General features: G+C 34.5%; 371 protein-coding genes, 11 tRNA genes, 3 rRNA genes, 1 pseudogene and 1 CRISPR repeat array (2 of these 387 cut by a window edge). Of the genes and pseudogenes, 251 read left to right on the top strand and 135 right to left on the bottom strand.

The annotated features are described in order from the left end of the window. Positions 1-27, top strand: the final stretch of a protein-coding gene (locus tag GYM75_RS01395; RefSeq protein WP_220216407.1) for an ATP-binding protein. 1,317 nt of this gene lie to the left of the window's left edge; only the last 27 of its 1,344 coding nucleotides appear in the window; its start codon lies off the left edge, out of view; the stop codon is at positions 25-27. Positions 28-195: 168 nt separating this feature from the next. Beyond that, a complete protein-coding gene (glnS, locus tag GYM75_RS01400; RefSeq protein ID WP_220216408.1) occupies positions 196-1,872 on the top strand; it encodes a glutamine--tRNA ligase in 1,677 nt (558 codons plus the stop codon). A gap of 49 nt (positions 1,873-1,921) precedes the next feature. Here the strand turns inward: glnS and GYM75_RS01405 are convergent, their stop codons facing one another. Then, on the bottom strand, positions 1,922-2,440 hold the full coding sequence (locus tag GYM75_RS01405) for an endonuclease V (protein ID WP_220216409.1): 519 nt from the start codon (positions 2,438-2,440) through the stop codon (positions 1,922-1,924). A gap of 238 nt (positions 2,441-2,678) precedes the next feature. Beyond that, entirely contained in the window at positions 2,679-5,006 is a 2,328-nt protein-coding gene (locus GYM75_RS01410) for a DUF2339 domain-containing protein (RefSeq protein WP_220216410.1), read from the bottom strand. Positions 5,007-5,611: 605 nt separating this feature from the next. Between GYM75_RS01410 and purL the strand changes: the two genes are divergently transcribed. After that, complete coding sequence (gene purL / locus GYM75_RS01415) at positions 5,612-9,514, top strand: phosphoribosylformylglycinamidine synthase (protein ID WP_220216411.1); 3,903 nt, start codon at positions 5,612-5,614, stop codon at positions 9,512-9,514. Between the two features lie 51 nt (positions 9,515-9,565). On the opposite strand, the gene GYM75_RS01420 is transcribed toward purL, so the two are convergent. Further along, positions 9,566-10,651 (bottom strand): 3-deoxy-7-phosphoheptulonate synthase, encoded by a 1,086-nt coding sequence (locus GYM75_RS01420; protein ID WP_220216412.1) that lies wholly within the window; start codon positions 10,649-10,651, stop codon positions 9,566-9,568. A gap of 471 nt (positions 10,652-11,122) precedes the next feature. After that, complete coding sequence (aroB, locus tag GYM75_RS01425; RefSeq protein ID WP_220216413.1) at positions 11,123-12,202, bottom strand: 3-dehydroquinate synthase; 1,080 nt, start codon at positions 12,200-12,202, stop codon at positions 11,123-11,125. A 120-nt stretch (positions 12,203-12,322) separates the two neighbouring features. Between aroB and GYM75_RS01430 the strand changes: the two genes are divergently transcribed. Both GYM75_RS01430 and glnB read left to right on the top strand, forming a co-directional pair. After that, positions 12,323-13,924 (top strand): NAD+ synthase, encoded by a 1,602-nt coding sequence (locus GYM75_RS01430; protein ID WP_220216414.1) that lies wholly within the window; start codon positions 12,323-12,325, stop codon positions 13,922-13,924. A 23-nt stretch (positions 13,925-13,947) separates the two neighbouring features. Then, positions 13,948-14,286, top strand: a complete 339-nt coding sequence (gene glnB / locus GYM75_RS01435; RefSeq protein ID WP_065586186.1) for a nitrogen regulatory protein P-II — start codon at positions 13,948-13,950, stop codon at positions 14,284-14,286. Positions 14,287-14,293: 7 nt separating this feature from the next. On the opposite strand, the gene GYM75_RS01440 is transcribed toward glnB, so the two are convergent. Then, entirely contained in the window at positions 14,294-14,917 is a 624-nt protein-coding gene (locus GYM75_RS01440; protein WP_220216415.1) for a hypothetical protein, read from the bottom strand. Positions 14,918-15,238: 321 nt separating this feature from the next. Between GYM75_RS01440 and GYM75_RS01445 the strand changes: the two genes are divergently transcribed. Then, on the top strand, positions 15,239-15,865 hold the full coding sequence (locus GYM75_RS01445) for a TfoX/Sxy family DNA transformation protein (protein ID WP_220216416.1): 627 nt from the start codon (positions 15,239-15,241) through the stop codon (positions 15,863-15,865). 125 nt (positions 15,866-15,990) lie between these two features. Here the strand turns inward: GYM75_RS01445 and rhlB are convergent, their stop codons facing one another. Further along, positions 15,991-17,223 carry an ATP-dependent RNA helicase RhlB gene (gene rhlB / locus GYM75_RS01450; RefSeq protein WP_220217266.1) on the bottom strand — a complete coding sequence of 411 codons (1,233 nt, stop codon included), beginning with the start codon at positions 17,221-17,223 and terminating at the stop codon, positions 15,991-15,993. Positions 17,224-17,377: 154 nt separating this feature from the next. Between rhlB and trxA the strand changes: the two genes are divergently transcribed. The 5 genes from trxA (at position 17,378) to nrdG (ending at position 23,939) form a co-directional block, all read left to right on the top strand. Further along, positions 17,378-17,704: a thioredoxin TrxA gene (gene trxA / locus GYM75_RS01455; RefSeq protein WP_220216417.1), complete on the top strand. Its 327-nt coding sequence runs from the start codon at positions 17,378-17,380 to the stop codon at positions 17,702-17,704. 384 nt (positions 17,705-18,088) lie between these two features. Then, on the top strand, positions 18,089-19,351 hold the full coding sequence (rho, locus tag GYM75_RS01460) for a transcription termination factor Rho (RefSeq protein ID WP_065555809.1): 1,263 nt from the start codon (positions 18,089-18,091) through the stop codon (positions 19,349-19,351). 178 nt (positions 19,352-19,529) lie between these two features. Beyond that, a complete protein-coding gene (gndA, locus tag GYM75_RS01465; protein WP_220216418.1) occupies positions 19,530-20,945 on the top strand; it encodes an NADP-dependent phosphogluconate dehydrogenase in 1,416 nt (471 codons plus the stop codon). Between the two features lie 376 nt (positions 20,946-21,321). Next, positions 21,322-23,457, top strand: coding sequence for an anaerobic ribonucleoside-triphosphate reductase (gene nrdD / locus GYM75_RS01470; RefSeq protein ID WP_220216419.1), 2,136 nt, complete (start codon positions 21,322-21,324; stop codon positions 23,455-23,457). 17 nt (positions 23,458-23,474) lie between these two features. Beyond that, entirely contained in the window at positions 23,475-23,939 is a 465-nt protein-coding gene (gene nrdG, locus GYM75_RS01475) for an anaerobic ribonucleoside-triphosphate reductase-activating protein (protein WP_220216420.1), read from the top strand. A gap of 14 nt (positions 23,940-23,953) precedes the next feature. Here the strand turns inward: nrdG and can are convergent, their stop codons facing one another. From can to GYM75_RS01495, 4 genes are all read right to left on the bottom strand, one after another. Beyond that, positions 23,954-24,613, bottom strand: coding sequence for a carbonate dehydratase (gene can / locus GYM75_RS01480; protein WP_220216421.1), 660 nt, complete (start codon positions 24,611-24,613; stop codon positions 23,954-23,956). A gap of 80 nt (positions 24,614-24,693) precedes the next feature. Continuing rightward, a complete protein-coding gene (locus tag GYM75_RS01485; RefSeq protein WP_220216422.1) occupies positions 24,694-25,752 on the bottom strand; it encodes an FAD-binding protein in 1,059 nt (352 codons plus the stop codon). A gap of 372 nt (positions 25,753-26,124) precedes the next feature. Next, complete coding sequence (locus tag GYM75_RS01490) at positions 26,125-27,165, bottom strand: GTP-binding protein (RefSeq protein ID WP_220216423.1); 1,041 nt, start codon at positions 27,163-27,165, stop codon at positions 26,125-26,127. A 16-nt stretch (positions 27,166-27,181) separates the two neighbouring features. After that, the gene (locus GYM75_RS01495; RefSeq protein WP_065558673.1) at positions 27,182-27,379 is read right to left on the bottom strand and encodes a YbdD/YjiX family protein; all 198 of its coding nucleotides are present in this window, start codon (positions 27,377-27,379) and stop codon (positions 27,182-27,184) included. Between the two features lie 295 nt (positions 27,380-27,674). On the opposite strand from GYM75_RS01495, the gene murA reads away from it, so the two are divergent. The 13 genes from murA (at position 27,675) to GYM75_RS01560 (ending at position 39,609) form a co-directional block, all read left to right on the top strand. Then, entirely contained in the window at positions 27,675-28,934 is a 1,260-nt protein-coding gene (murA, locus tag GYM75_RS01500) for a UDP-N-acetylglucosamine 1-carboxyvinyltransferase (protein WP_220216424.1), read from the top strand. A 50-nt stretch (positions 28,935-28,984) separates the two neighbouring features. Then, complete coding sequence (locus GYM75_RS01505) at positions 28,985-29,560, top strand: DJ-1 family glyoxalase III (RefSeq protein WP_220216425.1); 576 nt, start codon at positions 28,985-28,987, stop codon at positions 29,558-29,560. Between the two features lie 11 nt (positions 29,561-29,571). Beyond that, the gene (locus GYM75_RS01510) at positions 29,572-30,477 is read left to right on the top strand and encodes a cation diffusion facilitator family transporter (RefSeq protein WP_220216426.1); all 906 of its coding nucleotides are present in this window, start codon (positions 29,572-29,574) and stop codon (positions 30,475-30,477) included. Between the two features lie 87 nt (positions 30,478-30,564). After that, positions 30,565-31,527, top strand: a complete 963-nt coding sequence (pfkA, locus tag GYM75_RS01515; RefSeq protein ID WP_220216427.1) for a 6-phosphofructokinase — start codon at positions 30,565-30,567, stop codon at positions 31,525-31,527. 331 nt (positions 31,528-31,858) lie between these two features. Further along, entirely contained in the window at positions 31,859-32,107 is a 249-nt protein-coding gene (locus tag GYM75_RS01520; protein WP_220216428.1) for a GNAT family N-acetyltransferase, read from the top strand. A 133-nt stretch (positions 32,108-32,240) separates the two neighbouring features. Further along, positions 32,241-33,311, top strand: a complete 1,071-nt coding sequence (locus GYM75_RS01525) for an acyltransferase (protein WP_220216429.1) — start codon at positions 32,241-32,243, stop codon at positions 33,309-33,311. A 579-nt stretch (positions 33,312-33,890) separates the two neighbouring features. Then, positions 33,891-35,428, top strand: a 16S ribosomal RNA gene (locus GYM75_RS01530). Positions 35,429-35,484: 56 nt separating this feature from the next. Continuing rightward, positions 35,485-35,560, top strand: a tRNA-Glu gene (locus GYM75_RS01535). A gap of 203 nt (positions 35,561-35,763) precedes the next feature. Then, positions 35,764-38,663: ribosomal RNA gene (locus GYM75_RS01540) — 23S ribosomal RNA — on the top strand. Between the two features lie 153 nt (positions 38,664-38,816). Continuing rightward, positions 38,817-38,932: ribosomal RNA gene (gene rrf / locus GYM75_RS01545) — 5S ribosomal RNA — on the top strand. Together the 16S, 23S and 5S rRNA genes with 3 tRNA genes alongside form the textbook arrangement of a ribosomal RNA operon. Before the next feature lie 43 nt (positions 38,933-38,975). Continuing rightward, positions 38,976-39,052: transfer RNA gene (locus tag GYM75_RS01550), tRNA-Asp, on the top strand. An 8-nt stretch (positions 39,053-39,060) separates the two neighbouring features. Then, positions 39,061-39,136 (top strand) — tRNA-Trp (locus tag GYM75_RS01555). 134 nt (positions 39,137-39,270) lie between these two features. Next, positions 39,271-39,609 (top strand): DUF413 domain-containing protein, encoded by a 339-nt coding sequence (locus tag GYM75_RS01560; protein WP_220216430.1) that lies wholly within the window; start codon positions 39,271-39,273, stop codon positions 39,607-39,609. Positions 39,610-39,614: 5 nt separating this feature from the next. Here GYM75_RS01560 and GYM75_RS01565 read toward each other — a convergent pair whose 3' ends face one another. The 3 genes from GYM75_RS01565 to znuC form a co-directional block, all read right to left on the bottom strand. Next, complete coding sequence (locus GYM75_RS01565) at positions 39,615-41,138, bottom strand: YifB family Mg chelatase-like AAA ATPase (RefSeq protein WP_220216431.1); 1,524 nt, start codon at positions 41,136-41,138, stop codon at positions 39,615-39,617. A 100-nt stretch (positions 41,139-41,238) separates the two neighbouring features. Next, complete coding sequence (gene znuB / locus GYM75_RS01570) at positions 41,239-42,057, bottom strand: zinc ABC transporter permease subunit ZnuB (protein WP_220216432.1); 819 nt, start codon at positions 42,055-42,057, stop codon at positions 41,239-41,241. A gap of 1 nt (position 42,058) precedes the next feature. Next, positions 42,059-42,829, bottom strand: a complete 771-nt coding sequence (gene znuC, locus GYM75_RS01575; protein ID WP_220216433.1) for a zinc ABC transporter ATP-binding protein ZnuC — start codon at positions 42,827-42,829, stop codon at positions 42,059-42,061. A 92-nt stretch (positions 42,830-42,921) separates the two neighbouring features. Between znuC and znuA the strand changes: the two genes are divergently transcribed. The 17 genes from znuA to GYM75_RS01660 all read left to right on the top strand — a co-directional run bounded on the left by znuA (position 42,922) and on the right by GYM75_RS01660 (position 66,424). After that, the gene (gene znuA / locus GYM75_RS01580) at positions 42,922-43,872 is read left to right on the top strand and encodes a zinc ABC transporter substrate-binding protein ZnuA (protein WP_220216434.1); all 951 of its coding nucleotides are present in this window, start codon (positions 42,922-42,924) and stop codon (positions 43,870-43,872) included. Positions 43,873-43,903: 31 nt separating this feature from the next. Beyond that, a complete protein-coding gene (mepM, locus tag GYM75_RS01585; protein WP_220216435.1) occupies positions 43,904-45,220 on the top strand; it encodes a murein DD-endopeptidase MepM in 1,317 nt (438 codons plus the stop codon). Positions 45,221-45,359: 139 nt separating this feature from the next. After that, positions 45,360-47,696, top strand: coding sequence for a bifunctional glycosyl transferase/transpeptidase (gene mrcB / locus GYM75_RS01590; RefSeq protein ID WP_220216436.1), 2,337 nt, complete (start codon positions 45,360-45,362; stop codon positions 47,694-47,696). 10 nt (positions 47,697-47,706) lie between these two features. After that, positions 47,707-48,519: a bifunctional DNA-formamidopyrimidine glycosylase/DNA-(apurinic or apyrimidinic site) lyase gene (mutM, locus tag GYM75_RS01595; RefSeq protein ID WP_220216437.1), complete on the top strand. Its 813-nt coding sequence runs from the start codon at positions 47,707-47,709 to the stop codon at positions 48,517-48,519. A gap of 336 nt (positions 48,520-48,855) precedes the next feature. Next, complete coding sequence (gene tolB, locus GYM75_RS01600; protein ID WP_363317433.1) at positions 48,856-50,166, top strand: Tol-Pal system beta propeller repeat protein TolB; 1,311 nt, start codon at positions 48,856-48,858, stop codon at positions 50,164-50,166. 164 nt (positions 50,167-50,330) lie between these two features. Continuing rightward, on the top strand, positions 50,331-50,807 hold the full coding sequence (gene pal / locus GYM75_RS01605; RefSeq protein WP_220216438.1) for a peptidoglycan-associated lipoprotein Pal: 477 nt from the start codon (positions 50,331-50,333) through the stop codon (positions 50,805-50,807). 61 nt (positions 50,808-50,868) lie between these two features. Then, entirely contained in the window at positions 50,869-51,600 is a 732-nt protein-coding gene (gene ybgF / locus GYM75_RS01610) for a tol-pal system protein YbgF (protein WP_220216439.1), read from the top strand. Between the two features lie 134 nt (positions 51,601-51,734). Next, positions 51,735-51,810: transfer RNA gene (locus GYM75_RS01615), tRNA-Lys, on the top strand. A gap of 407 nt (positions 51,811-52,217) precedes the next feature. Beyond that, positions 52,218-54,335 (top strand): TonB-dependent siderophore receptor, encoded by a 2,118-nt coding sequence (locus GYM75_RS01620; protein WP_220216440.1) that lies wholly within the window; start codon positions 52,218-52,220, stop codon positions 54,333-54,335. Positions 54,336-54,545: 210 nt separating this feature from the next. After that, positions 54,546-56,084 carry a murein biosynthesis integral membrane protein MurJ gene (murJ, locus tag GYM75_RS01625; RefSeq protein ID WP_220216441.1) on the top strand — a complete coding sequence of 513 codons (1,539 nt, stop codon included), beginning with the start codon at positions 54,546-54,548 and terminating at the stop codon, positions 56,082-56,084. A 1,159-nt stretch (positions 56,085-57,243) separates the two neighbouring features. Next, on the top strand, positions 57,244-58,146 hold the full coding sequence (accD, locus tag GYM75_RS01630; protein WP_220216442.1) for an acetyl-CoA carboxylase, carboxyltransferase subunit beta: 903 nt from the start codon (positions 57,244-57,246) through the stop codon (positions 58,144-58,146). A gap of 5 nt (positions 58,147-58,151) precedes the next feature. Then, positions 58,152-59,426: a bifunctional tetrahydrofolate synthase/dihydrofolate synthase gene (gene folC / locus GYM75_RS01635; protein WP_220216443.1), complete on the top strand. Its 1,275-nt coding sequence runs from the start codon at positions 58,152-58,154 to the stop codon at positions 59,424-59,426. Between the two features lie 12 nt (positions 59,427-59,438). Further along, positions 59,439-60,029, top strand: coding sequence for an SPOR domain-containing protein (locus GYM75_RS01640; protein ID WP_220216444.1), 591 nt, complete (start codon positions 59,439-59,441; stop codon positions 60,027-60,029). A 124-nt stretch (positions 60,030-60,153) separates the two neighbouring features. Beyond that, positions 60,154-60,639: a CvpA family protein gene (locus tag GYM75_RS01645; protein ID WP_363317421.1), complete on the top strand. Its 486-nt coding sequence runs from the start codon at positions 60,154-60,156 to the stop codon at positions 60,637-60,639. 18 nt (positions 60,640-60,657) lie between these two features. Beyond that, the gene (purF, locus tag GYM75_RS01650) at positions 60,658-62,178 is read left to right on the top strand and encodes an amidophosphoribosyltransferase (protein WP_220216446.1); all 1,521 of its coding nucleotides are present in this window, start codon (positions 60,658-60,660) and stop codon (positions 62,176-62,178) included. Positions 62,179-62,605: 427 nt separating this feature from the next. Then, entirely contained in the window at positions 62,606-65,302 is a 2,697-nt protein-coding gene (locus GYM75_RS01655; protein WP_220216447.1) for an inverse autotransporter beta domain-containing protein, read from the top strand. A 123-nt stretch (positions 65,303-65,425) separates the two neighbouring features. Next, complete coding sequence (locus GYM75_RS01660; RefSeq protein ID WP_220216448.1) at positions 65,426-66,424, top strand: hypothetical protein; 999 nt, start codon at positions 65,426-65,428, stop codon at positions 66,422-66,424. A gap of 413 nt (positions 66,425-66,837) precedes the next feature. On the opposite strand, the gene GYM75_RS01665 is transcribed toward GYM75_RS01660, so the two are convergent. The 5 genes from GYM75_RS01665 to GYM75_RS01685 form a co-directional block, all read right to left on the bottom strand. Further along, positions 66,838-68,376: an NADH-quinone oxidoreductase subunit N gene (locus tag GYM75_RS01665; protein WP_220216449.1), complete on the bottom strand. Its 1,539-nt coding sequence runs from the start codon at positions 68,374-68,376 to the stop codon at positions 66,838-66,840. A 207-nt stretch (positions 68,377-68,583) separates the two neighbouring features. Continuing rightward, a complete protein-coding gene (locus GYM75_RS01670; RefSeq protein WP_220216450.1) occupies positions 68,584-70,128 on the bottom strand; it encodes a NuoM family protein in 1,545 nt (514 codons plus the stop codon). Positions 70,129-70,145: 17 nt separating this feature from the next. Further along, the gene (locus tag GYM75_RS01675; RefSeq protein ID WP_220216451.1) at positions 70,146-71,993 is read right to left on the bottom strand and encodes an NADH-quinone oxidoreductase subunit L; all 1,848 of its coding nucleotides are present in this window, start codon (positions 71,991-71,993) and stop codon (positions 70,146-70,148) included. Then, a complete protein-coding gene (nuoK, locus tag GYM75_RS01680) occupies positions 71,990-72,292 on the bottom strand; it encodes an NADH-quinone oxidoreductase subunit NuoK (RefSeq protein ID WP_220216452.1) in 303 nt (100 codons plus the stop codon). Before nuoK ends, GYM75_RS01675 begins: the two co-directional genes overlap by 4 nt. Position 72,293: 1 nt before the next feature. Beyond that, complete coding sequence (locus GYM75_RS01685) at positions 72,294-72,785, bottom strand: NADH-quinone oxidoreductase subunit J (RefSeq protein WP_220216453.1); 492 nt, start codon at positions 72,783-72,785, stop codon at positions 72,294-72,296. Between the two features lie 346 nt (positions 72,786-73,131). Here GYM75_RS01685 and ppc point away from each other — a divergent pair, with 346 nt between their 5' ends. Further along, a complete protein-coding gene (gene ppc / locus GYM75_RS01690) occupies positions 73,132-75,777 on the top strand; it encodes a phosphoenolpyruvate carboxylase (RefSeq protein WP_220216454.1) in 2,646 nt (881 codons plus the stop codon). Positions 75,778-75,800: 23 nt separating this feature from the next. Here ppc and GYM75_RS01695 read toward each other — a convergent pair whose 3' ends face one another. After that, positions 75,801-76,859 (bottom strand): SEL1-like repeat protein, encoded by a 1,059-nt coding sequence (locus GYM75_RS01695; protein WP_220216455.1) that lies wholly within the window; start codon positions 76,857-76,859, stop codon positions 75,801-75,803. Between the two features lie 510 nt (positions 76,860-77,369). Here GYM75_RS01695 and yajC point away from each other — a divergent pair. From yajC to GYM75_RS01730, 7 genes are all read left to right on the top strand, one after another. Beyond that, the gene (yajC, locus tag GYM75_RS01700) at positions 77,370-77,699 is read left to right on the top strand and encodes a preprotein translocase subunit YajC (protein ID WP_220216456.1); all 330 of its coding nucleotides are present in this window, start codon (positions 77,370-77,372) and stop codon (positions 77,697-77,699) included. 61 nt (positions 77,700-77,760) lie between these two features. After that, entirely contained in the window at positions 77,761-79,617 is a 1,857-nt protein-coding gene (gene secD / locus GYM75_RS01705) for a protein translocase subunit SecD (protein WP_255556808.1), read from the top strand. A 27-nt stretch (positions 79,618-79,644) separates the two neighbouring features. Beyond that, the gene (gene secF, locus GYM75_RS01710) at positions 79,645-80,628 is read left to right on the top strand and encodes a protein translocase subunit SecF (protein ID WP_370632150.1); all 984 of its coding nucleotides are present in this window, start codon (positions 79,645-79,647) and stop codon (positions 80,626-80,628) included. 125 nt (positions 80,629-80,753) lie between these two features. Further along, positions 80,754-80,829, top strand: a tRNA-Ala gene (locus GYM75_RS01715). 492 nt (positions 80,830-81,321) lie between these two features. After that, a complete protein-coding gene (locus GYM75_RS01720; protein WP_220216459.1) occupies positions 81,322-84,456 on the top strand; it encodes an autotransporter outer membrane beta-barrel domain-containing protein in 3,135 nt (1,044 codons plus the stop codon). A gap of 188 nt (positions 84,457-84,644) precedes the next feature. Beyond that, positions 84,645-84,968, top strand: coding sequence for a chorismate mutase (locus GYM75_RS01725; protein WP_220216460.1), 324 nt, complete (start codon positions 84,645-84,647; stop codon positions 84,966-84,968). Positions 84,969-85,019: 51 nt separating this feature from the next. Then, complete coding sequence (locus GYM75_RS01730; RefSeq protein WP_220216461.1) at positions 85,020-85,256, top strand: hypothetical protein; 237 nt, start codon at positions 85,020-85,022, stop codon at positions 85,254-85,256. A 166-nt stretch (positions 85,257-85,422) separates the two neighbouring features. On the opposite strand, the gene cas3 is transcribed toward GYM75_RS01730, so the two are convergent. Then, positions 85,423-88,128 (bottom strand): CRISPR-associated helicase Cas3', encoded by a 2,706-nt coding sequence (gene cas3 / locus GYM75_RS01735; RefSeq protein WP_220216462.1) that lies wholly within the window; start codon positions 88,126-88,128, stop codon positions 85,423-85,425. 442 nt (positions 88,129-88,570) lie between these two features. Here cas3 and GYM75_RS01740 point away from each other — a divergent pair, with 442 nt between their 5' ends. From GYM75_RS01740 to GYM75_RS01760, 5 genes are read left to right on the top strand one after another with little or no spacing between them, the layout of a single operon-like run. Beyond that, complete coding sequence (locus GYM75_RS01740) at positions 88,571-90,529, top strand: extracellular solute-binding protein (protein ID WP_220216463.1); 1,959 nt, start codon at positions 88,571-88,573, stop codon at positions 90,527-90,529. A 1-nt stretch (position 90,530) separates the two neighbouring features. Continuing rightward, positions 90,531-91,619, top strand: coding sequence for a microcin C ABC transporter permease YejB (locus tag GYM75_RS01745; protein ID WP_220216464.1), 1,089 nt, complete (start codon positions 90,531-90,533; stop codon positions 91,617-91,619). Next, positions 91,619-92,650 carry an ABC transporter permease gene (locus tag GYM75_RS01750; RefSeq protein WP_220216465.1) on the top strand — a complete coding sequence of 344 codons (1,032 nt, stop codon included), beginning with the start codon at positions 91,619-91,621 and terminating at the stop codon, positions 92,648-92,650. The genes GYM75_RS01745 and GYM75_RS01750 overlap by 1 nt, the downstream gene beginning before the upstream one ends. Then, entirely contained in the window at positions 92,647-94,365 is a 1,719-nt protein-coding gene (yejF, locus tag GYM75_RS01755) for a microcin C ABC transporter ATP-binding protein YejF (protein ID WP_220216466.1), read from the top strand. The genes GYM75_RS01750 and yejF overlap by 4 nt, the downstream gene beginning before the upstream one ends. A 58-nt stretch (positions 94,366-94,423) precedes the next feature. Then, positions 94,424-95,284, top strand: coding sequence for a hypothetical protein (locus GYM75_RS01760; protein WP_220216467.1), 861 nt, complete (start codon positions 94,424-94,426; stop codon positions 95,282-95,284). Between the two features lie 69 nt (positions 95,285-95,353). Here GYM75_RS01760 and frdD read toward each other — a convergent pair whose 3' ends face one another. Together frdD and GYM75_RS01770 are read right to left on the bottom strand one after the other, a co-directional pair. Further along, positions 95,354-95,707, bottom strand: a complete 354-nt coding sequence (gene frdD / locus GYM75_RS01765) for a fumarate reductase subunit FrdD (RefSeq protein WP_220216468.1) — start codon at positions 95,705-95,707, stop codon at positions 95,354-95,356. A 14-nt stretch (positions 95,708-95,721) separates the two neighbouring features. Continuing rightward, a complete protein-coding gene (locus GYM75_RS01770; RefSeq protein WP_220216469.1) occupies positions 95,722-96,159 on the bottom strand; it encodes a hypothetical protein in 438 nt (145 codons plus the stop codon). Between the two features lie 454 nt (positions 96,160-96,613). Between GYM75_RS01770 and casA the strand changes: the two genes are divergently transcribed. The 6 genes from casA to cas2e are packed head-to-tail and all read left to right on the top strand — an operon-like array spanning position 96,614 to position 102,531. Next, complete coding sequence (gene casA, locus GYM75_RS01775) at positions 96,614-98,809, top strand: type I-E CRISPR-associated protein Cse1/CasA (RefSeq protein ID WP_220216470.1); 2,196 nt, start codon at positions 96,614-96,616, stop codon at positions 98,807-98,809. Between the two features lie 5 nt (positions 98,810-98,814). Next, complete coding sequence (cas7e, locus tag GYM75_RS01780) at positions 98,815-99,879, top strand: type I-E CRISPR-associated protein Cas7/Cse4/CasC (RefSeq protein ID WP_220216471.1); 1,065 nt, start codon at positions 98,815-98,817, stop codon at positions 99,877-99,879. A 12-nt stretch (positions 99,880-99,891) separates the two neighbouring features. Further along, a complete protein-coding gene (gene cas5e, locus GYM75_RS01785) occupies positions 99,892-100,635 on the top strand; it encodes a type I-E CRISPR-associated protein Cas5/CasD (RefSeq protein ID WP_220216472.1) in 744 nt (247 codons plus the stop codon). Beyond that, positions 100,636-101,307: a type I-E CRISPR-associated protein Cas6/Cse3/CasE gene (cas6e, locus tag GYM75_RS01790; RefSeq protein ID WP_220216473.1), complete on the top strand. Its 672-nt coding sequence runs from the start codon at positions 100,636-100,638 to the stop codon at positions 101,305-101,307. 10 nt (positions 101,308-101,317) lie between these two features. Further along, positions 101,318-102,235, top strand: coding sequence for a type I-E CRISPR-associated endonuclease Cas1e (gene cas1e / locus GYM75_RS01795; RefSeq protein ID WP_220216474.1), 918 nt, complete (start codon positions 101,318-101,320; stop codon positions 102,233-102,235). Between the two features lie 2 nt (positions 102,236-102,237). Then, a complete protein-coding gene (gene cas2e, locus GYM75_RS01800) occupies positions 102,238-102,531 on the top strand; it encodes a type I-E CRISPR-associated endoribonuclease Cas2e (protein ID WP_220216475.1) in 294 nt (97 codons plus the stop codon). An 84-nt stretch (positions 102,532-102,615) separates the two neighbouring features. Beyond that, a CRISPR array of direct repeats spans positions 102,616-103,376; the repeat unit is 28 nt; unit sequence GAGTTCCCTGTATACACAGGGATAAACC. Between the two features lie 84 nt (positions 103,377-103,460). Here the strand turns inward: cas2e and GYM75_RS01805 are convergent. The 4 genes from GYM75_RS01805 to GYM75_RS01820 all read right to left on the bottom strand — a co-directional run bounded on the left by GYM75_RS01805 (position 103,461) and on the right by GYM75_RS01820 (position 105,335). Continuing rightward, complete coding sequence (locus tag GYM75_RS01805) at positions 103,461-103,991, bottom strand: hypothetical protein (RefSeq protein WP_220216476.1); 531 nt, start codon at positions 103,989-103,991, stop codon at positions 103,461-103,463. 99 nt (positions 103,992-104,090) lie between these two features. Continuing rightward, complete coding sequence (locus tag GYM75_RS01810) at positions 104,091-104,585, bottom strand: hypothetical protein (protein ID WP_220216477.1); 495 nt, start codon at positions 104,583-104,585, stop codon at positions 104,091-104,093. A 3-nt stretch (positions 104,586-104,588) separates the two neighbouring features. After that, positions 104,589-104,831, bottom strand: coding sequence for a hypothetical protein (locus GYM75_RS01815; RefSeq protein ID WP_220216478.1), 243 nt, complete (start codon positions 104,829-104,831; stop codon positions 104,589-104,591). Between the two features lie 24 nt (positions 104,832-104,855). Next, entirely contained in the window at positions 104,856-105,335 is a 480-nt protein-coding gene (locus GYM75_RS01820) for a hypothetical protein (protein ID WP_220216479.1), read from the bottom strand. 419 nt (positions 105,336-105,754) lie between these two features. On the opposite strand from GYM75_RS01820, the gene tmk reads away from it, so the two are divergent. From tmk to yciH, 7 genes are all read left to right on the top strand, one after another. Continuing rightward, complete coding sequence (gene tmk, locus GYM75_RS01825) at positions 105,755-106,396, top strand: dTMP kinase (RefSeq protein WP_220216480.1); 642 nt, start codon at positions 105,755-105,757, stop codon at positions 106,394-106,396. Further along, complete coding sequence (gene holB / locus GYM75_RS01830; protein ID WP_220216481.1) at positions 106,393-107,379, top strand: DNA polymerase III subunit delta'; 987 nt, start codon at positions 106,393-106,395, stop codon at positions 107,377-107,379. The genes tmk and holB overlap by 4 nt, the downstream gene beginning before the upstream one ends. A 58-nt stretch (positions 107,380-107,437) precedes the next feature. Beyond that, on the top strand, positions 107,438-108,835 hold the full coding sequence (locus GYM75_RS01835) for an MBOAT family protein (protein WP_220216482.1): 1,398 nt from the start codon (positions 107,438-107,440) through the stop codon (positions 108,833-108,835). Between the two features lie 61 nt (positions 108,836-108,896). Beyond that, a complete protein-coding gene (locus tag GYM75_RS01840; RefSeq protein ID WP_220216483.1) occupies positions 108,897-110,102 on the top strand; it encodes an SGNH family hydrolase in 1,206 nt (401 codons plus the stop codon). Further along, the gene (locus tag GYM75_RS01845) at positions 110,095-111,273 is read left to right on the top strand and encodes a hypothetical protein (RefSeq protein WP_220216484.1); all 1,179 of its coding nucleotides are present in this window, start codon (positions 110,095-110,097) and stop codon (positions 111,271-111,273) included. Before GYM75_RS01840 ends, GYM75_RS01845 begins: the two co-directional genes overlap by 8 nt. A 26-nt stretch (positions 111,274-111,299) precedes the next feature. Further along, the gene (pyrF, locus tag GYM75_RS01850) at positions 111,300-112,004 is read left to right on the top strand and encodes an orotidine-5'-phosphate decarboxylase (RefSeq protein WP_220216485.1); all 705 of its coding nucleotides are present in this window, start codon (positions 111,300-111,302) and stop codon (positions 112,002-112,004) included. 4 nt (positions 112,005-112,008) lie between these two features. Next, complete coding sequence (gene yciH / locus GYM75_RS01855) at positions 112,009-112,332, top strand: stress response translation initiation inhibitor YciH (protein ID WP_220216486.1); 324 nt, start codon at positions 112,009-112,011, stop codon at positions 112,330-112,332. A 54-nt stretch (positions 112,333-112,386) separates the two neighbouring features. Here the strand turns inward: yciH and tmaR are convergent, their stop codons facing one another. The 5 genes from tmaR to aspS form a co-directional block, all read right to left on the bottom strand. Next, complete coding sequence (gene tmaR, locus GYM75_RS01860; RefSeq protein ID WP_220216487.1) at positions 112,387-112,707, bottom strand: PTS system regulator TmaR; 321 nt, start codon at positions 112,705-112,707, stop codon at positions 112,387-112,389. Positions 112,708-112,996: 289 nt separating this feature from the next. Next, entirely contained in the window at positions 112,997-114,460 is a 1,464-nt protein-coding gene (gene ubiD, locus GYM75_RS01865) for a 4-hydroxy-3-polyprenylbenzoate decarboxylase (protein ID WP_220216488.1), read from the bottom strand. 85 nt (positions 114,461-114,545) lie between these two features. After that, positions 114,546-114,962: a hypothetical protein gene (locus GYM75_RS01870; protein ID WP_220216489.1), complete on the bottom strand. Its 417-nt coding sequence runs from the start codon at positions 114,960-114,962 to the stop codon at positions 114,546-114,548. Positions 114,963-114,983: 21 nt separating this feature from the next. Continuing rightward, positions 114,984-115,421: a dihydroneopterin triphosphate diphosphatase gene (gene nudB, locus GYM75_RS01875; RefSeq protein ID WP_220216490.1), complete on the bottom strand. Its 438-nt coding sequence runs from the start codon at positions 115,419-115,421 to the stop codon at positions 114,984-114,986. 10 nt (positions 115,422-115,431) lie between these two features. Beyond that, positions 115,432-117,189, bottom strand: coding sequence for an aspartate--tRNA ligase (gene aspS / locus GYM75_RS01880; protein WP_220216491.1), 1,758 nt, complete (start codon positions 117,187-117,189; stop codon positions 115,432-115,434). A gap of 272 nt (positions 117,190-117,461) precedes the next feature. Between aspS and GYM75_RS01885 the strand changes: the two genes are divergently transcribed. From GYM75_RS01885 to dusC, 5 genes are all read left to right on the top strand, one after another. After that, on the top strand, positions 117,462-118,253 hold the full coding sequence (locus GYM75_RS01885; RefSeq protein ID WP_220216492.1) for a DUF3100 domain-containing protein: 792 nt from the start codon (positions 117,462-117,464) through the stop codon (positions 118,251-118,253). After that, complete coding sequence (locus GYM75_RS01890; RefSeq protein WP_220216493.1) at positions 118,250-118,699, top strand: hypothetical protein; 450 nt, start codon at positions 118,250-118,252, stop codon at positions 118,697-118,699. Before GYM75_RS01885 ends, GYM75_RS01890 begins: the two co-directional genes overlap by 4 nt. A gap of 20 nt (positions 118,700-118,719) precedes the next feature. Next, entirely contained in the window at positions 118,720-120,039 is a 1,320-nt protein-coding gene (locus GYM75_RS01895; RefSeq protein ID WP_220216494.1) for an amidohydrolase, read from the top strand. 79 nt (positions 120,040-120,118) lie between these two features. Next, positions 120,119-120,880: a molybdopterin-synthase adenylyltransferase MoeB gene (locus tag GYM75_RS01900; RefSeq protein ID WP_220216495.1), complete on the top strand. Its 762-nt coding sequence runs from the start codon at positions 120,119-120,121 to the stop codon at positions 120,878-120,880. 8 nt (positions 120,881-120,888) lie between these two features. Continuing rightward, the gene (gene dusC / locus GYM75_RS01905; protein ID WP_220216496.1) at positions 120,889-121,842 is read left to right on the top strand and encodes a tRNA dihydrouridine(16) synthase DusC; all 954 of its coding nucleotides are present in this window, start codon (positions 120,889-120,891) and stop codon (positions 121,840-121,842) included. Positions 121,843-121,998: 156 nt separating this feature from the next. On the opposite strand, the gene GYM75_RS01910 is transcribed toward dusC, so the two are convergent. Next, positions 121,999-122,910 (bottom strand): hypothetical protein, encoded by a 912-nt coding sequence (locus GYM75_RS01910; protein WP_220216497.1) that lies wholly within the window; start codon positions 122,908-122,910, stop codon positions 121,999-122,001. Positions 122,911-123,102: 192 nt separating this feature from the next. Between GYM75_RS01910 and crp the strand changes: the two genes are divergently transcribed. From crp to GYM75_RS01975, 13 genes are all read left to right on the top strand, one after another. Next, positions 123,103-123,735: a cAMP-activated global transcriptional regulator CRP gene (gene crp, locus GYM75_RS01915; protein ID WP_220216498.1), complete on the top strand. Its 633-nt coding sequence runs from the start codon at positions 123,103-123,105 to the stop codon at positions 123,733-123,735. A 64-nt stretch (positions 123,736-123,799) separates the two neighbouring features. Beyond that, complete coding sequence (locus GYM75_RS01920) at positions 123,800-124,531, top strand: isoprenyl transferase (RefSeq protein ID WP_220216499.1); 732 nt, start codon at positions 123,800-123,802, stop codon at positions 124,529-124,531. After that, the gene (locus GYM75_RS01925) at positions 124,525-125,367 is read left to right on the top strand and encodes a phosphatidate cytidylyltransferase (RefSeq protein WP_220216500.1); all 843 of its coding nucleotides are present in this window, start codon (positions 124,525-124,527) and stop codon (positions 125,365-125,367) included. The genes GYM75_RS01920 and GYM75_RS01925 overlap by 7 nt, the downstream gene beginning before the upstream one ends. A gap of 14 nt (positions 125,368-125,381) precedes the next feature. After that, positions 125,382-126,701: an RIP metalloprotease RseP gene (rseP, locus tag GYM75_RS01930; protein WP_220216501.1), complete on the top strand. Its 1,320-nt coding sequence runs from the start codon at positions 125,382-125,384 to the stop codon at positions 126,699-126,701. Between the two features lie 25 nt (positions 126,702-126,726). Next, entirely contained in the window at positions 126,727-129,150 is a 2,424-nt protein-coding gene (bamA, locus tag GYM75_RS01935) for an outer membrane protein assembly factor BamA (RefSeq protein WP_220216502.1), read from the top strand. Between the two features lie 38 nt (positions 129,151-129,188). Next, positions 129,189-129,677: an OmpH family outer membrane protein gene (locus GYM75_RS01940; protein ID WP_220216503.1), complete on the top strand. Its 489-nt coding sequence runs from the start codon at positions 129,189-129,191 to the stop codon at positions 129,675-129,677. Continuing rightward, positions 129,677-130,705: a UDP-3-O-(3-hydroxymyristoyl)glucosamine N-acyltransferase gene (gene lpxD, locus GYM75_RS01945; RefSeq protein ID WP_220216504.1), complete on the top strand. Its 1,029-nt coding sequence runs from the start codon at positions 129,677-129,679 to the stop codon at positions 130,703-130,705. The genes GYM75_RS01940 and lpxD overlap by 1 nt, the downstream gene beginning before the upstream one ends. Positions 130,706-130,813: 108 nt before the next feature. Next, on the top strand, positions 130,814-132,115 hold the full coding sequence (tig, locus tag GYM75_RS01950; protein ID WP_220216505.1) for a trigger factor: 1,302 nt from the start codon (positions 130,814-130,816) through the stop codon (positions 132,113-132,115). Between the two features lie 90 nt (positions 132,116-132,205). Continuing rightward, positions 132,206-132,808: an ATP-dependent Clp endopeptidase proteolytic subunit ClpP gene (clpP, locus tag GYM75_RS01955; protein ID WP_294827491.1), complete on the top strand. Its 603-nt coding sequence runs from the start codon at positions 132,206-132,208 to the stop codon at positions 132,806-132,808. A 15-nt stretch (positions 132,809-132,823) separates the two neighbouring features. Then, positions 132,824-134,110, top strand: a complete 1,287-nt coding sequence (gene clpX, locus GYM75_RS01960) for an ATP-dependent protease ATP-binding subunit ClpX (protein ID WP_255556809.1) — start codon at positions 132,824-132,826, stop codon at positions 134,108-134,110. 183 nt (positions 134,111-134,293) lie between these two features. After that, positions 134,294-136,729, top strand: a complete 2,436-nt coding sequence (gene lon, locus GYM75_RS01965) for an endopeptidase La (RefSeq protein WP_220216507.1) — start codon at positions 134,294-134,296, stop codon at positions 136,727-136,729. Between the two features lie 129 nt (positions 136,730-136,858). Beyond that, positions 136,859-138,709 carry a SurA N-terminal domain-containing protein gene (locus GYM75_RS01970; RefSeq protein ID WP_220216508.1) on the top strand — a complete coding sequence of 617 codons (1,851 nt, stop codon included), beginning with the start codon at positions 136,859-136,861 and terminating at the stop codon, positions 138,707-138,709. A 160-nt stretch (positions 138,710-138,869) separates the two neighbouring features. Further along, entirely contained in the window at positions 138,870-139,190 is a 321-nt protein-coding gene (locus GYM75_RS01975; RefSeq protein ID WP_220216509.1) for a helix-hairpin-helix domain-containing protein, read from the top strand. 42 nt (positions 139,191-139,232) lie between these two features. Here GYM75_RS01975 and priA read toward each other — a convergent pair whose 3' ends face one another. Continuing rightward, positions 139,233-141,401 (bottom strand): primosomal protein N', encoded by a 2,169-nt coding sequence (gene priA / locus GYM75_RS01980; protein ID WP_220216510.1) that lies wholly within the window; start codon positions 141,399-141,401, stop codon positions 139,233-139,235. Between the two features lie 189 nt (positions 141,402-141,590). On the opposite strand from priA, the gene moaC reads away from it, so the two are divergent. The 5 genes from moaC to GYM75_RS02005 all read left to right on the top strand — a co-directional run bounded on the left by moaC (position 141,591) and on the right by GYM75_RS02005 (position 145,515). Next, positions 141,591-142,073: a cyclic pyranopterin monophosphate synthase MoaC gene (gene moaC, locus GYM75_RS01985; RefSeq protein ID WP_220216511.1), complete on the top strand. Its 483-nt coding sequence runs from the start codon at positions 141,591-141,593 to the stop codon at positions 142,071-142,073. A 12-nt stretch (positions 142,074-142,085) separates the two neighbouring features. Beyond that, positions 142,086-142,331 (top strand): molybdopterin synthase sulfur carrier subunit, encoded by a 246-nt coding sequence (moaD, locus tag GYM75_RS01990; RefSeq protein WP_220216512.1) that lies wholly within the window; start codon positions 142,086-142,088, stop codon positions 142,329-142,331. A 1-nt stretch (position 142,332) separates the two neighbouring features. Then, positions 142,333-142,776 carry a molybdopterin synthase catalytic subunit MoaE gene (gene moaE / locus GYM75_RS01995; protein WP_220216513.1) on the top strand — a complete coding sequence of 148 codons (444 nt, stop codon included), beginning with the start codon at positions 142,333-142,335 and terminating at the stop codon, positions 142,774-142,776. Positions 142,777-142,835: 59 nt separating this feature from the next. Continuing rightward, the gene (locus tag GYM75_RS02000; protein WP_220216514.1) at positions 142,836-143,534 is read left to right on the top strand and encodes a Bax inhibitor-1/YccA family protein; all 699 of its coding nucleotides are present in this window, start codon (positions 142,836-142,838) and stop codon (positions 143,532-143,534) included. A gap of 142 nt (positions 143,535-143,676) precedes the next feature. After that, positions 143,677-145,515: a sulfatase-like hydrolase/transferase gene (locus tag GYM75_RS02005; RefSeq protein ID WP_220216515.1), complete on the top strand. Its 1,839-nt coding sequence runs from the start codon at positions 143,677-143,679 to the stop codon at positions 145,513-145,515. Between the two features lie 34 nt (positions 145,516-145,549). Here GYM75_RS02005 and sppA read toward each other — a convergent pair whose 3' ends face one another. The 6 genes from sppA to pcnB form a co-directional block, all read right to left on the bottom strand. Continuing rightward, the gene (gene sppA / locus GYM75_RS02010) at positions 145,550-147,379 is read right to left on the bottom strand and encodes a signal peptide peptidase SppA (protein WP_220216516.1); all 1,830 of its coding nucleotides are present in this window, start codon (positions 147,377-147,379) and stop codon (positions 145,550-145,552) included. A 14-nt stretch (positions 147,380-147,393) separates the two neighbouring features. Continuing rightward, complete coding sequence (apaH, locus tag GYM75_RS02015; RefSeq protein ID WP_220216517.1) at positions 147,394-148,227, bottom strand: bis(5'-nucleosyl)-tetraphosphatase (symmetrical) ApaH; 834 nt, start codon at positions 148,225-148,227, stop codon at positions 147,394-147,396. 1 nt (position 148,228) lies between these two features. Continuing rightward, the gene (gene rsmA / locus GYM75_RS02020) at positions 148,229-149,029 is read right to left on the bottom strand and encodes a 16S rRNA (adenine(1518)-N(6)/adenine(1519)-N(6))-dimethyltransferase RsmA (protein ID WP_220216518.1); all 801 of its coding nucleotides are present in this window, start codon (positions 149,027-149,029) and stop codon (positions 148,229-148,231) included. Beyond that, positions 149,022-150,335, bottom strand: a complete 1,314-nt coding sequence (gene surA, locus GYM75_RS02025) for a peptidylprolyl isomerase SurA (RefSeq protein WP_220216519.1) — start codon at positions 150,333-150,335, stop codon at positions 149,022-149,024. The genes rsmA and surA overlap by 8 nt, the downstream gene beginning before the upstream one ends. A gap of 77 nt (positions 150,336-150,412) precedes the next feature. Next, positions 150,413-152,770 (bottom strand): LPS assembly protein LptD, encoded by a 2,358-nt coding sequence (gene lptD / locus GYM75_RS02030; protein ID WP_220216520.1) that lies wholly within the window; start codon positions 152,768-152,770, stop codon positions 150,413-150,415. Between the two features lie 74 nt (positions 152,771-152,844). Then, a complete protein-coding gene (gene pcnB, locus GYM75_RS02035) occupies positions 152,845-154,182 on the bottom strand; it encodes a polynucleotide adenylyltransferase PcnB (protein WP_370632151.1) in 1,338 nt (445 codons plus the stop codon). A gap of 457 nt (positions 154,183-154,639) precedes the next feature. Here pcnB and oxyR point away from each other — a divergent pair, with 457 nt between their 5' ends. Both oxyR and fabR read left to right on the top strand, forming a co-directional pair. After that, positions 154,640-155,566, top strand: coding sequence for a DNA-binding transcriptional regulator OxyR (oxyR, locus tag GYM75_RS02040; protein ID WP_220216522.1), 927 nt, complete (start codon positions 154,640-154,642; stop codon positions 155,564-155,566). Positions 155,567-155,607: 41 nt separating this feature from the next. Next, positions 155,608-156,252: an HTH-type transcriptional repressor FabR gene (fabR, locus tag GYM75_RS02045; RefSeq protein ID WP_220216523.1), complete on the top strand. Its 645-nt coding sequence runs from the start codon at positions 155,608-155,610 to the stop codon at positions 156,250-156,252. 94 nt (positions 156,253-156,346) lie between these two features. Here fabR and pntB read toward each other — a convergent pair whose 3' ends face one another. Further along, a complete protein-coding gene (gene pntB, locus GYM75_RS02050) occupies positions 156,347-157,747 on the bottom strand; it encodes a Re/Si-specific NAD(P)(+) transhydrogenase subunit beta (RefSeq protein WP_220216524.1) in 1,401 nt (466 codons plus the stop codon). A 15-nt stretch (positions 157,748-157,762) separates the two neighbouring features. Next, complete coding sequence (gene pntA / locus GYM75_RS02055) at positions 157,763-159,295, bottom strand: Re/Si-specific NAD(P)(+) transhydrogenase subunit alpha (RefSeq protein WP_220216525.1); 1,533 nt, start codon at positions 159,293-159,295, stop codon at positions 157,763-157,765. A 584-nt stretch (positions 159,296-159,879) separates the two neighbouring features. Between pntA and GYM75_RS02060 the strand changes: the two genes are divergently transcribed. Next, complete coding sequence (locus GYM75_RS02060; RefSeq protein WP_220216526.1) at positions 159,880-161,268, top strand: MFS transporter; 1,389 nt, start codon at positions 159,880-159,882, stop codon at positions 161,266-161,268. A gap of 44 nt (positions 161,269-161,312) precedes the next feature. Here the strand turns inward: GYM75_RS02060 and GYM75_RS02065 are convergent, their stop codons facing one another. Continuing rightward, positions 161,313-162,038: a DUF4198 domain-containing protein gene (locus GYM75_RS02065; protein ID WP_220216527.1), complete on the bottom strand. Its 726-nt coding sequence runs from the start codon at positions 162,036-162,038 to the stop codon at positions 161,313-161,315. A gap of 379 nt (positions 162,039-162,417) precedes the next feature. Between GYM75_RS02065 and mukF the strand changes: the two genes are divergently transcribed. From mukF to mukB, 3 genes are read left to right on the top strand one after another with little or no spacing between them, the layout of a single operon-like run. Then, positions 162,418-163,740: a chromosome partition protein MukF gene (gene mukF, locus GYM75_RS02070; protein ID WP_220216528.1), complete on the top strand. Its 1,323-nt coding sequence runs from the start codon at positions 162,418-162,420 to the stop codon at positions 163,738-163,740. Positions 163,741-163,783: 43 nt separating this feature from the next. Then, on the top strand, positions 163,784-164,515 hold the full coding sequence (gene mukE / locus GYM75_RS02075; protein ID WP_363317426.1) for a chromosome partition protein MukE: 732 nt from the start codon (positions 163,784-163,786) through the stop codon (positions 164,513-164,515). A gap of 2 nt (positions 164,516-164,517) precedes the next feature. Continuing rightward, on the top strand, positions 164,518-168,936 hold the full coding sequence (gene mukB / locus GYM75_RS02080) for a chromosome partition protein MukB (RefSeq protein WP_220216530.1): 4,419 nt from the start codon (positions 164,518-164,520) through the stop codon (positions 168,934-168,936). A 61-nt stretch (positions 168,937-168,997) separates the two neighbouring features. Here the strand turns inward: mukB and GYM75_RS02085 are convergent, their stop codons facing one another. Then, a complete protein-coding gene (locus GYM75_RS02085) occupies positions 168,998-169,486 on the bottom strand; it encodes a hypothetical protein (protein WP_220216531.1) in 489 nt (162 codons plus the stop codon). Positions 169,487-170,903: 1,417 nt separating this feature from the next. Here GYM75_RS02085 and GYM75_RS02090 point away from each other — a divergent pair. From GYM75_RS02090 to GYM75_RS02160, 15 genes are all read left to right on the top strand, one after another. Further along, the gene (locus GYM75_RS02090) at positions 170,904-174,314 is read left to right on the top strand and encodes a M23 family metallopeptidase (protein WP_220216532.1); all 3,411 of its coding nucleotides are present in this window, start codon (positions 170,904-170,906) and stop codon (positions 174,312-174,314) included. A gap of 838 nt (positions 174,315-175,152) precedes the next feature. Then, the gene (locus GYM75_RS02095) at positions 175,153-175,425 is read left to right on the top strand and encodes a hypothetical protein (RefSeq protein WP_220216533.1); all 273 of its coding nucleotides are present in this window, start codon (positions 175,153-175,155) and stop codon (positions 175,423-175,425) included. Beyond that, positions 175,415-176,344 (top strand): hypothetical protein, encoded by a 930-nt coding sequence (locus tag GYM75_RS02100; RefSeq protein WP_220216534.1) that lies wholly within the window; start codon positions 175,415-175,417, stop codon positions 176,342-176,344. Before GYM75_RS02095 ends, GYM75_RS02100 begins: the two co-directional genes overlap by 11 nt. A gap of 36 nt (positions 176,345-176,380) precedes the next feature. After that, positions 176,381-180,337 carry a toxin VasX gene (locus GYM75_RS02105; protein WP_220216535.1) on the top strand — a complete coding sequence of 1,319 codons (3,957 nt, stop codon included), beginning with the start codon at positions 176,381-176,383 and terminating at the stop codon, positions 180,335-180,337. A 17-nt stretch (positions 180,338-180,354) separates the two neighbouring features. Beyond that, entirely contained in the window at positions 180,355-181,179 is an 825-nt protein-coding gene (locus tag GYM75_RS02110) for a DUF6708 domain-containing protein (protein ID WP_220216536.1), read from the top strand. 54 nt (positions 181,180-181,233) lie between these two features. After that, on the top strand, positions 181,234-182,058 hold the full coding sequence (locus GYM75_RS02115; protein ID WP_220216537.1) for a DUF6708 domain-containing protein: 825 nt from the start codon (positions 181,234-181,236) through the stop codon (positions 182,056-182,058). Between the two features lie 54 nt (positions 182,059-182,112). After that, positions 182,113-182,940, top strand: coding sequence for a DUF6708 domain-containing protein (locus GYM75_RS02120; RefSeq protein ID WP_220216538.1), 828 nt, complete (start codon positions 182,113-182,115; stop codon positions 182,938-182,940). A gap of 53 nt (positions 182,941-182,993) precedes the next feature. Further along, positions 182,994-183,824, top strand: a complete 831-nt coding sequence (locus tag GYM75_RS02125; RefSeq protein WP_220216539.1) for a DUF6708 domain-containing protein — start codon at positions 182,994-182,996, stop codon at positions 183,822-183,824. 57 nt (positions 183,825-183,881) lie between these two features. Beyond that, a complete protein-coding gene (locus GYM75_RS02130; protein ID WP_220216540.1) occupies positions 183,882-184,706 on the top strand; it encodes a DUF6708 domain-containing protein in 825 nt (274 codons plus the stop codon). 54 nt (positions 184,707-184,760) lie between these two features. After that, the gene (locus GYM75_RS02135; RefSeq protein WP_220216541.1) at positions 184,761-185,585 is read left to right on the top strand and encodes a DUF6708 domain-containing protein; all 825 of its coding nucleotides are present in this window, start codon (positions 184,761-184,763) and stop codon (positions 185,583-185,585) included. A gap of 54 nt (positions 185,586-185,639) precedes the next feature. Further along, positions 185,640-186,464 carry a DUF6708 domain-containing protein gene (locus GYM75_RS02140; protein WP_220216542.1) on the top strand — a complete coding sequence of 275 codons (825 nt, stop codon included), beginning with the start codon at positions 185,640-185,642 and terminating at the stop codon, positions 186,462-186,464. A gap of 54 nt (positions 186,465-186,518) precedes the next feature. Beyond that, on the top strand, positions 186,519-187,346 hold the full coding sequence (locus GYM75_RS02145) for a DUF6708 domain-containing protein (protein ID WP_220216543.1): 828 nt from the start codon (positions 186,519-186,521) through the stop codon (positions 187,344-187,346). A gap of 54 nt (positions 187,347-187,400) precedes the next feature. Then, a complete protein-coding gene (locus tag GYM75_RS02150) occupies positions 187,401-188,225 on the top strand; it encodes a DUF6708 domain-containing protein (RefSeq protein ID WP_220216544.1) in 825 nt (274 codons plus the stop codon). Positions 188,226-188,279: 54 nt separating this feature from the next. Then, positions 188,280-189,104, top strand: coding sequence for a DUF6708 domain-containing protein (locus tag GYM75_RS02155; protein WP_220216545.1), 825 nt, complete (start codon positions 188,280-188,282; stop codon positions 189,102-189,104). A 54-nt stretch (positions 189,105-189,158) separates the two neighbouring features. Beyond that, complete coding sequence (locus tag GYM75_RS02160; RefSeq protein WP_220216546.1) at positions 189,159-189,986, top strand: DUF6708 domain-containing protein; 828 nt, start codon at positions 189,159-189,161, stop codon at positions 189,984-189,986. A 277-nt stretch (positions 189,987-190,263) separates the two neighbouring features. Here the strand turns inward: GYM75_RS02160 and GYM75_RS02165 are convergent, their stop codons facing one another. After that, positions 190,264-191,598, bottom strand: a complete 1,335-nt coding sequence (locus tag GYM75_RS02165; RefSeq protein WP_220216547.1) for a Fic family protein — start codon at positions 191,596-191,598, stop codon at positions 190,264-190,266. A gap of 166 nt (positions 191,599-191,764) precedes the next feature. Continuing rightward, positions 191,765-192,106: a hypothetical protein gene (locus tag GYM75_RS02170; RefSeq protein WP_220216548.1), complete on the bottom strand. Its 342-nt coding sequence runs from the start codon at positions 192,104-192,106 to the stop codon at positions 191,765-191,767. Positions 192,107-192,305: 199 nt separating this feature from the next. On the opposite strand from GYM75_RS02170, the gene GYM75_RS02175 reads away from it, so the two are divergent. Beyond that, positions 192,306-192,470: a YlcI/YnfO family protein gene (locus GYM75_RS02175; RefSeq protein WP_220216549.1), complete on the top strand. Its 165-nt coding sequence runs from the start codon at positions 192,306-192,308 to the stop codon at positions 192,468-192,470. 462 nt (positions 192,471-192,932) lie between these two features. Here the strand turns inward: GYM75_RS02175 and GYM75_RS02180 are convergent, their stop codons facing one another. The 4 genes from GYM75_RS02180 to secG form a co-directional block, all read right to left on the bottom strand. After that, the gene (locus tag GYM75_RS02180; RefSeq protein ID WP_220216550.1) at positions 192,933-193,331 is read right to left on the bottom strand and encodes a hypothetical protein; all 399 of its coding nucleotides are present in this window, start codon (positions 193,329-193,331) and stop codon (positions 192,933-192,935) included. Continuing rightward, positions 193,328-193,882, bottom strand: coding sequence for a Panacea domain-containing protein (locus GYM75_RS02185; RefSeq protein WP_220216551.1), 555 nt, complete (start codon positions 193,880-193,882; stop codon positions 193,328-193,330). The genes GYM75_RS02180 and GYM75_RS02185 overlap by 4 nt, the downstream gene beginning before the upstream one ends. Positions 193,883-194,638: 756 nt before the next feature. Further along, positions 194,639-194,724 (bottom strand) — tRNA-Leu (locus GYM75_RS02190). A 7-nt stretch (positions 194,725-194,731) separates the two neighbouring features. Next, entirely contained in the window at positions 194,732-195,073 is a 342-nt protein-coding gene (secG, locus tag GYM75_RS02195; protein ID WP_220216552.1) for a preprotein translocase subunit SecG, read from the bottom strand. A gap of 180 nt (positions 195,074-195,253) precedes the next feature. Between secG and thiI the strand changes: the two genes are divergently transcribed. The 4 genes from thiI to trmL all read left to right on the top strand — a co-directional run bounded on the left by thiI (position 195,254) and on the right by trmL (position 199,474). Then, entirely contained in the window at positions 195,254-196,702 is a 1,449-nt protein-coding gene (gene thiI / locus GYM75_RS02200) for a tRNA uracil 4-sulfurtransferase ThiI (protein WP_220216553.1), read from the top strand. A gap of 142 nt (positions 196,703-196,844) precedes the next feature. After that, on the top strand, positions 196,845-197,564 hold the full coding sequence (locus GYM75_RS02205; protein ID WP_220216554.1) for a response regulator: 720 nt from the start codon (positions 196,845-196,847) through the stop codon (positions 197,562-197,564). A 29-nt stretch (positions 197,565-197,593) separates the two neighbouring features. Continuing rightward, complete coding sequence (gene cpxA / locus GYM75_RS02210; protein ID WP_220216555.1) at positions 197,594-198,976, top strand: envelope stress sensor histidine kinase CpxA; 1,383 nt, start codon at positions 197,594-197,596, stop codon at positions 198,974-198,976. A gap of 12 nt (positions 198,977-198,988) precedes the next feature. After that, positions 198,989-199,474 carry a tRNA (uridine(34)/cytosine(34)/5-carboxymethylaminomethyluridine(34)-2'-O)-methyltransferase TrmL gene (trmL, locus tag GYM75_RS02215; protein ID WP_220216556.1) on the top strand — a complete coding sequence of 162 codons (486 nt, stop codon included), beginning with the start codon at positions 198,989-198,991 and terminating at the stop codon, positions 199,472-199,474. Positions 199,475-199,745: 271 nt separating this feature from the next. Here the strand turns inward: trmL and efp are convergent, their stop codons facing one another. Next, complete coding sequence (gene efp, locus GYM75_RS02220) at positions 199,746-200,312, bottom strand: elongation factor P (RefSeq protein WP_034882790.1); 567 nt, start codon at positions 200,310-200,312, stop codon at positions 199,746-199,748. A 32-nt stretch (positions 200,313-200,344) separates the two neighbouring features. Here efp and epmB point away from each other — a divergent pair, with 32 nt between their 5' ends. The 6 genes from epmB to nudC all read left to right on the top strand — a co-directional run bounded on the left by epmB (position 200,345) and on the right by nudC (position 204,864). Then, positions 200,345-201,370 carry an EF-P beta-lysylation protein EpmB gene (gene epmB / locus GYM75_RS02225; protein WP_220216557.1) on the top strand — a complete coding sequence of 342 codons (1,026 nt, stop codon included), beginning with the start codon at positions 200,345-200,347 and terminating at the stop codon, positions 201,368-201,370. A gap of 198 nt (positions 201,371-201,568) precedes the next feature. Then, a complete protein-coding gene (gene rpmH, locus GYM75_RS02230; protein ID WP_039105005.1) occupies positions 201,569-201,709 on the top strand; it encodes a 50S ribosomal protein L34 in 141 nt (46 codons plus the stop codon). Positions 201,710-201,720: 11 nt separating this feature from the next. After that, a complete protein-coding gene (rnpA, locus tag GYM75_RS02235; protein WP_255556813.1) occupies positions 201,721-202,077 on the top strand; it encodes a ribonuclease P protein component in 357 nt (118 codons plus the stop codon). Between the two features lie 32 nt (positions 202,078-202,109). Then, entirely contained in the window at positions 202,110-202,367 is a 258-nt protein-coding gene (gene yidD / locus GYM75_RS02240; RefSeq protein ID WP_220217269.1) for a membrane protein insertion efficiency factor YidD, read from the top strand. Continuing rightward, a complete protein-coding gene (gene yidC, locus GYM75_RS02245; protein WP_220216559.1) occupies positions 202,367-203,995 on the top strand; it encodes a membrane protein insertase YidC in 1,629 nt (542 codons plus the stop codon). Before yidD ends, yidC begins: the two co-directional genes overlap by 1 nt. A gap of 62 nt (positions 203,996-204,057) precedes the next feature. Then, a complete protein-coding gene (nudC, locus tag GYM75_RS02250; protein ID WP_220216560.1) occupies positions 204,058-204,864 on the top strand; it encodes an NAD(+) diphosphatase in 807 nt (268 codons plus the stop codon). Between the two features lie 99 nt (positions 204,865-204,963). On the opposite strand, the gene GYM75_RS02255 is transcribed toward nudC, so the two are convergent. Together GYM75_RS02255 and hemB are read right to left on the bottom strand one after the other, a co-directional pair. Further along, a complete protein-coding gene (locus GYM75_RS02255) occupies positions 204,964-205,734 on the bottom strand; it encodes a hypothetical protein (protein ID WP_220216561.1) in 771 nt (256 codons plus the stop codon). 312 nt (positions 205,735-206,046) lie between these two features. Next, positions 206,047-207,057 (bottom strand): porphobilinogen synthase, encoded by a 1,011-nt coding sequence (gene hemB, locus GYM75_RS02260; protein WP_220216562.1) that lies wholly within the window; start codon positions 207,055-207,057, stop codon positions 206,047-206,049. 190 nt (positions 207,058-207,247) lie between these two features. Here hemB and rpsU point away from each other — a divergent pair, with 190 nt between their 5' ends. The 14 genes from rpsU (at position 207,248) to GYM75_RS02330 (ending at position 223,272) form a co-directional block, all read left to right on the top strand. Further along, positions 207,248-207,463 (top strand): 30S ribosomal protein S21, encoded by a 216-nt coding sequence (gene rpsU / locus GYM75_RS02265; RefSeq protein ID WP_034882800.1) that lies wholly within the window; start codon positions 207,248-207,250, stop codon positions 207,461-207,463. A gap of 142 nt (positions 207,464-207,605) precedes the next feature. Beyond that, positions 207,606-209,387, top strand: coding sequence for a DNA primase (dnaG, locus tag GYM75_RS02270; RefSeq protein ID WP_220216563.1), 1,782 nt, complete (start codon positions 207,606-207,608; stop codon positions 209,385-209,387). Between the two features lie 83 nt (positions 209,388-209,470). Beyond that, complete coding sequence (gene rpoD / locus GYM75_RS02275; RefSeq protein ID WP_220216564.1) at positions 209,471-211,312, top strand: RNA polymerase sigma factor RpoD; 1,842 nt, start codon at positions 209,471-209,473, stop codon at positions 211,310-211,312. 67 nt (positions 211,313-211,379) lie between these two features. Then, positions 211,380-212,351, top strand: coding sequence for a bile acid:sodium symporter family protein (locus GYM75_RS02280; protein WP_220216565.1), 972 nt, complete (start codon positions 211,380-211,382; stop codon positions 212,349-212,351). A gap of 68 nt (positions 212,352-212,419) precedes the next feature. After that, positions 212,420-213,934, top strand: a complete 1,515-nt coding sequence (pitA, locus tag GYM75_RS02285) for an inorganic phosphate transporter PitA (RefSeq protein WP_220216566.1) — start codon at positions 212,420-212,422, stop codon at positions 213,932-213,934. Positions 213,935-214,000: 66 nt separating this feature from the next. Continuing rightward, the gene (gene uspA / locus GYM75_RS02290; protein WP_220216567.1) at positions 214,001-214,477 is read left to right on the top strand and encodes a universal stress protein UspA; all 477 of its coding nucleotides are present in this window, start codon (positions 214,001-214,003) and stop codon (positions 214,475-214,477) included. Positions 214,478-214,644: 167 nt separating this feature from the next. Beyond that, positions 214,645-215,394 carry an SDR family oxidoreductase gene (locus GYM75_RS02295; RefSeq protein ID WP_220216568.1) on the top strand — a complete coding sequence of 250 codons (750 nt, stop codon included), beginning with the start codon at positions 214,645-214,647 and terminating at the stop codon, positions 215,392-215,394. A 121-nt stretch (positions 215,395-215,515) separates the two neighbouring features. Then, on the top strand, positions 215,516-215,845 hold the full coding sequence (locus GYM75_RS02300) for a hypothetical protein (protein ID WP_065558914.1): 330 nt from the start codon (positions 215,516-215,518) through the stop codon (positions 215,843-215,845). Between the two features lie 358 nt (positions 215,846-216,203). Beyond that, a complete protein-coding gene (gene thrA, locus GYM75_RS02305) occupies positions 216,204-218,660 on the top strand; it encodes a bifunctional aspartate kinase/homoserine dehydrogenase I (RefSeq protein WP_220216569.1) in 2,457 nt (818 codons plus the stop codon). Further along, positions 218,661-219,599 (top strand): homoserine kinase, encoded by a 939-nt coding sequence (gene thrB, locus GYM75_RS02310; RefSeq protein ID WP_220216570.1) that lies wholly within the window; start codon positions 218,661-218,663, stop codon positions 219,597-219,599. 121 nt (positions 219,600-219,720) lie between these two features. Then, the gene (gene thrC, locus GYM75_RS02315; protein WP_220216571.1) at positions 219,721-221,010 is read left to right on the top strand and encodes a threonine synthase; all 1,290 of its coding nucleotides are present in this window, start codon (positions 219,721-219,723) and stop codon (positions 221,008-221,010) included. Positions 221,011-221,168: 158 nt separating this feature from the next. Then, complete coding sequence (gene nrdR, locus GYM75_RS02320) at positions 221,169-221,621, top strand: transcriptional regulator NrdR (protein WP_065558910.1); 453 nt, start codon at positions 221,169-221,171, stop codon at positions 221,619-221,621. 8 nt (positions 221,622-221,629) lie between these two features. After that, on the top strand, positions 221,630-222,757 hold the full coding sequence (gene ribD / locus GYM75_RS02325) for a bifunctional diaminohydroxyphosphoribosylaminopyrimidine deaminase/5-amino-6-(5-phosphoribosylamino)uracil reductase RibD (protein ID WP_220216572.1): 1,128 nt from the start codon (positions 221,630-221,632) through the stop codon (positions 222,755-222,757). Positions 222,758-222,798: 41 nt separating this feature from the next. Further along, positions 222,799-223,272 (top strand): hypothetical protein, encoded by a 474-nt coding sequence (locus GYM75_RS02330; RefSeq protein WP_220216573.1) that lies wholly within the window; start codon positions 222,799-222,801, stop codon positions 223,270-223,272. 121 nt (positions 223,273-223,393) lie between these two features. Here GYM75_RS02330 and GYM75_RS02335 read toward each other — a convergent pair whose 3' ends face one another. Genes GYM75_RS02335 through GYM75_RS02350 form a run of 4 tightly spaced genes read right to left on the bottom strand, consistent with a single transcriptional unit; the run spans position 223,394 to position 227,096 of the window. After that, positions 223,394-223,831: a PTS sugar transporter subunit IIA gene (locus GYM75_RS02335; RefSeq protein WP_220216574.1), complete on the bottom strand. Its 438-nt coding sequence runs from the start codon at positions 223,829-223,831 to the stop codon at positions 223,394-223,396. 55 nt (positions 223,832-223,886) lie between these two features. Next, positions 223,887-225,299, bottom strand: a complete 1,413-nt coding sequence (locus GYM75_RS02340; protein ID WP_220216575.1) for a PTS fructose transporter subunit IIC — start codon at positions 225,297-225,299, stop codon at positions 223,887-223,889. A 10-nt stretch (positions 225,300-225,309) separates the two neighbouring features. Continuing rightward, complete coding sequence (locus GYM75_RS02345; RefSeq protein ID WP_220216576.1) at positions 225,310-226,230, bottom strand: 1-phosphofructokinase family hexose kinase; 921 nt, start codon at positions 226,228-226,230, stop codon at positions 225,310-225,312. 11 nt (positions 226,231-226,241) lie between these two features. Continuing rightward, positions 226,242-227,096: a tagatose bisphosphate family class II aldolase gene (locus tag GYM75_RS02350; protein WP_220216577.1), complete on the bottom strand. Its 855-nt coding sequence runs from the start codon at positions 227,094-227,096 to the stop codon at positions 226,242-226,244. Between the two features lie 341 nt (positions 227,097-227,437). On the opposite strand from GYM75_RS02350, the gene GYM75_RS02355 reads away from it, so the two are divergent. Together GYM75_RS02355 and GYM75_RS02360 are read left to right on the top strand one after the other, a co-directional pair. After that, positions 227,438-228,244 carry a DeoR/GlpR family DNA-binding transcription regulator gene (locus GYM75_RS02355; protein ID WP_255556885.1) on the top strand — a complete coding sequence of 269 codons (807 nt, stop codon included), beginning with the start codon at positions 227,438-227,440 and terminating at the stop codon, positions 228,242-228,244. Between the two features lie 9 nt (positions 228,245-228,253). Continuing rightward, positions 228,254-229,222 (top strand): sugar kinase, encoded by a 969-nt coding sequence (locus GYM75_RS02360; protein WP_220216579.1) that lies wholly within the window; start codon positions 228,254-228,256, stop codon positions 229,220-229,222. A gap of 245 nt (positions 229,223-229,467) precedes the next feature. Here the strand turns inward: GYM75_RS02360 and hemW are convergent, their stop codons facing one another. Continuing rightward, positions 229,468-230,601: a radical SAM family heme chaperone HemW gene (hemW, locus tag GYM75_RS02365; RefSeq protein WP_220216580.1), complete on the bottom strand. Its 1,134-nt coding sequence runs from the start codon at positions 230,599-230,601 to the stop codon at positions 229,468-229,470. Between the two features lie 186 nt (positions 230,602-230,787). Here hemW and GYM75_RS02370 point away from each other — a divergent pair, with 186 nt between their 5' ends. From GYM75_RS02370 to yfbR, 21 genes are all read left to right on the top strand, one after another. Then, positions 230,788-231,660, top strand: coding sequence for a D-hexose-6-phosphate mutarotase (locus GYM75_RS02370; protein WP_220216581.1), 873 nt, complete (start codon positions 230,788-230,790; stop codon positions 231,658-231,660). Positions 231,661-231,839: 179 nt separating this feature from the next. Next, the gene (gene rplY, locus GYM75_RS02375) at positions 231,840-232,124 is read left to right on the top strand and encodes a 50S ribosomal protein L25 (RefSeq protein WP_220216582.1); all 285 of its coding nucleotides are present in this window, start codon (positions 231,840-231,842) and stop codon (positions 232,122-232,124) included. Positions 232,125-232,311: 187 nt separating this feature from the next. Beyond that, complete coding sequence (gene zwf, locus GYM75_RS02380; protein ID WP_220216583.1) at positions 232,312-233,772, top strand: glucose-6-phosphate dehydrogenase; 1,461 nt, start codon at positions 232,312-232,314, stop codon at positions 233,770-233,772. Between the two features lie 12 nt (positions 233,773-233,784). Further along, complete coding sequence (gene pgl / locus GYM75_RS02385) at positions 233,785-234,483, top strand: 6-phosphogluconolactonase (protein WP_220216584.1); 699 nt, start codon at positions 233,785-233,787, stop codon at positions 234,481-234,483. A 475-nt stretch (positions 234,484-234,958) separates the two neighbouring features. Next, the gene (mraZ, locus tag GYM75_RS02390; protein ID WP_220216585.1) at positions 234,959-235,405 is read left to right on the top strand and encodes a division/cell wall cluster transcriptional repressor MraZ; all 447 of its coding nucleotides are present in this window, start codon (positions 234,959-234,961) and stop codon (positions 235,403-235,405) included. A gap of 13 nt (positions 235,406-235,418) precedes the next feature. Then, the gene (rsmH, locus tag GYM75_RS02395) at positions 235,419-236,360 is read left to right on the top strand and encodes a 16S rRNA (cytosine(1402)-N(4))-methyltransferase RsmH (RefSeq protein ID WP_220216586.1); all 942 of its coding nucleotides are present in this window, start codon (positions 235,419-235,421) and stop codon (positions 236,358-236,360) included. Then, a complete protein-coding gene (gene ftsL, locus GYM75_RS02400; protein WP_220216587.1) occupies positions 236,350-236,733 on the top strand; it encodes a cell division protein FtsL in 384 nt (127 codons plus the stop codon). The genes rsmH and ftsL overlap by 11 nt, the downstream gene beginning before the upstream one ends. Next, positions 236,733-238,496, top strand: a complete 1,764-nt coding sequence (ftsI, locus tag GYM75_RS02405) for a peptidoglycan glycosyltransferase FtsI (RefSeq protein ID WP_370632152.1) — start codon at positions 236,733-236,735, stop codon at positions 238,494-238,496. Before ftsL ends, ftsI begins: the two co-directional genes overlap by 1 nt. A 13-nt stretch (positions 238,497-238,509) precedes the next feature. Further along, the gene (murE, locus tag GYM75_RS02410) at positions 238,510-240,057 is read left to right on the top strand and encodes a UDP-N-acetylmuramoyl-L-alanyl-D-glutamate--2,6-diaminopimelate ligase (RefSeq protein WP_220216589.1); all 1,548 of its coding nucleotides are present in this window, start codon (positions 238,510-238,512) and stop codon (positions 240,055-240,057) included. Beyond that, complete coding sequence (gene murF, locus GYM75_RS02415) at positions 240,054-241,424, top strand: UDP-N-acetylmuramoyl-tripeptide--D-alanyl-D-alanine ligase (protein ID WP_220216590.1); 1,371 nt, start codon at positions 240,054-240,056, stop codon at positions 241,422-241,424. Before murE ends, murF begins: the two co-directional genes overlap by 4 nt. Before the next feature lie 5 nt (positions 241,425-241,429). After that, the gene (gene mraY / locus GYM75_RS02420; protein WP_220216591.1) at positions 241,430-242,512 is read left to right on the top strand and encodes a phospho-N-acetylmuramoyl-pentapeptide-transferase; all 1,083 of its coding nucleotides are present in this window, start codon (positions 241,430-241,432) and stop codon (positions 242,510-242,512) included. Between the two features lie 23 nt (positions 242,513-242,535). Beyond that, positions 242,536-243,870, top strand: coding sequence for a UDP-N-acetylmuramoyl-L-alanine--D-glutamate ligase (murD, locus tag GYM75_RS02425; protein ID WP_220216592.1), 1,335 nt, complete (start codon positions 242,536-242,538; stop codon positions 243,868-243,870). Further along, entirely contained in the window at positions 243,867-245,018 is a 1,152-nt protein-coding gene (gene ftsW, locus GYM75_RS02430; RefSeq protein ID WP_220216593.1) for a cell division protein FtsW, read from the top strand. Before murD ends, ftsW begins: the two co-directional genes overlap by 4 nt. Beyond that, a complete protein-coding gene (gene murG, locus GYM75_RS02435; RefSeq protein WP_220216594.1) occupies positions 245,018-246,070 on the top strand; it encodes an undecaprenyldiphospho-muramoylpentapeptide beta-N-acetylglucosaminyltransferase in 1,053 nt (350 codons plus the stop codon). Before ftsW ends, murG begins: the two co-directional genes overlap by 1 nt. A gap of 169 nt (positions 246,071-246,239) precedes the next feature. Next, positions 246,240-247,688, top strand: a complete 1,449-nt coding sequence (gene murC / locus GYM75_RS02440) for a UDP-N-acetylmuramate--L-alanine ligase (RefSeq protein ID WP_363317341.1) — start codon at positions 246,240-246,242, stop codon at positions 247,686-247,688. Beyond that, positions 247,688-248,596, top strand: coding sequence for a D-alanine--D-alanine ligase (locus GYM75_RS02445; RefSeq protein ID WP_220216595.1), 909 nt, complete (start codon positions 247,688-247,690; stop codon positions 248,594-248,596). Before murC ends, GYM75_RS02445 begins: the two co-directional genes overlap by 1 nt. 15 nt (positions 248,597-248,611) lie before the next feature. Beyond that, complete coding sequence (locus tag GYM75_RS02450) at positions 248,612-249,445, top strand: FtsQ-type POTRA domain-containing protein (protein WP_220216596.1); 834 nt, start codon at positions 248,612-248,614, stop codon at positions 249,443-249,445. A gap of 21 nt (positions 249,446-249,466) precedes the next feature. After that, entirely contained in the window at positions 249,467-250,720 is a 1,254-nt protein-coding gene (ftsA, locus tag GYM75_RS02455) for a cell division protein FtsA (RefSeq protein ID WP_065558886.1), read from the top strand. An 81-nt stretch (positions 250,721-250,801) separates the two neighbouring features. Further along, entirely contained in the window at positions 250,802-251,941 is a 1,140-nt protein-coding gene (gene ftsZ / locus GYM75_RS02460; RefSeq protein ID WP_220216597.1) for a cell division protein FtsZ, read from the top strand. Positions 251,942-252,006: 65 nt separating this feature from the next. Next, positions 252,007-252,921, top strand: a complete 915-nt coding sequence (gene lpxC / locus GYM75_RS02465) for a UDP-3-O-acyl-N-acetylglucosamine deacetylase (RefSeq protein ID WP_220216598.1) — start codon at positions 252,007-252,009, stop codon at positions 252,919-252,921. An 83-nt stretch (positions 252,922-253,004) separates the two neighbouring features. Then, positions 253,005-253,598, top strand: coding sequence for a 5'-deoxynucleotidase (gene yfbR / locus GYM75_RS02470; protein ID WP_220216599.1), 594 nt, complete (start codon positions 253,005-253,007; stop codon positions 253,596-253,598). 102 nt (positions 253,599-253,700) lie between these two features. On the opposite strand, the gene GYM75_RS02475 is transcribed toward yfbR, so the two are convergent. From GYM75_RS02475 to GYM75_RS02560, 19 genes are all read right to left on the bottom strand, one after another. After that, entirely contained in the window at positions 253,701-255,320 is a 1,620-nt protein-coding gene (locus GYM75_RS02475) for an ATP-binding protein (protein WP_220216600.1), read from the bottom strand. 212 nt (positions 255,321-255,532) lie between these two features. Beyond that, positions 255,533-255,664, bottom strand: a complete 132-nt coding sequence (locus GYM75_RS12295) for a hypothetical protein (RefSeq protein ID WP_255556816.1) — start codon at positions 255,662-255,664, stop codon at positions 255,533-255,535. A 245-nt stretch (positions 255,665-255,909) separates the two neighbouring features. Beyond that, positions 255,910-258,354 carry an autotransporter outer membrane beta-barrel domain-containing protein gene (locus tag GYM75_RS02480; protein WP_220216601.1) on the bottom strand — a complete coding sequence of 815 codons (2,445 nt, stop codon included), beginning with the start codon at positions 258,352-258,354 and terminating at the stop codon, positions 255,910-255,912. Positions 258,355-258,456: 102 nt separating this feature from the next. Further along, entirely contained in the window at positions 258,457-259,341 is an 885-nt protein-coding gene (gene citG, locus GYM75_RS02485; protein WP_220216602.1) for a triphosphoribosyl-dephospho-CoA synthase CitG, read from the bottom strand. A gap of 125 nt (positions 259,342-259,466) precedes the next feature. Next, on the bottom strand, positions 259,467-262,433 hold the full coding sequence (locus GYM75_RS12350) for a DNA translocase FtsK 4TM domain-containing protein (protein WP_220216603.1): 2,967 nt from the start codon (positions 262,431-262,433) through the stop codon (positions 259,467-259,469). Between the two features lie 102 nt (positions 262,434-262,535). Continuing rightward, entirely contained in the window at positions 262,536-263,057 is a 522-nt protein-coding gene (locus tag GYM75_RS02495) for a gamma carbonic anhydrase family protein (protein WP_220216604.1), read from the bottom strand. Beyond that, on the bottom strand, positions 263,054-264,301 hold the full coding sequence (locus GYM75_RS02500) for a Bcr/CflA family multidrug efflux MFS transporter (RefSeq protein ID WP_220216605.1): 1,248 nt from the start codon (positions 264,299-264,301) through the stop codon (positions 263,054-263,056). Before GYM75_RS02500 ends, GYM75_RS02495 begins: the two co-directional genes overlap by 4 nt. Before the next feature lie 126 nt (positions 264,302-264,427). After that, the gene (gene rsuA, locus GYM75_RS02505; RefSeq protein ID WP_220216606.1) at positions 264,428-265,117 is read right to left on the bottom strand and encodes a 16S rRNA pseudouridine(516) synthase RsuA; all 690 of its coding nucleotides are present in this window, start codon (positions 265,115-265,117) and stop codon (positions 264,428-264,430) included. 14 nt (positions 265,118-265,131) lie between these two features. Further along, positions 265,132-265,869: a class I SAM-dependent methyltransferase gene (locus GYM75_RS02510; RefSeq protein WP_220216607.1), complete on the bottom strand. Its 738-nt coding sequence runs from the start codon at positions 265,867-265,869 to the stop codon at positions 265,132-265,134. After that, entirely contained in the window at positions 265,856-267,883 is a 2,028-nt protein-coding gene (gene prlC / locus GYM75_RS02515) for an oligopeptidase A (RefSeq protein ID WP_220216608.1), read from the bottom strand. Before prlC ends, GYM75_RS02510 begins: the two co-directional genes overlap by 14 nt. 92 nt (positions 267,884-267,975) lie before the next feature. Next, positions 267,976-268,233, bottom strand: a complete 258-nt coding sequence (locus GYM75_RS02520) for a BolA family protein (RefSeq protein WP_220216609.1) — start codon at positions 268,231-268,233, stop codon at positions 267,976-267,978. Between the two features lie 85 nt (positions 268,234-268,318). Then, entirely contained in the window at positions 268,319-268,591 is a 273-nt protein-coding gene (locus GYM75_RS02525) for a hypothetical protein (protein WP_220216610.1), read from the bottom strand. A gap of 6 nt (positions 268,592-268,597) precedes the next feature. Then, complete coding sequence (gene mlaC / locus GYM75_RS02530) at positions 268,598-269,242, bottom strand: phospholipid-binding protein MlaC (protein WP_220216611.1); 645 nt, start codon at positions 269,240-269,242, stop codon at positions 268,598-268,600. Between the two features lie 9 nt (positions 269,243-269,251). Continuing rightward, positions 269,252-269,836: an outer membrane lipid asymmetry maintenance protein MlaD gene (gene mlaD, locus GYM75_RS02535; protein ID WP_220216612.1), complete on the bottom strand. Its 585-nt coding sequence runs from the start codon at positions 269,834-269,836 to the stop codon at positions 269,252-269,254. A gap of 11 nt (positions 269,837-269,847) precedes the next feature. Then, positions 269,848-270,627: a lipid asymmetry maintenance ABC transporter permease subunit MlaE gene (gene mlaE, locus GYM75_RS02540; RefSeq protein ID WP_220216613.1), complete on the bottom strand. Its 780-nt coding sequence runs from the start codon at positions 270,625-270,627 to the stop codon at positions 269,848-269,850. After that, positions 270,627-271,442 carry a phospholipid ABC transporter ATP-binding protein MlaF gene (mlaF, locus tag GYM75_RS02545; protein ID WP_220216614.1) on the bottom strand — a complete coding sequence of 272 codons (816 nt, stop codon included), beginning with the start codon at positions 271,440-271,442 and terminating at the stop codon, positions 270,627-270,629. The genes mlaE and mlaF overlap by 1 nt, the downstream gene beginning before the upstream one ends. Positions 271,443-271,715: 273 nt before the next feature. Then, complete coding sequence (locus GYM75_RS02550) at positions 271,716-272,414, bottom strand: methionine ABC transporter permease (RefSeq protein WP_220216615.1); 699 nt, start codon at positions 272,412-272,414, stop codon at positions 271,716-271,718. Then, a complete protein-coding gene (locus tag GYM75_RS02555) occupies positions 272,415-273,458 on the bottom strand; it encodes a methionine ABC transporter ATP-binding protein (RefSeq protein ID WP_220216616.1) in 1,044 nt (347 codons plus the stop codon). A 10-nt stretch (positions 273,459-273,468) separates the two neighbouring features. Beyond that, positions 273,469-274,608 (bottom strand): amidohydrolase, encoded by a 1,140-nt coding sequence (locus GYM75_RS02560; RefSeq protein WP_220216617.1) that lies wholly within the window; start codon positions 274,606-274,608, stop codon positions 273,469-273,471. Between the two features lie 182 nt (positions 274,609-274,790). On the opposite strand from GYM75_RS02560, the gene GYM75_RS02565 reads away from it, so the two are divergent. Then, positions 274,791-275,639 (top strand): MetQ/NlpA family ABC transporter substrate-binding protein, encoded by an 849-nt coding sequence (locus GYM75_RS02565; protein ID WP_220216618.1) that lies wholly within the window; start codon positions 274,791-274,793, stop codon positions 275,637-275,639. A gap of 33 nt (positions 275,640-275,672) precedes the next feature. On the opposite strand, the gene GYM75_RS02570 is transcribed toward GYM75_RS02565, so the two are convergent. Together GYM75_RS02570 and pepN are read right to left on the bottom strand one after the other, a co-directional pair. Continuing rightward, positions 275,673-276,002: a rhodanese-like domain-containing protein gene (locus GYM75_RS02570; RefSeq protein WP_370632153.1), complete on the bottom strand. Its 330-nt coding sequence runs from the start codon at positions 276,000-276,002 to the stop codon at positions 275,673-275,675. A gap of 137 nt (positions 276,003-276,139) precedes the next feature. Beyond that, complete coding sequence (pepN, locus tag GYM75_RS02575) at positions 276,140-278,776, bottom strand: aminopeptidase N (RefSeq protein ID WP_220216620.1); 2,637 nt, start codon at positions 278,774-278,776, stop codon at positions 276,140-276,142. Between the two features lie 252 nt (positions 278,777-279,028). Here pepN and pncB point away from each other — a divergent pair, with 252 nt between their 5' ends. The 6 genes from pncB (at position 279,029) to mdtH (ending at position 286,453) form a co-directional block, all read left to right on the top strand. Continuing rightward, positions 279,029-280,222 carry a nicotinate phosphoribosyltransferase gene (pncB, locus tag GYM75_RS02580; RefSeq protein ID WP_220216621.1) on the top strand — a complete coding sequence of 398 codons (1,194 nt, stop codon included), beginning with the start codon at positions 279,029-279,031 and terminating at the stop codon, positions 280,220-280,222. 163 nt (positions 280,223-280,385) lie between these two features. Then, a complete protein-coding gene (gene asnS, locus GYM75_RS02585; RefSeq protein ID WP_065558865.1) occupies positions 280,386-281,789 on the top strand; it encodes an asparagine--tRNA ligase in 1,404 nt (467 codons plus the stop codon). A gap of 287 nt (positions 281,790-282,076) precedes the next feature. Next, positions 282,077-283,207 (top strand): porin, encoded by a 1,131-nt coding sequence (locus GYM75_RS02590; RefSeq protein ID WP_220216622.1) that lies wholly within the window; start codon positions 282,077-282,079, stop codon positions 283,205-283,207. Between the two features lie 299 nt (positions 283,208-283,506). Continuing rightward, a complete protein-coding gene (locus tag GYM75_RS02595; RefSeq protein WP_220216623.1) occupies positions 283,507-284,649 on the top strand; it encodes a porin in 1,143 nt (380 codons plus the stop codon). 133 nt (positions 284,650-284,782) lie between these two features. Next, a complete protein-coding gene (locus GYM75_RS02600; protein ID WP_220216624.1) occupies positions 284,783-285,241 on the top strand; it encodes a methylglyoxal synthase in 459 nt (152 codons plus the stop codon). Beyond that, the gene (gene mdtH / locus GYM75_RS02605) at positions 285,242-286,453 is read left to right on the top strand and encodes a multidrug efflux MFS transporter MdtH (protein WP_220216625.1); all 1,212 of its coding nucleotides are present in this window, start codon (positions 285,242-285,244) and stop codon (positions 286,451-286,453) included. It abuts the gene before it with no gap. Here the strand turns inward: mdtH and GYM75_RS02610 are convergent. Next, positions 286,431-287,210: a class II glutamine amidotransferase gene (locus GYM75_RS02610; protein ID WP_220216626.1), complete on the bottom strand. Its 780-nt coding sequence runs from the start codon at positions 287,208-287,210 to the stop codon at positions 286,431-286,433. The genes mdtH and GYM75_RS02610 overlap by 23 nt on opposite strands. Further along, complete coding sequence (gene lpcA, locus GYM75_RS02615; RefSeq protein WP_220216627.1) at positions 287,211-287,789, bottom strand: D-sedoheptulose 7-phosphate isomerase; 579 nt, start codon at positions 287,787-287,789, stop codon at positions 287,211-287,213. A gap of 378 nt (positions 287,790-288,167) precedes the next feature. Here lpcA and ribE point away from each other — a divergent pair, with 378 nt between their 5' ends. From ribE to gorA, 13 genes and pseudogenes are all read left to right on the top strand, one after another. After that, positions 288,168-288,638, top strand: a complete 471-nt coding sequence (gene ribE / locus GYM75_RS02620) for a 6,7-dimethyl-8-ribityllumazine synthase (protein WP_294826468.1) — start codon at positions 288,168-288,170, stop codon at positions 288,636-288,638. Between the two features lie 4 nt (positions 288,639-288,642). Further along, positions 288,643-289,062, top strand: coding sequence for a transcription antitermination factor NusB (gene nusB / locus GYM75_RS02625; protein ID WP_065558858.1), 420 nt, complete (start codon positions 288,643-288,645; stop codon positions 289,060-289,062). A 21-nt stretch (positions 289,063-289,083) separates the two neighbouring features. Beyond that, positions 289,084-290,145: a TrmH family RNA methyltransferase gene (locus tag GYM75_RS02630; protein WP_220216628.1), complete on the top strand. Its 1,062-nt coding sequence runs from the start codon at positions 289,084-289,086 to the stop codon at positions 290,143-290,145. A gap of 164 nt (positions 290,146-290,309) precedes the next feature. Continuing rightward, entirely contained in the window at positions 290,310-291,245 is a 936-nt protein-coding gene (gene nadR / locus GYM75_RS02635) for a multifunctional transcriptional regulator/nicotinamide-nucleotide adenylyltransferase/ribosylnicotinamide kinase NadR (RefSeq protein ID WP_220216629.1), read from the top strand. Positions 291,246-291,306: 61 nt separating this feature from the next. Continuing rightward, positions 291,307-292,083 carry a bifunctional demethylmenaquinone methyltransferase/2-methoxy-6-polyprenyl-1,4-benzoquinol methylase UbiE gene (gene ubiE, locus GYM75_RS02640; RefSeq protein WP_220216630.1) on the top strand — a complete coding sequence of 259 codons (777 nt, stop codon included), beginning with the start codon at positions 291,307-291,309 and terminating at the stop codon, positions 292,081-292,083. A gap of 13 nt (positions 292,084-292,096) precedes the next feature. Beyond that, entirely contained in the window at positions 292,097-293,638 is a 1,542-nt protein-coding gene (gene ubiB / locus GYM75_RS02645) for a ubiquinone biosynthesis regulatory protein kinase UbiB (RefSeq protein ID WP_220216631.1), read from the top strand. Positions 293,639-293,707: 69 nt separating this feature from the next. Then, on the top strand, positions 293,708-293,926 hold the full coding sequence (tatA, locus tag GYM75_RS02650) for a twin-arginine translocase TatA/TatE family subunit (protein ID WP_370632154.1): 219 nt from the start codon (positions 293,708-293,710) through the stop codon (positions 293,924-293,926). Between the two features lie 3 nt (positions 293,927-293,929). Further along, positions 293,930-294,217, top strand: a pseudogene (gene tatB, locus GYM75_RS02655) (Sec-independent protein translocase protein TatB); the annotation flags it as partial. 47 nt (positions 294,218-294,264) lie between these two features. Continuing rightward, positions 294,265-295,011 carry a twin-arginine translocase subunit TatC gene (gene tatC / locus GYM75_RS02660; protein WP_220216633.1) on the top strand — a complete coding sequence of 249 codons (747 nt, stop codon included), beginning with the start codon at positions 294,265-294,267 and terminating at the stop codon, positions 295,009-295,011. Between the two features lie 54 nt (positions 295,012-295,065). Continuing rightward, the gene (gene hldE / locus GYM75_RS02665; protein ID WP_220216634.1) at positions 295,066-296,490 is read left to right on the top strand and encodes a bifunctional D-glycero-beta-D-manno-heptose-7-phosphate kinase/D-glycero-beta-D-manno-heptose 1-phosphate adenylyltransferase HldE; all 1,425 of its coding nucleotides are present in this window, start codon (positions 295,066-295,068) and stop codon (positions 296,488-296,490) included. Positions 296,491-296,651: 161 nt separating this feature from the next. Next, positions 296,652-297,131: a hypothetical protein gene (locus tag GYM75_RS02670; RefSeq protein ID WP_220216635.1), complete on the top strand. Its 480-nt coding sequence runs from the start codon at positions 296,652-296,654 to the stop codon at positions 297,129-297,131. Beyond that, a complete protein-coding gene (locus GYM75_RS02675; protein WP_220216636.1) occupies positions 297,131-297,616 on the top strand; it encodes a hypothetical protein in 486 nt (161 codons plus the stop codon). The genes GYM75_RS02670 and GYM75_RS02675 overlap by 1 nt, the downstream gene beginning before the upstream one ends. A gap of 286 nt (positions 297,617-297,902) precedes the next feature. Further along, a complete protein-coding gene (gorA, locus tag GYM75_RS02680) occupies positions 297,903-299,255 on the top strand; it encodes a glutathione-disulfide reductase (protein ID WP_220216637.1) in 1,353 nt (450 codons plus the stop codon). Between the two features lie 68 nt (positions 299,256-299,323). Here gorA and GYM75_RS02685 read toward each other — a convergent pair whose 3' ends face one another. From GYM75_RS02685 to glmU, 3 genes are all read right to left on the bottom strand, one after another. Further along, entirely contained in the window at positions 299,324-300,676 is a 1,353-nt protein-coding gene (locus GYM75_RS02685; RefSeq protein ID WP_220216638.1) for an MFS transporter, read from the bottom strand. A 632-nt stretch (positions 300,677-301,308) separates the two neighbouring features. Then, the gene (glmS, locus tag GYM75_RS02690; RefSeq protein ID WP_220216639.1) at positions 301,309-303,141 is read right to left on the bottom strand and encodes a glutamine--fructose-6-phosphate transaminase (isomerizing); all 1,833 of its coding nucleotides are present in this window, start codon (positions 303,139-303,141) and stop codon (positions 301,309-301,311) included. A gap of 13 nt (positions 303,142-303,154) precedes the next feature. Next, a complete protein-coding gene (gene glmU / locus GYM75_RS02695; protein WP_220216640.1) occupies positions 303,155-304,531 on the bottom strand; it encodes a bifunctional UDP-N-acetylglucosamine diphosphorylase/glucosamine-1-phosphate N-acetyltransferase GlmU in 1,377 nt (458 codons plus the stop codon). 137 nt (positions 304,532-304,668) lie between these two features. Here glmU and hemG point away from each other — a divergent pair, with 137 nt between their 5' ends. Both hemG and typA read left to right on the top strand, forming a co-directional pair. Continuing rightward, on the top strand, positions 304,669-305,211 hold the full coding sequence (gene hemG / locus GYM75_RS02700) for a menaquinone-dependent protoporphyrinogen IX dehydrogenase (RefSeq protein ID WP_220216641.1): 543 nt from the start codon (positions 304,669-304,671) through the stop codon (positions 305,209-305,211). A gap of 155 nt (positions 305,212-305,366) precedes the next feature. After that, positions 305,367-307,193, top strand: coding sequence for a translational GTPase TypA (gene typA, locus GYM75_RS02705; RefSeq protein ID WP_065559098.1), 1,827 nt, complete (start codon positions 305,367-305,369; stop codon positions 307,191-307,193). A gap of 63 nt (positions 307,194-307,256) precedes the next feature. On the opposite strand, the gene GYM75_RS02710 is transcribed toward typA, so the two are convergent. Together GYM75_RS02710 and GYM75_RS02715 are read right to left on the bottom strand one after the other, a co-directional pair. Further along, positions 307,257-307,679, bottom strand: a complete 423-nt coding sequence (locus GYM75_RS02710) for an RnfABCDGE type electron transport complex subunit B (RefSeq protein WP_220216642.1) — start codon at positions 307,677-307,679, stop codon at positions 307,257-307,259. Beyond that, entirely contained in the window at positions 307,679-309,379 is a 1,701-nt protein-coding gene (locus GYM75_RS02715; protein WP_220216643.1) for a formate--tetrahydrofolate ligase, read from the bottom strand. The genes GYM75_RS02710 and GYM75_RS02715 overlap by 1 nt, the downstream gene beginning before the upstream one ends. Positions 309,380-309,531: 152 nt before the next feature. On the opposite strand from GYM75_RS02715, the gene sohB reads away from it, so the two are divergent. From sohB to GYM75_RS02735, 4 genes are all read left to right on the top strand, one after another. Continuing rightward, complete coding sequence (gene sohB / locus GYM75_RS02720; RefSeq protein WP_220216644.1) at positions 309,532-310,641, top strand: protease SohB; 1,110 nt, start codon at positions 309,532-309,534, stop codon at positions 310,639-310,641. Between the two features lie 45 nt (positions 310,642-310,686). Next, entirely contained in the window at positions 310,687-311,094 is a 408-nt protein-coding gene (locus tag GYM75_RS02725; protein WP_220216645.1) for a hypothetical protein, read from the top strand. Positions 311,095-311,314: 220 nt separating this feature from the next. Further along, on the top strand, positions 311,315-313,015 hold the full coding sequence (aspT, locus tag GYM75_RS02730) for an aspartate-alanine antiporter (protein ID WP_220216646.1): 1,701 nt from the start codon (positions 311,315-311,317) through the stop codon (positions 313,013-313,015). A gap of 29 nt (positions 313,016-313,044) precedes the next feature. Continuing rightward, entirely contained in the window at positions 313,045-314,640 is a 1,596-nt protein-coding gene (locus tag GYM75_RS02735; RefSeq protein ID WP_220216647.1) for a bifunctional aspartate transaminase/aspartate 4-decarboxylase, read from the top strand. A gap of 232 nt (positions 314,641-314,872) precedes the next feature. Here GYM75_RS02735 and GYM75_RS02740 read toward each other — a convergent pair whose 3' ends face one another. Both GYM75_RS02740 and GYM75_RS02745 read right to left on the bottom strand, forming a co-directional pair. Further along, positions 314,873-315,664, bottom strand: a complete 792-nt coding sequence (locus GYM75_RS02740) for an SMP-30/gluconolactonase/LRE family protein (protein WP_220216648.1) — start codon at positions 315,662-315,664, stop codon at positions 314,873-314,875. A 60-nt stretch (positions 315,665-315,724) separates the two neighbouring features. After that, a complete protein-coding gene (locus tag GYM75_RS02745) occupies positions 315,725-316,939 on the bottom strand; it encodes an MFS transporter (protein ID WP_220216649.1) in 1,215 nt (404 codons plus the stop codon). Between the two features lie 805 nt (positions 316,940-317,744). Here GYM75_RS02745 and GYM75_RS02750 point away from each other — a divergent pair. Further along, positions 317,745-318,653, top strand: coding sequence for a LysR family transcriptional regulator (locus tag GYM75_RS02750; RefSeq protein ID WP_220216650.1), 909 nt, complete (start codon positions 317,745-317,747; stop codon positions 318,651-318,653). Between the two features lie 365 nt (positions 318,654-319,018). Here the strand turns inward: GYM75_RS02750 and GYM75_RS02755 are convergent, their stop codons facing one another. The 3 genes from GYM75_RS02755 to GYM75_RS02765 all read right to left on the bottom strand — a co-directional run bounded on the left by GYM75_RS02755 (position 319,019) and on the right by GYM75_RS02765 (position 322,601). Further along, positions 319,019-320,221, bottom strand: coding sequence for an MFS transporter (locus GYM75_RS02755; RefSeq protein WP_220216651.1), 1,203 nt, complete (start codon positions 320,219-320,221; stop codon positions 319,019-319,021). A gap of 196 nt (positions 320,222-320,417) precedes the next feature. Continuing rightward, positions 320,418-321,269, bottom strand: a complete 852-nt coding sequence (locus GYM75_RS02760) for a methylated-DNA--[protein]-cysteine S-methyltransferase (protein ID WP_220216652.1) — start codon at positions 321,267-321,269, stop codon at positions 320,418-320,420. Between the two features lie 792 nt (positions 321,270-322,061). Beyond that, positions 322,062-322,601: an HPP family protein gene (locus GYM75_RS02765; RefSeq protein WP_370632155.1), complete on the bottom strand. Its 540-nt coding sequence runs from the start codon at positions 322,599-322,601 to the stop codon at positions 322,062-322,064. Between the two features lie 114 nt (positions 322,602-322,715). On the opposite strand from GYM75_RS02765, the gene GYM75_RS02770 reads away from it, so the two are divergent. Then, positions 322,716-323,273 (top strand): TetR/AcrR family transcriptional regulator, encoded by a 558-nt coding sequence (locus tag GYM75_RS02770; RefSeq protein WP_220216654.1) that lies wholly within the window; start codon positions 322,716-322,718, stop codon positions 323,271-323,273. Positions 323,274-323,485: 212 nt separating this feature from the next. Here GYM75_RS02770 and GYM75_RS02775 read toward each other — a convergent pair. Further along, positions 323,486-323,573 (bottom strand) — tRNA-Ser (locus tag GYM75_RS02775). Positions 323,574-323,764: 191 nt separating this feature from the next. Between GYM75_RS02775 and GYM75_RS02780 the strand changes: the two genes are divergently transcribed. Genes GYM75_RS02780 through GYM75_RS02805 form a run of 6 tightly spaced genes read left to right on the top strand, consistent with a single transcriptional unit; the run spans position 323,765 to position 327,277 of the window. After that, positions 323,765-324,082, top strand: a complete 318-nt coding sequence (locus tag GYM75_RS02780; RefSeq protein ID WP_220216655.1) for a TusE/DsrC/DsvC family sulfur relay protein — start codon at positions 323,765-323,767, stop codon at positions 324,080-324,082. Positions 324,083-324,103: 21 nt separating this feature from the next. Then, positions 324,104-324,397, top strand: a complete 294-nt coding sequence (gene ftsB / locus GYM75_RS02785) for a cell division protein FtsB (protein WP_220217273.1) — start codon at positions 324,104-324,106, stop codon at positions 324,395-324,397. 11 nt (positions 324,398-324,408) lie between these two features. Continuing rightward, entirely contained in the window at positions 324,409-325,125 is a 717-nt protein-coding gene (gene ispD, locus GYM75_RS02790) for a 2-C-methyl-D-erythritol 4-phosphate cytidylyltransferase (protein ID WP_255556820.1), read from the top strand. Continuing rightward, the gene (ispF, locus tag GYM75_RS02795) at positions 325,116-325,592 is read left to right on the top strand and encodes a 2-C-methyl-D-erythritol 2,4-cyclodiphosphate synthase (RefSeq protein WP_220216656.1); all 477 of its coding nucleotides are present in this window, start codon (positions 325,116-325,118) and stop codon (positions 325,590-325,592) included. Before ispD ends, ispF begins: the two co-directional genes overlap by 10 nt. A 30-nt stretch (positions 325,593-325,622) precedes the next feature. After that, complete coding sequence (truD, locus tag GYM75_RS02800) at positions 325,623-326,645, top strand: tRNA pseudouridine(13) synthase TruD (RefSeq protein ID WP_220216657.1); 1,023 nt, start codon at positions 325,623-325,625, stop codon at positions 326,643-326,645. A gap of 5 nt (positions 326,646-326,650) precedes the next feature. Next, positions 326,651-327,277: a protein-L-isoaspartate(D-aspartate) O-methyltransferase gene (locus tag GYM75_RS02805; protein WP_220216658.1), complete on the top strand. Its 627-nt coding sequence runs from the start codon at positions 326,651-326,653 to the stop codon at positions 327,275-327,277. A 172-nt stretch (positions 327,278-327,449) separates the two neighbouring features. Here GYM75_RS02805 and pnuC read toward each other — a convergent pair whose 3' ends face one another. Further along, complete coding sequence (gene pnuC, locus GYM75_RS02810; RefSeq protein WP_220216659.1) at positions 327,450-328,145, bottom strand: nicotinamide riboside transporter PnuC; 696 nt, start codon at positions 328,143-328,145, stop codon at positions 327,450-327,452. Between the two features lie 2 nt (positions 328,146-328,147). Beyond that, the gene (gene nadR, locus GYM75_RS02815) at positions 328,148-329,383 is read right to left on the bottom strand and encodes a multifunctional transcriptional regulator/nicotinamide-nucleotide adenylyltransferase/ribosylnicotinamide kinase NadR (RefSeq protein ID WP_220216660.1); all 1,236 of its coding nucleotides are present in this window, start codon (positions 329,381-329,383) and stop codon (positions 328,148-328,150) included. A gap of 232 nt (positions 329,384-329,615) precedes the next feature. Here nadR (GYM75_RS02815) and GYM75_RS02820 point away from each other — a divergent pair, with 232 nt between their 5' ends. Both GYM75_RS02820 and recD read left to right on the top strand, forming a co-directional pair. Then, a complete protein-coding gene (locus tag GYM75_RS02820; RefSeq protein ID WP_220216661.1) occupies positions 329,616-331,193 on the top strand; it encodes a DUF4139 domain-containing protein in 1,578 nt (525 codons plus the stop codon). 24 nt (positions 331,194-331,217) lie between these two features. Then, positions 331,218-333,065: an exodeoxyribonuclease V subunit alpha gene (gene recD, locus GYM75_RS02825; protein WP_220216662.1), complete on the top strand. Its 1,848-nt coding sequence runs from the start codon at positions 331,218-331,220 to the stop codon at positions 333,063-333,065. A gap of 60 nt (positions 333,066-333,125) precedes the next feature. On the opposite strand, the gene GYM75_RS02830 is transcribed toward recD, so the two are convergent. The 12 genes from GYM75_RS02830 to trxB all read right to left on the bottom strand — a co-directional run bounded on the left by GYM75_RS02830 (position 333,126) and on the right by trxB (position 344,842). After that, positions 333,126-333,851: an amino acid ABC transporter ATP-binding protein gene (locus tag GYM75_RS02830; RefSeq protein WP_065559141.1), complete on the bottom strand. Its 726-nt coding sequence runs from the start codon at positions 333,849-333,851 to the stop codon at positions 333,126-333,128. Beyond that, positions 333,848-334,549 (bottom strand): ABC transporter permease subunit, encoded by a 702-nt coding sequence (locus GYM75_RS02835; protein WP_220216663.1) that lies wholly within the window; start codon positions 334,547-334,549, stop codon positions 333,848-333,850. The genes GYM75_RS02830 and GYM75_RS02835 overlap by 4 nt, the downstream gene beginning before the upstream one ends. Before the next feature lies 1 nt (position 334,550). Then, on the bottom strand, positions 334,551-335,270 hold the full coding sequence (locus tag GYM75_RS02840; protein ID WP_255556824.1) for an amino acid ABC transporter permease: 720 nt from the start codon (positions 335,268-335,270) through the stop codon (positions 334,551-334,553). A 166-nt stretch (positions 335,271-335,436) separates the two neighbouring features. Further along, a complete protein-coding gene (locus tag GYM75_RS02845; RefSeq protein WP_220216665.1) occupies positions 335,437-336,345 on the bottom strand; it encodes a glutamate/aspartate ABC transporter substrate-binding protein in 909 nt (302 codons plus the stop codon). Positions 336,346-336,571: 226 nt separating this feature from the next. Then, a complete protein-coding gene (gene lnt / locus GYM75_RS02850; protein ID WP_220216666.1) occupies positions 336,572-338,113 on the bottom strand; it encodes an apolipoprotein N-acyltransferase in 1,542 nt (513 codons plus the stop codon). Next, positions 338,106-338,978, bottom strand: a complete 873-nt coding sequence (corC, locus tag GYM75_RS02855; RefSeq protein WP_220216667.1) for a CNNM family magnesium/cobalt transport protein CorC — start codon at positions 338,976-338,978, stop codon at positions 338,106-338,108. The genes lnt and corC overlap by 8 nt, the downstream gene beginning before the upstream one ends. 103 nt (positions 338,979-339,081) lie before the next feature. Continuing rightward, positions 339,082-339,546, bottom strand: coding sequence for an rRNA maturation RNase YbeY (gene ybeY, locus GYM75_RS02860; protein ID WP_220216668.1), 465 nt, complete (start codon positions 339,544-339,546; stop codon positions 339,082-339,084). A gap of 14 nt (positions 339,547-339,560) precedes the next feature. Next, entirely contained in the window at positions 339,561-340,031 is a 471-nt protein-coding gene (rlmH, locus tag GYM75_RS02865; RefSeq protein WP_220216669.1) for a 23S rRNA (pseudouridine(1915)-N(3))-methyltransferase RlmH, read from the bottom strand. Positions 340,032-340,035: 4 nt separating this feature from the next. Then, positions 340,036-340,353 (bottom strand): ribosome silencing factor, encoded by a 318-nt coding sequence (gene rsfS / locus GYM75_RS02870; RefSeq protein ID WP_220217275.1) that lies wholly within the window; start codon positions 340,351-340,353, stop codon positions 340,036-340,038. A gap of 178 nt (positions 340,354-340,531) precedes the next feature. Further along, positions 340,532-342,163 carry a cysteine/glutathione ABC transporter ATP-binding protein/permease CydC gene (cydC, locus tag GYM75_RS02875; RefSeq protein WP_220216670.1) on the bottom strand — a complete coding sequence of 544 codons (1,632 nt, stop codon included), beginning with the start codon at positions 342,161-342,163 and terminating at the stop codon, positions 340,532-340,534. Further along, positions 342,157-343,872: a cysteine/glutathione ABC transporter permease/ATP-binding protein CydD gene (gene cydD, locus GYM75_RS02880; RefSeq protein WP_220216671.1), complete on the bottom strand. Its 1,716-nt coding sequence runs from the start codon at positions 343,870-343,872 to the stop codon at positions 342,157-342,159. The genes cydC and cydD overlap by 7 nt, the downstream gene beginning before the upstream one ends. Before the next feature lie 16 nt (positions 343,873-343,888). After that, on the bottom strand, positions 343,889-344,842 hold the full coding sequence (gene trxB, locus GYM75_RS02885) for a thioredoxin-disulfide reductase (RefSeq protein ID WP_220216672.1): 954 nt from the start codon (positions 344,840-344,842) through the stop codon (positions 343,889-343,891). 397 nt (positions 344,843-345,239) lie between these two features. Here trxB and GYM75_RS02890 point away from each other — a divergent pair, with 397 nt between their 5' ends. Continuing rightward, positions 345,240-345,425 carry a hypothetical protein gene (locus tag GYM75_RS02890; RefSeq protein WP_220216673.1) on the top strand — a complete coding sequence of 62 codons (186 nt, stop codon included), beginning with the start codon at positions 345,240-345,242 and terminating at the stop codon, positions 345,423-345,425. Positions 345,426-345,484: 59 nt separating this feature from the next. On the opposite strand, the gene GYM75_RS02895 is transcribed toward GYM75_RS02890, so the two are convergent. Further along, complete coding sequence (locus tag GYM75_RS02895; RefSeq protein WP_220216674.1) at positions 345,485-346,141, bottom strand: NAD(P)H-dependent oxidoreductase; 657 nt, start codon at positions 346,139-346,141, stop codon at positions 345,485-345,487. Between the two features lie 8 nt (positions 346,142-346,149). Further along, positions 346,150-347,400 carry an MFS transporter gene (locus GYM75_RS02900; RefSeq protein WP_220216675.1) on the bottom strand — a complete coding sequence of 417 codons (1,251 nt, stop codon included), beginning with the start codon at positions 347,398-347,400 and terminating at the stop codon, positions 346,150-346,152. 226 nt (positions 347,401-347,626) lie between these two features. Between GYM75_RS02900 and GYM75_RS02905 the strand changes: the two genes are divergently transcribed. The 6 genes from GYM75_RS02905 (at position 347,627) to rplI (ending at position 351,467) form a co-directional block, all read left to right on the top strand. Next, positions 347,627-348,613 carry a 2-hydroxyacid dehydrogenase gene (locus GYM75_RS02905; RefSeq protein WP_220217276.1) on the top strand — a complete coding sequence of 329 codons (987 nt, stop codon included), beginning with the start codon at positions 347,627-347,629 and terminating at the stop codon, positions 348,611-348,613. A 58-nt stretch (positions 348,614-348,671) separates the two neighbouring features. Continuing rightward, positions 348,672-349,745 (top strand): lytic murein transglycosylase B, encoded by a 1,074-nt coding sequence (gene mltB / locus GYM75_RS02910; protein WP_220216676.1) that lies wholly within the window; start codon positions 348,672-348,674, stop codon positions 349,743-349,745. Positions 349,746-350,087: 342 nt separating this feature from the next. Next, on the top strand, positions 350,088-350,471 hold the full coding sequence (rpsF, locus tag GYM75_RS02915; RefSeq protein ID WP_065559156.1) for a 30S ribosomal protein S6: 384 nt from the start codon (positions 350,088-350,090) through the stop codon (positions 350,469-350,471). Then, positions 350,458-350,763, top strand: a complete 306-nt coding sequence (priB, locus tag GYM75_RS02920) for a primosomal replication protein N (protein ID WP_363317378.1) — start codon at positions 350,458-350,460, stop codon at positions 350,761-350,763. Before rpsF ends, priB begins: the two co-directional genes overlap by 14 nt. Positions 350,764-350,767: 4 nt before the next feature. Beyond that, the gene (rpsR, locus tag GYM75_RS02925; RefSeq protein ID WP_025314965.1) at positions 350,768-350,995 is read left to right on the top strand and encodes a 30S ribosomal protein S18; all 228 of its coding nucleotides are present in this window, start codon (positions 350,768-350,770) and stop codon (positions 350,993-350,995) included. A gap of 22 nt (positions 350,996-351,017) precedes the next feature. Beyond that, on the top strand, positions 351,018-351,467 hold the full coding sequence (rplI, locus tag GYM75_RS02930; RefSeq protein ID WP_220216678.1) for a 50S ribosomal protein L9: 450 nt from the start codon (positions 351,018-351,020) through the stop codon (positions 351,465-351,467). 162 nt (positions 351,468-351,629) lie between these two features. On the opposite strand, the gene ggt is transcribed toward rplI, so the two are convergent. The 8 genes from ggt to GYM75_RS02970 all read right to left on the bottom strand — a co-directional run bounded on the left by ggt (position 351,630) and on the right by GYM75_RS02970 (position 360,425). Then, entirely contained in the window at positions 351,630-353,333 is a 1,704-nt protein-coding gene (gene ggt / locus GYM75_RS02935; protein WP_220216679.1) for a gamma-glutamyltransferase, read from the bottom strand. A gap of 290 nt (positions 353,334-353,623) precedes the next feature. After that, entirely contained in the window at positions 353,624-354,985 is a 1,362-nt protein-coding gene (celB, locus tag GYM75_RS02940; RefSeq protein WP_220216680.1) for a PTS cellobiose transporter subunit IIC, read from the bottom strand. 14 nt (positions 354,986-354,999) lie between these two features. Beyond that, positions 355,000-355,491, bottom strand: coding sequence for a hypothetical protein (locus GYM75_RS02945; protein WP_220216681.1), 492 nt, complete (start codon positions 355,489-355,491; stop codon positions 355,000-355,002). Positions 355,492-355,503: 12 nt separating this feature from the next. Beyond that, positions 355,504-355,845, bottom strand: a complete 342-nt coding sequence (locus GYM75_RS02950; RefSeq protein ID WP_220216682.1) for a PTS cellobiose transporter subunit IIA — start codon at positions 355,843-355,845, stop codon at positions 355,504-355,506. Between the two features lie 2 nt (positions 355,846-355,847). After that, a complete protein-coding gene (locus GYM75_RS02955) occupies positions 355,848-357,857 on the bottom strand; it encodes a BglG family transcription antiterminator (RefSeq protein WP_220216683.1) in 2,010 nt (669 codons plus the stop codon). A 151-nt stretch (positions 357,858-358,008) separates the two neighbouring features. Beyond that, on the bottom strand, positions 358,009-358,326 hold the full coding sequence (locus GYM75_RS02960; RefSeq protein WP_220216684.1) for a PTS cellobiose transporter subunit IIB: 318 nt from the start codon (positions 358,324-358,326) through the stop codon (positions 358,009-358,011). Between the two features lie 51 nt (positions 358,327-358,377). Next, positions 358,378-359,814: a 6-phospho-beta-glucosidase gene (locus GYM75_RS02965; protein WP_220216685.1), complete on the bottom strand. Its 1,437-nt coding sequence runs from the start codon at positions 359,812-359,814 to the stop codon at positions 358,378-358,380. A gap of 383 nt (positions 359,815-360,197) precedes the next feature. Further along, positions 360,198-360,425: a ChaB family protein gene (locus GYM75_RS02970; protein ID WP_220216686.1), complete on the bottom strand. Its 228-nt coding sequence runs from the start codon at positions 360,423-360,425 to the stop codon at positions 360,198-360,200. Positions 360,426-360,920: 495 nt separating this feature from the next. On the opposite strand from GYM75_RS02970, the gene GYM75_RS02975 reads away from it, so the two are divergent. Genes GYM75_RS02975 through GYM75_RS03030 form a run of 12 tightly spaced genes read left to right on the top strand, consistent with a single transcriptional unit; the run spans position 360,921 to position 376,102 of the window. After that, on the top strand, positions 360,921-363,287 hold the full coding sequence (locus GYM75_RS02975) for a type VI secretion system Vgr family protein (protein WP_220216687.1): 2,367 nt from the start codon (positions 360,921-360,923) through the stop codon (positions 363,285-363,287). A 2-nt stretch (positions 363,288-363,289) separates the two neighbouring features. Next, a complete protein-coding gene (locus tag GYM75_RS02980) occupies positions 363,290-364,219 on the top strand; it encodes a hypothetical protein (RefSeq protein WP_220216688.1) in 930 nt (309 codons plus the stop codon). 28 nt (positions 364,220-364,247) lie between these two features. Beyond that, positions 364,248-368,240 carry a toxin VasX gene (locus GYM75_RS02985; RefSeq protein ID WP_220216689.1) on the top strand — a complete coding sequence of 1,331 codons (3,993 nt, stop codon included), beginning with the start codon at positions 364,248-364,250 and terminating at the stop codon, positions 368,238-368,240. 20 nt (positions 368,241-368,260) lie between these two features. Continuing rightward, positions 368,261-369,100 carry a DUF6708 domain-containing protein gene (locus tag GYM75_RS02990; RefSeq protein WP_220216690.1) on the top strand — a complete coding sequence of 280 codons (840 nt, stop codon included), beginning with the start codon at positions 368,261-368,263 and terminating at the stop codon, positions 369,098-369,100. 47 nt (positions 369,101-369,147) lie between these two features. Continuing rightward, positions 369,148-369,978 carry a DUF6708 domain-containing protein gene (locus GYM75_RS02995; RefSeq protein WP_220216691.1) on the top strand — a complete coding sequence of 277 codons (831 nt, stop codon included), beginning with the start codon at positions 369,148-369,150 and terminating at the stop codon, positions 369,976-369,978. A 43-nt stretch (positions 369,979-370,021) separates the two neighbouring features. Further along, positions 370,022-370,846, top strand: coding sequence for a DUF6708 domain-containing protein (locus GYM75_RS03000; protein WP_220216692.1), 825 nt, complete (start codon positions 370,022-370,024; stop codon positions 370,844-370,846). A 46-nt stretch (positions 370,847-370,892) separates the two neighbouring features. Continuing rightward, positions 370,893-371,717: a DUF6708 domain-containing protein gene (locus GYM75_RS03005; protein WP_220216693.1), complete on the top strand. Its 825-nt coding sequence runs from the start codon at positions 370,893-370,895 to the stop codon at positions 371,715-371,717. Between the two features lie 46 nt (positions 371,718-371,763). Beyond that, the gene (locus tag GYM75_RS03010; RefSeq protein ID WP_220216694.1) at positions 371,764-372,588 is read left to right on the top strand and encodes a DUF6708 domain-containing protein; all 825 of its coding nucleotides are present in this window, start codon (positions 371,764-371,766) and stop codon (positions 372,586-372,588) included. Between the two features lie 48 nt (positions 372,589-372,636). Then, positions 372,637-373,476, top strand: coding sequence for a DUF6708 domain-containing protein (locus GYM75_RS03015; RefSeq protein WP_220216695.1), 840 nt, complete (start codon positions 372,637-372,639; stop codon positions 373,474-373,476). A 46-nt stretch (positions 373,477-373,522) separates the two neighbouring features. Beyond that, complete coding sequence (locus tag GYM75_RS03020) at positions 373,523-374,359, top strand: DUF6708 domain-containing protein (protein ID WP_220216696.1); 837 nt, start codon at positions 373,523-373,525, stop codon at positions 374,357-374,359. Between the two features lie 46 nt (positions 374,360-374,405). After that, positions 374,406-375,224 (top strand): DUF6708 domain-containing protein, encoded by an 819-nt coding sequence (locus GYM75_RS03025; protein ID WP_220216697.1) that lies wholly within the window; start codon positions 374,406-374,408, stop codon positions 375,222-375,224. Positions 375,225-375,247: 23 nt separating this feature from the next. Next, positions 375,248-376,102 (top strand): hypothetical protein, encoded by an 855-nt coding sequence (locus tag GYM75_RS03030; RefSeq protein WP_220216698.1) that lies wholly within the window; start codon positions 375,248-375,250, stop codon positions 376,100-376,102. Positions 376,103-376,210: 108 nt separating this feature from the next. Here the strand turns inward: GYM75_RS03030 and GYM75_RS03035 are convergent, their stop codons facing one another. The 6 genes from GYM75_RS03035 to GYM75_RS03060 all read right to left on the bottom strand — a co-directional run bounded on the left by GYM75_RS03035 (position 376,211) and on the right by GYM75_RS03060 (position 392,730). After that, complete coding sequence (locus GYM75_RS03035; RefSeq protein WP_220216699.1) at positions 376,211-378,112, bottom strand: hypothetical protein; 1,902 nt, start codon at positions 378,110-378,112, stop codon at positions 376,211-376,213. A 228-nt stretch (positions 378,113-378,340) separates the two neighbouring features. Further along, positions 378,341-379,336: an MDR family oxidoreductase gene (locus GYM75_RS03040; RefSeq protein WP_220216700.1), complete on the bottom strand. Its 996-nt coding sequence runs from the start codon at positions 379,334-379,336 to the stop codon at positions 378,341-378,343. Positions 379,337-379,648: 312 nt separating this feature from the next. Beyond that, positions 379,649-384,694 (bottom strand): autotransporter outer membrane beta-barrel domain-containing protein, encoded by a 5,046-nt coding sequence (locus tag GYM75_RS03045; protein WP_220216701.1) that lies wholly within the window; start codon positions 384,692-384,694, stop codon positions 379,649-379,651. Between the two features lie 406 nt (positions 384,695-385,100). After that, positions 385,101-385,706 (bottom strand): TetR/AcrR family transcriptional regulator, encoded by a 606-nt coding sequence (locus GYM75_RS03050; protein WP_220216702.1) that lies wholly within the window; start codon positions 385,704-385,706, stop codon positions 385,101-385,103. Between the two features lie 254 nt (positions 385,707-385,960). Beyond that, a complete protein-coding gene (gene sstT, locus GYM75_RS03055) occupies positions 385,961-387,211 on the bottom strand; it encodes a serine/threonine transporter SstT (protein WP_220216703.1) in 1,251 nt (416 codons plus the stop codon). A gap of 353 nt (positions 387,212-387,564) precedes the next feature. After that, on the bottom strand, positions 387,565-392,730 hold the full coding sequence (locus GYM75_RS03060) for an autotransporter outer membrane beta-barrel domain-containing protein (RefSeq protein ID WP_220217277.1): 5,166 nt from the start codon (positions 392,728-392,730) through the stop codon (positions 387,565-387,567). 664 nt (positions 392,731-393,394) lie between these two features. Here GYM75_RS03060 and GYM75_RS03065 point away from each other — a divergent pair. The 13 genes from GYM75_RS03065 to GYM75_RS03125 all read left to right on the top strand — a co-directional run bounded on the left by GYM75_RS03065 (position 393,395) and on the right by GYM75_RS03125 (position 425,723). Continuing rightward, on the top strand, positions 393,395-396,679 hold the full coding sequence (locus GYM75_RS03065; protein WP_220216704.1) for a DUF6138 family protein: 3,285 nt from the start codon (positions 393,395-393,397) through the stop codon (positions 396,677-396,679). A 101-nt stretch (positions 396,680-396,780) separates the two neighbouring features. Next, entirely contained in the window at positions 396,781-400,098 is a 3,318-nt protein-coding gene (locus GYM75_RS03070; RefSeq protein ID WP_220216705.1) for a WGR domain-containing protein, read from the top strand. A gap of 101 nt (positions 400,099-400,199) precedes the next feature. Further along, on the top strand, positions 400,200-403,544 hold the full coding sequence (locus GYM75_RS03075) for a DUF6138 family protein (RefSeq protein ID WP_220216706.1): 3,345 nt from the start codon (positions 400,200-400,202) through the stop codon (positions 403,542-403,544). 107 nt (positions 403,545-403,651) lie between these two features. Next, entirely contained in the window at positions 403,652-407,011 is a 3,360-nt protein-coding gene (locus GYM75_RS03080; protein WP_220216707.1) for a DUF6138 family protein, read from the top strand. Between the two features lie 104 nt (positions 407,012-407,115). Further along, positions 407,116-410,481 (top strand): DUF6138 family protein, encoded by a 3,366-nt coding sequence (locus tag GYM75_RS03085; RefSeq protein WP_220216708.1) that lies wholly within the window; start codon positions 407,116-407,118, stop codon positions 410,479-410,481. A 105-nt stretch (positions 410,482-410,586) separates the two neighbouring features. Further along, positions 410,587-413,895 carry a DUF6138 family protein gene (locus GYM75_RS03090; protein WP_220216709.1) on the top strand — a complete coding sequence of 1,103 codons (3,309 nt, stop codon included), beginning with the start codon at positions 410,587-410,589 and terminating at the stop codon, positions 413,893-413,895. Positions 413,896-413,986: 91 nt separating this feature from the next. Further along, positions 413,987-417,346, top strand: a complete 3,360-nt coding sequence (locus GYM75_RS03095) for a DUF6138 family protein (protein ID WP_220216710.1) — start codon at positions 413,987-413,989, stop codon at positions 417,344-417,346. Between the two features lie 102 nt (positions 417,347-417,448). Further along, positions 417,449-420,802 carry a DUF6138 family protein gene (locus GYM75_RS03100; RefSeq protein WP_220216711.1) on the top strand — a complete coding sequence of 1,118 codons (3,354 nt, stop codon included), beginning with the start codon at positions 417,449-417,451 and terminating at the stop codon, positions 420,800-420,802. Positions 420,803-421,030: 228 nt separating this feature from the next. Continuing rightward, positions 421,031-422,182: a hypothetical protein gene (locus GYM75_RS03105; RefSeq protein ID WP_220216712.1), complete on the top strand. Its 1,152-nt coding sequence runs from the start codon at positions 421,031-421,033 to the stop codon at positions 422,180-422,182. Then, the gene (locus GYM75_RS03110) at positions 422,182-423,552 is read left to right on the top strand and encodes a DUF6384 family protein (RefSeq protein WP_220216713.1); all 1,371 of its coding nucleotides are present in this window, start codon (positions 422,182-422,184) and stop codon (positions 423,550-423,552) included. Before GYM75_RS03105 ends, GYM75_RS03110 begins: the two co-directional genes overlap by 1 nt. Positions 423,553-423,555: 3 nt before the next feature. After that, the gene (locus tag GYM75_RS03115) at positions 423,556-424,911 is read left to right on the top strand and encodes a hypothetical protein (RefSeq protein ID WP_220216714.1); all 1,356 of its coding nucleotides are present in this window, start codon (positions 423,556-423,558) and stop codon (positions 424,909-424,911) included. A 61-nt stretch (positions 424,912-424,972) separates the two neighbouring features. Then, complete coding sequence (locus tag GYM75_RS03120) at positions 424,973-425,233, top strand: hypothetical protein (RefSeq protein WP_220216715.1); 261 nt, start codon at positions 424,973-424,975, stop codon at positions 425,231-425,233. Further along, positions 425,205-425,723: a DUF2867 domain-containing protein gene (locus GYM75_RS03125; protein ID WP_220216716.1), complete on the top strand. Its 519-nt coding sequence runs from the start codon at positions 425,205-425,207 to the stop codon at positions 425,721-425,723. The genes GYM75_RS03120 and GYM75_RS03125 overlap by 29 nt, the downstream gene beginning before the upstream one ends. Before the next feature lie 840 nt (positions 425,724-426,563). Here GYM75_RS03125 and GYM75_RS03130 read toward each other — a convergent pair. The 4 genes from GYM75_RS03130 to GYM75_RS03145 form a co-directional block, all read right to left on the bottom strand. Continuing rightward, positions 426,564-426,639: transfer RNA gene (locus tag GYM75_RS03130), tRNA-Gly, on the bottom strand. 72 nt (positions 426,640-426,711) lie between these two features. Continuing rightward, a complete protein-coding gene (locus GYM75_RS03135; protein ID WP_220216717.1) occupies positions 426,712-426,969 on the bottom strand; it encodes a DUF1145 domain-containing protein in 258 nt (85 codons plus the stop codon). Then, positions 426,969-427,532: a 16S rRNA (guanine(966)-N(2))-methyltransferase RsmD gene (gene rsmD, locus GYM75_RS03140; RefSeq protein WP_220216718.1), complete on the bottom strand. Its 564-nt coding sequence runs from the start codon at positions 427,530-427,532 to the stop codon at positions 426,969-426,971. Before rsmD ends, GYM75_RS03135 begins: the two co-directional genes overlap by 1 nt. A gap of 13 nt (positions 427,533-427,545) precedes the next feature. Beyond that, positions 427,546-430,092 (bottom strand): penicillin-binding protein 1A, encoded by a 2,547-nt coding sequence (locus GYM75_RS03145; RefSeq protein WP_220216719.1) that lies wholly within the window; start codon positions 430,090-430,092, stop codon positions 427,546-427,548. 548 nt (positions 430,093-430,640) lie between these two features. On the opposite strand from GYM75_RS03145, the gene GYM75_RS03150 reads away from it, so the two are divergent. Next, on the top strand, positions 430,641-431,045 hold the full coding sequence (locus GYM75_RS03150; protein ID WP_220216720.1) for a protein YgfX: 405 nt from the start codon (positions 430,641-430,643) through the stop codon (positions 431,043-431,045). A gap of 37 nt (positions 431,046-431,082) precedes the next feature. Here the strand turns inward: GYM75_RS03150 and tusA are convergent, their stop codons facing one another. The 6 genes from tusA to GYM75_RS03180 form a co-directional block, all read right to left on the bottom strand. Then, positions 431,083-431,313, bottom strand: coding sequence for a sulfurtransferase TusA (tusA, locus tag GYM75_RS03155; RefSeq protein WP_220216721.1), 231 nt, complete (start codon positions 431,311-431,313; stop codon positions 431,083-431,085). Between the two features lie 18 nt (positions 431,314-431,331). Continuing rightward, on the bottom strand, positions 431,332-432,147 hold the full coding sequence (locus GYM75_RS03160; RefSeq protein ID WP_220216722.1) for a Cof-type HAD-IIB family hydrolase: 816 nt from the start codon (positions 432,145-432,147) through the stop codon (positions 431,332-431,334). 124 nt (positions 432,148-432,271) lie between these two features. Further along, positions 432,272-433,567 carry a secretin N-terminal domain-containing protein gene (locus GYM75_RS03165; RefSeq protein WP_220216723.1) on the bottom strand — a complete coding sequence of 432 codons (1,296 nt, stop codon included), beginning with the start codon at positions 433,565-433,567 and terminating at the stop codon, positions 432,272-432,274. A gap of 17 nt (positions 433,568-433,584) precedes the next feature. Beyond that, positions 433,585-433,956 (bottom strand): hypothetical protein, encoded by a 372-nt coding sequence (locus tag GYM75_RS03170; RefSeq protein WP_220216724.1) that lies wholly within the window; start codon positions 433,954-433,956, stop codon positions 433,585-433,587. Then, the gene (locus tag GYM75_RS03175; protein ID WP_220216725.1) at positions 433,953-434,426 is read right to left on the bottom strand and encodes a hypothetical protein; all 474 of its coding nucleotides are present in this window, start codon (positions 434,424-434,426) and stop codon (positions 433,953-433,955) included. Before GYM75_RS03175 ends, GYM75_RS03170 begins: the two co-directional genes overlap by 4 nt. Continuing rightward, positions 434,419-435,360 (bottom strand): PilN domain-containing protein, encoded by a 942-nt coding sequence (locus tag GYM75_RS03180; protein WP_220216726.1) that lies wholly within the window; start codon positions 435,358-435,360, stop codon positions 434,419-434,421. Before GYM75_RS03180 ends, GYM75_RS03175 begins: the two co-directional genes overlap by 8 nt. Before the next feature lie 204 nt (positions 435,361-435,564). On the opposite strand from GYM75_RS03180, the gene GYM75_RS03185 reads away from it, so the two are divergent. The 4 genes from GYM75_RS03185 to GYM75_RS03200 all read left to right on the top strand — a co-directional run bounded on the left by GYM75_RS03185 (position 435,565) and on the right by GYM75_RS03200 (position 439,235). Next, positions 435,565-435,640, top strand: a tRNA-Val gene (locus GYM75_RS03185). Positions 435,641-435,675: 35 nt separating this feature from the next. After that, positions 435,676-435,751 (top strand) — tRNA-Val (locus GYM75_RS03190). An 18-nt stretch (positions 435,752-435,769) separates the two neighbouring features. Next, positions 435,770-435,845 (top strand) — tRNA-Lys (locus GYM75_RS03195). A 1,050-nt stretch (positions 435,846-436,895) separates the two neighbouring features. Beyond that, positions 436,896-439,235, top strand: a complete 2,340-nt coding sequence (locus GYM75_RS03200; RefSeq protein ID WP_220216727.1) for a hypothetical protein — start codon at positions 436,896-436,898, stop codon at positions 439,233-439,235. Between the two features lie 234 nt (positions 439,236-439,469). Here the strand turns inward: GYM75_RS03200 and GYM75_RS03205 are convergent, their stop codons facing one another. From GYM75_RS03205 to GYM75_RS03215, 3 genes are all read right to left on the bottom strand, one after another. Continuing rightward, the gene (locus GYM75_RS03205) at positions 439,470-440,096 is read right to left on the bottom strand and encodes a LysE/ArgO family amino acid transporter (RefSeq protein ID WP_220216728.1); all 627 of its coding nucleotides are present in this window, start codon (positions 440,094-440,096) and stop codon (positions 439,470-439,472) included. 102 nt (positions 440,097-440,198) lie between these two features. Beyond that, positions 440,199-441,554 (bottom strand): APC family permease, encoded by a 1,356-nt coding sequence (locus tag GYM75_RS03210; RefSeq protein ID WP_220216729.1) that lies wholly within the window; start codon positions 441,552-441,554, stop codon positions 440,199-440,201. A 107-nt stretch (positions 441,555-441,661) separates the two neighbouring features. After that, a complete protein-coding gene (locus tag GYM75_RS03215; RefSeq protein ID WP_065559191.1) occupies positions 441,662-442,081 on the bottom strand; it encodes an OsmC family protein in 420 nt (139 codons plus the stop codon). A gap of 261 nt (positions 442,082-442,342) precedes the next feature. Between GYM75_RS03215 and GYM75_RS03220 the strand changes: the two genes are divergently transcribed. The 19 genes from GYM75_RS03220 to msbA (GYM75_RS03310) all read left to right on the top strand — a co-directional run bounded on the left by GYM75_RS03220 (position 442,343) and on the right by msbA (GYM75_RS03310) (position 460,925). Continuing rightward, on the top strand, positions 442,343-443,149 hold the full coding sequence (locus GYM75_RS03220; protein WP_220216730.1) for a sulfite exporter TauE/SafE family protein: 807 nt from the start codon (positions 442,343-442,345) through the stop codon (positions 443,147-443,149). Positions 443,150-443,296: 147 nt separating this feature from the next. Continuing rightward, positions 443,297-443,644, top strand: a complete 348-nt coding sequence (locus GYM75_RS03225; protein ID WP_220216731.1) for an HIT domain-containing protein — start codon at positions 443,297-443,299, stop codon at positions 443,642-443,644. Positions 443,645-443,649: 5 nt separating this feature from the next. Then, the gene (locus GYM75_RS03230; protein ID WP_220216732.1) at positions 443,650-444,273 is read left to right on the top strand and encodes a hypothetical protein; all 624 of its coding nucleotides are present in this window, start codon (positions 443,650-443,652) and stop codon (positions 444,271-444,273) included. Continuing rightward, positions 444,273-445,319: a beta-N-acetylhexosaminidase gene (nagZ, locus tag GYM75_RS03235; protein WP_220216733.1), complete on the top strand. Its 1,047-nt coding sequence runs from the start codon at positions 444,273-444,275 to the stop codon at positions 445,317-445,319. The genes GYM75_RS03230 and nagZ overlap by 1 nt, the downstream gene beginning before the upstream one ends. Continuing rightward, on the top strand, positions 445,300-446,541 hold the full coding sequence (locus GYM75_RS03240) for a sigma 54-interacting transcriptional regulator (protein WP_220216734.1): 1,242 nt from the start codon (positions 445,300-445,302) through the stop codon (positions 446,539-446,541). Before nagZ ends, GYM75_RS03240 begins: the two co-directional genes overlap by 20 nt. A gap of 2 nt (positions 446,542-446,543) precedes the next feature. Then, positions 446,544-447,587, top strand: coding sequence for a dTDP-glucose 4,6-dehydratase (rfbB, locus tag GYM75_RS03245; protein WP_220216735.1), 1,044 nt, complete (start codon positions 446,544-446,546; stop codon positions 447,585-447,587). Positions 447,588-447,591: 4 nt separating this feature from the next. Continuing rightward, positions 447,592-448,578 carry a WavE lipopolysaccharide synthesis family protein gene (locus tag GYM75_RS03250; RefSeq protein WP_220216736.1) on the top strand — a complete coding sequence of 329 codons (987 nt, stop codon included), beginning with the start codon at positions 447,592-447,594 and terminating at the stop codon, positions 448,576-448,578. 57 nt (positions 448,579-448,635) lie between these two features. Next, a complete protein-coding gene (locus tag GYM75_RS03255; RefSeq protein ID WP_220216737.1) occupies positions 448,636-449,385 on the top strand; it encodes a glycosyltransferase family 2 protein in 750 nt (249 codons plus the stop codon). After that, positions 449,382-450,008: a hypothetical protein gene (locus GYM75_RS03260; RefSeq protein ID WP_220216738.1), complete on the top strand. Its 627-nt coding sequence runs from the start codon at positions 449,382-449,384 to the stop codon at positions 450,006-450,008. The genes GYM75_RS03255 and GYM75_RS03260 overlap by 4 nt, the downstream gene beginning before the upstream one ends. Next, positions 449,998-450,627 (top strand): HAD family phosphatase, encoded by a 630-nt coding sequence (locus tag GYM75_RS03265; protein WP_220216739.1) that lies wholly within the window; start codon positions 449,998-450,000, stop codon positions 450,625-450,627. Before GYM75_RS03260 ends, GYM75_RS03265 begins: the two co-directional genes overlap by 11 nt. 1 nt (position 450,628) lies before the next feature. Further along, on the top strand, positions 450,629-451,363 hold the full coding sequence (locus GYM75_RS03270) for a glycosyltransferase family 2 protein (protein WP_220216740.1): 735 nt from the start codon (positions 450,629-450,631) through the stop codon (positions 451,361-451,363). Then, positions 451,363-451,695 (top strand): cupin domain-containing protein, encoded by a 333-nt coding sequence (locus GYM75_RS03275; protein ID WP_220216741.1) that lies wholly within the window; start codon positions 451,363-451,365, stop codon positions 451,693-451,695. Before GYM75_RS03270 ends, GYM75_RS03275 begins: the two co-directional genes overlap by 1 nt. A 42-nt stretch (positions 451,696-451,737) precedes the next feature. Beyond that, a complete protein-coding gene (locus tag GYM75_RS03280) occupies positions 451,738-452,547 on the top strand; it encodes a hypothetical protein (protein WP_220216742.1) in 810 nt (269 codons plus the stop codon). A gap of 204 nt (positions 452,548-452,751) precedes the next feature. Beyond that, positions 452,752-453,927, top strand: a complete 1,176-nt coding sequence (locus tag GYM75_RS03285; protein ID WP_220216743.1) for a glycosyltransferase family 4 protein — start codon at positions 452,752-452,754, stop codon at positions 453,925-453,927. Between the two features lie 41 nt (positions 453,928-453,968). Then, the gene (locus tag GYM75_RS03290; protein WP_220216744.1) at positions 453,969-455,021 is read left to right on the top strand and encodes a WavE lipopolysaccharide synthesis family protein; all 1,053 of its coding nucleotides are present in this window, start codon (positions 453,969-453,971) and stop codon (positions 455,019-455,021) included. A gap of 103 nt (positions 455,022-455,124) precedes the next feature. Then, on the top strand, positions 455,125-456,075 hold the full coding sequence (locus GYM75_RS03295) for a hypothetical protein (protein ID WP_220216745.1): 951 nt from the start codon (positions 455,125-455,127) through the stop codon (positions 456,073-456,075). A gap of 115 nt (positions 456,076-456,190) precedes the next feature. Then, complete coding sequence (locus tag GYM75_RS03300) at positions 456,191-457,270, top strand: glycosyltransferase (RefSeq protein WP_220216746.1); 1,080 nt, start codon at positions 456,191-456,193, stop codon at positions 457,268-457,270. Between the two features lie 110 nt (positions 457,271-457,380). Next, positions 457,381-459,117: a lipid A export permease/ATP-binding protein MsbA gene (gene msbA, locus GYM75_RS03305; protein WP_220216747.1), complete on the top strand. Its 1,737-nt coding sequence runs from the start codon at positions 457,381-457,383 to the stop codon at positions 459,115-459,117. 23 nt (positions 459,118-459,140) lie between these two features. Then, positions 459,141-460,925 (top strand): lipid A export permease/ATP-binding protein MsbA, encoded by a 1,785-nt coding sequence (gene msbA, locus GYM75_RS03310; protein WP_220216748.1) that lies wholly within the window; start codon positions 459,141-459,143, stop codon positions 460,923-460,925. Here msbA (GYM75_RS03310) and GYM75_RS03315 read toward each other — a convergent pair. Further along, positions 460,922-461,373: the 3' end of a glycosyltransferase family 2 protein gene (locus tag GYM75_RS03315; protein ID WP_220216749.1), read on the bottom strand. Its footprint extends 622 nt past the window's final position; only the last 452 of its 1,074 coding nucleotides appear in the window; its start codon lies off the right edge, out of view; the stop codon is at positions 460,922-460,924. The genes msbA (GYM75_RS03310) and GYM75_RS03315 overlap by 4 nt on opposite strands.

The following is a 461,373-nucleotide window of genomic DNA, read 5'->3' on the forward strand; positions in this document are numbered from 1 at the left end:
GTTTCAATAAAGTCTGGTGAAGAATAATTTTATTGGGAATTCGTTTTTAGAAAACAGAAAAGCATATCAATTCAAATCATGCTGTTTTTTCATTTCAGAAAAACAAAAAATTTGTTATATTCTCAAGTCAAATGAGATAAGTAACCAAACTAATAGTTAAAATTTTGTATTAGTTAACAACAATCAGAGGTTTTTATGAGCGGTTCACTACCGACCGAGACAGAGACACGTCCAACTAACTTTATACGTCAAATTATCGATGCTGATCTTGCAGCAGGAAAATATAAAACGACGCATACACGTTTTCCTCCAGAACCAAATGGTTATTTGCATATTGGTCATGCCAAATCAATTTGCTTAAATTTTGGGATTGCTCAGGATTATCAAGGTAAATGTAATTTACGTTTTGATGATACTAATCCTGTTAAAGAAGATGTCGAATATGTTGAATCGATAAAAGAAGATGTTCGTTGGTTAGGGTTTGAGTGGGATGGTGAAATTTGTTACTCATCTGATTATTTTGACCGATTATATGAATATGCGATTGAGTTAATCAATAAAGGATTAGCCTATGTTGATGAGCTTTCGCCTGATGAAATTCGTGAATATCGTGGCACGTTGAAAGAACCGGGTAAAAATAGTCCTTATCGTGATCGTAGCATTGATGAAAATTTAGCATTATTTATTCAAATGAAAGAAGGTAAATTTGCTGAAGGTAAAGCATGTTTAAGAGCAAAAATTGATATGGCTTCACCTTTCATTGTTATGCGTGACCCGGTGTTATATCGTATTAAATTTGCAGAACATCACCAAACAGGCAATAAATGGTGTATTTATCCAATGTACGATTTTACCCACTGTATATCTGATGCGATTGAAAATATTACTCACTCACTCTGTACGCTTGAATTTCAAGACAATCGTCGTTTATATGACTGGGTATTAGATAACATAACGATTGAAGCTCGCCCACATCAATATGAGTTTTCTCGATTAAATTTAGAGTATGCTATTACCTCTAAACGGAAATTAAATTTACTCGTATCAGAAAAAATTGTTGATGGTTGGAATGATCCTCGTATGCCAACTATTTCGGGTCTCCGTCGTCGAGGTTATACGCCTGCTTCAATTCGAGAGTTTTGCCGTCGAATTGGTGTGACGAAACAAGAAAACACGGTAGAGATGAGTACGCTTGAATTTTGTATCCGTGAAGATCTTAACGAAAACGCGCCGCGAGCGATGGCTGTTCTTGATCCTGTTAAAGTGGTAATTGAAAACTATTCTGAAACAATTGATGAAGTTCTCAACGTGCCTAATCACCCAAATCGTCCTGAACTTGGTCATCGTGAAGTGCCATTCACTCGTGAGCTCTATATCGATCGTGCTGATTTTAGAGAAGAAGCTAACAAAAATTACAAACGCTTAGTATTGGGTAAAGAAGTACGCTTACGAAATGCTTATGTCATTCGTGCTGATCGGGTTGAAAAGGATTCACAAGGCAATATTCAAACGATTTATTGTAGTTATGACCCTGCCACTTTAAATAAAAATCCGGAAGATGGACGTAAAATTAAAGGCGTTATTCATTGGGTTTCAGCCAAATTTGCTAAACCAGCAGAAATTCGTCTTTATGATCGTTTATTTAATACCCCTAATCCTGGGGCAGCAGACGATTTTTTATCAACCATTAACCCAAGCTCTTTAATCGTTAAACAGGGTTTTGTTGAGCCAAGTTTACAAAATGCTGAAGTTGGACATGCTTATCAATTTGAACGTGAAGGATACTTCTGTTTAGATAGTAAATATGCAACCGATGACAATTTAGTATTCAACCGAACGGTTGGGTTAAGAGATAGTTGGAACGAAGCTTAAATTAACCAGATTTGCCGACATCATGTCGGCAAATCACTTTTTAAATGGACTACTCCCCAGTTTTGAATAATTTTGTTTGTTGATCTAAATAACTGAGGATATCTGGCATTCGGTATTTACCTGCCATTGATTGTATATTTTTAGCAGCACTCGTTAGCGTTACCCCAACTGAGGTTACATAAAGCGGATGTTTACTATGACCTCGGACAACTTCCATTAAATATTCACTATTTCCAGCAAAAGGTTTTTTAGCCACGCCGATAATAGGTACTTTTTTATTTAAAGCATTATATAAATGCCCACCCAAACCTATTTTACCCTCATTTAAATGCACATAACCATCAATGACAATTGTTGAAATTTTATTAAGATCAACTTTATTGAGCAGGGATAAAATGCAAGGTAATTCACGTTGATAAAATTGACCGGATTGATAAGGTGCAACATTATCTTGATAGTCAGTGATTATATTTTGAATGTCAGATTTTGAATCGCACCAATGATTAAATAATGCCCCCACTGTTTTTGCTCGAGTATCGATATAATAAACATCAATTGCAAGTATCATATTAAATTCCGTTTCGATAAAACTTATTGATCATTAAATCAATATACTGAGATTAATTTAGTAAAACAAGTCAGTATTTTTAATAATTGGAGTGATTAATTTGATTAAATTTTGTTTTTTTAACATTATAAATAACTTAATTTTTATACTTCATTTTATATTCATAATGAGAAATAGCCAAAAAAAATAATAATCTAACATATAGGGTTAGTTAACCCTATGTTAAATATATAATTTACTATTTATTAGCCTCATTATTCTTAACCTTTATTTTTGGCGGTAATGGTGCTAAATAACCGATGATTAGCATCAGTATTGCTATAGCAATAAATGCAAATGCTTTCAATAATCCCTCAAGTTCAACGCTATCAATCAAAATTAACTTGATTACGACAATAGTTTGGAGTGTTACTCCTGTAAACCATGTAATACGTTGTTGATAACGATGACCAATAGTGACTAAGACAACGGCAACAAGCGTCCATAAAAGTGAAATTGTTGCTTGAATGATTTTGGAATTCCATAATTGATAAAACGACCAAGGTATATCAATCCATTGACTTAAGCATCTCAAAATCATACTGTTAGTCCATAAACAAGCCATGACAATTAATAGTATGGTAGCAAAATTAGGCAATTTTTGTTTAATGTTAGACAGACTAATTTTCTGATCATCAAATTGTATGAAATAAGCGCTGAATTTTATCCAAATTCGAATCATGAGTAAGGCAAAAATTGCACTCAATTCAAGCGGATTGAATATTGGTATATAAGGCCAATTGATTATTTGACCACTATAAAAGATAAATGTGAATAATTTCACAAATAAAGAAATTATGATAGGGGCTAAACCTATTAACCAATAAGTTTTACTAATCGCAAAATGAGTTAATAATCTTTTTTTAACAAGAAGATAAAATAATAATACAATACCGCTATCCAGGAAGAATAATGTACCGTATTCAATAGTCTCTAAGCCTAGTGGTAATAAACTTAAACAATTCTTAATTTCAAAGAATAACCAATCTAAAGTCATCAAAAACAAACTAATATGCAGGATTAAATAAAAATAATTTTTAGCCTTAATTAATCTGTCTTTGATGATATACAAATAAAAATAGCAACTCAAAAAGGCGACTGCCCAAACCATGTTCCAGTTAGTCGTCAATAAATTCTTATTAAACAAGAACGCTTCATTGATTAATCGTAAAAATAACATGATCGGCCAGAGCAATAAAACAGCAAATTTGAGCATAGTCCATTTTAGTTTTTGACCGATGTAATACCAGACCCATGTAGCAATTAGGAAAGCTAAGAGTAAAATTGGTAGTTTATGTGTTATTTGGTCAATTCTTATAATACTATATAGAATCCAGATTACCCAAGCGTGGCTAGCCAATACAAAAAAAACGATTTTGAAAATGTTACCCAAATTATTTTGATTACAGTAATAGTGCCAAATAAGAGCATTAATTAGTAAAATCAGGCTAATCAATCCTAAAAAGAGTATATTTTCTGTGACGGTAAAGACTAAATTAGGCAAATTATTACAGAAGTATAGCAAACTAAATGCATTAATGAATGCCCCTAGCATGGCAAATTTGAACTGTCTGTTATTGAGCATTACCCAACTTAATGCAGTGCCTTCAAAAAACCAAATTAATACTGTCCATTCAAGATTAAACCAAAGAGCAATCGCTAATGTAATAAAAGAGAGTCCTATTGCAATACCAAACAATGAACTTGTTCTTGATGTAAATCGATTATAATGTAACGTGATAAAAAATATTGTTAAATAAAATATTCCAAATCCTAACGAAGAAAATGTCGGTCCAAGCGACCATTGTCGCGTAATAGCATATTGCAACATAAAGGCAGTTATAGGGGTGCCAAAAAATAAAATAATATCAATAATATGTGGATGATTTTTTTTATTAGTTTTATGACCAGCTAATGAGGTAGCTAAAATGCCATAGATTATCATGTTAACGATGATAAAAAACTGGCATTCAGTATAAAACTCGGGACGAAAATTAATTATTCCCCATAATGAGGTAATTACAAAAGTAAATACAAATCCTATTAAGTTAAGTATTCGCCATGATTGCCAAATACTAATTACTAAAATTGCACTCGAAATGATGGAATAATAACTGAATAATGTAATGTGATTATCTGAATTTGTTGATAACAATATCGGGGCTAGATAGCCACCAATACTGGCAATAATTGCCAAACTCATTGCGCGTTGTAAAACAGCGAATAAAACGCTCACTGAACAGAGGGTGATTAATAAAATAATAGCAACTAAGAATGGAATAAGTGCATAAAGTCTACAGGCTGCAAATATAGTTAAATATAAAATACCTACAGAACCGCCTTGTAATATTAGGGCATATATCCGTTTTTTTGTGCGTAAATACCAACCAAACACAAATAATACTAAACCTAAGATCAGTGCACCAACGATACGAACATTAGGTAAGATTAATTGATTTTCAATACTATACTTAAATAAATATGAAAGACCAAAAAATAGGATAATAATGCCAACTTTAGCTATCAAATTGCCTTGAAAAAGCCAGGTAAAAAACGAATTGAAAACACTGGGGTTTTTGCCTTGTTTGGTTGATTGATTTCTTGATTGTGAGCTTTCCCATTGTTGATGTTGTGATGTTTGGATTGACGTTACAGGTTGAATATTCGTTAGTTGTAGTTGCGAATCATTGGGGTTTTCTGATTGCTCAACATATTCAGATTTTTTTTCAGCGATTTTTACATCCTGTTCAATAGTGGCTTTGAGGTTGGAATGAACAAGATCAGATTCTACCGACTTAGTATTGTTTTCTGTTAATTCATAACGTTGAATTTTTTTTTTAGCTCATTAATTTGAGATTGTAAATTGTCTAAGGTTGAATTTAAACACGAACTGATTATTATCACTATTGAGATCAGTACAATGAAAATCAATAGTATTGTAAATGTGCTTATCATATTTCTTATATTTCAGAGATATTATTTTATTAGTTACGGTATATTATATGTAATCGATAACAAATAACAAGGTGAATTACAACACAATAAATGTTTTAAAGATAGCCACATTGTTTACTTTCTTTTATACTATTACTCTATTTTTTACCTATTTTGGGCTTAAAAAGAGTAATTAGCATGAAAATTTTAGCTGGTTCTTCTGCTGTATCTGCATTTCGTATTCATAAACTTCTCTCCGCTTGTTCTGAACAATCTATCCCTATTATGAGTGTTGAAGCACAATATTTGCATTTTATTGATTTGAAAGGTGAATTATCTTCTGCTCAGCAGCTAACACTCGAGAAATTATTACAATACGGCCCTAAATCGGCTCAAATCACTGTTTCGAACAAATCAAACAAAACGCTTTTTTTAGTTATACCAAGAATAGGGACAATTTCACCATGGTCATCAAAAGCCACCGATATAGCGCATAATTGTGGTTTACGACAAATTCAACGCATTGAGCGTGGCATTGCTTATTATATTCAAACGAGTTCACCGTTGACTGATATACAAAAAAACGATTTTTTGGCATTCATTCATGATCGAATGATGGAAACAGTTTTGACTTGTCTGGAACAAGCAGAACAGTTATTCAAAGTCGATCAACCTGTTCCTGTGACTACTATTGATTTGTTAGGTCAGGGGCGTAAGGCATTAGAAGCGGCAAATATTAAATTAGGCTTAGCGTTAGCATCAGATGAGATGGATTATTTAGTTGAAAACTTCCAAAAACTCAATCGTAATCCAACGGATGTCGAGCTTTATATGTTTGCCCAAGCAAATTCAGAACATTGTCGACACAAAATTTTTAATGCCGATTGGGTTATAGATGGTGAAAAACAGCCTAAATCGCTGTTTAAAATGATTAAAAATACTTATGAAAAGACACCCGATTATGTTTCTTCTGCATATAAAGATAATGCGGCGGTAATGGATGGCTCTCAAGTTGGACGTTTTTTTGCTGATAGTAGTAATCAAACCTACAGTTATCATCAGGAATATGCCGATATTTTGATGAAGGTTGAAACACATAATCATCCCACAGCAATATCACCTTGGCCAGGCGCAGCAACGGGTAGTGGGGGGGAAATTCGTGATGAAGGCGCAACCGGACGAGGCGCAAAACCGAAAGCGGGTTTAGTCGGATTTTCGGTTTCCAATTTGCGTATCCCCCATTTTGAGCAACCGTGGGAACACGATTTTGGTAAACCTGACCGAATTGTCAGTGCGTTAGATATTATGCTCGATGGCCCATTAGGTGGTGCTGCATTTAATAATGAATTTGGTCGCCCTGCGCTATTGGGGTATTTTCGTACCTATGAAGAATACGTTAATAGCCACAATGGTTATGAGCTTCGTGGTTATCATAAACCAATAATGCTTGCTGGAGGCATGGGCAATATTCGTCGAGAACATATTCAAAAAGGTGAGTTTCCTGCTGGTTCTAAGTTAATTGTGTTAGGTGGGCCGGCAATGAATATTGGTTTAGGAGGAGGTGCGGCATCATCAATGACATCGGGACAATCTGATGCTGATTTAGATTTTGCGTCAGTGCAGCGTGATAATCCCGAAATGGAACGTCGTTGTCAGGAAGTCATCGATCGGTGTTGGCAACTTGGCAAAAATAATCCTATTTTATTTATTCACGATGTAGGGGCTGGTGGTCTCTCAAATGCAATGCCAGAGCTGGTCAGTGATGGTGGCTGTGGTGGTCAATTTGAATTACGGAAAATTTTAAGTGATGAACCTGGAATGTCACCGCTAGAGATTTGGTGTAATGAATCACAAGAACGTTATGTTCTCGCCATTCACCCAGATAGTCTTGATGTATTTGATGAACTTTGTCAACGTGAACGCGCACCGTATGCGGTAATTGGTGAAGCTACGTTTAATAAAACGGTGACACTACATGATGAGTATTTTAATAATAATCCGATCGATTTACCTTTAGATGTTTTATTGGGTAAAACACCTAAAATGTTAAGAGAAGTCAAAACACAACAAGCACATGGCGATAATTTTTCAACGGCTGATATCAATTTATATGATGCGGTTAAACGGGTTTTACATTTACCGACCGTTGCTGAAAAAACGTTTTTAATTACTATTGGTGATCGCACTGTTACCGGTATGGTTGCACGAGACCAAATGATTGGGCCATGGCAAGTACCGGTCGCTGATTGTGCTGTGACAACGGCGAGTTTAGATAGTTATTATGGTGAAGCCATGTCAATGGGGGAACGGGCACCGGTTGCTTTACTTAACTTTGCTGCCTCGGCAAGACTTGCCGTGGGTGAAGCAATTACCAATATAGCGGCAACCAACATTGGCGATATCAAGCGAATTAAGCTTTCAGCTAACTGGATGGCTGCAGCGGGCCACCCAGGTGAAGATGCTGGACTTTATCATGCCGTAAAAGCGATAGGTGAAGAATTATGCCCAATATTAGGGTTGGCCATTCCAGTTGGTAAAGACTCCATGTCGATGAAAACCACATGGCAACAAAATGGTGAACAACAATCGGTAACCTCACCATTATCGTTAGTCATTTCGGCTTTTGCTCGTGTTGAAGATGTCCGTAAAACAGTGACTCCCCAATTACGGGTTGATGTTGATAATACCTTATTACTTATTGATCTTTCCAAAGGTCATCAAGCACTGGGTGCGACAGCATTGGCACAGGTTTATCGTCACTTAGGACAAAAAACAGCTGATGTACATGATGCTAAAGAGCTTTTAGCTTTTTATCAGGCTATCCAAACGCTTATCAATCAAGATGCGTTACTTGCTTACCATGATCGCTCAGATGGCGGATTAATTATCACATTAGCTGAAATGGCTTTTGCCGGTCATTGTGGGATTGATGTTGATATTGCAGCATTAGGTCACGATATGATTGCCACCCTGTTTAATGAAGAACTGGGTGCTGTCATTCAGGTGGCAAACGAGCATCTGGAAAGTGTCATGGCATGTTTTAATCAATATGGATTGTCACATACCGTTCATGTGCTTGGTGAAGCAAAGACGGGGCAACAATTTATTATTCGCAACAACTCAGCTGTAGTCTACAGTGAATCACGTACCACGTTACGGACATGGTGGGCTGAAACCACCTGGCAAATGCAACGTCTACGTGATAATCCACAATGTGCAGATCAAGAACATCAAGCGAAACAAAACGAAAGTGATCCTGGTTTAAATGTAAAACTTACCTTTGATCCTCAGAATGATATTGCTGCTCCTTATATAGTTAAAGGCGTTAAACCAAAAGTCGCCATTTTACGTGAACAGGGTGTTAATTCCCATGTTGAGATGGCTGCTGCATTTGACAGAGCGGGGTTTGATGCCATTGATGTACATATGACGGATTTATTAAAAGGTCGTGTATCATTGAGTCAATTTAGTACATTGGTTGCTTGTGGTGGCTTCTCTTATGGTGATGTTTTAGGTGCAGGTGAAGGTTGGGCGAAATCAATATTGTTTAACGAAAAAGTTCGACAAGAGTTTGAAACATTCTTTCAACGTGATAACACTTTATCATTAGGCGTCTGTAATGGTTGTCAAATGATGTCAAATTTGAAGGATTTGATTCCTGGTGCAGAATTATGGCCTCGTTTTGTTCGTAATGTATCGGAACGTTTTGAAGCTCGCTTTAGCTTGGTACAAATTCAACAAAGCCCTTCTTTACTATTAAGTGATATGGCAGGTTCGCATATGCCAATCGCAGTTTCACATGGTGAAGGACAAGTCGAAACGCGTGATCAAGCGCATCTAAATGCGTTAGAAGCATCAGGTTTAATTGCTGTTCGTTATATCGATCATTTTGGACAAGTGACCGAGCAATATCCAGCTAATCCTAACGGTTCACCAAATGGAATAACTGCTGTCACATCACAAGATGGTCGAGCAACGATTATGATGCCGCACCCTGAACGAGTGTTTCGAACGGTAACAAATTCATGGCATCCCGAAAATTGGGGAGAAGATAGTCCTTGGATGTGTATTTTCCGTAATGCACGTAAGCAACTAGGCTAAAAAAATCGCCGGCAAATTGTCGGCGATAGCATTTTATCTAAACTAACATATTTATGATTGTAGTGACTGTTTTTGTCGATTAAGTAATGGTTTTCCTAAAAGAGTATTCATTTTTCGTAACAGCTGATCGGTTGTTTCCCAATTAATACAGGCATCCGTCACCGATACACCATATTTAAAGTTTTCTTTCGGTTGTTCGGAAGATTGATTGCCTTCGTTTAAATTACTTTCAATCATCACGCCAATAATAGCATTATTACCTTGTTCAATTTGGTCAATGATTGAGTTAGCAACAATGGGTTGATTTCGATAATCTTTATTAGAATTAGCATGGCTGCAATCAATCATAAGATTAGGTAGTAAGCCTGCTTTTTGCATTTGGATCTCACAAAGTGCAACATTTTCAGCATCAAAATTAGGTGCTTTACCACCTCGTAAAATGACATGTCCATTTGGATTGCCCAGTGTTTGAAGTACGGTAACTTGTCCTTGCTGATTAATTCCGACAAAACGGTGTGCCATTGAAGCGGATTTCATCGCATTTATAGCGACATCTAAGCTACCATCAGTCCCATTTTTAAAACCAACAGGCATTGAAAGACCCGATGCCATTTCACGATGAGTTTGTGATTCTGTTGTTCTTGCCCCAATTGCAGCCCAACTAATTAAATCACCAATATATTGCGGTGTGTTGGGATCGAGTGCTTCAGTCGCGATTGGTAACCCAATTTTGACGATATCAAGCAATAATTTACGTGCTTTTTTTAGACCAAATTCAATATCAAACGAACTATCCATATGCGGATCATTGATCATACCTTTCCAACCAACAGTGGTTCTTGGTTTTTCAAAATAGACACGCATGACAATAAATAGATTGTCTTTAACTTCGTCAGCTAGTTTTTTTAACTTATGTGCATATTCAATGGCAGCATCAGTATCATGAATAGAGCAAGGGCCGCATACAATTAATAAGCGGTGATCTCGACGTTCTAAAATATCAACTATGGTTTGACGTGATGATGCAATTTGCGTTTCTAATTCATGTGATAAAGGGTAAAGCGCTTTTATTTCTTCAGGGGTAATTAACATGTGCTCATCTCGAATTCGGACATTATTGAGTGTATCTTTTAACATTTTGCATTCCTTATGAGAGTCATTTAAATATTTTATATGTAAAATATTTATTACATAAACGGACAATATGTAAACACAAAAATACAACGTAGTAAACTAAATTTTTTAAATCTTAAATAATAAAGATTGTTTTATTTATTGTATCTATAAATTATGTGTTTTTTATAGATTACAATGAATAGATCGACAATGTTATCTCAACTGTAATAAATGTTTTACAATTTATATTGATTAATTGATATGGGTATAATTGCACACGCTTTAAAACCTGTTGTTAATGGTTTGAATACTTGCAAGAGGAGAGTGATATTCCCTTAATATTAATAAATTTTAAGGAGGAAACATATTCCGCATTAAATCTTATGTTTATAAATAAACGCTAATAAAACCTGATAGTGACTTAACCACTCAATATTATCCGTGCATGGATTAATAACGATAAAAACGTTGCTATTAGTTAATTAGTTCAATTTAAGTTCGCGCTATCGATTGTATGACTACATTTTTATCAATTCCATCAATCACTTCAGCATGACCAATCTGGGTTGGAATCACTAATCTCAGTTTGCCTGATAAGACTTTTTTGTCACGGAGCATGTGTGGTATATAAGATTCAATCGACATTTGTGTTGGTCTAACAACGGGTAGTTTGGCTTTTATGAGTAAATTTTTAATGCGATCGACTTCCGTCACTGAAAGTTTACCCAATATGGATGAAGTATGCGCAGCCATGACCATTCCCACACTGACTGCTTCACCATGTAGCCAATTGCCATAGCCAAGTTCGGCTTCGATCGCATGTCCATAAGTATGACCAAGGTTTAGTATTGCTCGCATATCTTGCTCGGTTTCATCTGCGGCGACCACTTGGGCTTTAAGCTCACAGCAGCGATAAATACAGTAACTTAGTGCATTTACATCTAAATTGAGTAAATCATTAATATGCAGCTCTAACCAATTAAAAAAATCACTATCTAAAATAATGCCATACTTAATCACTTCTGCTAAACCTGCCGAAAGTTCACGCTGTGGTAGCGTTTTTAGACAATGAAGATCAATGACAACTGCTTGCGGCTGATAAAATGCGCCGATCATATTTTTGCCCAATGGGTGATTAATCGCGGTTTTACCGCCTACCGATGAATCAACTTGGGAAAGTAACGTCGTGGGTACTTGGATGAATTTAATACCACGTTGATAAGCTGAAGCTGCAAATCCTGCTACATCACCAATCACGCCACCACCTAATGCAATCAGAATTGAATTACGGGTATGGTTATTGGCAAGTAACGCCGTTAACATCTTGTTCCATGTTTCCATCGTTTTGTATTGTTCACCGTCAGGAACAATAACACAATCCGTTTCAATGCCATGCGTTTTAAGCATGTCGATTAGATTTTGCAAATAAAGTGGTGCAATGGTTTCATTTGTTGCAATCATTACCCGTTGACCTGCTTGAAGTTTAAAATGTTCAAATTCATTAAGAAGGTTTTCACCAATAGTGATGGGATAGCTACGTTTTGCTAGTGCCACATTTAGAATTTTTTGCATAATTATTTCCAAACAAGTTCAAGTCGAGTTAATGTTGCATGTTAGCGATAAAAATGTGGCAGTGCAACATAGAATCATTTAAACTTATCGGCAATTTTGTTTTATGAAATTAAATTTTATATGGCTATATCTATTGTTTTAGCACAAAAAAATTGGCGTGTGGGTGATATAGAAGGCAATACTGAGCAGATTATCGAACTGATCAAGCGCCATTCATGCCACGACCTGATTATATTCTCTGAACTGGCTTTATGTGGTTATCCACCAGAGGATCTTATTTTCCGCTCCGATTTTAAAGCTCGTTGCCAAAAAGCGTTATTGTCTATTCAAGAGGTAAGCAAGCAGTGTGCTGTTATAGTCGGTCATCCATCCTGGCAAAATGGAGAAATCTATAATTCACTTTCATTTTTTTCGGAAGGGAAACAGTTGGCTTGTTATCATAAGCAGCTGTTGCCAAACTATGATGTCTTTGATGAAAAGCGTTATTTTACAGCCGGTAATCAAAATGGTACTGTAAATTTTAAAGGAAAAAAATTAGGGTTATTAATTTGCGAAGATCTTTGGCAAAATGATCCTATCGATCAGCTTAGTGAACAAAAAGTTGATTTGGTGATCACAATAAATGCTTCTCCTTATGATTATCAAAAACAGAAAAATCGTCAAGCATTGATCCAAGATCATGCTACACGAACACAACTACCGATTGTTTATGTTAATCAAATTGGAGGGCAAGATGAGTTGATCTTTGACGGCGGTTCGTTTGTTTGCAATGAAAAAGGCGAGATTGTTTGTCAACTTAATCATTTTGAAGAACAAATTACTCATTTTGAATTTGGACTCGATCATCCAGCATTGGAAATTCGTCAGGATCATGATTTAGCTTCTGTTTATGATGCGTTAGTGCTTGCGACACGTGATTATATTACGAAAAATGGTTTTCAAGGTGCAGTATTAGGGCTTTCAGGAGGGATTGATTCTGCTTTAACACTCGCCATTGCGGTTGATGCGTTAGGTAAAGATAAAGTACAAGCGGTAATGATGCCGTTTCGATATACTGCTGATATCAGTATCGCTGATGCTAAAGAAGAAGCCGAAATTTTAGGCGTAGAATTTGATATTGTATCAATAGAACCAATGTTTGATGCATTTATGTCGTCTTTAAGTCCAATGTTTGCAGGTACACAAAAAGATACCACTGAAGAGAATTTACAAGCCCGTTGTCGGGGTGTCATTTTAATGGCACTGTCTAATAAACGTCGCAGACTGGTGTTAACAACGGGTAATAAAAGTGAAATGTCGGTCGGTTATGCCACTCTTTATGGGGATATGGCAGGCGGATTTGATGTACTTAAAGATGTTCCTAAAACCTTGGTTTTTGCATTATCCAAATATCGAAATACACGATCTTATGTTATTCCAGAACGCGTCATTACGCGTCCGCCTTCTGCCGAACTTGCACCAGATCAGAAAGATGAAGATAGTTTACCTCCTTATGATATTTTAGATGGTATTTTAAAAGGCTATGTTGAGCAGGATCTTTCCGTTGCAGAACTGGTTGAGCAAGGCTATGATGAATCAACAGTAAGACGAGTCATAAAATTAGTTGATATTAATGAATATAAACGACGCCAATCAGCAGTAGGGCCTAAAATTACGGCACGTAACTTTGGTAAAGGCAGACGCTATCCGATTACTTCTGCTTTTGGATTTAAGAATTGGTAATATCGAATAAAAGGCAAATAGAGATGAAAAAAATTGAAGCGATTATCAAACCCTTTAAATTAGATGACATTCGAGAGGCGCTTGCTGATCAAGGTATTACAGGTATGACGGTGACCGAAGTTAAAGGTTTTGGTCGCCAAAAAGGACATACCGAGCTTTATCGTGGTGCTGAATATATGGTGGATTTTTTACCCAAAGTAAAAATTGAACTGATAGTTCCTGATGATATTTTGGAAATGTGTATTGAAACAATTATGAAAACCGCACAGACAGGAAAAATTGGGGACGGTAAGATTTTTGTGTATAACGTTGAACAGGTAATACGTATTCGAACGGGTGAAATGGATGAATCAGCTATTTAAAAAATATTTACTGAATATCTGGGCGTTCATGTTTCAATAATTCTGAGCTCACTGCACCTTGGATAGAACACATAAGTAAAGTTAAGTTTGCATTTTTTTCAAGTAATAATAATTTTTCAGCAGTGTTAGGTGCAGGAATGGTTTTTACACCGACTACTGTTCCTCTATTATCGTGCCAAACTTGAATGTCTTCGTTAATATTACGAATTTTAGGGTTAGCAATGTAAAGTTGGTTATCTTCCATAATTTTCCAATTTAACGTACTCAGTGTATTTTTGATTTTGTTAATATCATTATCAATAATAAATCCCCAAAAATAATATTTCCCAATTTTACCTAAATCCATGGCACTATCATAATACCCTTTAATTGTTAAGTTTTTATAAATAATAGGTGTTGAAAAATAGATAAAGTTTTTGGTGGAGTCAAATCTACTAGAGACAGGAATGTAAGCTAATTTTTCATCGATAGTTTGAACATTAGTGAATTTTTGTATTTCATTTTTATTATTATAAACAGCGGTAAAAAAATTAGGATCGCAAAGAATAAACGACTCAATTAAAGGTTGTTTACCTGCATGTGCCGTCAATGTAAAAAATAGAAGAAAAGGACCCAAAATTTTTTTTATCATGATAGTAGATCAAAGCAAAATGAATATTATTAATATGAACTAGTAAAGATTGTATAATTATTAAAACATAATAACAATCTCTAAGCTATTTTTCTTTATTTATAACCTATCAAATAAGTGTTAACACAATATTTTAAAACGTGTTTTTTTTAATAATAAAAATATCTATTTCAATAAGTAATACGATTTATGGAAGGTAGATCGCATAATTATGAATTGCTCGTAAAAATAGTTGGAGTATTTAAAAAAATACGATAGTTTTAATTGTAAAGTTAGTTATTTTAGTAATTTAATATAATAATTAAAACATGGAAATAAAATATGAGTTCAACATTTGCAAAAAAAATATTAAATAAATTTTCTACATTAGATGATATTTCAACTAAAACTTTTTTTGGTGGATTTAGTATTAACAGTGGTACGACAATGTTTGGTTGGATCGGGCCTAACGATTTTTATTTAAGAGGGCATGCATCTTATCGTTCTTTTTTTATTAAACAGGGAATGGAACCTTTAACTTTATCTTCAGGGATATCAACTAAATTGCTTGATTATTATAAAGTTAATGATGAATGGCTAGATGATCTCCCTAAATTACATTCGATTGCTAACATGGTAATAGAACACGCCAAACAAGAACAATTAGAAAAAAATGAGATAAAAACGAAGCGAATCAAAGAGCTACCCAACATGACATTATCACTTGAACGATTGTTATTTAGTGTTGGAATTAAAGATGTAGATACATTTCAAAAAATAGGACATTTAGAAGCATATCATAAGATCAAAAATAAAAAAGAAGAGATATCGATCAATATTCTCTTTATATTATATAGCTCATTGCAAAGATGCCATGTGGCTTCATTATCAAAAACAACCAAAAATGAAATTGAGCTTGCCTACAAATATTTTTTAGAAAATATGGCTCAAACTCCATATGCTGTTTAAATGATAGAGATTAAAGACCATTAACTCTATGAAAGAAAATAGGTTATTTGCTATCTAAAAATGAGTAACTTTAGTATGTAAACTCATTTTTAGATAACAATAATATTTTAAAACTATCTATCTATTTATTGAGAAGATGATCTTTTACGAGGAGGTCGTCTAAATGCTTTGGGTGTAGGTAAGTCAGTCAATAGTGCTGAAGGATCATATTGACTAACTGGAATAGCATGATCGATTGCTTTTTCAATGGCAGGTAAATTCTGGGAATAACGCTCACATGCAAGCGAAATAGAGTTACCATCTGCTCCTGCACGCCCAGTACGACCGATTCGGTGGCGATAATCATCACAATCATCAGGAAGATCATAATTAAATACGTGTGTTACATTCGGAATATGTAATCCACGTGCTGCAACATCTGTTGCAACCAGAATATCAATATCACCTCGTGTGAATTGTTCTAAAATTGATAAACGTTTCTTCTGAGCAATATCACCCGTTAATAATCCTACTCGGTGACCATCAGCAACTAAATGACGCCAAATTTTCTCACAAGCGACTTTAGTATTTGCAAAAATGATACAACGGTCTGGCCATTCTTCTTCGATAAGTGTCTGTAATAAAGCTAATTTATCTTCATTTGATGGAAAAAATAATTCTTCTTTAATGCGGTGACCAATTTTTTGTTCTGGTTCTACTTCAACATATTGAGGATTGTTCATATGCTCAAATGCAAGTTCGCGTACATTATGCGTTAACGTTGCAGAAAATAACATGGTTAAGCGTTTTTCTGGCGGTGTCATGTGTTTAAATATCCAACGTACATCTCGAATAAAACCTAAATCAAACATTCGATCTGCTTCATCTAAAACTACAACTTGGATTGATTCTAAATTAATATATTTTTGTTTAGCATAATCAATCAAACGCCCTGTTGTGGCAATTAAAATATCTACACCTGCGGATAACATCTTTAATTGTTTATCATATCCATCACCACCGTAAGCTAATCCTAATTTAAGGCCGGTTTCTTTCGCTAATAATTCTGCATCATGGTAAATTTGCACAACTAATTCACGCGTAGGAGCAATAATGATAGCTCTTGGTTGATTAACTTTATGGTCGGGTAAAGGTTGATGATTCAACAAATAATTAAATGTTGATGCCAAAAACGCCATTGTTTTGCCAGTGCCTGTTTGTCCTTGACCAGCGATATCAATTCCTTTTGTTGTGAAAGGTAAAGCTTGTTCTTGAATTGGCGTACAATAAACAAAACCTTTTTTTTCAAGTGCTTTTATCACTAATGGATGAAGTGGAAATTGATTAAATGTTGTTTTGGTAAGATAAGATTGAATCATTGTGATTTTAAAATTAATTATCGGAATAGTTAGATTATAACATACTAAACGCAATGGCATCACTAATAATTATGCTCTATTAGAATAATTACTGGCTAAGGAAATAAAAATATCCTAATATAAAACCATATAATTCTATTTGTGGAGATAATAAATGAGCAATAATATTGTTTCTCTTTCTGAAACGACTTTTGATAAGACTATCAAAGAAGCAACAAAACCCGTTTTGGTTGATTTTTGGGCTGAATGGTGTGGGCCTTGTAAAATGTTAGCCCCAATTTTAGAAGAAGTCGCCCAAGAATATAGTGATAAAATTGTGATTGCAAAATTAGATGTGCAAGAAAACCCGAATATTGCACCTAAATTTGGAATTAGAGGTATTCCAACTTTATTGATTTTTAAAAATGGGGAAGTTGTTGCAACTCAAGTGGGTGTCTTGTCTAAAGCTCAACTTAAGAGTTTTATTGATGAACAACTTTAAAGTTGCTTTACTTTTTTTAAGTATCAGATTCAGTATATTAATCAAAAAGAGTAATTAAATTGAGTATTACTCTTTTTTGATTGACTTTTTATACTAATTTTTACAAATTTATAAAAACAAACTCAATTTATTATAGACATATTACTGTTTTTAGTGTAAATTGCTAACTTCTTACGAAGATTCCTTTCTACAATTCATTGTTTTTCTTGATAAAGTGGTGAAAATTCTGCATTCAGCAAATATTAAATTATCATTAAAAGCTTCATAACTGATTGGATTTACGTATTGTCGGAGAAGGGATTATTTATAAGTAAATGAAATGAATAAACAAAAATAACATTAATTGCAAACATATCAATTTTATCCTCAAGAATTTTTAAAATTATGAATTTAACTGAATTAAAAAACACATCTGTTTCCGAGCTGGTAACGCTTGGTGAAAAAAAAATGGGGCTTGAAAACCTTGCCCGACTTAGAAAACAAGACATTATCTTTGCAATCCTTAAACAACACGCCAAAAGCGGTGAAGATATTTTTGGTGATGGTGTACTTGAAATTTTGCAAGATGGATTCGGATTTTTGCGCTCAGCTGATAGCTCTTATTTAGCTGGACCTGATGATATATATGTCTCACCAAGTCAAATTAGACGATTCAATTTAAGAACTGGTGATACCATTGCAGGTAAAATCAGACCCCCTAAGGAAGGCGAGCGTTATTTTGCTTTGTTAAAAGTGAATGAAGTCAATCATGACAAGCCTGAAGATGCCCGCAATAAAATTCTTTTCGAAAACTTAACTCCACTTCATCCTAATTCTCGTTTACGTATGGAACGTGGGAATGGATCAACTGAAGATATCACCGCCAGAGTACTTGATTTAGCTTCACCAATTGGTAAAGGTCAACGTGGTTTAATCGTTGCTCCGCCGAAAGCGGGTAAAACAATGTTGTTGCAAAATATTGCTCAAAGCTTAGCGGTCAATCATCCTGAGTGTGAACTGGTCGTATTGATGATTGATGAACGTCCAGAAGAAGTTACCGAAATGCAACGTTTAGTTAAGGGTGAAGTGGTAGCATCAACCTTTGACGAACCAGCAGCAAGACATGTTCAAGTTGCTGAAATGGTTATTGAACGAGCAAAACGCTTAGTTGAACATAAAAAAGATGTCATTATTTTGTTAGACTCTATTACGCGTTTAGCTCGAGCTTATAACACAGTGGTTCCGTCATCAGGTAAAGTATTAACCGGTGGTGTCGATGCTAATGCGTTACATCGTCCAAAACGCTTTTTTGGTGCTGCTCGTAATGTCGAAGAAGGTGGTAGTTTAACGATTATTGCCACTGCGTTGATTGACACGGGGTCAAAAATGGACGAAGTGATTTACGAAGAGTTTAAAGGTACGGGTAATATGGAAGTGCATTTATCTCGTAAAATTGCTGAGCGTCGTGTATTCCCAGCTATTGATTTTAACCGTTCAGGTACGCGTAAAGAAGATTTAATGACTTCACCAGATGAACTACAAAAAATGTGGATCTTACGCAAGATTCTTAACCCTATGGGTGAAATCGATGCAATGGAGTTTTTAATTGATAAACTTGCCATGACGAAAACGAATGACGAGTTTTTTGAAATGATGAAACGCTCGTGATTTTTATGGTAGAGATGTTAAACCAGTAAAGTTATAAAAATGCCGTATTCTATGCTGATACGGCATTTTTTGTGGCAAATATAGCATAATTTTATTTTATAAAACTTATTTAAAGTTTTGGATGTTGTTAAAAACCTTATTAAAAAGGTTGTATAAGATTAAATAAAGGAGCCAAATCATGTCTAAACAACAAATCGGTGTTATTGGAATGGCGGTCATGGGGCGTAACCTTGCGCTCAATATTGAAAGTCGTGGGTTTTCTGTTGCTATTTACAACCGTTCTAAAGATAAAACAGAACAAGTTGTCGCTGAGCATTCCGATAAACAATTGGTTCCTTACTTTACGATTGAAGATTTTGTCAATGCTTTGGAAAAGCCGCGTCGTATATTAATCATGGTTCAAGCAGGTAAAGGAACTGATGCGGTGATTGATGAATTACGTCCTTTACTTGATAAAGGCGATATAATCATTGATGGTGGTAATGCTTATTTTGAAGATACGATTCGCCGTAATAAAACACTTTCTGAAGAAGGATTTAACTTTATTGGTGCCGGTGTTTCAGGTGGTGAAGAAGGTGCTCTAAAAGGTCCTTCAATTATGCCTGGTGGACAAAAAGAAGCGTACGAATTAGTTGCTCCAATCTTAGAAAAAATTGCTGCTAAAGTTAATGGTGAGCCTTGTGTCACCTATATAGGGCCAAATGGGGCTGGTCATTACGTCAAAATGGCTCATAACGGTATTGAATATGGCGATATGCAATTAATTGCTGAAAGTTATTCTTTATTAAAACACGCAGCAGGTCTAAATAATGACGAGCTTGCTCAAGTTTTTACTGAATGGAATAAAGGTGAATTAGATAGTTATCTCATCGAAATTACGGCCGATATCTTTAAACATAAAGATAAAGACGGTAATTATTTAGTGGATGTGATTCTTGATGCAGCAGGTAATAAAGGAACGGGTAAATGGACAAGCCAAAGTGCTTTAGATTTAGGTGAACCCTTATCATTAATTACAGAGTCAGTATTTGCACGCTACCTTTCAGCAATTAAAGAGCAACGTGTTGTGGCATCTAAAGTTTTAAGTGGTCCGAAACAGGCTGCTTACTCGGGTGATAAACAAGCGTTAATTGAAAAAATCCGTAAAGCACTTTATATGGGTAAAATTATCTCTTATGCTCAAGGCTTTGCTCAATTAAAAGCTGCCTCCCATCAATATCAATGGAACTTGAATTATGGTGAAATTGCGAAAATCTTTAGGGCAGGTTGTATTATTCGGGCTCAGTTCTTACAGAAAATTACTGATGCTTACGCGGCGGATAACGAAATTGATAATTTATTACTCGCTCCATACTTCACGCAAACCGTCGAAGCTTACCAACAATCACTGCGTGATGTTGTGTCTTTAGCTATACAACAAGGTATTGCTGTACCGACATTATCTGCCGCTATTGCATATTATGATAGCTATCGTTCAGCGGTATTACCGGCTAATCTCATTCAAGCACAACGTGATTATTTTGGTGCTCATACTTATAAGCGTATCGACAAAGAAGGTGTTTTCCACACTGATTGGTTGAACAATGAGTCATAGAATATAAAAACTCACTACTGTTTAAAAAATAAAGTGCAAGTGAGTCTTGCACTTTTTCTTTGTGCTTGATGTTTCTTTGCAAAACAATCTTTCTTATCTTTAGGCTTTACATATCAAAAGACTTATCGTGCTTGGCTTAAAGCTTGTCAAGTAATTTAATTTCGTAAAATATCTAGAAAAGCACAATATATGGTGTATAATCTCAATATATCTACTATATATAGTATTATTTAAGCTGTGTGAAAATCTCTGTCTAGCTCAAAAGCACTTAATATTCTTATAAGAAACGAATAATTCTTAATAATTACAATGAATATTAATATGTGCACTAAACTTTGCCCAAGCGCTAATTATTAATGAATATTGAGGAGTATATATGCCTGTAGTTATCAAACGTGATGGTTGCCAAACTGCGTTCAATGAGATTCGCATTAAAGATGCTATAGTCAAAGCTGCTGTTGCAGCGAATGTTAATGATCCAGATTATTGTGCTGACGTTGCTCGTATTGTTACCAATCAGATGAGCGAACGTGAAAGCGTTGATATCAATGAAATCCAAAATGCCGTTGAAAATCAATTAATGTCAGGTCCTTATAAAAAATTAGCGAGAACTTATATCGAATACCGCCACGACCGTGATCGTGCCCGTGAAGAGCGTAGTCGTTTAAATCAAGATATTCGTGGGTTAATCGAACAAAGTAATGTGGCTATTTTGAATGAAAATGCCAATAAAGATAGTAAAGTGATTCCAACTCAGCGTGATCTACTGGCAGGGATTGTGGCAAAGCATTATGCTAAACAGTATTTGTTACCAAAAGATGTTTCTCGTGCTCATGATGTTGGAGAAATCCATTATCATGACTTAGATTATGCGCCTTTCTTTCCAATGTTTAACTGCATGTTAATTGATTTAGATGGAATGTTAACCAATGGTTTTAAAATGGGTAACGCCGAAATCGAACCGCCAAAATCTATTGCAACTGCAACTGCGGTTACCGCACAAATAATTGCTCAAGTCGCAAGTCATATCTACGGTGGAACAACAATCAATCGCATTGATGAAATATTAGCAAAATTTGTAACCATTAGTTATCAGAAACATAAACAGATTGCTGAAGAATGGGATATTCCTAATCCTGAAGCCTATGCAGAAAGTCGAACGCAAAAAGAGTGTTATGATGCGTTTCAATCGCTTGAATACGAAGTTAATACCTTACACACTGCTAATGGTCAAACACCATTTGTAACTTTTGGTTTTGGTTTAGGTACCAGTTGGGAATCACGTTTAATTCAAGAATCCATATTAAAAGTGCGTATTAAAGGTTTAGGTAAAAATCACAAAACCGCAGTTTTCCCTAAACTTGTTTTTGCTATTAAAGATGGTATTAATCGTCAGCCTGATGACAAAAATTACGATATTAAACAACTTGCATTAGAGTGTGCAAGTAAACGTATGTACCCTGATATTTTAAACTACGATAAAGTTGTTGAAGTGACTGGTTCATTCAAAACACCTATGGGATGTCGAAGCTTTTTAGGTGTTTATGAAGAAGACGGTGAACAACTTCATGACGGTCGTAATAATTTAGGTGTGATTAGTTTAAACTTGCCACGTATTGCCATTGAAGCAAAAGGTAATGAAGCAAGCTTTTGGGAACTTTTAGATAAACGTTTAACGCTTTGCAAAAAAGCCCTGATGACACGTATTGCCCGTCTGGATGGCGTTAAAGCACGTGTTGCACCAATTTTATATATGGAAGGGGCATGTGGCGTAAGGCTAAAAGAAGACGATAGTGTGTCTGAAATTTTCAAAAATGGTCGAGCTTCAATTTCGCTTGGTTATATTGGGCTTCATGAAACATTAAATGCATTATACGGTAATCAAACACATCCTTTTGATAGCGAAATTTTACGAGAAAAAGGCGTAGCTATTGTTGAACATTTACGTAAAGCGGTTGAACAATGGAAAGAGGAAACCGGTTATGGATTTAGTCTATACAGTACACCAAGTGAAAACTTATGTGATCGCTTCTGCCGTCTTGATACAGCTGAATTTGGTGTTATACCGGGAGTAACAGATAAAGGATACTATACTAATAGTTTTCATTTAGACGTTGAGAAAAAGGTCAATCCGTACGAAAAGATTGAGTTTGAAAAAGCGTATCCTGCGGTGGCAAATGGTGGGTTTATCTGTTACGGTGAATATCCAAATATGATTAACAATGTTAAAGCGTTAGAAGATGTTTGGGATTATAGTTATTCTCGAGTACCTTACTATGGTACTAATACGCCAATTGATGAATGTTATGAATGTGGTTATACCGGTGAATTTTCATGTACCAGTAAAGGGTTTGTTTGTCCAAGTTGTGGTAATCATGATTCTGCCAAAGTCTCGGTAACTCGCCGTGTTTGTGGGTATTTAGGTAGTCCCGATGCACGTCCATTTAATGCAGGTAAACAAGAAGAAGTTAAACGTCGTGTTAAACATTTGGATAATGGGCAAATTGGTTAAAAAATTATTACCTATTTATGAACTATCATCGTTACTATCCTGTTGATGTTGTAAATGGTGAAGGTACTCGATGTACGCTTTTTGTTGCAGGCTGCGTTCATCAATGTCGTGGCTGCTACAATAAAAGTACATGGTCATTAGATTCGGGTTTACCATTTACACAGTCAGTAGAAGACCAAATCATCAAAGATTTACAAGATACAGAAATAAAACGTCAAGGATTATCGCTTTCTGGCGGTGATCCTTTGCACCCTCAAAATGTGCCTACAATTTTAAAATTGGTCAAACGTGTAAAAACAGAATGTGATAATAAAGATATCTGGCTTTGGACAGGCTATAAACTTGATGAGTTAACGCCCGAACAACAGGCTGTTATCCCTTATATTGATGTCTTAATTGATGGTAAATTTGTTCAAGAACAGGCCGATCCAAAGTTATTATGGCGAGGAAGCAGTAATCAAATTATTTACCGCTTCAAATAAATATGAGCCAATAATTATTGTTCTTTGTGTAAATTTAAAAGATAAGAAATCGCTTCCCGATAATTAATTTCAAGATTTTCGCTACTTGATGAAGTAATATGCAAATCGGTAATCTTACCGTTACCAATACCATACACCCAACCATGCAAATTGACTTTTTGACCGCGTAACCAAGCTGACTGTATAATGGTTGAATGCCCTAAATTATAAACTTGTTCAATAACATTTAATTCGCATAATATATCCATGCGAAGTTCAGGCGAAAATTTACCAATTAGTGAACTATTTCGGAACCATAGGTCACGAATATGTAACAACCAATTATTGATTAAACCAAGATCTGGATTTTCGACCGCAGCTCGAATACCCCCACAGTCCAAATGACCGCAAACAATAATATCTTCAATTTTTAGCACATCAACAGCATATTGCACGACCGATAAACAGTTAAGATCCGTGTGAATTACTTGATTGCCGACATTTCTATGGACAAACATCTCTCCCGGTTTGAGTTTGATCAGTTTTTCTGCTGGAACACGGCTATCCGAACAGCCGATCCATAAAAATTTAGGGTTTTGTTTAACTGCAAGTTGTTTAAAAAATTCAGGATCTTCCTGTTCAATCTTTTCTGACCATTCGTGATTAAAACGAATTAAATCGTTGACGTCAAACATAATAATTATTTCCTAATCTATTTCATCGATATTATTAAACTAATTTATTATTTAATTAACAGTAGGCAGTCTAATATAATTTATTCCATATTTATATGCTGAATTTTACTTTTCATGATTAATTTACGCCAGAAAGGGGTAGTTAATATTTTGGCTTTGACTATTTTACTGTATAGCTTTAATCGTAACGGCAATGTTTTAAAATAGTATCGTTTATTTGGATCGGGATGAGCGCTATTTAAAATTTTGCTTAAAATCTCGGCGCTATCAAGTGCATAGCTAATTCCTTCTAAAGAACTGGCACTAATAAATCCTGCCGCTTCACCAATTAAAAAAATATTTTCGTTTCCAGTATAAAAATCACGAAATCGGTTTGGATAAATCACTAAGCATTTTTCGGTCTTATGGGGTTCCCCGAAAATAAATCCTTGCTGAGTTAATTTTTCTTTCAGACTTTCAAAATGTTTATTGGCTGTTTTTTTGGGAAATGCGCCACCAAAAATGAATGAACCATCTTTTGAAATGCTCCAAGCATAACAATTGGTTGATTGATTATCAAAAATACAAGAATAAAAGGGATGAGGATGCTTTTCTGCAAACCATTGTTGTATGGCAACATATTGCCTTATTGAATGGGAAGGATAGCGCATTCGTCTGACGAGTGAATTTGCGCCATCTGCACCAACAACATAACGAGTAGTGATTTTATGCTCTATATTATTTTCATCAAGATAAGTAATTTGATAACCTTCTATAATACGCATCACTTCTTTACATAATGCATTGTGATGCACTTCAACAGATGATGGGATAAGTGATTTTAACCATAAGTCAAATTTATGTCGATTAAAGCTAACATAGGTGCGTTGATAATTACGAACAAGGTTAGTTTGTAAATCGTAAGTTTTAACACTAAAAATTTGAGGATCCGATAAAATATCAGTAGGCAAATTAAGCTTTTGCCGAATAAATGATTTTTGTGCATCATTCGCTAATAATCCACCACAAGGCTTATGAAAACCTGCATCGCCAGATTGATGCTTTTTATCGAATGCAATAATTTTAAATGATGGGCTAAGTAAACGTGCTAAGGTACTGCCTGCAGGTCCAAGACCTACAATTGCGATATCATAATCCATACTATTGAGTCATTTATCATGTTAATTTTAAATGGCGCCTATGTTATCATAATTGAATTTAATATTACTATTATGTATGCGACTTTGTGTATATAATTTGTCTCTAAATTGCTGGCAAATCAACCTTTTTGTGATTACATTAGTGATTTCATAGAATTAAAAAGTAGCGTTGATTCCCGTTTTTATTCTGATTTTATGGAACAAAAGGAATAAAGATAAAAATGGTACCCGCTTAAATGAGAAAATAGGTATTGGGTGATATAAAATAAAATTTAACCGTTATTAAATACTCATAAAGGAGAGTGAATACGATATATTATTTTCAATAACGGAATAAATTGATGTAATACCCCATTGAATGCAAGTTAACAATTATGTTTTCATGGTTTCTAAAAATGCCTTATTTAACTCGTCAAAAGGTAGAGGACGACTAATAACAATTAATTTAGACATTTTTTCTTGTTCATTTTGCCAAGGCGAACCATAATCAAATCCTACCACTTTATGAACACCTTGCACTATTAAACGTTGTGCATTCCCTTTGATAGCCAGTACACCTTTATAACGCAACATGTCATTACCATATTGCTCAACAAGTTGTTCCATAAATGCCCCTATCTTTTTTAATTCAAGTTCTTTTGCTTCGAAAAGATAGGAACAGATTTCATCATTTTTAAGTGAATGAGATTTTTTTAATGGAATGAGTTTAAAGCCTGATTGGTGTTTTGAGCTTGTGTCAATGACAAACAAGCCTCGATTAATGATGAGTTCATCACTCAAATCAAATGCGTGAATATCTAGCCATGCTGATTTTGGAATTTGACCATTAACCGCTTCAATTATCATTGCTTTATGATTAATATGGTGAAGTCGGTTTATAACATGATTTTTTTGTTCATCATCAACACAATCCGTTTTCGTTAAAATAATGCGATCTGCAAAACCGATCTGTGAAAGGGCGACTCGATGTTCATCAAGATGTGTTAGTATGTGTTTAGCATCGACTAAAGTGATTATTGCATCTAATTGAATCGTTTCTCGAATCAATTCATCAATAAAAAATGTTTGTATGATTGGCGCAGGATCGGCAAGGCCTGTCGTTTCAATAATAAGACGATCGAATTGTAATTCACCTGCGATGCGTTTAGCATGCAGTTGATGTAGTGCTTCAGTTAGTTCGCCTTGAATAGTACAACAAATACAACCATTAGTAATTTCGACAATTTGAATATCCGTGCTGACATTAAGTAAATTACTGTCAATATTTACCGGTCCGTATTCATTTTCGATAATAATTGTTTTTTCGTTGCGGTTATTTTCTAATAAATAATTAATTAACGTTGTTTTTCCTGTACCAAGAAAACCAGTTAATATCGTGACAGGAAGTAAAGAAGAATTAATTTGCTCAGTCATGACATATTCTTAATTGTTAACAACATTTAAACCCACCTTTGCCTGAATAACGTGCTTCTTGGCGTTCTTTAAAAAACTCTTCATAAGTCATTGGTGTTTGTTCTGGATGGGTCAACTTCATATGTTGAACATAAGTGTCATAATCGGGAATACCAACCATTAACTTAGCAGCTTGCCCAAGATACTTACCAGCTTTTGCGAGTGAATCAAACATGTCTTTTCTCTTAAATAAAAATGTTTTTGTTAAGTAATAATATCACACTAAATATGACAAATTTAATGGCGATTACTCTAAATAACACGGCTTAACTATAAGGTGCTTGTTTATTTGAGTCAATCATTGTTTAGCGGGATTTTATCAATTCATAAACAATATGGGAAAGTCTTTAATAAATCCCTTTTAAAAATAATGATAAAGTTGGTTTTTTTAGATATCTTATAAAATTCATTTATCTATTAGCAAATAACTTTTATAATATTTGCCAATTTATCAAACATAAGAGTTAACAATGGAAAAGTTTCACGTTACAGGTCCAACCTCACTTAATGGCGAAGTCGTTATTTCTGGCGCTAAAAATGCAGCGCTTCCAATTTTATTTGCAGCGATTTTAGCTGAAAAACCAGTTGAACTTCAAAATGTGCCTAAATTGAAAGATATTGATACGACTTTAGACTTATTAAGTCAGTTAGGTGTGAAATGTCAACGTAATGGTTCGATTCATCTTGATGCGAGTCATCTTGATAACTATTGTGCTCCTTATGAACTTGTTAAAACAATGCGTGCATCAATTTGGGCTTTAGGGCCGTTGGTTGCGCGTTTTGGACAAGGGCAAGTTTCGTTACCGGGAGGCTGTGCTATTGGTGCCAGACCTGTTGATTTACATATCACTGGCCTACAACAATTAGGCGCAACAATTACCTTAGATGAGGGCTATGTTAAGGCTTCGGTTGAAGGACGATTAAAAGGTGCTCATATCGTAATGGACAAGGTAAGTGTTGGCGCTACAGTTACTATTATGTCTGCTGCCACCTTAGCAGAGGGCAAAACGATTATTGAAAATGCCGCTTGTGAACCAGAAATAGTTGATACAGCTAAATTTTTAAATATGTTAGGGGCAAAAATTACGGGTGCAGGAACTGTTCGTATCGAGATTGAAGGTGTTGAGCGTTTAGGTGGTGGCGTGCATGAGATTGTTTCAGATCGTATTGAAACTGGCACTTTCCTTGTTGCAGCGGCAATATCCAAAGGTAAAATTACATGTCGTAAAACCGATCCAACGCTACTTGATGCCGTCATTGCTAAATTGAAAGAAGCTGGTGCAAAAATTGAAACCGGCGAAGATTGGATATGTTTGGATATGGAAGGTAAACGTGCTAAGGCAGTCAATATACATACCGCACCACATCCTGGCTTTCCAACAGATATGCAAGCTCAATTTTCTCTATTAAATATGGTTGCACAAGGAACGGGAATTATTAAAGAAACGATTTTCGAAAATCGATTTATGCATGTACCTGAGCTTGTGCGTATGGGTGCCAGAGCTGAAATTGAAGGTAATACATTAATTACACATGGTGTTGAAAAACTAAGTGGAACGCAAGTCATGGCAACTGATTTACGCGCTTCAGCAAGTTTGGTTCTTGCCGGCTGTATCGCTGAAGGTTCAACTATTGTTGATCGTATTTACCATATCGACCGTGGTTATGATAATATAGAAGATAAATTGAGAAAATTAGGCGCTAAAATTGAAAGGATTAAAGTCAATTAATCCTATCTAGTCTTTGTGATAACGGTTGACATGTTAAAAGGAGAACAATAATGACTAAACAAGCATTAGTATTCTTATCTGAAGGTTGTGAAGAAACTGAGGCCGTTACCACTATTGACTTATTGACCCGTGCAGGTATAAAGGTTATCACTGCAAGTATTTCTCATTCACGTGAAGTTGCGTGTTCTCGTGGGGTAACTATCCTTGCACAAAAAGTATTTTCCGAAATTAAACACACTGATTTTGATGTGGTTATCTTGCCGGGTGGTTTAAAAGGTGCGGAAAATTTTCGTGATTGTCCTGAGTTAATCGAAAAATTAAAACAAACACATCAATCAGGTAATATTGTTGCGGCCATTTGTGCATCTCCTGCAATGGTTTTACAATATCATCATTTATTCCCTCATGCTTTTATGACCGGTTATCCAACAACTAAAGATGCATTTAAACATTGGAAAGCTGAAAGAGTATACTTTGACGAACAGTATAAAATCATTACTAGCCAAGGTCCTGCGACTTCAATTGATTTTGCTTTAAAAATTATTGATGCTTTATTAGGTAAAACTAAAGCAGCTGAAGTTGCTGAACAGTTAGTACTACCATCAGGAATTGAATCCTATCAATAAATAGGTATCAAATGTCAAATTCACATTTGTACGAAACATTAGTTAAAAAAGCGACATTAAGCGCCGTCTTAATTTCTATTTTCTTAATTACTATCAAATTAATTACTTGTTGGTTCACGGGGTCAATCAGTTTATTTGCTTCACTGCTTGATTCAAGTATAGATTTAATCGCATCCGGTCTAAATTTCTTTCTCGTGAGATATGCATTAAAACCTGCTGATGATGATCATACTTTTGGTCATGGTAAAGCAGAATCACTTGCTGCTTTAGCACAAAGTACGTTTATTATTGGATCTGCGACAATTTTGCTTCTTTCCAGCATTAAATCAATTGTTCATCCTACAGCACTTGAGGTTCCATTATTTGGTATCATCGTGTCTGTCATTTCGACAGTCATTACTTGTGCCTTAGTGTTATATCAACGATATGTGATAAAAATTACGCAAAGCAAAGCAGTGAAAGCGGACATGCTACATTACTCTTCGGATATGTTTATGAATGTCGCAGTAGTAATCGCACTCTGTTTAAGTTGGTATGGCATTACTTATGCAGATGCTGTATTTGCTTTTTTTATCGCTTTATTCATTTGCTATAATGCTTACCATATTGCCTACAACGCTATACAAGATTTGCTTGATCGCGCATTGCCTGATAGTGACAACCAAAAAATAGCAGAAATTGTGGCATCATTTCCACAAGTACATGGTTTTCATGATTTAAAAACCAGACAAGCAGGGCCTGTAAAATTTATTCAATTACACATTGAACTTGATGATAACATGCCATTAGTAAAAGCGCATGCTATAACCGATGCGGTTGAAAAACATCTTTCTAATGAATTTGCGCCTGCCACAGTCATTATTCATCAAGATCCTATATCGGTTGTTCCTGCTGAAAAAATGAGTGATAAATTATAACCAAAAATAGCTTTTATATTCTATTGTTAGATATCTGTTAAAACTCTATAATAGTTAAAAGTTAATTATTATTTGGAGTTATGTTGTATGATAAAAAAAATTGGTATCTTAACCAGTGGTGGTGATGCACCAGGGATGAATGCTGCGATTCGTGGTGTGGTTAGAACGGCATTAACGGAAGGATTGGATGTTTTTGGTATTCACGATGGTTATTTAGGGCTTTGTGAAGATCGAATTACTCAGTTAGATCGTGCTAGTGTGTCAGATATTATTACACGAGGCGGTACATTTTTAGGTTCAGCGAGATTTCCTGAATTTAAAGATAAAGAGGTGAGAAAAAAAGCAATAGCGAATCTTCAAAAACACCAAATCGATGCATTAGTTGTCATTGGCGGCGACGGTTCTTATATGGGAGCAATGCGATTAACCGAAGAAGGATTCCCTTGTATTGGTTTACCCGGCACAATTGATAATGACATTCGTGGCACGGATTATACTATTGGCTATTTTACTGCACTCAGCACCGCCGTCGAAGCTATCGATAGATTGCGTGATACTTGTTCTTCTCATCATCGTATTTCTGTGATTGAGATTATGGGACGTGATTGTGGTGATTTAACTTTAAATGCAGCTGTAGCTGGCGGTTGTGAATTCATGATTATCCCTGAAGTTTCTTATACTAAAGAAGACTTAATTGAAGAAATTAAACTCGGTTTTGCTAAGGGTAAAAAACATGCTATTGTAACCGTTACTGAGCATATGTGTGATGTTAATCAGCTTGCAGCTGATATTGAAGCTGCTGTACATCATGAAACCCGAGCTACTGTGCTTGGTCATGTTCAACGAGGTGGTTCACCCGTTCCTTACGATCGTATTTTAGGTTCTCGTATGGGTGCTTTCGCTGTCGAATTGTTGCTACAAGGTCATGCTGGACGCTGTGTAGGTGTACAAAATGGTAAATTAGTTCATCACGACATCATAGAAGCAATTAATACAATGAAACGTCCTTTTGATATGGAATTATATAATGTTGCTAAACGTCTATTTTAGCGTTTGCAATAATCATTAACAGGTTCAAAAAGCGATAAATCAACTGAAGGTGAATAATTGATTATAAGGTAATCTACTTTATTTAACAAAAATTCACCTAATTGATATAAAATTTATATTAAACTTTTGTACCATCTCATTTTCTAAATTATTTTTTTCATCAAAAAGCATGCTCCAAATTGTGTTTAATTGAAGATATAAAAATAATATTTATTCTGGATATAACTTATTTATACATCTGAAATCTTTTTAGTCTAAAGCCATGCAATAGATCTTTGTTAAAATACCGAATAACCAAGCAACTTATCGTTTTTCTAAATAGGAGAAGATCATGTCGCTAATATATAAAGAAGAACCCGAAAGATTTTGTATTATGGATAATAATAAAGAAATTGCAGAAATGACATTTTCTCGTGTAGGACAAGATAAAGCGACGATTAACCATACTTTTGTTGATTTAAAATACAGAGGTAAAGGTTTGGCTGACAAGTTACTCGATCTCACGGTAAAAAAGTTGACAGATGAACACAGGGAGATTATTCCTATATGTTCATTTGCAGCTAAAAAACTCAAAAAATAAGAGTGTTAATTAATTATAAAAAAAGTTTAATTAATATAATTTAAAATGTAGGAGTGTTATAAATACTTATTATTGTGATCTGATTATATGATACAGTATAGAGAATTATGAATTTTTTATTTTGAAGTTTAAAATGACATCTGTAAAAACGAAAAAAATCTATTCTATACATGTATTACGTGGTGTAGCAATAATCATGATCGTATTTAGCCACTGTTTAGGTGTTTTTAAAAATGATGGTTTAATTGCGAATAGCTATTTGTTTTCTTTTTTAAATTTGCTTGCGTTTAATTTCACGACTTTTTTTGTATTGATTGCAGGATTTTTATTTCAACATTTAACATATAAGTTTGATACTAAAAAATATTATCTTTCGAAATTTAAAACAGTTTTATGCCCCTATATTTCAGTATCAATATTTTGCTTTCTGTTTTTTCATTTTCAAGATTTATCTAAATTATCTATATTTTCCACTACAGAGCCAAGCATTATAAGTAGAGTGACGACTATGTTATTAACTGGTTCATCACTTTTACCATTATGGTTTATTCCAATGATAATCATCATATATGCAATGAGCCCTATTTTTTATTCCTGGTCTAAAAAAAACCTAATTGTAGCTGGTCTTATTTCAATGTTTTGGGTGGTAATGTTCACTAAACCAGAGTTTACTAAACCTTTGCTCAATCTATTGCACTATGGACCAGTTTATTTAATTGGAATGATGATACGACAAAATTATGAAGTCATCATGAAAGCAGTAAAAAATAATCTTATATTAGTCATCGCATTTTTCTGTTTATGCTTTTTTATACCATTCATTGGGCGATATGTCGTAAATCTTGGCGTTGAAAAACTTTATCTCGACACGTTACAGAAAATTATTCTTTTCATCTTAGCACTTTATTTTCTGGATGGACTAAATCATAAAACAAACGATGGAAAGATATATAAATTTTTTTCCTTTATGGCAAATATAAGTTTTCCAATATATTTCATTCATGAAATTATTATTTTTCAACTTGAAAAATTACTCTTTATTTCACCAATTGGTAACTTGGCACTAACACCAAATGGTTCGTTAGCATCAATTGGTGCTATTGGATTATTAATATCAACCTTATTGATAAGCGTAATAATTGCGAGTTTAATAAAGTTTGTCTTTAAAGATAAATCGGTATTTCTTATAGGCAGTATACGATAATATAAACTAGCATTTGATTGGGAAACTAAAAAGTTTCTGACTATAAAATATAATCAGGAATATTGTTTAATACATCATGTCAACGAATGCTATAGTTTATTTCAGTTTATTTAAGCTATTTTAAATATAGATCAACATAACAATATATTTAATAAACATGTTAGCTATTTAATTTAATTTATATCAAATTAAATAATCATACGTGTTGTGCAAATATGATTCAAACGAAAAAAAAATTGCAATAATTACTTGCATGATTTTTTTAAGGCTCTATAATGCGCATCCACTGACACGGCGTCAGCGAAAGCAGGCGGTAAAAGAGGTTAGTGAGCAGGATCAAAAATTTTGAAAAAAGATCTTGACGAATAAAAAGGTGTAGCGTAGTATACGCAGCCCTTGAGACAGTAAAAGCGAAAGCAAAAAATACTGTCAGCTCTTTAAAAAGAAGAAACAGACAATCTGTGTGGGCACTTGCGAGACGAAAGAATAAAGTCTACGGACTCAAAAAATTAAGTCTTGATAAGTGACACTGAAGATTCATTTGAATATGTCAGAAACAGTTATTGAGCATCAAACTTTAAATTGAAGAGTTTGATCATGGCTCAGATTGAACGCTGGCGGCAGGCTTAACACATGCAAGTCGAACGGTAACATGAGTGCTTGCACTTGATGACGAGTGGCGGACGGGTGAGTAAAGTATGGGGATCTGCCAAATGGAGGGGGACAACAGTTGGAAACGACTGCTAATACCGCATAAAGTTGAGAGACCAAAGTACGGTTCCGAAAGGACGTGCGCCATTTGATGAACCCATATGGGATTAGCTAGTTGGTGGGGTAAAGGCTCACCAAGGCGACGATCTCTAGCTGGTCTGAGAGGATGACCAGCCACACTGGAACTGAGACACGGTCCAGACTCCTACGGGAGGCAGCAGTGGGGAATATTGCACAATGGGGGAAACCCTGATGCAGCCATGCCGCGTGTATGAAGAAGGCCTTCGGGTTGTAAAGTACTTTCGGTAGTGAGGAAGTTGTGTGTATGAAAAGTGCATGCAGTTGACGTTAGCTACAGAAGAAGCACCGGCTAACTCCGTGCCAGCAGCCGCGGTAATACGGAGGGTGCGAGCGTTAATCGGAATGACTGGGCGTAAAGGGCATGTAGGCGGATAATTAAGTTAGGTGTGAAAGCCCCGGGCTCAACCTGGGAATTGCACTTAAAACTGGTTATCTGGAGTATTGTAGAGGAAGGTAGAATTCCACGTGTAGCGGTGAAATGCGTAGAGATGTGGAGGAATACCGGTGGCGAAGGCGGCCTTCTGGACAGATACTGACGCTGAGATGCGAAAGCGTGGGGAGCAAACAGGATTAGATACCCTGGTAGTCCACGCTGTAAACGATGTCGATTTGGAGTTTGTTGCCCTGAGTGATGGGCTCCGAAGCTAACGCGATAAATCGACCGCCTGGGGAGTACGGCCGCAAGGTTAAAACTCAAATGAATTGACGGGGGCCCGCACAAGCGGTGGAGCATGTGGTTTAATTCGATGCAACGCGAAGAACCTTACCTGGTCTTGACATCCACAGAATCTGGCAGAGATGCTGGAGTGCCTTCGGGAACTGTGAGACAGGTGCTGCATGGCTGTCGTCAGCTCGTGTTGTGAAATGTTGGGTTAAGTCCCGCAACGAGCGCAACCCTTATCCTTTGTTGCCATCGATTAGGTCGGGAACTCAAAGGAGACTGCCGTTGATAAAGCGGAGGAAGGTGGGGACGACGTCAAGTCATCATGGCCCTTACGACCAGGGCTACACACGTGCTACAATGGCGTATACAAAGGGAGGCGACCTCGCGAGAGCAAGCGGACCTCAGAAAGTACGTCTAAGTCCGGATTGGAGTCTGCAACTCGACTCCATGAAGTCGGAATCGCTAGTAATCGTGAATCAGAATGTCACGGTGAATACGTTCCCGGGCCTTGTACACACCGCCCGTCACACCATGGGAGTGGGTTGCACCAGAAGTAGATAGCTTAACCTTCGGGAGGGCGTTTACCACGGTGTGATTCATGACTGGGGTGAAGTCGTAACAAGGTAACCGTAGGGGAACCTGCGGTTGGATCACCTCCTTACGAAGCGCTCGTAAGTGTTCACACAGATTGTTTGTTTATTATGAAGAAATAATTAAGTCCCCTTCGTCTAGAGGCCTAGGACATCGCCCTTTCACGGCGGTAACAGGGGTTCGAATCCCCTAGGGGACGCCATCAGATGAGATTATTTCTTGAATTAAATTATGTTTGTATTTACTTACATGAGTAAATAGAAAGATAAAGCTCTTTAACAATTAGGAACAAGCTGAAAGAAACGAGTTCTCGTTTTTACGGAAGGCATTGATACGAAAGTATGGATGTTTGAAGTGGAAAAGAGAAAAAAGCGTAATAGAAACCAAGACAACTGTGAGTTGTAAGGTTAAGAAATTAAGCGTACACGGTGGATGCCTAGGCAATCAGAGGCGAAGAAGGACGTGTTAATCTGCGAAAAGCGACGGTGAGCCGATAAAAGGCGTTATAGCCGTCGATGTCCGAATGGGGAAACCCAGTGCAGGTGACTGCACTATCATCTGATGAATACATAGTCAGATGAGGCGAACCGGGAGAACTGAAACATCTAAGTACCCCGAGGAAAAGAAATCAACCGAGATTCCCCTAGTAGCGGCGAGCGAAAGGGGAGGAGCCCAAAGCGGGTAGCATAATGTATCAGTGGAAGCGTCTGGAAAGTCGCACGACAGAGGGTGAAAGTCCCGTACACGAAGATGGATTATGTGGAAGCTTGAAGAGTAGGGCGGGACACGTGATATCCTGTCTGAATATGGGGGGACCATCCTCCAAGGCTAAATACTCCTGATTGACCGATAGTGAACCAGTACCGTGAGGGAAAGGCGAAAAGAACCCCGGGAGGGGAGTGAAATAGACCCTGAAACCGTGTACGTACAATCAGTGGGAGCATGTACCGTTGGGCATGTGTGACTGCGTACCTTTTGTATAATGGGTCAGCGACTTATATTCTGTAGCAAGGTTAACCGAATAGGGGAGCCGAAGGGAAACCGAGTATTAACTGTGCGTTAAGTTGCAGGGTATAGACCCGAAACCCGGTGATCTAGCCATGGGCAGGTTGAAGGTTGGTTAACACTAACTGGAGGACCGAACCGACTAATGTTGAAAAATTAGCGGATGACCTGTGGCTGGGGGTGAAAGGCCAATCAAACCGGGAGATAGCTGGTTCTCCCCGAAAGCTATTTAGGTAGCGCCTCATGAGTAACTGTTGGGGGTAGAGCACTGTTTCGGCTAGGGGGCCATCCCGGCTTACCAACCCGATGCAAACTCCGAATACTGACAAGTTTAATCATGGGAGACACACGGCGGGTGCTAACGTTCGTCGTGAAGAGGGAAACAACCCAGACCGCCAGCTAAGGTCCCCAAGTCATAGTTAAGTGGGAAACGAAGTGGGAAGGCTTAGACAGCTAGGATGTTGGCTTAGAAGCAGCCATCATTTAAAGAAAGCGTAATAGCTCACTAGTCGAGTCGGCCTGCGCGGAAGATGTAACGGGGCTAAAACTATGCACCGAAGCTGCGGCAGTGCACGTAAGTGTATTGGGTAGGGGAGCGTTCTGTAAGCCGTAGAAGGTGTGTTGTGAGGCATGCTGGAGGTATCAGAAGTGCGAATGCTGACATAAGTAACGATAAAGCGGGTGAAAAGCCCGCTCGCCGGAAGACCAAGGGTTCCTGTCCAACGTTAATCGGGGCAGGGTGAGTCGACCCCTAAGGAGAGGCCGAAGGGCGTATCTGATGGGAAACGGGTTAATATTCCCGTACTGGCTATAACTGCGATGGGGGGACGAAGAAGGCTAGGTTTACCACCTATTGGATGGTGGGTTAATCGTGTAGGGGTGTGATTAGGCAAATCCGGTCACTGAGACCCTGAGGCGTGATGACGAGCTACTAAGGTAGTGAAGTAATTGATGCCCTGCTTCCAGGAAAATCCTCTAAGCTTCAGGTTATAGTTAATCGTACCCGAAACCGACACAGGTGGTCAGGTAGAGAATACTCAGGCGCTTGAGAGAACTCGGGTGAAGGAACTAGGCAAAATGGTGCCGTAACTTCGGGAGAAGGCACGCTGATGGTAATTGAAGTCCCATGCGGATGGAGGAGAAGTCAGTCGAAGATACCAGCTGGCTGCAACTGTTTAATAAAAACACAGCACTGTGCAAACACGAAAGTGGACGTATACGGTGTGACGCCTGCCCGGTGCTGGAAGGTTAATTGATGGGGTTATGCGTAAGCAGAAGCTCTTGATCGAAGCCCCAGTAAACGGCGGCCGTAACTATAACGGTCCTAAGGTAGCGAAATTCCTTGTCGGGTAAGTTCCGACCTGCACGAATGGCGTAATGATGGCCAGGCTGTCTCCACCCGAGACTCAGTGAAATTGAAATCGCCGTGAAGATGCGGTGTACCCGTGGCAAGACGGAAAGACCCCGTGAACCTTTACTATAGCTTGACAGTGAACATTGAGCCTTAATGTGTAGGATAGGTGGGAGACTTTGAAGCATGCACGCCAGTGTGTGTGGAGTCATCCTTGAAATACCACCCTTTAATGTTTGATGTTCTAACCTATACTTCTGAATCGAGGTAAGGGACACTGTCTGGTGGGTAGTTTGACTGGGGCGGTCTCCTCCCAAAGAGTAACGGAGGAGCACGAAGGTTAGCTAATCCTGGTCGGACATCAGGAGGTTAGTGCAATGGCAAAAGCTAGCTTGACTGCGAGAGTGACGGCTCGAGCAGGTACGAAAGTAGGTCATAGTGATCCGGTGGTTCTGAATGGAAGGGCCATCGCTCAACGGATAAAAGGTACTCCGGGGATAACAGGCTGATACCGCCCAAGAGTTCATATCGACGGCGGTGTTTGGCACCTCGATGTCGGCTCATCACATCCTGGGGCTGAAGTAGGTCCCAAGGGTACGGCTGTTCGCCGTTTAAAGTGGTACGCGAGCTGGGTTTAGAACGTCGTGAGACAGTTCGGTCCCTATCTGCCATGGGCGTAGGAAAATTGAGAGGGTTTGCTTCTAGTACGAGAGGACCGAAGTGAACGCACCGCTGGTGTTCGGGTTGTGATGCCAATTGCATTGCCCGGTAGCTACGTGCGGAATAGATAAGTGCTGAAAGCATCTAAGTACGAAACTAGCCTCGAGATGAGTTTTCCCTGATGAGAGTCAGTAAGGTCCGTTTGAGACTAAGACGTAGATAGGTCAGGTGTGTAAGTGTAGTGATACATTGAGCTAACTGATACTAATGAACCGAGAGTCTTAACCTTACAACTCGGAGTTGTTTTGGGATTATGCGAATAGAGAGAAGAGAAAATCATCGGAAGGTGATTGAATATTGTAGAAACAGTTTGTTCCGGATTGAGGAATTGATGTAAAGATGAGATAATGTACATCAATAGAGAAAGAGAAGACAGGATATGTCTGGCGGTAATAGCGCGGTGGTCCCACCTGACCCCATGCCGAACTCAGAAGTGAAACGCCGTAGTGCCGATGGTAGTGTGGGTATTACCCATGTGAGAGTAGGGTGCCGCCAGACTTTTAATTTTAAGTTGTAGTGATATTAACATACCAAATACGGTGGAGCGGTAGTTCAGTTGGTTAGAATACCTGCCTGTCACGCAGGGGGTCGCGGGTTCGAGCCCCGTCCGTTCCGCCACCTTATTTAGGGGCGTAGTTCAATTGGTAGAGCACCGGTCTCCAAAACCGGGTGTTGGGAGTTCGAGACTCTCCGCCCCTGCCACAAAAAATCATAAATTTGTCTTAATTTTAGTCGTTTGATTATTTTTATCTATATAAATAAGAAAAAATTATTTACAGATTTACTTAGTTAATTATAATTTCCGCCCAACTACTTTTACAACCAGAGGAAAAAAAATGGCTGAAAGTTTTGTAAGTCAACAACGATTTTTTGATAATAAAAACTATCCAAGAGGATTCTCACGCCATGGGGATTTTACTATCAAAGAAGCTCAAATTTTAGAAAAATACGGATGTGCCTTCAAAGATCTTGATACAGAAGTAAAAAAACCGACTACAACAGAAGAAAAATCATTTGTTGCAGTTTGTAAAGGAAAAAAAGAGCCTTCTACTGATTTTGAAAAAGTATGGCTTAAGTACCTTGCTCGTATCAATAAACCAAAGCGTTTTCATACATTATCAGGTGGAAAACCTCAAATTGATGTAAATGATGACTTTGTCGATAATGATGACTAATTCTTTCAGCCAATATTTTTGTGTAACTGAATTAGTAATCTATCCATAGAACGATAACTTAAAGCCTCCGAAATATGTTTTCGTTCTATGTTGTTTGAAAAATCCAAATCAGCAATTGTTCGTGAAACTTTTAATATCCGATGCCAAGCTCTGGCTGAAAGTCCCAATTTAATTAAAGCTTGTTCCAAATATTCATTATTTTCCTTTGATAATTGACAATACAAAGAAATTTCGTTTGCTGTTAATTGGCTATTTAATTTTTTATTTCTCTGAATTTGAATCATTCTAGCTTTTAAAACTCTTTGCTTGATACTTTCAGTTGATTCAGTCGTATCCTTTTTTTGACTCAAAGAACCTTTAGGTAACAAAGGGACTTCAATAGAGATATCAAACCTATCGAGAAAAGGACCTGAAAGTCTATTGAGATAGCGAATCACTTGTTGGGGTGTCGTTCTATTGTGTGTACCTTGATAGTGACCGGTAGGACTAGGATTCATAGCGGCAATAAGTTGAAATTTGGCAGGAAATCGTATTTTAGCATTCGCTCTTGAAATAATAATCTCACCTGATTCGATAGGCTCTCTTAATGCATCTAAAACTTTCCGATTAAATTCGGGTAATTCATCTAAAAATAAAACCCCATTATGTGCCAATGAGATTTCTCCAGGTTTAGGAATGGTTCCACCACCCACAAGTGCTGCAGTGGATGCACTATGATGTGGTGATCTAAACGGTCGTTTACGCCAATTCTTAATTGAGCCATTCTGGCTGACTAAGCTAGCTATAGCTGCACTTTCAAGTGCTTCGTCATCTGAAAGGGGAGGAAGTAAAGATGTTAAACGGGTGGCTAACATAGTTTTTCCTGTACCAGGAGGTCCAATTAATAACAGATTATGTCCTCCAGCTGCTGCAATTTCTAAAGCTCTTTTTGCATGTTCTTGTCCTATCACATCTTGTAAATCAATTAGTTGATTTTCAATATTATCATTTTCGCAGTATTCGACCTTAGATAAATTTATCTCATTATGTAAATATCGACATAACTCTAATAAATTACTGGTAATCAATGTATCATTATGATGAATTAATGAAATTTCTGATTGATTTTCAGTAGAAATAATAAGCGTGCGCTCACTTTTTTGTGATGAGATAGCTGCAGGAATAGCTCCTTTTACACCTCGGATGTCACCAGAAAGCGCTAGTTCACCTAAAAACTCATAATGTGACAAATTTAAAGTCGGAATTTGTTCTGTTGCAGCCAAAATAGCGATAGCAATAGGTAGGTCAAAACGGCTTCCTTCTTTGGGAAGATCTGCCGGTGACAGATTAACCGTTATCTTTTTAGCAGGAAACGAAAAACCACTATTAATAATGGCACTACGTACACGATCTTTCGCTTCTTTAACCGTTGCCTCTGGAAGACCAACTAATACAAAACCTGGTAATCCATTACTAATATGAACTTCAACATTAATCAGTGGTGCTTGTATACCAATGGATGCTCGAGTATAAATAATTGCAAGTGACATAAATTAAATTATAAATGTTTTTAATAATTAATTATGTTAATACAATTAATTTGCTAGAGATTTTAACTTCAAATTATTGTGATATAGTGCACAATTAATGTTATTTTTTTTCTAGATACCTATTTTTTATTGTTAAAAATAACTTTGAAGTCAATAAACATATAAAAAATAGACAGGCATTACATAATACAACTGATGGACTTGTTGGTGTATTGTAAATAAAAGAAAAAAACAAGCCACTTATAACGGCTACGATTCCAATAATGATAGAAATTAAAGCCATTTTCTCTGGAGTTTTCGAAAAGTATTTAGCTGTTGCAGCAGGAATAATCAATAAAGAGGTAATGATAAGTGCTCCTACAAATTTCATGGCAATACCGATAGTAAAAGCCAATAATAAGGTTAAAATTAATTTAGTTAATCGGATATTAATACCCTGAATAAAAGCTAATTCTTCATTAACAGTGATATAAAGAAAATCGTTCCAACGCCAAATTAATAAAATACCGATGAATATTACACAGATCAAAATTTGAAATATATCAGCATAAGTTATTGATAACAGATCGCCAAATAAATATCCCATCAGATCAATTCGTATATTTCCTATTAAACTGATTACAACTAAACCTAAAGATAATGCACTATGTGCAAGAATACCCAGTAATGTATCAACAGGAAGTTGTTTTTGTGATTCAAGCCAAATTAAACCTAATGCTAAAATCAATGTCACAAAAATTACCGCATAAAATAGGTTGATATTGAGTAAAAAGCCAAAAGCAATACCAAGTAAAGCAGCATGAGATAGGGTATCACCAAAATAAGACATTCTGCGCCAAACAACAAATGTTCCTAAAGGACCTGTCACAGTTGTTAAGCACAATCCTGCTAACAAAGAAGGTAATAATAATTCAACCATTTTAATGATCCTTTTTTATATTTGATAACTTATGATGATGATCTATTGTTTTTTTGCATAAATCATGTTGATGGTTGTGATGATGTTTGTATACAGCAATCTGTGATGCACCATATTGACCAAAAAGTGAAATAAACTCTGGATCATTTGACACAGTGGCAGGTGTACCTGAACAACATATGTGATGATTTAGACAAATAACTTCATCTGTTTTAGCCATGACTAAATGAAGATCATGAGAAACCATTAATACTCCACAATTAAATTGTTTTTTAGCATTTGCAATTAAATCATAGAGAAGGATTTGACCATTTACATCTACACCTTGTGTCGGTTCATCAAGAATAAGTAATTGGGGCTGTTTAGCTAAAGCTTGTGCGAGTAAAACACGTTGTAACTCGCCACCAGACAATTGATGCATTGATTTATCAAATAAGTATTCTGCTTTAACAAGTGATAATGTTTGTAAAATATCGTCACTTTTTAACTGTTTATTTAAGTGCATAAAACGTTTAACAGTGATCGGTAGAGTAGGGTTTAAATTTATGGACTGAGGAACATAACCGATAGTTAAATTTGGTAAACGGTAAATCTTTCCAGATGAGTAAGGTAGAAGTCCCAATATGACTTTTACTAAAGTTGATTTGCCTGCACCATTAGGACCAAGTAATGTAATAATCTGATTTAGATTAACAGATAATGAAATATCATCTAATATTTTTTGATGATTGATTTCAACAGAGACATTTTCAAGTGAAATTAATTGAGTCATGTAACGGGTAGCCCTTGCTCACCTAAATGTTATGTTATATTATAACAATATTAAATTTTATTCTATCATAAATTATAGCATTGGATAATAACGTGAAAAATTACATCGTAAGGAATTTTAATCTGTTTATACAGTATTTGATAATCTTAATCCCATTATTAATAATACAAAGCGTAAATAATTATGCTAATGCTACTGTTATATCGTCGGTTAAACCGATAGGTTTTATTGCTCAAGCTATTACATCAGGCATAACTGATGCAGAAATTCTTTTACCGGAAGGTGCTTCTCCTCATACTTATTCCTTAAAACCTTCTGATTTAAAGAATATTAAGTCAGCTGAGTTAGTTATTTGGGTTGGTGAAGATATGGAAACTTTTATGCCAACCTTATTGAAAAATATCGATAAACAAAAGCAAATTGAATTAATGGATATTCCTGAAATTAAGTCTTTGCTTCGAACTAATCATGATGAACATTTGCACGAGGGAGAAGCGCATCATCATTTAGATCATGAGCATCATGGTGAATATGACGAACATATTTGGCTTTCTCCTAAAATAGCCAAAATTATTGCTCAATTGATCCACGATAAATTAATTACTCTTTATCCTGACAAAAAAAACAAAATTGATGAAAATCTAAACGAATTCGCTATAAAATTATCTGAAACAGAACAAAACATTGCAAAAAAGCTAATAAACGTCCAAAATAGCGGGTATTTTGTATTTCATGATGCCTATGGGTATTTTGAATCACAATTTAAATTGAAAAATCTAGGTAGCTTTACTATAAATCCAGCAATACAGCCAGGTGTTCAGACAGTCTATGCTATAAAGCAAAAACTGAAAGAAAATAAAGCTGTGTGTGTATTTATAGAGCCACAGTTTAGTCCAGCTGTTATTGAAAAATTGGTGGATGGCACAGACGTTCGAATTGGAGTATTAGATCCTTTAGGCTCGAACATACAGCCTTCTAAAGATGCTTATTCACAATTTTTATTGAACTTAACGCAACAACTGTTGGCTTGTTTAGGTAATTAATAGTTTTGATAATAGAAGATTAGGGTTAATTTTGGCACGAAAGATTAAATTTCCTCATATTGAAAAAAAACAGACTAAAACACCCTATTTTTCAATATTAGGCGCCCTGTTTTTTATTATCATAATTATTATGTTGTGGCAAACTCCCAAATTCAATCGTGCCGACTATATTCCGTTGAATCCTCAAGTTGAAACGACTGTCGTTAATAAGCCTTCTTTGCCTGATGATATGACTGTCGATGAATCTTTAGATGAACCTGAAGATAAAATTAATCCAGATGATTTAGATGAGATAATTGATGAGAAAGGTAATACCGTCCAATACACTATAGTTCGTGGTGATACCTTACATCAAATTTTACTACGATATAATGTTAACCGAAAAGACGTCTATCAATTAACATCTGAATTTAAGCAACTAGCTAATTTAAGAATAGGTCAGCAAATTAGTTGGACGACAGATGATGATCATAATCTACTTAATTTAAATTGGACGATTTCCAGCAATAATATTCGAATCTATGAGAAGTCTGGAGATAAATTTGTTGAAAACTCCGAGGTAGTGGAAGGCGTTATAAAAAATGTAATACTAAAAGGCGAAATCAAAACAAGTTTTATAGCTGATGCGCGAAGTGCGGGATTAACCAGTAGTGAAATAGCGCTAATAATGCGAGCATTACAATGGCGATTAGATTTTAAACGGCTTCAAATTGGAGATAAATTTTCAGTTGTATTATCTCGAGAAATGCACGGCGAACGTTTATCCACTAGCCAACTACTAGCAATTCGATTTAAAAATGGCGCTAGAGAATATTACGCATTTTTAGCGGATGATGGTAAATATTATGATATAGATGGTGGAAGTTTATCTCAAAGTTTTTTCCGTTATCCTTTGGCTAATAAAGCTCGAGTATCTTCACAATTTAACCCAAGACGTTTGCATCCTGTTACTGGGAAAATAGCGCCTCACAATGGTGTTGATTTCGCAGTATCACGTGGTACACCTGTATTGTCAGTTGGTAATGGTGAGGTTGTTATTGCTAAATATAGTGGTTCTGCAGGTAACTATATTGCGATAAGACATGGGCGTCAGTATATGACTACTTATATGCATCTTGATAAAATTTTAGTTAAACCGGGTCAACAAGTAAAACAAGGTGACAAGATTGGATTGTCTGGTAATACTGGTCGCTCAACGGGCCCTCATTTGCATTTCGAATTACACATTAACAATAAACCAGTTAATCCGTTAACAGCTAGTTTACCAATTAATGAAGGTTTAACCGGTAAATCAAAAAATGCGTTTATTGAAAAAGTGAAAAATATTAAGCCACGATTAGAATTTTAATAATTCTTATTTTTTGACTAATCATGACTAACGAAAAGTCTATTTTTTTGAAAAAATAGACTATAAAGAAGACAATTAAAAGTTTAAAGATTTGTGTTATTATACCAAAATAATATTTGTACTAAATCTTAGGTGAGCTTTGAATACGTCAACTAAATCTACCCGAAAAAAATCCTCTAAAAAAGTTAAGAAAAATAAAAAACGCTCACTTTGGCGTCGATTTTTATCATTGCTATTTAAACTGTTTCTGGTTTTTGTGGCTGTGGCTGTAATTTATGGTATATATCTTGATCAGCAAATCAAAGAACGAATAGATGGTAATGTATGGGAATTACCAGCAGCTGTTTATGGTCAAATTATCGATCTTGAACCTGACAGCGAATACAGTTTAAGTGATGTGGTGACTATGTTAAATGGTGCACAATATCGCCAACAGGATACAAAAGCTACACGTCCTGGTGAATTTATTGTTAGTAATGATGCGATTGAAATATACCGTCGTCCTTTTACATTTCCTGACGGAGAAGAAAAAGCTTTCCGGGTAAAAATTACATTTTATGATAATCGAATTGATCGTATTACTAATTTAGATACAGGACGTGATTTTGGATTACTTAAGATCGATCCCAAATTAATCACCATGATGCATTCTCCTAACGGAGAACAACGCTTGTTTGTACCTCTTAAATCATTTCCTGATTCACTTATCAAAACTTTAGTTGCCACAGAAGATAAACGTTTCTATGATCATCATGGCGTCAGCTTATATTCCATTGGTCGAGCAATTTATGTCAACCTTACCACAGGTCGCACTGAAGGTGGAAGTACGTTAACCCAACAAACCGTTAAAAACTTATTCTTAACTAATGAACGTAGTTTAAGTCGTAAAATACGAGAAGCCTATATGGCAATCATTCTTGATGCTCGTTATAGCAAAGAACGTATTTTAGAGTTGTATTTAAATGAAGTCTATTTTGGGCAAGCCGGAAGTGAAGAAATCCATGGTTTTCCTCTTGCTAGTCTTTATTATTTTGGTCGTCCAGTTAATGAATTAACGCTCGATCAGCAAGCGGTATTAGTAGGAATGGTAAAAGGTGCTTCTCTATATAACCCTTGGACGCAACCAAAACAAGTGTTAGATCGCCGGAATGTTGTTTTAAAACTTACCGAGCAACAGGGCATTATTGATGATGAGTTATATAATTTATTAAGTCAGCGTCCACTATCTGTTTTACCGAAAGGTGGTGTTATTTCGCCACAACCTGCTTTTATGCAAGTTGTTCGCAGTGAACTAAGAAAGCAATTAGGTGATAAAGCAGATCACCTTTCAGGTATGAAGATTTTTACCACTTTTGATCCTGTTGCCCAAGCAGCTGCAGAACAATCTGTAACGAATCAAATTGAAAAATTACGTAAATCAACTAATAAAGATTTACAAACAGCCATGGTTATTGTTAGTCGAGAAACAGGCGAAATTCGTGCAATTATTGGTAGTGCAGAACCTCGATATCCAGGATATAATCGTGCATGGTTAACCCGCAGAGCAATAGGTTCATTAGCTAAACCATCAACTTACTTAACTGCTTTAGGTCAACCTGATCGTTTTCAATTAAATACATGGTTAGATGATTCACCGCTTTCAATAAAACTTGATAATGGTTCGTACTGGCAACCGAAAAATTATGATCGTAAGTTTCGTGATCGTGTCATGTTAGTGGATGCTTTAGCACTTTCTTTAAATGTACCAACAGTTAACTTAGGTATGGCTCTTGGTCTTGAGGCTACGAAAAATACCTTGCAAGCATTGGGTGTGCCAGGTGATCGTATTACGAATCTACCTTCAAGATTGTTAGGTGCTTTGGAATTAACGCCTTTAGAAACTGCGCAAATGTTCCAAACAATAGCTAATAATGGTCAACGTTCACCATTAACCATTTTAAGATATGTATTGACTGATAAAGGAGAATTAGTTTATCAAAACTATCCTCAACAAATTCAAGCAGTTTCAAAACAATCAGCCTATTTAACCACTTATGCTATGCAACAAGTTGTTGAGTCGGGTACCTCTCGCTCTTTAAAAGGAAAATATGGGGCGTTTAAGTTGGCAGCTAAAACAGGAACAAGTAATGATTCTCGTGACAGTTGGTTTACGGGTATTGATGGTAAAAATGTTGCTGTTATTTGGATTGGTTTAGATGATCACTCTCCAATGAAATTAACGGGGGCCACAGGAGCATTAAAAATTTATAGTGAATACTTACAAAATAATCCTCCTAAAAGATTGTTGTTACCAACACCTCAAAATATTCGTATGATGTCAATTGATGACAATGGTCAGTGGCAATGTGATAGTAATAGTGGCAGACGAATGCTACCAGTTTGGACAGATAATCCTCAAAGTTTATGTGTTAACAATAATCAGTCGGCACCAAGTCAGCAAGTACCAACTTGGGTCACAGAAATGTTAAATAATTAGGTGAAATAAAATGCCTGAATTACCAGAAGTTGAGACAAGTCGCCTAGGTATTTTGCCTTACTTAAAAGGGCAAACTATCAAGCAAATAGTGGTTAGGCAACCAAAATTACGTTGGCCTGTTGATGAACTCATTCATCGTTCTCATGGAGAAGTCATTTTGGATGTCAAAAGACGTGCAAAATATTTGCTGATACAGCTAGCACATAATTGGATTATCATTCACTTGGGAATGTCTGGTAGTTTGCGTATTTTACTTGATGAACAACAGGAAGTAACAAAACATGATCATATCGATTTGGTTTTAGAAAATGGAGTTGTATTGCGTTATACTGATCCAAGGCGCTTTGGTTCATGGCTTTGGGCAAATTCACTTGAAGAAGTCTCTCAACTAAGACATTTGGGGCCAGAGCCTTTAAGTGATGAGTTTTCTGCTGAGTATCTATTAACAAAAGCTAAAAATCGACATATACCGATCAAAAGTTGGATTATGGATAATCATATTGTTGTTGGTGTTGGAAATATCTATGCATCTGAATCATTGCATATGGCTAAAATCAATCCCAATCGAAAAGTTAATACCTTACAATTAGCCGAGTTTGAAAGATTAGTTATAGCCATCAAGCAAGTTCTGACTAAATCGATTAAACAAGGTGGAACGACACTAAAAGACTTTCTTCAATCAAATGGAAAACCCGGTTATTTTGCACAAAAATTGCAAGTATATGCTCGAGAAGGACAAGAGTGTTATACATGTCAGGCTAAAATAACATCACAAAGAATAGGTCAAAGAAATACTTTTTTCTGTGAAAATTGTCAAAAATAGTCAATTAGTTATTTCTTCAAAGATTTCATTAAATGTGAATTTATAATTTTTTTCAATGTGTACAACTTAATTGGATAAGGTAAGTATATAAAATATTCAATTAGGACAATGTTGTAATATAGTACAACATCTTTTTATCCCAAGGCTATGGACTTGTAACCTAATATCAGCTATCTTTCTTGATGTAAAAGTATTTGGCATTTTTTTATTATTTAAAAATTGGCATAATTAATTGTTAACGATCTAATTTTATAAAAATCTTTTACTTTGAGCTAACTACAAAATTACATTTAATTTAATGTAGTTAATTATGTATATATTAAGGAATTTAAAATGATCAAATTCGCTTTTCGCTTTTTGATGACAAGTTTAATCTTTATGTGGGCCTTAACAAGTCATTGTTGGGCAGATAGCACGGGGATACAAATTAATATCACTGAAGGTATTAGTACAGCTAAACCGATTGCTGTCTCTCCATTTAAATGGACAGGCTCCGGTCAACCACCACAAATAATTGAAAATATCATTGCATCAGATCTACGAAATAGTGGTAAATTTAATCCCATTAGTATCGATAGTATGCCCCAAAAACCGACAACAGCATCAGAGGTTGATCCGGCGGTATGGAAAAATCTTGGTATTTCTGCGATTGTAGTTGGTTCTATTCAACCCGATGCTTCAGGAAAATACCTTATTACTTATCAATTAGTTGATACTGTTGATAAGCCTGGTGCAGTCTTATCTCAAAACCAATTTTCTATTAACAAACGTTGGGTTCGTTATGCTGCACATTCAGCGAGTGATGAAATTTTTGAATCGCTCACAGGGATTAAAGGTGCATTTAGAACACGAATTGCGTATGTAGTTAAAATGAACAGAGGTTCATATACTCATGAGCTAAGAGTGTCAGATTATGATGGTTATGACCAGATCACCGTTCATCGTTCAAAGGCTCCATTGATGTCTCCAACTTGGTCGCCTGATGGTAAAAAATTAGCTTTTGTAACTTTTGAAAGTGGAAATTCTGCAATAGTTATAAAAACACTTGATAGTGGTGCTATTGAAACTGTGGCATCTTTCCCTCGTCACAATGGAGCTCCTGCCTTTTCTCCAGATGGAACTAAATTGGCATTTGCATTATCAAAAGATGGTAATTTAAATTTATATGTGATGGATTTGTCCACTAAAAAAATGACAAAGATCACATCGGGTCGTAGTAATGACACTGAACCATCATGGATGCCTGATAGTAAAACTATTGTTTATACCTCAGATCAAGCAGGTCGACCACAACTATATAGCATTAATATTAGTGATGGTACAACACAAAGATTGACTTGGGACAATACCCAGAATCAAAATGCTCGTGTTTCGCCAGATGGTTCTTTTATCGCCATGATTTCGACAAATAATGGTGAGCAACATATAACAAAATATGATATAGCAACAAAGAGTTATCAACGATTAACCGATACTTTTTTAGATGAAACACCAAGTATTGCTCCAAATGGGACGATGATTATTTATAGCTCCACGAAAGGATATGGAACAATTTTGAATTTAGTTTCAACGGATGGTTTTTTTAAAGCCGAGTTACCAGTGACAGATGGGCAAGTTAAATTTCCATCTTGGTCGCCTTATTTATAAAATATTACAAATAACATTTAATAAATAATAACTTTAAACTAAAGTTATCGGCATATATAATAAGGCCATTTTAATTGCTAACTAATTTTAAATAATAGTTTAATATTAGTTAGATAAACGAACTATATAAGTGAAAACTTATTTAAACAACAGGAGTTAAAATAATGCAATTCTCAAAATTTCTTAAAGTAGCTGCGGTTGCTTTGCCACTGGTTGCTGTAACAGCTTGTACCTCAACTAGTTCAACTACAAGTGGTAATTCATATGATACGTTATCAAGTGAAGATCGTGCTTTACTTCAAAGACTACAACAACAAGAAATGAATACGGTCTATTTTGATTTTGATAAATATAATGTGAAATCTGAATATGCTTCAATGTTGAATGTTCATGCAGGATTCTTACGTTCACATACTTTTATAAAAGTAGTTATTGAAGGACATGCGGATGAGCGTGGAACACCAGAATACAATATTGCTTTAGGTGAACGTCGTGCAAGCGCAGTTGAATCGTATTTACAAGCAAATGGTGTATCAGCTACTCAAATGACTATCAAATCATTAGGTAAAGAGCGACCAGCAGTACTCGGTCACGATGAAGCCGCTTACGCTAAAAATCGTCGTGCTGTCGTTGTATATTAATTGTATTTCATAACGGCTGGATATCCAGCCGTTTTTTTTAATTTACATCGAGTTTAATTATATGCATAAAAAAATAATCACATTATCAATATTTCTTTTATTTGCAGGCTATGGTTGTGCAGCTGGCGGGTCTGAATCGGAAAGAACTGTACAAGCTCAAGCACAATTGATAATACAAAATCAACAAAAGATTAATGATTTACAATCTGATATAGATTTACTTAGGGGTCAATTAGAAGATACCAAATATCAACTTAATCAAGTTATTGAACGCCAAAAGATGATTCTACAGCAAATGGGAACTGGTTCCTCCGGATTGTCATTGAATACCAATTATGGTTCCTCAGAAGGAACAACATCAACGATGCCAAAAACAGAATCTAATACATCAAATTTATCTGGTTGGACATCTACAGGTAATGATAAAACCGATTATAATTTTATTATGCAGTTTATCAGCGACGCCAAACAAAGTAATGAACTGATTATTGCTTTCCAACGCTTTTTAGAAGCCTATCCAAAATCTATTTATCGGGCAAATGCAAATTATTGGTTAGGGCAACTTTTTTACAAACAAGGTAATAAAGATTATGCTTCATCTTATTATGCAACAGTTGTAAAGGATTTTCCTAATTCGTCAAAAGCTGGTGATAGTCTTTATAAAGTAGGATTAATATTGCTTGAAAAAGGCGATAAAAAAAATGCTAAAGCCGTTTTTCAACAAGTTTTGAATAAATATTCTAAAAATAAAAATGCAGTTAATCTTGCTAACCAAAAATTAGCTTATCTTTAGTATAACGTACGAAAAATCAGCTTTTAAAAAAAAACACTCACAAAAGGGTTGCATTACCAAATAATTGCCAGTATTATAGCAACCCGAAATTGCTTGTACCCATACTAAAAACGGTACAGTAATCATATCGAAATGGGTCGTTAGCTCAGTCGGTAGAGCAGCGGACTTTTAATCCGTTGGTCGAGCGTTCGAATCGCTCACGACCCACCAACCATCTAGTTCTTATTCTTACTTAATAATCATCTAAAATATAATTTAAGTGTATTACAAAAACTTTGATTTTTTATTTGTTAAGATTTATTGAGTTTAATTGTAAGAACAAATCTTATAGTAAAAACTGAATAAACAACGAAATTAAATCAAATTTAAGATTACTTATTCAAGAAAATTTTTCCTTCTTCTTAATATCCTACTAGTATTTTTTAATCCATTCTTGTTGTTTCAACGACTTTTAAAAGCAATGTATTGGTAATTCCTGTTTCTGTAAAGTTATGTTGATATTTTCAGAACTATCCGTTTCATAAAAGAAGTTGATAATGAAAATAATAATCATTATCATATTTTGGGGTGTTTTTATTTTAACCAAATTAAATACAATAAATTAGGATAGGAAAACAATGAAAGTAGTTAATCAATTAGCCATCATAGGCATGTTGGGTATAGTCTCTACGGATACTGTTGCTCAAGAGCATTATGATAATGATGCGCATACTGAAACGATGAAAGTTGTCGCTCATATTAAGGATGATAATGATCAGCGACTAAAAAAGTCATCAACAGCCACAAAAATGCCATTCGATATCAAAGATATTCCTCAAACAATCAATTCAGTTAACATAGGGCAAGAAAAAGTATATGGAAAAAATGATTTAAGTGTAATTGTCAATAAATTGCCGGGAGTCGATAGTACTTATGACATGCGAGATGAAGGAATAAAAATACGCGGTTTTTCGGCAAGTTCAGGCGATATTTATCGGGATGGTGTTCGTGCAAGTGGGCAAGTTAGGCAAAGTACAGCCAATATTGAACGCGTGGAAATATTAAAAGGTCCCGCTTCAGTGCTCTATGGACGAGGTTCTGGTGGGGGAATGATAAACATGATTAGTAAACAAGCTAATTTTGATTCACCTACTGTTTTAAGCTTACGTAGTGGTTCTTGGGATAAATATGGCGGTATGGTCGATATCAATCATGTTGTCAATGAACAACTAGCCATCCGAATGACGGTAGATCATCAATCAGAAAAAAGTTTTCGTAAAGGAATAAAACAAAGAGATACCATGGTATCACCAAGTATATTTTATGATAATTTAGAGGGGTTTAATTGGTTAGTTCAATATACAGATGATCATTTATGGCGTAAACCAGACCGAGGACCTGCTTACTATAATTTACCAAAAGGTGTTTCAATTAAAACTGCCTATGCACATCCAGATGATTATGTAAAAGATAATTTTAAATCACTACGTTCGGTGATAGGGTTTGAATTTAATTATGACTGGTCAATTAAATTAACTAACCTCTATCGTCAAGCAAGTCAAAACTTTGATCATATTTATGGTGGGGATTATTGCCATTTAAATGGTAAAACCAATAGTGGGAAAACTTGTAACTATCGCGGTAAATTACAATTCCGACGAGCTTGGCAAGAAACGAATAACAAGACATATAGCAATACAATAGATTTAATGGGAAAATTTAATACCGCAGGGATAGGACATGATATGTTGGTTGGTGTTGAATACAATATTGAAAAACGTCAGCCTAGATTAGCATTAACGAGTACTTATCCAGAAGTTGTTGATCCCTTTCATCCACATTGGTATTCCAAGAAAGCGCATTACACTAAATTAAATACTAAAACTAATCATAAAGCCACCTCAAAAGGAATTTATTTGCAAGATTTGATCAGTTTTACAACGCAATGGAAATTGTTGATGGGTTTACGCTATGACAATTACGAATTTGCATCAGACGATAAAATCAAACACCAAAGCCGTTCATATAATGGTCACTCGTTAAGTCCTCGAATCGGTTTAATTTGGCAGCCTATCGAATCGCAAAGTTTTTATGCTTCCTATAGTAAAAATTTTGCACCCTATGGTGGACGAGGACTGATTACCATTTCAACGGATTCAAAAACGGTTTACGATAATAAACCCCAATATTCAAGGCAGTATGAAGTCGGCGTAAAAAGTGATTGGTTAGATGATAAATTATCTTCTCAACTTGCACTTTATAATCTTGAATTATACAACGTTCGTTATCAACCCGATGCGGTGAACGATCCTTATAATTGGCAGGTCAAAGGCAGTGACCGGAGTCAAGGGATTGAATTAAGCCTTATTGGAAAATTAACACCAAAATGGTACATCAATAGTGGTATTGGTTATCAGCAAGCTCAAGTTCATAAAGATAAAAAAATGCCAGCTAATCAAGGCAAATATTTACCGAATACATCTAAGCATAGCGGTTATTTAAATATTCGTTATTTGCCTTATGATAATTGGTTTACCGAGTTGGAAGTAAATTATAAAGGTGCTATGTATAACGATGATAAAAATCAATTTAAACGCCCAGGATATACAGTATGGAATGCGGCAATTGGTTATCAATCTTCCTCTTATGATATCACTTTAGCTGTAACAAATTTATTTGGTAAAGAATATTGGCGTTCAAGTAGTATGCCTGGCACGCCTAGAGCTGTATTGTTAACGGCAAGTTATAAATTGTAATCAATGAAGAAATAAAAGCGGAATGAAATAAACATCCTAAATTGAATAATTGATGATAATATTTGTCTGATTAGTATTTCAATCCGCTTATTGTTTGGATAGTAACGATATTTCAATTCATAAATGTTATTATTTATAAAAAAGCATGGTGAAATAAGTGAATAATTTGTAGACTATGTCCATTACTGTTTTTTGGCACTTATCTTATCTATGAATTTATTAAAATCTTTAGCCACTGTAAGCTCAATGACAATGGTATCTCGGGTATTAGGTTTTGTTAGAGATGCAATTATTGCACGTTTTTTTGGAGCAGGAATGGCTACTGATGCTTTTTTTGTAGCTTTTAAACTTCCCAATTTACTTAGGCGAATTTTTGCTGAAGGTGCTTTTTCTCAAGCGTTTGTGCCAATTTTAGCAGAATATAAAAATCAACAAGGTGCCGAGGCAACGAAGACATTTATTGCCTATGTTGCAGGTTTATTAACATTAGTATTAGCACTTGTTACATTAATTGGTGTGATTACCGCACCTTTTATCATTATGTTAACCGCACCAGGATTTATGCAAGAATCAGTGGATAAATTTGAACTTGCTACTGTAATGCTCCGGATAACTTTTCCATATATCTTTTTTATTTCGCTGGCATCATTAGTTGGTGCAATACTCAATACTTGGAATCGCTTTTCTGTTCCTGCATTTGTGCCAACGTTGCTTAATATTAGTATGATCGTTTGTACACTATTTTTAACCCCATATTTCAATCCACCTGTTTTGGCATTAGCTTTTTCGGTTGTTGTCGGTGGAATTTTGCAATTGCTTTTCCAACTGCCTACTTTAAAAAAAATAGGGATGTTAGTTTTACCTCGTATTAATTTAAAAGATAGTGGTGTATGGCGAGTTCTGAAACAAATGGGACCAGCAATTTTAGGGGTTTCAGTTGGTCAAATCTCTCTAATCATCAATACAATTTTTGCTTCTTTTCTAATTTCAGGATCTGTGTCTTGGATGTATTATGCTGACCGATTAATGGAATTCCCGGCAGGTGTACTGGGTGTTGCATTGGGTACTATTTTATTACCGTCATTGGCCAAAAGCTTTTCAAATGGTGATCATAAGCAATATTCGGAATTACTTGATTGGGGATTACGTTTATGCTTTTTATTGGCTTTACCGAGTACGGTCGCGTTAGGTGTAATTTCGCGCCCATTAATCTCAACATTATTTGAATATGGGCAGTTTACGTCAAATGACACGCTAATGACACAACGTGCTTTGATCGCTTATTCGATAGGGTTATTGGGGCTTATTTTAATTAAAGTTTTAGCACCTGCTTTTTATTCCAGACAAGACATTAAAACTCCTGTTAAAATTGCTGTTGTTACTTTAATTTTAACGCAATTGATGAATTTGGTTTTTATTGGTCCATTACAACATGCTGGACTGTCGTTATCCATTGGTTTGGCTGCATGTTTTAATGCTGGACTATTGTTTTGGCAATTACGAAAAAAGAAACTTTATCAACCTCAATCTGGTTGGTATCTTTTTTTAACTAAAGTGATTATTGCCGTTATTTTAATGTCATTGGTTCTATGGTTTGGTTCAAGATTATTACCTGATTGGTCGACCGGTTCAATGCTCATACGAGTTAGCCGTTTATTATTATTGGTAATGGTTGGCATCATTGTCTATTTTGCATCATTGATTGCAATGGGATTTAAAATTAAACATTTTATAAAACGAATTGACTAAAAAATAAATATCTATACATGAATACTAAAATTGATAAGGAAATCTAATGAAAGAAAACGCTTTTTTTACATTGCCATTGATTGGCAGTTTTATTTATTTTGTTATTAGCTGTTTAATAACTATCATCTTCGATGATTATCTATTTCGATTTAGCATACTTTTGGGAACTAATAAAGTTTTCTCCTTTTAATATCATTAATTATTTGTTAAAAACTCATATTTTAGATGTAGTATTTGTATTTGGAATTTTGTCATTATTTCTACACAGTTTAAATGTCCATATAATTAATAAAACCAATGTAGAATTGGTGATAATTATAATGGTCTTATTTTCAGTAATGGCTTATTTTATTCCTAAAACTTTACTATTTGATTTTGGAGATTTATATCCAATAAAAAATATATTTATCATCATTATATCGGTTATGTTTTATTTAATATTATATAGTTTATTACTATACTATTTATTAAATTTTTCCAATAAATACTTTATAAAAAATCAACAGCCATTTCCTTTTACAGCGACCAATAGTACTAAAATTCACTTTAATTTGTTTGCCATATTTACAACTTTTGTCCTGATAAAAGGATATCTGTTAATTACGAAAGTATTTCAATTATTCAGCATGGAGATTTCTAACAATATTTTAAATATTGTATATATATCGGGTATATTAATAGCAGTTGGTTTAACTATACCTTGTTTTAAACAATCATTTGATAGAATTCAAACAGATAGGCTCATAAAAAGTATCATTCAACCCAGTATAATAATTTTTATTTGTATTATTGTTAACTTCATTTTTATTTTTAAAGTACCAACCGCATTACTATACAAAAATATAGAATATGGGAATTTATTATCAATCACTTGTTTAATGCAAATAGTATTACTTCCGTTAATAATTGCTTTAATTTTAAATAAAGTAACGAAACGCTATTTTTATTATGTAACCACTTAGATATTCAACAATTTTGGTTAAAATGGTTATTAAAACAAGCGTTAAAATTTAATATTTACTGAGATCTGAAAATGTTAAATATTTTCTAATCATAGGTAATGCATAAGATAAAAATTAAAACAACTATTAAGAATTAGCGCAAAGTATTATACAATAGCCCGATATTTTCTAAAGTGTAGCACAATGAGAGAATCATAATGAGCTGGATTGAAAAGATTTTAAGTAAAAATAATATATCATCTGATCATAAAAAAGCGAATATTCCAGGCGGAGTTTGGACCAAATGTAGCAACTGTGAACAAGTTATTTATCAAGCTGAATTAGATCGCAATTTAGAGGTATGTCCGAAATGTGATCACCATATGCATATTCCTGCACGCGTAAGGTTATACCACTTTTTAGATGAAGGTTCAGATGTTGAGTTAGGTTCAGATCTCGCACCGAAAGATATTTTAAAATTTAAAGATACTAAAAAATATAAGGATCGTTTAACCACGGCTCAAAAAGAGACTCGTGAAAAAGAAGCTATGGTTGTGATGAAAGGAACCTTGTTTGGCATTCCTGTCGTCGTCGCTTGTTTTGAATTTGCATTTATTGGTGGTTCAATGTCATCGGTAGTTGGTGCGCTGTTTACACGCGCAGCTGAACAAGCCATTGCAGATAAATGTCCACTAATATGTTTTTCAACTAGTGGTGGAGCTAGGATGCAAGAAGCATTATTTTCGCTAATGCAAATGGCAAAAACCAGTGCAATCCTTGCAAAAATGCAGGATGAAGGATTACCTTATATTTCTGTAATGACTGATCCGACAATGGGTGGTGTTTCTGCTAGTTTAGCTATGCTTGGAGATATCAACATTGCTGAGCCAAAAGCGCTGATTGGTTTTGCCGGCCCGCGAGTTATCCAACAAACCGTTCGAGAAACATTGCCGGAAGGATTCCAACGAAGTGAATTTTTACTTGAAAAGGGCGCAATTGATATGATCATTCATCGTAAAGAAATGAGACCAAAAATTGCTAGTTTGTTAGCAAAATTAATGAGAATACCCGATCCTTTTAACGATATGACTAACAATGTAACTATCGATGAGACTGTGTAATCTCTATGCAAAATGAAAAACTTAATGCCATGTCTGATTTAAAAGCATGGCTTTGTTATTTAGAGAAACTGCACCCCACAACGATTGATCTAGGTCTGGATCGAGTAAAAACCGTTGCCCAACGCTTAGATCTGTTACAGCCTGCACCTTATATTTTTACTGTAGCTGGAACCAATGGAAAAGGCACAACATGCCGAACTCTTGAAATGATGCTATTGGCAGCAAAATTAAGAGTTGGTGTTTATAGCTCACCTCATTTGATACGTTTTACTGAGCGAGTTCGAATAAATAACCAAGAATCAACCGAACAAGCAACGGTTAATGCTTTTGTAGAAATTGAAAATGTACGAGGTGATATTTCTCTAACTTATTTTGAGTATGCAACACTTGCTGCACTTTATCAATTTAAACAAGCAAAATTAGATGTCGTTATATTAGAAGTAGGATTAGGTGGAAGGCTAGATGCAACCAACATAGTGGATGCCGATATCGCCATAATCACCACCATAGACATAGACCACGTAGAGTATTTAGGTCATACTCGTGAAAGTATTGGTCAGGAAAAAGCGGGTATTTTTAAATCGAAAAGTATTGCCATTGTTGGTGAGCAAAATGTTCCAACATCAATTCCATTGGTTGCAAAATCTGTTAATTGTCCAATTTTCTCAGTAAATCATGATTGGTTTTATCATCAAATTGATAATGTTAAATGGTCTTTTCAGTCTTCTAGGGTACACTACGAAAATTTACCCATAGCGAATAATATACCATTAGCTAACGCAGCGACTGCAGTTGCTGCATTAAGTTACTCATCTTTAAACATTACTCAAGATGAAATTGCAAAGGGATTAATCCAATCAAGTTTGGTTGGTAGATTTCAAACTATTCAACAAAACCCACTCGTTATAGTTGATGTTGCTCATAATCCCCATGCTGCCACTTATCTAGTAAAACAACTTGATAAATTAAAAGCTCAACGATCAAAGATGGGTAACATTCGAATTGTGATTGGTATGCTTAAAGATAAAGATATCCAAGGTACTTTATCAATATTAAAAGGTGATGTTTGGTATTGTGCTTCACTTTATGGTGAACGAGGATGTCAAGCGGAAGTGCTTAAAGGATATTTGGAAGATAAAGGGGAAGGTATTATCTTTACATTTGATGATGTCTTAACCGCTTATCAAAAAGCAATGCAAGATGCAGAAGAAGATGATATTATCATAGTATGTGGTTCATTTCATACAGTTGCGGATGTTTTAGAACAATATGAATATTAAGTGAAATTAATCATGACAAAAGATAAAAACACTACTCCAAATAGTCAAAATAAAATTAGGAATCGGTTTGTGGGTTTTGCAACATTATTGCTTATACTAGCGCTGATTGCACCATGGATCATAACGGATAAATCAAATAATCAGACTTCAAGTTCCCCAATTTTGCAACCCGATATTGTTCAACAACAATTTCAATCGATCGAATCTACAACTGATGACAACCATGCTAATAGTGCCTATGGTGTAGATGATATTCCTTATATACCAGATAATGAGCAGGATTTAAATTCTTTAATTTCTCCTGATGTTGCTCAAAATGATATTAACGAAACAACACCAAGCGATAATGTTAAAGTAAGTGAACAAGAATCTAAACTTTATATGATTCAAATAGCGGCGTTAAAAAATAAAAAGAAAATAGAAGAGCTAGTGGCTTTGTTAAGATTAAATAATTACAACGTTAAAGTAATTCCTAAAAATCCAGAACCTAATCAATTAATCAAATTACAAGTAGGGCCATATGGTAAAAGAGAGCAAGCTGAGCAAGTAATCGATAATCTTAATAGTTTAACCAAACAAAAAAGTATAATTGTGGCTAATTAATAGATAAAATTAAAAAATAAACTAAGAGTATTAAAGTTTTATAATTGATTGTTTAACATAAAAATTTATTAATAAGCTATTTCAAATTAAACATCTTATAAAAATATAATTGTAGGTTATTATGATGAATTGGGTTGATTTTACGATTATTGGCGTCATAATTTTTTCAGCATTAATCAGCATTATTCGTGGATTTGTGCGTGAAGCATTATCGCTAATCAGTTGGGTACTTGCTTTTTTTATTGCAAGTCGATTTTATGTTTATATTACCGAGTATCTTACTTATTTCGATAGCGAATTAGTACGTACTTCCGTTGCGATTGCAATTCTATTTATTGCTACTTTACTTGTTTGTGCAGTCATATCTTATATTATTGGTGAATTAGTACAAAAAACAGGATTATCTGGAACAGATCGCGTATTGGGTATCTGTTTTGGCGTATTAAGAGGTATTTTGGTTGTCGCTGCGATACTGTTTTTTGTGGATACCTTCACACCATTATCGCAATCGAAATACTGGGAAGAATCACAGCTTATTCCCCATTTCCATTTTATAATTCGTTGGTTTTTTGAATTTATACAACAATCGTCTTCATTTTTAGTGCAGTAATTTTGAGGTAATCATTATATGTGTGGTGTTGTTGGTATTTTAGGATGTAGTACAGTAAATCAATCAATTTATGATGCATTAACCGTATTACAACATCGAGGACAAGATGCAGCAGGAATTGTGACTATAGATGAACAGAATCGCTTTCGTTTACGTAAAGCAAATGGTTTAGTTAAAGATGTTTTTCAGGAACATCATATGCAACGTTTACAAGGTAAATTAGGCATTGGTCATGTTCGTTATCCTACCGCAGGTAGCTCAAGTCCCTCTGAAGCTCAGCCATTTTATGTAAATTCTCCTTATGGTATCGCACTTGCACATAATGGCAACCTAACCAACACCGATGAATTAAGTAAAAAAGTTTTTGAACTTGCAAGACGACATATTAATACTAACTCTGATTCAGAAGTTCTTCTTAATATATTTGCCAGTGAATTAGACCAATTTCCAACTTATCCGCTTACGGCGGATAATATCTTTACCGCCATCGCTAATTTACACAAAATAATTAAAGGCGCATATGCTTGTGTCGCTATGATTATAGGACATGGGCTTGTTGCATTCCGTGACCCTTATGGTATTCGTCCTTTAGTAATAGGTAGACGAGTTCTTGATAATCAACAAATTGAATACATGGTTGCCTCAGAAAGTGTTGCATTAGATGTGCTTGATTTTGAATTTGTTCGAGATGTCGCACCGGGGGAGGCCATTTACATTACCCAAGATGGACAATTTTATTCACAGCAATGTTCCGATAATCCTCAGTATTATCCGTGCATATTTGAATATGTTTATTTCGCAAGACCTGATTCATTAATGAATGGCGTATCGGTTTATCAATCGCGTATTTTAATGGGACAAAAATTAGGTAATAAAATAGCGAGAGAATGGAAAGATGTCGATATTGATGTTGTTATTCCAATCCCTGAAACATCATGTGATGCCGCACTTGAAATTGCCCGAATCCTAAATAAACCCTATCGACAAGGATTTGTAAAAAATCGCTATGTTGGTCGAACATTCATTATGCCTGGTCAAGCTACTCGCAAACTTTCTGTAAGACGTAAACTTAATGCAAATCGTATAGAATTTGAAGGTAAAAATGTTCTTTTAGTTGATGATTCAATTGTTCGTGGAACAACGTCTGAAAAAATTTTAGAAATGGTACGTTCAGTAGGTGCGAAGAAAGTCTATTTAGCTTCGGCAGCTCCTGAAATTAGACATCCAAATGTGTACGGTATCGATATGGCTGTTGCAAGTGAACTCATTGCATTTAACCGAACGGTTGAAGAAATAGCTAAAGAAATTGGAGCAGATAAGCTAATTTTTCAAGATCTTACCGATTTGATTGACTCAATTCGAGAAGAAAATCCAGATATTCATCATTTTGAATGTTCTGTTTTTGATGGTAAATATATTACTGAAGATGTAGATGATAATTATTTATCATTACTCGAACTAAAAAGAAATAGTAATACTCTTGGCCTTTTTATAAATAAAGAATCAGAAAATTTAGAAATTTATAATGAAGATCAATAAGTGCTTATTATTGTAAAAATGACAAATTTATCAAAAATCAAAAAATATATAGAAATCCCTATCTTTTTAATAATTAAAATCAATCTAATGAGTTTTATTTAGCTCATTAGAAAAATAAAAAATCATAAAAAACATCTGCATAAAAAAATAAGTATTTTTTTCTTCGGTTAAAAAAAATCATTTTTATTCATTTTCTACAGAAATCCACTCTAATTCTTTACAAAAATATTTAAATAAATTTTTGTAAAATGACCTCTTTGTAATATAATTTTTATGAAAGTAAATTTTGTAAAGATTTTTAAAGATTGAGAGGATCGCATAATCTTTAAAATGTTTTAAAACGCAATTTTCTTTTCTAATCTAATAGCTAAATAACAGTTTTTTGATAATCATTTATCAATTTTTGGAAATATAAGGAACGATTAAGATGAAAACAAATCTTAATTTAAAAGTTATCTCTGCATTAGTATTAATTGCATTAAATTGCCAAACAGCCATAGCTTTGGATGCAAATAATACTTTGTCTTCAGATGCAGTTGATAGTAATAAAATCATCGAACTTAAAAATGGATCAAAAGTTCGTGAGATGATAAATAACAAAAAGGCAAGTCTCTATCAAATTGCATTAAGAAGTGGAATTACAATTGACCAATTACGTGAAATGAATGCTGGTCGTTTTGATAAAAGAGATTCTGTCGAAGAAGGTGAACTTTTAGTTCTTCCCGAAAACTCACCATTATTACCATCTAAACATTTATCAGAGCCAGAAAAGCAAGAGAAGCAAGATAAGTATGCTTTACCAAATTTAGGGTCAGATGAAAAATACGATGTTAAAGCAGATAAAGAAAAATTAGATACTTATGTTGCTGAAACATTACAAACATTAGCAACACAAGATTGGGAACAATTATTATCTTCTGAAAATGGTGGTTTATCTGGTCATTTAAGGAATAAAGGTCGGACTTACGCAGAAGACTATGTACGTAGTAATGTAAGAAATCATGTTGTTGATCCTTTACGTAATGCAGCTCAAGATTTTTTAGGACGATTTGGTACAGCACAATTATCATTTGATGTGAGTGACAAAGGTAACTTTAATAATCTCAGTCTCAAATTATTTAGTCCATTGTATGACACTGATAATATGTTGATATTTAGTCAAATTTCATTTCAAGAGTATGAACATAACCGTCGGATAGGAAACTTTGGTATAGGACAACGTTGGGATGTAGCGGATAAAAAATGGTTACTTGGTTACAACGTTTTTTTAGACCATGATTTTCAACGGGCTCATAATCGCTTAGGTATCGGTGCAGAAGCATGGACAGATTATATGAAGCTGGCTGCTAACTATTATCACCCGTTATCAAGCTGGAAACAGTCACGTGATTTTGATGAATATTTAGAGCGTGCGGCTAAAGGTTTTGATATACGTCTACAAGGATACTTACCTCAATACCCTCATCTAGGTGGTTCGCTAATGTATGAACAATACTTTGGTGATAAAGTTGCCCTATTTGGAAAAGACAATCTCCAAAAAAATCCAAGAGCAATTACCGCAGGTCTAGATTATACCCCAGTTCCACTCTTTACATTGAAAGCAGAACATAAAAGAGGACAAAATAACAAAAAAGCAACCTCTGCATCATTAACAATGAACTATCGTTTAGGGGTGCCTCTAAAAGATCAGTTAGATCCAGATATGGTTCAAAAAGCACGATCGCTAGCTGGAAGTCGTTATGATCTGGTTGATCGTAATAATTATATTGTTCTTGAATATAAAGAGAAAAAACTCAGTGTCGATTTAGGACTTGAAGCCCTCCAATTGGTCGAAGGTCAGACATATGATGTCAATATTGCTGTATATAATGCCAAAAGTCTAAGTTCTCTAAAATGGACGGGCGATATGTATCAAATAGATGCAGGAGGCGGTTTCTTCTGTAATACAACAGGTATTTGTACTTCATCATCATGGGCCACTCCTACAACAGACACTCAAAATTGGAAAATAATGGCACCTACTTATGTTGATGAAAACGGCTTACGTCGTCCACATAGCACTGATGGCAAATATACGTTAGCCGTAACAGTGACAGATAAAAAAGGTCGTACAGCAACATCAAATCCTGTAACTTTTGAAATTTTGCCAAACCCAGCAATGCGAAAAATTGGTCTCTGGGCTGTTGATAGAAGTGGTAATCGTACAACAATGGCTTCTAATTTAGCTGATGGAAACACTGCGGTAACGCTAATGGCAAGTTTGGTAAAACCGAAAGTATCTAATGGCACAATAATTACGGCAGCAGATGTTGATGGATTTAGTGATGAGCAACTAATGAAGCGAATTCCTGACTCGTTCGATTCTGTTCTTAAAGGATGGACAGCTGTTAGCAACGGCAAAAAAATTCCATTAATTGATGGAACTTCTGGCAATGTAAATGCATGTCCAAAACAAGAGCCGTGTGTCATTGTTAAATCATTTGAAAAAATCAAAATGGGTCAAAAAGTATCTCAGAAAGCGGCTACAGCTGCTGGTGTTGAAGTTATTGGAGACAGTTATGCAATAGATGTCGCTTCCAACATACAAGGAATTATTGAATTTTCAACTTCAATTGAGCAATTTGGTTCGTCATTTAACAAAGTATCTGTCGATTTTACTGGTGGTCAAGCGGGACTAATCAAGGTTTATCGTAGCGATGGTGTATTAGTCGCTAGCCAAGTAGGACGCTCCCTTGAATTTGATCCTAATGGTTCTAAAGAGTGGAAAGTCGATAATGAATATTATGTCAAAGTCTATGCAGCTGATGGAATAACAGAAATTAACAATCCGTTTGTTATTTGGTCACTTGTTGATTCCAACAGTGCAGCATGTCCAGGAAAAGCATCAACAGCAGCATTACCTGATGTTAGGGTAAATCCAAATGGGCCTTGGTTTAATGTCGGTATGGGAATTAATGCTCGCTATAAAATCAGAAGTTTAAAAACGAATAGTTTTGCTAGTAGTGGCACTAGTATGCAAGCAACTGCAGATGCACCAAAAGATTTAAATTTCAGTCCTTTAAATGCATCTCCAATTGCATGTGCAGGTGATCAAGGGTTTAGATTACAAGTATTTGTTCAATAACATTCATGAACAATAAAAGCGTAATTAGATTACCAAGGAGTTCAGGTAATCTAAAAATAATCAATGTATCAGTGTATTAATTAATAGTACATTTGATGTTACAAATAAAAATAGGAACTAAACATGAAAAAATTAATTATTAAGAATATCGCATTAGGTATGTTCTTAGCCGGTTTTACTGTCAGTAATGCTTTTGCATTAGACGCAAAAACTACTAAGCCAATTGAAGGTAATCCACCGTTAATTAAAGGTACTTCTGCTAATGCAAAAGATCATTCTTTGACGCTAACTGTTGAAGATTCAGCGGGTAATACAATTGGTCAAACACAAGCTAAAGTCGGTAACTATATTAAAATTAAGTATAACCTACAAGATACTGATGGCGATGAAGATAAAGGTTCTGTTAAAACGACTTTAAAAGTTTTTTATCTTCTAGGTAATACTTGGAAAGAAGCAAATATGAGCACATTAGAACTTTCAGGCACAAATAATGCTTCTGAAAACGAAATTAAATTTAAGATTACAGATGAGTTTGCTGGGGCAACTAAAATTGGTTTCAAAATTTTAGAAAGGACTGAATTTGGTTTACCTTATGCTAACCAATGGTTAAGAGTATCTGATATTTGGAGTAACAAAGCACCTGGTACAGTTAATGGAATTGATGAAAATGGGAATCTTACCGGTGGTCCAATTCCAAGTGATCTAGATGGTAAAGATGAAGGTCCAGGTGATGTTGACAATCCAAATTTAAATGGATTTGGTCCAATTGCATCAGATGAAATGAAAGTTTATATTCTCGCAGCTGATTCAAATGATAACTACAGCATAGCTTCGAGTACTTTAGTTCCTAAACAAGGCGGTAAATATAAAGCAGTTGTATGGTTAGATAAAAATGGAAATGGTGTATTAGATGCTAATGATGTTGATTTAAGTGCGAATTATAACTTTAAATGGTCATTAGATGGAAATTACGAAAGTGTACCAGCGTCAGCCGATGTAATTGCAAGTACACAAGTGATTACTTTAGGTCAACTTAATAGTGATAGCATGTATGCAAGTGGTAACTATAAAGCTGGTGCTCAAGGTTATAATCTTAAAGTTACGGCAGAAATTAAACCATAATTATTTAAACGTTAAATTGAAAACCACTCGAGAGAGTGGTTTTTTTTGCTTCAAGCTATAGTTAAAATATCGATTAAATAGATAGAAACATTATTTGATGAAACGATATGATTTATCTGAATTATCGCTATCGATTTCTTAAACTATCACTAATATGATTCAAGTATGGGATTGTTATTTGGCTTTCAGTTAAAAAAAGAATTTACAGCTGACTTAAAATAGTTATTCGATAGGAGCTAACCAATTTTTGATGTATGTTTTAAGTTAACTTATTCATCATTTTTGAAAAAAAATTGATTTAATAAGTTAACCCTTTAGTTTAGATAAAGCATTTTTAGATTGTCATTTGTACTAAATATATTTATTGGTACAGACACCTATATTTTATGTTTATAAATAAGTAGAAGTTTTTCTTAAGTAGACAAGTACTGAGCCATGGTGACTAAATTAAATATCCATTTCGGATAAACACCACAAATTATTATCAGTAATGCTGATATTGCAATAAGAACTTCACTCAATCGAAAATCTTGCCATTTAATATTCATGAGGGGATTATTTACAAGCTGATCATCACGACAATTTGGTCTTAAATAAAGGTTGATAACTAAGCGAGCATAAAAATAAAGTCCCAGTGCGCTACCAATAACGACAGCTGCCATTAACCACCATAATTCGGCTGTCACCCCTAATAAAATTAATAAAAATCTACCAATAAAACCGACTGTTAACGGCATACCAGCTAAGGATAATAAACCCACTCCCATAGCTGAGGCAAGAATTGGACGTCTCCAAAATAATCCGGATAAATCGATTTCATTCTCATGATCGCGTAATTCATTCGAATGTGATTCTAAACTTATTACACCTAAAACTGTAATATTGGCAAGGGTATAACCAATTAGATATACTCCAATGGTTTCCAATGCTAATACTTGATATTGCACCGCAATTAAAGCAATGAATAAATAACCAAAATGGGCAATAGAGGAATAAGCTAATAGCCTTTTTAAACTACTTTGTATGAATGCAAATAAATTCCCCCATAAAATTGAAAAGAATGCCATGAACACTAAAATAATACGTATGGTTTCGTTGTTTACAATCGGGGCTAATAAAAACAATCTAGCAATAGCACAAAAGATAGCAACCTTACCAACGGTTGATAATAATAAGGCAACAATCGTTGGTGAACCTTGATAGACATCCGGTAGCCAAAGTTGAAAAGGCACGAGAGATAGTTTAAAACCGATACCCACTAACATTAAACAGACACCCATTAATAACAATGGACTTTGAGATGTCATTGTTGATAATTGATAACTTAAACCACTAAAGGTTAATTCACCAGATGCGGCATAATAAAATGCTATGCCCATAAGCAAGAATGCACTAGCAATAGTAGATAAAATCATATATTTTACGGCGGCTTCTAGTGAATGAGTTTGAATATATTGGTAACCAATGAGTCCTATAAAAGGAATGGAGAGTAATTCAACGCCAATAAAAAAAGCCATTAAATGGCTAGCATACATTAACGTTACACCGCCTAACGCCATAAAAACTAATATTAAATAAAACAGGCCTTGTGAAGTTTGTTCTTGTTTAAACCAACGAAATGCTAAGCAGCTTACGATAATTGATATCATTAAAATTAAACTACTATAAAGTAAACCATATCCATCACATGTAAAAAGTGTGGTGATTTCTTGTGACACCCAATCAGTATTATCTTCGTTTAGTTTCAGGCGTGAAGAATGTTTAGGCGCCTTTACAACATGTTTATGCTCAGTTGAATTGTTTTCTAACGTTATGTTATCGTTAGTAATTTTACTTTCTGTCGTATTGTTATCTGATGCCGTAGGGGCTGTAGGTGGAGTTTCAATAGCAAGTATTTTTTCTTTAGAAAAATTTGAAAATGTTGGAAGAGTTAAAGAAAAAGATAGTTGCATATTATCACTACTGATATCAGTAATGTTTTTATTATTGATAGAAATTTTATATCCAATTATCGCTGCGCTGAATAAAGCTAAGCTTAACCCGCTTATAGTTAAAATTGCACATTTTTTTGTTTCAATTTTTAAAAAAAATATTGAAAACAACAAGATAATTATTGTAACGCTCAATATGAAAATAGGCGATAAAGCAATCATAACTTATTATTCTCCTACTCGTTCCGTAGTGATATATTGTTGTATTTGGTTAACAACAGAATAAGACATATCTAAAATCAATTGAGGATATAGACCGATAAGAATAAGTACAGCTGATAAACTGCTTAATAATAATAAATCTTTTTTACTTAGTTGATTTTTTGGTGCAGTCTCTTCATCTGGAACACTAAAAAATATAGGTTGCATACGTATAATAAATGATATAGATAGCAATAATAATCCAATAGCTAATAAGATTGTATAATAAGAATAAGAACCAAAACTACCAAGTAACATAAGATAATTACCAATAAAATTTGCTGTACCAGGAATACCTAAAACAGCCAATATAAAAAATAATGTAAAAGTTGAAAGATAACTAACTTGGTGCTTAACACCCGAAAATTGATTAATATTTCGAGTTGAATAACATTCAACTAACAGGCCACTAATAATAAACATGCCTACAATAGCGAAATTGATAGCAATCATCTGTATGATGACACCTTGATAGGCAATAATTGAACCACTATAGATAATAGCTGTAAGAAAAGACATAAGTGCAATGTGGATATAGGCAATCAATTTTTTTATGTCAGTTTGTGTAAATGCAACTAAAGCGGAATAAAAAATTGAAAATAAGGCAAGTGCCAAAATATAAGGTACGATCATCAGCGTTGCGTTTGGAAATAGTGGAATTACAAAACGCAGTATTCCGAAAATTGTGGTACTAAGTAATAAGCCACTTATCATCATCGAACCTGTAGTTGATGATTCTATATGAGCTTCGATAAACCAATTATGAAATGGGACAAAAGGGACTCGAACAATAAAGGCAGCCATAAAGCCAAGCATCAACCAAAATTCAGTATTGCTCGAAATGGGAGTTTTCGTTAGAACTCGGTAATCAAATGTCCAATGACCTGTTAAATTCCAATTAATCAACACCAGTGACACGATAGAGATTAACATCAATAAACTACTAACTTGAGTATAAATTAAAAATTTACTTGCGCCATTGAAACGTAATAATGAGTTTGAATCCCGTCTTCCCCATAATGAAATTAAAAAATAAACTGGTATGGTAGCGGCTTCCCAAAAAAAGAATAGTAAAAATAGATCTGTTACGGTAAATAATAATATAACGGCCGAAGTCATTAATAAAATACTAAAATAAAACAGGCCAGGGTTATTAATATTTTCTTTACTTGAGTAGATAATAGTGATCAATACAATCAATAAGGATGAAGAAATCACAATTATAGATAAGCTATCTAAACATAAATGGAAACGAATCCCTAATAAAGATATCCATTCAAAATTGACTTCTTCTGCCCAGTTTTCTCCCTGTTCAATAGTCGCTGCGGCATTTAACCATAAATTGATTATTAATATCAGCGTGATAGAAATTGTAATTAACGCTATAATAAATGATAGGTTATTCCATCTAGGCTGTGTATCACTGGATGCCACTTTGCGGTGTATAAAAATCGGACATAACCAACCAATAAATCCGCCTAATACTGGTAAGAAAACAAGCCATAATAACATGAATGATTACACCCCTATCAAATAAAAATTAGTAACATCAAAATAAAGATACAACCCATCACAATTGAAACAATATACCATCTGAGATGTCCATTTTCTAAACCAACAACATGCGAGCTTGTCTTTTTTATGCTCGTCATTATCCAATTATCCCATATGCCTAATGGATCTTTTTTTAACTTATTGGCTAACATCATATAATGTTTAACAAGTAACAGATTGATAAGATAATCAAAACGCCAATTAGCTGTGCAAAAACGGATGAAAGATTTTACCAAAGGAGTGTTAAATACTTCTTTCACTTCGCTGTTTGGATGTGCATATAAGGTATAAGCAATGATGAAGCTCAACACAACAATACCGGTCAACAGAAACAGGAAAGATAAATTCCCTTGATGATCTAATTCACTCGTTGAAATAATACCTTTGATTGGTAATGGGAAATGCGTAAAAAGTGCTGTAGTAAAGATCAACAGTATCAATATAGGAAGATAACTCATTAAGTTGGTTTTAGCAAAATCGTGTATTTTCAATTTATGATAAAACACTTTAAGGATTAAGCGCCAAATACTCAAGCTAGCAAATAATATTCCTAATAAGCCAATAGTGCCCGAAACTAAACTATTTTGCAAGATTAAGCTCCAAATGATATCGCCTTTTATATAAAATGCGGCAGAAATCCAAGGTAAAGCACTAACTGATAACATGATGAATAAAAAGATTACCAATAACAATGGAAATTCTTTAGTTAATCCACCTAATTTACTTATATCACGCTCTCCATGACATTTTTGAATGAGTATTGCTGAAGCAAATATTAGTAACACACTGGTAATGGCATAATTGATTAAACAATTTAGCGATAACGTCCAATTTTGTGTAGAAAATGCAAAAAAGATATAACTAATTTGAGCTAAATTGATAAAGGTTACAATTCGTTTAATATCATATTGTACTAACGCAATTGTACTTGAAAATATTATCGATAATGATGAAATTATGGTCATAATGTAAAGTACATCGCTTGACATCATAAACAGATTACTCAGTCTTAAAATCAAATACACGCCCGCTAAAATTACTGTCGAAGATTGCATTAATGCTACGGCAGGCATAGAAGCTAACGTTGATTCATTAAACCATGATTGCATTGGAAAAAGTGCTGATTTACTAATTGCACCTAAGAACAACAATAACGTGATCCAAAAAATGATGTCAGAATCTACCGCTAAATTATCATGTGCGGTGCTTAAGATATCTTGAATATTTAATGTTTCGAGTGTTTGAAAAATTAAAAATATTGCGATAATGAAGAAAAGATCAGTTAAGTGCATCATAAAAAAAGTTTTTACTGCAGAATAACTATTACGCATTTGTTTGTGGTAAATACCAATAAGTAAGTAAATACTGAGGCTAACACCTTCCCATCCGATTAACATAACGAGTAAATTATCAACTAGAATGATGGTTAACATACTTGCTATTAATAAATTACTATAGGCGTAAAAGGTATAGATATCTTTTTGTGATGTTAAATAAAATGCAGCAAAAAAATAAACAAGAATTCCTATAAAAGCAATCAAAACAAGAAAAATTAGCGATAATCCATCTAAGGTTAAAGTGATCGGAACATTAAAATCGCCAATAGAAAACCAGTTCCATAGTGTTTTACTATAAATCAATGACATATCCGGTACTGAGTTAGTGATAAAGTCAATACAAGAAAATGTGGAAATTAATACGACAATTAGCATTGTACTAATACCGATAATGGTTATGTTAATTGAACGTATTTGTCTTCCCAAACTAACTAAAGCTAAAAAAGAAAGCAAGGGAATAATGATAGTTAAATAAAGTAAATTCATCCTTTCATTTCGCTTAATGAGTCAATATTGATAATTTTTCGTTTAAAAATTAATTTCTTCAGAAGTGCAAGTCCAACACAAACTTGAGCAAGCGTTGTAATAATAGCTAAAATAGCCAGAATCTGCCCATCTACTTGTTGCCAATAATTACTTGCAGCAATTAAGGCGATGATAATTCCGTTATTCATAACAATTAGACTAAGTAACAAGAAATAAAGATTACGGCGAATCATAACGCCAAATAAACCTATTACAAATAAAACACAAGCTAAAATCAAACATTGAAATAGCGGAATCATATTAAATCTCCGATAACAGTCTTTGCCTGAAATGATAAGCAATGACTGCGGCTCCTAATAATAAAAACGATGCTAATTCTGCCATTAAAATATAGACATATACTGATATTTCATGACTTAAATTATGTGAATCTTTCAGTAGTTGACTATCAGTTTTTACCACTCCGTAAATAAGAATGACTAATAAAATAAAAGCAAATATTAGTGGCATTAACCATATTTTAGGGCTTATTCCATACTTAGCTTTTTCTACATTATCTCGCTGAATTTGAAATATATTTGCAGCAATTAAAAAAAGCGTAACAGTTCCTCCAATAAATAAAAGGATATATAAAACAGCGGATAAATAACTATCAAGTATAATTAATATCAAAGCAGAAGCAAAAAGCGAAATAATAAGGTATAAAATAGCCTTATTAACCTGTAAGCAACTAATTACTTTTATGCTTGCAACAATAGCAATAATCGACGTGATATAAAATACAACGATCATTAAATAACCCAATACTCATTGTGAATGGTATTAGTATATACCCAAATTAATTTAAGATACAGGCTTACAGATAATCTATTCATTGAAAAACAGATATTTAAATATTCAGCTTTAGTATTTTTATCAAATAGGGCAATTATTTTAATTTTTATAACGTTGTATCCTCAATATAATTAAAACAATAAAAAAAATAAAAACCATAAAATTTTATTATTTAAAATCAAATTAGCATTGTTATAAAGTATATAACTTAAGCAAATAAACAGACATTTATATCGTCGATCTGTGCAATTGCAAACATAGATTAAAGTCGGTTATGTATAATATTAACTAAAATGAGATTAAAATGAATAGTCAATACTCCTCAATGCGAAGTAATGTCAATATGTTAGGTACGTTGCTCGGTGATGCAATAAAACGAGCAACAGGTAATGATACTTTCGAGTTAGTTGAGAAAATAAGACAACTCTCAAAATCTGCACAGCAAGGTAATAAACAATCTCATACTGAATTACTTGAGTTAATCGAAAATCTTAATGATGAAGATTTATTACATGTAGCTAGAGCATTTAATCAGTTTCTAAATTTAGTTAATACGGCTGCTGAATATTATGGCATTTCACCTCATGGGGAAGCAGCTAGCAGCCCTAAAAAAATGACGGAATTATTCAGTACGCTAAAACAGCTTAATTTTTCCAACCAGACAATCACTCAAGCTATTAAAGAATTATCTATAGAATTAGTATTAACCGCTCATCCAACAGAAATTAATCGTCGAACGATGATTAATACATACACAGCTATAAATAGTTGTCTATCCCAACTGGATCATAATGACTTAGCTGATTATGAAATAGAGCGAATTATGCGACGATTAAAACAGTTAGTTTGTCAAGCATGGTATACCGATGAAATCAGAAAAAAACGCCCCACACCACTTGATGAAGCTAAGTGGGGATTTTCTGTGATTGAAGATAGTCTATGGGAAGGTGTCCCCTTATTTTTACGTGAACTTAACGATCAACTGGTGGATGCGTTTAGTGAACAATTAGCTGTCGAAAATGTGCCTGTTAAGTTTACTTCATGGATGGGAGGAGATCGTGATGGTAATCCAAATGTAACAGCTAAAGTTACTGAAAAAGTGATGTTACAGGCACGATTAAAAGCGATTGAATTATTTTTAGCTGATATTCAAATTTTGGTGCGTGAATTATCAATGACAGAATGTAGTCAATCCGTTATTGATTTGCTTGATGAAACAAATAAAACCGCATCAGAACCATATCGTGCAGTCATGAAGCAGTTACGCGCTCGTTTAGTTAAAACTCAAAGTTATATTGTTTCGTTACTTAATAATGAACAAGTATTAGCTCCTTCAGATATTCTGATAAAAAATGAACAACTTTGGAATCCACTTTATACTTGCTATCAATCTTTAATTGATCATGGCATGTCTACCATAGCACATGGTCCATTAATAGATACTCTACGGCGCATAAAAAGCTTTGGCTTACAATTAGTAAGATTAGATATTCGTCAAGATAGCTCTGTTCATACTGAAGCGCTAGATGCATTAACTAAAGAGCTCAATTTAGGTCATTATGCTCAATGGTCTGAAGAACAAAAACAAACATTTTTATTAACAGAACTACAATCTAAACGCCCTTTGTTACCCTACAATTGGCAACCAAATGAAATCGTTACTGAAGTGTTAGATACTTGCCGTGTTATCAAGAAAGCAGGTGAAGAATCCATTGCATCTTATGTCATTTCAATGGCAAAGGCACCTTCTGATATTTTGGCTGTTTATCTATTGTTAAAAATTGTTGATTGCCATAAATGTGTTCCGATTGTACCGCTATTTGAAACGTTAGATGATTTAAATAATGCGAAATCAGTTATGCAAAAATTACTAGATATTCCTTGGTATCGAGAAAAGATTCAAGGTAAACAAATGGTAATGATTGGTTATTCTGATTCGGCTAAAGATGCGGGCACGCTTGCTGCATCTTGGGCACAATACCGCTCTCAAGAAGAATTAGTGGCATTATTTGAAAAATATAATATTAATTTAATACTCTTTCATGGTCGTGGTGGTTCTATTGGACGGGGCGGAGCCCCGGCTCATGCTGCATTACTTTCACAACCACCCGGCTCGTTAAAGGGCGGTCTTCGTGTCACTGAACAAGGTGAAATGATCCGCTTTAAACTGGGATTACCGGAAGTTGCATTAAGTAGCTTAATGCTTTATGCATCAGCAATATTGCAAGCTAATTTGCTACCACCTCCAGAACCAAAGCAGGCATGGCGCGATATAATGGATGAAATGTCAGATATATCTTGTCGTTGCTACCGGCGTTATGTACGTGAACGGGCTGAATTTGTAGATTATTTTAGAATGGTGACGCCAGAAGCTGAACTTGGCAGATTACCGCTTGGTTCTCGACCTCAAAAACGCAAAACAGGGGGGGGTATTGAAAGTTTAAGAGCAATTCCATGGATCTTCGCTTGGACACAAAATCGTTTAATGGTGCCCTCTTGGTTAGGTGCGGGTAGTGCACTAAAAAAAGTAATTGAAGAAGGTAAAAAAGATTTACTTAGAGAGATGTATCATCATTGGCCTTTTTTTAATGCCCGTCTTGGTATGTTAGAAATGGTCTATGCTAAAGCTGCACCCAATATCCATCAGTACTATGAATACAGATTAGTTGATTCTGCAATGTGGTCCTTAGGAGAAGAGTTACGTAATTTATTAGCTGAAGATATTAATACAGTATTAACAATTACTGATGATGATAGCTTAATGGCTGATTTGCCATGGATTGCTCAATCGGTAGCTTTGCGTAATGTCTATATTGAACCGTTGAACTTATTACAAGCTGAACTATTAAGTCGTTCTCGTCAACGTAATGAAGATGATAATGGTATTGTAGAACAAGGATTGATGATTACGATATCAGGGATTGCTGCAGGGATGCGTAATTCAGGTTAGATACCAAAAGGGCTTTAGCCCTTTCATTCTTCTGTTATTAGTGTATCTAAATAAGCTTTAGCGTCTTGGTCGCCTTGCTCACTCGCTTTTGTAAACCAATAAATAGCACTTTTAGTATTTTTATCAAGTCCTTCACCTTCTAAATACTTCAATGCTAAATTATATTGCGCATCGGCACTACCTTGTTCCGCCGCTTTTAAATACCATTCTATTGCTTTTTTAGCATCTTTGGGAACACCACCACCGACATCATACATTACACCTATATTATATTGTGCATCTGCATAGCCAGCTTCAGCAGCTTTAGTAAACCAGTGTGCAGCTAGCTCATTATTAGGTTTTGTACCCGTTCCAGTGGCATACATTATTCCTAAATTATACATTGCAAGTACATGACCATGTTCAGCAGCTTGAGTGTAAAAATAGTTTGCTGCCACATGGTTTTGAATTAAACCATCGCCATGTTCTGACATGACGCCTAGATAATATTGAGCTTCAGGGAGATTGCCTGTTGCCGCTTTACTAAACCAGTCTGCTGCAATCGTACGATTTTCAGGAACTCCATCGCCAAAAAAATACATAATACCTAGGTTAAGATAAGCATCATAAACACCTTGTTCTCCAGCCTGAACAAAATATTTTACGGCATTAGGAACATCTTGAGCGATGCCTTTGCCATTTTTATACATTAAAGCTAAATTATAATATGCTAAACCATAATTTTGATCTGCTGCTAATTTAAAGTATTTAAATGCTTTAGATAAATCTTGTTTGGTACCTAAGCCATTTTGATACATATAAGCTAAATTATTTTGAGCTTTAGCTAAACCTTGTTGAGCAGCCTTTCTATACCAAAAAAAAGCACGATTATCATTTACTTTAACTCCTGAACCTTGTTTATACATATTTGCTAATGAGTATTGTGCTTGCGCATCACCTTTTTCTGCGGAGAGTTTTAAAGCTGGAATTAAAGCACTAGGATCTGAAATTTTAAGTTTTGAATCTGTTATATCACTTTCATCAGCTATTACCCCAAAAGACAGGCATAATATTAATAACAATAATAAATGAATTTTATTCATAATTTTTATTCACAATAAAAGTAAAATTAAATATATATTAACAAGATAAAATTAAATAGTTTATATTATTTTTAATAGATAAAATCTATATGTGTAATATTAAATATTTAAATAAAAACAAAAAAATTTATTAAATTAATTAATTAAATCAAATTATTGTATCAACATTTGAAAGTCAGACTTTATTTTGCAATATTATTTGATTACCTTAAAATTGCGATTAAACTATAAAAAAATGATTCTTTCTATTACTAAGTTTCTATCTTATGAATAAATAATTCAAGTATTTTTGTCATTATTCATGCAACTTTAGTCATTTATTGAGATATTTATATCATTTAGTTACTTAATAACATCTTCATTACTTTCACAAAAACTTTAACTATTTGTCATCAAATTAAATATTTATTGTTTAACGCTTATTTTTGGTAATAAATAGTTCATAACCAAATTAATTTTTATGATACAATTTCAACCTTTAAAAAATAATATCGAATTAAGAGGACAAGTATGGACTTTTTTATTTCTAAGGCCTATGCCAATGATGGAGCCAAACCAAACGATAATTATTTGATGATAATTATGCTGGTTGTTTTTGGATTGTTTTTTTATTTTATGATTATGCGACCACAACAAAAAAGAGCTAAAGCTCACCGAGAGTTGATGGCTTCTATCGGCAAAGGTGATGAAGTGCTTACTAATGGTGGACTAATTGGACGAGTTTCGAAAGTCAACGAAAATGGTTATATTGCTTTAGAATTGAATGATTCTACTGAAGTGATAATCAAACGTGATTTTATTACGTCTGTATTACCAAAAGGGACAATGAAATCTTTATAATAAAATTTTATAAATTAAGATTCATTGTGTTAATTTAATAACCCCCACAAGAGAACATGTCGTGTTAAATCGCTATCCTTTGTGGAAGTACATTATGTTGGTCGTCGTTATTTGCCTCGGCCTTCTTTATGCTCTTCCAAATATATATGGTGAAGATCCTGCTATACAAATTTCTGGTTCTGATAGTGCTAAAATTAATGCCGAAAAGCAAAAAAATATTATTAGCTTGTTAGATAAAAATAAAATTGGTTACAAATCCTATGTTTATGAAAATGGATCTTTGGTCATTCGTTTTGGTGATAATGATACTCAGCTTGAAGCTAAAGAAATAATTTCAAAGAATTTAGATGAAAACTATATTGTAGCTTTAAATTTAGTACCAGCTACGCCTCATTGGCTTGCTATGTTTGGTGCCTCTCCAATGAAGTTAGGTCTTGATTTACGTGGGGGTGTCCACTTTTTAATGGAAGTGGATATGACAACAGCACTAAATAAGCTAATCGATCAGTCGATTGAAAACATAAAATATGAGTTTTCTAATAATAAACTGAACTATAAATCATTAAATGCAAATCATGAACAACAAATTGTTATGCAATTTGATAATGTTAATGATCGCAACAAAGCCATTGCTAGAATAGATAGATTACAAGATTTCAAAGTTGTTTCACAAAATGACAATAGCATAGTAATTAGTATTAGTGATTTACGCTTGCAACAAGCGAAAAATGATGCTGTTGCACAAAATACGACTATTTTACGAAATCGTGTAAATCAGCTAGGTATTGCAGAACCAATTGTACAACGCCAAGGTTCTGATCGTATTGTCGTAGAGCTTCCTGGTATTCAAGATACAGCACAAGCAAAGCGTATATTAGGCGCAACGGCAACTCTTGAATTCCGACAAGTAAATGAAAACAGTTCATCGGATTTAGCCGCTATTATTAATGGGCAAATGCGAATCCCTTATGGTTCCGAAATCAAATATAACGATAGAGGACAACCCGTATTATTATATAAACGTGTTGTATTAACAGGTGATCACATAACCGATTCATCATACAGAGTGAATGAATACGGTCAACCAGAAGTATCTATTACTTTAGATAGTTCAGGTGGTAAAACTATGCTTAACTTCACCCAAAAAAATATTCATAAACCAATGGCTACATTATTTGTTGAATACAAAGATACGGGTAAACGTGATGAAAACGATAAACCAATTTTTGAAAAGCATGAACGTGTCATTAACGTTGCAACTATTCAAGGTATCTTTAGTGAACGTTTTCAAGTAACGGGTATCAGTAGTATTGATGAAGCTAAAAACCTATCATTATTACTGCGAGCAGGTGCATTAATTGCGCCAATTCAAATTATCGAAGAGCGTACCGTTGGACCAACAATGGGGCAAGAAAATATAACTCAAGGCTTAGAATCTTGCGTTTGGGGACTATTAATTTCGGTTATCTTCATGTTAGTGGTATATCGCCTATTTGGTGTATTTGCAAGTCTTGCGCTAGTAGCTAACTTAATTTTAATCGTAGGCATAATGTCTTTGTTACCGGGTGCTACACTGAGTATGCCAGGTATTGCAGGTATTGTGTTAACTGTTGGAATGGCGGTTGATGCTAATGTTCTTATTAACGAGCGGATTAAAGAAGAACTCAAAAATGGACGTGGAGTTCAGCATGCCATTAATGAAGGCTATGCTGGTGCCTGGAGCAGTATATTTGATGCCAATATTACCACATTAATTACTGCCATTATCCTTTATGCCGTTGGAACAGGCTCAATTAAAGGCTTTGCTATCACACTCGGTATCGGTATTTTAACGTCAATGTTTACATCGATTGTTGGTACTCGTGCATTAGCAAATCTCATTTATGGCGGTCGTCGTGTTAATAAGTTATCAATTTAGAGGTGTATTGTGATTGTTAATGATAAAATAAATCATGATGTTAGAGAATTAAATCATGGTCGCCGAGTCCTTGACTTTTTAAAATTTGGTTTTATTGCTTTTGTGATATCGATGTTACTCGTTGTTGCATCTGTTATTGTAATCTTCACGAAAGGATTCAATTTAGGACAAGATTTTACAGGTGGTACGACAGTTGAGATTACAGTGACTAAATCAGTTAATCTTGATGAAATCCGTAATAGCTTGCGTGAAGCAGGTTATCACGAACCAGTCGTCCAATATTATGGTAGCAGTAAGGATATCATTATTCGGTTAGCATCGGCTAAACAAAACGATGGAAGTGTCTCTTCTGTAATTGATAATGAGTTAGGTGTCAAAATTTCAAATTTGATTCATAAAAGCATAGATGCTGATGCCCAAATTAAACGAATTGAATTTGTTGGGCCTACGGTGGGTTCAGAACTTGCCCAAGATGGTATCCTTGCTATTTGTGCAGCCTTAGTTTGTATTATGATCTATATTGCCTTCCGTTTTGAATGGCGGTTTGGTACGGGGGCTGTTGTGGCACTTGCACATGACGTGATTATTACGGCAGGCTATTTATCATTGTTTGAAAGAGAATTAGATTTAACAATCATTGCTGCAATGTTATCCATTATAGGTTATTCCCTTAATGATACTATCGTGGTATTTGATCGAATTCGCGAAAATTTTAGAAAAATTCGTCGAGCATCACCCTATGATGTGATTAATATTTCATTGACACAGACATTACATCGAACGTTAATGACTTCGGGTACAACACTTGCAGTTGTCATTATTTTATATATTTTTGGTGGTTCAATGTTAAAAGGTTTCTCTGAAACATTAGGTGTTGGTATTGTTTTAGGTACCATATCTTCTATTTATGTTGCGGCTTACATGTCACTTAAATTAGGTGTTAAACGAGAACACTTCATGCCACAAAAAATAGAAACAGATGAAGTTGATTCACATTCTGTCACTCGTTAATCTCTAAACTCTGCTGGTACTCAGCAGAGTTTTATCAGACCGTTATTTAATCAAATAATTTTAAATAGATTGACACTTTTCGGCTAGTTGAATATCATTAAGCACTGTTTTCTACCCTCTTATATGGGGCCATAGCTCAGCTGGGAGAGCGCAACGCTGGCAGCGTTGAGGTCAGGGGTTCGATCCCCCTTGGCTCCACCAAATAATATCTTTTTTCAAGATTAAATATCGTCATAATCATACTGTCCATCTTAGATAGCCACAGCAATAATCGATCAATAAATATACGCTAGCTGCCAATTTAAACCTTCATTGAATCTATGATTAAAATAGGCAAAATCTTAATGTCAATTTGAACAATGCTGATTGTATCGAGCTTTGAGCATATATCCTTAAAGACTGAGTTCGCATTTTTATACTGAAATAGCCTAAATTTAGATTTCGTTAAATGATGGTAAAGAAATGTATATAGAAAGTAAATAATATTTAATTTATAATAATAACGTAAAGATAGGCTTTGAAGTTATTTGTAATAGTTCATGTATTTTAAATGTAAATAAGCTTCGTCGATTCTATCTAAGACATTCTGTTTTAATTGGAATTATAAGTGGAACAACATGATGTAATGCGAATTACATCATGTTTTTTTTGATTTTAATTTATGTTCGATATTTTTATAGGTTATTACTTTATATGAAAAATCCTAAGCTTTCGGTTATTTGTCAAACCATTGCATTAATAACACTTTCGAATGCGACTTATGTCAATGCTTTACCGTGTAGTATAACGAATGGACAAATTAATTCCACAAACTCTTGCGAAACTAATGATAGTAATTTTATCAATATTAATGTTAATGCCGGGACAACAATCAGCCATGATACCGTAAGTGACTTAATAATTACTAATCCAGGTTCTAACTCAAATAGTAATGGGATTAATGTGATAGGCCAAGATGCCAATTATTTGTTGAATTCATCCGGTGCAAAAGGCGATATAACAATTGATATCGGAAGCAATAAAAATCAAAGAGGACGTGGTATTTCGGTAGAAAAAGGTGCCTCTGCAACCATTAATTCGAAAAATATTACCATAAAATCAAAAGACAAATACACTAATGACTGGAATGCAAACAATGCATTATGGGCAGGCTCTGGCGGTCAATTGAATATTGTTGCAGATAATCTGGATTTAGCTGTCGAGAATGCCACCACACCTTATGGAACAATAGCTGTCAACAACGGAAAAATAAAAATTCAAGGCAATCATGGATTATCCGTCGCGAAAATTTCTAATACTGGTGCATCAAGTGCCGGCATATGGGCAGAAGGCAAAGGGACGATAGATCTTGAACTTGTCAAAATTAATACTGATTCTTCTCAAGATTATGTCATGGGAATTTATACTAAAAATAAAGGCTCAACCGTCACCTTTGCTGGAGGTGAAATAGGTAGCCTTGCTAGTCGTGCCGGTTCAGCGATTCGGACATTGGAACAGTCACAAGTTATTGCCAAAGGTTATGATAAAGGATCGTTAATTATACAGACTAACGGAACGGATTCACGGGGTATTCGAGCAACGGGTGGTTCATCTGTCATTTTAAATAACGACAAACACACTAATTTTGTCACGCAAATTCATACTACTGGAAGCATTTCTGATGGTATCAATGCTGGTCGATTAGGAACAATGCATAAAGATGGAAAGATTTTTAAGCACGGCGGAGAGATTGGTTCTGAATTGGCGTCTTCCAGCATTGAAACATTTGGTGAAACACATATAAAAACAGATTCAGAAAATTCTTATGGTCTTCGACTTATTGGTGATGGAGCAAGCATAAAAATGCATGCGTTGGATGGACAAGGTCGTAGTACGATTCATTCAGCGACCACAGCAATACGTTTTAATTTTGGCAATGGTTACAGTCTGAATGAAGATGGTTCTTCGGCAAAAGATCTTGCTCAAAATATGATGCTCGAAAATGTAGACATTACCAGTGATGGAAAATCAGGTAAGTTCGAATTGATTAATACCAGTGATAATAACAGTTTTATCTGTAAACTTGGTGGCTGTGACAAAAATGGAAATAATACGTATGCTAGCGGTAATTTAATTCAGGTTGGGGATCATAGCCTTGATGTGGGTATGTTATCGCATATCAACGATAATAATTTAGCTATGACTGTGGCTGATTCAGTAAAAAATGGCGCACTAGTATTAAAAAATAGTTCGGCAACAGCGGCTGAAAATACCGATCTATTAAATGTTACTTATGGCGGTGGAACGGCTAAAGTAGCTGATAAGGTTTCAAGTAGTTTTAATTTAACGTCTAATGCATCGATCTTAAAAGGGAGTATCTTTACGGATAAAACCTTAGACAAAGACAATCAAGCCAGCCAATCCAACATAACCTTGAATAATCAATCTACATGGTATATTCAACGTGATTCAAATGTAACTAATTTAAATGTCCAAGATAGTGAAATTTACCTCAATCGTTACGACAATTGGAAAGATGAACAAGGTAAATTACTTGAAAATGCTGCGCAACCATCAAATTATACAGTGTTAGAAACAAATAAATTAACCGGTAACAACAGTCGTTTTTATTTTCAAACTGATATTGTTAACCAAAAAACGGATAAATTAATTATAACTGATAAAGATGGTACAGAAGGAGAACACTACGTAATTGTAAAAAATGATGGATCGCAAAGTACGAAAGGAACAGAAAAAATAGATATTATTCAAACAAATGGAAATCATGCTAATTTCAAGTTAATTAATAAAGTTGAATTAGGTGGTTATGAATACGATCTTAGACAAATCACTGATCCTGATTCAGACGATCTGGGTGGTTGGGAGTTATATAGTACAGGTTCAAAACAGAAACCTTCAAAACCACCAAAAACTTCAACGGCTCAAGCCACGCTAAGCTTTGCTAATACAAACTATATGCTCGTTTATATTGATATCCAAACTTTATTACAACGAATAGGTGATTTACGTAATATATCGAATCATCAAGGGGATTTTTGGATTAAAGGCGTAGTTGGTCAATTAAACTCATTTGCATCTGTTGATTATAGTCATTATAAAATGAATTATCGGGGGCTACAAAGTGGTATCGATAAACTTATTTATGAATCTGAAAATGGTCGTTTCTATTTAGGTGGAATGATTGGCTATTATGATGTTGATCAACATTTTAAACGAGGAAATGGTTCTGGTAAAAATTATAATATCGGTATCTATTCAACTTACATCACGAATAACGATTTTTACTTAGACGGTATTTTCAAATTATCCAAATTGAAAAATCAATTTAATGTTAGTGATAGCCAAGGTAAAAATATATCTGGTAAAGGGAATACCCACGCACTAAGTTTATCGTTAGAAGCGGGTAAACGTTTTTACCTTGCTGAGGCAAAACAAGGGATATATGCAGAACCTCAGTTACAACTTGTTTATACCAATAATAGTTCTGATTCAACACATGCGTCTAATGGATTAAAAATAAAATTTGATAGCTATAACTCTTTTATAGGACGCACTAGTGCAATTGTGGGCTATGCTTTATCCAACAACATCCGTCAAACTAACTTATATTTAAAAACAGGTTATGTAAAAGAATTTGATGGTGATACCACTTATCGATTAAATAATAGTAAAGAATCTAACCACTATCGTGGACATTGGTTTGAAAATGCGCTCGGTATAAATACAACCATTGAAAATAAGCATCATGTTTACGGTGAAGTTGATTTTGCTAAAGGTAATAAGTTTGATAAAAAACAGATCAACCTCGGTTATCGATACAATTTTTAATAATAATAAAATCCTAACAATCTAACTTTATAAGCTTATTCCTCAGGGATAGGCTTTTTTTTATATATCGCAATGCAGTTTGAACATGCAAATTAGAGATTTAATGAAAGACATATTGTTTAAAATAACTTTATTAATCACGATTAAAAAGTTAGCATAGGATATATTAAAATATGAGGATATAACCAATGTCCATTAAATATTCACTTCATCACTCACCCAATGATTGTAATAACATTGATGATGTTAGAAACGAAATCGACAAGATTGATTATACCATCATTAAACTATTAGCTCATCGATTTGAGTATGTTAAAGCGGCTAGCCAATTTAAAAAAAATGCGACTGATGTAGAGGCTAAAGCCCGTTTTAACAGCATGCTAGACCAGCGTATGCTTTGGGCTACTGAGTTGGGACTTGATGGTGAAGTAATTAAAGAATTATTTGCTAACTTAGTAAAATATTTTATCAATGAAGAGATGAAGCATTTTAATAATGGACAAAAAAACTAAATTCAAGTTAGTAAAATCATAAAATTTATAGCGAAATAAATAAGGAAATATATGGCTTTTTCAGAATTAGAAAAGCAACACCTTTTAGAACTAAAATATGTTGGTGATAAAATAATCGAAAGATTACAACAGATGGGATTCGATTCATTCGAAAAGTTACGTAATACCTCCTTAGAGGAAATCCTAAATAAAGGGGCTTTATTAACAGGATCATCATGTTGGAAAAATAGCCATCAAGCTAAAACCGCAATCCAAAATATTTTGGCTTTGGTTAATCAACGAGATTAATTTGTGGTTCTAATCAGTGGCTATTTAGTTAACCCCTATCTAAATAGGGGGTTAATTATGAGTATAGCTACCTGATTTATATTTGAAATAATGACTTAGTCTATCATTATCAATTTTATCCAACGCATTCCAAGTTAAACGTGTTTATTTTTAAATTTGAATTAAATTAATTTAAATAAAAGCCCAATTCTTTAGAGTAAAAAGATGATTCCTTGTCTGTCTCAACTAAAACAATAATTGCGTTCGGTCTGTGTATTTGTTGTCTGAGTTTTTCTAAACTCGTTTGATCCAGTTGAGGAATCTGATTTTTGATTTTTTCCCATTTTGCACGTCTTAGCGAAATTCGACTTTGCTCCCAAGCATATTCGCTATTACTACAGTAAGGAATAATTTTTTCATTTTGTTGATAAGCTAAATAGATATCAACGCTATCTTCTGATAAACGAGTCGCTACTTCGACTTCGTTATCCCATCCATTGGTTGAATCACGCTTATAACCTGCATTCAAATTTAATACGCTTTGATTGGCGATTGACGATTTACTTAAATTAGCTCCTTGAGCACCATAATAACCTTTTTGTAATCCTGCTGGTGGTTCAAGATTTTGTTTATAAACGAATTCAATTAATTGCCTTGCATCATCCGGCATTTTAATGCAACCTTGCTCGGATAGTATTTTTTGGGTATACCATAAATGAGCCGGATTAGGATAAACATAACTGGTATTTCGAAAGGCTGGTTCGTTAAGCCAATTCGCGTTTGGTTCAGCTTGCCAATCTGGGGCAAGCACGGTTAGGGAAGGGGGATGGCGTTCATCTAACGATTGATTTTTTTCATCATATGGCTTGATATTACCCTGTTTATCGCGAACATGTCGCTGTAAACGTCCAGCTCGTTGTATCAATAAATCTATCGGGGCAATATCGCTGATCATTTCGTCAAAATCAAGATCCAAGGATTGTTCGATCACTTGTGTTGCTATAATGACTTTTCCTGCACGGATTTGATGATTGGATGTTTTTCCTGCCCATTGTAATGTTTTTTCTTCAATGTCCAAACGGTCACAATAGGCAAAACGGCTATGAAAAAGTAGGATTTGTGTATGATCCAGTTGTAAGTTGAGTTGAATTTGTTGATATAGACTAATTGCATCTTGTACACTGTTTTTGATCCAACAAATAATTTTACCTTGTTGTATAGCTTTGCTGATTTTGTCTATACCTGCTTCAATATTGTTAATCCATTCGATATTTACTTGGCGTTTCACTTCTGGTCGGGTTTCAATCGCTTGTTCAACTAAGCCGTTATGATTAAGCTGTGTCATAAGTGGAAAAGGTAATGACTGTTCTAATTTCAAAGCTTGTTTATTGCCAGTTAAGGCTTTATAAAAGGCATCGAGTAGTTTTTGACGCAGAAATAAAGGTAATGTTGCTGTCAAAATAATAACACTGCCACCTTGTAACGCATGGTAATGTAATAAGTTTTCGAGTAATTTTACCATGTAACTGTCATAAGCATGAACTTCGTCTAATATCAGTAATTTATGGCGTAATCCTAATAAACGTAACGATTGATGTTTGAAAGGCATAATTGCCATTAACGCTTGATCTAACGTGCCAACTCCTACTTCAGCTAATAACGATTTTTTTCGAGTATCAACAAACCATTCATTACATTCTCCACTCACTGATTGTTCACCCTTGGGGTATTTTTGCTGGCTAATTTCATCGTGATTTAAAATTGTTTGAGTAAAATGCGGATTCATATAGCTAGAGCCATGAGCCAGTACCAGCGAAGGATGGCTATCAGCTTGATATAATTGTTCGTAGACTTGAGCAGTGCGCTGATAAATAGCATTAGCTGTTGCTTGTGTTGGTAAGCCGATATAGATACCCTGTGCTTTTTTAGCTGTCATAAGCCGATGTGCTAAAATCATTGACGCTTCCGTTTTTCCTGCACCAGTCACATCTTCCATAATAAAAAGTTCTGCGCCATTATCAGAAAGTTGGCAGGTTAATGCTTGTTGCTGTAGTGGTGTTGGTTTTTCAATGAAAGGAAACAAATTTTTAATATCATTAAAAGGGGTGATTGGCGATGCTGTTGGTAAAGTGGCAATGGCTTTTTCTGCTTTCAACATCGCATGATTGTGCCAATATTCATCAAGAGGCATGGGCTGTGAACAAAACGGAAAAAATTGTTCATTTGAACCAAGCCAATCACTGATTACGGTCAAACCCGCAATTAACCAACTTATTTGTTTTAATTTTTTATGATAATTTATATCAAAAAAATGGCAAGCATGGTGTGCTAGATTGCTATCGACAATAAACAATTGATTCAGTGCGATAATATAGTCTAAAGCCGCTTGTTTATCTTGTTCATTAAATGATAAATTACCATAAGCTTCTCGTTCTGGTGGCTTGCCATGATGTCCCGTCATAATAAGCAGCCATGTGTCATATAATTCATCAATATCTTCACTATGTTGTTCAAGCTTAACGTTTGGTTGGTGTTTAAGTGAGTTATTCCATAACCAAAAACCAAGCGAATCATGTCTGGATTTATAGCTTTTAGATGTATCGATGCTGACAAGTTGTGGATTATTATGTTTAAATAATGCTTGGAATCCATTCGCAAATTTGCCAATATCATGCCAAGCTAGAAAATAAGCAAACCATAGTGCTGCTTGGTCGACATCTTTTGCAGAAAAACCAATATGTTCAAATAATTGTGATGAGTTAAATATATTTTGTTTAACTATTTGATAACCACATGCGGCGACATCTAAATTATGGTAAACAAGTAAGTGATAACTATTATTGTCGGGATTTTGTCGGCATTTTCCCCAATACCGGTAAAACTGCTGAGTCACTGAATATTAATCCTTTATGAAACTGTTGTGGCATGATATAAATTAATTATTTGTTATTGATTCAATTTTAAAAAATCTTATTTTTCATTGACAATAATTATACTTAATAAATGAATTAATATAACCAATCTAGTATAAAATTATTTTTATGCTTTAAAACCATTATGAACAAGACTTTTGTCAAATATTTGCATAGTATTGTTATGATCTGATAAATATAGATTATAATATCGAATAATTTTTAGTTAACTTAAAAAAACGTATTAAGTTTAAAGTTCGGTAAAGCTATATTAAGGGTTGATTAATTAGGTTTTGCTCATTTTGTTGAAGTTTGGCAAAATGGAAATATAAAATTAAAAAGGTGAAATTCAATTAAGGTCGGTAAAATTAAGGCTGACAAAATAAATAAAACAAAGTTGATAAATACAGGAATCAAATTAGGATGATTAACCAAATCAAACAAAACATATACGCCATCCTCATATCTACTTGTATGATGGGATTTGTGATTATTCCCTCATCTGTTTATGCCGACCAAAAACAAACAATATCAAAGCAAGCTGAACAACCCAAGGATATCAGTTCGTCTAGCAAATTATCTGATCATGATAACCAAGTAAATGTGGATAGCTCAAATCAAAACGGTGAACAGATTTATCATAAATCTGTTTTTTCTCTGTTAGGTGAACCTAAATATCCTGATAATTTTGAACATTTAGATTATGTTAATCCTGATGCACCAAAAGGTGGAGTAATTAAACTTGCTGAAATAGGATCGTTTGATAACTTTAATCGCTATGCTAGTCGTGGTGCTCCTGAAAAAAGTTCAGGCGCTTTATATGATTCCCTTTTTACCAATACAGCGGATGATATCACCAGTTTTTATCCCTTGATTGCAACATCGATAACTTATTCAGATAGCTATCGTTGGGCTGAAGTTTCCATTAATCCCAAAGCGCTTTTTCAAGATGGTAAACCTATAACTGCCGAAGATGTTGAGTTTACCTTTCATAAATTTATGACTGAAGGTGTGCCTCAATATAAAGTCTATAATCAAGGCGTTACCGTGAAGGCTCTAGATACTTATCGAGTTCGTATTGAGTTACCTAAATCAGATCGCGAAAAATTATTTTCGTTTGTCGGCAGTATGAGAGTTATTCCTAAGCATTTTTGGCAAAATCTTAATTTTTCTGAACCATTAACAACACCACCCATTGGTAGTGGGCCTTACTATATTAGCGATTATAAAATGGGGCAATATGTAATTTATCAGCGAAATCCTAACTATTGGGCAAAAGATTTACCTGTTAATAAAGGGTTAGATAATTTTGATGAAAAACGTATTGAGTACTATATGGATAGCAGTATTGCATTAGAAGCCTTTAAAGCAGGTGAGTATGATTTTCGGGGAGAGTCACAACCCAAAAATTGGTTTACGCAATATCAAGGTAAATATTTTGATTCGAATGATATTATCAAACAGGAAAAACCAGTACAAACAGCAACAGATACCAGATGGTTAGCATTTAATTTGCAAAAAGATCTATTTCAAGATGTTAAAGTCCGTGAGGCAATTACATTAGCGTTCGATTTTGAATGGTTAAATCACGCATATTATTATGATAGTTATAAAAGACCTTTTAGTTTTTTTGAAAATACCATTTATGCTGCACATGGCGTTCCTACTGAGCAAGAATTGAAATGGCTTACAAATTTTAAAGATATTATCCCTGAAAGTGCGTTTGGAAATGCTTATTCGTTGCCTAAAAGTGATGGACTCGGTTTCAATCGTAATAATTTATTAAAAGCGACAGCTTTATTAAAACAAGCAGGCTGGAAGATAGAAAATGGAAAGCTGCTTAATGCTAAAAACCAACAACCTTTTGAATTTGAATTGGTGACCTTTCTTGGTGATGATATAAAATATGCGATCCCTTTTCAGCAAAATTTAGCTCGTTTAGGTATTAAGATGAATATTGTTACATTAGATTCAGCTCAATATTTACGTCGAATGCGTGAGCGTGATTATGACATGATGCCTCGTAACTATAATGCTGTTGAGTATCCTTCCTCGGATCTTATGATCCTTTGGGGAAGTGAATATCTTAATTCATCATGGAATGGTTCTGGTTTGCATAATAAAGCAATTGATGGAATTATTGGTGAAATTACCAAAAATGTAGATAATCAAGATGCATTAATTCCTTTAGGTCGTGCACTAGATCGTATTCTTACACATGAATATCCCATGATTCCTATGTGGTATAACGCTAACACTTATTATGCATATTGGAATAAATTTGGACAACCTACCAAACAGCCAACTTATGCCGTTGGTGTTGACAGTTGGTGGTATGATGCAGACAAAGTAGCTAATTTGTCTAAAAATAAGGAACGTTAATATGTTAAATTACTTAATCCGACGTTTGTTACTTATCATTCCTACGTTGTTTGTTATTTTGACTATCAATTTTTTTATTGTACAAGTAGCTCCTGGGGGGCCGGTTGATCAAGCTTTAGCTATGCTTGAAAGTGGTCCAAATGCAGGTCAAAGTTTATTGCCTGGCGGAGATAGTTCGTCTTCATTATCGCTGCATCAAAAAAGTGAATCAAATTATCGAGGTGCACGAGGACTTGATCCGCAAGTTGTTGCCATGATTGAAAAACAGTTTGGTTTTGATAAACCAATATTTGAACGTTATTTTGAAACATTAAAAAAATACGTTTTATTTGATTTCGGTAATAGTTTTTTCAAGAGTGAATCTGTTTTAGGGTTAATTGGCAAAAGTCTACCTGTCTCTATTTCATTGGGGCTGTGGAGTACGTTAATTATTTATATTATCTCGATTCCGTTAGGTATACGCAAAGCTGTAAAAGATGGTTCAGCTTTTGACTTTTGGTCTAGTACCTTAATTATTATTGGATATGCAATACCTGCTTTTTTGCTAGCAATTTTATTAATAGTTTTATTTGCTGGGGGGAGTTATTGGGATATCTTTCCGCTGCGAGGATTGATTTCGAATGATTTTGCCCAATTAGATTTTTGGGGAAAAGTAAAAGATTATGCTTGGCATATTTGTTTGCCAACTATTGCTATGGTGATCAGCGGATTTGCGTCACTGACAATGTTGACTAAAAACTCATTTTTAGACGAGATTCGTAAACAGTATGTCATTACTGCTCGAGCAAAAGGATTAACTGAAAGTGCAATCTTATACAAACACGTTTTTCGCAATGCCACGTTACTTATTGTTTCAGGCTTTCCTGCGGCATTTATTGGTATTTTGTTTACAGGCTCGTTATTAACTGAAATTATTTTTTCACTTAATGGCCTTGGATTATTAGGTTATGAAGCGATTATACAACGCGACTACCCGGTAATCTTTGGTTCACTTTATATATTTACTCTAATTGGACTCATCACCAAATTGTTATGCGATTTATCTTATATGATGATTGATCCACGTATTGACTTTGAGGCTCGTAACTAATGACCATGCATTATTCTATCAATCAACAACGCTGGCAGCGATTCAAACATAATCGTCGTGGTTACTATTCGCTTTGGGTTTTTTTAATTTTCTTTATTATTAGTTTGTTTTCTGATTTTATTGTGAATGACAGACCGATTTTCATTAAATATCAGGATAATTATTATTCACCTATCTTCCATTTTTATCCTGAAACAGAGTTCGGTGGACAATTGGACACTCAAACTAATTACTTAGATCCTCAGGTACAAAATCAAATAGAACAAGATGGTTGGATTTTATGGCCACTATTCCGATATACATATAATACGTTAATCTATGATACTCAAAGTACTTTTCCAACGCCACCTTCTGCATCGCATTGGTTAGGTACTACCGATGCAGGATTTGATGTATTAGCCAATATTCTATATGGATTTCGCATATCGATGTTTTTTGCCATTCTGTTAACTTTATTTACCACTATTATTGGAATAATAATTGGTGCAATCCAAGGTTTTTACGGTGGTAAGGTAGATTTAATAGGTCAACGATTTATTGAAATTTGGTGTGGTTTACCTGAGTTATTTGTGATTATCTTATTAGCCAGTATTCTACCTCTCGATTTTTGGTGGTTACTTGGTATAACTGTATTATTTGGTTGGATGGGTTTAGCTGGTATTGTGAGAACGGAATATTTACGAACACGTAATTTTGATTATATTCGAGCAGCAAAAGCAATGGGTATTAGTGATAGTAAAATAATGTTTCGTCATATATTACCTAATGCAATGGTGGCAACATTAACTTTTTTACCTTTCATTCTTTGTGGCTCAATTACAACATTAACATCGCTCGATTTTTTAGGTTTTGGTTTACCGATTGACTCACCATCTTTAGGGCGTTTATTGTTACAAGGTAAAAATAATTTACAAGCCCCTTGGCTAGGAATTAGTTCATTTTTAATTATTGCAACTCTGCTTTCACTGTTAATTTTTATTGGTGAAGCAGTAAGGGATGCATTTGATCCAAACAAAGGAGTGTATCAATGAGTTCCACTTTATTATCTGTACAGGATTTGAGTATTGCTTTTAAAGGTTATGCTCAATCAATTTCGCAAGTGGTTAGCAATATTAATTTTGATATCGATGAACAAGAGACACTGGCATTAGTGGGGGAATCAGGTTCTGGCAAAAGTATTACTTCATTATCAATATTACGTTTGCTACGCAAAGAACAAGTGATATATCCAACTGGAGATATCCTTTTTGAAGGAAAATCATTACTACATGCACCAGAAAAACAGTTAAGAAAAATTCGTGGAAATCAGATCAGCATGATTTTCCAAGAACCCATGGTATCACTTAATCCTCTGCATACGGTTGAAAAACAACTGTATGAAGTTTTGTCATTACATCGAGGCATGCGACGTAACGAGGCCAGAAGCGAAATATTGCAATATCTTGATCGGGTCGGAATAAAAGAACCTAAAAATAGATTGTCAGCCTATCCTCATCAATTATCTGGTGGTGAAAGACAACGTGTTATGATTGCTATGGCAATATTAACACATCCTAAATTATTAATTGCTGACGAGCCAACTACAGCTTTAGATGTGTCAGTTCAAGCGCAAATTATTCAATTACTCAAGGAGTTAAAGACAGAATTAAATATGAGTATGTTGTTTATTTCGCATAATTTAGCTATTGTGAAAAAATTAGCTGACAAAGTGGCGGTGATGCAACAAGGTAAAATTGTTGAATATAATAATAAACAGCGTATTTTTTTACGTCCACAACATAACTATACCCAAACACTTTTAAATGCTGAACCTAGTGGTGAGCCAATGCCATTACCTGAGATTCCAGGTATCCTGCTCAATGTCAATCGTCTAAATGTTGAAGTCATAACTCAAAAAAGATTATTTAGCAGTAAAAAGAAAAAAATTGTGGATAATGTTGGTTTTACTCTTCATCAAGGAGAAACAGTCGGGATTGTTGGTGAATCTGGATCTGGCAAAAGTACAACAGCACTAGCTATTTTACGCCTGATTAAATCACAAGGTGATATTTTATTCGATAGTCATCCAATACATAACTTATCGGGTAAAAAATTACTACCATTTCGTAGCCGAATTCAAGTCGTATTTCAAGACCCTTTTTCTTCTCTTAACCCACGTTTCAATGTTGAACAAATTATAAGTGAAGGTTTACTAACACATAAAAAACTCAGTAAAAAAGAATGTGAACAAGCCGTTATTGATATTATGTCTGAAGTTGGTTTAGAACCTAATATGCGCTTTCGAAATCCAATGGAGTTTTCAGGCGGACAACGTCAACGGATTGCTATTGCTAGAGCATTGATTTTACAACCTGAATTACTGATTCTTGATGAACCGACTTCGTCGTTAGATCATACCACTCAACAACAAATTATAAATTTACTCAAATCATTACAAGAAAAATATCAATTAAGTTATCTGTTTATCAGTCATGACCTCGGTGTCATTTATTCAATGTGCCATCAAGTGGTTGTAATGCAAGATGGTCAAGTTATAGAACAAGGCGCAAGGGAGAAAATCTTCTTTGAACCAGAAAACGAATATACTAAAACTTTATTATCTTTTTGGGATAAACCTGCTAGGTTAAAGTCTAAAAATAAAACATTGCTTTATTCTGAAAAAATGAATGAGCAAGAAGAAAAAGATGATCAAAAGTTCAAAAATAAAGTCGATTGGGGTGATGCCTTATTAATGCGAAAAGATTAATAAAATTGTCACTAGCAATATTTATAACTTATTTAAACAAAGAGTTTATTAATAAATTATGCAAAAAATAAAGTTACCTTTTATAGCAATGCCGTTGATAGCATTGATTTCAACTAATACTTTAGCATTAAATTGTGGTGATAATATCACACAAAATCAAGTTGAAGCCAATAATTATATTTTTCAACTTTATGATTATATTGAAACTTCAGCAAAAGGTGTCAAACAAGAAATTAGAACGATAGTGAATACTAAAACAGACGAACCAGCTCATCAAACGACAGCTCATCACACTTTAGACTATGATCCTGAAGGATTAATCTTGCTAAGCCATTATGAACTCTATTCGGATCAAAATAAGCAGTTGTACTCTGAACATCTTCAAAAAATAAATACTGGTTGGGAAAACATTATTGAAGATTTTGAAGATAAAACCAATAGTATTACGCAGTTTACGACGGATAAAGAAGGTAAAATTATTCAGTCTCATCAAGTTAAAAAAGCGGTTGATTTTATCTTTATTCAAAATGATAGCTATCAATACGACAATAATAATTGCTTGATTAATAAGCGTGTTCAATGGCAATTGAAAGAAACGGATAAAAATAGTCAATATACTGGTAAAGACTTGAGTGGAGCATCATCATTTGTTTTTGAGTATCAAGATCAAAAACTTGCTAAAATGATTTCTCAATTTAGTAATGGGTTGCAAAAAGAAAATAATTACTCATACCAATATGATAATAATCAACTTACTACGATACAATCTAATGAGTTTACCAATGGTAAAGAATCGGCTAATTATCTGATTGAATTGTTAACTTTCAATGATAAACACGATTGGCTTTCAGCAAGTAAAGTTAATAAATTTCAAGAAAACAAACAATCAACTATTATTAGAAAAATTACATATTTTTAATTTTTTCATAAAATTAGCGTTATTTCATATAACGCTAATGTTAATATTAATTGTAGAAGAATCGAAATACTATTTGATAAACAAAATAAAGATGGCGTGAATAGTCCAAGCTAGTGCTAATCCAACAATAATGAGTTTCCCACGTTTAGGATAAATTTTAAAATGATGCAACATACTCAAAATTTGTAATAATCCACACCAAATCGGTAAGCATATCATCAACAGCAAAAAGATTTTACCCAGTTCGCTACTAACTAATTTCAAAATATAGGAACGAGTTTGAGCATCGCCAAAAGGAATAATCAATCCAATGATAATCATCACAACTGGAACAAAAACAGCTGCCCACGTACCGCCTAAGGCATATAATCCTTTGATAACAGTATTATTCGAATGTTTATTTTCTGTTTCTTGAATTTTCATGATTTAAACACCATTCATCTTAATATCAATTTAATTAATAACACTGATACGGCAATTGTGATTATCCATAAACAGGCGATGAGTAACCAAGCTTTAATTTGCTTATTATCAGTTGTTAATAATAATGCTTTAGGGGCTTTTATAAACCATATTATGCTATGTAATAGAGCCGACAAGAGTGCTACACAATTAAGTATGACCACAACAGGTTTTTGTAAAAAGAAAATAAAGCGGTAAAACTCATCTTGCCCAACCGCATTCGTGTACATACAAACTACCCCATAAGTTAAAACAAAACTGATCCACAACATTGAAAACGGCGTTATTATGCTAATGATCGAAAAAATCAAGGATACCTTGGTTTTTATCTGCCCTTTATTAGGTTGATGAGGATTGTCTAGGAGATTTTGATGATTATTTAGTGGAAATTTAGTGTTATTTTTAGGATTCATAACTCTCTCAGCATTAGGTTTATCTACCCGCTTTTACATTTTATATCAGTTTCATAATAGCTTTAAACTAGCAATTATAGTGGCAAACCGACGTGATGTCGCTAGTTTAATGTAAGTAATGTTAAAGGTTTTGCCGTTATAAGGTTGCACATAATGTGCGTGATTTTAATTAATTAGAAAGCTATATAAAAAAATTAAAATATCCAATAATACAAGCTGTTATATGTAAATTTTTAAAAAATTTGTGCTAGATCACATTTTTATCATTAATTTATCGTAAAAAATGTAATTTTTGGTTAAATAAAATTTAATACTGTTAAATAAATTGATAGCAAAGATACATAATCAATTTATATTAATAAATCAAATTTGTGATGAATTAATGGTTTATTAATAAATAGATAATCGGTGTCGGATCATAACATCGATTTTATATGAAATTAAGGAGTAAAATTTGTCTACTTTATCTTTATTAGACGAAAACTGGATACCAGTTGTTCATTTCGATGGTCATCTTAGTAAAATTCAACCTAGCCAATTGGTTGATGAAACCATTTCAGATTTAGCTTATTTAAGACCCGATTTTCAAGGTGCGGCTTACCAGTTTCTTATTGGTTTATTGCAAACCACACTATCGCCCGAAGATAATTCAGAGTGGCGAAAATATTGGAATAATGGTTTTTCATCACAGCAACTAACCGAAGCGTTTAAACAAGTCAGAACCGCCATGCAATTTGGCGCAACAAAACCTTCTTTTATGCAAGATTTTGCACTGTTAGATGGAAGAAATAAAGTACCTATATCGGGTTTATTAATTGAAGCCCCGGGCGAGAATGCATTAAAACGAAATACCGATCACTTTATTAAAAGAGATTTCGTCAAGGCAATGTGCCCACACTGTGCTGCTATGGCGCTATTCACTTTGCAAACTAATGCTCCGTCGGGTGGTCAAGGACATCGAGTGAGTTTGCGTGGTGGGGGGCCTATCACAACCTTAATCATGCCAGAACTGAATAAACCGACACCATTATGGAAAAAGTTGTGGTTAAATGTGATCCCTTTAGACGATGAAGAAAGACCACAGCAGTTTGATGCATCAGTCTTTCCTTGGTTAGCCCCGACAAAGACCAGTGAACCACCAAAAAATTTAAGTCTATTTCCTGATCAAGCTAATTACTGCCAATCTTTTTGGGGAATGCCTCGGCGAATTGAGTTAGATTTTCATCAAACTGAGCAAGGGCAATGTGATATTTGTGGTGAAACCTCAACACAACTAATTACCCAATATCAAACCAAAAATTATGGCATTCAATATCAACATTGGCTACATCCACTAACACCCTATCGAACAGATAAAAAGACAGGTGAGCAACTTGCCATTAAAGGGCAACCGGGCGGCTTAATATATCGAGATTGGTTAGGTATGGTGAGTGCCAATGATGATACGCATTCGGCTAGAGTGGTTACCACTCATCTTGATCAGAACTTTAAAGATAAACAACACTATCATTTATGGTGTTTTGGTTACGATTTCGAAAATATGAAAGTACGTTGTTGGTATGAACACACTTTTCCTGTCTACCCAGATTTTGCGGATCCTAACAGTGATTTAAAAGAGATAATCGCTCAAGTTTTAGCACTCAGTAAAGATACATTCCCGATTTTGAGTAAAGCGATGACGACAATCAATAAGCAGTCAGATATCCTTGAAATTGCCTTTTGGAAGGAGACTGAATTGCCATTTTATCAGTTTGTAAAACAATTGATTGAACAAAAAGATAATTCCAGTGGTCGGCAACTATTGTTAGTTGATTGGGCTAAGACATTATTAGATTATATTATCCAAGTTTATGATAAAGCTGCTTTTGGCGATCCCAATCAACCTTTTAAATACCTTAAGAATAATAAAACGAATCAAGAAGTTTGTATTCAATTCAGTGCCAGAGAAGAGTTGTTTTCTAATTTTTATAAACTTACCTATTTTAAGAAAATAAAAATAGCAAATAACCTTGCTTGTAAAATGGAGAACAAGATGTCTAACAGTTTTATGAAAAAGTCGATTATACTCAAAGAAAACCACAAAATAATTATTGATGATTGGTTTTCGATGTTACAACAACGGCAATATGGATTTAATGGGGGTACCTACAATGGAAGACACTTACGTGCAAATCTACGTCATGTAACGGACTTTTATGAAATATTCTCTCAAGAAGGCTATCGTATTTTAAATCAAGCTTTGGTTGATCAAGATAATGCATTCAATGATGACCAGATTCATCAACAAGCATTAGTTTATTTTTCCTGGGTTGCATCATTTGCCGATTCCAACAATGCTAATGCTCCTTTTGCATCACAATTAAGTGAAAAAGTTCGAGGTGGTGAACGTAACTTTTTATCTCGTTTATGCTTCGAACAACTTTTAGCCAGCCAAACGCCCGAAGAGTTTTGTTATCTCTTAATTCAAGCGATAAAAACACGGGGTAAAAATGGTGTCAATCTCTTTTCATTGGCTGATGGCATCTTTTTATGGGTACAAGAATGGCATGAACGTCAACAAAATTTACCTTCCAATTCTGATCCATTTAAACGTCTTTCTGTTCGTTGGGCAATGGATTATAACTCAACTAAAAAAACATCAAAGGAATAATTAATATGAGTACATTTATTCAATTACATTTACTAACGGCTTATGCCCCTTCTAATTTAAATCGTGATAGCTTTGGACGACCTAAAACCGCTGTAATGGGTAATAGTAATCGTCTACGGATTTCTTCTCAAAGTTTAAAAAGAGCATGGCGTACCTCAGATTGTTTTTATCAATCTTTAAGTGATCATATTGGTGTGCGTTCGCGTCAGTTTGCAAAAGATTGGGTATATGATCCGATGGATAAACACGGAATTTCTGAAAAAATAGCCAAAGAAAGTGCCATTAAAATTGCAGGACAATTTGGTAAACTTAAAAATGAAAAAAAACCAAAAGATCCATTGACTAATATCGAAATTGAACAGTTAGTCCATATCAGTAACGATGAACAACAAGCAATTGCCTCGTTAGTTAAACAATTGATTAGCGAAAAAAGGGTTCCAACAGATGACGAAGTTAAACTTTTACGCAAACAAAATAGCAGTGTTGACATAGCCCTGTTTGGTCGAATGTTAGCGGATAGTCCTGCATTTAATGTTGAAGCTGCATGTCAAGTTTCCCATGCTTTGAGTGTTAGTGCTGTTGCGGTCGAAAGTGATTTTTTTACTGCTGTTGATGATTTAAACAATAAACAACAAGATGCTGGCTCTGCCCACCTAGGTGATCGTGGATTTGCCTCGGCGCTGTTTTATACTTATATCTGTATTAGTCGTGATTTACTTCTTGATAACTTAAATGGTGATGAAGCATTGGTTGAAAAAACACTAAAAGCATTAACCGAATCTGCTGCCAAAGTGGCGCCAACTGGTATGCAAAATAGCTTTGCATCACGTGCTTATACCTCTTATTTATTGATTGAAAAAGGTACTCAGCAACCACGTTCACTTGCTGTTGCTTATTTCAATCCCATCCACAGCCAAGATATGGTGAATGATGCTATTACAAGATTAGAGCAACAGTTAGATAAGTTTGATCAAGTTTATGGTCAATGTGCGGATGATCGCTACAAACTCAATATTGAAAGTGGAGAAGGGACACTTGCAGCTGCATTAACGTTTGTTGCGCAAAAATAAGGAGCGGTCAAGATGATAAAACATCTTATTTTTCAGATTTATGCACCGCTCACATCGTGGGGAGAACCGGCTGTTGGCGAAGTTCGTCACAGCAATATTATTCCTTCCCGCTCGGCTGTATTAGGTTTTTTGGCGGCAGCATTAGGTATTCGGCGTGATGATGAGTGTATTGATGCTTTCAATCAGCATTATCATGTTGCAGTTCGCCCTTTTGTTGATAAGAGTCGTTGGTTTAGTGATTTTCATACTGTCCAGATGCCAAAAGCGAATAAAAAAGAGGTATTTTATACGCGTTTTGATGAAATACGTCGTAACCCCCAAGATCTTGAAACTTTACTTACCAAGCGTGAATATTACAACGATGTCTATTATCAAATTGTTATTACCGAAACAAAAGGTGCCCCTTATTCTGTAGAACAGATAAAGCAGGCATTATTAACCCCTGTATTTCACCTTTATGTAGGTAGAAAGAATTCCCCATTGTCATTGCCGTTAGCCCCCGTAATTTATGAAGGGCTGCTTAGTGATGCTTTTGTCTTCGCTAATGAACATTATCATCAATACCACCAATTAGATCCTGTCCTAAAGTATTTAGTTGATAGTGATGCTAACGAATATTATTGGGATCATCCTGATCAAGAAGCGCATTTTGACGTAATGAAAATACAACTTCGACAAGATCAGCCCATTAATCGGAAGCGTTGGCAATTTATCAATCGTCAGCAATATTCAGGACACTTAAAAAGGAGCGAATAGATGTATTTTTCGAAAGTCGAGCTAAAACTTGAGCGGCTTCCTTATGTGATGCAACAAAAAAGGTTATCTGCTGGTGAATATGCTATGCATCAATGGTTATGGCAACTGTTTCCTGATGAAAATAAACGTTCTTTTTTATTTCATGAAGATCTTAAGGCTAAAAAACCTCAGTTTTATCTCTTATCTGAAGTTGCACCGCTTGCCAATCATGAATTATTTAAAGTCGATACAAAACCTTATGCCCCACAATTGACAACAGGGATGAAGTTAAGTTTTTTATTACGTGCCAATCCTGTTGTTATGAAACAAGGAAAACGTTGTGATGTGATGATGAACGCTAAGTATCAGGCTAAACAACAGGGATTATCATCTAATGAGATAAAATCTCAGCAATATCAAGCGGCCATAGATTGGTTGATTAAGCAAAGTGAAAAACGTGGATTTTCATTACAACAAAATGATCATTCAGCAGTCTGCTGTAATGTTATCAGTTACAATCAACATCTGCTTAATAAAAAGTCAGAACTTAAACCAATTCGTTATAGTAGTGTTGATTTTGAGGGGGTGTTGACTGTTACTGATCCTAATCTATTTTTAGCTACACTTTATCAAGGTATTGGTAAAAGCAAAGGATTTGGCTGTGGACTATTTTTAATCAAACACTGTCAATAGGATATTTGATATGGTGTATGTTCCACTGAATCCTATTCCTTTAAAAAACAGAACATCAATGATCTTCCTACAATATGGACAAATTGATGTTTTAGATGGTGCTTTTGTCTTAATAGATAAAACAGGCGTTAGAACCCACATTCCCGTTGGTTCTATTGCTTGTATTATGCTTGAGCCAGGTACCCGCGTATCACATGCTGCGGTTAGATTAGCCGCAACTGTGGGGACACTGTTAGTCTGGGTAGGTGAGGCTGGCGTCAGAATGTATTCGTCAGGTCAACCTGGGGGTGCCCGTTCGGACAAATTACTTTATCAAGCAAAATTAGCATTGGATGATGAACTTCGTCTAAAAGTTGTCAAAAAAATGTTTGAACTGCGATTTGGTGAGCCGGCTCCTAGCCGACGTTCTATTGAACAATTACGAGGTGTTGAAGGCGCTCGTGTACGTGCAACTTATGCATTACTAGCCAAAAAGTATCGTGTTAAGTGGCATGGACGTAAATATGATCCCAAAGATTGGCAAAAAGGCGATACGGTCAATCAATGTATCAGTGCTGCTACTTCTTGTCTTTATGGTATTACCGAAGCAGCGGTTTTGGCAGCTGGTTATGCACCAGCTATCGGTTTTGTGCATAGCGGAAAACCGCTCTCGTTTGTTTATGATATTGCCGATATTATAAAATTTGATACAGTGGTACCCAAAGCGTTTGAAATTGCTGCTAAAAACAGAGCTGACCCTGATCGTGAAGTGCGCATTGCTTGTCGTGAGATTTTTAGAAGTCAAAAAACATTGGCGACATTAATTCCACTGATTGAAGAGGTATTATCCGCTGGTGGTATTGAACCGCCACCGCCTCCTGATGATGTCCCCCCGCCTGCAATACCAGAACCTCCATCACTTGCCGATAGTGGTTTTAGGAGCCATTAATCATGAGTATGTGTGTTGTGGTGACTGAAAATGTACCACCTAGATTAAGAGGACGCTTAGCTATTTGGTTATTAGAAATCAGAGCCGGTGTTTACATAGGCGATATTTCCAGACCGGTAAGGGAGATGATTTGGCAACAAATCATCGAGCTTGCTGAAGAAGGTAATGTTGTACTTGCTTGGGCAACCAATACTGAATCTGGATTTGACTTCCAAACTTATGGTACCAACAGAAGAGTGCCGGTAGAACTCGATGGACTCAGGTTGGTCTCTTTTTTACCTATTGAAAATCAATAAGTTAACGTTCTTTAAAAATTTAAAAAATCTGGTAGAATTTTATGGTCGCTATAAGTTTAAATAAAACAAATAGCTACGTTTAGAGAGTTCCCTGTATACACAGGGATAAACCGTTGTAGTATTCACAACTATACAACCCGATAAAGAGTTCCCTGTATACACAGGGATAAACCGCCTGAAAAATTACCCCTCATCATTTGTGTCATGAGTTCCCTGTATACACAGGGATAAACCGCAACATTAAATCAATTTTTAGCACTCTAATTGGAGTTCCCTGTATACACAGGGATAAACCGGAGGCGATTAATGAAATTAACTAAAAATTTCAGAGTTCCCTGTATACACAGGGATAAACCGGGACGAAGACCGTTGCGGGTAATCGTATTATAGAGTTCCCTGTATACACAGGGATAAACCGTCAAAAATTCTGAAGACAGCCCCCTCGGGAATGAGTTCCCTGTATACACAGGGATAAACCGCATCCGCAACAGCTTGCCCTTCGCCCTTTTTAGAGTTCCCTGTATACACAGGGATAAACCGAAAACTACAAATTTATTTTCATGGACACAGGGGAGTTCCCTGTATACACAGGGATAAACCGCTCTCGAATTCGACTCTACGGGGACGATGGCAGAGTTCCCTGTATACACAGGGATAAACCGCACGGCAAGATGCGCTCAGGAGCGATTTAAAAGAGTTCCCTGTATACACAGGGATAAACCGCCGTCCCTAAATCTTGTCCGCTTTTAGTTAATGAGTTCCCTGTATACACAGGGATAAACCGCCCACGAATTCGCTCACTACAAAAATTAAACCGAGTTCCCTGTATACACAGGGATAAACCACTATCTATATCATAAAAACTCAATTTGTAAAATTTATGGAATTTGAAATTATCAGAATATCTAGAATCGTTAATGCATTAGGGATCATTTCAATTTTTCATCCATCTTTTCATAGATCTTAATTGGCTTAATGGGGAGTAATGTTTTGCCTTTTACTTCAAACTCAGAATTATTACTGGAGACAACTATTATCTGTCCTCTTTCTAAGTTAAAATCTAAAAGTGCATATGGTTCTACAAAACCTAAAAGAGAAAACTCCCTATCCCTGTTATCCGGAGGAAATTCGTAATAGACAACTTTTTTATTATATACGTATACAACTGTATTAGAAAGATGTTGAGCTATTCCAAAGTCAGGATTCTCATCAGAAAATTCTACTTTTTTGACATCAATATTTTGTTCCCGCATTAATGTAATATAAAGTCCACTAATACTGCCACTGATTAACCAAACTTCATCCCATTTAAAATTAGTATAATCAGAGAGTGTTATGGTTTGAGGGTGATTTTCTTCTATATCTTTTAATGCTTTTTCTAAAGGTCTTTTACTATTGCAACTGGTTAATGTTACTATTGATATGAATGTTATCACTAATAGTATTATTATTTTATTCATTTCTAATTTCTTAATATTTTTTTGCTTTAGGTATGGCCATAAACCAGACTATGTCTTCTTGTTTAACCCCTAAATTGTTTAAAACAATTTGTTGGCAGTTTATTTCAGTTTTTTATCCATATTTTCATAGATCTTAATTGGCTTAATGGGGATTAATGTTTTGCCTTTTACTTCACACTCAGAATTATTACTTGAAAGAACTATAATTTGTCCTCTTTCTAAATTAAAATCTAAAAGTGAAAATGGCTCGGCAAAACCAAAAATCTCGCCGCTCCTATTATCCGGAGGGAATTCGTAATAAACAACTTTTTTATTATATATGTACACTATAGTATTTGAAAATTCCTTCCACATTTTGATGGTATCATCTATTCTTTCCACATTAATATTTTGATCTCTCATGAAGTTTAAATAACTTACGCCAACATTTCCATAGATTAACCATGCTTCATCCCATTTAAAATTAGTATAATCAGATAAGGTTATGGTTTTAGGATGATTGTTTTTTACATCTTTTAAAACCTTTTCTAAAGGTGTTTTGTTACAATTGGTTAGAAATAAACACACAAGTAACAATAGTATGATTTTTTTCATTATTTAATGCTCTTTTGCTTTAGGAATGCTTTTAAACCATGCTATATTTTCTTCACTAACACCTAGTTTTTTCAATTTTTCATCCCAAGCATTTTCTAAATAATAGCCATAGCGATTCATTAGGTTGACTGCTTGTTTGAGTTCATCGTATTGTTTATTAGGCAATTTAGTTTGTACTGCTAGATATTTTCCTTCTTCTGTTTTTCTAGCCTCCCATAAGCCATGTTCATGATAATAATCTAACACTTTGTCTGATAATTCATTATCGGTTTATTTCAATTTTTCATCCATGTTTTCATAGATTTTAATCGGCTTAATGGGAACTAAATCTCCATCTTTTACTTCACATACAGAATTATTACTGGAAACAACTATAATCTGCCCTCTTTCTAGTTTAAAATCTAAAAGAGCTAATGCTCCTTCTGAAGCTAAACCCACATAATCCCTGGCATCTGGAGGAAATTCGTAATAAACTACTTTGTTATTATATACATATACAACTGTATTTGAGAATTCTTGAGCAATTCCATATTTCAATTTAGGTATTTTTATTTTTTTGACATCAATATTTTTTTCTCGCATTAATATGATATACCTTCCACCAATACTGCCACTGATTAACCAAACTTCATCCCATTTAAAATTAGTATAATCAGATAAGGTTATGGTTTTAGGATGATTGTTTTTTACATCTTTTAAAACCTTTTCTAAAGGTGTTTTGTTACAACTGGTTAATGTTACTATTGACATAAATGTGACTAATAGTAGGAGTATTTTTTTCATTCTTTGGCATTCCAGATTAATTTTCTTTCGCAACACAGTTTTAAATACTCATTAATACTACTATGAATTGTTTATTAAACAAATGATAAGTGAGTGAAAAATATCAATCGATATCTCTTTTCTAGAAGGCAATAAATACAAAGTTCATATACTCAATGATTTTCCTATTAATGGACAACATCAAACTATTTTGATTTATTTCGATGTTATAAACGAATTGCTAATAAGTAAACAGGATGTTCTACTTTGTCGATATATCAAAAAGTACTCATATTTGATAAGTATTAACAAGGTATTTACGATACGAACTAAAATAATTGGTAAAAATAGCGTACAATAGCGCAATGTTTACTCTTTCATCAGCTTAATTAGTTTAGGAAATAAGTATGGCAGGCAAATTTATTGTCATCGAAGGTTTGGAAGGCGCCGGTAAAACGACTGCCATAAATACTGTTGCGCGTGTTTTGAATCAACATCATATTTGCGATCTGCAATTTACTCGTGAACCGGGTGGTACACCGATTGCTGAAGCGTTACGTGATATTATTAAAAATGGTTTACAAAATGAACCACTAACCGATAAAGCCGAATTATTGATGTTATATGCTGCTCGTATTCAACTTATTGAAAACGTGATTAAACCTGCACTAAACAAAGGTAATTGGGTTATTGGTGATCGCCACGATTTATCAACACAAGCGTACCAAGGCGGAGGGCGCCAGCTTGATAGGCACTTTATTGAAACTTTAAAGAAACAAGTTTTAGGGGATTTTAAACCCGATTTAACATTATATTTGGATATTGATCCAGAAATTGGCTTAATGCGAGCTAAATCACGTGGAGAATTAGATCGGATTGAACAACAATCATTAGCATTTTTTAAACGTATACGTCAACGTTACTTAGAGCTCGCTAATCAAGATGCTACTATCATTACTATTGATGCTGCTCAATCAATTGATGCGGTAACCCAGCAAATTGAAGAAATTTTAACTAAATGGTTAACAAGACAGGTTAATAACACATGATTTGGGATGACTATCCTTGGCTTACAATGCCTTATCAGCAATTAGCAACGAGTATATTACAAAATCGTGCTCATCACGCGTTGTTAATTAATTATGTTCAGGGTAGTGGAGAGGATAAATTAATTAAAAGATTGGCTAATCGTTTATTGTGCCAAGCATCACAGAATTTAATGCCTTGTTTGCAATGTCATAGTTGTCAGCTATTTGTATCTCATCACCACCCTGATTATTATCAAATAACGCCTGAGCAGGGTAAGCAGTCGATTGGTATCGACCAGATACGAAATATGACAGCGAAAGTTTACGAAAAATCACAGCAAGGTGGCAATAAAGTCATTTGGATAAAATATGCAGCATTAATGACAGAAGCAGCGGCTAATGCATTACTTAAAACATTAGAAGAACCACCTGCAAATACCTATTTTATTTTAAGTGATGATCATAATAGTCATTTATTACCTACTATTCAAAGTCGTTGTTTTTCTTATTTTTTGCCGATTCCAAAACTTGAACAATCAGTAGATTGGTTAAAAAAACAACACGATAAGGTGTATAGTGATAATGAACTTGCTTCTGCGCTATTATTGAGCGAAAATGCACCACTAGCTGCAAAGTTTTTAATAGAACCAGAAAGATGGCAGCAGCGTAAAATTTTTTGTGAAAACTTACTCAATGTGATTCCTAAAAATGATTATTGGTCACTAGCAGCTACGTTTGAGCATGAAAATTTTTTAGACCGTGTTATTTGGTTTTGTGCGCTATTAAGCGATGCATTAAAAGCTAAACAAAAAACAGGACGATATATTATTAATCGAGATCAAGTACCTTTGATAAGATTATTGGCTACATTTAGCAATGAAAAGATTTTTTCGCTCTATGAACTTTGGTTGCACGCCAGACGCCAATTAATATCAATAACTGGTTTGAACAAAGAATTGATTGTTTATAATGTATTAGCTCAATCAGAGTTAATTTGTCAGTAATAGTGTTATTTTTTTAACAGAGTTTTATTTAAGTATAAGTTTAGTATAAAGGATTGTAGTGAGTTACTTATCTATTGAATTTGGGCTTTTTTTTATCTCTTTTTTGGCATTATATTGGGGATTAAATGCGTTTCCTAAAATTCAAAATTGGTTATTGTTAATTTCAAGTTATTTAATTGTTTTCAGTTATAGTTGGCAGTTTGCTACAATTCTTTTTGTTTATACCTGCATAATTTACTTATTTTCGATACTTATTTCATCATTAAAGCATGCCAAAACTTGGTTGATTATAGCAATAATTGTTGCAATAGCTAATTTAGCTGTATTCAAATATTTTGATTTCTTTAGACATGAGCTACAAACTTTACTTAATTATTTAAATATTCCCATACTTATACCATTAGTCTCAGTATTGATTCCTATTGGTATTTCTTTTTATACTTTTCATTCAGTAAGTTATTTAGTTTCAATAAGGAAACGAGAAATCGCCGTTGCCAATTTTTGGGATTTTGCGCTTTTTTTATCATTCTTTCCTAGTATTATTGCTGGACCTATCAATCGAGCAAAAGATTTTTTGCCTCAAATTACAGTTAATCAACCCCGTCAAATTATTGAGCCTTATCGTGCATTGATGTTGATTGTTGTTTCAATCATTAAGGTTTACTGTTTGGGGGAATTAATAAATGAAAACTGGGTTAAACCAATATTTGCTAATCCCTTCGAATTTAATAGTCTGGATTTATTTGTTGGGCTTTATGCGTATGCAATTCAGATCTATCTAAATTTTTCAGGTTATACTGACTTAGTCACCGGTATTTCGTTATTATTAGGTTTTCGTCTTCCTATAAATTTCAATTTTCCTTATTTATCATTAAATTTAAGGCAATTTTGGGAACGTTGGCATATCAGTTTATCAAGTTGGATTCGTGATTATATTTATATTCCTCTTGGCGGAAATCGCAAGGGATTTATACGTACGCAAATTAATGTGCTATTAGCAATGTTACTATCTGGTTTATGGCATGGTTCCGGTCTTAATTTTGTTATTTGGGGAGCTTGCCACGGTATAGGTATCGTTGTGTTAAATGTGGGTGATCGGTACTTAGGTCGAGAATACCTCATAAAACGTTTTTCTTGTATTGCCCGATTGATAACTTGGCATTATGTCTGCTTTACATGGCTATTTTTTTATTGTGTCACTTTATCCGATGCCATGGATTATTTAACAGCATTAACGCATAACTTTGCGATAAAGTCGCAATACTGGCAAGCATTTTTAATAATCATCGTTATTTATATAATTTACCCAAAATGTAAACATCTTCCGGTGTTGTTTACAACACTACTTATAAGATTAAATAAGTTATTTTTACCGTTTATATTTATTTTTATATTATGGTTAGCTATCTATTTTGCACCATCAGGTATGCCAAATTTTATTTATGCCAATTTTTAATAATCGTTGTTAAGATTAATAAAATATAAACATAGGGTTAAAAAGTAAGTTGAAGAAGTGTATGAAAACAAATAAAGATATCTCAGTTACAGTTGAAAAAACGCTACCTACCTGGTATATCGTTATGATGTTATTTTTTATAGCTTTATGTTTAATAACCATTTTTCATAAGTCCATATTAGTCTATTGTCAGCAGACGTATCATGATGATTTTTACTATTTAATAAAACTTTTAGAAAAAAATTCAATTATTCAGAATGTTAAAGATATGAATAATGATGATTCCGATGTCGATGAAAAAGGTAACGCTTTGATAATTAGTGATAACGATTTAATAGAACCTAATGTCATCACGAATCCAATTCAAAAAAAACATGAGCGGAAACCTGTAAATCAGAGTGATAAGATTTCGAATTTAAATAATAATAAAAGTATTGTTCACAATATGTCTTCTCAAGATATATTAAGTCAGTTGGTTAAAATAACAAATGATATACTTGCTAATAACAACCTAAAAGATAATAAAACAACTAAGATTGCCATAAAAGCATCCAAAAAACCGGTTGAAAAGCATGTGTATAAGACTTCAGAAAATGATGAGTTATCACTGATAACCTTAAATCAGAAAGATAGGGTGCTTTTTGCTGGGGATTCTTTAATGCAAGGGGTTGCACCATATGTTAAAAAAATGTTATTTAAACAATATAAGATAGAAAGTATTAATTTAAGTAAACAGAGCACTGGACTGGCTTATCCAAAAGCCTTCAACTGGCCTAAAACTATCAATGATAGCTTAGTTGCAAATCCATCTATTAAATTGTTAGTGATGTTTTTAGGACCTAATGATCCTTGGGATTTTGCGGTAAAGGGATATGCTAAATACGCAAAATTTAAATCTGAATTGTGGGAAGAGCAATATCGTTTACGAATCGTATCTATTTTGGAAATTGCTAAACAAAACCATGTTCACGTTCTCTGGCTAGCTCCTCCTTGCATGCGTAAACCAAAATTAAATGATGGAATGATTTATTTAACTCAATTATATAAATCAGAAGTGGAAAAAGCTCAGCAACATTTTCTCGAAACTAATGAATTATTAGGTTGCGATTATGATGAATTTAAAAGTTTTATTGAGACTGAGAAACAAAAAGTTAAAGTAAGAGTTGATGATGGTATTCATTTCACTCCAACTGGTCAAAAAATCTTAGCCGAAGCTATTATGAAACAAATCACAATCGAAGAATTAGAGGATACTCAAATTGATTAGATTTTTTAAATATATTATTTCGATATTTATGGTGAGTTTCTCAGTTGCTTGTAGCGTAGCTGAAAGTAAACCAAGTTCTTCATCTGGTGTGATTGATTTTGGTGATCCAAATGCTAAACAATTTGCCACTCAATTAAAATCATTATTAAAAAATAAAAAATCTAATAAAGTTATTAATATTATTCAGTTTGGTGATTCTCATACAGCGGCGGATTTTTTTACGGGTGAATTTAGAACGTTAATGCAAAAAAAATATGGTGATGCAGGTATTGGTTGGATTACACCTATTGCAATCAAAGGGCAAAATCATATAGGGGTGAATTGGAATAGCAAACATTGGGAAGTATTAAGTAGCCGAGTATTAAGTAATATTGATTTCCCTATGGGTGGATTTATTGCTAAACCAATAAAGGATACCGCGACAATTCAAATTACGCCAAAAATACAAGATAATCAAATTTGGCAAATGAAAATAAGTTTTAAAATATTAGAAGATATGACTAATCCTTTTAATATTCTTGATGCTAATAAAAGAAAAATTAATTATAGTGCAGTATCAAAAAAAGATGTCTGGCAAACTACATCATTTAAATCCCACCTTCCAATTGTGATAAATGGAAAAGAAAATACAGAAATCGGAGGGGTTTGGTTAACACGTGAAAAAAAATCTGGAGTGACTGTTTCGGCAATTGGCTCTAATGGGGCGAAGCAGACAATATGGCAAAAATGGAGCCCAAATTGGTATAAAGAGTTGTCTTCCTCTCAGGTTGATTTGGTGATTTTAGAATATGGTACGAATGAAAGTTTTGATGAAACACTTGATGCTAATGAATATCGTACTAATTTAGTAAATAATATTCGTAAAATTAGGAAGTTATTGCCTAAAGTTTCAATTTTATTGATCTCACCACCAGATACGATGATCAATGAAAATGAAATACCTAAATCCTATAACTTAGTTAAGCATATTCAACAACAAGTTGCAAAATCAGAAAAGACGCTATTTTGGGATTGGCAAGCAGCAATGGGTGGAAAAAAGTCAGTGATAAGTTGGCAAAAGCAGGGGCTTGCTCGACAAGATTTAGTACATCAAACCTTGCAAGGCTATAAAGAAAGTGCCAAAATCTTTTATAATGATTTAAATGAGTTTGTTAAAAAAAATAGCGATTAGTTATTAATAAAAGGAATAAATCTGTTATGTCTTCACCTATTATCGTTGCTGTTGATTTTGCTGATGTTAAATCAGCATGGAATTTTATTGATCGTGTTGAGCCAAACGATTGTCGTTTGAAAATTGGCAAAGAACTTTTTACGCATGCCGGCCCCGATTTTATTAAACAGATTATGAATAAAGGCTTCGATGTTTTTTTGGATCTTAAATTTCATGATATTCCAAATACTGTAGCTAAAGCTATTAACGCAGCGGCTGATTTAGGTGTTTGGATGACCAATGTTCATGCTAGTGGTGGCGCTCGGATGATGGAAGCGGCTAAAGATGCACTCTATCCATATGGTAAAGATGCGCCTCTTTTAATTGCGGTAACTGTTTTAACCAGTATGGAGGCGGTGGATCTTCAAGAAATTGGAATTCATGTATCGCCTTTGGAACAAGCCACTAAATTAGCTTTGTTAGCCAAAAATTGTGGGCTTGATGGTGTAGTTTGTTCAGCTAAAGAAGTGCAAAGTTTTAGAACTCGCTTAGGAAGTGATTTCAAGCTAGTGACGCCTGGTATAAGACCCGCCGGTTCTAATCCAGATGATCAGCGTCGAATTATGACACCACAACGTGCGCAAGCGGCTGGTTCCGATTATCTCGTTATTGGTCGTCCAATCACGCAAGCAGAAGATCCTTCTTCAGCATTACAAGATATTTTATCAACCCTTGATTTAAGTAAGAGTTAATTTAATGATGTCTGATAACCCACTTGTTTATTCAACCGATCAAGGTCGAATTAAATCGGTTGAAGTAAAAGAATCTCGACCAAAAGGGGATGGGATTATTCGAATCCAACGCCAAACATCAGGACGGAAAGGCAAAGGTGTGTGTGTGATTTCAGGATTTGATTTTGACGATGCCCAACTGCAAAAATTAGCAGCAGAACTTAAAAAACGCTGTGGTTGTGGTGGTGCAGTTAAAGAAGGCTGTATTGAAATTCAAGGTGATAAACGCGATTTACTCAAATCATTGCTAGAAGATAAAGGCTTTAAAGTTAAGCTAGCAGGTGGTTAAGTTATTGTAATAGTATTTACTCCCACTAACCAATGGGAGTAAATAATTTGAGTATCAGTGAGAACGGTAGCTACGCATTTTGTTGCTGATTTCACGGCGTTCTTTTGAAATTTCTGCATTTTTGATAATATAATCGTCAACGCGATCATCATAATCACTTTTCATATTAGCAATAATCGCTTGAAGTTCATCATAAGTCATATCTGGTTTTATATAATCACTTAAATTTTCAAGTAATAATACTCGTTTTTGATTATCTCGAATTTTTTTCTCATTGTCTGAGATTTCACGTTTTAATTTATTTAAACGACGTGATAAACGAATATATTCTAATACATCTTGAAATGATGGTGCGGCAGTTTTTTCCTTGTCCATCTATAACCCCTTATTTCTAAAAAATTGAAAAAACACATTAATACTAATTATATACTAATAAATTTATAGATGATAATTAAATCTGTTATAGTTTTTTGTAACTTTTGAGCCGTATATAGTATTAAATTAATTAAATTTCAATAAGTTGATATCCTTCAATTTAAACACTGTTTTAGTCGAAATTGCTAATTATTTTCATTAGCCGTTCTTGATAAAAAACATCAATACTTATTATTTCGTTTTGAATTTACGAGATTAGTTATTTTGAATAACTTATCACTCAGATGAACTACAAGCCAAGTTTATCCCATATTTCATCAATATAAGCTACGATTTTTGTGTCTTTTTTGATGATTTTTCCCCATTCTCGCTGAGTTTCACCTTGCCATTTATTGGTCGCATCTAATCCCATTTTTGAGCCAAGCCCTGAAACAGGCGAAGCAAAATCTAAATAATCAATCGGCGTATTATCAATAAATGTAGTATCACGATGAGGATCCATACGCGTTGAAATAGCCCACATAACATCTTTCCAGTCACGGGCATTGATATCATCATCACACACAATAACAAATTTGGTATACATAAATTGGCGTAAGTAAGACCAAACGCCCATCATGACTCGTTTAGCATGACCAGGATACTGTTTTTTTATGGTGACTATCGCAATCCGATAAGAACATCCTTCTGGCGGTAAATAAAAATCGACAATTTCAGGAAATTGTTTTTGTAAAATAGGGATAAAGACTTCATTTAAAGCGAGTCCCATTACGGCCGGTTCATCAGGTGGACGACCCGTATAGGTAGAATGATAAATCGCATCTTTTCGGCGAGTTAAATGCGTCACCGTGAAAACAGCAAATTTTTCGACCTCATTATAATAACCAGTATGGTCGCCATAAGGACCTTCTGGCGCCAATTCATTCGGATCGATATAGCCTTCTAAAATAATTTCAGCCGATGCCGGTACGTCTAATTCATTGGATAGCGATTTTACCACTTCAGTGCGACTATTGCGTAGTAGACCGGCAAAGGCATATTCTGGTAGTGTATCGGGTACTGGTGTAACAGCACTTAAAATGGTTGCTGGATCAGCACCAATTGCAACACTAACTGGGAATTTTTCATTAGGGTGTGTTTGTTGCCATTCTGCAAAATCAAGCGCCCCACCACGATGAGATAGCCAGCGCATAATCAACTTATTCTTACCTAATAATTGTAAGCGATAAACACCGACATTTTGTCTTTCTTTATAAGGACCTTTCGTTATGGTTAGTCCCCAGGAAAGAAGTGGTGCAACATCATCAGGCCAACAGTGCATGATAGGTAAACGAGTTAAATCAACCTCTTCATTTTTAAAAATTAGTTCTTGGCAAGGTGCAGAAGATCGCCGTTTTACTGGCATATTTAGTATCTGTTTATATTTGGGTAATACATTAAAAAATTGTTTAATACCTTTTGGTGGTTCTGGTTCACGCAAAAAAGCTAATAACTCACCGATTTTACGAAGTTGCGATGTGTCTTCTTGGCCCATTCCAATTGCAACACGCTTCGCTGTTCCAAATAAGTTACAGAGCACCGGCATATCATAACCTACAGGGTTTTCGAATAATAAGGCAGGGCCTTGGGAACGCAACACGCGATCTGCAATTTCGGTCATTTCCAAATAAGGATTAACAGGATAGGTAATTCGTTTTAACTCACCTTGTTCTTCAAGATAAGTTAAAAAATCACGAAAATCGGTAAAATTCATAAAATAATTACTCCCTATTAAACTGCTTTTTTAAAAGATTAAAGCGAGTTTAACATCCTAAATGTTAAAGTTATTTTGTTATCAACTAATCAGTGTAAAAATTTTCACTATAGATAGGGATTTCTTGATTAGCGTTACATCCAACAATTTTAGGTAATAATGTTTCAAATTGTTGTTGATTTATATTGGTAAATTTATTTTCATCAACTTGATAAAAAAGATATAGAGAATTTTGATCTTTTAATTGAAAAGAAGCAAGCCAATAATTTCTATCCTCACTATTATCATTAGTGAAAATTTTTATGACAGTGTTTTCTCGTATATCAGGTTGATTATATAATTGATGATCAATAATATTTTCAACAATTTGAGAATCACTTTCATCAAAGATGATATAGTTCATTTTATAAATTTTGCACTGTTTTAAGTTTATTTCTGCCTGACTGTTGGGTATAAAAAGCAATAAGCTGAACAATATAGCTACATACTGATTTAACTTCATTTTAACTCCTTACACTTTACCTCAACAACCAATTTTATTGATGGCTTCTTGATTGTTTGGTGATGCAGTAATTTTAGCTGCGTCATCTATTGGTAACCATTGATAAGCTAAATGTTCAGTTAGTGTTGGAGTTATTTCATCTTCAAGTGGTAAATAAAACCAATGTTCTTTATTTATTTCAACTTCTGGCGCATATCGGTGCCTAAACTGCGGAAAAATCTTGAATTCAATCGTATGGTTTGTATCGATTAAATTAAGATTTTTACCCAGAATATCAATACCTGTTTCTTCATAAACCTCACGAATGGCTGTTTCTATTGGCAATTCGTTATCTTCCATGCTACCTGTTACTGATTGCCAAAAATTGGGATCATCCTTGCGTTGTAGCATGAGACAACGCAAAGTTTTTTGACAGTAAATAACAACTAATACAGATTCAGGTTTTTTGAATTTTTGCATTAAAACATCACTATTTTTTGCTAACTTCAATGCCAAGCTCTGCTAATGCATTAGGATTTGCTGGGCTTGGAGCATCCGTCATTAAACAGGTTGCCGCTGTTGTTTTTGGAAATGCGATAACATCTCGGATATTATCGGTACCTGTTAATAACATACTTAATCTATCCAAACCAAATGCGAGTCCTGCATGTGGTGGAGTACCATATTTTAGCGCATCAAGTAAAAAGCCAAATTTTTCGCGTTGATCGTGCTCGTTAATGCCTAAAATAGAAAAGACAGCTTGTTGCATTTCGCTACGGTGAATACGTACTGACCCTCCACCTACTTCATAACCATTAATAACCATATCATAAGCGTTAGCTATCGCGCTTTCAGGATTTTGTTTAAGCTGTTCCGGAGTCATGTCTTTTGGTGATGTAAATGGATGGTGCATCGCACTAAGTCCTTCATCCGTTTCTTCAAACATTGGGAAATCCACTACCCAAAGCACCGCCCACTTATTTTCATCAGTCAGATTTAAATCTTTACCTACTTTTAATCGTAGAGCACCTAACGCATCGCTGACAACTTTATAACTATCTGCTCCAAATAATAAAATATCTCCATCTTTGGCATTAGCACGATTCAATAGTGCTTCCATTTGCGTTTCATTAAAGAATTTAGCAACCGGACTTTGTACCCCTTCAAGACCTTTATTGCGGTCATTGACTTTAATCCATGCCATACCTTTAGCGCCATAGACCGAAATAAATTGTGTGTAATCATCTAACTGTTTACGGGTTAACTGGGCTCCGTTTGGTACGCAAAGTAGTGCAACTCGACCTTTTGGATCATTTGCTGGAGTAGAGAATACGTTAAAATTGACATCTTTTACTAAATCGGCAACATCTATTATTTCTAACGGATTTCGTAAATCAGGTTTATCGCTACCATAACGGCGCATCGCTTCGGCAAACGTCATGATAGGGAATTGACCTAAATCCACATTTTTAACATGTAACCAAAGTTCACGGATCATTTGCTCCATAACTTCACGAACTTGCTCCGCGGTCATAAACGAAGTTTCAACATCAATTTGAGTAAATTCTGGTTGGCGATCTGCACGTAGATCTTCATCACGGAAACACTTAACAATTTGATAATAGCGGTCAAAACCAGACATCATTAATAGTTGTTTAAATAATTGTGGTGATTGTGGCAGTGCATAAAACTCACCGTTATGAATTCGACTGGGTACAAGGTAATCACGTGCACCTTCAGGCGTAGCTTTGGTTAACATAGGGGTTTCAATATCAAGAAAACCATGCTCATTCATAAAGTTACGTACAAATGCAGTAATTTTAGCGCGGGTTTTAAAGATGTTTGTCATTTCAGGACGACGTAAATCAATATAGCGATATTTTAAACGCTGTTCTTCACTGTTGTTTTGGTTAAAATCAAGTGGCAGCACATCACTGCGATTGAAAATTGTCAGCTCAGTGGCTAAGATTTCAACTTCACCTGTAGCCATATCTTTATTCGCTTGTCCTTCTGGTCTCGCTCTCACTTTACCTTTAATTTGAATGCAAAATTCATTACGAAGTTCACTGGCAAGTTGATAAGCTTGTTGATATTCAGGATCAAAAAATACTTGGACAATCCCTTCGCGATCACGCATATCAATAAATATCATACCGCCAAAATCTCGACGCTTATTGACCCAACCGCATAATGTGACTTCTTGATTAATATGAGATGCTGTTAAATGACCACAATAAATTGAACGCATAAAATATCCTGTTTAAATACCAAACTTATAAAAAAATATGAGGTATTATAAATCAAATAGTGTCCTTATAAAGGCATTTGTTGAGATTTATTCTTTAATTATTTTTGCGTCATTGAAATATATTGGTTGGTTATGTGTATTTAATGGTAGATGCGTGTTGACGCAAGTAATCTGGGTTATGTATATTAGCTGTGCAAAATAATAATTATTATGATAATAGTTGTCATGGATAGTTTTATTGACCGGAAATTTATGTAAAGAGGCGTGAAAGGATGGAAATTTTAAAAGACTATAGAGTGCATTTGCTTGCGCTGATAGTTGTTTTAGTATGTGAGTTTGTTGGTAGGCAGTCTATCTGGATTATCATGTTGTATCCTATGCTATTTGCCATGATTATTGGTGGTCTTATCAGTCTTCCTAAATTAAAAATCTTAAAACATAAAAATATGCTTCATGCGAGTTCGGTGATGATTGTGACGTTAATGTTACTGATTGCCAAATTAGGCGTTGCGGTGGGGCCTAAAATTGATATGATTTTGCATGATGCTAAGTTGGCATTGATTTTCCAAGAATTAGGGCATTTTGCAGGGACCATTTTACTCGGTTTACCGTTGGCAATGATGTTAGGAATGAAGCGTGAAGCGGTCGGAGCAACCTATTCTGTTGCACGTGAACCCAATATTGCCATTGTAGCTGATAAATATGGACTGGATTCGCCCGAAGGTCGTGGTGTCATGGCAATGTATGTTTGTGGTACGCTCTATGGGGCGATTTGGATGAGTATTCTTGCTAGTATAATGGCAAAATTAGACGTTCTTCATCCTTATGCATTAGCCATGGGGGCAGGGGTTGGTAGTGGTAGTATGATGGCGGCATCACTTGCGCCGATAAGTGACCTTTATCCTAATATGGCGAGTGACATCAAAGCTTATGCAACAACGGCTAATTTAATGTCTAGTATAGTTGGTATTTATATTTATACATTATTCTCACTACCGTTTGCTTCTTTTCTCTATAATGTTTTTGCTCGTTTCCAAAGTAGTAAAAGGAGTTCACTGTCATGAAGATTTTCGAAACGGTTTTTTTATTGATTTTAGTCGCAATTATCATGGCTGCTGGCAATACAGTCGGTTATCATGTTGATTTTATGCTGTCATTACAAGCTTTAGCTGTGCTTGTTGCAATATCGGTTATTGGTTTTTTTATAAGCAAAGTGCCAGTATTCAATAAACTTCCTGTTATTTTGTGGGTGTCAGTCGTGGCGGCTGTGGCTTCTTCACCAATATTTCCATTTCATGAGCAAGTTGTTGCGATAACTGACAATGTCTCTTTACTTGCTGTTTGTACGCCAGTGCTTGCTTACGCGGGATTAGCCATTGGTAAAGATCTTGCTTTATTCAAAAGTATCTCTTGGCGAATCATTCCCGTTTCATTAGCGGTGTTTTCAGGTACTTTCCTTTTTGCCGCCATCATTGCCCAAATTACCTTAAAGTGGGAAGGTGTGATTTAATATTAGGTAGGATTTAATGTATGACAAAAGAAGAACTAAAAAGACAAGTTTGCAGTGCTATTGCTAATCGTAAAGCGGATATAAAAGCGATTGCTGAGGCAATTTGGGCTGAACCTGAACTGGGCTATAAAGAACACAAAACCGCAAAAAAAGTTGAAGAAGCTTTTGAAAATCTTGGTGTACCCTATAAAAATAAATTGGCGTTAACAGGGGTGAAAGGGCGCTTAAAAGGTGGAAAAGGGAGCCAATGCAGTGTCGCAATTATTGGTGAGCTTGATGCCATTATCTGTGCTGACCATCCTGCAGCCGATGAAACCTCTGGCGCTGCCCACTGCTGTGGTCATAATGCTCAAATAGCGAATATGATGGCCGTCACCATGGGATTAATCGATTCTGGAGCGATGCAATTTTTAGCCGGTGATGTCGTTCCTTTTGCAGTACCTGCCGAAGAATACGTTGAAATTACTTATCGTAATCGTCTGATTGAAGAAGGTAAAATTAAGTATATTGGCGGTAAACCCGAACTTATTTCACGGGGTGAATTTGATGATGTGGATATGGCACTTCAAATTCATTTAACCAGCGTACCAAACGATCGCCAAGACGGATTTATTGAGATTTCAACCACAAGTAATGGATTTATCGGTAAATTAATCAAGTACAAAGGTGAAGCTGCACATGCGGCGGCGGCTCCTCATGCTGGTGTTAATGCGTTAAATGCAGCAATGATGGGGATGATGGGCGTTCATGCTATACGTGAAACGTTTCAGGAAAAAGATTATATTCGTTTTCATCCAATCATTACCCAAGGCGGTGATTTGGTAAATGTTGTACCAAGTGATGTCAGAATGGAAAGCTATGTTCGAGCGGGTAATGTTCCGGCAATGATTGATGCTAATGAACGAATTAATCAGGCATTAAATGCTGGGGCAATGGCTGTAGGGGCAACTTGTGAAATTAAAGATTTACCGGGTTATCTCCCATTGCAAAATAATCCAACCTTAAATGCATTTTTGAAAGCAAATGCTGAAGCGTTAATTGGCGAGGAAAATGTGTCGGTTGCACCGCATATGACCGGTAGCACAGATACGGGCGATTTATCGCATATCATGCCTGTTAGTCATCCGTGGATAGGATCCGTTAGAGGTGTGTTACATGGGAAAGATTATACGGTATTCGATGAAGAGATGGCTTATATTCGTCCTGCTCAAATGATGGCATGTACCATTATCGATTTGCTGTATGATGACGCAAAACCAGCTCAAACATTATTATCAAACTATAAACCACTGATGACCAAAGACGAGTATTTAAGCTTCTTAGCGAGTTTTGATAAATAATGTTTATGACTTGGCACAATGCTGTGCCAAGTTTCTGCTATAATAGATTCTTTATGATTAATCACGATGATGATTCCCTATGCTAGCACTAACCGATCAAGAATTACTTCGTTATGACAGGCAAATTTCCTTACTAGGCTTTGATATCGATAAACAGCAAATGTTAAAAAATAGTGCGGTATTGATCATCGGGCTAGGCGGTTTAGGGTGCGCAGCTTCGCTTTATTTGAGTCGTGCAGGTATAGGAAAATTGACGCTAGTTGATTTTGATACCGTATCAGAATCCAATTTGAATCGACAAATTTTATATACTAATCAAGAAATTAACCAGCTGAAAGTAGATGTGGCGAAACAAACATTAATTAAAATGAATGCTGACATTAAAATCGATACTATTAATCAGAAACTTGATGATGTTTCGTTAACTTCTCTTATAAAACAACATAATCTTGTCATTGATTGTACCGATAATTTATCTTCGAGAGAACAGATAAACCGCTGCTGTTTCCAAGTAAAAAAACCGTTAGTGTCAGGTGCTGCAATTCGAATGGAAGGCATATTAACGACTTTTACTTATCAAGCAAATGAGCCTTGTTATCACTGTTTAAGTCGATTGTTTGGGCAAGATCAACTGACTTGTGTTGAAGCGGGGGTAATGGCGCCTTTAGTTGGCATGTTTGGTTCCATGCAGGCATTAGAGGCAATTAAAGTTTTGACTGATTATGGTCAACCTTTGGTTGGTCGTGTACTGATGATTGATGCAAAAAGTATGCATTTTAATCACGTATCTTTGTCGAAACAGCCAGATTGTCAGGTTTGTGGAAACAGTCATAAAATATAGGTAACACAATGAACATCGATCGTATTATTTTAGCGCCAATGGAAGGGGTACTTGATTATCATGTCCGGCAAATTTTGACTGAAATAAACGCATTGGATTACTGTGTGACCGAGTTTGTGCGCATTACTCATCATAAATTATCCAATCGAACTTTTTATCGACTTTGTCCCGAGCTGCATCATGGCGGCAAAACGGCATCCGGTACTCCAGTTCGTGTGCAGATTCTTGGACAATCACCCGAATGGATGGCAGAAAATGCCGTTAAAGCAATTGAATTAGGCTCGTATGGGGTAGATATTAATTTTGGTTGTCCAGCTAAAACCGTTGTTGGTAGTCATGGTGGCGCATATCTATTGCAATATCCAGATCAAATCTTCAATATTGTTAAGCAAGTCAGACAGGCAATGGGAACATCCGAAATATTATCCGTTAAGATTCGTTTAGGTTGGGCAGATAAATCTTATTGTTATGAAATTGCTGACGCCATTGCACTTGCTGGCGCAAATGAGTTGGTTATCCATGGTCGAACAAAAGCGGATGGTTATAAAGCCGATAAAATTGATTGGCAAACAATTGGAAATATAAAGCAACGGGTCAATATTCCGATCATAGCTAATGGCGAGATTTTTTCTAAACAACATGCGCAAGATTGTGTAAGACAAAGCCAAACAAGCGATATTATGCTAGGTCGTGGAATATTAACTATACCAAATTTAGCGAATATGCTACGTTTTAATGAAGCGCCTTTAAGCTGGAAAAACGTATTAAATATATTAATGCGTTACGCAACCACGACGATAGAGGATGTAAAACCGTTATATCACTCAGCTCGCATTAAACAGTGGCTTGCTTATTTTCGGCAATACTATGCGCCAGCATCAGACTTACTTAGTCAGATTAGGACACTAAAAACCCAAAAAGAGATTTCCGAACATTTAAAGCGAATCATAGAACAATCATAGCATTTTTGATGTTATCGTTATTTCATTGGTCATTGATATTGCTTACAATGACCTCTATTTGTCACAACGTTTATTGAATGATAATTAAAATTAAGACAATATATTTTGCAACTAATTAATTCTTAAAAGTTTTAATCGGTGTTTAAATTAGATTCACTAATCCATTTTTTTACCTGTTAGAATTCTTAAAGTAACTCCCCACAAGAATGATTGAATCATCAAAATTAGAAGGAGCAATAGCCAATATCTTTGATTTCCAAATATAGTTTTAACTAAAATGTCAAAAAATATTGGAGAGAAGCAAAGACTTATAATTAACAACAAGAAATTTGCTAAAAAAGCTAATTTAATTATCAGTTTTGCTTGAAGCTGATTACTTGTTTTTGTGAAGCGATTTTTTAACATCAAAATAGGAATAGGCGTACTTATAATAATGTATAATATTACTACTATATAAAATACAAGTGATATGTCTGATTGCAAATAATTGGTATCCTTTGGAATCATAAAGAAATAGAGTTGAATCAGAATAGCGAAGAAAAAGATAATAAATAAATTACGATGGATTTTGGTACTGTTTTGACTGTCAATCCTAAAAGGTTGATAATTTTTATTAAAAATATTTTTCATATTTTTTAATAAATAATAGGTAAATAAGCCTATAATACAATAGATTATACATTCTTGAACTATTCGAAAGAAAAGGCCTACCCAAATATCATAATCTGTTTCAAACATAATCCATTGTATATCGAAGCTTATAAAATAGTGAACTATACTGATAAGTAATCCGATTAAACAAACAAGGATAATATTAAATTGTGAAAAGTTATGAATATTGATTTTATAAAGTGTAATAGCTGAAATCGCTAATATGAATAAAAAATAGGGGAGGATTATAATCGATTTTATGAAAACAAAATAAGTGAAATGATTTTTAATAATGAATTCAATGTGATAACTATAACCAATTTGATATAAAAATATCATCAGTGAAAAAAATACATATGATAGTGCGAGAACAAAAGGTAGTTTAAAAAAAGAGAGTTTTTCCAATCCATTTTTCATCGTTATCTTCCAAAAATCGTGTAAAAATCAAACTTAAATATTTAGTCCTGATATTATAGAGATAATAAGTGATATAACAAAGATTTATCCATAATAAAATGCGGATTATCTTCATTGTGAGTATATAATTTATTGTGTAATTTTGTTATAGTGTACAAGTTGTAAATTGTAAAATAGTATAGAGAGGACTGAATGATTATTGGTAAACCACAATCGGATACAACGTTAGAATGGTTTTTGTCTCACTGCCATATTCATAAATATCCAGCAAAAAGTACCTTAATCCACCAAGGTGAAAAAGCAGAAACTCTCTATTATATTGTTAAAGGTTCAGTCGCCGTTTTAATAAAAGATGATGAAGGCAATGAGATGATTTTGTCTTATTTAAATCAAGGTCAATTTTTAGGCGAATTAGGCCTTTTTGAAGAAGGAACCGAACGAAGTGCTTGGGTGAAAGCAAAAACAAGTTGTGAAGTTGCAGAAATATCGTATAAAAAATTTAAGCAACTTGTCCAAGTCAATCCCGATATTTTAATGCGACTGGCAAGTCAAATGGCAAGTCGATTACAAGTGACTTCTGAGAAAGTCAGTAATTTAGCTTTTTTAGATGTTGCCGGTCGTATTGCGCAAACATTATTGAATTTGGCTAAACAACCTGATGCGATGACACATCCTGATGGTATGCAAATCAAAATTACTCGTCAAGAAATAGGTCAAATTGTTGGTTGCTCACGTGAAACAGTAGGGCGTATTTTAAAAATGCTTGAAGATCAGCATCTCATTTCCGCACATGGTAAAACAATTGTTGTATATGGAACACGTTGATTAGAAAAATGGCAAAAGTATTTAGTTTAATTCATAAAATGATTAAGATTATGCGAGATATAACGTGACAAAAGAAAGATGTATTCCAAGTCATGTGGCTATAATTATGGATGGAAATGGTCGCTGGGCACAACAACGAAAACAATTACGAGCTTTTGGTCACCGAGCTGGTCTTAAAGCGGTGCGTGAAATAGTTTCTTACGCAGCAAGTATAGGCATAAAAGTCCTTACGTTATACGCTTTCAGCAGTGAAAACTGGAAGCGTTCATCAAGTGAAGTCTCAGCGCTAATTTCGTTGTTTATTTATGCATTGAATCGAGAAACTAAAAATTTGCATAAAAATAATATCCGTTTAAATATTATTGGTGATGTAACACGTTTTAATGATCAACTTCAATCAATGATTTTCAAAGCAGAAACTTTGACCAAAGATAATTCAGGTTTAATCTTAAATATTGCAGCCAATTATGGTGGACGCTGGGATATAATGCAATCTGTTCATAAAATAACCCAAAAAGTTAAAAATGGAGAGTTGAGGTTAGATGAAATTACCGAAGAAAGGATAGGAGCAGAAATGAGCATGGGAGAGTTTCCTGATGTTGATTTAGTTATTCGTACCGGTGGAGAATATCGAATAAGTAATTTTTTATTGTGGCAGATTGCTTATGCTGAGTTCTATTTTACTGATACTTTTTGGCCTGATTTTAATCAAACACAATTTGATAATGCAATTAATGAATTTAATCAGAGAGAGCGTCGTTTTGGTGCTGTTTTAACTGAGGAACTAACATGTTAATTCAAAGAATACTTGCTGCCATTATACTTTTACCTTTAGTTGTTGTGGCACTATTTTATGCACCGTTTTCCATTTTTGTTTATATTATTATATTAATTTGTGGTCTTGCTGCTTTTGAATGGGCACAATTTTTAGCTCTTACCAAAAAGCAATCTAAACTGCTTTTTGCTTTAGGGGTGGTTGTTTTTCTGGGTATTCTTTATTTTTTACCTTTTCCCATCGAGCTAAAATCAAAAATTTATATTTCAATCATGTCACTATCAATCGTTTGGTGGTTATTAGCACTGATTTTAGTGTTGAGTTATCCTAATAGTGCAAAATATTGGCGTAATTCTTTTATTGCAAAATTGCTTTTTGCTTTTTTCACTTTAATTCCTTTTTTTATCGGAATGATTCAACTTAGGGCAATTAATTATCCAACCAATTCTTATACCGGAGCATTTTTGCTTCTGTATGTTTTTGTTTTAGTGTGGGCAACAGATACCGGTGCGTATTTTGTTGGTAGAAGTTTAGGTAAACATAAATTATCCCCAAAAGTTTCACCAGGAAAAACATTAGAGGGTTTTTTAGGTGGCGTAATTGTTGCTGTAGTGATTAGCTTAATCATTTATGCAACGAATTTTTTTACAATAAGTTTTACAACATTTATTATTAGTTCTCTATTTGCTATATTTGTGTCAGCATTAGGTGATCTAACAGAAAGTATGTTTAAACGTGAAGCAGGAATAAAAGATAGTGGAAACTTGATTCCAGGGCATGGTGGTGTTTTGGATCGAATCGATAGTTTAACAGCAGCTGTTCCTATTTTCGCGACATTATCTTTGCATTTATTATAAAAAGGTTATAGATTTTGCTTTGGTCACTGTTGTTATTTATCATTACAATCAGTATATTAGTTACTGTACACGAATTTGGGCATTTTTTCGTCGCTCGATTATGCGGTGTACATGTTGAATGTTTTTCAATTGGTTTTGGTAAAAAAATTTGGTCGCATAAGTTTTCGAGTGGAACAGAATTAGTCATAGCTATGATTCCACTTGGCGGTTATGTTAAAATGCTTGATGAAAGTACCAAAAAATTAACAGCAGACGAAGAAAAGAAAGCTTTTAATAGGAAGAAAATTTGGCAACGTGCCGCAATTATATTTGCAGGTCCCTTTGCCAATTTTATATTAGCGCTTATTCTTTATTGGATTATTTTTATGCTTGGAGTAGTAACCTATCCGGTTAAAATCGGTGGTTCGATACCCAATACCCCAATGTCGACTGTTAATATACCGTCAGGCGCTGAGTTAAAAAAGATTAATCAAATTAGCATAGAAAGTTGGAATGATGTAAATTTAGCATTAATTTCTGTTCTTGGTCAGAAAAATGTTACATTAACTTATATCGATAATAATGGTTATAATAACTCAAAAGAAGTTTCAAAAAACGTTGATATCAGTCATTGGCGTTTTGATATTGAAAAAGAATCTGCGATAAAGACCTTTGGTTTTATACCTAAAACACTGGAAATTTATCCAATTATGAGTAAAATTGTACCTAATTCTGCGGCAGAAAAAGCAGGATTGCAGGTTGGTGATAAAATAATAAGTTATAATAATCACCCATTTGTAGATTGGAATGATTTTTCCGCTATAATAAAAAAAGGTAATCAAATAAGATTAAAAGTTGAGCGTAATAATCAATACCTTTACTTGGAACTTAAGCCGGTAATTCAGGCTAATGGAGAAGGTATCGCTGGGTTATATCCTACTTCGGAAGCCATCATTAAGCAGTATGGATTTTTAGCAGGATTTAGCAAAGGATTAGAGCAGACGTTGTTAACTACTCAGTTAACGGTTCGTTCTTTTTATCAGTTGGTAACAGGTGTTATTGGTCTTAATAATTTATCTGGACCAATAACAATAGCAAAAAGCGCAGGGCAAACAGCAAGTTATGGTTTTACGCCTTACTTATATTTTCTAGCATTTATCAGTATAAGCTTAGGTGTAATCAATCTTGTTCCATTACCAATGTTAGATGGCGGTCACCTTATTTTTTTATTTTTTGAAAAAATAACAGGTAAAAGCTTATCAGATAAAGCAAAAGAAAGATTTTATCGTCTTGGATTTGTTTTATTAATTGTAATAATGGGAATTGCACTATTTAATGATGTTTTACGATTGTGATGGAATGAGGTTATAAACATTTACAATGAAAAAAATAAATAAATTACTTATAGCATCTTTGCTGTTTAGTACAACAGCAGTATACAGTTCCAATGCATTTTGTGTTGATGAATTCGTGGTTAAAGGCATCAGATTTGAAGGTTTGCAACGCGTAACTTTAGGTGCAGCATTACTTGAAACACCCGTTCAAGAAGGGGATTATATCAGTGAATCTGATGTAGGACATATTATCAAATCGCTTTATGCTAGTGGTAATTTTGACAATGTCACTGTATCTCGTGATGGTGATGTTTTAATTATCAGTGTCGAAGAACGTCCAACAATTGCAAGCATCAGCTTTTCTGGTAATAAATCCATCAAAGATGAAATGCTCAAAAAGAACCTTGATAGTTCAGGAATTCGAGAAGGTGATGCGCTTGATCGAACCATGCTTTCTGCGATGGAAAAGGGGCTAGAGGATTTTTATTATAGTGTTGGTAAGTACAATGCACGCATTAAAGCGGTTGTAACGCCATTATCTCGCAATCGAGTTGACCTAAAACTGGTTGTGGCTGAAGGTAAATCAGCTTTAATCGACCAAATTAACATCGTGGGTGCTAATGCTTTTTCTTCTGAAGAACTTGTTTCTCGTTTTTCGTTGCGTGATCATGTGCCGTGGTGGAACTTTTTTGGTGATCGCAAATACCAAAAACAAAAGTTAGCTTCTGATTTAGATGAATTACAAAGCTTTTACTTAAATCGTGGTTATGCACGGTTTAATATTGAATCAACGCAAGTAAGTTTAACGCCGGATAAAAAAGGTATCTACGTTACCATCAATATTCACGAAGGTGATCAATATAAACTCTCTGACTTAGACTTTATAGGTAATTTTGCTGGACATAAAGACGCTATTACTCAAATAGCTAATGAGCGAGTCGCTATTGGTGAACTTTATAGTGGCAAAAAAGTGACAGAAATTGAAGATAAAATTAAACAACTTCTCGCTAATTTTGGTTATGCTTATCCAAAAGTCTCTGTTCAACCTGAAATGGATGATAAAGCACACACAGTAAAATTGAATGTTATAGTTGATGTTGGACAACGTTATTATGTCCGTAATATCAACATTGAAGGAAATTCGGTAACCAGTGAAGGTGTTGTTCGTCGTGAACTTCGTCAAATGGAAGGTGCTTGGCTAAGTAATGGATTAGTTGAATTAGGAAAAGATCGTTTAAATCGATTAGGTTTTTTTGAGACAGTTGAAGTTGAAACGCAGCGTGTTCCAGGAATTGATGATCAGGTAGATGTGACTTATAAAGTTGCTGAACGTAATACAGGTAGTATTAAACTTGGTATAGGTATTGGTTCTGATAGTGGTATTAGTTTCAATGCTGGTATCTCTCAAGATAACTGGTTAGGTACTGGTAATAGTGTTTCATTTGATATCAATACTACCGATACAGATAAAACCGCTTCAATATCGATTGTAAATCCATATTTTACTATTGATGGTGTTAGTTTAGGTGGAAGCGTCTATTATAATACCTATAAAGCAGATAGTGATGACGATGAATCTGTCTATTCAAGTAAAGTATGGGGCGCAGCGGCAAATTTAGGGTTCCCAATTAGTGAAAATAACTTTGTTCGCTTTGGGACTGAATTTGCAAATCGTAAATTATCAGATATGCGACCTCAATATGGAATGTGGCGTTATTTTGACTCAATGGGTGAAAAAACCAAAAATAAAAACTCAATGACTTATAATACCAATGATTTATTATTGAATGCGAATTGGACCTATAACTCGCTTGATCGTGGTTACTTTCCTACTGAAGGTTTGAAATTAAACGCAAATGCCAAAATCACAGCGCCAATATTTGAGAATCGATTCTATAAAGTGGTAGCTGATGCTTCATACTATCTACCAATCGATAATGATCATAATTGGGTGTTCTTAACTCGAGGTCGATTAGGTTATGGAAGCGGTTTTGGTGGAAAAGAATTACCATTTTATGAAAACTTCTATGCCGGCGGTTCTTCAATCCTAAGAGGATTTAAATCAAATACGGTTGGTCCTAAAGCAGTATATTTTAATAAAGACTATTGTACTGATTTGAGTAATACAGCTGGATGTACAGAATCGAAAGATTCCGTTGGTGGTAATGCACTAGCATTTGCGAGCGCGGAATTAATTGTACCAACTCCTTTTGTTGGTGAAAAATATTCAGATAGTATTCGAACATCTTTATTTGTTGATGCGGGTACTGTTTGGGATACTGAGTGGGATTTAAAAGGACATAACATTCCTGATTACAGTTCTTTCTCTGATATTCGAGTATCTGTTGGTTTTGCTGTCCAGTGGATGTCTCCGTTAGGACCATTAGTCTTTTCTTATGCTGTACCAATTAAGAAGTATGATGGTGATTCCTCACAACAATTCCAATTTAATATAGGTTCAACATGGTAATAACATGTTATGATAACGTAAAACACAAGGTGAAAAAAGTGAAAAAAATTATTTCGATTATTGGTCTTAGTGCAGTAATACTGTTTTCAGGTATGGCAAGTGCAGAAGTAAAAATTGGTGTTATAGATGTTATGTCTGTACTACAACGTATGCCTCAACGTGAAACTGTAGGTAAGGCTTTAGATAAAGAATTTGATTCAAAAATTAAATCAATGCAGGAGTTAGAAACCAAAGCTAAAGATGCGAATGCTCGTCTAAAAAAAGAAGGACCAACACTTTCTGCATCTGAAAAAAACAAATTAAATAAAATAATTTCTGATTTTGAAAGTAAAGCGAAAGCATTTTCTATTGAATACCGTAAACGTGAAACAGAAGAAGCTGAAAAATTATTAGTCAAAATTCAAGAAGCAGTTAAAAGTATCGTAGCAACTGAAAAATACGATCTTATTTTAAAAGCTGAAGCTGCATTGTCTGCTTCTGATGCCGTTGATATTACTGAAAAAGTATTGGAAAAGGTCAAAAATTAATGTTAGCTTGTCGTTTAGAGCAACTAGCAAAGCATCTTGATGCGAAATTACACGGTGATGGTGATTTAACTATCACCGGTTTAGCATCAATGAAAAGTGCAGTATCAGGACAGATCACTTTTTTGGCTGATAAAAAATTAAAAGATAACTTATCAAATTGTAAAGCATCAGCTGTCGTAATGACCGAAGAGTGTTTGGAATATTGGCAAGGAGCAGCACTGATAGTAAACAATCCTTATCTTGCTTATGCGAAATTAGCTCAGTTTCTTGATACTACACCGGTACCGGCAAAAGATATTGCACCATCAGCTGTTATTGATGAAACAGCTCAATTAGGTTCAAATGTCTCTATTGGAGCGAATGCCGTTATCGAAAGTGGGGTAAAATTAGGTGATAATTGTATTATAGGCGCAGGTTGTTTTGTTGGTAAAAATACAACAATAGGTGCTGGTACAAAATTATGGGCTAATGTGTCTGTATATCACAATTGTATTATTGGCGATAATTGTTTAGTTCAATCAGGAACTGTCATTGGCGCAGATGGATTTGGTTATGCTAATGATAAAGGGGTATGGATTAAAATCCCTCAATTAGGGCGAGTTGTTATAGGCAATAATGTTGAGATTGGGGCATCGACCACTATAGATCGTGGCGCACTTGATGATACTATTATTGGAAATGGTGTTATCATTGATAATCAATGTCAAATTGCACACAATGACATTATTGGTGATCATACCGCAATAGCGGGTGGTGTTATCATGGCAGGAAGCCTAACAGTAGGTCGTCATTGTTTAATTGGTGGAGCAAGTGTAATAAACGGGCATATGGAAATTTGCGATCAAGTTACTGTTACCGGTATGGGAATGGTAATGCGTCCTATCACGAAGCCGGGTGTCTATTCGTCAGGAATTCCATTGCAGGAAAACAAAGTCTGGCGAAAAACAGCTTCATTAGTTTTACATATTGACGAAATGAATAAACGCTTGAAATCGCTTGAGAAGAAACTATTAAATAGCTCGACGTAGACGGTTTCGGTCGGTATAATGCCTGCCTATTTATAAATTTTTAAAGCTCAATTATCACGTTTAATGTATTTATGAGCAAAATATATTCAATAATTCCGAGGTATAAAGATGCAAGTTTCGGTAGAAACAACTCAAGGTTTAAGTCGACGTTTGTCAATCACGATTAAAGCTGATGAAATAAAAAAAGCTATTAATAAAGAACTCATTGATACTGCAAAAAAAGTACGTATTGATGGTTTCCGTAAAGGAAAAGTACCTTTAAAACTCGTTGAACAACGTTATGGGGCTTCTATTTTACAAGAAGCATTAAGTGATTTAATGCAAAAAAACTTTGTGGATGCGATTATTAAAGAGAAACTCAATCCAGCCGGAGCTCCAACATATACACCGACGCAGTATAAAGATGGTGAAGATTATACTTACACTGTTGAATTTGAAGTTTATCCTGAAATTGAAGTTAAAAATTTAGATAAAATTGAAGTTGAAAAACCTGTTGCAACAGTTGAAGATGCTGACGTTGAAACCATGATTGAAACTTTACGTAAACAACAAGGTACATGGAAAGCAACTGAGCAGGCAGCTGCAGAGCAACATCGTGTAACGTTAGATTTTATTGGTAAAGTTGATGGTGAAGAATTTGAAGGTGGCAAAGCTAACGACTTCGTTCTCGTTTTAGGTCAAGGGCGAATGATTCCTGGTTTTGAAGATGCGATTATTGGTCACAAAGAAGGTGATGAATTCGAAATCAATGTAACTTTCCCTGAAGACTATCACGCTGAAAATTTAAAAGGTAAAGCAGCTGTATTTGCGGCTACTTTGAAAAAAGTCGAAGAACTTGAACTTCCAGAATTAACGAGTGATGTGATCAAACGTTTTGGAATTGCTGATGGTACTGTTGAAAGTTTACGTAATGAAGTTCGTAAAAATATGACGCGTGAACTTAATGCGACAATTCGTAACAAAATTAAAACCCAAGTAATTGATGGTTTAGTGAAGAATAACGAAATTGACGTTCCTAATGCAATGGTTGATCGCGAGATTGATGTATTACGTCAACAAGCTTTATCGCGTTTTGGTGGTAATGTAAAACAGCCTATGGAACTACCAAAAGAATTATTTGAAGCTGAAGCAAAACGACGAGTAAGTATTGGATTGTTATTTGGTGAAATCATCGAAAGCAATAAATTAAAAGCAGACGATTCGCGCGTGCAATCATTAATTGATGAAATTGCGAGTGCTTATGAAGATCCAAAAGAAGTGATAGAGTATTATCGTCAAGATAAGAAAGCAATGGATAATATCCGTGCGGTTGCATTGGAAGATCAAGTTGTCGATCTTTTATTAGCAAGTGCAAAAGTAACGGATAAAAATTGTTCATTCTCTGAATTAATGAATCAGCAAGTAGCTTAGTCTATTTTACTGTATACATCTTAAAAAGATTATTTAAAAGCCCAAATAAGGATTATCTGTTTGGGCTATTTTGTTAGTAAGGAGATAAAAATGCCTTTAGAGCCATTTATGAGCGTAGTTCCAATGGTTGTTGAGCAGAGTTCTCGAGGTGAGAGAGCTTATGATATTTACTCGCGATTATTAAAAGAGCGAATTATATTTTTAACTGGTCAAGTTGAAGATAATATGGCTAATCTTATCATTGCTCAAATGTTATTTTTAGAAGCAGAAAATCCTGAAAAAGATATCCATTTATATATTAATTCTCCTGGTGGAGTGGTGACAGCGGGAATGGCTATTTATGATACCATGCAGTTCATAAAGCCGGATGTCAGTACAATTTGTTTAGGGCAAGCTTGTTCAATGGGCTCATTACTTTTAACAGCTGGTACAAAAGGTAAACGTTATTGTTTACCGAATGCCCGAGTAATGATTCACCAACCACTTGGTGGTTTTCAAGGTCAAGCTTCAGATATTCAAATCCATGCTCAAGAGATCTTACAAGTAAAAAGTCGTCTGAATAAAATTATGGCTATGCATACTGGGCAAGATATAAGTGTAATTGAAAAAGATACTGATCGGGATAATTTTATGTCTGCTGAAAAGGCAGTTGAATATGGTTTAGTTGATGCCATATATAGCAAACGATCTTAATAAAAGACTAGGTAGGTGGTTAAAGTGAACAAAACAGATTCCGAAAAATTACTTTATTGTACTTTTTGTGGTAAGAGCCAGCATGAAGTTCGTAAGCTCATTGCAGGACCATCATCTATTTATATCTGTAACGAATGTATTGGATTGTGTAATGATATTTTGAAAGAAGAGACTAAAAATTTTCTTTCACATGAAGAGTTTGTTAGTAAACCTTTACCTACTCCTCATGAGATTCGAGCACATCTTGATGAATATGTGATTGGACAAGACCGAGCTAAAAAAGTCTTATCCGTTGCGGTATATAATCATTATAAACGATTACGTAGCTATTCTAATCCAAGAAATGTTGAATTAGGTAAAAGTAATATTCTATTAATTGGTCCAACTGGTAGTGGTAAAACACTATTGGCTGAAACATTAGCTCGTTTTTTAGATGTACCCTTTGCCATGACTGATGCCACAACTTTAACGGAAGCAGGATATGTCGGTGAAGATGTTGAAAACATTATTCAGAAATTATTGCAGAATTGTGATTATGATGTTGAAAAGGCACAACGAGGCATAATTTATGTAGATGAAATCGATAAGATCTCACGTAAGTCTGATAACCCTTCAATTACACGTGACGTATCTGGAGAAGGTGTTCAACAAGCGTTATTGAAAATTATTGAGGGTACAATTGCATCAGTTCCACCAAAAGGTGGTCGTAAACACCCGCAACAAGAGTTTTTACAAGTTGATACTTCTAAAATACTCTTTATCTGTGGTGGAGCATTTAGTGGTCTGGACAAAGTAATTGAAAATCGTGTATCAACAAATACTGGTATCGGTTTTGGTGCAAATGTAAAAAGTATCAAAAATAAGGCAACAGAATCAGAGTTATTTGCTCAAATAGAGGCTGAAGACCTAGTTAAATTTGGCTTAATCCCAGAATTCATAGGTCGATTACCTGTAATAGGTACATTGTCTGAACTTGATAAAAAAGCATTAATTAGCATTTTAACTGAACCTAAAAATGCGTTAACTAAACAATTTCAGGCATTGTTTGATTTAGACGGTGTTGAACTTGAGTTTTCTAATGAAGCACTTGAATCTATTGCGGTAAAAGCAATGCAACGTAAAACAGGTGCTCGTGGTTTACGTTCAATAGTTGAAAATATTTTATTAGATACCATGTACGATTTACCATCTGAGAAGAATATTAAACAAGTCATAGTTGAAAAGGAAACAGTAGAAAAATCTCAATCACCTAAATTAGTGTATAAAGATAATACTGAGCTTCTGCTTAATTATAACAACTAGCTGCTATTAAAATGGCAGTTAGTAACATTTAGTGTAGTCTAATATCAAAATAAAATTATAAATAATTAAGATTGTCAGAATTATTAAGGAATAAAATATTATAAACAATAATAAAATAGGCTTGAATATCTCAAAACAATCCCAATATCTACCTAATAGGTTTGTACTACTAGAGAGAACAAAATGAAAACAAAACAAACTAAACAAATGATTATGCCTATTTTGCCATTACGTGATGTTGTTGTGTTCCCACATATGGTAATCCCTCTCTTTGTCGGACGAAATAAATCAATACGTTGCCTTGAAAGCGCAATGGAAATGGATAAACAAGTTTTTCTTGTCACCCAGAAAAATCCATCACAAGATGACCCTGATGTTGAAGATTTATATGAAATCGGCACTATTGCTAATATTTTGCAGTTACTGCAATTACCGGATGGTACTGTAAAAGTTTTAGTTGAGGGGGTAGAGCGTGCCAAAATATTAGATATTGTTGATCATAATGACGATGATTTTCTAATAGCAAATATAAAGCCACTCAAAGAGAAAAAAAGTGCACAAAATTTAAATGAAGCACTGGTACGAGTTGTATTATCAAATTTTGAAGAATATTCAAAACTTAACAAAAAGATTACTCAAGAAGTTGTTGATTCTATTCGCTTAATTAAAGAGCCATCACAACTTTCAGATTCGATAGCAGCCACTTTATTTTTAAAAGTTGAACAGAAACAACAAATTTTGGTTACAGCGGATCTCGAAAAACGCTTTGAATTGCTGATTGCAATGATGGAAGCTGAAATAGATCTGTTGCAAGTTGAAAAAAATATTCGTCAGCGCGTTAAACAACAAATGGAAAAAGCGCAAAAAGAATATTACTTAAATGAACAAATCAAAGCTATTCATAAAGAATTAGGTGATATTGATAATAAGCCTGATGAATATGACGAGCTAAAAACCAAAATTACTAAAGCAAAAATGCCAAAAGAGGCTACAGAAAAAGCATTAGCTGAACTGAACAAACTTAAGATGATGCCAGCAATGTCTGCTGAAGCGACAGTTGTTCGTGGTTATATTGATTGGATGATCCAAATTCCTTGGTTTAAACGTAGCAAGGTCAAAAAGGATATTGAAGCTGCCCAAAAAACGCTTGATAAAGATCATTATGGTCTTGAAAGAGTTAAAGACAGAATTTTAGAGTACCTAGCAGTTCAAGGGCGAGTAAATAAAGTAAAAGGTCCTATATTATGCTTAGTTGGTCCTCCAGGTGTGGGGAAAACTTCATTAGGTCAGTCAATTGCGAAGGCGACAGGACGTCATTATGTTCGTATGGCACTGGGTGGTGTTCGTGATGAAGCTGAAATTCGTGGACATAGACGTACTTATATTGGCTCTATGCCAGGAAAACTAATCCAACGTATGGTAAAAGTAGGGGTTAAAAATCCATTATTTTTGTTAGATGAAATTGATAAAATGGCATCAGATATGCGTGGGGATCCTGCATCGGCATTGCTAGAAGTCCTTGATCCAGAACAGAATAATGCATTTAGTGACCACTATTTGGAAGTTGATTACGATTTGTCTGATGTAATGTTTGTTGCAACAGCAAATTCAATGAACATACCTGCTCCATTGCTTGATAGAATGGAAGTTATTCGACTTTCTGGATATACAGAAGACGAAAAATTAAATATTGCTAAACAGCATTTAATTGCAAAACAGATGGAAAATAATGGTTTGAAAGCCAGAGAGATTAACATCGATGATTCTGCAATTATTAGCATTATTCGTTATTATACTCGTGAGGCTGGTGTTCGAAGCTTAGAGCGAGAAATTGCAAAAATTTGCCGTAAAGTTGTTAAACAATTGGCTTTAAATAGTAAATTGAAAAAAATCTCCGTAACTGAAAGTAATTTAGGTGATTTTTTAGGAATAAAACGCTTTGATTATGGAAAAACCGATAATGAAAATCGAGTTGGACAGGTTATAGGTTTAGCTTGGACAGAAGTCGGTGGTGATTTATTAACAATTGAATCAATTAGTGTACCCGGTAAAGGTAAACTTACCTATACAGGTTCACTAGGTGATGTTATGCAAGAGTCTATTCAAACAGCATTAACCGTAGTACGATCACGAGCAGAAAAATTGGGTATCAATAGCGATTTTTATGAAAAGCGGGATATTCATGTTCATGTTCCGGATGGAGCAACGCCAAAAGATGGGCCAAGTGCAGGTATCGCTATGTGTACTTCACTAATTTCAACATTGACTGGCAATCCAGTTCGTTCTGATGTAGCAATGACAGGTGAAATCACTTTACGCGGTGAAGTATTACCGATTGGTGGTTTGAAAGAAAAATTACTGGCAGCTCATCGAGGTGGTATTAAAACGGTACTTATTCCGATGGACAACATCAAAGATCTTGAAGAGATTCCTGAAAATGTCAAATCAGAAGTTGAAATCAGACCTGTAAAATGGATTGATGAAGTGATTACCATCGCACTTCAAAATAATCCATTTGGGATGGAACCTGTAACCAAAAAGGTGAATTTAAAACAACCTGCTAAAAAAGCAATTAAAAAAGTAAAGAGTAATGTTGAAGTTCCTACGCATTTAAATTAATTGCCCATTTTAAAAAAGATCAACATCTGGTTGATCTTTTTTTTTCGCTTAACATTCTGATAATAGCCTATTTTACTAATTATGCTATACTTGCAAGATTCAACGTTATTTTATGGAGAATCGTAAGAAATGATGGAAACAATCCGAGCAGCGGCAAATCATGTAGCTGTTAAAATTATTTTTGCAATAATCATCATCAGTTTTATATTCACAGGTGTTGGTTATTTTGGTTTTGGTGGTAATAGCGTACGAGATGAACAATTGTATGTTGCTAAAGTCGACGGAGAGGGGATAAGTCGAGCTCAATTCGAAGCAATAGCAAAACAACAAACATCCAGAGCGATGGGTGATAGTGCTTTCATTAACCAAATTCGTCAAGAAGTACTCTCAGGTCTAATTGATAATTATTTAGCCTATAAATTAGCAAAGGATCTAAATATCCATGTTAGCGATGCTAAAATTAAAGAAACGATAAGCAAAGAAAAAGTGTTTTTTGAAAACGGTAAATTTAATAATCAGAAATATTTGAATACACTTGCGGCAAATGGATATACACCCGATAGTTATGCTGAAAATTTAAGAACACTTTTACAACAACAACAATTAATGAATACGCTTGTTTATAGTGAATTTTCTTTACCCGTTGATTCTGAAGTATCGTTACTAGAAAATCAAACAAGAAAAGTTTATGTTTCTCCAATTAATTCTTCAATAATCAATATGGATGATGTAAAAATTTCAACCGAAGAAGAACAAAAGTATTATGATGAAAATAAAAATTTATTCTTCAAAAAAGAAAGAGTTAAATTTAAATATATTGTTAATGCTAAACAAGATTATTTAAATGAAGCTGAAATTACTGATGATTTAGTAAAACAAGAATATAATTCACATATTAAAGATTATACATTCCCAGCAAAAAAATCATTTAGTGTTATTTTTGTAACAAATCAAAATCAAGCTGAAGATATCATAAAAGATCTTTCTACGGGGGCAGAATTTGCAACGGTAATAAAAAATATTGATCAGAATAAAGATAATGAATCACCTTATGGCAAAAATGGTTCATTAGGTTGGTTTGCTGATGATGATTCTTTACCACAAGAGTTTAAGGATGCCAATTTACAAAAAGTTGGAGAGATATCTAAACCTATAGCGGTTAATGGTGGTTATTTAATCGTGAAATTAGATGATTTACAAGAAGCGAAAACCATGGATTTTGATTATGCAAAATTTGATATCAAATCAAAATTAATGAATGAACGAGTAAATCATGCTTTCGAAAACAAAGAAAACAAAATTATTTCAGCACTAAGTAATCAGCCGAACGATCTTGATGCTATTGCAAAAGAAGCCGGTCTGATAGTTAAAGAATCAGATTGGACTTATTATAATGATCCTAATTCTATTTTACGTTATCCTGAATTAAAAGATGTTGCTTTTGGAAACGAAATGATTGAAGAAGGTAAAGCGACAAATAAAGTTTCCGATATGATACCTGTTGGTCGAGACATGGGTATGTCTGATTTTGTTATACAAGTCATTGACTATAAACCTGAAGGTATTGCAACCTTTGATGAAGTAAAAGATGAAATTCACAGTAAACTTTATAATAATATTTTAGAAGAGCGTTTTAATTCAAAAGTAGATGGAATTGTTAAAGAATTAAATGAAAAAGGGAATTCGCCTAATATTCAGTTCACTCAAAATTATACGTTAAATAGAAACTCAACTGAACTTGATAAAAAAGTTGTTGATATGGTATTTAATCTCGTCCCTTCTGTAACGAACAAACGCGTATATGGCGTAGAATATATCAACAGTAAAAATGCTTATATTGCCGTATTAACGGATGTGATAAATTCACAAGAACAAACTGATATTTCATCAAGTTTATTACCGATGTTATTCCAAAATACTTATTTTTCATTAACAGACGATATTCGTTCTCAAGCTAAAATTGAGATTATGCCAAATTAAAATGTGTGACGTATCTCGAATAATTTGAGAAAAGGATGTTAACATTAAAAGCCACTTACGTGGCTTTTCTCATTTTTATGCTATATAAATTTTTTTTAGTTATGTTTCTGAGATAGTGATAACGCAAATTTGTTGCGTAACTATTTTAGAGGTTAATTAAATGAAGTTATTTTCACTATTATCAATTTTATTATCCACACTTGCTTTTTCAACAATGTCTTTGGCTGATTCTTCTACAGTAGAAACAACGAAACAAGAATCAGTTAAACAAGAACAAAAGCAAATTATTCAGGTAAATATAAACACGGCAACGGCAGAAGAATTAACGAAGATATTAACAGGAATAGGTAAAAGTAAAGCCATAAAAATTGTTGAATACCGTGAAAAATATGGTCCATTTGTTTCGATAGAACAACTTAAAGAAGTATCGGGTATAGGTCAAGCGACATTAGATAAAAATGCAGGAAAAATAACATTATAATCATGTATATTCCACCAATTTTGATTGGTGGAAATTTTTGAGTTAAGCTTCAACGGGATCTACATCGATATTCCATCTAACTCTTGAACTTTCATTCCAATTTAGAATAATAATGAGTAACTCATCCAATATTTGTTGAAGTAAGGTTCGATTATTATGCTGTAAAAGTAATTGCCATCGATGGTAGTCTGCTTTTTTGGCCTGATTTGCAGGCATCGGGCCAAGTTGCCATAAACCTGAATCACAGTTTACTTTTAGCCAATCATGAATTTTTTGTAAAAAAATGGGTGCATAACGATTATTACGATCCGCTGCACGGATCAGTACTTGATAGCTAAAAGGAGGTAACTGCGTTATTTGACGTTCTTGTAGCGTTACGCTTGCAAATTTCTGATATCCTTCATTTAATAAAATATTAAGAAGAGGATGATCTGGATGATAAGTCTGTAAAATAACTTCACCTGCTTTTTTTTCACGACCTGCACGACCAGAAACTTGAGTATAAATTTGAGCGAATCTTTCGGTCGCTCTAAAATCACTTGAAAATAAAGCGCCATCTACATCGATAATTCCGACCAAGGTAACATCAGGAAAATGATGCCCTTTTGCTAAAATTTGAGTACCAACCAAGATATGAGCACCACCTTGATGAATATCATTTAAATAATTATTCAACGCGTCTTTTTTACTGACTGTATCGCGGTCAATGCGACTAATTTTAATATTGGGGAATAAAACTTCGAGCTTTTTTTCCAGCTGTTCTGTCCCAAATCCAATTGGTACAAGATGAGTCGAGCCACATTTAGGGCATTGTTGAGGAACAGCTCGTGGTGTATCGCAATGGTGGCAACTTAATTTATGCTGTTTATGATGATATGTATAGGGTCTGTCACAACGAGGACATTCTGCAATCCAACCACAGTCATGACAAATCAATAATGGAGAAAAACCACGTCGGTTTAAAAAGAGCATGACTTGATTATTATTAGTTAAATGTTTCTGTATCTGCTCAATTAATGGCTTTGATAGCCCCGCTTCAAGCGTTAAGCCTCGAATATCTAAAATAGACTGTTTAGCCAACGTTGCATTACCCGCTCTTTCTGTAAGCTGTAGTAACTGATATTTGTGATAGAAAGCATTTTTGAGCGTTTCAAGGGAAGGCGTTGCAGAACCTAACAAAATTGGTACATTTTCAATTTTGGCTCGGATTATTGCCAAATCTCGGGCATGATAGCGCCAACCTTCTTGTTGTTTATAAGAGCTATCATGTTCCTCATCGATAATAATGATACCTAAATCTTTAAATGGTGTAAAAAGTGATGATCGGGTTCCAACGACAATGGCATTTTCACCATTTCGACTTCTTAACCATACGCTAAGTCTTTCTTTAGCAGATAATCCAGAGTGTAATATATCAATCGGTGCATTGAATCGTTGTTTAAATCGTGCAATTGTTTGTGGTGTCAGACTAATTTCAGGTACTAAAACCAGTGCCTGTTTACCTATTGATAATACAGAAGATAAAATATTTAAATAAACTTCGGTTTTACCTGAGCCAGTTACTCCCTCTAATAGAAATACGTTAAAACTATTTAACTGTTCATTGACGCTTTGTATGGCATTTGATTGCTGTGCATTGAGTTCAATTGACGTTGTATTTGTTGTATAGCAAGTTTGCCATTCATTACTTTCTGGTAAACAACGGACTTGTTCTATTAACTGTTTTTTCTGTAATGCAAGATAGACAGCTGAATTGAAGTCGGTTTCTTGTAGCGTATTATTTTTTAAGGCTAATAATAGTTGTTTTTGTTTGGTTGCACGAGGCATTGAGTCAATATTGAACTCATTACCAAGCTCAGTTAATTGCCATCTCTTAATTTCATCTTTACTTGCTGCTCGCCCTTGTCTTAATAAAATGGGTAAAGCATGGAATAACACCTCACCTATTGGGTAATGATAATAACTTGCAGCCCAATTTAATAATTGCCATATTGAATCATTAAATACGGGTGTTTCATCAACAATTGATTTTATGGATTTCAAATGATTAATATCAATATCGGTATGTTTATCGATACTAACAATAATACCAATAGCATCACGATACCCAAAAGGAACCTTGACCCGCATACCAATTTGAGCAGGCATAGTTAATTGATAATCATAAAGTTGGTGTAATGGTACAGGTAAAGCTACATGAGCGATAAGCATGAAAAATCACATCAATGGTTAAATTAAATTCGTATTGTACGTAAAATTGAATAAACTCGCAAAAGCTACGCCATGAAATCTAATTTTGATATATAAAGAATATTTATCAAAATTGAAAAGTGGTTTCAAGTTGTAAAATTTGTTATCTTGATCTTATCGGATTTTTTATGACTATAAAAGGAATAAAATATGTCAGAGATATTTTCACATATTAATCAGCGTGGTGATGCGCACATGGTTGATGTCTCAGCAAAAGAAATAACAACGCGAGAAGCAAAAGCAGAGTCAATAATTTTAATGAATGAAAAAACATTAAATATGATCCTTCAAGGAAAACATCATAAAGGTGATGTTTTTGCAACAGCCCGAATTGCCGGGATTCAAGCTGCAAAAAAGACTTGGGATCTCATTCCTTTATGTCATCCATTATTATTAACTAAAATTGAGATCAATATTCAAGCAGATATCGATAATAGTTGTATAAGAATTGAATCTTTTTGCCGATTAAATGGGCAAACCGGCGTTGAAATGGAAGCGTTAGTTGCTGCCTCGGTTGCCGCATTAACCATTTATGATATGTGTAAAGCTGTACAGAAAGATATGGTAATAACACAAGTAAGGTTGCTATCAAAAACCGGTGGAAAATCCGATGATTTTGTTGCAGAAACATAGAAATAGAAAATCATGAATAAAATTATTTTTTTTGCTCAAACCAGAGAGTTAGTTGGAACAGATACTATTGAAGTAAATGCCGAACAATGGTCTATTTCCGAACTTATTGAACAACTAAGTCAACGCGGGGATAAGTGGGCATTGGCTTTAAAAGAAAAAACAGTATTATGTGCAGTGAATCAAACATTCGCTGATGTTAACTATATTATTCAATCAGGCGATGAAATTGCATTTTTCCCGCCCGTAACGGGAGGATAAAATGGATCTAATTAAAATTGACGATGAATTGATTAATACTAATGAAATGATTAACTGGCTTTCTGAATTACCACAAGATGGCGCTGTAGTGACATTTATTGGTAAAGTTCGTAGTGCAGAAAAAAAGATCTCTGGACTTTATTTGGAGCATTATGCGGGAATGACAGAAAAGGTAATAAACAATATTGTTGTTCAAGCTAGACAACGTTGGCAATTGAGTCGAGTCGCTGTCATTCACCGAGTGGGTGAAATTAAGACCAATGAAAAAATTGTGTTCGTGGGCGTGAGTAGTGCACATCGCTCAGATGCATTTGCTGCGGCTGAGTTTATTATGGATATATTAAAAAATGAAGCGCCATTTTGGAAGAAAGAAAATACTATTAATGGTAATAATTGGGTTGAAGCAAAAAAATCTGATGTTGATGCATTGAAAAAATGGTATTAATTACTATTTACTATATAATAGTAGCGTTATTTCAATTAATTTTTAATGAGAGGTAAGGAATGGCAGGATATACTCCTAATGGTTCAATTATTGAACAGTCTGGTAGCCGTGTACAAACATATATGAGTCATGTCTATGGATGGATGACGGTCGGTTTGCTTTTAACGGCAATTATTGCGTGGTATGCATCGACAAATACACAGCTTCTAAATGTACTATATAACATGATGTGGGTTTTGTTGATTGCTGAACTCGGATTAGTGTTTGTTATTTCTGGTTTGATAAATCGTTTATCTGGTGCGGCAGCGACAACATTATTTATGCTGTATTCAGTTTTAAATGGTTGTACATTCTCTATTTATTTTAAAGTTTATACTTCATCTTCAATTGCAAGTGTATTTTTTATCACAGCTGGTATGTTCGGTGCACTTGCATTTTATGGCTATACGACAAAACGTGATTTATCCGGTTTTGGGCGTTTTCTATTTATGGGATTAATTGGTATAGTTATTGCTTCTATCGTTAACATATTTTTAAAAAGTGAACCATTGATGTGGGCAGTTACCTATATTGGTGTTTTTGTTTTTGCAGGGTTAACAGCGTATGATACTCAAAAATTAAAAGAGTTAGGTGAAAATATATCACAAGATGATCAAAACGAGTTTAGACGTTTTGTTATTTTAGGTGCATTAACACTTTATCTTGATTTCATCAATTTATTTATTATGTTATTAAGAATTTTTGCAGATCGTCGATAAATTCATTTAAAGAATAAGGGGCTCTTTAGAGCCCCTATTTTTTATTCCTGTGTTCTAACTTTCAATAAAAGGAATTTTTTAAGTATTAATTACTATATTATCTGATTGATATATGGTTTAAATATTTATTTATCAATTTGTTATGAAAAAATTATATACATTTATTTTAATCAATACGTTTATATCATCTTTAATTGCAATAAGATATTTTTTAGTTTCAGGAGTTTCGTTTTCTTGGTTAAGCGGTTTGTTTTCTCTTTTTGCTGTACTAGGGCATTTTTTCTCATTATACCTCTTAATTTTTCTGATACTTCTTACTTTACTTTGGCTAAAAAATTGTTTGTTTAATATTGTTGTAGCTTTGTTGTTAAGCTTTGGTCAGATATTGTTATTTTGTGATACCATTGTTTTCCAACAATATCGTTTTCATATCAATCAATCAGTTATTTCATTAGTATTTTCTGGACAAGTCGTAGACTTTTCGGCTATTACTTATCTTTTAATGTTTGCACTTGTAATGGTTGTTTTTTGTATAGAATTATTGATATTGCGTTTTTTAGATAAAAGAATGGCTATCGTCAATAATTCAGAGAAGAAAACTCGAATTGTTTTGTTCACTACATTAACTCTATTAGGATCCATTTTAATGAGTCATTTAGTACACATGGTGGCTTTTTATTATGCTTATTCTCCTATTATGGTCATTAAAGAGTATATTCCTCTTTATCGTCCTTTTACTTCAAAAAAAATTATGGGATTTTTTGATAAAGAAGGTGAACGTAAAGTAGTTAATCAAAACGTTAATTTTAATACTAATGCCAGTATTTTTTATCCTAAAAATGATTTAGTGATTAATCCCGAAAATAAACAAAATATGAATATCATGTTTATCGTACTTGATTCATGGCGATACGATACTTTCAATGAAGATAATTCACCTAATACATTTCGATTTGTAAAAGAAAACAATGGTGTTATTTTTGATCACCATTATTCAACTGGAAATGCTACTCGTACTGGAATATTTGGTTTATTTTATGGCATTCCTGGTACTTATTGGGATACTTTTTTACGTAACAGTATACCTTCTCTTTTTATTACAACTTTACAAAAACAAAATTATAATATTGGTATTTTTACATCGGCAAAAGTATCTTCTCCTGAGTTTGACCGAACGGCATTTGTCACTATTGAAAATTTGAGAATTAGCAGTAAAAATGGTTCTCCTTCAAATCGTGATAAGCAAATGACGGATGATTGGTTAACATGGTATAAAAATCGAGATGAATCTAAACCAACTTTCTCCTTTTTATTCTATGATGCTCCTCATGGTTATGATTTTCCTGATGACTTCGAAGTGAAATACAAACCAGTCGGTGATATAAATTATTTAACATTGAATAATAATACTGATCCACTTCCGATTCTTAATCGTTATAAACAAAGCGTATATTATGACGACTATTTAATGCAAAATATTTATGATGAACTTGAAAGATCAGGAACACTCAATAATACAATAATCATTATTACAGGCGATCATTCTCAAGAAATAAATGATAATAAACTTGGTTTTTGGGGACATAATGGTAATTATACCGATGCACAAACGAAAGTACCTTTTATCATTGTGGGAGCTAAAGATTTAAAAAACCTTCAGGTTAATAGTCAGCGATTGACTAGTCATGAAGATGTTGTACCTTCACTAATGAAACATTATTTACATGTTGAAAATGATATATCTGACTATTCAACAGGGTATGATTTATTTAGCCCAATCACAGATCGTAATTGGTTATTAATGTCAAATTATAGCTCTTATGCAGTGAGAACATTAGACAAAATTTACTTCGTTAATCGAATAGGTATTAGCCATTATATGGATTCTCATAATCATGAAATTGATGAGACACCAAATTATCAGTATATACATGATGCAATGAATAAGATGCGATATTTTTATCAGGAAGGTAAACAGTGATCAAAATGATGCCACCAATCGGTGGCATTTTCATTTAACGCACATCAGCACAATTCAAACAATATATATAGCGATTTTGTTTGTCTGTAAATTTATCCCATAAAGATATGTGTTGTTGGAGTTGTTTTACTTCTGGTAATTTTTCAAACAAGACTTCGGCAGTTGATTTTGGTAGCATAGCAATCATATCTGAATAAAACGCACTAAACCAATTCATTTCCGGTTCTTGCCAATCAATTCGATAGTCAGTCAGATTTGCTAATGTTGCAGCCATTTCAACGGCATCATCGAAATCACCTAACTTATCAACTAAACCAATTTTATTTGCTTCTGAGCCTAACCATACTTGACCTTGCCCAATTTTGTCTACTTGTTCGGGAGTCATATTTCGAGATTTTGCAACTAACGAGATAAAAGTATTATAACCATTATCAATATTCAGTTGAATAAGTTGATTCATTTCGTCTGGTAAGTCTTCAGCAAAATTATTACTTGCTAGTGGTGATGTTGATACTCCATCACTATAGACACCAATATGAGAAAGTGAATTTTCAAATGTAGGGATAATACCAAAAATACCGATAGATCCTGTTATAGTGTTTGGGCTAGCCACTATATAATCAGCCGCTGATGATATCCAATAACCACCTGAGGCAGCCATATTTCCCATTGAAACAACTACTGGTATTTGATAATCACGTAACGCTTCTAATTCACTGCGAATTGCTTCAGAAGCATCGACACTTCCACCTGGACTATTAACACGTAAAACAACGGCTTGAATATTCTCATTTGCCAAATTTTCTCGAATTGATTTAAGCTGATCAACAATATCTTGGCTTCCAGCTATGTTGTTACTGCTTTCACCATCAGAAATAGTACCATTGACAAAGACAACGGATATAAGAGGTTTATTACTATTTTTAACATCTAATTCATCATTTTCTTGTTTCAATTGATAATCATAGATGCTTATAGTATTTTTACTTTTTAATTCTTGTTCGAATTGATAATTCGATACGATAGAATCTATTAAACCATTGGATAATGCATATTGTCCCATATTACCATTAACGGCTTTTAGCTCAGATAACATTTTTTCTGGACTTGGTACGAGTTGAGTCGCTGCTTTTTTTCGTCCAGCAGAAATATCATCTAGATAATTATTCCACATTAGTACCAGCCATCGAGTCGCATTACTTCTTGCTTCTTCTGACATATCATCACGAATAAATGGCTCAATTGCCGATTTATAAGTACCGACTCGGAAAACATGAGTATTAATTTTTAACTTGTCGAGCAGTGTTTTATAATACAGATTATTAGCAGCAAGCCCATAAACATTTACCGAGCCTTGTGGCGTTAAATAAATTTTATTGGCATAACTTGCTAAGTAATATTGACTTTGATTGAAATTTGAACCAATAGCTAAAATAGATTTGTTATTGTTCTTGAATTTATTTAGATATTTACCTACATATTGAAGTGAACTTATATCAGCACCAACAAAATTATCTAACTTTAATACCATATTTTCAATGTTAGGATCGGTGGCGGCTTGATCAATTTTTTGAGTTAATACAAATAAACTGTTTTCACGCGATAAATTTATTCTTTTACCATAAATTTTATTTTGTAGTGCATAAATATTATCATTATAACTAGTTGTATCGACAATCGTTCCTTCCAGATCTAATACTAACGTACCATATTGTGGAAGGATATCTTTTTTATGTGCGTCTTTAAACAACGCTATACAGCTAAAAATTAAAAGAATAAAAAGTAAAAATATAATGTTAAGAAAGATTTCTCTAAATAAATTGATAGCTTTCCACACGGATTTAACGACAGATAAAACAGACATAATAAATGATCCTTTTATAGTAGTTTATCTAACTTCTTGGCTTCAATATTTCTTTTTTTGAAATATTTTTTATCTTCAAATCGTAAACAAGTTAATTTTCCTCCCCAGCAACAACCTGTATCTAATGCATAGATATTTTCTGGGGTACCCTTACCGTTTAAAGCTGCCCAGTGACCAAAAGCAATACTATATTCAGGCGAGATTTTACTTGGTATTAAAAACCATGGTTTTAGTTTTGCCGGCACTTGTTCAGGTAATCTTTTATAATAAAAATCCAATCGACCATCTTCATAACAAAAACGCATTCGAGTTAATGCATTTGCCGCAAAACGAAGGCGATCAAATCCTTGTAAGTTAGTTGACCATTCATCTGGAAAATTACCATACATTTTATCTAAAAAAAGAGGATATGAATCACTCGATAAGATGACGTTTAAATCATAAGCACACTTTTTTAATGTTTCCATATCCCATTGTGGGGTAATACCTGCATGAGTCATAATCAGCTTCAAAGAATCATCAATTTGAACCAATGGTTGCCTACGTAACCAATTCATTAATTCATCATAATCGTGTGCATTAATAACATCATCTAGATTATCTTTTTTCTTGGGAAGGGTAATACCTGCATAAATAGATAACAAATGAAGATCATGATTTCCTAATACTAACCGGATTTGTTGAGAATTATGTTTAACAAATCTCAACACTTCAAGTGAATTAGAACCTCTTGCGACAAGATCACCAGTAAGCCATAATGTATCAGATGATGAAAACTTAGCTTTTTCAAGCAAACGCATAAATTCATCATAACAACCGTGGATATCGCCGACAAGTAGGTTTGCCATGTTATTCTTTCCAAGAATTAGCCAGAATACAATACTGTTCAACAGTTAAATTTTCAGCACGTAAAGAGGGAGCAATATCTAATGCAACTAATTGCTCTACAGTGAACATATTACTTAAGCTATTACGAATGGTTTTACGTCTTTGATTAAAAGCTTCAGTTGTTATACGTGAAAGTACTTTAACATCGCTTACCTTGTAAGGTTTTTCTTGATAAGGGATTAATTTAACTACAGCCGAATCAACTTTAGGTGCAGGTTTAAAAGATGTTGGAGGCACTTCTAAAACAGGTATAATTTGGCAATAATATTGTGCCATCACACTTAATCTACCATAATCTTTGCTGTTTGGCGCAGCGACCAAACGAGTTACCACCTCTTTTTGCAACATAAAATGCATATCAACAATCTTATTTGCGTATTCAAAAAGATGAAACATTAAAGGCGTGGAAATATTATAAGGTAGATTACCAAATACTCTTAATGGCTTGCCTAACTCATCGGCAAGTTTATAAAAGTCAAATGTGAGTGCATCTTGCTCTATAATAGTGAGCTTATTATTTAAAAGAGGATTTTGTTTAAGTCTTTCAGCTAAATCACGGTCAATTTCGATAACAGTAAGATGATCAAGCTGTTCACTTACAGGTATCGTTAATGCGGCAAGCCCTGGCCCAATTTCAACCAAAGCCTGATCTTTTGTTGGTTGTATGGCAGAAACGATACTTTCAATAATATAGTCATCATGCAAAAAGTTTTGCCCGAATCTTTTTCGGGCGAAATGTCCTTGGTGAACTCGATTATTCATTCTTGCCTTCACCTGTAATTCTGATATATGCGTCACCTTTTAATTCTTGCATCCATATTTGTGCTTCTTCAGCAAATTTACGGTTAAATATTAGGCGATAAGCATGATCTTTTTTAGCTGCTTCGGTTTTATCTGCCATTCGAGTATCAATTAATTGAATTAAATGCCAACCGTAAGCCGATTTGATAGGCTGACTGATTTGACCTTTTTTAAGTTTGAGTAATCCATTTTTGAAACCAGGATCAAAACGATCCGGAACATTCCAACCAAGATTACCACCTTTATCGGCTGAACCTAAATCTTCGGAGTAAGTTTTAGCTGCTTTTTCAAATGTTGTTTCACCACTCTCAATGGCTTTTCGAATATCCATTAATTTTTGTTTAGCAACTTGGTCGGTAACTAATACATTTGTTTTAATCAATATATGGCGAGCATCAAACTCTTGAACGGTAATCTTTTTAGGTTTTTCAGTTTTGGTATCTTCTACTTTCAAAATGTGTAACCCAACACCAGAACGAATTGGACCAATTATACTTCCCTTAGGTGCGCGTATTAAACGTTCTTCAAAAATTGTTGGTAATGTATTAAGTTTTCGCCACCCCATATTTCCACCTTTCAAAGCGAGATCATCTTTTGAATAGGTAGTAGCAAGTTTGGCAAAATTTTCACCTTGTTTAGCTTGAGCTATGACATCTTTTGCTTTTTCAGTTGCTTGATCAACTTGTTCTTTAGATGCTTTTTCCGGAATAGATATCAAAATGTGACTCAATTTTACATCAATATTATTTGTCATTTGTTCATTAATATTTTTTGTAAAATTATCCACTTCTTTTTCAGAAATATTAATTCGCTGTCTGACTTCATTCATTCTGATTTGATCAATTAACATATCACTATGAATACGTTCACGATAACTCGCATAACTGATTCCCATACTAGACAATTTACTTCGTAATTCATTGAGACTCATACCGTTATCTCTGGCAATTTGGCTGATAGCATTAGTGACATCTTCATCACTAACCGTAATTTTAGCCACTGCTGCTTTTTGTAAGATTAGATTTTCAATAATCAAACGATCAATAATTTGTTGTCTAAGGGTTTTATCATCAGGAAGTTTTTGTGAATCAGTACTTGCTTTGATTGTCCTTAACATATCTTGAACATCACTTTCCAAAATGACATTGTTATTGACAACGGCAGCAACTTGTTCAAGAACTTTAGGCGCTGCACTTGCTGTCAATGGTGTCAGTAATCCAATACTGATACTTAAGTTTAACGCAATAATTAGTTTTAATAATTTCATATTTATTTAACTCATTTTTTCGCTATAGTTTAATTATTACAGTAATAAATTTGTTTTAAACAGTTTTATTACAATAGTTATTCAAATGCTGTTACATAAGGTAGTTTACCGAAACTTAACATTTTTGCTTTTGCATCAGTCTTGCGTTCAAAACCAAGTAACTCAAAGTAAATTGAAAATTTGTTTTCATATTTACTTTTATGACTAAGACTATCCCAATCATTTAATTGTCGACCATATTGAACAGTAACTCCCCAACAACAATCGCTATAGTGTAATCCTACAAAGCTATCCACCATTTGCCCTAACTTGATATCATGATAATATGAACCAACTGCTGTAATGGTATCTGACAACGGCCAAGTTGTCATAATACCAGCTTGAGAAATATCTTGTTTATAGCCATTATAGAATGAATTCTTATCTACAGTATCGATATAGTTATGATTAGCATAACGGTATGACATTTGAACTAATTTATTACTCGATGGGCGGTATTCTAAAATAGTATTGGCTAATGATACCGTTTCGAGTCGAGTATCATATTGGATACCGCCTCTAAAGATAACATCATCAGAAATTTGCCAAAAGTTATCTGCTGCCCAAGTTATACTCCCTGTATCGGAGTTTTTGTCTAATTCTGTATTATCCTCACTCGTTCGTGATTTTGTGAAATAAGTCGTTTGTCCAATTGAAAAATTGAATCTTTCAACTTTATCATTATCATAGAACCGCGTAGTGACGCCAGTACTAATTTTATTTGTTGAAGGAATTCGGTCTAAACCACTATAAGGTTGATCGCGAAATAATCCAATATAATCTGATTGTAGTAAAGTTGAATCGTAATTTAAAATATTCGATTGTTTTCGATAAGGTATATAAATATATTTTATACGAGGCTCTAGTGTCTGTGTATAGCCTTTAATTAATGTTGTATCCCGTTCAAAAATAATTTTACCATCAATGGATAATTTTGGTATAAATCGATTTACTGTTTTATCCAATTCTTCATATCGATAATCATTACGAGGCACGTCCTGATTATAGTGTGTTGCCATAAAGCCCACTTCAGTAGATAATGACGACCAAGGATTAGTTAAAGTATAGTTAAGTGTGGGTTCGATATGAGCTCGCCACGTTTTGGGATCTCGTTTTGATTTACTAACAAAGTGAGTAATTTGTGTGTGATTTTTAAATTTAAATGGTCCTAAATCATAATTATAATAAGTCATGTCTAACTGTGGTTCAGTTTGATAAAGATTATCTTTCGAATGCACTCGAAATGTTTGGAAGTTCAACTGACTTAATGTAATATCCCAATTCTCATTGTTAAAACCAACTTGATAAAGCTGCGATAAATAGCCTGCGGTAGAAGATATATAGTCAGAATCCAAATCAGACAAATAATTATTATCACTTACGCGAGTGGTATCAACTTTTAATCGCCAATTATAATTAATTAATTCATCGTTTTTCCAATAAAATAACCAACGATGTTGATTATTTCTGTAATGGTTTGAGTTGAATCCTTTCCGTCTGTCTTTATCATACTTGCTGTCACGTTGTAGCCAATCAAATGCTACTGTACCAAGACCAATTTCATTTAAATAACGAAATTCTGTTTTTAATTGAACGCCTCTTTTTTCTAAAATTCTTGGTTTAAAGGTTGCGTCATAATTAGGTGCTATATTCCAATAGATTGGTAAAGATAAATCAATGCCATTTTTGTTAGTAAAACTAATATTAGGCATTAATAGCCCTGATCGGCGTTTGTTACCAGTTGGCAACTGTATATAAGGCGAATATAAAACAGGAACTTTACCAATACGAAATACTGCATTCCATGCCTCAAGTAACTGTTCTTCATTATCATGAATAACGGTAGAGCCTTTAATGCTCCAAGTATTATCCTCAACTGGGCAAGATGTAAAACTACCATTTTTTAAAACTACATATCGATTTTGATCTAGTTTTGTTTTTTCTGCAGTACCACGCCCAAGACGATTCACCAGATGATATTCATTTGATGATATTTCAGTGTCATTGTTATCAATATTGATTGTTGCATAATCACCTTTCATTTCAATCAGATTATCTTGATAATCTATATTTCCATTCAATGTAATTATACGATTATTATTTTCTGAATTTATCGTAACTTTATCAGCTCTGACCGAGCGATTTCCCTGTTCAATTGACACATCACCTTGATAGATAGCGGTGTGTGGATAAATAGCTTCAAAATTGTTAGCTTCAGCATTGATAGGGATAAAGTTAATGTTTCCTTTTACCAAAGGTCGATTAAACTTTGGTACGTTGGATAGGCATTGTGAATTACTGCTATCAGTTTTAGGTAAACCGATAGCATAACTTACATTGCTATACAAAGAAAATGTCACAGTTAATGCAATAAGTGAAGGCGTTAATTTTTTCATCAATGATTAATAATAATTATGATTTTTATGATTAACACATTATAGCGATTATTTATAAAAGTGCGAATTAAAAATTAACGTTTGCTTCTACGTTTATATGTTTTACTCAACTGTTTTACCAGTGTTATACGTTTTTCGGGCGATGCAAATTGAAATTCATCCCACCACTTTGCCAATTCCAGTAATTCACCTTTTTCAATAGATGCTCGCATTTCTAAAAGATCATAAGCAGCACGGAACTTCGGATTTTCTAATAATGCGAATGCGCGTTTACCCTCACGTTTCTTTAATCGTAACTGTAATCGCCAAATGTCACCCATCACTGATGTAAAGCGCTTAGGTATAGCAATTACTCGGCATTGCTCACTGAGAATATCATTGATAGCTATTGAAAAAGCATCGTGAAATTGTAATCCACTTTCAATACATGTCACTTGAGTTTGCTCCATGAGTGGATACCAGAAAAAGGCAGCAAATAAAAAAGCCGGATTGATTCGTTTATTGTGATTAATACGGTAATCAGTATTTTTGAGCACTTTCTCAATAATTTTTTCCAGATAACTATTTTGATTAGTTGTCATTAATCGTTCAATAAGCGGGAATAGCTGTTCAAATAGATTATACTTTTTTAAAAGTAAATATGTTGCATAACCATTACCTGTTTGCAATAGTTTAAGCGATTCATCAAAAAGCCGAGCAGAAGGTATGTTTTTAAGAAGTGATGCTTGCTTTTTAATGGGATCAGCCGTCGCAGGATCAATTTCCATACCAAGTTTTGCTGCAAATCGCACAGTTCTTAACATTCTAACGGGATCTTCCCGATATCGAGTTTGTGGGTCACCAATTAATCGGATAATCCCGTTTTGCAAATCTTTTAAACCACCGCAATAATCACGTATTGTAAAGTCTTTTACATTGTAATAGAGCGCATTCATGGTAAAGTCTCGACGAATTGCATCTTGTTCTATCGTTCCGTATACATTATCCCGCAATAACATACCTGACTGTGAACGCTTAGATATATTATTTTGTTCCATTTGATTATCATGATCACCACGGAACGTTGCAACTTCAATAATTTCTTTTCCGAACATAATATGTGCAAGTCTAAAACGTCTTCCAACTAAACGACAATTGCGGAAAATTTTTTGTACTTGTTCTGGCGTTGCATTTGTTGCAATATCAAAGTCTTTAGGTTTTTTTCCTAAAAGAAGATCCCGAATACAACCGCCCACCAAATAAGCCTCATAACCTTGCTTGTTTAGACGATGAAGTACTTTAAGCGCATTCTCGCTTATATCTTTACGAGAGATATTATGCGCATTTCTTGGAATGGACACATAATGTGATTCTAAGTTTTTATCATTATGACCAAACATTTTGCGATAAAAGCGGGAAACTTGTTTAAAAATAGTGCACCTCAAAAAGTTTTGATTGAAAATCAGATATAACTTTAAAGTATAGCTTAATTAAATTTATCTTTCCATGTTTGCTATTGACAAGAACTATATATTTTTTACCTATATAATATTAAAAACTGATGTTACTATCTAATTATCTAAATCATTTTTTAAAGACAATTATCAAAAATAGCATTTATTTATATAGTACAATATAGTAATATCATTCCATCAAAACAGCATGTTATATTTCTTTTTAATCTATGTAATATCATGGAATTGATTATAATTTTTTAAACTTATACTTAAATTTTGTTGAGTTAATTGTAGGGAAACAATAATTTCCACCAAAAGACAAAACGTTAAAAACCACTTTCAAAAAATTTTTTACCGTTGATTCTAACACTGCAATTAAGTACCCAAAAACACTTGAGTATATACAATTAACGGATAACTTATCGGGGGCATTATGAATATTCGTGATTTAGAATATTTTGTTTCGTTAGCTGAATTTCGCCATTTTCGTAAAGCAGCTGATGCTTGTAATGTAAGTCAACCAACCTTAAGTGGACAAATCAGAAAATTAGAAGATGAACTTGGTGTAATGCTATTAGAGCGTACTAGTCGCAAAGTATTATTTACTCAAACTGGTATGATGTTAGTAGAACAAGCCAAAGAAATTCTAAGAAATATTCAAATTTTAAAAGAAATGGCGAGTCGGCAAGGTGAAGAGATGTCTGGGCCAATGCATATCGGCTTGATACCAACTATCGCACCTTACTTATTACCTCATGTTATTACAGTGTTGCATGAATCATTCCCACAATTAGAACTCTATTTACATGAAGCACAAACAGCGAGTATTGTAGCTCAACTTGAAAGTGGCAAACTTGATTGTGCAATAGTTGCTCAAGTGAAAGAAACAGCTCAATTTATTGAATTACCTTTATTTGATGAGCCGATGTTTTTAGCTGTTCCCACTATAAGTGAGTTAGCGAATCAAAAAACGATCAAATTGTCAGATTTGAAAGGACAAAAATTTTTAATGTTAGAAGATGGTCACTGTTTACGTGAACATGCAATGGGCTATTGTTTCCAAGTTGGTATTGATGAAGATAAACAATTCAAAGCTACCAGTCTTGAAACATTACGTAGCATGATTTCTGCTGGTCGTGGCATTACCTTATTCCCAGAGTTAGCAGCACCAAATGAGCGAACTCGTGATAATATTTGTTATATACCTTGTACTGATCCTGTACCTTCACGAAGTATTGAGCTAATTTATCGACCTGGTTCTCCATTACGTTCTCGTTATGAAACCATAGCTAAAACAATTCGCGATCATATGCCTAAAGTATTTGCCGAAAAAGAAAAATTACTTAACGTGATGAATTGATTTATAACGAATGAATTTATTAAAAAACATTAAAAATTGAAATGAAAAATAGCAAATCTGGTGGCGTTCGTGCAAAACAAAAAGAGAAAACTCGCCGTAGCTTAATCGATGCAGCATTCAACCAACTAAATGCAGAACAAGGTTTTGCAAGTTTAAGTTTACGTGAAGTTGCTCGTGAAGCAGGAATAGCAGCGACCTCTTTTTATCGCCATTTTCGAGATATGGATGAATTAGGTTTAGCGATGGTTGACGAAAGTGGATTGACACTTCGTCAATTGTTACGTCAAGCTCGAAAACGTATTGAAAAAGGGGGGAGTGTATTACGCACCTCTGTCACAACCTTCATTGAATTTATTGATAAAAATCCGAAAGTTTTTTTATTACTATTACGTGAAAAAGCAGGAACCTCATCAGCTTTTCGCTCCGCTATTGCTCGCGAAATACAACACTTTATTGTTGAACTGGTTGACTATCTCGATCATGCTAATAAAATGCCTCATTACTATAATGAAGCTCAGGCAGAAGCAATGGTCACCATTGCTTTTAATGCAGGTGCTGAAGCTATTGATTTTGACATCGTTCAACGTCAAGAACTTATCGAAGATCTGATATTTCAACTTCGTATGGTTTCGCGTGGTGCCTATTACCTTTATCATAAAGAACAAAGTAAACAAGAAAATCGCTAATTCAATCTTTTAATTTAATAAATACCTATAATTTTGTTATAAAAAAAACTGCGGTCTAAACCGCAGTTAAATAAAATGATTTAATCAACAACTACTACAGATTTTGTAATACTTTTTCAACACTATCTTTTGCATCACCAAATAACATATAGCTATTTTCTTTAAAGAATAGTGGATTTTGTACTCCAGCATAACCCGTATTCATTGAGCGTTTAGAAATAATCACTGTTTTTGCTTTCCAAACTTCAAGAACTGGCATACCTGCGATAGGGCTATTTGGATCTTCTTCAGCAGCTGGGTTAACCGTATCGTTAGCACCAATTACCCAAACAACATCTGTATCAGGGAAGTCATCATTGATTTCATCCATTTCTAATACAATATCGTAAGGTACTTTGGCTTCGGCTAATAACACATTCATGTGACCTGGTAAACGTCCTGCAACTGGATGAATACCAAAACGGACTTCTATACCCATACCACGAAGTTTTTCAGTAATATTGCTTACCGCACCTTGTGCTTGAGCAACTGCCATACCATAACCTGGTACGATAATTACTGAACGGGCTTCTTTCAAAGTTTGAGCAACTTCAGCCGGTTGCATTTCACGATATTCACCTTGTTCTTCATCAGAAGCATTCGCAGTGCTACCGTCAGTACCAAAACCGCCTGCAATAACACTAATAAATGAGCGATTCATCGCTTTACACATGATATATGAAAGAATTGCACCAGAAGAACCGACTAAAGCACCGGTAACAATTAGTAAGTCATTACTTAACATAAATCCAGCAGCTGCGGCAGCCCAACCCGAATAGGAATTCAGCATTGAAATAACCACAGGCATATCTGCACCACCAATAGATGCTACCAAATGGAAACCAAATACGAATGCAATAATTGTCATGGCAAGTAAGCAGACAAGCGCTCCCGTTCCTGTTTTTACATCAATAAAGGTAAACATCAGGATAATTGAAACAACGATCGCAGCTAAATTCCAATAGTGTTTATTCGGAATTGATAATGGTTTAGAGCTAATGCGTCCATTTAATTTGCCAAATGCAACAATGGAACCTGAGAAAGTCACTGCACCGATAAAGACACCGATAAAAATCTCGACCAAATGGACGGTCAGTTCACTACCATGGTATATCTGTGTTGAATTGTTTAAATCTAAAAAGCTATTTAAACCAACTAGTACAGCAGCCATCCCGACAAAGCTATGAAGTAACGCTACCAATTCTGGCATTTGAGTCATTTCGACCTTTTTAGCTAAGTATAAACCAATCGCAGCACCAAGTATCATGGCTATGATGATCCAATGGAATCCACCTTTAATACTTGCAACGGCAGCAACAAGTGCAATGCCCATACCGATCATACCGTAAATATTGCCTGATTTTGCTGACTCTTGATTGGAGAGTCCACGTAGACTAAATATAAAAAGTAATGCAGCAATCACATAGGCTGCTTGAATAAATCCATTACTGAACATTATTGATACTCCCCTCTATTTGCCACGTTGGAACATTTTCAGCATTCTTTGAGTAACAAAGAATCCACCAAAAATATTGATGCTAGCAATCAAAATAGCCACAAATGCAATGGCAGTCGTTAAGCCATTATCATCACCGATTTGCAATATTGCACCGACTAAAATAATGCCTGAAATTGCATTTGTTACTGACATAAGTGGTGTATGTAAAGAGTGAGTGACATTCCAAACAACGTAATAACCAACCACACACGATAATGCAAAAACCGTGAAATGCCCTAAAAAGCTTTCTGGCACTGAATTGGCAATCCAAAAATAGGCGAGAATTAATAAAGCTAAAATACCAAATTTCTTTTGTGGATCGATTGGTTTTGGTTCCGGTTTAGCAATAGGCGATGCTGCTTTTTGTTGTGGTTGAGCTGAAACTTGAATTGGTGGAGCAGGCCAGGTGATTTCTTTATCTTTAACCACCGTTACGCCACGAATAACCACATCATCAAAATTGATATCAATGTTACCGTCTTTTTCTTTAGAAAGTAATTTTAATAAGTTAACAATATTCGTACCATAAAGCTGTGAGGCTTGAGCAGGCATACGATTAGCTAAATCGGTATAACCGACGATTTTAACATTATTATCGGTTTCAAAAACTTCTCCAGGGTGGGTTAATTCGCAGTTACCACCAGTTAATGCTGCTAAATCCACAATTACACTACCTGGTTTCATTGACTCTACCATTTCTTTAGAAATCAATTTAGGTGCTGGTTTACCTGGAATAAGAGCGGTTGTAATGATGATATCTACATCTTTGGCTTGCTCAGCAAATAACGCCATTTCGGCTTCGATAAAGGCTGGAGACATCTGTTTAGCATAGCCATCACCCGAACCTGCTTCTTCTTCAAAATCGAGTTCTAAAAAATCAGCGCCCATACTATTAATTTGTTCTGCCACTTCAGGACGAGTATCAAAAGCTCTTACAATTGCGCCTAAACTCACGGCTGCACCAATTGCAGCAAGACCGGCAACACCTGCACCAATGACTAAGACTTTTGCAGGAGGAACTTTACCCGCTGCGGTAACTTGACCTGTAAAGAAACGACCAAATTGATTTGCTGCTTCAATCACCGAACGATAACCGGCAATGTTAGACATAGAACTTAATGCATCAAGGGATTGTGCTCGTGAAATACGTGGCACACAGTCCATTGCCAATACTGTTATGTTTTTGGCAGCAAGCTTTTCCAATAAATCTTTATGTTGAGCAGGATAAATATAGCTAATGAGGGTTAATCCTTCTTTCATCAACGCAATTTCTTCATCAGTCGGTGCGTGAAATTTCAAAATTAAATCATTTTGCCAAATATCTTGCGTGTTTTGGATTGTGGCTCCAGCATCAATGAAAGCTTGGTCTTCGAAATGAGCAGCATGTCCAGCACCTTGTTCAACTGAAACTGTAAAACCAAGTTTTAACAGTTGTCCAACAGTTTGTGGTGTAGCAGCAACTCTTGCTTCATTGGCTAACCGTTCTTTAGGTATACCGATATGCATTGCGTTACATCCTTATGTTAAGTGAGTTTGTAAATGTTTCTCGATTTTAGCATAAATTAGCGACGGTGCGAGTAGGGAATTTATTTTTTATTATCGAAATATTAATATTAAATTTAATAATAATTGAATATTAAATCTGTCAATTAAAATTAAAATACTTATCCTGCAACCAATGTGATTAAATCTTTTTGATAGTGAACTAATACATGAAGAAGAATATTTATTAGTTTGTCTAAAAAATGATTATACCTTCTACTGATAGCTTCGCATTTATTAGAAAGAAAACAGGTTTAGTTGGCTTGTGATTCATCGTGTAAAACTCGATATTTACCAAGTAATTCAATAAAAAACTTATAAAATATTTAAGTGAAAAATTGATAAAAAATCGATAAATAGTGCTGGCTAGATAAAATTTTAACCTATCCCAATGGATACTTCATCATTGGGATTTTTAATGTCGGTTTGATAAAGGCTGAGAAGTTAACCGACAGATAAAAAGGTAAAAATTGATAGCTATAGCAATTTATGATTGTGGTTAGGTAAATTCAAGTATTGTCCAATAATAAGTATTAACGAGGTAAAATATGGCCGAATTAAGCCAGAAAAAAAATAGTATGCTAACATTAATGTTTGCATTGCTTGCTGCTTGTATGGCATTTCAACTCAATGCGAGTATGTTAAGCCCTGTATTAGTGACTATCGCTAAAGAATTAGGTTCCAACGACGCACAAGTCGGATTATCCCAAACTGCTTTTTTTACCTCTGCTGCACTGTTTTCATTATTTTTACCGCGTTTAAGTGATATTAAAGGTCGTAAAAAAGTATTAACGATTATGTTATTTATTATGACAATAGGTACTGTGCTTGCAGCGTTAGCACCTAATATCGTTGTATTATATATTGCGCGAATTATTCAAGGTGTATCAGGGCCAGTCGTTCCACTTTGTTTACTGATGCTCAGCCATGAAGTCAAAGACGTTAAAAAATACGGTATGTTAATGGGTATTGTAACTGCTGTTAATGGCGGTATTGCCGGTATAGATGCAATTGCGGGTGGTCTACTTGCTACTTATTGCGGTTTTCGTTCGGTGTTTTGGGTCATTGCGATTGTTGCCGCATTATCAACCTATTTTGTCCATCGTTATGCTTCAGAATCTAAACCATCTGAAGGAACGAAAATGGATTGGTTAGGCGTGCTCTTCATTGTGCTAACCGTTGCTGCATTATTACTAGCACTTAATGAAGCAGGGAATTTAGCACATGCTAATTGGATTAAAGTCATTGGACTAACGATTTTTGCTGGTATGTGTTTTATCTTATTTTGGAAAACAGAAAAAGTCAGCAAACAACCATTAGTTACCACGGTTCATTTAAAAACCAGAGCGACTTGGGCGCTATTATTAACGACACTATTAACGATGACAGGGATTTTTGCCGTCGTTAATGGGTTAGTTATGTCACTAGCACAAAATCCTGAAATCGGATTTGGTTTAGAAGCTGATTGGGCTTCCCTGATTTTATTAACACCTTATGCCTTAATTGGGTGGTTGATAGGGCCATTTGCTGGACGTTTAGCCCCAAGTTTAGGTTACAATAATGTACTAAAATTAGGCTTAATGGGTTGTGTAATTAGCATATTAATCATAATGTTTTACGGTATTGATTCTCTTCCAATATTAATTATTGGTGTTCTGTCGTTAGGTGTTTTTTATGCGGGAATGGCGAATATCATTTTAAATGGTCTTGGTGTAGTTTTATCGCCAAAAGAGAATTTAGGTTTTCTGCCAGGCATGAATGCAGGAGCTTTTAACTTAGGCGCTGGATTAAGTTTTGCATTATTGCCTGCTGTACAAATGATAAGTGGTTATACCGTTGAGGGCTATTTTAATGGGATGTTACTTGGGTTAATTATTACAATCTTAGCCTTATTCTGTAGCTTCTTTATTCCTCGACCTGTCGATGCTGAAGTATAAACAAGATAAAACGGGATTTTTTAATCCCGTTTTTATTGTCTAAATTAATCTTCTTCTGGCATAAGTGTAAAAACTAATGTTGTAAAAAATTTTTCTTGGGTCGCAAGTTGGCTATCTTTTAGGGGAAAACCTATTTCGACACCTACTACATTTAAGCCTTGATTAGGAATAGTAATGGTCGCTTGACCTTTATCATCAGTTGTAACCGTTTTATCTAAATTATTAACGACATCAATAATAACAGCAGTATTTGTTAATGGCTGACTATCTTTATAGACCGTTACAAGTAAATTATCACCGCGTTTTAATTGGGTTGGATCAACTGCTGGTACTATTTGTAATGGAATATCTTCAACCCGTTTAGGGGCGTTGACAGAAGATAAATAATTGACACTGTATTTAATAGCATGGGTGCCTTTACTCGCTCCTTCTACTTTATTCATTGGAAGATTAACATATTTACCCTGTGCATTTTTAGTCCAATAACCATAATCAAAACTAACCGTTACAACAGCGGTATTTTCTGTCGGTTCAACGGTCACATAATTTTGATGCTTTTTTTGATTAATCGGTAAAGAAGTCCAATTACCATTATAAGCATGAATCTTTTTTACATTTTCCGTTTGATAACCATTATCTAACGGGCCTTCACCTAAAACGATTTGCTTTTGATCAACCCGATTAGCGATCCAAATACCATGAGCAGAAAGCGATTGTGATATCATACAAATAACACTTCCTGATAAGATGAGTACAAATAATTTACGCATGATAAAATTCCTTATATTTTATGAAAATGATAATCATTATCATATCGATATAAAAAAAGTCAATGCTATTTGTGTAATTATTGATCATCAAAAAATGTTTAATATGATAATAAAATATAAAATATGTTTTGTTCGTTTTTGATCGCTTTAGTAATAAAATAATTGCATTACAATTCTTAAATATAAATAACCAAATTGTGTTTTTATTTTTTTGATATATAGAAACATGTTATCAATAACAAATCTTAAACTTACTATTTTTAACTAGCATAATTTGTTATATAATCAAAAGTATTTTGTCCTTAACGCAATATATTGTCTTACTCATTTATATTTAGGGCGCATTCAACAATTGAGCATCTTTTATTAAGGAACCACTATGATGGATTTTTCCCAATCAGTGCCAGAACTGGTCTCTTGGGCAAAAAAAAATGATTTTTCAATTAATTTGCCAGTTGAACGGCTCGCTTTTTTATTGGCGATAGCCGTCTTAAATAGCGAACGCTTTGATGGTGAAATGACTGAATCAGAATTAATTGATGCTTTCAGGCATGTATCACAAATTTTCGAACAGAGTGAAGATACGATTACTGTTCGAGCAAATAATGCCATTAATGACTTAGTACGCCAGCGATTAATTACGCGTTTCACTAGCGAAATGACGGATGGTTATTCAATTTATCGTTTGACGCCTTTAGGAATAGGCATTTCGGATTACTACATTCGTCAACGAGAATTCTCTACATTACGTTTATCGATTCAGCTTTCTATTGTTGCTCAAGAGCTAAAACGTGCAGCTGATGCGGCGCTTGAAGGTGGTGATGATCTTCACTGGCATCGTAACGTTTTTGCACCCTTGAAATACTCCGTTGCAGAGATTTTTGATAGTATTGATATCACCCAACGGGTAATGGATGAGCAACAAGCGGATGTAAAACAAAATATTTCGGCCTTATTAAGTCAAGATTGGCAAGCAGCAATTAGTAGTTGTGAAGGCTTACTCACTGAAACGTCACAAACATTACGAGAATTGCAAGATACGCTAGCCGCTGCGGGCGATAAACTCCAAGCAAGTCTGCTCTTGATTCAAGATGCAACCATGGATAATCCTGAACTTGATAAAATCAATAATGTGGTTATGGATTTACAAGGCAAACTTGATCGTATTATTGGCTGGGGACAAAAGGCGATTGATCTTTGGATTGGTTATGATCGCCATGTTCATAAATTTATCCGTACCGCTATTGACTTAGATAAAAACAGAGTCTTTTCACAGCGATTACGTAAATCAATACAAGGCTATTTCGATTTACCATGGTCACTTATTTTTGCCAATGCTGATCGCCTACTTGATATGCGTGATGAAGAACTTGCACTACATGAAGCAGAAGTAACAGGTGAATTACCGTCAGAACTTGAATTTGAAATGATTGAAGAGATTCAAGAACACATTATTGCCCATATCGAACAAAATTTATTGGTCTTCAAACAAGAAAATAAACCACTGGATATGAGTATCGCTATTCATAGTTATCTAGCACAGTTCCCTCGAGAACAACATTTTGATATTGCAAGATTATTTATCGATCAGGCTATTCGTTTAGGGATTGCCGAAAATGATTTACTCGGTATCCCAGCCGAATGGAAACCTATTAACGATTATGGAGCTAAGGTACAAGCACATGTCATCAACAGATACTAAAGATTTAGAATTAGAACAAACAGCTCATCATCTTGATGAAGTCATGGGGCGCATTGCGGCAAGTTCCCAAGCATCTATCGATAAATATATGCCCGTTAAATTAGCACAGGCAATTGCCAATCCCCTTTTTCCTGAGCTTGATAGTTTATTGCGTTCCGGACGTCATATCGGTATAGATGAACTGGATAATCACGCCTTTTTAATGGATTTTCAACTTGAACTGGAACAATTTTATCAACGCTATAATGTAGAGTTAATTCGTGCACCAGAAGGCTTTTTCTACCTTCGTCCTCGTTCAACAACATTAATCCCACGTTCGGTATTATCAGAACTTGATATGTTAGTTGGTAAAGTCCTTTGTTACTTATATCTCAGTCCTGAACGGCTAGCGCATGAAGGTATTTTTACCTTACAAGAACTCTTTGACGAACTTGTTTCGTTAGCGGATGAAAGTAAATTACTTAAATTAGTTAATCAACGGTCGACTGGATCAGATTTAGATCGGCAAAAGCTATTTGATAAAGTCAAAACAGCACTTAATCGATTACGTCGTTTAGGCATGATATTTTTTATTGTAGGAAATGACAGTAGCCGTTTTCGTATCAACGAATCTATCTTCCGTTTTGGTGCAGATGTGCGCAGTAGTGATGATGCACAAGAAGCGCAATTACGTTTAATTCGAGACGGTGAAGCAATCAAAATCGAATCATCGCTTATCCTAGACGATGATAATAACGAAGAACAAGAAGAAGATGTTAATGAGGAGATTGAATAATTATGATTGGACACGGTAAGTTTCACTCATTAACCCTAATAAACTGGAATGGTTTTTTTGCCAGAACATTTGAATTAGATCAACTTGTCACCACGCTTTCAGGGGGGAATGGGGCAGGTAAATCCACAACCATGGCGGCATTTGTGACCGCATTAATTCCTGATTTAACACTATTACACTTTCGAAATACTACTGAAGCCGGTGCAACATCAGGATCACGTGATAAAGGTTTACACGGTAAATTAAAACCTGGCGTTTGTTATTCCATGCTTGATGTCATTAATTCACGTAATCAGCGAATTATATGCGGTGTTCGATTACAGCAAGTGGCTGGGCGTGATAAAAAAGTCGATATCAAACCTTTTCTATTACAAGGTTTACCTGTTGGCATTAGCCCAACTGAACTGGTAACCGAACGTTTAAATGATAAACAAGCAAGAATTTTATCCTTGCCCGAATTAAAAGATAAAGTCGAAACAATAGAAGGCGTTATCTTTAAGCAATTTAATTCAATTACCGATTATCATTCGGTTATGTTTGACTTTGGTGTATTACCTAAGCGCTTACGTTCCTCATCCGATCGTAGTAAATATTACCGATTGATTGAAGCGTCACTATATGGTGGTATTTCAAGTGCGATTACTCGCTCACTTCGTGATTACTTACTTCCTGAAAATAGTGGTGTACGTAAAGCGTTTCAGGATATGGAAGCGGCACTTCGTGAAAACCGAATGACACTAGAAGCTATTCGGGTGACTCAATCTGACCGAGACCTATTTAAACATCTTATCACTGAATCAACCGATTACGTGGCTGCGGATTATATGCGTCATGCTAACGAGCGTCGTGTACATATTGAATCGGTGCTGGGTTTGCGTCGTGATATGTTCAAAACACAAGATTTGCTCATTAGTAACCAGTTCCGCCAAGTTGAAATGGCAAAAGAACTTAAAGAGTTTCAAGATGCACAAAGTGACTTAGAAACCGACTTACAAGCAGCCAATGATCACCTTAATTTAGCGCAAACAGCGCTACGCCAACAAGAAAAAATTGACCGTTATCAAGCTGATTTAGATGATCTCAATTTAAAACTTGAAGAGCAAAATGAAGTTGTACTCGAAGCGAATGAACAGTATCAAACCTATCGAGATCAAGTGGAACACACCGAACACGAAGTGGATGAAATCAAAACGCAATTAGCGGATTATCAACAAGCGCTTGATGTACAACAAACCCGTGCCATTCAATATCAACAAGCTTTGCAAGCACTAAAAAATGCTCAATCTTTATGTCAATTACCCAAATTAGGCATAAGCAATATCGAAAATCATTTTGAGATTTTTGAAGAAAAACAAAAAGAAATAACTGATCAAGTGCTTGAAATGGAGCAAAGACTCAGTGTTTCTGATGCGGCGATAAATCAATTTGATCGGGCATATCAATTAGTGGTGAAATTAGTTGGTGATGTTGTTCGTAGTGATGCTTGGCGTGCAGCGAAAGAAGCATTAAGACAATGGCCGTCACAATGCTATCAAGCTGAACAAGCTGAACATTTGCAACTCCAACTTGATGAATTAGAACAACGCTTTTTTGAACAAAAAGAAGCCGAATCACTATTAACCCAATTCTGTAAACGCATTGGTCGCCAAATTGAATATGATCAACTTGACGAGTTAAAACAAGAACTTGAAATACAACTTGATGAAAACGCAATATTAGCCAATGAATCAAGTGAAAAACGAATCGAATTCAGACAAGAACTTGAACAAATTCAATCCAAAATAGCGGATTATCGACAAAAAGCACCAATGTGGTTAAAAGCACAAGATGCCTTAATTGCCTTACAAGAGCAAACTGGACAAAGCTTTACCCACAGTCAAGCTGTCACGCAACATATGCAACAGCTACTTGAACAAGAACGTGCACTGGTCACAGAACGCGATCAGATAACCTTCAAACGAAATCAATTAGATACTCAAATTGAACAACTTAATCAACCAAGTGGGGTTGATGATGGTCGTTTATCGGCATTAGCTGAGCGATTTAATGGTGTATTACTTTCTGAAATTTATGAAGATGTCACCATTGATGATGCACCTTATTTCTCAGCCTTATATGGCCCATCACGTCAAGCAATTGTGGTACCGGATTTGTCGCAAGTTAAAGCACAACTTGAAAATCTGACCACCAGTGAAGAAGATTATCCAGAAGATATCTATTTTATTGAAGGCGATCCATCCTCATTTGACGATAGTGTTTTTGATTGTGAAGAGATGAATAAGGCTGTATTAGTTAAAACAGGTGAACGCCAATGGCGCTTCTCCAGTTTTCCAAAAGTTCCATTATTTGGGCGAGCAGCACGTGAAATCCATCTTGAAAAACTATCATTAGAGCGAGATGAACTGCATGAACGTTATGCTAACCTCTCATTTGATTTACAAAAATTACAACGAATTGAACAAAATGTGGGTCAATTTATTGGTGAATATTTATCGGTTGCCTTTGATATCGATCCCGAAGCTGAAGCACAAAAACTAGCGACAAGACGCAATGAAATTGAACGTCAATTAACATCACAAGAATCGATAGATCAACAAAATCAACAGCAAGTTGCCAACTGTAAAGAGCAACTAGTGACAGTAAATCGATTAGTTGCTCAAATGCATTTACTGGCTGATGATGATTTAGCGGATAGAGTAGATGAATTGCGTGAACAAGTTGCTGAAGCACAAGATGCGGCGCAATACGTCAGCCGTCATCGCCATACCGTTTCTGAGCTTGAACCATTAGTTGCTGTATTACAAAGTGATCCTGAGCAAAACGAAGCATTACGTGAACAATACAACATCGTTAAAGCACAGCAACACACTATTCGCCAACAAGTCTTTGCACTTACTGAAGTGATGCAACGCCGAGCTCACTTTAGTTATGAAGATTCAGCTGGAATGTTGAATGAAAATACTGATTTGAACGAAAAATTGCGCGCTCGATTAGAAATTGTTGAAGCACAAAGAACTGAAGCACGCAGTCAAATGCAGCAATATCAAGATAAGTATAATCAATATAATCAAACATTAGCTTCACTAAAAAGCGCCTTTGAAACTAAACGAGATATGCTTAATGAACTGCATAAAGAAATAGATCAAATTGGTGTCAAAGCGGATGCGATCACTGAAGAGCGTGCTCGAGCTCGTCGTGATGAAATTCATCAAAAACTGAATAGTAATCGTCAACATTGTACTTCGCTTGAAAAGCAGCTCATTATGTGTGAAAGCGAAATGACCCAAATGCAAAAACGACTAGCACAAACACTGCGGGATTATAAACAGCTTAGAGAACAAGTTGTTGAAGCCAAAGCAGGGTGGTGCTTAGTATTACGTTTAGTTAAAGAAAACAGCGTTGAACGCCGATTACATCGTCGTGAGCTGGCTTATTTAAGTGCAGATGAACTACGTTCAATGTCGGATAAAGCATTAGGTTCACTACGTTTAGCGGTCAACGACAACGAGCACTTACGTGATGTATTAAGACTATCCGAAGATCCAAAACGACCAGAACGTAAAATTCAATTTTACATTGCGGTTTATAAACATCTTCGTGAGCGAATTCGCCAAGATATCGTCAAAACGGATGACCCAATTGAAGCCATTGAACAAATGGAAATTGAATTATCACGCTTGACCGAAGAATTAACTTCACGTGAGCAACAGTTAGCCATCAGCTCAAAAAGTGTGGCAAATATTATCCGTAAAACTATTCAGCGTGAACAAAACCGTATTCGTATGCTTAACCAAGGTTTACAAGCGGTGGCATTTGGACAGGTGAATGGTGTACGATTAAATGTTACGATTCGTGAAGCTCACTCATCACTGTTAGCGGCATTAGCCGATGACCAGAACGAGCATCAAGATCTCTTCAGCAATAACCGCATAACCTTCTCTGAAGCGTTAGCGAAACTTTATCAACGTTTAAATCCTCATATCGATATGGGACAACGAACTGCGCAAAATATTGGTGAAGAATTACTTGATTACCGCAACTATCTAGAAATGGACGTTGAAGTTAATCGGGGGGCAGATGGTTGGTTACGTGCTGAAAGTGGTGCATTATCAACCGGTGAAGCAATCGGTACCGGTATGTCAATACTATTAATGGTTATTCAAAGTTGGGAAGAAGAATCCAAACGCTTACGTAATAAAGACATCTCGCCATGTCGTTTATTATTCTTGGATGAAGCCGCTCGACTTGATGCCAAATCTATTGCCACACTCTTTGAACTTTGTGAACGGTTAGAAATGCAGCTTATTATTGCTGCACCTGAAAACATTAGTCCAGAAAAAGGGACAACTTACAAACTGGTACGTAAAGTGATCAACAATCAAGAACATGTTCATGTGGTTGGATTAAAAGGCTTTGCATAACCTAATTAGGTTTTTTATATAATATTTTCGCCGACATTTGTCGGCGAATGAGTTATTTGCATTAATAATTGCTTAAATCTGATTGCCACAGGATATAAGGATCATAATCATCATCCCCATCAGGTAAAGCCCCTGTTTTTGGCGCCGGTGTAAAATCGGTTTCAGCCAATTGACCATTATCGAGATACTCTATTTTCCATATCAATAAATTCTTTCTGCTTTCTGGTTTATCAAGGTTATAACTAATATGAGAAAGTGAATTATGATAAATAATTTGTCGCCAGCAGGCATCGGAATTTTTAATACAATATTTAATACTAATTGGTTGATATTTTTTGCCATCTTTTAATAACACGGGTATGGCTTTCTGTTCTTGGCTATCAACAAAAAATGACAAAGAAAGATTATCGGCTAATTGCGCTTTATACTCTGTATAATCGCTATTTGTTTGTAATTTAGGTTGTATATGGAAACTATTTTGACTTTCATCTGCATAACTATTACTACCATACAAACTACATAAGAATAATATAGGAATGAATTTTTTCATAATATATTCCATTGATTTGTTTAGTAAATTGGATTAAGTAATTTAGCCGAATGATTGAAGGCTAATAGGAAAGCTATAACACAGAATCGTTTATAGCGTGCTTAATAGAATAGCTTAAAAAGAAAATAATATGTAGTTATTTCTTATTAATGTAGTGATGACATAAGAAAAATTAACCAGTATTAATAAATTTTAATCAAAATTTAAAAATAGAAAATAGTTTAAGTGATTAATCCTTGTATCACCCAATAATTTAACTTTTTTTAAACGAAATGGAATAAAAAACAATTAAGCCAATTTAAACCTAAAACCGACACTAAACCGTTGCATAACAAGGAAAACAGGTTTTAGGCAAGAATGGCATAGCAACACGCTTTCAACGTCGATTTTTTTTCCAAAATTTCCTCAACTTCTACTCTATAGTCATTCATATAAAATTTCGTAAACTACTTTTTAGATGGTCTTAATTGTTGCAATACAGATCGACCAAAAGATAATTTGAACTAGATAGGTGCGCTATATTTAACTATTAATAGGGTTTAAATAGGCAGTTAAGAACATTATATGACCGCTACCTATAGTTTAATGAACTACCATACCGTCATTACATATCAGCTAATTCGATAAAGAATAAATAGATAATTACATACAACCTTACATTTTTTACTGATATAAATCTTTAATCCCATATTGAACAAACAATAAACAAGTCAGTATTGAATATTATATTATTGATGATTTTCAATGAGTTATCTTGTGAAATTAATTATTGCAATATTTCTGGAAAAATAGTAATTTATGATCTGTTTCGATTATCAATATTATGTAATAAAATAATCGTCTTAGATGCTTTAATACTATAAACTTAAATAAATTTGAAAAGTAGTGATTATAAAATTGTTAGAATGTCGATATCCTTTTGTTATAACTTTAAATTACTTAATCTGAAATATATTTATGCGAAATAGCGCTCATCATTTCTTCTTTTGGTTAAGTTTATTAATCGATAAAAACCTATCACCTTATAAATTTCATTGTCATTACTTTAATTCTAATCGTTGTCTTATTCACTATATTCAATCGTCATTTTGAATAAATTGAATGAGTTCAATCAAAAAAATTTAAGTTAAAAAGTCTAATGGTCAGCTTTAGTAAAAAAGACAATTAAGGTCATCAAGCAAGTTGGTAGGCATTGAATTCATTTAGAATTAAATTCAAATAAAGAAAACAATACCTATTTAAAATCGATGAGTTTAATTTATGCGCTGTGTTCTTAACTGAAAACAGAAAAGCAACGGTATCAATTATGATGATATACCATAAGGATTATTTGTTGTAATAGATATGCGGTGCTTATAATTAAAATTAAATAAAAACATATAATTAAAAAAATACAATTAATGGATTAGGAATAACAATGACAATAAAAAAAATAACCAACTTTATCTTTCCCGTTGGTAAAAAAAAATTCAGTCAAGACGCTTATTATAAAGCTTTATCGGAAACAAATAGTGGTTTTTATCCATTTGGTGAAAATGGGATATGGCACGGCGGTATTCATCTTGATGAGGCAGTATTAAACAAAATCGGTAGTGATGGCAAACTACGATGTATGGCTAATGGGGAAGTTGTCGCATATCGAATTAACAACGTATATCCAAAAATTGTATACAATGACAATGATGAACAAAAAACACCTACCAAACAACAAAAAGTAGCCTATTTTTCAAGTGGTTTCACTTTAGTTCGGCACTATTTAGAAATGCCAAAAATTGCTGATTCAAGCGAACCGCCACCTGCTATCACCTTATACAGTTTATATATGCATCAACTTGATTGGTATGGTTATGAGCAAAAAAAACAAGATAAAAGTAATCAAGTTGAATATCCTCATTTTTGGCAAGTAAAATCAGCTAAAGTGAATGAAGAAAAAGCAGAAGCAATTCAAGGTTGCGAAATAAGAAAAAAAGGAAAAGGAACTAAGGTTGTCGGCTTATTATTAAAAGGAAGTAAAATTCGGTTAGGTGAACAAAGAAGAGGTAGACCAGGTTGGTATAAAATTGTTTCAATCACGCAAGGCACGTTGGTCACTTCAAGCGAAATTAAAAATGAATTAGGTGATATTGAAGGTTATGTTTGGCATGAAAATATTGGTACAACCGCATATGATAGACCAACAGGAAAAATAGCAGAAGCGAATAAAGACTACGTAATCTGTCGGGAAGATAATAATAAGGTTGGTCATCCAGAAAAAGAAATCAAAGGTATTGCAATATATGAATCTGCTACTGGAAAACATAAACTAACCTATTTGCCTCAATCCGCAACTTTTGAATTTGATGGACAAGAAAACGGATATGCCAAGATTCGGAAAATCAGCCAGTGCACAGTACCAACAATATTGATAAACAAAAATGGTGATAACAATTCGCCACATAAAGGCTATGTTAAATTAACATCGCTGCTATTAACTTCACAAAAACCAGAAAAATTAGATGAAGTCGTAGTGCTAAAAGAGCCTATCCCAATAGAAAAGGGCGCTTTTGTCGGTTATATCGGTCATAACGTCAGTCAAAGCGAACGTTTTGATGAACCAAAAGAAGCGCCGTTATCGACAATGAAACGTGCATTAGATAACAAATTACCAGAACTAGCACATATAGAATTATTTACCTGTGAAAATTTTCCTGCATTTATCAATAAAACACGTGCTTTGGCGGATAAGTTACCCAACAGTGAAAAGACAATTATCTTAGTTGAAAAAGATGCAAATTTAATTAGTGCCTCAAAACCGGATGGTTTTATAAGTAAAGGGCCAGTTATAAAATTTATTGGTAATACGGATAATTATTACGTCAAAATTACGCTTCAATATACGTTACAAATGTTAATGGCATATTTTGATCGTTTCAGAGTATTGGACAACAAAGACAATACGACAAATACTAAAAAACAGCATAGTAAAGTTAAAAAATACCGTTTAACGAAGGATGATAAAACTAATCTGGTTAGCTTTTACGAATATCGTCATCCTGAATTGAACGCAGCAGATATTCCAGATGAAGTTGAACTATTGATTGATTATACGCCTTTAATATTAAGTAATAAGGATACGCCTAAATTCTTTGAAATACGGTTTTGCATTGAGAATAAGCATTATTGGATAGCTTCGAAAGACGTTCTACACTTAGGTGGTAAAGAGGGGCAACTTAATAGCAAGATAGAGTGTTGGAAAAAATTTCCACTATCACTCGAAAATTCAAAAGTAAACAAGAATAACAATACAGTATATTATCAGCGCACGATATCGATTAATGCATCATCGGATGAAGAACGCCTAACAGCAGTAGATGATGCTGATGCGGATACAGTATGGCGATATATTCAGGCAGGCAATAAATATGGCGTACCAATACAAGGTTGGGTAAATACTAAAAAAGGTGCTCAGCCACATATAAAACTTGTTACCCCATGGCATTGGTCAGATTTTAAGACGTTAGAAGAAAAAGCGTCGGTAGGTGATTTTTCAAAAAAATTGAATAAAAACCGTGCAGTAAAATTAAACACTGAAGATTATTCTGAAACAATGATGGCATTAATAATGATTCTATCTCAAACCGGATATAATCATGCTCTTATAAATACATCAATGGATATGCCGAAAAGTAAGCTTAAAAAGTTTTTGCAACAACTAAAAATAAATAATAAACAACCATTTATAAATGACCAATTCAAAGATGTATTACGAACAAGTTGGACGGCAGAACAGATTGGACATTTATCAGTAAAATATGAAAGTGAATGGTATGCGGATGAAGCGTTAAAAAAATGGAATGAAATTGATTCACTTTTTGACGAAGAAAAACAACAAAACAAAAAATTTATAACAAACGAATTAGACAACCTCGGTATCACCAAAAAACACGAGCGAAAATTTGCTTTAGACAAAGTAGAAGAGGCTCATGAATATGTTAAAAAAAATTGGCAAATTGAAAAAACAGAACGCATAAAACCATCATTATGGTGGAAAAACGTATCCCAAGCACAATCAACTGATTCAACAAATAACAATAAGACCGATACGAATACCGACACACCTAAACTAGCCAATTTATCAACCGATGGCAAAGCTTGGTTTATTCACCCTGTGGCAATGGTAAATTATTTCAATACTACAAGTCCTGAACCTGAAATTATTTTTCCACTAAAAGAAAAACCAATAAATAATTCTGATATGCAGTTGGGTCAAAATTACAATTGGACTGAAAATAATAATCAAACAGCGTTTGGATGGAAATGTGATGGCGGTAAAAGAAAACATGCCGGGCGAGATCTCTATACTGAACCTAACGCCGAAATCGTTGCAATATGTGATGGAACAGTTCTAGGAATAGACAGTTTTTACTCTCGAACATATGAAATAACAATAAAGCATAAAACTAAAAATGGGCGACAATTCATTATTCGCTATGGTGAAGTTGACTATAATAGTATTACCGTTAAAGTGGGTGACTCTGTTAAGCAAGGCACGGTAATTGCTAAAACAGGACTATTATTAAAAGAACTCAAACGCAGTGAAAAAAGTCCTCATAGTATTGAGATTAAAACTGATTCCAAAGAAACAACCAAGTATAAACCAGAACTCATTATTGATGACAAGATTATTTATATCCTGCACCTAGAATATTATTCAGGCGAAAACGGATTAGATTTAAACAATCCATTAACGGATAGTAAAAACCAACCGTATCAAAGACGTGCTGACTTATTAGATCCTCTAGACATACTAAAAGAGGGGTATGAAAATACGTTTTCGTCAGACTTTTAATAAGTTGAAGTTAAATATAAATGGTCATGAAAGAATAAGCTAGAGATCATACAAGGATTTAAAGGATGGGAGACTTCTTATACTTTTATATATCAAAATAGTCAAACAAAACGGATAACATCATGTCATTCTCCCGAACGAAAATCTTATATTTAGATGATCGTTCATGAGTTTGTTCAAAATGACAGCAATCAGTAAATTAACCAAGACAGATTGTTTAATCAAGCTATTTTGCTAAGTTATCAAATAGTCATTAAATAGTTATTAAATAGTTAGTTGCGATAATTGCAGTTTAAAACTATAACTTAGGATAGTATTGCTATTTAGCCCTCAAACAAAAGTTTGTCGAATGATAAGTTAACTTTACTCATGCCAAGCTTACGTTTATACCTCAAAACGCTCTTCCAAAATTTAATTTTTATAAATTAAATAATGCTCTACAAATAAATAATATATTGCAAAACCTCTAGAAAAAAAGTAATTTTTTATTTAATATTAATAATCTTTATTGATTATTTAATTTTATGTAAAAATGATTTGATAATTTAAAATTAGATAAATTTATGTAAATAGTGAATATAAGCATAGTGTAATGGTGGTTTTATCGCGCTCTGCAATAAATAACATCATTTTGATGAGATAGAACACGGTGATACAAATCAAACCTTATTACTTTACCGCAAAATAAAATTCACTCATTAATTTTAAGCTAACGCTATAAAAATTAGATCACCATTCTAATTTTAAATACATCGTTATTAACAATAGTGCAATAAACCTAATAGTGACGAGTTAAAACGGGCGGCTATTAAGTAATAAAAGGAATAAGAAGCAAAAAATGGGAAACAATTTTAAGAAAGTCATCAATCAAGTTGCTGAAGGATTAATCAACAAATTAACCGAACATCTTATCCTCAATCGCCATACTTTTGCCAAATCAGAACACCATTTAATAACGCCTGCTATAAACATTAAAGGCAAAAAACAGTTAAACCAACAAAAAAATTCAGCCAAAAAAAGACAATTACTGCCAAAAACCAATCAATTGAATAATGATCAAGCAAATTGGATGTTACACATATGCAAACAAGGAATTAAAAATGCTTGCTGAATTAAACAATAGTGAAAATCTTTACCAATATCGTTACCTATTGGTTAATAACCTAATCGCCCTTAATCCGTTTCATCCATTATCAAAAGAACGATTATTTGCTCACTATGGTGAAAATAAAGCTTTTGGTGAAAAAAAACTTACTCAAGTACTGCGTACAGATTTGGATTACGATCCAAGTGTATGCCCGACACTGGTTAGGCTTGCTGAACCCGATCAATTTTTAGAAAGACCGATACTTGATATAATTAGCAAACAGACAGCAGTAGAATGCTTTTGGTCAAAACGTTATATTAGTGCCTATATTGTCACTGAACTAAAACCGTCGTTACTGGCTAAAAAACTTGTTGATATTGGAAATCACATCGCTAAAACACTGCGACAAAAACATTATTACCCCTTCTTCGAACCTTTTCGGATGCAATTTTTACACGAGCTTGGCTCGAACCAAGACAACGCATTGTTAAACGCACAATTTTCTGAGTTTGAAAATATCTATTATCCGTCTGTGCAGGGAGGGAAATTTATTCGCTACACTGTTGATGACGAGTCCGAAGTGCCAATAAGTTGGAGTCACGATTACTGTCAGCGTTTAAAAAACCTAAGGATGATACGCACGCTAGTCAATGCATGGGGAAATAACCGCAAAAAATTCGATGATCAAAAAAATGTACCACTGTCAAACGAAATCATTGTCGAAGCGGAATATTATGTTGATCAAGCGTACCAATTAGGGTTAACCGATGCCGCTGATATCTTATTTTGGGGATTAAATGGATTAAGGTATCACAAAGCCTTTACTCTAAATCCCAACGTACTTGAACATATCCCCAAAGCGATAAAAGCACCAGGCACGTTATCACGTCGAATCATTGAAGCAAAAATTAATATTGAAATTAAACCAAATAATATTCAATAAAATAATAGGTTAATAATAAAGAATGTAAGGTAAAAAATGGAAACAACAGAAAACATAGCCAACCGAAACCAAGATGACGCTAAAGGTCGTTGCCCTGCTTGTGAAAGAACTGGCTTACCCATATTTTTATTGCGTCAAGCTGTAATCAAAACGCAATCAGTACTGACTCCAGATATTGACCCTACTTATCAAGAATTAGCCGATTATGCTAAAACCTTAGACTTTAAAAAACGTATGCCTGATGAGGAACTAAAATATTACAGTTATGTGTTAAGAACATTACGAAATGGCTATGTATATGTGATACAACAAATCGAAGATATCGAAAGCCGAATACTTCATGCCTATGAATGTATTGAAGGGGCGCTTAGGTTAAAAGACTACTACCAGCTGACCAGTACCACGCCAAGACCGATATCAAAAGCATGTAAAAACTACTGTCACACTATTCCTGCATCGTTTATTCATCTGCAAAAAGAGTGCACCCAGGCATGGGTGGCTTACTCTTCACAACCTTGGAACGAGGAAACCATTAATAACTATTTACAAGAACAAGATAACCACGCATTATCCCGTTTTACTAAAATTGATGTAAAAAATTTTAAAGATTCCCCTTCTCAAGCAACGGGCAATCGAGCGGTACCATTTAAAGATATTTTTGGTAGTAGTTATCAGGATTATAAAAATGAAGACAGTAAAGTACTTGAGTTTCGTTTGGATAATCTCCCAAATAGTTTTGAATCAGCACATCCATTTATCAGTTTAAAAAACGAAAAATTAAAATATGTTACGCATACCAGCAACTTATACATAAACAAAACCCCCATTTCTTGTGGCGTAGTATTAGAAGATACCTTTGGCATTGCCGAAGAGCTTAACTCACAACGTCAGAACAGTTTATGTATGTTTGATAACGAAGCTGAATTACCGCCAGACGAAGAGATAAAACTCGATGATGATTTCGATGCTGGTTTTGATGTCGACAAACAAAATCAAATTTTTGAACGGCGTGCTCAAAACATGCTAAAAATGATTAATCCTAAATTAAAAAAACGCTTTAAATATTATCGACCAAACGTATTTAAAAAGCGCACAATTTTACAGTTAATAGAGCAATACCGAACTTCAATCGTCACATCATATGATCGGGAAATCGAAAAAGTAAAGGACGCAATTATAAAACACGAGGATCCCTCAAGAACTTATGATTATTACCCACTCACTAAAGACGATATGAAATTGAGTGAATTAATTACCGATAAGAAAAACGCATTAAATGATTTTGACGGCTGTATTGATCAGGGAAAAATTGATATATTTAACGACGAATTAAAAGACGCCTATCAAGAGCTGGTAGATTATTGCAAAGAGTGGTCGCAGGACTATTTTACTTATGTTCGTTGGTTGTTTGGTGATAAAGAATATCAATCAAAATACAGTAACATCACCCCGAAAAGCGTCAATATGGTACGTTTTTGGCAGGCTGAATTTGACTTTACTAACGAAGAAAGCATACAAAGCCACATTAAAGACGTGACTCAAATACTGATTGATGCCAGCCATTTTGAAGTCAAATTAGATGAAGACAATGCGCTATGGGATGAACTCCTTAGCAATCCGAGCAGTATTTATTACATTATTACTCACCTGAATATTAACGGTATCGATTTGGAACAAAAAGACTTTATCGATATTAATACTGACACCGAAATAAGTTGGAATGATGTCATATCAAGAAGCCTTAATATTGCGCTGATCCCAAACAAGTTACAAGAAGAACAACATAAAAATGAAGCTAAGGAAAAGCAAAAAATTTTAACGCAACAGCAAAAAGAACTTGAAGAAAAAATTAAAATCAATCAACAAGAGCTAGACAAACTAGAAAAAGAAAGAAAAACCATTCCGCTGCAAGACACCGAAAGACACAAGCAGTTACAACGAAAAAAAAGACAACATACGCAACAAATACAAAAATTAAAAGGTCAACTAAAAAACGTCAATACACAATTATCGGCACGCAATCCAACTAATAGCCCTTACAGCAAAAAACTAGTTCTTGCTCATGGTTATTTGAATGATGTGTCATTAAATAAATATTCAAGGCTAGTGAAAGATCAGAAGCTAACGTTAATTAAACCGCAATATTCCGAAATACATTTTATGTTTCGATTGGCTCAGCTCAATGTTTATCCACTCAGACTTGACGTGAAAATCAGACCAACGCATATCGAACCATTAGTCGCGCTAATCAGTCAAATGAACCGCACATATTACAGTTCAGAAGGGCTTACCTTGCAAGAACAAAAGTTCTTAAGTCAATTTGAAACCGATGACGAAAAACGACCTGTTGATGAAAAACAACCTGCTGGTAAAAAAGCATCATTGAAAAAACTCAGATTAATGATGTTCCTGCCAGATCTGGAAATCAAAAATACCATTGAATCATTTATCAAAAACCTAGAAAATAATGTTTTAAAACCGCAAGAACTTGCCAAAGTAATAAAACCAGCGTTAAAAGAAAAGGTTAAACTTGAGCAAACCAAAACTGAATTAGAAACCAAAATTGAACAACACAAAGAACAAAAACAAACCACGATTGAAGAGATAAAACACGATAACCGAATCGAAAAAAATCGGCAGATCCTTAATCAAGAACGGGAAAAACTCGAACAAATTTTAAACCAAAATCAGCAAGAACAAATCGATTTAGACAAAACCACGCATCAAGCTAAAATCGAAAAACATCGCAAGAGTGCCAACATTGCTAAAACAGGGTTTGCCATTAATATAGCGGTGAGTGGCATTATTGGAGTTTTAACCTTAAGCAATATTTGGGACAACTTAAAACAGTGGGGAACCCCACAAGCAGGCGAAGGTGAAATACAGCTTCAACGCCAGTTATACACCAATTTATTATCATTAGGATTAATGGGGGTTGATTTAACCAGTCAATACCGTGATGTGAAATTGAAAATGCAACTAACAAAAGCCACCGAAGCTGGCACCAGTATTACTAAAATTGAAAGCCGTCTTGCATTAAATAGTGTAATCATGAAAACAGTTGCGGTTGCCTTTGCGGCAATAACCGTCATAGATGCTATAGGTGAGCTAAAAAGTGCTTTTGATATGACAGATATGGAAAACAAAGATTATTTTAAAGCTAGAGTTGTAGGCTCTTTTGCTTTAATTTTTGGATCAATACTATTAACTATTTCCACACCAATTACTTTTATTGCAGGTATAGTGCTACTCATAATAGGAACTATAGCAGTGATGTTTAGTAAAAAATACGATAACTTCACCCCTATTCAACATTGGTTAAATCGCTGCTATTTTGGTATACAAGGAGAACTAAAATATCTTGGTTATGATGCCTATCACGAAGAAGACTACAACACCCATTCGGGGTTTGGTTGGGCGATTAATGACTATATGGTTATTGTTTATGGTATTAACACCTTTATCCACCTTAAGCCACTCCAGAATACGATAGTGCAGACTTATCCGGCACATTACATTACCAAAGATAGCCCCAATTCAATGCAACGGCATATCTATTTTTATGTCAATATTGCTGAATTTGCCGAAAACAACCTTAACGAATCGCTATCCGCTCATATTCGCTTGCACTTGAAAGATAATATCTATACCGATTTCAAATACCATGTTAATGCACAGGGTATAAAATTAATTCAAATCAACGAAAGTCCAATGCAAGACGACTATCTAAGTACCGATATGGAGGATTATGAAAATAAATATGATCAGCCAAAAACCAACAGCTATCCAACTGCAAACTCGACTATTGGCAAGTCCAAGTCAAAAGACTTTAGTTTGCAAAAATCCCCGGAGCATGATTTTCAAGAACTAATGATTAATAAATGGATAGCCGGAACCCTCGGATATTATCGAATCAAAAAATATCAGATAATCATCCAATATAATCACCGTGAAGAAGTACCATTAATAATTATGAAAAACGGAAAAATTTAATCAATCAGGAGAATAGCATGCCGTCAAAGTACCGCCCCCAACGTTTTGGTTGGATAGGGGATCTAGAGAAAGGGAAAAATTACTTAACCAGTCCCGAGGATCGGTTGATCTTTGCTAATGATAACTACTGTGTGTTTAAACGAAAAATATTATCCGATCAGATTTTTTATTTGATTATTATTTCATTAGGACTTATTTTCGGATGTATAGGGGAATATTTTGCAATCTCCTTAGTTGCCTTTTTTAATCCTGCAACTGAACGTACATTATTATATGTTGGTATAACAGCTATAGTTGCTTTTTGTTTAGGCATATATTGCATTATTCCCGAATTTTACCATAATCTATTTTCACGCCGAGGAAGTCCAATTATTTTTAACCGTAAAACGGGTAAAGTGTATGTGAATGAAAGTTACTTTTTTAGCTTTCGATTTTGGTATAACCCCTTAGTATTTTTACACCCCAATAAACGCCGAATAAAAGAGTATGATTGGGCAGATTTACACGGTGTTGCCATTCATAACTATTCGCCTTACTCACTAGTCAGCGATATTTTAATGGTGTGCAAGCCGGGCACTAATCAAACTATAGACCATATTATGTTCGACCCAGCCCGAAAAGGGGTAGGTAGTCATTTAATCTGGGGTTGGGTCAATAATTATATGATATTTGATAAATTAGCTGACCCAAGCCGAAGCATCTACCCAACCGACCAAGAAGACAAATTCAAACAAGAAATTATCAACGGTCAAGGTTGGCCCAAATGGATGATCGAAGCGTTCAATGCCACAACACAAGACGAGCTAGCCGACATCAAACAAAAATATCAGGTTAAGCAGTAATAAGGTTAGATAGTAAAGAAAGTTGGAAATAAGACCAAACAACAGGAGCCAGATATGTCGTCAAAGTACCGCCCCCAACGTTTTGGTTGGATAGGGGATCTAGAGAAAGGGAAAAATTATTTAACCAGTCCCGAGGATCGGTTGATCTATGCTAATGATAATTATTGTGTATTTAAACGAAAAATATTATCAGATCAAATTTTTTATTTCTGCATTTGTATTCTTGGTTTTATTTTTGGAATACCATTAATTTTAATTTCATATCCATTATTAATGGAGTTGGATTTTTGTAGAGAGAGTTTAGAATTCATTACAATTATAGTTATCTTAATAACTGCTTGCTTTGCATTATATATATTAATTCCAGAATTTTATCAAAATCTATTTCCATGTCGAGGCAATCCCATTATTTTCAACCGTAAAACGGGTAAAGTATATGTGAATGAAAATTACTTTTTTAACTTTAAAATTTTACGTAACCCATTAACTTTTTTGCACCCCAATAAACGCCGAATAAAAGAGTATGATTGGGCAGATTTACATGGTGTTGCCATTCATAACTATTCGCCTTACTCACTAGTTAGCGATATTTTAATGGTGTGCAAACCCGGCACTAACCAAACCATAGACCATATTATGTTCGACCCAGCCCGAAAAGGGGTAGGTAGTCATTTAATCTGGGGTTGGGTCAATAATTATATGATATTTGATAAATTAGCCGACCCCAGCCGAAGCATCTACCCAACCGACCAAGAAGACAAATTCAAACAAGAAATTATCAACGATCAAGGTTGGCCCAAATGGATGATCGAAGCGTTCAATGCCACAACACAAGACGAGCTAGCCGACATCAAACAAAAATATCAGGTTAAGCAGTAATAAGGTTAGATAGTAAAGAAAGTTGGAAATAAGACCAAACAACAGGAGCCATATATGCCGTCAAAATATCGCCCACAGCTTTTAGGTTGGATTGGGGACTTAGAGAAAGGAAAGAACTACTTAACTAGCCCTGAAGATCGGTTAATCTATGCCAATGATAACTATTGTGTTTTAAAACGCAAAAAATTATCTGACCAGATTTTTTATTTATTTATATTACTAATTTTAATATTTTTATTGAGTTTTTGTATAATAGTTTATTATTCAGTTCCATTGAATCCACCCAAAGATAGAGATGAAGAAATAATGGATCATATATTTTTAGCTGGCGTTATTTTAAGTTGGATAATTATATATTTGATTATTCCTGAGTTCTATCAGAATTTATTTTCACGCCGAGGAAATCCCATTATTTTTAACCGCAAAACGGGTAAAGTGTATGTGAATGAAAGTTACTTTTTTAACTTTAAAATTTTACGTAATCCATTAACCTTTTTGCACCCCAATAAACGCCGAATAAAAGAGTATGATTGGGCAGATTTACACGGTGTTGCCATCCATAACTATTCACCTTATTCACTAGTTAGCGATATTTTAATGGTGTGCAAACCCGGTACCAATCAAACCATAGACCATATCATGTTCGATCCAGCCCGAAATGGGGTAGGCAGTCATTTAATCTGGGGTTGGGTCAATAATTATATGATATTTGATAAATTAGCTGACCCAAGCCGAAGCATCTACCCAACCGACCAAGAAGACAAATTCAAACAGAAAATTATCAACGGTCAAGGTTGGCCCAAATGGATGATCGAAGCGTTCAATGCCACAACACAAGACGAGCTAACCAACATCAAACAAAAATATCAGGTTAAGCAATAACAAGGTTAGATAGTAAAAAAGTTGGAAATAAAACTAAACAACAGGAGCCAGATATGCCGTCAAAATACCGCCCCCAACGTTTTGGTTGGATAGGGGATTTAGAGAAAGGGAAAAATTACTTAACCAGTCCAGAAGATCGTTTACTTTATGCCAATGATAATTATTGTGTATTTAAACGAAAAATATTATCAGATCAAATTTTTTATTTATCTATAAGTTCATTTTTATCAATTTCATTATTTTTTTTAATTCCTATGTTGATATATGATATTGCAACTTTAAAATTTGATGGCAAAGATAGTAAGTCAATTTTTATTATATTATTCGTTATCTTGATATGTTTTATTTTTATTTGGTACTCAATAATTCCTGAGTTTTATCAGAATTTATTTACTCGTCGTGGAAGTCCAATTATTTTTAACCGTAAAACGGGTAAAGTGTATGTGAATGAAAGTTATTTTTTTAGCTTTCGATTTTGGTATAACCCCTTAGTATTTTTACACCCCAATAAACGCCGAATAAAAGAGTATGATTGGGCAGATTTACACGGGGTTGCCATTCATAACTATTCGCCTTACTCACTAGTTAGCGATATTTTAATGGTCTGCAAACCCGGCACTAATCAAACCATAGACCATATTATGTTCGACCCAGCCCGAAAAGGGGTAGGTAGTCATTTGATCTGGGGTTGGGTCAATAATTATATGATATTTGATAAATTAGCCGACCCCAGCCGAAGCATCTACCCAACCGACCAAGAAGACAAATTCAAACAAAAAATTATTAACGGTCAAGGTTGGCCCAAATGGATGATCGAAGCATTCAATGCCACAACACAAGACGAACTAACCAACATCAAACAAAAATATCAGGTTAAGCAATAATAAGGTTAGATGATAGTACAGAAAACTGGAAATAAAGCTAAACAACAGGAGCCAGATATGCCGTCAAAGTACCGCCCCCAACGTTTTGGTTGGATAGGGGATCTAGAGAAAGGGAAAAATTACTTAACCAGTCCAGAAGATCGTTTACTCTATACCAATGATAATTATTGTGTATTTAAACGAAAAATATTATCCGATCAAATTTTTTATTTCTGCATTTGTTTTCTTGGGATTATTCTGGGTATAGCGTCAATTATAATCTTATCTCCATTATTCTGGATATTAGATTTTAAAAATAATAGTTCAGTAATAATTATAGTTACAATAGGTCTTGTAACTGTTTGCTTTGCATTATATATATTAATTCCAGAATTTTATCAAAATCTATTTCCATGTCGAGGCAATCCCATTATTTTCAACCGTAAAACGGGTAAAGTGTATGTGAATGAAAATTACTTTTTTAACTTTAAAATTTTACGTAACCCTTTAACCTTTTTGCACCCCAATAAACGCCGAATAAAAGAGTATGATTGGGCAGATTTACACGGGGTTGCCATTCATAACTATTCATCTTACTCACTAGTCAGCGATATTTTAATGGTGTGCAAGCCCGGCACTAATCAAACCATAGACCATATTATGTTCGACCCAGCCCGAAAAGGGGTAGGTAGTCATTTAATCTGGGGTTGGGTCAATAATTATATGATATTTGATAAATTAGCCGACCCCAGCCGAAGCATCTACCCAACCGACCAAGAAGACAAATTCAAACAGAAAATTATAAAAGGTCAAGGTTGGCCCAAATGGATGATTGAAGCGTTCAATGCCACAACACAAGACGAGCTAACCAACATCAAACAAAAATATCAGGTTAAGCAGTAATAAGGTTAGATAGTAAAGAACGTTGGAAATAAGACCAAACAACAGGAGCCAGATATGCCGTCAAAGTACCGCCCACAGCTTTTAGGTTGGATAGGGGATCTAGAGAAAGGGAAAAATTATTTAACCAGTCCCGAGGATCGGTTGATCTATACTAATGATAATTATTGTGTATTTAAACGAAAAATATTATCAGATCAAATTTTTTATTTCTGCATTTGTATTCTTGGTTTTATTTTTGGAATACCATTAATTTTAATTTCATTTCCATTATTAATGGAGTTGGATTTTTGTAGAGAAAGTTTAGAATTCATTACAATTATAGTTATCTTAATAACTGCTTGCTTTGCATTATATATATTAATTCCAGAATTTTATCAAAATCTATTTCCATGTCGAGGCAATCCCATTATTTTCAACCGTAAAACGGGTAAAGTATATGTGAATGAAAATTACTTTTTTAACTTTAAAATTTTACGTAACCCATTAACCTTTTTGCACCCCAATAAACGCCGAATAAAAGAGTATGATTGGGCAGATTTACATGGTGTTGCCATTCATAACTATTCGCCTTACTCACTAGTTAGCGATATTTTAATGGTGTGCAAACCCGGCACTAACCAAACCATAGACCATATCATGTTCGACCCAGCCCGAAAAGGGGTAGGCAGTCATTTAATTTGGGGTTGGGTCAATAATTATATGATATTTGATAAATTAGCCGAAACCAGCCGAAGCATCTACCCAACCGACCAAGAAGACAAATTCAAACAGAAAATTATCAATGGTCAAGGTTGGCCCAAATGGATGATCGAAGCGTTCAATGCCACAACACAAGATGAGCTAGCCAACATCAAACAAAAATATCAGGTTAAGCAGTAATAAGGTTAGATAGTAAAGAAAGTTGGAAATAAGACCAAACAACAGGAGCCAGATATGCCGTCAAAATACCGCCCCCAACGCTTTGGTTGGATAGGGGATCTAGAGAAAGGGAAAAATTACTTAACCAGTCCAGAAGATCGTTTACTCTATACCAATGATAATTATTGTGTATTTAAACGAAAAATATTATCCGATCAAATTTTTTATTTCTGCATTTGTTTTCTTGGGATTATTCTGGGTATAGCGTCAATGATAATCTTATCTCCATTACTCTGGGAATTAGATTTTATAAAGGATAGTTTAGAATTAAATATAATTTCAATAAGCCTTATAACTGTCTGCTTTGCATTATATATATTAATTCCAGAATTTTATCAAAATCTATTTCCATGTCGAGGCAATCCCATTATTTTCAACCGTAAAACGGGTAAAGTGTATGTGAATGAAAATTATTTTTTTAACTTTAAAATTTTACGTAACCCAGTAACCTTTTTGCACCCCAATAAACGCCGAATAAAAGAGTATGATTGGGCAGATTTACACGGTGTTGCCATTCATAACTATTCATCTTACTCACTAGTTAGTGATATTTTAATGGTATGCAAGCCCGGCACTAATCAAACCATAGACCATATTATGTTCGACCCAGCCCGAAAAGGAGTAGGTAGTCATTTAATCTGGGGTTGGGTCAATAATTATATGATATTTGATAAATTAGCTGACCCAAGCCGAAGCATCTACCCAACCGACCAAGAAGACAAATTCAAACAGAAAATTATCAACGGTCAAGGTTGGCCCAAATGGATGATCGAAGCGTTCAATGCCACAACACAAGACGAGCTAGCCGACATCAAACAAAAATATCAGGTTAAGCAGTAATAAGGTTAGATAGTAAAGAAAGTTGGAAATAAGACCAAACAACAGGAGCCAAATATGCCGTCAAAATATCGCCCACAGCTTTTAGGTTGGATAGGGGATCTAGAGAAAGGGAAAAATTACTTAACTAGCTCAGAGAAGCGGTTGATCTATATGAATGATAATTATTGTGCTTTTATTCGACAAACATTTGCAGATCAAATTTTTTATTTTTTTATATATTTATTAGCTATTTTATTGGGTTGTGGGGCAATTTATACAGGTTTATTATTAGTTATGGAATATGATAATCCTAACATGGAAAACTATTTACTAATTGCTACTATTATAGGACTTATATTTTGTTTGGTTGGTATGAATACTATTATTCCTGGATTTTATCATGTTTTGTTTAGCCGCCGAGGAAGTCCAATTATTTTTAACCGTAAAACGGGTAAAGTGTATGTGAATGAAAGTTACTTTTTTAGCTTTCGATTTTGGTATAACCCTTTAGTATTTTTACACCCCAATAAACGCCGAATAAAAGAGTATGATTGGGCAGATTTACACGGGGTTGCTATTCATAACTATTCGCCTTACTCACTAGTTAGCGATATTTTAATGGTCTGCAAACCCGGCACTAACCAAACCATTGACCATATCATGTTCGATCCAGCCAGAATTGGAGTTGGTAGTCATTTAATCTGGGGTTGGGTCAATAATTATATGATATTTGATAAATTAGCCGACACCAGCCGAAGCATTTACCCAACCGACCAAGAAGACAAATTCAAACAGAAAATTATCAATGGTCAAGGTTGGCCCAAATGGATGATCGAAGCGTTCAATGCCACAACACAAGACGAGCTAGCCGACATCAAACAAAAATATCAGGTTAAGCAGTAATAAGGTTAGATAGTAAAGAAAGTTGGAAATAAAACTAAACAACAGGAGCCAGATATGCCATCAAAGTACCGCCCCCAACGTTTTGGTTGGATAGGGGATTTAGAGAAAGGGAAAAATTACTTAACCAGTCCCGAGGATCGGTTGATCTATGCTAATGATAACTACTGTGTTTTAAAACGTAAAAAATTATCAAATCAAATTTTTTATTTATGTATTGCTCTAATAGCAATTTTACTCACATGCATTGTTACATATTTGCTAATTTACTTAATTGTTTATTTTAATCCTAGAACTGATAGAAATTTGTTATATTTAGCTATATTCACTTTATTGCCGTGTAGTATAACAATCAATGTTTTAATACCAGAACTTTATCAAAATATTTTTACTCGCCGTGGAAGCCCAATTATTTTTAATCGTAAAACGAGTAAAGTGTATGTGAATGAAAGTTACTTTTTTAGCTTTCGATTTTGGTATAACCCCTTAGTATTTTTGCACCCCAATAAACGCCGAATAAAAGAGTATGATTGGGCAGATTTACACGGTGTTGCCATTCATAACTATTCACCTTACTCACTAGTTAGCGATATTTTAATGGTCTGCAAACCTGGCACCAATCAAACTATAGACCATATCATGTTCGATCCAGCCCGAAATGGGGTAGGCAGTCATTTAATCTGGGGTTGGGTCAATAATTATATGATATTTGATAAATTAGCCGACCCCAGCCGAAGCATCTACCCAATCGACCAAGAAGACAAATTCAAACAAGAAATTATCAACGGTCAAGGTTGGCCAAAATGGATGATCGAAGCATTCAATGCCACAACACAAGACGAGCTAGCCAACATCAAACAAAAATATCAGGTAAAGCAATAATAAAGTTAGATAGTAAAGAAAGTTGGAAATAAAACCAAACAACAGGAGCCAGATATGCCATCAAAATACCGCCCCCAACGCTTTGGTTGGATAGGGGATCTAGAGAAAGGGAAAAATTACTTAACCAGTCCCGAGGATCGGTTGATCTATGCCAATGATAACTATTGTTCATTAATTAGACAGAAATTGTCAGATAAAATCTTTTATACATTTATTTACTTTATTTTATTCGTTCTGTTGATTCCAGCAATTTTATTATGCGGAGCATTATTATTTATATACAATACAGATAATGAGATCGAAATAACATTATTAAGTACTATTGCTTTAATAACTTGTTGTATTACCATATATGTAGTTATCCCAGGATTATATCAATCATTATTTTCTCGTCGAGGAAGCCCAATTATTTTTAACCGTAAAACCGGTAAAGTGTATGTGAATGAAAGTTACTTTTTTAGCTTTCGATTTTGGTATAACCCCTTAGTATTTTTACACCCCAATAAACGCCGAATAAAAGAGTATGATTGGGCAGATTTACACGGGGTTGCCATTCATAACTATTCGCCTTACTCACTAGTTAGCGATATTTTAATGGTCTGCAAACCCGGCACTAACCAAACCATTGACCATATCATGTTCGATCCAGCCAGAATTGGAGTTGGTAGTCATTTAATCTGGGGTTGGGTCAATAATTATATGATATTTGATAAATTAGCTGACCCCAGCCGAAGCATCTACCCAACCGACCAAGAAGACAAATTCAAACAAGAAATTATCAACGGTCAAGGTTGGCCCAAATGGATGATCGAAGCATTCAATGCCACAACACAAGACGAACTAACCAACATCAAACAAAAATATCAGGTTAAGCAGTAATAAGGTTAGATAGTAAAGAAAGTTGGAAATAAGACCAAACAACAGGAGCCAAATATGCCGTCAAAATATCGCCCACAGCTTTTAGGTTGGATAGGGGATCTAGAGAAAGGGAAAAATTACTTAACTAGCCCTGAAGATCGGTTAATTTATGCAAATGATAACTATTGCGTTTTAAAACGTAAAAAATTATCTGACCAGATTTTTTATTTATGTATTAGTTCATTTTTATCAATTTCATTATTTTTTATAATACCAATATCAATATATCTTCTTTCTTTAGTAGAGTTTAAATCTGATGAACAATATATGTATTTTATTTTGTACGGACTAGTAATTTGCTTTATTTTTAGTTTTTATATAATTATTCCTGAATTTTATCAAAACTTATTCACTCGACGTGGAAGCCCAATTATTTTTAATCGTAAAACGAGTAAAGTGTATGTGAATGAAAGTTACTTTTTTAACTTTAAAATTTTACGTAATCCATTAACCTTTCTTCACCCCAATAAACGCCGAATAAAAGAGTATGATTGGGCAGATTTACACGGTGTTGCCATTCATAACTATTCACCTTACTCACTAGTTAGCGATATTTTAATGGTGTGCAAACCCGGCACTAACCAAACCATTGACCATATCATGTTCGACCCAGCCCGAAATGGGGTAGGCAGTCATTTAATCTGGGGGTGGGTCAATAATTATATGATATTTGATAAATTAGCCGACCCCAGCCGAAGCATCTATCCAACCGACCAAGAAGACAAATTCAAACAAGAAATTATCAACGGTCAAGGTTGGCCCAAATGGATGATCGAAGCATTCAATGCCACAACACTGGACGAGCTAGCCGACATCAAACAAAAATATCAGGTTAAGCAATAATAAGGTTAAAAGTTGTTTTTGAAATTTTGACGGTATAAAGATGTATTTATGGGGATAATGTTTTCATTTGAAAAGTTGTAAACTTTTACCTTATCTCCCATAAAAATTAAATTTTATAAAAAAGTGTTCATGGTATTTATTATTTCTTTTGAGCCTTATTCTAAAAGGATTTAGATGATAAATACTTTAGGATTAACTATTTATTGGTGTTCACTTTGGGTATTCACTAAATAAAAAAACCGCTAAATAATAGCAGTTTATAGTTATAATAATGATATTAATTATCCAATAAGTTATCCAACAAGTCAGATGGTGAAATATATGTTCTAACTTTGCTGTTTCCAATAAGCAATAATAATCCTTTATCTTCCAGTCCTTTTAAATCAGATCTTGCTGTATTTTCAGACACACTGTATTCAATACTTATCGATTTTGCAATAAACTGCCTACCCGGTTCTTTAGCTGCTTTTTTTAGAATATCAAGTTGTCTAAAATTTAACTTTGATGCTATTTTAGAATTTTTAATTCTAGTTAAGAAATCCGCTAATTCTCGTTGCTTTCTCTGTAGATAAAAATTTAATTCGTCAATAGAACGCATGATAATATCAATTTGGTGGTATAGAAAATAAGTAGTATCTAATTCATCATCTTCTACATATAAATAAGCTTTTGTATACTGTATTGGTGCGTTTTTAATTAATTTACTTATTGATGTATATTCAAATAACCAATAACCAGACTTCATCATAAACCAATAAAATAAGGCTCTTGCAGTTCTTCCATTTCCATCTCCGAAAGGATGAATAAAGCCAATAAAAAAATGTAACAATATTGCTTTAATTACTGGATGTATAAAAAACTCTCCTTCTTCACAATCATGACGAGTATTAACAAAATTACATAAATCACTCATCAAATCATAAAGTTCTTCTGCTTTAGGTGGCGTGTAAATGACTTCTTGTAGATGGTTTCTAACATAAATATCATCTGTTTGTCTAAACTCGCCACAGACAGCATTATTTTCTATTGCACCAGTTGTTGCTATTTCATGAAAACTGAGAATTAGCTCAATAGATAAACTTTCATTTTTCATTTCTAATGCTTTCTTCATCAATAAATAATTATTTAAAATCATAATTTCAGATTTATTTTTTGGTTTCCTATCTAATTCAAGCATTTTTTTGGCTATTCTTCTTGTTGTTGAAGCTCCTTCAAGCTGAGCCGATGAAATAGCTTCTTCCATAATTAAAGAATGAACTAAATATTTATTATTAACTCCATCCATCGATTCAGGATTATTCGTCCCTATATAACCACTGGATTTTTTATCTATTGTATGGAGATATCTTTGTAAAGAATCAGGAACACAAAATCTAAATTGATATTCTCCTATATTAATTAGTTTATTTGACTGTAATCTAGACATTTTAGTTGCAGCCCATGCTAAATCAATATCAATATTTTCATCATTTTTTTTATATTTAAAGTCACTCCAATGAAGATACCGACCTTTCGCATCAGTTTCTTTAAATTTACCCATAGCATTAATTAAACTAATAGTATCAATAGTTTCCATAATTTTATTTAATGATTTTGCGTGTGATATTCTCATACTTAACTCAATTTAAAAAAATTGAGTTAAATGATATTATTTAATCATCATAAAGTAAAGGTTACATTTAATAAAGAATTTATCTTTTCCAAAAAATGAAGGTTATTTTATAAAATTTAAACCATTTAATATTATGATTGATATTTTATGATTTGAGTTCAACATATTATTTACCTCCCTTATTGCTAAGTTTGGTATTGAGTCGATTTCTTTGATTGGTAGCGAAACAAGCCAAATCTCTTAATTGTATGAACAAATAACCTATGTCACGCATATCATTTTTAAGGCTTTGCTCGGTATAATCTTCATTTTCACAAGCCCAGAACATTAAATTACCAATCGCACCGATTCCACCTAAAATCGATTGTTGCAGTTCTTCAAAATGGCTCTCTACTCGTGATAAATGTTCGACAGGAAAATCCGCCTTATAAAGATTTAAGACAGAAAGTAAATTAGACAGGTCAAGTTGCCCGTTTTCAGGGTATAGGGTATCATTACTATTAGCCATAGCATTACTCCGTATAATGTTTGTGGTTAGATAGTTCGTTGTATGCCAGTACTTCGAGCTATCGTTATTTATAAAACCAACTAAATTTATTGGTGTACCTACAATATAATTCAAGGTGTGCTTACAAGTCAAATCTTTTTTATCTATATCATTTACTGTATAGTGAAGGTATAAATAACGTAAATTAAATGGGTTAAATATGGCTACAGGTCGTAATAATAATAGTTCTAAACTTAAAAATATCCGTTTCCCACATGACGTAATAGAACAAATAGATGAACAAGCTAAAAAAGAGAATACTAATTTTTCAGCTTGGGTGATTGCAAGTTGCCGTGAAAAGCTAGCTAAATCAAAAAAGAAATAGTCTTTTAACTTAATACCACTGATTAGTGGTATTGGTTTTATTCTCGCTATGGGTTCTTTATTATTATTCCCTTAAATTCCTTATTTTCTCTTTTTATGGACGTGCAAAACCTACTTTTTAAATTCAATCCCATGCAATGAATTTTAAGACGTATACACGTGCGCATAGTGTTCTTAATTAATCGATCCATTTATAAAAGATAGTCTTCATTAAGATCTGTTTGCTCTTTCTTATTAATTATATCTATAGCTTCAGATAAACTATAATATAACGGTTCAGGTAATGCCATTCATCCCTCACGTTCTTAATAGACAATTGAGACAGTTCGCTAGGGTTGCGGATGTTCGGGGATCAGTCTAGATGCAAATAATATTATAATATTCAGTTAGCTACATTATAGCACTGTGTTTATAGTCATAAAGTCAATTTTGAGGTAGTGAATACTAACGAAAAGAGGGGATTTTATTTGCAGTGTTTTAAATAAAATTGTTTTACTTTATAAATGACAAATTTAGAAGTTTCAAATCCTAATAGGATTCTATTAAAAGTATCATCATTACATGGTTTATGACAAACAAAACTTCCATCATTCACATTTTTTATGAGATTATCGACTGAATATATATCTGCTTTTTGATAGAAAATAAAGCTATCATGACGTATAAATTCATGATCTCCAGCCTTTAAAATACATGTTTTATCTACATGATTTTTGTCTGTAACTGTTGAAACATTAACAATTAATACACTGTCAGTTAATGTTCTTGGATAATAAACGGGGTCACAACAAATAATACTTAGATGATCAGTTCTGCCCGACGGAATTAAAATAGTTCCTTTTTTTGCAGGATAAAAACTCATTTCAAGGCAGCCATCACACCATCAAGTTCGTTAATTTCAAGAAGAGAATTAGATAAAGATGTAGCTTGTTCTTCTGTTTTGCCGAGTGCTAAAAAAACATCTTTGTAACTTATTTTTATAGCTCCCCCCTGAGGATCCTTCCACTCTTTACAAAATTCATGTGTAAAATCTCTTAGCTCAAACCCGCTCATGTTTCCAAAACGCTTATAAGTGCTTTCGAGAATTTCTAAATCAGCATCACTTAGCTCGTCAAAAGTTTCTCTGTCTATCTTTTGAGGTATTAAAGATATTTCATTATCTTTTTTATCAGAGATACTTTTTTGCCATGTAGAATCGTCAATTTTACCATTAATTAAATCTAATGTTTGGGACAATACTGGTCCATGAGGCATTGAAAACATTTTATCTTCACTAATTGGATAGCCATATAAGTTCAATGATTCTCTATCTGATAAATATAAAAGTTTTATTAGCTTTAAATGAGCCATTCGACCACCCTCTTTATCTATAAAATACATAGACATTTGAGCGACTTTTGCTGCATTAAACATAGTATAAAACCTCTTTGGTTGTAAATTTGTTAACAACTTGTTTTGTTAACGCTAATAATTATAAGTTATGTTAACTCAACAAGCAAAAGGAAAATAATACTGTTTTAATATACAGTATTTTGCGGGTTTTGTCCATCGCATTATTAATATGCTAAATTCTATAATCAAATTCAATTATTTGATTTAAAATAAAATTAAAGAATGTGATAACTATTTAGTAGCGACTATATTCCGCTTCAGTTTTAAAATATAGACATTGCAAAAAACTTAAAGAGATTACTATTAGCTAGGTGTTTATAAATTATTGAATCCTCGAGCAACACAATCAATCTTGTTTTTGGCACTTCGTTAATATAAAGATTTACTGTTTCATTTTGTTTTATGCTACTTTTACCGTGCCTTAAATTCTTCAAGCCAAGAAAGGCAGAGGGGGGGAAATTTAAATAACTCTAATCTCGCTACACTTCCCCTGATTTTGTGCAGAATGACGAATTGAAATGATTTTTTAGTTTTTGTTTATTCGCTATCACCATCTTAATAATTATTTAATCGTCCTTTGGAATATTAAGATCGTCTTAGAATATAACTCATTGATTAATATTTATATAAATTAATTTGATAACAATAATAAAGAATATATTTAGATGTGAGTAATTTTAAGGGTAAGTTTAGCAGTAAAAATAGGCTTTAAGCCTTATTTATGCTGATTTTGATGTGTTTTTAAAGGATTTTGAAGAATGTTGCTGATTATTGAATTGGTGCCGTGGGCGGGACTTGAACCCGCATGCCCTTAGAGCACTACCCCCTCAAGATAGCGTGTCTACCAATTTCACCACCACGGCGCCGTTTTTATTCTGGAATATCCGATGTCGGATTGACATTCGTCGGTTTTGTTTGTTCAACCGAATTTTGTTGTGTTGTTACAGGAGTTGATTCATTGACTTCGATTTTTCTGAACTCACTATGACCAACCATATTTGACAGAACGATACTGATAACAAAAAACAGCACCCCTAAAATTGTTGTTGATCGCGTTAAAAAATTACCACTACCTGAAGAGCCAAATAATGTCGCAGATGCACCTGCTCCAAAAGACGAGCCCATTTCAGCGCCTTTTCCTCGCTGTACCAATACTAAAATAATTATTGCTATGGCGATAATTAAATAAACTGCTATTAGAAGTCCGTACATTTTAACCTGTCAATTTGATGTGTGTTATACAACAAAAATTTATAGATGCGAAATATTAGCGAAAGTGTGACAAACAAGCAAGTATATTTTCTTATTTTCTGTATTTATCGTAATCAATTGTATGTTTCTCAGGTAAAAATCAGTATAATGTCGCCATTTTTATTATAGTATCGTTGTTTTATGAAATTTATTGTTAAGCTCTTTCCTGAAATTACCATTAAAAGTGAATCTGTTCGTTTACGTTTTATAAAAATATTAACCAGTAATATTCGAAATATTTTAAAACGTCATATTGAAGAAGTCGCAGTTATTCGTCATTGGGATTTTATTGAAGTCCGTCCAAAAGTTGCCAATAGTGAAGCGCAAATTCTCGATTTATTGATCCGTATTCCAGGTATTCACCATGTTTTAGCGGTGGATGAACTCCCTTATGTGGATATTCATGACATATACGAAAAAGCATTAAATTATTATGCTCCTCTGATTGAAAATAAAACATTTTGTGTGCGAGTTAAGCGTCGAGGAAAACATGATTTTACCTCAATTGATGTTGAACGTTATGTCGGTGGAGGCCTTAATCAATTTGTGGCTTCTTCCAAAGTGAAATTAACTCGCCCTGACGTCACTGTTAATTTAGAAATCGATAAAGATAAATTGTTACTTGTTAAAGGACGTTATGATGGTATAGGTGGATTCCCTACAGGCACACAAGAAGATGTTATCTCGCTAATTTCGGGCGGTTTTGATTCAGGCGTATCGAGTTATATGCTCATTAGACGTGGCTGTCGTGTTCATTACTGCTTTTTTAATCTTGGCGGTAAAACACACGAAATTGGTGTCAAACAAATGGCACACTATTTATGGGAGCGTTTTGGTAGTTCACATAAAGTTCGTTTTATTGCTATTGATTTTGCCGACGTGGTGGGTGAGATTCTTGAAAAGGTGGATGACGGTCAAATGGGGGTTATTCTTAAACGAATGATGATTCGAGCCGCGTCAAAAATTGCTCAGCGCTATAAGGTCGAAGCATTGGTGACTGGTGAGGCTTTAGGTCAGGTTTCAAGTCAGACATTGACCAATTTACGCTTAATCGATAATGTCAGTGATACTTTAGTGTTACGTCCACTCATTACGCATGATAAAGAAACCATTATTAATCTTGCTCGCCAAATTGGAACAGAGGATATCGCTAAAACCATGCCAGAATTTTGTGGTGTGATTTCGAAAAGCCCAACCGTTAAGGCAGTAAAAGAAAAAATTGAAGCAGAAGAGCTCAATTTTGATTTTTCAATTTTGGATAAAGCGGTTGAAGAAGCCGAAAATATCGATATTCGTGAAATCGCTAAACAAGCTGATACAACAATTACACAAATAGAAACGGTTACAAAACTTAATAATGAGCATGTGGTGATTGATATCCGCTCACCTGATGAACAAGAAGATGAGCCGCTTGAATTAAGTGATGTAGAAGTTAAACATATTCCCTTTTATAAGTTAGCTACACAATTTGCTGATTTAGATCAATCTAAGCAATATTTACTGTATTGCGCTCGTGGTGTAATGAGTAAATTGCAGGCTTTATATCTTATGGAACAGGGTTATTTAAATGTAAAGATATTTAAAGTATAAAATTACTAAGAATTTTGTATATTGTTAGCACTTTTTGCATATATAATAAATATAAGGGAGAAAACAAAGCTGTATCAATAATAGGACAAATCTAAAATATAAATTATAAATATTATGAATCAATAGGATTAAGAGGGTTGTAATGAACAAATTACTTGTAGTTGATGATGATCCAGAAATAGCCTCGTTGTTGTGTGAATTATTAGAATTAGAAGGATTTGAAGTTGTAACAGCTAACAATGGAGTCCAGGCTTTAGAAAAGTTTGATAATACCATTGATCTTATTTTACTTGATATTATGATGCCTGAAATGAATGGATTAAGTGTATTATCTCAACTTAGAAATAAATATACGGTTCCCGTCATTTTTTTAACAGCTAAAGACAATGAATTTGACAAAATTATTGGACTTGAACTGGGTGCAGATGATTATATCTTGAAACCATTCAATGACAGGGAGCTTGTTGCAAGAATCAATGCTCTTTTACGTCGAAAACGTTGGGATAATTTAGTTGGTGGCTTTGGTGAGAAGTCACTTCAATATACGATTGATAAACTTACTGTCAATCGGAAGCAACAATCTGTTTCTTTCGATGATAAGTATATTGAATTAACAGGCACCGAATTTCAAATATTATTAAAACTTCTTGAAAATGCTGGGAAAATAATCTCACGGGATACCTTGAGTGAAACAGTGCTAGGTAAGGAATTTATTCCTCTGGCTCGTTCGATTGACGTGCATGTTTCTAATTTACGTAAGAAGCTTCCACCACGTAGTGATGGCTTACCGTGGATTAAAACATTGCGTTCTAAGGGCTATCTATTCGTTGTAGATCAGAATGATGATCTGTTACAAAATTAGATTTTTTTTTCTAAATAAGGTAAGAACATATGTGGATTTTTGATCGTTTAACTATCAGAATTTTCACTATATTCTTACTGACTATAGCATTTTTTTTGATGCTAATTATCATATTGCCGAGTCTTGATTCTCGAAATTTGACCTATTTGTCAAATCAACAGAAACAAGTCGGCAATATTTTGGCTAGTCAGCTCGAAAAAGAGTTAACTAATGTACCTAAGAACAGTTTTCGTTGGTGGATGCGTTTTATTGTTGTCATGGACAGCCATCAAAAATCCAGTCAATATTTGTTTATATTGACACCCAATGAACAAATTATAACCGCAGACACTAAAAACGTTGATTTAGTTAAAAATTTTAGTGAAAAATCCCACAATATTAAAGATCCTGCCAAAAAGATTTATGGTTCCCAAGAAATTATTGGCCCGTTTCTTGTTAATTATGCTAAAGAAGAATATAAATTGTATGTTTTACAGCCTGCGTCGGATATACAATCACAATTTGTCAGCTTGATTTTTGATCATCCTTTTTTGTTATTAGCGTTAACAATGCTAATTAGCTCGCCATTTTTGCTTTGGCTATCTTGGAGTATTGCAAGACCAGCACGAGGCTTGAAACGTGCCGCCGATCAGGTTGCTAAAGGTAATTTACAAGAGTGGCCAGATCTTGAAAAAGTAGGCTCTACTGAGTATAAAGCAACGGGTGCGAGTTTTAATCATATGTTACGGGAATTGAAACGAATGCAAGAGTCTCAGCAACGTTTATTTTCCGATATTTCTCATGAATTACGTACACCATTAACACGTTTACAGCTTGCTGCATCATTATTGCGTCGTAAGCAGGGGGAAAGTACGGAAGTCACTCGTATTAATAATGAAGCCTTAAAATTAGATGCTATGATAGGGGATCTATTGTCATTGGCTAGACATCAGTATGATAACAACGAAATTCGTGATTTATATAGTGTTAATATACTATTTAAACAAGTGCTTGATAATGCAACATTTGAAGCTGAACAGATTGGAAAAGATTTTGTAATATTGCATCCTCCAACTAACTATACTATTTTATGTTATCCAACAGCGTTATGTAGTGCGCTTGAAAATGTGATACGTAATGCTTTCCGTTACTCCAATCATAGAATTGAGGTTGATTTTGTCGCTCACCAAAAACACCTGACGATTACCATTGATGATGATGGATTAGGTGTTCCAGATAGTGAATTAGAACAAATCTTTAGACCATTTTATCGTACCAGTGAAGCCCGAGATCGTGAATCAGGTGGAACAGGCTTAGGTTTGGCGATTGTGTCTAATGCTATTATGCGAGATCATGGAACTGTTAAAGCAGAGAAAAGTCCCTTAGGCGGACTGAGAATTGTGATAGTATTGCCTATCCAAAATAAAAAATAGAAGAGAATTGTTGTGTCTAATGCTCCATTAAATATTGTTTTATTCGAACCTGAAATTCCTGCTAATACTGGTAATATTATACGCCTTTGTGCGAATACGGGCTTTAATTTACATATTATTGAACCAATGGGATTCTTTTGGGATGATAAAAAACTTAGACGAGCAGGGCTTGATTATCAAGAGTTTGTCGATGTTAAACGTTATAAGAATATTCATCATTTTTTAGAGACAAATCGACTTGATTTAACCACACAAATTTATGCGTTAACCACAAAAGGGCAAAAGCCACATAGCGAAGTCAGCTATAAAAATGGCGATTTTTTAATGTTTGGCCCTGAAACACGGGGCTTACCAACAACAATACTTGATGCTATTCCACAAGACCATAAAATTCGCATTCCTATGTTAGCCAATAGCCGGAGTATGAATTTATCAAACTCAGTTGCGGTGGTGGTTTATGAATCATGGCGACAATTAAATTATATTGGCGCTAAATAGTTTATCGCCGTTATCGAAAAAAATAGTAATAACCCCAAAATAAGTTTGTAAATAATTTGGGTAAATCAATTTTTTTGTTAATGAAAAATTTACAATACGACTAACAAAAAATTACTGAATGGGTTGGTTATGTCAAAATCTAGGATGTGATTATGAAATTCGATTGTCTATAAGTATTAAGATGCATACTTTTTAGGATATTTAAGCAATATAGCCAAGCATTTTTGCCTGACTATATCGGTTAAAATAGTTAATGTTAAATTAACTTATTTTATTTAACACGTGAAACGTATTCGCCTGAACGTGTATCAACTTTAAGAACTTCACCAATTTGTACAAACAGTGGTACACGGACAACAGCACCAGTTGATAATGTTGCTGGTTTACCGCCTGTTCCTGCTGTATCACCTTTTAAACCTGGATCAGTTTCGATAACTTCAAGTTCAACAAAGTTAGGTGGGGTTACGGCGATAGGTTGACCGTTCCATAACGTTAAAATACATTCAGCTTGATCGACTAACCATTTGGCATTGTCGCCAACCGCTTTGGCATCAGCAGATAATTGTTCAAATGTATCGTTATTCATGAAGTGCCAAAATTCACCATCGGTATATAAATAGGTTAAGTTCATATCGACAACATCGGCTGCTTCAACAGATTCACCCGATTTGAACGTTTTATCAACTGTTTTACCAGAAAGTAATTTTTTAATTTTTACACGGTTAATTGCTTGCCCTTTTCCGGGTTTATAAAATTCGTTTTCAACAATTACGCACGGCTCACCATCTTGCATTATTTTAAGACCGGCTTTAAACTCATTAGTACTATAAGATGCCATAAAAGCTCCAACTATCATTCTGAATTACAAAAATGAGCCATATTATACAGCAAAAAGTTGAACTACCAAATAAAGATGACTGGATTTTTGATCTTGCTAATGTTGTGACCGATATCAAACAACTTTATTGTTATTTAGATTTGGATCCAGATACGATTTCTCTATCAATGAAACAAGCGAAAAAACAGTTTCCGCTTCGAGTTCCTATGGCTTTTATTCATCGAATGAAGAAGGGTGATTATCATGATCCGTTGCTAATGCAAGTACTTTGTAATGATAATGAAATGATCAATGTCGATGGATTTAGCGCAGATCCGTTGCAGGAACAAGATAACACTATTCCTGGATTATTGCATAAATATTACAATCGAGCCTTATTAATGACTAAAACGGCATGTGCGATTAATTGTCGTTACTGTTTTAGACGACATTTTCCTTATCATGAAAATCAGGGTAATAAGAAAAATCTTACTGTTGCATTAGATTATATTGCGAATCATCCAGAGCTTGATGAAATCATATTATCTGGCGGTGATCCGTTAATGGCTAAAGACCATGAATTGGATTATCTAGTTCATGAATTAGAAAAAATTAAGCATGTTAAACGGCTACGCATTCATACCCGTTTAGCGGTAGTGATTCCTTCTCGTATTACCGCTAAACTTTGTCAACTTTTTGCCAAAAGTCGTTTACAAATTGTTGTTGTCACGCATATCAATCATCCTAACGAAATTGATGACGATGTGTCACATGCCGTTAACCAATTAAAACAACATAATGTGACGGTTCTTAATCAAAGTGTATTATTAAAAAATATTAATGATAATGTGAATACCTTAGCTCAATTGAGTAATAAACTGTTTGATAATGGTATTTTACCTTATTATATTCATTTGTTAGATAAAGTTCAGGGTGCGGCTCATTTTTTAGTGGAAGACAAACAAGCTAAACAATTAATGAAGCAGCTAGCTGAACAGATATCGGGTTATTTAGTCCCTAAATTAGCCCGTGAAGTAGGCGGTGAAAAAAGCAAGCGTGTGCTTACATTTAATGATTAATTTTATGAATATGAAAAGTTCATTGTATATATTATGGTTATAAAGGTAGCGCAATTTGCGGGGATTTTATCTCATTTATCTATTAAAATTCCATTGACGAAAAATAAAATAGCCTCTATAATTCCGACCTCTTTAATTAATGCTGTGGAGTTTATACTCTACAACTTGTTGATAAATTAGATTTGGATATAAATCGTCATGAAACGCACATTTCAACCATCAGTATTAAAACGCAACAGAACTCACGGTTTCCGTGCTCGTATGGCTACTAAAAACGGTCGTCAAGTTCTTGCTCGCCGTCGTGCTAAAGGCCGTGCTCGTTTAACTGTTTCTAGCTAATTTAAAGTTGGGTGACTAAACTCACTTTTCCTCGGGAGTTGCGCTTGTTAACTCCCTTTGATTTCAATTATGTTTTTCAGGAATCCATAAGAGCTGGATCGCCTTTTCTTACGCTAATTTCTCGAAAAAATAAATTATCACATCCACGTCTTGGGTTTGCTATAGCCAAAAAACAGGTAAAGCGAGCTCATGAACGCAATCGCATCAAAAGACTTGCTAAAGAGTACTTCCGTCATCACCAACATCAATTGCCGAATATTGATTTTATTTTAATGGCAAAGCAACCTGTTGTAGAATTAGATAATCAACAACTTTTAGCAACATTAGATAAACTATGCCAAAAAATTGTAGGCAAACATCAGGTTTGAACAAAATTTTATTGATTATAAAACAGCATGTAATGGCTTGTAAATTATTGATAATAAATGTTTTTGTCTTAATGATTCGCGTTTATCAAAAAGTTATTAGTCCTTTATTTGGTCCAAAATGTCGCTTTACCCCAACGTGTTCTCAGTATGCAATAATTGCGCTAAGACGCTTTGGATTAATAAAAGGTGGTTGGCTAACAGTGAAACGTGTATTAAAATGTCACCCTTTACATGAGGGAGGAGAAGATCTTGTTCCTCCTAATATTAAAAACAATAGAGAAAAACACTAATGGGATCTCAACGTAATATCTTAGTCATTGCTTTACTTTTTGTATCGTTTTTTATCTGGAAGGCTTGGGAAGAGGATCATGCTCCTAAACCGCCTATCGCTAATCAAATGGCACAACAAGTAAGTGGTGATGATTCTAATAATAGCTCAATGCTTGGTAAGAGCATTACTATCAAATCTGATGTTCTTTCACTGACTATTAACACTTATGGTGGTGATGTTCAAGCAGCTCAATTATTAAAATATGAGCAGACACTCCATTCAAATACCCCTTTCCAATTGTTAAACTCTCGCCCTGATTTTGTCTATATTGCTGAAAGTGGTTTAACGGGTAAAGATGGCCCTGATAATGTGATGCAAAATGGTAAACGCCCTGTTTATCAAACTGCACAGACAGAATATACGTTAGCCGATGGGCAAGATGAATTACGAGTACCATTCAGTTATCAGACTAATGGTGTAAAATATACCAAATATTATGTATTGCACCGTGGTAGTTATGCAATTGATGTTGAGTATAAGATTGATAACCAAAGTACAATGCCTGTTGAAATAGCGATGTATGGGCAATTGAAACAGACTATCGAGTTACCACATGATGCCGTGACGGAAGGCGGTGGTGGATTAGGGCTAAGTGCTTTCCGTGGTACAGCTTATTCTAGTGCTGATACAAATTATAGCAAATACAGTTTCGATGATATCAAAGACAAAGCGTTAAAAGTTGAAACAAAAACAGGTTGGATTGCAATGTTGCAACACTACTTTGCATCAGCTTGGATTCCAACACAGGATCAAAATAATTTATTTTATTCCCGTGCTACAGCGAATAATTCACAAGCAACCATTGGTTTTAAAGGTGAATCAACGACAGTGCAGGCAAAAAGTACCCAAACAATTAATGCAAAATTGTGGTTAGGGCCTGAAATTCAAAGCGAATTAAAACAGACTGCAAAACATCTTGATTTGATTGTGGATTATGGTTGGCTGTGGTTTTTATCGCAACCATTGTTTTATCTCTTAAAATTTATTCAAAGTTTTGTTAGCAACTGGGGTATTGCAATTATTGCCATTACCTTTATTGTTCGTGGTATTTTATTCCCATTAACACGCGCGCAATATCGTTCAATGGCTAAAATGAAATTGTTGCAACCTCGTTTACAAGCGTTAAAAGAGCGTTATGGTGATGATAGACAAAAAATGAGCATTGAAACCATGGCACTTTATAAGCAAGAAAAAGTAAACCCATTAGGGGGTTGCTTACCGCTATTGATTCAAATGCCAATTTTCTTGTCTCTATTCTATATGTTAGGGAATACTGTTGAATTACGTCATGCACCATTTATATTATGGATTCATGACTTGTCAGCACAAGACCCATATTATATTTTACCGTTATTAATGGGTGGAACCATGTTCTTAATTCAGAAGATGTCACCAACACCTGTCACAGACCCATTACAACAAAAATTGATGACCTATATGCCATTAATCTTTACGGTATTCTTCTTATGGTTCCCATCTGGCTTAGTTTTATACTATATTGTCAGTAATTTATTTACGATTGCGCAGCAACGTGTTATCTATTGGGAATTAGAGAAAAAAGGTCTTCACGAAAAGAAAAAGAAATAATCAGAAATAGAAAGGAGGAGTAAAATCCTCCTTTTTTCTATCTGTTTGGGTATTAATTTATTATGAATATAGAGCAACAATTACATTTAACAGGAAATGAAAAGGGATATTGGTTTGTTAGTCAAAATGGGCGTCTATGGTTACCGAATGGTAAAGTGCCATTCGGACAAGCGAACGAACTAGGTTTTAGTCATGAGATTGCTCAACCAATCGGTGAATGGAATGGACAAACGGCTTGGCTAATTTGCAAAGAAATGAACTCATCAATGAGTTCTATTAAATGCCTTCTGAATAGAGATGATCCGTCATTATTTTATATGGCTGGACGGGCAGTACAATTATCCGAGTTCTATCGTTCACATAAATATTGTGGCTATTGTGGACATAATATGCATATCAGTCATAAAGAATGGTGTTGTTTGTGTGACAACTGTAATGAACGTTATTATCCTCAAATATCTCCTTCTATTATTGTTGCAATTCGGAATAAAAACAAAATTTTATTGGCTAAACATGCACGTCACAATAAGGATAATTTATTCACTGTGCTAGCTGGATTTACTGAAATTGGCGAGACAATGGAAAATGCTGTTGAGCGTGAAGTGTTTGAAGAGTCAAAGATCAAAATCAAAAATATTCGCTATGTAGGATCACAACCTTGGCCGTTCCCTAACTCACTCATGATGGCTTATTTAGCTGATTATGATAGCGGAGATATCCAGATCGATAAGAACGAATTGGTCGAGGCAGCTTGGTATCATTACAGCCAACTACCTAAAATTCCTGAATATGGGACTATAGCTAGGCGATTAATAGAAGATACGATTGTTCTTTGTCGAGAATATGATGAGCTTGGTAAGAACGAATAAAATTCAGCATGACAATAAATAGGCTAATAGTCGCCTATTTATTAAAAAGAATTTGAGAATTTAATGGCTTTATCTTTAATATTTAAGCTACGCCTAGTATTAGTGACGGCTACACCAAATTGCTAATGCATTACAATCCCAGTTTTTCATCATGTCACACCATGCAGAACGCCAACGTCTAACCGTATTACTGCTAAAATTCATCTTTTTTTCAATTTGAAGGTTATTTTCACCAGAAACAAGTAAATCAATAAATTCTAACCAGAGATCTGATCTAGGAAGTTTATTTAATTGAGTATCGCTTAAAATATTAAAGCTGTGTCGGCAACGTTTACATCGATAACATGTGCGTGTTCCGATTTTAGTTGTATCTGTTGAACCACAATGTATACAAATAGGTTTTTGTTCATTAAGAAGTTCAATGATTTTAGTGTTCATCATTTTATGTTGTTCTGCCAATGTTGTTGGAATTTTGGCTTGTTTATTGTCCGTATACCATTGGTATAAAGAATTATAATTTGTTTCTAAATAAGAAACGATGGCATGATCTCGTCGTATTACTTTCTCAAGAGAGCAATTTAGTTTGTTGGCAATATATTGATAACTTTTATTTTCAATACGATAAGCAAATATCATTTCTAGCCAGTTAAATGGTGTTAACCGATTGAAAGGAGTATTAGTCGCAGCAGTACAATATTTATTACATGTCTTACAACGGTAGGTAACAGTTGGGGTTGAACGAATTGTATAAAAATCATTGTTTTCACAAAATGGACAAATTTCAATGTTTTGTTGAGTAATTTTTTCTAAACTTTTAAGAAAATTATCTAATTCATTATGCAATTCGTTGGGTACTAGTTCATAAATCATTTCTTACTCCCTAATCACTTATCTTCGTAAATATTATCAGATATTTAGCTAAACAAGTAGGCTAACTAACACTTTTTTACATTATTCATATTTGTAAATATTACGAAAATATTAAGAAATATTATGAACAGTTAGTATCAAATAAAATAGTTATTTTGATAACAAATTTATGATTTAAATTTTGAGGAAAATACTTACTTTTAAAGACAAATTTACATCAATTTTTTATTAAAAAATTAATGATAAGTGAAAAAAAAATCGACATTTCAGGTAAAAATGTCGATTTTATAGCAGATAAAAAAATTAATTTTGTTAAGTGTTATTTAACCATTCGGCGACTTGTTTGGAAAAATAGCTTAATATGCCATCAGCACCGGCTCGTTTAAAGCAGAGTAATGATTCCATAATTGCTGATTTTTCATCTAACCAATTATTTTCAATTGCTGCCTTTAACATGGCATATTCCCCTGATACTTGATAAGCAAAGGTTGGAACAGCAAAAGTGTCTTTTACTCGGCGAATAATATCAAGATAAGGCATGCCAGGTTTTACCATGACCATATCAGCACCTTCACTTAAATCTTGATAAATTTCTTGTAATGCTTCATCGCTATTCGCAGGGTCAAGTTGATAAGTTTTTTTGTTACCACCTTTTATATTTTTAGCTGAGCCGACCGCATCACGGAAAGGGCCATAGAAACTAGAAGCATATTTTGCGGAATAAGCCATAATTTGCGTATTATGAAATCCTTGGGCTTCGAGTTCGTCACGAATTGCACCAATGCGTCCATCCATCATATCGCTTGGTGCGATAATATCAACACCAGCATGAGCTTGCATTAAGGCTTGTTTAACAAGTGTTTCGACAGAAACATCATTTAGAACATAACCTTGTTCATTGATAATACCGTCTTGTCCATGCGTCGTATAAGGATCAAGTGCCACGTCGGTTAATATGCCAAGATCAGGAAATTCTTTTTTTAATGCACGTACGGCTTTGGGAACTAAACCATTTTCATTATAAGCCTCTTCTGCAAGAAGCGATTTTTTTTCAGCTTCGATGGCGGGAAACAGAGATAAAACGGGTATTCCCAATTTAACAATTTGTTCAGCTTCCTTTAATAATACATCAATACTCATTCTGTTCACATCTGGCATAGATTTAACAGGTTGGGTAATATTTTTTCCTTCAATAATGAAAACGGGATATATAAGGTCATTAACACTTAAACTATTTTCTGCAACTAGACGGCGACTAAAATCTTGCGCACGATTACGTCGTAGTCGGCGTTTAGGATATTGACCTGTGATAAATGGCGACATACAAGCTCCTGCTTATTCTTTTTTTATTAAAATTGGTGTAATTATCTGATGCTCAAAGCTGTTTAGCAAATTAATTTGCTGTACCAGAATAAATCAAATTTTTACTTTACAACATATATTGATTAGAGGTAAAATTGCGCACTAATTTTTAGTCCTTTGTGATATTAACCAATTTTGAGGTGAGAGGCACATGCCAGTAATTAAAGTACGTGAAAATGAACCTTTCGATGTAGCATTACGTCGTTTTAAACGTTCTTGCGAAAAAGCAGGAGTTTTAGCTGAAGTTCGTAACCGTGAATTTTATGAAAAACCAACAACAATTCGTAAACGAGCTAAAGCAGCAGCGGTTAAACGTCATGCTAAAAAGTTAGAAAGAGAAAACGCTCGTCGCACTCGTTTATATTAATATTTTTGCGATAATTTATAATTAAAATTTAAATTGATATAAGAATCAGTTTGCTATTTTTAATATAAAGAATTCTAGCAAGCCGTACGTAAGATACGGCTTGTTGTCTTTCTAAAATGCCAATATTGGTTGAATATTCATTATGAAAGGTCAAATTCCTCGCGATTTTATTTTAGAACTCATCGCTCGATCCAGCATTCTTGATGTGATCAGCAAACGCGTTAAAATGAAAAAACAAGGAAATAACTATTTTGGTTGTTGTCCTTTTCATGATGAAAAAACCGCTTCTTTTTCGCTTAACGAAAAAAAACAGATCTATTATTGCTTTGGCTGTGGTGCGACGGGTTCTGTCGTCACTTTCTTGATGCAATATGAACGCTTATCATTTCCAGAAGCTATCGAAGAATTAGCTAGTATGCAAGGGATTCGTGTTCCTTATGTTGATAGCGAAAATAATCAAATAGATCGATCCAAACATATTGAATCTCGTAATGTTCGCCGTGATTTGTATGAGTTGATGGCTAAAATAACCCATTTTTACCAACAACAATTAGCACTGCCAACGTCAACCGCCGCTAATCAATACCTTGAGCAACGTGGATTAAATGCCGAAATTATTAATCGGTATAAAATTGGTTTTGCGCCAAATGAATGGCGATTAACTTTGCAAAATGTGGTCAAAACCAAAACAGAAGCCGAGCTTTACAATCAAGCTGGTATGTTAGTCACGAATGATAATGGTAACCAATATGATCGCTTTCGTGGTCGGATTATGTTCCCGATTCGTGACAGACAAGGTAATGTGATTGCGTTTGGTGGGCGAACGATTATTAATGATAATGCGAAATATATTAATTCCCCTGAAACCTCTATTTTCCATAAAGGGTTTCAGTTGTATGGACTTTATGAAGCGCAAGAAGTCAATCGTAATCCTAAACAACTGATGGTGGTTGAAGGATATATGGATGTCGTATCGCTTGCCCAATTTGGTATTGATTATGCTGTTGCGGCACTTGGTACTGCAACGTCTGAAGAGCATATTAAACTGTTATTTAGAGCAACAGATTCTGTCATATTTTGTTATGACGGTGATAACGCCGGGCGTAGTGCAGCTTGGCGAGCACTTAATGTCTTATTACCTTGCTTGATTGACGGTAAAGAAATAACTTTTGCTTTTTTACCTCAGGATGAAGATCCGGATAGCTTGGTTCGAAAAATAGGTAAAGACGGATTCGAGTCCTATTTGCAAACTGCGCCGAATTTATCTAAATTTTTATTCGATGAGCTTTTAAAACAAGTTGATCTAAAAACGCCAGAGGGAAAAGCAAAATTAAGTTCACTTGCTTTACCACTGCTTGATCAAGTAAAAGCAAAGGCATTTCGTTTAAATTTATTGCAACAATTAGGTAAATATTTGGGATTACTAGATGTGTCTCAATTAGAACAATTGTTGCGGACAAGTCGAGCGAAAGGCAATGAAAAAACTGTAGTCAATACACCTGTATCACAGGTAAAACTAACTACAATGCGTATTTTGATCGGCTTATTAATACAGTATCCTTATCTTGCTAAGCAAGTTACCGATATTCAGGCGGTTAGTCAGGTAAAAATGGCGGGTATCGAATTTTTTATCGAACTACTTGAATTATGCCAACATTACCCAAATATAACTACTGCACAGATTTTAACTGAATACATCGATAAACCGTTTTATAAACAATTAAACCGTTTAGCAACATGGGAGCACCATTATCAAGACAATCAAATAGAGTCAATTTTTTCGCATACGTTAAAAGAGTTATATGATAATATACTCGCCCAACGGCAAGATGAACTGATCGCAAAAGAGAGAGTCTCCGGCTTAAGTACCGCAGAGAAAAAAGAATTAGCGACACTAATACTTGTTTTATCGAAAAAAGACTAAATATTGGGTATATGTAGAACAGAATTTTTATTCTTATTACATATATAATATATATGACCAAATAACTTAATGTGGATACCTTTATGGAGCAAAATTCTCAATCACAGCTAAAACTCCTAATCATTCGAGGTAAGGAGCTAGGATATTTAACCTATGCTGATGTCAACGATCACTTGCCAGAAGAGATTATTGATTCAGATCAGATTGAAGATATAATCCAAATGATTAATGACATGGGGATTCAAGTTCTTGAAGAAGCCCCAGATTCTGATGATTTATTACTTTCAGATAATGTCCCTGATGAAGAAGCCGTTGAAGCAGCAACTGCATTGGTATTATCTAATGTTGAGTCAGAAATAGGTAGAACAACAGATCCCGTCCGTATGTACATGCGTGAAATGGGCGCAGTAGAACTGCTTACACGTGAAGGCGAAATTGATATAGCCAAACGTATTGAAGATGGTATTAACCAAGTTCAAACATCGGTATCAGAATATCCAGAAGCAATTACTTATCTTTTAGAACAATACAATTTAACCGAAAGTGGTGAAGTCCGATTATCTGATCTAATCACTGGCTTTGTTGATCCTAATGCGGAAGGATCGGCTGACGCACTTCCTGAAGATTTAGAAGAAACTGAAACAGACATCGATCTTGATGACAGTGATGAAGAAAGTGAAGACGAAGATGGCGATTCTTCAGCAGATGATGATGTCTCTATCGATCCTGAAGTTGCACGTGCTAAATTTGCTGAATTAAAAGAGCAACACGATAAAACATCAGAAGCGATCAAAAAATACGGACGAGCTCATAAAAAAGCGCAAAAAGAGATCGAAAATTTATCTGAAATTTTCAAACAATTCCGTTTAGTTGGTAAGCAGTTTGATATTCTTGTCAACAATATGCGAAGCATGATGGATCGCGTAAGAGCACATGAACGTGTCATTATGAAGATCTGCGTTGAACAATGTAAAATGCCGAAAAAACAATTTATGACGTATTTTACTGGTAATGAAAACAATATGAGCTGGTATACTAAAGCGTCAAATGCGAAAGGTGCTTTTGCTGCCAACTTAAATGCGTTTGAGGATCAAGTTGCAGAGCAAATTGAAGCGTTGAAAAAAATCGAAGCTGAAACCAATCTTTCTATCGAACAGATTAAAGATATTAACCGTCGTATGTCTATCGGTGAGGCGAAAGCTCGTCGTGCCAAGAAAGAGATGGTAGAAGCAAACTTACGTTTAGTAATCTCGATTGCTAAAAAATATACAAACCGTGGTTTACAGTTCTTAGATCTTATCCAAGAAGGTAATATTGGTTTGATGAAAGCAGTTGATAAGTTTGAATATCGTCGTGGTTATAAATTTTCAACCTATGCAACTTGGTGGATCAGACAAGCGATTACTCGTTCGATTGCGGATCAGGCAAGAACTATCCGTATTCCAGTACATATGATTGAAACGATTAATAAATTGAATCGTATTTCACGTCAAATGTTACAAGAAATCGGTCGTGAACCAACGCCAGAAGAGTTGTCAGAGCGTATGCAAATGCCTGAAGACAAAATACGTAAAGTACTGAAGATTGCCAAAGAACCAATCTCAATGGAAACCCCAGTCGGTGATGATGAAGATTCACATTTAGGGGACTTTATCGAGGATACAGCTCTCGAGCAACCATTAGATGCGGCAACATCAGAAAGTTTACGAAGCGCAACACGTGATATTCTTTCTGGGTTAACCCCTCGTGAAGCAAAAGTATTACGTATGCGGTTTGGTATTGATATGAATACCGATCATACGCTTGAAGAAGTTGGTAAACAGTTTGATGTAACACGTGAACGTATTCGTCAAATTGAAGCCAAAGCACTGCGTAAATTGCGTCATCCTAGCCGTTCAGACGTGTTACGTAGCTTTTTAGAATAGTCTTTTTTATTTGTAACTATATCGCCACAATTGTGGCGATTTTTTTTAACTTTTTAACTTGATAACTATGAATATATTACAACGTCTTAAAATAGATCCGTTTTTATTAATTCTGATTTGCGTTGTACTTACCGCTAGCGTGTTTCCTTGTAAAGGTGAAACTAAAACTGCTTTCGAATACCTCACCACCTTTGCTATTGGTCTACTGTTTTTTATGCATGGCGCAAAGCTCTCTTTTCAAGCAATCGTTATTGGCATTAAAAATTGGCGGTTACATTTGCTGATTTTTATCACCACTTTTGTGGTTTTTCCGATTTTGGGCGTCATGATGCAATTATTGGTGCCAACGTTTCTCTCTGAAAATCTATATTTAGGGTTTGTCTATCTTTGCGTTCTACCTGCCACCGTTCAGTCCGCCATAGCTTTTACTTCAATTGCAAAAGGTAATGTTGCAGCGGCTATTTGTAGTGCTTCAGCCTCGACGTTATTAGGTGTCTTTATCACACCTGTATTAGTTGGCTTATTGATGCATACACAGGCTGTTGCATCAATGAATATCATGGATGCCATTAGCTCAATTATGCTCAAGTTAATGTTACCTTTTATTATTGGTCATTTATCCAGACGCTATATTGGCAAATGGGTCGACAAATATAAAAATATTATTTCTAAAACCGATCGTTTATCTATCCTTTTAGTGGTTTATGTGGCATTTAGTGATGCGGTTGTAAATGGAATTTGGTCACAAGTTGGCGTGTTATCACTATTGAGTGTTATCTTTTTTTCTATTTTATTATTAATTCTTGTATTATTGTTTACTACCTATAGTGCAAGATTATTAGGGTTTAATAAAGAAGATGAAATCACGATTGTATTTTGTGGGTCAAAGAAGAGTCTTGCTAGTGGTATTCCCATGGCAAGTGTGATTTTTCCTATCTCGATTATGGGAATAATGATTTTACCTTTAATGATTTTTCACCAAATTCAATTGATGATTTGTGCCTTTTTAGCCGCTCGTTATGCGAAGCGAAAAATATAAAAATTATTTTGCTCATTGCCTTATTCTCAAGGATAATAGAGCCGCCATTAACTACAGAAAGATATATTATGTTTCATCTATTTGCTGATTTAGAATTTTCAACAATTATATTATTAGTCTTTGCATTGCTTTTTGTTCTTTTTTACGAAGCAATTAATGGATTTCATGACACAGCTAATGCTGTGGCAACTGTCATTTATACAAGAGCATTGAAAGAACAACTCGCTGTTTTTATGGCTGGCGTGTTTAATTTTTTTGGTGTGCTTCTGGGTGGGTTAAGTGTTGCTTACGCAATCGTTCACCTTTTACCAACCGATTTATTACTCAATGTTAGTTCAGCGCATGGACTGGCAATGGTCTTTTCAATTTTATTTGCTGCCATTATTTGGAATTTAGGGACATGGTATGTCGGTATTCCTGCATCAAGTTCGCACACCTTAATTGGTTCAATTATTGGGGTTGCACTTGCTAACGCATTTATCATGGATACTTCAATTATTGAAGCACTCAATATTCCTAAAATGATTCAAATCTTCCTGTCATTGATTGTTTCCCCACTTGTAGGGCTAATCATTGCCGGTTTAATGATATTTTTATTGCGTAAATACTGGACTCGTAAAGGTCAAAGTAAAAAAAGCAGTAAAAAAAGAGAACGTATTTTTATGACGCCAGAACAGCGTGAAAAGCTCTATGGTAAGAAGAAACCCCCTTTTTGGATCCGTATCATGTTAATTATATCAGCAGCAGGTGTTAGCTTTTCACATGGTGCGAATGATGGGCAAAAAGGCATTGGTTTGTTAATGTTAGTTTTAATGGGAATTGCACCAGCTGGCTTTATTGTGAATATGAGTGCATCTACTTATGACATTACCAATACGCGTAATGCAATTCACAATATTGAAGAGTATTTTGTTTCACATCAAAAAGATTTAACCAGCGTAATTGGTCATCAACCCGTTATCGATTCGACAATTCCTACAACCGATATTAATCAATATCACTGCGACTACTCTCGTTCGTTTATGACAATAGGTATTGCTAATTCATTATTTAATAAACTTAATGATTATGAAGCATTAACGGTCGATCAACGTTCACAAGCAAGACGTATTTTACTTTGTTTATCCGATACTGTATCGCATGTTGCAAAACAACCTAATGTTTCTACTGAAGATAAACAATATCTAAAATCTTTAAATAATGATTTACTCAAAACCGTTGAGTATGCACCTGTTTGGATTATTATTGCTGTTGCTTCAGCACTGGCATTAGGCACCATGATTGGTTGGCGACGTGTTGCAATCACCATTGGTGAAAAGATTGGTAAAAAAGGGATGACTTATGCACAAGGTGTGTCAGCGCAAATTACAACCGCATTATCAATTGGTATCGCCAGTTATACAGGAATGCCTGTATCAACAACACAAGTTCTTTCTTCATCGGTTGCCGGTACCATGATCGTTGATGGTGGTGGGGTACAAAGCAAAACGATAAAAAATATTGCATTAACTTGGATTTTAACATTGCCAATTTCAATTTTGCTATCTGGATCACTTTTTTGGCTTGCTCAAAAATTAATTTAGTAGTAAAAAAGAAGATATTAATTTTACTTTTAATCTGAGCGCCAAAAAAGAAAGGAGTAAAGAACAATGGCTTATAAACATATATTAGTCGCAGTGGATTTATCACCTGAAAGTGAAGTGCTTGTTGAAAAAGCGGTATCAATGGCAAGACCTTATAATGCTCAAGTCTCATTGATTCATGTAGGTATTAATTATTCTGATCTTTACACAGGTTTAGTTGATATTAATATGAATGATATGAAGGATAAAATTACCGAGGATGCCCATATTGCTTTAAATAAATTAGCTGATGATGCCGGTTATCCTATTGCTCATACATTATCAGGCAATGGGGAGTTTGGTCAGGTATTGATTGAAGCTATTCATGAATTCAACGTCGATCTTGTTGTATGTGGTCATCACCAAGATTTCTGGAGTAAATTAATGTCTTCCGCTCGTCAACTTATTAATAATACACATATTGATACTTTGATTGTTCCATTAAAAGATGAAGAGCTCGCTGAACAAGTCGCGAAAGAAAAACTTAACGATCAACCCGCTTAAATAGCGGGTTTTTTATTCTTTACACGTTACTGTAAAACAATGCTACCGATTCTTATTTCATAAGTTAGATGAGTGTAAGATGGCTACTTTGCCATTTTTTGATAAGGCATGTTGGCGTTTTCAGGGCTATACTCAAAGGTCTAAATTAATCAATAAGGAGATTTACGATGAATATTGCATTAGTGACAGGGGCATCTTCAGGTTTTGGTCAAGCAACGTGTCGTAAGTTAATTGCTGATGGTTACAAAGTTATCGGAACTGCTAGGCGAGAAGATAAATTAAAAAGTCTTGCCAGCGAACTGGGGTGCAATTTTTTACCATTGGTTTTAGATGTGACCAAAAAAGATGCGGTAGAATCCCTATTGTTACAACTTCCTAAAGAATTTCAACCCATTGATATCCTCATTAATAATGCCGGCTTAGCGTTAGGGCTCGAACCTGCCTATCAAGCTAATTATGACGATTGGGAAACCATGATTGAAACAAATATTATTGGCTTAGTGCATTTAACTCATCAAATCTTACCGGGAATGGTTGAGCGTAATTTTGGTTATATTATTAATCTTGGATCTGTTGCTGGGAGTTATGCCTATAAAGGTGGCAATGTGTATGGTGCATCTAAAGCCTTTGTAAAACAATTTAGTGCCAATTTACGAACAGATCTACTGGGTAAAAAAATTAGAGTGACCAATATTGAACCGGGATTATGTGGTGGAACTGAATTTTCGAATGTGCGATTTCATGGTAACAATGAACAAGCCGCTGCTGTTTATAAAGGTGTGGATTATATTACACCTGACGATATTGCCAATACCATTTCATGGTTAGTCAATACACCACCACATTTTAATGTGACTTCGATTGAAATTATGCCTGTGGCTCAAGCTCAAGCAGGATTATCAGTATTTAAAGAGTAAAAACAAAATTAATTGTTTTTTAGAATAGTAAAAAATTAAGTTTAGTAAACAAAATAGACTTGCACTTAAGCTAATGGATTGCTATTCTTTTATCCTATAATTTTGATTAAGGTTTATGGCAATGACTTTCTCTGAAGTAACAAAAACATTTGCGACAAGTTTGCCGGGCACAGATAGTTATGTCAAACTGCGTAAAGCTATGCGCTCATTAATTCAAGACGATCCAAAAAATGCTGCTGTGTATTTTTTGATTTTTGGGTTTGCGCGAACTTATGTCATGTTGTATGAAGATCAGGAAGTATCACCCCAGTTTGCCGAAGATAATCAAAAATTGATGTTATCGTATTTAAATATCCTTGATGAAGCATTGAAAAAACAAGATGCACAAAGCATATATCAAGCATTGAACAAAGTGGTCAATGAATACGAAAATAGCAAAAAAGTATTTTGATATAGCAGCCCGACATGAAAATGTCGGGCTGTTTTATTTTGTATAGCAATAAAAACAGAGTAGGGAATATCATGAACATAATAATGACAATCACAGGCATTATTATCACCTTAGGCACCATTATGCGATCTAGGGCGGGTTGATATTTTTCTAAAAATATAAGAAAACCCGCCAAAAAAGGCGGGTTTTTATTTTGTATTGAAGATATGAGGTTCAAAATTTCTTATAAGATGAAACGACTTCAGGCAAGATAAGAAAAAATCTTATTTAACTGCAATGAGTTTTTATCAGACGTTTTGGCTCAATGGTATTTTGGATGGTCAATGACATAACTTAGGATAGTAAGGGTGGGTGTGATATGAAAGTATTAAAATTTGGAGGAACATCTGTCGCTAATGCAGAACGTTTTTTGCGAGTAGCAGAAATTATTGAGAATAATGCTAAACAAGAGCAAACAGCGACAGTATTATCGGCGCCGGCAAAAATCACTAACCATTTAGTAGCGATGGTTGAGAAAACGGTTGATGGGCAAGATATTAAAAATAACCTTTATGAAGCGGAAAAAATCTTTGCGGATTTGTTAGAAGGTCTTTCAAAAGCACAACCAAATTTTGCTTACGAAGCCATGAAACATTTTGCATTAAATGAGTTAAATCATATCAAACAGCTACTTGAAGGTATTCGTTTATTAGGACAATGCCCCGATAGCATCAATGCTTCTATCATTTGTCGAGGTGAAAAACTCTCTATTGCCATTATGCAAGCACTGCTTAAAGCAAAAGGGCATTTAGTCACGGTTATTGATCCAGTGGCAATGTTAATTGCAGAAGGTGACTACTTGGAATCAACGGTTGATATTGCTCAATCCACACATCGAATTAGTGATATGCACATCCCTGAAGACCATATAATATTGATGCCTGGTTTTACCGCCGGAAATGATAAAGGGGAACTCGTTGTGCTTGGGCGTAATGGCTCTGACTATTCCGCTTCCGTATTAGCGGCTTGTTTGCAAGCTAGTTGTTGCGAGATTTGGACGGATGTCGATGGTGTTTATACTTGTGATCCTCGTATTGTACCGGATGCGAAATTACTCAAGACTATGTCTTATCAAGAAGCCATGGAGCTATCTTATTTTGGTGCCAAAGTGCTTCATCCAAGAACTATTTTACCTATTGCTCAGTTCCAAATACCTTGTCTTATCAAAAATACCAATAATCCTGATGCGCCGGGAACATTGATCGGTGCCAATGTCGTTGACTCAACAACACCAGTAAAAGGCATAACTAATCTCAATAACATGGCTATGATTAATGTATCTGGCCCTGGTTTGAAAGGGATGGTCGGCATGTCGGCACGGGTCTTTGCTGCCATGTCTTATGCCGGTATTTCGGTAGTACTCATTACGCAATCTTCATCAGAATATAGTATTAGCTTTTGTATTCCTCAAACAGAATTATATCGAGCTCAAGAAGCATTAAATGATGAATTTTATTTAGAATTAAAAGATGGATTACTGGAGCCGATTGAAGTAATTGATAAGCTTGCTATTATCTCGGTGGTTGGTGATGGTATGCGCACGCTACGAGGTCTATCAGCTAATTTCTTTACTGCTTTGGCGCGAGCCAATATTAATATTGTGGCTATTGCTCAAGGATCATCTGAACGCTCAATTTCGGTCGTTGTGGATAATGATGTCGCCGTAATGGGGGTGCGTGTTACTCATCAAATGCTATTTGGCACCGACAAAATGTTAGATGTCTTTGTCGTTGGTGTAGGTGGTGTAGGGGGAGCACTGGTTGATCAGATAGGACGCCAACAAAAATGGCTTAAAAATAAACAGATTGATCTGCGGGTCTGCGGTCTGTTTAATTCTAAACACAGTTTATTAAATCGTGATGGCATTGATCTAAAAAATTGGCGAGAACAGATTAAACAATCTGACATCCCTTATACTCTAGAAGGCATAATTGAATTTGCTAAAAATAATCGTCTTCTTAATCCAATTTTGGTTGATTGTACATCTAGTAGTGAAGTGGCTGATAAATATGCAGACTTTTTAGCCAATGGTTTCCATGTGGTTACCCCTAATAAGAAAGCGAATACTAGTTCAATGGCTTATTATTTACGTTTACGACAAGAGGCTGAAAAAAGTAAACGCAAGTTCCAATATGATACCAATGTGGGTGCAGGGTTACCCGTTATTGAAAATCTACAAAATTTACTCAATGCTGGTGATGAACTCATTAAATTTTCGGGTATTTTGTCGGGTTCGCTTTCTTTTATTTTCGGTAAACTCGATGAAGGAATGTCGTTATCAGAGGCGACAAAACTAGCTAAAGAGAAAGGCTTTACTGAACCTGATCCAAGAGATGATTTATCAGGGACAGATGTTGCACGCAAACTATTAATCTTAGCTCGTGAAGCAGGATTACAACTTGAGTTAGATCAGATAAAAGTGGAATCGGTGTTACCTAAAGAATATGCGCAAGGAAGTATCGAAGAGTTTATGACAAAATTACCGCAACTGGATGCTGAATTTAAAGCAAAATCTGAAAAAGCGATACAAGAGGGGAAAGTATTGCGTTATGTAGGCAGCATTGAGGGCGGACAATGTAGTGTTAAAATTGAAGCCGTCGATAGTGAAGACCCACTTTATAAAGTTAAAAATGGTGAAAATGCATTAGCATTTTATACTCGCTACTATCAGCCAATCCCATTAGTCTTGCGAGGTTATGGTGCAGGTAATGATGTTACTGCGGCGGGTGTGTTTGCCGATATTTTGCGTACAACATCAGGAAAAATCGGAGGTTAAATGACACATCAATCCATAACAGTATATGCTCCTGCATCAATGGCAAATATCAGTGTGGGATTTGATATTTTAGGTGCAGCAATTAGCCCAATAAGTGGAACGATGCTGGGTGATTGTATCACTGTTGAATCATCAACTGAATTTAAACTGGTTAGTAAAGGGCAGTTTGTTAAAAAATTGCCACGAGACCCTAAATACAACATTGTTTATCAATGTTGGCAGCGTTTTTGTAAAGCAATGGGTAAAACGTTACCGGTGAGTATCACACTTGAAAAAAATATGCCTATTGGTTCTGGTTTAGGGTCAAGTGCGTGTTCAGTCGTGGGGGCGTTTGTTGCCTTAAATGAGTATTTTGGTCAACCTTTTAATCAAATTGAAATGCTTAAAATGATGGGTGAACTGGAAGGACGAATTTCGGGTAGTGTGCATTATGATAACGTTGCGCCTTGTTATTTAGGTGGCATGCAACTGATTCTGGATGAAATGGGCATAATCAGTGAATCTATTCCTCATTTTGAAGATTGGTATTGGGTTATGGCTTATCCGGGGATCAAAGTCTCAACGGCTGAAGCACGGGCTATTTTACCTGCACAATATCAAAAATCAGATTGTGTCGCTCATGGTCGTTATGTAGGCGGCTTTGTGCATGCCTGTTATACCAAGCAATCTAAATTAGCCGCTGCCATGCTGATCGATAATATTGCTGAACCTTATCGCAAACAGTTGTTACCAAACTTTGATGAAACACAGCAACGTGTAAAACAACTTGGTGCGTTAGCTTCAGGCATTTCAGGTTCTGGACCAACCATGTTTGTTATTGCGGATAAATTAGAGACTGCGCAGCAAATCGAAATACTTCTTAAAAGTCGCTATTTACAAAATAGTGATGGGTTTACGCATATTTGTAAAATTGATCAACAAGGGGCAAGAGTAATTTAAGTTTATCCATTTTTGAAACGTTAGGTAAACTTAAATCTATTCTGAATTATGACTGACTAACCGCTAAAAAGGTTGTCAAAAAGTGTAACCAATTAAAGCATAAAGATTATCGGAAAATATCATGAAATTGTATAATTTAAAAGATCACGCTCAGCAAGTTAGCTTTGCTCAGGCTGTTAAGCAAGGATTAGGACGAAACCAAGGGCTTTTTTTTCCAGAAACATTGCCAAAATTTTCTGCAAACGAAATTGAATCGCTATTAAAACTCGATTTTGTAACGCGAAGTGCCAAAATCTTATCCGCATTTATTGGCGATGAAATCAGTCATCAAGATATGCAACGTTTAGTTAATAATGCCTTTCAATTTCCTGCGCCAGTCAAAGCAGTTGAAAATGATATTGGTACTTTAGAGTTATATCACGGACCAACACTTGCCTTTAAAGATTTTGGTGGGCGCTTTATGGCGCAAGCATTAGTTCAAGTTGCTGCCGATGATAAAATCACTATTTTAACGGCGACATCAGGTGATACTGGTGCTGCGGTTGCCCATGCTTTCTATCATCTACCTAATATTCGGGTGGTAATTTTATATCCACAAGGAAAAATCAGCCCGCTACAAGAAAAACTCTTTTGTACATTGGGCGATAATATTCATACTATTGCTATTCAAAGTGATTTTGATGCCTGCCAAGCTCTGGTTAAAAAAGCCTTTGATGATGAAGAGTTAAAGACAGCAATTGGTTTAAATTCAGCAAATTCAATTAATATTAGCCGGTTACTCGCCCAAATTTGTTACTATTTTGAAGCTTATGCCCAGCTCACGCCAAAGCAACGAGAACAGTTGGTCATTTCGGTGCCAAGTGGTAATTTTGGTGACTTAACTGCCGGATTATTAGCTAAGACGATGGGATTACCGATCAAACGCTTTATAGCCGCGACTAATGCTAATGATACCGTCCCTCGTTATTTAGAAACGGGTAAATGGGAGCCTCATCCTACTATTGCCACGCTATCGAATGCAATGGATGTGAGCCAACCTAATAACTGGCCACGTATAGAAGAAATTTATCGCCGTGAAGGTTGGGTTTTAAAAACACTTGGACATGCCGCTATTTCCGATGAAGTTTCTAAACAAGCCGTTCGTGAACTGGATAAAAAAGGTTATTTATCTGAACCGCATGGCGCTATTGCTTATCGTGCGCTTCGTGACCAACTGCAAACCGGTGAATATGGATTATTTTTAGGTACTGCACACCCTGCAAAATTCAAAGAAGTGGTTGAAGATATTTTGGGGCGAACCATTCCATTACCTAAAGCATTAGCTGAGCGTGCAGATATGCCGTTACTTTCACATAATATGCCTGATGATTTTGTCAAATTACGTGATTTTTTGATTCAGTTAGATTGGTAATTTGCTTTCCGTCGCTGAATTGGCGACGGTCTGTTTGGCTGGGTATTTAAGTGTTCAGGCTAATTTTCAAAAACAAATTGACTTTATTAAGGTAAACCTTGTTTAAATTAACATTTTCAGATATTGTAATGTACATTATGTCATTATAGAGATGTTTTATGTACTGTCCGTTTTGTAATGCTGAAGATACTAAAGTCATTGATTCTCGTTTGGTTGGAGAAGGCTACCAAGTCCGTCGCCGTCGTCAATGTGTGGAATGTAATGAACGTTTCACTACATTTGAAGTTGCTGAATTAATCATGCCTAATGTCATCAAAAGCAATAAAGTTCGTGAACCATTTAACGAAGAAAAGCTCCGTAATGGCATTAAGCGTGCACTTGAAAAGCGTCCTGTTAGTTTTGATGCTATTGAAGATGCCATTACACGTATTAAGTCTAAACTGAGAGCAACGGGTGAGCGAGAAGTTCCTGCAAAATTAATTGGTGACTATGTCATTGAGGAGCTTAAAAATTTAGACAAAATCGCTTATATTCGTTTTGCTTCTGTCTATTTTAGTTTTGATGATATTGAACAATTTAGTAATGAGATTGCTAAATTACAACAAAAATAATCAATAATATGACAACAATTTCTGATCAAGATCACGTTTACATGCATCAAGCGATTGAGCTTGCAAAACTTGGTCGTTTCACGACAACGCCTAATCCTAATGTCGGGTGTGTCATCGTTAAAGATAATCAAGTTATTGGGACTGGTTATCATCAAAAAGCGGGTCAACCACATGCAGAAGTTTATGCCCTACAAATGGCGGGACAACAAGCAAAAGGTGCAACCGCTTATGTTACCTTAGAGCCTTGTAGTCATTTTGGTCGAACGCCGCCTTGTGCCGATGCATTAATTCAATCAGGGGTTAAACGTGTCGTTATCGCCATGCAAGATCCCAACCCTAATGTTGCAGGTAAGGGCATTAAACGTTTACAAGATGCTGGTATCGAGGTAACTCTAGGGGTTTTAGCTGACCAAGCGGAAGCGATTAATAAAGGTTTTTTAAAACGCATGCGCACAGGCTTACCTTTTGTCCAACTGAAACTGGCGGCATCGTTAGACGGAAAAATCGCCATGGCATCGGGTGAAAGCAAGTGGATAACCTCAAACAAGGCAAGAGAAGATGTACAACAGTTTCGTGCTCAAGCCAGTTGTATATTAAGTACCCGTAAAACAGTACAAACCGATAATGCAAGTTTAACCGTTAGATATCACCAATTACCCGATGACATACAGAAAATCTATCCTATAGAAAAGATTAGACAACCCATTAGAATAATTATTGATGGTCAACATCAATTAACCGGTGATGAGAATATTTTCCAACAACCCGGCGAAACTTGGGTTGTACGAAAGCAAAATTTATCAATTGCAGTGCCCAACGCATTGTTGATTGTAGAGCCCTCAGCTAATCAGTATATTGATATAAAAGTTTTACTCGAAAACTTAGCTCAAAAGCAGATAAATAGTGTTTGGGTTGAAGCAGGTGCACACCTTGCCGGTGCGTTAATTGAACAAAATTTAGTTGATGAACTGATTATTTATTATGCGCCAAAGCTGCTAGGTCATAATGCTAAAGATATGTGTATTTTACCTAATTTGCAAAAATTATCCCTAGCTCCTCAATTTCAATTTGAATCAGTTGTAGCAGTTGGTGAGGATATGCGCGTTATTCTAAAAAGAAAATCATCTGCAATTTGATGACAGTTCAATTCCCTATTTTAAAAAAGGAAAACGTTAATTTGAATAGTGAACGGGGCCTTTTGTATGAAAAGGCAAGCTTTAACAAGCTGGATATCGATTGTTTTTTTACTTTAGATGAGTATCAAATTATCGACGATTTTATTTATGCGGATATATCAGGAATAGCAAAAGTATGTGGTTATCAAATTCTGTTTTTTTATATTTTGGGGCATGTTGAAGCATTATCACTGGAAGATGTGGTGGAGAACACGTTTTTACGTGATAAAGCTAATCAAATTTTAACTTATTTAGGTTTTGATTTTAAAATGGGTCATCCGTTTGAGTTAACAGATGAGTTTAATCATAATTTTAAGTTTAAAGACTCTATTAATGACGATGAGGTGCGTTATTACTATGACTTTAACGAGATGTTAATTGTTTTAGGTATTAATTGGCAGGGATTTTTAGTCTCATTTGAAATGGTAAAAGATAAGGCAATTATTCATAATCGCCTGGAAAATTTTTATTCATAAATGAACTGTATTTTCTATTGCAAATATGAACTGTGCTCAGTTGAGTTAACGGCATCTATTGTTAATAAGATGCCGATACCCCCCATGAGTTAAATGCGAATACTTCATTCGGTGATTATCATTAATTACCTTGAAGAATTGCTAATAGTTGTTCTGGTGCCTTTACTGCTAAGATACGCTCAAGTGTATCGTCTGCAATCACGGCACGTGTTAATTTACGTAATATATCTAAGTGCTCATTCGATTTAGCCGCAATACCAATGACAACATAAGCAATATTATTATCTTCGTCCCACTTGATACCTTGTGGATAATAAATCACTTTAAGTCCCGTTTCGATAACACTATCACGTTTTTCTATTGTGCCATGTGGAATGGCTATACCATTACCCAAAAAAGTCGAAATTTGTGCATCACGATCGAACATTGCTAGAGTATAATCATTTTTGACTAATCCCGCGTTAATCATCTTTTCAGATACTGCTTTAATCGCATCTTGTTTTAGAAAAGCGCCCTCTATAATTGAAATATCATTTACATTGAGTTTTAAATCGCTCATTTGTTATCCTTATTTTGTTAGTCTACCGATGATGAGCGGTAGACTAATTTGTTGATTATACCGTTGCTTTAATAGCTAATTTTTTGTTTTGTGCAATACGAACTAAACCTAATAGAATTGCGCCAACTATTGCACCAGCGAAAATGCAACCAACCCATAAAAGCGGTTTATTGACCAAAGGCAATACTAAAAAGCCGCCATGTGGAGCAGGCACTTGAATTTGGCATAGAAATGTCAATACGGATGCAATTGCCGACGATAACATCATGATTGGAATGACGCGCAAAGGATCTTTTGCCGCAAATGGAATTGCACCTTCGGTAATATGTGTGGAACCGAGAACATAATTGACAATACCCGCAGCACGTTCTTCTTCTGTAAAGGCTTTTTGACGGAAAATGGTCGTCGAGAAGGCGATAACAAAAGGCGGTGCAATGCAAGCAGCTGAAACCCCTGCCATAAAATAGTAATTTCCTTCACCCAATAACATAGTACCTGTTACATAAGCTGCTTTATTAATAGGGCCACCAAAATCAAAGGAACACATAGCACCAATAACAATACCGAGTAAAATTGGATTAGTATGTTGTAATGAACCAAGCCATACAGCCATTGTGTTATTCGCTATGGCGATGGGTTTACCGAGATAATACATCCCTGCACCAATAACAAATACACCGATTAATGGCATGATAAAAATAGATTTCAGTCCTTCGAAAGAGCGAGGTAGATGATCTAACCATTTTTTAACATATAGCATCAAATAGCCAGCAGCAAATCCAGCGAGAATACCGCCTAAAAAACCTGCACCGGTAGCCGTAGCCATTAATCCACCTACAAAACCGGCAACCATCCCTTGCTTACCTGCAATAGAATTGGCTATAAAAGCGGTGAAAATAGGCACCATAATGTCAAATGCTTTTCCACCAATTTGATTAAGCATTGCTGCAAATTCATTATATTGTTCATTTTTAGGATCTGCGGAATAAATACCCCATAAAAATGATAAAGCAATGAGTACACCACCGGCGACAACAAATGGCAGCATGTTTGATACACCGCTCATTAAATGTTTATAGAGCTGGCGTCCAATCGATTCTTTGACTTCCACTTGATTTGAACTCGCTTTATTAACACTATTTTGTACGCCTTTGCGAACTGGAACTGTCCCTGAAGTGATTTGTTCTATTAATGCTGTCGCTTTATGTATACCCTCTTTAACGGGAACTTCAATAACAGGTAAACCATTAAAGCGATCAGGATTAACATCTTTATCTGCCGCAATAATCACCCCAATGGCATTTGCCATATCAGCTTCGGTAATTGCATTATCAACACCACTTGCACCATTGGTTTCTACTTTAATATCAATTCCTGCTTTTTGTGCAGCTGATTTTAATGCTTCTTCTGCCATATAGGTATGTGCGATACCGGTTGGGCAGCCTGTTACAGCGAGTATCTTCTTCATAACGCCCCCTTTATTTAATTTGGGTAACTACAAGTTTCTCCATATAGGTACTGATTTTATCGAGTAGACCTAATCCATCTGATTCTGCAACATTAGCCCCTGTTGCAGAGGCTTTTTTCATTGCTTTTTCAACGTGTTCTTGTTTCGGTAGCCATTCACTAAGAAATGCAGCAAGTGACGCATCGCCTGCACAAGCAGAACTGATCAAATTGATTGGCACAGCATTACAATACCAAACATGCTGACCATTTGAAAAGTAAAGACCTTTTTCCCCCATAGTTAATAAAATATTTTGAGCACCAAGTGAATGTACCGTTGATAATGATGCAATGACTTGTTCTGTCGTTTGGGTTTCTAATCCAAAAATCTCTTTCAGTTCATCATTATTGGGTTTAATTAATAGCGGTTTATAAGTAAGTAATTGAGCGAGTTTAGGATGACTGATATCTAAAATAACTTGAATATTTTTGGTTTGGCATATATCTAAAACAGCTTGATAATATTCAGGTTCGATATTATTAGGTAGACTACCACTGATGACTAAATAGCTATTGTGATTGAGTGAATCGATGATGTTTAGCATTTCAGTCTTTTTCTTATCAGGAACAAAAGGCCCTTTTCCCACGAGCTTATATTCATTTTGTCCATCATTAATAAAAACGTTAATGCGAGTGATATCATCGATAAAACAAGGTTTGATTTCGATCTGCATTTTGATGAGTTCATCAACAATATATTTACCCGAAAATCCTCCAAAAAAGCCCAATGCACATGTTGGTCTATTAAACTTTTTCAAAACAATTGAAACGTTAACGGCTTTACCATTGGGACTATATTCTGTATGTGAAGTACGATTCACTGAATTTGGATTTAGACCTTGGCAACGGATATTCATATCAATTGCCGTATTGAGTGTTAAAGTATAGATCATATGTTGACCTCTTAGAGTTTACCGGCACATCCACATGTTGTAATGATTTTTTTAACCACTTCTTTCATCGCTGCTTTTGCTGGTTTCATGTAATGTCGAGGATCATTGGCATTTGGATTTTCGATAAAATAGTGTTTTAGCGCATCAGAAAAGGCGATTTTGAGTTCTGTTGCTACATTGACTTTGCAAATACCACGTTGAATGCATTCACGGACATCTTTGTCCGGAACACCTGAAGCGCCATGTAATACCAGTGGAATATCCACCATGGAACGAATTTCAGAAAGTCGATCAAAATCTAATTTAGGTTCTGATTTATACAGACCGTGAGCTGTCCCAATTGCAATGGCAAGTGAATCAATTCCGGTTCTTTCAATAAATTCAACTGCTTGTTTAGGATTGGTATATAAAGCATCTTTAGCATCCACTACAAGATCATCTTCAACGCCACCAAGCCTACCTAATTCAGCTTCAACACTCACATCATAGCGGTGAGCATAATCAACAACGCGTTTTACTAACGCAATGTTTTCTTCAAAAGGGAAATGCGAACCATCAATCATGACTGAGCGTATTCCTGAATTAATTTTTTCAACAATATCATCGTATTCTTCGTGGTGATCGAGATGAACAGCTAATGGTACATTGTGTTTTTTAGATAACGCTTCGGCAATGGCAATAATATTTTCGGTACTGGCATAACTATAGGTACCTGGGGTGCCGGCTAAAATCACAGGGGACTGTAATTCGGCAACCGTTTCAACAACAACTTGCATGGTTTCTAGATTATGTATGTTAAAAGCTGGAACGGCATAATGTTCCTGCTGTGCTTTTTTTAACATATTATGACTTGAAATGATCGACATATGACAGCTCCTTAATTATCGATATTAATTCACTTTCAAGTATTCATTTTTTCAAATGAAACTTATTTTTATTTATTATGCTTTCAAAATGAAAGTTACGCTAGTGCGATTACCGTGAGGAGGATCACAAATTTTAATATTTGCTTAAGAAAATGAGGAATTTAAATTGGAAAAGTCGAGTTTTAATGGGTAACATTAGTTTCATAACTTTTAGATATGTAAGCTGGAATAATTAAGTTAGAACACTGTTTGCGAATTATTGTTGACCACTTGTATGATAAATTTTATTATCAACGTTCTTGATTTATTATATGTAATATAGGATATAAAAATTGACTAAAGTGTCTTCAGCCCTGTTAAAACGTCGGTTAGACATAGCAGAAATTGTGCGAAAAAAAGGTGAAGTAAAAGTTGATGAGTTATCATACATGCTTCAAGTTTCAACAGTAACTATCCGTCAAGATTTGACTTACTTAGAACATCAAGGGTATTTAAAACGTTCTTTTGGGGGAGCAATATACTTATCACCAGAAGCATCAATAAATAAAAACAATTTAACCAATGCTAATTATTCATCATTTATTGATGATCGTAATAACATTGACTTAGTAAAAAATTGTTTAAATTACATAAATGATGGAGATACTATTTTTTTGAGTCATGGTAGATTAACGAGAAAGCTCATCCCCTATCTATATTCCAAAAGATCTTTAACAATAATCATGAATGACCTCAATAATGCTCAACTTGCTAAAGAATTCACTGATGCAAATATTATCCTTATTGGGGGGATGTTATTAGAAGGTAATATACTACAAAATAATGGAATTGACCCTATTTTGAATGACTATCAAATCTCGCATTTTATAATAGAATTATGTGCTATTAACAATAATAATCAATTAATAATAGAAGATTTTGAACAGATTAATGCTTATCAGCAAGTGACTAAAAAAGCTCACCATATAATCGGTATTTTACCGCAAAGGGGTATTTGCAATGATGATCATAGCATTGGTAAATTGAAAAATCTGGATGTCGTCATTTTATCAAGACCTGCCGTCACCGAATATCATCAACAATTATTAGATTCAAATTTTAGACAATTTGCAGCAAATAAATTTAGTGTGACTTATCAAATGACTTAGGAGCATGATATGGATTTTAAGATTTGCACTATAGGAGAATTATTAGTTGAATTTTTAGCAAGCGAGCAGCATCAACGATTTGATCAAACAGGCGAATTTATTGGCCCTTTTCCAAGTGGTGCACCTGCAATTTTTGCAGATCAAGTTGCTAAATTAGGTTTTCCTGTTGTTTTTTTCAGTTGTGTTGGTAAAGACCCTTTTGGCAGAATGTGTGTTAATCGGCTCAAACGAGATGGAGTGATTACAGATGGCATCACTTTTCATGATAAAGCCAATACCGGAAGCGCTTTTGTTTCATATCGAAATTCAAATGAAAGGGACTTTATTTTCAATATTCCAAATAGTGCATGTGGTTTACTTTCCTTCAATCATATTATTGAAAATCTTCTAAAAGATTGTTCTCATTTACACGTTATGGGTTCTTCTCTCTACTCTTTTCGAGCAATTGATGCTATGCGCAAAGCACTGGACATCATCAAGCAAAATGGTGGGACTATTTCCTTCGATCCCAATTTACGCAAGGAGATGTTTAATATTCAGGAAATGGAGCAATCATTCGATTATATTATGGAATATACCGATATATTTTTGCCGAGTGAAAGTGAAGTTTACTATTTTGCTGATAATAATGATGAAAGTGAACTTGAAATCATGACTAAATTGCTTCAAAAAGGGATTAAACATATAGCTGTAAAATGTGGTGCTAAAGGCGCTAATTATTATGGATATGATGAAAATAATAAAATCAAAACGATGCATGTTGATGGTTTTAAAAGAGAATCGGTAGATCCAACCGGAGCGGGTGATTGTTTTGGAGCTACATTTGTCAGTTTAATGTTAGCCGGTTTTTCGGTTGAAAAAGCACTAGAATATGCTAATGCAAGTGGTGCGCTTGCGGTATCCAAAAAAGGACCAATGGAAGGGACTTCAACATTAACAGAATTGGACAAATTTATTTCCCATTCCAAAGATAATTAAATATTGTAAGTTTATTTTAAAGCGAAATAAAATCAAAAAAAATCCCAATAACAACGTTATTGGGAAAACATAAGGAATAGGAAAACAATGAAATAAATACATTGTCGAGTATATTATGCACCTTTTTTAAGTAAAAGTATGTAATTAGATGTAAATATTTTTCTAAATTGTCCGTATTTAATCCATTAATTTAACGTAAATTAACAAATTGGCATTGTAAAAACCAACTTAACATATTGATAATTCTATAAAAATATTTCAAGCAATGAGTTTAAAAAAAGTTTTCCATGTTCTGTAATTTTCCAATTTTTTTTATCATCACAAAGAAAATTTTTTTCAATGGCAATGTTTATTTGTTTTTCGATAGTCTTTAAAGGCAAAAAAGTTCGCTCTTCAAACTCGTATTTTGGGAACGATTCAAATAATCTAAAACGATTCATAAAAAATTCGAATGCAAGATCTTCCTTTGGTACGGTATAAGATTTTTCGATATAACGTCCTTCAAGATACCCTTTGGGGTGACGTGTTTTTACGGTACGAATAATATCTCTATTAGATTGGGTTATTTTACCATGTGCACCACATCCAATTCCTAAATAGTCACCAAATCGCCAATAATTTAAATTATGTTGGCATTTAAATTCTGGTTTCGCATAAGCTGATGTTTCATATTGCTGATAACCATGTTGAGTTAATAGCTGATGACCTAGTTGATAAATTTCCCATAACTTATCATCATCCGGAAGAACAGGTGGTTTAGAACCAAAAAGCGTATTAGGCTCAATGGTTAATTGATACCAGGATAAATGGGGAGGATCAATAGCGATTGCTTGTGTAAGATCAAATAGGGCATCGTCCAAACTTTGATCGGGGAGTCCATGCATTAGATCTAAATTAAAGCTGTTCAATTTTAGCTTATGTGCTAATTTCCCAGCATTGATTGCTTCCTGGGGATTATGAATACGTCCTAATTTGATGAGTTTATCGGTTTGAAAACTTTGAACTCCTATTGAAATACGATTTATTCCTGCTTGTTGATAGCCTGTAAATCTTTCTGCATCAACCGAATTTGGATTGGCTTCGATAGTGATTTCGGCATCTTTTTCAATTGGAATCAGTTCATTAACCTTTGTTAACAGATGATTAATTAATTCAGCAGAAAATAAACTTGGTGTACCACCGCCGATAAAAACCGAATGGATCGAGCGTTCAGAACAAAGTGCTATATCTTGCTGTAAATCTTTAATCAAATGATCAATATAAGCACGATAATCAGGTGTTTTTTTGATGGTGTGAGAATTGAAATCACAATAAGGACATTTTTGTACACACCAAGGCATATGTATATATAAGCTAAGTGGAATTTTATATGAAAACATCTGCCTATCCTAAAACTTAATAGCGGTTGATGAATGGTTATATAAATATTGCACTATTTTACTTCAATTCATAAAAAAAAGCTTTTTTTACTATTTTGGTATTTTTAAATTCCGTGTAAAGAGCGTACAATCACCATTAATTTTTCGATATTAATTATCGATAAGACTATTTTTGTAGGAGAAAATATGAGTATTGTTAACAACATTTTGGATAATGGTTTGTCAGCAGCGTCAATAAGCCCTTCAGTAAAACAATCGCATTTTGGTGAATTACCCATTTTAACGGTTAACCATAAAACATGCACGGCAGCGATATCATTACAAGGCGCGCATTTATTATTTTGGCAACCATCGACCGAAGCATCTCCAGTTATTTGGTTAAGTGAAAAAACCTTTTTTAAAAAAGGAACGGCTATCCGTGGTGGTGTACCCATTTGTTGGCCTTGGTTTGGGCAATTAGGTAATCCTTCACACGGTTTTGCTCGTATTGTTGAGTGGACGTTAGATTCTTGCCAAGAAGACGCTAATGGTGTCGATATCATCTTATCATTAACGAATAACCCACAAACTGAATCTTATTTCTCAAAACCGTTTAAAGTTTGGTTAACGATACATGTCGGCAAGAGCTGTGAAATCACATTAAGTTGTCAAGGTGATTTTGAAGTGACAAGTGCATTACATACCTATTTTGGTATTAGCGATATCGACAATGTAATAGTCAAAGGGTTAGGTGATACTTATCAAGATCGTTTGTCTGTTGAAAATAAGCCAACAATTAATGGACAATTAACCTTTAATCAAGAGGTTGATCGTATTTATACCCATGCTGAAAATACCATAACGATTGATGATACTTGTCGAACAATTCAGCTTACAAACATCAATGCTAGTGATGTTGTTACATGGAATCCATGGACAGATAAAGCTAAAGCGATGGCTGATTTTGATGACCAAGAATATAAAAAAATGGTGTGTGTTGAAAGTGCATGTATTAATCAAACACTCAAATTATCACCAACACAAAAAATGTCATATGGCTTTAAAATTAAATTGGTCTAATTTTGCAAAGCAAGTGATGTTTAAACGCAATCAATTTTATTGACAGCAGTTGATTAATTGTTTGCGTTTACAAGCATAACGCTTTATAATCCTCAAGCTTTTTTAAAGCACCAATTTCATAACCAACTACTGGGTCGCCTGTAATTGGTTTTTTATCTAAATAACATAGAGAAATAAACATGTTTACATTAAAAGCAGAAGTTAGAAAAGAGCATGGTAAGGGTGCGAGCCGCCGCCTGCGTCACGCTGGTCAATTCCCAGCAATTATTTATGGTGGAACTGAACCTGCAATATCTGTTGTGCTTGATCACAACCATGTTTTCAACATGCAAGAAAAACCAGAATTTTATTCTGAAGTGCTTACTATTGAAGTTGACGGTAAAGCTGTTAAAGCTAAAGTACAAGCAGTACAACGTCATCCATTCAAGCCTAAATTAGTTCATATGGACTTTGTTCGCGTATAAAGTGCACTATTAGGCTAAATCAATAAAGCTTATAGCAAAAGGTCACCGATATGGTGACCTTTTGTTTTTTATTTTTTAATGATGGCAAATGCCTATTATTATGATTTATAGCATTAACTGGGTGTACACTGGCTATTTAACATAATAGAATAAATCATATTGATATCATTTTAGTTAGGAGAAAACCATGTCTGATGTCCCAGCTTGCAATTTAGTTATTTTTGGTGCTAAAGGGGATTTGACGAGGCGTAAATTATTACCGTCTTTATATCAATTAGAAAAGTATGGAAAACTGCCTGAGGAAACCAAAATATTAGGCGTTGGTCGTGCCGATTGGGATAAAGTGGCTTATAGTGAAGTGGCTAAGGAAGCACTAACAACATTTATGTCAGAACCTTTAGATGAGAATATTTGGCGACGATTTAGTCAGCGCCTTAATTTTCATAAATTGGATGTTAATGATATCGCTGGTTTTAATGATTTAAAGAATAAACTTGAGCAAAATCGCACAGCTATTTTTTATTTTGCAATGCATCCAGGGACTTTTGGTACAATTTGTAAAGGTTTGGCCCATGCTGGTTTAAATCAAAAACACAATCGGATTGTGATGGAAAAACCACTTGGTACTGATTTACAGTCATCGCGAGACATTAATGATTCTGTCGCACAATTTTTCGATGAATCACAGGTTTACCGTATCGATCACTATTTAGGTAAAGAATCGGTTTTAAACCTTTTAGCTTTACGTTTTGCTAATCCGGTTTTTGCATCTTTATGGAATCGTAATTCTATCGATCATGTCGAAATTACCGTTGCTGAACAAGTCGGTATTGAAGGTCGATGGGGTTATTTCGATAAAGCGGGTCAAATGCGTGATATGGTTCAGAATCACTTATTACAAATTTTAACTATGATAGCTATGTCACCACCGGCTAATTTAAAAGATGAAAGTTTACGTAATGAAAAAATTGCTGTACTAAATGCACTTAGACCTATTGATAAAACAAACCTTAGGGAAAAAGTTGTACGTGGCCAATATACAGCTGGATTTGTTAATGGTATAAATGTTCCAGGCTATTTAGAAGAAGATGGAGCAAATAAAGAGAGTAGCACCGAAACTTTTGTTGCAATTCGCGTTGATATTGATAATTGGCGTTGGGCTGGAGTGCCATTTTATTTACGCACAGGCAAGCGCTTAGCCAGTAAATGTTCAGAAGTTGTGGTATATTTTAAATCATTACCACTTAATATATTTAGTGAATCATATCCTGAATTGCCACAAAATAAATTAACGATTCGATTGCAACCTGACGAAGGTTTAGATATTGAAATCTTAAATAAAGTACCGGGATTGGATAGTACTCATAATTTACAAACAACCAAACTTGACCTAAGTTTTAATGAAGCTTTTCAACAAAATAGTGCTGATGCTTATGAGCGATTATTACTCGAGGTAATGCGTGGACGTCAGGCATTATTTGTTCATCGTGATGAGGTTGAAGCCGCTTGGAAATGGGTCGATTCTATTATTAGTGCTTGGAATTCGGAAAAAGAACTCCCGAAAACTTATCAAGCAGGTACTTGGGGGCCGGTAGCTTCTGTCGCTTTAATTACTAAAGATGGGCATTCATGGCACGAATTTGAATAAAGGAACATAACTATGTTTACACTAAACAAATATGCAAATAGTCAAGTATTAAATGAAGAACTCACAGCTCGTATAGTTAACGATCTTAAGCAGGCTATAGAAAAAAAAGGACATGCATCTATTGCTGTTTCTGGCGGAAAAACGCCAATTCCTTTATTCACCTTGCTTAGTCAGCAAGACTTAGAGTGGAATCGAGTTTATATTACATTAGTTGATGATAGATGGGTCGACGATACTGACGATGCCAGTAATGAAAAATTAGTCATGACTTATTTATTACAAAATAAAGCAAAATTTGCTAATTTTGTTGGTTTAAAAAACAGTTGTGATAATCCGTTTGATGGTGCCGAAGTAACGGAACAGATTTTAGATAAAGTGCCGATGCCTTTTGATGTTTTGATTTTGGGAATGGGGGAAGATGGTCACACTGCTTCACTATTCCCAGGAGCAGATAATTTGAAATTGGGCTTGGACATGCACTCAAATCGTAAAGTAATCGGCATGACACCATTAACTGCGCCACTTGATCGTATCACATTAACACTACCAATCATATTAGGTAGTAAAAATATCTATTTACACCTAATTGGTGAAAGTAAGATTAAAGTTTTAGAACAAGCTGAAAAAGGCACCGATGTTAATCAAATGCCTATAAGAGCAGTTTTACAGCAAGATAAAGCCAATGTAGTAGGTTTTTGGGCTCCTCGTTAATTCAATATTTGTTTGCCAGCAAAAGCTGGCAACTAATTGTTTTAGTTATGCTTAAATTTTAACAAAATCATTAAACAACGAATTGTTATAAATTTAATATTTTAATCATCGCTGTTGCCAGTTTATTTTTATAAATAATATTTTACCTTTCTTTATATCTTCATGGTTTTAGATTCTATTACTGACACTCTATCTCGCTTTAATAAGCAACTTAGCTCAAGCTTCAATGCATTCTAAAATTTGTATGTTGAATGTCTTTATTAAATTAATTTAATGTAAAACCTATAGTTAGATTTAAATAAGCGAATTAAAAATCCAAACTACAATTATCGAAAAATTAATTAATTAAATAGCTATTATTTTGTAAATTTTTGTGGTAAAAAGTGGGGTTAAGTGGTAAAAAAGTATAAATTATTTAACGTTTTGATTTTTATGAAATTAAAATTATTAAAAATTTACCAATAATGGTGCTTAAATGTTTAGTGGTGCAATTTCAGTCAATATCGATAGCAAAGGGCGGATGGCTATTCCCACTCGCTATCGGGAATTATTGGCTGAAGGTATGGTATGCACTATAGGTTTATACCATCCATGCCTTGCCCTCTATTCAATGACGGAATGGAAAATAATTGAGCAACAACTTTCGACATTATCATCTATTGTCGAAGCTGAACGAAGAATTAAACGATTACTATTAGGTTATGCAACCGAATGTTCAATGGATAATTCGGGACGAATTTTATTACCACAAACGTTACGCACTTATGCCAAGTTAGAAAAACTGACAATGTTTGTTGGACAATCCAATAAATTTGAAATTTGGGATGAAGGAGTATGGTATCAACAAATTAGTGAGGATATTGCCGCACTACCCGCTGATATGGAAAATTTATCCTCTAATTTAAAAAATTTAACTATTTAAAAAGAGCTAAAAATTGAGCGATTATCAACATACTACTGTTTTATTAAACGAGGCAATAAACGCATTAAATATAAAAAAAGATGGCATCTATATTGATGGCACGTTTGGTCGTGGTGGTCATTCAAGAAAAATACTTGAGCAACTTGGTAAACAAGGAAAATTGATCGCCATAGATCGTGATGAGCGAGCAGAACAAACAGCCCAAAAAATAATTGATTCAAGATTTACATTCATTCGAGGCGAATTCTCGAATGTATATCAGTATATTGATTCTTTGGGACTATTAGGTCAAATAGATGGTTTCTTATTAGATCTGGGTGTATCTTCGCCTCAGCTTGATGATCCTGAACGTGGTTTTTCTTTTATGCGAGATGGTCCACTTGACATGCGAATGAATAATCATAAAGGTGTTACCGCAAGTGAATGGTTATTAAGTAGTGATGAAGAAGATATAGCTTGGGTATTAAAAACATTTGGTGAGGAAAAATTTGCGAAACGTATTGCAAAAGCGATTGTGGAGCAAAATAAAATTTCGCCTATAACACGAACATTAGAATTAGCTAATATTATAGAAAAGGCGACACCTAAAAAAGATAAAAATAAACATCCTGCAACACGTAGTTTTCAAGCTATACGTATTTATATTAATAGTGAATTAGAAGAGGTGGAACAAGCTTTAAATAGCAGTTTATCTGTGCTAGCTAATAAAGGAAGACTAGCTATTATTAGTTTCCATTCTTTAGAGGATAGAATCGTTAAGCAGTTTATAAATAGGCAAAGTAAAGGTCCAACTTTGCCAGCAGGATTGCCGTTAACAGAGCAGCAGATAAAGCAGTATGGTAGTGCAAAATTGAAGTCCCTTGGCAAAATAAAACCGAGTAATGATGAAATTGAAAAAAATCCACGTTCTCGAAGTGCAATATTGAGGGTAGCAGAAAGAAACAATGAACAGTAGCCAAAACAGTAATAATTATCATGACGGTATTTATGATGAAATAGATACTCAGCGTAAACCAAATAAAAGTTTATTTGGTTTAATCATTGGTGATTTGGTCAATCATCAAAAAATGTCTATTTTTTTATTAGTACTTATTGTTTTGTCTGCTGGTGCGGTATTAATTACGACTCAACAAGTTAGAAAGCAGTTATCTGAACGTGAGCGACTTCTTTTGGAGCAAGATGTTTTAGAAAGTGAATGGCGTAATCTAGTTATTGAAGAAAATGTATTAGCTGATCCAAAGCGAGTTGAGGCTAAAGCTAAAAATCAATTAGATATGTCTTATGTTACACCAGAAAATGAAACTGTTATTGTGATAAAGAGTAAATGATGAAATCTATCACTAAATCAAAAAAGACTGTTAAGAATAATAAAGTCAATAAATTGAATAGTAAAAAACAGTTTTTTTCACCTAGTCGATTTTATGTTGTATATGGTTTGATTGTGATTGCCATAATTGCATTAATTACTCAAATGGCAATTTTACAGATTATCCATCCTGATAAGCTGATAGCTGAGGGCAATAAACGCTCGTTGCGTCATCAGGATATGGATGCACCCAGAGCCATGATAACGGATCGAAATGGACGAGCTTTAGCTGTTAGTGTACCAATGTATGATGTTTGGGCAGACCCGAAAATAGTGATTCAAAAAGGGGGGGTAAATGCTAATGATGTTAGATGGAAAGGATTGTCAGCGGCTTTAAATATACCGATTGCTAACTTAGAACAAAAATTGAGTAATCCATCTACACGATTTGCTTATTTAGCTAAACAGGTTACACCAACGTTATCGGATTATTTAAAGCAGCTAAAATTACCAGGGGTTTCATTTGTTAAAACCTCTAAACGTTTTTATCCAGCTGCCGAAAATATAGCTCAATTGATTGGTTTGACAGATACCGATGAAAACGGAAATGAAAAAGGTTCAGAAGGAATTGAAAAAAGCTTTAATAAGTGGTTAATCGGCGAATCAGGACAACGAGTAATAAGACGTGACAGATTTGGACGTGTAATTGAAGAACTCGCACGGACTGAAAGTGAGAGAGCTTCAGATTTAGTCTTAAGTATTGATGAACGTTTGCAGTCATTAGTTTATAGCGAACTGAGTCAAGCTGTGCAATTTAATAAAGCTGATAGTGGCACAGCGGTATTGATTGATGTTCATACAGGTGAGATTTTGGCGATGGCAACTAGCCCATCTTATAATCCTAATAATCGTTCATCAATTGATTATAACTCGTTACGCAACCGTGCCATTACCGACGCTTTTGAACCCGGTTCAACTGTTAAACCATTAGTTGTAATGGCAGCTTTAGAAAAGAAGATTGCGAATTTAAACACGATTATCGATACGAGACCATTTTATGTAAACCGCTATGAAATTAAGGATGTTTCCTATCAAAAATCACTTAACTTAGCGGGTATATTAGAAAAATCAAGTAATGTTGGTGTCAGTAAATTAGCGTTACAAATGCAGCCAAGCGAACTGGTAGAATATTTTAGTCGATTTGGTTTAGGACATCCTACAGCATTAGGTTTAGGTGGTGAAGTGAGTGGTTCAATTGCCGCAGATAGAACTCGAAAATGGGCAGATATTGAACGAGCAACATTCTCATTTGGTTATGGATTGAATGTTACGCCATTACAATTAGCTAGAGCGTATGCAACCATTGGTAGTTATGGTGTTTATCGACCCGTTTCGATATTAAAAGTTAATGAACCAATTAAGGGTGAGCGAGTCGTACCGGAAAAAATTGCCAAAACGGTAGTTCATTTAATGGAAGCTGTTGCGGTAACAGGTGGTGGCACAAAAGCTTCTGTACCTGGTTATAGTGTTGCAGTGAAAACAGGTACGGCTAAAAAATTATCTGGTGGGCGATATGTTAATCAATATTTAGCCTATACAGCAGGAATTGCACCCTCTACGGCGCCAAAATATTCTTTGGTCGTTGTGATAGATAATCCTAAAGCAGGTCAATATTATGGGGGATCTGTTTCAGCGCCAGTTTTTAGCCGGATTATGGGGGGGGTTTTAAGAACAATGAATGTAAAACCAGATCGTCATGTTGATGGTCAAATGATTATTTATTAATAGGTGGTAAATGATGGCTATAAGTACATTTAAAAAATTAGTCAGTATATTAGGTGGAAAAAAAGATCGAACGATCAAAGATTTTCCTCTTAATCATTTACGCATCGATAGTCGAATGATTGAAAATAATGATGTATTCGTTGCTATTAAAGGAAGTGTTGTTGATGGTAAAACATTTATTACACAAGCCATTTTAGCTGGTGCTGCAGCAATATTAATTGAGACGAATCGGAAATCGAACGATCTCCATATAGATTATATCCAGCACGAAGACAAAAATATTCCTCAAATAAAAGTATTCCAATTATCTAAAAAATTATCTGTCATCGCCAGCAAATTTTATCATTCTCCTTCTAAAAAACTGTCAGTTATTGGTGTAACAGGAACCAATGGAAAAACGACAGTCACTCAGCTTATTGCCCAATGTGCTACGATATTAAATGAAAAAGTAGCCATTTTAGGGACAATAGGAAATGGTATATATAATCATCTTAAACCTTCCGAGAATACGACATCATCAGCTGTTGATATCCAAACTTATTTAGCTGATTTTGTGAAAAAACGGGTAAAAGTGGTTTCAATGGAAATTTCCTCCCATGGATTAACGATGAATCGCGTCAAAGGGATTACTTTTGCCGCAACCGTATTTACCAATTTGAGTCGAGATCATCTTGATTTTCATAAAACTATGGGAAAATATGCAAAATCAAAATGGTCGTTATTTAGTGCAGACGAAAAAGAAAAACAAGTTATTAGTGCAGGTAAATCTATAATTAATTATGATGATAAATATGGTAAGCGTTGGATTGAAAAACTTTCAAATGTTACCGCTGTATCATGTCAACCTAAATCATTAAGCCGATTAAAAAATTTAAATATACCTTATGTTGGCGTATCTATGATTGAATATCATGACAAAGGCGCTGAAATCCACATGCAATCGAGTTGGGGTAATACTGTTATCAATAGTCGATTGTTAGGAGAGTTTAATGTTTCAAATCTTTTATTATGCGTAGCGACCCTGCTAACACTCGATTTTCCGTTTTTTGCTGTTGTCAATATGGCTTCTTTCCTTAAACCTATCTGTGGTCGAATGGAAGTATTACACACGCATCATAGCCCAACTTTTATTATTGATTATGCTCACACCCCCGATGCCTTACAAAAGGCATTACAAGCAAGTCGTATTCATTGTAAAGGAAAATTATGGGTTGTTTTTGGTTGTGGTGGCGATAGAGACACAGGTAAAAGATCATTAATGGGGGATATAGCAGCACAATATGCTGATAATATCATTTTGACAAATGATAATCCTCGTACAGAAGATGAGATGAAAATTATTAATGATATCCAACAAGGCTTGGTGAATAACAAAAATGTATACGTTATTACTGATAGAGTTACTGCTATAAAAAAAGCATTTTCCAAAGCCAAACCAAATGATGTGATATTAATTGCGGGCAAAGGTCATGAAGATTACCAAATCGTTGGAAAAACTAAACATCACTATTCAGATCAAGAAACAGTGAAACAGCTTTTAGGAGTAGAGAATCAATCATGATTCCATTAAATATTGAGCAAATCAGAACAATAGTAAACGGTGAATCATTTAATGTTCAATGCGATGAGTCAACCGTAGCATTTATTTGTACTGATTCACGTAAAATTACAAAACAATCTCTTTTTATTGCGCTTGTTGGTGAACATTTTGATGGGCATGCATTTGCCTTACAAGCGATTAAAGACGGTGCGGTTGCCGTCATGGTTAATCATAAAATTGAGGATAATTCTATTCCACAAATAGTGGTTAAGGACACGCGTCTGGCGTTGGGTCTAATTGCTGGTTATATCCGTAATCAAAGTTACGCTAAAATTGTTGCCTTGACAGGCTCATCCGGTAAAACATCTGTAAAAGAAATGACTGCCACTATTTTGCAAAATTGTGGAACAACGCTTTATACGCAAGGTAATTATAATAATGACATTGGTGTACCATTAACACTTTTAAGACTAACAAAAGAAGATCAATTTGCTGTGATAGAGCTGGGCGCCAATCATATTGGAGAAATTTCATATACAACCCAGTTAGTTCATCCACAAACTGCATTAATTAATAATATTGCTGAAGCGCATATTGAAGGTTTTGGCTCACTTGAAGGTGTCGCTACCGCAAAAGGTGAGATTTTTGAAGGGTTGACTAAAGATGGTATTGCTATCATCAATTTAGATAGCTGTTCAGATAAATGGTTTGAGCAATTAACAGATAAAACTGTTTGGACTTTTTCATTAGAAAATCCATTAGCCAATTTTTATGCAAGTCATATTAAAATGGCAGATGTGACCACATTTAAATTACATACACCGTTTGGTGAATGCGAAATCCAATTACCATTAATAGGGTTACACAATATTTCAAATGCAATTGCAGCTTCAGCTTTAGCGATTTCTGTCGGAGCAAGCTTAGATCGCATTCAACAAGGATTATCAATATTAAAGCCAGTTAAAGGAAGGCTTTTCCCGATTAAATTAAACCAAAATCAATTAATTTTGGATGATACTTATAATGCCAATGTCGGTTCAATGTCTGCTGCAATTAATGTTTTAGCAAATCAATCAGGTTATAAAGTTTTAGTTGTAGGCGATATGGCTGAATTAGGGCAAGACGCTCAAAAGTATCATCAACAAATTGGTGAGCTTGCTAAACAACAAAAATTGGATTGTGTTGTTAGTGTTGGTCAGTTGAGTCAATTTGTTAGTCAATCAAGTGAAGTCGGTCATCATTTTAATGATAAACAAGAAGCAACAAATTATATCATAACGTTATTGCGTCAATATCCAAATTTAACCATGCTAGTGAAAGGTTCACGCAGTGCAAAAATGGAAGACGTTATAGAACAAATTAAACAACAAAAAATAAATCAGGGTTAAAAACTATGTTGGTTTGGATATCAGAATATTTAGTTAAACATTTTTCTTTTTTTAACGTGTTCTCTTATTTGACTGTGAGAGCAATTTTAGGCTTATTAACCTCTTTAGCGATATCGATAATTATGGGGCAAAAAGTCATTGACTGGTTACAAAAGTTACAGATTGGACAAGTAATACGTAATGATGGACCTGAATCCCATTTAAGTAAAAAAGGAACGCCAACAATGGGAGGAACGTTAATCGTTGCCTCAATTTCATTATCAGTATTTCTTTGGGCTGATTTAAGAAACCCTTATGTCTGGGTAACATTATTTGTTCTAGTTGGATATGCCATCATTGGCTTTACGGATGATTATCTGAAAGTGATTCGAAAAAATACCGATGGTCTTATCGCCAGATGGAAATATTTTTGGCAATCTGTTATTGCTCTCATTGTGGCTTTTGGTCTTTATGCATATGGCAAAGATAGCTCTGTAACCGTATTGGTTGTGCCATTTTTTAAAGATGTCATGCCTCAACTAGGTATTGGATTTATTTTACTCACTTATGTTGTGATTGTTGGATCGGGTAATGCTGTTAATTTAACAGATGGACTTGATGGACTTGCAATTATGCCAACGGTATTTGTGGCAGCGGGCTTAGCGCTGGTATCGTGGGCGACAGGTAATACACACTTTGCAGAATATTTGCATATACCTTATATCAAATTTAGTGGTGAATTGATGATTGTTTGTACAGCGATCATTGGTGCAGGACTTGGTTTTTTATGGTTTAACACTTATCCCGCTATGGTATTTATGGGAGATGTAGGATCACTGGCTTTAGGTGGTGTGCTTGGAATTATCGCGGTACTTTTACGCCAAGAATTTTTATTACTTATCATGGGGGGCATATTTGTTGTCGAAACCCTATCGGTAATTCTACAAGTTGGTTCTTTTAAATTACGTGGTAAACGAATTTTCAAAATGGCTCCAATCCATCATCATTATGAATTAAAAGGATGGCCGGAACCTCGGGTTATTGTGCGTTTTTGGATTATTTCGTTAATGCTTGTATTAATAGGGTTATTAACCTTGAAATTACGGTAATTAAATTAAATCAGGATTGAATCATGATTAGCTATCAAGGTAAAAATGTTGTTATCATCGGGTTAGGTGTCACAGGGCTTTCTTGTGTTAACTATTTTCTTGCCCAAAATGTTATTCCTAAAGTGATTGATACCCGTTTATTACCTTCAGGATTAGAACAATTAGATCAACGGGTTGCCTATCATTTAGGCGATTTGAATGTCGATTGGCTATTTGATGCGGATTTAATAATTGTCAGTCCTGGTATCGCTCTATCAACCCCTGAACTCAAACAAGCTACTGATAAAGGTATCGAAATCATTGGTGATATTGAGCTATTTTGTCGTGAAGTTAATCAACAACCCAATAAAAAAATTGTGGCAATCACCGGTGCCAATGGTAAAACGACGGTGACGACATTAGTTGGTGAAATTGTTAAGTCAGCTGGTATCAAAGTGGGTGTCGGTGGCAATATAGGTCAACCTGCACTCTCTTTACTGGCTCAAGATTGTGATGTGTATGTACTTGAGCTGTCAAGCTTCCAACTTGAAACCACACACACTTTACATGCAACGGTTGCAACGATTTTGAATATCTCAGAAGATCATATGGATAGGTATCCTTTAGGACTCAAGCAATATGTAGAGGCTAAACAACGAATTTATGTGAATGCAGAATATTGTGTAGTAAATCATGATGATAAATTAACTTTTCCAAAAGGCAAAGAAAGTCATAATGTGTTTTTTGGATTACATGCAGGCGATTATCATTTGGATAATGATTGTGCACATTTGATTGCGCAGGAAAAACCTGTTTTATCGACTAAAACAATGAAACTAACGGGAAGCCATAATTATCTCAATGCGTTAGCCGCATTAGCTATTGCAGATAAATTATCAATATCACGACAATCTAGTTTAGCGACAATAGCCAACTTTCATGGTTTACCTCATCGTTTTGAATTAGTTTTGGAACAAAATGGGGTCAAATGGATTAATGATTCTAAAGCAACCAATGTGGGCAGTACGGAAGCTGCTTTGAAAAGTGTTGTATGTCATGGAAAATTATTTTTATTGCTTGGCGGTGATGGAAAATCAGCGGATTTTTCTCCACTAATTCCTTATTTAAAAAATAGTCACCTTGAAATTTTTTGTTTTGGTCGAGATCGTGAGTTATTAGCAAAATTAGCCCCCAACATCACAACAATGACAGCGACATTAGCTGAGGCTATGCAAATAATCGCTCAAAAAGTGGTGGCTAATGATGTCGTTTTACTCTCACCTGCTTGTGCAAGTTTAGACCAATTTAAAAACTATATAGAGCGAGGAAATCAATTTGCACTTCTGGCAAAGCAATATGCCCAAAGGGGTGAAAAATGATCTCGCTGGCCATAAAAAAGCAAGTTAATCCTCATGTCCCTTTTGATAATCAATTGCTTTGGACGATTTTTGGATTGATGATATTCGGCTTAGTGATGGTGACATCAGCGTCAATGTCATCAAATGATAATAATCCTTTTTTCTATACTCAGCGTGAACTCATACAGCTAGGTATTTCGCTTGTTTTGATGTGTATAACGTTATCGATTCCAATGAAACGTTGGCAGCAATTTGGAACTGTATTACTCATTATGACAATTATCATGCTTGTTGCTGTTTTAGGCGTGGGGTCTTCCATTAATGGTGCAGCGAGATGGATTCCGCTAGGCGTATTTAACTTTCAACCGGCCGAGCTTGCTAAATTGGCTTTATTTGTTTTTTTAGCAAGTTATTTGACTCGAAAGTCAGATGAAGTACAAAGTGGATTTTGGGGATTTTTTAAACCAATGGTCGTCATGGCCGTGCTTTCTATTTTACTATTACTTCAACCCGATTTAGGCACAGTTATTGTATTATTTATTGTTACTATTGGAATTCTCTTTATCGCTGGTGCTAAGCTATGGCAATTTATCGCTATTTTATCAACAGGTGTAGTGGCAGTTGTTAGTTTAATTCTGTTTGAATCTTACCGTTTAAAGCGACTGTTAACCTTTCTCAACCCGTGGGAAGATGCAAATGGAGTTGGCTATCAATTAGTCAATTCATTAATAGCAATTGGTAATGGCGGTTTTGCAGGACAAGGAATAGGAAATTCTGTTCAAAAATTAGGTTATTTACCTGAATGTCATACTGATTTTATCTTTTCAATTATTTCTGAAGAGCTTGGTTTTGTTGGCGTTATGATGTTACTGACCTTGCTCTTTCTTTTGACATTTAAAGCTATGGCAATAGGTTATCGAGCTTTGAACGAAGGCTCCCAGTTTTCTGGATATTTAGCTTGTGAAATTGGTATTTGGTTCGGATTTCAAACGTTTGTTAACATTGGGGTAACATCAGGTATGCTTCCTACAAAAGGGTTAACATTACCATTTATTAGTTATGGTGGTTCAAGTTTAATTGTTATGAGTATTGCAGTAGCAATATTATTTCGAATCGATTTTGAATTTAGGCAACAACAGGCACAAGCAAGAATAAGGTCAATAAAATAATGAAAAAGTTATTAGTCATGGCAGGTGGTACGGGAGGGCATGTTTTTCCAGGTATTGCTGTTGCACATTATTTAATGAAACAGGGTTGGCAAGTCAGATGGCTTGGCACAGCAGATCGAATGGAAGCGCATCTAGTTCCTGCAAATGGTATCGAGATTGATTTTATAGAGATATCGGGTCTACGAGGTAAAGGAATTGGTGCAATGCTAAAAGCACCTTATAAAATTTTAAAAGCGGTTCTACAAGCCAGAAAAATCTTAAAAACTTATCAACCTGATGTTGTACTTGGTATGGGAGGGTATGTGTCTGGGCCGGGTGGCATTGCAGCGAAGACATTAGGAATTCCTGTCGTATTACATGAGCAAAATGGTGTAGCAGGGTTAACTAATAAGTGGCTTGCAAAAATTGCAACTAAAGTTTTACAAGCATTTCCGACTGCTTTTCCAAAAGCTGAAGTAGTAGGAAATCCTGTTCGTGACGATTTATTAACTATTGCTGAACCTAACGAACGTTTTGAAGATCGTCAAGGACCAATTAGAGTTTTAGTTATGGGCGGAAGTCAAGGGGCAAAAGTACTCAATGAGGTTGTTCCTAAGGTTATGACAAAATTGTCCGATAACTTTGTTGTTTGGCATCAAACAGGAAAAGGCATGCTAGAACCTGTTATGCGAGCCTATCAAGATTGTGATATGACGGTAAATAAAGTAACAGAATTTATTACGGATGTGGCAGAAGCTTATCGTTGGGCGGATATTGTGATTTGTCGCAGTGGGGCATTAACGGTAAGTGAAATCGAAGTTGTTGGAATTGGTGCCATTTTCGTCCCATTTATGCATAAAGATCGCCAGCAATTTTGGAATGCTAAATCGCTTTCCGATATTGATGCTGCAAAGATTATTGAACAACCCGACTTTAACAGCGAATCATTAATGAGTGTGTTAAGAAATTTAAATAGAGATAAATTAATCGAAATGGCGGTTAAGGCGAAAAGTCTATCTATCATAAATTCTACCGAAAAGGTAGCAGAAACGTTAAAATCAGTGATAAAATAATTAGTTTTTGATATAACTTTATGTAATAATCTTGTCAAGATGTTTTAGGTAAGGTCGATGTTTAAATAGTAACGGCATTGAGTATAAAAAATAGATTTTTACAAACTTAAATAAGCTCAATAAAAGGTTAACAAAAATACTCAACTAGAAAATAATTAGGAGTTAGATTGTGAATACAAAGGAATTAGCTGAATTAAGAGCAATTATTCCCCAAATGAAACGCGTCAAACATATCCATTTTGTGGGTATTGGTGGTGCCGGTATGGGTGGAATTGCTGAAGTTCTAGCTAATGAAGGTTACGAAATTAGTGGTTCAGATATTGCTGAAAATGCCGTTACCGAACATCTAAAGAAATTAGGCGCAAAAATTATTATTGGTCATGCAGCTGAAAATATAATTAATTCAAGTGTAGTCGTAATCTCTTCCGCAATTTCACAAGATAATATTGAAGTTGTTGCTGCACGGGATGCTCGTATTCCAGTTATTCAAAGAGCTGAAATGCTTGCTGAATTAATGCGTTTCCGATATGGAATTGCTATCGCAGGGACTCATGGTAAAACGACGACAACGGCAATGGTCACCGCTATTTATGCCGAAGCGAAACTTGATCCAACTTTTGTTAATGGTGGTTTAGTTAAAGCAGCGGGTACTCATGCAAAATTAGGTAGTAGCCGTTATTTCATTGCTGAGGCTGATGAAAGCGATGCATCATTTTTACACTTACAACCTATGGTTTCTATTGTTACTAATATTGAACCAGACCATATGGATACTTATCAAGGGAGTGTAGAAAATCTTAAGCAAACATTCATCTCTTTTTTACGTAATTTACCTTTTTACGGTTTAGCGGTGATGTGTTATGACGATCCAATTAACCGTGAATTATTACCGATCGTTGGACGAAAAATTATTACTTACGGTTTTAGTGATGAAGCGGATGTGGTGATTAAAAATTATCGTCAAGAACGAGGTGTCAGTTACTACACTGTGTGTCGTCCAGATCGTAATGATTTAGAAATCGAATTAAATGCACCCGGTAAACACAATGCATTAAATTCAGCTGCGGCAATTATTGCTGCAACAGAAGATGGCATAGATGATCAATCGATCATTAATGCTTTGGCGAAATTCGCTGGTACAAGTCGCCGTTTTGATTTAGTGGGCGTTTTTCCGCATGCTAACGGTAAAGATATTATGATGGTTGATGATTATGGTCATCATCCAAGCGAAGTTAATGCAACGATACAAGCGGCTAAAAATGGTTGGCCGGATCGTCGTTTAGTTATGCTATTCCAACCTCATCGATATACACGTACACGCGATTTATTCGATGATTTTGCTCAAGTGTTATCTCAAGTTGATGCGCTTGTTATGTTAGACGTCTATTCTGCTGGTGAGCAACCAATTGCGGGTGCAGATAGTCGTTCTTTGTGCCGTTCAATTCGTAATCGGGGCAAAGTGGATCCAATTTATGTTTCAGATTTAGATCTCTTACCAGAAATGATGAAAGAAATTTTAAAAGGTGGAGATCTGTTATTAACTCAAGGCGCGGGTAGTGTGGGTCGTATTGCACGTCAGTTAGCCGATGCTCAATTTTTTTCAGGAGAAGGTCTATAATGATTGATAAAGTTGCGGTATTGTATGGTGGAACATCTGCAGAGCGAGAAGTTTCACTCAAATCAGGTCAAGCTGTACAAGCAGGATTATTGGCTAATGGTGTTGATGCCCACCTTATTGATACAAGAGACCACCCTATTACCAACTTAAAAGAAGCGGGATTTACTAAAGCATTCGTGATTCTTCATGGGCGTGGTGGTGAAGATGGTATAACACAAGCAATATTAACTTATCAACAAATTCCTTATACTGGTAGTGATGTTTTATCGTCAGCCCTCACTATGGACAAACTAAAAACTAAATTAGTTTGGAAAGCACTAGGTTTACCTGTAGCAGATTATGTTATGGTCGAAAAAGATCAATCAATTGATATTGATGCCATTGTACAACAGCTTGGACTCCCTTTATTTGTAAAACCAAGTCACGAAGGTTCAAGTGTAGGTATGACGCGCGTTAACCAAGCAAATGAACTTAAAACTGCTCTTGAACATGCTTTTAAGTATGATAATTATGTCATGGTTGAATCGTTTTTATCAGGGCCAGAATTTACTGTCGCCATTGTTGGTGATGAAGTATTACCATCAATTTATATTAAACCTGCAACCAAGTTTTATGATTATGATGCTAAATATCTATCTGATTCAACACAATATTTTTGCCCGAGTGGTTTATCAGATGAAAAAGAGCAAGAGATCCGTAAATTAGCACTTGATGCTTATAAGGCGGTTGGATGCCGAGGTTGGGGGCGAGTTGATATAATGTTTGATGATAATCAAACCCCCTATTTGTTAGAAGTGAACACTGCGCCTGGAATGACAGATCATAGTTTAGTACCAATGGCAGCGAAACAATACGGTTGGTCATTTAACGATCTTGTTAGTCGAATTTTACATTTAGCAACAATATAACTGGCTATATTATTTATGAAGCAAGTAAGGCAAGCCGCTCACCGACGTGAAGGAAAAAAAAAGAGATACTTGCTTATTTTTCGTAGTACTGAGCAATTAGCTGGTTTTTTGTTCTTTATTATGATTGTTTTCGTTAGTGCATGGATTGTCCAAAGCGTAAAAAATTGGATGGAAGATCCAGAACAGATGGTATTGTCGCAATTAACTTTAAGCGGTGAATATACCTATACGACTGAGGATGATCTTAGAGAAGCAATTTTAGGTTTGGGGTTACCAAATACTTATATTGGTCAAGATGTAAATGATATACAACAAGAAATATTAAGATTTCCATGGGTTAAACAGGTTAGTGTACGTAAGCAGTGGCCTGATAAATTGATAGTATATATAGAAGAGTATAAACCTGAGTTTTATTGGAATGATCTGTTTTTACTCGATAAAGAAGGGAATGTATTTAGTGTTCCGCTAGATCGTATAACGGACTTGAAATTACCAAGACTTTATGGTCCAGAAGGTAAAGCAAAGTCAGCGTTAGAGATTTATTATAAGTTAGATGAACTTTCAAAAAAATTAGCTAACAATCAATTAGCACTGCATATTAAGTCAGCAATAACTGATGAACGCAATGCATGGCAGTTGATGGTAAAACAGTGTATTGGTGATTTTTGTGAAGAAAATCAAGAAATAAAACTGATGTTGGGTAATGAAAATGTAGAGCAACGTTACCAACAATTTATCAAATTATTTCCTGAAATTCAGTCAAAAACACCGAAAGATGAAAGAATTACAGTCGCTGATTTACGTTATGAAAATGGCATTTCAGTACAAAGAGAAAAAATGACACAGTAGGGAATAAATTAAGGCTGAAATATGAAAGCAACAGAAAAAAAATTGGTGGTTGGACTAGAAGTAGGTACTTCTAAAGTACTTGCTCTTGTCGGTGAGGTTCTGCCCGATGGTATTGTCAATATCATCGGTGTAGGTCATTGCCCATCAAAAGGCGTTGATAAAGGTGGTGTGAACGATCTTGAGTCAGTAGTTAAATCAATCCAACGTGCAATTGACCAAGCTGAATTGATGGCTGATTGCCAGATTTCTTCTGTTTATTTGAGTCTTTCTGGTAAACATATTCGCTGTCAAAATGAAATAGGTATGGTGCCAATAGCTGACGAAGAGGTAACTGCTGAGGATGTCGAAAATGTTGTCCACACCGCGAAATCGGTAAGAATTCTTGATGAGCATCGAATATTACATGTTATTGCACAAGAATATTCGATTGATTTACAAGAAGGGATTAAAAACCCAATAGGATTATCAGGTGTACGAATGAAAGCAAAAGTTCATTTAGTGACCTGTCATAATGATATGGCGAGAAATATCGTAAAAGCTGTTGAGCGTTGTGGATTGAAAGTTGATCAGTTGATTTTTTCTGGTTTAGCTTCAAGTTATGCTGTTTTAACTGATGATGAAAAAGAGTTAGGGGTTTGCGTCATTGATATTGGCGGCGGAACCATGGATGTGACAGTTTATACTGGCGGGGCTTTACGGCATTCGGTTGTCATTCCTTATGCTGGAAATGTTGTGACGAGTGATATCGCTTATGCATTTGGTGCTCCTCCAATGGATGCTGAAAATATCAAAATTCGATATGGGTGTGCTGTTGGTTCACTAATCGGAAAAGATGAAGTTATTGATGTACCGAGTGTTGGTGGTCGACCTTCTCGTTCTTTACAACGGCAGACTCTGGCTGATGTGATTGAACCTCGTTATTCAGAACTATTATCATTGGTACAAAAAGAGTTATTATCATTACAAGATGAATTAAAAAAACAAAATGTAAAATATCAATTAGCTGCAGGTATAGTACTAACTGGTGGTGCAGCACAAATAAAGGGAATGGTGGAATGTGCTGAAAAAGTATTTCAAAATCAAGTCCGTGTTGGACAACCGTTAAATATTTCAGGATTAACTGATTATGTACAAAAGCCTTATTGTTCAACAACAGTAGGATTGTTACATTATGGCAAACAAAGTTTATTAAGTGATGATGGCAAAGATAACCATAAGTCATCATTAAAAGGGATAGCTAAACGATTGACCGGTTGGTTTAAAAAAGAATTTTAGCTAATATATTTCAAGAACTTCGTGGACATTGTTGACGGTTATATGTACAATGTCCCTAGATCGTATATTTGGAGATAAGTTATGTTTGAGCCTATGGTTGCAGATGATGAACCAGCAGCAGTCATTAAAGTTATTGGTGTCGGTGGTGGCGGCGGTAATGCTGTTGAACATATGATTGCTGAGCATATTGAAGGTGTTGAATTTTTTGCGGCAAATACTGATGCGCAAGCATTGAAAAGAATTAAGGTAGGTCAAACTATCCAGATCGGCACGAATGTCACTAAAGGACTTGGTGCGGGGGCTAATCCAGAAGTGGGTAGAAACTCTGCCGAGGAAGATCGTGAAGTCATTCGTAATGCAATTGAAGGAGCCGATATGGTGTTTATCGCTGCAGGAATGGGCGGAGGAACAGGCACCGGAGCTGCTCCAGTTGTTGCTGAAATAGCTAAAGAATTGGGTATTTTGACTGTAGCTGTTGTGACTAAACCTTTTGGATTCGAAGGTAAAAAGCGTATGGCTTTTGCTGAACAAGGTATTGCTGAGTTAGCAAAACATGTTGATTCGCTTATTACTATTCCAAATGATAAGCTATTAAAGGTTTTAGGTCGTGGTGTTAAACTATTAGATGCTTTTGCAGCAGCAAATGGTGTGCTGAAAGGTGCAGTCCAAGGTATTGCTGAGTTAATCACCAAACCAGGTCATATTAATGTGGACTTTGCAGACGTTAGAACAGTGATGTCTGAAATGGGATATGCTATGATGGGCTCTGGTCGTGCAAGTGGTGATAATCGAGCTGAGGAAGCGGCTGAAATGGCTATTTCAAGCCCATTACTTGAAGACATCGATTTATCTGGTGCACGTGGTGTGCTCGTTAATGTAACTGCTGGTTTAGATCTTGGCTTAGAAGAGTTTGAAACGGTTGGTAGTACTGTTAGGGCTTTTGCCTCGGACAATGCTACAGTTGTAGTTGGGACTACTTTTGATCCTGATATGTCAGATGAAATTCGTGTAACTGTTGTTGCAACAGGTATTGGCATGGATAAACGTCCTGAAGCAAAAATAACTAAACCGATTCAACAAAACTCATTATTTAGTCAAAATAATACTTTGGCACAACAAGAAGAAAAACTAGCTAAAGTGGTTAATGAGCAATCTATTTCTCCTCTCGAGGAAAATAAGATTTTAGATATTCCTGCTTTTATTCGTAAACAAGCGAATTAAAAGTGAACTTATTTGATTTTTTATTGTCACAATTCAATAGAAACAAATAAACATAGTAGGTGCTAATGAAACAAAGAACATTAAAAAAGACAATACAGACAACTGGTGTCGGTTTACATACTGGCAAAAAAGTTACTTTGACGTTGCGTCCTGCACCTGAAAATACAGGTGTTATTTATAGACGTACTGATTTGAATCCATATGTGGACTTTCCGGTAGATGCAAAATCAGTTCGTGATACGATGCTCTGTACTTGTTTAGTTAATGAAGATAATGTCCGTATTTCAACGGTAGAACATATTAACTCTGCATTAGCAGGGCTGGGGATCGATAATATTATTATCGAAGTCAATGCACCGGAAATTCCAATTATGGATGGTAGTGCAAGTCCATTTATTTATTTGTTACTTGATGCCGGTATCATTGAACAAAATGCGCTTAAAAAGTTTTTACGTGTTAAAGAAACAATACGCGTTGAAAATGGTGATAAATGGGCTGAAGTAAGACCATTTAGTGGGTTTCGATTGGACTTCACGATTGATTTCCAACATCCTGCTATTGATAGTAGTTCGCAACGTTATCAGCTCGATTTTTCGTCTGAATCTTTTATTCGTCAAATCAGTCGTGCTAGAACGTTTGGTTTTATGCGTGATATCGAAGCATTACAGTCTAAAGGTTTATGCTTAGGTGGTAGTTTAGATTGTGCTATCGTAGTAGATGATTATAAAGTTCTTAATGAAGATGGATTACGTTTTGAAGATGAGTTTGTTCGTCACAAAATGTTAGATACCATAGGTGACTTATACATGAGCGGTCACAACATGATTGGTGAAGTGGTTTGTTATAAATCAGGACACGCTTTGAATAATCAGTTATTACAAGCTTTATTGGCGAAACAAAGTGCGTGGGAGTACGTCACATTTACTGACGAGCAAACCGTACCGCTTGCTTTAGGAACTCAACAACTTGTTTTAGCATAAAAACTGATTGTTGAATCATATAATCTTTAACGCTTCCATTAATATGGAAGCGTTTTTGTTTTTATAACTAATGAGATGATGATATGAATAAAAGCCATTTTTTTGCTCATCTTTCACGATTAAAATTAATTAATCGTTGGCCGTTAATGCGCAATGTCAGAACAGAAAATGTATCTGAGCATAGTCTTCAAGTCGCTTTTGTTGCACATGCGTTAGCAATCATCAAAAACAAATATTTTAACGGACAAGTTAATCCTGAAAGAATCGCTTTATTAGCTATGTATCATGATGCATCCGAAGTGATTACTGGAGACCTGCCTACACCGACTAAATACTATAATCCTCAAATTACAACAGAATACAAAAAGATTGAAAAAATTGCCCAAAACAAGCTAATTAATATGTTACCGCAAGAGTTACAAGATGATTTTAGACGTCTTATTGATGATGATTTTTATGATGAAACAGAAAAAAATATTGTCAAACAGGCCGATGCGTTATGTGCTTATCTTAAAACGATTGAAGAACTCAGTGCCGGCAATAATGAGTTTAGATTGGCTGAACAGCGTTTGAAAAAGACATTGTCTGAACGAGGAAGTCCTGAAATGGATTATTTTTTAGAAATATTTGTGCCAAGTTTTAGTTTATCGTTGGATGAAATCACGTTAGATAAATAACAAATGTTGAAACCTAATTGGAGTTAACTACAATTAGGTAACTTATGTGTTATTTAATTTTCTTTTCATGAGCCATTTTTAAAATTTATCAGGTCATTGCTATTATGATATTTCTCGATAGAGGACTGCTAATGGCAGTGATATTTTAAAGCATGTTCCTTTTTTCTTACCAAGATTGAATAACTGAATATCACCGCCAAGTTCATCAACACAAGATAAAACCAAATATAACCCCATACCACGATTATCTCCTTTAGTTGAATAGCCTTTTTGAAAGATATGCTGTACATCTTTTTCAGAAATACCTATCCCGTTATCAATGATTTCGATGTAAAAATAGCCGTTTTGGACAGTAAAATTTATCTCTATTTTTTTATCAGCTAAACTATGAACGGCATCTAAACTATTATCGATCAGATTTCCAAGAATAGTGATTAAATGATGAATGACTAAGTGATTAGAAATAGGGGCGATCATACCATTAATGTTAAAAGTTAAGGCTATGCCTAATTCTTTTATTCGACTCAATTTACTATTAAGAAAGCCAGTAATAATGGGTTCTTTAATGTATTGACTAATCTCGTCTAATTCTGGTTGTTTATTGCCAATAATTTCTTCAAGATAATTGACCAGTTCTTGTTTGTTGTCTTGATATGCCAGTCCATAAATTACATGCAATTTATTATTAAATTCATGAGATTGCGAACGTAAAGCATCGGCATCACGATTAATACTTGTTAATTTCTTTGATAATTGGCGTATTTCTGTTATATCACGAAAAGAGGTAATGGCTCCGACTAATTTATTATTTACGTATAATGGAATACGGTTAGTCACAATCACCATACCATTAATATTTTGTTCGCAATCATATTCAGCAATCCCCTTGTTCATAACTTCATTTAAACGTGCATTGGGTATAAGAGTGTTAATGGGTTTGCCGATAATGTTTTCCTTACTCTTATCCATATGTAATATTCTAATGGCTTCATCATTAATTTGTGAAATTAATCCATTTTGGTTAATCACGACTATGCCTTCTTTGACAGTTCTAATAATGGCATTACATTCTTCAAAAAGTTGATCTATTTGGTTGGGTTTTAATCTACATATAAGCATCTTAATATAACGAGACAATAAACAGGCTAAAATCACTGTTAAAGTAAATGACACTAATAAAGATAACCAAACTGGTTGACTTGACTTTAAAGCTAAATAATTCATTTTATGGCGTGTTTGTCCAACCAAAACAATACCAATTTGTTGCTGATTATCGTTGTATATAGGGCTGGATGCTGTGATTGGATCGTCTAATGTTCCTTTAGCAATGGAAAGATGTGATGTTTCTAGTAATGCCTTTTGTTCATTGCCCTCTACAAGCTGCTGTCCTGTTTTGCTTTTGTCTAGGTGTGAATACTGTACACCTTGCATATTGAATATTACGACAAAATCAACTGATGCAAGTTGGCGAACTTGTTCGGTATAATGTTGAATTGCTTGTAAATTGTCTGACGTGGGATTACTGACTTGATTAATGAGATTATGATTAGTTGATACTAATTCGGCAATATCTTTAAATCGTTGAGAAGAAAGATGATAAAACGCTTTGTTTATCATATGAATAGTGTAAACATATTGAACAACCACTGAAAATATAAATGCAGCGCAAATCAAACTGATAAGCTTAGTTTTAAGCGTTAATTGATTAAACATATATTTCATATTTTATTCTTCAGCAATAAAATTGACGATTCAACAATACGAATGCAGATGGAAAAATCATTCATTAAATACGCGATTAAAAGATTACATATTTTTTCGATTTAATTAATGATTTTTGGGCTATTGGTTGTATTGTTGACTTATTTATCAACATGTTAGTAAACTTCGATTCAAATGCATTCGGTAAAATAGATTTAACAGTATTGTTATCTTTAGTATTGAATCTTAAATAAACCCTTATCCGTGGATAAAGTGGTATGTAGAAGCTGATTATCTAAAGCATGACGAAATTTACACTGTCGTTTTGTACTTAATGCCAACGTTTTTTCTTCAAAGATTGTCATAACGCATTCCTTATGTTTGATAATAGTGTTAAGAGCTAAAATCAGAAGAGTAAATAAGTAAATAGCTAATTTTTATTAAAGACATCAGTGATAAATATACGTTTTTTGTCATTAGAAGGTCGTTTACAAATGACACTGAATATTGAGAACGATTAGAAAGATATTATTTAGTATAAAACTAAGGTGATACATTTTACCACCATAGTTTTATATTGCGAACGTTAATACAATTAAATTTGAATTTTTTAAAAATCTATCTTAGCACCTGCTGTTATATAACGACTATTCTTTTTACTTTGACCAAAGTACTGATAATCAAGATTTAAATTTATCAACTGATATTGATAATTGATTCCAGCCCCTAAATTATATTGATTTTTAGTCCTGTTTGATGAATAGCTACGCATTTTAGATAAACCATTGATACCATTAAGAGTAATATCACTATCAAATTTGTTGCGACTAAAATTAAAAGTATAGCCGGTTTGACCCGTTAAAGTTAATTGACTATCCTTATTTTTGAAGAAAGAATATGTTGTGGTCAAATCAAGTGGCATCAATACCGCAGAATTTGTCGCTTGACCATATTTAACCAAGTTGATTTGATTATAGCTAACATTGTGAGCACTATTTTCGGTATGAATATAAGTTAAACCAATACTTGGAATCATTGCAAATTCTTCGGTATTTTGCCAATGATAACCAACAGCACCACCAAAATTCCACGTTCTATTATTAAATTTTTCCTTAATAGTATTAAAACTATCGTGAGTTTTTAAATCATTTTTTCCAAAGGAATAACCTGCGAACGTTGATCCCAGTATATTATTAGGAAATTTATAACTGGTGTATAACTGAATTTGATATTGATGGATATCAGAATCATTTGATGAAGCCGCTTTATCCTTATACTTACCAGTGGAATAACCAATGGCACTACCCACTAAAAGATTATCGATAACTTCTTTATCAAACCCGAGCATAAACCCATTAGAAGTGTATTTATATCCAGAAATGCCCTGATTATTATCGGTATTTTCATAATGGTGAGTCAGGTTAACCCATAAATTATTTTCTTCACCTTGGTTTAGATGAAATTGGTGAACTCGTTTATCTAAAATGGCTTTGGTATCATTCAGTGAATTCATTGCGATTTCAGTTAAATGTAAACCATGATTATTATTATAAAGCCCAGCGATATTTTGATTAAAAAATAGGGTCGTTCCTTTTGATTCAATGGCTAAATTACCACGTGCCATATTGCTGAGTATTTGCCAATTTAATTCCCCAGCTTTGGTATTAGTTTTACTTAACATTTCATTATTGTTTGTGTTATACATTGATTCATAAGCGACTTTCACTAAATTATCAGTAAAGCGTTTAGCGACATTTTTTGATGAAGTACCTGATTGTTGATAATAACGTGAGATTTGGCGTTTAGCCGCATTTTTTGCATTTTTTGCATCATCGAAATTGGTGACATTACTCGCATTGACAAATACAAGTTCATTCCCCGATTGCTTGAAGTTCAAGTCCCCATAAATATTTTGAATAAGTGGTTTTAGTTGACCGTTTTGAATAGGGTGGATACTTAATTTATTCTCTGCGGCTAAAACTGTCGCATTTATATCGGTTGTCGTATATTTCAATCCATTTTTGATAAAGTCATCTGTTGCTGAAAATTTGGCATTAGATGAAAGATTGATGTTATCACCGCGTATTACATTGACCTGTTTGGTATCAGAAATACCAAAGCTAACGATACCATCAATATTGAGTTGAGATGTCTTATTGGTTTGATCACTAATTGATAGTGATCCTTTAGACGATTCTATTGTCGCATTTTTACCAACATTTAATTCACCATCTGATGCAAGTTTTATAAAACCATTACCACGGCTTGCACTCAATATGGCTTGATCTACGACATCAAAATTACCACCACGGCTGACATCAACCGTTCCTTCACGCATGACAATCATTTTGCCTGTTTTACCAATTAAAACAGAAGAGCGATTTGAATCCTTATTTGTCGTTTCTAAAACTGTTTTTGCACCAATAATTTCAATGTCTCCTCCTGTTAAATTAAAGGTACGGGTGGTTAGTCTGGCAGGGGCAGAGGCGGTGCCAGCTAGATGATTATCACCACTACGAATATTCGTATCACCGTCAACAATAACCGTTGTTTTTCCTGTGGAATTTGTACCGGTGCGCATAACGTTACCGGCTAAAATCATTAACCCACCTCGTTGTTTATCTGCCCCTAACTCAACATTAATATCACCTGAAACATGAACGTTAATATCGTGCTCTATAGGATCAAAAGGAAAATCCTTGTGTAATCCTAAATATTGGGTGAAGAATTTAGTATCAAATTTACCAATCCACGTGTCATTATAGATTTGAAAGTTACCTTTGATGAACATGTTAATGTCACCTTGTGCATTTGAGGCGGATTCGGTTGCTGTTTTGCCACTAAAACCCAAATGGAAAGATGCATCATCTTTAATCGTTAAACCATTTTCTGCAATAATATTCACAGGTGTAGTGCTGCTATTTGTTAAAAAATAACGTTCATCGATTTGGTTGAAAGGTAAGACGATGTCTGTAGTCACATCATGATTGTAAGCTTGTACATAATTGGCGCTAAAAGCACTGATTACTAATAAAGATATTGATTTCAATTTCATTGTTTTTTTAAATTAATTTAATACTTTGGGGCTGAAATAATATATTATTAGTAATGATAATCAATATTATTTTTAATTTTTTTTGATCAATATCATTTTTTGCTAGTATTGAGACAAAAACCAGGTTATTGCAATAAGATCTGCAGAACCACCAGGACTTAAATTACGTTCAATCAACTTATTATCAAGTTGAGTGAATAGCTGAATGCCATCTGGGTGTGTAATGCCACCTTGCAAAATAATCTGCTTAGCTTGTTGTTTGACAAAGTTTAAACCATCAAGCCCACCTCTTGATACCAAATTGGTATCCTGATTATAAGCAAGCAAATACAATAGTGCTTGTAATAGTGAATCTTCTTCACTATAACCATTTTGTTGCATCTGGTTGTAAATAGGGAGCGAGATATTTCTTGCTGTTGCATAACCGGATTCTGCTTCTCCTCGTGCGCCAGATAGATTGTGTAGTTTAAATAACTTTTCACCCACAGATTTTATTTGATGATTTTGTTTAAGCTCATGATCAACAATGCCTTGGCAAATTGTCGACACTTCATTGCTGATACTTTGAATATTGATTTGTCGTTGTTGTTTCGTTAATCTACCGATAGCGCCAAGTAGCAAACCAAAAGCAAAAATCCCACCTTTATGGGTGTTAATTTGATGTGTAGCATGGTACATCGCTTGTTCACACTGTATCCCGATAGGTCTTATATCAGTTAAAAAAAGATGAGGTTCTTTATTTGCTGAATCTATTCCATACTGATAGAAGGGTTCAAACCAACATGATATTGCCTCAATACTGGCAATAAAAGTTTGAAAATTCATATCTCGGTGCGCACCGTTATTATTCATATCAACCAGCCCGGGTTTGGGCGATAAGCATATCTCTCTGATTAGAGCTTTAATGGCAAATTGTACTGGTAAAGATTGCTGATCTTTAATCAGTTTTGATTCTATGAATGCCACTTGCTTTGAATAATCGTTCATTATTGATTCATACCTATATGAAATGTCAAACTTGCTTATCTTTTTGAAATTGATAGAAAAGGTAACTGAATGAATTAAACCGTCACATTACCAATCTATTTAAAAATAGATTGGTAATTAAAGAACTAGTAATCATTATGCGATGATGTAGCAAGTACTTCACGATTTCCATTGTGGCTAGGCGCACTGATTATGCCTTCAACTTCCATTTGCTCCACAATTCTTGCTGCTCGGTTGTAACCAATTCTAAATTTTCGTTGAACGCTTGAAATTGAAGCTCGGCGAGTTTCAACAACAAATTCTACAACCTGATCGAATAGGGGATCCAGTTCTTCGTCAAGACCATCTGAACTACCGCTTTCGCCGTCATCGGTGGCTACGGTGACATTTTCAATGTATTTTGGCGTACCACGTGCTTTCCAATCTTGAACGACCGCATGGACTTCTTCATCACGGACAAACGCACCATGAACACGGATCGGAATTGAACTATTCGGCGCAAGATATAGCATATCCCCCATACCAAGTAACGATTCAGCCCCCATTTGATCCAAAATAGTGCGTGAGTCTATTTTACTCGATACCGTAAAAGCGATACGCGTAGGGATGTTGGCTTTGATTAAACCTGTAATTACATCCACGGATGGACGTTGCGTGGCTAATACAAGGTGAATACCAGCAGCCCGTGCTTTTTGAGCAAGCCTTGCAATCAATTCTTCGACTTTTTTACCCACCGCCATGATAAGATCGGCAAACTCATCAACCATGACGACAATATAAGGTAATTTTTCCAATGTCGGCATATTGAGATCCATACTGTCGGTTGGTTTCCAAAGTGGATCGGGAATCGGTCTACCCATTTCTTCAGCTTGTTTAATTTTTTCATTATAACCGGCAATATTGCGTACACCTAAAACTGACATAAGTCGGTAACGCTTTTCCATCTCATTAACACACCAATTAAGGGCGTTAGCGGCGTCTTTCATATCGGTGACGACTTGTGTTAATAGATGCGGGATCCCTTCATAAATTGACAGCTCAAGCATTTTAGGGTCAATCATAATAAAGCGAACATCTTCTGGCGATGATTTATATAAGATGCTTAAAATCATGGCATTGACACCAACGGATTTACCTGACCCTGTGGTACCAGCAACCAATAAATGTGGCATTTTTGCTAAATCGGCAACCACAGATTGCCCTGAGATATCTTTACCTAACACAACCGTAAGTGGCGATTGGGCATTTCTAAATTGTGGGCTGTCTAAAACTTCTCTAAAGTAGACTGTTTGTCGATTTTTATTCGGTAACTCTATGCCAACATAAGGTTTGCCTGGAATGACTTCTACCACACGTACAGATGGCATTGAAAGCGAACGTGCCAAATCCCGATCTAGCGTAGAAATACGAGCAGCTTTGATACCCGGTGCAAGTTCAATTTCAAAACGAGTAATAACCGGCCCCGGCATATAATCGACAACTTTCGCTTTGACTCGATAGTCAGAAAGGCTTTTTTCGATCAATTCTGACATCGCATTTAAGGCTGCATGATCCACTTCAATGCGTGCTGTTGGTGGTGCAGTAAGTAAGTTTAATGACGGTAGCGGTGTGGTTGGTTTTGGTAGTGGTTTATCATCACGTCTTAATAATGGGTGAATCAAACTTTCTCCATCATCATTTTCTTCCTCTTCGCTGTCATTATCACGCAAAGTTAAAGTGTGTACTTGAGTCTCCTCTAGCCTTACCTCTTCTGGATAAATGTCATCTATAATTGGGTTTTCTTGTTTAAGAATGTCTATATCGACATCTTCAGGTTGTTGTGTTACTTGGTTTTCAACCTCAAAATTATGCTGAGTTTCAACTTTTGTAGTAAAAGGTGTATCTATTTCTTCGAAAGATGATGTTTCTCTCATTGCTTCATTGGGTGTTGCAATGATTGGACTATCAGGATTAGCTTCGTGCGCATTATGCGTTAAGGTAAATAACGGTTTGCTCGGCGCATCGGTGATCGTGTATTTATCTTCTTCGAAAGGTTCTGTTAATGCAGGCTCTTTAGTGAGTGTGTCTTCACCGACAGTTTGAATTATTTGGTCTTGATTTTGTTGTTCATTGATATTTTTCAAAATCAGTTCCATTCGAGCTAAGATATCACTTTGATTAAGTTCAGTACTACTCTTTTTACCAGATTTTAAGTTGGATGGTTGAGTTTGTTTCGAAGTTGTTTCCAGTGTTTGTAGTAGCTCAGCAGCTGTTTTTATGAGTTGTTCATTATCGTTAGTGGCTAAAGATGCTATCGAACTATCAGTTGTTTTATTAATGGTTGTTCCTGATGTTGGTTCAATATTTTCACTGTTAATATTTGTTTGAAAATCATCCATAGTATCTAATTGACTACTATTTGAATTGATTGACATTGTGATTTGGGGCTCTTGATCGTTAGGTAATTTTTGAGTTCTATGTTCAGTATCTGTTTGATTAAGGTGATTGACACCACGAGATAGTAATAACCATTTCATTGGGGTAAGCAAAAACATAATAAAAGCACCAAGTTTTTCAATTATGTAAAGCCAAGATAGACCCGTTAATAAAGTAACACATGCAAAACAAACAGCAAGAAGAATCAAAGAAAGGACAAAGTTATTCATCATAGGTAAAAGATTTTCTATGACGATTGAACCAAGATAACCACCAGCTTCAAATTCGCTTGGATCACTAATATTTAATGCAAAAAAACCCGTACTACTAAAAACGAAGGCTAAAATGCCAATTATCCGAAAAGAGATACTGAAATAATTTATTGGTTCGTTAGCACTTCGATAAAAATAACCAACTAACTGTATGCAAATAAATGCAATGATGACAGGTAAACTAAATGCAATATAGCCTAGAAATTGGAACAAAATATCGGATAGATAAGCACCAATCAAACCGCCGAAATTACTGATCGGGTAATGCCAAGCCGTACGTGACCAACCAGGATCCGATGAGTTATAAGTAGATAGTGATAAAAACAAGCAAACAGATAATCCTATTATCGCAAGTAGGATAAGTTCAATTATTATCTGTTTTCCTGTGATTTTTTGCTTTTTCAAACATGTACCTTAAAAATATCGCAGTAAATGGTTGGCATTTTACCATAAATTGCAATATCTCACAGAGTGAATATGTTTAAATCACAATTTATTGGGCTACGATTAATCGATAAGATAGAGTGTTTTATTGAATCTTTCGCCATTTTGTACATAATGTTGTGCATTTTCAATATTGGCTGCGATTTCGGCTTCAGTTAATTTACGTACAATTTTAGCTGGTGAGCCAAGAATTAAACAACCTTCTTCATAGGGCAGACTATGGGTAACAAGAGAATTAGCACCAACTAAACAGTTTTTGGCAATTTTAGCACCATTCAATATGGTACTGCCCATGCCAATTAGAACATTATTTTCAATGATACAACTATGAAGAATAACGTTATGTCCAACGGTGACGTTTTCACCCACGATACACGGAATATTCGTTTCAATATGTATCGTTGAATTATCTTGTATATTGCTATTTTTGCCAATGTGAATAGGAGCGATATCACCTCGTAAAACGGCATTAAACCAAATTGAAACACCTTCTTCTAAAACTACATTGCCAATGATATCCGCCGAATTAGCTATAAAACAGCGTTGATGAATTTGTGGTTTTAAATCACCCAATTGATAGATCATTGTTCATTCCTTCTAAAAAATTTTATGCTCAAAAATAAAATGACGGCAGTAAAATTACAAATTACCATTGAACCAACCATAAACCATTCACTCATATTATGATTGACGGTTGCTGTCGTATGATTAGAGACTAAACTAGAAAGTACTACACCAATAGCCCCCGCTACCGCAAATCGAAGTGTGCCAGCCAGCGAAGATGCCGTGCCTGCAATATGAGAATAGAAATCCAACACCACCGCCATACTGTTTCCACCAATCGTTGATATACAACCAATATAACCTGCTACACAGATAACTAAGTAGATAAAGCCTAAATCTGTTATTGTTACCACTGCAAGTGCGATAGCCATGATAAATTGAATTAAAAGCCCAAATTGCATCATTTTGATTGAACCGACACGGCGAACAAAACGGCTATTAATCGTATTCATTATAATCATTACGGTAATATTGAGGGCAAAATAATAACCAAAATGAATCGATTCGACACCATGCAAGTTCATATAGACAAATGGCCCTAAACTAAGAAAAGAGAATAATCCAGCACCTGAAAATGCGCCGATCATCATATACGTCAATACTTGTCTATGCCGAAATAACGTTATGAAATTACTGAGAATGCGCGTTAAACTAAATTTCTCTCGTTTGGATTGACTTAATGTTTCAGGAATAGCCGTAAAAACGAATACCAAACACAACAATGCAATTAACCCAAGGGCAAAAAAATTGGCTTGCCAATTAAACCAATATAGTACAAATCCGCCAATAATCGGCGCAAGTAGCGGAGCGACATTTGAGATTAACATAACAAAAGACATCATTTTAGAAAACTCATCACGATCACGATAAATGTCTTTCATTAATGCATTCACAACGATAGCTGTTGTGGCAGCAGCTATACCATGAAAAAATCGAGCTGTAATCAATTGATGAATGTTGGCAGCAATACCACAACTTACAGCAGCTAATAGGAAAATAATTAATCCAAAAATCAGGACATAACGACGCCCATAGCTATCAGTTAAAGGCCCAAATATGAGTTGACCGAATGAAAATCCTAATAAATAACAACTAATGGTGAGCTGCACAGTTGCATCAGAAACATGAAAATTTTCGGCGATGGTTGGCATACTTGGTAAGTACATATCTATGGATAGTGGCATTAACATAGATAATAATCCAAGAATAAAAATAAGTGCCTTTTTCGAGATGTTGATCTCTACTGGTTTGTCATAGGGCTGCACGTAGCGATTCCTTCATGGATTGTTTGCTTTCATAAGTTATTAACTTGTCACTCTTTGATAATAATGGCACGTTTAATTTTGCTTGATCATTAAATTCACCAGTTAATGACGGTTTTATATTGGCTATTAACAAAATGATTCAATCTCATCTTCCGTAAGCGGACGATATTCGCCTTCAGGAACATCGAGAATAATATTGCCAATTTGTTTGCGATGCAAGGCAGTAACATGATTGTTTACCGCCGCAAACATCCGTTTAACTTGATGATAACGTCCTTCGCTAATGGCTAACTCCGCATGATATTCATCGATGATTGTGAGTTTAGCGGGTTTTGTCAGTGTTTTTTCACTTTTTAACTGGATACCATTGTGAAATATTTCAATTAAATTATCGGTTAATGGGTGTTCAACCGTCACTTGATAAACTTTTTCGCAATGGTGTTTAGGTGACGTAATGCGATGTGACCACTGACCGTCATCGGTTAATAACACAAGTCCAGTCGTATCAAGATCCAATCGTCCCGCTGCATGAAGTTTTTCAGACATGGGTTCATCAATAAAATAGAGAATTGTTGGATGATCAGGATCATCCGTCGAGCAGACATAGCCTTGAGGTTTATTCAACATAAAGTAGCGGTTTTGTGTGATAGGGATGATTTCATAACCATCGTATTCGACAAGTTGTTCTGGACTAAGTTGATAAGCCCCTGATTTTATGATCTCACCATCGACGGTAACTTTTTTGGCTTTTAATTCCTTATTGACGATTGTACGGCTAATGCCTAAATGGTGAGCGAGAAATTTATCTAATCGCATAATATTTATCATTCCTATAGTGCACTGACAGGGGTATATATATCAAATCGGTGATTTTTGGTTTTAATTTCTGCGGTTGGTTTTTCATTGGCTAGAAAAGATGCAGAATCCGGTCTTTTTACGACAACCCGTTTTTTAGCTAAGCGCCTTGCCGGTTCAAGTAGACTATCAGCATCACTATCACTCCCCACCAATTGTTGAAAAATACGCATTTCTTTTTTGACTAGCGCACTTTTTTGACGATGTGGAAACATCGGGTCAAGGTAGACAACATCTGGTTTTTCTGGATAGGACTCAAGTCCAGTAATACTCGAATGATAGATAAGATGTAAATGCTGCTGTAGCCAACTACCAATATTGGGATCTTGATAGGCACGTTGCAGACCATCGTCTAACAAAGCCGCAACGACAGGATGTCTTTCAAACATGGTGACATGACAACCTACAGCCGCTAATACGAATGCATCACGTCCAAGCCCAGCCGTTGCATCCACGACGGTAGGTAAGTAATCACCTTTTATCCCAACAGCTTTTGCTATCGCTTCACCGCGTCCTCCGCCAAATTGACGGCGATGTGCCATGGCGCCAGAGGTAAAATCAACAGAGATGGCACCTAATTTAGGCTCATCTGTTTTTTGTAACGCTAGCTGATCATGTTGATTAAGTAGGACAAATGGAAGATCTGCATGTGTGGATAACCACTGCTCAGCTAATTGGCTTAGCTGAGCAGAATGAGTACTAGTGGATACCATAGTGACGAAGTAAAGCCTCTAGTTGGGGTTCACGACCTCGGAAGTTTTTGAACAGTGTCATAGGTTCATCGCTTCCACCTTGCGATAAAATATTATCAAGGAAAGCATTTCCCGTTTTCGTATTGAAAATGCCTTCTTCTTCAAAACGAGAAAAGGCGTCAGCAGATAATACTTCAGCCCAAAGGTAACTATAATAACCCGCAGCATAACCTCCAGCAAAGATATGGCTAAAGGCATGAGGGAATCGCCCCCATTCAACAGTTGGTACCACAGCGACTAACTCTCGAACTTGCTTTAATGTTTCTAAAATATCAGGATCTTTTTGACTGTGAAGTTTAAAATCAAACAGTCCAAACTCTAACTGACGTAAAATAAATAGCGCTGCTTGATAATTTTTAGCATCTAACATTTTTTCAAGCATTTCAGCAGGTAAAGGTTCACCTGTTTCATAATGTCCAGAAATAAACGCTAATGCTTCGGGTTCCCAGCACCAGTTTTCTAGAAATTGGCTTGGTAATTCAACTGCATCCCATGGCACACCATTGATTCCTGCAACAGAAGAGACATCAATTTCAGTCAGCATATGATGAAGTCCATGTCCAAACTCATGAAATAGCGTTGTGACTTCATTATGTGTGAATAGTGCAGGTTTATCGCCAATAGGGCGGTTAAAATTGCAGGTTAAATAAGCAACTGGTTTTTGCACGTGACCACCAGCAAAACGCATACGACCAATACAATCATCCATCCATGCGCCGCCTCGTTTATGTTCACGAGCATATAAGTCAAGGTAAAAGCTACCTTTTAATTCACCATCTGTATTATAAAGGTCATAAAATTTAACTTCAGGATCCCAAACTTCGACCCCTTGTCGTTGTTTTGCCGTAATGCCAAATACACGATGAACAACTTCAAATAGACCATTTATAACAGTTTGCTCTGGGAAATAAGGGCGCAACTCTTCATCATTGATGGTATAAAGATATTGTTTTTGTTTTTCACTGTAATAAGCTATGTCCCAAGGTTTAATATCACTCGCGCCAAAAAATTCGTAAGCATAACGTTTTAAGTCGGCGAGTTCTTTTTCGCCTTGCGGTTTTGCCTTACTTGCTAAATCAGTTAAAAATTCGATGACTTGCTGTGTAGATTCAGCCATTTTAGTTGCCAAGGATTTATCGGCATAAGTCTCAAAGCCTAATAAATGTGCTAGCTCATCACGCAATGATAAAATTTGTTTTATTATTTCAGTATTATCCCATTTACCGGCGTTGGGACCTTGGTCTGATGCTCTTGTATTATAAGCTTGATAAAGCTCAAAACGCAGATCACGATTATCACAGTAAGTCATAATAGGTAAATAATTTGGGATATCAAGGGTGAGTAACCAGCCTTCTTGACCTTTGGCTTTGGCTTGCTCTTTAGCTGCGGCTAATGCACTTTCTGGCATGCCTGAAAGATCATCTAAATTTGTGATTAATTTAGTCCACCCCATGGTCGCATCTAAAACATTATTACTATATTTGGAGGAGAGTTCCGAAAGTTTAGCAACGATTTTACCATAGCGCTTTTGTTTATCTTCAGGTAATCCGATTCCGGATAACTCAAAGTCACGTAATGCGTTATCGATCACCTTTTTTTGCGCTTTAGTCAGTTTGGTATACTCTTCACTTTCTTTAATCTGTTTGTAGGCTTGATAAAGCGGTTTATGCTGTCCAACCCAAGTGCTGTATTCTGATAATAATGGCAAACAAGCTTCATAAGCCTCTCTCAGTTCGGGGCTGTTTTTTACAGAATTAAGGTGGCTAACGGGAGACCATGCTCGACTAAATTTTTCATCCATTTCATCGATAGGCTGGATGAGATTATCCCAGGTATATTGACTATTTTTAGTTAATACGGTTTCAATTGTATGACGACAATTTTTTAAAGCCTCTTGTATTGCAGGTAAAACATGTTCAGGCTTAATTTTTGAAAATAAAGGGAGTGGTGCATCTATTAGTAATGGGTTTGTCATTTTGTGATACCTTTGTACAATGATATTGTTGTTTTATTAAATATCAGATTATGGAAATAGCCATAAATCCATCATTACAATGGATAGGATAACTATAATCCCATTAATTTCCGCTCACGTTGCCATTCTGTTGGAGTATAGGTTTTAATTGATAAAGCATGAATACGATTGTCATTAATAAATTCTGCTAAGGGGGCATAAATTGCTTGTTGCTTTTTTACTCTGCTTAGATCTGCAAATAATTCACCAATAGCAATGACCTGAAAATGACTACCATCATTAGTCATGACATGCACTTCTTCGAGATCGAGTGAACTTTTTAATTTATCTATTATCTGCTGTTTGTCCATTGTTGAAACTCATTTTTTGAATGATTTTGGGGTTGAATATATTAATATTATCTTAGTTTGTCTTTCTGATAAAGATAAGCGTCATTTATTCCTGTATAACTGGTTGTAAATCATAGAGTGCAATTAATGTCTGTAATTGCGGATTAACGCTATCAAGTGTGACGGAATATTTGTTACAGAAATAAACTAATGTGGCAAGTCCCGAAGAGTCAACACGAATAAGTTGTGCCACATCAATTTTTTTTACATCTTTTAATAATGTATTTTGTATTGACCATACATCATTTAAAGAGTGAGCATCAAGCTCACCCTTTAGGTATAATATATCTTGTTGCTTTTCGGTTGTTATTCGCGACATGATTAATTAGCCTTTTGGTTTTTCATTTGGATCAATATTACGTTTGGAAAGATCGTTCAATTGTTTAGTTAATGCATCGATACCATTTTGACGTAAAATTGTTGACCACTCATTTTGCTTAGTCGTGATCATACTTACCCCTTCGGCAATTAAATCGTAAGCTTTCCACTCTCCTGTTACAGAATTTTTTCGCCACTGAAAATCAATACGTAATGGTTGTTGACCTTTGTCTGGTTGATTTAATAATACACGAATTGAAATTAATGTTTTTCCAGTAAGATCTTTCGCTTTTTCAACTTGATAAGTTTGACCATTATACATGGATAATGCTTGTGCGAAAGCTTGAACTAAGTAGTTTTCAAAAGCATCAAAATAGGCCGTACGTTGGGCAATGCTTGCTTCTTTGTAAACGTTACCTAAAATTAGTGCGCCAGCATATTTAACTTGTACATAAGGTAATAGATCTGATCTGACTATATCTTTCAACTTATTTGGATTTGTTTTTATTGTTGATTGTTGTGATTTTATGGTGCTAAAAATTTTATCAGCTGCTACTTTCATTTCGTCATAGGGATTATTTTCAGCAAAGGCTGAAACACTAAATACTAATGCGAATACTAAAAAAATAGTTTGCTTGAATTTGGTTAACATAATGACTCCTTATTTTTCATTTACATCTTGTGAGTTTTGATTCTTTTCCTTATTTGATGAATCACCCATACTATAAAGAAATTGACCTATTAGGTCTTCTAATACCATTGCTGGTTTTGTATTACTAACGACAAACCCTTCTTGAAAATAAGGTGGTTTGTTATTTTTATGAGCTGTGGTTGTTGTGGTATCTGTTGCATCTAATGAATCAATATCGAACTCTGTTGATTGATCTAGCCCAAAATTGATATCAATAAATTGTTCCCCTAATAACCCCGAAGTTTTTATTGATAATGAACTAGAACTTGGAATTTTATTATATTGACTATCGATATCCATTGTTACATAAGGTTTATAAACATCGTTTCCTGAGGCGTTTAGGCTAATATTGCTTATTCTTCCTATTACTACTCCACCAATTTTAATTGGTGATCTAACTTTTAATCCGCCGATATTATCAAATACGGCATATACTCGATATGAATTGTGGCTGGTAAAAGATGTAGGATCGGTAACGCGAAAACATAAAAAAAGTACCGAGCAAATGACTAGTACCATAAATAATCCAACTGTAATTTCGACTTTACGACTCATGTTTAATGACCTCAATGACTAAACATTAATGCGGTTAAAATAAAATCTAACCCCAAAATAACTAATGATGAATAAACAACTGTGTTAGTAGTTGCTCGACTAATTCCTTCTGATGTTGGTACGCAATCGTAACCATTAAAAAGAGCAATCCAAGTGCTGGCAATTGCAAAGGCAAAACTTTTGACAAAACAGTTGCCTAAATCATGCCACCAGTCAACATTACTTTGAATTGAAGACCAAAAAAATCCAGCATCAATGCCTTTCCAATCTACACCAACTAAAACACCACCTAAAATACCGACAGCGACAAAAATAGCCGTTAAAAACGGCATAGAAAAAAATCCAGCCCAGAAACGGGGTGCAATAATACGTCGTAATGGATCGACTGCCATCATTTCCATGCTTGATAGTTGTTCTGTCGCTTTCATCAAACCTATTTCAGCCGTTAAAGCAGAGCCGGCACGTCCAGCAAATAATAATCCGGCAACAACGGGACCAAGCTCACGTAATAAAGCGAGAGCAACCATCATACCTAAACTCGCTTCAGCACCAAAAGTGGTCAAGATAAAATAACCTTGTAAAGCGAGTACCATACCAATAAAAAGTCCGGATACGATAATAATCGTTAAAGATTGTACACCCACAAAGTAAAATTGTTTGACCAGTAACGGGAATTGCTTAGCAAATTGTGGACGACCAATTAGCGCTCCAAATAGCATCATTCCTGAACGACCAATCAGAGCAATAAGGTCAATTAACCATTTTCCCATTTTTTCAAGTAAATTAAACATTATTTTATACCTCGACTTAGGTCTAATTTATAATCATCTGCGGGATAATGAAAAGGTACCGGTCCATCAGCTAAGCCTTCAAGAAATTGTTTTACACGCAAGTCGTCATTTTCGCGTAATTGTTGTGATGTTCCGCCTGCAATAATGTGTTGTTCAGCAACAATATAAGCATAATCGGCAATACTGAGTACTTCATTAACATCATGGCTGACAACAATACAGGTTAATCCAAGCGACTGATTGATTTCTGAGATTAATTTGACAATGACACCCATAGAGATTGGGTCTTGCCCGGCAAAAGGTTCATCAAACATGATTAAATCAGGGTCAAGAGCTATTGCTCTGGCTAAAGCGGCTCGCCTTGCCATACCGCCAGATAATTCTGAAGGCATCATATGAGCTGCTCCACGAAGTCCTACTGATTGTAATTTCATTAATACTAAATTATGTAAAACAGGTTCAGGTAAATCGAGGTGTTCACGAATTGGATAAGCTACATTGTCAAAAACAGAAAGATCGGTAAACAATGCACCAGATTGGAATAGCATACTCATGCGTTTACGCACTTCATAAAGTCTGGAGCGAGACATGCTAGGAATATTTTCACCATCAAAAAAAATTCTACCTGATTGCGGTTTCAATTGACCTCCAATCAAGCGTAGTAGTGTGGTTTTACCTATTCCCGACGGTCCCATAATCGCTGTCACTTTGCCTTTTGGAACATTCAAACTCATATTTTTATAAATTGGTCTTGTTCCTCGATAAAATGACATATCGTGAATTTCGACCAAATTTTCTTGTAATGTGTCAGTCACAATGATTCCTACACTACCTTAATTAAAATTAACGTTATTTTACTTGATAATGAAGAATAATGAAATCTATTTAATATATTGTTAATCTTTGAATTATGAGAATAATTAAAATAAAAAGCATTTTTTAATTAAAAATTACTGAATATTAATCGATTAAATTCATAAAAAAAGATGATTGTTTTTAAATAGCACAGCCATTATTTCAAGTTGTTATGATAAATTCAGTTAACATTATATTTTAATTGCATAAAATAAAACATCTAAAAATTGTTTTTATTCATGCCGAGCTTTGCGGGCTAGGAAATTTCCAGTACTTTGTACGCATTGAATGACAATAACCAAAATGATTACACAAATGTAAGTGACAGTGGTATCAAAACGTTGATAACCATATGAAATGGCTAAATCACCAATTCCACCTGCGCCAACCGCACCCGCCATTGCGGTTGCTCCAATTAAACCGATAGTTGCAGTAGTTAAGGTCAAGATCAATGAACTGAAAGCTTCAGGTAATATGAAATACCAAATGATCTGAATTGGTGTTGCTCCCATTGATTCTGCGGCTTCAATAATGCCACTGTTTACTTCCAGTAAAGAATTTTCAACTAGGCGAGCAATATAAGGCGCTACATAAAAAGTTAAAGGCACGATAGCTGCTGTTGTACCAATCGAACTACCAACGATAAATTTAGTAAAAGGGACAATTGCCACTAATAATATTATAAAAGGGAGTGAACGAACTAAATTTATAATAGGATTGATGATCCGGTATATTCGGTTATTTTCAAGTAATCCTCCTGGGCGAGTTGTCACTAAACAAACACCAAGTGAAATACCAATTAAGGAACCCAATATTAAAGCGAAAAACACCATATAAAATGTTTCGTAGCATGCCTGTAGAAATTGATCTAATGTGACCGTTGTTGATAAATTAGTTTTGAAGTATTCAAGGATATTTGTGAAAAATTGCATTTAGTTTTCCTCCCAGTGGTTTATTTCAGTGACTTGCACGCCATGTTTTCGAAGGAATTGTACAGCTTCTTGGATATTGCTATCGTTACCTTTTAACTGAATAAACATACTGCCTAAAACTGTTTTTTCAATTTCTGACATATGGGCAAATAAAATGTTAACTACAACAATTTGTTTTAAAATAAGCGAATTGATAACGGGTTCTGAGGCTGAACGTCCTAAAAATTCAAGTTTAAATAGTTTAATATTGTCTTTTTTACCTTCTACTTCTAACAAATTTTCAACTACACCCTTTGGAATTTGATTGTTAATAACGGAGTTAACAAAATTTCGAGTTGTTTGATGTTGTGGGTGTCCAAATACATCCAGTACGTTACCATGTTCTATAATTTTGCCTTTTTCCATTACGGCAACCTTATGGCAAATTTGTTCAATAACATGCATTTCGTGAGTGATTAAAACTACCGTTATTTTGTATTTTTCATTGATTTTTTTGATTAAATCTAAGATTGCTCGTGTAGTTTGAGGATCAAGTGCCGAAGTCGCCTCATCACAGAGTAAAATATCCGGATCGTTAGCTAATGCTCTTGCTATGCCGATTCGCTGTTTTTGTCCGCCAGACAGCTCTTTAGGATAACTATTTGCTTTATCACTTAATCCAACAAATTCTAATAATTCACTTACTTTTTGTTTAATAATTTGTTTATTTTTTTTAATTAAAATTAGAGGAATAGCAATATTTTCATAAACGGTTTTTGATTCAAGTAAATTAAAGTGCTGAAATATCATGCCGATCTTTCGCCTAACTTGGCGTAACTCAGAACCGGATAGTTGATTCAAAATTTGATTTTGTATAATGATTTGACCTTGTGTCGGTTTTTCAAGGTAATTGATTAAACGAACTAAGGTGCTTTTGCCTGCACCGCTATAACCAATGATGCCATAAATATCCCCTTTATCAATGGTTAAGTTGATCTTGTCTAAGGCTTGAGTGGTGATGCCGTTTCGCTCATATTGCTTGGATACATTTTCAAATCTAATCATTCTTGCGTCCCTATTTACTTTGTTCTAATTGAATAAGTGCTTGCTTGGCAAGTTTAGCTAAATAGTTTGCAGCAGGTGTTATCATGTCAGAATTAATTTGAAATTTAGGGTGGTGAAGTGCATAAGGGCTTTGAGAACCAAGGTTAATAAATGCGCCCGGTACATGATGTAGATAATGGGCAAAATCTTCACCGCCTAATTGAGGCTGAAAATCAATGATTTCGTAACCTTCTTGTCTTGCAATATTTTTTGCAAGCTCGACCCAATTTTCTACATTTATGATTGAAGGAGGGCCTTCAAACCATTTTAATTCAGCTTTTGCGCCCATTGCAATAGCAATATTTTCAATAATCGAAGCTAGCTGCTGTTTGACTTTAGTTCTTATTTTTGGCGTGAGGGTTCTTACCGTGCCTTCCATTTCAACCTTTTCAGGTATCACGTTCCAAGTATTTCCACCTTCAAATTTAGTAATGCTGACAATTACAGCATCAAGACCACTTACAGAACGACTTGAAATAGTTTGTATGGCGTTTACAATTTGTGCACCAATAACAATCGGATCAATACCCGATTCAGGTCTTGCTGCATGTGCTCCAACACCGGTTATGGTAATTTCAATGCGATCAACATTAGCTGAAAAAGGGCCAGCTCGTGATGCCATTTGATTAATGGTTAAATTAGGGTTGTTGTGTAAACCGAGTATGGCATCTACCCCTTTTAATGCCCCAATTTTAATAAATTGTAGGGCTCCACTAAAGTTTTCTTCTGCAGGTTGGAATAGTAAACGAATGGTACCTGTTAAATCTTTTTCATGTTCTTTTAAAAGATAAGCCGCTCCCATTAAAATTGATGCATGTACATCATGCCCACAAGCGTGCATAACATTTTTATTTTGGGAACGATAATCACAATTTGTTTGTTCATGGATAGGTAACGCATCAATATCAGCTCGTAAAGCCAGAATAGGGGAGCCTGTTCCAATTTCGGCAATGACTCCCGTTTTAGCACCTAATTCTATTATTTTAATGTTTGCTTTTTCTAAATACGTTTTCAATATTTTAGTCGTTTCGAATTCTTGATTTGAAAGCTCAGGATGTTGATGTAATGTAACAAAAAGCTGATGAATAGTTTGTGCAATGGGCTGATGCATAATAAATCCAAAAAATGATTATGAGATGTTTTTAACGTTAGCACAGCTTAATTTTTCAACCTAATAATCGTTTTTTATATCTTATTCCAAAAAGTTATAAGATAGAATAACTTGGAATAAATAAACCATTATTTCTGTGCTAGAGTAAAACAAATGTCGATAGCCGATAAAGGGTAACTCAAATGAAAAATGGTTTTATCAAACATAAATTCTTACAACATATTGCTATTGTGGTTTTATTTAGTTCTGCATGTTTAATGAGCGCTTGTGATAATTCCTCAAAACAAGCTAATAATCAAACCAAAAAAGAGATTAGTATGGGGGTATCACCCGGTCCATATAATGATCTTTTTAGAGATGCGGTAAAACCTATTCTTGAATCAGAAGGATATAAAGTTAAATTGGTTAATTTTCCACATTTATTAGAATCGGATGTGGCATTGAGTGAAGGAAGCATTGATTTAACCGTTGCACAACATACTGCTTATATGAATGTATTTAATGCCCAACGCAAAGCTAATTTAAAGCCAGTTGTGCATGTGCCATCGGTACCCGCGGCGATTTTCTCTAATAAGTATCAATCATTAGATAAGGTTTTTTCAGGGGCTAAAGTGGCGATTCCTCAAGATGCTTCAAATGCTGCACGTTCTTATAATTTACTTGAAAAAGCAGGATGGATTAAATTGAAAGAGAATACGAATCCTATTTTAGCGAGTAAAAATGATATCGCTGAAAATTTAGAGGGCATCGATATTATCGAAATGGATTCGGCAAATATTCCAAGAGTTCTTAATGAGCTTGATTTTGCTGTCATTCCGGGGAGTATAGTTTATTCGGCCAACATTGATTCAAGCAAAGCTTTGCTTTTGGAAACCATTGTCCCCGATTTAGAAATTATGGTTGTGGTGAATGAAGGTAACGAAAACAGTCAATGGGCGCAGGGTGTCAAACGTATTTATCAATCCCAACAATTTAAGGATTATATGCAAGCTCACAATCAAAATGGTTATTGGGTGATGCCACAAGAATAAAATCCAAAATGTGCCCGTTGTGAAGGCGGGCATTTAATATCTTGTCATTTGCGTATCAACGGTTAATGCCCAAGCATCAATCCCACCACTAAGATTATAAAGATAATCAGTATCAAAACCATTTTCAGCTAAATAATTGGCAACATTAAGGCTCCGAACTCCGTGGTGACAGTAAAGTACAATGTCGATTTCATCGGGTATTTTATCTAAATAAAGTGGGATAAGATTCATTGGAATATGGATGGAATTTTCAAGGTGGCATATTGCTACTTCATTAGATTCTCGTACATCAAGTAAAAACAGAGGATGTTTCTGATTTAATTTTTCTGCAAGTTCTGTCGGTGTAATAGATTTTATGTTGATCATGATTTCTAATACTGTTAAGTAATGTTAAAAAGTTTGATGTTTTATTTGTGTCTGAATATAAAGCAAAAACATATCAAGTTTCAAATAATTTTAACATCATCCCGTTCGAGGAAAACAGGATGATGTGTTGAGTATTATGCAGCTAAAGCTTTGCTAATTTTTTCATATAAATCTTTTGATAAATGATCCAGTTTTAATAAGGTTTCAAGTGCTTGACGCATTTGTTGCTGACATTGTTGGTCATAACGTTTTAATCTTATTAATGGATCGATCAATCTTGCAGCAACCTGCGGATTTTTTTGATTTAATTCCATTAATATTTCGACTAAAAATCGATATCCACTCCCATCAGTTGCATGGAAAGCTACAGGATTGTTATTAACAAAAGCACCGATTAAAGCGCGAATCCGATTGGGATTACTGAGCGAAAAGGATCGATGAGTTAAAAGTTTTTTCACCGTTGAAAGTGCATTTTTTTCTGGACTCGATGCATTCAAAGCTAACCACTTATCCATCACTAATCCGTCTTGATGCCATTTATTATCAAAATCGGCTAAAAGTTCTTGATGACAATCAAGCTGAGCTTTAACAGCAACTGTTAATGCAGCGATGGTATCTGTCATATTATCTGCTTGATAATATTGTTGATGAACCAGATGATTTGCTTGTGATTTCTCATCGGCATGGGCTAAAAGCATCAAACAGGCATTTTTTAATGAGCGCTTAGCAATATCTTCATGTTTAATAAGATAATTTTCGATTTTATTGTGACGGTAAACTGCGGTTAATTCATCATAAAGTGCATTACCGAAACACGTTAATAAAAACAGGCGGACTTGATAGATGGCTATTGGGTCAACGACACTAAATAAATTGGCTAGTTCATTTTCCGAAGGTAAAGTGATGATTTGGGCAATAAGAGAGGGATCTGTTGATTCGGATAATAATATTGCTCTAAATGCATCGATAACTGAATCAGGAAGGTTTAGTTGTCGATTATCTTGATAATTCTTAACATTTGCCCGAATATATTTAATTAATAGCATTTGCGCAGCATCATAACGACTAAAAGCATTGGTTGCATGTTGCATCAAAAAAATCAAATCACTATCTTGATAATCATAGGTCATTTTTACCGGTGCAGAAAAATCACGTAATAATGAAATAATCGGTTTTTCATTCACGTTATCGAAAACAAATTGTTGTTTTGCTTGTGTTAAATTTAAAACGTGATGAATTGGCAGTTGGTTATGCTCAAGTTTAATGATTTCGCCGTTATGTTGATATAATTCAATATCAACAGGTATATGCAAAGCTTTCTTTTCAGCTTGATCTAAGGTTGCAGGCGTGTTTTGTTCGATAGTTAAATAATAGTGTTTGCTTTTTTCATCATAGCTATCTGTAATGGTTAATTCTGGTGTACCTGATTGGCTGTACCATAATTTGAATTGTGTTAAATCAATGCCTGAAGCATCTTGCATAGCAGCGACAAAGTCATCGCAAGTTGCTGCACTTCCGTCATGACGTTCAAAATAGCGTTTCATGCCAGCTTGAAACTTATCTTCGCCTAACAAGGTATGCATCATTCGTATCACTTCAGCCCCTTTTTCGTACACAGTCACCGTATAGAAATTATTCATTTCTATGACTTGATCAGGACGAATAGGATGAGACATCGGACTTGCATCTTCAGCAAATTGGACACTACGCAAGATTTTAACATCATCAATTCGCTTAACGGCTCTAGAGCCCATATCCGCGCTGAACTCTTGATCACGAAAAACCGTCAAACCTTCTTTTAAGCTAAGTTGAAACCAATCACGACAAGTAACACGATTGCCTGTCCAATTATGAAAGTATTCATGACCAATTACACCTTCAATACCCAAATAATCATCGTCAGTGGCCGTTTCTGGTTTGGCAAGGACATATTTTGAGTTGAAAATATTTAGACCTTTATTTTCCATAGCACCCATATTAAAAAAGTCAACGGCAACAATCATGAAAATATCTAAGTCATATTCTAATCCAAAACGTGTTTCATCCCAGCGCATAGCATTTTTTAAACTGGTCATTGCCCAATGTGAACGATCTAAATTGCCTTTATCAACATAAATCTCCAGATCAACTTTACGGTTTGAACGAGTTATAAACTGATCTTTAAGAATATCAAAATCTCCGGCAACCAATGCAAACAAGTAGGCGGGTTTAGGAAATGGATCTTGCCATTGTACCCAATGACGACCGTCTGAAAGTTCCCCTTGTGCAATGCGGTTACCATTAGAAAGCAGATATGGGTATTGTTGTTTATTGGCGGTAATACGAGTTGAAAAACGCGCTAAAACATCGGGTCTATCTAAATAGTATGTGATATGACGAAATCCTTCAGCTTCACATTGTGTACAAAGTGCTTCTCCAGAAACATACAATCCTTCTAGTGCAGTGTTATCAATTGGTTTTATTTCATTGACGATGGTTAGTGTAAATTCATCTGATGGAACATTGTGGATAATAATGCCTGAGTCGGTAATGTGATAATCCTGCCAAGGCTGTTCATCGATATTGATAGCGATTAATGTTAAGTCTTCTCCATCTAAAACTAAGTCTGAGGCTTTAGCATTTTTTTGTATAATATGACTACGAGCCGTGACTGTTGTGATTTCTGCGGATAAGTTAAAATCAAGATCGATATCCGTAATGGTAAAATCGGGTGCTTTATAGTCCAGTCGATACTTTGCAGTTGGTTGTGTTTTGGTATTATTCGTTGTCATAGTTATTGTGCCTTTTATTTTTATAAATAATTAAAATTCGATAAATATTGCATGATTTTCACAACTGCACTTATCGTTATTGGTGATGTTTAATTAATTCTTTTGAGTATAGTTAGGTTATACTATATTAATCTGGTTTGTTATTAATATTATAGCCTAATGAAGATAGGTTATTATATATTTAATCTATATCTTCAATATTATTCTGCTATAATCTCTAGAATTTTTTTAGAGTATTAACAACAAAAAGACATGTTACCAGCTATAATTACATCAATCTTAGATACTGATGCTTATAAGTTGCATATGCAGCAAGCCGTTTTTCATCATTACCCAGATACCACCGTTGTTGCGGAGTTTCGTTGTAGAAGTGATGATTTATTAGGTCAATATGCTGATGAAATAAAACATCAAGTCAAATTAATGGAATCATTAACGCTTTCCGATGATGAATTTCAATATCTATCTGGCATCTCCTTTTTTAAAACTGATTATTTAAACTGGCTCAAGAATTGGCGTTTTAATAGTCAATTATTGACGATAACTAATCGAGAAGGAAGGCTTGATATAAGAATTGAAGGAAAGTGGTTGGATGTAATTTTATGGGAAGTCCCATTACTGGCAGTTATTAGCGAAATAGCACATAGAGATCGTTCTCCTAATATTGGCGTGTCGGAAGCTATAGCCCAACTCAAAAATAAATTGACAAGATTTAACGAGCAAACTGCAAATATGGATATGTCGGGCTTTAATTTAATGGATTTTGGAACCCGAAGGCGTTACTCATTTGCCGTACAATCTGCTGTTGTCGATTACCTAAAAAACCATTTTGACAATTTTCATAGTACCAGTAACTATTTACTGGCTTATCGACTAGGGCTTACCCCTGTTGGTACTCAAGCACATGAATGGTTTCAAGCTCATCAGCGATTAACTCCAACTTTGCAAGATTGTCAAAAAACAGCGCTTAAAGTTTGGTTAGAGGAATATCCTCAAGATTTGGGGGTAGCCCTAACAGACTGTATTACCATGGACGCATTTTTGCGTGATTTTGATACTTACTTTGCTAATCACTATCAAGGATTACGCCATGATTCGGGTGATTCGATTGAATGGGGTGAAAAGGCGATGGCCCATTACCAACAATTAGGGATTGATCCTAAAACAAAAATGTTAGTATTTTCCGATAGTTTAACTTTTGACAAAGCGATAAAGATTTATCAACATTTTCATCATCGAGTAAAATTGTCTTTTGGTATCGGGGGCTTTTTGGCGTGTGATATTCCGTCTACTGAAGCAAATACCAAAGCCTTAAATATCGTATTAAAATTGACGCAATGCAATAATCAGTCTGTTGCAAAATTGTCAGACAGTCCAGGTAAAACAATATCGCAAGATTTAGCTTTTATTAATGAATTAAAAAGAACGTTTAACGTTAATCATTAAACTTATTTTTATAAAAAACGTGAATCAAATTATAAATGTTTTATTTAGAAATTTAATTTAATGCCAACTGAGACTAAAGTTAGGTAACTAAGTGGCATTTAGAATATACTTGTATTATTTTTAATACTATTTAACTTAATTAATATAGAGATGGATAATTAAAATGAATTCAGTTGCTCCTATTGTTGATGTGTTACAAGGCAAAATTGCTGTTGGTAGCACTATTTCTGTTCAAGGCTGGGTAAGAACGCGCCGTGATTCGAAAGCCGGTATTTCATTTCTAGCTGTTTATGATGGCTCATGCTTTGATCCTATTCAAGCTGTTATAGAAAAAGATCTGCCAAATTATGAACAAGATATTTTACGGTTAACAGCAGGCTGCTCAGTTAAAGTAACGGGTAAAGTTGTTGAATCTCCGGGACAAGGACAAAAATACGAGCTACAAGCAACACAAGTTGAGGTTTATGGCTTTGTTGATGATCCTGAAACGTACCCAATGGCTGCTAAACGTCACTCAATTGAATATTTGCGAGAAGTTGCTCATTTAAGAGCAAGAACCAATATTGTTGGCGCGATTACACGTGTGCGTCATACATTAGCGCAAGCCATTCACCAGTTTTTTGATGAACGAGGCTTTTTTTGGCTTTCTACGCCAATTATTACCGCATCAGATACTGAAGGTGCAGGTGAAATGTTCCGAGTCTCCACTCTTGATATGTTAAATCTGCCTAAAACAGACAAGGGGAAAGTCGATTTTGATAAAGATTTTTTCGGAAAAGAAGCTTTTTTAACGGTATCAGGGCAATTAAATGCAGAAACCTATGCTTGTGCATTGTCTAAAGTTTATACTTTTGGGCCAACATTTAGAGCTGAAAATTCCAATACAACACGCCATTTAGCTGAATTTTGGATGATGGAACCTGAAGTTGCGTTTGCTGATTTGAATGATAATGCAAAACTTGCAGAAGATATGTTGAAGTATGTCTTTAAAACCGTACTTGAAAAACGTGCTGATGATATGCAATTTTTTGCTCAGCATATCGATAAAGAGGCAATTAATCGTTTAGAAAACTTTATTAATGCCGATTTTGCTCAAGTTGATTACACCGATGCCATTACTATTTTACAAAACTGTGATGCCAAATTTGAAAATCCAGTGAGTTGGGGAATCGATTTAGCATCAGAACATGAGCGTTATTTAGCTGAACAACATTTTAAAGCGCCAGTCGTTGTTAAAAATTATCCAAAAGATATCAAAGCATTTTATATGCGTATGAATGACGACGGTAAAACTGTGGCTGCAATGGATGTGTTAGCGCCAGGTATTGGCGAAATCATTGGCGGATCGCAACGTGAAGAGCGTTTAGATATGTTAGATAAGCGCATGGACGAAATGGGGCTTAAAAAAGAAGATTATTGGTGGTACCGTGATTTACGTCGATATGGTACTGTTCCTCATTCTGGATTCGGTCTTGGATTTGAGCGCTTAATTGTTTATGTCACTGGTGTACAAAACGTAAGGGATGTCATCCCATTCCCAAGAACACCACGAAATGCAAATTTTTAACCGAATAAAATTAGGTAACAATTTTTGGCAGTTATGATAAATCGCAAATTAAGTAAAAAGCAAAAAATGTATAAATAATAGGCAAACGAGCTAATTTTAGTTATTAGACATCATAATTAACGAAAAGTTCACTTGCTTTTAAAAAATTTTTATACATAATTTACGGTACTGTAAAAAGTAGATGAAAATAATAGAAATATTATTTTTGGATGAATAATCATTGTACAAAAATAGTCACTCATTTTTTTATGAAGTGTCTTTTAAAAAAACAACCATGAGGGTAAGAAATGAAACGTAATCTATTAGCAATCGCTATTCCAGCACTTTTAGCTGCTGCTGGCGCAAATGCATCTATCGAAGTTTGGAATAAAGATGGCAACAAAGTTGACTTTTACGGTCGAGTAAAAGCTGCTAACCACATCACTGATCGTGGTCAAGAAGGCGAAGGTGATGATACATCTGCTCGTTTAGGTATGTCTGGTCAAACTCAAATTACTGACTGGTTATCTGGCTATGGTCGTTGGGAATATGAAGCTAAAGCAGGTAAAGATTCTAGCAATGAAGTACGTTATGCATTTGCTGGATTAAATTTTGGTGATTTAGGTTCTTTCGATTATGGTCGTAACGATGGCGTATTAAAAGCAATCACTGCATATACCGATGTATTACCAGAATTTGGTGGCGATGCATCTAACAATGGTTGGAACGTGCTTTCTGCTCGTACTAAAGCTGTAGCGACTTACCGTAATAATAACCTATTCGGTTTATATGATGACATTAGCTTTGCATTACAATATGCTGATAATGGTGATAATTCAGATACTACGGACTCTATCAAAAAAGATAAAAGTCGTGAGGCATATGGTGCAAATTTAGAATGGCGTTTATTTGATACAGGCTTAACTGCTGGTGCTGGTTATGCTCAATCAACTGTTAAAGATTTACGTCATAGTACTTGGGCAACAGGTGTCAAGTATGATAACTATAATTTATACTTAGGTGCTAACTACTTCCAAAGTAAAGTGAAAGATAGTTATATCAATCACCACGGGGAAGAAGCAGATATCAAAATTAAAGGTTTTGAATTAGTTGCTCAGTATGGTATCGAGTTAGAAGTTGGTCGTTTAACACCTTCTGTAGCTTATGTGAATCATAAAATTCGTAATGGATATCAATCTGCAGCGAGCCATAAACTTTATAATAGAGACAGCAGCTCACCAATGGCTAAATACGTGTCTGTAGGTGCTACTTATGATCTTAATAAAAATTTCAGTGCTATTGTAGAATATAAATTTAATCTACTTGACCATAAAGACATTGGTGCTGAAATGAATACAGTTAAAAATCGTAGTCATAAGAAAGTTAATAATCCAGGTACAAAAGATGTATTGGGTGTTGGTTTAATTTACCAATTCTAATTTCCTCTTTGTATCTTGAAAAAAGGCACTTAGGTGCCTTTTTTATCGCCATTTAAACACTTTTCCGTCTAAAAACACATTTTATGCTTAAAACTAATTTAGTGCAGAGACTAAAATAGCTTTAAACAAGTAAAGATTACTTTACTACCATAATTATATATACAATATAAGCATAAAAATTCTATATCTAACGTTAGATATCACAGAAATAATATAGTCGCTAAATATTAGCGATTATTTATTGGTCGAGAGCAAATTAATTTGCATCTTTAATAATAAATACCTACGAGGGTAACAAAATGAAACGTAATCTATTAGCAATCGCTATTCCTGCGCTTTTAATTGCAGGTACAGCAAGCGCTTCTATTGAAGTGTGGAATAAAGACGGTAATAAAGTTGACTTTTATGGTCGAGTTTATGCATTAAATTATATTACTGACCGTAATAACCAAACAGGCGAAGGTGATAAAACGACTGCACGTCTAGGTATGTCTGGTCAAACTCAAGTTACTGACTGGCTATCTGGTTATGGACGTTGGGAATATGAAGCGAAAACGGGTAAAGATGCGGATAATGAAACTCGTTATGCATTTGCTGGTTTAAACTTTGGTGATTTTGGTTCATTTGATTATGGTCGTAATGACGGTGTACTAAAAACCTTAACTTCTTATACCGACGTTTTACCAGAGTTTGGTGGTGATGCATCAAATAATGATATTTATGCATTAACTGCACGTACTAAAGCTGTAGCGACTTACCGTAACTCAGACTTCTTTGGTCTTGTAGATGGTTTACGTTTTGCTGTTCAATATGCAGATAATGGTGACAATAGCTCAACTCGTAAATTAAATACAGTTGACCATAACAATGGACATGATAGCGCTGAAGCATGGGGTTCTGTTATTGATTGGGATGTACTTGATACCGGTTTATCTGTCGGTGCTGGTTATGCTCAAACAGGTGGTCACAAAGATGCTAAAGCATGGTCAGCAGGTATTAAATACGACAATAATAATGTGTATTTAGCTGCGCTTTATATTCAAGGTAAACAAAAATATGGTTGGGATAATGGATCGTCTACTAGCAATGCGGATGATTTAAAAACTAAAGGTTTTGAACTTGTTGCACAATATGGAATTGACTTCGATATTGGTCGTTTAACTCCATCAGTTGCATATGTTCAACATAAAGTTAAAGATGCTTCAAGCTTATCAGGTGATGCAGGGCTTAAAGGTAATGACCTTGTTAAATATGTTGATGTTGGTTTAACTTATGCATTCAACAAAAACTTACAAGCTATTGTTGATTACAAAATCAATTTATTAGATAAAGATGATATTGGTGCACGTCGTGCTCTATATGATAATAGCACATTTAGCAAATCAGAAATTAAAGCGACAACAAAAGATACCGTTGCACTTGGTTTAATTTATCAATTCTAATTGATTGCAATTTAATACTTTGGAAGGCACTTCGGTGCCTTTTTTATTGTCTCTAATTCAATCAAATAAAACTTGTATTTTATTATATACTCTGCTAAAAACAGACAAGATAATAATAGATTAGGACAACATTATGCGTTATACCACTCGTCAACTTCCTGCAAAGAAAAATATAGCTTTAGTCGCACATGATCACTTAAAAGAATCATTATTAAATTGGTGTAAACGAAATCGAGACGAGCTTTCACATCATCATTTATGTGGTACCGGAACCACTGGGACATTAATTAAAAAAGAAACAGGTCTAAATATTAAACCTATGCTTAGCGGTCCTATGGGTGGCGATCAACAAATTGGGGCACTAATTGCCGAAGGAAAAATTGATATTCTTATCTTTTTTTGGGATCCACTCAATGCAGTGCCACACGATCCTGATGTTAAAGCTTTACTTCGTTTATCAACAGTCTGGAATATTCCGGTTGCGACTAATCAAGCAACCGCTAACGCATTGATTCAATCCTCTATTTTCATGCAAGAAGTTGAAATTGAGATTCCTGACTATCAAGGTTACTTAGCTGAAAGGTTAAAATAAATGCCAATTCCATCCCAAATACGGAAAACAGGTAGGCAAATATTATTATTTGATAATTTGTTTATTGTATTGGGGTTTTATATTGTCTTTCCACTTGTTTCAACTCATTTTGTAAGTGAAATAGGTTGGAGTGCATTATTTGTGGGATTTGCATTGGGATTTCGGCAATTTGTTCAACAAGGGTTTGGTATTATTGGTGGTGCTATCGCTGATCGATTTGGTGCAAAACCCATGATCATAACTGGTATGTTTTTGCGGTCGATTGGCTTTATTTCAATGGCTTTAGCAACTGAACACTGGTTATTACTTGTATCTTGCTTATTGTCTGCATTGGGGGGACTGTTATTTGATCCACCTCGAATGGGATTAACCATAAAATTTACTAGACCTCACGAACGAGGTAAATTCATATCATTATTAATGATACAAGACAATGCTGGTGCCGTTATTGGCGCACTTATCGGTGGGATTTTAATTGATTATGATTTTCACTTAGTTTGTTGGTGTGGTGCCTTTATATTCTTTTTGTGTGGGATGTTTAATATCTTCTTTTTACCTGCTTATCATATTTCAATTGGTAAAGCACCTATCATTAATGGTATAAAAATGGTATTAAAAGATAAAAAATTTACCCGTTATGTTCTTACTTTAACTGGTTATTATGTGTTATGGGTACAGATTATGTTAATGCTGCCTTTAACTATTACCAACATTTCAGGTAGTCCAAGTTATGTTAAATGGATGTATGCAATTCAAGCTGGTTTATCCCTTATATTGTTATATCCGCTTGCAAGATTTAGTGAACGATATTTTAGATTAGATCAGCGTCTCAAATTTGGTCTGTTATTAATGTCATTTGGATTTATAATCATTGGTTTTACAACAAAATTATCAATACTACTTTCATTAATTGCTTTATTCTATTTAGGTGCCATTATTGCTGAACCGGCAAGGGAAACTTTATCTACAGTGCTTAGCAATCCCAAAGCAAAAGGTAGCTATATGGGGTTTAGTCGGTTAGGGCTTGCTATAGGAGGATTTGTAGGTTATACCGGTGCCGGCTGGCTATATGATATTGCTATACGAATAGGGTTTCCACATTTACCATGGATAATATTAACGTTAATAGGATTGATAACCTTTGGTTATCTACAATTTCAATTTAAAGATGAGCCTCCAATGCCACGAGTTAAAATGAAGAAAATTGGTTAATCTCACCTTTGTTAAATAAAATCGCTTCTCCTGTATTTAATTTGAACCATGTTTCATTGGAAGTTAAGGGTAAAGTCGAAATGATTGTGACGATATCATTAGGCGTAGTATGTTTGTGAAAGTCAATTTCAACATCTTCATCAAGAAGTTTAGCTTTCCCGAAAGGTGCTTTGCGGGTTATCCAATGTAAATCAGTTGAGCAATAAGCAAAAACATATTGACCGTCAGAGAGTAACATATTAAATACCCCAAGTTGGCTTAGTTTATCTGCGCATTGCTTGATACAACTGAACACTTCGATATCATTATTGGGTTTTTGAGGATATTTCTGATGGAGTTGATTAATTAGGTAGCAAAAGGCATATTCACTATCAGTAAGACCTACAGGTTCAAATATCCCCATATCGAGATCTTCATAACCGGTTAATTGTCCATTATGGGCAAAAGTCCAATTTTTTCCCCATAACTCACGCGTAAAGGGATGTGTATTTTCAAGTGCTACACCTCCTCGATTTGCTTGGCGAATATGGGCTATGACTGCTTTGGACTTTATTGGATACTGTTGAACAAGTCTGGCAATAGGCGAATAACTGCAAGGTTCAGGATCTTTGAATGTACGGCATCCCTTACCTTCATAGAAAGTAATACCCCACCCATCTTTATGGGGACCTTTGTCGCCCCCTCGTTTGACTAAACTGGTAAAACTAAAACAGATATCCGTTGGTACATTTGCACTCATGCCCAATAATTCGCACATTTATTTGCTCATCTCTTTTTCAATTAATAAAATTAAAATATGTATTACTTTAATATGAATTTCCTGAACCCGATCAGCATAACCAAAATGAGGGACACGAATGTCAACATCGGCAAGCCCATTCATTTTTCCGCCATCTTTTCCGGTTAATGTGATGATTTTCATTCCTTTTTGCTTTGCAACTTCAATTGCTTTTAATACATTAATTGAGTTCCCTGAAGTTGAAATACCTAACAGTACATCGCCTTTTTGTCCTACACCTTCAACATAACGAGAAAAAATTGAATCAAATCCAAAATCATTACCCACACACGAAATATGACTGACATCGGATATTGCGATAGCTGGATAAGCTGGGCGATTATCACGAAACCGTCCGGTTAACTCTTCAGCAAAATGCATTGCATCACAGTGAGAACCTCCGTTACCACATGATAGCACTTTACCGCCATGTTTAAATGATTCCGCAATTAAGATTGCGGCATCTTGAATATGTTCAAGATTTTTATTGTTGGAAATAAAATTAGTTAAAACATCAACAGCTTGATTTAACTCATGTCGAATATTATCAATATACATCGAAATTACCTCTAAATAAATTCTAATGATTATTGTAATTCGTTGAAAATTGCTTGCAAGAAATAAAAATTAATTTTAATTCATTGTGAGACATTCAATAACCTATTAAATCAATTTAATCTAGTAAAAGGACTGTCAATTTAAACAAATCTATTAAATTGTTTTTTTTATAACTAGTTGTTATCAATCTAAATTTAGTTGTAACGTTTTACTTGATTAAAATCATTTTTGATCAAAGATAATTTGAAGTAAAGATCTTGTATGTAACGTTATTTGCTAATAGGAGAAGTCTGCAGTTTGTGATACAATTTGATAGTTATTTTTTCACGAATAAAGATAGTGAAATTGCATTTAAAAATCAATTGATAAGGAATTAGTATGCAAACTATTGAAGCTAAAGTTATCGCACCAAAAGCAAAAGTTGCCATTATTGTGGCTCGTTTTAATCATTTTATAAATGAGAGTCTTGTTAATGGCGCTACCGATGCACTAAAACGTATTGGACAAGTCGATGATAAAAACATTACCGTCATATGGGTTCCTGGTGCTTATGAAATCCCACTAGCGGCAAAAGTTGCAGCGCAATCCAAAAAATATGATGCAATAGTTGCATTAGGAACAGTGATTCGTGGTAGTACAGCGCATTTTGACTTTGTTGCTGGCGAGTCAAGTTCAGGTTTATTAAGTGCAAGCCTAGATTATTCGATCCCAGTTGGATTTGGTATTTTAACAACCGAATCTATTGAACAAGCTATCGAACGTGCAGGCACAAAAGCGGGTAATAAAGGTGCTGAAGCAGCATTAACTGCGCTTGAAATGCTAAACGTAATTAAAGCAATTAAGGAGTAAGTTAGTGGCATCAGTCAATCCTCGTCGTCGAGCAAGAGAGTGTGCGGTTCAAGCGATATACTCTTGGCAAGTTTCCCGAAATGATCTTGCCGATGTTGAGACAAGTTTTATTGCAGAACAAGATATGAAAGGCGTTGACTCTAAGTATTTTCGAGAACTCTTAAATGGTGTAGGTAAAAATACAGCAGAGTTAGATGATAAGATGGCGCCGTATCTCACTGAACGTACAGTTGAAGAACTTGGTCTAATCGAATTAGCAATATTGCGAATTGCGCTTTATGAATTAACCAAACGCCAAGATGTTCCGTACAAAGTCGTGATTAATGAAGCAATCGATTTAACAAAAACATTTGGTGCAGCTGATAGTCACAAATTTGTTAACGGTGTTTTAGATAAGATAGCCCCAACCATTCGTACGCGGTAACAGACTAAAAGTGAGATTGAAATGAACAATAATACTGAAAAAAATAAGCCAACCATTTTTTATGCAAAAAATAGTGAACCCCAAAAACGTTCTCATTCCACTCAGCAAAGAATGATTGGTCGTAAAGATAATTTTAAAAAAGATTCATTTCAGTCTAAAAACAAAATTAGACAATCTGTGAATGACCGTATTGAAGTATTTAAACCTAAAACGAATAAAACAGTGACAGAAAAACTGAATCGTGAATTAGAATCAAATAAATTTAAGTATGGTCAATTTGTCGAGCATGATTCGCCATGGCAGAAAAAAGTTCGTGATAATGAGCAAACGCCGACTTATGGTTATGATGAATACCGACAACGTAAAGAAGAAACTCTGGTTTATAGTGAAAACAGTTGTAAAGCTGTTTTCAAACATCGACGTTCAGCTATCGTCAAATTATTTATTACTCAAGATATGACCTATCAGTTTAAAGATTTAATCAGCTGGTTAGTCAATCAACGTTTAGGATATGACGTAGTATCGACCGAACAAATTACTAAAATAACCCAAACTGAACATCATGGTGGAATCTGTTTAATCGTTAAAAAACGAATACCAGTCACATTATTTGATTATATCGAAAAAAATAACGGAAAAAATAATGATTGTGTATTAGCAATTGATGATGTGAATAATCCCCATAACTTAGGTGGGATTATTCGAAGTGCGGCATTCTATGGGGTAAATGGTGTCATATTGCGTCAGACTAATTTACTTAATAGTGGTGCAGCAATGCGTATTGCGGAAGGCGGGATTGAAGCGATTGAGTCGATTAAAAGTGATGATTTTGTTGCTTCGCTTGAGATACTAAAACGACATGATTACCAAATTGTAGCGTTACTACCATGTCCGATTAAGTCAATTAAATCAATTGAGTTACACCAAATTAATTTTAATAAAAAAGTCGCTATCGTTATTTTTCAACAAATTAATCGAAAACTGATAGAATGTGCTGATGTGGTTGTTCATTTACACGGTAATGATAATATGGCTGCATTAAATATTTCTGTTGCAACGGGCATTTTATTATCTACATTATAACTAAAATTTATCTTTACGTTATTTTTGCTGAAATCATCAATAACGTAAGCGGTTAATAATGATATTTGCTTAAATATTGTATATGTTAATTAGCATCAATTGGTTAGAAAATGAATTTTTTTTCTGTACATTGTTAACAAGTTTTAAATGCATTGGTAAGTGGTATGGAGTCTAAACATAAAGTTGGTTTAATTTTTGGTAAGTTTTATCCTCTACATAGTGGACATATATATTTAATTGAAAAAGCGATGAGTCAGGTCAATGAATTACATATTTTTCTTGGCTGTGAAGAATTACGTGATCAACAACTGTTTGACAAAAGCCATTTATCAAAACAACCCAAAGTCAGTGATCGATTCACATGGTTGAAAGAAACCTTCAAAGACCGTCATAATATTCATATTCATGTTTTAGATGAAGCTGGAATCCAATCTTATCCAAATGGCTGGAAAGATTGGAGTGATCGTGTCAAACTTATTTTGAATGAATATAAAATTAAACCAACGGTTATATTTACCAGTGAACCTCAAGATGTAAAAAATCATGAGCTTTATTTCGGTTGCCCAGCAATAATTATCGATGCTGATCGCAACTTTATGAAAATTAGTGCTACTCAAATACGCGAAAACCCCTATCAAAATTGGTCTTTTATTGCACAAGCTGCCAAGCCTTTTTTTGTCAAAAAAGTGGCGATTATTGGTCAAGGAATATTTAAAGAACTTCCAATACAACTCGCTAATATTTATAACACTCAATATGTATCAAATGGCTACATTAATTATATTGAGCGAGAATTAACTAACTCACATAATAAGCGTTATTTAAGTGAGGCTGATTACCTTAAAATTGCAATGTTACATGTTGAACGCATATCGAGTGCTGAAGTACAGGCTAATAAATTACTGTTTGCTTCAATCGATTTTGATTCGTTAGCAGATTATTATCAACAAGTCTTTGATAAAGAGCATCAAGTTTTAAATGCCTTGAAAGAAAGTTATCATTTTGATTTGGTCATTCATGAAAAAGATTTTGACCCAAAACTTTCATCATTAGAATATTTTGAAACCGTATCTAATATGGTTGAAAGGTTATTGATTTAGTTCATCACATTTATTCTGGCTTATGTTAAAATAACCTAAATCTTTGTGATGGGTAAATTTTATGTCTCAATCTTCTGACAAACAAAATAACGATAATCAAGAAAAAATAGATTTTGGTTTTACGCAAGTTTTAAAACAAGATAAAGTTAAACGTGTTGCAGATGTTTTTCATTCTGTTGCTGACAAATATGATGTGATGAATGATCTGATGTCATTTGGAATTCATCGTATTTGGAAAAAAATTACCATTGAATATAGCAGTGTACGCAAAGGTCAAAAGGTTTTAGATCTTGCCGGTGGTACTGGAGATTTAACCGCTAAATTTTCCCAATTAGTTGGCGATGATGGCTTGGTAGTGCTTGCTGATATCAATGAATCCATGTTAAAAGTTGGGCGAGAAAAGCTTCGAGACAAAGGATTATTTAAAAATATTGAATATGTGCAAGCTAACGCTGAAGAGTTACCTTTCGCGGACAATTTTTTTGACTGTATTACCATTTCTTTTGGTCTACGCAATGTGACTGACAAAAATAAAGCGTTACAATCCATGTGGCGAGTATTAAAACCTGGTGGTCGTTTATTAATTCTTGAATTTTCCAAACCGCAATACCCAATTTTAAATAAAGCTTATGATCTTTATTCATTTACTATGTTACCGTTAATGGGCAAAGTTATTGCGAATGATGCTGACAGTTACCGTTATTTAGCCGAATCAATTCGGATGCATCCTGATCAAAAAACATTGAAAAAAATGATGGAAGATGCAGGATTTGTAGATGTCAAATATCACAACATGACAGGTGGTATTGTGGCGTTACATACTGGTTTTAAATTTTAAGCGATGAAATCTAATGACATTTTTCAGACTCTATAAAATATTAACCGTTTTTCGTGCATATCAATTAAATGAATTATTGCCAACAAACCGATTTTCAAAGTGGTTACCAATTTTGATATCATGCTTATTTTGGATAAGACCAAAAGCAAAACATGAAGAAATTGGTGAGCGATTACGTCAAGCATTACAAGAGCTTGGACCCGTCTGGATAAAGTTTGGTCAAATGATTTCAACCCGTCGAGATGTGCTTTCAAAAGATATTGCAGACAGTTTAGCCAAATTACAAGACCAAGTAGATCCTTTTGACGGTAAAGTGGCAAAACAATTAATTGAAAAAGCCCTAGGTCAGCCAATCGATCATTATTTTTCAAATTTTGATGAGCAGCCATTGGCATCGGCATCGATTGCACAAGTTCATACAGCCATATTAAAACGTAGCCAAGCTGAAATTGTCATTAAAGTATTGCGTCCTAACATTATACCAGTCATAAAAGCGGACATTGCTTTAATGTATTGGCTTGCCAAACAGTTTACTAAACGCATTAAGTTCGGCGCAAAGTTACGAGCAATTGAAATTGTACGTGACTATGAACTTACCTTAATGAAAGAGTTAGATTTACAACAAGAAGCTTATAATACCATTCGGTTACGTGACAATTTTATTAATAGCAACATATTATATATACCTTACATTTATCAAGAGTTTTGTCGAGAAAATGTCTTAGTTGAAGAGCGCATTAAAGGTGTGCCAATTGGGGATATTCAGACACTCAAAAAACATAACATTGATATGAAGCTACTTGCTGAACGAGGGGTTCAAGCTTTCTTTACACAGGTTTTCAAAGATAATTTTTTCCATGCTGATATGCATCCAGGTAATATCTTTGTTGACATTACCGAGCCGAAAAATCCCCGTTATATCGGAATTGATTGCGCTATTATTGGTATGTTAACGGAAGATGACCAGCACTATCTTGCTGAGAATTTTCTAGCCTTTTTTAATCAAGATTATCGCAAAATTGCCGAAACCTACATTGCATCGGGTTGGGTTCCTGAATCTACCGATCCAATTGCTTTTGAAATGGCTATGCGCAACGTATGCGAACCTGCTTTTGCAAAACCGTTGGCTGAAATTTCATTCTCACAAATTTTACTAAAATTATTTGATGTTGCTAGAAGATTTGAAATGGAGATTCAACCACAATTAATCTTGCTGCAAAAAACGTTATTTTATATTGAAGGTTTAGGACGTCAACTTTATCCGGAACTCGATTTATGGCAAACCGCTAAACCATTTTTAGAAAAATGGTATGAAGATAAATATAGTGCTAAAAAAATTATCCAACAAGCATGGACTTCATTACCGCAATGGCGAACGCTTTTGCCCGAGCTGCCTGCAAAACTTAATGATTATGCACGTATAACAAAGCAGATGAATCATCAAATTAAACAGATTAATCACGAACTAACGTGTCGAAAAAAACGCGAACGAATTTTATACAGCTTAATAGGGATACTTAGTGCATTATTTACGTATATGCTGATTTTTCATTAGATCAGGTATTTGGGAATCTTATTATTTAAGTGTATAATCAAATCACAAATGACGTCGGAGATAATTATCATGATGCCAAGCTTGCCTCAATTACTCATACTAATCGCAGTTGTTGTATTACTGTTTGGAACAAAAAAGTTACGCTCATTGGGTTCGGATCTTGGTGCCTCAATCAAAGGCTTTAAAAAAGCGATGAATGATGATGATAACAAAACATCCTCAGAACAACCCGATAAAGTTGAAAATTTCGATTCATCTAACGATGAACAAACGACTAAAAAAGAGTAGGTTGTGTTTGATATCAGCTTTGGTCAATTATTATTAGTATTAATTATTGGACTGGTGGTATTAGGGCCAGAGCGTTTGCCTATCGCAATTAAAACAGTAGCAGGTTGGATTAAAGTATTACGACGAATGTCGGCAACCGTTCAACTTGAACTAAATAAAGAGCTTAAACTACAAGAGTTACAAGATAGTTTAAAAAAAGCAGAACAAAGTGGTTTAAAAAACTTAACACCTGAAATTCAAGAATCGATTGATGACTTAAAACGTGTAACGGAATCGTTACAAAAAGAGATAGATTCTGCAACCCTAACTGATATTGAATACCCAAATAAAGACAAATCATGACTGACGACGCATCTCAACCTTTAATTGGACATCTTGTTGAACTCAGAACACGACTTTTACGTTGTATTATTTGCATTTTATTAGTTTTAACCTGTCTTCTCTATTTTTCAAATGATATTTATCACATCATTGCTAATCCTTTAATTAGTCAATTACCTACGGGTAGTAGCATGATTGCAACTGATATTGCTGCTCCTTTTTTTACACCAATTAAATTAACGGCAGTAGTGGCGATTTTTATCTCAATTCCTTATGTGCTTTATCAAGTATGGGGATTTGTTGCACCTGCGTTATATCAACATGAAAAACGTTTAGTTATTCCCCTTATTATATCGAGCACATTACTATTTTATATTGGTATTGCATTTGCTTATTTTGTAGTATTCCCTCTCGCATTTTATTTTTTCATCCACACCGCACCGGTTGATGTGGCAATCAATACCGATATCACAAAATATCTAGATTTTGTCATGACTTTATTTGTGGTATTTGGATTCGCTTTTGAAGTTCCTGTCGCCATCATATTACTCTGTTGGACAGGCATCACCACACCCAAAAGTTTACAAAAGAAACGTCCCTATATAATTGTAGCAGTGTTCGCTGTTGCTATGTTTGTCACACCGCCAGATGTGTTTTCACAAATATTATTAGCTATACCAATTTGTTTGCTATTTGAAATTGGAACTTTTTTTGCTCGTTTTTATCAACCTCGTAAAAAAGAGGAAGATGATAATGAGGTTTAGCAGCACTAGTTACAAACAATAATTTTAATGACAAGTAAAGGATAACTCTTCATAATGAAAATATCATTACCTGATTTCAATCAAGCCCATGTTTTAGTCATTGGTGATATTATGTTAGATCGCTATTGGTATGGTGGTACCAATCGGATATCACCTGAAGCTCCTGTACCAGTAGTAAAAATTGATTCTCTTGAAGAACGACCTGGTGGGGCAGCTAATGTTGCTATGAATATTACTTCACTTTGTGGCAATGCAAGATTGATTGGTCTGACTGGTATTGATGAACCCGCTAAGATTCTTGATGAACAATTAACCAAACATCAGGTACATTGCGATTTTGTTACGGTTTCAACCCATCCAACTATTACAAAACTAAGAGTTCTATCTCGTAATCAGCAATTGATTCGAATTGATTTTGAAGAAGCATTTACTGATGTGGATAGTGCTTCTATGCTAGACCGTATAAAAACTGCTCTGCCAAATTATAAAGTCATGGTGCTTTCTGATTACGCTAAAGGTGCATTATCTTCTGTTCAATCAATGATTAAGCTTGCTAATCAAGCAAATGTACCTATTTTAGTTGATCCCAAAGGTACTGATTTTGAACGCTATCGTGGGGCTACGTTATTAACGCCGAATATGTCAGAATTTGAAGCAGTTGTTGGTGTTTGTCAATCAGAAGAAGAAATTGTAGAAAAAGGTTATCAACTTATTAAGCAATTTGATCTAAAAGCATTATTAGTGACTAGAAGTGAAAAAGGTATGACCTTATTACAATTAGATAAACCTATTTATCATTTACCGACTCTAGCTAAAGAAGTATTTGATGTCACTGGTGCTGGTGATACAGTGATTGCCACTCTTGCCGCATCTCTTGCTGCTGGAAAATCTTTAGAAGAAAGTTGCTACTTAGCTAATACAGCAGCTGGCATTGTTGTTGGTAAACTAGGTACTTCAACTGTTTCACAAGTTGAGCTAAGTAATGCTATACATGCGCGAGTAGATGATGGATTTGGTGTGATGACTGAAGCAGAATTAGAAGAAGAAGTTAGAAAAGCTCGCACACGTGGAGAGAAAATTGTTATGACCAATGGTTGCTTCGATATTTTGCATGCAGGGCATGTTTCTTATCTTGCTAATGCTAGAAAATTAGGTGACCGTTTAATCGTTGCAGTAAATAGTGATGCTTCGGTAAAAAAATTAAAAGGTGATTCAAGACCAATAAATCCTCTCCTGCAAAGAATGATTGTTTTAGGCGCATTAAATTCTGTTGATTGGGTTGTACCATTTGAGGAAGACACCCCTAAACGTTTGATTGCCAAAATTTTACCGGATGTTCTAGTAAAAGGCGGGGATTATAAGCCCGAAAATATAGCCGGCGCTAAAGAGGTTTTAGATGCTGGTGGGATAGTTGAAGTACTTAATTTTGAAGATGGTTGTTCAACTACCAATATTATTAACACGATAAAAAATAAATAGTAAGAGAGTATTTAGAAAAGGCTACTATATTAAGTAGCCTTTTTAATTTTAATCAATATAATTTTTTAATATATAGACAAATTCTCTGCATTATTAAATTTACAATTAATTGTATTTATTATAATATTTCTTAAAATTATAAAATTTTGTTAAGGAAATCTATGAAAAGAAATATTGTAGTAATTGCAATCATGTCAACACTGATAACTGGTTGTAGTGTATCATTTAAAAATCCCTCTGCTAATATTGAACCCATTTCGAATATTTCTGAATTAAATAATGTGTGTATTTATCAAGATGTCAGTACGATAAGTTCTTATGACAAAGCAGGTGAAATCATTTCTAATAAACTTAATACATTAAATATTAGTAATAAATTGGTAAATAAAGAAAATTTAAATGATTGCACATATACACTAAGCTATACCATATTAAAAGCGATTAATATACCGACTTATTTATCATATATGTATGTCGATGTTTTAAATACGAACGAAGAACGAGTTGGTTCAATAAAATACAATAATCGTTCTAATGGTAGCTTGTTTACTCTCTCTTCGGCAAGTTTTACTGATACTGACGAAAAAATTAATGAATTTTTAGATAAACTGTTAAGTGTCAATTTAGATAAGGATAATTAATGATTAATAAACTAACTTCTATATTAATTTTAATGCTTTTAGTGGGATGTAGTACTTCTAAATCTGAATACATTTATACAGCTAAAAATAATGATCCTCATTTAGAATTTTCATCTGATTTTGGCAATAAAACTAAACCACCGGTTCACTTTAGTTTAAATATTATCGACCCTGATTCTAATAAATGTGAAGATTTCAAAGAAATTGGTTATTATTATCCTGAATCTAGTATTTTTATTTTTGCTGAAGCCAATCCAGAACTAAGCGCTAAAGTACCAGCAAATAAATATGTTTCGATTGAAAGTCATTATAATATTGGAAATGCTGAATATTGTTATGCAGAAACCTTACAGTTTTTAGCTGAAGAAGCAAAAAATTATAACGTGATTTTTAAAATGAAGAATGATATATGTAATTTAGAAATAATCGATAATGAAAATCTAAAACCTGTTCGTGTTAAACCAAAAAGACAGTGCATTAGATAATATTAAATTAAAATATAGATAAAATCAGCCATATTTTTTGAATAATTATGTGCTGATTTTTGTCCTATCAAATAAAAGTGTTATACAGCACATTTTCTTTATCTTATTTTTTAATTGATCAATTTGATGGTTACACAACCATTATTTTGAGTAAATTAAAATGTTTCGTATAATCAATTTTAATAGTTAATAACTATTATTAAATTTTAAAATAAATACTTTTTTTATTATTCACTTTATGCAAAGCTAGTAATTAAATTAAGGCAATTAGTATAAAGGATATTGAATGATTAAACATTATGATTATATCGCTATCGGTGGGGGTAGTGGTGGTATTGCATCGGTAAACCGAGCGGCTTCATATGGGAAAAAATGCGCACTCATTGAAGCAAAATCTTTAGGTGGTACTTGCGTTAACGTGGGGTGTGTGCCAAAAAAAATCATGTGGTACGGTGCTCAAATTGCTGAAGCAATCAATCATTATGGTCCTGATTATGGATTCGATACGACTATTAATCAATTTAATTGGGATAAACTACTGGCTAGCCGCAACGCTTATATCGACCGAATACATCAGTCTTATGACCGTGTATTAACTAATAATAAAGTTGATGTCATTCATGGTTATGCCAAATTTGTTGATCCTCATACTATTGAAGTTAATGGTGAACAATTTACAGCAGATCATATTTTAATTGCTGTCGGTGGAAAACCAAGCATTCCTAATATTCCCGGTGCTGAACATGGTATTACATCTGATGGTTTTTTTGCTCTACAAGCATTACCTAAACGTGTTGCTGTTGTGGGAGCAGGTTACATTGCTTGTGAGATAGCCAGCGTATTACATTCATTAGGTGCTCAGACTCATCAATTTATTCGCCAAGCGACGCCGTTACGCAGTTTTGATCCACTTATCATTGAAACATTAATGGAAGTTATTGCCAGCGAAGGTCAACAACTACACACTTTTGCGATACCGAAATCAGTGACTAAAAATAGTGATAACTCGTTAACATTAACTCTTGAAAATGGTGAAAGTTATACTGTTGATTGTGTAATTTGGGCAATTGGTCGTGAACCTGCTACACAAAATATGAACTTACAAGCGGCTGGTATCAAGGTTAACGATAACGGATTTGTTGTTGTAGACAAGTACCAAAATACAAATGTTGCCGGTATTTATTCTGTTGGGGATGATACAGGCGCAACAGCCTTAACCCCTGTTGCTGTAGCAGCAGGTCGTCGCTTATCTGAACGGTTGTTTAATAATAAACCTGATGAACATTTAGATTATCACAATATTCCAACTGTTGTGTTTACGCATCCAGCAATTGGTACCGTAGGATTAACAGAACCCGAAGCGATTTTACAATATGGACAAGAAAACGTTAAAGTTTATAAATCAACTTTTACCGCTATGTATACTGCTGTGACTCAACATCGTCAACCTTGTCGAATGAAATTAGTCTGTGTTGGGGAGGAAGAAAAGATTATCGGCATTCATGGTATTGGATATGGTATGGATGAAATATTACAAGGTTTTGCGGTAGCACTCAAAATGGGCGCAACCAAAAAAGACTTTGATAATACCATAGCCATTCATCCAACCGCCGCTGAGGAATTTGTCACAATGCGTTAATTGTTGGTCTGTTTGTATTTAAAATAGAATAAAAAAGCAGGATATGCCCTGCTTTTTTATTGATATTTTTATTTAATATTGGATTTATTGGACCAACCATTTTTTGCTAATGGATAGAAACCCACCGCAACAGCAATTAGCGCAACAAACGAGATATAAATACCTGCACCAAGATAACTATATTGACCTAGTAAATGGTCGGGGCTTAAAAGATAAATAGTTAAAGTCGGTGTAATTGCACTAAATAACGCGTAGGCTAAATTATAAGAAAACGATAACCCTGAATAACGAATCGCAGGTGGAAATGTCCTTGTTCCAATGATTGGTGTCATGGCGATAGCGCCAATAAATAAACCAAATATTGCCCAAGTTAAATATAATTGAGTAAGTGAAATAGTTGATGATAAATTACTATAAAAATAGATACTTGTTATTGCCAAACCACCCCAAGTTATAATCACTGTTTTTGTTGTACCCAGTTTGTCTTCTAACCAACCAGAAATAACACAACCGATAGTTAAGGTTAATGCTGCAATACAACCACCAATTCGCCAATCCAGATTAGCAAAATGATACATCCCACCAACAATACGACCAGGTGTTATTAAAATACCCACCATAATTGCAGTTGATAATGACCAAGTTAACAGAGCTACTACCAAACAAGCTGTTTTATGTTTTTTTAGAACAGTAATGACAGGAATATTTTTTTCAATCGCTTTACGGGCAGCGAGTTCTTTAAAAATAGGTGTTTCAGATAAAAATCGACGTAAATAAACTGAAATTACACCAAAAATACCGCCAACAATAAAAGGGATCCGCCAAGCATAATCTAAAATATTTTGTTGACTAAAACAGAGGTCAATAATAATGGTCACAATGAAACCAAGTAAAATACCCCCAGTAATGCCCGAAGTTAAGGTACCAACACCAAAGCCATAACGTTGTTTTGGCACGTGTTCAGCAATAAAAACCCAAGCGCCTGGCATTTCACCGCCAATGGCTGCTCCTTGTAACATACGCATCACTAATAATAACAGCGGTGCAAAAATCCCAATGGTTTCGTAGGTGGGTAAAATACCGATAATAAACGTCGGTAAAGCCATCATTGCCACGCTGAGTGTGAACATTTTTTTTCGTCCAACTTTATCCCCAAAGTGAGCCATGATGATACCGCCAACAGGGCGAACCAAGTAACCAGCAGCAAAAATTCCCCATGCAAAAAGGTCTAAAGTTAAAGGTGATAATGTATGGGGTAAAAAAAGAGGTTTAACAATAGTGTCAATATACAGGGCATAAATAACAAAATCATAAAATTCTAATGTTCCACCCAAAGAAGACAAAACTAATGTTTTTAAATCTTTATTATTTAATGGTCTGGCAGTAGGTTGCCATTCTGCGTTAATTTCAGATTGACTCATGAAAAAACCTTATTTTTATGGTTAATATAAAATAGAAAACAAAGAAAATGACTCTTTTTTAACTAAATCTTGTTATAAAAATCACATTCTGCCATAAAAAATTGTGTTTTTTTTCATCATAAAAAAATTTAATCAATTCTTTAAAACTTAATATTTGATTTATAATGCTGTCGATAATTTTGTTCGTTTATAACATTATTTTTAGTAAAAAATAGGACCATCAGAACGTAAGATTGATGAAAGAAACTATAGTTATGGCAATCTTGATGGGTTAACCAAAAAACGTTACAACCTATAAAATTTTAGGTACAACACGTATAACTGAATTTTACTATACAAATGCGAAAATAAATTTCAATAAAATCAAATATATTTTTTATTGGAATACTGGGTATTTTTGTTACACCTATAAAATAGATTCGGACTGATGTTGAGACAATATTCGGTGTATAGACATCCTAGATAAATTCAGATAATTTGCTACTTTACTTAGTGATCATCCATTATTAACTTGCCCTAAAATCTATTTTAACAACTCGAGATGGTCATTTTGTTTTTTTAATTGATTTAATGTGAGCACGATGATGATATCAAAACCATACACAAAGTCCTCACATTTAATACAATGAAACTTATTCCACTGTCACCGATTTTGCCAAATTACGAGGTTGATCAACGTCTGTGCCTTTGATTAAAGCCACATGATACGCTAATAATTGTGTCGGTACGGTGTAGTAGATAGGTGCCGTTAACTCTTCAATATAAGGCAGGTTAAGGATATGCATTGTATCATCGCTTATAAATCCTGCATCTTGTTCGGCAAAAACATAAAGTTGACCGCCCCGAGCCCGAACTTCTTCAATATTTGATTTTAGCTTTTCTAGCATGTCGTTTGAGGGTGCCATCACTATGACGGGCATATCGGCATCAATAAGGGCTAAAGGCCCATGTTTTAGTTCACCTGCTGCATAGGCTTCTGCATGAATATAAGAGATCTCTTTTAATTTTAATGATGCTTCCATGGCAATTGGGTATTGCTCGCCACGCCCTAAAAAGAGTGCGTGATGTTTATTAACAAATTGTTCGGCTAGTTTTTTGATTTTCGGTTCCGCCATGAGTACTTGTTCAATACGATTGGGCAAGGTTTGGAGAGCATGGACGATTGCTTGTTCCGTACTTTGAGCCATTTGATTTAATCGGCCTAATTTGGCAACAAGTAGTAGTAATACAGTCAATTGAGTGGTAAACGCTTTCGTTGAAGCTACACCAATTTCAACTCCTGCTTTGGTTAATAATACCAGTTCGGCTTCACGTACTAACGTTGAAGCAGCGACATTACATATGGCTAAGGTGCTTAAATAGTGATTTTCTTTTGCTAACCTTAATGCGGCAAGTGTATCAGCGGTTTCACCCGATTGAGATAGTGAAATAAATAAACTATTTTTACGCTTAGCAGGTTTACGATAGCGAAATTCTGAGGCTATTTCAACATCACAAGGAATCCCTGCTAATGCTTCAAACCAATAGCGAGCAACCATACCAGCATTATACGCGGTACCACAAGCAACAATTTGGATATGCTCAACTTGCTTAAGTATCGTGTTAGATTGTTCGCCTAATTCGGATAAATTGACTTTGCCATGCTGTATACGACCTTCTAATGTATTTTTGATTGCATTAGGTTGTTCGTATATCTCTTTTTGCATGTAATGGTTATAGCCTGCTTTACTTCCTGCATCATATTTAACATCAGAAGTGACAAATGGGCGCTTAACTTGATTGTTATTTTTATCAAATATAGAAACGGTTTTGTGTGTAATCAGTGCAATATCACCTTCTTCTAAATAGATAAACTGGTTAGTCACCGGTAATAAAGCAAGTTGATCTGAGGCAATAAAATGCTCAGTGATACCACAACCAATTACTAACGGGCTACCGGAACGAGCCGCCACAAGTTGGTCAGGGTTTCGTATGTCCATAATTACGGTACCATAAGCTCCTCGTAGTAATGGTATGGCTTTTTTTACCGCATCAAATAATGAACAATTATCAGTTGAAATAATATCGTGAACTAAGTGGGCAATAACTTCCGTATCTGTTTCAGAGCGAAATTGATAGCCTTTAGCAATCAACTTTTCACGGAGTGGTTCATGGTTTTCAATAATACCATTATGAACAACAGCAATATAATCGGAAATATGGGGATGCGCATTGTGTTCTGTCGGTTCACCATGTGTAGCCCAACGTGTATGCGCAATGCCTATCGAGCCTTTTAATGGTTTGCTATCAAGTGCTTCTTTCAGTTTATTGACTTTTCCAACTCGCCTTACCCTTTGTAATTCACCTTGTGGCGATATAATGGCAAGACCAGCCGAATCATAACCCCGATACTCTAATCGTTTTAAGCCTTCTAACAGAATTTCTGCTACATCACGGTTAGCAATGGCACCGACAATTCCACACACAGTTTACTCCTCGCTATTTTGATTTTGTAGGTCGCTTCCAGCCACTAATTTGTCTTTGTTTAACACGACTTACCACAAGTTCATTGTCCCCCACGTTGCTAGTAACCGTTGTTCCTGCTGCAATGGTTGCGCCTTTTCCAATTTTCACAGGGGCAATTAACTGTGTATCAGAGCCAACAAAGACATCGTCTTCAATAATGGTTTCAAATTTGTTTGCACCATCATAATTACAAGTGATAGTGCCTGCACCGATATTAACGTTACTCCCTATTTCACTATCTCCAAGGTAACTTAAATGACCCGCTTTACTGGCTTTGCCTAAATGGGCTTTTTTAAGTTCAACAAAGTTGCCGACATGTGCCTTTTCATCGAGTTTTGAGCCTGGACGTAATCGAGCAAAAGGCCCTATCGTACATTGTTCTGCAATGATTGAATCTTCAATTATGCTATAAGGACTAATTTCACTATTATCGCCAATGATACAGTCTTTTAAGATACATCCAGCACCGATAAAGACGTTATTCCCTAATTTGACATTACCCTTGATAATGACGTTACAATCAATGGTGACATCCATACCATGTGAAAGTGTACCTCGTAAGTCAAATCGTTCGGGATCAAGTAGAGTCACGCCTGCATTAAGTAAACGTTTCGCTTGTTGCTGTTGATAGTGGCGCTCTAGCGTGGCCAATTGTAGACGATTATTAACTCCCTCAACTTCAAATCGTTCAATAGGGTGAGCAGTAATAATGTCATATCCATCTTGATAAGCAAAATTGATAATATCAGTCAGATAGTACTCTTTTTGTGCATTATGATTTGTTAAACGAGATAACCAGTTTTTCAATAGTTTTCCTGTTACGATCATAATACCCGTATTAATTTCATTAATTTTTTGCTGTTCTGGCGTGGCATCTTTTTGTTCAACAATGGCGGTCACTTTGCCATCTTTACGCTCAATACGTCCATAGCCAGTTGGATCATCCAGTTTAACGGTTAACAGTGCAATACCTTGTTTGGGTTTATTGTCAATTAAAGTTTGCAATGTTTGAACCGATATAAGTGGCGTATCACCATATAAAATCAAAATATCTTCTTCATCTTGAATATAAGGTATGGCTTGCTGGACTGCGTGTCCTGTTCCGAGTTGCTCAGCTTGAAAAACAAGATTTACGGATTGATTTTCCAGTGCCTTTTCAAGCTGATCTTTGCCATGTCCGTAGATAATATTGATATAATGGGGATTAAGTTGTTGAACAGTATCAATAACATGTTGTAACATCGGTTTATCGCCGATTTTGTGTAAAACTTTAGGAAGGTTGGAATACATCCGTGTGCCTTTTCCTGCCGCCAAAATAATTGCACTCAGTTTTGGAGGTGAAATCGTCATATTCAGTTCCGGTCTGGTTAAATTAGCTTAATACTATAATCAAAGTTTTGCATGAAATCATCCCGAATTTGTTAATTTTTATCATAAAAAAAGTAATATTGATAATTAGTCGATATTTAAAATAAAGAGGCAATGTTATGACCACTGCTATTAAAGTCTTGTTACTTTATACTACGCACGAAAAACAAACACTCAAAATTATGGAGCGAATAAAAAATCGTTTGGGTCACAAGTGTGATTGTGACGTGATTGAGTTATTACCGGATACCAAAATCGATTTAACACCCTATCAAGCAGTGCTACTTGGAAGTTCAATTCGTTATGGTTTTTACAGTAAAATAATGAAAAAATTTATTGATGCTCATTATCAGCAATTAAATCAAATAAAGTCTGGATTTTTTGGGGTGAATATGGTGGCAAGAAAGCCCAATAAAAATACCCCTGAAACCAATTTATATACCAGAAAGTTTTTAGCTAAAATATTATGGAAACCGACCATCAAAGCTGTGTTTGCAGGGGCACTTTATTATCCACAATATAATTGGTTTGACCGTAATATGATCCGTTTTATTATGTGGCTTGGTAAAGGTGATACCGATGTAAGTAAACCCATGATTGAATATACAGATTGGTCAAAAGTAGAAGAGTTTGCTGATCAGTTTTATGCCGAAGTGTGTTAATAATCTAATTTTTTGTAATATAATTTAAAAATTCTAAATGGTTATCAATTTATTGTACTCTTTTAAAGAAACTTTATGATATAGATCAACATTTGGATCAAAAAGGTGTACAATATTGCGCCTAAAGAATCTGTCTCCTAATTGGGATTTTAATTGTGATTGAAAATTTAAGAAACATAGCCATTATTGCTCACGTTGACCATGGTAAAACAACTTTGGTTGATAAATTGTTGAAACAGTCAGGTACGCTTGATAATTTGCGTGGTGACGATAACGAGCGAATAATGGATTCAAATGCGCTTGAAAAAGAGCGTGGTATTACCATTTTAGCTAAAAACACAGCGATTGACTGGAATGGTTACCGTATAAATATTGTTGACACCCCAGGACATGCTGATTTTGGTGGTGAAGTTGAACGTGTTATGTCTATGGTGGATTCTGTGCTATTGCTGGTTGATGCAATGGACGGTCCAATGCCACAAACACGTTTTGTGACACAAAAAGCGTTTGCTCATGGTTTAAAACCAATCGTTGTTATTAATAAAGTTGACCGTCCGGGTGCGCGTCCTGATTGGGTTGTCGATCAAGTATTTGACTTGTTTGTCAATTTAGGTGCGACTGATGAACAATTAGATTTTCCGATTGTTTATGCTTCAGCTTTAATGGGAATCGCAGGGCTTGACCATGAAAATATGGCTGAAGATATGACGCCATTATTCGAAGCGATTGTAAAATATGTTGAGCCACCGAAAGTTGATTTAGACGGCCCATTCCAAATGCAAATTTCACAACTTGATTATAATAATTATGTTGGCGTTATAGGTATTGGTCGCATTAAACGAGGTCGTGTAAAACCAAATCAACAAGTCACTATTATTGATAGTGAAGGGAATAAACGAACGGGTAAAGTAGGGCAAGTTTTAGGTCATTTAGGCTTGCAACGTTATGAAGCAGAAGTTGCTGAAGCTGGTGATATTATTGCTTTAACCGGATTAGGTGAGTTAGGTATTTCTGATACGATTTGTGATAATAGTTGTGTTGAAGCTTTACCTGCTTTAAGTGTTGATGAACCAACTGTAACGATGTTCTTTAATGTCAACAGTTCACCTTTTGCCGGTAAAGAAGGTAAATATGTCACTTCACGTCAAATTTTGGAACGTTTAAGAAAAGAACTCGTGCATAATGTTGCGCTTCGTGTAGAAGAAACGCCAGATCCGGATGCATTTAGAGTATCTGGTCGAGGTGAATTGCATTTATCAGTATTAATCGAAAATATGCGTCGTGAAGGTTATGAACTAGGGGTATCTCGCCCTAAAGTTATTTATCGTGACATTGACGGTAAAAAACAAGAACCATTTGAACAAGTGACGCTTGATATCGAAGAGCAACATCAAGGTTCAGTGATGGAAGCACTTGGTTTACGTAAAGGTGATTTAACCAATATGTTACCTGATGGTAAAGGACGTGTACGTCTAGATTATGTGATTCCAAGCCGTGGTCTTATCGGTTTTAGAACTGAATTTATGACAATGACCTCGGGTACCGGTTTACTTTATTCTACATTCAGTCATTATGATGATGTGCGTCCGGGTGAAATTGGACAGCGTAATAACGGGGTAATGATTTCGAACGGTACGGGTAAAGCATTAGCGTATGCGCTTTATAGCTTGCAAGATCGTGGTAAATTATTCTTAGGTCATGGTGCTGAAGTTTATGAAGGTCAAATTATTGGTATTCATACTCGATCAAATGATTTAACGGTTAACTGTTTAACAGGTAAAAAATTAACCAATATGCGTGCGTCAGGTACCGATGAAGCGACAACGCTTTCACCACCTGTTAAGATGTCATTAGAACAAGCATTAGAGTTTATTGATGATGATGAATTAGTCGAAGTTACACCATTATCGATTCGTATTCGTAAACGTCATTTAACTGAAAATGATCGTAAACGAGCATTCAGAAGTGGCAATAAAGACTAATACATGTTTGATGTTAACCGAATGAATAATTGGTTGGCATTGAGTCTTAAATAAAAAACCTCGCTACTTAGCGAGGTTTTTTTTGGCTTTTACTCTGGCAATCGCGTCAGCAATCGACTGTTTTCGATCGGTTTGGTTTACTACATTTTGAGTATTACTTGCTGGCACAGTGCGAGGAAATAATATTGTCGGTGGAACTAACTGATTGTGATTGAGCCGTTGCTGCTTTTTCTGCGTTAACTGTAACTCTTCTGCGTCACTTAGTCTCACGCCTAATGTGCTTAAAGTAATACAGTCCGTTGGGCAGGTATTAATACAATTACTACATGCAGTACATAATTGTGGCAAAATGGTATGTAAAACTTGTTTACTGCCAACAATTGCATCGGTTGGACAAACGCGAATACATTTGCCACAGCCAATACAGTTTTGTTCATCTATAAATGCTTTATATTGTTGTTTGGTTTGCATAATCACTTCTTGCATTAGCTTAAACCTATTATATTACCATCTTTGTCAATATCAATTTGCCTATAAGCTGGATTGGTACCAAGTCCTGGCATGGTCATGACGTTTCCTGCATAAACTCGGATAAAACCAGCACCAGCGGATATGGCTAAATGACTGATATCGACATCAAAGTTCGTAGGGACATTTTTTAAGTTGGCATCAGCACTAATTGACATAGGAGTTTTAGCAATACAAAGTGGCAGATGATCCAGTTTCAATGCTTCGATCTCTTTAATGTTTTCCAATGCTTTAGCGGATAAATTTGCTTTATTAGCACCATATTTTTTTACCATAGTTTGAATCTTATCAATCAATGGCATGTTATCTGGGTAGGGCAATTGAATTTTACTCGGCATAGCGCAAGCTTTGATAACATGCTCAGCCAGTTTTTCAGCACCTTTACCGCCTTGTGTAAAGACTTCACTAATTTCACACGCCAATGCGCCATGTTCAACCGCGTATTTTTGTAAGAAAGCAAGTTCTTCTTCGCTATCATGTGGAAAGCGATTTATAGCTACAATGACTTGTAAACCGTAACTTTTGGCATTATTGATATGCCATGCCAAGTTAGCTGCGCCAATTTCAAGTAATTCAACATTAGATTCCGATATCTCTTTTGGAATGGGTTGACCCGGCTTAATGTTATATTTACCACTGTTAGATTTTAAACTTCGTACAGTTGCTACCAATACAACACAATCAGCTTTGATTCCTGCTTGGCGATATTTGATATTGAAGAATTTTTCCATCCCCATATCCGATCCAAATCCTGCTTCAGTCACCACATAGTCAGCAAGTTTTAATGCAATGCGATCCGCAATAACAGAAGAGTTACCATGCGCAATATTGGCAAAAGGGCCGGCATGAATTAAAACCGGTGTATTTTCGACAGTTTGCATCAGATTTGGGTTAATGGCATTTTTAAGTAGGACTGTCATTGCACCTGCAACTTCAAGTTGTTCAGCCGTTATTGGTTCACCATTAGTATTATAAGCTAAAATAATACGTCCAATGCGTTCACGCATATCTTGTAAATCCGAAGCTAAAGCTAAAATTGCCATAAGCTCCGAAGCAGCGGTAATTTCGAATCCATCTTGTCGTTCAACGCCATTTACACCACCACCGACGCCAACAGTGATTTTACGTAATGCTCGATCGTTATGATCAATGACGCGCTTCCAAACAATGCGATGAATATCAATATTTAAACGAGGTAATCCCGTTTCGTTTGTGAATTCATCACCAAGACGATCTTCGTGATAAAGTCGTGAATCTAATGCTGCCGATGCTAAATCATGCGCTGCTGTTATCGCATGGATATCACCCGTTAAATGTAAATTTAATGTCTCCATCGGTAATACTTCTGCTTGCCCACCACCGGCTGCGCCACCTTTTACACCAAATACAGGTCCAAGACTGGGTTGACGAATGCAAGCAATCGCTTTTTTGCCTAAGTAATTCAATCCTTCACTTAGCCCAATGGTATTGACCGTTTTACCTTCTCCAAGGGGAGTTGGTGTAATAGCAGTAACAAGTACCAATTTGCCTGTTGTTTTGTTTTGATTTTCTTTGATAATGGATAAATCGATCTTGGCTACATGTTTACCATAAGGAAGGACAAATTCTTCAGGTATATTACAGTGATTGGCAATTTCGGTAATTGGGCGTAAAGACATATTCGTTCTCATATAACAATAAATTGGGCTAACAGTATAAATAATTTGAATTGCCGAATAAAGCGACAATTTTTATCTTTGTTGATTTTCGGCACAATCCTCAATTATATTGTTATAATAAATAAAATATTCAATCAAAGGATAATTATTAAATGAATTGGTTTTCAGTATATTCTCTTTTCTTAGCTGAAACAGCTACTGTTGTTGTTGCAATTTTAGCCGTGCTGATCTTCATATTAAGTCAGCGTCGCAAATCGGCAACGATTGCTGGTCGCTTATCGGTAAAAGATGTCAGTCAAGAGTATGAACAAGTTAAAGATGAAATGTTAATGTCGAGCATGGACGAGCTCGAAGCTAAGCAGTTTATGAAAGATCTCAAAAAACAGAAAAAGCTTGAGAAGAAACAGGCAAAATTAGCCGCTAAGCAAAAAAAGAAACAGGAAAAAGCGGGCGAACAGCCTAAAGCAGGGATCTCCGAAGATTCGCCTGATTCACAGACCATTAACCAAACGGACGAAAAGACCAAACCCAAACTATTTGTGTTATCTTTTAATGGTAGTATGGATGCGCACGAAGTTGAAGAATTACGTCAAGAAATTACGGCGGTATTAGCGATTATTAAACCTGAAGATGAAGTTGTGATTAAACTTGAAAGTCCTGGTGGTGTTGTACATGGTTATGGATTAGCTGCGTCACAGTTATTACGTTTCAGAACTCGTAATATTCCTTTTACTGCTGTCGTTGATAAAGTGGCCGCGAGTGGTGGATATATGATGGCATGTACCGCTAATAAAATTGTTGCAGCACCTTTTGCTATCGTTGGTTCGATTGGCGTGGTTGCTCAGATTCCTAACTTTAATCGCTTACTTAAAAAGCATGATGTGGATATTGAGTTACAAACAGCAGGGGAGTATAAACGGACGTTAACTATGTTTGGTGAAAACACTGATGAAGGTCGCCAAAAATTCAAACAAGAACTTGAAGAAACTCATCTGTTATTTAAAGATTTTGTTAAAGAGTATCGTCCCAATATCGATATCGATCAAGTGGCAACGGGTGAACACTGGTTTGCAACACAAGCGAAAGATAAAGGCTTGGTAGATGAAATCAGTACCAGTGATGATTTTATTTTATCTCATTTAGATTCGCATAAGATTATTTCTGTTAGTTATCAACGTAGACAAAAACTTTCTGAGAAAATCTCAAAAAATGTGGTAAAAAGCGTTGAAAAATTGTTTTTCAGACAAGGAAATGGGCTGTAATGCCCTTTTCATTTGTTAGAAACTGAACGTAGACTGAATATAAAAATGACAGACGAAAAGCACATTCAGATAACCTTAATCTGTCAAGGAAAAACAGAAAAAGCTACAATTTACTTTGAAACAACAGAAACTGATGAATACCATTTAAAAATTTTGTTTGGCAACAATAATAGTTTTGAAGTAACTGATAATGATTGTTTTAACTGTTTTTGTCGAATTAGGGATCATTTCTCTGATATCACCTTTCTTTGCAAAGGAGCGAAAGAAAACGTTTACCCCTCGAGAATGGCGAGAGATATGGGTGGTGGTTTAGTCGCTTATCAATTAACCATCGGTAAACATGCTGAACAAAAAGATTTAGTGCCTATTTTTGATTTTGACGATGAAAATATTGTTTCCACAGAAACACAAGAGGCCTTTTATAAAGCTTGGTTGAGTTCTAATAGAATTTAAATTAGATAACAGTTGTATTACTTTTTTTGTTTTATGCCAGTCTTTTAAAATTGAGTTCACTCTACCGATGATATCAATTGTTAAAATTAACTTTCTATTCTTTAAATAGCAGTTTAATATATTAATGTATTCATAAAAATTAGTGAATATTCTTTAAATTCCTTTTTATACCTTTTCATATATTCTTAATTCATCATTTTAGCACTTGAGGACAATAATTATGTTTCAATGGCTTTCAAATTGGATTTTAGATGGACTCAAACACTCACCAGAAATATTATTATTTCTCTCATTGAGTTTAGGTTATTTAATTGGTGGGATTCGTATCGGTAAATTTCAGCTGGGTGGCGTAGCCGGTTCATTGCTTGTCGCTGTAGCACTGAGTGTATTTGGTATAACTGTTGATGCTGGCGTTAAAGCGGTACTTTTCGCACTATTTATTTATGCTGTTGGGTTTGAAAGTGGCCCCCAGTTTTTCCGATCTTTAGGTATTAAAACATTACGAGAAATCTTTTTAGCACTTTTCATTGCGGTTGCAGGTTTTGTGACTGTCGTTGTTTTAGCAAAAATATTCGATTTAGATAAAGGGTTGGCAGCCGGTCTTGCCGCAGGGGGATTGACACAATCCGCTATTATGGGTACTGCTTCTGATGCGTTAACTCAACTTGGTTTAAGCACAGAAGAGTTAAGTCGCTTACAAGGTAATGTCACCATTGGCTATGCTGTAACTTATATCTTTGGTTCCCTTGGTGCCATTATTGTTTGTGTTAATATTTTACCTAAAATTATGGGTAGAGATATCAGCGATGATGCAATTAAGGCGCAGGCTGAACAACTTCATGGCTCGATGTTATTAGGTGCTAATCAAAATTTTGCTTTATCTGATATTAGTGGCCGTTTGTATCGGGTGACAAATAAGATTAATCAAAGTGTTTCTGATATTGAAAAAACGGTAAATGGCATTAGCATTGAACGAATAAAACGAGGCAATAAAATTCTTGAAGCGACACCTGAAACATTGATTAAAGCTAAAGATATTATTTTAGTTGTTGGTCACCGTGATGCCATGATTCAAGCGAATGATCTTTTGGGTACAGAAATTAATTCTGCATCAGGAATGGATGTGGTGATGAATACTCAAGATGTTGAAATGCGTAATTCTCGTTATGTTGGTGAGAATTTGACTCAGGTCCTTTCATCTGACGAAGTAATCAGTTTAAAACATGGTATCTATTTAGTTGCGATTCATCGCGATGGTCAAAGCCTTCCATTAAACAATGATATTGTTTTAAAACTAGGTGATGTGATAACCATTTATGGGGCGGATAGTGATCTTCGACGTGTTATAGATCGAATTGGTGCACCGATTACCAAAAGCGAAAAAACAGATTGGATATTTCATGGTTTAGGTCTTGTCGTTGGGCTGATTATTGGATTAATTGTAATTCGTGTTAGCGATATTCCAATTACCCTAGGCGCAGGTGGCGGTGCATTACTTTCTGGTCTCTTATTTGGTTGGTATCGATCTTTCCATCAAACCGTAGGCAATATTCCAACTGGCGCTTTGCAACTTTTAAAAGATTTTGGTTTAGCAGGCTTTGTCGCTGTCGTGGGTTTAAGTTCTGGTCTTCAAGCAATCGATACCATTAAAGAACAAGGTTTATCACTGTTTTTAATCGGGGTTGTGGTTACTCTGTTACCGATGTTACTGGCGATTTATTTTGGTAAATATGTGCTTGGTTATAAAAACTCCGCTGTATTTGCCGGAGCTTTAGCGGGTTCACGAAGTGCTAATCCAGCCTTTGGTGAAGTGCTAAATAAAGCAGGCAATTCAACACCGACTAATTCTTTTGCTATTACCTACGCACTGGCGAATGTATTCCTAACTTTATTAGGTCCATTGGTTGTGGCTTTTGTTTAAGCAAAAACTCAAATTAAAGGTAAAAGATTATGAAGAACAAATCAGATTACGCAAAATATGCTAATTTAAGTCCTTTTGAATTAAAAGATAATTTAATTAAACTTGCCCAAAGCCATCCTGATCATGCTATGTTAAATGCAGGACGAGGTAATCCTAATTTTTTAGCAACTTGGCCGCGTCAAGCTTTTTTCCAGCTTGGTGTTTTTGCGATTCAAGAATCCGAAATGTCTTATTCTTATCTCAATGAAGGAGTAGGTGGTTTTCCAATTAAAGATGGATTAACAGGGCGTTTTGAGCATTTTATTCGTCAAAATTACAATACCCCTGGTGTTCCATTCTTAGGTAAAGCATTTTCGTATATTCGTGATCAACTTGGTCTTGATGAAAATGCATTTTTACAAGAAATGGTAGAAGGAATTTTAGGTTGTAACTATCCTGTTCCTGATCGAATGCTACGGTTCAGCGAAAAAGTCGTCAAATCCTATGTGTTAAGACAAATGGGGGCAAGCTATCTAAATATCGATGATATCGACCTTTTTGCAACCGAAGGTGGTACAGCCGCCATGGCTTATGTTTTCAATTCGATGAAAGAAAACGGTTTGATTCATAATGGCGATAAAATTGCAATTGGTGCACCAATTTTTACCCCTTATCTTGAAATTCCAGCCTTAAATGATTATCAATTAGTTGAAGTATTAATTAATTCGGATCCTAATTTAAATTGGCAGTATCCTGAATCAGAATTACGCAAATTAGAAGATCCTGCTATTAAAGCTTTCTTCCTTGTTAACCCTTCCAATCCACCATCCGTAAAAATTGATGATAAAAGCTTAAAAATTATAGCTGATATTGTTAAAAAACGTCCTGATCTCATTATTTTAACGGATGATGTGTACGGTACATTTGCCGATGATTTCCAATCTTTGTTTGCTATTTGCCCTAAAAATACCATTCTAGTTTACTCATTCTCTAAATATTTTGGGGCAACCGGTTGGCGTTTAGGAGTAATAGCAACAGCACAAGATAATGTCATTGATAAAACAATTCGATCATTGCCAAGTAAAGCAAAACAAGTTTTAAATAAACGTTATAGCTCTATTGTGACCGATCCTGAAAATCTTAAATTTATTGATCGTTTAGTTGCTGACAGTCGCGCAGTTGCATTAAACCATACAGCAGGACTTTCAACACCTCAACAAGTGCAAATGGTATTATTTGCACTTTGTGAAATGATGGACACGGATGAGAGCTATAAAACAACGTTGAAAACATTAATACGCCGTCGTGCGGCTTCGCTATATCAGCATGTGGGACTGAAACATAAAACGGATGGAAACAGTGTAGATTACTATACGCTAATCGACCTTGAACACATTTGTCGTGAACTGTATGATGATAAATTTGCCAAATGGATTCTTAAAAATAAAAATCCGTCTGAATTACTATTCAGAATTGCGGATGAAGCGGGTGTGGTGCTATTACCAGGTAAAGGATTTGCTGTGCAACATCCTTCAGCTCGTGCCTCATTAGCTAACTTAAATGAGTATCAATATGCGGCAATTGGCTTATCAATGCGTAAATTGGCTCAAGAGTATTATGATGAATACAAAGGTAAGAAAAAATAGTTGAAGATTTTAATCGTAATCATGCTTTAAATGAAAAGCCCTAATTATTCAGGGCTTTTTTATTTAATATCGAAGTTTTAATAATGAAGGAAACTAAAAATAGCATTAATAGTTAGAACATATGGGGGATTTCATAAAATCAATCAGTTATCAAAGCATTAGAAGATTTGCTTAATACTTTTTACCCAAAATCTTGGATTGTTTGTTAACCTATTGTCGCTAATTTAAATTATTAATTCTTATTAAACTTATGAACACTACCATCTCCCCATGTGCCAATGTAATAATGATTATTATGCAAAGCAAGAGCAACTGCACCGGATAACGAAGAAACTAAGGTATTTACCTTTTTAGTCTTTACATCAATCTCACGAACCATATTTGCACCATTATCAATTACGGCTACCACACTAGGCGAAATAGTGACAATACCAACACCAGGACGAGTAAAACTACTGCCCAACTCAGTTTTATTGCCATTAGGATCGATAAGAGTCAAACGACCACTATATTGAGAAACCACTAAACTATTATCAGGAAGTTCTGTAACTCCGACTGGAGTGGATAATCCTTTGACAATAATTTCTTTTTTACCATTATTTAAATCGAGTGAAACAATTTCACCTGTTGAACGATTGGTAATAAGTAATTTTCCCGATTTAGAAAATGCAATACCTGTTGGGGTATGGTATCCATCAGAAATTTTTTTAGTTTCGCCGTTAGCCGAAATTTTTAAGATATAATCATCCCCATAAGAAGCGACATAGATATTATCTTGAGCATCAATGACAATTCCTGCTGGTGATGAGATATTTGAATAAACGGTTTCTTTTTTTCCATTAGCGTTAATTTTAACGATTGAATCGCTAGACCAATTGGTAACATACATTGCGCCTGCGCTGTCAAAAGCAATACCGGTAGGCGCATTAAACGAATTAGCAATGGTTTTTAATTCGGCCATACTCATTCCGCCAAATAACGTGGAAAATAAAAAAATAATGCTAGATAATAAAAGTTTTTTCATGGTAAATGTTTCTCCTTATTACAAAATAAATATCCCATTAATGCTCAACTACAAATAATCTTAATTTTGATTTTTTTGTTGTTTTTTTAATAATTTGATACCCAATAGTGTTATAGCTATATTGATTATTGTTAGAATAATGCAGGTAAAAATTACGCCATCCCAGTCAAAGTTTTCATAAAAAATACCTAACAGATACGTACCAATACTTCCTCCAGCTAGACAAGACAAAAGATATAAAGAAGATATCGCTCCTCTTGAATTAACCGGAACAATTTGATTAAGAAGAGAAATGACTATCGGTTGAAGACCAAACACAAAAAGAAATAAACCAAAAATACCTAATGCGATACAGAGTAAATTTGTACTGTATCCTATTGTAACTACTGAAACACTTACCAATACGAGGCAGATAATTAATAAATTACCTTTAGTTATAAATTGAGATAATTTGCTTGTAATTATGCTACCAATTACAGCACTTATTCCTGCAAAATTGAGCCACCCTAATATCGTAGATGAAAGATAAAAAGGAGAGCCTTTTAAATAAATAGTTAATAATGAAAATAATCCGAGATATACAAAAAAAAGTAAAAAACCGACAATCAGAAATATAAGCACAGTCTGATTAAATAATAATTTTGCAGCGGTAAGATAGGTGCTGGTTATACTAGTGTGAAAAGAATTATTATTGGTTTTTTTGATACCGATAGGAATAAAAAGACAGGCACAAACAATGAGTGATGCATACATTAAGAAGGCTATCTGCCAAGACCAATAATCGGTCATCATTGCGACTATACTACGGCTAAAAATAATACCTACAGTAGAGGCAGAAATCATTATCCCCATTGCTTGTGGCAACTTTTCGTTAGGTATATTTTTTGCGGAATAGGCGAATAATGCTGCGGGAACGGATGCAGCAAAAAAACCTATCAATGACATAATAACTAAATAAATGTTAAAAGACTGGACAAAACTTGCTATACCTAGGCAAACAATAGTCCCAAAACTACCAAAAGCAACCAGTAATCGGGTGGAAACCTTATCTGATAACGGCCCATAAATAAAAAATGAAATCGCATAACAAAAACAAGATAGGCTAAAAATACTTCGAGCATTCAAAATATCTATATTGAAACTTGTCGAAATTTCCTGAAAAATGAGTTGGCTGATATAAACTGAACCAACTAAAAGCACAATGAGTACAGCAGAAACAAGAATACTTGTGGTTGATTGTTCTTGTTTTTTTTCCACTATGATAGTTGATTTCATAATTCAAATCCTTTTAAAGTTTGAAAAATCATGAGCCGATATTTTTACTTCATAGCGATTCGAAAAAATAGCATCTACGAAGATGATGGTTTAGTAATTTATGTTTGAGCGAAACGAATTTAAGGCATTAGCTGAAGCACATAAATTGATTTAATTATTTTTATTCGCTATGACGATTGAAAGACTAAATAAAAAAATCTATTTATAAAAATATTTATTTTGTAATATGAAATTTAAATCATCGAAGGTTGGAATACTTGTTATTATCTAAAGAATCGCAAAAGAGGAGTAATCCATTATAAAAAATTAAAATTCATTCAATTTGGTATATGATGAACATCAAGGTAAAAGATATTCCAGAATTTAATAATTAAATATCTTTCATTTTTTTATTCTAACCACATGATAAATCGAGGATAACATATTTGAAATCAGCTAAGTTTTACCCTAAAATCCATGGCAAGTAATACTAACAAGTTGAATCTGAATTGGCATTTCTACAGAGTGATTTACTCACGTTAAATTATTTTATCGCTAGATAACATCGCCATTATAAAAGCATATTGACTATTGATAGAAAAACTAAATTCATCGCTAGTTTAGAAAAAAGGAATGAAGATTTGCTTTGTATTATTTCAAGTTGTAGAAAAATGAGTTGAGTCAAAATTTATTTGAAATAATTGTCAGTAATAGATTAATTTATTTAATCTTTGAGAATTAAACTTATCTGCATCATCAAGTAAGAATATTTCAAATAACCTTTTGGAAATTATAGTGATTTAAATATAGGGAGGTTTAAGGCGTTTTGGATATATACAGTAAAAGATTACCCACTATTAAACAGTTGCAGTATTTTATCGCAGTATGTGAGGAACGAAGTTTCAGAGGAGCTGCTGAAAAGTTAAATATAAGCCAACCACCTTTATCAATTCAAATAAAAGATCTTGAAGAAAAGCTAAAAGTAACCCTTTTTTTGAGAAATCCGCATAGTGTTGTTTTAACTAAAGAGGGAGAAGAATTTAAATCAAAAGCGACATATATACTAAATGAACTTTGTTTAATTACGCGGTTAATCAAAGCTCAAGATTTAGAAAAGATCAGACTAGGCATGACTAAAACACTCAGTTTTGATTTTATTCCCTATTTCAAATTATTCTTATCAGATTTTAGCGAAGAAACTGAAATTTATAAACATAACTATACTTCTAAAGAACTGTTACAAGAACTACAAAAAGGGAATATCGATTTTGCATTTGTTTCCGACTATCAACTGAGAGATATAAATGAAAACTCTCTATTAGTTTATAAAGAACCTATGATTTTAGTATTACCAGCAAGCCATCGTTGTAGTAAGCTTGAACGTGTTGATTTAAATGACGTAACAGACTTGCCTCTTTTTTGGTTTAAACAATATCAAAACCCAGTTTTTTATGAACAATGTGAACGTGTTTTTAAAACGTTAACTTCTCCTATTGTTCGCCGTGCTGAATTAGCAGATAACTTATCTATGTTACTCGATGTATCATTAGGGAAAGGGATGATGCTCTTACCACAATCAATGACTCAAGCGAAAGTTGATGGTGTTATATATAAAAAGTTAATTAAAAATCAAGATTCGAAATTAAGAATCGATATTTTTCTTATTTGGCGTAAAAATTTAACAAGAAATCTAACAGCTGACGCAATCATTAACTATTTCAAAAAACCAAAATGAAAGTAAATAATAATTCAGATTTAAAATGAAAAAATATTGACTATTTTATTGGTTAATTATTCTTGCTTTTCCTTTGATGGAATTAGTTTACTTGTCTGAGGATAATCTACTTAATTGATGGTTTATCATATCGCTAAAAATGTCTCCATGAAAAATATGTTATTACGGTTTAATAATACGGATTATTTTAGATGGTTATTTCATGTGATAATGAAATTCACGAATAGATTGGCAGGTACATCACCGTGATATTGTTGAAACGAGTAATAACTGTTACCGATTTAAATATCGTTCTTAGATGATGTGACTTTTAATCATATTTCACATAACAATACATTTTGATGCTTTTTTATAGCATTACTTCTCTACATCAGATAATTTTTTAGTTTGGCTGCTTTTGAGAAAAGAATAATAGCTAACTGAATAAAAAAACCGATAAAGACAACAAAAATACAACTATACACATCAAAATTTACGCTTATATATACACCTAGAGCAGCACCTAAAGGTCGTGCTCCAAAAGTAACCGTCATAATCACCGATGATATTTTCGCTATCATATTATTAGGCGTAACTAGCTGTCTAAGCGATACGGTAGATATAGTCCATATGATAGGTCCAAACCCAAAAAAGAAAAAAGAAATAAAAACCAATTCTTTTATAGGATAAATAATAGTTGAAAGCATCAATATTGATGCGATAAAAGCAGATATAGGGCCTAAAATCAGTTGGAAGCCAAAATTTATCCTTGTAGATATAAACTTGTATAAAACGGATCCTAATAACATTCCTAAACCGATTAGGCTTAAGGACATCCCGACTTCAAAGGAAGTAAAAGAGAGATTATTGATAGTATAGTAAGCAAAAATCGATAATAGCAAATTAAATGATAAATTAAAGACAAAAGCCGTTATTGTGATTGGTCTTAAATATTGATTTCTGACTAGAAAAATAAAACCATCACCTAGTTCTTGAATTATATTTCTGTCTGATTTTTTTTGTACTGATTCTTTAGGTAAACATATTAAAAAAAATGCGCTAATTATCGAGAGTAAAAAAGCGAATATAAATGCTAACCCTCCAGAAAAATAGCCGGCAAGAATACCTCCTAAAGCTGGGCCAGCGATAAAAGCCACGCTTTTAGCAATTTCTATTGATCTATTGGCATTAATCAACTGTTCTTTTATGACAAAAGAAGCGACTAAAGCTGGACTAGCAACACTGTAAATAACAGTACCAATGGCTATAAAAAAACCGAATAATGCAATTTTATTTATTGAAAGATTCCCTGAAAATGTCAAATAAAATAATATAAATATAGCCACTGCACGAGCTATTTCTACTACTATCATCATTTTCTTTCTAGATACTCTATCTGCAAGAATTCCCATTGGAATAGATAGTAATAGAAACGGTAATGTATTTATCATTTGTATCAATGCCGTTTCAGATGCTGAAGCATGTATAGATAGCACCGCTATAATTGGAAACACCGCTATTATTATTTGTTCAGAGAATTGCGCACATAAATTGGAATAAGAAATCTTATGAATGAGTAATTTGTCCATGTTGTTACTTTCCTAATATTTACACTTTATGTGTATATTTGCATTTTCTCAAACTTACTAACAATCCGAATCTTGCTAAAATATCAAATTATTGTTGTCGATAAAGTCTTGATCCAATAACACTTGTTATATAACCACCAAACTTTATATAACCTGTTTTGAATCTTTTCGCTACTGCTTAGAGCACTTACGTTGATTACTCCTCCCGTTCATGTATTTTAATACCTTCCCAACCGATCATGGCTGCTTTACGGTCACTACCCCAATGATATTGCCCTAATAATCCTGTTGATTTTATCACTCTATGACAAGGAATTAAGAAGGCCACCGGGTTATCACCAATAGCAGAGCCAACCGCACGACTAGATTTAGGATTATTTATCTTATTTGCTATGTTGCTATAAGTTGATAGTTTTCCCATAGGAATTGATAACAATGCCTGCCACACTTTTAATTGAAAATCAGTACCTTTAATATGCAACTTTATTTTATTGAGTTTTGACCAGTCTTGTGTAAATACGAAGATTACATTTTGTTGAATCTGATCAGTGTATTGTCGATATTGTGCATTAGGATATAGCGCTTTCAATGATTGAAATGATGATTTTTCATCCTCAACAAAAGCGAGATAACAAATTCCTTTGGTTGTTGATGCAACGATGGTTTCACCAAAAGGGCTTTCAATAAAACTATAATTAATTGATAAGTTTTCACCGTCATTTTTATATTCTCCTGGCGTCACACCTTCAATATCAATAAACAAGTCATGTAATCGGCTCGTACTCGACAAACCTAACTCATAGGTGGTATCCAATAATGAGGCGTTTTCTTCTTTTAGAAGATTTTTAGCGTGAGTGAGACTGATATATCTTAGAAATTGCTTAGGACTAACGCCAGCCCAATTAGAAAACATACGTTGGAAATGATAAGGACTTAAATGTACATATTCTGCTGCCTGTTCCAGTGTCGGTTGAGATTTGTAATTTTCACTCAAATATCCGATGGCTTTTTTTATTCGATCAAAATCTATCTGTTTCTGTTTATGCATTATAAATACTCCTTTTTAGCAGGCGAATAAAGCAATGGAAGACATTTCTAATGTTAGCGGCTTCTTTTTTTGTGCTATTCCACAGGCTAACCAGCAATTATTCCATCTCCACCAATTAATCAATGACTGTGAATCATGATGACTAATCTGTTATGTCCATTGGTATTAGTAACAACTCTAATAGCTAAAGTTTTACCAATCTTACAGAAATACCCATAGTAAGTATCGGTGATACCCAATAGTATTATCACTAAAGTGTGCCATATCTTTTCTTAAAGCCTGTCCTAATAAACACTAAAGAAAAATCAAACTTTATTTATTACATAAAAGTATTTTTCTATTTGATCATTCTATAATGAAAAATAAATGTTACGTCTACCTCGATGATAAATCTTGATAATAAACAAGATACCAACGATATAAAAACCGAATCTTGCTATTTAAATCATTCATTTTATAAAATAAGTAGCAATTGAATGGCTTATCTTTAATCGTGTCTGTTTTAAGAAACCGCCTACTAATTTTGTTTGTATTTATTTTGCTAGCTTTTATTGGCTAGCACATACCCTTTTGATGTGGTTGCATAACAGTATATACATTCAACAGTGCAGGTATTATCTATCCCAATATCAATAGGTTGTAGGCATTGACAGATTGGTCATTGGTTATTATCTTGCTTAACCGATTATAAGCGCCCGTAATCCTTTCTAAGCATCCTTTATCGATACAAGCACGATGATTTATATTGCAAGTCGATAAGTGAATTCCTTAGCATAATTAAAGGGATATTAGTCACTTGTTCTTTTTGTCACTAAAAAATGCTAACCAATAGATTGGCCACTTGTTTTTTGATAGTAGATTGTTAACAACGTAGGCTATGATGACTAGGGAGATAGAGCCTGAAAGCACGGGAAACAATAAAAAGCTGAAATCATAATTAACCTGACTTGCTGTTAACAATATAACCAACGGATTCGCACCTGCTGGGGGATGTACACATCTAAAGAATTGCATTGCTGCAATAGCGCAACCCACCGCTAAAGCAGTAACAAAAACTGAATCACCGAATAATCTCAAAAATATAAGACCAATAAATGCTGATATCAAATGCCCCAAAATTACATTCCTTGGCTGTGCAAGAGGAGACTGAGCAACAGCAAATAAAATAACACATGAAGCCCCAAACGGCGCCATAATAAAATAGCTACCAGAATAGATAGTCAGATACTCCAGCGTTAAAATTGCCAAAGTCCCACCTAAAAATCCTTGAAATAAATCAAGTAATTTAGGTCTGCCAGGTAGTTTTTCACTACCGCCAAAAAAGAATTTTATTAATTGTTTTCCTTATAAGTTATAATGTATGAATAGCCAATATGAACAGATCTGTACACTAATTTGATGATAGTACAGATCTGTTCACTCTGCAATCTATTTGGGTGATTTATTTTGAAAAAAACAGATGAATTAATTATTAAGACTGCTGAAAAACTGTTTTATCGGACTGGTTTTTCAAGTGTAGGCGTTGATGATATAAGGGATATGTCAGGTTGTTCTAAAACCACTTTATATAATCACTTTGGAAGTAAAGATAAACTTATAGTGGAAGTATTAAAACATCGAGACTCAATATTTCGTTCAAAGCTTCAGGATTCTATTACAGAACTTAATGGGAAAAATGCTATTTTGGGAATATTTAAATGGCATAAAAAATGGTTTTCCGAAGTGGATTATAATGGCTGTTTATTCATGCGAGCAGTGGAGGAAATGCATGAAACCTTGCCTTGCGTATCGGATATACTTAGGGCGCATAAAGAATTTGTTAGAAACCTAATTTATTCAAAACTTCAAGATTATTCAGATAAAGCGTCTTTGACAAATAAACTGATGGTGATTCTTGAAGGGCTTATTAATGTAGGTGTAGAGTATAAAAATGATAAGAGTCTTCGTGATCAGATTGAACAAGACGCCATTAATTTAGTATCAGACTTGTTGAATAGGCATTAAGTATACAAGTAGGTATTCGGTAGAGTTTATTGTAATCACTTTAAGGTTATTCGTTTTTATTTATAAAAATCTAATATTTTGGAAAAATAATAATTTAAAGGTTACGATATATTTTAACTGTATATTCTAAGTTAATTCTATGTGATATTACTTAAGAAGGATAATTTATTAATTTTTTGAATTGAAACTAATTGATTAATATTTAGGAAAGATGGCGGAAGCGCAGAGATTCGAACTCTGGGAGGGTCGCCCCTCGCCGGTTTTCAAGACCGGTGCTTTCAACCGCTCAGCCACACTTCCGCAATGGCTGTGAATATTAAAGGAGTCGGGCTTATTTGTAAATAGCTATTTTTGAAAAAAAGCGTGTTTGCTTTAATTTTCGTCAATTTTAAGCATTATTCGCTTCATACTGTGACTTTAACCATCAAAATTAGTGTTGGATTGCATATAATTGAGTATAATATCCAGAAAATAAAACAGCGTGCTGAAAAATGTTAGAACAGATAAAAACAGATGATAACGGTTATTTAAAAAATTGGCAGGATTGGTCTGTTGAGCTAGTGCCAGAACTAGCGCTAAAAGAATCCATTGAATTAACTCAGGCTCACTGGGATGTTATCTTATTTGTTCGTGATTTCTATTTGGAATATAAAACGTCACCTGCGATTCGAGCACTAGTCAAGGCATTAGAAAAAAAGTTTGGACCAGAAAAAAGCAATAGCCGTTATCTATATAAATTATTTCCAGAAGGTCCAGCTAAACAAGCAACTAAATTAGCCGGTTTACCTAAACCAGTAAAATGCATTTAAATAAAAGGAAATGTTAAATTGATTAGGAACTGGAAATTAACTTTAATATTATTAGGGGTACTTGGCTATTTGCAGTACTCTTTGTGGTTTGGAAAAAATAATGTCTATGATTATCAGGAAAATGTGCATATGCTTGCCAGCTTGCATGAAAAGAATAATAAACTTAAAGCACGCAATGAACAGATGTTTGCTGAGATTAACGATTTGCAACGTGGTTCTGAAGCAATAGAAGAGCGAGCGCGTAGCCATTTAGGTATGGTAAAACCAAATGAATATTTTTACCGAATAATTATCGATTCTAATTCTCATCAATAATAAGGCATTATGTGAATAACTCGAGTAATATTATTGCAATCGTTCCGGCAGCGGGGATTGGTAGCCGAATGAAAAGCCAAACGCCTAAACAGTATCTCAAAATTGGTTCAATGACCATTTTAGAACATACGTTACATAAGTTACTATCTCATCCAAGAATAAGTCAGATTATCGTTGCTATCCATGCTCAAGATAACTTTTTTGCTACTTTGCCTATTGCGACTCATCCTGCAATTAATGTTGTGCATGGCGGTTTAACGCGCGCTGATTCAGTTTTGGCTGGGTTAAATATTCTAAACGATGAACAATGGGCTTTAGTGCATGACGCAGCCAGACCTTGTGTTGATCATAATGATATTAGTCGTTTAATTAATACTGTGTTTGAAACACAACAAGGCGCTATTTTAGCAACGCGTATTAGTGATACTGTCAAACGAGCTTACCAGACCAATGACAACGTTATCGAATCTTCAGAAGATCGTACGTATTTGTGGGGAGCTGCTACACCACAGTTATTTAAAGTCGGCGAACTAAAGTCTTGCTTAAAACAAGCTTTAAATAATCATATATCAATTACAGATGAGGCGTCAGCAATTGAATATGCTGGTGGACATCCACGCTTGGTTGAGTGCCGCCGTGATAATATAAAAATTACACATCCTGAAGATTTAGCACTGGCCACATTTTATCTAACTAACCAAATGCAAAAAGGTGATATATGCGAATAGGGCACGGATTTGATGTTCATAAATTTGGGGGGGAAGGACCCATTACTCTAGCAGGTGTAAAAATACCCTATCAATATGGATTGGTTGCACACTCTGATGGCGATGTTGTGTTACATGCGATTACTGATGCGCTAATTGGTGCATTAGCATTAGGCGATATTGGAAAACTTTTTCCTGATACTGATCCTAAATATAAAGGAATTGATAGTCGCATATTACTCAAAGAGGTCTATAGCATTGTTCAAGCAAAAGGTTACCAGTTGGTCAATTTAGATACCACTATTATTGCACAAGAACCGAAAATGCGTCCTCATGTTGATCAAATGCGAGTTAATATTGCCGAAGATCTCAATGTTCATTTTGATCAAATCAGTGTTAAAGCCACCACGACTGAACAACTAGGCTTTACTGGGCGCAAAGAAGGTATCGCATGTGAAGCCGTAGTATTACTCTCTCAAAAACGTTAAATTGATTCATTTATATAATAGGCATTATTCGTGTTAGCAGAACTTAATTATTTATATGGAAAGCCGAAGACAACGGGACAATACAAGCAACAATATGAAGATTTTGTGGTGACAGAAGATCTTGGTTTTGAATTAACCGGCGAAGGTGAACATGTCTTAGTTTATCTTGAAAAAAGGGATTGTAATACTATTTTTGTTGCTGAACAGTTAGCAAAATATGTCGGTATTTCGTCTAAATTGGTGAGTTATGCCGGTCTTAAAGATCGCCATGCAGTGACTCGGCAATGGTTCAGTTTACATATGCCAGGAAAAGAATCACCTAATTTTGATGATTTTGATTTGTCAGGTTGTCAGATTCTTAAGGTTACAAGGCATAATAAAAAATTAAAAATAGGTGCGTTAAAAGGTAATTACTTCCAAATTAGATTAACTAATTTGAGTGATAACAGTGAACTTGAATCAAAATTAGCTTCAATTAAGCAACATGGCGTTCCTAATTATTTTGGCGAGCAGCGCTTTGGTCGAGATGATAATAATATAACTCAAGCCTTAAAATGGGCTAATGGTGAAATTACCGTTAAAGACCGTAAAAAAAGAAGTTTTTATCTCTCAGCAGCACGTAGTGCCATTTTTAATGATGTTGTCAGTAAACGTATCGAACAAGGTTTGCATCAAACCGTTTTAGATGGTGATATTTTGCAATTAGCCCAACGAGGAAGTTGGTTTGTTGCGCAATCGAATGACCTGTCATTACTACAGTCACGCCTATTAAATGGTGAAATTAATATTACTGCGCCTATGATTGGGGATTCTCAACTTGGTACTCAATCTTGTTCACTCGAATTTGAACAAAAATGTTTAGCCAACTGGTCACAATTTACTGAATTATTTAAGAAAGAGCGTGTTGAAACCGCAAGACGTTCAATATTATTGCGCCCACAGCACCTTAATTGGCAATGGATAAATGATGATAGCATTGAAATTAACTTCTATTTATCATCAGGTTGCTATGCAACAAGTGTAATACGTGAATTGATTACAGAAAATGAGTAACTAGCATGCAAAGTTTAAAAATGCAGTCTTTAATTAAATTACTGCGTCAGCAAGGAATCAAAGATGAGCGAGTATTAGCCGCTATTGCTTCCATACCTCGTGAGTATTTTATTGATGAAGCTCTTTCTCATCAAGCTTATGATGATCGTTCTTTACCTATTGGTAGTGGACAAACTATCTCTCAACCTTACATCGTTGCACGCATGACTGAATTGTTAAAACTCAAACCTGATTCAAAAGTTCTTGAAATAGGGACGGGTTCAGGTTATCAAACAGCAATTTTGGCAAAATTAGTTGATCATGTCTGTTCGGTGGAAAGAATAAAGAGCTTACAATGGAATACTAAACGTCGTTTAAAACAACTCGACATTCACAATATTGCCACTCGGCATAGTAATGGTTGGTTAGGGTGGTCTGAGCGTGGTCCCTTTGATGGTATTATTGTTACCGCAGCCGCTTCTGAAGTACCAATTAATCTTGTTAACCAATTAGCAGATAAAGGTCGATTAGTGATACCCGTAGGAGTAAACCATCAGGTTTTACAATTAATTGAGCGTAATGGCGATAGTTATATAACGAAAAATATGGGCGAAGTAAAATTTGTACCTTTGGTGAAAGGTGAAATTGAATAACGCTGTTTATCTATATTAATGCCAATATCTCAACAGGTTAACTTAAAAATTGAAGTATCAATTTAGGTTTGTCTTACTGCTAGTCAAAAAATAGAAAATAAGTTTATTATTTTCTATTTTTTGATTATGAAATTATCCATTTAACGACAATCTGCTAATGAGACACAACATGTTAGGTCGTTTGTTTTGATTCAGATTGTTTCCATTCACAAATACCGTAAATGGCATTGAAAAGGTAGATTAAATATTGCGTTGCGATTACGATATTATTTGTATATATATTTAACCCAATCACTAACACATTTAATATCACCCATAAATACCAATTGAATGAATAACGCATCATTAATAGTAGTTGAGCTACAACGCCTAATCCGAAGATAAAACAGTTTGTAATTAATTGATAAACGGTATTTTCAACACCCATTGCGTTGGTTAAGTAGACGTTGAAAAATACTGCTGCGATTAGAAAAATCAGGGTATATAAAAAAGCATTTTCACTCAACGAACGCACTTTTACATTTTTATGTGTATCTTGATTTTTTTCCCAAGTGATTAACCCAACAATATGCGATCCAAAATAGTAGAAAGTTGGCAAGCCTGCGCCAATATTGTTACCCAAGTAATTGGCATAGCACTCTGCAACCACTGCCAGCATACCGATAAGGTTTCCCATATTTTTGCGTTTAGCCAATAAAATAACACATAGTAGCCCACAAAAAGCACCAATATACGAAACAAAATAACGTAAATTTAAATGGGTAAAAGGATCAGTATATAAAAAGGCTAACGTAACACAAAGTACACAAAATAGAGGGTAAAATTTATTACGTCCAATAAATATTGCAAGATGACTTAAATTATTCATAATTAATACTCTTTATCATTAATAAGTTGATTAACCAATTCAATACAACGTAAATAGCGCTCTTCGTAATCAGGTGAATCAATTGGAATATATTTGATATTATTTTTTTCAAGAATTGAGATAAGTAATTGTTGAAAATCTTTCCGTTGTTTTGGACTGCCTAGTGAACGTAGTCCGTCAGCAACCCATGGAGTGTTATTACCTAACAATATCACTAAATCAAAACGATAGTTGTTGATCATCGCCTGTAGAAAAGGGTGTTCTTTACCTTCATATTTTTTACAAAAAGCTTGAGTAGTAACAAAATCAGTGTCAATAAAAGAGACCTTATTGGCGTGTTTAATTGCGAAATCAATATATTGTGCATGACCTAATGCGATTTTATCGTAATCAGCATATTGTAAGGCACGTTCATCCCCCCCAAGCTGTGAAAATACATAATCACGGCCATATTCCCATGCACTAGTCGTATTGAATACATTGGCGAGTTTATTAACCAGTGTTGATTTTCCACTGGATTCTCCGCCTAAAATAGCAACAGTTCTAACAAAAAATGGTCTTACTTCAGTCGGAATATATTGCCAATTTTGCAGCGGAGCTTGACGGATTTGAGTCCCACTGACTTGCATAAATTTTCGTTCTGGATCGATAAGTACTGTTTCTAAATCGAATAAATCTTTATACATAGCGACATCTTGCGGTTCACTCGAGTAGACGCAATTGGGTTTTATGCCTTTTTCTCTAAATAGTTTTTTGACACGATCACTCCACTCAAGCCAACCGTTTGGATACGCAGGAATTCCATCTTCTTTTAATAATTCAATATGGATATTTTTTTGATATTTAAACGTTTGCAGTAACCAACGAATACGATCATTAATTGTTGGTTGGCGAGACATTGCACTTTGTTCAAACAGTGCCATATCACGGATAGTATCTGAACAGAGCACAACATAAAGTTCATCGACTTGACTAATGGCTCGTTGAATTAAATGAATATGCCCAGTATGTAATGGGTAAAACTTACCAAATATAACACCAACTTTTTTATTTATCGTCGATTCTTCAATTTGTAAATAGTGATGAAGGGATTTTAGTTTTTGTGCGCTAGGATTTTTAACCTTATCATTGATAAGTTGACTTAAATAACCTTTGGTCATTTTACAAGCATCGGCAACGGTTTGTAGGGATAAATTTTTTCGCTTAATTGCCTGTTTTAGATAGCTAAAATTACTCATAGCAACACCTCTCTTTTTGTGTTTTATATCTGTAACATAATTTATACTAATTTTATTAAATGTTCAATATATTAAACAATTAAAATAATTTTATCTTATTAATTTAAATCTAATAGTAATTAAATATAAAATAGGGGATACTTTTATAATCCTAAAAAAATAGGCAATCTTCATTTTAAGTAAAATTTGTAAATTAATACATAAAATCAGAATGATATAAGGGAATAATTCAATGAAAAAAATTGCATTAGCAATTGCATTAATTTCGGGAAGTGCTTTGGCTGATAATAACGTTAAATTAAATAAAGTGACATTATTTATTCAGGGCGCAGAATTACAAGGTCAGTCAACTGTTTCATTAACCAAAGGTGAAAGTGAAATAGTATTAACAGGTATTGCTAATGAGGTTAAACCAAATACAATCAATGTAGGTTTTGGTAATAATAGTGATGTCCGAGTATTATCTACATCATTTAATGATAAATATCTGGCTAACATTCGTAACGCCGAAGATATTCAATCAATTATTGAAAAACAGAAACAATTACAAGAAAAGCGCGATACAGTAGAAATCCAACTCAAAGCTGTTAAGGAACAAATTTTGCTTTTACAAGGTAACCGTTTAGATACTTTAGCTAAAAAAGGACCTGATGACTTAACAGCAATGAAAAATGTATTAGATTTTGTGAAAACTAATATGACCACATCGTTAAATGAACAAAATCGATTACAAAAAGAAGTCGTTCAGTTAGACGAGCAGATAAGCGAATATCAAAAACAACTAGATGAAAAGCAAACTAACAATGGAAAACTACACAATGCCGTTATAGTCAAAGTCGCTTCTGACAAAGATATAACGCTACCTATCACGCTTTCATATATCACAACTAAAGCAGGTTGGGAACCAGCTTATGATGTGCGAGTAGCGGATATCAATTCGCCACTCCAATTAACATATAAAGCAGAAATCCACCAAAACACTGGTTTAGATTGGCAAGATGTTGATTTTAGCTTATCGACATCTAATCCGAGCAAAAATATTACTCCACCAGATTTTAATCCATGGTATATTGACGTTTATAATGAAAAAAGCGGTTTATTTTTTTCCAGTTCTGAAAAACAAGAGTACTATGAACGTGACGCCAAATCGAAATTGGTTAATCCTAGTCAAATTGGCAATGTTAATACATTAGGTATCAATACCCAATTTGATATTAAATTACCTTATACAATCAAAAACGATAGTAAAAATAACATAATCACATTACAAACTAAAGATGTTAAAGCAAATTACCAATATGTTTCAATGCCTAAATTTAATAATAGCGTATACTTACTAGCGCAAATAAATGATTGGGATAAGCTGAATTTATTATCAGGAAAAGCCAATATCTTTTTCAGTGGTAATTTTATGGGGGAAACGATGATTTCAACCAAAAATACTAAAGGCTCATTGGATTTTTCATTAGGGCGTGATAAAAATATCTTAGTTTCCAGAAATCGTAATATAAAAGAGACCTCGACGCCTACACTATTTGGTGATGATGTTTCAGAAAAATATGCTTATACTATTGAGGTCAAAAATACTAAAGCGTTGCCAATAAATATTATTGTGAAGGATCAACTACCTGTTATCTTAAATAAAGCGGTAACACTTAATGATACCAAATATGATGGCGCAAAATATGACAAACAAACCGGATTATTAACGTGGCAATTCACCTTAAACCCAAGTGAAAGTAAAAACCTTAATCTAAGTTTTAAAATCACTTATCCAGATGGTAAAGAACGAGATATATATGGTTTATAAACCGAATAAAACAAAGTATAAAGTATGTTAATTACATGGTTAGAACAATTTAAGCAAAATAGTCAGATCAGTTTATTAGATCTTCATTTGGCTCAATTTTTGGTTAATAAAATTGATTGTGAAGATGAAGTCATTGCTAAACGTTTTGCTTTTTTAGTTTTATCCTTAAGTATGGAAGTAAGAGCAGGGCACGTGTGCCTTGATCTTACTCGATTAGAAAATATTGAGCCACAAATCTGGTCAGAACTTAATTCACCGACGAATAACGATTGGGTTAATGTACTTAAGTTAGCGTCTAATAAACATGTTGTCAGTTTTGGAGATCAACTAGCACCTTTAGTTTTTATTGAAAACAAACTCTATTTTCAACGCATGTGGTTAGATGAACGTTTTGTTGCGCGCTATTTCAATCAAACTCAATTGGATATTTCGCCAAACATCAATTTAAAAAAAATACTCGACCAACTATTTTCTCACAATAGCGCAAGTATTGACTGGCAAAAGATTGCTGTTGCTGTTGCATTAACACGAAAAGTTGCCATCATCTCTGGTGGGCCGGGTACAGGTAAAACAACTACCGTAGCTAAAATTCTAGCTGGAATAGTATTAAACAACCCGGCAACACGAATCGTAGCAGCTGCGCCAACCGGCAAAGCAGCATCACGATTAACAGAATCATTAGGGCGAGCAATTGAACAGCTATCTTTTGAATCATTAAATATTAAAACCGAAGCAGTAACACTTCATCGACTATTGGGCGCAAAAACTGATAATCGCTCGTTTAGTTATAACAAGAATAACCAATTACATATCGACGTTCTTGTAATTGATGAAGCCTCAATGGTTGATCTCAATATGATGGCGAGAATTATTGAAGCCCTACCTGCTTCTGCTCGACTAATTTTATTAGGTGACAAAGACCAACTTTCATCAGTTGAGGCCGGAGCGGTCTTTGGAGACTTATGTCACTTTATTTCAAATGGGTACAGCCAATCAAGAGCCGATGAGCTAAGCAAGTTAACCGGCTATACCATCCCAATTACGAACCAACCAGTAACAAAAATTGCTGATAGCATCTGTTTACTGAAAAAAAGTTATCGATTTAACGAGTCATCCGGTATTGGATTGTTAGCAAATGCAGTAAAAGAAGGGCAGTATCATAATGTTAAAAAGCTACTTGCTGATAATACTTTGCAAGATGTTAGTTATTATGAACTTTCATCACGTCAAACCTACCAAGCGCTTTTAGAAGACTGTGTTGAACATTATAAAGATTACTTAAATGCCATTAGGCATCACTCAAATAATGATATAGCTGCTGTTTTGGCTAAATTTGCTCAATGCCGTTTATTATGTGCTGTACGTGAAGGAAAATTTGGCGTAGAAGGATTAAATAAACAAATTGAACTGCTACTAGCTAAACATAAATTGATTAATTTAAAGCAACGTGAACAATGGTATATCGGTCGACCAGTTATGATTTTACGTAACAGCACATCGTTAGGTTTATACAATGGTGATATAGGAATTACACTAAATGCAAAACATGATAGTTCTAAATTGCGAGTCTATTTTCCATTTTCGGACGGCATCATTAAAGGCTTTTCACCTTATCGACTACCTGAACATGAAACAGCCTATGCAATGACAATACACAAATCACAAGGTTCGGAATTTGATCATGTAAATATAATACTACCTACTGAATTCTCACCGTTATTAAATCGCTCTTTACTTTATACTGCAATCACTAGGGCTAAAGAGTCAGTATCCATTTACGCTGATACAAAAATTTTAGAGCGGGTAGTTAAAAGTCAAATACATCGGGAAAGTGGATTAGTTAAACAAATAACAAATTATTCGCAAAAGTAAAAGAATTAAAAAGTAGATTAAGCAAGCACCAACTAATAATAGCTGGTGCTTTTTTATATATTAATGAATAATCTTCGCTAAAAAGTCTTTAGCACGATCTGATTCTGGGTTACTAAAGAATTGCTCTTTAGATGTATCTTCAATAATCTCGCCAGCATCCATAAAGATAACACGATGTGCCACTTTTCGAGCAAAGCCCATTTCATGGGTCACCACCATCATGGTCATACCTTCATAAGCCAATTCTACCATGACATCTAATACTTCATTAACCATTTCAGGGTCAAGTGCTGAAGTTGGTTCGTCAAATAACATGACAATAGGATCCATACAAAGTGCTCGTGCAATAGCAACACGCTGTTGTTGACCACCAGAAAGTTGAGCTGGATACTTATTTGCATGGGCAAGTAAACCAACACGATCTAACAATGACAATGCTTTTTCACGCGCTTCTTTTTCTGATCGTTTTAACACCTTGATTTGGGCTAGTGTTAAATTCTTTAAAATCGTTAAATGTGGGAACAGTTCAAAATGCTGAAACACCATACCGACTTTCGAACGTAATTTTGCTAAATTAGTTGATTTGCTAGTCACTTCAGTGCCATCAATAATAATTTTACCCTTTTGTACGGGTTCTAAACCATTAACCGTTTTAATCAGCGTTGACTTACCTGATCCAGAAGGACCACAAACTACGACAACTTCACCTTTACCAACTCGTGTTGTACAGTTTTTTAATACCTGAAATTGTCCATACCATTTTGATACATTTTCTAAGGAGATCATCGACTTATCCCTTTTTTGAAATAATTAACTAAACATGAAGCAGTAAAACAAATTATAAAATAAATTGCTGCTGCAAAAATAATCATAGAATATTTGACTGTGCCGCCTTGCACACTACCAATTTGAGTAACACTTGCACCAAATAGGTCAATTAAACTCATTACATAAACCAGCGAGGTGTCTTGGAATAAAATAATCCCTTGAGTTAACAGTAATGGAATCATCGATCTAAATGCTTGAGGTAATATAACTAAACGCATTGATTGGCTTTTAGTCATTCCTAAAGCATAAGCAGCATGATATTGACCTTTAGCAACAGCGCTAATCCCTGCTCGAATAATTTCAGAATAATAAGCGGCTTCAAAAAGTGCAAAAGCAATCATAGCCGAAGCAATACGCACATCTGCATAAGGAGGAAGATTAAACAAATGTTTAATAACCTGTGGTAGTGCTAAATAGAACCATAACAACACTAATAAAAGTGGAATGGAACGGAATAAATTGACATAGCACTTAGCAAAAACATTGAATATTCTAATGTTTGATAGACGCATTAACGCCAGTACAGTACCCCAAACTATGCCAAACACGACAGCAATAAAAGTTATTTTAGTTGTTAACCATAACCCACTTAATAATAATGGATAATTTTCAATGACCAATGAAGGAATATCCGCAATCCAATTAATTAACTGCATATTATCCTCCTTGACTCATATTTGGTAAACGAGTGTACTTTTCAACATTTCGCATAATAAAAAGGACAGCATAATTTATTATTACGAAAGCCAGAGTAACACCACACAATACTTCAATAATACAGTTTGTTGCATCATTGATACGTTCAATTTGCCCAATTAAATCAATTAGACCAATCGTAGAAGCTACAGAGGAGTTTTTAATAATATTGGTCATCTCTGATGTTAAAGGTGGAATAATCCTACGATAAGCATTTGGTAATAAAATATAGCGATAAGCCTGTTTGTTAGTCAAACCAAGCGCTATGGCTGCATATCGTTGTCCTTTAGGCAATGTTTGGATGCCGGTTCTTACCTGCTCAGCAATACGAGCAGAGGTAAACAATCCCAATGCAATAGCGGCAGTAATGAAGGCACTAACATTAGGAGACAATTCAGACATAAACCAAGTTTTAAAACTTCCGCTTAATAACTCTGGGAAAAGCATGTACCACAAAAACATTTGTACCAATAAAGGAATATTACGGAATATTTGTACATAGCATCCAGCAAACTTGTTTAACAGCTTGTTGTCTAATGTACGGCAAATACCAACTAATGATCCCAATATAAAGGCAATGATCCATGCGGTGATTGCTAACGAAATTGTGACAAAAACACCATCGAGTAGCCAGTTTAAGTAAATACCGTCTCCATAAGGGGTCGGCTCAAAAAATAGCATCCAATTAAAGCTTGATATGAAATCACAAATATGTTTCCAAAAAGCTGTAAAAGGTTCCAAAGCTAGTATTCGATTAAAACTCATAATATATTTAATTCACATAAATTAGATTATGTACTAAATGTTTTGACATTTAGTACAAAGGATTAGAAATAGAAGAAAAGTGTTAATCTAATGCTTTATCATTAGGATTTGCAAATAATTCAACCATTTTTGGTGAAATTTCAAGTTCCATATTTGCACCTTTTGGCGGCACAGGTTGAGTAAACCATTTATTATATGATTCTAATGCTTTTCCAGATGTTTGTGCATCAGCAATTGCCTTATCCATTAATTGCTTAAATTGAACGTCACCTTTTCTTAACATACAACCATAAGATTCATAAGAAAGCGGTTCGCCAATAATTTTCCATTCACTTGGATTAATTGCACGAGAACGCTCACCGGCTAATAATGCATCATCCATTAAAAATGCTGCTGCTCGACCTGTTTCAAGTGCATTAAATGCATCACCATGATCTTTAGGTGTAATAATACGGATATTTAATTTTTCTTTATTATTGATTTGATTCAAACGGATTTCTGATGTTGTACCTGCTGTAGTTACAACATTCTTGCCTTTAAGATCTTCAATACTATTGATATTGCTATCCGCTTTAACTAAAAAACGTGTGCCAACAATAAAGATGGTATTTGAAAAACCAACCGTTTTTTGGCGTTCAAGATTGTTTGTCGTTGAACCACATTCAAAATCATATGTGTAGTTATTCAGTAATTGTATACGTGTCTTAGAAGTAACTGGTAAATATTTTACTTTAAGATCAGGCATATTTAACTCTTTTTTGACCGCATCAACAATTAAGTTAGAATAATCTTGAGAATAGCCAATTACTTCTTGGTTTTTACCGTAGTAGGAAAATGGAATAGAAGATTCACGATGACCAACAACAATCACACCACTATCTTTAATTTTGGCTAATGTGCCAGTAAGTTCTTCAGCTACCGCCGAACCACTTATTAGACCTAACATTGCAAATGATAACACTAATTTGGTTAATTTTGTTTTTATGTTCATACTCATCTCCTACTGTTTAATTTGTATCATATTAAATAAATTTAATATTTTACAAAGGACGTATATTATAACTTATTTTTAAGCATAAAAGTACTTTTTACTGTTTATTTATATATTAACGGAGCTAATAACCAACAATATTTGTCAATAAATGGCAATAAATTGGTAATTTAATTTTATTTTGAACTCATTATTTTTAAGCAAAAATTGTGCCAGTATTGAGGTTTTATGAGCGTTTTTTTATTATCAGTAGAATAAACATAAATAACATTATGATTATATGTAGTTTATTACCCCACATGGCGTAAGGTGTTAAACCAGTTGTTGGTGATAAAGATTGTGTTAATACCGCTCTTTCAAATTGTGGTAATTGTTTGATAATTTTACCGTGATGATCAATTATTGCCGTAATGCCTGTATTGGTACTACGTATAAGTGGGCGACCAAACTCTAATGCTCTAGCTTGTGCCATTTGGAGATGTTGTTTAGGGCCAATACTGTTTCCAAACCAAGCGTCGTTTGAAACAGTAAGTAAAAAGTCAGTATCAGCTGTAAAATTTTTCCATATTAAATCAGATAAAATGACTTCATAACAAATCGCAGTGGTAAATTTGAACCCTTTTATTTTCAATGGGGGCTGATTACTATTACCGGGCTGCATTGTAGACATCGGAATATCTAATATGTTAGCTATTGGTTTTAGTAGTGAAGATAAAGGGGTAAACTCACCAAATGGCACTAAATGATGTTTCTGATAACGATTTGTGGTCGGGTACTGATAAGGTGATTTTTCACCTAATACTAAAAGGGTATTAAAAACATCAGCATCTTCTTGATATTTACTTTCTTTAAATCGATAGTCGATGATACCAACAGCAATTTCTGAATCATGACGTCTTGCTAGTTTATCTAAATAATATAAAAAGGGTTGTTGATTGATTTCATAATCAGTAATACTTGCTTCAGACCAGATTATGATTTTATTTTGACCTAAATTGGCTTGGGTCAGTTCTGCATAGGTATCTAACGTGTTGTTAAGCTGTTGCCTATTCCAACGTATAGATTGAGAAATGTTTGCTTGAATTAATGAAAAATCAGCCACTCGATGGCTATCAATTGTCGTCCAATTAATATTGTTGAACGAAAATGGTGCAACAAAGACTGCAAAAAGTGCAATAAACGCACCAATTAGGTGCTTATTTATTCTTCGTTTTGTTAATTGATGCAAACAATAAGCGAGCAGTCCACATAAAATAGTGGTGAGTAATGTCACACCATCTATTCCAATAATGGGAAAATAAGATCGTAATGGGCTGTCAAGTTGACTATAACCCAACTGTAGCCAAGAAAAGCCTGTTAAAATATTACTGCGTAAAAACTCTGTGAATTGCCAAAGAATAGGTGCGGCAAACACGAATTGCTTTAATGAAAATTGCATTGCAAAGCGTTTTAGAGAACTAAGCAGAAATGCAAATAACATAGGATAGAGTGATAGGTAAAGGATTAAAAGTCCTAAAATAATTAATGCTACAGGTGAGGGTAACTCACCGTACTGCTTAATGCTGATATAAACCCAATGTACACCCGCTGAAAAATAGCCAACTCCCCAACTTAGTCCTATCAGCATTGCTTGTTTTTTGGATTTGTCTGCTATAAGCCATAAAAAACCAGTAAAGGAAATAAAAGCTAAAGGCCAAATATGAAAGGGAGCATAACTAAAAACAGCAATACTCCCAAACAATAATGCTAACAGTAAATGTTTAAGCATTTTCAGATAACTCAAGATTAGGAACCGTTGCACCTTCAGGGATGGTGACATGAAGCTGAATGATTCGTCGACGATCGGCAATGGTCACTTTAAACTGATAACCATCAATAGTTATAGTTTCACCTCTTAATGGCAGACGTCCAAAATGTTGCATGACTAAACCACCTATTGTATCCATTTCGTCATCACTAAATTCGGTTTTAAAAACATCGTTGAAATCTTCAACAGGCGTCAGCGCTCGAACTGTATAAACTGAAGGGGATAAACGACGAATATCACGATCTTCAATCTCGTCAAATTCATCTTCGATATCACCAACAATTAACTCTAAAATATCTTCAATGGTAACTAAACCGGAAACACCGCCAAATTCATCGATAGCCATTGCCATATGATAACGTTCCATTCGAAACTCTTTTAACATATGATCAACTCGTTTACTTTCTGGTACGACAACAGTCGGGCGTAAAATTTTTTTCAAATCAAAATCATCTACACCTTGACGAATAAACATGAGGAGATCTTTGGCTAACAAAATGCCTTCTATATGATCTCTATCTTCACTGATGACAGGATAACGAGAATGCCCATGTTCAGAGATAATACTCAGACACTCATCAAGCGTATAATTATCTTTAATTGTAACAATTTGAGAACGAGGAATCATAATATCGCGAACTCGCTGTTCCGCAATATCCATTACCCCTTCAATCATATCGAGAGTATCAGGATCAATTAGTTCGTTTTCTTCGGCTTCCCGAATTACTTCAATCAGCTCTTCTTTATCTTTAGGTTCTGAATTGAATAACTGACTCAACCATAATGTAAACCCTTTTTTAGGGCTCCGATGATTGTCATCGCTCATTTGCTCGATTCCTTAGTTATTTTGCATGTGTAAATTATTTTTATACTCAAGCTAGGTTAATATGAATAAAATCAAATTAGAATAGTGTAATCAATACACTCAATTAGTCAATGGGTTGATACGGATCATCAAATCCTAATTGTTTCATAATATCGATTTCGATATTTTCCATTTCTTCTGCTTCTTCGTCAACAATATGATCATAACCAAGTAAATGCAAACAGCCATGCACTATCATATGAGCCCAATGCGAAATTAATAATTTATGTTGTTCAATCGCTTCTTTTTCTACAACTTGTTTACAGATAATCAAATCACCTAAAAGTGGCACTTCAATATCAATTGGCGACTCAAAAGGAAAAGATAATACATTGGTCGGTTTATTTTTTTGTCGATAGGTATGATTTAATTGTTGGCTTTCTGCTTCATCAACAATACGAATCGTAATTTCTGCTTGATCCATAAATTGAGGCAAAATAACGTTTAACCACTGCATGATTTGTTGTTCAGTGGGCAAGTGATCAGGCTGCGTTGTCGCAATTTGCAGATCTAAGATAATTTCACTCATGATAAACTCTGTCATTATTCTCGATGATAAGGATGATTAGTCGTTAAACTCCATGCTCGATAAAGGCTTTCAGCCACAATTACCCGAACGAGAGGATGAGGTAAAGTAAGGGGTGATAAAGACCAACTTTGTTCTGCTGCTGCTTTACAAGCAGGCGAAAGACCTTCAGGCCCACCAATTAATAAACTGACATCACGTCCGTCTATCTTCCAACGTTCCAATTGTTCAGCTAAATTGTGAGTGGTATAAGGTTTACCTGGAATATCAAGTGTCACAATACGGTTACCTTTACCACAAGCACTAAGCATTGATTCACCTTCTTTATCTAAAATGCGAACGATATCAGCATTTTTAGTGCGTTTTCCTGCCGGTATTTCAATCAGTTCTAAAGGCATATCTTTCGGAAAACGAGAACGATAATCATCAAAGGCTGTTGTGACCCAATTAGGCATTTTAGTGCCAACAGCGATGAGCTGTATTTTCACCTAATTAACCCCAAAGTTTTTCAAGTTCGTAAAGTTGACGACTTTCTTCTTGCATGATGTGCACAATCACAGAATCCATATCAACAACAACCCAGTCAGCATCATTTTGTCCTTCACTGCCTAAAACCAGATATCCATGTTTTTTGGCTTCATCAATTAAATGCCCAGCAATTGAAGACACGTGGCGATTTGATGTTCCCGTACAAATGACCATGTAATCAGTAATACTTGATTTACCTTTCACATCAAGAATAACAATATCCTTGCCTTTTAAATCATCAATTTTATCTGTAATGAAATCCTGTAATGACTGTTGCAAAATAAACTCTCTATCAATCAAAATAAAGCACTAGTATAACATATTTTTAAAAATTGCAGTGTAGATAAGCTATCGGCAAAAGTCATCTTACAAAATATTTAAATATCTTAATTGGTTTATCACTTGTTGAGGTTTGACTGTTTAACACTTTAAACAGTCAAAATATAAGGCATTCGCTAAACTAGAGCGAAATTACTCGATCAAATAACGGATTATCAATTAAACGATGCGTTACCATGAGTAAAGTTTTATCTTTACAGGTTTGTTGGATAAGTTTAATGATTTGCTGTTCCGTTTGTTGATCCAAGCTTTCGGTCGGTTCATCCATTAAAATCAAGGGTGAATGATGCAGTAATGCTCGAGCAATCCCAATACGGCGAATTTCACCGCCCGATAACGCACGCCCACCTTGCCCAATGAGTAAATCGAGACCTTTTTCAGTGATAAGTAATTTATCCAGTTCAACTTGATGTAAAACATCTATCAATTGCTGATCGGTAGCCTGCTCATTACCAATCAGCAAATTTTGCCGTAACGTATCGCTAAAAATGGTAATAACTTGTGGAACGACGGCTATAGCTTGGCGTAAGGTTTTTTCATCCAATTGATTAATTGGGATGTTATTCAAACAAATTGAACCGGAGTTTGGCTCCCAAATACGATTAATCAGATTGAGTAGTGTTGATTTACCACACCCGGTTTTACCAATCAATCCAATATGCTCACCAGATTCAACTGTTAACGAAAAATCCTTTAATATGATAAAAGGTTGATTTGGATAACTAAAATTAACTTTATCAAAGTGTAATTTAGCCATTGTTAAATCAAGTTTTTTACCTTCTTTCACAAAGGTAATTTCAGGTGTTTGACTAAAAATAGCTGTTATACGGGATGCCGATGCGATGACTTGCCCTAAAAATATAAAGGCATTAGGAATGGGCATTAAAATTTCTGCACTGGCAAGACAAACAAATACAAATAAGGCAACTAATGGCGAAAGTGTATATTGAGTAATGAGCCATAACACAAGCAGTGTTAAAAAACCCGAAATCAATAAAACTAATGCACTCGATAGTGCCATTAACGTTGATTGACGTTGTTGGTTACTAAGCCACTGTGATTCAAGTTCATCAAGTTTATCGCGATACTTTGCTTGGGCATTAAATAAAGTAAGTTCAGCTTGCCCTTGTAAATAGCTAATCAGTTGCGAACGATAATCGCTTTGTTGTTTTGCCAATGTCTCGCCTAATTGTTTACCGGCATAATAAAAAATCACAGGTACAGCAAGCAAAGTCAGCGTTAGAATAATGGTGATGATGAGCGCAATAGGTAGATTAATGTAACTTAATCCGATAAATAAAATCGCGATCATTATCAATGCGGTTACAATGGGTGAAAAAAGTTTTAAATAAAGATGATCAAGCGCATCAATATCGACAATAAATCGATTAAGCAAATCCGCTTTTTGATATTGTGCTAATTGATTGGCACTTAATGGTAATAGTTTGCGAAAAGCTAATGTCCTTAAATAGGCAAGAATTTTAAAGGTTGTATTATGATCAACTAAACGCTCCATATAACGTGCTGCCGTTCGGGTTATCGCTGCTGCTCGAACGCCAGCAGCAGGCAGCATATAATTGAAACTATACAAACCAGCTACACCTACAAAAGCGGTTGATGCTAAAAACCAACCAGATAAAGAGAGCAAAAACACACTTGCAAACAGGGTGAGAATCGATAAAGATAAACCAATTAAGATTTGCCAAAAATAGTGCTTATACAGAGCAATGTATGGACGCAAAATCGCTAGCATGTGATCTCCTTAACGTTACAATTTAATTGACCATGAGCCAGTTGCCAAACTTGATCTGCATACTGCATATCGTCCGACTGATGGGTAATTGTAATCGTATTAGGGGCAATATTATGTCGTTCTAAATGATTAATTGTTTCCTGATCTAAGCTTGCTGTAGGTTCATCTAAAATCAACAATTGGCAAGACTTCAGCATCGCTCTGGCTAAGGCCACGCGCTGTGCTTGTCCAATCGATAACCGGATAGCATCTTCGCCAATAAGGGTATCTAACCCCTCGGGCAATTTAGCCACAACGTCAATAAGCTGTGCTTTACAAATGACGGCTTGAAGTTCTTCATTACTGGCATGCGGATTACCAAGTAAAATATTATCTCGTACAGAACTATTTAAAAGATAGGGATGTTGACCAATCCAACTGACTTGTTTTTGCCAATCAGTGATATTTAATTGATTAAACTCAATCCCATTGATTTTTAATGAGCCTTGATAAGGTAAAAAACCAAGTAAAACTTGCATTAACGAACTTTTCCCCTCGCCACTGGTTCCTATTAATGCTAATTTAAAAGGCGCCTTTAGCGAAAATGATAAAGGGCCAACAATAGGGTGTCGCTCGTTGGATAATACGATTAAGTTATCTGCTTCAATAGATTTTAATGACTCATTAAAGGGAATCGATTTTACTGGATGTTCAGCATTTATTGATGAATTTTCTTCACTTAAAAAAGATTCAATATTATCAGCGGCAGCAATAGCTTCGGCTTTCGCATGATAATAAGTGCCTAAATCACGTAAAGGTTGAAAAAATTCTGGCGCCAAAATTAACGCAAAAAATCCAGCGAAAAGCGTGACTGTGCCATTATAAGAACCAAAATCAAACTCGCCTAAATAAGAAAATCCAAAATATACCGCTACAATGGCAATTGAAATCGAGGTGAAAAACTCTAAAACGGCAGAAGACAAAAAAGCGACTTTTAAAACTTGCATCGTTTTAACGCGAAAATCTTCGGATGCACGGTTGATCTCTTGAGCTTGTTTTTCGCCTTGATAAAACAATCTAATGGTATTGAGACCTTTTAATCGATCTAAAAAATGACCGCTTAGATAACTCAATGCTTTAAAGTGGCGACGATTAATATCCGCAGCACCCATGCCCACTAAAATCATAAAAATCGGAATTAATGGCGCTGTAGCGAGTAAAATCAGTGCAGCAGCCCAATTAAATGGAAAGATTGCGATACAGATTAAAATAGGTACCATACTCACTAAACGCATTTGCGGTAAATAGCGTGCAAAAAAATCTTGAAGATTATCGACTTGTTCGATGATCAAAGTACTCCATGCACCGGTGGTACTTCGATTTAAATAGGCAGGGCCCAATTTTTCAAGTTGATTGATTAATTGATGACGAATCTGTTTTCTAACTTTTTTGCCTAAAATAAAATTAATTTTCTCTCGTAAATAAAGTAAACCGGCGCGGACTAGAAACACAATAACCAAACAACCAAAATAAGGCAAAATGTCAAAAAAGCTGTGTTGCTCAATAATTAACTTTTGTAAGATCGTTGCCAACAAAGCTGCTTGAAAGATCACAAAAATGGTTAACAAAAAGCCGGTTAAAGTTGAAGCACGCAAGTCAGATTGATATCCTTTTGCATGCTGTTTTAGCCAATTTAATAAATAAGTCTGACGTTGTTTATCTAATGACATGAATATCAATATTTTTCTATTTTAAATTATCTAAATAGTGTTCTGCATCCAATGCTGCCATACAGCCCGTACCTGCCGAAGTAATGGCTTGCCGATAAATGTGATCCATCACATCGCCTGCTGCAAAAATTCCTTCGACACTGGTTTGTGTTGCTCGACCTTCTGTACCAGATTTGACTTTAATATATCCATCTTTTAACTCAAGCTGTCCTTCGAAAATAGTGGTATTCGGTTTATGACCTATGGCGATAAAAACGCCCATGACAGCGACTTCTTCACTGATATTCGGATCTTGTGTACTGAGTAGTCTTACACTCGTTACGCCCATATTGTCGCCCAAAATTTCATCAACAATTCGATGAGTATGTAAATTCACTTTTCCTTGTTGTACCTTTTCGTGCAATCTATCCATTAATATTTTTTCTGCTCTAAAAGTATCACGGCGATGAATTAAGTGAACTTCACTTGCGATGTTTGCTAAATAAAGTGCTTCTTCGACAGCCGTATTACCGCCACCGACGACAGCCACTTTCTGATTACGATAGAAAAATCCATCACAAGTCGCACAAGCCGACACCCCTTTACTTTTAAAAGCTTCTTCAGAAGGTAAACCAAGATATTGGGCGGAAGCACCTGTCGCTATAATAAGGGCATCACAACTATATTCTGTGTCACTGCCATAAAGTTTATAAGGCTTAGTGCTAAAATCGACGCGATCAATATGATCGAAAATAATTTCGGTATTAAAGCGTTCGGCATGTTCTCGCATTTTAACCATCAATTCAGGCCCTGTTAAATCAGGCGTAGCTGCAGGCCAATTTTCGATTTCTGTGGTGGTGGTAAGCTGTCCGCCTTGTTGTAATCCGGTAATTAAGGTAGGGGACAGATTAGCACGTGCGGCATACACCGCTGCAGTATATCCAGCAGGGCCAGAACCCAATATTAATAAACGTACATGTTTTGTCTTCATTTTAAAATCCTTACTTATTTTGCTCTGGCATCTTATTATTAATTTTCGTACGAAAAATTTTTTTTATTACTGACAGCCAACAAACAGTCTACCAATTGATATTAACGATATTTCTGGGTCACAAGTCTATCATTATCAATCTCATTCTGGCAAAAAAATTGATTATTGTAGCGATAGGTAAACACAATATATTTATTTAAATGGTGATAACCTGATTATCTTTTTGTTTTCAGTTTTTTTAATTGAATTTAAACTTTTTAAAACAATATTTGTTTTAGTTTTGAGTTTTTTACGTTTAAAATGTGCTTTTTTCTTATTCAAAACCTGTTACTTAATTTGATAACTATTATTCATTATTTTTAAAAATGAAATCCTAGCAAGATGGAGGGAAATAAAAGTGAATAATCCTTCAAAAGAAAGCGTAGAAGCCGTACTACGAAAAATAAATTGGGCGCAAGAAATTTTAACGTCATTGCAACAAAATGTTACTAATCCACAAATTGGTAATATTTTATCTGGTGTGGTGTTTATTATGGAGTCGGCATCAGTAGATGCCGAAACATTATATCAGTCGGTTAAATGAGTTTTAGTGTTGTTTTTTTCATTTTATTCCTTCCGTCGCCATTAGGCACGGAAGTTTTTTTAATTTGATAGATAAGTTGTGATATCTTCAAGTGGCCAGCGAATTTTTGTTGTAGGCTCATTTAATCGGTAACCGAAAGCTAAACATAGCCCTATTCCATAAGATTCAGCACTGAATTGAGGCATATATTTTTCAAGTAGTTTAACCACTTTATCGTATTCAAATCCCCCAATAGCACACGAATCAATACTTCGATAAGCTGCTGCTGTCATCATATTGGCACAAGCAAGATAATCTTGCATTTCTGACCAATGATTAATGGTTAGTCCACTCGCTAAACCATGCTCACAAAAATTGATAAAATATTGACTGGCAACATCAATAGCGGTTTGATCATTTTCATCAGGCAAACTACGGGCAACTGTTCGACGCAAATACTCACTCTGTAATGTAAAATTATTGGCTTTACGATAAAGCACAATGACAAAATGTGAACAACTTGTTACCTGTTCTTGATTGTAACAAGCTGCACGTAATTCCGTTTTGATTTTATCATTATCCACAACGACAAAATGCCAAGGCTCAATACCAAAAGAAGAAGGTGATAACCGACCCGCTTCTAAAATGTACTCCATATCAGCCTGATCTATTTTTTTCGTTTCATCAAATCTTTTGCATGCATGCCGAAAATTTAATGCTTGAGTAAATTGATCCATATTCTCTCCTAAGTTTTTTTATTCCATGGTGCAACCACAAAAAGTAATAACATTCCTGGTATAGCAAGAAAAAAGCACAACCAAAAAAAATTAGTCCAGCCTAAATAAGAGGTTAAAAAGCCAGACATAGAATTGATTAATGTTCTCGGTATAGCTGAAAAACCTGTTAATAAAGCAAATTGGGTTGCTGTGAATAGCGGGCTTGTATTTTTAGAAATATATGTAACCAATGCTGTTGCCCCCATACCCACTCCTATTGATTCGCAACTGATTACAATCCCCAACATAATTAATTGTTTATAGGTTATTGATTGAAAAGGTCCTTCACAAGATAAATAAACAAAACCTAAAATTGAAAACATCTGAACAAAACCAGATATCCATAACGAACGATTTAATCCAAATTTTGATATAAATACACCACCAATTAATGCGCCCAAAAGGCTAGGCCATACGACAGCATTTTTAGCTATAGTACCAATATGCCTCATTTCAAACTTCATATCCAAATAGAAAGGTGTCGCTAAAGATGTTGCAAGACTGTCCCCGAGTTTGTACAGAGCCACAAAAGATAATACAAATAAAACTTTTGGGAATGATATACGCTTAATAAATTCAATTATGGATTGCACGAAAACGGATTTATCCGATGGAATATAATTATTATGCATTGGTTCCTTTAACATCATTGTAATAACTAGCATTGGAACAATGAAAGCTGCAGTGAAAGCAAAAACTTCAATCCAAGATAAATAATCAGCAAGAATTAGAGATAAACCACCAGGAATAAATCCAGCTATTCGATAAACGTTAATATGTATGCTATTTCCGTTACCAAGTTCATTATCACTTAAAATTTCTCTTCGATATGCATCGATAGCAACATCTTGTGTTGCTGAAATAAATGCAGTAAGTAAACTAAGGAACACAATGATATCAATATTGTTTTTCGGTGTCAGAAAACCATATATAGGTATGATGAACAACAAGCTTAATTGTGTTAAAAGCAACCATCCTTTTCGATATCCAAGCGAAAAAGGTGAAATACGATCTAATAATGGTGCCCAAAGAAATTTTAATAAATATGGTATTTGTGTTAGTGTAAAAGCGCCAATTGTTTTAATATCAACACCACCAACTTTTAACCAAGCCGGAATTAATTGAATTATAAAGAAAAATGGTAATCCAGAACAAAAGCCTGTATAAACACAAAGCAACATTTTTCTATTTAAAAATGTACCAGTTAATTTCTTATTCATTATTTATCATTATTGGTTAGTTTTTTAGCAAAGTGCTATCATAACATATCATTGTCAAAATAATCACTAAGGTCAAAGCAAACAACTCATTCATTTTGGCATTTGGCTGAAATTATTTTATTTAGGTTTACAATGTCTGTATAGTTTTAATGAAACTATAAAAAACAGAGACAACTAAACATGCGTTAATCACCATGAACAGAGGTGCAACAAAATGAAACATTCAATCAAAATTGCGGTTTTCAGTAGCAAACACTACGACAAAGAACATTTAGAGATTGCCAATAAAAAATTTGGTTTTAATATCGAATACTATGACCATAAACTCAGTCATAAAACAGCGGTAACAGCCCAAGGTTATGATGCCGTTTGTGTATTTGTTAATGATGAAGTTGATAAAACCGTTTTACAAAAACTTGCGCATTGTGGGGTAAAAATCTTAGCGTTACGTTGTGCAGGATTTGATAATGTTGATATTGCTGAAGCCAAAAAATTAGGCATTACCGTTGTCCGTGTACCAGCTTACTCACCTGAAGCAGTAGCCGAACATGCCGTTGCACTCATGATGACGCTCAATCGACGTACACATAAAGCCTATCAACGTACTCGTGATGCAAATTTTGCTCTTGATGGCTTAACTGGATTCAATATGCATAATCGTACTGCAGGCGTGATTGGTACCGGAAAAATTGGACAAGCAGTGATCCGAATTCTAAAAGGTTTTGGCATGAATATTTTAGCTTATGATCCTTTTCCAAATGATATTGCAGTCGAATTAGGTGCACAATATGTTCAACTTGATGAACTCTATGCCAAATCTGATGTGATTACGCTTCACTGTCCAATGAGCCCAGAAAACTATCATCTACTTAATAAAGCTTCATTTGAAAAAATGAAAAATGGCGTCATGATTATTAACACCAGTCGTGGTGGATTACTGGATGCCACAGCAGCAATCGATGCCTTAAAGCAAACCAAAATTGGTGCATTAGGGATGGATGTTTATGAAAATGAACGAGACCTCTTTTTTGAAGATAAATCGAATGATGTTATTTTAGATGATGTATTCCGCCGATTATCATCGTGTCATAATGTCATCTTTACGGGACATCAAGCATTTTTAACTCAAGAAGCACTGCTGAATATTTCTGAAACCACCTTGAATAATATTAAACTCATTACAAGTGGTGAACCTTGTCAAAATATTGTTTAATAAAATAAAATACATTATCATGTTGTCTAATTTTTAACACTTTAAATATGGATGGATTATGCGACGTATTGTGATTTTATTTAGCATGTTAAGTTTGCTTGTTGCGTGTCATAGTAATAAGTCAACAACATCTCCAATGCAACAACATCGAGGTCATTCAAATGTAAAAGGTGGTGTTTATCTCGAAAAAGAGCATGATCTTGTTATTGTTAATAATGCACCATTAGCTATTGAGCAGGAAAAGTTTATTGATAAAATGGTCAATAAACATCGGTTTGACCGAGAACAACTTCGAGAAGTACTAGCACAAACCACCAAACTCGATTGGGTTATAAACTTAATGGATAAACAAGCACCACAATCAGGGCCTTCGACTGGCCCTAATGGTGCATGGCTGCGTTATAAAAATAAATTTATCACGCCAAGTAATCTGCCAAAAGGGGTAGAGTTCTGGCATAAATATGAAAAAGAGTTAGCACGAGCTTATAAAGAGTATGGTGTCCCACCTGAAATTATTGTTGGAATTATTGGCGTTGAAACAGGCTGGGGCAGAGTCATGGGAAAAACAAAAATTATCGACGCACTCTCGACACTTGCCTTTTATTATCCAAGACGTTCAGCTTATTTTGCTAAAGAACTGGAAGACTACTTAATCATGTGTCGAGATGAAGGCGTAGATCCGTTTGATTTGACAGGATCATTTGCTGGGGCAATGGGTTATGGTCAATTTATGCCATCAGCATTTAGAAATCATGCGGTGGATTTTAACCATGACGGTCATATCGATTTGTGGGATCCTGTAGACGCGATTGGTAGTGTTGCTAACTATTTTAAAGCCTATGGTTGGCAAAAAGGAAAAAAAGTGGCTGTAAAAGCGGATGGGGAAGCATTATCGCTTGAAACAGGGTTTAGTACCAAATATTCGATCGAAAGATTGGCCAATGCAGGATTGAAACCAGAAAGCACATTAGATGGCAATAAACAAGTTAGCTTATTACGGCTTGATATGGGCGATCGTTATCAATACTGGTATGGATTACCTAATTTTTATGTCATTACGCGTTATAATCACAGTAGCTATTATGCCATGGCGGTATGGCAGTTAGGCTTAGCCGTAAAAGCGGCAAAATAAGATTACAACCTAAAGACAAATATAAATGTTTTGCTATATTCAGGTCACCAAAGGGTGACCTTTTTAATGGGTAAAGATAGCCAAGAATGAAAATATGATTAGACTTATCAAGAATCATTAAAGAATTTGCGTGAAATATTCCTTAAATTTATTGTTATCAAACAATTATCATCAGTATTAGTCTGGCACAAAAATTTATTAAACTTAACATATTCATTTGTCAATTATGGTCAGTTGATATATAATGCCCCGTCGATTTCAACCGCCAAATTTTCATGTTCCTTGCTTTCAATGGGTTGCGGTTGCCCCGACAGAAAGCTGATTAATCCGTAGGGAGCGATAATGCGTCATTACGAAATTGTTTTTATGGTTCACCCAGATCAAAGTGAACAAGTACCGGGTATGATCGAACGTTATACTGGTACATTAACGACTGACGGTGGAAAAATTCATCGTTTAGAAGATTGGGGTCGTCGTCAATTAGCCTATCCTATCGAAAAACTGCACAAAGCACATTATGTGTTAATGAATGTTGAAGCGACTCAAGAAGCTGTTAACGAGCTTGAAGATAACTTCCGTTTCAATGATGCAGTCATTCGCAGTTTAATTATGCGTACTAAACATGCTGTAACTGAAACTTCACCAATGTTAAAAGCTAAAGATGAGCGTCGTAACGCTGAAGAAGATTTTAGCGAAGTAAACATGGACGATGATTCCGAAGAATAATCGTTTGGTGTTATCGGGTATTGTTACTAAGACCCCGATAAGAAAGATCAGTCCAAGTGGAGTGTCACACTGCCAATTTTATTTAGAACATGTTTCTGAACAAATTGAAGCAGAACTCACAAGGCAAGCATGGTGCGTAATGCCCGTTATTGCCAGCGGACAACAAGAGTTAAGTTACATAAAAAAAGGCAGCAAAGTATTAGTGAGTGGCTTTATTAGTACACACACTAAACGTAATCAAACAAGTCAACTTGTGTTACATGCTGACCAAATTAAACTATTAGGAGAATAGCCAAATGGCACGTTATTTCCGTCGTCGCAAATTCTGCCGTTTTACTGCAGAAGGCGTTAAAGAAATTGATTATAAAGATGTTTCTTTATTAAAAAGCTATATCACAGAAAGTGGTAAAATCGTACCAAGTCGTATTACTGGTACTAGCGCAAAATATCAACGTCAATTAGCTCGCGCTATCAAACGCGCTCGTTACTTGGCATTATTACCATATACTGACAACCATCAGTAATTAGCAACAGAGGGAACATATAATGCAAATTATTCTACTCGATAAAGTTGCTAATTTAGGCAGCTTAGGTGATCAAGTTAATGTTAAAGCGGGTTATGCGCGTAACTTTTTGATTCCACAAGGTAAAGCAGTACCTGCGACTAAAAAGAATATCGAATTCTTTGAAGCGCGTCGTGCTGAATTAGAAGCAAAACTTGCTGAGACATTAAAAGCGGCTGAACAACGCGTTGCTGAAATTAATGCACTTGGTAAAGTGACTATTACTTCTAAAGCTGGTGATGAAGGTCGTTTATTTGGTTCTATTGGTACACGTGATATCGCTGATGCGGTTAAAGCTCGTGGTATTAACGTATCAAAAAGCGAAGTTCGCTTACCAAATGGTGTATTACGTAACACAGGTGAATTTGAAGTGTTATTCCAAGTACACAGCGAAGCTTTTGCTAAAGTTATTGTTGAAATTATTGCAGAATAATTATCTTCAAATCGCGATAAAAAGCCTGTCAATTAGACGGGCTTTTTATTGACTTAATTCAATGCTAATCTTGATAAAATCGAAATACAATTCTAATCATTTAATAGCAAAATTGACCCAACTCATTTATTGTCAACATTACTATGATGTTCAATCTATCATTTAGTTAACGATAATCGATTGACCTCTACCACGAATATCTGACACCGCTTCGGGTTTATTATCGTGAATTTTAATTACTTGAATATCACCGCTAAAATCTTGTTGCACAAAGCGATATCCCATGTTTTCTAACTCTTTTTTAAACGCTTTCGGTACTGTTTTTTGAAAACGTTCAACATAAATCACATTATCGGGCAATAATTGATGATGATAACGTACTGTATCGACTGCATCTTTTAATGACATATGATTATCAAAAACATTAGCCACAACTTGAAAAATAGAGGTAAAGATGCGCGAACCACCAGGGGTGCCTATCACCATTTCTACATTATTATTTTTGATAAATAGAGTTGGAGACATGGATGACAATGGGCGTTTATTGGGTTCGATGGCATTTGCATCATTACCGACCACACCAAATTGATTGGCAATACCAGGCTTGCTACTAAAATCGTCCATTTCATTATTGAGTAAAATACCTGTACCCTTAACAACAATAGCCGAACCGAACCAACCATTTAAGGTATAAGTATTTGATACTGCATTGCCCCACTTATCAACAATTGAAAAATGCGTAGTTTGTAACTTTTCATGTTCCCAATCTAAACCGGGTTTCACTTGCTCAGTTTTCGAAATCACAATAGGATTAACTTGTTTGGCTCGTTCAACTAAATATTGTTGATCGATAAGTTTTGCAACGGGTACACTGACAAAATCAGGATCGCCCATATATTCAGCGCGATCAGCAAAAACACGTTTTTCAATTTCAGCTAATAAGTGGATATATTGCGCAGAATTGGGTTTCACATCTTTAAACTTGTCTGCTAATGTTTGCTTCATTAATAATAGTTGGATTAATCCAATACCACCTGAACTTGGTGGAGGAGCGGTTATGATTTGCATATCATGCCAATTGGCTATCAAAGGATCACGCCATTTTATCTGATAATTTGCTAAGTCAGTTTCAGTAATTAAACCGTTATTATCTGCCATTTGATTGGCAATCAGTTTGGCTATTTCACCTTTATAAAAACCATCACGTCCATATTGAGCAATTTTATTTAAAACATGACCCAATTCAGGTTGTTTAAATAGTTTATTGGCTTTCATACTACCAAAATATTGCTTAAAATAATCGTTGTTTGGCGCAGTCACAACCGCTTCTTGATAACGTTCAATAAGTTGCGGTGGGACAATAAAACCCTCATTAGCAAGGCGGATTGCTGGCGCCATCACTTCTTGCCAGGTTAATTGACCAAAGCGTTGATGAACAGCCCACATACCGGCAACCGTACCCGGTACACCAGAAGCTTGATGAGAATAAAGACTTAAACCAGGGCTCACTTCATTATTACTATCTAAAAACATGGTTTTATAGGCATTATGGGGGGCAACTTCACGATAATCGATAAAATAAGGTTTTCCATCCATCCAAAGTGTCATAAATCCACCACCGCCAATATTGCCAGCCTCAGGATAGGTCACGGCAAGGGTAAATGCAGTAGCCACGGCGGCATCGGCTGCATTTCCACCTTTTTCAAGTATTTCCTTCGCTGCCATAGCACCATAATTATCCGGTGAAGCAACGGCGCCTGCTTTAAATGTTTGTTGATGAGTCTCAACAGCAAGCACTTGCTGAGATACCAATAAAAACAAAGCAAAACAGCAATACTTAATGAACAGATTTTTCAAATAGGACATACAACACCTCCTGCTAAATACATGATAACTTCCCCCACTTTTGTCGCTAGGCATCGTTATTATTAATGTGAAAAGCGAGTCAAAAATTGAAGAGGAGGAATAGATGAATATAGCATAGAAGATTTATGCATTGAGTAAATTATGTTCAGTGATTGTTAATGGACGTATTGATAATTCAACACAATTTTTAGTTTGCAAAACCTTTTCAAAAAAAATCACGATTAATGAATGATTAATCGTGACTTAAATTAACACTTATAAATTGATAAAACGATTATACTCGTTTATTTTTAATGGGCTTCGCCAACTTCTTGAACATCATCAACAGGTTTGCCTTGCTCTTCTTTAAATAATTTATTGTCATAAAGTTTAACAAACGGAAGATAGATAAATAGCGCTAAAATAGCAGACAGTATCGCAACAATGGCCGCCTTATAATCTCCACCTGTCCCGATAAAGGCGCCTAATCCCATTGGTGACGGCCAAGGAACTAAAGCAATAATGGGATTCATAATACCCGAACTAATAGCAAAGTATCCTAACGTTCCACATGCCATTGGCGCTAAAAAGAAAGGTAAAGCTAAATAGGGATTATAAACAATGGGCATACCAAAAATAATCGGCTCATTAATATTAAATATGGCAGGAACAGCGGACGCACGACCTAAAATTTTTAACTGGCTTGATTTAGCAAAAAAAGCAATAAAAAACGTCATTAACAGTGTCGAACCTGAGCCACCTAAAATGACTAATGAATTATTAAATTCACCCGCGAATGGAATATGTGCACCTGCGGTATTTTCGGTCATATTGGCTAACATAATTGGCGTAATAAACGCCCCAATAATGCTTGCCCCGTGAATACCTACAACCCATAATGCATGGATTAAAAAAAGAATAACCATAATTCCTAACCAACTTTTGGTTAAGTTAGTCACAAACGTAAACGGAATACTGACAATATCAAAGATATCTGTCCCCATAAACACTAAAAAGCCATTTAAAATAATGATACAAAAAGCAATAACAAACGTTGGAATCAACGCCGTAAAGGAGCGTGAAACACCTAATGGTACGGTTTCGGGCATTTTAACAACCCAATTTCGTCTGACACATAAAAAATAAAGATGCGTGGCGACTATTGCCATGACAATAGCAATAAAGATCCCCGATGTGCCTAAGCGAAACACGAAAGGCGTTAAACGTAGACCATTAAACACAAGGTTACTTTGATCACTGAGTAATGTAATCACTCCATTTTGCATGACTAATTCCGGTAAAGTCATAAAAAATGCAAAAGCCGATAACATTGCACCGTTAAGGGCATTCACTTTTAAGCCTGTCTCTTCCGCTTCAATTTTTGTTAATTCATAGCCCACAACAAAATTAAAATAGAGCGCTAAAATACCGATTGTAGCGGTATTGGCAATCATATACAGATCACTGACCCGAAAAAACGTATTTTCAAAAAAACCTTCTAAACCCGTGAATGTCATTGGCAAGGTATTAAAAACTAAAAACATAGAGCCAACAATTGAAAAAGGTACTGATGCCATACCGGCAGCCATTACCGCACGCACAATTTTAAATTGTGATATTTTTGCCATTGGTGTCATTAAATACTTTTGTAAAAACACAAATCCGGTATTCATTTTGTTTTCCTCATCTAATTAATAATTTCTTCATAAGCTTGGATTCGTTTAAAATGTTTATCCTCGTTACGTTGAATTTTTGCCAATCTTTTAAGCATTAAAAAAGCGATTACACCACTCCCAATTAGTAGCCCCATGATCGTATTTAAAACAGGTTGCGAATCTTTTAAAAATGGAAAAAAGAGATGAAATAAAGATGTATAAAGGGTGATAAATAACACGCCACACATTAAAAGCATCATTTGAAAAAATAACTTAGCAAATGGCAGAAAGTTATCATGATTGCGATAAAGCTTTACTTGTTCAAAAGCGGTTAATGCACCCAAAATAACAAGCGTAATAGGTAAAATAGCGGTGTAGGACTTCGAGCCAAGCAAAAAAACAGCCCAGTAAAGATTCAAAAATAGCAAAAAAGCAGTCGAGTAACGAATCGTTAAAAAACGATTAAAATAAAGATTGGTTAAACTCAATTTTTTAGACTTATCTAATTGGGCGTTTATCATCATTGCTTAACCTCTTTAGTTAGCCGATAGCTGATCACATCTTTGGTATAAAAATGACATCTCAATTGCAATTTCACGCATTGTCATGGTTGTCATTAAATGGTCTTGAGCATGCACCATAATAATTTCCATTTCGATTTGCATACCATTGGCATAAGATTGCAGTAATTCGGTTTGAGATTGATGGGCTGCTAAAATTTCATGATTAGCCTCTTCAAGAAGTTGATTAGCCTGATCAAACTTGGCTGCTCGCATTGCCTGAAAGGCTTCATGGATTTTGGTTTTGGCATTGCCACTATGCAAAATAATATTAAAAGCGACTAGTTGAATATCTTCTGAGCTCATTTTTGAAATCATTGTTACGCTCCCTTTTCTATAAGTTTAATAAACAGTGATTTAAATTCGGAAAAAGTTTGGCATTGTAATAACTGGTGTTGCATCGCTGAGTCATCAATCAAATTGACGATTGCTTTTGTCATCATTGCTAAAGAAGGATTTTGATAAACAGACGGTGAAATAAGAAAAATAAAGCGAATATCAGGGTGATATTTATCCCAATAGACACCATGAGGAATCAGCGCAATCCCCATTTTAGATAATCTTCCGACAGGAACAGCAGGATGCGGTACCACAATGTTAGGACTAAAAAAGATATCCCCCAACGCCATTCGTTTAGCCATTTGTTTAATCATCTTTGATTTATAACAACAGGCTTCATTGAGCGCTAAACGCTCCAATAAAAGATCTAAAATATCGTCTTTCGTTAATGGACATTGGCAATAATAAAAGTAATCAGCAGTCACCTCTTCAACGACTTGCTCAAGATAGGACAAATGATTTTTTTCATTGACGATATGAGTCGATGACATCGTGTTCAGATTGGATGAAGTTATGACATGACGTGAAGAAAGATAACGCCGAATTTTTTGCACATCTTCTTCAGTAAAAAAAACAGAAACATGAAAAACCGGAATTTTAAAGACTTTAGCAGAAAGATCGACGGAAGAGATAATAAAATCCACTTCGTTTAACATGTCGGGTTCAATTTCATAATAGCCTCGGGTATCAATAATTTTAATACGCTCATCAAATTCACACTCGACCCGATTTTTTAAAAGCTGAGCGCTACCCAATCCGGTTGCACAAATAATTAATACTCTCATTTTTTGCGCATTTTTCAGTTTTTCAACCGAAGCCAAAAAGTGCAGGGCTAAATAACCCCATTCATCATCAGAAACAGTTAACTTAGTTAAATTAGGGAGTTGTTTAAAATAGTGCTTAACTAAGTCAAATAATTCGGGCGAGCAGGTTTTGATCTCATTCAGTAATGGATTTTCAAGTTTGATATTTTGCGCTAACCTTACTAACATCGGTTTTAAATGTTGAACCAAGCCATTTTTTAATTGCTCATCTTTCAAAAATTGATAGCCTGTTTCAAGCTGAATCTTAAGTAATAAATCGGTTAACATTAAGCTCAGTTGCGCATCTAAATCTTGTTGGATAAAGTTAGATTTACTCATCAAATGCAAGGTTAAATACATCTGTTCTTCTTTCGGAAAAGCAAAACCAATTACTGTCTCAATGCGATCAATTATTTTTTTCGCAACGTGAAATTCCAATGAACTTTTAGTTGTTTCTGGCATATCCAAATTTTGAATGGTCAGACCAGATTGTAAACGTTTAATGCTTAAAGAAAGATGCAACACAATATTTTGCATCATCACATCGGACAATTTTATGTTTGCTTCACGACACTCATCTAAAATAATAATGGTTAACGTGTCAAAACTGATTGCATCACTAAACTTATTTAAATAAGTTAAACGCTGCAAAAAGTTCATGGATTCTTCATGAAAAAAATAGCTCATAATAAAATGACGTTTGGCTTTTTCTGCACCGTCCACATAAAATAGCTGTTTATTTTTCTTTAAAGTCAGTTCGAAGGGGTGAAGCTGATTTTTTATTTCCAGCATATCTTTATTGAGTTGTGATGAACTAATAAATAACTGTTCGGATAATGCTTCAATATCGATTTTTTGACATTCCAGTAATAGCAGATTAAGAATGTAGTGTTTGCGGTGACAGACTTCCCGTATATTGGCTTGTTCTTCATGCCGATCTAATAAATGATGTTCAATCAAAAACGAATTAAACGCCGTTCTATCCAAGATTTGCAATTGATAACCATAGCCTTGTTTACTGACAATTTTGGCGCCATTACATTCAATCAATGCTTTTAAATCGTTAAGATAAGTACGAACAGTTCTATCGGATAATGATAACTCAGTTGCCAGCAACGCACTGCTTTTAAACTGATTTTTTGAGCCGACTAATAAGCTAATAAGATCGCGTTGTTTATTTTTAATCATTATCATCCACACCTATAACAGCTAAAAAGATAAAGAATAGTGTGGTTGCTTTAGTTTGCTAATCAGACACACTCTAAGCAACATCGCCGGGCGCCGACCCTAAAACGGTCAAAAAACGGCGCCCAATACTGAAAACAGCAATGATCTAAAACTATTGGATATTTTCCTCAATCAATTTCGCTAATTGTTCAATCCCCGAAGGGGTAGGGATATAAGCTTGAAAAGGAATACTGACAACAGGCTTACCGACTTCATCGCCCAATTTTTTGAATTTATCTAACATCATCATCGTTTGTGGACTAATTAAAAACAGGGAAAAATCACTATTTTTAATCATATTACTGCCTTCGGTTGCTGAAACAGCATCAACTGAAATCGCCTTATTTTTATTGGTAAAATATTCGGTTGCTTTTTTTGCCATTAACGATGAAGACATACCAGCAGCACAAATAATTAACGCTTTTTTCATAGCTTCTCCTAAAAAGTTGTTATCCATAAAATGGGTTATAAATCAAAATTCTTATAAAATTTCACCATTTGACTCAATCACTTTTTTATACCATGCAAATGAATCTTTGCGACTACGTTTTAACGTGCCATTCCCTTTGTTGTCCTTATCGACATAAATAAAACCATAACGTTTTTCCATTTCGCCCGTGCCTGCTGAAACTAAATCGATACAGCCCCAAGGGGTATAGCCCATTAAGTCAACACCGTCTTGCAAAACAGCCAGCTTCATTTGCTTAATGTGTTCACGCAAATATTCAATACGATAATGATCATGTACTGCACCATTAGCCTCGACTTTGTCATAAGCACCAAAACCATTTTCCACGATAAATAACGGCAAATGATACATATCCGTAAACCAATTTAATGCGTATCGCAATCCTTCAGGATCGATTTGCCAACCCCAATCCGATTTTTTGACGTATTGATTACCGATCAAATAGGTTTTTTCATTAAATTCATAACGATCGTTGCCTGCTTTATGTCTGATCGCATTGGACATATAATAACTAAAGCCAATATAATCGACGGTGCCGTTTGCCAGTACCTCTAAGTCTTGGCTGGTTACATCTAACTTAAAGCCTTTATGCTGCCAATATTTGATAATATGATTTGGATATTGACCATGGACATGCACATCGGTAAAAAAGTATTTACGTTCCATGACTTTTTGCGCCATTAATATATCACTCGGCTTACAGGTTTCGGGGTAGATAGGTACAAAAGCAATCATACAACCGATTTGAAAATCGGGATTGATCGCATGACCAATTTGCACGGCTTTAGCACTGGCAACTAACTCATAATGAGCCGCTTGATACATAATTTCTTCACGATTATCGCCTGCTTGATAATAAATCCCTGAATTGGTAAATGGCGCAAAATCCTCATCAAAGTTGGCTTGATTATTAATTTCATTAAACGTCATCCAATATTTGACTTTATCTTTATAACGATCAAAACACACTTCGGCAAAACGAACGAAAAAATCGATTAATTTTCGATTACGAAATCCACCGTATTCGGTGACTAAATAATAAGGCAATTCAAAATGAGAAAGGGTAACAACTGGCTCAATATTATATTTTAAACATTCATCGAAAAGATCATCATAAAACTTCAAGCCTTCTTCATTTGGCGCAAGTTCATCACCTTTAGGAAAGATCCGTGTCCAAGCAATTGACGTTCTAAAACATTTAAAGCCCATTTCAGCAAAGAGTTTAATGTCTTCTTTATAATGATGATAAAAGTCGATGGCTTCATGATTAGGATAATACTCACCTTCAATAATTCCTTCGGTAATTTTACGATAACTTTTTGGCGAACCAACGGTCATGACATCGGCAACACTTATTCCTTTTCCACCCGCTTGCCAAGCCCCTTCTAATTGATGAGCAGCAACCGCTCCTCCCCATAAAAAATCTTTTGGTAAACCTTTATTATTCATAATCAAGCACCTATGTTTGTTGACGATTCAAATTTAGTATAAAAGGAAAAATAAAGAATTACTAACCAACATTTTCCGTATTGATAAGGAAAATATCAGTGCAATATGGCAGGTTTAGCAAAACAGCAAATACAAGAAAGGAGAAGATAAAGCATGAGGAAAATAAATCAATTATAGTTGCTAGATATCAACCACAACGCTAAAAGAAATTCACACTATATATTGATCATCACAATAGAAATCGGTATTAACCATAAAAGAGTCTATTTGACTGAGTAAGAGCTTCAGATTTGACAAAATATCACACTAGATTGAACATATGAATAAGCCAACTATCATAGTTGGCTTTAGTATTGTTCTAATACTCAATCATATTGATAATATTATTTAGCTACCCATTTGCCGTTTTCATCTTTATGATAAAGTTTTTCAACTGCCGACCAAGCAACACGAAAGGCAACTTGCTCAGGCGGACTATTGTCTCGTCGTTTTTTCGGATCTTGGTATTCCTTAATCGCACTATTAAATGCCTCTTTAAATATATCTTGAGCATGTTCTGGCAGTACATGACGTACGGATTCAGGTAAATCATTGCGTGTTTTGTATGGCATATCACATCCCCTTTAAAAATGAATCATATATAATTGCAAAATTAATGGTAATGATGGGTAAATAGCATTTAAAACGACTTACTAAGAATTTAGATGTTTTTATAGTCAAATACAAGCAGATTTTAGCAATACATAATCAATATTTAATATTTTGCAGTTGTTTATAAACAAGATTAATGTTAATAAAAAAGTAAAATTAAACACAAAGTATTAGATAGGTAATGATCTGTGTAATGTATTGATTAACATTGATTATTTTTTCGATAATTAAATAAAATTGCCTAAATAAAAAAATTTTAAACGAAAATCAATCTTTACAAAATAAAAAAGTTTTTACTCAAAGTTATGTAATTATTGATTAATTAAATTAAAAAAGTTATTTTAATACTATTTTGTTTTTTATTTATCCAGATTTTTAACACTATTAGAATTATTATAATAATTTATGGTGGTAAATAAGTGCTATTTAGGTTGTAGAATTAATAAGGAAAGCAGATGTCATTAACGGATATAGTTTCAGCAGGGCTTGATGCTCTAACCAGTACGGTGTCTCATAATCGTTACTTACTCAAACTTGATGAACTTGACATGACCGATACGATATCGGTTTTTTCGGTCGTCATTGATGAACAGTTAAATCAGCCTTGGCGCTATACCATCACTTTCACAAGTCCCAATCGAGCTTTATCCGTTGACAGTATTTTAAATAAATCGGCTTCATTCTCTTTTTTGCCAGAAACAGAAAAACTAATGGATATAATATTTGATTCATCATCTATTACAAAGCAAGTTTTTGGTGTCATAACCGCCTTTAGTTTAATATCAATAAACCAAGAAGAGGCACATTACCAAGTTGTGTTGGAACCAAGGCTTGCGCTACTTAACAATAGTCGAGGTAGTGCAATTTATCAAAATCAAAGTGTAATAAGTGTCGTTGAACATCTATTAAGACAACACGGTTTAAATGGTATTGATTATCGACTTGATTTAAGTGAAAGCTATCCTGCTCGAGAACTGATTACTCAATGGCAAGAAAGTGATTTGGCTTTTATTCAAAGATTATTATCGGATGTTGGAATTAGTTTTTACTTTGAAACGCATCCAGAACATAATTGTGATGTTGTCGTATTCAGCGATCAAGACCAACATTTTAAAGAATATGGCTCAATTATTCATCAAAAACCAAGCGGAATGGGCGATGGTGGTAATTTCAGTGTATGGGCGCTCACACCACAAAGTAAAATGGTTAATCAAAATGTTATGGTTAATGACTATAACTATCGTAATGCAAAACAAGACATGTTTTCGCAAGTCAATACGGCATTAACTGAAACTACCACTTATGGCACTGAGTACCATTACGGTGAAAACTATAAACATCTATCAGAAAATACAGACAGCAATGAAATTGAAAGCGGGCAATGGTTTGCTACTATTCGTCATCAGCATAACATATCGCATCAACGTATTATTCAGGGTAAATGCAATAATTATAATCTAGCACCCGGTCAACGATGGTTTATTATAAACAGCGAAATCGATGACATCGATGATGGGATAATTATCTTAGCGATTACAGGTAATGGTGATCGGAGCAACGCTTACGAAATAGAGTTTACCGCTATTGCGTTTGATGTTTTAAAACCTTATCGACCACGTCCATTACCTATGCCCAAAATTGGAAATACCTTGCCAGCCCGAATTACAAGTCCAGATAATGATACATATGGTTATATCGATGAACATGGGCGTTATCGGGTCAAATTCAACTTTGATTTAGCAAACTGGCGTAGTGGTCAAGAAAGTTTATGGGTCAGATTTGCCAGCCCCTATGCTGGAAGCCAATATGGTTTTCATTTTCCGTTAATTGATGGTACTGAAGTGGCTATTGCCTTTACAGATCAAAATCCAAATCGCCCTTATATTGCATTTGCATTTCATGATAGCGCGCATCCTGATCCTGTTACAAATCTTAATAAACATCGTAATGTGATTCGCACACCCACTAACAACAAATTGCGAATGGATGACAAACGAGGTCAGGAGCATATCAAACTCGCAACCGAATATGGCAAAACACAATTAAATATCGGGCATCTTGTCAACAGTAATAAAGAGCAACGAGGGGAAGGGTTTGAACTTCGTACCGATATGTGGGGAGCGATTGCAGCGAACCGTGGATTGTATCTGACCAGTCAAACAAAATCCAAAGCGCAAGGCAAACAGCTAGACATGCAAGGGGCAATTTCTGAACTGGAAAATGCGTTATCGATAGCTAAAGCACTCCAAAATGCGACGGAACAAGCACAAAGTCATGTACCTGATGTTGATTCCCAGCAACAATTACAAAGCGCAGTATCTAATATGTCACAACCGGGAATTCTCGCTTATGCACAAGAAGGGATGGCTTTAACCAGTTCGGAAAATATCCAACTCACAACCAAAAATAGTGTAACAGTGACAACGGCAAAACAGACGGATATTTCGGCGTTGAAAAATATTACCTTAACTACCTCAGAAGCGATTAGTTTAATGGCACAAAAATCGGGAGTGAAAGTTATTACTAATCAGGGTGATATCGATGTGCAAGCTCAAACAGACCAAATAGCGTTAGCGGCAAAACAAAACATTCAAATTGATAGTGCTAACAGTCATGTCGACTTTTCTGCCGCAAAAACACTCAAGCTTATTTGTGGTGGTTCGTATATCAAAATAAGCGAAGCTGGGATTGAGTTAGGCACCCAAGATAATATCTATCTTAAAAGCAATGCGATGCAAAAAATGTCACCAGCAACCGAAACCAGAACTATTAAACTAAAATCAAGTAATTTAGATATTAAAAGTTGTTCCGAAATGGATTAAATATGCTTAAAGAATTAAATAAAAGAGCCAGTTTTAATAAATATCGTTATCTTTTAATTGATAATTTAGTCGCTCTAAATTCGGTCAGTCCATTATCACGTAGAGGATTACAGAGTTTATATGGTGAAGATAAATTATTTGGCGAAAAAAAACTTACTACGGTTTTACGCACTGATCTAGATTATGATCCAAGCGTATGCCCGACATTAGTTATGCTTGCTGAACCTTATCAATTTTTAGAACAAGCAGTCATTGATAAAATCACAATGCAAGCCTCGGTTGAATGTTTTTGGTCAAAACGATATATCTGTGCATTTATTGTCACTGAACTTAAACCATCAATATTGGCAAAGCAGATTATTAATATTGGAAATCACATCGCTAAAACATTGCGACGACATTATTATCCCTTTTTTGAACCTTTCCGGATGCAGTTTTTACATGAACTTGGTTCAAACCAAGACAACGCATGGCTTAAAGCGCAATTTTCACAAATTGAAAACTATTATTATCCGTCAATTCACAATGGCGAATTTATTCCTTATATAAGCGATGACGAATCAACAATAGAACAAGGTTGGAGTACGGAATACTGTGAGCATTTAAAAAAATTAAGGGTCATTCGCACGCTTGTTAATGCATGGGCAAATAACCGCACACAATTTGAAGAACAAAAAAATGTGCCACTTGAAAAGCAGGTAATTATACAGGCAACGCAATTGATTGAACAAGCTGACAGATTAGGCTTAACCGATGCTGCCGATATTCTTTTTTGGGGACTAAATGGATTAAGGTATCACTATATGTTTACTACCCATCCAGAAGTACTGAAACAGATACCTAAAGCCCAACTGGCGCCCGGTACATTTTCTAAACATGTCATTGACGCCAAGATTAACCTTGAAAGCCAAATCCATTTATTAACAGAATAAAGAAAAATAAAGAATTAAAGAGTATAAGATGAATAAAACAGAAAACATCGCCATAGAAAATAAAAACGAAGCCAGTGGTAATTGCCTTGCGTGTGGTCGAACAGGAATACCGGTATTTTTATTGCGTCAGGCGGTGATAAAAATGAAAGGTCTTAAAACGGATGAGGCGAATCCCGATTATCAAGAATTGGCAAATTATACAAAAAATTTAAATTTTAGATCACGTATGCCCGATGAAAAACTGATCGAATACGGTTATATTCTACGGACTTTGCGAAACGGTTACATCTATGTAATGCAACAACAAGGCGAAGATATAAATAGTCGAATGATGCAAACCTATGAATGTGTTGAAGGGGCGTTAAGATTAAGAAGCCATCACCAACTTACTTTTACCGAACCAAGACCGATATCTAAAGCCTGTAAAAACTACTGTCACACTATTCCGGCAGCATTTATTCATCTACAACAAGACTATACTCAAGCATGGGTAGCATACAGTGCGCAACCTTGGAGTACAACAGCCGTTGAAGATTATCTAAAAGAGCAAGACAATCAAGTGTTATCCCGTTTTACCAAAATAGATATTACTAATTTAGCTCAGTCACCGGCAGAAGCAACCAGTAACCGGGCTGTCCCGTTTACCGATATCTTTGGTCAGGTAAATAATACTAAAACCCCCAGCAAAGTATTAGAGTTTCGTTTTGATGATAATAAATTACCTTTCTTTGAATCGGCGCATCCCTTTAACAGTTTTAAACAGCAAAAACAACAATTTGCAACGCATGCTAGCCAGTTATACAAAGGATCGAAACCAATATCTTGTGGAGTTGTATTAGAAGATACCTTTGGCATTGCCGAAGAACTTAACACACAGCGTGTTGTGCATCTGCATATATTTAATGAACAGCCACTGACTGACGATGAAATCAATTTAGCGGAAGAAACAATAAACGGTTTTGACGATATTGATAAGCTGAATAAAATTTATGAACAACGTGCGAAAAACATGTTCAAAACCATTAATCCTAAGTTACAGCGACAATTTAACTATTATAAACCGGTTATGTTCAAAAAACGCATAATATTGCAATTAATCGAACAATACCGATCTTCTATTATATCTGTTTATGATCAACAAATTGCAAAAGTAGAAGAAGAGATTGAAAATTTTAAAAATTCGGGTCTGGACACTGTAGGCTATAATGGCATTCCCGAATCGACGAGAATGCTTACTCGTGTAAGCCGTTTATATGCAGAAAAAAGAGAAAAGCTTAAGGATTTTGATGATTACATCGATCAAGGTGAAATTGAAAAATTCAATATTAAATTAGAAAAAGCATATAAAGAAGTAGTCAACTACCATAAAGAGTGGTCATTAGACTATTTTACGTATGCACGTTGGTTATTTGGCAAAGATGGCTTTACCTCAGCATTTACTGAAACAAAACCATTTAGCGTCAATGCCAACCATTTTTGGCAACGTGAATTTGATTTTAGCAGTTCAGAAACGCAACTAGTCTATCTATCGCAAGTGACAAATATGTTACTCGATACCACCCATTCAGAAATAAAATTGGATGAAGACAGCGCATTATGGGACGAACTACTCAGTAATCCTGAAAGTATTTACTACATCAGTGAATACGATAACCCTAAAGGGATCGATCATGATAAAGAACTCTATGTTGATCTGACCGATAATAGTCTGCTAAAACCCCTTGAACTGATATCAAATGCGACTAAATTTTTTTCGGTTATTAATAGTTATATAGAAAAAAGACATAATAACGACTTAGAAAATAAATTAATAGTTTTACGTGAAAATAAGCAACAAGCAGAAGTTGAAATCAAGCAAAACCAACAAAAGATAGCCGAACTGGAAAAGCAAAAGCAAAACATTCCAGTCAGTGATCCTGTCGCACAAGAACAGCTTAGAAAGTTAAAGAGGAGCTATGAAACCCAAATTCAGCAACTTAACAAAGAACTTAAAGCTATTGAACAACAGCTATCTAATCTCACTCAAACCGCCGAAGCGGCAGTTACACTTGAAAGCAAACCGTTAGCAAATACAGCACTAAAAAATCAGGCAATCTTGGCGAAAGATACCTTACGTTTTCCAATTAAAACCGAATGGATGCGATTAAATGCGTTTGATCAACTAGCTAAACTTGGGGCTCTGCCGGTTGAAATTAATGTAGAAGTGAGACCCGAAAATATTGCTAAAATTCAAAATTTATTCACCCAAATGCACCGGTCTTTTTTTAATAGGGGCATTTATCACCCACACGAACTTGCCTTTCTTGACAATTTTGATATTGATGAAAAGCCAGTCAAAACGGGATCGGGCAAAGTGCAAAAGGTTAAATTTACGTTATGTTTTCCAGATATACATACTAAAACGTTATTTGTGAACTTTATAAATAGCATCAACGGCAAATTAAGCCCTTATAATTTAAAACAATTTATGGAGCAAGCCTATAAAGATTATTTCAAATTAAAATATCAGCAAAAAATACGTCTTGAAAGCTTAGAACATGCTAATCGAGGCAAAACAACCACGACCCAAATATTAAACGAAACCAGTGATAAAAATACCAACCGAGCAAAAACCAAAATTGATGAAAAAATGGGAAAAGTGAAAGATGTTGTTGTGTTCAATGAGAATCAGAAAAATCAGAGTAGAGTTCAAATCAAGATAGAAGAAGCTGAAAATCATATCAAAAAAGGGAAATTTACCTTTAAAGTCAATCTTGCAGTTAGTGGGGTGTTAGGATGTATTAATTTAATGAACATTAACGATATCCTGAAAGAGTGGGATAAGGTTAAAGAAGGTAATGGTGCTCAACAAGCCCAACAACAGCTACTTAAAGAATTATTATCATTAGGACTGATTGCTATTGATATCACCAGCCAATATCAATATATCAAACTGAATATACAACTGAAAGATGCCCTCAATGCGGGTAATAAGATCAGCCTACTCAAAGCTAAAATTAAATTTAACAGCATGATATCTAAAACGGTTAATAAAGTATTTACGGCAATTACCGTAATCGAGGCTGCTGAGGAATTAATCAGTGCGTATGATATGAGAAATATGGAGGATAGTAAATTTTTTTATCGGAGATTGATTGGCTCTGTTGGATTAGGAATTGGCGCCATCATAGCCTTAGCGGGATCATGGCTTACGCTTCTTATTGGGGTAATTATGATTATAGGAGGAGCAATAATAATTATGTTGAGTAGAAAATATGATAATTTAACCCCTATTCAACATTGGTTAAACCGCTGCTGTTTTGGCACACAGGCAGAGTTTGATTATTTAGGCTATAGTGCCTATCAAGAAGAAGATTACAATGATCACAGTGGTTTTGGAGCAGCACTCAATGACTATGCGGTTATGGTCTCTAATATCCAGACTTTTATTCGTTTATTACCACCTTATCTTAAAGTCGGGTTTGTATCAAATAGACCAGGTGGTAGCAATCCAAATCGACGCCATGTTTATTTTTATTTGGATATTCCCGATTTTAGCAAATATAATCAAAATGAATCTGCAACAGCACTTATACGCATATTTATCACCCATTTTAACGATAAAACAGCATTTGAACCCGTACCAGAAAGATATATTGATCTAAAATGTCGTATAACGACAGAAAATATAGAGATATTAGAAGTCAAAAAGTACAATGATAATATAGAAAAATTTGCCAGAACGGATAAAAAAGCCTACTTTGAAAAATACGAAAGAGAATATGATCCAATCACCGGCAAACCTTTGCCTGATAATAACAAAATTATTGAGCCTGCTGAATTTACGTTAATCACATCCGCAAATAATATACAAACTGAAACACACACCAATGTCGATGAACTTATAAAAAACGGTTTAATTATCAATAAATGGATTGCAGGCACAATTGGCGAAGCCAGTATCGAAAAATATCATATTATGATTCAGTACAATAAGTATGATGACGTACCGTTAATCATTAATAAAAAAAGTAAAATCTAATTAAAAAAAGAGGAACAACAATGCCGTCAAAATACCGCCCACAAATACCCGGTTGGATAGGTGATTTAAACAAAGGCCCGACATATTTAATGGCGGATGATGATAGACTACTTTATGCCAATGACAATTTTTGTGCCTTTATTCGTAAAACAAAATCAGATCAAAATTTCTATTTATTTCTTTTTCTTTTAGCTCTGCTCATGAGTGCTGTCGGAATTTTTGCAGGGGTCAAATTATTTTTTCTACCTATAAATTTTGACGATAGAGAAGATATATATGCTTCATTGGTAACTATTATTCTTTCATTGACGATGATATTTGCTGTTTTTAATATTATTTTACCAGGTTTATACCAAAATCTTTTTACACGTCGTGGAAGCCCAATAATTTTTAACCGCAAAACGGGTCAGGTTTATGTGAACGAAAGTTACTTTTTTAGTTTTAGAATTCTTTATAACCCAATTTATCTTTTCCACCCGAATAAAAAGCGTATTAAAGAGTATGACTGGGCGCATTTACAAGGGGTAGTAGTGCATAACTTTTCCCGAAACTCACTAGTTACCATTATATTAATGGTATGTAAACCTCATACCCATAAGACAATCGACCATATACTATTAGACCCATTACGCGCTGGTGTAGGCAGTTATCTGGTCTGGGGTTGGGTTAATAACTTTATGTGCTTTGATGAGTTAATCGACTTAAATGAAGGCAAATATAAGACTGATGAAGAGCTCCAATTTAAAAAAGAGATTATAGAAGGTCAAGGTTGGCCAGACTGGATGGTCGAAGCATTTAATGCCACCACGCATGACGAGTTAGCTAAAATCAAACAAAAGTATAATGTTGAAGCGTCATAATAAGCTTGGATATAAAGAAAAAATAATAAAAGGGATAAGGAGTTAACATGGCATCAAAATACCGCCCACAAATACCCGGTTGTATTGGCGATTTAGATAAAGGCACAAAATATATATCTGATGCCGATAATCGACTACTTTATGCTAATGATAATTATTGTGTTTTCATTCGGAAACCGAAATTAAATCAAATTGTTTATACATTAGCTTTTTTATTAGCGTTTATTTGTTTGATTCCAGCAACAATTTCAATGATACTTGTAGTTTTTGTATTTAATACTTCAAATGATTATGATGTGAAAATTGAAATTATAGGTATATCATGTTTGATAGGTTGTTGTTTGGGGTTTTATGCTGCTTTACCTGAATTATACCATAACTTATTTACTCGCCGTGGTGCTCCAATTATTTTTAACCGTAAAACAGGTAAAGTTTATGTCAACGAAAGTTATTTTTTTAATTTTAAATTTTTAAAAAATCCGATTACCTATTTACACCCGAGTAAAAAACGTATTAAAGAGTATGATTGGGCATATTTACAAGGGGTAGTGGTGCATAACTTTTCCCGATATTCACGCAATAGCATCATCTTAATGGTGTGTAAACCCAATACCTATAAGACAATCGATCATATACTGTTAGACCCATTACGCGTTGGTGTAGGCAGTTATTTTGTCTGGGGTTGGGTTAATAATTTTATGTGTGCAAACGATTTAATCAGTTTAAATGACGGCAAATACAAGTCGGAACAAGAAACTCAATTTAAAAAAGAGATAATAGAAGGTCAAGGTTGGCCAGACTGGATGGTCGAAGCGTTTAATGCCACCACGCATGACGAGTTAGCTAAAATCAAACAAAAGTATAATGTTGAGTCATAATAAGCTAGGATATCAAAAAAACAATAAGGAATAAGGAGTTAACATGGCATCAAAATACCGCCCACAAATACCCGGTTGTATTGGCGATTTAAATAAAGGTCCTACATATATTTCGGATGCCGATAATCGACTACTTTATGCCAATGATAATTATTGTGCTTTCATTCGGAAACCGAAATTAAATCAAATTGTTTATATATTCGCTTTTTCTTTTGCATTTATTCTTTCGATTCCAGCAACTATTTTATCGATATTGTTAGTTTTTGTATTCAATATTTCACATGATTCGAAAATTGAAATTTTAGGTATATCATGTTTTATATGTTGTTGTTTGGGGGTTTATGTTGTTTTACCTGAATTATACCAAAACTTATTTACTCGCCGAGGTGCTCCAATCATTTTTAACCGTAAAACAGGTAAAGTTTATGTCAACGAAAGCTATTTTTATAATTTTAAATTTTTAAAAAATCCGCTTACCTATTTACACCCGAGTAAAAAACGTATTAAAGAGTATGATTGGGCATATTTACAAGGGGTGGTGGTGCATAACTTTTCCCGATATTCACGCAATAGCACCATATTAATGGTGTGCAAACCCAATACCCATAAAACCATTGACCATATATTGTTAGATCCGTTACGCTCGGGAATAGGCAGTTATTTTGTCTGGGGTTGGGTTAATAATTTTATGTGTGCGAATGATTTAATCAGCTTGAACGATGGCAAATATAAATGGGAACAAGAAACCCAATTCAAAAAAGAGATTATAGAAGGTCAAGGGTGGCCCGAATGGATGGTCGAAGCATTTAATGCCACCACGCATGACGAGCTAGCTAAAATCAAACAAAAATATAATATTGAGTCATAATAAGCTTGGATATAACGCTATATAATAAGGAATCAGGAGTAAAACCATGCCATCAAAATATCAACCCCAAATCCTTGGTTGGATAGGTGATTTAGATAAAGGCGGTAACTATTTGACGGGTGCCGATCAACGTTTATTGTATGCTAATGATAATTATTGTGCTTTTATTCGTAAAAAATTATCAGATCAAATATTCTATACATCTATTTTCTTAGTTGTTTTTTTTCTTTCGTTAATTGTAATTTATATGTTTTTTTTGTTAATTTTCGGTTTGGATCCTAAAAAACAAAATTTGATTTTTATTATAGTTATTATTGGATTACTAACTTCTTTGTTTACATTGTATATTTCTATCCCCGAAATATATCAAAATTTATTTACACGTCGGGGAAGCCCCATCATTTTCAATCGCAAAACCGGTAAAGTGTATGTCAATGAAAGCTATTTTTTCAATTTTAAGGTATTACGCAACCCTTTAACCTTTTTGCATCCCAATAAAAAACGTATTAAAGAATACGATTGGGCGTATTTACAAGGGGTGGTGGTGCATAACTATTCCCGATATTCCCTCAATAGCACCATATTAATGGTGTGCGAACCCAATACCAATAAAACCATCGACCATATTATGTTAGATCCGCTACGCAATGGCATTGGTAGTTATCAGGTCTGGGGTTGGGTCAATAATTTTATGTGTGCGAACGATTTAATCAGCTTGAACGACGGTAAATACAAATGGGAACAAGAAACCCAATTTAAAAAAGAGATTATAAAAGGTCAAGGTTGGCCAGACTGGATGGTCGAAGCATTTAATGCCACCACGCATGACGAGCTAGCTGATATCAAACAAAAGTATAATGTTGAGTCATAATAAACTTGGATATAACGCTATACAATAAGGAATCAGGAGTAAAACCATGCCATCAAAATATCAACCCCAAATCCTTGGTTGGATAGGTGATTTAGATAAAGGCGGTAACTATTTAACAGGTGCCGATCAACGTTTATTGTATGCTAATGATAATTATTGTGCTTTTATCCGTAAAACGAAATCAAATCAAATTTTTTATTTATTTATCAGTTTGATTTTAATTATTTTGTTAATTCCTACGATGGTGTTATTAATACTTTTATTTTTTGTATATAATACTGAAAATGAATCAGAAATAGCAATTCTATCTATTTCGTCATTTATCCTTTGTTTTTTTGCAATCTACATTATTATTCCTGAATTTTACCACAACTTGTTTACTCGCCGAGGTAGCCCCATTATTTTTAATCGTAAAACGGGTAAAGTATATGTCAATGAAAGCTATTTTTTCAATTTTATGGTATTACGTAACCCTTTAACATTTTTGCATCCAAATAAAAAACGTATTAAAGAATACGATTGGGCGTATTTACAAGGGGTAGTGGTGCATAACTATTCCCGATATTCCCTCAATTCCACTATCTTAATGGTATGCAAACCCAATACCTATAAAACCATTGACCATATAATGTTAGATCCGCTACGCAATGGCATTGGTAGTTATCAGGTCTGGGGATGGATCAATAATTTTATGTGTGCGAATGATTTAATCAGCTTGAACGATGGCAAATACAAATGGGAACAAGAAACCCAATTCAAAAAAGAGATTATAAAAGGTCAAGGTTGGCCAGACTGGATGGTCGAAGCATTTAATGCCACCACGCATGACGAGCTAGCTAAAATCAAACAAAAATATAATATTGAGTCATAATAATAAGTTGGATATAACGCTATATAATAAGGAATCAGGAGTAAAAGCATGCCATCAAAATACCGTCCACAAATACCCGGTTGGATAGCTGATTTAAATAAAAACCCGACATATTTAATGGGAGAGGATGATCGACTACTTTATGCCAATGATAATTATTGTGCTTTTATTCGTAAAATAGAAGAGGATCAAGTTTTTTATTCATTTCTTTTTCTTTTAGCTTTAGTTATGGCAGTACCAGGAATTTTTATAGGATTCGAGTTATGTTTTAGTCTTATAAATTTTCATGATAAAGAAGATATATATTTTTTTATGGTAGATATTGTTGGTTTATTAGCTATGATATTTGCTTTTTTTAATATTATTTTGCCAGGTTTATACCAAAATCTTTTTACACGTCGTGGAAGCCCAATAATTTTTAACCGCAAAACGGGTCAGGTTTATGTGAACGAAAGTTACTTTTTTAATTTTAGAATTCTTTATAACCCAATTTATCTTTTCCACCCGAATAAAAAGCGTATTAAAGAGTATGACTGGGCGCATTTACAAGGGGTAGTAGTGCATAACTTTTCTCGAAACTCACTAGTTACCATTATATTAATGGTATGTAAACCTCATACTCATAAGACAATCGACCATATACTGTTAGACCCACTACGCGCAGGTATAGGCAGTTATCTGGTCTGGGGTTGGGTTAATAACTTTATGTGTTTTGATGAATTAATCGACTTAAATGAAGGCAAATATAAAACTGATGAAGAGCTCCAATTCAAAAAAGAGATTATTCAAGGTCAAGGTTGGCCAGACTGGATGGTCGAAGCGTTTAATGCCTCCACGCATGAGGAGCTAACTGACATCAAACAAAAGTATAATGTTAAAGCATCATAATAAGCTTGGATATAATGCTATACAATAAGGAATAAGGAGTAAAAGCATGCCATCAAAATATCAACCCCAAATCCTTGGTTGGATCGGTGATTTAGATAAAGGCGGTAACTATTTAACAGGTGCCGATCAACGTTTATTGTATACCAATGATAATTATTGTGCTTTTATCCGTAAAACGAAATCAAATCAAATTTTTTATTCATTTATTTTATTTTTAGGTTTATTTTCTGGTGTTGCTGCGTTATTTTTTGGTATTAAGTTAACTGTACTACTTTTAAGTACAAAACATAAAGATGATTTACATATACTTGTTCTCTTGATAATTGGTTTGACCACATGTGGTTTTGCTATTTACATTCTTATTCCTGAATTATTTCAAAATATTTTTACTCGTCGAGGTAGTCCAATTATTTTCAATCGTAAGACCGGTAAAGTGTATGTCAATGAAAGCTATTTTTTTAATTTTAAGATATTACGCAACCCTTTAACCTTTTTGCATCCCAATAAAAAACGTATTAAAGAATACGATTGGGCAGATTTACACGGGGTGGTCGTGCATAACTATTCCCGATATTCCCTCAATTCCACTATCTTAATGGTATGCAAACCCAATACCAATAAAACCATCGACCATATTATGTTAGATCCGCTACGCAATGGCATTGGTAGTTATCAGGTCTGGGGTTGGGTTAATAACTTTATGTGTGCGAACGATTTAATCAGCTTGAACGATGGCAAATACAAATGGGAACAAGAAACTCAATTCAAAAAAGAGATTATAGAAGGTCAAGGTTGGCCAGACTGGATGGTCGAAGCATTTAATGCCACCACGCATGAGGAGCTGGCAGACATTAAACAAAAGTATAATGTTAAAGCGTCATAATAAACTTGGATATAACGCTATACAATAAGTAATAAGGAGTAAAAGCATGCCATCAAAATATAACCCCCAAATCCTTGGATGGATAGGTGATTTAGAAAAAGGTCCCACATATTTAATGGGTGCTGATGAGCGACTACTTTATGCCAATGATAATTTTTGTGCTTTCATTCGTAAAAAAAAATCAACCCAAATTTTTCATTCATTGATGTATATTCTTGTTATTTTATCCTTTCCTGTTGCAATGTATATGTCTTTACAATTAATTCTGTTATGGGATGAAGACGATGAAATTTATTTTTTGACGTTACCAATATTTATAGAGGTCATTTCAGTAGTTGCTATGTATCTTATAATTCCTGAACTTTATCATAATTTATTTACTCGCCGAGGTGCCCCAATCATTTTTAACCGTAAAACAGGTAAAGTTTATGTCAACGAAAGCTATTTTTATAATTTTAAATTTCTAAAAAATCCGCTTACCTATTTACACCCGAGTAAAAAACGTATTAAAGAGTATGATTGGGCTTATTTACAAGGGGTAGTGGTGCATAACTTTTCCCGATATTCACGCAATAGCACCATCTTAATGGTATGTAAACCTCATACCCATAAGACAATCGACCATATACTATTAGACCCATTACGCGCTGGTGTAGGCAGTTATCTGGTTTGGGGTTGGGTCAATAACTTTATGTGTTTTGATGAGTTAATCGACTTAAACGAAGGCAAATATAAGACTGATGAAGAGCTTCAATTTAAAAAAGAGATTATAGAAGGTCAAGGTTGGCCAGACTGGATGGTCGAAGCATTTAATGCCACCACGCATGAGGAGCTAGCCGACATCAAACAAAAATATACTATATAACGAAAGAAAAAATAGAGATAAAAATGTTTAAACAGTACATTTTATTAAAAGGAACGATCAGCCAACTGCAAATATTCGATGACCCAAAAGAGTCTCAATCATATTATTCCAGCTTAATCGATGAAATAGCTTCTAATATTGTAATGGTAATTCTATTTTTAATTTTAATACTTTTCCCCTTCTTGATAATGTTTTCATTAGGTAGCATTACATTGAAAGGGAAAGGATTTTGTTGTTTTGTTGGGCGTAAATTTGTCGAAGGCAAATTAACCCATATTAGCTTTAAAAACGGTGACTATGTGGAAATGGTTGTGGATAAAAGTGATGATAACCATTATCAATCTTATGCTGTCAGAATACCGAAAACCCACGCTTTATATTTTCCTCACTCAGTAGATATGCCGACTTTGTATCAATTAAAGAATTCAGCTAAAGTGGTAGGGGTATTATGCTTATTAATTTATATGATTTGTATGTTTATGTTCTATTTTAATTCTAGTCTGGATAGCGATTTATTTCTGTTTTTTACTTTTTCAATCTTTTATATGTTTTTGAGTTTTACAATTTTATTTTTTTTCTTATTGGGTGGTCGTTATTCTTTTATCGGTAATCGCATTTTTGCCACATTAGGCTACCCCAAACCTTGGTCTCATAATACGTCAGCTGAACATGAGCGTTTTAAAAAATTAAACCGTTCGGGCGATCCTGAACTGTATGGCGATCCACAAACCCCCGAATTTGAACGAATCAAAATACGAGACGCCAAAGCCACTTATTACTGCCGAACGCCAATCGTACCGGATTGGGTCGAGGTGATTGATGAACGGGGCTTTACGCCTGATCTTGATGATCAAAAATCACATTTTAATCAAATATAACATGATGGAATATAAAAGATGCGTTATCTATTGAAAATTAGCTAAACAATTTTGTTTAGCGTTTAAGTTATTCGAAATAATAACGCATAGGTTTTTACAAATAAAATGCTAAAGTATTTGATCATTATTACTGTTTTCGCGGATGTTGATTAATTCAATAAAACATTCTTTAGCGGCTTGCTGATATTCATGCACCTCTTCATTTGACAATTTTTCGATCGTTTTTTCTTCAAACAGTTTAATATTACCTAAAAATGACCAGCGGGGAACAGATATTTGTATTTCATTGTTAACAAATACCGCAAATAGTGTGACATCATCATTCCCAATATTTTCTCGGTAGGTGATATTTTTGATGTTTTTTACATCTACGAGCAAACTTTTACCGACGAATAAATCATTGGGTAAAACCGTTATTTGCGTATTATTTAATTTTAAACTTTCTCCTACTGATAATTTATTCGGTAATTGAGAAATCGAAGTATTAGATAAATCAAGGTCACCCCTTAGCGTAAGGTTATTCGGTAATGTTTTAATCTGACTGTAATTCAATATCAAATCCTGTTTAACTGAAAGCGTTTTAGGAAGATGAGTTATTGGGGTGTTCATTAAGTTCAAATTATTGACTACCAGGTTATCTGGTAAATTGGTTATCAACGTGTTATTTAACCTTAAATCTTTTACTGATAAATTATTTGGTAGTTTTTTTAGCGGAGTATTACTGACATCTAATTCGTTGTGAACATATAAATTATCGGGTAATTCGGTTAATAGGGTATTACTTGCATCTAAGTTTAAACTTACATGTAGATTTTTGGGGAGCTGAGTCATTTTACTTGAATTGATATCCAAAAATCCTTTTATATATAAATTATCAGGCAATTGGAGTAGGGATGTTTCATTTAGTTCAAGATTATGATCGATAAAAATCGTATCGTGTTTAATGAAGTAATTAAATTTTTGTTCATTTAAAAGTTTGAATAACTCTTTATATTTTTCTTGTATCTTATCATTGTCTAAAATGGTTTGATTAACAGTGTCAACGTTTGTCTTATTTTCATTATTATTGATTAAGTCAATATTATAAGCTTCAGACCGATTTTTTCTTTTTTCAGACAACTCTTCTACACATTCACGGGCCGCATTAAGATATTCTTCATTACTGCTGGTTGAAAACCTCTCATTAAGTTTTGACTCAAAGGATTGTAGATTACCAAGAAATGACCAATGTGGTACAGATACTTGTATTTCACCGTTGATATATACCGAAAATAAAGAAATATCTTCTTCCCCAACGTGTTCACGATAAACAATATTTTTTATATTATTTACATCTAAATGTAAACTTCTGCCTACTGATAAATCCTCTGGTAGTTCAGTAATTAATGTATTATTTAAGATTAATTTTCCACCAACTTTGAGATTGTTCGGTAATTTTTTTACTAAACTGCGCTCAAAATCTAAATCATTTTTGACTGTAAAATTATCAGGTAATTGGGTGATAAAACTTTCACTTAAATTTAAATTATCAACGCTCAAATCGTCAGGTACTGATGTGATAAAGCTATTATTCAGATCTAAAAATCCTACGGTTAACTGGTTTGGTAAATCTGTGATAAAACCACAAAACATGATATCAAAAGTCCCGTTAATCGATAAATTTGAGGGTAGGGTGGTCAGTGAAGTTTTATTGTTACAAGTTAGATCGCCTTTGACAGATAAATTAGAAGGTAGTTGACCCGTATAATCTCTTAAATAAAAATTTTGATTGATGACAATTTCATTATTATTTATTGAAAAATTTATATTTTTTTGTGTTAAATAGTCAATGAAATCTTGATAAGGAGTTTTTATATTATCATTATTTTCAATATTGATATGATTGATATTTTCTGTTGTTTCAGTAATGGTTTGGTTATGCGTAGCCGTTTTAGCAGATAAGGATGATGTGATTAAAATCAGACTGAAACCAAATATACTCAATAGCTTTTTGTTTTCGAGAATATCCATATTTAAGATCCTCAAGAGTAAATAGCTTACTCCTTAATTTACTAAAAGAAGTTAAACCAATTAGTGTTATTAGTAATCGAAATGGATTAGATGTATAGGTTATTGTAATAAGTTTTGTTTTATATTTCAATGAGTTCAGAACGGTGTGTAACACACCGTATTAATTTGTCGATTATTGATAAGCTTTCTTAAATTGGGTTGAATGCTTTTAAGGCGTTAACATTAACTTTATTGTTTTACATCAACCACATAACGACCTTTTATTTGACCAGCTATCATTTTAGTGGCGATATCATTGCAGTCGTTTAAAGTTATGGTCTTGCCAATATGAGACAGTATTGACGCATCAAGATGTTGGGATAATAACTGCCATGCCGCAACACGATTGTGATAATTTGCCATCACACTATCAACACCGGCTAATGTTACGCCACGCAAAATAAACGGCGCAACCGTTGCTGGTAAATCCATACCTTGTGCCAATCCACAGCAAGCCACTATGCCACCATATTGTGTTTGTGCACACGCATTTGCGAGTGTGTGTGATCCAACGACATCGACAACAGCAGCCCATTGTTCTTTTTGGAGTGGTTTGCCCGCTTGTTTTAATGGTTGGCTATCAATAATAGTGGTTGCACCAAGTTTGCGTAGGTAGTCTTGATCATCCATTTTGCTGGTCGAGGCTGTCACGCTATAACCTAATTTGCTTAGCAGGGCAACGGCAATGGAACCCACGCCACCACTTGCACCCGTTACAAGTATAGCGCCATTTTGCGGTTTGATGCCGAAATCAAGTAGTCGTTTTACACATAAGGCGGCGGTATAGCCCGCAGTACCCAAAACCATTGATTGATAAGGGGTGATATTTTGTGGTAACGGAATTAACCATTCTGATTTTAAGTAGGCATATTGTCCTAAACATCCCCAGTGGGTTTCACCACATCCCCAACCGTTTAAGATGACCATATCCCCTTTTTGATAGTGACCATTTGCACACTCAATGACACAACCCACGCCATCAATACCCGGTATCATTGGCCATTGCCTGACAACGGGACTTTTGTTAGTGAGTGCTAATGCATCTTTATAGTTAATGCTTGAGTAGTGAACTTCGATTAATGTGTCACCTTGTTGAGCAAGTAATTGCTGTTGGGAAACGGTTTTTATAGAACTTGTAAAACCGTGGTTTTCATCTTTTTCTAATATAATAGCTTTGAATGACATGGTTATTCCTTATTACATTTGGCAATCTAAGGTATGTTTACTCACTGAATTGGTAGAACAGGTAGTCAGTGAACAGGCTGATTTAATGTTGCTAGACAGTCGGTCTAAAAATTATAGACCGATTGTCTAGTCTATTGCAACAGATATTAATCAAGCTATTGAAGCGCTAAAATCGCCATCAATCGTATTAATCAATCGGGTTAATTTTAGGGTTATTTCAGTCAGCCTAAACTTGTATGACGGCTTTAATATAAAAAAACCGATATTTGTTTGATCACATAATATCGGTTTTAATTGGGTTGTTATATTAATTTACCAGTTGGCCTTGATGCCTATTGACCCATTTATTGGGGCTTTGACTCTGGCATTGCCACCATTTGACCAAGTGTGACCCAATTCACCGTAGGCGGTAAATTGCGTGTTGATGTCAACGCTTCCACCAATCGCTAATTCGGTACTGGTATGTGACGCACCACTACGGATTGTCTTGGTGTAACTTGGTGTAGCGAAGTGGGTACGATCATCACCATTTGGCGAATAGAACAGATTTACTCGCGCATAGGGTCTTAATGTACCAAAATCCATAGCAAAATCGTTTTCGAGTCTACCCCCAATACGGAATAGCCAAGCATTATTATTACTATGTTTGACGGTTGTGTTACCATTTATATGGCTTTTATCCAGATCGAGCCACTGGTGTATAATCTGTGCTTGAGGTTCTAGCTTCCAACCCATATCACTGAATGTAAACGGTTTACCTAATTCGAGTGAAGCGGTGGCGCCATAGCCTTTTTGTTTGCTGTTGGTGTTACTGTTTGGTTTGATATTGACTTTATGTCGTGCAGCTTGCACCACTAAATCCAGATAACTGCCGTCATCATGCGTGTAAGTCCCATAAGCACCAACAAAATACGTGTTAGTCGTATTTTTTCCAACATGTCCATTTACACCACTAGCAAACCCGTTAACTTTTAAGTCACCGTATAGATAACCAAAATAAGTACCTATACGCCAGTCATTATCTTGCCAGATATCACTACCTAATTGTAAACCGGTGTAATTTCCTTTGCTGTGAGTATTCAATACGCCGTTTTGTTTGATATCATTGCGCGCTGCAATGAATCTACCCCATGTGTTAGTGACATCGTTGCTTGGCGTATTACCAATGCGTTGGTGCAGATTGCTAAGCATGATAATATCCGCTTGACGTAATTGCTTACTCACCGCTGAATAAAGTGGGGCCTCTTTTCGGTAAGTTAAACGTTTGTTGTTGGTATTATTCTTCTGATCTTTTTGATGATTTGAATCAATAATAGGGTTTAAATCGTGATTATTTTCGTCATCGTTAGAATCAGTTGTACCCGAGTTATTTTCTTCATTCTCTGAATGAGTATTATTCTTGTCGGTATTTTGATCTTCATTTAGGTTGTCCAAATAGGAGCGTAAATACCAATTATCATTTTGATGATTGAGATCACCTTTATAAAGATAATATTCGAAAGCGCCGACATCTAAATGTCCACCTTGAAGATTGAATGCGTCATTGGTACTACTACCGGTCACATTTACCACTTTAATGCCATTTGTATTTGTGGTGTCCGCCCCAATTCCATTGACATTATTTATCTGTAATTGTGTTTGTCCAGTTACATGACCATTCACATTTAATCTATCGGTATCACTTTCACTACCTTGTACCACGGTATCCAGTATTAATTTACCATTGTTGCCGACATAGTCACCGTTAATTATTAAATTTTCGCCAGCCTTTGAATTACTCAGCGTTATGGTACCTGCGTTATTGATGGTACCGTTTACCGTAGCTTGATTTAATGATGTTTGTAATTTCAAAACAGAATCAGCGTTTAAGGTAAGGTTTTGAGTATCTAAATCGCCTGTTAATGTAAATGTTATCCCTTGCCCTACATTGATATTTTCCCAATTTAGCACAGATACATCGCCACTACGCCCCGTACTTGTTGATGATCCTGTCAGATCTTGGTAAAGATTCAGTGTATCGGTTGACGATGATTGTGAACTGCGTATTGTATCACTACCACCATCAATAATCGTGAGGTCGGTAATATTCGCATTTTTATGAATGGTGAGGGTATCATTACCCGTGCCAAGTAGGATTTGTCCACTGATTTTTGAACCATCATTGAGGGTAATTATCGCATCACTAATTTCATTTTTAATTGATGCGCCTACTAGGGCTGAAACATCCGATCCTGCATTAAGATTGATATAGGTTTTTGTCCCAACATTACCTGATGAGTAAATGCCAGCACCAGGAAGGTTAAGTTGATTTTGCCCCTTACCAACTACCGTGCCTGCGATATCAATTTTAGTTATGCCTGTCCCGTTATTGGTGACATTAATCCCACTATTTAGTCCAATTATTCTACCAGCCTTTTGGGATAAGATGAGATCGCTTGATGTATTGCCGTTTTTAACTAATATTCCCGAACCATTATCACCATTAATATTTCCTGATACAATAATAGATGAAATCCCTGTTCCTAAATTACTCACATTGATACCATTATCTGAACTGGTTACGTTACTGGTTGCCCTTTGTTCAATATATAAATGTTGAGCTTTATTTTTATTGGACGCTGAAATCGCATCTCCACGTCCAGCTTGAATGTTACCTCCGACAGTAATGGATGTCGATCCTAATCCTTGGTTAGTCAGATTGACCCCATTTTTACTTCCTTGAATATGTGCCTGATTTTGGAGTGAAAAGATTAAATCTTTTGTTGTAACATCATTAGCCACAATGATTGCATCTAAAGAATGGCTTAGGACAGATCCATTAATGTTAATAGAGGTTGAACCACGACCTTTATTCACTAAATTGATGCCATTGAGTTGTCCTGTAATGGTGGCATTATTATCAAGTATTACCGATAAATCATTAGCGGTTGAATCATTTGAAGCAACGATTGCATCATAAGTTGAACCGGTTACATTACCGGTTAATGTTATATAAGATGAACCTTTACCTTTGTTGGTAATATTGATACCGTTTTTTTGGCCTGTAATGTTACCTTGTATATGATTTATCTTCATATCTGTTGTATGGACATCGTTAACAGCATATAACCCATCATATTTTGCACCGATTACATCTCCCGACGTGGTAATGTTGGTTTCACCTAGACCACTGTTCGCCATATTGATACCGTTTAATGCACCATAAATATTTCCTGATGATTGCTTAACGGTTAGATCATGTGAATTGGTGCCATTTAAGGCGTACATACCGTCATTTTTCTGTCCTTTTATCACACCTGATGTTGAAATAGACGTCGATCCATTGCCATGATTGGCAATGTTGATCCCATTGGCATTCCCGTTAATGATGCCTGCCGATTGTGTAATAGATAAATTTTGAGTGTTTGATTGATTCGCGGCATATAAACCGTCGTTATTATTGCCAAATACTTCGCCTGATGTGGTAATAGTGGTTGAACCTTTACCGCTATTGGCCATGTTTATTCCATTTAAATTACCAGAAATTTTTCCACCTTTTTGGTTGACGGTAATGTTTTGTGTGTTGATATCATTAAAGGCATACATACCATCATTATTTTTCCCAATGACTTCACCCGATGTGGTAATTTGGGTTGAACCATTGCCTTTGTTCGCCATGTTTATGCCATTTTTATTACCTTGAATACTTCCGTCTGATTGTTCGACGGTGAGATGCTGAGTGGTAGTATCATTAAGGGCAAACATACCATCATTTTGGTTGCCTAACACTTTTCCTTGTGTTGTTATGAATGTGGATCCCTTTCCTTTATTAGCAAGATTAATCCCGTTCGTATTGCCACTGATTTTGCCACCGTTTTGTTTAATCGTCAGATCTTGCGTGTTGACATCATTCGCCACATACATGCCATCATTATTTTCGCCTATGACATCACCCACTGAGTTAATGGTGGTTGATCCGTTTCCTTGGTTGGCAAGATTGATGCCATTAAGCTTGCCATTTATAGTGCCCCCAGATTGATGCACAGTAAGGTCATGCGTACTGTTACCGTTATAGGAGTATAGCCCATCATTTTCAGTACCAATAATATTACCTAAGGTGGTGATAAAGGTTGAGCCTTTACCATTATTCGCCATATTGATCCCGTTTTGCTTACCTTGAATCTTGCCGGATAACTGATTAAGTGTGAGGTCATGGGCATTGGCATGATTAGCATTGAATAACCCGTCATTTTGATCACCAATGACATCACCTGAAGTCGTAACCAGTGTTGAACCGTTACCATTATTTGTCATGTTAATACCATTTGTACTACCATGAATCGTGCCTTCTAATTGGTTAACGGTGAGATCTTCTGTATGTTCTTTGTTGACGACAAACATGCCATTTGCTGTTTGACCTTCAACACTTCCAGATGCATTAATCAACGTCGATCCTATACCGTTGTTTATAATATTGACACCATTTGCGTGGCCTTTAATACTACTGCCATTCATTTGTGTAACGGTGATGTCTTTGGCTGTGGTATCATTAAATATGTAAATTCCTTCATGTTGGCTACCAATGACTTCGCCAGAGGTAGTGACCGTTGTCGAGCCGGTTCCGCTATTGTTTGCATAAATACCGTTTGTTCTGCCCGATATACTTCCTATCAGTTGGATAACCTTAAGATCCTTTGCACTTGTCGCATTATCAGCTTGTATTCCGTTGGCTGCTTCACCAACAACGCGTCCAGAAGTGGTTAGTGTTGTGGTTCCGTTACCTTTATTCTCGACTTTGATCCCATTTTTTTTACCCTGAATGGTACTGTTACCCATTTGTGATACTTTTAAATCTTTTGTGGTTTCGGTATTGTTTACCGCGAGCCCATTCTCAGCTTTTCCTGTAATCACGCCTGATAGCATGATGTTACTTGAACCAATACCGCCGTGAGTAATATTCACTCCACTGGCTTCACCAGTTATGGAGCCAGCCGCTTGGTTAAAAGTAAAATCACTGGTGTTACTGTCGGTTGTGTAATCGTATCCATCACTCGAGTTGTTAATGTCGTTTGATATAGTGATGTTTTTTGAGGTGGCAAAAATACTTATGCCAGCGCTGTGATTAATAAAATTCTGTAGAGGATTACCGCCGTATGGCAAATTTAATGATTGATTAATGTTGTGTTTTTGTAAAACAATTGCATTATTTAAATCGTTTGCCGTGTCACTTGCATAACTGTAATTTGTTAATACCATACTTAAACTCACAACAGTAAGCAATTTGACCGAAAAACTTTTCCCTTTTGTTTGGGTATTTTCCGAAGTTGGTACATAACTTTGACGTACTGCATCCCAAATAAGCCTATAAATTTTGTTCATTATTTCCTCTCACTTAATCAGAGATATTTATATTTATGTAAAATATAGCTTTTAATTTAAATGAAAATGCTGATAGAAAATTAACCAAATGAATATTTGTTATTAATGTAACGAGATACAAAAAACTTATGAAAATTTAATGCATTATGTAAAGATATTTATGAATACAAATAAAATCGCTTTATTTACAAATAAAATGATGAAACGAAGTACAAGGTGAAAAGATTGTCTATTGAAATTATCGATTATTTTTTGCTTGAAAAGATAGTACGATAATTCGCTATTATTTGTATCATATTGCCTAATGATAGGCAATCAAAATAATATAAATTGTCTTTTAAAGGTTATTTAAGTGTGCGTAACATGAATTGGTTAGGAGGGAATAAATCATAATTAACCATTGGTATTATTGAATTATTTTATCTAAAAAAAGTTGAATAAACAGATCTAAAGGTGCCGATTTTTTTATTAATTTGCTACGAGTTACGGCGCCTTCCCAACCAATCCAAAAAAATTCTGCAAGGGCTTTACAGTTTACCGCTGAACTCAGTTCTCCGCATTGTTGTGCCTGTAATAAACAGTGTTCTAGTTTGGTCTGCCAATTTTGTAAAATCTGTTCAAGTAGTTGTGCATACCCTTCCGGTAATAACGATTCTTCTTGGATTAGTTCGCCAATTAAGCAACCACGATTAAAATCATATTTTGCCATGCCTTGTTTAGCATCTTCATAAAAAGCTTTGATTCTCGCAAGTGGTGATGATATTAAGCTGTCGGTTAGATGTTTATCTAATTTATGACTAAAAAAGCTATCATAAGACGCGATAATGGCTCGCCCAAAATCTTCTTTACTTTTGAAGTAGTAATAAAATGACCCTTTGGGTACACCAACCTGTTTCAATATACTTTCTAGATTTGAGGATAGGTAGCCATAAGTTGTCATTAACGCCATGCCACTACGGATCAATGCTGCTTTAGTGTCGTTACCTTTTTTTGAGAATGACTGTGTTGACATAGTGATTTATAGGGGGTTTTCAAATTGTTAAAAAGATTCTCATAATAATGAGTCGTTTTAATAAAAGCAATCTTATTGTGCATGTGGGTTATAGACACCATCATGAATGGTGTCTATAACATTGTTAAAATGTGACTTTCATCGCAAAGCATGATAATGGTTAGATTATCATGCTTTTGGGAGGTATTTAAGCAGTGAAGTATTTTGTTTGATTAACTTATTGTTTAAATAATCCTTCATGAAAAAATAAGATGTCAGTTTAATGCCGATTGTTTCTTTTGCGCTGCTGATGATACAGCACCGATAAACACCACATCACTGGATGAGTTTAATGCGGTTTCAACGGAGTCTTGAATGACACCTATTGCAATGCCGATACCAATCACTTTTGCTGAAATTTCATTCGGTATGCCAAACATACTACAGGCAACCGGAATAAGAAGCAGTGAGCCACCGGCAATACCTGATGCACCACAAGCACATATAGAAGTAATAATACAAAGTAAAAGTGCTGAGTAGATATCGACATGGATATTAGCACTTGCTGGCATTGAGTTGACAGTGGCAAGTGTCAGAACGGTTATGGTAATTGCCGCCCCAGACATATTAATCGCAGCACCAAGTGGCACAGCAACCGAATAGGTATCTTCATCCATTTTATATTTTTTACAGATTTCAATATTAACAGGAATATTGGCGGCAGAACTACGGGTAAAAAAGGCGGGGATCGCACTTTCTTTTAAAGATGTAAATACTAATGGATAAGGGTTTTTACGCATAACCAGAAATGCGAGTAGGGGATTAATCACTAATGCAACAATCAGCATACAAGCGACTAATACAATCAGTAAATGCGCATATTTTAATAATTCACCAAAGCCTGTTTCTGCCAGTGTTGATGCTACAAGTCCAAATACACCAAGGGGCGCAAAACGGATGATAATTCTCACAATAAATGAGATAGCATAAGACAAATCGCTCATCATGGTTTTGGTTGTTTCACTTGAGTGCCTTAAGGCTAAACCAATGCCCACACCCCATATAATTAAGCCAATATAGTTGGCGTTAATAAGGGCACTAACAGGGTTATCGATCATCTTTTCTAATAAGGTTTTTAATACCGCTGAAATGCCATTAGGTGGAGTAAGGGTTAAATTTTCAAGCGTATCACCAAATGAGATTTGCGACGGAAATAGAAAGCTGGCAACGGTGGCTAATAATGCTGCCAACATCATTCCAGTCAAATAGAGCGCAATTAAGGGTTTCATGTTTGCTTGTTTACCTCGTTGGTGATTGGCAATTGAGGCAATAACAAGAATTAAAACCAGTATTGGCGCAACGGATTTAAGCGCATTAATAAAAAGTCCTCCAATCAAAGACATATCTAAGGCGGTTTCTTTTGAGACGGCAGCCAAAATAATGCCTAAAATTAATCCTAATAGTATCTGTGGTATTAATCCTACTTTCAGATAGAAACGAACTAATGGATTGGATGATTGACTCATAATTGTTTTCCTATTTTGAAACAAAATCTGTATAACAAGCCGAAACAGTACCATAATTCATTAGTATCTTTATAGAAAATAATCATTATCATAATGTTTTTTTATATAGCGCTTAAGATAATTATTAAGATTAATTATGAAGTGATGTGAAAGCGATTTTAAATCGTTGCTAGAAAACGATAATTAATATCACAAAAGTCTAAAAATATAATTTTAGTTTTTATCGATTTGGAAGCGTGATTAGATGAATGATTGGGGTTTAATAATAAAATTAGTAAACAAATATAAAGATAAAACCGATAGGAACAACTTTATCGGTTTTATCTGTTTTTGAATTAGGATGCTAAGTAATATTACCAGTTGGCTTTAATACCTATTGAACTACTGAAAGGCGCTTTAACTCTTGCTTTTCCACCATTAGTCCACGTATGCCCAACTTCAGTGTAAATACTCATTTGATTGTTTAATTCATAACTGCCACCGAGTGCAATTTCTGAGCTGAGGTATTTTGCGCCATTACTGAATTTTGTTGATGCACTCTGGCTGGCAAAGTTAATACGATCGGCGCCATTAGGTGAATAGAATAAATTCGCCCTTGCATAGGGACGTAAAATACCGGTTTCGGTTTGGAATAGACCTTCAAATCGACCACCAACACGGAATAACCATTTATTGATATGACTTTGTTTAATTTTAGTGTTTCCACTCACATGACTATCATCCAAATTTAACCATTGGTGAATGATTTGAGCTTGTGGTTCTAACTTCCAGCCACTATCCGATAAGTTAAAGGTTTTGCCTGTTTCGATCGATGCACTGAAACCGTATCCTTTTTGTTTGCTGTTTTTATTTCCATTCGGTTTTACATCGGTATGATGATGCGCACCTTGTAAAACAATATCCACATATGTGCCATTGTCTTGCATATAAGTACCATATGCACCTAAAAAGTATGAATCGATTTTGTTACTTCCCACTCGACCATTTTTGCCACTCGCAAAGCCATCAACACTTAAATCTCCACGCAAATAACCAAAATAAGCCCCCATACGCCATTCTTTATTCTGCAAAATATCACTACCTAACTGTAAGCCTGTATAATTCCCTTTGCTATGCGCGTTAGCTATACCGCTCTGTTGTAAATTGATTCGTTTATTAATGAATCGGCCCCAAGTCATCGGTGAATCTAAAAATGGCGTATTGCCGATACGTTGGTGCATATTGCCTTGCATAATATTATCAGCTTGACGTAATAGGGCTGGAATGGCAGCAAACATTGGGACTTCTTTTCGGTATGTTATTGTTCCAGGGGTTACATTAGGATCTTGCGGATCAGGGTCGATAATCGGGTCGGTAGGTTCTGTATGGTTATCTGGATTGTTCGGATCATCCGGATTAGTCGGATTTTCGGGGTTTGTTGGGTTGTCCGGATTAATTGGTTGCTCTGGATCTTTAATCAGAAATGATCGTAAATACCAATTATTATTTTGTTTATTAATATCACCTTTATATAGGATATATTCGTAAGCGCCCACATCGATATGTTGATTTTCAATGCTAAATGCATCATTCGTGCTCGTACCATCAACATGAACGACTTCAATGCCATTGGTATTACCTGTATCCGCACCTAATCCATTAATATTATTGATGCTGATAAATGTATTGCCCGACGTGTTACCGTTTACAATCAATTTATCTGTTGGACTATCACTGTCTTGAACAACGGTGTCGAGTATTAATTTACCATTATTACCTATGTAATCACCACTTATTGTCATGTTATCGCCGGCAAAAGTGTTACTTAAAGTGATTGTTCCACCATTGTAGACGTTACCATTAACTTTAACTTGATGAAGAGAAGGGTGCAGGTCAACTACAGCACCAGATTCAAGCGTTAGCTTGTTGGTGTTAAGATCACCTGTTAATGTTAATCTACCTGTATTTTTAAGTGTGATATCTTCCCAATTATAAATAGCAACATTATTAATGGCACCATTAGAGGTTGAAGAACCTGTAAGATGTAAATTCAGTATGAGCGTATCAAGTTCAGATGCGCGCCTGATTTGATTTTTTTTCTCGCTACCATCAATGATAGTGAGTGCAGAAATATCGGCACCTTGATTCATGATCAAGGTATCATTGCCCGAACCTAATCTGATTTCTCCACTTACTTTAGAACCATTATTTAGTGAGACGATGGAATCGGTTAATTCATTTCTTATCGCAATATTATTTGCTGATGAAACATCAGCACCTTGATTAAGATTAATATAGGTTTTCGCGTTTTCTTTACCTGAAGTATAAATACCATTCCCAGATACATTATCTTGGCTAATCACTTTGCCCGATATATCAATTTGCGTGAAGCCTGTACCATTATTTATCGCTTTAATACCACTATCAAAACCTGAGATTACGCCATTTAATTGAGTAATTGTCATATCGGTTGCTGTTTCTCCATTAATTAAATGAATTCCTGAACCCATGTTAGCTGTAATATTTGATGAAGATGATAATGAGGTAAAGCCTTTTCCTTCATTTAGGGCATTAATACCATTATCAAAACTTTTAATATTACCAGACGATTCAATTTTGAGGTTTTGTGTCAAATTTTTATTTACCACGAAAATACCATTACCACCATTAGAAAGAATTGAACCTTCATTAACAATATGCGTAAATCCACGTCCCTGATTGGTGAGGTAAACACCATTTAAAGCGCCTTCTATATTGCCTTCTTTCTCTTGTTTAAACGAAAGATTGTTCGTGTTGGTATCATTAACCACAAGGACAGCATCTCGGGTTTGGCTATTTATTTTCCCTGCCACTTTTAATCCTGTTGAACCTTGTCCATTATTTAATAAATTAACGCCGTTAATATATCCCTTAATTTCACTGTTTTTTATCTGTCCAAATATCAAATTATTGGTTGAAGACTGTCCTATAACTTCTACTCCATCAAGCGAGTTACCGGTAACGTTACTGGCTATACTGACTAGGGTTGAACGTGTTCCATTGTTGAGCATTTTAATGCCATTTAATTTACCATTAATTTCGCCAGATGATTGAATCACGGTCAGATCTTTAGCATGAGAATTATTGATAGCATTAATACCATGACCTTCTAATCCATTAACCTTACCTAATGTGGTAATGGTACTGGAATTTTGACCATTATTTAAAATATTAATGCCATGATTTGATCCTGTGATATTGCCGTCTAGTTGACCAATTTTTATTTCTTGTGTATTATCATTTCCTACTGCATAAAGGCCGTCTTCTTGACCGCCAACAATATCTCCAGATGTATTAATTGATGTTGATCCTGTTCCATTATTTTCAATGTACACACCATAAAGTAACCCTTTAATCAATCCCGATGTTTGCGAAACAACAAAGTTAGTACTTGATTGATCATTTAATGCATGAATACCATTTTTTTGGCTACCAACCACATCACCCGATGAAATTATTGATGTTGAGCCACTGCCTTTATTTTGTATATTGATTCCATTTAGATATCCATTAATGCTACCTTTCGTTTGCATAACATTCAAATCATGTGTATGAATATCGTTAATTGCATATATACCATCATTTTCTTCACCACTTACACTGCCTGAAGTTGTTATATAGGTTGAGCCATTACCAGAATTGTTATAATTGATACCATTCTCTTTTCCTTGAATCATACCCGAAGATTGTTTAGCGGTTAGATTTTTAGTATTAGTATGATTATTAACAAATAAACCATCTTTACTATCGCCAGTAACGTTGCCAGCTACAGTGATAGAGCTTGAACCATTACCGTTATTATCAAGATAAACACCATAGTTTTTTCCAGAAATGCTTCCAATTGATTGAATCACATTAATATCTTTCGCATTGTTATAATTCATCGAATAGATACCACTTGATGAGCTTGAGGTTATTTCACCTGCAGTTGTAATTAGCGTTGTGCCATTACCCATATTGAAAGTTTCAATCCCATTTAAATTCCCATGGATTGTACCGGATGCTTGGTTTATGGTGATATCATGCGTATTAGTATCATTCTGAACAGATATTCCGCTTAAATTTTGTCCTGTTACGTTGCCAGAAGTGGTTATCAGTGTTGAATTTGTGCCGCGATTTTGAGCAAAAATACCAATAGTGTAACCAATAATATTGCCTTTCAATTGATTGATAGTTAATTCTTGAGTATTTGCAGCGCCAAAAGCGGCTATACCATTTGATTGTTGACCAATAATATCCCCATTGGCGGTAATTGACATAGCATCATTACCAGTGTGGATTAAATTAATACCTTGATGATAGCCAGTTATACTGCCTTTTAATTGGTTAAATGTAAGTTTTTTGGTATTGCTTAAATTATCGATTATTATCCCATCTCCTTCCTGACTAATAATATCCCCCGACGTGGTTACGACTGTTGAACCATTACCATAGTTTTCCAATTTCATACCGTGGGATTGACTAGTGATATGTCCATTAGACTGGGTAACTGTTAAGTCATGAGTATTGTAATCATTATGAGCGAATATGCCATATTGTGTTTGTGCTGTTATGTTTCCAGCCGTTGTGATTGTAGTTGAACCGTTGCCTGCATTATTAGCAAAAATCCCATTTAGAGCACCTTTGATTGAACCGCCATATTGACCAATAGTAATATCACTTGCGTTTGAATTGTTGATTCCGTAGACTCCATCTCCTGAGTCAGAAATGACTTCTCCCGACGTTGAGATGTTCAATGAACCTTTACCATTATTCATAGCTCTAATCGCTAATATACCATGAATGACGCCAGCCGATTGCGTGATATTTAAACCTTTAGTATCAACGTTATTTTCCACATTAATAGCAATCCCCTTATCAGCGATCACGGATTCTGAGGTGGTAATTGTTGTTACCCCACGCCCGTTATTTATTGCCTGGATACCAAATTCTTGTCCATGAATATTAGCACCAACTAATTCTGTAATATTTAAATCTTGGGCATCAATTGCATGTGTGACTTGTATCCCCGCATTTGTCTTTCCAATAACACTGCCAGAAATGGTAAGATTTGTAGAGCCTTTACCATTATGATTGATGTTAATGCCATATTTACCGCCAATGATTTCACCCGCTGGCTGATTCACAGTTAAATTATCGACATCAGAACTACTTGAGTAATCATAACCATCGTCATTCGATTCAATATGATTTGGCAGTGTGATTTCTACCGAATTGTTTAAATTAGTTATTGAGTAAGGATATTGAAAATATTTTGGAGTTTGCTGGCTAACTTGATGATTGTCGTATGGTTGTTGATCACTTTGCTGCTGGCAATTCGTATTACTGTCTGAAAGATTATCAATACATTGTGCATAGCTTATGGAAATCGAGGCTAACGTTAATGTTGTTATTGACAGTAAATTGGTGAAAAATAATTTACTCTTAGATTGTGCTTTTTCTGAAGTTACGATAAAAGCTTGACGCTGTGCATTCCATACCAACTTATATATTTTATTCATGGTAATCTCTCATTTATATTAACAATTAAACAGAACTCTGAATCGACAGAGCAAATAGTTGAAAATGACAGCTGAGAACTCATTACGTGAATCTGGCAATTATGTTAAAAAACAAAGAGGGCTTAATTTTTTGAACATATACCTACTTATATAACTAATAATTGGAAACGATTTTTTTGACTAGCAACAGATTATTGTTAATGCTAAATATGAAAACAGTTTATATTACTAAAAATGGGAAAGTGTAAAATTGTAATTTGTTTGTTTTTTTACTTAAAAAAATAAAACTAAAAAAGAAGTAACTAAGCTTTTTTTACCATATAGCAATAAAATTGGCAATCAAAAAATAAGCAATCATGATTAGTTAAATTGTTTACTTTTGATATTCATTTAAATAGTTTATTTTTTTATCCAATAGATTGAATCCATTTTCTTAGTCATTTATTTTCGTTTAAATGATCATTAATTTTATAAAAAACATATCGTTGCACACTAAGATAAAATACCTAACACAAATGAATAAATTAAATTAGATCAAATAATTATTAAATTTACATTATTCTGCTTTTTGTTTATTATTACACGTTTTTACATAAAATAAATTATCTGTTTAGGCTATATTTTAGAAATAAATAATAAACATAAGAAAATATGAGGTTTAGGAATGCAACACTATTATGAGTGTTTAGATGAAATAAATAATAAATTTTGGTATATCGATCAAAAAGACAATCTTTACACAGTGCTTTATGGTGAAATTGGAACCGAAGGACAAAAGCATACCAAGACCTTTGCTTCGCAGGAGGAAGCAGAAAAAGAAGCAATAAAAATAATAAAATCAAAAATTAAAAAGGGCTATCAAGAAAAAACCATACCAGCAACGCTATTGCCAGCGATTTCCCGATTGAGTCAAATTATCAAAATGCCCGATGCCCCAAAACCGAAATACCACCCAAAACCGATTCCACCCAATGATGTGATTGATGATGGTAAAGAAAAACCATGGTTTGACCTCGATGAATGGGCTGATGAAGGTGAACCGAATCCATTTGATTTTGAAGAGTTACGTAAAACAAACATTAGCAATACGTCTAATTCAACTAATAGTCGAAATATTAATGAGTTTAAAAATCTAAAAAATAAAGTACAAATACATATAGAAGAAGGTAATCGCTTTGGTTATCAATTCGAAGTCGTTGCTACTTTAGACAGGCTTAAAGCGTTAAGTTCGTCGGAAAAAGAATTTCAAAATTTAATTAAAGAATTTCTTGAAATGATATTTTCTGATTCTATTTGGCGGGTTTGCCCAATCCATTTAGAGCTATTAGCTTATCTTTTACCACTTAAGGAAGCAAATATTATGGTAAAAGGAAAAAATGCGCAAGGAGTTCTGAAATATCTTTTCTCTCATAATCCAAGCGATTTGAACATGATAAATATGTTGATTGAAGAGTATTTTAAAGGATTATGTGAAAATATTTCCGCTCAAATAATTCACTTTTTGAAAGAAATAGTGAATTGCATCCGTTCGGGAGGAAAAGGTAATATCCCCCCTTATAAACTTTCTAAAAAAAGCTATGGCTTCGGTATAAAAATAGAAAATTTCAGTGTCAGGGATAGTGGTATTTATAATTTAGTTCATAAGAACGATCCAACTTGCTATGCTCAATTCAGCTTAGATACACAAAACCATGAGTCGAAGTTAATTATAAAATATTTAACCCCTATACTTAAACATAAACTTGAAACTATGCTTAATGAAGGTTTTTTTGATGGATTAGCGACAAATTATTTTAAAATTACATTTATAGGCGAAATAGAGCCATTAATTGAAAAACGCATTAACGAAAGTTATCTCAAAGAGCAGTTAGAAAAAATAGATGAATATCTTCAACAACTCGAAAAATCCGATCTGTATGATGTGACGCTATTGTCTATATTATTGAGAAAATATTTAGATACTTCCTGCCTTATTCAAAAATCTTTTACCGATAGGATTCTAGCGTTATTAAAAAAATATCTTTATTCAGGCGATGAAGGTATAGAACACCATACGTGGTCTTTAATACCGACTTATGGATACTCTCAAACAGATTTTGCTAACGAGCTCAAACTCATTTCAGCTCAATATTTGTGGGAAAATTGTCGATATGATCATGCTATAATGGAAATTAATGAGCTGGTTCAACGAGGATACCTTCCAGCAATTTATCAAAAAAGAGCATGGGAAAAAAAATTCATCACCGATGGATATAATTATTATAATTATGCTAATCAATCTGAAATAATGTATGATTATGAATCGTTGATAGAACAAGATATTTTTTGTGAAACGGATGCTATTATCGCTCGAGCCATGCCTGATGGTAATATCTATTTACGCTTTAAGTCAGAAAGTGAACAAGCATATTCAGAGGCACTTGATTATTTAAATAGCTTAATGGCAAAAGGCTATTCAAAAATATTTGAGGGTTATTGGCTAAGAATTTATTTCGTCGCAAAACCTCAATTCTACAGTGCATTTAACAATATTATTGAAGAATACCCAGCATTAGCCAGTGACTCTCATGCTTTTTTCCGAAAAGCAGCCATGTACGAAAGTTTACATGATAAAATACGAGAGTTTATTGAATTAACTATGGAGAAATTTCACCATTGTTTAGATCTCCAAGATGAAGATAATTCTGTCGCAGGTACATTCGCTGCCATTGCTTTGGCAATGACGGATGTAAAACATATGGATATGGCAATAAAATTTGCACTTGAGACCGATGATGAACACGAATTTTTGGCAAGTTATTTTGGCAAAATATTGCAAAGACATTGGGGGATTACTCCAGAAACAGCGGTTGCGATTGCATTATTGCAATTGAGCTATCAAGAACAACCTAATTTATCCAGTCAATTTTATAAAATACCGCAAAATCTTGCGGCGCTGACTGATTATTTTAATAGTGATGATATCCCTCATAAAAGTCGTAAAATTATTACTCTCGTTTCGAGCCTTTTTGGTAACGAAAAATATAGCTTAAAAAAACTAAAAGAGTTGTTTAGTGATGCGACTGATCCATTGGCAAAAGAAATTTATGCTGATTTTCATAATTTAGTTTTAGACGCTCTTAAGGAGGAAGGAGAAGCTAGCGGTCAGCCAATTATTTATAATATCTCACCTAAACCAAAAAGCGATTCCGAACCATTAATCATCGATGAACAAGATTTTATCGAAAATCCAACTTGTATCATTACACCATTACAAGCTAAAAAACGCGGGTTTGATGTTGGTGAATTGCAAACTTATGATTCCCCATGGAGAGCAATTATTTTTGCCCCATTAACGATAACGAATCCCTACATTTTCGACGCTATTATCCAATTTCATAAAGTGCAAAATAACATAGGTGTCCGCTCTGTTATCATTTGGGGCACTGAACAAGCGTACTGTTTTGGTAAAAAGGTCGTGATTGATTTCAGTGGCGCTCCCTATCAAGTGGGTATGGGAATTTATGGTAAAAACCAAGCTCAGCTAATTTATGGAGTAATGGATTTTGCAAAGATTGCTGTTGCAATGAACAAACAAGCGCCGGATAAAGAGAAATTATTCGCACTGCGAAAACAATATTATTACTTCGATAGTCCCAAAGGAAGCCCAAACATTGATAAATCCAAGCCTGGTATAATGTATTTGGATGAAGCTTTAGTCGCCGGAATTTATAATGATAATAATTATCGGGCAATCAAACAGCTTGAAAAAATTACGCCGGATATGGGTGAAGTCTATGATACCTCACTACTGTTTAGGGCATACATGATGCAGAAAAAACAAGATTATGCCATGGAGAAACTGCAAAGAAAACTTGATACTACTGAACTAAAACAGGTGTACCAAACAGCACAAAAACGCCTGCCACAATATCAAGAATACTGGCAGGAAAAGTTAGCGAAATTATAAAAAATAAAATCATAAAAAGGGGCTTATGCCCCAATAAACAGGATAAATTCAAATTATTCTGATAAATATAAAAAAGATAAGTATAAGGAAAACATAACACAATGAAAAAGTATCTAGAATATAGCGATTTACAATCAAACAAATTTTGGTATATCACCCAACAAGACGAATCCCTAACAATCGTATTTGGTAAGATAGGGACAAAAGGACAAACACAAGTTAAAACGTTTTCTTCGCCTTACGATGCGGAAAAAGAAGCCAACAAACTGATCAAATCGAAAATCAAAAAGGGCTATGAGGAAAAAGCGATCCCACCAACGCTTGAACAATCAACCTGCACAGAAAAAACAATCATCAAAATGGCCGACGCCCCAAAACCGAAATACCACCCAAAACCCATTCCACCCAAAGATGTGATTGATGATGGTGAAAAAAAACCGTGGAGGGATCTTGTAGCATTTGATTTTGAAGAGTTACGTAAGGTTCCGCCTAAAGAAGTTGTTCCAGTTAAACAACCACCAAAACAAAGTAATACTTCAATTAAAAAAGAGACTTTAACCAAAACACCACAAGAACAAGAATTTGATAATTTAAAAATATTGTTACGAAGTTATATAAAGCAAGGTGTGCAGTTCGATATTGAAGCGACATTTGAACAATTAAAAGCATTAAGCCCCAGCAATAATGAATTTCAAATTTTCATCAAAGATATGCTTCAAATGATATTTTCAAAATTTATGAAGAAAATATCACCTATTCACTTTGATTGCATTCCTTATCTTTTGAGAATCAGAGATCCAGAAATTCTTTTCCAAGAAATCTTTGCACAAGGTGTGATGAAATATATTTATGACCGTTATCAGACTCATTCCGAATCAATCCATCAACTGGCTGAACAATATCTAACCGATTATCCAATACAAATGGTGGATAAAATAGTTAACGCATTACAGAGTATTTTTGAAACTACCAAATTTCCTGAAAATGTTTGTGGCTTTAATATCACCTTTGATTATAAAACGCTGGAAATATATGCTTTATTCAATGAACGAAATTCCAAACGCTATTATTCAGAAAGTCTAAATGAGCTAGAATATGATGGGACTAGTTATGGCGTTGAGATAAATAATCAATATTTTGTTCCATTACTTACCGAAAAACTCCAGAAAATGCTGGATGATGGTTTTTTTGGTGATATGACTAATAAATATTTCAAAATTGCCCTTTTCCAAACAGATAATATTCTTATTGAAATACCACTAGAGCAAACCTACCGACAAACAAAGGTATTTGAGCTTGAAAGAGACCTAAAATATCTCGAGCAATCAGATGAATATTATGCAGATTTGCTAACTGACACGGTTGAGGAATATTTTGCCTATAATGGCATTATTGATAATTATGATACCGATAGAATTTTAGCATTATTAAAAAAATATCTTTATTCATGTGAGAAAGAGGCTGAATCGGAAGGACGTTCTCTGTTAAGGAAATACAAAGATTTTGATTATAACAAATGGTGGTTAGTTTATTTACAGTTTGAATGGGAAAATTTTAGTTATAAATATGCTTATAACGGTGTTGAATGCTTAGTTGATAAAGGATATGAACCAGCAATTATACAAAAACAAGCGTGGGATAAGCTGGGCATTATTGATAGCAAGTCAGAAAAAAAAGACGATTCACGCTATCAATCAGCAACCGAACGTTTTTATAATACTTTTACTGAAAATGATGTTTTTTGTGAAACTGATACTATTATCGCCAGAGCCATGCCAACGGGCGGTGAAATTTACTTACGCTTTAAACAAGAAAGTGAACAGGCATATTCCGATGCGCTTGATTATTTAAATGGAATAATGGCAAAAGGTTATTCAGAAATATTTCATGGGCATTGGCTTCATATTTATTTTGTTGCCAAGCCTAAATACTATTCTGAATTTGCTAAATATGTTGAAGACTTTGAATACCTTAAAGACATTGAAGAATCAGAACTAGGGCTAGCGATAGGAGGTATAGTCTGTGGTTCACATGCTTTTTTCCGCAAAGCAGTGATGTACGAAAGTTTACATGATAAAATAAGAGAGTTTGTTGACTTAACCATGTATCAAGATCATAAAAGTTTTGAAATACAAAATGAAAGTTCAGTCGCCGGGACATTCGCCGCCATAGCCTTAGCAATGACGGATGTAAAACATATGGATTTGGCTATTAAATTTGCTAATGAAATCGATAGTTACTATGAAGATTTGGCTAGTAATTTTGGTATTGTTCTTGAAAAATATTGGGGCATTACGCCCGAAACAGCGGTTGCGATTGCGTTATTGCAATTAAGTTATGAATGTCATACGGCTAAATTATCTAGTCAATTTTATAAAATTCCGCAAAATTTAGCTAGTTTGACGGATTATTACAGAAGGAATGAGCCAAAAAACCCAAATTGTAAATTGACTAATTTAGTAATAGAACTTTTTGATAATTATAAACCTAGTTATGCTCTTAAAAAGTTAAAAAAATTATTTAATAATGCGACTGATCCGCAAGAAAAACTGATATACGCAGATTTTCATAATTTAGTTATAGAAGCTCTTGAGGAAGAAGGAGAAGTTAGCGGTCAACCAATTATCTATAATCTCCCTCCTAAATATGAAAACGATTCCAAACCGTTAACAATAGTTGACCAAAATTTTATCGAAAATCCACCTTGTGTCATTACACCATTGGAAGCTAAAAAGCGTGGGTTTAATATCGATGAATTAGATTCTGATGGTTCATCGTGGGAAGCATTTGTTTTTGCCCCATTAACGATAACTAATCCTTATCTATTTGACCATCTGATTGAATTTATTAAACCTAGAAAAAAAATAACCGCTAACTCATCTATCATTTGGGGCGCTGAACAAGCGTACCGTTTTGGTAAAAAGGTCGTGATTGATTTTAGTGGCACACCTTATCAAGTGGGTATGGGAATTTATGGTAAAAACCAAGCTCAGCTAATTTATGGAGTAATGGATTTTGCTAAGATTGCAGAAGCAATGAACAAACAAGCGCCCGATAAAGAGAAATTATACGCACTAAGAAAACAACACTATTACTTCGATAGTCCCAAAGGAAGCCCAAACATTGATTACTCTAAGCCCGGTATGATGTATTTGGATGAAGCTATAGCCGCCGGAGTTTTGAAGGATGATAATTATCGGGCAACCAAACAGCTTGAAAAAATTACGCCGGATATGGGTGAAGTCTATGATGCCTCACTACTGTTTAGGGCATACATGATGCAGAAAAAACAAGATTATGCCATGGAGAAACTGCAAAGAAAACTCGATACTACTGAACTAAAACAGGTGTACCAAACAGCACAAAAACGCCTGCCACAATATCAAGAATACTGGCAGGAAAAGTTAGCGAAATTATAAAAAATAAAATCATAAAAAGGGGCTTATGCCCCAATAAACAGGATAAATTCAAATTATTCTGATAAATATAAAAAAGATAAGTATAAGGAAAACATAACACAATGAAAAAGTATCTAGAATATAGCGATTTACAATCAAACAAATTTTGGTATATCACCCAACAAGACGAATCCCTAACAATCGTATTTGGTAAGATAGGGACAAAAGGACAAACACAAGTTAAAACGTTTTCTTCGCCTTACGATGCGGAAAAAGAAGCCAACAAACTGATCAAATCAAAAATCAAAAAGGGCTATGAGGAAAAAGCAATCCCACCAGCGCTTGAACAATCAACCTGCACAGAAAAAACAATCATCAAAATGCCTGATGCTCCAAAACCAAAACAACACCCCAAACCCATTCCACCCAAAGATGTGATTGATGATGGTAAAGAAAAACCGTGGTTTAATCTTCAAGGATGGTCATATGGAGGTCGATCTAATCCATTTGGTTTTGAAGAGTTACGTAAGATGTCGTCTGAAAAAGTTACTCCTATTCAGCCACAACCAAAAGAAATTCATGCCTCGATTAAAAAAGAGACAGCCATCAAAACACCACAAGAACAAAAATTTGATAATTTAAAATTATTGTTACGAGGTTATATAAAGCAAGGTGAGCAGTTTGATATCGAAGCGACGTTTGAACAATTAAAAGCATTAAGCCCAAGCAATAATGAATTTCAAATTTTTATTAAAGAGATGCTTCTGCTCATTTTTTCAAAATTTATCAAGAATATTTCGCCTATTCACTTTGATTGCATTACGTATTTCTTGAGAATCAAAGATCCAAAAATTACTTTCAGCGGGCTCTTTGCCGAAGGAGTAATGAAATATATTTATAGCCACTACAAGACTCGCTCTGAATCAATCCATAGTCTGGCGGAACAATATCTTACTGATTATTCGGTACAAATGGTAAATAAAATAGTTAACGCATTACAATGCATTGTGAATACTATCCGAGCAGGTGGCGAAGATAATATCCCAGCTTACAAATTACCGAATCAAATTAATGGTTTTTATATTACTTTTGATTATAAAAATCGGGGAATGGATAAATTTCTAGAAATAAATTCTTTAACATATAAATGCAATCAAAAAACATATTATTCAGAAAATATAAATGAGCTTGAATATGATCCGGAAAGTTATTGTGATCAAATAAATAATCAATATTTTTTTCCACTACTTGCCGAAAAACTCCAAAAAATGCTAAACGATGGTTTTTTTGATGGTATTACTGATAATTATTTTAACATTGTAGTTTGTCAAATAAACAATATTATTATTGAAACACCACTTGAACCAAACTATCGACAAACAAGGTTATATGAGCTTGAAAGAGACCTAAAATATCTGGAGCAATCAGATGAATATGATGCAGATTTGTTAACTAATACTGTTGATAAATATTTTGCTTTTGATGGTATTGTAAGAACACATGATACAGATAGAATTTTAGTGTTACTAAAAAAATATCTTTATTCGGGTGAAAAAGAGGCTGAATCGAAAGGACGTTCTCTGTTAAGGAAATACGAAGATTTTGATTATAACAAATGGTGTTTAGTTGATTTACAGTTTGAATGGGAAAATTTTGGATTTAAATATGCTGATATACATATTCAAGACTTAGTTGATAAAGGATATGAGCCAGCAATTATTCAAAAACAAGCGTGGGAACAGCAGCTCATTAATGATTGCAAGCCAGAAAAAAAAGACTATTTAAGTAATCAATCAGAAACGGAGCGTTTTTATCATACTTTTTCTGAAAATGATATATTTTGTGAAACTGACACTATTATCGCCAGAGCCATGCCAACGGACGGTGAAATTTATTTACGCTTTAAACAAGAAAGCGAGCAGGCATATTCAGATGCACTTGATTATTTAAATGGCTTAATGAAAAAAGGTTATTCAAAAATATTTAAAGGGTATTGGCTTAGGATTTATTTTATTGCTAAACCAGAATACTATCCTGAATTAGCCAAGATTATTGAAGAATTTGAAACATTAGCCAGTGATTCACATGCCTTTTTCCGCAAAGCAGCGATGTACGAAAGTTTACATGATAAAATACGAGAATTTATTGAATTAACAATGGAGGTATCTCATTGTTGTTTAGATCTCCAAGATGAAGATAATTCTGTCGCTGGGACATTTGCTGCTATTGCCTTGGCAATGACGGATGTGAAACATATGGATATGGCAATTAAATTTGCGCTTGAGACCGATGATGAACACGATTTTTTTGCAAGTTATTTTGGTGGTGTTCTTGAAAAATATTGGGGTATTACGCCTGAAACAGCAGTTGCGATTGCATTATTGCAGTTAAGTCAACAAGATCCCCCTGATTTATCCAGTCAATTTTATAAAATACCGCAAAATCTTGCTGAGCTAGCTGATTATTTTAATAGCTGTGATATCCCCTTTAAAAGTCGCAAAATTATTACCTTGGTAGAATGTCTTTGGGGGGATGGCAAATATAGCTTGAAGAAGTTAAAAAATTTGTTCAATCGTGCAACTGATCCTTTAGCAAAAGAGATTTATGCTGATTTTCATAATTTAGTTTTAGACGCTCTTGAGGAAGAAAGAGAAGGTAGTGGTCAACCAATTATCTATAATCTCCCACCTAAATATGAAAGCGAATCTGAACCGTTAACAATAGTTGACCAAGATTTTATTGAAAATCCACCATGTGTTATTACACCATTGCAAGCTAAAAAACGCGGGTTTGATGTTAGAGAATTGGAAACTTGTGATTCCTCATGGATAGCCGTTATTTTTGCCCCATTAACGATAACTAATCCCTATATTTTCGACGCTATTATCCAATATTATAAGGTGCGAAATGACATAGGTGCCCGCTCTGTTATCATTTGGGGCGCTGAAAAAGCTTACTGTTTTGGTAAAAGGGTCGTGATTGATTTTAGTGGCACACCTTATCAAGTGGGTATGGGAATTTATGGTAAAAACCAAGCTCAGCTAATTTATGGTGTAATGGATTTTGCTAAGATTGCTGTTGCAATGAATAGACAAGCCCCCGATACGGAAAAATTATTCGCACTGCGAAAACAACACTATTACTTCGATAGTCCCAAAGGAAGCCCAAACATTGATAAATCCAAGCCCGGTATAATGCATTTGGATGCGGCTTTAGCCGCCGGGATTTATAAGGATGATAATTATCGGGCAATCAAGCAGCTTGAAAAAATCACCCCGGATATGGGCGAAGTGTATGATGCCTCACTACTGTTTAGGACATACATGATGCAGAAAAAACTAGATTATGCCATGGGGAAACTGCACAAAAAACTCGATAATAGTGAACTAAAACAGGTGTACCAAACAGCACAAAAACGACTGCCACAATATCAAGAATACTGGCAGGAAAAGTTAGCGAAATTATAAAAAATAGGATTATAGAAAGGGGCTTATGCCCCAAAAAACAATAGGATAAATTTAATTTATTCTGATAAAGATAATTTATAAGATAAGTATTAGGAAAATATAACACGATGAAAAAGTATCTAGAATATAGCGATTTACAATCAAACAAATTTTGGTATATCACCCAACAAGACGAATCGCTAACAATCGTATTTGGTAAGGTAGGGACAAAAGGACAAACACAAGTTAAAACGTTTTCTTCGCCTGCCGATGCGGAAAAAGAAGCCAACAAACTGATCAAATCAAAAATCAAAAAGGGATATGAGGAAAAAGCAATTCCACCAACGCTTGAACAATCAACCTGCACAGAAAAAACAATCATCAAAATGCCTGATGCTCCAAAACCGAAATATCACCCAAAACCGATTCCTCCCAAAGATGTGATTGATGACGGTAAAGAAAAACCATGGTTTTACCTCGACGAATGGGTTGGTGAAGGTCAACCTAACCCATTTGATTTTGACGAGTTACGTAAAGTTCCGCCTAAAAAAGTTGCTCCAGTTAAACAACCACCAAAACAAAGTGATGCGCCGATCAAAAAAGAGACAGTCACTAAAACACCACAAGAACAAGAATTTGATAACTTAAAAGTTTTGTTACGAAAATATATTAAAGAAGGTGAGCAGTTCGATATCGAAGCGACGTTTGAACAATTAAAAGTGTTGAGTCCAAGTACTAAGGTATTTCAAACGTTAGTTAAAGATACTTTAGAAGTTATTTTTTCAAAATTCATCAATAAAATATCCTCAATGCATTTTGATTGTATAACCTATCTTTTAACAATCAAAGATACCAACATTGTAGTGAAAGATTTTTATGCTCAAGGGGTATTAAAATATATTTATGACAATTATCAAACCCGTCCCGATTCAATTCATCGCCTGGCTGAAGAATATCTTAACGATTATCCAGTACAAATGGCAGATAAAATAGCCAGTACGTTACAACACATTGTTGACTCTATTCGAGCTGGTGGTGAAGATAATATTCCAGCTTTCAAATTACCGAATCATACCTATGGTTTTTATATCACCTTCGATGAAAAATATCTGAAAATATACGCTTTAAATCGAGATAGAAACCCAAAAAGTTATCAATCATTTGCTATTAGTGATATTGAGTATAATGAGCCTCAGTATAGTGATCAGATAAATAATCAATATTTTGTGCCACTACTTACCGAAAAACTCCAGAAAATGCTGGATAATGGTTTTTTTGAAGGTATTACAGATCATTATTTTAGAATTGCTTTTTGCGATGAGGACAATATTTTCATTGAAACACCAATAGAACAAACCTACCGACAAACAAAGATACTTGAGCTTGAAAGAGACCTAAAATATCTGGAGCAATCAGATGAATATGATGTAGATTTGCTAACTGACACGATTGACGAATATTTTGCCTATAATGGCGTTATTGATCATTATGATACCGATAGAATTTTAGCATTATTAAAAAAATATCTTTATTCAGGTGAAAAAGAGGCTGAATCTAAAGGACGTTCTCTGTTATGGAAACACACCCATGTTGATTTTAAAAAATGGTGGTTAGTTTATTTACAGTTTGAATGGGAAAATTTTGGATTTAAATATGCTGATATACATATTCAAGACTTAGTTGATAAAGGATATGAACCAGCAATTCTACAAAAACAAGCGTGGGATAAGCTGGGCATTATTGATAGTAAGTTAGGAAAAAAAGACAATTCAGACAATCAATCAGAAACCGAACGTTTTTATGATACTTTTACTGAAACTGATGTTTTTTGTGAAACTGACACCATTATCGCCAGAGCCATGCCATGGGGCGGTGAAATTTACTTACGCTTTAAACAAGAAAGTGAACAGGCATATTCGGATGCGCTTAATTATTTAAATAGCTTAATGGCAAAAGGTTATTCAAAAATATTTGAAGGGCATTGGCTTCATATTTATTTTGTTGCCAAGCCTGAATACTATTCTGAATTCGCTAAATACGTTGAAGAATATGAAGACTTTGAAGAATTAGAGCTAGGGGCAGGAGGAATCGCTTGTTGTTCACATGTCTTTTTCCGCAAAGCAGCCATGTACGAAAGTTTACATGATAAAATTCGAGAGTTTGTTGACTTAACCATGTATGAATTTGATTATAGTTTTGATTTACAAGATGAATATAATTCAGTCGCCGGGGCATTTGCTGCTATTGCCCTGGCAATGACGGATGTGAAACATATGGATTTGGCTATTAAATTTGCACTTGAAACCGATGGTGACCATGAATATTTGGCAGGTAATTTTGGTATTGTTCTTGAAAAATATTGGGGTATTACGCCCGAAACAGCGGTTGCGATTGCTTTATTGCAATTAACTCAAGGTCAACATATGTCTGAATTATCCAATCAATTTTATAAAATTCCGCAAAATTTAGCTAGTTTGACGGATTATTACAGTATGAACGAGCCAAAAAATCCATATTGTAAATTGACTTATTTAGTAAAATATCTTTTTGGTGAACCTCGTTATAGTCTTAAAAAGTTAAAAAAATTATTTAATAATGCGACAGATCCGCAAGAAAAGTTGATATATGCAAATTTTCATGATTTAGCTTTAGAAGCTCTTAAGGATGAAGGAGAAGGTAGCGGTCAACCAATTATTTATAATATCTCACCTAAACCAGAAAGCGATGCCGAACCGCTAATCATTAATGAGCAAGATTTTATCGAAAATCCACCTTGTGTCATTACGCCATTGGAAGCTAAAAAACGCGGGTTTGATCTCGATGAATTAGATTCTGATGGTTCATCGTGTGAAGCATTTGTTTTTGCGCCATTAACGATAACTAATCCTTATCTATTTGACCATCTGATTGAATTTATTAAATCTAGGAAAAAAATAACCGCTAACTCATCTATCATCTGGGGCGCTGAACAAGCGTACCGTTTTGGTAAAAAGGTCGTGATTGATTTCAGTGGCACCCCCTATCAAGTGGGTATGGGTATTTATGGTAAAAACCAAGCTCAGCTAATTTATGGAGTAATGGATTTTGCTAAGATTGCAGATGCAATAAACAAAAAGGAGCCCGATAAAGAAAAATTATACGCACTGCGAAAACAATACTATTACTTCGATAGTCCCAAAGGAAGCCCAAACATTGATTACTCTAAGCCCGGTATGATGTATTTGGATGAGGCTTTAGGCGCTGGGGTTTTGAAGGATGATAATTATCGGGCAATCAAACAGCTTGAAAAAATCACCCCAGATATGGACGAAGTCTATGATGCCTCACTACTGTTTAGGGCATATATGCAGCAAAAAAAACTAGATTATGCATTGGAGAGAATGGAAAGAAAACTCGATACTACTGAACTAAAACAGGTGTACCAAACAGCGCAAAAACGCCTGCCACAATATCAAGAATACTGGCAGGAAAAGTTAGCCAAATTATAAAAAATAAAATCATAAAAAGGGGCTTATGCCCAAAAAAACAATAGGATAAATTTAATTTATTCTGATAAATATAAAAAAGATAAGTATTAGGAAAACATAACACAATGAAAAAGTATCTAGAATATAGCGATTTACAATCAAACAAATTTTGGTATATCGAGCAAAAAGATAACCTTTACACGGTGCTTTACGGTGCGGTTGGAACCGAAGGGCAAAAGAACACTAAGACCTTTGCCTCGCAGGCGGAAGCAGAAAAAGAAGCTGTCAAAATAATAACATCAAAAATAAAAAAGGGTTATCAAGAAAAAACCATACCAGCAACCCTATTGCCCGCGATAGCCCGATTGAGTCAAATTGTCAAAATGCCTGATGCCCCAAAACCGAAAAACCACCCAAAACTCACACCACCCAAAGATGTGATTGATGACGGTAAAGAAAAACCATGGTTTGATCTTGATGAATGGGCTGATGAAGGTCAACCTAACCCATTTGATTTTGATGAATTACGTAAAGTTCCGCCTAAAAAAGTTGCTCCAGTTAAACAACCACCAAAACAAAGTAATACCCCGATTAAAAAAGAAACAGTCACCAAAACACCACAAGAAAAAGAATTTGATAACTTAAAAGTTTTGTTACGAAAATATATAAAGCAAGGTGAGCAGTTCGATATTGAAGCTAAGTTCGAACAATTAAAAGCGTTAAGTCCAAACAATAAGGAATTTCAAATTTTCATCAAAGATATGCTTCAAATGATATTTTCAAAATTTATGAAGAAAATATCACCGATTCACTTTGATTGCATTCCTTATCTTTTGAGAGTCAGAGATCCAGAAATTCTTTTCCAAGAAATCTTTGCACAAGGTGTGATGAAATATATTTATGACCGTTATCAGACTCATGCCGAATCAATCCATCAGCTGGCTGAACAATATCTAACCGATTATCCAATACAAATGGTGGATAAAATAGTTAACGCATTACAGAGTATTTTTGAAACTACCCAGACAGGAGGTGAAAAAAATATTTCAGTTAACAAATTCCCTGAAAATGTTTGTGGCTTTAATATTACCTTTGATTATAAAACGCTGGAAATATATGCTTTATTTAATGAACGAAATTCCAAACGCTATTATTCAGAAAGTCTAAATGAGCTAGAATATGATGGGACTAGTTATGGCGTTGAGATAAATAATCAATACTTTGTTCCATTACTTACCAAAAAACTCCAGAAAATGCTGGATGATGGTTTTTTTGGTGGTATGACTGATAAATATTTCAGAATTGCCCTTTTCCAAACAGATAATATTCTTATTGAAATACCAATAGAACAAACCTACCGACAAACAAGGATATTTAAGCTTGAAAGCGACCTAAAATATCTCGAGCAATCAGAAGAATATTATGCAGATTTGCTAACTGACACGGTTGAGGAATATTTTGCCCTTAATGGCGTTATTGAGCAATACGATACCGATAGAATTTTAGCATTACTAAAAAAATATCTTTATTCAGGTGAGAAAGAGGCTGAATCGAAAGGACGTTCACTGTTAAGGAAATACGACGATTTTGATTATAACAAATGGCATTTAGTTGATTTACAGTTTGAATGGGCTAATTTTGATTATAGATATGCTTATAACGGTGTTGAATGCTTAGTTGATAAAGGATATGAACCAGCAATTCTACAAAAACAAGCGTGGGATAAACTGGGCATTATTGATAACAAGCCTGATAGCAAGCCAGAAAAAAAAGACGATCCAGACGATCAATCAGAAACCGAACGTTTTTATGATACTTTTACTGAAACTGATGTTTTTTGTGAAACTGAAACCATTATCGCCAGAGCCATGCCAACGGGTGGTGAAATTTACTTACGCTTTAAACAAGAAAGTGAACAGGCATATTCCGATGCGCTTGATTATTTAAATAACTTAATGGCAAAAGGTTATTCAAAAATATTTGAGGGGCATTGGCTTCATATTTATTTTGTTGCCAAGCCTGAATACTATTCTGAATTCGCTAAATACGTTAAAAAATATGTACACTTTGAAGAATATGAACTAGGGATGGGGATAGCTTGTTGTTCACATGTCTTTTTCCGCAAAGCAGCCATGTACGAAAGTTTACATGATAAAATAAGAGAGTTTGTTGACTTAACCATGTATGAATTTGATTATAGTTTTGATTTACAAGATGAATATAGTTCAGTCGCCGGGGCATTTGCTGCTATTGCCCTGGCAATGACGGATGTGAAACATATGGATTTGGCTATTAAATTTGCAAATGAAACCGATGGTGACCATGAATATTTGGCAGGTAATTTTGGTATTGTTCTTGAAAAATATTGGGGTATTACGCCCGAAACAGCGGTTGCGATTGCGCTATTGCAATTAACTCAAGGTCAACATATGTCTGAATTATCCAGTCAATTTTATGAAATTCCGCAAAATTTAGCTAGTTTGACCGATTATTACAGTATGAACGAGCCAAAAAATCCATATTGTAAATTGACTTATTTAGTAAAATATCTTTTTGGTAAACCTAGTGATAGTCTTAAAAAGTTAAAAAAATTATTTAATAATGCGACTGATCCGCAAGAGAAATTGATTTATGCTGATTTTTATAATTTAGTTTTAGAAGCTCTTGAGGAAGAAGGAGAAGGTAGCGGTCAACCAATTATTTATAACATCTCACCTAAACCAGAAAGCGATGCCGAATCGCTAATCATTAATGAGCAAGATTTTATCGAAAATCCACCTTGTGTCATTACGCCATTGGAAGCTAAAAAACGCGGGTTTGATGTTGGTGAATTGGAAACGTATGATTCCTCATGGAGAGCAATTATTTTTGCGCCATTAACGATAACCAATCCCTACATTTTCGACGCTATTATCCAATTTTATAAAGTGCAAAATAACATAGGTGTCCGCTCTGTTATCCTTTGGGGCACTGAACAAGCGTACTGTTTTGGTAAAAGGGTCGTGATTGATTTTAGTGGCACCCCTTATCAAGTGGGTATGGGAATTTATGGTAAAAACCAAGCTCAGCTAATTTATGGAGTAATGGATTTTGCAAAGATTGCTGTTGCAATGAACAAACAAGAGCCCGATAAAGAAAAATTATACGCACTGCGAAAACAATACTATTACTTCGATAGTCCCAAAGGAAGCCCAAACATTGATTACTCTAAGCCCGGTATAATGTATTTGGATGAGGCTTTAAGCGCCGGGATTTATAAGGATGATAATTATCGGGCAATCAAGCAGCTTGAAAAAATCACCCCGGATATGGGCGAAGTGTATGATACCTCACTATTGTTTATGGCATATATACAGCAGAAAAAACTAGATTATGCCATGGAGAAACTGCAAAGAATCGATACTACTGAACTAAAACAGGTATACCAAACAGCACAAAAACGCCTGCCACAATATCAAGAATACTGGCAGGAAAAGTTAGCCAAATTATAATTAATAAAAAGGCTTACTAATTGGGGCTTAAGCCCCAATTAACAGAATAAATTCAAATTATTCTAATAAATATAAAAAAGATAAGTATTAGGAAAACATAACACAATGAAAAAGTATCTAGAATATAGCGATCTACAGTCAAACAAATTTTGGTATATCACCAAACAAAACGAATCACTAACAGTCGTATTTGGTAAGGTAGGGGCAAAAGGACAAACACAAGTTAAAACGTTTTTATCGCCTGCCGATGCGGAAAAAGAAGCCAACAAACTGATCAGATCGAAAATCAAAAAGGGCTATGAGGAAAAAGCAATCCCACCAGCGCTTGAACAATCAACCTGCATAGAAAAGCAAAGCCAAACAATCATCAAAATGCCCGATGCCCCAAAACCGAAATACCACCCCAAACCCACACCACCCAAAGATGTGAAGGATGACGGTAAAGAAAAACCGTGGTTTAATCTTCAAGGATGGTCATATGGAGGTCAACCTAACCCATTTGATTTTGAAGAGTTACGTAAGGTACCTCCCGTTCAACAACCAACAAAAGAAATTAATAACCCGGTTGAAAAAGAAACTTTTACCAAAACAGCACAAGAACTAGAATTTGAAAATCTTAAAAATATGGTTCAAAAGCATATTAGACAAGGTGATCAATTTGATGTCGAAGCTACTTTCAAAAGACTTAAAGTTCTTAGTGCATCAGAAACAGTATTTCAAACTTTAATAAAAAATGTACTTGAAGCTATTTTTTCTGATTTTGTTATTTTGGTTTCTCCAATTCATTTAGATATCTTAGCTTATCTTTTACCCATTAAACATTCAAATATGTTGATAAAAGAACAGAATGCTAAGGGAGTTTTGAAATACATTTATGACAATTATCAAAGCAATTTAACAGGTATTCATGGTTTAGTTGATAAATATCTAACCGCTTTTTTTAAAGATGTAGCTGAAGAGGTGGTGATTCAAGTTAAAAAATTAGTTGAGACAATTCGCTCTGGTGGAAGTGATAATATCCCTGCCTATAAACTTCCTAATGCTACTTACGGATTTTTCATCAGAACGTTCAGTAAAGGATGTATTAAAATTTGTAGCCTGAACTATAACAAACGCTATATTGATTATACAGAACACAATTGTGATATGCAGTATCATAATCCAACACTTATCATCCAATATTTAACACAATTTTTAAAACCTAAATTACAACAAATGGTTGATCAAGGTTTTTTTGAGGGTCTTACCGAAAATTATTTTAAAATTGCATTTTTCAATCAATTTCAACCATTAGCGGATAAACGCTTGAAAGAGGATCACCTTAATGAATTAGCAAGAAATATTGAGGCAAATCTTCAAAAACTTGAAAAATCGGATGAATATGATATCGAACTCTTATCTGATACAGTTAAAGCGTATTTTGCTTCAGATGGCGTTATTCTGCATCTTAATACGGATAGAATTTTAGCATTACTAAAAAAATATCTTTATTCTGGTGAAGCTAACCCCCAAAAAATAAGTATAAGTCTTATAGAAGAATATGCTGATTTTGACTTTAATAAATGGCATCTGGCTAACCTCCAATTCAAATGGAAAGATTTTGATTTTAAAGTTGCTTACAAAGGATTAAATCCTCTAATAAATGCTGGATATGAGCCAGCAATCATACAAAAACAAGAGTGGGATCAGCTGGGTGAAATTCATTACACACCCCGTATAATAGAAGATTCAATAAATCAACATGTAAATACATATTCTTATAACTCTTTTACTGAAAATGATGTTTTTTGTGAAACAGATGCTATTATTGCTAGAGCTATGTCAACAAATGGCAAAATCTATTTGCGTTTCAAAGAAGAAAGTGAGAAGGCATATTCACAAGCACTTGATTATTTGAATGACTTAATGGCAAAAGACTATTCTAAAAAATTTGGTGGTTATTGGCTTAATGTTTATTTTGTTACCAAGCCTGAATACTATCCTGAATTTGCTCGCATCATCAAACAATATCCTGATCTAGCCAGTAATTCTCATGCTTTTTTCCGAAAAGCAGCCATGTTCGAAAGTTTACATGATAAAATACGAAAATTTGTTGAATTAACAATGGAGAAATTTCACCATTGTTTAGATCTCCAAGATGAAGATAATTCTGTCGCAGGCACATTCGCTGCCATTGCTTTGACAATGACGGATGTAAAACATATGGATATGGCAATTAAATTTGCACTTGAGACCGATGATGAACACGAATTTTTGGCAAGTTATTTTGGCAAAATATTGCAAAGACATTGGGGGATTACTCCAGAAACAGCGGTTGCGATTGCATTATTGCAATTGAGCTATCAAGAACAACCTAATTTATCCAGTCAATTTTATAAAATACCGCAAAATCTTGCGGCGCTGACTGATTATTTTAATAGTGATGATATCCCTCATAAAAGTCGTAAAATTATTACTCTCGTTTCGAGCCTTTTTGGTAACGAAAAATATAGCTTAAAAAAACTAAAAGAGTTGTTTAGTGATGCGACTGATCCATTGGCAAAAGAAATTTATGCTGATTTTCATAATTTAGTTTTAGACGCTCTTAAGGAGGAAGGAGAAGCTAGCGGTCAGCCAATTATTTATAATATCTCACCTAAACCAGAAAGCGAAGCTGTACAGCTAACAATAGATGAGCAAGATTTTATCGAAAATCCACCTTGTGTCATTACACCATTGCAAGCTAAAAAACGCGGGTTTGATGTGAGAGAATTGGAAACTTATGATTCCTCATGGATAGCCGTTATTTTTGCCCCATTAACGATAACTAATCCCTATATTTTCGACGCTATTATCCAATTTCATAAAGTGCAAAATAACATAGATGTCCGCTCTGTTATCATTTGGGGCACTGAACAAGCGTACTGTTTTGGTAAAAAGGTCGTGATTGATTTTAGTGGCACCCCCTATCAAGTAGGTATGGGAATTTATGGTAAAAACCAAGCTCAGCTAATTTATGGAGTAATGGATTTTGCAAAGATTGCAGAAGCAATGAACAAACAAGCGCCCGATAAAGAGAAATTATACGCACTAAGAAAACAACACTATTACTTCGATAGTCCAAAAGGAAGCCCAAACATTGACAGATCCAAGCCCGGTATAATGTATTTGGATGAAGCTTTAGTCGCCGGAATTTTTAATGATAATAATTATCGGGCAATCAAGCAGCTTGAAAAAATCACCCCGGAAATGGGCGAAGTCTATGATGCCTCACTATTGTTTATGGCATATATGCAGCAGAAAAAACTAGATTATGCATTGGAGAGAATAGAAAGAAAACTCGATACTACTGAACTAAAACAGGTGTACCAAACAGCGCAAAAACGCCTGCCACAATATCAAGAATACTGGCAGAAAAAGTTAGCGGAATTATAAAAAGGGGCTTATGCCCCAAAAACAATAGGATAAGTTTCATTTATTCTCATAAATATAATTAATAAAATAAGTATAAGGAAAACATAAAACAATGAACCAATATTTTGAATGCATTGATGAAGAGAATAATAAATTTTGGTATATCGAGCAAAAAGATAACCTTTACACGGTGCTTTACGGTGCGGTTGGAACCGAAGGGCAAAAGCACACTAAGACCTTTGCCTCGCAAGCGGAAGCAGAAAAAGAAGCTGTCAAAATAATAAAATCAAAAATTAAAAAGGGTTACCAAGAAAAAACCATACCAACAACCCTATTACCAGCGATAGCCCGATTAAGTCAAATTATCAAAATGCCCGATGCCCCAAAACCGAAATACCACCCAAAACCAATTCCACCTAAAGATATGATTGATGACGGTAAAGAAAAACCATGGTTTGACCTCGACGAATGGGCTGATGAAGGTAAACCTAACCCATTTGATTTTGACGAGTTACGTAAAATTCCGCCTAAAAAAGTTGTTCAAGTTAAACAACCACCAAAACAAAGTAATACCCCGATTAAAAAAGAGACAGTCACTAAAACACCACAAGAACAAGAATTTGATAACTTAAAAATATTGTTACGAAACTATATAAAGCAAGGTGAGCAATTCGATATTGAAGCGACATTTGAACAATTAAAAGCATTAAGTCCAAATGATCTTAAATTTCAAATTTTTATCAGAGAGATGCTTCAACTCATTTTTTCAAAACTTATGAAGAACATCTCACCTATGCATTTTGATTGCATTACTTATCTTTTGAAAATTAGAGATCCAGAAAATAAATTTGTAGGCATCTTTGCCCAAGGCGTGATGAAATATATTTATGACCACAACAAGACTCACGTCGAATCAATCCATCGTCTGGCTGAACAATATCTTACCGATTATCCGATACAAATGGTGGATAAAATAGTTAACGCATTACAGAGCATTTTTAATACTACTCAGACAGAAGATGAAAAAAATATTCCAGCTAACAAATTCCCTGAAAATGTTTGTGGCTTTAATATCACCTTTGATTATAAAACGCTGGAAATCTATGCTTTATTCAATGAACGAAATTCCAAACGCTATTATTCAGAAAGTATAAATGAGCTAGAATATAATGCGAGTATTTATGGTGTTGAGATAAATAATCAATATTTAGTTCCACTACTTACCGAAAAACTTCAAAAAATGCTGGATGATGGTTTTTTTGGTGATATGACTAGTAAATATTTCAGAATTAGTCTTTGTCAACCGGATAATATTCTTATCGAAACACCAATAGAACAAACCTACCGACAAACCAAGATACTTGAGCTTGAAAGCGACCTAAAATATCTGGAGCAATCAGAAGAATATCATGCAGATTTGCTAACTAACACGGTTGAGGAATATTTTGCCTTCAATGGCATTATTGATAATTATGATACCGATAGAATTTTAGCATTATTAAAAAAATATCTTTATTCGGGTGAAAAAGAGGCTGAATCGAAGGGACGTTCTTTGTTAAGGAAATACGAAGATTTTGATTATAACAAATGGCGTTTAGTTGATTTACAGTTTGAATGGGCAAATTTTGGATTTAAATATGCTGATATACATATTCAACCCTTAGTTGATAAAGGATATGAACCAGCAATTCTACAAAAACAAGCGTGGGATAAGCTGGGCATTATTGATAGTAAGTTAGGAAAAAAAGACAATTCAGACAATCAATCAGAAACCGAACGTTTTTATGATACTTTTACTGAAACTGATGTTTTTTGTGAAACTGAAACCATTATCGCCAGAGCCATGCCAACGGGTGGTGAAATTTACTTACGCTTTAAACAAGAAAGCGAACAGGCATATTCCGATGCGCTTGATTATTTAAATAACTTAATGGCAAAAGGTTATTCAAATATATTTGAGGGGCATTGGCTTCATATTTATTTTGTTGCCAAGCCTGAATACTATTCTGAATTCGCTAAATACGTTAAAAAATATGTACACTTTGAAGAATTAGAGCTAGGGGCAGGAGGAATAGCTTGTTGTTCACATGTCTTTTTCCGCAAAGCAGCCATGTACGAAAGTTTACATGATAAAATTCGAGAGTTTGTTGACTTAACCATGTATGAATTTGATTATAGTTTTGATTTACAAGATGAATATAATTCAGTCGCCGGGGCATTTGCTGCTATTGCCCTGGCAATGACGGATGTGAAACATATGGATTTGGCTATTAAATTTGCACTTGAAACCGATGGTGACCATGAATATCTGGCAGGTAATTTTGGTATTGTTCTTGAAAAATATTGGGGTATTACGCCCGAAACTGCGGTTGCGATTGCGCTATTGCAATTAACTCAAGGTCAACATATGTCTGAATTATCCAGTCAATTTTATAAAATTCCGCAAAATTTAGCTAGTTTGACCGATTATTACAGTATGAACGAGCCAAAAAATCCATATTGTAAATTGAGTTATTTAGTAAAATATCTTTTTGGTAAACCTAGTGATAGTCTTAAAAAGTTAAAAAAATTATTTAATAATGCGACGGATCCGCAAGAAAAGTTGATATATGCAGATTTTCATGATTTAGTTTTAGAAGCTCTTAAGGATGAAGATGAAGTTAGCGGTCAACCAATTATTTATAACATCTCACCTAAGCCAGAAAGCGATGCCGAATCGCTAATCATTAATGAGCAAGATTTTATCGAAAATCCACCTTGTATCATTACACCATTGCAAGCTAAAAAGCGCGGGTTTGATGTTAGGGAATTGGAAACTTATGATTCCCCATGGAGAGCAGTAATTTTTTCCCCATTAACGATAACGAATCCCTACATTTTCGACGCTATTATCCAATTTCATAAAGTGCAAAATAACATAGGTGTCCGCTCTGTTATCATTTGGGGCACTGAACAAGCGTACTGTTTTGGTAAAAAGGTCGTGATTGATTTCAGTGGCGCTCCCTATCAAGTGGGTATGGGAATTTATGGTAAAAACCAAGCTCAGCTAATTTATGGAGTAATGGATTTTGCAAAGATTGCTGTTGCAATGAACAAACAAGCGCCCGATAAAGAGAAATTATATGCACTAAGAAAACAACACTATTACTTCGATAGTCCCAAAGGAAGCCCAAACATTGACAGAACCAAGCCCGGTATAATGTATTTGGATGAAGCTTTAGTCGCCGGAATTTTTAATGATAATAATTATCGGGCAATCAAACAGCTTGAAAAAATCACCCCGGATATGGGCGAAGTCTATGATGCCTCACTGCTGTTTAGGGCATATATGCAGCATAAAAAACTAGATTATGCATTGGAGAGAATGGAAAGAAAACTCGATACTACTGAACTAAAACAGGTGTACCAAACAGCACAAAAACGCCTGCCACAATATCAAGAATACTGGCAGGAAAAGTTAGCCAAATTATAAAAAATAAAATCATAAAAAGGGGCTTATGCCCCAATAAACAGGATAAATTCAAATTATTCTGATAAATATAAAAAAGATAAGTATAAGGAGAGCATAAAAATAATGAATCAATATTTTGAATGCATTGATGAAGTGAATAATAAATTTTGGTATATTGAGCAAAAAGATAACCTTTACACGGTGCTTTACGGTGCGGTTGGAACCGAAGGGCAAAAGCACACTAAGACCTTTGCCTCGCAAGCGGAAGCAGAAAAAGAAGCCTGCAAAATAATAAAATCAAAAATTAAAAAGGGTTACCAAGAAAAAACCATACCAACAACCCTATTGCCCGCGATAGCCCGATTAAGTCAAATTGTCAAAATGCCCGACGCCCCAAAACCGAAAAACCACCCCAAACCCACAACACCCAAAGATGTGATTGATGACGGTAAAGAAAAACCGTGGTTTGACCTCGACGAATGGGCTGATGAAGGTAAACCTAATCCATTTGATTTTGAAGAGTTACGTAAAGTTCCGCCTAAAAAAGTTGCTCCAGTTAAACAACCACCAAAACAAAGTAATACCCCCATTAAAAAAGAGACAGTCACCAAAACACCACAAGAACAAAAATTTGATAACTTAAAAGTTTTGTTACGAAAATATATTAAAGACGGTGAGCAGTTCGATATCGAAGCGACGTTTGAACAATTAAAAGTGTTGAGTCCAAGTACTGAGATATTTCAAACGTTAGTTAAAGATACTCTTGAAGTTATTTTTTCAAAATTCATCAATAAAATATCCTCAATGCATTTTGATTGTATAACCTATCTTCTAGCAATCAAAGATACCAACATTGTAGTGAAAGATTTTTATGCTCATGGAGCATTAAAATATATTTATGACAATCATCGAACCCGTCCCGATTCAATTCATCATCTGGCTGAAGAATATCTTAACGATTATCCAGTACAAATGGCAGATAAAATAGCCAACACGTTACAACACATTGTTGACACTATTCGAGCTGGTGGTGAAGATAATATTCCAGCTTTTAAATTACCGAATCATGTTTATGGTTTTTATATTACCTTTGATGAAGGATATCTAAGAATACTCGCTTTAATTCGAGGCGAGAATCCAAAAAGTTATCGATCATTTGCTATCAATGATCTAGAGTATAATGCGCCTCAGTATAGTGATCAGATAAATAATCAATATTTTATCCCACTACTTACCGAAAGACTCCAGAAAATGCTGGATAATGGTTTTTTTGAAGGTATTACAGATCATTATTTTAGAATTGCTTTCTGCAATAAGGACAATATTTTCATTGAAACACCAATAGAACAAACCTACCAACAAACAAAGATACTTGAGCTTGAAAGAGATCTGAAAAATCTGGAGCAATCAGATGAATACGATGTAGATTTGCTAACTGACACTGTAGAAGAATATTTTGCTTATAATAGAATCATTGAGCAATACGATACCGATAGAATTTTAGCATTATTAAAAAAATATCTTTATTCAGGTGAAAAAGAGGCTGAATCTACAGGACGTTCTCTGTTATGGAAACACACTCATGTTGATTTTAAAAAATGGTGGTTAGTTTATTTACAGTTTGAATGGGAAAATTTTGAATTTAAATATGCTGATATATATATTCAAGACTTAGTTGATAAAGGATATGAACCAGCAATTCTACAAAAACAAGCGTGGGATAAGCTGGGCATTAGAGATAGTAAGTCAGGAAAAAAAGACGATTCAGACAATCAATCAGAAACCGAACGTTTTTATGATACTTTTACTGAAACTGATGTATTTTGTGAAACTGACACCATTATCGCCAGAGCCATGCCATGGGGCGGTGAAATTTACTTACGCTTTAAACAAGAAAGTGAACAGGCATATTCCGATGCGCTTGATTATTTAAATAGCTTAATGGCAAAAGGTTATTCAAAAATATTTGAGGGTTATTGGCTTCATATTTATTTTGTTGCCAAGCCTGAATACTATCCTGAATTTGCTCGCATTATCAAACAATACCCTGGGCTGGCCAGTAATTCACATGCCTTTTTCCGCAAAGCTGCCATGTATGAAAGCTTACATGATAAAATTCGAGAGTTTGTTGAATTAACTATGTATCAATATCACTACAGTTTAGATTTACAGGATGAAGAATCATCGGTGGCGGGAGCATTTGCCGCCATTTCACTTGCCATGACCGATGTGAAATATATGGATGTGGCAATCAAATATGCTAATGAAACTGACGGTGAACATGAATTTTTAGCAAGCCGTTTTAGCAATATTCTTGCAAAACACTGGGGTATAACACCAGAAACAGCGGTCGCAATTGCCTTGTTAAAATTGAGTTTTGACTGGTTATCTGGTGGTTTATCAAGTCAATATTATAAAGTACCACAGAATCTTGCTGCATTAACTGAATTTTTCCAACATGGTTCAATGTACCATAATAGTAATAAGATTATAGAGATTGCCAGCCGTTTATTTTGGTTTGGCTTTGAAGATGATACGGATATAAAAAGTATAAAAGCTTTAAGAAAAATTAAAGAGTTATTTAATTCTGCTAGCGATTTCGACGAAAAACTAATTTATGCTGATTTTCATGATCTGGTTTGGGAAGCATTGAATGAAAAAAATAAAGCGGTGGGTAATAAAATTGAATTTACACCACCTAAACCAAAAAGCGATTCCGAAACGTTAATCATCGATGAGCAAGATTTTATCGAAAATCCAACTTGTATCATTACACCATTACAAGCTAAAAAACGCGGGTTTGATCTCGATGAATTAGATTCTGATGATTCATTGTGGAAAGTATTTGTTTTTGCCCCATTAACGATAACGAATCCCTACATTTTCGACGCTATTATCCAATTTCATAAAGTGCAAAATAACATAGGTGTCCGCTCTGTTATCATTTGGGGCACTGAACAAGCGTACCGTTTTGGTAAAAAGGTCGTGATTGATTTCAGTGGCACCCCTTATCAAGTGGGTATGGGAATTTATGGTAAAAACCAAGCTCAACTAATTTATGGTGTAATGGATTTTGCTAAGATTGCTGTTGCAATGAACAAACAAGCGCCCGATAAAGAGAAATTATACGCACTAAGAAAACAACACTATTACTTCGATAGTCCCAAAGGAAGCCCAAACATTGATAAATCCAAGCTTGGTATAATGTATTTGGATGAAGCTTTAGTCGCCGGAATTTTTAATGATAATAATTATCGGGCAATCAAACAGCTTGAAAAAATCACACCAGATATGGGCGAAGTGTATGATGCCTCACTATTGTTTATGGCATATATGCAGCAGAAAAAACTAGATTATGCCATGGAGAAACTACAAAGAAAACTCGATACTACTGAACTAAAACAGGTGTACCAAACAGCACAAAAACGCCTGCCACAATATCAAGAATACTGGCAGGAAAAGTTAGCGAAATTATAAAAAAATAGGCTTATCAAAGGGATAGCGAGACACTTCAATATATGGTTTAGGCAAATAAGATAAATATAATTGTTGTAAATTTATTTTTTTATAACTTGAAAAGCATAAGAAGTAACTTTTTCCAAATACTAATCACAAATTGTGATTAGTTTTTTATTAAGATATAATTCAACTGATTCGCTTAAGCGATTAATATTAAAGATAAATTGGTTAAAAGGGATAAAAAGGATGTCAAGTCAGGTTGTTTCATATGTAGATAGAGCTGTACAATTATTAAATAAAATCGGTATTATGATTAAGCCTCAAGCCGATGCACCGATTTTAAAATTATTGGATAATGTTGCTGTTATTGATAAAAATCGTATTGTTGCCATTGCACGTACTCTTCAACAGCAAAGTGCTTTTAATGAAGTAGTCAGGGAGCAAATAGACGGAGTACATGTCTCTGATCGTTATACAAAAGTTGTCGGGCATTTTGATAGTATTCGCACAGATATGGAGAAAATGTTAGGCTGGCTTGAAGATGGTAAGTTAGATTTCTTTGAAAAAATCAAAATGGGTTGGATGACTTTTCAAAGGGGATCTATCCCTGATCGTTTTAATTTGATAAAAAAAACATATTTAGAAGTTTCAAAAGAAACGGGAAATCAAGTTGAGCGAGAGCATATCATTTTAAATGCCTACCAAGATTTTCGTTTTGGTCTTAAACAGGCTCAAATAGTTGCTGAAGAAGTGTTACAAATTGCTGGAACTCGTCTTGAAGAATGCAAGCAAAAATTGACGGAAGCTATTGCTGAAGTTGACAATTTTACTTCTGATGATCATGTCGCACGTGCTCGCTTAGAACTTCTTAGAGACGAAGCATTGCGCAATGTTCAACAAGAAGATAGTCGTTATCAAATCGTTTTGGATCTCGCCAATAATTTAACTGTTTCTTATAATTCTGCCGAAGCAGTATTTGCCCGATTACAGCAAACTACCTCTGTGAAAGAGCGTGTTTATCAACAAAGTGTTAGCTTTTTTTCAACCAATGAAATTGTATTTACTGCTTTAAGTGCTTCGATTACTTCATTAACAGGATTAAGTGAGAGTACTAAAACTCTAGAGGCAATGAAAGAGGGTATGAACAAAGGTATTGAGAGCATTGCTTCAGCAGGTAATAAGCAACTTGATGAAGGTTTAAGAGCTGGTTATGGGGCGACAATTAAAGCTGATTCTTTACGTGCTTTGGTTGAAGCAATTGTTAATTATCAAGAATCAAGTCAGCAATTGATTTCCGAGCTAAGAAATGAATCTATCGAAAATGCTAAAGAAATTGATCGTATTGTTGAGGACGGAAAACAACGCTTTAATAATATAATTTTAAAGGTTGAGAGTTAATGTTGGACGTTAAGCTTAGTGATCAATTAGGTGCAATGGCGATAATTGATGAACTTTACCAAAAGCAACAATTATTACTTGAACACCTTGATCGTGATGAATTACGTCATAATTTAGAAGAAAGTATAAAAGCTTTTTATCAAGCCAGAGGTCAAAATGTCGATGATAAAATTATCGATGAAGGCATTAATCGTTGGTTTGATAATCGGTTACGATTCATTGCTCCTAAGCGTCCTTGGCTCCAGCATTTATTAGTACGTTGTTATCTCAATAGAAAGGTGGTATCAACAGTTATTGGCGTTTTTTCCCTTTCTGCCACATTGATGGTATTTGGAAGTTTAAATCATACAAAAGTAGTCAAATCTGAAATAGAAAGCGGATATAGTCAAATTTTGACGTCAAAGAACACGTTAGTTGAGTTAAAAAATCAATTTTCAGAAATTGATAAGTATCCTATTCATTATGCACAGATTCCAGCCAAAAAGTTAAAAACTTCAATTACCAATCTGCTTAATCAAGATTTCATTCCGAACGTGACTAAACCATCGGTTGCGGGTTCCTTTATTACCGAAAATGAAAAAGAAGCATATAAAAAATTTAAGCAAATCAGTCTTACCGTTAGTAATAAATTGTCTGAGGTACGTTTGCAAATACAGACGTTAAATAAGTTATTTGAAGATGATAAACGATTAGCTAAATTAATTGAAAGTGACCAATTTATCGAAGCAAGTAAACAGTATCCCGTATTACAACATGCGGTTGATACAATTATTGACAATCTCAATCAAGGGCAAGAGGTTGTCGATTTTAGTCAAATTGAAGTATTTTATAATTCCATTGAAAGAGCAAAAGCTATTGAAAATAAAATTCAAGCTGATAGAAATCAATTTTTAGAACTTAAAGTGCCCAATTCGGAGATGGGACCAGTTATAGCATTACAAGATGCTTTACAAGCAGATTTAAAAAATCTCAATTTCGATAATGTGGAAAATTATAAAAAAATGATAGCTTATTATCTTAAGCTTGCTCAAACAAATTTGACATTAACGATTGTTGATAACCCAAATTATAAATCGGGTGTTGAGCGTACACATGAAAATACGAATGGAAAATCTTGGTATATTATTGTTACTCCAACATTGCCTAATGGAGAAACCACTTCACTATGGGTAAAAAGTATTGAAACAGGTGAAATAAAATTTGTGGATATGTTTGGCCAGCAAGTAACTGAAAAAGCCTATAAAAGCGTAAGAGCAGATAAAATTGATGATGGGCATATTGATAACAATCAGTTATGCAATAAACCGAAAGGACGTTTAGCGTTTATTTGTCCTAATCGGGTTAAGTCAGGACGGATTTTGGAGTGGTAACAGATGCAAGCTAAAAAAATTGAGAATAATATTGAGGATAAACTTTCAGGTATTAATAATTCATTAAAAAAAACCAAAAATGAGTTGCAAGATTGTCGTCAAAAAATTTTGGATATGAAAAACGAACAGGTCGAAATATATCAGAAAATAGCGACGATTTATTTATTAGAATCGCCTAAAAATGATGATATTCAGATTCAACATTTCATACAACAATTACAAAAGTTATCTCATCATTTAAAAGACAAATCAGGTGAATTAGATCATGTCATTGAAGAGTATAATCAAAAAATGGCAGATGTACTTTTGCGATTAGATGAATTAACAACAAAAAAGGTTTTGCAACTTGAAAGTGATGCTGATTATGTCTCATTATTTAATCATTATAACGATACTAAAATAGCGTTAACCAAAGAAACAAAAAACTATGAGGCGTCACAACAAGAATTTTCAACTAAATTGGCACAGTATAAACAAAATCGTTACTATAATTATCTGATTAAACGTCAATTTGGCAAAAGTAGCTATAAAGGTTTTTGGGTATTTCGTAATTTAGATTCTTGGGTAGCTAGATTTATCAATTTTTCTGAAAACTACAAAAACCAGACAATACTTGAAGCATTAATAAAAGAATCTCAATTGCGTTTTGAAAATAAAACTAGGGAATACGAACAGGCGTTAAAACAGAAAGAACAGAAAGAATATGAAGTTGAAAAAAAATTAAAATTACCCGAATTGAAAGTAGAGTTGGTACAAACTGAACAGGATTTAGCGAACGTTAAAAAACAAAAACATGATATTGAAAAAATACTGGAAGAGGTACGTTCAGGCGAAAGTTTTCAGTTTAGAACAATATCAAATCAACTAGCTAAGTTATTTCAAGAACAGTCATTCAATAAGTTAGCAAATTTTACCTCGCAGACAGTATCGCTTGAAGATGATGCATTATTAGAAAATATTCTTTTATTAAATAAAAAAATAAAGAATATAGAAATGAATATTATCACATTATTAAAGACGATCAGAGAATTAGAGAATACTTATAACCGCTTTGAACAAGCACTCTATATTTTTAAAGAAAATAATATTCCAAGTTCGATCTATGAATTTAATCTATCATCATCAAAACTTGATGATTTATTGAATAGCTTATTCAATAGTCGTGTTTTCCCTGAAAGCATTATTCAAACACTCTTAGCTTATAGAGTAGTAAAACAACAAACTCATTCATCAGGTTGGTCAGTGAGTAGTTCATCGTCTAGTCGTTCTTCGTCATGGCGTTCTTCCTCAAGAAGTAGTGGATTTAGATCAAGTTCCTCATCAGGTGGGGGTGGTTTTAAAACAACAAATAGTTTTTAGTTGTTTAGTAGAAAGGATAACATGAGTGATACAAAAGTTTGTCCTTATAGGTTAACGACAAATGCATCCCTCTGGCGATGTTGTAGGAGTGTCTATTAATAAATTATTAAGAAACTTTCAAACAACCAATTGGGTGTGTTGGTGGTACATATACCTATCTTATTTTATTTATGGTTTAGCTTTTATTAAAGAACTGGCTCGATTGGATGCTATTTTTAAAGATTACCATGAGTATATTTTTTCAGAATATATTCCTAAAGAAAAACAATATAAAAAATTAATTGAGTTAGCTTATGAAAAAAAAGCAAAAGGCTACTATTAAACTACTCAAGAGTTTGTTGAATAATATAACATTAATAGACGAAAAGGTTGATTATTTAAGCTATCAGAGTCTGGATGTTTGTAAAAATATTACTGCATTCGAGGTCTATAAAATGATGACATCCTATCAACCTAAATGGTTGGTAGGGCTGTTTAAAATTAGAGATTTTTTAGGAAAAAGTATCGGAATCAAACCTATTAATGGATTTGATAATCTGGCAGAAAAAGAACCCGATATAGGTAGTACAGTTCATTTTTTCACAATTATTGAGAAAACGAGAGATACGTTTACCTTAATTATAAGGGATTTTCATCTCGATGTTTGTTTATGTCTTCGTATTATTGAAACGAATGACCATAAAAAAAAATTATACCTCATAACTTCGGTTAAGATTCACAATTTTTGGGGAAGATTATATATGGTACCTGTTTCTATTATACATCCATATATTGTTTATAAATTATTTAAAAATATTAATTCTAAAAAGTGAATGGAGATATACAAGAAATAGCTTGTTGATACCAATTTAGTTCATAACGTTTATCTAAAATCGAAGGCTATATAGTAACTGCCCAACAACGCGCCATGAATTGATTCATGTGTTGCACAACATTGAAAACTTACACATCACATCAGGCGATTTTTTTGAGATACGAGATCTACTCCGTTAAATTGAATTCCTATTTTGCCAACGTAATTGTTCTATGAGAGCAATCATCGCCGGTGTTTTATGTTTATTTTGGGGATAATAGAGATACATAGGCGGATAACTAATCGCCAATTGTGGAAGGATGGATACTAGTTTAACCGCTTAAGTATCGCTATTTAGGGTTGTGACCGATCCATAGCCGTCAATGACTGCTTGTTTATTCAGCAGTTGCGAGTTGAAAACCTAATATTGTTATTTCTGCCATACGCTTCGTACATCACCCAATCTTCTTACTTTTCCTTCGTTCTACTAATGCAGTAGAAATAACCTACTGGTTTCGATAGTTCTTTGTGCAGAAATATAAAAATTTAATCCCTGAATATCACGAAGCGTGAATGCCTTGTAGTTATTAGGTAAATATTTTTATGAGTATATCAGTTAGTATAACTTCCTTATTGATGACTGTTTGCTTTTGTACTTAAAGAGTAAGTGTTGAAGCAAAGGGAGTCAATAAAATTAATGTACCAATGGTAGTGACAATGTACATTTGATTGTACAAATAATAAGCGCCAATGAGTATCAATCGAGAATTACCTAGACGATATAATGGTTAATCATTGTTATATACAATAGAATAATTTAATAAATGAAGATGTATGGAGTATGTTATTAAAATGAAATTGGAGCGGGAAACGAGGTTCGAACTCGCGACCTCAACCTTGGCAAGGTTGCGCTCTACCAACTGAGCTATTCCCGCTTTTTGGAATTCTTCGTAAGAAGTGGTGAGCATTATACAAAAAATTTTTGAGGTCGCAAGATTTTTTTTTAACTATTTTTTATATTTCCAGCTAAGTGATTCAAAAAAACCAAAAATAAATAATCTAAGTGGTTTAAATTTATCCTCTCGCTTTTCTTGATTGGTCATCGTTGAGTAAAGAATCCAAGCTTGTAAACCGTGCAAAAGCGTAAAAATGAGTAATCCAACATAGGCTACAACATTGGCTGGAGTTGGGTAGGGGTGGATTAAATTGACAAATAAAAATAGCCAAACTATAGAATAAAAAATCTTACCAAGTAATATGAACATCAAATTTCTTCTCGTATAAATAGATAACTATGAACTTGACCGGCAGTTTTTTCACGATGTAAATGCCAGTTATTCGGAATGTAACTCAATACATTGTGATCGATTTCCGTCTCAATGTAGAGGTAGGATGAGGCGTTTAGCCAGTTATTTTTCTCAAGGTAGTTTACCGTATCGGCAACTAAATCTTGATGAAAGGGGGGATCGATGAACACGATATCAAACTTTCTTGGCGCAGGTTTATTTAACCAATTTAATGTATCCGTGTGGTAAATATCGATAGCATTACATGCAATAAGCTGTTTATTTTTGTTGAGTTGACTTGCGACTTGCTTGTCTTTTTCAAGTAACGTTACACTTTTAGCCCCCCGAGAAGCAGCTTCAAATCCCAATGAACCACTTCCTGAAAAACAATCGAGACAGGCGCTATCATGAATAACTGGCATTAGCCAGTTAAATAGAGTTTCTTTAATACGATCCGTAGTTGGACGCAAACCTTGCTTGTCAAGTACAGCTAATTTACGTCCACGCCATTTTCCGCCAATTATTCTAATTGAACCAGTCATTTCAAATCCTTATTTAGAATAATTCACTAGTATTACCATCTGAATCAGTCACTTCTGTACCAACTTCTTTTGTTGCATACTGTTTTGGTTCAGTGCCTTTTATAAAATATTCTGACATAGTTTTTGAATCTGATAATGGTAATAATCCCGTTTTTTGGTCAATGGTTACGCTAATAACATTTTCCGGTCTTCGATCGACAACAATTGGAACATTTTTTAATGCTACTTTCATATAGTCAACCCATATAGGATTTGCTGTATTAGCTCCTCCTTCAGCTCGATAAGTTTTACCGAGTACACGACGATGGTCATCAAATCCCATCCAAACCGTCGTCACTATATTTCCACCGAATCCAGAAAACCATACATCTTTAGAAGCATTCGTCGTTCCTGTTTTTCCGCCAACGTCTCTACGACCTAAGGCTTTAACACGCCAGGCCGTACCTTGCCAATCAGAGCCTCCAAAAACAGTTGAACGCAAACCATCTTTCATAATAAAGGCAATATCACGACTTAATGTGTGAGGTGCATACATTGGTGTAATATTTGTGTTGGCCTCTTTATTAGTAATCTCAATGTCTGGAATAATAATATTATCGTCAGCTTTGAGATTTGCTTGTTCTGGTTCTTCATTTTCTGATTCACTAGTCGTATCTTCAACATCATTTAAAGATATTGATGTAGATGATGCATCAATAGTCATATCGTCTTTGCAATCATGGCAAGCGATAAGAGGTTGATGTTGATAAATAACTTTATTATCGCTATTGTATTCTATTTTTTCGATCAAATATGGAGTGATTAAGTAACCACCATTTGTAATTACAGAATATGCTCTGGCAACTTGTAATGGTGTAAATGATGCAGAGCCCAAAGCTAGTGATTCGTTGTGTGAAATGTTTTCTTTAGGAAAACCGAACCGTTCTAAATAGGTTGCTGCATATTCAATACCTACTGCACGCAAAGCACGCACCATCATTACGTTTTTAGACATACCTAATCCAATTCTTAGGCGTAAAGGGCCAGCATATTGCGGAGGTGAATTTTTAGGTCGCCAAGTCGAACTACCTGCACTACGAACTATCGGAGCATCATTAAGAAGTGTAGCCATGGTCAAACCTTGTTCGAGAGCAGCGGTATAAATAAATGGCTTAATATTTGACCCTAACTGACGAAGTGCCTGCGTGGCTCGATTGAACTTACTTAAATTAAAGTCAAAACCACCAACAATGGCCTTGATTGCACCATTTTCTGAATCTAATGATACTAATGCTGCATTTACTGCAGGTAATTGTGATAATTCCCATTTTTCATCAGACTTTTTAACCCAAATAAGTTGTCCTGCTTTTAACGTGTCTGACACTTTTTTCGGGTATGCTCCTTGTCTTGTATCACTAATAAATGGTCTTGCCCATTTCATCCCTTCAAACAAAATCTCAATGTTTGATTTATCACTGAGTATAGCTGTAGCTTGTTTGTCAGAAGATTGTAGAACAACAGCTGGACAGATACCGCTATAGCAATGATATCCATCTAACGTTTTCTGTATTTTTTCTTCATTCCATGGGGTTTCTGTAGCATTCCATAATACTTTTTCAGCACCACGATAACCATGTCGGATGTCATAATCTATGATATGTTTTTGGATTGAATCTGTTGCGGCAAGTTGATCTTGTTTGGTGATGGTTGTATAGATTTTGTATCCATCTGTATAAGCCTCTTCACCAAATTTTTCAAACATAAATTGGCGTGCCATTTCAGCGACATAAGGTGCTGAAAATTCAATTTGCGGTGAATGATAACTGGCAGTTAATGGTTTTTTAATGGCCTCATTATATTCTGCTTGAGTAATATAAGATTGATCTAACATCCTTCCCAGTACCCAGTTGCGTCTTATTAATGCTTTTTGTGGATGAGAAATTGGATTATAAGCAGAAGGTGCATTAGGTAGACCGGCTAATAATGCGGCTTCATCTAACGTTAATTGATCTGGTGTTTTACCAAAAAATGTATAAGAAGCGGCTGCAACGCCATAAGCTCGCGATCCAAAGTTGATCATATTTAAGTATAATTCCATAATTTCATCTTTGGATAGTTCTTTTTCCATACGAATAGCCAAAATTATTTCTCTGGCTTTTCGAGAAATACTTTTTTCGGATGTTAAAAAAAAGTTTTTGGCAACTTGTTGAGTAATGGTACTTCCGCCTTGTGAAAAGCCTTTTTGCTTCAAACCAATGTACATTGCGCGAATAATACCAATTGGGTCAACACCAAAATGGTCATAAAATCGAGAATCTTCTGTAGCGATTACAGCGTTAATAACATTTTTAGGGATTTTGTCATATTTAAGCGGCGTGCGTCGACGTTCACCAAAAATTGCTATTAACTCACCATCTTTACTGAGTACTTGTAACGGTGTTTGTAATTGCACATCTTTTAGCGTAGTGACATCTGGTAGATCCTTTGAATAATAGGCATAACCGGCAATACCGATAATTAGCCCACAAAGAAAACAACCAGCAAAAAATTTGAGAAGAAATTTTAATACTCGAATAAACATTACAAATAATTCCTAACCAATTGACTTAAGGCATAAAAACATAAATTTAAAATTTATTTTGCCTTTACGGTTTCTATATTTTTAAGGTGATGAGTATATACTAAATATACTAATTTGCACAAAATAAATAGCTGTTGAAATTCGTTTTAGTTATTGAGAAATATATTGTATTTCTGTTTAAAATATTTCTGATTACTGAACTTTAATGAAAACGTTTTCTTTTTTAACTGTGTAAAGCATTATTCAACAAAATATTAATTCTTCATATTTAAAATTATCCATTTGTTTAATATTTTTGATGCTTGAACTATCTCTTCGAATAAAAAAAGTTTATTAACGCTCAATGATGAATATTACATTTTAGTTAAAAACTGTTTTTAAAAGCTTAATCGTAGTTTTATAAATTAAACTATTAGCTTTAAAATTGAATCATTCAATCAATAATACGCCATCTATTTTGAGAATCATTTCACAAATTATTATTTTATTTCAAATGACTCTAATCAAAATGTGAAATAGTTAAATTTTAATTTTATTGGTTAGAAATTATGTGGAGTACAAAACTTAATCAATCTTACTTGCAAATTATCATTTCTTCAAGTTTTTATTTGTTTCTAATGATGACCAGCCTTTTTTTATTTGCTGATACTCATTTAAACTCTTATACGTTTATAGTCGTTGTATTATTAATTATTGAGTGGTGGCGTAGTATCTGTTATTTTCAAACAATTACAGGAGAGCTTGCGTTATTTCATCATATAAATCAGATCTATTGGCATAATCAGCGCTGGTATTTAATGCATAGACCGCTGATATTTCGGTATATTATTCTATTAAATTTAAAGTCACGACGTACAGGGCATCGATGTACCCTTTTTTTAATCACTAATAATCTTAAGCCTGATGATTGGCGAACACTTCGTTACTACTTATATCAAATTGATTTAACTTGATTAATCAAGATAGAACATTAACACATATTATATGTTATTAATGAGTTTTTTTTATCCAGTAATAATAAGGTTGACATTCAATTTGAGAACTGAGTAATTCATGATCCATATGTCTGCAAAAGCTTGGGATATCACGAGTCGTTGCCATATCATCAGCAATAACAAGTAGAACTTGCCCAATAGCAAGCTCTCTCATTGTTTTGCGAACCATCATTATGGGTTCAGGACAGCGTAATCCAATTGTATTAAGTTCTTTGTCTGCTTTCATATTTATCAATAATGTTGGTTAAAGATTTATTGAAAAAAGTTTATTAAGATAATGAGGTACAGCATCATCAGCGTTTGAACCAATTACTTCTAATTCAGGTAATTTTTGTCGTAAATCTGGGGTTGCATTTTGCATTATACACCCTTTTCCTACCATTTTTAACATTTCATAATCATTCATGCCATCACCAAACGCAATGCTATCGTTTAACGATAATCCTAATTTGTCGACCACTTTTTTTAATGCACTACCTTTGGAAACATTTGCCCCCATAATTTCAAGGCAATTTAATGATGAAAAAGCAATACTGACTTGATCGCCATACTTTTCATCAAGCCGATTTTTTAATTTGACTAAATGTGGATGAAGGGCATCATCACTTGTCGTGAAATAAATTTTAGCAATATCATCTGTTTCAAATTTATAAGGATCAAAAAACTCATAAGTAAAATGACTTTCTTGATGAAAACTGAGTGAATAGGTGTCCTCTTTATTAATTAACCATTGATCGCCTCGATAAATATGGGTAAACACTAATGGATCGTCGGTGCACTCTTGGGCGATTTGACTGGCAAGCGAAGGTTCAACATTTTGGCTAAAAATTAAGTTTCCATGACTGTCATGAACTCTGGCTCCATTTGAAGTTATCATATAAGCATCAATTTCCATATTTTCTCGCATCTGTGCAACATCAATATGATGTCGCCCTGTGGCAAAAATAAAATGAATACCTTTTTGACGCAATGCTTGCAAAACTTGTTTGGTATAAGGTGAAAGACTGTGTTCAGGCGTTAATAAAGTGCCATCTAAATCCGAAGCGACAACTTGAAACATAATATTCTCTGCTATTGTAAAAATTGATAATCATAATGATGTAAAACAATACTTTGAAGCAAATTTCTCTGTTAAAGTAAAAGTTCAAAATATAGGTTAAAGTATGATACAACTCTGTTAACATTTACTCAACTAAATGTGGTGTGATAAAAATCACTAATTCTCGTTTTTGTTGTTTTTTATTCTTGTATTTAAAAAGATTACCTACAATGGGAACTTTACTGACACCTGGCACATTATGATTATTTTGACTATTAATCTGATGAAAGATTCCGCCTAAAACAATTGTTTCTCCATGTTTAACCTTGACTTGTGTTTTTATTTCTTGCGTATCTATGGCGAGTGATTCACCACCATCACTGCGTTTAATCGCTTGTCCAGCCGTGTTTTGTGTTATATAAAGATCTAAAATCATCATATTGTTCCCAACTATTTTAGGTGTAACTTCCAACCCTAAAACAGCTTGTTTGAATTCAATGGAGGTCGAGCCACTGTTACCGTTGGATACTTCGTAAGGGATTTCTGTTCCTTGTTTGATTGATGCCATATTTTGATTAGCGGTGAGTAGATTTGGACTAGCAATAATCTCAAGTTGATTTTCCGCTTGTAAAGCAGATAACTCTAAATTAAGTAAACTCCCTGAAATTTTAGTTAGGTTAAAACCTATATTAGTGCTTGGATTTGTTACATTTAAATCAACATCAAATTTATTTAGCACTTGTGATGAACGACCTGAAAATCCCCATTTTATACCAAGTTCAGACATGCTTTCATCACTCATATTAACAATGTGAGCTGAAATATGAACTTGTGGTATAGGTTTGTCGAGGGTTTTAACTAGTTTTTTTATATTGTTAAATCGTTTTGAGAGATCAGTAATAATGATTGAATTAGTTCGTTTATCGATTAAGACTTTTCCTCGTTCAGAGAGTATACCTTGCTGTAAAATTGTTTCATGTATTATTGCTGGATCAGCATGTTTTACTTCGATGGCAAGCGTATCAAGTGGAAGTTCTTTCTCTTGTTCTAATTGCGTTATTTTTTGTTTTTGAAGTAAAGTTTGAGGATCAACGGTTTTAGAAACAAATAAGATATTATCTTCGATTTTCGCTTGTAATTTAGCTGCATTAAGTATTATTGTTAGTGCTTTGTTCCAATTAACATCGTGAAGTTTGATTGTTTGTTTTTGAGAAAGATCGTCAGTCACGATCAAATTGAGTTGCTTACTATCGGCTAAAGCTTGCAAAATGATAGCAACTTCAGTTTGATGAAAATTCAGAGTAATAAGATCGGATTTTGTTGATTCAGCAAATTTATTAACATTGGCGAAGCTACAGTTCACAAAAAATATTGATAAGATAATAATGAACAATTCCCATTTTTTACAAAGATTTTTAAAATAAAATTGAATTTTTGCCATTAGATTGTACCTTAGTCTCATGGATTAAATGACATAGTCCAGGCAAGACTATCTTTACATGGTAGAGCCTGGTTAGCTTGCCAAATCACTTTATCACTTAAAAATGCTTTTATTTGCCATGGAAATAAAACATGGGGAACTTCATTATTTGTTATTGTTAACCATTGTTGATTTGAATATAACCAAATTTGATAATAATTACTGTTTTGTCGTTTTATCATACCCTTGAGTTGCCAGCTTTGTATTTGTTCCTGCAATATATCTGCTTGTGCAGCACAAGAAATGGGATAAAGCTGGTTAAAAGGATCGCGTGACAAAGTGTTGTCAGCATTGACATAAAAACTAATAATGATACTAAAAATTATTAGGTAAACGGGATAATTCTTCATGCTTTTCCTATATCAAATACTATGGTGAATGATATGGTTAAATCATTAATTTCTCGATTAATCATTAAATTTTTTATATCAATGTAATAATCGTTATCCTTCATCCATTTTATAAAAGACAAAAAATTTAAGAATTTTCCTTTTAATTCTATATCCCAGTTTTGAATGGAATTTACCTTGTAATATTTAAAAGAATTTAGGATTAAATGATTTTTATTTATTGCTTTAGCTAAATCTTTTTCAGAAATTAACCTTAACATCGTATTGCGATTTTGCCGATATCTTTCTATGGTTGTTTGCAATCTATTAATTTCTTGATTGTTTGTTTGTAAAAGTAATTTTTGTTGGTTTACTTCTTGAGTTATATCATTCAAGAAAAATAGGTAGTTGAAGAAAAATATAGTCATGACAAAACAAAAAGAAATACCGTATTGTTGCCAAATAGGACGATAAAAAAAATCATTATTCATTGAATTCAATTTCCATTTCAAACGATAAATGATTTTTATTAGTCCAAACTTGCAGGATTCGACATTTTATTATGTCGGTAAATTTTAAAATAGCATGACTAAAATTGATAATATCAATATATTGTAGGCTGTTACCTTTAATAATGACTTGATTAATTTGATATTCCAAAGAGTCCAACCAAATCACTGAAGGTAATTGCTTGGAAAGCAACAATAAAGTTTGATAAAGTTGTTTTTGGCTGATCGATAGATTGGGGATAAAGGTAGATATTTGTTCAGTTAATTCCTTTTTTATTTTTTGTTGTTTTGAGTTTAACAATAAATAATGATTTAATTCAGTTTGTGTTTGTTGCCATAAATAACATAACAGACCATTGGATATCCCGATAATACTTATAACGACCAAGATTAAACTAACCTTATGTATTTTCAATTTATTTTGTCGCCAAGGTAAAAAATTGATTTTTTCTTCATTTATCAATCCGCCAATAAAGTTTAATTTTAACTTATGTTTTTTAAATAAATTAAGCCATTCATTGATGTCATTACGATTACATATGCTAACGATGATATAACTTTGAGTTGTCGTATAAATAAAATCGAAATAGATATTTTGAGCTGGTATTTCAAATAGTTTATAAATTGATGCTTCAACATATAAAGTCAGCTCTTCGGACTTTAGTTTTATCTTAGGTGGTTCAAGTTCCGTTGTTTGAATAGTATTTTCAGCAAGATAAAGTTCAAATACCGTTTGTCGAGGAAGGCATTTTTTCAGCTCATTTATAAATTTTTCCACATCGTTAAAATTTTGATAGGGATAATAAGCAATTGTTTGGTTTTCTTTGTGTGATTTATTTTTATTCAAATAAATCATTTCATACCGTAAAAGTTCGGGTTCAATATGAATTTTAATACAACATTTGCTAATAAACATATTCAATTTATTTCTTTTCACCTTAAATAATTTCCTGCCAATCATAGTTAACATTGGACAAATAAAAATGAGAAATAGGAATTTTTGCGAAGTATTACGCAAAATAAGGTTAAAATTAAATCGAACAAGGCTAATTTTGCGAAATTATGAAAAAAAAGGTTGACTGAAATAAGACGTGCCTTATAATGCACATCCACACGGTAAGGGTGATTAGCTCAGTTGGGAGAGCACCTCCCTTACAAGGAGGGGGTCACTGGTTCGAACCCGGTATCACCCACCAATCTTTACCGTGACGTTTTAGCAATAAAACATTTGGGGTGATTAGCTCAGTTGGGAGAGCACCTCCCTTACAAGGAGGGGGTCACTGGTTCGAACCCGGTATCACCCACCACTTTTAGTACTTTTCTATGGGTTGTTAGCTCAGTCGGTAGAGCAGCGGACTTTTAATCCGTTTGTCGAGCGTTCGAATCGCTCACGACCCACCACTTTCTTTCCTCTTTCGTAATATGGTTAACGAGACTAATTTAAGTAAACATAAGCGATGAGAACGTAAGCGTTCGACAAATTCGTCTGGAACGAATTTGAACAACACGAAGTGTTGGCCCCGAAGGGGTGAGGCACACGAAGTGCCGAATAATCAAGCTCACGACCCACCACTTTCTTTCCTCTTTCGTAATATAGTTAACGAGACTAATTTAAGTAAACATAAGCGATGAGAACGTAAGCGTTCGACAAATTCGTCTGGAACGAATTTGAACAACACGAAGTGTTGGCCCCGAAGGGGTGAGGCACATGAAGTGCCGAATAATCAAGCTCACGACCCACCACTTTCTTTCCTCTTTCGTAATATAGTCAACGAGACTAATTTAAGTAAACATAAGCGATGAGAACGCAAGCGTTCGACAAATTCGTCTGGAACGAATTTGAACAACACGAAGTGTTGGCCCCAAAGGGGTGAGGCACACGAAGTGCCGAATAATCAAGCTCACGACCCACCACTTTCTTTCCTTTATATCAATCTAATCTAACAGGTCAATTTTGCTATTCTTTCGAATATTATCATTTTTGAATTAAATTAGTTTTTTAGTACAATTTCCAACCAAAATCATTAAAACCGCTATAATAGCCTTTTCACAATTCTAAAATATTGTAAGTGTGAAGATTCAATTCAAAATTTTAGTTAATGATCATTAAACCATAATTTTATTGGTTTTCCCGAAAAATACAGTTTTCGGTGTTGATAAAATCTAACAGTTAAAAACACATCTTTTAAATAATGTTAAAGCTTAATATAATTATAATACAAGAATTTAAGTAGCTTTAACCGATCATAAAAAGATTTAAGAGACAAGATCGGAATAGATTAATAAGATACTTACTATTATTTAATCTATTGTAGTTAAAATAAATGAGTAATAATAAAATTATAATTTTATAATACTGATATAATTAATTTAAATTATTTGAAATGCTTTTTTTAGAAAATGTCAGAAATATAAAACACAATAATAAATTATGTTAGAAATGGAAATGAAATGAATAAAAAACTTACAATATTGTTACAATCAATGTACTTTACTTGCTTTATCTTCTCCGCCCAAGCTGAAGAAACAATGCCAATAACTTTCGAAAGTATCTACCAACAAGCAAATGATAATAATGATCCTGAGGCTCAATATAATTTAGCGTTGATGTATTATTATGGGCAAATGGTTGAAAAAGATCATAAAAAGGCTTTTGAATGGTATGAAAAATCAGCACTTCAAGGCAATCAGCTTGCACAAATCAATCTTGGATTAATGTATTATAACGGTGATGGAGTCAAACAAGATTTCGACAAAGCAAGAAAATGGTTTGAAAAATCAGCACTTCAAAATAATGCGTTGGCTCAAAATAACCTTGGCTATATGTACGAAAATGGCAATGGTGTTACTCAGAATTTTGGTAAGGCAAAAGAGTGGTATGAAAAAGCGGCTAGTCAAGGAAATGCTTCAGCTCAATATAATCTAGGATATTTATATGATGAAGGTAAAGGAATAGCAAAAAATTATAGCAAGGCAAAAGAATGGTATGAAAAATCAGCGTTACAAGGTCATGCTGATGCTCAATTTAATTTGGGTTCCATGTACGATCAAGGCGAAGGCGTTCCTCAAAATCTTAGTAAAGCGAAGGAATGGTATGAAAAAGCTGCGCTACAAGGTCATGCTATAGCGCAATATAATCTCGGTTCAATGTACGATGAAGGACAAGGAGTTGAACAAGATTATGTTAAAGCTATTGAGTGGTATGAAAGAGCTGCTCAACAAGGAAATGTGTTAGCGCAAAATAATCTTGGTTATATCTATAATAAAGGATTAGGAGTCCCTGAAGATTTAACTAAAGCTAGAGAGTGGTATGAAAAGGCAGCCATGCAAAATCATCCTGAAGCGCAAGTTAATCTAGGTTTTATGTATCATAATGGTAATGGTGTAAGTAAAAATTATGCTAAAGCAAAAGAGTGGTATGAAAAAGCCGCGCTTCAGGGTAATGCACAAGCTCAGAATAATCTTGCTTATTTATATGATAATGGACTAGGTGTTAATCAAGATTTTACAAAAGCAAAAGAGTGGTATGAGAAAGCAATAAAATCGAATAACGTAACAGCGCAATTTAATCTTGCTCGTATGTATGATGAAGGACATGGCGTTCCCCAAAATTTAAATTTAGCAAAAGAGTTATATGAAAAAGCAGCCATGCAAGGATATGCTCAAGCTAGATATTATCTAGGTATTATGTATGATGAAGGTCGAGGTGTAACTCAAAATTTCAAAAAAGCTAAAGAGTGGTACGAAAAAGCTGCACTTCAAGGTTATAGTAAAGCACAAAATAATCTCGGCATTATGTATGAAGAAGGATATGGGGTAAAGCAAGATTATGCTAAAGCCAAAGAATGGTATGAAAAAGCTGCGCTTCAGGGTAATGATAAAGCTCAGTATAATCTTGGCACAATGTATAACAGAGGATATGGTGTAACTCAGGATTATGAAAAAGCGAAGACATGGTATGAAAAATCAGCCTCATTAGGTAATGCAAAAGCTCAGAATAGCCTTGGTATACTATATGATAAAGGACATGGCGTAGCTCAAGATTATGCAAAAGCGAAAGAATGGTATGAAAAAGCGGCTTTTAAAGGTTATGGTGAAGCTCAATATAATCTAGCTGTGTTGTATAATAAAGGATATGGTGTAACTCAAGATTATGCAAAAGCGAAAGGATTATATGAAAAAGTTGCCTTACTAGGTAATGTAAAAGCTCAGAATAATCTTGGTGTGATGTATGATAAAGGATACGGTGTAACACAAGATTATGCTAAAGCGAAAGAATGGTACGAAAAAGCGGCCCGTCAAGGTTACGCTGAAGCTCAATATAATCTTGGAGTTATGTATGACAAAGGATATGGCGTTACAAAAGATTTTGCGAAAGCAAAACAATTATATGAAGAAGCCGCTAAACAAAATAATATCGATGCTGAAACCAGTTTAGGTTATATGTATCATGTTGGCAATGGTGTTAAGCAAAATTATGCTAAAGCGAAAGAATTGTATGAAAAAGCAGCGCATAGGGGTAATGCAAAAGCTCAAAATAACCTTGGTGTGATGTATGATAAAGCCCATGGTGTAACCCAAGATTATGTAAAAGCGAGAGAATGGTACGAAAAATCAGCAGGTCAAAATTATGTTAACGCTCAATATAATTTGGGATTGTTGTATGACAAAGGACAAGGAACTAAACCTGATTTAAATAAAGCAAAATATTGGTATGAAAAAGCTGCTTTACAAGGTAATAATAATGCAAAAAACAGACTTAATGCCTTAAAAAATAATGATAAAAAATAACTGTTTAGAAAAACTAGCTTTAAAATAGTTTATTGCAGAGATTTAAATTAATTTTTTAGTTTGGGGCGTCATTGAAGCAAAAAGATGATTTAAATTAGTTATTATTCATATATTGGAACAAAATAATTAGCTGACAGGATAAATATACCCAGAATAACTTGTGATCTGGGTAATGATCACAAGTTTTAGAAAAATTAGGATGGTTAACTATTGCCTATTAATTCTTTTAGTTGATTAAATGCCTTGGAAAACATACATAATTAACCGATAAGCGATATAAAACATCACCAAACCGACCAAGCAATCTAAAATAACCCACATTCTTTTTTGTTTGAATAGGGGGGTTAAAAGTCTGGCACCGTAGCCAATACCAAAAAACCAGATAAATGAAACACAAACAGCACCAATTAGAAATGCTATTTTCTGCTCACTGGTTAACGTTCCTGCAATTCCCCCAACAATAACAACCGTATCTAAATAAACGTGTGGATTGAGTAACGTCACTGCTAAAGTCGCAAGCACGACTTTCAGTAAACTATTGTTTTTTGTATCTTGAGATTCAATTTGCATACTACTTGTGCCTTTAATCGCACTTTTTAATGCGTTAAATCCATACCATATCAAAAAAAGTGCCCCTAAAATGGCAAGGATATTGGTAATTAAAGGATTGGCACTAATAAATGTTCCGACTCCCATGATGCCAATTGACATTAAGGTAAAATCACATATAAAACAGAGAGCTGACACAAAGAATATATGATTTTTTAATAAACCTTGCTTTAGTACAAATAAATTTTGTGCACCTATAGCAATAATAAGACTACCGGAGATCATCGCTCCCCGTAATATTTCCGCCAACATAGTGTAATAATCCTTTAAATGTATTTAATTGTTATTTTGATATCTTCCATTCTATTATTCAATACACTATAGCATCGTTGATATAAATTAAAGTTGATTAGGTTATATATTCGCTTTAGTGAATGCCGTTAATTGGCATTTTCCTTGATTAAAAATCAGAACAACAATGCCTATTGTTAACCAGATAATCCCCACTATTTTGGCTTGATTATCAATATGAAGTAATACCGGTATTAAGACCAAGATACCGATAATAGGCAAACATATATCAAATACAAAAGAAGAAATACGATAGTTGAAATTCTGTTTTTTAAACTTGAAATAGCCGATCACTGAAAGGTGTAACATAATAAATGCAGTAAGTGCACCAACATCAACAAATGAAATTAAAGTTGGCAATCCTTTTGGACTGATTGCTGCAATCGCTGCCAAGCCTAAATTAAAAATTGCTGCAAATAAAATTGCGATAGTAGGTACACCGCTTTGCTTACCGACCTTCGCAAACATTGCAGGTAAGCGTTTATCTCGACCCATACTAAATAGTAAACGGCTAGAAGCAGCTTGTCCGACCATGGCAGCAAATGATGCGCCTATTGCTTTCATTAAACCTAACGCCCATCCGAGCCATAGACTTATCTCTTGGTTAACAATATTGTAAAAGGCTTTTCCTTGTAATTCTGTATGCGTTTGCAGATATTCGGGAGAGTAGGGACTGAGTAATGAACCGACATAAATTTGAATAACAAACAGTAACCCGGCTATGAATAAACAAGTTAGGATAGCTTGACTGACTAAATTGCGTTCGCCTCGATTTTCTTCAGAAAAAGTTGCGATGGCGTCGAAACCTAAATACGATAACACGGCAATGGATACCGCTGTAAATAATTTTTCCCAAGTAAATAATTGTCCACCTGTAAATGGTCTTAACCAGTCTCGTTCAATATCACTTGTTAATAATACCCAAATTCCCACAGTTAAAATCGCTAATAAAATTAAGACTTCAAGAATTAATATAACTAAAGTGATATTAATCGATTTTTTAATCCCTATTAAATTCAGTGCTGTTGTCACAATAACCGCTAAACCCGTCCATAGCCAAACAGGAATATCAGGCATGAGGGCATTAAGGGATATTCCACTAAATAGATAAGCCACAGCTGGAATAAACAAATAATCAAGCAATAATAACCAACCGACTAAAAAACCAGCATGAGGATGAATTCCCGCTGAACAGTAAGCATACACCGATCCGGCATGGGGTAACGCATTTGCCATTCTGGCATAAGAATATGCCGTAAACCCCATAACTAATGTCGCTACCATATACACTAACGCCGTGGCGCCATCACTCGTTGCATCCAATACCCCAAATAATCCAACTGGGGCTGCGGGTCCAATAAAAAGCAATCCAAGAATGACCAGATCTCGAAATCGCATACTCTTTGTTAACTGCGGCATAACCATTCTCATTTAAAATCAAAGCATACGTTCAATATGTTAATGGATGAATGGTTATACAGCTAAGATCAACTTGTTATTTATATATAACTTTTCGATCTATATGATTAATGGTGCTCTCTTATTTCATAGGTGTAACTCATTTTTGCTGTTTTACCTAACATAATTGAGGCACTACAATATTTTTCAGATGCAAGTTTTATGGCTTTTTCGACGGCTTCGTTGTCAATATTTTTACCTGTGACGACAATATGAAAGTTAATTGTGGTGTAAACTTTAGGGGAAGAATCAGCTTGAGTTTTATCGATATCAATCCACAGATCCCGTATATCTTTTTTAGCTGTTTTTAAAATAGCGACAATATCATAAGCCATGCAACCTGCAGCACCATGCAGTAATAGTTCCATTGGACGAGCGCCACGATTGCGACCGCCGTGTTCAATTCCGCCATCCATGATTAAGGCATGCCCGCTTGCTGTTTCGCCCATAAAACAAAATTCATCAACCCATTTTAATCGATCTTTCATGATGTACTCCTTACCATTTTCATTTTTAAAAATTTATTTTATTCATTGATTTTCTATTAACATAAGCGATTTTTTGTCATCTGTCACTATTTGATCATGACTGAATACATTGTCATGTTAAACTTAGGTGGTCTGTCAAATATTAACCCTGTAAAACCGTACAATTTCGATATATAACCAAATGATTATTTGAAATATTCTTTAAAATCTGAATTAATGATCTCGATTTTAATGTTAGCTACTAAATCAAAAGGATGCTTTATGATACTAGAATTTATTCTGTTTCTTTGCATTGGGGCGGCAGCAGGTCTGTTAGCCGGCATGTTTGGTATCGGTGGGGGCGCTTTGATTGTGCCAGCGCTAATTTTTACACTCAACCACTTTACCGTTAATAGTGTTTGGACAAACCATATCGCTATAGCCACGTCCTTAGCGACAATCATTGGGACGAGTTTGTCTTCAAGCTGGATGCATAATAAAAACCACAATATCGAGTGGTCTATTTTAAAAAGAATGGTTTTAGGTTGTATTATTGGTACTATCGGAGGATCCTACATTACGCCTTTGATAGCGGGTGTTTGGTTAAGATGGATTTTTGTCATTTTCATGATTTATGTTGGTAGTCAATTTGTTTTTAAAACCCGTCAAGTTGCGCACAATCATGCTACTGAAGTGGTAAAGTTGAATACTAGTATTTATATCGCAATGGGCGGTGTTATTGGTCTTTTTGCTGCTTTAGTTGGCGTAGGTGGAGGCGTATTAGTCGTGCCTTTTCTAAAAAAATGCGGTATTGGTATGCGTAAAGCAATCGGCACATCAGCAGCTTTTACGCTACCGGTTGCCATAGGTGGCACGATAGGTTACATCATTTCGGGGTGGTATGTAATGCCTTTACCCAAATATTGCGTTGGTTTTGTTTATGTTCCTGCAGTGTTAGCCATTATGCTAGCCAGTATTCCTATGGCAAAAGTGGGCGTACTGATAGCGCAAAGAATTTCAGTGGATAAACTGATTAGGTTGTTTGGTGTTTTCTTGTTGTTATTGGCCTTAAAATTAATTATTTCCTAGTGTTATGATGTATTTTTTTAAATGATAATTGATTTAAATTGGATTTTTTGTTTCTGTAAATTGTAACGTTATCTATACACTTTTATAATAAAAATATGTTATGCTTTCACTAATTTCACTTTTATCGGGTTTTATAAGGAAAACATAATGGCAGAAGAAACTATTTTTAGTAAAATTATCCGACATGAAATTCCAGCAGATATCGTTTTTCAAGATGATAAAGTTACCGCTTTTCGAGATATTTCACCGCAAGCCCCCACTCACATTTTAATCATCCCAAACAAACTTATTCCAACCGTTAATCATGTTACTGAACAAGATGAACAGTTACTTGGACATATGGTGATTGTGGCAGCTAAAATTGCTAAACAAGAAGGTATTGATGAAAATGGTTATCGATTAATTATGAATTGTAATAAAGATGCGGGACAAGAGGTCTTTCATATTCATATGCATTTATTAGGTGGAAAAAATTTGGGGCGATTAATAGGTTAATTAATATGAAAAAAATTATAAGGTTATTAGCATTTAGTTCATTTGTCAGTTTATTGGCGGGGTGTCATCTTCTTGATTCCGAAAAAACAGTCGATATTCCTCCAATTGATAATTCACCCGTCGGCATTATTGAAACTCCACCGCAAATTGTTAAAAAAACAGATTGGCGAAGTATTTTATCACCATTTATTACTAAAATACTACAATCCTCATCAATCCCTGAAGGCAATAGAGTATTATTAATCAGTGATATACAAAATCGTACAGGTGACTTTGTTGCAAATAATCAAATTGATGAAGCTTTACACCAATTAATGAGTAAACAACAAATTTTTTCAGTTGCAAATAAACAATCAATTAATCAAGCTAAACAGGCAATCGGTATTGCTTCAGATGATACGTTAGTTTCTCGAGGAAAAATGATTGGGTTAGCTAAATCAATGAATGCGCAATATGTTTTGTTTACCACACTTTATCAATTACCTAATGATGATAATGGAACAGATGCTAATCTTTCAATGGAATTACTTTACACCCAAAATGGCGAAATTTTAGGGAGAGTAACTTCGAAAGATTTTGTTCAGCCAAAGACGCAAACTGATAATAATCAACCAGAGGCTAATGAGTAATGGGACCACTATTAATTGATTTTGAGGGGACGACCTTAACTAAAGAAGATCAAGAGCTTTTACAAAATCCTTTAGTTGCTGGTGTCATTTTATTTAGCCGTAATTTTCAGAATGTAGAACAATTATCAGAATTAATAAAAGAGATTCGTTCAATATCCCCAGAACGATTACTCATTTCGGTTGATCATGAAGGGGGACGAGTTCAGCGTTTTAGACAAGGTTTTACGTTAATTCCACCAGCCCAATCGTATGCGTTGCTAAATGATATTGAACAAGCAAAGACCTTAGCTTTTGATGCCGGTTGGTTGTTAGCAATGGAACTAATTGCCTTTGATATCGATTTGAGTTATGCCCCCGTATTGGATTTAGGTCATGAATGTTTAGCTATCGGCTCACGTTCGTTTCATCAAGATGCCAATATCGCATATCAAATTGCATCTGCAATGATTGATGGTATGCATAGTGCAGGAATGAAAACAACCGGCAAACATTTTCCGGGCCATGGTCATGTTATTGCTGATTCTCATAAAGAAACGCCAGTTGATCATCGCAATCAATTATTAATAGAACATGATATGCAGATATTTTCCAGATTAATTGCTGATAAAAAACTCGATGCAATTATGCCAGCGCATGTTATCTATCCAGCGTTTGATGATAAACCTGCGAGCGGTTCAAGCTTTTGGCTCAAAACAGTGCTTCGTCAACAATTACATTTTGATGGTGTCATCTTTTCCGATGATTTATCGATGGAAGGTGCTTCTGTCATGGGAAATTATGCTGAACGAGCAAAAAATGCATTAGAGGCAGGCTGTGATCTGTTGTTAGCGTGTAATAACCGACAAGGGACATTAGCAATTTTAGAGGAATTGTATAGTTTAGTTAAACAACAATCCTTAAGATCAACTAAAGCGCAATCGCTGTTGACACAAAACAAAATCAGCCATGAGGATTTAATCAAAACGGTTGATTGGCAAAATCGATACAACAACATCATGAAACTAAACGAAAAATGGGCGGACTATAATGCAAGTAGCCATCATTGAAATTGATCATAATAAACGACTTATAGCATATAATGACAAGGCTCAAGCGTTACTTTCATCGACTTTGTTAACGTTACAGCAACCTTTCGATTTTCAAACAATATTTCATCTGGATAAGATGCAAAGTGTTAATGAGTTCGATGATACCATTATTGTACTTAATGCTCAGTATTATCTGTTACAAAAAGTTAACGAAACATCAAAAACTATTTTTATCATCCAACCCATAGAATATCTTAAAAAAAGGTTATCTAAAATTCATGTTGTGGCAAATCAGGCTTTTGACATTTTTGCGACCCAAAGTAATGCCATGCAAAAATTAGTTGCACAAGCAAAAGCGTTTGCGATGCAACGTGAACCGTTGTTAATTTCGGGCGAAACGGGCACTGGAAAAGATCTGCTTGCTTATGCTTGTCATCAATACAGCCCTCGAGGGGATCAGACTTTTCTAGCGTTAAATTGTGCTGCAATGCCAGACGAAGTGGTTGAAAGTGAGCTTTATGGTCATGCTGCTGGTGCTTACCCAGGAGTCGTAGAAAGTAAAAAAGGTTTTTTTGAACAGGCTAATGGCGGATCGGTTTTACTTGATGGCATTGACGAAATGTCTTTTCAGATGCAAACCAAGTTATTACGGTTCATCAATGATGGCTATTTTCGTCGGGTTGGTGATGATAACGAGGTGTATGTAGATGTACGTATTATTTGTGCCACCAAAGTTGATTTAGCCGATTTAGTCGAACAAGGAAAATTTAGAAAAGATCTTTATTATCGGCTCAATGTGCTTTCATTACATCTTCCTTCATTACGGGAGCGCAAAGAAGACATTGCTCCGCTAACCATGATGTTTGTCAATGAATTTGCCGATAAACAAGGCATTCCTGCTCCTGATATCGATAATGAAGTTTTTGATTATTTAGCCCGTTACTCATGGCCAGGGAATGTAAGACAACTAAAAAATATCCTATATTGCGCTCTATCTCAGTTGACTTCAACTAAATTGACCGTCAATGATATTGAGCTACCTGTGCAAACTTTATCAAGAATATCAGGCATCGATAATATCGAAAATAAGACATTAGATGAAATGACCAAGCAGTTTGAAAAAGAGATTTTATTACAGTTATACGATAAGTATCCAAGTTCCCGTAAACTGGCGAAACGGTTAGGCGTTTCACATACTGCAATCGCCAATAAATTACGGGATTATGGGATAGGGCGGTAGAATTGTCTAACAGCAAAAGAATTTTAATAACTGGTGGAGCAGGATTTATTGGTTCTGCTGTTATACGGCATATAATTAATCACACAGAAGATTATGTTATTAATCTCGATAAGCTAACCTATGCTGCAAATTTAAAGTCGTTAGAAAGTATTTCACAAAATGAGAGATATTTTTTTGAAAAGGTTGATATTTGTGATCGACAAGCATTAGATCGCATTTTTAAACTATATCAACCCAATGCCGTTCTGCACTTGGCGGCTGAAAGTCATGTTGACCGTTCAATTAATGATCCAACAAACTTCATTGAAAGTAATATTATAGGAACGTTTAACTTACTTGAAAGTAGTCGATATTATTGGAATGCTTTATCGGAAGAACTCAAATGTCGTTTTCGTTTTCTACATGTGTCTACTGATGAAGTTTATGGCGAATTACCTAAAAATGAACTGTTTTTCAATGAATTATCACCTTACGCACCAAATAATCCTTATTCGGCATCAAAAGCATCAAGCGATCATTTAGTCAGAGCTTGGTATAAAACTTATGGTTTACCCACTATAATTACACATAGTTCAAATAATTATGGGCCTTTTCAACATTCAGAAAAATTAATTCCATCGGTCATTTCAAATGCAATTGATTGTAGACCGATAACTATCTATGGTGAAGGCTTGCAAATACGTGATTGGATATATGTTGAAGATAGTGCTAAGGCTTTATATTCCATATTAATCAATGGTAAAATAGGAGAAACCTATAATATAGGGGCTAATAATGAATTAACCAATATAGCATTAGCTCAAAAGCTTTGTAATATATTGGAAGAAATCGCTCCTCACAATAAAAATGGAATAACAAAATATCAAGATTTAATTCAATTTGTATCTGATAGACCTGGTCATGATTATCGATATGCAATAGATTCCTCTAAAATAAAAAATGAGTTGAGTTGGAGTCCTCAAGAAAGCTTTGAAAGTGGGTTAAGGAAAACGGTTAAATTTTTAATAAATAATCGAACAATGACAGCATGTATAAATAAGCGGTGAAAAAGTGATAAAACATGAAGATATTTCAGTTGTAGTACAGGGCGCTATCGATCCTATTTTAACTAAACTTAATTTATTAAGTATTCGGAAATTCCTTCCGAAATCTCAAATTATATTATCTACTTGGAATGGTTCAAATTTAGATGGATTAGATTTTGATAAGTATGTATTAAGTAACGATCCTGGAGGATTTTCCCACAATTATAGTGATGGAATAAAAATTAATAATGTTAATAGATTGATTATTTCAAGTTTGAATGGAATTAAGGCCGCAAAAAGCCGTTATGTATTTAAAATTCGTAGTGATTTTTTGCTAAAAGGAAATTCTTTTCTAAATTTTTTTAATTCTTTTGATGTTGTAGAGCCAAATTTTTCCATATTTAAACATAAAATTTTAGCTTGTAGTTATTTTACGCGTAATCCTACTAAATCTAATTTTGCTTATCATCCTTCAGATATGGCCTTTTTTGGTCTGAAGAGTGATTTATTAGATTTATTTAACATAAGTTTAATGAAAGAATCTGACGAATTTTTTTTCCAAAATAAGGATATGTGGGAAAGAAGATATGCTCCTGAGCAGTTTATTTTTATAAGTTTTTTAACAAACAAAGATAGAAAAGTATTGTGTAATAATTCTATAAAAGTTACTAAACATCAAATTATAGAAACTGAACGTTATTTGGCTTCTAATTTTATTCTTTTAGATTGGCGGCAATTCAACTTAAAGCCTCCAAAGAAATTTTATAATTATCATAAATTTGACCATTTTTCATGTATAACTCATGTTGAGTGGAAACTTCTATACTACAAATATGTAACTTTGAATCCAACTAAATTTGTTGGAATTAATTATGAAAGGTTAAGATTAAATTCAATTTTAATGAAATATCGGCTTTTGAAAATAATAGCTAAATTAGTAACACTGTTTATATTTGGTAAGCATAATAAAAAATTGCGTAAAAAAATTAGAGATAAAATAATAAGAAATTAATCGTTTTATTTGTTAGAATAAATGATACTGACTTGAAATTAACGGAACGAGAAATATATGCTAAATATAGTTTTACCAATGGCAGGTAAGGGAAGTAGATTTGCTGATGCAGGTTACAATACTCCAAAGCCTTTCATTCCAATTCATGGAGTACCAATGATAAAAGTTGTTGTGGATAATCTGTCTCCGAAATGTGAGCACCGTTTTATTTTTGTATGTCAACAGCAACATATAGATCAATTTGATTTAATACCTAAATTGAAATCTTATTCAAAGAATGTCGAAATTATTGGAATTAATGGAATAACAGAAGGGCAAGTGTGTACAGCTCTTCTTGCAAAAAAATATTTTAATAACGACGAGCCTTTGATGAATGCGAATGCTGATCAATATATCGATTTTGATATAAATGAATATTTAGATGCTATATCAGCTAGAAATCTAGATGGTATGATTATGACGATGAAGTCTCAAGATCCTAAATGGTCTTATGCTAAAACCAATGTTGATGGTCTTGTCATTGAAACAGCAGAAAAACAAGTAATTTCAAATGATGCTACAGTTGGAATTTTCAATTTTACTAAAGGACAAGATCTTGTTAGAGCTGCTGAACAGATGATAAAAGATAATATCAGAGTTAACAATGAATTTTATACTTGTCCAAGTTATAACTATCTGATTAAAGAAGGTAAAAAAATTGGTATATATGGGATTGGTGAAGAATATAACGGTATGTATGGTTTAGGTATTCCTAAAGATTTAGATTTTTTTATTAATCATCCAATTTCATCAAAGGTAAAAAAATGATTATTCTTTCTCACCGAGGGTATTGGAAAGAAGTTGAAGAAAAAAATACTAAAATTTCATTCGAACGAAGTTTTGATTTGGGGTTTGGTACAGAAACTGACTTAAGAGATCATCATGGAAAAATAGTTATTTCGCATGATATGCCAACAGGTGACGAAATAACTTTTGAACAACTTTTATCTATAATGGATGGTCGTAATTTGCCACTAGCTTTGAATATTAAAGCTGATGGTTTAAGTTTAGAGATTAAAAAATTACTCGAAAAATATAATCATACAAACTATTTTTCCTTTGATATGTCTATACCAGACTTGGTTTGTCAGGTAAAAAATGATCTTAAAGTATTTACTGGTCTTAGCGATATTTTACGAAAACCTGTAATGTTCAGTGAGTGTGAGGGAATTTGGCTAGATTGTTTTAATTCAGATTGGTATGATCATACAGTAATCGATAACCTTATATCACAAGGAAAAGATGTTTGTATTGTATCTGCTGATTTACATAAAAGAGATATCGCTTATCAGTGGTCGATTATTAGTAAAAGTAAATATATTAAAAGTTCTAATTTGATGATTTGTACGGATTATCCAGAAAAAGCAAAGGAGTATTTTAATGAAAATTAAAGCTGTTTTATTTGATATGGATGGGGTATTAATTGAAGCTAAAGATTGGCATTATGAAGCACTAAATCAGGCTTTGCAATTATTTGGATATGAAATTAATCGTTTCGAACACTTGACAAGTTATGATGGCTTACCAACCTCTATGAAGTTAAAAAAATTAACTTTAGAAAAAGGGTTACCCAACCAATTACACGGATTTATCAATGAAATGAAACAACAGTACACTGTTTCTATGATTCAAAATTTATGTCGCCCACGATTTAATCATGAGTATGCATTATCAAAGTTAAAATCCGAAGGTTATAGGCTTGCAGTGGGATCCAACTCTATAAAAATGACAATAAAAATGATGATGGATTATGCAAAGTTAACAGATTATTTAGAATTTATGTTAAGTAATCAGGATGTAAAAAATGCAAAACCAGATCCAGAAATTTATTTGACCGCAATGTCGAGAATGGGATTAACTCCGTCAGAATGTTTAATAGTTGAAGATAATGAAAATGGAATAAAAGCAGCAAAATCATCAGGAGCTCACTTATTGGTTGTAAAAACAGTTGATGAAGTTAATTATGATAATATCAAGAATCGAATTTTAGAAATAGAGCAGGGGATTTAAAATGCAAATTATCTTCTTAATGGGGGGGCAGAATTTTGAAAAAAATGGAGAGGATTATCCTCTTTATTTAACTGAACTTAATGAAAAACTTATAATTGAAAAACAGATTGATTATTGCAGAGGGTTAAATCCTAGAAAGTTTTTATTTTGTATAAAAGACGAAGATATAAAGAATTTTCAAGTTGATTCAGTAATTAAGCAGCTAGTTCCAGACAGTGAAATAATTGTCATTAATGGGCAAACAAAAGGAGCTGTATGTACGGCGTTGTTAGGAATCGAGCATATTGATAATGAAGAAGAGTTAATTTTATTAGCTGTAGATGATTTTGTAGAGGTATCTAGCGAGAATATTTTGCAATTTTTTAGAAATTTCGAAAGCGATGCTGGTGTTGTTTCTTTTAATTCTGTTCATCCAAGGTATTCATTTGCGAAATTAAGTGAAGATAATTCAGTTATTGAAGTCTCAGAAAAAAAACCTATTAGTAAAAATGCTTTAGTTTCGTTTTATTATTACAAAAAAGGTTCTGATTTTGTTGAAAGTGCTAAAAATGTAATCCGTAAAGATAATTTAATTAATGGGGCATTTTATTTGAGTCAAACGCTTAATGAAATGATTCTTAAACAAAAGAAAGTCTCTCTTTATAAAATTACAAATGAAAAATTCCATCCATTGAAAACAGAGATGCAACTAGCTCAATACTTAACTGAACTAATGGATGTTAAGGAAAGCAAATAATGAAAATTGCAAAGCTTAATGATATGATAAAAGGTTGGTTTATAGGTAATTTTGAGCCATCACTTTGTAAAACTAATGATGTTGAAGTAGCCGTGAAAACTTATAAAAAAGGGGACAAAGAGGATAAACATTATCATAAAATAGCAACGGAATATACTGTAATTATATCAGGTCGTGTTAAAATGAACGGTACCGAGTATGTTTCTGGTGATATTATTGTAATGGAACCAAATGAAGAGACGGATTTTGAAAGTCTTGAAGATGGTACTGTTAATGTTGTTGTGAAGTTACCTGGTGCTAATAATGATAAGTACCTAAGTAATTGTAAATAAGCAATTTATGTTTAATATAAAATAAGATCATAAGTTATTATTATGAAAAATCAAAAAAAAGTTGCATTTATATGCCCTACCCACAGCCCTCATTTTGATTTTGCAAAATCAATGATATCTTCGTTTATGGAAAACGATCTGGGAATTCAAGCTGATTTATGGTTTATTTTCTCAAACAAAACAGAAGCAGATATTTTCGGAAACTATGAATATAAGTTAATTTTACCTGATGAATATTTTATTACTGAGAATAATGGAATAATAAATATCAAGAAATTATGGGGTATAAAAACGTTAGCAGAAAGGTATGAATACATTATTTCTATTGATTCTGAATCGAATTTCATAAAAAAAGTAGATATTTATAAATTATGTAGTGAATTTTTTGAAAACAAAATTTTACTAGGCAATAAAGTATTATCCGAAGGAAAAGAATTGACAGAGAAGATTAAAGAGAGATGTAAAATTTTTTTTCCAAACGATTATCAACATATTTTAGATACTGATTTGTATTTATGGTTTAATCAGCCTTGTATATATAAAACGGCAAATTTGAGTAAATTCTTCGAAGTAACAAAATGTTATGAAAATTTGAAATTGATCGATTGGTTTCAATTTGATTATTATATTTATATGAATTTCTTGATATTATATGAGTATTTTTCGATTTATGATATGGAGATAGCTTCTTGCTATGGTGCTTGTGAAGAAGCAAATAAATTAATTAACGTTAATTCAGATAAATATAAAAAATTACAAATAATGATGTGCTCTTATCAAAATTTGCATTTATTTGATAATTCATCATTATTCTTAATCATTCATATAGATAGAAGTAAAAGTGATGAGTAACACTTGAATTCGATTGGTAAAATTATTTTAACTAAAAAGCATGAAAATGCAGATTTCTTTTTGTATTATTCAAGTTTAAAATTTGAGCTAATTGGTTATTTTGCAGACTAAATTTAATATAACGAATATGCTCTTTTATTATTTACCAATTCTATTTGTTTGTTAGCAATTATATTTATTTTAAATACTACTGAGAAAATTCTTATGAAAAAAATCGCTTTTGTAGCTCATGAATTTGGACTCTACCCTGGTCACGGCGGTATAGCAAGCTATCTATATAATATAGCAAAATATATACTTGAAAATACCAGTCATGAAGTTTATGTCATGGCTGAGGCATATGATGAAAATTGTGATATTTATGCTAATCAAAAATTTTCTTTTTTTCCAATTCATTCTGGGGATCTATTAAATAAAAGACAAGCTATTTTAGATAAAATGAATGTTATAAAGCCTGATTATATAGAGTTTGCAGATTATTTAGCATTGGGTTTACATTGTGTTATTGAAAAAGCAAGGAAAACAGCTTTTCATAATACATTACTAATAACAAATCATCATACAGCCACTCGAGAATGCTTTGAGTGGAGTACAAATAAGGACATTTTATATGCTCCTATTTATCTTCAGCAAATTTATCATGAAGAAAAAACTCAAATGGAACTCAGTGATTACAATTTTTCTCCATCTACATTTTTAGGTGAATATATCCCTGAAAAATATAATCTTTCAAAAAAAACTTTAGTTTTTGCAAATCCGTTATATGGCAAATTAGAAAGTTGTTGGGAGTTGAAAGAAAAATATAAAGATGAGGTTGATTTTAGTCTTTATGAAAATAGTTTTAATATCGTTTTGATCACTAGATTTGAAGGTAGAAAAAGACACGATAGATTAGTAAATGCTTTCATTAAGTTATTAAATCTGAATATCGATTGTAATTTATTCCTTATCGGAAATTCCGCTGAAGACCCTTTAACGAATAAAGATTGTCGTTATGTTCTCTATAAAGGAATTGATGAAAAGTATTTAAAAAATATATTTTTTTATGACTTTATGTCAATTAAACAACAAGAGAAGTTTTTAGCTATTTGTAATCTTTCTGTTATGCCTTCTTCTTATGAAAATCAACCGATGGCGATGATTGAGTCTGTTTTGAGAGATATACCCGTTATAGCTTCAAAATACAGTGGATGTAAAGATTATTCTCCAGAATGTATGCTTTTTGATCCTTTCAAAGAAGATGATGATTTATTTTTAACTATAAAAAATTTTATTGATTTATCAGTTAATGATAGAAAACGAATTAGCGAAAAACAAAGAGAACTTTTGAATAAAATCATATCACCAGAAGTTTGTATTTTACCAAGATTTTCATTATGATTTTTTTTATTATTTTCAATAGTTTATAGGAGGGATTGTTTGTGAAGGATATTTCTCTTGTCATCCATGGGGAAGGTTGTAGACATTGGCTTGAAAAAATTTTTAAAGATTTAAAAAAGTCAGAAATAGTTTTTAAAGAAATTGTGATTGTAAGTTATCATCATGATATGAAAATTTATAATGATTTTTTAAAATCAAATCAATTAGTTGCTAAAATTAAATTAATCAGCTGTTTTGATTTGCTAAACCCTGGTTTTTTCAATATTAATAGGCAAATAAATTGTGTTAGGGAAGGATTAAAACATGTATCTCATGATTCATTTGTAATAAAACTTAGAAATGATCAAAGCATAAATTTTTCTTTAGTTGCTTCTCATTTGGATAAGTTAAAAACTTCAATGATTCTTACGACTAATTGTTATACTAGATCTGATCGTTTATACCATCCTTCAGATATGCTGCTAGCTGGAAAAAAGAGTGATTTAGAAAAATACTTTTCATGTCCTTTTATGACAAATACCCATTTAGGGTATATGTTGCAAGTTGAAAAGGAGTTTGAGGATTCCAATTACTCATTAAAAGCATTAGATTGCACACCAGAGTCTTATTTGTTCAAAAATTATATAAAAAGTAATGGTTGGGATATAAAAAATACTAAAGAAGACAGTTTGTCATCAATGAAAAAATTCATCTATTTAGTGGATAGTTGGAATATTGATTTTCGTTGGAAAGATAATCGGGTTCCATTTTTACCTAAAGGTAGTTTGGTGCTTCCATATTATTTTGATCTAGCACCATTTAGAAATGGGCCAGTAGAGAAATGTAGATGTATAAATAACCATAAACTTTTGAATAAATCCCCTTCAATTAAAGATTTTTATTTTATTTCATTAAGTAAGTTTGTTTATGGACTCAAATTTAGTATTAAATTGAAGAAAATTAACTATAAAGTAAATTATAAATTTCTCAAAATTGTTAGATGTTTAGCTTACATTTTACCTTATATTTTTGTTTTTAATAAGATATCAAAAATAGAAAAAAGAATAGCAGTGTGCAAAGAGAGATATAAAATGTATAAAAATCTTATCAAATAGTTTAGACCATGTATTGGTTTAAAAGTTAAATTGAATATATTGTTAATATTTTTCTTTTTTTAATATAATAAAGACTATTTTATTATTTATTGGTAAATTTTCCATGAAAACAGTTAAAAGAATTGCTATCCAACTGTTTGGTCATTTAAGAACGTTTGAATATACTTTTGAATCATTCAAAAAGTATTTATTAGAAGAAAATATGTTGGATAAATATCAAATAGATATTTTTATTCATACTTGGGATGAATTAGATCATTCGACAATCAATTATCGTAATTTAGATGGCAAGTCTCTAACAAATAAATTATTAACTGATGAACTTATTTCATTGGTTAATAAGTTATATCAGCCAAAAAAAATAGCAATTGAATCACAATTGGATTGTAATAATGAAGTTTTAATAGAAAAAATAGGGAGGTTTCCTCGAGCTAAAAAAGGGTGTTTAAATAATTCTTATTCAATTTATATGGTCAATAAATTGCGTCATACATTTCAAAAAGAGGAAAATATTGAGTATGATTGGGTGGTTGTGACTAGACCTGATATTCTATTTAAATCTCCCTTTCGAATAGATGATATTATTCATTGTTATGCAAATTTTGGTTTTGAAATACCAAAAAATGTAATTTTTCATGGTTTCAATCCTTTTGGAAGAGGTAATATGGTTGAGGACCCTCAATTTTTAGCTGGCTCAGACTTGATTTTTTTTGGAAAACCAGAGGATATTGATAAATCATCCTCCTTATATTTAGAATTTAATCTTAATATTTCAATAGACCATTTTTATTGTATGGAAGTTTGGTGGGCGGATTTTTGGAAAAAAAAAGGTCTATCTCCATATCCAATAAATTATAAACATGGACCTGATTTTGATGTTATAAAAACGCAAATGTTGGAAAGCAAGAGTTTTAAACAAAGTTCGAAGTTTAAATATCGTAAAAGGCTTTTGTTTATTTCTTTATTAAGCATATTTCCTTATTGTATTGTGAAAGGTAAAATAAATAAATTACGTAAGAATATTGAATTTATCAAAACTTTTTACAAAATGTAGTTTAGATTTACTTTAAGCAAATTTTTATAAAAAGCTAATAAAGTAATGTCAAGCTGCTAATACTACTATGTTAGATATTTAACGTATTTTTTCCTAAATAATTGAGGTGGAAAGTTTGTATTCTCCAGCACCAGTATTGTCTGTTATTATTCCTGTATATAATACCCAAGAATATTTACAAAAATGTTTAGATAGTATTATTAATCAAACAATGACTAATATAGAAATTATTTGTGTTAATGATGGATCAACTGATAATTCTCTTTCTATACTTGAACACTATCAAAAAATAGACAGCAGAATTAATATTATTAATAAAAAAAATGGCGGTTTATCTTCAGCCAGAAATATTGGTATTGAGCATGCTAAAGGTAAATATATCGCGTTTGTAGATTCTGATGATTACATTGAATTAAGTACTTATGAGAGAGCATTATTATATATTGAACTATCCAATGTAGATCTTGTATATTTTTCCACAAGACTTGAGGTTGAACACAATTTTGATCGTTTACAAGATGAAAGTTATTTTGAACATAAATATAAAGGTTTAATTAATTTATCCCTAGATGTAATAAGAAATATGGACGTTTGTGCTTGGAATAAAATTTATAAACTTTCAATAATTGAAAAGTATAGTATTCGATTTCCCGATGGATTATGGTATGAAGACAATCCTTTTTTTTGGTCCTATGCCTTAGTGAGTGATTCTGCATTTTTTTTGAATGATAAATTATATAATTATCGAATAAGAGCTAGCTCAATAATGAGTAGGAATAATGATAAAACTAGTAAACTTAATTACAAAACTACCCATAAATTAGACCCATTATTATGTTTTGAAAGTTTGCTCCATTTCGTATTTAAATGGAGTTTAGTCGAAAAATTTAAACCAGTTTTAGTTGACTTATTTATGCAAAAAATTTACGAGTCTCTACATCGTTTATCTAAAAAAGAACGTAAATTAGCTTTAATGAAGTCAACAGAAATAACCAGAACTTTCAATCTGGAGTTTTATTTTCCAGATAATCAGTATATAAATTCTTTAATTGATAAATGTTACTATAAAATCCCTATGGTAAATCAATTTTTTCTGACAAAAAAACAAAGATTTTTGGGGGTTTGGGATGCTGATAAGTATTTTATTTTTTGTTTTTTAGGTATAAAAATAAAAATAAAAAAACAAAATTTTTAATCTTTTATTCTGGTTAATACTTTGCGTATCATAAGAAAATAATAAAGTTAACGAGTAAAAACTTATTTATAGTATAATGTACTATAATTTTATTAATGAAATACTTTGTTATGTCTAAAAATTTAAATTCAATCACTACATTGAAGAAATTATGGCCATTTATTAAACCGTTCAAAAAAGCATTAATTGTTGCCGTATTTGGACTTTTATTAAATGCAGCTACTGATGCAACTTTAATATCTTTGACTAAGCCAATACTTGATCATGGTTTAATGGACAAAAATTACTCGCTTCTAATTACAATTGCTATAGCTATTATAGGTTTAATTCTATTGAGAGGATTATCCAATTATGTATCAACTTATTGTCTTTCCTGGCTATCAGGAAAAGTAGTTACTAAATTTAGACAAATGATTTTTAATCATCTGATTAAGAGTCCAATAAGTTTTCATGATAGGCAATCGGTGGGCGATCTTGTCTCAGTTATTACATTTAACACCCAAATGTTATCTAAAGCCTCATCAGATGCACTAATTATTCTTATTCGTGAAATAACTTATGCTATAGGATTATGTATAGTTATGATATATGGGAGCTGGAAATTAGCTTCGGTTCTTATAATTTTAGTTCCTCTAATTATTTTTGTAGCCCAGTTTATCGCTAAAAAATTTAGGAAAACAATTGCGTCAATGCAACAGGGTATGGGACAAATTACTACAGCAAGTGACGAAATGTTGAAAGGGCATAAAGAAATTTTAATTTTCAATGCTAAAGACTATGAAAAAAGTAATTTTGCTAACATTACAAATCTTGTTCGACTAGGAATGTTAAAAATTGAGCTCGTTTCGAGATTATCAACTCCTATTATCCAGTTAATAGCCACATTGGGGTTAGGTTTTATTCTTTATTTAGTCGCTAGCCAGAATTTAGATATTACGCCAGGTTCTTTTACTGTCGTTTTTTCTGCGATGGTCGCAGTTATGCGGCCATTGCGAGAATTGACAAGTTTGCATGTAGAACTTCAAAAAGGGGCTATTGCATGTGAATCTTTATTTTCTCTTTTGGATTCACCTCTTGAAAGTGATTATGGCACTATAGTAGCTGACAGAGTTAAAGGTGATATTGAGTTCAAAAATGTTAAGTTTACATATCCAACACGCAATATCCCTGCGCTTAATGATATCTCTTTAAATATAAAAGCAGGTCAAACAATTGCATTAGTCGGGCGTTCAGGCGCTGGTAAATCTACAATTGCAAGCTTAATTCCACGATTTTATGATGTATCACAAGGTGAGATTCTTATCGATTCGGTAAATATTAAAGAATATACTTTGAAGTCTTTACGCCACCAAATTGGTTATGTTTCTCAACGAGTACATTTGTTTAATGGAACGATTGCAGAAAATATTAGCTATGGAGAAAAAGATAAGTATACTCGAGAAGATATTATTCAAGCAGCAAAATTAGCAAATGCAATGGAGTTTATCGATAAACTGGAATTAGGTATAGATACAGAAATTGGTGATAATGGTGTTCTTTTATCTGGGGGGCAACGACAACGAATTGCTATTGCTCGAGTTCTTTTACGAAACAATCCTATATTAATTCTTGATGAAGCAACTTCAGCTTTAGATAATGAATCAGAAAAGTTAGTTCAAGATGCGATTGAAACTCTTCAGAAAAATCGTACTTCAATTATAATTGCACATCGTTTATCAACGATTGAAAAAGCTGATAGAATTTTAGTAATTGATGATGGAAAGGTTGTTGAAGATGGAAATCATTTCTCATTAGTGAATTTAAACGGTATTTATGCTCAAATGTATAAAATTCAATTTAATTCTTAAAAAAATAAAAGATAGTAAAGTATATGACCAAAAAAAATAAAGTTGAACAAATAAATCATATCGATAAAGATTCATCTACATGGCGAACATTTATCAAACTATGGCCATTTATTGCAGAGCATAAGTTTATATTATTTCTATCAGTTATCTTACTTATTGCTAGCGCGTTTGCTGATACTTCACTAATTGCAATATTAAGCCCATTACTTGATCGTGGTTTTTCTATGAATGATCAAGAATTTTTACTTATAGCTCCTATTTATATTTTTGGTTTAGTTTTTTTGCGTGGTATTGCTAATTATGGTTATTCCATTTTTTTATCATTAATATCCGGCAAAATTGTGATGAAATTCAGGCAAAAGCTATTTAGCTATTTTGTGGATGCACCGGTTAGTTATTTTGATCAAAACTCAACTGGACGACTATTATCACGTATCACCTATGATACTGATCAAGTGGCGGCCTCGTCATCAGATGCATTAATTACAATTATTAGAGAATCAGCTTTTATATGCGGGCTATTTTATACAATGTTTTATAACAGTTGGCAGTTATCATTGTCTTTGATAATTATAACTCCACTGGTGATAGGGCTTATTACCTTTATATCAGTTAAATTTCGCAAACTTGCGAAAAATATGCAAAACTCAATGGGTAATGTCACAATGTCTGTTGAACAAATGCTAAAAGGTCATCGAGAAATTATTGTGTTTGGTGCACAAGAAGAGGAATCAAAAAACTTCGAAAAAGTGAATAATAAATTTAGAAGAGATGGAATGAGATTAACTTCTATCTCTGCATTATCTACCCCAATTGTTCAATTGGTTATTTCTTTTGCAATTGCTTTTGTTCTTGTAACTGCGAGTGATCCTAATTTAAATATAACTCCAGGTGAGTTTACGGTTGTATTTTCCTCCTTGATTGCACTAATGCAACCAATTAAAAATCTAACAAGTGTAAATGCAGGATTTCAGAAAGGAATGGCTGCTTGTCAAACATTATTTGCTATTTTAGAACAGCCTGTAGAAAATGACAAAGGCTCTATCAATATAGACAGAGTTAAAGGTGAAATCATTTTTAATAATGTATCTTTTGGTTATGAAACTAGACAGGACTTGGCTTTACATAATATCAGTTTTACCATACCTGCTGGCAATACTGTTGCGTTAGTTGGTCGTTCTGGTTCTGGTAAAACAACTATTGCGAGTTTACTAACCCGATTTTATGATATTTCACAGGGGGAAATTTTAATTGATGGTTATAATATACAAGATTTAACATTATATTGTTTGCGTAATCAGATTGGATTGGTTTCCCAACATGTTCATTTGTTTAATGATACAATTGCAAATAATATCGCTTATGGCAGAATTGGAGAATATACCCAAGAAGAAATTGAAGAGGCGGCAAAGAAAGCTTATGCTTATGATTTTATCATGGAATTTCAAGATGGGTTTGAAACTAAAGTCGGAGAAAGTGGCATATTATTATCGGGAGGGCAAAGGCAAAGAATCTCAATAGCTAGAGCACTTTTAAGGAATAGCCCTATATTAATTTTGGATGAAGCAACATCAGCATTAGACACAGAATCAGAACAAGTTATACAAAAAGCGTTAGATGTTTTACAAAACGGAAGGACAGCTATAGTTATTGCGCATAGACTATCAACTATTGAAAATGCTGATATTATTTTAGTAATTGATGATGGTCATATTGTAGAACAAGGAAACCATAATGAGTTGATCAATAAAAATGGTATTTATAAAAATTTGTACGATTTAAAAAATAAATCTGAATTCATAAATTAATATTGCTTCAATGTCGAATAATAAAAGTGTTCATTATCAATACTAGTATATGGATGTTTTTTAGATATGGCATATTTTAACAATATCAAATTTGTACTTATTGAACATTTATTCTTTTTAGAAAATTTGAATGCATAGCAAATATTTTGGATTATCTTTCTTTTATTTTTTCTATGCATTCTAATAGCAATTTTTAATAAACCTAACTCTTTTTTTATATTCTCTCTTTCTCGTAATGAGTAATCATAACTAGAATTTAGTAACAATTCTAAGTAAGTTACATTCATCCGAAAAAAATAGTTGTTTTTAGCGTCTAATGAAATCGGTAGTTTTCTCATAGTATCAAAACAATCAACTAGGACTTTTTTTAGGATACAAGTATTATTGTAATCTACGTATTGATTAGATAACGAACAAAGACGGTTTCTGTGCATATAGGCTAAATTAC

This window comes from Gilliamella sp. ESL0441 (assembly GCF_019469185.1).
In the GTDB taxonomy this organism is placed as follows: Bacteria; Pseudomonadota; Gammaproteobacteria; order Enterobacterales; family Orbaceae; genus Gilliamella.

Bases quoted from the DNA above. Each gene is read 5' to 3' on its own strand.
- glnS (WP_220216408.1), top strand. From the start codon at position 196: ATGAGCGGTTCACTACCGACCGAGACAGAGACACGTCCAACTAACTTT.
- GYM75_RS01405 (WP_220216409.1), bottom strand. From the start codon at position 2,440: ATGATACTTGCAATTGATGTTTATTATATCGATACTCGAGCAAAAACA.
- purL (WP_220216411.1), top strand. From the start codon at position 5,612: ATGAAAATTTTAGCTGGTTCTTCTGCTGTATCTGCATTTCGTATTCAT.
- GYM75_RS01420 (WP_220216412.1), bottom strand. From the start codon at position 10,651: ATGTTAAAAGATACACTCAATAATGTCCGAATTCGAGATGAGCACATG.
- aroB (WP_220216413.1), bottom strand. From the start codon at position 12,202: ATGCAAAAAATTCTAAATGTGGCACTAGCAAAACGTAGCTATCCCATC.
- GYM75_RS01430 (WP_220216414.1), top strand. From the start codon at position 12,323: ATGGCTATATCTATTGTTTTAGCACAAAAAAATTGGCGTGTGGGTGAT.
- glnB (WP_065586186.1), top strand. From the start codon at position 13,948: ATGAAAAAAATTGAAGCGATTATCAAACCCTTTAAATTAGATGACATT.
- GYM75_RS01440 (WP_220216415.1), bottom strand. From the start codon at position 14,917: ATGATAAAAAAAATTTTGGGTCCTTTTCTTCTATTTTTTACATTGACG.
- GYM75_RS01445 (WP_220216416.1), top strand. From the start codon at position 15,239: ATGAGTTCAACATTTGCAAAAAAAATATTAAATAAATTTTCTACATTA.
- rhlB (WP_220217266.1), bottom strand. From the start codon at position 17,223: ATGATTCAATCTTATCTTACCAAAACAACATTTAATCAATTTCCACTT.
- trxA (WP_220216417.1), top strand. From the start codon at position 17,378: ATGAGCAATAATATTGTTTCTCTTTCTGAAACGACTTTTGATAAGACT.
- rho (WP_065555809.1), top strand. From the start codon at position 18,089: ATGAATTTAACTGAATTAAAAAACACATCTGTTTCCGAGCTGGTAACG.
- gndA (WP_220216418.1), top strand. From the start codon at position 19,530: ATGTCTAAACAACAAATCGGTGTTATTGGAATGGCGGTCATGGGGCGT.
- nrdD (WP_220216419.1), top strand. From the start codon at position 21,322: ATGCCTGTAGTTATCAAACGTGATGGTTGCCAAACTGCGTTCAATGAG.
- nrdG (WP_220216420.1), top strand. From the start codon at position 23,475: ATGAACTATCATCGTTACTATCCTGTTGATGTTGTAAATGGTGAAGGT.
- can (WP_220216421.1), bottom strand. From the start codon at position 24,613: ATGTTTGACGTCAACGATTTAATTCGTTTTAATCACGAATGGTCAGAA.
- GYM75_RS01485 (WP_220216422.1), bottom strand. From the start codon at position 25,752: ATGGATTATGATATCGCAATTGTAGGTCTTGGACCTGCAGGCAGTACC.
- GYM75_RS01490 (WP_220216423.1), bottom strand. From the start codon at position 27,165: ATGACTGAGCAAATTAATTCTTCTTTACTTCCTGTCACGATATTAACT.
- GYM75_RS01495 (WP_065558673.1), bottom strand. From the start codon at position 27,379: ATGTTTGATTCACTCGCAAAAGCTGGTAAGTATCTTGGGCAAGCTGCT.
- murA (WP_220216424.1), top strand. From the start codon at position 27,675: ATGGAAAAGTTTCACGTTACAGGTCCAACCTCACTTAATGGCGAAGTC.
- GYM75_RS01505 (WP_220216425.1), top strand. From the start codon at position 28,985: ATGACTAAACAAGCATTAGTATTCTTATCTGAAGGTTGTGAAGAAACT.
- GYM75_RS01510 (WP_220216426.1), top strand. From the start codon at position 29,572: ATGTCAAATTCACATTTGTACGAAACATTAGTTAAAAAAGCGACATTA.
- pfkA (WP_220216427.1), top strand. From the start codon at position 30,565: ATGATAAAAAAAATTGGTATCTTAACCAGTGGTGGTGATGCACCAGGG.
- GYM75_RS01520 (WP_220216428.1), top strand. From the start codon at position 31,859: ATGTCGCTAATATATAAAGAAGAACCCGAAAGATTTTGTATTATGGAT.
- GYM75_RS01525 (WP_220216429.1), top strand. From the start codon at position 32,241: ATGACATCTGTAAAAACGAAAAAAATCTATTCTATACATGTATTACGT.
- GYM75_RS01560 (WP_220216430.1), top strand. From the start codon at position 39,271: ATGGCTGAAAGTTTTGTAAGTCAACAACGATTTTTTGATAATAAAAAC.
- GYM75_RS01565 (WP_220216431.1), bottom strand. From the start codon at position 41,138: ATGTCACTTGCAATTATTTATACTCGAGCATCCATTGGTATACAAGCA.
- znuB (WP_220216432.1), bottom strand. From the start codon at position 42,057: ATGGTTGAATTATTATTACCTTCTTTGTTAGCAGGATTGTGCTTAACA.
- znuC (WP_220216433.1), bottom strand. From the start codon at position 42,829: ATGACTCAATTAATTTCACTTGAAAATGTCTCTGTTGAAATCAATCAT.
- mutM (WP_220216437.1), top strand. From the start codon at position 47,707: ATGCCTGAATTACCAGAAGTTGAGACAAGTCGCCTAGGTATTTTGCCT.
- pal (WP_220216438.1), top strand. From the start codon at position 50,331: ATGCAATTCTCAAAATTTCTTAAAGTAGCTGCGGTTGCTTTGCCACTG.
- ybgF (WP_220216439.1), top strand. From the start codon at position 50,869: ATGCATAAAAAAATAATCACATTATCAATATTTCTTTTATTTGCAGGC.
- GYM75_RS01620 (WP_220216440.1), top strand. From the start codon at position 52,218: ATGAAAGTAGTTAATCAATTAGCCATCATAGGCATGTTGGGTATAGTC.
- murJ (WP_220216441.1), top strand. From the start codon at position 54,546: ATGAATTTATTAAAATCTTTAGCCACTGTAAGCTCAATGACAATGGTA.
- accD (WP_220216442.1), top strand. From the start codon at position 57,244: ATGAGCTGGATTGAAAAGATTTTAAGTAAAAATAATATATCATCTGAT.
- folC (WP_220216443.1), top strand. From the start codon at position 58,152: ATGCAAAATGAAAAACTTAATGCCATGTCTGATTTAAAAGCATGGCTT.
- GYM75_RS01640 (WP_220216444.1), top strand. From the start codon at position 59,439: ATGACAAAAGATAAAAACACTACTCCAAATAGTCAAAATAAAATTAGG.
- GYM75_RS01645 (WP_363317421.1), top strand. From the start codon at position 60,154: ATGAATTGGGTTGATTTTACGATTATTGGCGTCATAATTTTTTCAGCA.
- purF (WP_220216446.1), top strand. From the start codon at position 60,658: ATGTGTGGTGTTGTTGGTATTTTAGGATGTAGTACAGTAAATCAATCA.
- GYM75_RS01655 (WP_220216447.1), top strand. From the start codon at position 62,606: ATGAAAACAAATCTTAATTTAAAAGTTATCTCTGCATTAGTATTAATT.
- GYM75_RS01660 (WP_220216448.1), top strand. From the start codon at position 65,426: ATGAAAAAATTAATTATTAAGAATATCGCATTAGGTATGTTCTTAGCC.
- GYM75_RS01665 (WP_220216449.1), bottom strand. From the start codon at position 68,376: ATGCAACTATCTTTTTCTTTAACTCTTCCAACATTTTCAAATTTTTCT.
- GYM75_RS01670 (WP_220216450.1), bottom strand. From the start codon at position 70,128: ATGTTATTATGGCTTGTTTTCTTACCAGTATTAGGCGGATTTATTGGT.
- GYM75_RS01675 (WP_220216451.1), bottom strand. From the start codon at position 71,993: ATGAATTTACTTTATTTAACTATCATTATTCCCTTGCTTTCTTTTTTA.
- nuoK (WP_220216452.1), bottom strand. From the start codon at position 72,292: ATGATTCCGCTATTTCAATGTTTGATTTTAGCTTGTGTTTTATTTGTA.
- GYM75_RS01685 (WP_220216453.1), bottom strand. From the start codon at position 72,785: ATGATCGTTGTATTTTATATCACGTCGATTATTGCTATTGTTGCAAGC.
- ppc (WP_220216454.1), top strand. From the start codon at position 73,132: ATGAATAGTCAATACTCCTCAATGCGAAGTAATGTCAATATGTTAGGT.
- GYM75_RS01695 (WP_220216455.1), bottom strand. From the start codon at position 76,859: ATGAATAAAATTCATTTATTATTGTTATTAATATTATGCCTGTCTTTT.
- yajC (WP_220216456.1), top strand. From the start codon at position 77,370: ATGGACTTTTTTATTTCTAAGGCCTATGCCAATGATGGAGCCAAACCA.
- GYM75_RS01720 (WP_220216459.1), top strand. From the start codon at position 81,322: ATGAAAAATCCTAAGCTTTCGGTTATTTGTCAAACCATTGCATTAATA.
- GYM75_RS01725 (WP_220216460.1), top strand. From the start codon at position 84,645: ATGTCCATTAAATATTCACTTCATCACTCACCCAATGATTGTAATAAC.
- GYM75_RS01730 (WP_220216461.1), top strand. From the start codon at position 85,020: ATGGCTTTTTCAGAATTAGAAAAGCAACACCTTTTAGAACTAAAATAT.
- GYM75_RS01740 (WP_220216463.1), top strand. From the start codon at position 88,571: ATGATTAACCAAATCAAACAAAACATATACGCCATCCTCATATCTACT.
- GYM75_RS01745 (WP_220216464.1), top strand. From the start codon at position 90,531: ATGTTAAATTACTTAATCCGACGTTTGTTACTTATCATTCCTACGTTG.
- GYM75_RS01750 (WP_220216465.1), top strand. From the start codon at position 91,619: ATGACCATGCATTATTCTATCAATCAACAACGCTGGCAGCGATTCAAA.
- yejF (WP_220216466.1), top strand. From the start codon at position 92,647: ATGAGTTCCACTTTATTATCTGTACAGGATTTGAGTATTGCTTTTAAA.
- GYM75_RS01760 (WP_220216467.1), top strand. From the start codon at position 94,424: ATGCAAAAAATAAAGTTACCTTTTATAGCAATGCCGTTGATAGCATTG.
- frdD (WP_220216468.1), bottom strand. From the start codon at position 95,707: ATGAAAATTCAAGAAACAGAAAATAAACATTCGAATAATACTGTTATC.
- GYM75_RS01770 (WP_220216469.1), bottom strand. From the start codon at position 96,159: ATGAATCCTAAAAATAACACTAAATTTCCACTAAATAATCATCAAAAT.
- cas7e (WP_220216471.1), top strand. From the start codon at position 98,815: ATGAGTACATTTATTCAATTACATTTACTAACGGCTTATGCCCCTTCT.
- cas5e (WP_220216472.1), top strand. From the start codon at position 99,892: ATGATAAAACATCTTATTTTTCAGATTTATGCACCGCTCACATCGTGG.
- cas6e (WP_220216473.1), top strand. From the start codon at position 100,636: ATGTATTTTTCGAAAGTCGAGCTAAAACTTGAGCGGCTTCCTTATGTG.
- cas1e (WP_220216474.1), top strand. From the start codon at position 101,318: ATGGTGTATGTTCCACTGAATCCTATTCCTTTAAAAAACAGAACATCA.
- cas2e (WP_220216475.1), top strand. From the start codon at position 102,238: ATGAGTATGTGTGTTGTGGTGACTGAAAATGTACCACCTAGATTAAGA.
- GYM75_RS01805 (WP_220216476.1), bottom strand. From the start codon at position 103,991: ATGAATAAAATAATAATACTATTAGTGATAACATTCATATCAATAGTA.
- GYM75_RS01810 (WP_220216477.1), bottom strand. From the start codon at position 104,585: ATGAAAAAAATCATACTATTGTTACTTGTGTGTTTATTTCTAACCAAT.
- GYM75_RS01820 (WP_220216479.1), bottom strand. From the start codon at position 105,335: ATGTCAATAGTAACATTAACCAGTTGTAACAAAACACCTTTAGAAAAG.
- tmk (WP_220216480.1), top strand. From the start codon at position 105,755: ATGGCAGGCAAATTTATTGTCATCGAAGGTTTGGAAGGCGCCGGTAAA.
- holB (WP_220216481.1), top strand. From the start codon at position 106,393: ATGATTTGGGATGACTATCCTTGGCTTACAATGCCTTATCAGCAATTA.
- GYM75_RS01840 (WP_220216483.1), top strand. From the start codon at position 108,897: ATGAAAACAAATAAAGATATCTCAGTTACAGTTGAAAAAACGCTACCT.
- pyrF (WP_220216485.1), top strand. From the start codon at position 111,300: ATGTCTTCACCTATTATCGTTGCTGTTGATTTTGCTGATGTTAAATCA.
- yciH (WP_220216486.1), top strand. From the start codon at position 112,009: ATGATGTCTGATAACCCACTTGTTTATTCAACCGATCAAGGTCGAATT.
- tmaR (WP_220216487.1), bottom strand. From the start codon at position 112,707: ATGGACAAGGAAAAAACTGCCGCACCATCATTTCAAGATGTATTAGAA.
- ubiD (WP_220216488.1), bottom strand. From the start codon at position 114,460: ATGAATTTTACCGATTTTCGTGATTTTTTAACTTATCTTGAAGAACAA.
- GYM75_RS01870 (WP_220216489.1), bottom strand. From the start codon at position 114,962: ATGAAGTTAAATCAGTATGTAGCTATATTGTTCAGCTTATTGCTTTTT.
- nudB (WP_220216490.1), bottom strand. From the start codon at position 115,421: ATGCAAAAATTCAAAAAACCTGAATCTGTATTAGTTGTTATTTACTGT.
- aspS (WP_220216491.1), bottom strand. From the start codon at position 117,189: ATGCGTTCAATTTATTGTGGTCATTTAACAGCATCTCATATTAATCAA.
- GYM75_RS01885 (WP_220216492.1), top strand. From the start codon at position 117,462: ATGGAAATTTTAAAAGACTATAGAGTGCATTTGCTTGCGCTGATAGTT.
- GYM75_RS01890 (WP_220216493.1), top strand. From the start codon at position 118,250: ATGAAGATTTTCGAAACGGTTTTTTTATTGATTTTAGTCGCAATTATC.
- GYM75_RS01895 (WP_220216494.1), top strand. From the start codon at position 118,720: ATGACAAAAGAAGAACTAAAAAGACAAGTTTGCAGTGCTATTGCTAAT.
- GYM75_RS01900 (WP_220216495.1), top strand. From the start codon at position 120,119: ATGCTAGCACTAACCGATCAAGAATTACTTCGTTATGACAGGCAAATT.
- dusC (WP_220216496.1), top strand. From the start codon at position 120,889: ATGAACATCGATCGTATTATTTTAGCGCCAATGGAAGGGGTACTTGAT.
- GYM75_RS01910 (WP_220216497.1), bottom strand. From the start codon at position 122,910: ATGAAAAATGGATTGGAAAAACTCTCTTTTTTTAAACTACCTTTTGTT.
- crp (WP_220216498.1), top strand. From the start codon at position 123,103: ATGATTATTGGTAAACCACAATCGGATACAACGTTAGAATGGTTTTTG.
- GYM75_RS01925 (WP_220216500.1), top strand. From the start codon at position 124,525: ATGTTAATTCAAAGAATACTTGCTGCCATTATACTTTTACCTTTAGTT.
- bamA (WP_220216502.1), top strand. From the start codon at position 126,727: ATGAAAAAAATAAATAAATTACTTATAGCATCTTTGCTGTTTAGTACA.
- lpxD (WP_220216504.1), top strand. From the start codon at position 129,677: ATGTTAGCTTGTCGTTTAGAGCAACTAGCAAAGCATCTTGATGCGAAA.
- tig (WP_220216505.1), top strand. From the start codon at position 130,814: ATGCAAGTTTCGGTAGAAACAACTCAAGGTTTAAGTCGACGTTTGTCA.
- clpP (WP_294827491.1), top strand. From the start codon at position 132,206: ATGCCTTTAGAGCCATTTATGAGCGTAGTTCCAATGGTTGTTGAGCAG.
- lon (WP_220216507.1), top strand. From the start codon at position 134,294: ATGAAAACAAAACAAACTAAACAAATGATTATGCCTATTTTGCCATTA.
- GYM75_RS01970 (WP_220216508.1), top strand. From the start codon at position 136,859: ATGATGGAAACAATCCGAGCAGCGGCAAATCATGTAGCTGTTAAAATT.
- GYM75_RS01975 (WP_220216509.1), top strand. From the start codon at position 138,870: ATGAAGTTATTTTCACTATTATCAATTTTATTATCCACACTTGCTTTT.
- priA (WP_220216510.1), bottom strand. From the start codon at position 141,401: ATGCTTATCGCTCATGTAGCTTTACCTGTACCATTACACCAACTTTAT.
- moaC (WP_220216511.1), top strand. From the start codon at position 141,591: ATGTCAGAGATATTTTCACATATTAATCAGCGTGGTGATGCGCACATG.
- moaD (WP_220216512.1), top strand. From the start codon at position 142,086: ATGAATAAAATTATTTTTTTTGCTCAAACCAGAGAGTTAGTTGGAACA.
- moaE (WP_220216513.1), top strand. From the start codon at position 142,333: ATGGATCTAATTAAAATTGACGATGAATTGATTAATACTAATGAAATG.
- GYM75_RS02000 (WP_220216514.1), top strand. From the start codon at position 142,836: ATGGCAGGATATACTCCTAATGGTTCAATTATTGAACAGTCTGGTAGC.
- GYM75_RS02005 (WP_220216515.1), top strand. From the start codon at position 143,677: ATGAAAAAATTATATACATTTATTTTAATCAATACGTTTATATCATCT.
- sppA (WP_220216516.1), bottom strand. From the start codon at position 147,379: ATGTCTGTTTTATCTGTCGTTAAATCCGTGTGGAAAGCTATCAATTTA.
- apaH (WP_220216517.1), bottom strand. From the start codon at position 148,227: ATGGCAAACCTACTTGTCGGCGATATCCACGGTTGTTATGATGAATTT.
- rsmA (WP_220216518.1), bottom strand. From the start codon at position 149,029: ATGAATAATCGAGTTCACCAAGGACATTTCGCCCGAAAAAGATTCGGG.
- surA (WP_220216519.1), bottom strand. From the start codon at position 150,335: ATGAAATTATTAAAACTAATTATTGCGTTAAACTTAAGTATCAGTATT.
- lptD (WP_220216520.1), bottom strand. From the start codon at position 152,770: ATGAAAAAATTAACGCCTTCACTTATTGCATTAACTGTGACATTTTCT.
- oxyR (WP_220216522.1), top strand. From the start codon at position 154,640: ATGAATATTCGTGATTTAGAATATTTTGTTTCGTTAGCTGAATTTCGC.
- fabR (WP_220216523.1), top strand. From the start codon at position 155,608: ATGAAAAATAGCAAATCTGGTGGCGTTCGTGCAAAACAAAAAGAGAAA.
- pntB (WP_220216524.1), bottom strand. From the start codon at position 157,747: ATGTTCAGTAATGGATTTATTCAAGCAGCCTATGTGATTGCTGCATTA.
- pntA (WP_220216525.1), bottom strand. From the start codon at position 159,295: ATGCATATCGGTATACCTAAAGAACGGTTAGCCAATGAAGCAAGAGTT.
- GYM75_RS02060 (WP_220216526.1), top strand. From the start codon at position 159,880: ATGGCCGAATTAAGCCAGAAAAAAAATAGTATGCTAACATTAATGTTT.
- GYM75_RS02065 (WP_220216527.1), bottom strand. From the start codon at position 162,038: ATGCGTAAATTATTTGTACTCATCTTATCAGGAAGTGTTATTTGTATG.
- mukF (WP_220216528.1), top strand. From the start codon at position 162,418: ATGATGGATTTTTCCCAATCAGTGCCAGAACTGGTCTCTTGGGCAAAA.
- mukE (WP_363317426.1), top strand. From the start codon at position 163,784: ATGGGGCGCATTGCGGCAAGTTCCCAAGCATCTATCGATAAATATATG.
- mukB (WP_220216530.1), top strand. From the start codon at position 164,518: ATGATTGGACACGGTAAGTTTCACTCATTAACCCTAATAAACTGGAAT.
- GYM75_RS02085 (WP_220216531.1), bottom strand. From the start codon at position 169,486: ATGAAAAAATTCATTCCTATATTATTCTTATGTAGTTTGTATGGTAGT.
- GYM75_RS02090 (WP_220216532.1), top strand. From the start codon at position 170,904: ATGACAATAAAAAAAATAACCAACTTTATCTTTCCCGTTGGTAAAAAA.
- GYM75_RS02095 (WP_220216533.1), top strand. From the start codon at position 175,153: ATGGGAAACAATTTTAAGAAAGTCATCAATCAAGTTGCTGAAGGATTA.
- GYM75_RS02100 (WP_220216534.1), top strand. From the start codon at position 175,415: ATGCTTGCTGAATTAAACAATAGTGAAAATCTTTACCAATATCGTTAC.
- GYM75_RS02105 (WP_220216535.1), top strand. From the start codon at position 176,381: ATGGAAACAACAGAAAACATAGCCAACCGAAACCAAGATGACGCTAAA.
- GYM75_RS02110 (WP_220216536.1), top strand. From the start codon at position 180,355: ATGCCGTCAAAGTACCGCCCCCAACGTTTTGGTTGGATAGGGGATCTA.
- GYM75_RS02115 (WP_220216537.1), top strand. From the start codon at position 181,234: ATGTCGTCAAAGTACCGCCCCCAACGTTTTGGTTGGATAGGGGATCTA.
- GYM75_RS02120 (WP_220216538.1), top strand. From the start codon at position 182,113: ATGCCGTCAAAATATCGCCCACAGCTTTTAGGTTGGATTGGGGACTTA.
- GYM75_RS02125 (WP_220216539.1), top strand. From the start codon at position 182,994: ATGCCGTCAAAATACCGCCCCCAACGTTTTGGTTGGATAGGGGATTTA.
- GYM75_RS02130 (WP_220216540.1), top strand. From the start codon at position 183,882: ATGCCGTCAAAGTACCGCCCCCAACGTTTTGGTTGGATAGGGGATCTA.
- GYM75_RS02135 (WP_220216541.1), top strand. From the start codon at position 184,761: ATGCCGTCAAAGTACCGCCCACAGCTTTTAGGTTGGATAGGGGATCTA.
- GYM75_RS02140 (WP_220216542.1), top strand. From the start codon at position 185,640: ATGCCGTCAAAATACCGCCCCCAACGCTTTGGTTGGATAGGGGATCTA.
- GYM75_RS02145 (WP_220216543.1), top strand. From the start codon at position 186,519: ATGCCGTCAAAATATCGCCCACAGCTTTTAGGTTGGATAGGGGATCTA.
- GYM75_RS02150 (WP_220216544.1), top strand. From the start codon at position 187,401: ATGCCATCAAAGTACCGCCCCCAACGTTTTGGTTGGATAGGGGATTTA.
- GYM75_RS02155 (WP_220216545.1), top strand. From the start codon at position 188,280: ATGCCATCAAAATACCGCCCCCAACGCTTTGGTTGGATAGGGGATCTA.
- GYM75_RS02160 (WP_220216546.1), top strand. From the start codon at position 189,159: ATGCCGTCAAAATATCGCCCACAGCTTTTAGGTTGGATAGGGGATCTA.
- GYM75_RS02165 (WP_220216547.1), bottom strand. From the start codon at position 191,598: ATGAGAATATCACACGCAAAATCATTAAATAAAATTATGGAAACTATT.
- GYM75_RS02170 (WP_220216548.1), bottom strand. From the start codon at position 192,106: ATGGCTAATAGTAATGATACCCTATACCCTGAAAACGGGCAACTTGAC.
- GYM75_RS02175 (WP_220216549.1), top strand. From the start codon at position 192,306: ATGGCTACAGGTCGTAATAATAATAGTTCTAAACTTAAAAATATCCGT.
- GYM75_RS02180 (WP_220216550.1), bottom strand. From the start codon at position 193,331: ATGAGTTTTTATCCTGCAAAAAAAGGAACTATTTTAATTCCGTCGGGC.
- GYM75_RS02185 (WP_220216551.1), bottom strand. From the start codon at position 193,882: ATGTTTAATGCAGCAAAAGTCGCTCAAATGTCTATGTATTTTATAGAT.
- secG (WP_220216552.1), bottom strand. From the start codon at position 195,073: ATGTACGGACTTCTAATAGCAGTTTATTTAATTATCGCCATAGCAATA.
- thiI (WP_220216553.1), top strand. From the start codon at position 195,254: ATGAAATTTATTGTTAAGCTCTTTCCTGAAATTACCATTAAAAGTGAA.
- GYM75_RS02205 (WP_220216554.1), top strand. From the start codon at position 196,845: ATGAACAAATTACTTGTAGTTGATGATGATCCAGAAATAGCCTCGTTG.
- cpxA (WP_220216555.1), top strand. From the start codon at position 197,594: ATGTGGATTTTTGATCGTTTAACTATCAGAATTTTCACTATATTCTTA.
- efp (WP_034882790.1), bottom strand. From the start codon at position 200,312: ATGGCATCTTATAGTACTAATGAGTTTAAAGCCGGTCTTAAAATAATG.
- epmB (WP_220216557.1), top strand. From the start codon at position 200,345: ATGAGCCATATTATACAGCAAAAAGTTGAACTACCAAATAAAGATGAC.
- rpmH (WP_039105005.1), top strand. From the start codon at position 201,569: ATGAAACGCACATTTCAACCATCAGTATTAAAACGCAACAGAACTCAC.
- yidD (WP_220217269.1), top strand. From the start codon at position 202,110: ATGGCTTGTAAATTATTGATAATAAATGTTTTTGTCTTAATGATTCGC.
- yidC (WP_220216559.1), top strand. From the start codon at position 202,367: ATGGGATCTCAACGTAATATCTTAGTCATTGCTTTACTTTTTGTATCG.
- nudC (WP_220216560.1), top strand. From the start codon at position 204,058: ATGAATATAGAGCAACAATTACATTTAACAGGAAATGAAAAGGGATAT.
- GYM75_RS02255 (WP_220216561.1), bottom strand. From the start codon at position 205,734: ATGATTTATGAACTAGTACCCAACGAATTGCATAATGAATTAGATAAT.
- hemB (WP_220216562.1), bottom strand. From the start codon at position 207,057: ATGTCGCCATTTATCACAGGTCAATATCCTAAACGCCGACTACGACGT.
- rpsU (WP_034882800.1), top strand. From the start codon at position 207,248: ATGCCAGTAATTAAAGTACGTGAAAATGAACCTTTCGATGTAGCATTA.
- dnaG (WP_220216563.1), top strand. From the start codon at position 207,606: ATGAAAGGTCAAATTCCTCGCGATTTTATTTTAGAACTCATCGCTCGA.
- rpoD (WP_220216564.1), top strand. From the start codon at position 209,471: ATGGAGCAAAATTCTCAATCACAGCTAAAACTCCTAATCATTCGAGGT.
- GYM75_RS02280 (WP_220216565.1), top strand. From the start codon at position 211,380: ATGAATATATTACAACGTCTTAAAATAGATCCGTTTTTATTAATTCTG.
- pitA (WP_220216566.1), top strand. From the start codon at position 212,420: ATGTTTCATCTATTTGCTGATTTAGAATTTTCAACAATTATATTATTA.
- uspA (WP_220216567.1), top strand. From the start codon at position 214,001: ATGGCTTATAAACATATATTAGTCGCAGTGGATTTATCACCTGAAAGT.
- GYM75_RS02295 (WP_220216568.1), top strand. From the start codon at position 214,645: ATGAATATTGCATTAGTGACAGGGGCATCTTCAGGTTTTGGTCAAGCA.
- GYM75_RS02300 (WP_065558914.1), top strand. From the start codon at position 215,516: ATGACTTTCTCTGAAGTAACAAAAACATTTGCGACAAGTTTGCCGGGC.
- thrA (WP_220216569.1), top strand. From the start codon at position 216,204: ATGAAAGTATTAAAATTTGGAGGAACATCTGTCGCTAATGCAGAACGT.
- thrB (WP_220216570.1), top strand. From the start codon at position 218,661: ATGACACATCAATCCATAACAGTATATGCTCCTGCATCAATGGCAAAT.
- thrC (WP_220216571.1), top strand. From the start codon at position 219,721: ATGAAATTGTATAATTTAAAAGATCACGCTCAGCAAGTTAGCTTTGCT.
- nrdR (WP_065558910.1), top strand. From the start codon at position 221,169: ATGTACTGTCCGTTTTGTAATGCTGAAGATACTAAAGTCATTGATTCT.
- ribD (WP_220216572.1), top strand. From the start codon at position 221,630: ATGACAACAATTTCTGATCAAGATCACGTTTACATGCATCAAGCGATT.
- GYM75_RS02335 (WP_220216574.1), bottom strand. From the start codon at position 223,831: ATGAGCGATTTAAAACTCAATGTAAATGATATTTCAATTATAGAGGGC.
- GYM75_RS02340 (WP_220216575.1), bottom strand. From the start codon at position 225,299: ATGAAGAAGATACTCGCTGTAACAGGCTGCCCAACCGGTATCGCACAT.
- GYM75_RS02345 (WP_220216576.1), bottom strand. From the start codon at position 226,230: ATGATCTATACTTTAACACTCAATACGGCAATTGATATGAATATCCGT.
- GYM75_RS02350 (WP_220216577.1), bottom strand. From the start codon at position 227,096: ATGTCGATCATTTCAAGTCATAATATGTTAAAAAAAGCACAGCAGGAA.
- GYM75_RS02360 (WP_220216579.1), top strand. From the start codon at position 228,254: ATGGATTTTAAGATTTGCACTATAGGAGAATTATTAGTTGAATTTTTA.
- hemW (WP_220216580.1), bottom strand. From the start codon at position 230,601: ATGTTTTCATATAAAATTCCACTTAGCTTATATATACATATGCCTTGG.
- GYM75_RS02370 (WP_220216581.1), top strand. From the start codon at position 230,788: ATGAGTATTGTTAACAACATTTTGGATAATGGTTTGTCAGCAGCGTCA.
- rplY (WP_220216582.1), top strand. From the start codon at position 231,840: ATGTTTACATTAAAAGCAGAAGTTAGAAAAGAGCATGGTAAGGGTGCG.
- zwf (WP_220216583.1), top strand. From the start codon at position 232,312: ATGTCTGATGTCCCAGCTTGCAATTTAGTTATTTTTGGTGCTAAAGGG.
- pgl (WP_220216584.1), top strand. From the start codon at position 233,785: ATGTTTACACTAAACAAATATGCAAATAGTCAAGTATTAAATGAAGAA.
- mraZ (WP_220216585.1), top strand. From the start codon at position 234,959: ATGTTTAGTGGTGCAATTTCAGTCAATATCGATAGCAAAGGGCGGATG.
- ftsL (WP_220216587.1), top strand. From the start codon at position 236,350: ATGAACAGTAGCCAAAACAGTAATAATTATCATGACGGTATTTATGAT.
- ftsI (WP_370632152.1), top strand. From the start codon at position 236,733: ATGAAATCTATCACTAAATCAAAAAAGACTGTTAAGAATAATAAAGTC.
- murE (WP_220216589.1), top strand. From the start codon at position 238,510: ATGGCTATAAGTACATTTAAAAAATTAGTCAGTATATTAGGTGGAAAA.
- murF (WP_220216590.1), top strand. From the start codon at position 240,054: ATGATTCCATTAAATATTGAGCAAATCAGAACAATAGTAAACGGTGAA.
- mraY (WP_220216591.1), top strand. From the start codon at position 241,430: ATGTTGGTTTGGATATCAGAATATTTAGTTAAACATTTTTCTTTTTTT.
- murD (WP_220216592.1), top strand. From the start codon at position 242,536: ATGATTAGCTATCAAGGTAAAAATGTTGTTATCATCGGGTTAGGTGTC.
- ftsW (WP_220216593.1), top strand. From the start codon at position 243,867: ATGATCTCGCTGGCCATAAAAAAGCAAGTTAATCCTCATGTCCCTTTT.
- murG (WP_220216594.1), top strand. From the start codon at position 245,018: ATGAAAAAGTTATTAGTCATGGCAGGTGGTACGGGAGGGCATGTTTTT.
- GYM75_RS02445 (WP_220216595.1), top strand. From the start codon at position 247,688: ATGATTGATAAAGTTGCGGTATTGTATGGTGGAACATCTGCAGAGCGA.
- GYM75_RS02450 (WP_220216596.1), top strand. From the start codon at position 248,612: ATGAAGCAAGTAAGGCAAGCCGCTCACCGACGTGAAGGAAAAAAAAAG.
- ftsA (WP_065558886.1), top strand. From the start codon at position 249,467: ATGAAAGCAACAGAAAAAAAATTGGTGGTTGGACTAGAAGTAGGTACT.
- ftsZ (WP_220216597.1), top strand. From the start codon at position 250,802: ATGTTTGAGCCTATGGTTGCAGATGATGAACCAGCAGCAGTCATTAAA.
- lpxC (WP_220216598.1), top strand. From the start codon at position 252,007: ATGAAACAAAGAACATTAAAAAAGACAATACAGACAACTGGTGTCGGT.
- yfbR (WP_220216599.1), top strand. From the start codon at position 253,005: ATGAATAAAAGCCATTTTTTTGCTCATCTTTCACGATTAAAATTAATT.
- GYM75_RS02475 (WP_220216600.1), bottom strand. From the start codon at position 255,320: ATGAAATATATGTTTAATCAATTAACGCTTAAAACTAAGCTTATCAGT.
- GYM75_RS12295 (WP_255556816.1), bottom strand. From the start codon at position 255,664: ATGACAATCTTTGAAGAAAAAACGTTGGCATTAAGTACAAAACGACAG.
- GYM75_RS02480 (WP_220216601.1), bottom strand. From the start codon at position 258,354: ATGAAATTGAAATCAATATCTTTATTAGTAATCAGTGCTTTTAGCGCC.
- citG (WP_220216602.1), bottom strand. From the start codon at position 259,341: ATGAACGATTATTCAAAGCAAGTGGCATTCATAGAATCAAAACTGATT.
- GYM75_RS02495 (WP_220216604.1), bottom strand. From the start codon at position 263,057: ATGATCTATCAATTGGGTGATTTAAAACCACAAATTCATCAACGCTGT.
- rsuA (WP_220216606.1), bottom strand. From the start codon at position 265,117: ATGCGATTAGATAAATTTCTCGCTCACCATTTAGGCATTAGCCGTACA.
- GYM75_RS02510 (WP_220216607.1), bottom strand. From the start codon at position 265,869: ATGGTATCCACTAGTACTCATTCTGCTCAGCTAAGCCAATTAGCTGAG.
- prlC (WP_220216608.1), bottom strand. From the start codon at position 267,883: ATGACAAACCCATTACTAATAGATGCACCACTCCCTTTATTTTCAAAA.
- GYM75_RS02520 (WP_220216609.1), bottom strand. From the start codon at position 268,233: ATGGACAAACAGCAGATAATAGATAAATTAAAAAGTTCACTCGATCTC.
- GYM75_RS02525 (WP_220216610.1), bottom strand. From the start codon at position 268,591: ATGTCGCGAATAACAACCGAAAAGCAACAAGATATATTATACCTAAAG.
- mlaC (WP_220216611.1), bottom strand. From the start codon at position 269,242: ATGTTAACCAAATTCAAGCAAACTATTTTTTTAGTATTCGCATTAGTA.
- mlaD (WP_220216612.1), bottom strand. From the start codon at position 269,836: ATGAGTCGTAAAGTCGAAATTACAGTTGGATTATTTATGGTACTAGTC.
- mlaE (WP_220216613.1), bottom strand. From the start codon at position 270,627: ATGTTTAATTTACTTGAAAAAATGGGAAAATGGTTAATTGACCTTATT.
- GYM75_RS02550 (WP_220216615.1), bottom strand. From the start codon at position 272,414: ATGCAATTTTTCACAAATATCCTTGAATACTTCAAAACTAATTTATCA.
- GYM75_RS02555 (WP_220216616.1), bottom strand. From the start codon at position 273,458: ATGATTAGATTTGAAAATGTATCCAAGCAATATGAGCGAAACGGCATC.
- GYM75_RS02560 (WP_220216617.1), bottom strand. From the start codon at position 274,608: ATGCATCAGCCCATTGCACAAACTATTCATCAGCTTTTTGTTACATTA.
- GYM75_RS02565 (WP_220216618.1), top strand. From the start codon at position 274,791: ATGAAAAATGGTTTTATCAAACATAAATTCTTACAACATATTGCTATT.
- pepN (WP_220216620.1), bottom strand. From the start codon at position 278,776: ATGACAACGAATAATACCAAAACACAACCAACTGCAAAGTATCGACTG.
- pncB (WP_220216621.1), top strand. From the start codon at position 279,029: ATGTTACCAGCTATAATTACATCAATCTTAGATACTGATGCTTATAAG.
- asnS (WP_065558865.1), top strand. From the start codon at position 280,386: ATGAATTCAGTTGCTCCTATTGTTGATGTGTTACAAGGCAAAATTGCT.
- GYM75_RS02590 (WP_220216622.1), top strand. From the start codon at position 282,077: ATGAAACGTAATCTATTAGCAATCGCTATTCCAGCACTTTTAGCTGCT.
- GYM75_RS02595 (WP_220216623.1), top strand. From the start codon at position 283,507: ATGAAACGTAATCTATTAGCAATCGCTATTCCTGCGCTTTTAATTGCA.
- GYM75_RS02600 (WP_220216624.1), top strand. From the start codon at position 284,783: ATGCGTTATACCACTCGTCAACTTCCTGCAAAGAAAAATATAGCTTTA.
- mdtH (WP_220216625.1), top strand. From the start codon at position 285,242: ATGCCAATTCCATCCCAAATACGGAAAACAGGTAGGCAAATATTATTA.
- GYM75_RS02610 (WP_220216626.1), bottom strand. From the start codon at position 287,210: ATGTGCGAATTATTGGGCATGAGTGCAAATGTACCAACGGATATCTGT.
- lpcA (WP_220216627.1), bottom strand. From the start codon at position 287,789: ATGTATATTGATAATATTCGACATGAGTTAAATCAAGCTGTTGATGTT.
- ribE (WP_294826468.1), top strand. From the start codon at position 288,168: ATGCAAACTATTGAAGCTAAAGTTATCGCACCAAAAGCAAAAGTTGCC.
- GYM75_RS02630 (WP_220216628.1), top strand. From the start codon at position 289,084: ATGAACAATAATACTGAAAAAAATAAGCCAACCATTTTTTATGCAAAA.
- nadR (WP_220216629.1), top strand. From the start codon at position 290,310: ATGGAGTCTAAACATAAAGTTGGTTTAATTTTTGGTAAGTTTTATCCT.
- ubiE (WP_220216630.1), top strand. From the start codon at position 291,307: ATGTCTCAATCTTCTGACAAACAAAATAACGATAATCAAGAAAAAATA.
- ubiB (WP_220216631.1), top strand. From the start codon at position 292,097: ATGACATTTTTCAGACTCTATAAAATATTAACCGTTTTTCGTGCATAT.
- tatA (WP_370632154.1), top strand. From the start codon at position 293,708: ATGATGCCAAGCTTGCCTCAATTACTCATACTAATCGCAGTTGTTGTA.
- tatC (WP_220216633.1), top strand. From the start codon at position 294,265: ATGACTGACGACGCATCTCAACCTTTAATTGGACATCTTGTTGAACTC.
- hldE (WP_220216634.1), top strand. From the start codon at position 295,066: ATGAAAATATCATTACCTGATTTCAATCAAGCCCATGTTTTAGTCATT.
- GYM75_RS02670 (WP_220216635.1), top strand. From the start codon at position 296,652: ATGAAAAGAAATATTGTAGTAATTGCAATCATGTCAACACTGATAACT.
- GYM75_RS02675 (WP_220216636.1), top strand. From the start codon at position 297,131: ATGATTAATAAACTAACTTCTATATTAATTTTAATGCTTTTAGTGGGA.
- gorA (WP_220216637.1), top strand. From the start codon at position 297,903: ATGATTAAACATTATGATTATATCGCTATCGGTGGGGGTAGTGGTGGT.
- GYM75_RS02685 (WP_220216638.1), bottom strand. From the start codon at position 300,676: ATGAGTCAATCTGAAATTAACGCAGAATGGCAACCTACTGCCAGACCA.
- glmU (WP_220216640.1), bottom strand. From the start codon at position 304,531: ATGACGATTTCACCTCCAAAACTGAGTGCAATTATTTTGGCGGCAGGA.
- hemG (WP_220216641.1), top strand. From the start codon at position 304,669: ATGACCACTGCTATTAAAGTCTTGTTACTTTATACTACGCACGAAAAA.
- GYM75_RS02710 (WP_220216642.1), bottom strand. From the start codon at position 307,679: ATGCAAGAAGTGATTATGCAAACCAAACAACAATATAAAGCATTTATA.
- GYM75_RS02715 (WP_220216643.1), bottom strand. From the start codon at position 309,379: ATGTCTTTACGCCCAATTACCGAAATTGCCAATCACTGTAATATACCT.
- sohB (WP_220216644.1), top strand. From the start codon at position 309,532: ATGAATTGGTTTTCAGTATATTCTCTTTTCTTAGCTGAAACAGCTACT.
- GYM75_RS02725 (WP_220216645.1), top strand. From the start codon at position 310,687: ATGACAGACGAAAAGCACATTCAGATAACCTTAATCTGTCAAGGAAAA.
- aspT (WP_220216646.1), top strand. From the start codon at position 311,315: ATGTTTCAATGGCTTTCAAATTGGATTTTAGATGGACTCAAACACTCA.
- GYM75_RS02735 (WP_220216647.1), top strand. From the start codon at position 313,045: ATGAAGAACAAATCAGATTACGCAAAATATGCTAATTTAAGTCCTTTT.
- GYM75_RS02740 (WP_220216648.1), bottom strand. From the start codon at position 315,664: ATGAAAAAACTTTTATTATCTAGCATTATTTTTTTATTTTCCACGTTA.
- GYM75_RS02745 (WP_220216649.1), bottom strand. From the start codon at position 316,939: ATGAAATCAACTATCATAGTGGAAAAAAAACAAGAACAATCAACCACA.
- GYM75_RS02755 (WP_220216651.1), bottom strand. From the start codon at position 320,221: ATGGACAAATTACTCATTCATAAGATTTCTTATTCCAATTTATGTGCG.
- GYM75_RS02760 (WP_220216652.1), bottom strand. From the start codon at position 321,269: ATGCATAAACAGAAACAGATAGATTTTGATCGAATAAAAAAAGCCATC.
- GYM75_RS02780 (WP_220216655.1), top strand. From the start codon at position 323,765: ATGTTAGAACAGATAAAAACAGATGATAACGGTTATTTAAAAAATTGG.
- ispF (WP_220216656.1), top strand. From the start codon at position 325,116: ATGCGAATAGGGCACGGATTTGATGTTCATAAATTTGGGGGGGAAGGA.
- GYM75_RS02805 (WP_220216658.1), top strand. From the start codon at position 326,651: ATGCAAAGTTTAAAAATGCAGTCTTTAATTAAATTACTGCGTCAGCAA.
- pnuC (WP_220216659.1), bottom strand. From the start codon at position 328,145: ATGAATAATTTAAGTCATCTTGCAATATTTATTGGACGTAATAAATTT.
- nadR (WP_220216660.1), bottom strand. From the start codon at position 329,383: ATGAGTAATTTTAGCTATCTAAAACAGGCAATTAAGCGAAAAAATTTA.
- GYM75_RS02820 (WP_220216661.1), top strand. From the start codon at position 329,616: ATGAAAAAAATTGCATTAGCAATTGCATTAATTTCGGGAAGTGCTTTG.
- recD (WP_220216662.1), top strand. From the start codon at position 331,218: ATGTTAATTACATGGTTAGAACAATTTAAGCAAAATAGTCAGATCAGT.
- GYM75_RS02830 (WP_065559141.1), bottom strand. From the start codon at position 333,851: ATGATCTCCTTAGAAAATGTATCAAAATGGTATGGACAATTTCAGGTA.
- GYM75_RS02835 (WP_220216663.1), bottom strand. From the start codon at position 334,549: ATGCAGTTAATTAATTGGATTGCGGATATTCCTTCATTGGTCATTGAA.
- GYM75_RS02840 (WP_255556824.1), bottom strand. From the start codon at position 335,270: ATGCTATTTTTTGAGCCGACCCCTTATGGAGACGGTATTTACTTAAAC.
- GYM75_RS02845 (WP_220216665.1), bottom strand. From the start codon at position 336,345: ATGAACATAAAAACAAAATTAACCAAATTAGTGTTATCATTTGCAATG.
- lnt (WP_220216666.1), bottom strand. From the start codon at position 338,113: ATGCTTAAACATTTACTGTTAGCATTATTGTTTGGGAGTATTGCTGTT.
- corC (WP_220216667.1), bottom strand. From the start codon at position 338,978: ATGAGCGATGACAATCATCGGAGCCCTAAAAAAGGGTTTACATTATGG.
- ybeY (WP_220216668.1), bottom strand. From the start codon at position 339,546: ATGAGTGAAATTATCTTAGATCTGCAAATTGCGACAACGCAGCCTGAT.
- cydC (WP_220216670.1), bottom strand. From the start codon at position 342,163: ATGCTAGCGATTTTGCGTCCATACATTGCTCTGTATAAGCACTATTTT.
- cydD (WP_220216671.1), bottom strand. From the start codon at position 343,872: ATGTCATTAGATAAACAACGTCAGACTTATTTATTAAATTGGCTAAAA.
- trxB (WP_220216672.1), bottom strand. From the start codon at position 344,842: ATGAAGACAAAACATGTACGTTTATTAATATTGGGTTCTGGCCCTGCT.
- GYM75_RS02895 (WP_220216674.1), bottom strand. From the start codon at position 346,141: ATGGATCAATTTACTCAAGCATTAAATTTTCGGCATGCATGCAAAAGA.
- GYM75_RS02900 (WP_220216675.1), bottom strand. From the start codon at position 347,400: ATGAATAAGAAATTAACTGGTACATTTTTAAATAGAAAAATGTTGCTT.
- mltB (WP_220216676.1), top strand. From the start codon at position 348,672: ATGCGACGTATTGTGATTTTATTTAGCATGTTAAGTTTGCTTGTTGCG.
- rpsF (WP_065559156.1), top strand. From the start codon at position 350,088: ATGCGTCATTACGAAATTGTTTTTATGGTTCACCCAGATCAAAGTGAA.
- rpsR (WP_025314965.1), top strand. From the start codon at position 350,768: ATGGCACGTTATTTCCGTCGTCGCAAATTCTGCCGTTTTACTGCAGAA.
- rplI (WP_220216678.1), top strand. From the start codon at position 351,018: ATGCAAATTATTCTACTCGATAAAGTTGCTAATTTAGGCAGCTTAGGT.
- ggt (WP_220216679.1), bottom strand. From the start codon at position 353,333: ATGTCCTATTTGAAAAATCTGTTCATTAAGTATTGCTGTTTTGCTTTG.
- celB (WP_220216680.1), bottom strand. From the start codon at position 354,985: ATGAATACCGGATTTGTGTTTTTACAAAAGTATTTAATGACACCAATG.
- GYM75_RS02945 (WP_220216681.1), bottom strand. From the start codon at position 355,491: ATGATGATAAACGCCCAATTAGATAAGTCTAAAAAATTGAGTTTAACC.
- GYM75_RS02950 (WP_220216682.1), bottom strand. From the start codon at position 355,845: ATGATTTCAAAAATGAGCTCAGAAGATATTCAACTAGTCGCTTTTAAT.
- GYM75_RS02955 (WP_220216683.1), bottom strand. From the start codon at position 357,857: ATGATTAAAAATAAACAACGCGATCTTATTAGCTTATTAGTCGGCTCA.
- GYM75_RS02960 (WP_220216684.1), bottom strand. From the start codon at position 358,326: ATGAAAAAAGCGTTAATTATTTGTGCTGCTGGTATGTCTTCATCGTTA.
- GYM75_RS02965 (WP_220216685.1), bottom strand. From the start codon at position 359,814: ATGAATAATAAAGGTTTACCAAAAGATTTTTTATGGGGAGGAGCGGTT.
- GYM75_RS02970 (WP_220216686.1), bottom strand. From the start codon at position 360,425: ATGCCATACAAAACACGCAATGATTTACCTGAATCCGTACGTCATGTA.
- GYM75_RS02975 (WP_220216687.1), top strand. From the start codon at position 360,921: ATGTCATTAACGGATATAGTTTCAGCAGGGCTTGATGCTCTAACCAGT.
- GYM75_RS02980 (WP_220216688.1), top strand. From the start codon at position 363,290: ATGCTTAAAGAATTAAATAAAAGAGCCAGTTTTAATAAATATCGTTAT.
- GYM75_RS02985 (WP_220216689.1), top strand. From the start codon at position 364,248: ATGAATAAAACAGAAAACATCGCCATAGAAAATAAAAACGAAGCCAGT.
- GYM75_RS02990 (WP_220216690.1), top strand. From the start codon at position 368,261: ATGCCGTCAAAATACCGCCCACAAATACCCGGTTGGATAGGTGATTTA.
- GYM75_RS02995 (WP_220216691.1), top strand. From the start codon at position 369,148: ATGGCATCAAAATACCGCCCACAAATACCCGGTTGTATTGGCGATTTA.
- GYM75_RS03000 (WP_220216692.1), top strand. From the start codon at position 370,022: ATGGCATCAAAATACCGCCCACAAATACCCGGTTGTATTGGCGATTTA.
- GYM75_RS03005 (WP_220216693.1), top strand. From the start codon at position 370,893: ATGCCATCAAAATATCAACCCCAAATCCTTGGTTGGATAGGTGATTTA.
- GYM75_RS03010 (WP_220216694.1), top strand. From the start codon at position 371,764: ATGCCATCAAAATATCAACCCCAAATCCTTGGTTGGATAGGTGATTTA.
- GYM75_RS03015 (WP_220216695.1), top strand. From the start codon at position 372,637: ATGCCATCAAAATACCGTCCACAAATACCCGGTTGGATAGCTGATTTA.
- GYM75_RS03020 (WP_220216696.1), top strand. From the start codon at position 373,523: ATGCCATCAAAATATCAACCCCAAATCCTTGGTTGGATCGGTGATTTA.
- GYM75_RS03025 (WP_220216697.1), top strand. From the start codon at position 374,406: ATGCCATCAAAATATAACCCCCAAATCCTTGGATGGATAGGTGATTTA.
- GYM75_RS03030 (WP_220216698.1), top strand. From the start codon at position 375,248: ATGTTTAAACAGTACATTTTATTAAAAGGAACGATCAGCCAACTGCAA.
- GYM75_RS03035 (WP_220216699.1), bottom strand. From the start codon at position 378,112: ATGGATATTCTCGAAAACAAAAAGCTATTGAGTATATTTGGTTTCAGT.
- GYM75_RS03040 (WP_220216700.1), bottom strand. From the start codon at position 379,336: ATGTCATTCAAAGCTATTATATTAGAAAAAGATGAAAACCACGGTTTT.
- GYM75_RS03045 (WP_220216701.1), bottom strand. From the start codon at position 384,694: ATGAACAAAATTTATAGGCTTATTTGGGATGCAGTACGTCAAAGTTAT.
- GYM75_RS03050 (WP_220216702.1), bottom strand. From the start codon at position 385,706: ATGTCAACACAGTCATTCTCAAAAAAAGGTAACGACACTAAAGCAGCA.
- sstT (WP_220216703.1), bottom strand. From the start codon at position 387,211: ATGAGTCAATCATCCAATCCATTAGTTCGTTTCTATCTGAAAGTAGGA.
- GYM75_RS03060 (WP_220217277.1), bottom strand. From the start codon at position 392,730: ATGAATAAAATATATAAGTTGGTATGGAATGCACAGCGTCAAGCTTTT.
- GYM75_RS03065 (WP_220216704.1), top strand. From the start codon at position 393,395: ATGCAACACTATTATGAGTGTTTAGATGAAATAAATAATAAATTTTGG.
- GYM75_RS03070 (WP_220216705.1), top strand. From the start codon at position 396,781: ATGAAAAAGTATCTAGAATATAGCGATTTACAATCAAACAAATTTTGG.
- GYM75_RS03075 (WP_220216706.1), top strand. From the start codon at position 400,200: ATGAAAAAGTATCTAGAATATAGCGATTTACAATCAAACAAATTTTGG.
- GYM75_RS03080 (WP_220216707.1), top strand. From the start codon at position 403,652: ATGAAAAAGTATCTAGAATATAGCGATTTACAATCAAACAAATTTTGG.
- GYM75_RS03085 (WP_220216708.1), top strand. From the start codon at position 407,116: ATGAAAAAGTATCTAGAATATAGCGATTTACAATCAAACAAATTTTGG.
- GYM75_RS03090 (WP_220216709.1), top strand. From the start codon at position 410,587: ATGAAAAAGTATCTAGAATATAGCGATCTACAGTCAAACAAATTTTGG.
- GYM75_RS03095 (WP_220216710.1), top strand. From the start codon at position 413,987: ATGAACCAATATTTTGAATGCATTGATGAAGAGAATAATAAATTTTGG.
- GYM75_RS03100 (WP_220216711.1), top strand. From the start codon at position 417,449: ATGAATCAATATTTTGAATGCATTGATGAAGTGAATAATAAATTTTGG.
- GYM75_RS03105 (WP_220216712.1), top strand. From the start codon at position 421,031: ATGTCAAGTCAGGTTGTTTCATATGTAGATAGAGCTGTACAATTATTA.
- GYM75_RS03110 (WP_220216713.1), top strand. From the start codon at position 422,182: ATGTTGGACGTTAAGCTTAGTGATCAATTAGGTGCAATGGCGATAATT.
- GYM75_RS03115 (WP_220216714.1), top strand. From the start codon at position 423,556: ATGCAAGCTAAAAAAATTGAGAATAATATTGAGGATAAACTTTCAGGT.
- GYM75_RS03120 (WP_220216715.1), top strand. From the start codon at position 424,973: ATGCATCCCTCTGGCGATGTTGTAGGAGTGTCTATTAATAAATTATTA.
- GYM75_RS03125 (WP_220216716.1), top strand. From the start codon at position 425,205: ATGAAAAAAAAGCAAAAGGCTACTATTAAACTACTCAAGAGTTTGTTG.
- GYM75_RS03135 (WP_220216717.1), bottom strand. From the start codon at position 426,969: ATGTTCATATTACTTGGTAAGATTTTTTATTCTATAGTTTGGCTATTT.
- rsmD (WP_220216718.1), bottom strand. From the start codon at position 427,532: ATGACTGGTTCAATTAGAATAATTGGCGGAAAATGGCGTGGACGTAAA.
- GYM75_RS03145 (WP_220216719.1), bottom strand. From the start codon at position 430,092: ATGTTTATTCGAGTATTAAAATTTCTTCTCAAATTTTTTGCTGGTTGT.
- GYM75_RS03150 (WP_220216720.1), top strand. From the start codon at position 430,641: ATGTGGAGTACAAAACTTAATCAATCTTACTTGCAAATTATCATTTCT.
- tusA (WP_220216721.1), bottom strand. From the start codon at position 431,313: ATGAAAGCAGACAAAGAACTTAATACAATTGGATTACGCTGTCCTGAA.
- GYM75_RS03160 (WP_220216722.1), bottom strand. From the start codon at position 432,147: ATGTTTCAAGTTGTCGCTTCGGATTTAGATGGCACTTTATTAACGCCT.
- GYM75_RS03165 (WP_220216723.1), bottom strand. From the start codon at position 433,567: ATGGCAAAAATTCAATTTTATTTTAAAAATCTTTGTAAAAAATGGGAA.
- GYM75_RS03170 (WP_220216724.1), bottom strand. From the start codon at position 433,956: ATGAAGAATTATCCCGTTTACCTAATAATTTTTAGTATCATTATTAGT.
- GYM75_RS03175 (WP_220216725.1), bottom strand. From the start codon at position 434,426: ATGAATAATGATTTTTTTTATCGTCCTATTTGGCAACAATACGGTATT.
- GYM75_RS03180 (WP_220216726.1), bottom strand. From the start codon at position 435,360: ATGTTTATTAGCAAATGTTGTATTAAAATTCATATTGAACCCGAACTT.
- GYM75_RS03200 (WP_220216727.1), top strand. From the start codon at position 436,896: ATGAATAAAAAACTTACAATATTGTTACAATCAATGTACTTTACTTGC.
- GYM75_RS03205 (WP_220216728.1), bottom strand. From the start codon at position 440,096: ATGTTGGCGGAAATATTACGGGGAGCGATGATCTCCGGTAGTCTTATT.
- GYM75_RS03210 (WP_220216729.1), bottom strand. From the start codon at position 441,554: ATGCCGCAGTTAACAAAGAGTATGCGATTTCGAGATCTGGTCATTCTT.
- GYM75_RS03215 (WP_065559191.1), bottom strand. From the start codon at position 442,081: ATGAAAGATCGATTAAAATGGGTTGATGAATTTTGTTTTATGGGCGAA.
- GYM75_RS03220 (WP_220216730.1), top strand. From the start codon at position 442,343: ATGATACTAGAATTTATTCTGTTTCTTTGCATTGGGGCGGCAGCAGGT.
- GYM75_RS03225 (WP_220216731.1), top strand. From the start codon at position 443,297: ATGGCAGAAGAAACTATTTTTAGTAAAATTATCCGACATGAAATTCCA.
- GYM75_RS03230 (WP_220216732.1), top strand. From the start codon at position 443,650: ATGAAAAAAATTATAAGGTTATTAGCATTTAGTTCATTTGTCAGTTTA.
- nagZ (WP_220216733.1), top strand. From the start codon at position 444,273: ATGGGACCACTATTAATTGATTTTGAGGGGACGACCTTAACTAAAGAA.
- GYM75_RS03240 (WP_220216734.1), top strand. From the start codon at position 445,300: ATGCAAGTAGCCATCATTGAAATTGATCATAATAAACGACTTATAGCA.
- GYM75_RS03255 (WP_220216737.1), top strand. From the start codon at position 448,636: ATGCTAAATATAGTTTTACCAATGGCAGGTAAGGGAAGTAGATTTGCT.
- GYM75_RS03260 (WP_220216738.1), top strand. From the start codon at position 449,382: ATGATTATTCTTTCTCACCGAGGGTATTGGAAAGAAGTTGAAGAAAAA.
- GYM75_RS03265 (WP_220216739.1), top strand. From the start codon at position 449,998: ATGAAAATTAAAGCTGTTTTATTTGATATGGATGGGGTATTAATTGAA.
- GYM75_RS03270 (WP_220216740.1), top strand. From the start codon at position 450,629: ATGCAAATTATCTTCTTAATGGGGGGGCAGAATTTTGAAAAAAATGGA.
- GYM75_RS03275 (WP_220216741.1), top strand. From the start codon at position 451,363: ATGAAAATTGCAAAGCTTAATGATATGATAAAAGGTTGGTTTATAGGT.
- GYM75_RS03280 (WP_220216742.1), top strand. From the start codon at position 451,738: ATGAAAAATCAAAAAAAAGTTGCATTTATATGCCCTACCCACAGCCCT.
- GYM75_RS03285 (WP_220216743.1), top strand. From the start codon at position 452,752: ATGAAAAAAATCGCTTTTGTAGCTCATGAATTTGGACTCTACCCTGGT.
- GYM75_RS03295 (WP_220216745.1), top strand. From the start codon at position 455,125: ATGAAAACAGTTAAAAGAATTGCTATCCAACTGTTTGGTCATTTAAGA.
- msbA (WP_220216747.1), top strand. From the start codon at position 457,381: ATGTCTAAAAATTTAAATTCAATCACTACATTGAAGAAATTATGGCCA.
- msbA (WP_220216748.1), top strand. From the start codon at position 459,141: ATGACCAAAAAAAATAAAGTTGAACAAATAAATCATATCGATAAAGAT.